Annotated in this window: 405 protein-coding genes and 2 riboswitches (2 of these 407 running past the window's edge); of the genes, 197 read left to right on the top strand and 208 right to left on the bottom strand. The window is 65.1% G+C overall.

Annotation, left to right across the window (positions count from 1 at the left end; all coding sequences use genetic code 11):
* Together C8C96_RS17545 and C8C96_RS17540 are read right to left on the bottom strand one after the other, a co-directional pair.
* Positions 1-1624: the 5' portion of an FAD-dependent monooxygenase gene (locus tag C8C96_RS17545; protein WP_121943132.1), read on the bottom strand. The gene continues 17 nt to the left of window position 1, outside the view; the window shows 1624 of its 1641 coding nt (coding positions 1-1624); it begins with the start codon at positions 1622-1624; the stop codon falls past the left edge of the window.
* A 102-nt stretch (positions 1625-1726) separates the two neighbouring features.
* Positions 1727-2743 (bottom strand): tripartite tricarboxylate transporter substrate binding protein, encoded by a 1017-nt coding sequence (locus tag C8C96_RS17540; RefSeq protein ID WP_121943131.1) that lies wholly within the window; start codon positions 2741-2743, stop codon positions 1727-1729.
* Positions 2744-2826: 83 nt separating this feature from the next.
* Between C8C96_RS17540 and C8C96_RS17535 the strand changes: the two genes are divergently transcribed.
* A complete protein-coding gene (locus C8C96_RS17535) occupies positions 2827-3756 on the top strand; it encodes a LysR family transcriptional regulator (protein WP_233584263.1) in 930 nt (309 codons plus the stop codon).
* 87 nt (positions 3757-3843) lie between these two features.
* On the top strand, positions 3844-5202 hold the full coding sequence (gene yjjJ, locus C8C96_RS17530) for a type II toxin-antitoxin system HipA family toxin YjjJ (protein ID WP_121943129.1): 1359 nt from the start codon (positions 3844-3846) through the stop codon (positions 5200-5202).
* Positions 5203-5282: 80 nt separating this feature from the next.
* On the opposite strand, the gene C8C96_RS17525 is transcribed toward yjjJ, so the two are convergent.
* Together C8C96_RS17525 and C8C96_RS17520 are read right to left on the bottom strand one after the other, a co-directional pair.
* The gene (locus C8C96_RS17525; RefSeq protein ID WP_121943128.1) at positions 5283-6341 is read right to left on the bottom strand and encodes a hypothetical protein; all 1059 of its coding nucleotides are present in this window, start codon (positions 6339-6341) and stop codon (positions 5283-5285) included.
* Between the two features lie 66 nt (positions 6342-6407).
* Positions 6408-7355, bottom strand: a complete 948-nt coding sequence (locus tag C8C96_RS17520; protein WP_121943127.1) for a LysR family transcriptional regulator — start codon at positions 7353-7355, stop codon at positions 6408-6410.
* Positions 7356-7452: 97 nt separating this feature from the next.
* Here C8C96_RS17520 and C8C96_RS17515 point away from each other — a divergent pair, with 97 nt between their 5' ends.
* Positions 7453-8697, top strand: a complete 1245-nt coding sequence (locus tag C8C96_RS17515) for an MFS transporter (protein WP_121943126.1) — start codon at positions 7453-7455, stop codon at positions 8695-8697.
* A gap of 512 nt (positions 8698-9209) precedes the next feature.
* Here C8C96_RS17515 and C8C96_RS17505 read toward each other — a convergent pair.
* Positions 9210-9806: a molybdopterin-dependent oxidoreductase gene (locus C8C96_RS17505; protein ID WP_121944073.1), complete on the bottom strand. Its 597-nt coding sequence runs from the start codon at positions 9804-9806 to the stop codon at positions 9210-9212.
* Positions 9807-10283: 477 nt separating this feature from the next.
* Here C8C96_RS17505 and wecB point away from each other — a divergent pair, with 477 nt between their 5' ends.
* The 6 genes from wecB (at position 10284) to C8C96_RS17475 (ending at position 18641) form a co-directional block, all read left to right on the top strand.
* Positions 10284-11429 carry a non-hydrolyzing UDP-N-acetylglucosamine 2-epimerase gene (gene wecB, locus C8C96_RS17500; protein ID WP_121943124.1) on the top strand — a complete coding sequence of 382 codons (1146 nt, stop codon included), beginning with the start codon at positions 10284-10286 and terminating at the stop codon, positions 11427-11429.
* Complete coding sequence (locus C8C96_RS17495; protein WP_121943123.1) at positions 11404-12732, top strand: glycosyltransferase; 1329 nt, start codon at positions 11404-11406, stop codon at positions 12730-12732. Before wecB ends, C8C96_RS17495 begins: the two co-directional genes overlap by 26 nt.
* 344 nt (positions 12733-13076) lie before the next feature.
* Entirely contained in the window at positions 13077-13883 is an 807-nt protein-coding gene (locus tag C8C96_RS17490) for a glycosyltransferase family 1 protein (protein ID WP_158605771.1), read from the top strand.
* Positions 13884-13958: 75 nt separating this feature from the next.
* Positions 13959-15380 (top strand): polysaccharide pyruvyl transferase family protein, encoded by a 1422-nt coding sequence (locus tag C8C96_RS17485; RefSeq protein ID WP_121943121.1) that lies wholly within the window; start codon positions 13959-13961, stop codon positions 15378-15380.
* 22 nt (positions 15381-15402) lie between these two features.
* Positions 15403-17721, top strand: coding sequence for a glycosyltransferase (locus tag C8C96_RS17480; protein WP_121943120.1), 2319 nt, complete (start codon positions 15403-15405; stop codon positions 17719-17721).
* Positions 17718-18641, top strand: coding sequence for a bifunctional 2-polyprenyl-6-hydroxyphenol methylase/3-demethylubiquinol 3-O-methyltransferase UbiG (locus tag C8C96_RS17475; protein WP_199737490.1), 924 nt, complete (start codon positions 17718-17720; stop codon positions 18639-18641). The genes C8C96_RS17480 and C8C96_RS17475 overlap by 4 nt, the downstream gene beginning before the upstream one ends.
* Positions 18642-18665: 24 nt before the next feature.
* Here the strand turns inward: C8C96_RS17475 and C8C96_RS17470 are convergent, their stop codons facing one another.
* From C8C96_RS17470 to C8C96_RS17460, 3 genes are all read right to left on the bottom strand, one after another.
* The gene (locus C8C96_RS17470; protein ID WP_121943118.1) at positions 18666-19925 is read right to left on the bottom strand and encodes an ABC transporter ATP-binding protein; all 1260 of its coding nucleotides are present in this window, start codon (positions 19923-19925) and stop codon (positions 18666-18668) included.
* Complete coding sequence (locus C8C96_RS17465) at positions 19915-20733, bottom strand: ABC transporter permease (protein ID WP_121943117.1); 819 nt, start codon at positions 20731-20733, stop codon at positions 19915-19917. Before C8C96_RS17465 ends, C8C96_RS17470 begins: the two co-directional genes overlap by 11 nt.
* 114 nt (positions 20734-20847) lie before the next feature.
* Positions 20848-21531 (bottom strand): 2OG-Fe(II) oxygenase, encoded by a 684-nt coding sequence (locus C8C96_RS17460; protein WP_121943116.1) that lies wholly within the window; start codon positions 21529-21531, stop codon positions 20848-20850.
* Positions 21532-22308: 777 nt separating this feature from the next.
* Between C8C96_RS17460 and C8C96_RS17455 the strand changes: the two genes are divergently transcribed.
* The 7 genes from C8C96_RS17455 to C8C96_RS17425 all read left to right on the top strand — a co-directional run bounded on the left by C8C96_RS17455 (position 22309) and on the right by C8C96_RS17425 (position 29709).
* Positions 22309-23127 (top strand): class II aldolase/adducin family protein, encoded by an 819-nt coding sequence (locus C8C96_RS17455; protein ID WP_121943115.1) that lies wholly within the window; start codon positions 22309-22311, stop codon positions 23125-23127.
* Positions 23124-24272, top strand: coding sequence for an acyl-CoA dehydrogenase family protein (locus C8C96_RS17450; protein WP_121943114.1), 1149 nt, complete (start codon positions 23124-23126; stop codon positions 24270-24272). Before C8C96_RS17455 ends, C8C96_RS17450 begins: the two co-directional genes overlap by 4 nt.
* 21 nt (positions 24273-24293) lie before the next feature.
* Positions 24294-25295, top strand: coding sequence for an NAD(P)-dependent oxidoreductase (locus C8C96_RS17445; RefSeq protein ID WP_121943113.1), 1002 nt, complete (start codon positions 24294-24296; stop codon positions 25293-25295).
* 146 nt (positions 25296-25441) lie between these two features.
* Positions 25442-26401: an ABC transporter substrate-binding protein gene (locus C8C96_RS17440; RefSeq protein ID WP_056067582.1), complete on the top strand. Its 960-nt coding sequence runs from the start codon at positions 25442-25444 to the stop codon at positions 26399-26401.
* 216 nt (positions 26402-26617) lie between these two features.
* The gene (locus C8C96_RS17435) at positions 26618-27826 is read left to right on the top strand and encodes an MFS transporter (protein ID WP_225581158.1); all 1209 of its coding nucleotides are present in this window, start codon (positions 26618-26620) and stop codon (positions 27824-27826) included.
* Between the two features lie 155 nt (positions 27827-27981).
* The gene (locus tag C8C96_RS17430) at positions 27982-29028 is read left to right on the top strand and encodes a methionine ABC transporter ATP-binding protein (protein ID WP_056744393.1); all 1047 of its coding nucleotides are present in this window, start codon (positions 27982-27984) and stop codon (positions 29026-29028) included.
* 15 nt (positions 29029-29043) lie between these two features.
* The gene (locus tag C8C96_RS17425; protein ID WP_056067588.1) at positions 29044-29709 is read left to right on the top strand and encodes a methionine ABC transporter permease; all 666 of its coding nucleotides are present in this window, start codon (positions 29044-29046) and stop codon (positions 29707-29709) included.
* A gap of 170 nt (positions 29710-29879) precedes the next feature.
* Here C8C96_RS17425 and C8C96_RS17420 read toward each other — a convergent pair whose 3' ends face one another.
* The 4 genes from C8C96_RS17420 to C8C96_RS17405 form a co-directional block, all read right to left on the bottom strand.
* Positions 29880-30659, bottom strand: a complete 780-nt coding sequence (locus C8C96_RS17420) for an N-acetyltransferase (RefSeq protein ID WP_199737489.1) — start codon at positions 30657-30659, stop codon at positions 29880-29882.
* Between the two features lie 99 nt (positions 30660-30758).
* Complete coding sequence (locus C8C96_RS17415) at positions 30759-31793, bottom strand: tripartite tricarboxylate transporter substrate binding protein (protein ID WP_121943112.1); 1035 nt, start codon at positions 31791-31793, stop codon at positions 30759-30761.
* 61 nt (positions 31794-31854) lie between these two features.
* Positions 31855-33159 carry a glycerate kinase gene (locus C8C96_RS17410; RefSeq protein WP_121943111.1) on the bottom strand — a complete coding sequence of 435 codons (1305 nt, stop codon included), beginning with the start codon at positions 33157-33159 and terminating at the stop codon, positions 31855-31857.
* A 41-nt stretch (positions 33160-33200) separates the two neighbouring features.
* Positions 33201-34289 carry a tartrate dehydrogenase gene (locus tag C8C96_RS17405; protein WP_121943110.1) on the bottom strand — a complete coding sequence of 363 codons (1089 nt, stop codon included), beginning with the start codon at positions 34287-34289 and terminating at the stop codon, positions 33201-33203.
* Positions 34290-34456: 167 nt separating this feature from the next.
* On the opposite strand from C8C96_RS17405, the gene C8C96_RS17400 reads away from it, so the two are divergent.
* Both C8C96_RS17400 and C8C96_RS17395 read left to right on the top strand, forming a co-directional pair.
* Complete coding sequence (locus C8C96_RS17400) at positions 34457-35431, top strand: LysR substrate-binding domain-containing protein (RefSeq protein WP_121943109.1); 975 nt, start codon at positions 34457-34459, stop codon at positions 35429-35431.
* Between the two features lie 111 nt (positions 35432-35542).
* Positions 35543-36130, top strand: coding sequence for a DUF1566 domain-containing protein (locus C8C96_RS17395; protein ID WP_121944071.1), 588 nt, complete (start codon positions 35543-35545; stop codon positions 36128-36130).
* A 55-nt stretch (positions 36131-36185) separates the two neighbouring features.
* On the opposite strand, the gene C8C96_RS17390 is transcribed toward C8C96_RS17395, so the two are convergent.
* On the bottom strand, positions 36186-36587 hold the full coding sequence (locus C8C96_RS17390) for a carboxymuconolactone decarboxylase family protein (protein WP_099730036.1): 402 nt from the start codon (positions 36585-36587) through the stop codon (positions 36186-36188).
* On the bottom strand, positions 36514-36993 hold the full coding sequence (locus C8C96_RS17385; RefSeq protein ID WP_121943108.1) for a MerR family transcriptional regulator: 480 nt from the start codon (positions 36991-36993) through the stop codon (positions 36514-36516). Before C8C96_RS17385 ends, C8C96_RS17390 begins: the two co-directional genes overlap by 74 nt.
* Before the next feature lie 291 nt (positions 36994-37284).
* Between C8C96_RS17385 and C8C96_RS17380 the strand changes: the two genes are divergently transcribed.
* Positions 37285-38424: a zinc-binding dehydrogenase gene (locus C8C96_RS17380; protein ID WP_121943107.1), complete on the top strand. Its 1140-nt coding sequence runs from the start codon at positions 37285-37287 to the stop codon at positions 38422-38424.
* A 259-nt stretch (positions 38425-38683) separates the two neighbouring features.
* On the opposite strand, the gene C8C96_RS17375 is transcribed toward C8C96_RS17380, so the two are convergent.
* The gene (locus tag C8C96_RS17375) at positions 38684-38977 is read right to left on the bottom strand and encodes a DUF4148 domain-containing protein (protein WP_121943106.1); all 294 of its coding nucleotides are present in this window, start codon (positions 38975-38977) and stop codon (positions 38684-38686) included.
* 280 nt (positions 38978-39257) lie between these two features.
* Here C8C96_RS17375 and C8C96_RS17370 point away from each other — a divergent pair, with 280 nt between their 5' ends.
* The 4 genes from C8C96_RS17370 to C8C96_RS17355 all read left to right on the top strand — a co-directional run bounded on the left by C8C96_RS17370 (position 39258) and on the right by C8C96_RS17355 (position 44635).
* Entirely contained in the window at positions 39258-39566 is a 309-nt protein-coding gene (locus tag C8C96_RS17370) for a hypothetical protein (RefSeq protein ID WP_055397526.1), read from the top strand.
* 323 nt (positions 39567-39889) lie between these two features.
* Complete coding sequence (locus tag C8C96_RS17365; RefSeq protein WP_121943105.1) at positions 39890-40978, top strand: DUF6817 domain-containing protein; 1089 nt, start codon at positions 39890-39892, stop codon at positions 40976-40978.
* A gap of 261 nt (positions 40979-41239) precedes the next feature.
* Complete coding sequence (locus C8C96_RS17360; protein WP_233584261.1) at positions 41240-42043, top strand: MetQ/NlpA family ABC transporter substrate-binding protein; 804 nt, start codon at positions 41240-41242, stop codon at positions 42041-42043.
* Between the two features lie 285 nt (positions 42044-42328).
* Entirely contained in the window at positions 42329-44635 is a 2307-nt protein-coding gene (locus tag C8C96_RS17355; protein ID WP_121943103.1) for a bifunctional diguanylate cyclase/phosphodiesterase, read from the top strand.
* Between the two features lie 188 nt (positions 44636-44823).
* On the opposite strand, the gene C8C96_RS17350 is transcribed toward C8C96_RS17355, so the two are convergent.
* Positions 44824-45468: an FMN-dependent NADH-azoreductase gene (locus C8C96_RS17350; RefSeq protein ID WP_099730040.1), complete on the bottom strand. Its 645-nt coding sequence runs from the start codon at positions 45466-45468 to the stop codon at positions 44824-44826.
* 132 nt (positions 45469-45600) lie between these two features.
* Between C8C96_RS17350 and C8C96_RS17345 the strand changes: the two genes are divergently transcribed.
* On the top strand, positions 45601-46548 hold the full coding sequence (locus C8C96_RS17345; protein WP_121944070.1) for a LysR family transcriptional regulator: 948 nt from the start codon (positions 45601-45603) through the stop codon (positions 46546-46548).
* 164 nt (positions 46549-46712) lie between these two features.
* A complete protein-coding gene (locus C8C96_RS17340) occupies positions 46713-47582 on the top strand; it encodes an HDOD domain-containing protein (RefSeq protein WP_121944069.1) in 870 nt (289 codons plus the stop codon).
* A 103-nt stretch (positions 47583-47685) separates the two neighbouring features.
* Here C8C96_RS17340 and C8C96_RS17335 read toward each other — a convergent pair whose 3' ends face one another.
* Genes C8C96_RS17335 through C8C96_RS17325 form a run of 3 tightly spaced genes read right to left on the bottom strand, consistent with a single transcriptional unit; the run spans position 47686 to position 50331 of the window.
* On the bottom strand, positions 47686-48777 hold the full coding sequence (locus C8C96_RS17335; RefSeq protein ID WP_121943102.1) for an ankyrin repeat domain-containing protein: 1092 nt from the start codon (positions 48775-48777) through the stop codon (positions 47686-47688).
* Positions 48774-49379 carry a sigma-70 family RNA polymerase sigma factor gene (locus C8C96_RS17330; RefSeq protein ID WP_167514345.1) on the bottom strand — a complete coding sequence of 202 codons (606 nt, stop codon included), beginning with the start codon at positions 49377-49379 and terminating at the stop codon, positions 48774-48776. The genes C8C96_RS17335 and C8C96_RS17330 overlap by 4 nt, the downstream gene beginning before the upstream one ends.
* Positions 49380-49416: 37 nt before the next feature.
* The gene (locus C8C96_RS17325) at positions 49417-50331 is read right to left on the bottom strand and encodes a hypothetical protein (protein WP_121943101.1); all 915 of its coding nucleotides are present in this window, start codon (positions 50329-50331) and stop codon (positions 49417-49419) included.
* 204 nt (positions 50332-50535) lie between these two features.
* On the opposite strand from C8C96_RS17325, the gene C8C96_RS17320 reads away from it, so the two are divergent.
* The 7 genes from C8C96_RS17320 (at position 50536) to C8C96_RS17290 (ending at position 56764) form a co-directional block, all read left to right on the top strand.
* A complete protein-coding gene (locus tag C8C96_RS17320; protein ID WP_121943100.1) occupies positions 50536-51267 on the top strand; it encodes an AAA family ATPase in 732 nt (243 codons plus the stop codon).
* Positions 51268-51405: 138 nt separating this feature from the next.
* Positions 51406-51990 (top strand): alpha/beta hydrolase, encoded by a 585-nt coding sequence (locus C8C96_RS17315; RefSeq protein WP_056067829.1) that lies wholly within the window; start codon positions 51406-51408, stop codon positions 51988-51990.
* A 232-nt stretch (positions 51991-52222) separates the two neighbouring features.
* Positions 52223-53227 carry a sulfate ABC transporter substrate-binding protein gene (locus tag C8C96_RS17310; RefSeq protein WP_056067832.1) on the top strand — a complete coding sequence of 335 codons (1005 nt, stop codon included), beginning with the start codon at positions 52223-52225 and terminating at the stop codon, positions 53225-53227.
* Positions 53228-53264: 37 nt separating this feature from the next.
* Positions 53265-54134, top strand: a complete 870-nt coding sequence (gene cysT / locus C8C96_RS17305) for a sulfate ABC transporter permease subunit CysT (RefSeq protein ID WP_121943099.1) — start codon at positions 53265-53267, stop codon at positions 54132-54134.
* Positions 54131-55033, top strand: a complete 903-nt coding sequence (gene cysW / locus C8C96_RS17300) for a sulfate ABC transporter permease subunit CysW (RefSeq protein ID WP_121943098.1) — start codon at positions 54131-54133, stop codon at positions 55031-55033. The genes cysT and cysW overlap by 4 nt, the downstream gene beginning before the upstream one ends.
* 13 nt (positions 55034-55046) lie before the next feature.
* The gene (locus C8C96_RS17295) at positions 55047-56171 is read left to right on the top strand and encodes a sulfate/molybdate ABC transporter ATP-binding protein (RefSeq protein ID WP_121943097.1); all 1125 of its coding nucleotides are present in this window, start codon (positions 55047-55049) and stop codon (positions 56169-56171) included.
* Between the two features lie 56 nt (positions 56172-56227).
* On the top strand, positions 56228-56764 hold the full coding sequence (locus C8C96_RS17290) for a disulfide bond formation protein B (protein ID WP_056746679.1): 537 nt from the start codon (positions 56228-56230) through the stop codon (positions 56762-56764).
* 133 nt (positions 56765-56897) lie between these two features.
* On the opposite strand, the gene C8C96_RS17285 is transcribed toward C8C96_RS17290, so the two are convergent.
* From C8C96_RS17285 to C8C96_RS17275, 3 genes are all read right to left on the bottom strand, one after another.
* The gene (locus tag C8C96_RS17285) at positions 56898-57116 is read right to left on the bottom strand and encodes a hypothetical protein (protein ID WP_121943096.1); all 219 of its coding nucleotides are present in this window, start codon (positions 57114-57116) and stop codon (positions 56898-56900) included.
* Between the two features lie 186 nt (positions 57117-57302).
* Positions 57303-57974 carry a glutathione S-transferase gene (locus C8C96_RS17280; protein WP_121943095.1) on the bottom strand — a complete coding sequence of 224 codons (672 nt, stop codon included), beginning with the start codon at positions 57972-57974 and terminating at the stop codon, positions 57303-57305.
* A complete protein-coding gene (locus C8C96_RS17275) occupies positions 57971-58972 on the bottom strand; it encodes a rhodanese-related sulfurtransferase (RefSeq protein WP_121943094.1) in 1002 nt (333 codons plus the stop codon). The genes C8C96_RS17280 and C8C96_RS17275 overlap by 4 nt, the downstream gene beginning before the upstream one ends.
* A gap of 91 nt (positions 58973-59063) precedes the next feature.
* Between C8C96_RS17275 and C8C96_RS17270 the strand changes: the two genes are divergently transcribed.
* Entirely contained in the window at positions 59064-60692 is a 1629-nt protein-coding gene (locus C8C96_RS17270; protein ID WP_121943093.1) for an HD family phosphohydrolase, read from the top strand.
* Positions 60693-60779: 87 nt separating this feature from the next.
* Here the strand turns inward: C8C96_RS17270 and C8C96_RS17265 are convergent, their stop codons facing one another.
* A complete protein-coding gene (locus C8C96_RS17265; RefSeq protein WP_121943092.1) occupies positions 60780-61670 on the bottom strand; it encodes a LysR family transcriptional regulator in 891 nt (296 codons plus the stop codon).
* Between the two features lie 113 nt (positions 61671-61783).
* On the opposite strand from C8C96_RS17265, the gene bla reads away from it, so the two are divergent.
* On the top strand, positions 61784-62698 hold the full coding sequence (bla, locus tag C8C96_RS17260) for a class A beta-lactamase (RefSeq protein WP_121943091.1): 915 nt from the start codon (positions 61784-61786) through the stop codon (positions 62696-62698).
* Here the strand turns inward: bla and argA are convergent.
* The 4 genes from argA to C8C96_RS17240 all read right to left on the bottom strand — a co-directional run bounded on the left by argA (position 62695) and on the right by C8C96_RS17240 (position 67018).
* Positions 62695-64041, bottom strand: a complete 1347-nt coding sequence (argA, locus tag C8C96_RS17255) for an amino-acid N-acetyltransferase (protein WP_015014347.1) — start codon at positions 64039-64041, stop codon at positions 62695-62697. The genes bla and argA overlap by 4 nt on opposite strands.
* Positions 64042-64127: 86 nt before the next feature.
* Positions 64128-64625, bottom strand: a complete 498-nt coding sequence (locus tag C8C96_RS17250; RefSeq protein WP_121943090.1) for a hypothetical protein — start codon at positions 64623-64625, stop codon at positions 64128-64130.
* A 34-nt stretch (positions 64626-64659) separates the two neighbouring features.
* Positions 64660-66771 carry an AAA family ATPase gene (locus C8C96_RS17245; RefSeq protein WP_121943089.1) on the bottom strand — a complete coding sequence of 704 codons (2112 nt, stop codon included), beginning with the start codon at positions 66769-66771 and terminating at the stop codon, positions 64660-64662.
* 1 nt (position 66772) lies between these two features.
* Positions 66773-67018, bottom strand: coding sequence for a hypothetical protein (locus C8C96_RS17240; protein ID WP_015014345.1), 246 nt, complete (start codon positions 67016-67018; stop codon positions 66773-66775).
* A 359-nt stretch (positions 67019-67377) separates the two neighbouring features.
* On the opposite strand from C8C96_RS17240, the gene hrpA reads away from it, so the two are divergent.
* Together hrpA and C8C96_RS17230 are read left to right on the top strand one after the other, a co-directional pair.
* Positions 67378-71502: an ATP-dependent RNA helicase HrpA gene (gene hrpA, locus C8C96_RS17235; RefSeq protein ID WP_370107360.1), complete on the top strand. Its 4125-nt coding sequence runs from the start codon at positions 67378-67380 to the stop codon at positions 71500-71502.
* 338 nt (positions 71503-71840) lie between these two features.
* A complete protein-coding gene (locus tag C8C96_RS17230) occupies positions 71841-72803 on the top strand; it encodes a tripartite tricarboxylate transporter substrate binding protein (protein ID WP_121943088.1) in 963 nt (320 codons plus the stop codon).
* Between the two features lie 14 nt (positions 72804-72817).
* Here C8C96_RS17230 and C8C96_RS17225 read toward each other — a convergent pair whose 3' ends face one another.
* Positions 72818-73825, bottom strand: a complete 1008-nt coding sequence (locus C8C96_RS17225) for a LysR family transcriptional regulator (RefSeq protein ID WP_158605770.1) — start codon at positions 73823-73825, stop codon at positions 72818-72820.
* A gap of 16 nt (positions 73826-73841) precedes the next feature.
* Between C8C96_RS17225 and C8C96_RS17220 the strand changes: the two genes are divergently transcribed.
* Together C8C96_RS17220 and C8C96_RS17215 are read left to right on the top strand one after the other, a co-directional pair.
* Entirely contained in the window at positions 73842-74300 is a 459-nt protein-coding gene (locus tag C8C96_RS17220) for a hypothetical protein (protein ID WP_158605769.1), read from the top strand.
* Between the two features lie 172 nt (positions 74301-74472).
* Positions 74473-76158, top strand: coding sequence for a long-chain fatty acid--CoA ligase (locus C8C96_RS17215; RefSeq protein ID WP_121943085.1), 1686 nt, complete (start codon positions 74473-74475; stop codon positions 76156-76158).
* Positions 76159-76243: 85 nt separating this feature from the next.
* Here C8C96_RS17215 and C8C96_RS17210 read toward each other — a convergent pair whose 3' ends face one another.
* Positions 76244-76618 (bottom strand): PilZ domain-containing protein, encoded by a 375-nt coding sequence (locus tag C8C96_RS17210; RefSeq protein ID WP_056067655.1) that lies wholly within the window; start codon positions 76616-76618, stop codon positions 76244-76246.
* Between the two features lie 94 nt (positions 76619-76712).
* Here C8C96_RS17210 and C8C96_RS25360 point away from each other — a divergent pair, with 94 nt between their 5' ends.
* The 4 genes from C8C96_RS25360 to C8C96_RS17190 all read left to right on the top strand — a co-directional run bounded on the left by C8C96_RS25360 (position 76713) and on the right by C8C96_RS17190 (position 81859).
* Entirely contained in the window at positions 76713-79703 is a 2991-nt protein-coding gene (locus C8C96_RS25360; protein WP_121943084.1) for an EAL domain-containing protein, read from the top strand.
* A 204-nt stretch (positions 79704-79907) separates the two neighbouring features.
* Positions 79908-80399: a hypothetical protein gene (locus C8C96_RS17200; RefSeq protein ID WP_056067657.1), complete on the top strand. Its 492-nt coding sequence runs from the start codon at positions 79908-79910 to the stop codon at positions 80397-80399.
* A gap of 122 nt (positions 80400-80521) precedes the next feature.
* A complete protein-coding gene (locus C8C96_RS17195) occupies positions 80522-81301 on the top strand; it encodes a 2OG-Fe dioxygenase family protein (RefSeq protein ID WP_121943083.1) in 780 nt (259 codons plus the stop codon).
* Positions 81302-81421: 120 nt separating this feature from the next.
* Positions 81422-81859, top strand: coding sequence for a universal stress protein (locus C8C96_RS17190; protein ID WP_121943082.1), 438 nt, complete (start codon positions 81422-81424; stop codon positions 81857-81859).
* 165 nt (positions 81860-82024) lie between these two features.
* Here C8C96_RS17190 and C8C96_RS17185 read toward each other — a convergent pair whose 3' ends face one another.
* The 4 genes from C8C96_RS17185 to C8C96_RS17170 form a co-directional block, all read right to left on the bottom strand.
* Positions 82025-83008: a tripartite tricarboxylate transporter substrate binding protein gene (locus C8C96_RS17185; protein ID WP_121943081.1), complete on the bottom strand. Its 984-nt coding sequence runs from the start codon at positions 83006-83008 to the stop codon at positions 82025-82027.
* Between the two features lie 188 nt (positions 83009-83196).
* Positions 83197-84381 (bottom strand): beta-ketothiolase BktB, encoded by a 1185-nt coding sequence (gene bktB / locus C8C96_RS17180; protein WP_121943080.1) that lies wholly within the window; start codon positions 84379-84381, stop codon positions 83197-83199.
* 91 nt (positions 84382-84472) lie between these two features.
* Positions 84473-85234, bottom strand: a complete 762-nt coding sequence (locus tag C8C96_RS17175; RefSeq protein WP_121943079.1) for an SDR family NAD(P)-dependent oxidoreductase — start codon at positions 85232-85234, stop codon at positions 84473-84475.
* Positions 85235-85273: 39 nt separating this feature from the next.
* A complete protein-coding gene (locus tag C8C96_RS17170; RefSeq protein ID WP_056746174.1) occupies positions 85274-85789 on the bottom strand; it encodes a MarR family winged helix-turn-helix transcriptional regulator in 516 nt (171 codons plus the stop codon).
* 75 nt (positions 85790-85864) lie between these two features.
* Between C8C96_RS17170 and C8C96_RS17165 the strand changes: the two genes are divergently transcribed.
* Positions 85865-86770, top strand: coding sequence for an EamA family transporter (locus tag C8C96_RS17165; RefSeq protein ID WP_121943078.1), 906 nt, complete (start codon positions 85865-85867; stop codon positions 86768-86770).
* 72 nt (positions 86771-86842) lie between these two features.
* On the opposite strand, the gene C8C96_RS17160 is transcribed toward C8C96_RS17165, so the two are convergent.
* Both C8C96_RS17160 and C8C96_RS17155 read right to left on the bottom strand, forming a co-directional pair.
* The gene (locus C8C96_RS17160; protein WP_121943077.1) at positions 86843-87505 is read right to left on the bottom strand and encodes an RluA family pseudouridine synthase; all 663 of its coding nucleotides are present in this window, start codon (positions 87503-87505) and stop codon (positions 86843-86845) included.
* Complete coding sequence (locus C8C96_RS17155) at positions 87492-89702, bottom strand: ATP-binding protein (protein WP_121943076.1); 2211 nt, start codon at positions 89700-89702, stop codon at positions 87492-87494. Before C8C96_RS17155 ends, C8C96_RS17160 begins: the two co-directional genes overlap by 14 nt.
* Positions 89703-89951: 249 nt before the next feature.
* Here C8C96_RS17155 and C8C96_RS17150 point away from each other — a divergent pair, with 249 nt between their 5' ends.
* Positions 89952-90608 carry an NAD(P)H-dependent oxidoreductase gene (locus C8C96_RS17150; RefSeq protein ID WP_056067837.1) on the top strand — a complete coding sequence of 219 codons (657 nt, stop codon included), beginning with the start codon at positions 89952-89954 and terminating at the stop codon, positions 90606-90608.
* A gap of 63 nt (positions 90609-90671) precedes the next feature.
* Here the strand turns inward: C8C96_RS17150 and C8C96_RS17145 are convergent, their stop codons facing one another.
* From C8C96_RS17145 to C8C96_RS17100, 10 genes are all read right to left on the bottom strand, one after another.
* Complete coding sequence (locus C8C96_RS17145) at positions 90672-92042, bottom strand: MFS transporter (RefSeq protein WP_255424912.1); 1371 nt, start codon at positions 92040-92042, stop codon at positions 90672-90674.
* Complete coding sequence (locus tag C8C96_RS17140; RefSeq protein ID WP_121943075.1) at positions 92032-93312, bottom strand: acyltransferase family protein; 1281 nt, start codon at positions 93310-93312, stop codon at positions 92032-92034. Before C8C96_RS17140 ends, C8C96_RS17145 begins: the two co-directional genes overlap by 11 nt.
* A gap of 78 nt (positions 93313-93390) precedes the next feature.
* Complete coding sequence (locus C8C96_RS17135) at positions 93391-94434, bottom strand: MerR family transcriptional regulator (protein WP_121943074.1); 1044 nt, start codon at positions 94432-94434, stop codon at positions 93391-93393.
* Between the two features lie 4 nt (positions 94435-94438).
* Entirely contained in the window at positions 94439-94846 is a 408-nt protein-coding gene (locus C8C96_RS17130) for an FKBP-type peptidyl-prolyl cis-trans isomerase (RefSeq protein ID WP_121943073.1), read from the bottom strand.
* Between the two features lie 169 nt (positions 94847-95015).
* Positions 95016-97904 carry an aminomethyl-transferring glycine dehydrogenase gene (gene gcvP, locus C8C96_RS17125; protein ID WP_121943072.1) on the bottom strand — a complete coding sequence of 963 codons (2889 nt, stop codon included), beginning with the start codon at positions 97902-97904 and terminating at the stop codon, positions 95016-95018.
* 114 nt (positions 97905-98018) lie between these two features.
* The gene (gcvH, locus tag C8C96_RS17120; protein ID WP_056067689.1) at positions 98019-98393 is read right to left on the bottom strand and encodes a glycine cleavage system protein GcvH; all 375 of its coding nucleotides are present in this window, start codon (positions 98391-98393) and stop codon (positions 98019-98021) included.
* A gap of 87 nt (positions 98394-98480) precedes the next feature.
* Positions 98481-99623: a glycine cleavage system aminomethyltransferase GcvT gene (gcvT, locus tag C8C96_RS17115; RefSeq protein WP_121943071.1), complete on the bottom strand. Its 1143-nt coding sequence runs from the start codon at positions 99621-99623 to the stop codon at positions 98481-98483.
* Between the two features lie 49 nt (positions 99624-99672).
* A riboswitch (glycine riboswitch) is annotated at positions 99673-99799 on the bottom strand.
* A gap of 13 nt (positions 99800-99812) precedes the next feature.
* Positions 99813-99918, bottom strand: a riboswitch (glycine riboswitch).
* A gap of 5 nt (positions 99919-99923) precedes the next feature.
* Entirely contained in the window at positions 99924-101201 is a 1278-nt protein-coding gene (locus C8C96_RS17110; protein WP_056067693.1) for a TRAP transporter large permease, read from the bottom strand.
* On the bottom strand, positions 101198-101692 hold the full coding sequence (locus C8C96_RS17105) for a TRAP transporter small permease (protein ID WP_099730077.1): 495 nt from the start codon (positions 101690-101692) through the stop codon (positions 101198-101200). The genes C8C96_RS17110 and C8C96_RS17105 overlap by 4 nt, the downstream gene beginning before the upstream one ends.
* A 125-nt stretch (positions 101693-101817) precedes the next feature.
* The gene (locus tag C8C96_RS17100) at positions 101818-102789 is read right to left on the bottom strand and encodes a TRAP transporter substrate-binding protein (protein WP_056067699.1); all 972 of its coding nucleotides are present in this window, start codon (positions 102787-102789) and stop codon (positions 101818-101820) included.
* Positions 102790-103236: 447 nt separating this feature from the next.
* Between C8C96_RS17100 and C8C96_RS17095 the strand changes: the two genes are divergently transcribed.
* The 10 genes from C8C96_RS17095 to C8C96_RS17050 all read left to right on the top strand — a co-directional run bounded on the left by C8C96_RS17095 (position 103237) and on the right by C8C96_RS17050 (position 115993).
* Positions 103237-103695, top strand: coding sequence for an Lrp/AsnC family transcriptional regulator (locus C8C96_RS17095; protein ID WP_056067700.1), 459 nt, complete (start codon positions 103237-103239; stop codon positions 103693-103695).
* A gap of 253 nt (positions 103696-103948) precedes the next feature.
* On the top strand, positions 103949-104860 hold the full coding sequence (locus C8C96_RS17090; RefSeq protein WP_110958861.1) for a LysR family transcriptional regulator: 912 nt from the start codon (positions 103949-103951) through the stop codon (positions 104858-104860).
* A gap of 305 nt (positions 104861-105165) precedes the next feature.
* The gene (locus C8C96_RS17085; protein WP_121944065.1) at positions 105166-105960 is read left to right on the top strand and encodes a putative hydro-lyase; all 795 of its coding nucleotides are present in this window, start codon (positions 105166-105168) and stop codon (positions 105958-105960) included.
* A 25-nt stretch (positions 105961-105985) separates the two neighbouring features.
* Entirely contained in the window at positions 105986-106951 is a 966-nt protein-coding gene (locus tag C8C96_RS17080; RefSeq protein ID WP_121943070.1) for a TRAP transporter substrate-binding protein, read from the top strand.
* Between the two features lie 111 nt (positions 106952-107062).
* Positions 107063-107572: a TRAP transporter small permease gene (locus C8C96_RS17075; protein WP_121943069.1), complete on the top strand. Its 510-nt coding sequence runs from the start codon at positions 107063-107065 to the stop codon at positions 107570-107572.
* A gap of 21 nt (positions 107573-107593) precedes the next feature.
* Positions 107594-108892, top strand: coding sequence for a TRAP transporter large permease (locus C8C96_RS17070; RefSeq protein WP_192421486.1), 1299 nt, complete (start codon positions 107594-107596; stop codon positions 108890-108892).
* A gap of 42 nt (positions 108893-108934) precedes the next feature.
* A complete protein-coding gene (locus C8C96_RS17065) occupies positions 108935-109900 on the top strand; it encodes a TRAP transporter substrate-binding protein (RefSeq protein WP_121943068.1) in 966 nt (321 codons plus the stop codon).
* Positions 109901-109931: 31 nt separating this feature from the next.
* Positions 109932-110480 carry a hypothetical protein gene (locus tag C8C96_RS17060; protein WP_121943067.1) on the top strand — a complete coding sequence of 183 codons (549 nt, stop codon included), beginning with the start codon at positions 109932-109934 and terminating at the stop codon, positions 110478-110480.
* A 47-nt stretch (positions 110481-110527) separates the two neighbouring features.
* A complete protein-coding gene (locus C8C96_RS17055; RefSeq protein WP_199737488.1) occupies positions 110528-114181 on the top strand; it encodes a hydantoinase B/oxoprolinase family protein in 3654 nt (1217 codons plus the stop codon).
* 138 nt (positions 114182-114319) lie between these two features.
* The gene (locus tag C8C96_RS17050) at positions 114320-115993 is read left to right on the top strand and encodes a methyl-accepting chemotaxis protein (RefSeq protein ID WP_121943066.1); all 1674 of its coding nucleotides are present in this window, start codon (positions 114320-114322) and stop codon (positions 115991-115993) included.
* 96 nt (positions 115994-116089) lie between these two features.
* Here C8C96_RS17050 and C8C96_RS17045 read toward each other — a convergent pair whose 3' ends face one another.
* Positions 116090-117790 carry an electron transfer flavoprotein-ubiquinone oxidoreductase gene (locus C8C96_RS17045; RefSeq protein ID WP_056746137.1) on the bottom strand — a complete coding sequence of 567 codons (1701 nt, stop codon included), beginning with the start codon at positions 117788-117790 and terminating at the stop codon, positions 116090-116092.
* A 139-nt stretch (positions 117791-117929) separates the two neighbouring features.
* Between C8C96_RS17045 and C8C96_RS17040 the strand changes: the two genes are divergently transcribed.
* The 3 genes from C8C96_RS17040 (at position 117930) to C8C96_RS17030 (ending at position 122733) form a co-directional block, all read left to right on the top strand.
* Positions 117930-118712 carry an SDR family oxidoreductase gene (locus C8C96_RS17040; RefSeq protein ID WP_121943065.1) on the top strand — a complete coding sequence of 261 codons (783 nt, stop codon included), beginning with the start codon at positions 117930-117932 and terminating at the stop codon, positions 118710-118712.
* Between the two features lie 20 nt (positions 118713-118732).
* Positions 118733-119158, top strand: a complete 426-nt coding sequence (locus tag C8C96_RS17035) for a thioesterase family protein (RefSeq protein WP_121943064.1) — start codon at positions 118733-118735, stop codon at positions 119156-119158.
* 413 nt (positions 119159-119571) lie between these two features.
* Complete coding sequence (locus tag C8C96_RS17030) at positions 119572-122733, top strand: EAL domain-containing protein (protein WP_121943063.1); 3162 nt, start codon at positions 119572-119574, stop codon at positions 122731-122733.
* Positions 122734-122810: 77 nt separating this feature from the next.
* On the opposite strand, the gene C8C96_RS17025 is transcribed toward C8C96_RS17030, so the two are convergent.
* Genes C8C96_RS17025 through C8C96_RS17015 form a run of 3 tightly spaced genes read right to left on the bottom strand, consistent with a single transcriptional unit; the run spans position 122811 to position 125006 of the window.
* Positions 122811-123524 (bottom strand): hypothetical protein, encoded by a 714-nt coding sequence (locus C8C96_RS17025; protein ID WP_121943062.1) that lies wholly within the window; start codon positions 123522-123524, stop codon positions 122811-122813.
* Between the two features lie 8 nt (positions 123525-123532).
* Complete coding sequence (locus C8C96_RS17020) at positions 123533-124114, bottom strand: peroxidase-related enzyme (RefSeq protein WP_121943061.1); 582 nt, start codon at positions 124112-124114, stop codon at positions 123533-123535.
* Between the two features lie 46 nt (positions 124115-124160).
* Positions 124161-125006 carry an IclR family transcriptional regulator gene (locus C8C96_RS17015; protein ID WP_121943060.1) on the bottom strand — a complete coding sequence of 282 codons (846 nt, stop codon included), beginning with the start codon at positions 125004-125006 and terminating at the stop codon, positions 124161-124163.
* 134 nt (positions 125007-125140) lie between these two features.
* Between C8C96_RS17015 and C8C96_RS17010 the strand changes: the two genes are divergently transcribed.
* The 11 genes from C8C96_RS17010 (at position 125141) to pcaC (ending at position 136691) form a co-directional block, all read left to right on the top strand.
* Positions 125141-126148, top strand: a complete 1008-nt coding sequence (locus tag C8C96_RS17010; protein ID WP_199737487.1) for a tripartite tricarboxylate transporter substrate binding protein — start codon at positions 125141-125143, stop codon at positions 126146-126148.
* Between the two features lie 40 nt (positions 126149-126188).
* Positions 126189-127109, top strand: coding sequence for an amidohydrolase (locus C8C96_RS17005; RefSeq protein ID WP_121943059.1), 921 nt, complete (start codon positions 126189-126191; stop codon positions 127107-127109).
* 12 nt (positions 127110-127121) lie between these two features.
* Positions 127122-128141, top strand: coding sequence for a tripartite tricarboxylate transporter substrate binding protein (locus C8C96_RS17000; protein ID WP_121943058.1), 1020 nt, complete (start codon positions 127122-127124; stop codon positions 128139-128141).
* A 56-nt stretch (positions 128142-128197) separates the two neighbouring features.
* The gene (locus tag C8C96_RS16995) at positions 128198-128884 is read left to right on the top strand and encodes a diguanylate cyclase (RefSeq protein ID WP_056746123.1); all 687 of its coding nucleotides are present in this window, start codon (positions 128198-128200) and stop codon (positions 128882-128884) included.
* Positions 128881-129831, top strand: a complete 951-nt coding sequence (locus C8C96_RS16990) for an NAD(P)-dependent oxidoreductase (RefSeq protein ID WP_199737486.1) — start codon at positions 128881-128883, stop codon at positions 129829-129831. Before C8C96_RS16995 ends, C8C96_RS16990 begins: the two co-directional genes overlap by 4 nt.
* Positions 129832-129894: 63 nt before the next feature.
* Positions 129895-130902: a tripartite tricarboxylate transporter substrate binding protein gene (locus C8C96_RS16985; protein ID WP_121943057.1), complete on the top strand. Its 1008-nt coding sequence runs from the start codon at positions 129895-129897 to the stop codon at positions 130900-130902.
* A gap of 40 nt (positions 130903-130942) precedes the next feature.
* On the top strand, positions 130943-131899 hold the full coding sequence (locus C8C96_RS16980; protein ID WP_121943056.1) for a tripartite tricarboxylate transporter substrate binding protein: 957 nt from the start codon (positions 130943-130945) through the stop codon (positions 131897-131899).
* 3 nt (positions 131900-131902) lie between these two features.
* Positions 131903-132811, top strand: a complete 909-nt coding sequence (locus C8C96_RS16975; protein ID WP_121943055.1) for an amidohydrolase — start codon at positions 131903-131905, stop codon at positions 132809-132811.
* 20 nt (positions 132812-132831) lie between these two features.
* Complete coding sequence (locus C8C96_RS16970; protein WP_121943054.1) at positions 132832-133749, top strand: SMP-30/gluconolactonase/LRE family protein; 918 nt, start codon at positions 132832-132834, stop codon at positions 133747-133749.
* Between the two features lie 175 nt (positions 133750-133924).
* Positions 133925-136126 carry a catalase/peroxidase HPI gene (gene katG, locus C8C96_RS16965; protein ID WP_121943053.1) on the top strand — a complete coding sequence of 734 codons (2202 nt, stop codon included), beginning with the start codon at positions 133925-133927 and terminating at the stop codon, positions 136124-136126.
* A gap of 178 nt (positions 136127-136304) precedes the next feature.
* Positions 136305-136691, top strand: coding sequence for a 4-carboxymuconolactone decarboxylase (gene pcaC / locus C8C96_RS16960; protein ID WP_082522567.1), 387 nt, complete (start codon positions 136305-136307; stop codon positions 136689-136691).
* 36 nt (positions 136692-136727) lie between these two features.
* Here the strand turns inward: pcaC and C8C96_RS16955 are convergent, their stop codons facing one another.
* On the bottom strand, positions 136728-137273 hold the full coding sequence (locus C8C96_RS16955; RefSeq protein ID WP_056067748.1) for a PAS and helix-turn-helix domain-containing protein: 546 nt from the start codon (positions 137271-137273) through the stop codon (positions 136728-136730).
* A 75-nt stretch (positions 137274-137348) separates the two neighbouring features.
* Here C8C96_RS16955 and C8C96_RS16950 point away from each other — a divergent pair, with 75 nt between their 5' ends.
* Both C8C96_RS16950 and C8C96_RS16945 read left to right on the top strand, forming a co-directional pair.
* Positions 137349-138056 (top strand): CoA transferase subunit A, encoded by a 708-nt coding sequence (locus tag C8C96_RS16950; protein WP_121943052.1) that lies wholly within the window; start codon positions 137349-137351, stop codon positions 138054-138056.
* 43 nt (positions 138057-138099) lie between these two features.
* A complete protein-coding gene (locus tag C8C96_RS16945) occupies positions 138100-138741 on the top strand; it encodes a CoA transferase subunit B (RefSeq protein WP_056746107.1) in 642 nt (213 codons plus the stop codon).
* Between the two features lie 126 nt (positions 138742-138867).
* Here C8C96_RS16945 and C8C96_RS16940 read toward each other — a convergent pair whose 3' ends face one another.
* Positions 138868-139164 (bottom strand): hypothetical protein, encoded by a 297-nt coding sequence (locus tag C8C96_RS16940; RefSeq protein ID WP_056062211.1) that lies wholly within the window; start codon positions 139162-139164, stop codon positions 138868-138870.
* An 89-nt stretch (positions 139165-139253) separates the two neighbouring features.
* Complete coding sequence (locus tag C8C96_RS16935; protein ID WP_056746105.1) at positions 139254-139541, bottom strand: hypothetical protein; 288 nt, start codon at positions 139539-139541, stop codon at positions 139254-139256.
* A gap of 532 nt (positions 139542-140073) precedes the next feature.
* On the opposite strand from C8C96_RS16935, the gene C8C96_RS16930 reads away from it, so the two are divergent.
* From C8C96_RS16930 to C8C96_RS16915, 5 genes are all read left to right on the top strand, one after another.
* Positions 140074-141384: an HD-GYP domain-containing protein gene (locus C8C96_RS16930; protein WP_121943051.1), complete on the top strand. Its 1311-nt coding sequence runs from the start codon at positions 140074-140076 to the stop codon at positions 141382-141384.
* Between the two features lie 93 nt (positions 141385-141477).
* Positions 141478-141600 (top strand): hypothetical protein, encoded by a 123-nt coding sequence (locus C8C96_RS25305; RefSeq protein ID WP_255424911.1) that lies wholly within the window; start codon positions 141478-141480, stop codon positions 141598-141600.
* Between the two features lie 129 nt (positions 141601-141729).
* Positions 141730-142668: a translesion DNA synthesis-associated protein ImuA gene (gene imuA / locus C8C96_RS16925; RefSeq protein ID WP_121943050.1), complete on the top strand. Its 939-nt coding sequence runs from the start codon at positions 141730-141732 to the stop codon at positions 142666-142668.
* Positions 142631-144232, top strand: a complete 1602-nt coding sequence (locus C8C96_RS16920) for a DNA polymerase Y family protein (RefSeq protein WP_121943049.1) — start codon at positions 142631-142633, stop codon at positions 144230-144232. The genes imuA and C8C96_RS16920 overlap by 38 nt, the downstream gene beginning before the upstream one ends.
* A 28-nt stretch (positions 144233-144260) precedes the next feature.
* A complete protein-coding gene (locus C8C96_RS16915; protein ID WP_121944061.1) occupies positions 144261-147515 on the top strand; it encodes an error-prone DNA polymerase in 3255 nt (1084 codons plus the stop codon).
* A 271-nt stretch (positions 147516-147786) separates the two neighbouring features.
* Here the strand turns inward: C8C96_RS16915 and C8C96_RS25355 are convergent, their stop codons facing one another.
* The gene (locus C8C96_RS25355) at positions 147787-149385 is read right to left on the bottom strand and encodes a methyl-accepting chemotaxis protein (RefSeq protein WP_147455689.1); all 1599 of its coding nucleotides are present in this window, start codon (positions 149383-149385) and stop codon (positions 147787-147789) included.
* A gap of 415 nt (positions 149386-149800) precedes the next feature.
* On the opposite strand from C8C96_RS25355, the gene C8C96_RS16905 reads away from it, so the two are divergent.
* A complete protein-coding gene (locus tag C8C96_RS16905; RefSeq protein WP_158605768.1) occupies positions 149801-150619 on the top strand; it encodes an alpha/beta hydrolase-fold protein in 819 nt (272 codons plus the stop codon).
* 96 nt (positions 150620-150715) lie between these two features.
* Here C8C96_RS16905 and C8C96_RS16900 read toward each other — a convergent pair whose 3' ends face one another.
* Complete coding sequence (locus C8C96_RS16900; RefSeq protein WP_121943047.1) at positions 150716-151633, bottom strand: LysR family transcriptional regulator; 918 nt, start codon at positions 151631-151633, stop codon at positions 150716-150718.
* Positions 151634-151718: 85 nt separating this feature from the next.
* Here C8C96_RS16900 and C8C96_RS16895 point away from each other — a divergent pair, with 85 nt between their 5' ends.
* Positions 151719-152555: a dienelactone hydrolase family protein gene (locus C8C96_RS16895; RefSeq protein ID WP_121943046.1), complete on the top strand. Its 837-nt coding sequence runs from the start codon at positions 151719-151721 to the stop codon at positions 152553-152555.
* A gap of 34 nt (positions 152556-152589) precedes the next feature.
* Here C8C96_RS16895 and C8C96_RS16890 read toward each other — a convergent pair whose 3' ends face one another.
* Positions 152590-153969, bottom strand: coding sequence for a lytic murein transglycosylase (locus tag C8C96_RS16890; RefSeq protein WP_233584336.1), 1380 nt, complete (start codon positions 153967-153969; stop codon positions 152590-152592).
* Positions 153970-154190: 221 nt separating this feature from the next.
* Here C8C96_RS16890 and sbcB point away from each other — a divergent pair, with 221 nt between their 5' ends.
* The 3 genes from sbcB to C8C96_RS16875 all read left to right on the top strand — a co-directional run bounded on the left by sbcB (position 154191) and on the right by C8C96_RS16875 (position 158401).
* Positions 154191-155639 (top strand): exodeoxyribonuclease I, encoded by a 1449-nt coding sequence (sbcB, locus tag C8C96_RS16885; protein ID WP_108499143.1) that lies wholly within the window; start codon positions 154191-154193, stop codon positions 155637-155639.
* A gap of 147 nt (positions 155640-155786) precedes the next feature.
* Entirely contained in the window at positions 155787-157034 is a 1248-nt protein-coding gene (locus tag C8C96_RS16880; RefSeq protein ID WP_121943045.1) for a cystathionine gamma-synthase family protein, read from the top strand.
* 38 nt (positions 157035-157072) lie between these two features.
* Positions 157073-158401, top strand: coding sequence for a protein kinase (locus C8C96_RS16875; RefSeq protein WP_121944059.1), 1329 nt, complete (start codon positions 157073-157075; stop codon positions 158399-158401).
* Positions 158402-158464: 63 nt separating this feature from the next.
* Here C8C96_RS16875 and C8C96_RS16870 read toward each other — a convergent pair whose 3' ends face one another.
* A complete protein-coding gene (locus C8C96_RS16870) occupies positions 158465-159694 on the bottom strand; it encodes a nucleoside recognition domain-containing protein (RefSeq protein ID WP_099730105.1) in 1230 nt (409 codons plus the stop codon).
* Positions 159695-159971: 277 nt separating this feature from the next.
* On the opposite strand from C8C96_RS16870, the gene C8C96_RS16865 reads away from it, so the two are divergent.
* The 10 genes from C8C96_RS16865 to C8C96_RS16815 all read left to right on the top strand — a co-directional run bounded on the left by C8C96_RS16865 (position 159972) and on the right by C8C96_RS16815 (position 171319).
* The gene (locus tag C8C96_RS16865; protein WP_056062254.1) at positions 159972-160685 is read left to right on the top strand and encodes a YebC/PmpR family DNA-binding transcriptional regulator; all 714 of its coding nucleotides are present in this window, start codon (positions 159972-159974) and stop codon (positions 160683-160685) included.
* An 84-nt stretch (positions 160686-160769) separates the two neighbouring features.
* On the top strand, positions 160770-161066 hold the full coding sequence (locus tag C8C96_RS16860; RefSeq protein WP_015014301.1) for a DnaJ domain-containing protein: 297 nt from the start codon (positions 160770-160772) through the stop codon (positions 161064-161066).
* Positions 161063-161638 carry a hypothetical protein gene (locus C8C96_RS16855; RefSeq protein ID WP_056746082.1) on the top strand — a complete coding sequence of 192 codons (576 nt, stop codon included), beginning with the start codon at positions 161063-161065 and terminating at the stop codon, positions 161636-161638. The genes C8C96_RS16860 and C8C96_RS16855 overlap by 4 nt, the downstream gene beginning before the upstream one ends.
* 5 nt (positions 161639-161643) lie before the next feature.
* Entirely contained in the window at positions 161644-162405 is a 762-nt protein-coding gene (locus C8C96_RS16850; RefSeq protein ID WP_056746672.1) for a hypothetical protein, read from the top strand.
* Between the two features lie 169 nt (positions 162406-162574).
* Entirely contained in the window at positions 162575-163867 is a 1293-nt protein-coding gene (locus tag C8C96_RS16840) for a hypothetical protein (RefSeq protein ID WP_121943043.1), read from the top strand.
* 355 nt (positions 163868-164222) lie between these two features.
* The gene (locus tag C8C96_RS16835; RefSeq protein ID WP_233584260.1) at positions 164223-165314 is read left to right on the top strand and encodes a GGDEF domain-containing protein; all 1092 of its coding nucleotides are present in this window, start codon (positions 164223-164225) and stop codon (positions 165312-165314) included.
* A gap of 164 nt (positions 165315-165478) precedes the next feature.
* Positions 165479-166117: a DUF1569 domain-containing protein gene (locus tag C8C96_RS16830; protein ID WP_233584259.1), complete on the top strand. Its 639-nt coding sequence runs from the start codon at positions 165479-165481 to the stop codon at positions 166115-166117.
* A gap of 228 nt (positions 166118-166345) precedes the next feature.
* Positions 166346-167416 carry an HlyD family secretion protein gene (locus C8C96_RS16825; RefSeq protein WP_121943042.1) on the top strand — a complete coding sequence of 357 codons (1071 nt, stop codon included), beginning with the start codon at positions 166346-166348 and terminating at the stop codon, positions 167414-167416.
* Complete coding sequence (gene rbbA / locus C8C96_RS16820; RefSeq protein WP_121943041.1) at positions 167380-170184, top strand: ribosome-associated ATPase/putative transporter RbbA; 2805 nt, start codon at positions 167380-167382, stop codon at positions 170182-170184. Before C8C96_RS16825 ends, rbbA begins: the two co-directional genes overlap by 37 nt.
* A 1-nt stretch (position 170185) precedes the next feature.
* Entirely contained in the window at positions 170186-171319 is a 1134-nt protein-coding gene (locus C8C96_RS16815; RefSeq protein WP_116749727.1) for an ABC transporter permease, read from the top strand.
* A 65-nt stretch (positions 171320-171384) separates the two neighbouring features.
* Here the strand turns inward: C8C96_RS16815 and C8C96_RS16810 are convergent, their stop codons facing one another.
* Positions 171385-172659 (bottom strand): amidohydrolase family protein, encoded by a 1275-nt coding sequence (locus C8C96_RS16810; RefSeq protein WP_121943040.1) that lies wholly within the window; start codon positions 172657-172659, stop codon positions 171385-171387.
* A 71-nt stretch (positions 172660-172730) separates the two neighbouring features.
* Between C8C96_RS16810 and C8C96_RS16805 the strand changes: the two genes are divergently transcribed.
* Positions 172731-173090: a VOC family protein gene (locus C8C96_RS16805; protein ID WP_056746067.1), complete on the top strand. Its 360-nt coding sequence runs from the start codon at positions 172731-172733 to the stop codon at positions 173088-173090.
* Between the two features lie 34 nt (positions 173091-173124).
* Here C8C96_RS16805 and C8C96_RS16800 read toward each other — a convergent pair whose 3' ends face one another.
* From C8C96_RS16800 to C8C96_RS16755, 10 genes are all read right to left on the bottom strand, one after another.
* Positions 173125-174048 carry an ABC transporter permease gene (locus tag C8C96_RS16800; RefSeq protein ID WP_121943039.1) on the bottom strand — a complete coding sequence of 308 codons (924 nt, stop codon included), beginning with the start codon at positions 174046-174048 and terminating at the stop codon, positions 173125-173127.
* A 114-nt stretch (positions 174049-174162) separates the two neighbouring features.
* Positions 174163-175224 carry an ABC transporter permease gene (locus tag C8C96_RS16795; protein ID WP_121943038.1) on the bottom strand — a complete coding sequence of 354 codons (1062 nt, stop codon included), beginning with the start codon at positions 175222-175224 and terminating at the stop codon, positions 174163-174165.
* A 25-nt stretch (positions 175225-175249) separates the two neighbouring features.
* Positions 175250-176806 (bottom strand): ABC transporter ATP-binding protein, encoded by a 1557-nt coding sequence (locus C8C96_RS16790; protein ID WP_121943037.1) that lies wholly within the window; start codon positions 176804-176806, stop codon positions 175250-175252.
* On the bottom strand, positions 176807-177778 hold the full coding sequence (locus tag C8C96_RS16785; RefSeq protein ID WP_121944057.1) for a 5'-methylthioadenosine/S-adenosylhomocysteine nucleosidase: 972 nt from the start codon (positions 177776-177778) through the stop codon (positions 176807-176809).
* 224 nt (positions 177779-178002) lie between these two features.
* Entirely contained in the window at positions 178003-179013 is a 1011-nt protein-coding gene (locus C8C96_RS16780) for a BMP family protein (RefSeq protein WP_121943036.1), read from the bottom strand.
* 300 nt (positions 179014-179313) lie between these two features.
* On the bottom strand, positions 179314-179943 hold the full coding sequence (upp, locus tag C8C96_RS16775; protein WP_056062295.1) for a uracil phosphoribosyltransferase: 630 nt from the start codon (positions 179941-179943) through the stop codon (positions 179314-179316).
* 83 nt (positions 179944-180026) lie between these two features.
* On the bottom strand, positions 180027-181001 hold the full coding sequence (locus C8C96_RS16770; protein WP_056062298.1) for a threo-3-hydroxy-L-aspartate ammonia-lyase: 975 nt from the start codon (positions 180999-181001) through the stop codon (positions 180027-180029).
* A 205-nt stretch (positions 181002-181206) separates the two neighbouring features.
* The gene (locus C8C96_RS16765) at positions 181207-182049 is read right to left on the bottom strand and encodes an enoyl-CoA hydratase-related protein (RefSeq protein ID WP_121943035.1); all 843 of its coding nucleotides are present in this window, start codon (positions 182047-182049) and stop codon (positions 181207-181209) included.
* A 170-nt stretch (positions 182050-182219) separates the two neighbouring features.
* Entirely contained in the window at positions 182220-183032 is an 813-nt protein-coding gene (locus C8C96_RS25045; RefSeq protein ID WP_199737485.1) for a hypothetical protein, read from the bottom strand.
* A 183-nt stretch (positions 183033-183215) separates the two neighbouring features.
* Complete coding sequence (locus C8C96_RS16755; protein WP_121943033.1) at positions 183216-184754, bottom strand: helicase HerA-like domain-containing protein; 1539 nt, start codon at positions 184752-184754, stop codon at positions 183216-183218.
* A gap of 79 nt (positions 184755-184833) precedes the next feature.
* Between C8C96_RS16755 and C8C96_RS16750 the strand changes: the two genes are divergently transcribed.
* The 7 genes from C8C96_RS16750 (at position 184834) to rng (ending at position 191760) form a co-directional block, all read left to right on the top strand.
* Positions 184834-185553 (top strand): YebC/PmpR family DNA-binding transcriptional regulator, encoded by a 720-nt coding sequence (locus C8C96_RS16750; RefSeq protein ID WP_015014275.1) that lies wholly within the window; start codon positions 184834-184836, stop codon positions 185551-185553.
* A 112-nt stretch (positions 185554-185665) separates the two neighbouring features.
* Positions 185666-186946: a phosphoribosylamine--glycine ligase gene (gene purD, locus C8C96_RS16745; RefSeq protein ID WP_121943032.1), complete on the top strand. Its 1281-nt coding sequence runs from the start codon at positions 185666-185668 to the stop codon at positions 186944-186946.
* The gene (gene hemF, locus C8C96_RS16740) at positions 186946-187935 is read left to right on the top strand and encodes an oxygen-dependent coproporphyrinogen oxidase (RefSeq protein ID WP_121943031.1); all 990 of its coding nucleotides are present in this window, start codon (positions 186946-186948) and stop codon (positions 187933-187935) included. Before purD ends, hemF begins: the two co-directional genes overlap by 1 nt.
* 184 nt (positions 187936-188119) lie before the next feature.
* Positions 188120-188983, top strand: a complete 864-nt coding sequence (gene rsfS, locus C8C96_RS16735) for a ribosome silencing factor (protein WP_056746041.1) — start codon at positions 188120-188122, stop codon at positions 188981-188983.
* Positions 188984-189056: 73 nt separating this feature from the next.
* Complete coding sequence (gene rlmH, locus C8C96_RS16730; RefSeq protein WP_007858784.1) at positions 189057-189524, top strand: 23S rRNA (pseudouridine(1915)-N(3))-methyltransferase RlmH; 468 nt, start codon at positions 189057-189059, stop codon at positions 189522-189524.
* A 100-nt stretch (positions 189525-189624) separates the two neighbouring features.
* Complete coding sequence (locus tag C8C96_RS16725; protein WP_121943030.1) at positions 189625-190239, top strand: nucleoside triphosphate pyrophosphatase; 615 nt, start codon at positions 189625-189627, stop codon at positions 190237-190239.
* Between the two features lie 30 nt (positions 190240-190269).
* Positions 190270-191760, top strand: coding sequence for a ribonuclease G (rng, locus tag C8C96_RS16720; protein WP_056062322.1), 1491 nt, complete (start codon positions 190270-190272; stop codon positions 191758-191760).
* Between the two features lie 25 nt (positions 191761-191785).
* On the opposite strand, the gene C8C96_RS16715 is transcribed toward rng, so the two are convergent.
* Positions 191786-192394, bottom strand: a complete 609-nt coding sequence (locus C8C96_RS16715; protein WP_056746038.1) for a glutathione S-transferase family protein — start codon at positions 192392-192394, stop codon at positions 191786-191788.
* A 94-nt stretch (positions 192395-192488) separates the two neighbouring features.
* On the opposite strand from C8C96_RS16715, the gene C8C96_RS16710 reads away from it, so the two are divergent.
* Positions 192489-193454, top strand: coding sequence for a YafY family protein (locus tag C8C96_RS16710; protein ID WP_121943029.1), 966 nt, complete (start codon positions 192489-192491; stop codon positions 193452-193454).
* A gap of 7 nt (positions 193455-193461) precedes the next feature.
* Here the strand turns inward: C8C96_RS16710 and C8C96_RS16705 are convergent, their stop codons facing one another.
* From C8C96_RS16705 to kdpF, 6 genes are all read right to left on the bottom strand, one after another.
* Positions 193462-194184: a response regulator gene (locus C8C96_RS16705; RefSeq protein ID WP_121943028.1), complete on the bottom strand. Its 723-nt coding sequence runs from the start codon at positions 194182-194184 to the stop codon at positions 193462-193464.
* Positions 194185-194205: 21 nt separating this feature from the next.
* On the bottom strand, positions 194206-196947 hold the full coding sequence (locus C8C96_RS16700; RefSeq protein WP_121943027.1) for a DUF4118 domain-containing protein: 2742 nt from the start codon (positions 196945-196947) through the stop codon (positions 194206-194208).
* Between the two features lie 67 nt (positions 196948-197014).
* A complete protein-coding gene (gene kdpC, locus C8C96_RS16695) occupies positions 197015-197632 on the bottom strand; it encodes a potassium-transporting ATPase subunit KdpC (protein WP_121943026.1) in 618 nt (205 codons plus the stop codon).
* 51 nt (positions 197633-197683) lie between these two features.
* Complete coding sequence (kdpB, locus tag C8C96_RS16690; RefSeq protein WP_121943025.1) at positions 197684-199750, bottom strand: potassium-transporting ATPase subunit KdpB; 2067 nt, start codon at positions 199748-199750, stop codon at positions 197684-197686.
* A 20-nt stretch (positions 199751-199770) separates the two neighbouring features.
* Complete coding sequence (gene kdpA, locus C8C96_RS16685; protein WP_121943024.1) at positions 199771-201564, bottom strand: potassium-transporting ATPase subunit KdpA; 1794 nt, start codon at positions 201562-201564, stop codon at positions 199771-199773.
* Positions 201561-201656, bottom strand: a complete 96-nt coding sequence (gene kdpF / locus C8C96_RS16680; protein ID WP_056062349.1) for a K(+)-transporting ATPase subunit F — start codon at positions 201654-201656, stop codon at positions 201561-201563. Before kdpF ends, kdpA begins: the two co-directional genes overlap by 4 nt.
* Before the next feature lie 492 nt (positions 201657-202148).
* On the opposite strand from kdpF, the gene C8C96_RS16675 reads away from it, so the two are divergent.
* Complete coding sequence (locus tag C8C96_RS16675; protein ID WP_121943023.1) at positions 202149-203051, top strand: DMT family transporter; 903 nt, start codon at positions 202149-202151, stop codon at positions 203049-203051.
* Positions 203052-203073: 22 nt separating this feature from the next.
* Here C8C96_RS16675 and C8C96_RS16670 read toward each other — a convergent pair whose 3' ends face one another.
* The 5 genes from C8C96_RS16670 to lptF form a co-directional block, all read right to left on the bottom strand.
* A complete protein-coding gene (locus C8C96_RS16670) occupies positions 203074-204240 on the bottom strand; it encodes a pyridoxal phosphate-dependent aminotransferase (protein ID WP_121943022.1) in 1167 nt (388 codons plus the stop codon).
* A gap of 67 nt (positions 204241-204307) precedes the next feature.
* Positions 204308-205249, bottom strand: a complete 942-nt coding sequence (locus C8C96_RS16665; protein ID WP_056062356.1) for a CysB family HTH-type transcriptional regulator — start codon at positions 205247-205249, stop codon at positions 204308-204310.
* Between the two features lie 72 nt (positions 205250-205321).
* Positions 205322-205693 (bottom strand): sirohydrochlorin chelatase, encoded by a 372-nt coding sequence (locus tag C8C96_RS16660; protein ID WP_121943021.1) that lies wholly within the window; start codon positions 205691-205693, stop codon positions 205322-205324.
* 22 nt (positions 205694-205715) lie between these two features.
* Positions 205716-206825: an LPS export ABC transporter permease LptG gene (lptG, locus tag C8C96_RS16655; RefSeq protein ID WP_121943020.1), complete on the bottom strand. Its 1110-nt coding sequence runs from the start codon at positions 206823-206825 to the stop codon at positions 205716-205718.
* Positions 206822-207928 carry an LPS export ABC transporter permease LptF gene (gene lptF / locus C8C96_RS16650; protein ID WP_056064961.1) on the bottom strand — a complete coding sequence of 369 codons (1107 nt, stop codon included), beginning with the start codon at positions 207926-207928 and terminating at the stop codon, positions 206822-206824. The genes lptG and lptF overlap by 4 nt, the downstream gene beginning before the upstream one ends.
* A gap of 23 nt (positions 207929-207951) precedes the next feature.
* Between lptF and C8C96_RS16645 the strand changes: the two genes are divergently transcribed.
* The 4 genes from C8C96_RS16645 (at position 207952) to C8C96_RS16630 (ending at position 211801) form a co-directional block, all read left to right on the top strand.
* Positions 207952-209508, top strand: coding sequence for a leucyl aminopeptidase (locus tag C8C96_RS16645; RefSeq protein ID WP_121943019.1), 1557 nt, complete (start codon positions 207952-207954; stop codon positions 209506-209508).
* Positions 209509-209514: 6 nt separating this feature from the next.
* Entirely contained in the window at positions 209515-209949 is a 435-nt protein-coding gene (locus tag C8C96_RS16640) for a DNA polymerase III subunit chi (protein WP_056062368.1), read from the top strand.
* Positions 209949-210542, top strand: a complete 594-nt coding sequence (locus C8C96_RS25445) for a hypothetical protein (protein WP_121943018.1) — start codon at positions 209949-209951, stop codon at positions 210540-210542. The genes C8C96_RS16640 and C8C96_RS25445 overlap by 1 nt, the downstream gene beginning before the upstream one ends.
* Positions 210543-210673: 131 nt before the next feature.
* The gene (locus tag C8C96_RS16630; protein WP_056062370.1) at positions 210674-211801 is read left to right on the top strand and encodes a branched-chain amino acid ABC transporter substrate-binding protein; all 1128 of its coding nucleotides are present in this window, start codon (positions 210674-210676) and stop codon (positions 211799-211801) included.
* A gap of 128 nt (positions 211802-211929) precedes the next feature.
* Here the strand turns inward: C8C96_RS16630 and C8C96_RS16625 are convergent, their stop codons facing one another.
* From C8C96_RS16625 to lexA, 3 genes are all read right to left on the bottom strand, one after another.
* Complete coding sequence (locus C8C96_RS16625; protein ID WP_056746014.1) at positions 211930-212937, bottom strand: D-2-hydroxyacid dehydrogenase family protein; 1008 nt, start codon at positions 212935-212937, stop codon at positions 211930-211932.
* A gap of 314 nt (positions 212938-213251) precedes the next feature.
* Positions 213252-213437 carry a hypothetical protein gene (locus tag C8C96_RS16620; RefSeq protein ID WP_121943017.1) on the bottom strand — a complete coding sequence of 62 codons (186 nt, stop codon included), beginning with the start codon at positions 213435-213437 and terminating at the stop codon, positions 213252-213254.
* 566 nt (positions 213438-214003) lie between these two features.
* Positions 214004-214678, bottom strand: a complete 675-nt coding sequence (gene lexA / locus C8C96_RS16615; protein ID WP_056062380.1) for a transcriptional repressor LexA — start codon at positions 214676-214678, stop codon at positions 214004-214006.
* An 83-nt stretch (positions 214679-214761) separates the two neighbouring features.
* Here lexA and C8C96_RS16610 point away from each other — a divergent pair, with 83 nt between their 5' ends.
* Genes C8C96_RS16610 through C8C96_RS16600 form a run of 3 tightly spaced genes read left to right on the top strand, consistent with a single transcriptional unit; the run spans position 214762 to position 216672 of the window.
* Positions 214762-215721: an asparaginase gene (locus C8C96_RS16610; RefSeq protein ID WP_121943016.1), complete on the top strand. Its 960-nt coding sequence runs from the start codon at positions 214762-214764 to the stop codon at positions 215719-215721.
* Positions 215722-215740: 19 nt separating this feature from the next.
* Positions 215741-216160: a hypothetical protein gene (locus tag C8C96_RS16605; protein ID WP_056062387.1), complete on the top strand. Its 420-nt coding sequence runs from the start codon at positions 215741-215743 to the stop codon at positions 216158-216160.
* 41 nt (positions 216161-216201) lie between these two features.
* A complete protein-coding gene (locus C8C96_RS16600; RefSeq protein ID WP_121943015.1) occupies positions 216202-216672 on the top strand; it encodes a DUF6152 family protein in 471 nt (156 codons plus the stop codon).
* Positions 216673-216824: 152 nt separating this feature from the next.
* Here C8C96_RS16600 and adk read toward each other — a convergent pair whose 3' ends face one another.
* The 6 genes from adk to C8C96_RS16570 form a co-directional block, all read right to left on the bottom strand.
* A complete protein-coding gene (gene adk / locus C8C96_RS16595) occupies positions 216825-217481 on the bottom strand; it encodes an adenylate kinase (protein WP_056062394.1) in 657 nt (218 codons plus the stop codon).
* A gap of 257 nt (positions 217482-217738) precedes the next feature.
* Positions 217739-218569 carry a 3-deoxy-manno-octulosonate cytidylyltransferase gene (gene kdsB, locus C8C96_RS16590; RefSeq protein WP_121943014.1) on the bottom strand — a complete coding sequence of 277 codons (831 nt, stop codon included), beginning with the start codon at positions 218567-218569 and terminating at the stop codon, positions 217739-217741.
* The gene (locus C8C96_RS16585) at positions 218566-218748 is read right to left on the bottom strand and encodes a Trm112 family protein (RefSeq protein WP_056062396.1); all 183 of its coding nucleotides are present in this window, start codon (positions 218746-218748) and stop codon (positions 218566-218568) included. Before C8C96_RS16585 ends, kdsB begins: the two co-directional genes overlap by 4 nt.
* Positions 218749-218775: 27 nt before the next feature.
* Positions 218776-219876 carry a tetraacyldisaccharide 4'-kinase gene (gene lpxK, locus C8C96_RS16580; RefSeq protein WP_121943013.1) on the bottom strand — a complete coding sequence of 367 codons (1101 nt, stop codon included), beginning with the start codon at positions 219874-219876 and terminating at the stop codon, positions 218776-218778.
* A 5-nt stretch (positions 219877-219881) separates the two neighbouring features.
* Positions 219882-220316 carry a biopolymer transporter ExbD gene (locus C8C96_RS16575; protein WP_056062402.1) on the bottom strand — a complete coding sequence of 145 codons (435 nt, stop codon included), beginning with the start codon at positions 220314-220316 and terminating at the stop codon, positions 219882-219884.
* A gap of 5 nt (positions 220317-220321) precedes the next feature.
* Entirely contained in the window at positions 220322-220969 is a 648-nt protein-coding gene (locus tag C8C96_RS16570; RefSeq protein ID WP_056062406.1) for a MotA/TolQ/ExbB proton channel family protein, read from the bottom strand.
* 352 nt (positions 220970-221321) lie between these two features.
* Here C8C96_RS16570 and xseA point away from each other — a divergent pair, with 352 nt between their 5' ends.
* Positions 221322-222647, top strand: a complete 1326-nt coding sequence (gene xseA, locus C8C96_RS16565; protein WP_121943012.1) for an exodeoxyribonuclease VII large subunit — start codon at positions 221322-221324, stop codon at positions 222645-222647.
* A 211-nt stretch (positions 222648-222858) separates the two neighbouring features.
* The gene (locus C8C96_RS16560) at positions 222859-223440 is read left to right on the top strand and encodes a superoxide dismutase (RefSeq protein ID WP_056062412.1); all 582 of its coding nucleotides are present in this window, start codon (positions 222859-222861) and stop codon (positions 223438-223440) included.
* Positions 223441-223607: 167 nt separating this feature from the next.
* On the opposite strand, the gene C8C96_RS16555 is transcribed toward C8C96_RS16560, so the two are convergent.
* Both C8C96_RS16555 and C8C96_RS16550 read right to left on the bottom strand, forming a co-directional pair.
* Complete coding sequence (locus C8C96_RS16555; protein WP_121943011.1) at positions 223608-224147, bottom strand: DUF192 domain-containing protein; 540 nt, start codon at positions 224145-224147, stop codon at positions 223608-223610.
* A gap of 192 nt (positions 224148-224339) precedes the next feature.
* Entirely contained in the window at positions 224340-224543 is a 204-nt protein-coding gene (locus C8C96_RS16550; RefSeq protein ID WP_056644838.1) for a hypothetical protein, read from the bottom strand.
* 225 nt (positions 224544-224768) lie between these two features.
* Here C8C96_RS16550 and icd point away from each other — a divergent pair, with 225 nt between their 5' ends.
* From icd to C8C96_RS16530, 4 genes are all read left to right on the top strand, one after another.
* Entirely contained in the window at positions 224769-226028 is a 1260-nt protein-coding gene (gene icd, locus C8C96_RS16545; RefSeq protein WP_015014237.1) for an NADP-dependent isocitrate dehydrogenase, read from the top strand.
* A gap of 359 nt (positions 226029-226387) precedes the next feature.
* A complete protein-coding gene (locus C8C96_RS16540; protein ID WP_121943010.1) occupies positions 226388-228238 on the top strand; it encodes a PAS domain S-box protein in 1851 nt (616 codons plus the stop codon).
* The gene (locus tag C8C96_RS16535) at positions 228235-228645 is read left to right on the top strand and encodes a response regulator (RefSeq protein ID WP_056062437.1); all 411 of its coding nucleotides are present in this window, start codon (positions 228235-228237) and stop codon (positions 228643-228645) included. Before C8C96_RS16540 ends, C8C96_RS16535 begins: the two co-directional genes overlap by 4 nt.
* Before the next feature lie 18 nt (positions 228646-228663).
* Positions 228664-232296 (top strand): EAL domain-containing protein, encoded by a 3633-nt coding sequence (locus tag C8C96_RS16530; protein ID WP_121943009.1) that lies wholly within the window; start codon positions 228664-228666, stop codon positions 232294-232296.
* A gap of 119 nt (positions 232297-232415) precedes the next feature.
* On the opposite strand, the gene mmsB is transcribed toward C8C96_RS16530, so the two are convergent.
* The 10 genes from mmsB to C8C96_RS16480 all read right to left on the bottom strand — a co-directional run bounded on the left by mmsB (position 232416) and on the right by C8C96_RS16480 (position 241642).
* Positions 232416-233363, bottom strand: a complete 948-nt coding sequence (gene mmsB / locus C8C96_RS16525; protein ID WP_255424925.1) for a 3-hydroxyisobutyrate dehydrogenase — start codon at positions 233361-233363, stop codon at positions 232416-232418.
* Between the two features lie 54 nt (positions 233364-233417).
* Positions 233418-233819 carry a DUF488 domain-containing protein gene (locus tag C8C96_RS16520; protein WP_121943007.1) on the bottom strand — a complete coding sequence of 134 codons (402 nt, stop codon included), beginning with the start codon at positions 233817-233819 and terminating at the stop codon, positions 233418-233420.
* Positions 233820-233852: 33 nt separating this feature from the next.
* On the bottom strand, positions 233853-234365 hold the full coding sequence (locus C8C96_RS16515) for a TfoX/Sxy family protein (protein ID WP_121943006.1): 513 nt from the start codon (positions 234363-234365) through the stop codon (positions 233853-233855).
* Between the two features lie 63 nt (positions 234366-234428).
* Entirely contained in the window at positions 234429-235595 is a 1167-nt protein-coding gene (locus C8C96_RS16510; protein WP_121943005.1) for an acyl-CoA dehydrogenase family protein, read from the bottom strand.
* A gap of 45 nt (positions 235596-235640) precedes the next feature.
* Positions 235641-236021, bottom strand: a complete 381-nt coding sequence (locus tag C8C96_RS16505; protein WP_199737484.1) for a lysozyme inhibitor LprI family protein — start codon at positions 236019-236021, stop codon at positions 235641-235643.
* 198 nt (positions 236022-236219) lie between these two features.
* The gene (locus C8C96_RS16500; RefSeq protein WP_121943003.1) at positions 236220-237743 is read right to left on the bottom strand and encodes a CoA-acylating methylmalonate-semialdehyde dehydrogenase; all 1524 of its coding nucleotides are present in this window, start codon (positions 237741-237743) and stop codon (positions 236220-236222) included.
* A 283-nt stretch (positions 237744-238026) separates the two neighbouring features.
* Positions 238027-238575, bottom strand: coding sequence for a phage tail protein (locus C8C96_RS16495; RefSeq protein ID WP_121943002.1), 549 nt, complete (start codon positions 238573-238575; stop codon positions 238027-238029).
* Positions 238576-238587: 12 nt separating this feature from the next.
* Positions 238588-239778 carry a hypothetical protein gene (locus tag C8C96_RS16490; RefSeq protein ID WP_121943001.1) on the bottom strand — a complete coding sequence of 397 codons (1191 nt, stop codon included), beginning with the start codon at positions 239776-239778 and terminating at the stop codon, positions 238588-238590.
* Complete coding sequence (locus C8C96_RS16485; protein WP_121943000.1) at positions 239775-240803, bottom strand: sulfotransferase family protein; 1029 nt, start codon at positions 240801-240803, stop codon at positions 239775-239777. Before C8C96_RS16485 ends, C8C96_RS16490 begins: the two co-directional genes overlap by 4 nt.
* Positions 240791-241642: an aspartyl/asparaginyl beta-hydroxylase domain-containing protein gene (locus C8C96_RS16480; RefSeq protein WP_121942999.1), complete on the bottom strand. Its 852-nt coding sequence runs from the start codon at positions 241640-241642 to the stop codon at positions 240791-240793. Before C8C96_RS16480 ends, C8C96_RS16485 begins: the two co-directional genes overlap by 13 nt.
* A 1294-nt stretch (positions 241643-242936) precedes the next feature.
* On the opposite strand from C8C96_RS16480, the gene C8C96_RS16470 reads away from it, so the two are divergent.
* Positions 242937-243839 carry a LysR family transcriptional regulator gene (locus C8C96_RS16470; protein ID WP_121942997.1) on the top strand — a complete coding sequence of 301 codons (903 nt, stop codon included), beginning with the start codon at positions 242937-242939 and terminating at the stop codon, positions 243837-243839.
* A gap of 168 nt (positions 243840-244007) precedes the next feature.
* Here C8C96_RS16470 and C8C96_RS16465 read toward each other — a convergent pair whose 3' ends face one another.
* The 4 genes from C8C96_RS16465 to C8C96_RS16450 form a co-directional block, all read right to left on the bottom strand.
* Positions 244008-245303 (bottom strand): SEL1-like repeat protein, encoded by a 1296-nt coding sequence (locus C8C96_RS16465; protein ID WP_121942996.1) that lies wholly within the window; start codon positions 245301-245303, stop codon positions 244008-244010.
* A gap of 35 nt (positions 245304-245338) precedes the next feature.
* Complete coding sequence (locus C8C96_RS16460) at positions 245339-247051, bottom strand: DUF4384 domain-containing protein (protein ID WP_121942995.1); 1713 nt, start codon at positions 247049-247051, stop codon at positions 245339-245341.
* Positions 247052-247166: 115 nt separating this feature from the next.
* Positions 247167-247595, bottom strand: a complete 429-nt coding sequence (locus tag C8C96_RS16455) for a hypothetical protein (protein ID WP_056062486.1) — start codon at positions 247593-247595, stop codon at positions 247167-247169.
* A gap of 151 nt (positions 247596-247746) precedes the next feature.
* Positions 247747-248220: a hypothetical protein gene (locus C8C96_RS16450; protein WP_056062488.1), complete on the bottom strand. Its 474-nt coding sequence runs from the start codon at positions 248218-248220 to the stop codon at positions 247747-247749.
* 474 nt (positions 248221-248694) lie between these two features.
* Between C8C96_RS16450 and C8C96_RS16440 the strand changes: the two genes are divergently transcribed.
* From C8C96_RS16440 to C8C96_RS16430, 3 genes are all read left to right on the top strand, one after another.
* Entirely contained in the window at positions 248695-249513 is an 819-nt protein-coding gene (locus tag C8C96_RS16440) for a response regulator transcription factor (protein ID WP_121942993.1), read from the top strand.
* A gap of 94 nt (positions 249514-249607) precedes the next feature.
* Positions 249608-250444, top strand: a complete 837-nt coding sequence (locus tag C8C96_RS16435) for a sensor histidine kinase (RefSeq protein ID WP_158605767.1) — start codon at positions 249608-249610, stop codon at positions 250442-250444.
* Between the two features lie 186 nt (positions 250445-250630).
* Entirely contained in the window at positions 250631-251212 is a 582-nt protein-coding gene (locus C8C96_RS16430) for an EF-hand domain-containing protein (protein WP_121942991.1), read from the top strand.
* A gap of 72 nt (positions 251213-251284) precedes the next feature.
* Here C8C96_RS16430 and C8C96_RS16425 read toward each other — a convergent pair whose 3' ends face one another.
* From C8C96_RS16425 to C8C96_RS16400, 6 genes are all read right to left on the bottom strand, one after another.
* Positions 251285-252964 (bottom strand): cell wall metabolism sensor histidine kinase WalK, encoded by a 1680-nt coding sequence (locus C8C96_RS16425; RefSeq protein ID WP_121942990.1) that lies wholly within the window; start codon positions 252962-252964, stop codon positions 251285-251287.
* A 260-nt stretch (positions 252965-253224) separates the two neighbouring features.
* A complete protein-coding gene (locus C8C96_RS16420; protein WP_007856361.1) occupies positions 253225-253383 on the bottom strand; it encodes a DUF3309 family protein in 159 nt (52 codons plus the stop codon).
* 230 nt (positions 253384-253613) lie between these two features.
* Positions 253614-255128 carry a DHA2 family efflux MFS transporter permease subunit gene (locus tag C8C96_RS16415; RefSeq protein WP_199737550.1) on the bottom strand — a complete coding sequence of 505 codons (1515 nt, stop codon included), beginning with the start codon at positions 255126-255128 and terminating at the stop codon, positions 253614-253616.
* 145 nt (positions 255129-255273) lie between these two features.
* Entirely contained in the window at positions 255274-256599 is a 1326-nt protein-coding gene (locus C8C96_RS16410; RefSeq protein WP_121942989.1) for an HlyD family efflux transporter periplasmic adaptor subunit, read from the bottom strand.
* A 73-nt stretch (positions 256600-256672) separates the two neighbouring features.
* Complete coding sequence (locus C8C96_RS16405; RefSeq protein WP_121944055.1) at positions 256673-258151, bottom strand: efflux transporter outer membrane subunit; 1479 nt, start codon at positions 258149-258151, stop codon at positions 256673-256675.
* Positions 258152-258185: 34 nt separating this feature from the next.
* Positions 258186-258719, bottom strand: coding sequence for a MarR family winged helix-turn-helix transcriptional regulator (locus tag C8C96_RS16400; RefSeq protein WP_056745937.1), 534 nt, complete (start codon positions 258717-258719; stop codon positions 258186-258188).
* Between the two features lie 329 nt (positions 258720-259048).
* Here C8C96_RS16400 and C8C96_RS16395 point away from each other — a divergent pair, with 329 nt between their 5' ends.
* Entirely contained in the window at positions 259049-260014 is a 966-nt protein-coding gene (locus C8C96_RS16395) for a ketopantoate reductase family protein (RefSeq protein WP_121942988.1), read from the top strand.
* A 12-nt stretch (positions 260015-260026) separates the two neighbouring features.
* Here C8C96_RS16395 and metE read toward each other — a convergent pair whose 3' ends face one another.
* Positions 260027-262417, bottom strand: coding sequence for a 5-methyltetrahydropteroyltriglutamate--homocysteine S-methyltransferase (gene metE, locus C8C96_RS16390; protein WP_121942987.1), 2391 nt, complete (start codon positions 262415-262417; stop codon positions 260027-260029).
* Between the two features lie 108 nt (positions 262418-262525).
* On the opposite strand from metE, the gene C8C96_RS16385 reads away from it, so the two are divergent.
* Positions 262526-263464: a LysR family transcriptional regulator gene (locus C8C96_RS16385; protein ID WP_121942986.1), complete on the top strand. Its 939-nt coding sequence runs from the start codon at positions 262526-262528 to the stop codon at positions 263462-263464.
* Here the strand turns inward: C8C96_RS16385 and C8C96_RS16380 are convergent.
* Positions 263442-263873, bottom strand: a complete 432-nt coding sequence (locus C8C96_RS16380) for a nuclear transport factor 2 family protein (RefSeq protein ID WP_121942985.1) — start codon at positions 263871-263873, stop codon at positions 263442-263444. The genes C8C96_RS16385 and C8C96_RS16380 overlap by 23 nt on opposite strands.
* 97 nt (positions 263874-263970) lie before the next feature.
* Between C8C96_RS16380 and C8C96_RS16375 the strand changes: the two genes are divergently transcribed.
* Entirely contained in the window at positions 263971-264837 is an 867-nt protein-coding gene (locus C8C96_RS16375) for a LysR family transcriptional regulator (RefSeq protein WP_121942984.1), read from the top strand.
* Between the two features lie 110 nt (positions 264838-264947).
* Positions 264948-266249 (top strand): M20/M25/M40 family metallo-hydrolase, encoded by a 1302-nt coding sequence (locus tag C8C96_RS16370; protein WP_121942983.1) that lies wholly within the window; start codon positions 264948-264950, stop codon positions 266247-266249.
* Between the two features lie 65 nt (positions 266250-266314).
* Here C8C96_RS16370 and C8C96_RS16365 read toward each other — a convergent pair whose 3' ends face one another.
* The 4 genes from C8C96_RS16365 to C8C96_RS16350 all read right to left on the bottom strand — a co-directional run bounded on the left by C8C96_RS16365 (position 266315) and on the right by C8C96_RS16350 (position 269911).
* Positions 266315-267280 (bottom strand): 2-hydroxyacid dehydrogenase, encoded by a 966-nt coding sequence (locus tag C8C96_RS16365; protein WP_121944054.1) that lies wholly within the window; start codon positions 267278-267280, stop codon positions 266315-266317.
* A gap of 76 nt (positions 267281-267356) precedes the next feature.
* Complete coding sequence (locus tag C8C96_RS16360) at positions 267357-267824, bottom strand: nuclear transport factor 2 family protein (RefSeq protein WP_108497417.1); 468 nt, start codon at positions 267822-267824, stop codon at positions 267357-267359.
* 154 nt (positions 267825-267978) lie between these two features.
* Entirely contained in the window at positions 267979-268890 is a 912-nt protein-coding gene (gene kdgD / locus C8C96_RS16355; protein WP_121944053.1) for a 5-dehydro-4-deoxyglucarate dehydratase, read from the bottom strand.
* A gap of 49 nt (positions 268891-268939) precedes the next feature.
* The gene (locus tag C8C96_RS16350) at positions 268940-269911 is read right to left on the bottom strand and encodes a tripartite tricarboxylate transporter substrate binding protein (protein WP_056062533.1); all 972 of its coding nucleotides are present in this window, start codon (positions 269909-269911) and stop codon (positions 268940-268942) included.
* 382 nt (positions 269912-270293) lie between these two features.
* Here C8C96_RS16350 and C8C96_RS16345 point away from each other — a divergent pair, with 382 nt between their 5' ends.
* Together C8C96_RS16345 and C8C96_RS16340 are read left to right on the top strand one after the other, a co-directional pair.
* On the top strand, positions 270294-271391 hold the full coding sequence (locus C8C96_RS16345) for a beta-propeller fold lactonase family protein (RefSeq protein ID WP_121942982.1): 1098 nt from the start codon (positions 270294-270296) through the stop codon (positions 271389-271391).
* A 102-nt stretch (positions 271392-271493) separates the two neighbouring features.
* Positions 271494-272486 carry a tripartite tricarboxylate transporter substrate binding protein gene (locus C8C96_RS16340; protein WP_056644750.1) on the top strand — a complete coding sequence of 331 codons (993 nt, stop codon included), beginning with the start codon at positions 271494-271496 and terminating at the stop codon, positions 272484-272486.
* Between the two features lie 69 nt (positions 272487-272555).
* On the opposite strand, the gene C8C96_RS16335 is transcribed toward C8C96_RS16340, so the two are convergent.
* Complete coding sequence (locus C8C96_RS16335) at positions 272556-272855, bottom strand: XRE family transcriptional regulator (RefSeq protein WP_233584256.1); 300 nt, start codon at positions 272853-272855, stop codon at positions 272556-272558.
* Positions 272856-273108: 253 nt separating this feature from the next.
* Between C8C96_RS16335 and C8C96_RS16330 the strand changes: the two genes are divergently transcribed.
* The gene (locus tag C8C96_RS16330; RefSeq protein WP_121942980.1) at positions 273109-275145 is read left to right on the top strand and encodes a tetratricopeptide repeat protein; all 2037 of its coding nucleotides are present in this window, start codon (positions 273109-273111) and stop codon (positions 275143-275145) included.
* Between the two features lie 33 nt (positions 275146-275178).
* On the opposite strand, the gene C8C96_RS16325 is transcribed toward C8C96_RS16330, so the two are convergent.
* The 10 genes from C8C96_RS16325 to C8C96_RS16280 all read right to left on the bottom strand — a co-directional run bounded on the left by C8C96_RS16325 (position 275179) and on the right by C8C96_RS16280 (position 286428).
* Entirely contained in the window at positions 275179-275505 is a 327-nt protein-coding gene (locus C8C96_RS16325; protein WP_121942979.1) for an EthD family reductase, read from the bottom strand.
* A gap of 113 nt (positions 275506-275618) precedes the next feature.
* Positions 275619-277466 carry an ABC transporter ATP-binding protein gene (locus tag C8C96_RS16320; protein ID WP_056745074.1) on the bottom strand — a complete coding sequence of 616 codons (1848 nt, stop codon included), beginning with the start codon at positions 277464-277466 and terminating at the stop codon, positions 275619-275621.
* A gap of 77 nt (positions 277467-277543) precedes the next feature.
* Complete coding sequence (locus tag C8C96_RS16315) at positions 277544-278011, bottom strand: CopD family protein (protein WP_121942978.1); 468 nt, start codon at positions 278009-278011, stop codon at positions 277544-277546.
* Between the two features lie 135 nt (positions 278012-278146).
* Entirely contained in the window at positions 278147-278470 is a 324-nt protein-coding gene (locus C8C96_RS16310; RefSeq protein WP_147455687.1) for a hypothetical protein, read from the bottom strand.
* A gap of 5 nt (positions 278471-278475) precedes the next feature.
* Complete coding sequence (locus C8C96_RS16305) at positions 278476-279843, bottom strand: bifunctional diguanylate cyclase/phosphodiesterase (protein ID WP_121942976.1); 1368 nt, start codon at positions 279841-279843, stop codon at positions 278476-278478.
* A 105-nt stretch (positions 279844-279948) separates the two neighbouring features.
* On the bottom strand, positions 279949-280815 hold the full coding sequence (locus tag C8C96_RS16300) for an oxaloacetate decarboxylase (RefSeq protein WP_121942975.1): 867 nt from the start codon (positions 280813-280815) through the stop codon (positions 279949-279951).
* A gap of 80 nt (positions 280816-280895) precedes the next feature.
* The gene (locus C8C96_RS16295) at positions 280896-282167 is read right to left on the bottom strand and encodes a PrpF domain-containing protein (protein WP_370107398.1); all 1272 of its coding nucleotides are present in this window, start codon (positions 282165-282167) and stop codon (positions 280896-280898) included.
* 41 nt (positions 282168-282208) lie between these two features.
* Complete coding sequence (acnD, locus tag C8C96_RS16290) at positions 282209-284845, bottom strand: Fe/S-dependent 2-methylisocitrate dehydratase AcnD (RefSeq protein WP_121942973.1); 2637 nt, start codon at positions 284843-284845, stop codon at positions 282209-282211.
* 33 nt (positions 284846-284878) lie between these two features.
* On the bottom strand, positions 284879-286036 hold the full coding sequence (prpC, locus tag C8C96_RS16285) for a 2-methylcitrate synthase (protein ID WP_121942972.1): 1158 nt from the start codon (positions 286034-286036) through the stop codon (positions 284879-284881).
* On the bottom strand, positions 286033-286428 hold the full coding sequence (locus tag C8C96_RS16280) for an acyl-CoA thioesterase (RefSeq protein WP_121420239.1): 396 nt from the start codon (positions 286426-286428) through the stop codon (positions 286033-286035). Before C8C96_RS16280 ends, prpC begins: the two co-directional genes overlap by 4 nt.
* Before the next feature lie 134 nt (positions 286429-286562).
* Between C8C96_RS16280 and C8C96_RS16275 the strand changes: the two genes are divergently transcribed.
* The gene (locus C8C96_RS16275) at positions 286563-288014 is read left to right on the top strand and encodes a short-chain fatty acyl-CoA regulator family protein (RefSeq protein ID WP_121942971.1); all 1452 of its coding nucleotides are present in this window, start codon (positions 286563-286565) and stop codon (positions 288012-288014) included.
* A 33-nt stretch (positions 288015-288047) separates the two neighbouring features.
* Here C8C96_RS16275 and C8C96_RS25300 read toward each other — a convergent pair whose 3' ends face one another.
* Entirely contained in the window at positions 288048-288170 is a 123-nt protein-coding gene (locus C8C96_RS25300) for a hypothetical protein (protein WP_255424908.1), read from the bottom strand.
* 115 nt (positions 288171-288285) lie between these two features.
* Here C8C96_RS25300 and C8C96_RS16270 point away from each other — a divergent pair, with 115 nt between their 5' ends.
* The 7 genes from C8C96_RS16270 to C8C96_RS25180 all read left to right on the top strand — a co-directional run bounded on the left by C8C96_RS16270 (position 288286) and on the right by C8C96_RS25180 (position 303676).
* On the top strand, positions 288286-291381 hold the full coding sequence (locus C8C96_RS16270) for an EAL domain-containing protein (protein ID WP_121942970.1): 3096 nt from the start codon (positions 288286-288288) through the stop codon (positions 291379-291381).
* A 140-nt stretch (positions 291382-291521) separates the two neighbouring features.
* Positions 291522-292586 (top strand): diguanylate cyclase, encoded by a 1065-nt coding sequence (locus tag C8C96_RS16265; RefSeq protein WP_108499451.1) that lies wholly within the window; start codon positions 291522-291524, stop codon positions 292584-292586.
* Between the two features lie 261 nt (positions 292587-292847).
* Positions 292848-296372, top strand: coding sequence for a chromosome segregation protein SMC (smc, locus tag C8C96_RS16260; protein ID WP_121942969.1), 3525 nt, complete (start codon positions 292848-292850; stop codon positions 296370-296372).
* Between the two features lie 16 nt (positions 296373-296388).
* The gene (locus C8C96_RS16255; RefSeq protein WP_121942968.1) at positions 296389-297504 is read left to right on the top strand and encodes a cell division protein FtsZ; all 1116 of its coding nucleotides are present in this window, start codon (positions 296389-296391) and stop codon (positions 297502-297504) included.
* Positions 297505-297518: 14 nt separating this feature from the next.
* Complete coding sequence (ligA, locus tag C8C96_RS16250; protein WP_121942967.1) at positions 297519-299606, top strand: NAD-dependent DNA ligase LigA; 2088 nt, start codon at positions 297519-297521, stop codon at positions 299604-299606.
* A 118-nt stretch (positions 299607-299724) separates the two neighbouring features.
* Entirely contained in the window at positions 299725-302034 is a 2310-nt protein-coding gene (locus C8C96_RS16245) for a penicillin-binding protein 1A (protein WP_121942966.1), read from the top strand.
* An 832-nt stretch (positions 302035-302866) separates the two neighbouring features.
* Entirely contained in the window at positions 302867-303676 is an 810-nt protein-coding gene (locus tag C8C96_RS25180; protein ID WP_056744965.1) for a hypothetical protein, read from the top strand.
* Between the two features lie 163 nt (positions 303677-303839).
* Here C8C96_RS25180 and C8C96_RS16230 read toward each other — a convergent pair whose 3' ends face one another.
* Complete coding sequence (locus C8C96_RS16230) at positions 303840-304391, bottom strand: NUDIX hydrolase (RefSeq protein WP_056744963.1); 552 nt, start codon at positions 304389-304391, stop codon at positions 303840-303842.
* Between the two features lie 117 nt (positions 304392-304508).
* Positions 304509-305204, bottom strand: coding sequence for a fumarylacetoacetate hydrolase family protein (locus tag C8C96_RS16225; protein WP_121942965.1), 696 nt, complete (start codon positions 305202-305204; stop codon positions 304509-304511).
* Between the two features lie 121 nt (positions 305205-305325).
* Here C8C96_RS16225 and C8C96_RS16220 point away from each other — a divergent pair, with 121 nt between their 5' ends.
* The 3 genes from C8C96_RS16220 (at position 305326) to C8C96_RS16210 (ending at position 307463) form a co-directional block, all read left to right on the top strand.
* A complete protein-coding gene (locus C8C96_RS16220) occupies positions 305326-305781 on the top strand; it encodes a MarR family winged helix-turn-helix transcriptional regulator (RefSeq protein ID WP_043566498.1) in 456 nt (151 codons plus the stop codon).
* A gap of 111 nt (positions 305782-305892) precedes the next feature.
* Positions 305893-306561, top strand: a complete 669-nt coding sequence (gene maiA / locus C8C96_RS16215; protein ID WP_121942964.1) for a maleylacetoacetate isomerase — start codon at positions 305893-305895, stop codon at positions 306559-306561.
* A complete protein-coding gene (locus tag C8C96_RS16210; protein ID WP_121942963.1) occupies positions 306558-307463 on the top strand; it encodes a polyphenol oxidase family protein in 906 nt (301 codons plus the stop codon). The genes maiA and C8C96_RS16210 overlap by 4 nt, the downstream gene beginning before the upstream one ends.
* Here the strand turns inward: C8C96_RS16210 and C8C96_RS16205 are convergent.
* Positions 307383-307724 (bottom strand): hypothetical protein, encoded by a 342-nt coding sequence (locus tag C8C96_RS16205; protein ID WP_121944052.1) that lies wholly within the window; start codon positions 307722-307724, stop codon positions 307383-307385. The two genes, C8C96_RS16210 and C8C96_RS16205, sit on opposite strands and share 81 nt — an antisense overlap.
* 123 nt (positions 307725-307847) lie before the next feature.
* Here C8C96_RS16205 and C8C96_RS16200 point away from each other — a divergent pair, with 123 nt between their 5' ends.
* The 4 genes from C8C96_RS16200 (at position 307848) to phbB (ending at position 312843) form a co-directional block, all read left to right on the top strand.
* Complete coding sequence (locus C8C96_RS16200; RefSeq protein ID WP_121942962.1) at positions 307848-309548, top strand: alpha/beta hydrolase; 1701 nt, start codon at positions 307848-307850, stop codon at positions 309546-309548.
* A 70-nt stretch (positions 309549-309618) separates the two neighbouring features.
* Positions 309619-310797 (top strand): acetyl-CoA C-acetyltransferase, encoded by a 1179-nt coding sequence (locus tag C8C96_RS16195; protein WP_056744953.1) that lies wholly within the window; start codon positions 309619-309621, stop codon positions 310795-310797.
* A gap of 273 nt (positions 310798-311070) precedes the next feature.
* Positions 311071-311853, top strand: a complete 783-nt coding sequence (locus C8C96_RS16190; protein WP_121942961.1) for an EAL domain-containing protein — start codon at positions 311071-311073, stop codon at positions 311851-311853.
* A 252-nt stretch (positions 311854-312105) separates the two neighbouring features.
* Positions 312106-312843 (top strand): acetoacetyl-CoA reductase, encoded by a 738-nt coding sequence (gene phbB, locus C8C96_RS16185; protein WP_056062618.1) that lies wholly within the window; start codon positions 312106-312108, stop codon positions 312841-312843.
* Positions 312844-313317: 474 nt separating this feature from the next.
* On the opposite strand, the gene C8C96_RS16180 is transcribed toward phbB, so the two are convergent.
* From C8C96_RS16180 to dapC, 6 genes are all read right to left on the bottom strand, one after another.
* Positions 313318-315357: an ABC-F family ATP-binding cassette domain-containing protein gene (locus C8C96_RS16180; RefSeq protein WP_121942960.1), complete on the bottom strand. Its 2040-nt coding sequence runs from the start codon at positions 315355-315357 to the stop codon at positions 313318-313320.
* 114 nt (positions 315358-315471) lie between these two features.
* Positions 315472-316413 carry a 50S ribosomal protein L3 N(5)-glutamine methyltransferase gene (gene prmB, locus C8C96_RS16175; protein WP_121942959.1) on the bottom strand — a complete coding sequence of 314 codons (942 nt, stop codon included), beginning with the start codon at positions 316411-316413 and terminating at the stop codon, positions 315472-315474.
* Complete coding sequence (gene dapE / locus C8C96_RS16170; RefSeq protein WP_121942958.1) at positions 316410-317603, bottom strand: succinyl-diaminopimelate desuccinylase; 1194 nt, start codon at positions 317601-317603, stop codon at positions 316410-316412. Before dapE ends, prmB begins: the two co-directional genes overlap by 4 nt.
* A gap of 163 nt (positions 317604-317766) precedes the next feature.
* Positions 317767-318930 (bottom strand): PilT/PilU family type 4a pilus ATPase, encoded by a 1164-nt coding sequence (locus C8C96_RS16165; RefSeq protein WP_056062628.1) that lies wholly within the window; start codon positions 318928-318930, stop codon positions 317767-317769.
* 71 nt (positions 318931-319001) lie between these two features.
* Positions 319002-319835, bottom strand: coding sequence for a 2,3,4,5-tetrahydropyridine-2,6-dicarboxylate N-succinyltransferase (gene dapD / locus C8C96_RS16160; protein ID WP_121942957.1), 834 nt, complete (start codon positions 319833-319835; stop codon positions 319002-319004).
* A gap of 16 nt (positions 319836-319851) precedes the next feature.
* Positions 319852-321057: a succinyldiaminopimelate transaminase gene (dapC, locus tag C8C96_RS16155; protein WP_121942956.1), complete on the bottom strand. Its 1206-nt coding sequence runs from the start codon at positions 321055-321057 to the stop codon at positions 319852-319854.
* A gap of 180 nt (positions 321058-321237) precedes the next feature.
* Here dapC and C8C96_RS16150 point away from each other — a divergent pair, with 180 nt between their 5' ends.
* Entirely contained in the window at positions 321238-322725 is a 1488-nt protein-coding gene (locus tag C8C96_RS16150; RefSeq protein ID WP_121942955.1) for a methyl-accepting chemotaxis protein, read from the top strand.
* A 43-nt stretch (positions 322726-322768) separates the two neighbouring features.
* On the opposite strand, the gene rsxB is transcribed toward C8C96_RS16150, so the two are convergent.
* From rsxB to C8C96_RS16135, 3 genes are all read right to left on the bottom strand, one after another.
* A complete protein-coding gene (gene rsxB / locus C8C96_RS16145; protein ID WP_121942954.1) occupies positions 322769-323476 on the bottom strand; it encodes an electron transport complex subunit RsxB in 708 nt (235 codons plus the stop codon).
* Positions 323473-325086 (bottom strand): polyhydroxyalkanoate depolymerase, encoded by a 1614-nt coding sequence (locus C8C96_RS16140; RefSeq protein ID WP_121942953.1) that lies wholly within the window; start codon positions 325084-325086, stop codon positions 323473-323475. Before C8C96_RS16140 ends, rsxB begins: the two co-directional genes overlap by 4 nt.
* A gap of 205 nt (positions 325087-325291) precedes the next feature.
* Entirely contained in the window at positions 325292-326380 is a 1089-nt protein-coding gene (locus C8C96_RS16135) for a GTP pyrophosphokinase family protein (protein ID WP_121942952.1), read from the bottom strand.
* Between the two features lie 214 nt (positions 326381-326594).
* Here C8C96_RS16135 and C8C96_RS25350 point away from each other — a divergent pair, with 214 nt between their 5' ends.
* Positions 326595-329429 (top strand): EAL domain-containing protein, encoded by a 2835-nt coding sequence (locus C8C96_RS25350; protein WP_121942951.1) that lies wholly within the window; start codon positions 326595-326597, stop codon positions 329427-329429.
* Here C8C96_RS25350 and dusA read toward each other — a convergent pair.
* Both dusA and C8C96_RS16120 read right to left on the bottom strand, forming a co-directional pair.
* A complete protein-coding gene (gene dusA / locus C8C96_RS16125; protein ID WP_233584255.1) occupies positions 329422-330426 on the bottom strand; it encodes a tRNA dihydrouridine(20/20a) synthase DusA in 1005 nt (334 codons plus the stop codon). The two genes, C8C96_RS25350 and dusA, sit on opposite strands and share 8 nt — an antisense overlap.
* Positions 330427-330709: 283 nt before the next feature.
* The gene (locus C8C96_RS16120; protein WP_121942949.1) at positions 330710-331879 is read right to left on the bottom strand and encodes an alkane 1-monooxygenase; all 1170 of its coding nucleotides are present in this window, start codon (positions 331877-331879) and stop codon (positions 330710-330712) included.
* A 322-nt stretch (positions 331880-332201) separates the two neighbouring features.
* Here C8C96_RS16120 and C8C96_RS16115 point away from each other — a divergent pair, with 322 nt between their 5' ends.
* A complete protein-coding gene (locus C8C96_RS16115) occupies positions 332202-332789 on the top strand; it encodes a lysophospholipid acyltransferase family protein (protein ID WP_121942948.1) in 588 nt (195 codons plus the stop codon).
* Between the two features lie 161 nt (positions 332790-332950).
* Here the strand turns inward: C8C96_RS16115 and C8C96_RS16110 are convergent, their stop codons facing one another.
* On the bottom strand, positions 332951-333400 hold the full coding sequence (locus C8C96_RS16110; RefSeq protein WP_121942947.1) for an Lrp/AsnC family transcriptional regulator: 450 nt from the start codon (positions 333398-333400) through the stop codon (positions 332951-332953).
* Between the two features lie 168 nt (positions 333401-333568).
* On the opposite strand from C8C96_RS16110, the gene C8C96_RS16105 reads away from it, so the two are divergent.
* Positions 333569-334690, top strand: a complete 1122-nt coding sequence (locus tag C8C96_RS16105) for a saccharopine dehydrogenase family protein (protein WP_121942946.1) — start codon at positions 333569-333571, stop codon at positions 334688-334690.
* A 15-nt stretch (positions 334691-334705) separates the two neighbouring features.
* On the opposite strand, the gene C8C96_RS16100 is transcribed toward C8C96_RS16105, so the two are convergent.
* On the bottom strand, positions 334706-336556 hold the full coding sequence (locus C8C96_RS16100) for a long-chain fatty acid--CoA ligase (RefSeq protein ID WP_121944051.1): 1851 nt from the start codon (positions 336554-336556) through the stop codon (positions 334706-334708).
* 409 nt (positions 336557-336965) lie between these two features.
* On the opposite strand from C8C96_RS16100, the gene C8C96_RS16095 reads away from it, so the two are divergent.
* A complete protein-coding gene (locus C8C96_RS16095) occupies positions 336966-338129 on the top strand; it encodes a diguanylate cyclase (RefSeq protein WP_121942945.1) in 1164 nt (387 codons plus the stop codon).
* A 51-nt stretch (positions 338130-338180) separates the two neighbouring features.
* Here C8C96_RS16095 and C8C96_RS16090 read toward each other — a convergent pair whose 3' ends face one another.
* Positions 338181-338816 (bottom strand): GntR family transcriptional regulator, encoded by a 636-nt coding sequence (locus tag C8C96_RS16090; protein WP_121942944.1) that lies wholly within the window; start codon positions 338814-338816, stop codon positions 338181-338183.
* 143 nt (positions 338817-338959) lie between these two features.
* On the opposite strand from C8C96_RS16090, the gene scpA reads away from it, so the two are divergent.
* From scpA to bioB, 9 genes are all read left to right on the top strand, one after another.
* Complete coding sequence (scpA, locus tag C8C96_RS16085; protein WP_121942943.1) at positions 338960-341128, top strand: methylmalonyl-CoA mutase; 2169 nt, start codon at positions 338960-338962, stop codon at positions 341126-341128.
* Positions 341125-342153 carry a methylmalonyl Co-A mutase-associated GTPase MeaB gene (meaB, locus tag C8C96_RS16080; protein WP_056062683.1) on the top strand — a complete coding sequence of 343 codons (1029 nt, stop codon included), beginning with the start codon at positions 341125-341127 and terminating at the stop codon, positions 342151-342153. The genes scpA and meaB overlap by 4 nt, the downstream gene beginning before the upstream one ends.
* Before the next feature lie 35 nt (positions 342154-342188).
* On the top strand, positions 342189-343721 hold the full coding sequence (locus C8C96_RS16075; RefSeq protein ID WP_056062687.1) for an acyl-CoA carboxylase subunit beta: 1533 nt from the start codon (positions 342189-342191) through the stop codon (positions 343719-343721).
* A gap of 15 nt (positions 343722-343736) precedes the next feature.
* Positions 343737-344147: an Imm45 family immunity protein gene (gene imm45 / locus C8C96_RS16070; protein WP_116749834.1), complete on the top strand. Its 411-nt coding sequence runs from the start codon at positions 343737-343739 to the stop codon at positions 344145-344147.
* Positions 344148-344156: 9 nt separating this feature from the next.
* Positions 344157-346205: an acetyl/propionyl/methylcrotonyl-CoA carboxylase subunit alpha gene (locus C8C96_RS16065; RefSeq protein ID WP_121942942.1), complete on the top strand. Its 2049-nt coding sequence runs from the start codon at positions 344157-344159 to the stop codon at positions 346203-346205.
* 110 nt (positions 346206-346315) lie between these two features.
* Positions 346316-346786 (top strand): VOC family protein, encoded by a 471-nt coding sequence (locus C8C96_RS16060; RefSeq protein ID WP_056744910.1) that lies wholly within the window; start codon positions 346316-346318, stop codon positions 346784-346786.
* Between the two features lie 33 nt (positions 346787-346819).
* A complete protein-coding gene (locus tag C8C96_RS16055) occupies positions 346820-347188 on the top strand; it encodes a hypothetical protein (RefSeq protein ID WP_121942941.1) in 369 nt (122 codons plus the stop codon).
* A 90-nt stretch (positions 347189-347278) separates the two neighbouring features.
* The gene (locus tag C8C96_RS16050) at positions 347279-347668 is read left to right on the top strand and encodes a phosphopantetheine adenylyltransferase (RefSeq protein WP_121942940.1); all 390 of its coding nucleotides are present in this window, start codon (positions 347279-347281) and stop codon (positions 347666-347668) included.
* A gap of 354 nt (positions 347669-348022) precedes the next feature.
* The gene (gene bioB / locus C8C96_RS16045; protein ID WP_108497495.1) at positions 348023-349066 is read left to right on the top strand and encodes a biotin synthase BioB; all 1044 of its coding nucleotides are present in this window, start codon (positions 348023-348025) and stop codon (positions 349064-349066) included.
* A gap of 101 nt (positions 349067-349167) precedes the next feature.
* Here bioB and C8C96_RS16040 read toward each other — a convergent pair whose 3' ends face one another.
* From C8C96_RS16040 to C8C96_RS16010, 7 genes are all read right to left on the bottom strand, one after another.
* Positions 349168-350358: a two-component system response regulator gene (locus C8C96_RS16040; protein ID WP_121942939.1), complete on the bottom strand. Its 1191-nt coding sequence runs from the start codon at positions 350356-350358 to the stop codon at positions 349168-349170.
* Positions 350351-353437 (bottom strand): response regulator, encoded by a 3087-nt coding sequence (locus C8C96_RS16035; protein ID WP_121942938.1) that lies wholly within the window; start codon positions 353435-353437, stop codon positions 350351-350353. Before C8C96_RS16035 ends, C8C96_RS16040 begins: the two co-directional genes overlap by 8 nt.
* A gap of 27 nt (positions 353438-353464) precedes the next feature.
* Positions 353465-354001, bottom strand: a complete 537-nt coding sequence (locus tag C8C96_RS16030; protein ID WP_121942937.1) for a molybdopterin-dependent oxidoreductase — start codon at positions 353999-354001, stop codon at positions 353465-353467.
* Positions 354002-354140: 139 nt separating this feature from the next.
* On the bottom strand, positions 354141-354527 hold the full coding sequence (locus C8C96_RS16025) for a carboxymuconolactone decarboxylase family protein (protein ID WP_121942936.1): 387 nt from the start codon (positions 354525-354527) through the stop codon (positions 354141-354143).
* 75 nt (positions 354528-354602) lie between these two features.
* Positions 354603-354794 (bottom strand): DUF2892 domain-containing protein, encoded by a 192-nt coding sequence (locus C8C96_RS16020; protein WP_121942935.1) that lies wholly within the window; start codon positions 354792-354794, stop codon positions 354603-354605.
* Between the two features lie 86 nt (positions 354795-354880).
* Positions 354881-355261: a rhodanese-like domain-containing protein gene (locus C8C96_RS16015; protein ID WP_056744896.1), complete on the bottom strand. Its 381-nt coding sequence runs from the start codon at positions 355259-355261 to the stop codon at positions 354881-354883.
* Between the two features lie 47 nt (positions 355262-355308).
* The gene (locus C8C96_RS16010) at positions 355309-356169 is read right to left on the bottom strand and encodes an MBL fold metallo-hydrolase (protein WP_056744894.1); all 861 of its coding nucleotides are present in this window, start codon (positions 356167-356169) and stop codon (positions 355309-355311) included.
* Between the two features lie 100 nt (positions 356170-356269).
* Between C8C96_RS16010 and C8C96_RS16005 the strand changes: the two genes are divergently transcribed.
* The 7 genes from C8C96_RS16005 to C8C96_RS15975 all read left to right on the top strand — a co-directional run bounded on the left by C8C96_RS16005 (position 356270) and on the right by C8C96_RS15975 (position 361921).
* Complete coding sequence (locus C8C96_RS16005; RefSeq protein ID WP_121944050.1) at positions 356270-356605, top strand: helix-turn-helix transcriptional regulator; 336 nt, start codon at positions 356270-356272, stop codon at positions 356603-356605.
* Entirely contained in the window at positions 356599-357030 is a 432-nt protein-coding gene (locus tag C8C96_RS16000; RefSeq protein ID WP_056744892.1) for a YeeE/YedE family protein, read from the top strand. Before C8C96_RS16005 ends, C8C96_RS16000 begins: the two co-directional genes overlap by 7 nt.
* 28 nt (positions 357031-357058) lie before the next feature.
* Positions 357059-357508 (top strand): YeeE/YedE family protein, encoded by a 450-nt coding sequence (locus C8C96_RS15995; protein ID WP_116749845.1) that lies wholly within the window; start codon positions 357059-357061, stop codon positions 357506-357508.
* A 1-nt stretch (position 357509) separates the two neighbouring features.
* On the top strand, positions 357510-357866 hold the full coding sequence (locus C8C96_RS15990) for a TIGR01244 family sulfur transferase (protein ID WP_116749846.1): 357 nt from the start codon (positions 357510-357512) through the stop codon (positions 357864-357866).
* A gap of 16 nt (positions 357867-357882) precedes the next feature.
* Complete coding sequence (locus C8C96_RS15985) at positions 357883-359622, top strand: SulP family inorganic anion transporter (RefSeq protein ID WP_121942934.1); 1740 nt, start codon at positions 357883-357885, stop codon at positions 359620-359622.
* A 230-nt stretch (positions 359623-359852) separates the two neighbouring features.
* Positions 359853-360743, top strand: a complete 891-nt coding sequence (locus C8C96_RS24675; protein WP_147455686.1) for a hypothetical protein — start codon at positions 359853-359855, stop codon at positions 360741-360743.
* A gap of 380 nt (positions 360744-361123) precedes the next feature.
* Positions 361124-361921: an SDR family NAD(P)-dependent oxidoreductase gene (locus C8C96_RS15975; protein ID WP_121942932.1), complete on the top strand. Its 798-nt coding sequence runs from the start codon at positions 361124-361126 to the stop codon at positions 361919-361921.
* A 75-nt stretch (positions 361922-361996) separates the two neighbouring features.
* Here the strand turns inward: C8C96_RS15975 and C8C96_RS15970 are convergent, their stop codons facing one another.
* The 4 genes from C8C96_RS15970 to C8C96_RS15955 are packed head-to-tail and all read right to left on the bottom strand — an operon-like array spanning position 361997 to position 365672.
* Positions 361997-363373, bottom strand: a complete 1377-nt coding sequence (locus tag C8C96_RS15970) for an MATE family efflux transporter (RefSeq protein WP_199737548.1) — start codon at positions 363371-363373, stop codon at positions 361997-361999.
* 31 nt (positions 363374-363404) lie between these two features.
* A complete protein-coding gene (locus tag C8C96_RS15965; RefSeq protein ID WP_121942931.1) occupies positions 363405-363908 on the bottom strand; it encodes a MaoC family dehydratase in 504 nt (167 codons plus the stop codon).
* A gap of 32 nt (positions 363909-363940) precedes the next feature.
* Complete coding sequence (locus C8C96_RS15960) at positions 363941-365203, bottom strand: MFS transporter (RefSeq protein WP_121942930.1); 1263 nt, start codon at positions 365201-365203, stop codon at positions 363941-363943.
* Positions 365193-365672: a MarR family winged helix-turn-helix transcriptional regulator gene (locus C8C96_RS15955; RefSeq protein WP_056062766.1), complete on the bottom strand. Its 480-nt coding sequence runs from the start codon at positions 365670-365672 to the stop codon at positions 365193-365195. Before C8C96_RS15955 ends, C8C96_RS15960 begins: the two co-directional genes overlap by 11 nt.
* A 73-nt stretch (positions 365673-365745) precedes the next feature.
* Here C8C96_RS15955 and C8C96_RS15950 point away from each other — a divergent pair, with 73 nt between their 5' ends.
* Entirely contained in the window at positions 365746-366297 is a 552-nt protein-coding gene (locus tag C8C96_RS15950) for a PaaI family thioesterase (protein ID WP_121942929.1), read from the top strand.
* Complete coding sequence (gene gloA, locus C8C96_RS15945; protein ID WP_121942928.1) at positions 366294-366707, top strand: lactoylglutathione lyase; 414 nt, start codon at positions 366294-366296, stop codon at positions 366705-366707. Before C8C96_RS15950 ends, gloA begins: the two co-directional genes overlap by 4 nt.
* Positions 366708-366817: 110 nt before the next feature.
* Here the strand turns inward: gloA and C8C96_RS15940 are convergent, their stop codons facing one another.
* Complete coding sequence (locus tag C8C96_RS15940; protein ID WP_108498628.1) at positions 366818-367342, bottom strand: OmpA family protein; 525 nt, start codon at positions 367340-367342, stop codon at positions 366818-366820.
* A 107-nt stretch (positions 367343-367449) separates the two neighbouring features.
* On the opposite strand from C8C96_RS15940, the gene C8C96_RS15935 reads away from it, so the two are divergent.
* Together C8C96_RS15935 and C8C96_RS15930 are read left to right on the top strand one after the other, a co-directional pair.
* The gene (locus tag C8C96_RS15935; protein WP_099730270.1) at positions 367450-368043 is read left to right on the top strand and encodes a gamma-glutamylcyclotransferase; all 594 of its coding nucleotides are present in this window, start codon (positions 367450-367452) and stop codon (positions 368041-368043) included.
* A 98-nt stretch (positions 368044-368141) separates the two neighbouring features.
* The gene (locus tag C8C96_RS15930; protein ID WP_121942927.1) at positions 368142-368666 is read left to right on the top strand and encodes a superoxide dismutase family protein; all 525 of its coding nucleotides are present in this window, start codon (positions 368142-368144) and stop codon (positions 368664-368666) included.
* A gap of 23 nt (positions 368667-368689) precedes the next feature.
* On the opposite strand, the gene C8C96_RS15925 is transcribed toward C8C96_RS15930, so the two are convergent.
* The gene (locus tag C8C96_RS15925; RefSeq protein ID WP_121942926.1) at positions 368690-369241 is read right to left on the bottom strand and encodes an NTP transferase domain-containing protein; all 552 of its coding nucleotides are present in this window, start codon (positions 369239-369241) and stop codon (positions 368690-368692) included.
* A 245-nt stretch (positions 369242-369486) separates the two neighbouring features.
* Here C8C96_RS15925 and C8C96_RS15920 point away from each other — a divergent pair, with 245 nt between their 5' ends.
* Complete coding sequence (locus C8C96_RS15920) at positions 369487-371238, top strand: IPTL-CTERM sorting domain-containing protein (protein ID WP_158605766.1); 1752 nt, start codon at positions 369487-369489, stop codon at positions 371236-371238.
* A 155-nt stretch (positions 371239-371393) separates the two neighbouring features.
* Here the strand turns inward: C8C96_RS15920 and C8C96_RS15915 are convergent, their stop codons facing one another.
* Positions 371394-372293, bottom strand: coding sequence for a LysR family transcriptional regulator (locus tag C8C96_RS15915; RefSeq protein ID WP_121942924.1), 900 nt, complete (start codon positions 372291-372293; stop codon positions 371394-371396).
* A 119-nt stretch (positions 372294-372412) separates the two neighbouring features.
* On the opposite strand from C8C96_RS15915, the gene C8C96_RS15910 reads away from it, so the two are divergent.
* The 3 genes from C8C96_RS15910 to C8C96_RS15900 all read left to right on the top strand — a co-directional run bounded on the left by C8C96_RS15910 (position 372413) and on the right by C8C96_RS15900 (position 374914).
* Positions 372413-373648: an alpha-hydroxy acid oxidase gene (locus C8C96_RS15910; protein ID WP_121942923.1), complete on the top strand. Its 1236-nt coding sequence runs from the start codon at positions 372413-372415 to the stop codon at positions 373646-373648.
* Positions 373649-374258: 610 nt separating this feature from the next.
* Entirely contained in the window at positions 374259-374672 is a 414-nt protein-coding gene (locus tag C8C96_RS15905; protein ID WP_121942922.1) for a hypothetical protein, read from the top strand.
* Between the two features lie 32 nt (positions 374673-374704).
* Positions 374705-374914 carry a hypothetical protein gene (locus tag C8C96_RS15900; RefSeq protein ID WP_099730274.1) on the top strand — a complete coding sequence of 70 codons (210 nt, stop codon included), beginning with the start codon at positions 374705-374707 and terminating at the stop codon, positions 374912-374914.
* Between the two features lie 268 nt (positions 374915-375182).
* On the opposite strand, the gene C8C96_RS15895 is transcribed toward C8C96_RS15900, so the two are convergent.
* From C8C96_RS15895 to C8C96_RS15880, 4 genes are all read right to left on the bottom strand, one after another.
* Positions 375183-375647 carry a GFA family protein gene (locus C8C96_RS15895; RefSeq protein WP_116749865.1) on the bottom strand — a complete coding sequence of 155 codons (465 nt, stop codon included), beginning with the start codon at positions 375645-375647 and terminating at the stop codon, positions 375183-375185.
* A 377-nt stretch (positions 375648-376024) separates the two neighbouring features.
* Positions 376025-378307 carry a xanthine dehydrogenase family protein molybdopterin-binding subunit gene (locus C8C96_RS15890; RefSeq protein ID WP_121944048.1) on the bottom strand — a complete coding sequence of 761 codons (2283 nt, stop codon included), beginning with the start codon at positions 378305-378307 and terminating at the stop codon, positions 376025-376027.
* Positions 378308-378322: 15 nt separating this feature from the next.
* Positions 378323-378784, bottom strand: coding sequence for a (2Fe-2S)-binding protein (locus tag C8C96_RS15885; protein ID WP_056744839.1), 462 nt, complete (start codon positions 378782-378784; stop codon positions 378323-378325).
* A gap of 146 nt (positions 378785-378930) precedes the next feature.
* Complete coding sequence (locus C8C96_RS15880; RefSeq protein WP_121942921.1) at positions 378931-379503, bottom strand: TetR/AcrR family transcriptional regulator; 573 nt, start codon at positions 379501-379503, stop codon at positions 378931-378933.
* Positions 379504-379606: 103 nt separating this feature from the next.
* On the opposite strand from C8C96_RS15880, the gene pdxH reads away from it, so the two are divergent.
* The gene (gene pdxH, locus C8C96_RS15875) at positions 379607-380248 is read left to right on the top strand and encodes a pyridoxamine 5'-phosphate oxidase (protein ID WP_121942920.1); all 642 of its coding nucleotides are present in this window, start codon (positions 379607-379609) and stop codon (positions 380246-380248) included.
* 26 nt (positions 380249-380274) lie between these two features.
* Here the strand turns inward: pdxH and C8C96_RS15870 are convergent, their stop codons facing one another.
* The 5 genes from C8C96_RS15870 to C8C96_RS15850 all read right to left on the bottom strand — a co-directional run bounded on the left by C8C96_RS15870 (position 380275) and on the right by C8C96_RS15850 (position 385369).
* Entirely contained in the window at positions 380275-381231 is a 957-nt protein-coding gene (locus tag C8C96_RS15870; protein ID WP_121942919.1) for an AEC family transporter, read from the bottom strand.
* Between the two features lie 149 nt (positions 381232-381380).
* Positions 381381-382088 (bottom strand): HAD family hydrolase, encoded by a 708-nt coding sequence (locus C8C96_RS15865; RefSeq protein ID WP_121942918.1) that lies wholly within the window; start codon positions 382086-382088, stop codon positions 381381-381383.
* Between the two features lie 59 nt (positions 382089-382147).
* A complete protein-coding gene (locus C8C96_RS15860) occupies positions 382148-383248 on the bottom strand; it encodes an ABC transporter ATP-binding protein (RefSeq protein ID WP_121942917.1) in 1101 nt (366 codons plus the stop codon).
* Between the two features lies 1 nt (position 383249).
* Positions 383250-384587 (bottom strand): ATP-binding protein, encoded by a 1338-nt coding sequence (locus tag C8C96_RS15855; protein WP_233584329.1) that lies wholly within the window; start codon positions 384585-384587, stop codon positions 383250-383252.
* A 56-nt stretch (positions 384588-384643) separates the two neighbouring features.
* Entirely contained in the window at positions 384644-385369 is a 726-nt protein-coding gene (locus C8C96_RS15850; RefSeq protein WP_056744825.1) for a response regulator transcription factor, read from the bottom strand.
* Between the two features lie 200 nt (positions 385370-385569).
* On the opposite strand from C8C96_RS15850, the gene C8C96_RS15845 reads away from it, so the two are divergent.
* The gene (locus C8C96_RS15845; RefSeq protein WP_233584254.1) at positions 385570-385905 is read left to right on the top strand and encodes a DUF2845 domain-containing protein; all 336 of its coding nucleotides are present in this window, start codon (positions 385570-385572) and stop codon (positions 385903-385905) included.
* A 48-nt stretch (positions 385906-385953) separates the two neighbouring features.
* Here C8C96_RS15845 and C8C96_RS15840 read toward each other — a convergent pair whose 3' ends face one another.
* A complete protein-coding gene (locus C8C96_RS15840; RefSeq protein ID WP_121942915.1) occupies positions 385954-386706 on the bottom strand; it encodes a TOBE domain-containing protein in 753 nt (250 codons plus the stop codon).
* A gap of 95 nt (positions 386707-386801) precedes the next feature.
* Between C8C96_RS15840 and modA the strand changes: the two genes are divergently transcribed.
* From modA to modC, 3 genes are read left to right on the top strand one after another with little or no spacing between them, the layout of a single operon-like run.
* Positions 386802-387569 (top strand): molybdate ABC transporter substrate-binding protein, encoded by a 768-nt coding sequence (gene modA, locus C8C96_RS15835; RefSeq protein WP_199737482.1) that lies wholly within the window; start codon positions 386802-386804, stop codon positions 387567-387569.
* A gap of 39 nt (positions 387570-387608) precedes the next feature.
* On the top strand, positions 387609-388292 hold the full coding sequence (gene modB / locus C8C96_RS15830) for a molybdate ABC transporter permease subunit (RefSeq protein ID WP_121942913.1): 684 nt from the start codon (positions 387609-387611) through the stop codon (positions 388290-388292).
* A complete protein-coding gene (modC, locus tag C8C96_RS15825) occupies positions 388289-389377 on the top strand; it encodes a molybdenum ABC transporter ATP-binding protein (RefSeq protein ID WP_121942912.1) in 1089 nt (362 codons plus the stop codon). The genes modB and modC overlap by 4 nt, the downstream gene beginning before the upstream one ends.
* 63 nt (positions 389378-389440) lie before the next feature.
* Here the strand turns inward: modC and C8C96_RS15820 are convergent, their stop codons facing one another.
* The 8 genes from C8C96_RS15820 to C8C96_RS15785 all read right to left on the bottom strand — a co-directional run bounded on the left by C8C96_RS15820 (position 389441) and on the right by C8C96_RS15785 (position 397640).
* Positions 389441-391063 (bottom strand): sensor domain-containing diguanylate cyclase, encoded by a 1623-nt coding sequence (locus C8C96_RS15820; RefSeq protein WP_121942911.1) that lies wholly within the window; start codon positions 391061-391063, stop codon positions 389441-389443.
* 309 nt (positions 391064-391372) lie between these two features.
* Positions 391373-393484 (bottom strand): TonB-dependent receptor domain-containing protein, encoded by a 2112-nt coding sequence (locus C8C96_RS15815; RefSeq protein ID WP_121944046.1) that lies wholly within the window; start codon positions 393482-393484, stop codon positions 391373-391375.
* A 314-nt stretch (positions 393485-393798) separates the two neighbouring features.
* Complete coding sequence (locus C8C96_RS15810) at positions 393799-394236, bottom strand: hypothetical protein (protein WP_121942910.1); 438 nt, start codon at positions 394234-394236, stop codon at positions 393799-393801.
* A gap of 80 nt (positions 394237-394316) precedes the next feature.
* Complete coding sequence (locus C8C96_RS15805) at positions 394317-394946, bottom strand: DUF3299 domain-containing protein (RefSeq protein ID WP_121942909.1); 630 nt, start codon at positions 394944-394946, stop codon at positions 394317-394319.
* 41 nt (positions 394947-394987) lie between these two features.
* Positions 394988-395239 carry a hypothetical protein gene (locus C8C96_RS15800; protein ID WP_056062836.1) on the bottom strand — a complete coding sequence of 84 codons (252 nt, stop codon included), beginning with the start codon at positions 395237-395239 and terminating at the stop codon, positions 394988-394990.
* 60 nt (positions 395240-395299) lie between these two features.
* The gene (locus C8C96_RS15795) at positions 395300-396538 is read right to left on the bottom strand and encodes an FtsX-like permease family protein (protein WP_121942908.1); all 1239 of its coding nucleotides are present in this window, start codon (positions 396536-396538) and stop codon (positions 395300-395302) included.
* Positions 396535-397218, bottom strand: a complete 684-nt coding sequence (locus C8C96_RS15790) for an ABC transporter ATP-binding protein (protein ID WP_121942907.1) — start codon at positions 397216-397218, stop codon at positions 396535-396537. Before C8C96_RS15790 ends, C8C96_RS15795 begins: the two co-directional genes overlap by 4 nt.
* Positions 397215-397640 (bottom strand): Fur family transcriptional regulator, encoded by a 426-nt coding sequence (locus C8C96_RS15785; RefSeq protein ID WP_121942906.1) that lies wholly within the window; start codon positions 397638-397640, stop codon positions 397215-397217. Before C8C96_RS15785 ends, C8C96_RS15790 begins: the two co-directional genes overlap by 4 nt.
* A gap of 160 nt (positions 397641-397800) precedes the next feature.
* Here C8C96_RS15785 and C8C96_RS15780 point away from each other — a divergent pair, with 160 nt between their 5' ends.
* On the top strand, positions 397801-398055 hold the full coding sequence (locus C8C96_RS15780; RefSeq protein ID WP_121942905.1) for a hypothetical protein: 255 nt from the start codon (positions 397801-397803) through the stop codon (positions 398053-398055).
* A 22-nt stretch (positions 398056-398077) separates the two neighbouring features.
* On the opposite strand, the gene msrA is transcribed toward C8C96_RS15780, so the two are convergent.
* The 15 genes from msrA to C8C96_RS15705 all read right to left on the bottom strand — a co-directional run bounded on the left by msrA (position 398078) and on the right by C8C96_RS15705 (position 413887).
* Positions 398078-398620, bottom strand: coding sequence for a peptide-methionine (S)-S-oxide reductase MsrA (gene msrA, locus C8C96_RS15775; RefSeq protein WP_121942904.1), 543 nt, complete (start codon positions 398618-398620; stop codon positions 398078-398080).
* Positions 398621-398722: 102 nt separating this feature from the next.
* Positions 398723-399586 (bottom strand): oxaloacetate decarboxylase, encoded by an 864-nt coding sequence (locus tag C8C96_RS15770; RefSeq protein WP_121942903.1) that lies wholly within the window; start codon positions 399584-399586, stop codon positions 398723-398725.
* A 4-nt stretch (positions 399587-399590) separates the two neighbouring features.
* The gene (locus C8C96_RS15765) at positions 399591-401003 is read right to left on the bottom strand and encodes an FAD-dependent oxidoreductase (protein WP_121942902.1); all 1413 of its coding nucleotides are present in this window, start codon (positions 401001-401003) and stop codon (positions 399591-399593) included.
* An 8-nt stretch (positions 401004-401011) separates the two neighbouring features.
* Positions 401012-401647 carry a cysteine hydrolase family protein gene (locus tag C8C96_RS15760; protein ID WP_121942901.1) on the bottom strand — a complete coding sequence of 212 codons (636 nt, stop codon included), beginning with the start codon at positions 401645-401647 and terminating at the stop codon, positions 401012-401014.
* Entirely contained in the window at positions 401644-403716 is a 2073-nt protein-coding gene (locus C8C96_RS15755; protein WP_121942900.1) for a hydantoinase/oxoprolinase family protein, read from the bottom strand. Before C8C96_RS15755 ends, C8C96_RS15760 begins: the two co-directional genes overlap by 4 nt.
* Positions 403713-405419, bottom strand: coding sequence for a hydantoinase B/oxoprolinase family protein (locus C8C96_RS15750; protein WP_121942899.1), 1707 nt, complete (start codon positions 405417-405419; stop codon positions 403713-403715). The genes C8C96_RS15755 and C8C96_RS15750 overlap by 4 nt, the downstream gene beginning before the upstream one ends.
* Complete coding sequence (locus tag C8C96_RS15745; protein ID WP_121942898.1) at positions 405412-405930, bottom strand: 3-isopropylmalate dehydratase; 519 nt, start codon at positions 405928-405930, stop codon at positions 405412-405414. Before C8C96_RS15745 ends, C8C96_RS15750 begins: the two co-directional genes overlap by 8 nt.
* Before the next feature lie 139 nt (positions 405931-406069).
* Positions 406070-407359, bottom strand: coding sequence for a 3-isopropylmalate dehydratase large subunit (locus C8C96_RS15740; protein WP_116749887.1), 1290 nt, complete (start codon positions 407357-407359; stop codon positions 406070-406072).
* Positions 407356-408318 carry a tripartite tricarboxylate transporter substrate binding protein gene (locus C8C96_RS15735; protein WP_199737481.1) on the bottom strand — a complete coding sequence of 321 codons (963 nt, stop codon included), beginning with the start codon at positions 408316-408318 and terminating at the stop codon, positions 407356-407358. The genes C8C96_RS15740 and C8C96_RS15735 overlap by 4 nt, the downstream gene beginning before the upstream one ends.
* A gap of 84 nt (positions 408319-408402) precedes the next feature.
* Entirely contained in the window at positions 408403-409140 is a 738-nt protein-coding gene (locus C8C96_RS15730) for an ABC transporter ATP-binding protein (RefSeq protein ID WP_056744789.1), read from the bottom strand.
* A complete protein-coding gene (locus tag C8C96_RS15725; RefSeq protein ID WP_121942897.1) occupies positions 409137-409898 on the bottom strand; it encodes an ABC transporter ATP-binding protein in 762 nt (253 codons plus the stop codon). The genes C8C96_RS15730 and C8C96_RS15725 overlap by 4 nt, the downstream gene beginning before the upstream one ends.
* Positions 409888-410859, bottom strand: coding sequence for a branched-chain amino acid ABC transporter permease (locus C8C96_RS15720; protein WP_056744784.1), 972 nt, complete (start codon positions 410857-410859; stop codon positions 409888-409890). Before C8C96_RS15720 ends, C8C96_RS15725 begins: the two co-directional genes overlap by 11 nt.
* Positions 410856-411728: a branched-chain amino acid ABC transporter permease gene (locus C8C96_RS15715; protein WP_056062878.1), complete on the bottom strand. Its 873-nt coding sequence runs from the start codon at positions 411726-411728 to the stop codon at positions 410856-410858. The genes C8C96_RS15720 and C8C96_RS15715 overlap by 4 nt, the downstream gene beginning before the upstream one ends.
* A 96-nt stretch (positions 411729-411824) precedes the next feature.
* Positions 411825-413027, bottom strand: a complete 1203-nt coding sequence (locus C8C96_RS15710; protein WP_121942896.1) for an ABC transporter substrate-binding protein — start codon at positions 413025-413027, stop codon at positions 411825-411827.
* Between the two features lie 47 nt (positions 413028-413074).
* The gene (locus tag C8C96_RS15705; protein WP_199737480.1) at positions 413075-413887 is read right to left on the bottom strand and encodes a GntR family transcriptional regulator; all 813 of its coding nucleotides are present in this window, start codon (positions 413885-413887) and stop codon (positions 413075-413077) included.
* Positions 413888-414129: 242 nt separating this feature from the next.
* Here C8C96_RS15705 and C8C96_RS15700 point away from each other — a divergent pair, with 242 nt between their 5' ends.
* The 6 genes from C8C96_RS15700 to C8C96_RS15675 all read left to right on the top strand — a co-directional run bounded on the left by C8C96_RS15700 (position 414130) and on the right by C8C96_RS15675 (position 421840).
* Positions 414130-414876 (top strand): TetR/AcrR family transcriptional regulator, encoded by a 747-nt coding sequence (locus tag C8C96_RS15700; RefSeq protein ID WP_116749892.1) that lies wholly within the window; start codon positions 414130-414132, stop codon positions 414874-414876.
* Between the two features lie 2 nt (positions 414877-414878).
* Positions 414879-416048 carry an efflux RND transporter periplasmic adaptor subunit gene (locus tag C8C96_RS15695; protein ID WP_121942895.1) on the top strand — a complete coding sequence of 390 codons (1170 nt, stop codon included), beginning with the start codon at positions 414879-414881 and terminating at the stop codon, positions 416046-416048.
* 14 nt (positions 416049-416062) lie between these two features.
* The gene (locus tag C8C96_RS15690; protein WP_121942894.1) at positions 416063-419245 is read left to right on the top strand and encodes an efflux RND transporter permease subunit; all 3183 of its coding nucleotides are present in this window, start codon (positions 416063-416065) and stop codon (positions 419243-419245) included.
* Between the two features lie 41 nt (positions 419246-419286).
* A complete protein-coding gene (locus C8C96_RS15685) occupies positions 419287-420000 on the top strand; it encodes a protein-L-isoaspartate O-methyltransferase (protein WP_121942893.1) in 714 nt (237 codons plus the stop codon).
* 34 nt (positions 420001-420034) lie between these two features.
* On the top strand, positions 420035-420388 hold the full coding sequence (locus C8C96_RS15680) for a rhodanese-like domain-containing protein (protein WP_121942892.1): 354 nt from the start codon (positions 420035-420037) through the stop codon (positions 420386-420388).
* 117 nt (positions 420389-420505) lie between these two features.
* Positions 420506-421840: a TolC family outer membrane protein gene (locus C8C96_RS15675; protein WP_121942891.1), complete on the top strand. Its 1335-nt coding sequence runs from the start codon at positions 420506-420508 to the stop codon at positions 421838-421840.
* A gap of 52 nt (positions 421841-421892) precedes the next feature.
* On the opposite strand, the gene C8C96_RS15670 is transcribed toward C8C96_RS15675, so the two are convergent.
* The 3 genes from C8C96_RS15670 to C8C96_RS15660 are packed head-to-tail and all read right to left on the bottom strand — an operon-like array spanning position 421893 to position 425451.
* A complete protein-coding gene (locus C8C96_RS15670) occupies positions 421893-423266 on the bottom strand; it encodes a 3-deoxy-D-manno-octulosonic acid transferase (protein WP_121942890.1) in 1374 nt (457 codons plus the stop codon).
* Positions 423263-424042: a carbon-nitrogen hydrolase family protein gene (locus C8C96_RS15665; protein WP_121942889.1), complete on the bottom strand. Its 780-nt coding sequence runs from the start codon at positions 424040-424042 to the stop codon at positions 423263-423265. The genes C8C96_RS15670 and C8C96_RS15665 overlap by 4 nt, the downstream gene beginning before the upstream one ends.
* 20 nt (positions 424043-424062) lie before the next feature.
* Positions 424063-425451, bottom strand: coding sequence for a phosphomannomutase/phosphoglucomutase (locus C8C96_RS15660; protein WP_121942888.1), 1389 nt, complete (start codon positions 425449-425451; stop codon positions 424063-424065).
* 162 nt (positions 425452-425613) lie between these two features.
* On the opposite strand from C8C96_RS15660, the gene C8C96_RS15655 reads away from it, so the two are divergent.
* The 5 genes from C8C96_RS15655 to C8C96_RS15635 all read left to right on the top strand — a co-directional run bounded on the left by C8C96_RS15655 (position 425614) and on the right by C8C96_RS15635 (position 433289).
* Positions 425614-427215, top strand: a complete 1602-nt coding sequence (locus C8C96_RS15655) for a DNA-3-methyladenine glycosylase 2 family protein (RefSeq protein WP_121942887.1) — start codon at positions 425614-425616, stop codon at positions 427213-427215.
* Positions 427216-427295: 80 nt separating this feature from the next.
* Positions 427296-427847, top strand: a complete 552-nt coding sequence (locus C8C96_RS15650) for a methylated-DNA--[protein]-cysteine S-methyltransferase (protein ID WP_121942886.1) — start codon at positions 427296-427298, stop codon at positions 427845-427847.
* Complete coding sequence (locus C8C96_RS15645; protein WP_121942885.1) at positions 427844-428770, top strand: DMT family transporter; 927 nt, start codon at positions 427844-427846, stop codon at positions 428768-428770. The genes C8C96_RS15650 and C8C96_RS15645 overlap by 4 nt, the downstream gene beginning before the upstream one ends.
* Positions 428771-428927: 157 nt before the next feature.
* Positions 428928-432749 carry an EAL domain-containing protein gene (locus C8C96_RS15640; RefSeq protein WP_121942884.1) on the top strand — a complete coding sequence of 1274 codons (3822 nt, stop codon included), beginning with the start codon at positions 428928-428930 and terminating at the stop codon, positions 432747-432749.
* A 93-nt stretch (positions 432750-432842) separates the two neighbouring features.
* Positions 432843-433289 (top strand): GNAT family N-acetyltransferase, encoded by a 447-nt coding sequence (locus C8C96_RS15635; protein WP_121942883.1) that lies wholly within the window; start codon positions 432843-432845, stop codon positions 433287-433289.
* 25 nt (positions 433290-433314) lie between these two features.
* Here C8C96_RS15635 and C8C96_RS15630 read toward each other — a convergent pair whose 3' ends face one another.
* Positions 433315-435216, bottom strand: coding sequence for a propionate--CoA ligase (locus C8C96_RS15630; protein ID WP_121942882.1), 1902 nt, complete (start codon positions 435214-435216; stop codon positions 433315-433317).
* 186 nt (positions 435217-435402) lie between these two features.
* Here C8C96_RS15630 and chrA point away from each other — a divergent pair, with 186 nt between their 5' ends.
* Complete coding sequence (chrA, locus tag C8C96_RS15625; RefSeq protein ID WP_121942881.1) at positions 435403-436755, top strand: chromate efflux transporter; 1353 nt, start codon at positions 435403-435405, stop codon at positions 436753-436755.
* An 85-nt stretch (positions 436756-436840) separates the two neighbouring features.
* Here chrA and C8C96_RS15620 read toward each other — a convergent pair whose 3' ends face one another.
* The 4 genes from C8C96_RS15620 to C8C96_RS15605 form a co-directional block, all read right to left on the bottom strand.
* Complete coding sequence (locus C8C96_RS15620) at positions 436841-437443, bottom strand: isochorismatase family protein (RefSeq protein ID WP_056062923.1); 603 nt, start codon at positions 437441-437443, stop codon at positions 436841-436843.
* An 88-nt stretch (positions 437444-437531) separates the two neighbouring features.
* Positions 437532-438446, bottom strand: a complete 915-nt coding sequence (locus C8C96_RS15615; RefSeq protein WP_121942880.1) for a ribose-phosphate diphosphokinase — start codon at positions 438444-438446, stop codon at positions 437532-437534.
* A 2-nt stretch (positions 438447-438448) separates the two neighbouring features.
* A complete protein-coding gene (locus C8C96_RS15610; protein WP_121944044.1) occupies positions 438449-439978 on the bottom strand; it encodes a thymidine phosphorylase family protein in 1530 nt (509 codons plus the stop codon).
* A 222-nt stretch (positions 439979-440200) separates the two neighbouring features.
* Complete coding sequence (locus tag C8C96_RS15605) at positions 440201-441373, bottom strand: PQQ-dependent sugar dehydrogenase (protein WP_233584253.1); 1173 nt, start codon at positions 441371-441373, stop codon at positions 440201-440203.
* Positions 441374-441568: 195 nt separating this feature from the next.
* Between C8C96_RS15605 and C8C96_RS15600 the strand changes: the two genes are divergently transcribed.
* Entirely contained in the window at positions 441569-442156 is a 588-nt protein-coding gene (locus tag C8C96_RS15600) for a C40 family peptidase (protein WP_056062930.1), read from the top strand.
* Between the two features lie 44 nt (positions 442157-442200).
* Here C8C96_RS15600 and C8C96_RS15595 read toward each other — a convergent pair whose 3' ends face one another.
* On the bottom strand, positions 442201-442641 hold the full coding sequence (locus C8C96_RS15595; protein ID WP_233584252.1) for a hypothetical protein: 441 nt from the start codon (positions 442639-442641) through the stop codon (positions 442201-442203).
* Between the two features lie 169 nt (positions 442642-442810).
* Here C8C96_RS15595 and C8C96_RS15590 point away from each other — a divergent pair, with 169 nt between their 5' ends.
* From C8C96_RS15590 to C8C96_RS15580, 3 genes are all read left to right on the top strand, one after another.
* On the top strand, positions 442811-443518 hold the full coding sequence (locus tag C8C96_RS15590; protein ID WP_121942878.1) for an adenylate/guanylate cyclase domain-containing protein: 708 nt from the start codon (positions 442811-442813) through the stop codon (positions 443516-443518).
* Between the two features lie 83 nt (positions 443519-443601).
* Positions 443602-443853 carry a GlsB/YeaQ/YmgE family stress response membrane protein gene (locus C8C96_RS15585; RefSeq protein ID WP_056062936.1) on the top strand — a complete coding sequence of 84 codons (252 nt, stop codon included), beginning with the start codon at positions 443602-443604 and terminating at the stop codon, positions 443851-443853.
* 95 nt (positions 443854-443948) lie between these two features.
* Complete coding sequence (locus tag C8C96_RS15580) at positions 443949-444464, top strand: hypothetical protein (protein WP_056065019.1); 516 nt, start codon at positions 443949-443951, stop codon at positions 444462-444464.
* Positions 444465-444545: 81 nt separating this feature from the next.
* Here C8C96_RS15580 and C8C96_RS15575 read toward each other — a convergent pair whose 3' ends face one another.
* The 3 genes from C8C96_RS15575 to C8C96_RS15565 form a co-directional block, all read right to left on the bottom strand.
* Positions 444546-446225, bottom strand: a complete 1680-nt coding sequence (locus C8C96_RS15575; protein WP_121942877.1) for a DUF6351 family protein — start codon at positions 446223-446225, stop codon at positions 444546-444548.
* A gap of 189 nt (positions 446226-446414) precedes the next feature.
* Positions 446415-447452, bottom strand: a complete 1038-nt coding sequence (locus tag C8C96_RS15570) for a tripartite tricarboxylate transporter substrate binding protein (protein ID WP_199737479.1) — start codon at positions 447450-447452, stop codon at positions 446415-446417.
* Positions 447453-447522: 70 nt separating this feature from the next.
* The gene (locus C8C96_RS15565) at positions 447523-447999 is read right to left on the bottom strand and encodes a DUF3237 domain-containing protein (protein WP_056062938.1); all 477 of its coding nucleotides are present in this window, start codon (positions 447997-447999) and stop codon (positions 447523-447525) included.
* Positions 448000-448161: 162 nt separating this feature from the next.
* Here C8C96_RS15565 and C8C96_RS15560 point away from each other — a divergent pair, with 162 nt between their 5' ends.
* The 5 genes from C8C96_RS15560 to alkB all read left to right on the top strand — a co-directional run bounded on the left by C8C96_RS15560 (position 448162) and on the right by alkB (position 454705).
* On the top strand, positions 448162-449034 hold the full coding sequence (locus tag C8C96_RS15560) for a helix-turn-helix transcriptional regulator (RefSeq protein ID WP_233584251.1): 873 nt from the start codon (positions 448162-448164) through the stop codon (positions 449032-449034).
* Positions 449035-449072: 38 nt separating this feature from the next.
* Positions 449073-451883, top strand: coding sequence for a DEAD/DEAH box helicase (locus C8C96_RS15555; RefSeq protein ID WP_121942876.1), 2811 nt, complete (start codon positions 449073-449075; stop codon positions 451881-451883).
* A gap of 227 nt (positions 451884-452110) precedes the next feature.
* Positions 452111-453244: a bifunctional DNA-binding transcriptional regulator/O6-methylguanine-DNA methyltransferase Ada gene (gene ada / locus C8C96_RS15550; RefSeq protein WP_121944041.1), complete on the top strand. Its 1134-nt coding sequence runs from the start codon at positions 452111-452113 to the stop codon at positions 453242-453244.
* The gene (locus C8C96_RS15545) at positions 453241-453996 is read left to right on the top strand and encodes a 2OG-Fe(II) oxygenase (RefSeq protein ID WP_121942875.1); all 756 of its coding nucleotides are present in this window, start codon (positions 453241-453243) and stop codon (positions 453994-453996) included. Before ada ends, C8C96_RS15545 begins: the two co-directional genes overlap by 4 nt.
* Before the next feature lie 55 nt (positions 453997-454051).
* Positions 454052-454705 (top strand): DNA oxidative demethylase AlkB, encoded by a 654-nt coding sequence (gene alkB / locus C8C96_RS15540; RefSeq protein ID WP_121944040.1) that lies wholly within the window; start codon positions 454052-454054, stop codon positions 454703-454705.
* Between the two features lie 25 nt (positions 454706-454730).
* Here alkB and C8C96_RS15535 read toward each other — a convergent pair whose 3' ends face one another.
* Positions 454731-455843 carry a DUF3592 domain-containing protein gene (locus tag C8C96_RS15535; protein ID WP_121942874.1) on the bottom strand — a complete coding sequence of 371 codons (1113 nt, stop codon included), beginning with the start codon at positions 455841-455843 and terminating at the stop codon, positions 454731-454733.
* A 308-nt stretch (positions 455844-456151) separates the two neighbouring features.
* Between C8C96_RS15535 and C8C96_RS15530 the strand changes: the two genes are divergently transcribed.
* Positions 456152-456673 carry an EVE domain-containing protein gene (locus C8C96_RS15530; protein WP_121942873.1) on the top strand — a complete coding sequence of 174 codons (522 nt, stop codon included), beginning with the start codon at positions 456152-456154 and terminating at the stop codon, positions 456671-456673.
* Positions 456674-456713: 40 nt separating this feature from the next.
* On the opposite strand, the gene C8C96_RS15525 is transcribed toward C8C96_RS15530, so the two are convergent.
* Positions 456714-459518, bottom strand: coding sequence for a diguanylate cyclase domain-containing protein (locus tag C8C96_RS15525; protein ID WP_121942872.1), 2805 nt, complete (start codon positions 459516-459518; stop codon positions 456714-456716).
* 207 nt (positions 459519-459725) lie between these two features.
* Here C8C96_RS15525 and C8C96_RS15520 point away from each other — a divergent pair, with 207 nt between their 5' ends.
* Positions 459726-460169, top strand: a complete 444-nt coding sequence (locus tag C8C96_RS15520) for a flavodoxin family protein (RefSeq protein ID WP_370107396.1) — start codon at positions 459726-459728, stop codon at positions 460167-460169.
* 103 nt (positions 460170-460272) lie between these two features.
* On the opposite strand, the gene C8C96_RS15515 is transcribed toward C8C96_RS15520, so the two are convergent.
* Together C8C96_RS15515 and xrtH are read right to left on the bottom strand one after the other, a co-directional pair.
* Entirely contained in the window at positions 460273-460887 is a 615-nt protein-coding gene (locus C8C96_RS15515; RefSeq protein ID WP_146870843.1) for an exosortase H-associated membrane protein, read from the bottom strand.
* Positions 460877-461373 carry the 3' portion of an exosortase H gene (xrtH, locus tag C8C96_RS15510; RefSeq protein ID WP_056744725.1) on the bottom strand. Its footprint extends 19 nt past the window's final position, so the window shows 497 of its 516 coding nt (coding positions 20-516); its start codon lies off the right edge, out of view; the stop codon is at positions 460877-460879. Before xrtH ends, C8C96_RS15515 begins: the two co-directional genes overlap by 11 nt.

Raw genomic sequence — 461373 nt, 5'->3', positions numbered from 1 at the left:
CCAGAACGTCGCGGGCTTGCGCTGCCGTCACCACGGGGCCGCCAGCAGGCGCCGTCCAGGCCACAAACTGGTCGGGCCGCACCAGCACCAGCGGTGCGCCATAGCGCGCAGGCTCGGTGCCTTCGCCCCCGTCACCACAGTCCACCAGCCGCAGGGGCAGGCCCAGGCCCGCCGCCGCCTCGCGAAAGGCCTGCACCGATGGCGCGTGGGCGCCGTCGCCGCCCACCACCAGCAGCGAAAAGCCCGGGCCCAGTTCCTCAAACACATTGCGTCCGGTGGGCAGCGTGGCGGGCGCCAGGTGGTGGCCAGGACGCGCCTCAAACCGGTGCGATCCCTTGGCGCTGCTGGCGCGGCCCTCGCTGCCCCACACGATGCCCGAGCCCTCATAGTGCGGCTCAAACGCATGCACCTCGCCCACGGCGCCTTGGGCGCGCGCTTGCCACGCGACCTCAAACGCGGCCTGGTCGCGCGCTGGGTCGTAGGCGTCCAAAAACTCCTTGTCTGTCTCGATGGACCGCGCAATGAAGTCATTGATCGTGGACGCAAACACCGGGCGCCGCTCGGCGTCGTACGAGTCCAGCAGGCGCACGCCGCCCCAGCCTTGCAGCGTGGCGGCCAGCTTCCAGCCCAGGTTGCGCGCGTCTTCCAGGCCCGAGTTCACCCCATAGCCGCCGTAGGGCGGGTGGCTGTGGGCGGCATCACCCGCGATGAACACCCGGCCCTTGCGATAGCTGTCGGCCAGCATGAAGCGCAGGTCCCAAAAGCCGATGTGCTCAAACTCCACCTCAAACTCCGCGCCCACCGCCTCGTGCAGGTAGGCGGCAAAGTCAAAGTTGTCTTTGGTGGTGCCTGGCGGCACCGGGGCGTGAAAGAACCAAGTGCTGCCCAGGTCCACCCGGCCCAGAAACTTCCAGTAGCCCTTCAGCTCGGGCTGCAGCACGTTGTAGTAAGACTTGCCGGGGTAGCGCTCCAGCAGCTGGTGCAGGCCTTGCGACTTGAACACCAGCAGCACCATCATGCGGTCGTGGTCGGTGCGGGTGTGAGTGATGCCCGCCTGCTCGCGCACCACCGACCGCGCCCCGTCCGACCCCACCACATAGGCGCCGCGCAGCACGCGCTGGGCCTTGCCGTCGCCGCGTTGCTGAATGGTGACGGACACGCCCGCATCGTCCTGCGCCACGGTGCTTGTCTCCCAGCCGTAGAGGGTCTGCACCGACGGCAGCTGGGCCACGCGCTGGCGCAGCACCGCCTCGGTGGCGTACTGCGGCAGCCGCTCGTTGGCAGTGAAGTAGTAGGGCTTGACCAGGTCGCGTTGCAGCCAGTCGTAGCTGTAGGGCCCCAGCAGCGTGCCATGTGCGGTCAGGCCGCCAATGCCGTATTCGACCGGTATGGTGCGCGCCGCACGCAGCTGCTTTTCAGCCCCCCAGAAATGAAAGTGCTCCATGGTGCGCTGCGTGAGGTTCTGGCCCTTGGGAATGGGCTGGGGCTGCACATAGCGCTCCACCACAATCACGCTCACGCCGCGCTGGCCCAGCTCAATGGCCAGGCCCATGCCGACGGGGCCGCCGCCCACGATGATCACTTCGGCGTCCTGCTGCGGCGCCACGGTTGCTTGCTGGTTCATGTTGTTGGTTTTGTTCGATTCGGTTCGGTACGGGTCGCGATGCGGGGTTGCGCAGTGCTGTGCTGCGCTGCGCGCTGCTGTGTGGTGCGGGGCGAGTCGTAGTTACTCGGCGGTGATGCCCTGGGCCTTGATGAGGTCGGCCCAGCGCTTGGCGTCAGCCATCACGAGCTTCTGGAAGGCGTCTGGCGAGCTGTGGGCGGGCGTCATGCCCTGGGTCTCGAACGACTTGGCCACGGCGGGCGATGCCAGCACATCGCGCAGCTCGGTGTTGAGCCGGTCCACCATCGCGCGGGGCGTGCCTGCGGGGGCAAACACGCCGTACCACATGTCCACGTTCAGGTCGCCCAGCTTCAGCGTGCCCAGCGACGGCACCTCGGGCAGCAGCGGGTGGGGCGTGTCCGAGCTGATGGCCAGCGCCTTCAGCTTGCCCGCCTTCACATGCTGCAAGGCCACGTGGATGGGCAAGAACATCGCGTCGATCTGCCCGCCCAGCAGGTCTGTCACGGCCGGAGCGGTGCCCCGGTAGCTGATGTGGGTGAGCGAAATTTTGGCCCGGTTCTTCAGCAGCTCCATGGCCAGGTGGTGCGGCGTGCCCGCACCGGGCGAGCCGTAGTTGAGCGAGCCGGGCTTGGCCCGGGCACGGTCCATCAGGTCCTTGAGCGATTCGATCTTGGACCCGGCCGACGCCACCAGCAGCAGCTGCCCCCAGCTCGTCTGGCTCACGGGCACCAGGTCCGTCAGCGGGTTAAAGCCCTGCTTGGGGTACAGCGCCATGTTCATCACCAGCGTGTTCACGCTGACCAGCAGCGTGGTGCCGTCGGGCGCAGCGCGCACCACCTCTTGCGTGCCGATGATGCCGGACGCACCCGCCTTGTTCTCCACAAAAAACGGGCGCTTGAGCCGGTCAGACAACGGCTGCGCAATCTGCCGCGCAATCAGGTCAATGCCCGTGCCGGGCGTGAACGGCACCACCAGCCGCACCGGCGCATCGGCTCCTGTCTGCGCCCAGGCCTTGGGCGTGGCGGCTGCAGCCGTGGCGGCCAGCGCGCCCAGCACCAGGCTGCGGCGTTGGGGGGAGGGCGGTTGCGCGTTGGCACGCAGGGTGGGCAGCTGGGGCATGGGGCTTGTCTCTTTAGTCGTTGAAAGGGCGTTGCGGGTCGATTACAACGACACTCTTGACATTGATCAAACGGAAAATTCTGATGAATTCTTCATCAAAGCTGATGAATGTCAGCACCCGCCAGCTCCACGCTTTTCTGGAGGTAACGCGCCTGCAGAGCTTTGCCAAGGCGGCCGAGCAGGTGCACCTGTCGCCCTCGGGCATGAGCATGCTGGTCAAGGAGCTGGAAGACCAGGTGGGCGCCCGCTTGTTTGACCGCACCACCCGGTCGATCACGCTGACCGACGCCGGGCGCCGCCTGCAGCCCGTGGCCGAGCGCGTGGTGGGCGAGTTGCGCGCCCTGGGCGCCGTGCTGGACGGCAACGAGGCCGCCGTGCGCTCGCGCCTGCTGGTGGCGGCCACGCCCATGATCTCGGCCAGCCTGCTGCCCGAGGTGATTCGCGGCTTTGCGCAAAGCCACCCCGGTGTGCAGGTGCAGCTCAGCGACGTCGAGGTGGGCACCGTGCGCCAGCGCGTGCTCGACGGCGAGGCCGACATCGGCTTTGGCTTCTTCGTCAAACCCGCCGTGGGGCTGTCGCGCCAGCCCTTGTGCAAGTTCCGCCTCATGCGCATCAGCCCGCCCGATGCGGCGCACACCAGCGGCCAGCTGTCAGACAGCCAGCCCTGGAGCCGCCTCAAAGACGTGCCCCTGGTCAGCCTGCCGTCGGGCAACCCCATCCAGGTGGTGATTGAAAAGCAGCTCTCCCGCCTGGGCCTGGCCCACCAGGAGCGCCCCCGCATGAACTTGATTGGCACCCTCATCGGCATGGTGCGCGCAGGCCGTGGCAGCGCCATCGTGCCCTCGTTTGCGCTGGAAGAATGCCTGCGCCAGGGCCTGGGCGTCGCCATGCTGCGCGAGCCCGTGGTGCACCTGGACCTGTACCTGGCCTACCGCCGGGGCACGCAGCAACAACCGGCGGCCATGGCGTTTGCCGATGCGTTGCGAGAGGCAGCGGTGCGGTTGCCGGCGTAGTCGGGCGATCCTGGGGCGTCCATTCAGGCTGTTTTATCTATTCTTTTATATATTCAATTTTCAATTCAAACGGCGTATCCTTAGGGCATGCCATCCGCCGCCCAGACCTACGCCAACGCCATCCGCCCCCTGCTGCGCCCCGGCCCCGCCAAGGCGCAGGCGCTGGCCCAGGCGCTGCAGGTCAGCCAGCCCACCGTCTCCCGGGCACTTGGCGCGCTGGGCGATGAGGTGGTGCCTTTTGGCGCCGCCAGATCTATTCAATACACGCTCCGCGACCCCCAGCGCGCCGATCTGCAGGCCACCGTGTACCGCGTCACCCCCCAGGGCGCGCTCGAAACCCTGGGCACCCTGGTGCCGGTATGCCCGCAGGGCTTTGTGATGGTCGAGGTGGGCGGGGCCCGGCTGCACAGCGACGGCCTGCCGTGGTGGATTTTTGACATGCGCCCGCAGGGCTACCTGGGGCGCGCGTACTGCCAGCGGCACGGTCAGCGCCTGGGCCTGCCCGAGCGGCTGGGCGACTGGAGTGACACCCACGCGCTGCGCGCCATCCTGGACCAGGGCGACGACATGCCCGGCAACCTGCTCATCGGCCCCACCGCGCGCGACCAGTTCGTCAACGCGCCCGACCCCGTGCCGATTACAGCGGCGCAAAAGCTGCACACCTACGCCCGGCTTGCCGACCTGGCCGCGCGGGGCGAAGTGGCGGGCTCGTCAGCTGCTGGCGAGCAGCCCAAGTTCACCGCCTACGCAGAGCAAGCCGATGGCACCGCCGCCCATGTGATGGTCAAGTTCACCGCAGAACTCGACACCCCCGTGAGCGCCCGCTGGCGCGACCTGCTGCTGGCCGAACACATCGCCCTGCAGGTGCTGCGCGACCACGGAGTGCCTGCCGCGCAGTCGGTGACCTGGATGCACGGCACCCAACGATTTCTGGAGGTGCAGCGGTTTGACCGGCTGGGCGCGCGTGGGCGCAGGGCGCTGCACTCCTTCGCCGCGCTGGATGCCGAGTTTGTCGGCAGCGGCGGCAACTGGCCGGTGATTGCCAAGGCGTTGCTGAAGACCGGGGTCATCACCCCCCAGGCCTTTGACACGGCCTGTCTGCTGTGGGCCTTTGGCACCCTGATCGGCAACACCGACATGCACAGCGGCAATCTGTCGTGCTTGTCTGAGGGGTGCAGGCCTTACGAGCTGGCCCCTGCGTATGACATGACGCCCATGGCGTTTGCACCTACGGCGGGGGGAGGTTTGCCGGAGCGGGCGCTTGAATTGACGGTGGGGGAGCAGGTCAGCGCGGCGGCTTGGAAAGAGGCGCTTGCGATGGCGCAGGTGTTTGTTCGTCGGTTGGAGGACGAGGAAGGATTCAGCGTGGGTTTTGACGCTTGCAACGTTGAGTTGCTGCGTCATGTGGCGGTGGCTGCTGAGCGTGTTGGGCGGCTTGCGATTTAGGGCAGGATGCCGGCGTAGTGCGTTGCAGAGTTGGCGGCGGTGGCGAGGTCGTCGCCGCTTGCAGCCTTCACCGAAAGCGGTCAGGCAGGTCCGTTTGTGTGTTGCGCTGCATTGCTCCTGATTCTTTCAAGGGACTCAGTGACATGTCGCGGGTATTCACCACTGAAGTATTCGAAAGTAAGTGGGTTAGCGGTGTAGAAGTGACAACAAAATTCGACCCAGCTTGCAGTTTTCAGCGGGCCATTGATTTTGAATACCTTGCTCGATCTGGCTTTTATATGCGCTGGGTTCTTCAACGTCATATTGAAGTCGGAATCGCGCCTATGTAGATATTCTTCGTTCGTGAAAAGCTGAATCGCGCCATCGAAGTGTCTAAAACAATTGGCAGCAATGTCGAACTCGGCATGCAGGTAGCGGGCTGGGAAGTAATGCTGCCCACCGATCTCGATACGGATGTCCTCTGTCTTGATTTCCAGGGCCTGGAACGACTTGATGCCGTCCGACTCACTCCACTTGATGTCAAGGCAGTAGGTGTTGGCAAAGAGGTAGGAGGCAGCTCGAGATTCAATGTCCAGGGGTGGGCGCAGCTTGGCGATTCCGGGCTTGATGTTTCGTATGTCCTGATCGAAGGGGGCACCGTACCAAGTGTCAGCTTCGAAATAGCCCAAGCCGTCAACGTCGATCCGGACTCGGTCTTCATCGAGGGCAATGTACTTTTCTACACCGGGTTCATCGAACCGCCAGAATAAGTCTATAAACCTCGGTGCCCAATTGTTGACCGGGTGCATTCCACGCCGGTAACAGGGATGGGCCATCAAAATAAAGTCAGGTCCCGCAAAGCACCCTTCGGAATAGGTGCTGGGAGGGAATCGGCTCGCGATCTCTTTGAACGAAAGTAATCCGTCGCGCTCGATCTTTATCGGCCCCAAGAGCGCCTTTGCAATGCCCTGTGCCTTTGCGACGATGCCGGTGGTCTGGATGTACTCGAATGAATCCGTGCTGAGATTCACGCCGTTGGATGCGGCGAGAGCCGTGAACTTCGCAATTAGATCTGCGGAGGCAGACAACCGTTCTCGGGAGAATCTTTCCATGTCCTCAAGGTAACGCATCAACCATTCTTTGTGTTCTTGGTCAGTCATCAAAATCCCCCTTGTAGGTGACAGGATTCCACCATATCAGCGCAGTCTTTCGCAGGCCGATTGCGCTCAACTCCCCACCGCCCGCATCCCCACCAACCCCGGCATCGCCCCCCGCATCGCCTCCAAGAACAACCGCAACCTAGCCGGATAAAACCGCGCATACGGGTACACCAGGTACACCGGCAGCGGCGCCGCGTGCCAAGTGGGCACCAGGTGCAGCAGCTTCCCCTGCCGCACATCGTTGTCCACGATCCACGCCGATGAAATGCATGCCCCCAGCCCGGCCAGGGCAGCGCTGCGCAGGGCGTACAGGCTGTCGGTGGCTAGGCGCGGGGTGATTCCGAATGTGTGGGCTTCGCCGCCGGGCTCTTGGGTCAACGTGACCTCGCGGCGGTAGAAGGTGCTCAGGGCCAGCCAGGGCAGGGGTTGCAGGTCTTGCGCGTGCCGGGGCGTGGGGCGCCCGGCCATGAGGGCGGGGGCGGCCAGCACGATGCGGGGCACTTCGGCCAGGCGCACTGCGACCACGCTGGGGTCGTCCACCGCGCCGACCTGGATGGCGCAGTCGATGCCTTCGGCGATGAAGTTGGGGCGGCGGTCGTGCAGCATCCATTCCACGTCCACCTCGGGGTAGCGGCGCAGGTAGGCCATCAGCGGGGCGATGAACTGGTCTTGCCCAAAGGCGTGCGGCGCCAGCACGCGCAGGGTGCCGCGCGGGGTGTCGGCGGTGCCGCGCAGGTCGTCCTCCATGGCGCGCCAGTCTTCCAGCAGGGCCTTGGCGTGGGCAAAGCAGCGGTCGCCGTCTTCGGTCAGCTTCATCACATGGGTGGATCGCTGCAGCAGCTTGATGCCCAGGCTGCGCTCCAGCGCTTGCAGGCGGCGGCTCACGGTGGGCTGGCTGGTGCCCAGTTGCTGGGCGGCGGCAGACAGGCTGCCGGCCTCGACGATGCGGACAAAGGTCTGCATCAGCTCGATGCGGTCGGCGCCGGGTTGCAGGGCTGGCAGGGTGTTGGTCATACGCCAAGCGTATAACGAATCTGCAATTCAGCCTACTACCCAGCGCGGCGGTGGGCTAGAACAATCGCACCATTCCTTTCTAACCAGTGGTGTTGTGATGTCTGCCATTCAAAATGTGCATGCAAGCGGTGCAGCGGGTCCGGCCCCGGTGGCGCCGCTTGCGGGGGGGGCGGTGAGTGCGCCGCTGCTGTTGCTGCTGGCCACCACGGCGGGGCTGAGCGTGGCGTCGCTGTACTACAGCCAGCCCATGCTGGGCGTGCTGGGGCCCGACATGCAGGCCGACAGCCGCGTGGTGGGGTTGGTGCCTACGCTCACGCAGCTGGGGTATGCGCTGGGCATCTTGCTGCTGGCGCCGCTGGGCGACCGGTTTGACCGGCGCCGCATCATCGTCATCAAGTCCATCGCGCTGATGCTGGCCCTGCTGCTGAGCGGCCTGGCGCCCGGCATGGGCGCGCTGCTGGCGGCCAGCCTGGCCGTGGGCCTGGCAGCCACGGTGGCGCAAGACGTGGTGCCCGCCGCCGCTACGCTGGCCCCGGCCGCACAGCGCGGGCGCATGGTGGGCACGGTGATGACGGGGCTGCTGCTGGGCATCTTGCTGTCGCGCGTGGTCAGCGGCTTTGTGGCGCAGCAGTGGGGATGGCGCACGGTGTATGTGGCGGCGGCGGTGGCCATTGCGCTGCTGACGGTGGCGGTGTGGCGCGGGCTGCCGCGCTTTGCGCCCACCACGCAGCTGGGCTATGGCGCGCTGATCGGCTCGATGGTGGCGCTGTGGCGCCAGCACGCAGCGCTGCGCCGCGCAGCCTGGGCGCAGGGGCTGCTGGCCGTGGGCTTCAGCGCGTTCTGGTCCACGCTGGCGGTGATGCTGCACAGCCAGTTCAACCTGGGCACTGCGGCGGCAGGTGCGTTTGGCCTGGCCGGGGCGGCGGGGGCACTGGCTGCGCCGCTGGCCGGGCGCCTGGCCGACAAGCGTGGGCCTGAGGTTGTGACGCGCTATGGCGCGGGGCTGGCCGCCGTGTCGTTTGCGGTGATGGCGCTGGCGCCGCTGCTGCCTGCTCAGGCCCAGCTGGGCTTGATTGTGGTCAGCGCCATCGGCTTTGACTTTGGCGTGCAGGCCACGCTGGTGGCGCACCAGACCATCGTCTACGGCATCGACCCTGCGGCGCGCAGCCGGCTCAATGCGCTGCTGTTCACCGGCATGTTCATCGGCATGTCGGCCGGGGCGGCGCTGGGCAGCCTGGCGCTGGCGCAGTGGGGCTGGTTGGGGGTCGTGGGCTTGGCCACGGTGGGCTCGCTGGCGGCGCTGGCGGCGCTGGCGGTGCGCATGGGGCGGCGCTGGGGCTGATTTGGGGCGAAATATGGCTGTAGCGCTAGTGGATCATGCGCTGGCAGCTATACAAATGAGAGCGAAATCCGCGCAAGGCAAGGGTTACGCTTTTTGCAGCAAGCGGTCCATCCAAACCAGGCAAGCCAGACCCAAGGGGCCAGACAGCGCCACATAGCCCCGCGAGGCGACCAGTTTGGCCCACCGCGAGTAGCGTGGCAGGTTAGTGATGACATACAGCCCGGGGATGAAGATGAACAGAGCCAGTATGGCGGCCACTGCCGGGGGAGGGGCCCCAAGCCAGATCATCACCAAAGGCGGCACCCACAAAGGGGCCAGCAGCGACGTCCAGCGAAATGAAGCGCTTTCCAGAACATAGGGAGGCAGACCCCAGCCCGCTTCCCTGGGGCTGAGGTCATCTTGCGACGCGGAAGGACTGCCCCCTGCCCACCGGCCGCATCTGAGGCACCTGGATGTACCTGGCGGGACGCTGGCGCGGCAGTTGAAGCAGGTGGGAAATGACACGCGTCCGCTCAGGCCTTCTTCACCTCAATGTGGTACAGCCCCCAGGGGCACAGGCCAAAGCGCTCCTTCACGGGCTTGTCCTTGAAGGCGGGCAGCACGTCGGCGTCGTACACGGCCCACTGCGGGCCCAGGCCGCCCAGGGCCATGGGCTGGCCGTCGATGTGGGTGGCGACGATCATGCGGTAGGCCTGGGCGTCGGCCATGCTGATGTTGACGTTGTAGCCGTCCACCGCGCGCAGGCCCAGTTGCACGGGGCTGCCAGCGGCCACACCGGCGGCGGCCAGCACGGTGGTGAGCAAGGGGCCCTTGAGCGTGTGGGGCTTGCTGTCGTATTCCAGCGTGGGCTTGATGGTGACGGCGGGCATGCGCGCCAGGGCGGCGGCGTCCAGCGCAAAGGCCTTGTCAAACTGGATGCCGTGTTTGCCCATCATCTGGTCGATGGTGGTGTCCAGCGCGCCGCGGTTGGACTGGGTGATGGCGCCGCTGATGGTGAGCAGCGTGGGGCCGTTGGGGCCTTTGGCTTGCGTGGCGGCGTGGCTGCTGCCCGTGGCGGTCCACAGGCCTGCCAGGCCCATGCCGGCGGCGACGAAGTTGCGCTTGTTCATGCTCATGGGAGGGTGCTCCTTGATGGAAATCAGGGGCGCATGGTAAGCGCAAGATGCAGGGGCGCCATGCAAAAAAATGCCGTGGTCCAGCCATCGCTTGCAGTGCGCCAGAGTCCGCCGGGTCCGGCTATCGCGCGCGAAGCCCATGGCGCAGCGTCAACATGGGGCAAACGCAGCGCTCGCTGCGTGGTCTCCGGAAAACATGCGTCGCGGTGTGCTCCTGTGATTCAGGTCAAGCTCTCGTGCACGCGTACCTGCTATGGACCCAATGGCCCGACGCTTCAATCGAAAAGGCGCGGGCGTACGATGGGGGCCACGGCGATGTGGCCTGAAGCGCTGGTCTGCACCTTGTGTTGCGCAAAGCGTCATTCACGGAAATCCCGAGACTGAACAAATTGTGACTGGCCCAGAATAGAACGAAGCCAACCAAGCAATCAACGGGCTTACCATTTTTTATCGCAACTATATTCCTTTGCAATGCAATCATCTAGCCGGATAAATATCATTTGTGTAGTGGGTACCCGGCCGGAAGCCATCAAAATGGCGCCACTGATTATTGCGCTGCGCAACACCCATTGGGCATCGGTACGGATTGTTTCGACAGGACAACACCCTGTCTTGGTCGAAAAAATGCTGTCGCATTTTTCGCTGACTCCGGATTTTATTTGCGACGTCATGGAGCCAAATCAGAGCCTGGCAAAACTGACCATCCGGTTGCTTGGTGAACTAGATCGTTGCTTTCAGGCTGAAAAGCCTGATATCGTGATTGGACAAGGTGATACAACGTCAGTCACAGTGGCCGCACTCGCTGCATTCTATCTTCGCATTCCCTTTGCTCACGTGGAGGCGGGCTTGCGAACGAGAGATTATAAAAATCCATTTCCCGAGGAAATGAATCGCGTACTGGTTGGAAATTTGGCGCAATGGCATTTTGCGCCAACTAATACGGCTAAAAAAAATCTCATCGAAGAAGGGAAATCTGCCGATACCATTTACGTGACGGGCAATACGATAGTGGATGCCTTGCTTTATACTGCGGATCGTTGCCCGCCCTTCGTGCTTCCGGAATTCGCGAATTGTAGAATGATATTATTTACCGCGCACAGACGAGAAAACATTGGGCAGCCATTTGCTGAAATATGCCGGGCGGCGCGATATCTGGCTGACGTGAGGGACGATGTATTTATTCTCTTCCCGGTTCATCCTAACCCTGCTATAAAGGATTCGGCATATTTGTATCTTTCGAATCATTCACGGATTCGTTTAATCCCACCGCTCGACTATATTGATTTCATTGCAGCCATGAAATCTTCGTTTTTTATACTCACTGATTCGGGGGGAGTCCAGGAGGAGGCCCCATCTTTGCGCAAGCCGGTGCTGGTGTTGCGCAACGAAACCGAAAGGCCCGAGGGCATAGAAGCCGGCGTTACCAAATTGGTGGGGCGTGATTTTGAATCCATCGTCAATTCATCGCTGCAACTGCTTGATGATGATGCTGCGTACAAATCGTTTTCACGGGGCGATTCCCCTTACGGCGATGGCAGGGCATCAGAAAAAATCGTGGATATATTGCACAAGGCACTGACAAAGCACAGTTATGCGCATTCTTCTGATTGCCTATGAGTTTCCTCCCATCATCGCAGCCCAATCACTACGATGGTTCTATCTTTCGAATGAGCTGGCAAAGCTCGGTGTGGAAGTGCATGTGCTTTGCTCCGACATGCCTTCACTGCCGCCTTTTCATGAGGATTTCGCGCCCGGGGTTATCGTCCACCGGGTCTGGCCTGGTCCATATGTCGGTTTTTCGCAAAAAGCCTATTTACATTTATCCAGATGGACACTAGGTGGTGGCGCGGTTGGGCCGCTGGGTGGCGATTCGGTTTTGTTAAAAATGCACCGGTGGGGGCGTCGGGTACTCGATCAGATTATATTTCCAGACTTACGTACCGAATGGGTACCCAGCGCGTCCTTGCGTTTGATTCAGTTGCTCCGAACAACCCGGTACAGCGCGGTAGTGGCGTCGCACGAGCCCGGCGTAGACCTTCTGTTGGGTCTCTTGGCCAAACGGATCACTCGAATTCCGCTTATCGTCGACCTCGCTGATCCTGTAGTTGCGCCCTATACGCCGCGCTGGCGCCAGCGCATCGACCTCGCCTTTGAAGCAAAAGTTATTGCCCGTGCCGACGCTATCGTGGTAACGACGATGGCTGTTGTCGATCTCCTGAAAAGGCGCCACGAATTACAAGACGCCGACAATAAATTCACCTGCATCGCACAGGGGTTTCCCAGTCGAAATAGCGGACGTGTAGAAAATAGCCATCATTCCAAGGCCCTGCATCTTGTTTATACCGGGAATTTTTATGCGGACTTCCGTTCTCCTGTCGAGTTTGCAAGGGCGCTGCGGTCGATTCGTGATCTGGATATTTCAGTCACATTTTATGGAAATCACGCTGCATACCAAGCACTTTTCGATGGCATTCCGGGGGTTAGATTTCACGGGATAGTCGATCATGGCACGTGCATTTCCGCGCAGCAGAATTCCGATGTGCTGCTTAGCGTGGGCAACAGCCAGCCGTTTCAAGTTCCAGGAAAAATTTATGAGTATCTCGGCATAGGTTCACCTATCTTGCATATTGCCAATACCCCAATGGACGAGGCCGGCGCACTGATCATGCGCGTCCGGGCAGGATGGGTTGTCCAGAACCAGGCAGATTCCATCGAACGCATCCTCCGCGAAATTCATGCGCGATGGACAAGCGGGGCATTGCAATCGATGTTTCTGCGTGATGAAAACACCATTGCAGAGTTTGCTTGGGATAAAAGAGCCATTCACTATAAGAGCGTAATCGATGAGTGCATAGGGGCGCATGAAAATGCCGGTCGTATAGAGCGCAGCATGAAAAACAAGGAAAAGGGAAGGTATTGATGCGTATAGCCGTTGACATCAGCATGCTTGAGGTACCTGGTTCAGGCATCGCGAGGTACATCAAATGCCTGCTGCCAATCATGATAGAGCAGAGCGAGGGTCGGCATCATTGGTTGCTTTATGGTAGGGCATGCCCGTCAGGGGATTATGCTCATCTGCCAAATGTGACTTGTCGGTCTGATTATTTACCTCGGGATGCCGGCCGCATCGCCAGTTTGTTTTGCTCCCAAGTCATTTGGGGGAGTATTGATAGACCTGATGTTTACTGGAGTCCTGCGCACAGGCTGCCATGGTTCTTGCCGCGAAAAACAGCCACCACCGTAACCGTTCATGATTTGTGCTGGTTGAAGCAACCAGAAACGATGCGTCGCGTCACGTATCACCTTGACCGCGTGCTGATGCCCCGAAGCCTTGCCTCCACCCAACAGATCATTGCGATTTCTGAATCGACGGCGGAAGACATCAGGCTTCATTTTGATGAGACAGTCTGGAAAAAAGTGTCCATCGCAACCGAAGGCGGAGCGCATATGCCATCCCCCTTGCCGGTCACCCATTTAAAGACCCTTGGCATTGAAATGCCCTATGTACTCTTTGTGGGTAGTTTCGAGCCACGAAAGAATTTGGCAAGATTGTTGCAAGCTTTCCAACAGGTGATCGAGCGTAGCGGCACGGAAATACTTTTGGTATTGGTGGGGGGCGCGAGCTGGGGGCAAAACTCTGTCAAAAGTGACATTGCAGCCTTGGGGATTGCGGGCAAGGTGCTTGTCCTGGATAACGTTGATGATCAGGTGCTGTCGACGTTGTACCGTCATGCGCAATGCTTGGCCGCGCCTTCTCTCTTGGAAGGTTTCTGTTTGCCGGCAGCCGAGGCAATGTCGCTTGGAACTCCGGTGCTAGCCTCCATGTCCTCAGCCTTTCCAGAAGTGGTAGGGCAAGGAGGTGTCCTTGTAGATCCTCTTAGTGTGGATTCCATTGCCGAAGGTCTTACCAGGCTCGTCACCAATGAGGAATTGAGACGGGAACTTGGTGCGTATGCACTCCAGCATTCCCGTGGTTTCTCATGGGAGCGGGCAGGACTGGCCACGTTGAAGATTCTGGAAAATGCGCATGCAAGTAAAGAAATGGATCTGGATCGCAGTGGAGCCCGCTAGATTTTTAGAATTTCTCTAGCGCGAATAATCAGATTGGACTGAAAGTGCGGGCGCCCAGTTTTTATAACCCTAAAAATGAATGCAACTGATTCCGATGCAATGAAGAACCAACGCTCTTGGCGCATTGGCATCTTTGGCACGTTTGATGTCCAGAATTATGGTGATCTGCTTTTCCCGATCATTGCAGAACTGGAGTTGTCCCGCAGGCTGGGACGCATTGAACTCATCCCGTTTTCCTATCACGCGAAATCCTCGGAGGATTGGCCATATGATGTTGAGTCACTGGCGGAATTGCCTCGCATGGCCAGTGATCTTGATGCAATCCTGATTGGCGGTGGGTTCATTGTCCGTTTTGACAAATTCATCGCTCCAGGATATGGGCCACCGGCAACGTGGATTCACCATCCCACGGGATATTGGCTGGGACCAGCATTGGTGGGTGCGCAGCATGGCGTGCCTGTCATATGGAATGCTCCGGGCATGCATTGCAACGAGATTCCAGATTGGAGCTACCCGCTGCTGTCCCTCGCGCTTAATTCCAGCTCTCATATTGCAGTGAGGGACGAACCGTCGAAGGCAGCACTCAGATCATTTGTTGAGCCGCAGCGTGTGCATGTGATGCCTGATACCGCCTTTTCTATCGGGCGCTGTTTGGAATCCCATGTCGCGACCGATGAGGCGGCTGCGATTCGCGACGCTCTGGGCCTGAAGGCCCCGTACCTCGTGATTCAGGCAACCCAGAATCTTGAGCGGCTTACTGATTATTTGAAGAAATTCCGTACAGAGCTGCCCAATCTCAGCTTGCTTCTGCTTCGTCTCGGACCGGTGCTTTGCGATCATGAATCGTTCATTGACAGGGAGCTGCCGGGGACGTTTTATCTCAGCGAATGGCCATCTCCGATGGTGCTGGCATCGCTGATAGGCGGATCCGAAGCAGTTGCGGGACACAGCTATCACCTTGCGATTACTGCACTGTCCTGTGGTGTTCCGGTATTCAGCTCCAGCGATCTCTCCCAAGGGAAGTTCACCGCGCTATCCAGATATGACACCGTGCATCCGTTGCCGCCTGCAGGCTGCGACGATCCCCAATGGTTGTCCCAACGAATGGGCCGTAAAGAACCGTCGCACGCGGTGGTCGAGGCAAATGACGTGCTGGAAAACTACTGGAATCATGTTGCAGCTGTGGTTCGGGCGGGAAAGACGGATTCCACGACCTCGATGAATGCTTTTTTGATGACGCTGCCTGGCATTCTTGAGCATGGGCAGCGGCAGGCGGGAGCAGGCGATCCGGAATCCGCCGACCATCTGCGGGATCTGGAGACTCGTTTGATGGGCTGCGAGTATTCGCTTGGTGAAGCAAAAGCGGAGTTGTCGGAGGTAACGCGACGATCGCTCGATCTTGAAAACCAACTGCTGGAGGTGCACAAATCTATGTCCTGGACAACGACAGCCCCCTTGCGCAGGGCGTGGCGCTGGTTGCAAGGCCTCTCCGCTTGAAGCAGATTCATACTATTTTCTTATGAAGCCAGAATCAGACGAATCGAAAAACCTACTGCCCACCCCTGCTAGCGTGAATGCCATCGGGGAGCGCGAAGGCCCGCCTGAATGCCCTTCCTGCGGCGAAATGGCAGTGATGCGGCAGGCCATTACTCAACTCGAGCAAGAGTTGATTACCAGCAGGGAAACGGTTTCGTCCCGAGACATCGCCATTGATTGGCTGAAAAAAGAAGCAGAAGCTGCAAAGATGACGCTGGAGTGGCGTCGGAAAAGTCTCAAATATCTGCTGATCGATTTAATGTATCTGCTGGCCGACCGCTCACCGATTGCCCGTACGCTTGGAAATCTGCTTTTACCAAGGCGCCTCAAAAGAAGACTCCATGCAGAATCACTGCGCAATCAATTCCAGGAAGTTCCGCCTCTCCGGCCGCTAGCTGCGCCCCTCGTTGACGAAAAACGCAACGATAAAATTGATATTGTCTGTTTTGCCAACATCGAATGGTCTGCCCGGTATCAAAGACCGCAGCAGATGATGTCTCAGTTTGCCGCTCATGGTCATCGTGTGTTTTATATCGTACGCTCGGGAATGCCTGAAAGGAGGGCTCCCTACGAGTTGAGGCAGGTTGCCGAGAGAATATTCGAGGTATGTCTGGCTTTCAGTGAGTATGAAGATTTCTATTCTGTAAAGATGTCAGCTACCAATCTTAAGGTTGGGAATGAATCATTTTCCCGGCTGGCGCTGGATGCAAAGATAAGAGCCGCTCTGATCGTGGTCCATCTTTCTTACTGGACCGGGTTGGCCCTCGACTTACAGAAGTCCCGGTCATGGCGCGTTCAATACGACTGCATGGACGAATGGGCTGACTTCCCTGATATCGGCGAGCAACTTATCAAAGAAGAAGAGGTACTGGTTCGCAGCGCAGATCTGGTTACGGTAACTGCATCTGTTTTAAAGAAAAAATGGATGGACCAAGGAATAGATTGTCTGCTCGTGCGAAATGCTGTGGACTATGATTTCTTTTTTGATCGATGTACTGAAAACAATCTGCTTTCCCATCTAAAAAAGCCCATCATTGGGTTCTACGGCGCCTTGGCTCCCTGGATTGATTTTTCTTTGTTATATTTCCTGGCAGAAAAACGCCCAAGCTGGAATTTTGTATTGGTCGGGGATCGCTTTGTAAAAGATCTGGCGGGCCTTGACCGGATGTCCAACGTGCACCTTACGGGCCGAAAGCCCTATGAGGACATGCCACGCTATCTTCACGGCTTTGATGTATGCCTGATCCCATTCAAGTTGAACAAAGTGACGCATGCGGTGGATCCAGTGAAATTCTACGAATTCATGAGCGCCGGGAAGCCGGTGGTGAGTGTGCCACTTGAAGAGATGGCAATATACCAAGATTATGTATATTTTGCCACTGAATTCGAGGATTTTCTCGCAAAAATAGAAATCGCGTTGACTGAAAAAGATTCCGTACTGGTTGAACGAAGAAGGGAGTTGGCCAGGGAAAATGATTGGCGGCATCGCTATATCGCAACTCAGGAGGCCATAAAGGGGTTGTACGGGAAATGCTCGATTGTAATAGTGAGCTTCAATAATTCTGAACTTACCAGGCAATGTATTGAGAGCATTGTTTCTAGGACTACATATCCCAACTATGAATTGATCATTGTTGATAATGCTTCTTCCGATGGTACCGGAGCCATGCTCCATGAAATTCAGAGCCGGCATGCGATGGTGAAGGTGCTTATCAACAAGAGCAATAGAGGCTTTGCGGCGGCAAACAACCAGGGAATTGCGTTGGCTGAGGGTGAATATATCGTGTTGCTCAATAATGATACGGTGGTCACAGGCGACTGGCTGGAGGCAATGCTCCGTCATTTGGAGGATGAGAAAATTGGCATGGTGGGCCCGGTGACCAATTCAATCGGTAACGAAGCAAAGATCAATACAAGCTATATTAATCTGGAGCAGATGCATGAATTCGCTTCAGGATATACCGTCGCGCATGCCGGCCGCCATTTCGACATCTCGATGCTGGCAATGTTTTGTGTGGCGATGCGGCGCCATGTTTTCAATGAAATCGGGGACCTGGACGAGATGTTCGGCCTCGGAATGTTCGAGGATGATGATTACAGCCGGAGAATGCACGCGGCCGGTTATCGAACAGTATGTGCTGAAGATGCCTTTATCCATCATTATGGCCAAGCATCGTTTGGGAAATTGATCGAGACGGGTGAATATCAGGCCATCTGGGACCGAAACCAAGCTTACTTCGAAAGCAAATGGGGTGCCTGGAAGCCGCACACGCACAGCCGCCAGCCAGGAAGGCCAAAATGAGATCCGATAGTGAGATCACCGCCGACCATTGGTCCAAGAATGTGGCGAGTTCCGATGCCTTTTCGCCCCAGGTCTACTGGCTTGCTGTGCCGGCTGTTCAGCAGCGCTTTCAGCGGCTGGCCTGTGGAGGGACCGATCATCGCTGGTGGGTGCAATACTGCCTTGGTGAATTCCTAAATCGTTCGATATCCCCGATCAGGATGTTGAGCATCGGTTGTGGCAGCGGTACTCTGGAGCGGGACCTTTTCCGACTCAATGCCTTTTCCGAGTGTGATGCAATTGATATTGCGCCCGGCGCTATTGATATTGCCCGGAAAGAGGCGAATTTAATTGGTGCTTCCAATATTAAGTATCACGTACAGGACGTCCAAAAAACGCCGTTGGAGAAAAATGCTTACGATGCCGTCTGGTTTAATGGGTCGTTGCATCACATCAAGGAACTCGAGTCAGTTTGTGAGTCGGTTCGCAACGCCTTAAAGCCGGGGGGCTGGGTGTTCTATAATGAATATGTAGGAGCCAATCATTTTGCTTTTCCAGAGCGCCAGCGGGAGGTTGTCGAAAGTGCTTTCCGCCTTTTGCCTCCGGAGTATCGCCGCTCATTTCAGCTGGAACACTTCGGCAAGGTACAGTTCAACGTGCAACTTCCCGAGCCGGCAGAAGTAATCAAGGTCGATCCGTCAGAGGCAATTCGGTCACAAGACATACGCAGGGTGCTATCTGATTATTTTGTCGAACATGCTTTCAATCCCTGTGGTGGCAATATATTGCAGTTCGCCTTGCATGGGATTGCGGGTAATTTCGTAGAAACAGACCCGCGTTCGATGGCTTTGCTCCAGATGCTGTTCGATATTGAAGACACTCTCTTGAACAGCCGATTTTTTGAAACCGACTTTGCAGTGGGAGTTGCACGGGTTCCGTAATGGAGTGGAGATTGATCCAAAATTTCATCCGCCATGAAAGCTGGTTGCCTGGTTTTTTGCTTCGATTCCCAGATCGACGATACCAAGAAAAGGGTCATTTCCGCGCGCTACCGTATCAAAACTCAGTATCCCCACTTGCTTGTCAATCAGGAGTGAGGTCTCCTCGGTGCGACCATTCATCAGCTTGATGGTGATGTAGTATCGACCTGCTGCCAGTATCGCTGGGACGTGAAAGGTGACTGTTCCACTTTCCCCGTCGATGTCAGAATTGGTGAGGGGAAGCACAAAATTTTTTCCACCAACGACGAGCAGCCGTGCTTCCTGGATGGTAATGCTGATATTGGGTAATGAGACTGACTTGCTGATTCTATAGCTGACGACGATCTCGATTGTCTCACCATAGACAAATGACGAATAGTGGCTTCCGGTGTTGGTGAATTTGGCGGAAATTACCTCTCCTTCCGTTGTCCCAAATGCAATGCGTGCACCGTTGACCTCCTGTTTCCTCGTCACTGGAATCTTTCCGCCGCTTGCCCAGCGGCGTTGCTCGTCCCGCATGTCCAGCAGGTACATTTCGGAAATCGTCTCAGGAGATCCAAATGCCTTTAACATTCCTTCATGGAGATAGATCGCGGTGTTGCAGAATCTTTTGACCATGCTCATGTCATGGGACACAAACAGAAGAGTTGTTCCTTTTCCTGCCAAGTTCTCTAGCCGACCCAAGCATTTGAACTGAAAGGAGGCGTCACCGACGGCAAGAGCCTCATCGATGACCAGTATGTCGGGCTCCACGCAGACGGACACCGAGAATGCCAGGCGCACAAGCATCCCGCTGGAATATGTCTTGGTCGGCTGGTCGATGAAGTCTCCGATATTGGCGAAGTCGGCTATTTCGTCAAACTTTGCATCTATTTCCGCTCTTTTCAATCCAAGCAGTGCTCCATTGAGATAGACATTCTCACGGCCTGTGAATTCTGGATTGAATCCTGACCCAAGCTCGAGCAGTGCCGCTATCTTCCCTCGGGCTTGAATCTGCCCCGACGTGGCGCGCAGCGTGCTGCAGATCAGTTGGAGCAAGGTTGATTTTCCGCTTCCATTTCGTCCGATAATACCGAGGGATTCTCCCTTGCGGACACGGAATGAGACGTCTTTCAGTGCCCAGAATTCGCGGAACCGCTGCTGCCCGACAAAAGGGAGCATCTGCAGCAGTCGGTCACGTGGCTTGTCATAAATTTGATAGCACTTGCTGATTTTGTCGACTTCAATGGCGAATTCAGAGGACATCGGAAAATCCCTCGCGGCTTTTCTGAAAAAACCAAAGACTTGCTATCGCGAAGACGCCGGAAAATAGGATTGATGTGCCCCATTTTATGATATTTGGCATGCCTCCCCAGAATAGTGCCGTACGTGCATCTTCAATCGCCTGTGCCAAGGGGTTCAAGCCCATTGCTTGGTGCCATTCAGGAGGGAGTGCACTGATTGGATAAAATACAGGGGTCAAGAACATGATCGGCAGTAAAAGTGCACCAATAATGTGATTGATATCACGAAAGTATACGCCGAGTGCGCTCAGGATCCAGGAAATGCCGAGTATGTAGAGGCAGATTGGAATTAAAACAAAAAGATAGATGAAAGAAGATGCGGGCGGAATTCCAATTGTCAATCCATAGAAAGCAAGCCATACGATTGAACTCACAAGCATATGAAATAGGCCTGCCCCCAGATTGATCCAGGGCATAATTTCAAGTGGGAATTGAATTTTTTTTACATAATTTGTATTGGATACAATCATTGTCGGTGCGCGGAGCGCGCATTCCGAAAAAAAATTGAAAATCGTCATACCGATAAAAATAAGCAGTGCAAATTCAGTAGGGGATTCATTGCTACCGGGCCAGCGAACAGTAAATACCTTGGTGAATACTGTGGTGTAGACAAGAAGGGTAAATGCAGGGGTGATGATTGACCAGATCAATCCCATGAGTGAATTTCGATAACGTGAAGTGATTTCACGTTGAATCAATGAGAATATAAGCTCTCTATGTTCCCAGGGAATAAATAGATGGGCGGATCGCAGAAATGACTGCCTGGTCATGTATTTACGGTAATTGAGGATTCAATGCAAGAGCCGCTTGACGGCAACATCGCCAAATGCTCAAGTTGAGAAATTGGCTGCGCCAAAGATGCCAGCGCGCGGCACGCGGCCTATTCAGCCTTGGTAGTCATGCAGTTCCATATCCACTCCTGGTGGCCACATTGAGCTGATGGATCCGGGTTGGTAGAACGTCACGGTCACGCTGCGTCGGGATTGAGTGGCTAGCTCCGATACCCGTGTCACTTCGTGCCAGGAAGTGTCCGACCTGACAAAGGTGGCCGAATTCCCAATGGTCGGGTTTACCAGAGCAGCAACGTCCTTTGCATCGGAAGAATTCAGGATGGCCAGACAGCCACCGTCCATGGGATGCCACTTGTCGTTGAAATAAAAAACGTGGGTGACAATTTTCTCGGGGAGATCGCGATGGGGGCCCAGAAGTGCGCCAGGGCCGTAGTGATAAACATGCGCCTCCATCGGCAGGCTAGTCAGGTCAATGCCAGTAATGGACGACATGGCAATCCGGTATTCTGCAGAAAGCAGGTCTTGTGCCAGTTGGTACCAATAAGGGCTCAGGGATTCGGCGTGCGATATGGTTTGCTCTCCCATCGGAATCAGGGATCGGGCGTCGTATCGATAGTCTTTTTCTCCCCCATAAGCCTCGACGGTGCGGAAGTGATCGTGGGGATAGGTCTTGGAAAGTGCGGCGCAGTCAGCCTTTGAATAGAGGTCCGAAATTTCAGCCCATCTGAATGGCTGCATTTTCATACTGCATTCGCGAATTTTCGAAAAATCGATCATGGGTCAATAAAAATTTGTGAAGGGGGCAATTGGTGAGTACGTAAGGCTGAGCTGACTCAGGACTTTTTTCGTGTGACTGGGAACAGTATGCACTCCACTTCGTAGTTAGCTAGAGGCCTCAGATCCGGAAAGCGAGATGACTGCGTGAGGGCTCCTCTGATTGACTAGTCGAGACCGAGTGTTGTCCATCCGCCCGGCTGTCTGGGATGCCGTTGTCACCGGAACGCGGCCATACAGCAGGGGTAAATGGTGAACATGCCCACACGCACGCTTGATCAATAGACTCTGGGCGAGCTTTTCTGATCTGTAGTGGTTTCGAGAGCTGGGGCTTCGCGCAGAGGGGGTTGCGTAGATGCCTTTGCTGCGACTGGAGAGCTCCCGTCCTAATGTGGTGTCCGTACGCAGATGCCCACACGATGACTTTCGCACCGAGGGGATTTGGGCTCCAGAAGGCCGAATGTGTTTGATCAGCCGGGGCTGAGGCAGTTTGTGACTGAGCTGGCTGCGGTAGCCTCCTGCCGTGCAGGCTCGTCACTTTCGGCGCGCCATGGCGTCAGAACCGGTCGGTGCATGTCGCCCTCCGCGAGTCAGCGCATTCGACAGCCGTTCATGGTGTCTGGCTCAAATCGGGGAGTGTGCTGCCTGCGCCCCCTTGCTTCATACAGAAACTGTATGTGGTCACGCGGATTTCTTCGTTGGCGCGGGGCGGGGGCGCCCCTATGGTGGGTGGGTTCGTTTCTCTTTCGTCCACCTCACCGATCTGGAAAGCCGCCGCCCATGTCTGCCGTCCTCAAGCCCCTGCCCGCCACCGACCTCGCCCGCAACCCCACGCCGCAGCGCAAGGACTGGTTTGATGCGCCCAGCCCGCGCCCCACGGTGCAGGCCGAGCGCCGCTACCGGCAGGAGAACCTGGCCGTGGCCTTTCGGCTGTTTGCACAGCAGGGGTTTGACTACGGGCTGGCAGGCCACATCACTGCGCGCGACCCAGAGTGGACGGACCACTTCTGGGTGAACCCGCTGGGCGTGCATTTTTCGCAGATCAAGGTGTCCGACCTGCTGCTGGTGAACGCGGCAGGCGAGATCGTCATCGGCCAGGGCCCGCTGAACCGCGCGGCGTTTGCCATCCACGCGGCGTTGCACGAGACGCGGCCCGACATCATTGCTGCGGCCCACACCCATTCCACATACGGCAAAGCGTGGTCTGCGCTGGGCCGCAAGCTCGACCCGCTGACGCAGGACTCGTGCATCTTCTATGAAGACCACGCGCTGTTCGACGATTTCACGGGGGTGGTGCTGGAGACGGACGAGGGCTTTCGCATTGGCAAGGCGCTGGGGGCGCAGGAGGCGGTGATCCTGCAGAACCACGGCATCCTGACGGCGGGGCCGTCGGTGGAGGCGGCAGCGTGGTGGTACATCGCGCTGGAGAACGCCTGCCAGGCCCAGCTGCTGGCCGAGGCGGCGGGCACGCCCCGACCCATTCGCCATGAGATCGCGCAGCACACGCATGCACAGATCGGCGGGCCCGGCGGCGCGCAGTTTGCCTTCAGGAGCCTGTTCGACATCCTTGTGCGGCAGCAGCCCGAGGTGCTGCAATGAACGCGCCGCTGACCTGGGGGCAGGTGGCGCGCACGCTGGCGGTGGAGTTTGCCGAGCGCGCCGTGGCGCACGACCGGGACGGGAGTTTTCCGCACCAGAACTTTGCCGACCTGCAGCAGGCCGGCCTGCTGGCGCTGGCCGCGCCGCGCACGCTGGGCGGGCAGGGCGCGTCGGCCGCGCAATTGGGCGAGGTGATTGGCGCGGTGGGCCAGGGCTGCCCGGCCACGGCGCTGGTGCTGACCATGCAGTACATCCAGCAGCGCGGCATGGGGCGGCCCGGCTCCCCCTGGTCGCAGGCGCTGGCCCGGCAGCTGGTGCACGAGTCGCACAACGAGGTGTCGCTCATCAACGCGCTGCGCGTGGAGCCCGAGCTGGGCTCGCCCGCACGCGGCGGCCTGCCTGCCACAGTGGCACGGCACACATCCGAGGGCTGGCGCATCAGCGGGCACAAGGTGTATTCGACCGGCGCGCCCATCCTGCGCTGGTACGTGGTGTGGGCCCGCACCGATGAAGAGGTGCCGCGCGTGGGCTCGTTCCTGGTGCGGGCCGGTTCGCCCGGCATCCGCATCGACGCCACCTGGGACCACCTGGGCCTGCGCGCCAGTGGCAGCCACGATGTGATCCTGCAGGACGTGCTGACCCCCCACGACCACGCGCTCGATGTGCGCCTGCCGCAGGACTGGGCCCGTGGCGAGCCCGCCATGCTGGCCGAGATGACGGTGATGCTGGGCGCGCTGTACACCGGCGTGGCCCGCGCGGCGCGCGACTGGGTGGTGCGCTTTCTGCGCGAGCGCACGCCCGCCAACCTGGGAGCACCCCTGTCCAGCCTGCCGCGCGCCCAGGAGGCCGTGGGCCGCATCGAGGCCCTGCTGCTCACCAACGACCGGCTGATCGCCAGCGTGGCGCATGACCTGGACACCGGCACCCTGGTGCCAGCAGTGGACAGCGGCCTGGTCAAAACCGTGGCCACGCAGAACGCCATCGACGTGGTGCAGGCGGCGCTGCAGCTGTCCAGCAACCACGGCCTGGCACGCAAAAACCCGCTGGAGCGCCACCTGCGCGATGTGCTGTGTGGCCGTGTGCACACCCCGCAGGAGGACAGCGCCCACATTGCCGCAGGCCGCCGCGCGCTGGGCCTGTGCTGAGACGATGAGATCGGATACGCCATGAATGCCGTGCTGGCCCCCCGCCCGCTGGTGGTGTTGAACCAGACCGGTGCCGAGGCCGATGCCCTGGTGGCCGCTGCGGGCTTGCCCGTGGCCCTGGCCGACGATGCCGCTGTGCCTGCCTGGGAGCGTGCCGCTGATGCCGATGTGCTGTTCACCGGCCCGCGCAATGGCTGGCGCAATGCGCCCGCGCAGCCCCCGGCGGGCTGGCCGGGGCGCCTGCAGTGGGTGCATGTGGCGTCGGCGGGCATCGACTTCTTTCCGCCGTGGTTGCTGCAGGTGCCGCTGGTGACATGTTCACGCGGTGTGGCGGCTGTGCCCATTGCCGAATATGTGATCACGGCGCTGCTGGCACACCAGCGCGACTGGGACACACTGCGCGTGCAAGGGGCAGACCCATGGCGTGAGACCTTTGCGCGGGTGGACCAGCACCTGCCTGGCACCCTGCAGGGCCGCACCCTGGGCATTGCGGGCTATGGCGCCATTGGCCGAGCAGTGGCCGTGCGCGCACAGGCGCTGGGCATGCAGGTGGTGGCGCTGCGGCGTGGGGGTGCGCCGGTGGATGGAGGGGGTGAAGGGGGTGAAGGCGTGCAGGCGGTGGGCTCCATCGAGCAGCTGCTGGCGGCGTCTGACCACCTGGTGCTGGCCCTGCCCATCACCGCGCAGACCTACCACCTCATCAACGCGGCCACGCTGGCCCATGCGCGGCCGGGGCTGCACCTGGTGAACATCGCGCGCGGCGCCCTGGTGGACCAGCAGGCACTGCTGCAGGCGCTGGATGCGGGCCGCCTGTCGGGTGCCACGCTGGATGTGACCGACCCCGAGCCTCTGCCCGACAGCCACCCTCTGTACCACCACCCGCGTGTGCGCATCACGCCGCATGTGTCGTGGGCCGCACAAGGGGCTGCGGAGGTGACGGCGCGCAAGTTTGTGGGCAACCTGCAGCGCTTTGTGGCCGGGCTGCCGCTGCACGACGTGGTGGACAGGGAGCGCGGCTACTGAGCGCCGCAGGCCAGCGGGCCACCCCCACCCACACCCCGCGCGCGCATGCGAAAACCGCATATGGATGCTTGCAAGCCTTCGTTGGCGCCGCGTGGGGTGGGTGATGCAATGAATGCCGAATCAACCTTGCCTTCATTGACCACACCATGCTGCGCCGCCAATTCCACCATCTGCTGACCGCCTCGGTCGCTGCCAGTTCGTTCCTGTCGCCCGTCCTCACCCATGCCCAAACCTCGTCGCGCGTGCTGCTGCGTGCGGGCGACCAGAAGGGTGGGCTGCAGGCGCTGCTGGACGCAGCGGGCGAGCTCAAGAACCTGCCCTACGACATCAAGTGGAGCGAGTTCCCGGCGGCTGCGCCGCTGGCCGAGGCGCTCAACGCCAACGCGGTGGACTTTGGCCCCATTGGCGATGCGCCGCTGCTTTTTACGCTGGCGGCGGGCAGCCGGGTCAAGGCGTTTGCGGCCAGCCGCTCAGATGCCTACGGCACGGCTGTGCTGGTGGCGCCCCACTCGCCGCTCAAGACGGCGGCTGACCTCAAGGGCAAGAGCATTGCCACCAACCGGGGCTCCATCGGCCATCTGGTCACCCTCAAGGCGCTGGAGTCGGCAGGCCTCAAGGCCGACGATGTGCAGCTGCGCTTCATCCCGCCGCCAGACGCCAAGTTGGCGCTGACGCAGGGCTCGGTCGATGCCTGGGCCACGTGGGAGCCCTACACCGCGCTGGCCGAGACCAGCGGCCATGCGCGCGTGCTGGTCAGCGGCCGGGGCCTGTGGTCGGGCCTGAGCTTCTTGGCGGCCACCGATGCGGCCCTGGCAGAAAAGCGTGCTGCGCTGGCGGACTTCAAGGAGCGCGTGGCGCGCGCGCAGGTGTGGTCGTACCAGAACGCCAAGCCGTTTGGCCAGTCGCTGGCGCGCATCGTGGGCATTCCGGCCGATGCGGCGCAGCTGCAGTTTGAGCGCCGCGCCACCCGCTGGCAGGACATCGACGCTCAGGTGCTGGCTGACCAGCAGAAGACGGCTGACTTCTACCTGGCGGCGGGTCTCATCAAGCAGCGGCTGGATGTGCGGGGCACGTTCGACACCAGTTTCAATGGGGGCAAGGGCTGAGGACGGCTGCTCCCGACCTTTCGCCGTTCGGCATTCACCGTTTGCAGCTCGTCCGTCCCGGTGGGCGTTGGGTGGGTTGAAGCGCTGGATGTCGTTCGCCAACCATCAACGGAACACGCTGGTGTGTCCAACGCGCCCCTCCCTGACCTTGAGCCACCGGGGTGCATGCCACCCCGCGCCAGCAACCTTGCGCTGGCCGCACCACAATCGGGTCATATGACCTCTTCTTCGACGATGCTGCGGGTGATCAGCCTGGCAGCCTTTTGCAGCATGGCTTCCATGCGTGTCTGCGACCCGATGCTGGTGTCCCTGGCACGCGAGTTTTCTGTCACCACGGGCGATGCGTCGGCCGTCATCGCGGCGTTTGCCGTGTCTTATGGCGTGCTGCAGTTGTTCTATGGCCCCCTGGGCGACCGGCTGGGCAAGGTGCGCGTGGTGATTGGCGCCACGTTTGCCTGTGCGCTCTTCAGCGGCGTGACGGCGCTGGCGCCCACGCTGCCGGTGCTGGTGGCGGCGCGGGCTGCCATGGGGGCGTCGGCGGCAGGCATCATCCCGCTGTCGATGGCATGGATTGGCGACAACGTGCCGTACGAGCAGCGGCAGGAGACCCTGGCGCAGCTGATGGTGGCCACGGTGTCGGGGATGATGGCCGGGCAGTGGTTTGGCGGCTTTGCGGTCGAGGCGCTGGGCTGGCGGGCTGCGTTTGTGGTGCTGTCGCTGCTGTTTTTGACCGCCGCCAGCCTGCTGTGGCGGCAGGCCCGCGCCATGGCGGCCAGCACGCCGGCACCTGCGGCTGGCGGTGCGGTACCGCCCGCTTTTTCGCTGTCGGCGTACCTGGCCAACACGGCCGCGCTGCTGCGCATGCCCCGGGTGCGCTGGGTGCTGACCGTGGTGGCGGTGGAGGGCGCCCTGGCCTTTGGCACGCTGGCTTTTGTGCCCGCACGCATGGTGGACGGGTTTGGGCTGTCGGCCTCGGCGGCCGGCGGGGTGATGGTGCTGTATGGCGTGGGCGGGCTCATCTACAGCCTGCTGGCGCGCCGCTGGCTGGCGCTGCTGGGTGAGCGGGGCCTGGCGCTGATGGGCGCCTCGCTGATTGCTGCCGGGCTGTTGCTGCTGGCCTGGGGGCCTGTGGCGGCCTGGGGCGTGCTGGGCTGCTTCTTTGCCGGGGTGGGGTTCTACATGCTGCACAACACGCTGCAGGTGCAGGCCACGCAGATGGCGCCCGAGGCCCGGGGCACAGCGGTCACGCTGTTTGCGTGCCTGCTGTTCCTGGGGCAATCGCTGGGTGTGCTGCTGGTGGCGGCCAGTGTGGATCGGGGCTGGATCGCGCCCGTGTTCTCGGTGGCCGCACTGGGGGTGCTGGTGCTGGGCGCGCTGGTGTCGCGCAAGGTGAATGGCCGGGTGGCGGTGCCCGCGGGAGCGTAGTCTGGAGTCGGCCGCACCGTGTAAATAACTTTGATGTCTTATTACTTTATTTTTTGATAGTTTGATTCTTTATGGCGCAATAGTACATTCCCTGATCTTTGTGTCTTTTGGGGCCGAACCCGCGCCGCCCGGCGTGTGGCGGCCCTTTGTGTTTCATGATCGAACTACGGGGTATCACCCAAACCTACCAGGGCTCACAAGGCCCGGTCGAGGCGCTCAAGGGCATCGACCTCACCATCCAGCCGGGCGAAGTGTTCGGCATCATCGGCAAGAGCGGCGCGGGCAAAAGCTCGCTGGTGCGGGTGATCAACCTGCTCAACCGGCCCACCACGGGCCAGGTCATCGTGGGCGGGCAGGACCTGACCCAGCTGAACGACGCGCAACTGCGCGAGGCGCGCCGCGAGATCGGCATGGTGTTCCAGCACTTCAACCTGCTGTCGTCACGCACCGTGTTTGACAACGCCGCGCTGCCGCTGGAGCTGGCGGGCATGGACAAGGCCGCCATCCGCGAGCGTGTGAACCCGCTGCTGGAGCTGGTGGGCCTGTCGGCCCTGGCCGACCGTTACCCGGCGCAGATCAGCGGCGGGCAAAAGCAGCGTGTGGGCATTGCGCGTGCGCTGGCCAGCCGCCCCAAGGTGCTGCTGAGCGACGAAGCCACCTCGGCGCTGGACCCGGAGACCACCCGCTCCATCCTCGACCTGCTGCGCCAGGTGAACCGCGAGCTGGGCCTGACGGTGGTGCTCATCACGCACCAGATGCAGGTCATCAAGCAGGTGGCCGACCGCGTGGCCGTGATCGAGGCTGGCCGCATCGTGGAGCAGGGCCGGGTACTGGACGTGTTCACCCGCCCGCAGCAGGCCATCACCAAGAGCCTGATCGACGAGATCCTGCCGCAAGAGCTGCCCGCCAGCGTGCTGGACCATGTGCGCAAGCTGGCAGGCCAGCTGAGCGCAGGACGAACCGGCCAGCTGCTGCGCCTGTCGTACGCCGGGGACAGCGCTTACCAGCCCATCCTGTCGCAGCTGATCCGCCAGTTTGGCGTGGACATGAGCATCCTGCACGGGCAAGTGGATGAGATCCAGGACGAGACCTTTGGCTCGCTGGCCGTGTACGCCAGTGGCGAGGCCGAGAGCGTGCGGGGCGCCGTGGCGCACCTGCGCGCGGGCGGGGTCGAGGTGGAAGAAGTGGCCGTGGCCGGTTAAGAGGGAGCACACATCATGTTCAACAACTTCACGCCAGCCATGCTGGATCTGTTTGCTTCGTCGCTGTGGGAGACGCTCATCATGGTCGGCATCTCCGGCCTGGTGGGCGGCTTGCTGGGGGTGCCGCTGGGCGTGTTCCTGCGCCTGACCGATGACGGCGGTGTGCTGGAGAACGGCCCCGTCAACAAGCTGGTGGGCTGGCTGGTCAACGCCGTGCGGTCCACGCCCTTCATCATCCTGCTGGTGGCCATCATCCCGTTCACGCGGCTCATCACCGGCTCGTCCATCGGCACAGCCGCAGCCGTGGTGCCACTGACCATTGCCGCTGCCCCGTTTGTGGCCCGCCTGGTCGAGGCCGCGCTGCGCGAGGTGGACCACGGCCTGGTCGAAGCCGCGCAGGCCATGGGCGCCACCACCAGCCAGATCGTGTGGAAGGTGCTGCTGCCCGAGGCGCTGCCCGGCATCGTGGCGGGCCTGACCATCACGTTCGTGAGCCTGACCGGCTACTCGGCCATGGCCGGTGCCATTGGCGGCGGCGGCCTGGGCGACCTGGGCATCCGCTATGGCTACCAGCGCTTTCTGCCCGAGATCATGCTGGCCGTGGTGCTGGTGCTGATCTTCTTTGTGCAGGCCGTGCAAAGCCTCGGCGACTGGGCAGTGCGCAAGCTGAGCCACCGTTGAGTGGTGGATGGTTTGCTATTGAATCAATAGCTGCTGGCGCATGATTCACTAGCGCTTGTGGCCTTTTTGGCTTCAAACCCACGCGTGGAGGCACTGCGCGGGCCTCTGCGGGGGGCTCTGCGCTGGTCCTGGCTCTCTCGCACCCTCTAGGAGAGGTGCAGAAGCCAATCTCAGCCCGGCACCCGGTAGTGGTAGCCGTAGGCCGTCGTGAACCCCATCGATTCATACAGCCGCAGCGCAGGCGTGTTCTGCGCCCGCACCTGCAGGTAGGCGCTGGTTGCACCGGCCTCCATGCCCCAGTGCAGCAGCGCCTGCACCAGCGCGCGCCCGCGTCCGCCGCCCCGGTGTTCAGGCGCCACAGCCAGGTCGTACAGGCCCACCGCGCCGCGCTCCAGCACCGCCAGGCCAAAGCCCACGGCGTGGCCCTGGGCGTCGTGTTGCAGCGCATAGCCCACCGGGTGGGCGATGGCGTCGAGGATGCTGCGGTGCAGGTTGCGGTGGTGCGGCGCCACGCCGTTGGCCGCCGCAAAACCTTCCAGCCACGCGGGCGATGGCGAAGTGCTGACCACGGTGCTGCCATCGGGCCGAGGCACCGCGCCCGGCGCCAGCAGCCGGTGCAGGACCAGCGAGGGGTCAAAGTGCTGGTAGCCCGCGTCCGCCAGCTCCTGGTCGGCCTCGGCCGGGGCCAGGGGGGAGATGCGGAACACGGCGGGCAAACCATGCCGCGCATACAGCGCCGCCGCCGCCTCGCGCACGCCGTCGAACGGCGCGCCGGGCACCAGCGCGTTGACCGAGTTGGCGCGCTTGGTGTAGCCGCCCGACAGCCGGAACACCCAGCCCCGGTGAAACACCGTCTGGTGCGCGGGCCAGGCGTTGAAGGCGCGCTCTTCCAGTGCGCGGACGAGGGCAGCGGGTGCGGTGTTGGCAATGGGGGCGGCGGTGTCGGTCATCGCAGGTTTATACCAACCCACCTTGACCATTCAACTCGCCAGCCACCTTTTGCTATCACCTTGTACGACGACTCTGTGCAACCGCTCTTTACCACCGGGTCAGTCGGTGGTGATCTTGTTGTCTGCCACCAGCTTGGCAAAACGTGCGGTGTCGGCCGCAATCTGCTCGGCCATCTGCGCAGGGGTGTTGCCGATGGGTTCGGCGCCAATGTCCTGCATGCGCTTTTGAAAATCGGGCGACTGGATGACCTTGACCATTTCGGTGTTCAGCCGCGCCACCACATCGGCGGGCGTGCGGGCGGGGGCCAGCACACCAAACCAGGTGCCGATGTCAAAGCCCGCAAAGCCGCTTTCTTGCAGCGTGGGCACGTCGGGCAGGGTGGACGAGCGCTTGGCCGTGGTCACCGCCAGGGCGCGCAGCTTGCCCGCCTTGATGTGCGGCAGCACGGGGGTGACGGTGTCGAACGACATCGACACCTGCCCGCCCAGCAGGTCGGTGGTGAGCGGGCCGCTGCCTTTGTAGGGCACATGCAGCAGGGGCTGGCCGATGGACGTGGCGAACTGCGTGCCGATCAGGTGCTGCGCCGTGCCCGCGCCGTTGGAGCCGTAGGAGAACTTGTTGGGCGTGGCCTTGATCAGCGCCACCAGCTCCTTCACGTCCTTGGCGGGCGTGGCCGCACTCACAGCCAGCACGTTGGGCACCAGCGCCACGGTGGTGATGGGTGCAAAACTCTTTTGAAAGTCGTAGTTGAGCTTTTTGTACACGCTCGTTGCAATGGTGTGGTGCACCGCGCCCATCAGCAGCGTGTAGCCGTCGGCAGGGGCCTTGGCTACGTAGTCGGCCCCGATGGTGGCGCCCGCGCCGCCCCGGTTTTCCACGATCACGGGCTGGCCTAGGGCTGTGCCCAGTTTTTCGCCCAGCGCACGGGCCAGCACATCGGTGGTGCCGCCCGCTGCAAAGGGCACAACGATGGTGACGGGCTTGGCCGGCCAGGCCTGCGCGTGCGCCGGTGCGCTGGGCAGGGCACAGGCAGCGCCAGCCAGGGCGGCCAGCGCCAGCAGGTGGTGCCGGCGGGTGGATGGCGTTGTGGGCGGCGTTGATGGTGGGTGGTGCGGGGTTGCAATGCGTGTCATGGTTGTCTCCGTTGGGTTGTGTTTCTTGTGGTTGCTGGGCTAGGGACGTCGGTGCATGGCGTCAGCCCGTGGCTGCGATCAGGATCGCGCGGAAGTCGTTGACGTTGGTGCCCGTGGGCCCGGTGACCACGGCGTCGCCCAGCGCGCCAAAAAAGGAGTGGGCGTCGTGTGCGTCCAGCGCGGCGGTGGGGTGTTGGCCCAGCGCGGCGGCGCGCTCCAGCGTGTCGGGCGTTGCGATGGCGCCTGCCACGGGCTCCAGGCCATCGATACCGTCGGTATCCCCGGCCAATGCGTACACGCCGGGCAAGCCCTTGAGCGACAGGGCCAGGGACAGCAGGCATTCCACATTGCGCCCGCCGCGCCCCGGGGTTGGCATGGCTTGCCCTGGTGCCAGTGCGCGCAAGGTGACAGTGCTTTCGCCGCCACTCAGCAGCACGCGGTGCCGTGGTGACGGGGTCTTGGCGGCGTAGCGGGCGACACCGGCCAGCACGGTGCCCATGTCGCGAGCTTCGCCCTCCAGTGCATCGCCGAGCAGCGTGGGCTCGATGCCCGCCTGGCGCGCCACCTGGGCGGCTGCCTGCAGGGCCAAGTCGGGTGTAGCAATGACGTGGGTGGTGATGGGGCCCAGCCGGGTGTCGCCGGGCTTGATGCTTTCGCTGGCGGCAGTGTCCAGTGCGGCCAGCACGGCGGGCGGCAGCGCAATGCGGTAGCGCTGCAAGATGGCCAGCGCCTGTGCACGGGTGGTCGGGTCGGCCACGGTGGGGCCCGAGGCCACGTCCAGCGGGTCGTCTCCCGGCACATCGGACATCACCAGGTTGACCACGCGGGCGGGGCTGCAGGCCAGGGCCAGCCGCCCGCCCTTGATGGCCGAGAGGTGGCGCCGCACACAGTTCATCTCGCCGATGCTGGCGCCGCTGCGCAGCAGGGCCTGGTTGAGCGCCTGCTTGTCGGCTAGCGTGATGCCCGGCAGCGGCAAGGGCAGCAGCGCCGAGCCGCCGCCCGACCACAGGCCAATCACCAGGTCTTCTGCTGTGAGGCCCGCCACTGCGGCCAGCATCTGCTGCGCAGCAGCCAGGCCCGCCGCATCGGGCAGGGGGTGGGCAGCCTCCAGCACGCAGACGTGCTGGCAGGCGGCAGCATGCCCGTAGCGTGTGACCACCACGCCAGACAGCGGCGTGGGCCAGTGGGCCTCCAGCACCTGCGCCATCTGCGCCGATGCCTTGCCCGCGCCGATCACCACCGTGCGGCCCCGGGGCGGGGCAGGCAGGTGCAGCGGCAGGCATATCGCGGGCTGCGCGGACGCGATGGCGGCGTCGAACATGCTGCGCAGCCAGTGGCGGGCCTGGGTGTCGATGTGCGTGCTCATCGGGTCGTGGTGCAGGGCGCAGTGCGTTGAGGCCACGCAGCTCAGGCGGCCTTTTGCAACGGCGTGCTGCCGATCAGCGCGCACACGGCGTCAGTCACCTGTGCCGTGGTGGCCGTGCCGCCCAGGTCGCGGGTGTGCAGGGCGGCGTTGGCGGTGACCTGTTCGATGGCCTGCATCACGGCGCGGGCGGCTTCGGCCTCGCCCAGGTGCTCCAGCAGCATCACCACCGACCAGAAGGTGCCGATGGGGTTGGCCAGGCCCTTGCCCATGATGTCGAACGCCGAGCCGTGGATGGGCTCGAACATGCTGGGGTAGCGGCGCTCGGGGTCGATGTTGCCGGTGGGCGCAATGCCCAGGCTGCCCGCCAGCGCGGCGGCCAGGTCGCTGAGGATGTCGGCGTGCAGGTTGGTGGCCACGATGGTGTCGAGCGTGGCTGGGCGGTTGACCATGCGGGCCGTGGCAGCGTCCACCAGCTCCTTGTCCCACTTGACGTCGGGGAACTCGGTGGCCACCTGCGCGGCAATCTCGTCCCACATCACCATGGCATGGCGCTGCGCGTTGCTCTTGGTGATGACGGTGAGCAGCTTGCGGGGGCGGGATTGGGCCAGGCGGAAGGCGTAGCGCAGGATGCGTTCCACCCCCACACGGGTCATGATGGACACATCGGTCGCCGCCTCGATGGGATGGCCCTGGTGCACGCGGCCGCCGACGCCCGAGTATTCGCCCTCGGAGTTTTCGCGCACGATGACCCAGTCCAGGTCCTTGGGCGTGCAGCGCTTCAGGGGCGCATCAATGCCCGGCAGGATGCGCGTGGGCCGCACGTTGGCGTACTGATCAAACCCCTGGCAGATCTTCAGGCGCAGGCCCCACAGCGTGATGTGGTCGGGGATGTCCGGGTCGCCCGCCGAGCCGAACAGGATGGCATCCTTGCCGCGCAGCGCATCGAGCCCGTCGGCCGGCATCATCACACCGTGGGCGCGGTACCAGTCGCCGCCCCAGCCAAAGTTTTCGAACTGGAACTGCAGGCCCGCATGGCGGGAGGCCAGGGCTTCGAGCACGCGCTGGCCGGCGGGAATCACTTCCTTGCCGATGCCGTCTCCGGGGATGGTGGCGATTTGGTAGGTTTTCATGAAGGTCTTTGGTCTTGGTATGTGAAAGCGTCGGGAAAGGCCTGTGGGGATGTCGTGCCGCGAAAAGCGGGTGGAACAAAAACAGTGAGAGCGACTGTAGGCATCCGCTCGTTGTAAAAACGGCGCTCAAGTGAATCTATCGTTAACCTGCAGTTGATAATGCGGCGATGAGCTCTACCATCCAGCCCGCAGAACTGGGCTTCTTCTCGGCACTGGCGGCCAGCCCCAGCCTGAGCGCCGCCGGGCGCGAAATGGGTGTCTCCACCGCCGCCGTGAGCAAACACCTGGCGCAGATGGAAAAGCGCCTGGGTGTGGTGCTCATCAACCGCACCACCCGGCGCATGAGCCTCACGCCCGAGGGCGAGCTGCTGCTGGAGCACGCGCGCCGCATCCTGCGCGAGATCGATGCGCTGGACGAACTCATCGTGCAGTCCAAGGCCAGCCCCAAGGGCCTGCTGCGCGTGAATGCCACGCTGGGTTTTGGCCGCATGCACATCGCCCCCGTGATCTCGGACTTTGTGCGCCAGTACCCCGAGGTGGATGTGCAGCTGCAGCTGTCGGTGCACCCGCCACCGATCACCGACGATGCCTATGACGTGTGCGTGCGTTTTGGCGAGCCGCCCGACGGCCGCGTGATTGCCCGCCGCATGGCTCCCAACCGGCGCGTGCTGTGCGCCGCACCCGCCTACCTGGAGCAGCATGGCAGGCCCCGCGTGCCGCGCGACCTGATGGAGCACCAGTGCATCGGCATCCGCCAGGGCGACGAGGCCTACGGCCTGTGGCGCCTGACCACCGGGCGTGGCAGCAAGGCGCACACCGAGTCGATCAAGATCACCGGCAACCTCACCACCAACGACGGCGAGATCGCCGTGTTGTGGGCGCTGCAGGGCCACGGCATCGTGATGCGCGCCGAGTGGGACGTGAACCGTCATCTGGCCCAGGGCCTGCTGGAGCCCGTGCTGCCGCAGTACCACACGCCTGCGGCCGACATCTACGCGGTGTACCCGCAGCGGCACCAGTTTTCGACGCGGGTGCAGGCGTTTGTGGGGTTCCTGGCCGAGGCATTGGTCGCGTCAGGCACGCTGGCAGGAGTGGGCGTGGGTGGCCGCACGGACAAGCGGCGGGCCGCGCGGGTTTCTTGACCTGGTGGGTGGCGCGCGGGCCGCTGCCGGGTTAGGGTGTTGCCAGGGCACCCCGTGGTGTCTCCCTGCCCCCCGGACCTGTACCTGGCTTTCATTGCCCCTGCTTTGCCCATGAAAACATTGTTGCCGCTCATCCCCCCGCTGTTGGTTGCCCTGTTGGCCGGGCCTGCGCAGGCCGCCGATTCGCAGGTGGCCGCCGATTGGTCCCTGTCCGCCGATGGCGCTTATGTGTTGGACCAGCGTGCCGGCCTGGCCTGGCCACGCTGTGTGGAGGGCATGCAATGGACCGGCAAAACCTGCACGGGCCAGCCCCTGCTGCTGGACCGTGCCGAGGCCACGGCCCTGGCCTCTGACCGCTGGAAGGCCGAGGGTGTGGGCTGGCGCCTGCCCCGTGCGACAGAGCTGCAGCGGCTGGTGGACAAGGCGCTGTCGCCCCCGGGCCTCAACCCCCTTCTGTTCCCGGCGGCGCCGGGCCAGTGGCACTGGACGTCCACCGCCAACGTGAGCGCGCCCAGCGTCAACCAGTACACCTACGGCAACATCGCCCAGAGCCGGGCGGGTGATGGCGCGCGGCAGGCGGCCATGATCAACGGCTGGGCGGTGAACCTGTCCACCGGCGAGGCGCGCGGCGATGCCGCTCGGGCCAGCAAGCTGCCGGTGCGGCTGGTGCGGCCGATGCCGGTGGGGGCCGCCAAATAGGCGGTCGCCCCGCTGCAGCCGCATCCGGCAGGACAGGGCGGGGCGGCAGGGCGCTTCAAGCGGCCTGTGGTTGTGCGTCGGCCGCTGCAAACACCTCGCGTGCCGCGGCCAGTCCGTTGAGCGCGGCCGGAAAGCCTGCGTACACCGCCATCTGCATCAGCACCTCCACGACCTCTTCGCGGGTGACGCCCACATTGAGCGCCGCCTGCAAATGCACCTTGAGCTGTGGCGTGGCGTTGCCCAGCGCGGTCAGTGCGGCGATGACTGCAATCTCGCGGCTGCGCAGATCGAGTCCGGGGCGCGAATAGATGTCGCCAAACGGAAACTCGATCAGGTAGCGTGCAAAGTCGGGGGCGATGTCGGCCAGGCTGGCGACGACACGCTCACCCGCGTGGCCGTCGATTTCGCGCAGCTTGGCGAGGCCCTGGAGATAGCGGGGTTGGGTTTGGGGGGACATGGGCGCTTCCTTGGTGGGTGGATGACGGGGTGGACCGAAGGGAAGCTTCCAGGCCCTGGTAGTGCGCGATCTTGGCTTGCAGCGCCTGTGCGGCTTGCTGCATCGTGGTGATCGTTGCCAGCACCTGCGCCAGGTGCTGTTCCAGCAACTGGCGCCGCTCGGGGGCGGTGGCGTTCCCTTCGCTGCGCAGCCGCGCAAAGGCCTGCATCTGCCCGATGGGCATCTGGGTCTCGCGCAGGCGCAGCAGGAATCCGATCCATTCCATGTCCGACGCCGCATAGCGGCGCTGGCCACCGGGTGCACGGGCTACCGGCGCAATCAAACCGGCGCGCTCGTAGTAGCGCAGGGTGTGTGCGGTCAAGCCGGTGCGTCTGGCGACTTCGGCAATGGTGAGGAGGGATGCCATGGGAACGATTCTGAAAGTTGGAGTGCACTCTAAGTCAAGCGCCGCGTGCATGACTGGGGGCTGGGCGTGTGAGAGCATGGGGTAGCCCCGTGGCTGGAGCCTCTTTTTGGCATCGTTCTTCCCGGTGCATGGTGGCCTGCCGCCGTGAACCGAGGGGACAGCGTGGTGGCGCAGCTTGGTCAAGAATGCGGGTTGGTGGTGCTGCGGCGCCGTGGAGTGCAGCACCGTTTCACCACACTGCGCAGTCCAGCGCATAGGCCCTTTGTCCCATCTTTTACCTGCGAGTCCTCCATGAACCCCTCCATCCCTACCACCGCGCTGCAGTTGCGCTCGCTTGTGCAAGCCGATGGCACCTTGCAGATCAGCCTGGAGCCGACACCCGTGCCCACACCAGGGCCCGACGAAGTGCTGATCCAGGTGCAGGCCACGCCCATCAACCCGTCGGACATCGGCCTGCTGCTGGGCCCCGCCGACTTGTCCACCGTGCAGGTCACGGGCACGGCCGAGCGGCCGGTGGCCACGGCCCGCATCCCCGAGCGCGCCATGCCGGGCATGGCGGCACGTCTGGGCCAGAGCATGCCGGTGGGCAACGAGGGCGCGGGCCTGGTGGTGGCGGCAGGCAGCTCGCCAGCAGCGCAGGCGCTGCTGGGCCGCACGGTGGCGGTGATTGGCGGCGCCATGTATTCGCAATACCGCGCCATGCCTGCGTCGCAGTGCCTGCCGCTGCCGCCAGGGACCACGGCGGCTGAGGGTGCATCGTGCTTCGTCAACCCGCTGACGGCGCTGAGCATGGTGGAGACCATGAAGCGCGAGGGCCACACCGCGCTGGTGCACACCGCGGCAGCCAGCAACCTGGGCCAGATGCTGCTCAAGATTTGCCAGAAAGACGGTGTCGGCCTGGTCAACATCGTGCGCAAGCCCGAGCAGGCGGCGCTGCTGCGCGAGCTGGGCACCCAGTATGTGTGCGACAGCAGCGCGCCCAATTTCATGGCCGAACTGACCGACGCGCTGGCCGCCACGGGCGCCACCATTGCGTTTGATGCCACGGGCGGCGGCACGCTGGCGGGGCAGATCCTGCAGTGCATGGAGGCGGCCATCAACCGCAGGGCCAAGGAATACAGCCGCTACGGCTCGGCCGTGCACAAGCAGGTGTATCTGTACGGCCACCTGGACACGCGCCCGACCGAAGTGCACCGCACCTTTGGCATGGCCTGGGGCATGGGGGGATGGCTGCTGTTCCCGTTTCTGCAGAAGATTGGCGAAGAGGCCACCCAGGCGCTGCGCCAGCGCGTGGCGGCCGAGCTGAAGACCACGTTTGCCAGCCACTACGCGCGCACCGTGTCGCTGGCAGGCGCGCTGAGTGCCGAGTCCATTGCGTTCTACGGCCCGCGCAATACTGGGGCCAAGGTATTGATCGACCCGTCGCTGTAAGCGACGTTGCAGGGGCTCTTGCGGCGCCTTGAGGGACGGTCCATTACGGCAGGCGCCAGGCAAGCTCGGCAAGTGCCATGTAGCCAGCCGGCGCCGCGTGCGCCAACAAAAAGGGCTCCCAAAGGGAGCCCGATCTGCCTGCCCGCCCCTGCGGTTCAGTTAACACTCCCCATGGCAGCGCCACCCGCAAATGCAAAGTGCCACCACCATGGGAAGTCCCGCAACTGCTTCAACCAATCTCAAGCAGTTGGTCTGCCAATTACATGGCGCTGAATTCGCCCGAAGAGATCTTGCCGGTGCGCAGGGCTTCGGCAGCCTGGGCACGCACGGCAGCGCGGTCGGCGGTGGAGGTGTAGGTCACCACACGCGAACCAGCAGGTTCCTGACTGCGGGTCTGGGCCACGGTAGCGGCTTCAGCGGCCACTTCAGCGCGGGTGCGGTTCGTGTCGAACTTCAGGGCAAATTGCGAGCTGTCGGCTTCGTCAGCCTGGGCGCCAAAAGAAGCGAAAGCGGCAACAGCAGCGACGGAGAGGAAACGGGCGGTCTTGTTCATGATGAAAATCCTTGAAGGTTAAAAAGCGTCTCAAAAAAGCCGGGTCAAAAACCATTCCTGAACCGGGTTCGGTGAGTCGCCTTGCGGGTTCGGCTCATCGATGGGATGAACTGTACGCCGATGGTGTTCACGGAAAAACTACCTGGTCGCGAACTAACTGTTCCAGTATTGAGAACAATCCTTCCATCATCCCGCGCTCCCGGGTGATCTTTCAGGGCTCGAATTCTGCTGGAAAAAACTGTATATTCATACAGTATCAAACCACAGGAGTAGCAGTGCCATGCAAGTCATCGAATCCACTTTCGTCGTCAACCTCCGCGACTATCCCGAGGAGCTTCCGCCCAAAGAGCGCATTGCCGCAGAAACTCGGTACGCCAGGGCCCTGGAAAAGCAGCTTGGCGGCCCTGAACAGGTAGCAGCTGCGCTGGACACCATGCAGAGCCTGGAGGAGTCGCCCCCCGAGGTGGTGTCCCCTGGCGATCTCACTTTGCTCAAGGCCTGGGGCAAGGCCAGCGTGGCAGCCCGGCAGGCCGGGTTCCGGGATTTGGGGGAAGGAGAGGGCGCGTACTTTGAAGTAAGGCTGGTCTGAGAGGCTGAGAGTCCTTCATCCATGCCCGCCTTGCACGCCAATACGCCCCAGCTCGTCGTTACAAATGCTCGCCATAGCCTGAGCTATGGCTGTGCTTTGCGCCTAGATCCGAGGCGTATTTGCGCGCCTTTCGGGCCCGGCTAAAAAACTCTCAGCCTCTGAGCCTGAAAGCCCGCAGCACGCAGTGGGGCTGACCGAGCCGCTGTGCAGGCGCGTGCTGGGTGTGAGGGCCGGGTCACCCCGGTGCTTGCGCACCCGCCGTGTGGGCAGATACTGTGTGTACATTGCATTACCTGCACGATCAACGCCGGAGACACAACACCATGACCCTGCCGCTTCACCCCCTGGACCCTGACCTGTTTGCCCGCGCATTGCCGCTGCTGGACGAAGAGTGGCTGACCCGCGACCCTGAACTGGCGCCCGTGCTGCCCACGGTGCTGGCGCGCAATGTGGGGCAGGACTGGCACAAGGCGGGCACGTTTCGCCACCACCTGGTGGGCGTGACGCGCACGCTCACGGTGTGGCAGCAGCCGCGCGATGTGCGCCTGCTGGGGCTGCTGCACAGCGTGTATGGCAATGCCTTTGTGGACCTGGTGAAGTTCGACCCCGCCAAGGAGCGCGCCCGGGTGCGCGAGATTGCGGGCGAGTCGGCCGAGCACCTGGTGTATTTGTTCTGTACCCAGTCGCGCACACAGTTTGTGCAAAAGGTGCTGGCCCATGCGCTGGAGGCGGACGGCAGTCTGGTGCTACAAAAAGACGGGCAGGACCACGTGCTTACACCCTACGAGGTGGCGGCTTTCATCATCGTGAGCATGGCCGACACCATCGAGCAGTGGTTCAGCTGGCAGGACGATATCTTCTCGCGCTTTCCGGACGTGCAGCATCGCAACCAGAAGGCGCACTGGGCCGCATCGCTCTGGCCCGGGCCCATGCGGCCGTCGGGGCGCATGGTGCACCAGATCAATGGCCTGGCCAAGGCGCTGCAGCACCCGGGGCTGAAGGATGTGCTGCCCATGCCGCCCGTGTTTGCGCACTGCTCGCAGCACCTGTCTGCGGCCAACGAGGCGGCAGCCACGTCGCTGTACTGGTCCGTCATCCAGCAAGACCAGCCGCTGGTGGATCTGGACGTGGCCACCGGCGTGCTGGAAAGCGCCGTGCGCCACAACCCCTGGGTGGGCGAGCCGCAGATGGTGCTGGCCCAGCTGTATCTGTCCGCTGGCCGCAAGGACGACGCCAAGGCCGCTGCCGAAAGCGCGCTGCACCTGTTCAGCGCCTGGGGCAATGCATGGGACAAGCGCGTGCAGTGGGACGCCTGGGTGGCCTGGACGCGCATCCTGCTGCAGGGCGCGACGGTGGAGGGCACGTGGCCCGAGCGGCTGGACAAGCTGAACAACGTGGCGCTGCGCGGTTGACTGGGAACATTCCCCTGAGTGGCTGCGCCACTTCCCCCTTCTCTCGAATCGCTGCGCGATTCGGGAAGGGGGACGCAGCCCTCGCTGCGGGGCGGCCCTTGCTCGGCTGCCCTCGCCGGTCGCGCGCCAGTCTCATGAGGTGGGGGGCTCGGGTCTTGTCTTCTTATTCGATTGAGTTGTAATGAAATGAAAACTTAGTTGTTCCGGTTTTAACGGGAAAACCCTAGGATGCGAGCCATCTCTTTACGAAAGGTTTTTCCTGTGAACAACAACAAGCGCCTCCTCCTGCAATCTGCCCTGGCTTTGGCTGCTGCCGCCGCTTTCTCTACCGGCGCGATCGCCCAGGACAAGCCCCTCAAGATCGGCGTGACGGGCGGCCCCCACGCGCAGATTTTTGAGCAGGTGAAGAAGGTCGCCGAGAAGGACGGCCTGAAGATCCAGATCATCGAGTTCAGCGACTACGTGCAGCCCAACGCCGCGCTGTCGGCGGGCGACCTGGACGCCAACAGCTACCAGCACAAGCCTTACCTGGACGCCCAGATTGCCGACCGGGGCTACAAGTTTGCGGCGGTGGGCTACACCGTCAACTTCCCCATCGGCCTGTATTCCAAGAAGGTCAAGAAGCTGGAAGACCTGAAGGAAGGCGCCAAGTTCGGCATCCCCAACGACCCCACCAACGGCGGCCGCGTGCTGCTGGTGCTGCAGGACAAGGGCCTGATCAAGCTGCGTGACGGCGCGGGCCTGAAGGCCACGCCGCTGGACGTGGTGAGCAACCCCAAGAAGCTCAAGTTCGTCGAACTTGACGCGGCCCAGCTGCCGCGCTCGCTGGACGACCTGGACGCCTCGGCCATCAACACCAACTTTGCGCTGTCGGCTGGCCTGAACCCTGGCAAGGACGCGATTGCACAAGAAAACGCCAAGAGCCCCTACGTCAACCTGATCGCCGTGCGCGAAGCCGACAAGGACAAGCCCTGGGTGGCCAAGCTGGTGAAGGCCTACCACTCGGAAGAAGTCAAGAAGTTCATCCAGACCGAATTCAAGGGCTCGGTGCTGCCAGGCTTCTGAAGCTGATCGCAAATGCGCCCTGCAATGAGGGGCGCTGTGGCTCTGCGGACTGGTTGCTGCTTCGCCCTCCCTCCCGCAAGGGGAGAGGGGCGGAAAAAGCGGCTGCGACAGCAGTCAAACATCCAAGTATTTTTGGCGTTTTGCGCTTTTTCGTAAGGCGCAAATAGCTATCTAAATGATAGCGGTCCGCCAATACCATTCCCCTGCGTTGCGCTGGGAAAACTGTGGTGTCGCGCTTGCATACACAATGAGAGGGTAACGTCCAGTAACACCATCCCCTCCACCATGCCCTTCGCGGAACGAATCCTCACAGCGGTCTGGTTGAGTGCGACCACGCTGTTGTTCGTTGCGTCACTGTGGGCACCGGCCCCGGGCGTGCGGCTGTTTCTGGACAACGCCTCCTGGACGCTGGCGTTTGGGCTGTCTGCCTTCTGGGCCTGGCGTGGCTGGCGGCTGGCGCCGCCCACCGACCGCGCGCTGCACACCGGCCTGCTGATCTTTGCGGTGCTGGTGGCCTTGGGGCAAATGGTGTGGAACGTGCAGGTGGCGCTGGACTGGAACCCGTTCCCCGCGCCCGCCGACCTGCTGTTTCTGGCGGGGGGGCCGCTGTGGGCTGCCACCGTCATCCGCGCCACTTTTGCGCGCCTGTCGCGCGACCGGGCCTACCCGGCGGCCCTGGACTTTGGCGGCACGGTGCTGGCGCTGCTGGCGTTCACGCTGGTGATCTACCTGCCCTCTGGCGAGGTGGACTCGCTGGCCGTGGGCACGGTGCTGGTGCTGTACCCGGCCGGGTTTCTCGCTGCGGCGGGCGTCACGGCGCTGGCTGTTCCGACGGTGGGGGTGCGCATCGACCGGTCCCATGCAATGGTGCTGCTGGGCCTGTTGGGCTTTGGCCTGAGCTGGATGCAGTGGAACCTCATGGTCATCAGCAACACGGTGCAGCCGGGCATCTGGTTCAACGCCAGCTTCAGTGTGTCGGCGCTGGTGCTGGGCTGGGGTGCACGCTGGCTGCGGTTTGAGATGTCGGCAGATGCGGCCTACCGCCGCCAGTGCGACCAGGTCATGAACTACGTGCCACTGCTGTCCATGACGCTGGCGGCCATCACCCTGGTGCTGCTGTTTGTGGCGCCCGATGGCAGGGCAGGCATGCAGGCGCTGATCCTGGTGTGCTGCCTGCTGGTGCTGCTGCTGGCGGCACTGCGCCAGACCATTGTGGTGAGCCTGCTCAACCGCCTGCGCACGGCCGAGGCCGCCGTGCTGCGCAACGAGGAGCAGCTGTACCGCGTGGCGCACTTTGATGCGCTCACCGGCCTGCCCAATCGACGCTACTTTGAAGACGCGCTGGAGCGTGCCGTGGCCGAGGCCGCGCGCGACACGCACAGCACCAACCGCCGCGTGGCGCTGATGCTGATCGACCTGGACCACTTCAAGAGCGTGAACGAAACCTATGGCCACCGCGTGGGCGACGCGCTGCTGAGCGAGGTGGCGCAACGCATCACCCAGCTGCTGGCGGGGCAGGGCCTGGTGTCGCGGCTGGCCAATGACCAGTTCACGGTGATGCTGCTGCGCCCCGCGTCGCGCACCGAGCTGGCGCAGCTGGCGGCCTCGCTGGTGGAAGGCCTGGCGCAGCCCTGGGAGCTGTCGGAGGTGGGCGCACAGTACATGGGGGCCAGCCTGGGCATCAGCCTGTACCCGGACGACTCGGCCAACAGCGTGGAGCTGGTGCGCCACGCGCATTCGGCCCTGCACGCCACCAAGAGTGCAGGCCGGGGCTCGTACCGCTTCTACATCGAGGAGTTCACGCAGATCACGCGCGGGCGGCTGGAGCTGCGCCGGCGCCTGCACAACGCATTGCAGGCGGGCGAGTTCGCGCTGGTCTACCAGCCCCAGCTCAACCAGCAGCGCCAGACCGTGGGTGCCGAGGCGCTGCTGCGCTGGTCGGTGGATGACAAGGCGGTGCCGCCCGACGAGTTCATCCCGCTGGCCGAGGAGAGCGGACTCATCGTGCCCATCGGGCTGTGGGTGTTCGAGACTGCCTGCCGCCAGATGGCACAGTGGCGTGCCGAGGGCTGGCAGGTGCCCGTGGTGTCGGTCAATGTCTCCACCATCCAGCTGCGTGAGCCGGGTTTTACCCAGACCCTGCTGGGCGTGACCCAGCGCGCCGGGGTGGCGCCCGCCGGCCTGGTGCTGGAGATCACCGAGTCGCAGCTGCTGGACGAGTCCCTGTACGCCATCGCGCTCGATCTGAAGAACGCGGGTTTTGCGCTGTCTATCGACGACTTTGGCACCGGCCACTCGTCGCTCATCAAGCTCAAGCGCCTGCCGGTGAGCGAGCTGAAGATCGACAAGGTGTTTGTGCGCGACATCGTGGTGGACGTGAACGACCGCGAGATCTGCGCCACCGTCAACGCGCTGGCCCGTACGCTGGGCCTGGAGGTGGTGGCCGAAGGCGTGGAGACCGAGGAGCAGCTGCAGTTGTTGATCCGCATGGGCTGCGAGCGTTTTCAGGGCTGGCTGTTTGCACCGGCCCTGGCGCCCGGGCCACTGGCCGAGCAATGGCTGCAGCGGCAGGCGCCGCCCGCTGCGCAGTGACTGCTGGCACGGTGTGGCGTGGGGGCGGCATGGTCCGTGTGTGGCATATCAAAAATGATAGCTGCTCAGGCATGTTCCACTAGCGCATCCGGCCGTTTTGCCCTGATAAAAGCCCAAACCCGGCACAGGGCCGGGTTTTGGGGGGGCTTGCAGGGCTTGTGCCCTGCGCGCCGTTGTTGCCGCTAGGCTTAGGCGGCCTGCGACACGCGACCCTGGTTGGCCGCCACGCTGGTGTGTGTGGAAATTTCCACGTTGGCCGAGGCCAGTGCGGCCGCCTTGGCGTCCGGGCCCATGGCCACGCCTTCGGCACGCACAAAACGCACGTCGGTGATGCCGAAGAAGCCGAACACCACCTTCAGGTAGCTCTCCTGGTGCTCCATGGCCTGACCGCCTTCGCTGGTCGAGTACACGCCGCCACGGGTGGAGGCCACGATCACGGTCTTGCCACCGGCCAGACCCACGGGGCCCTTCTCGGTGTACTTGAAGGTGCGGCCCGCTTGCGCAAGGCGGTCGATCCAGGCCTTGAGCTGGCTGGGGATGGAGAAGTTGTACAGCGGCGCGCCAATCACGATCACGTCGGAGGCCAGGAACTGGCTCACCAGGGCTTCGGACAGTGCGTTTTCAGCGCGCTCTGCCTCGGTGGCAGCGGCCTGGCCGGTGCGGAACCCCAGCGACTGGGCCGACAGGTGCGAAGGCGCTTGCTGGGCCAGGTCCAGGTATTGCACGGTGGTGCCAGGGTGAGCGGCTTGCCAGGCGGTCACGGTGCGGGCAGTCAGTTGGCGGGACACGGATTGATCACCGGTGATGGCAGAGTCGACGTGAAGCAGTTGCATGAGGGAACTCCTGGGGTTCTGTGGATCGGAGCCACAGCGTGTGGCCATGGGATCAATTGTGGGGATGGATCAATTTGTTGATAAGGTAGTGAACTTGCGATAGATTGTTCTATCCATAGGACGATGAAGCCCATGCAAGATCTCAACGACATGCTGTATTTCGCCGAAGTGGTGGAGCGCGGTGGCTTTGCCGCTGCGGGCCGCGCGCTCGGCATTCCCAAATCGCGCCTGTCGCGCCGGGTGTCCGACCTGGAAACGCAGCTGGGCGTGCGCCTGCTGCAGCGCACCACCCGCAAGCTCTCGCTGACCGAAGTGGGCGAAGCCTATTTGCGCCACTGTCAGGCCATGCGCGAATCGGCCCAGGCTGCTGCCGACACGGTGGCCCAGGTGCAGACCGTGCCGCGCGGCACCATCCGCGTGAGCTGCCCCGTCACGCTGGCGCAGACCGTGGTGGCCGAGCTGATCCCCCGGTTCCTGGCCAGTTGCCCCGAGGTGCGCATCGACATGCTGGTGAGCAACCGCGCGGTCAACCTGGTGGAAGAGGGCATCGACGTGGCGCTGCGCGTGCGTCCCTCGGTGGACGACAGCGGCAGCATGGTCGTCAAGCGGCTGGACCACACCACGCAGATCCTGGTGGCCAGCCCCGAGCTGCTGATCCGCCAGGGCGCGCCCCAAACGCTGGACGACCTGGCCAAGCTCGACAGCATCGCCATGTCGGCCCCCGATGGCCGATCGACCTGGAACCTCATCGGACCGGGCGGCGTGCACCAGGTGGTGCAGCACACGCCGCGCTATGTGGCCGACGACCTGCTCACGCTCAAATACGCGGCCGTGGCCGGCACGGGGGTGTGCTGGATGCCCGACTACATGTGCCAAGAAGAAATGCGCGAGCGCAAGCTGGTGCGGGTGCTGCCCGACTGGGCGCCGGCGCCCGCCATCGTGCATGCCGTGTTCCCCTCCCGCCGGGGACTGTCGCCCGCGGTGCGGCGCTTTCTGGACTACCTGGGCGAGGCCATGCCCGGCCGCAGCAGCCTGAGCACACGGCAGGCCCTGCAGGGGCTCGACGGCGCCAATATCTGAGAACCTGTTCAAAGCACAGGTTCTGAGGCGCTGGGCGCAAAGCCTGCGCTTGTGCACGGGTTCGGTGGGCAAAGCGCTTTTTGGCGCCACAATGCAACGAATTGCAACTGTGCGGGCTGCGCCCGTCCGTGTGGTCGGCACACGCGGCGGCCCGGGGACTTTTTGTGACCGCTCCACACCCCATCGACCAAGACATCCGGCAAGCCCGCGTGCACCCTGCCGTGCGCGCCATCGTGATCCCGCCGTGCCCCGAATCGTTGCTGCGCCTGCAGCAGATCGTGGCGGCGCCCGAGCTGGACTCGACCGCGCTGGAGCAACTGGCATCCTCCGACGTGGCCCTGGCCGCCGCCGTGATGCGGCTGGCCAACAGCCCGCTGTACGGCCTGGCCCAGCCGGTGCAGACCGTGGGCATGGCGCTGACGGTGCTGGGGCTGCAGCCGGCCGTGGAGCTGCTGTCCGCCTTCATCACGCGCAATGCGCTGCAGGTGCGCTCGCCGCTGCTGGAGCATTTCTGGGAAAGCTCGCAGCGCCGCGCCATTGCGTGCGAGCACATCGGCCACCAGCTCTACAGCCTGGACCCAGGGCTGGGCTACAGCTTCGGGTTGTTCTGCCATGTGGGCATGCCGGTGCTGGTGAAGGCGGTGCGGGGCTACGCGGGCACCGTGACCGAGGCCCTGGCGCGCAAGGACCGCACCTTTACCCAGACCGAGAACGCGAGCCACCGCACCGACCACGCGGTGATGGGCGCCATCGTGGCGCGCACCTGGCACCTGCCGGGCGACGTGGCACAGGCCATCTGGCTGCACCACGACTTTGCCTGCCTGAACGACGAGCTGTTTGATCCCACCGTGCGGCACCTGGTGGCGCTGGGGTTGCTGGCCGAGTTTCTGGTCAACCAGCACGACGGCCTGGCCCCCACGCGCGAGTGGACCCAACACGGCCAGGCCTGCATGGACCACCTGCATGTGACGCAGGACGAGCTGGACCACTGGATCGATGCGCTGCACCCCGCGTTTGAGGCGGTGCGGTTCTGATGATTCCGACGAGCAACTGACTCGCCGCTACCGCCGAGCGGGGCAGCTAGGCCCGCCCCCTGCGGACATGACGTGGGCCCTGTGAGACCTGCCGGTGCGCTTTTCAGCGGGCCGCTTCCAGCAGCTCTGCCAGGCGCGTGTGCCCCCGCTGTGCCGCGAGCTGTGCCGCATTCAGACCTTCGCGGTCCACCAGCGCCGGGTTGGCGCGCAGCGCCAGCAGCCGCTGCACGGTGGCGGTGTGGCCGTTCAAGGCGGCCAGCATCAGGGCGGTTTTTCCTTCGGGGTCGCGGGCATCCACCGGAGCGCCCTGTTGCACGAGGGCTTCGACCTGCTGAGGTTGGCCCGTGCGGGCGGCCTCCCAGATGGTGTTGGGCGAGGCCGCGCCCAGATTTTTTGACATGGCAGGGGCTGCAGCCGCCGTCTGGTGGTCGCGCGCTGCAGAGTCCGCCAGCGGGGCGCGGGTGGCTGGTGCAGCTGCTGCGGTGGGGGCTGCCGGAGCGGTTTCTTGAAGGGCTGGTGCAGTGGAGACTGATGCGCGTTCGCGTCTTTCGGTACTGGATTCGGCGCGTGGGGCTGCGGCCGTCGAGGGCAAGGGGGGTGATGCGGGGAAGCCGGACGGGGCCCCGGCGGCGCGGGGCGCTGGCAGGGCCTGCGCTTCGGTGGCTGAGGGCGATGTGGTGGCCTCCTTGGCCACAGGCTGTGCGGGTGCGGGTGTCTGCGCAGGCGCGGGGGGAGCTACCGTGGCGGGCTTGGGGGGCATGGCGTCGGCCGACGGGCCGGCGCTGTTCCGCGTACTTTTCTGCGCGCTTTCCGGTGCAGGCGGAGTGACCGATGGGGGCTCTGCCGGTGGCGGGAGCGTCGGTGTGGCCGCAGGGGCAGGGACCGTGGGAGCCTGCGCAGGCGACTCGGTCCGGCGGTGACTGAAAGCGGTGTCCCGCTCTTCGGGCGTGCCGCGCTCAAACTGCAGCATCAGCAAGCCAGTCAGCCCCACCACGGCCAAGGTGGCCAGGGCCGAAATCTTCCAGCGTGCCTGGTTGGCGGCAGGGGCTGCTACCGGGGTGGCTGATGCCGCAGCCGCTGCCACCATCTGTGCATGCGCACGCACGGCATCGCGCACATGCACGCCGGGGCGGGCGCCTTCCTGTTCGCTGGCCTCGTGGTAGCGCCGGACCAGTTCGTCATCCTGCCGGGTCATACAAACTCCTTGAGGTGCTGGCGCAGGCTGGCCCGCGCGTAGCGCAGGCGGCTTTTGGCGGTTTCAAAGTTCACGCCGGTGGCCTCGGCAATCTCCTGCACGCTCAGATCTCCTTCGGCTTGCAACAAAAAGGCCTCGCGCTGCTCTGGCGGCAACTGCTCTACGGCGGCGATGAGCGCGGCGGCCTGCTCGCGCGACTGCAGCTGGCGCACGGGCCCAAAGCCCGAGTCCGCCACCAGCGTGTCTGCCAGGCTGCGCGCATCGTCGTCGCTGGCATCCAGGCTGGCATGGTGTTTGGCGGTACGCAGGTGGTCCACCAGCCGGTGGTGTGCCAAGGTGAACAGCCAGGTGCGGAACCTGGCCTTGACCTCGTAGCGGGCAGCGTTGCGCGCCACTGCAAACCACACGTCCTGCAGCAGGTCGTCGGCCACGGCCTGCACCTTCACGCTGCGAAACACAAACCGCCACACGGCCAGCTCGTGCCGGGCGTAGAGCCGGTCGAACGCACCCAGGTCGCCGCTGGCGTAACGCAGCATCAGCGTCTCGTCGGCATCGTCGTGGGGCGGGGCGGATGGCACCCGCGGATTATGCGAGGCCCGCATGCACCAGCGGGAGCGTACCGGTAGATGCTCTCAAGGCCTACCTCGGGTCGGGAACGTACGACAGGTTGTCGGACTGTGGAAACGCGCGGGGCACAGGGGGCCGCGCGATGGGCTCGCGGATCACGCCCGCAGCTATCAGGTTTTCGCGGCTGTCATAGCGGATGCTGATGATTTCGTTGGGGCGGAGTTGCAGCCGGGTGAAAGTGGTGTGCGACACAACGGATGTCTCGCGCTGGCCGTGCGCCGTTCCCAGCTTGGCCGACGGCATAGGCGCCGCCTTGGCCGCACTGTCGGCAGACATTGAGCGGGCCGAGGACTCGGCCTCTGATGCTGGCGACGGTGCGGCGGCGGCTGGTGCGGGTGCCGACTGTGCCGAGGGCAGCGCAGGGGCAGGCTCTTCGCGCAAGCGCCCCAGGCTGTTGGCACTCCCGTTGCTGCCATCACGGCGCTGGCTGTATGGCTCGGGGACGACGGCGGGCGAGGGCACCGGTGGCTGTTCGCGGAACAGCGCTACGCCAATCACGCCCACGTGACCGGGGCGGCCTGTTCGGGCGGCATACGAGTTGGCAATGTGCGAGAACTCGAACGCAGCGACTTCGCTGTTGCTCTTGCGCCAGCCGGTGATCTGGTAACGCTCATAGGGCGAGAACACATACCCGCCCTGGTCCCACGCAGCGGTTTCGCCGCTGAGCACGTTGACCCCGTCCACCGAAGGCACGGCCAGTACCCGCTCGCCCAGCCGGTTGCGCACGGTGATGGCATACCGCGCGCCCGGGCGGCCGGCCACCCAGTACTCGCCTTGGGCGTAGTGCACCGGCAACGTGGTCCCAGTGTCGCGGTCCACGATGGTGACGTCGGCCAGGCGGCCAATGGCATGGGCAGGCAGGTGGCTCAGGCCCAGCAACGCGGCCAGTGCCGCGAGGGCGGGCAGGGTGAAAAGGCGGGGTTTCATGGCAGCTCCATCAAAAAAGTGGTGGTGCTGGGTGAAACGAACGGGATAGCTAAATGGGGTTAAGTGGATGCAAAAAATCTAAAAATGTTCTTTGGGGCTTATCTCTTTCGGGCCACTTGGCCATTTCGCGGGAAAACTGGGGGCCATCGAAGAGACCTTTTGCCCAGTGAGCTAAAAGTCCGCGCGGCCCGTTAGCATGAGCGCATGCTTGCCGCCAAACCCTATCTCCAAAGCGCTTGCATCCGCCCAGATGCAGATGTGGACTACGAAACCTATCCCTACAACGTACCTTCGATCCGAGAACTGGGTCTGCTGCAGTTTCACCCGGACGTAACCTTCTTTGTGGGAGAGAACGGTTCTGGGAAATCCACGTTGTTAGAGGGCATCGCGTTGGCCCTGGGCTATAGCCCGGAGGGTGGCACTCGCAATTTCAGACTGGCTACGGCGGATTCAGAATCATCGTTGCATGAGGTGCTGCGGTTGGCGCGGAGCTACCGCAAGCCGCAAGATGGCTATTTCTTGCGGGCTGAGAGCTTCTTCAATGTGGCCACCTACATGGATGAGGTTGGCTACCTGGATAACTACGGCGGAAAATCGCTACATGCTCGGTCTCATGGCGAGGCGTTTATGGCGCTGCTGACGCACAAGTTCCAGGGCAAAGGGTTGTACTTGCTGGACGAGCCCGAGGCAGCCTTATCACCCAACCGCCAACTCGCTGCGCTGTATGCAATCCACCAATTGGTGGAAGACAAATCTCAATTCGTCATTGCCACGCACTCCCCCATCCTGCTGTCCTATCCCAACGCCAAGATCATCCAATTCGATGGCGCTGGTCTGTCCGAAGTGGCCTTCGAGGACACGGAGCACTACGCGGTAACTCGTGACTTCCTCAACAACTATCCCCAGCGACTGAAGCGCTTGCTGGCCGACGATTAGATGGTATGGCTTGCAGCGGACGACACTAGCGCATGCGATTTTTTGTCTCCGGATTGTCTTTGATTAGATGATTTGGCGATTAAATAACAAGAATTAAGTCGTTTGGGTTTTAAAGGCTGGCTCGCAGAATCCCTGCCTGTGACCACCACCACCTCCATCATCATCGTCCCCGGCTGGCGCGATTCGGGCCCCGGCCACTGGCAAAGCCTGTGGGCCGAGCGCCTGCCCCACGCGCGCCGCGTGGTGCAGGACGACTGGATCACGCCCACGCGTTCAGCCTGGGTGAGTCAGCTGGAGAAGACGGTACTGGCCGCAACGCACCCTGTAGTGATCGTGGCACACAGCCTGGGCTGTATTGCCACCACCCACATGGGGCCGGAGGCTGCAGCCAAGGTGTGCGGCGCCTTGCTGGTGGCTCCCGCCGACCCCGAGCGCCGCGCCATCCTGAGCGACTTTGCCCCCGTGCCCTACGCGGCGTTGCCTTACCGCAGCATCGTGGTGGCCAGCAGCAATGACCCGTTTTGTCCCATTCGCCTGGCGGGCGCCTATGCCAGGGCCTGGGGCAGCGAGTTTGTGCGCATGCAGAACGCGGGGCATATCAATATCGACTCGGGCCATGGCGAATGGCCGCTGGGCTGGGCGTTGCTGCAGTCTTTGGAGGGCGACCACAGCACCATCCAGCCAGCGGCAGGGTACTCGCAGGTTTCTCCGGCCGCCGCCTGATTGCTATCTAATCGATAGCTTTCGGCGCATGTGTTAGTAGCACTTGGAGCCTGCAGGACCCGAAATGCCCGGCCCCGGGCTGCTGATGTGCGGTTTGGGGTCATGGCCCCGGCACGCCCTTCGAGATCTTTATATGCCAATTCTCGATTAATTAACAAGAATATATTCTTTTGAGTTTTAAGGGGTGATCCGCACAATGCGGAATCTCCTGCATTTTTTGGGCGACTTCACCATGACTTCTTTGAAACTCAAGACCCTCCTGGCCTCTCTGGCCCTGGCCGCGAGCGGCATGGCTGCCGCTCAAAATTCGCTGCTCAATGTGTCGTATGACGTGGCCCGCGAGTTCTACAAGGACTACAACGTGGCCTTCGCCGCACACTACAAGAAGACCACCGGCCAGGACGTGAAGATTGACCAGTCGCACGCCGGCTCCAGCGCCCAGGCGCGTGCCGTGAACGACGGTTTGGCTGCCGACGTGGTGACCATGAACACCACCACCGACGTGCAGTTTCTGGCCGACAACGGCGTGGTTGCCAAGGACTGGGCCAAGAAGTTCCCGCACGACGCATCGCCCACCACCTCGACCATGCTGTTCCTGGTGCGCAACGGCAACCCCAAGAACATCAAGGACTGGGACGACCTGATCAAGCCCGGCGTGCAGGTGATCGTGGTCAATCCCAAGACCGGCGGCAACGGCCGCTATGCCTACCTGGCCGCCTGGGGCGCCGTGCGTGAAAAGGGCGGCACCGAGGCGCAGGCCGCCGAGTTTGTCGGCAAGCTGTACAAGAACGTGCCTATCCTGGCCAAGGGCGGCCGCGATGCCACGGCCACCTTCTTGCAGCGCAACCAGGGCGATGTGCTGATCACTTTCGAATCCGAGGTGGTCTCCATCGACCGCGAGTTCGGCGCGGGCAAGGTTGATGCCATCTACCCCTCGGTGAGCGTGGTGGCCGAAAACCCCGTGGCCGTGGTGGAACGCACCGTGGCCAAGAAGGGCACAGCCCAGCTGGCCAAGGCCTACCTGGACTACCTGTACTCGGAAGAAGCGCAAGAGATTGCAGCCAAGCACGCCATCCGCCCCCGTTCGGAGACCGTGCTCAAGAAGTACGCCGATACCTTCAAGCCGCTCAAGCAGTTCACGGTGGCCAAGTACTTTGGCTCGCTGACCGAAGCGCAGAAGGTGCATTTCAATGATGGCGGCCAGTTTGACAAGCTGTACACGCCCGGCGCCAAGTAAGTAGGCGCAGCGCTTCTCCCGACTCACCACTGCATCTATGACCACTGCGACCGCTGTGGCCGCAGCCCCGGCCGGACGGCGCGCGCCCAAGCGCGTGCTGCCCGGTTTCGGGCTGTCACTGGGCTACACCCTTTTCTACTTGAGCATCATCGTGCTGATCCCGCTGTCGGCACTGATCTTCAAGACCTTCACCCTCACCTGGGAGCAGTTCTGGGCCGCCATCAGCGCGCCGCGTGTGCTGGCCTCGTACCGGCTGACCTTTGGCGCCTCGTTCCTCGCGGCGCTGGTCAATCTGGTGTTTGGCCTGCTGATCGCGTGGGTGCTGGTGCGTTACAAGTTCCCGGGCAAGAAGATCGTGGACGCGTTGGTGGACCTGCCGTTTGCGCTGCCTACGGCTGTGGCGGGCATCTCGCTCACGGCCTTGCTGGCGGGCAATGGCTGGGTGGGCAGCATTCTGGAGCCCATGGGCATCCAGTTGGCCTTCAAGCCCGCAGGCATTGTGATTGCGCTCATCTTCATCGGCCTGCCGTTTGTGGTGCGCACCGTGCAACCGGTGCTGGAAGACGCTGAGAAGGAACTGGAAGAGGCCGCCACCTGCCTGGGTGCCACACGCCTGCAGACCTTCACCAAGGTCATCCTGCCCTCCATCACGCCTGCGCTGCTCACCGGCTTTGCCATGGCGTTTGCGCGGGCGGTGGGTGAATACGGCTCGGTGATCTTTATCGCGGGCAACATGCCCATGGTGTCGGAGATCACGCCCCTCATCATCATCGGCAAGCTGGAGCAGTACGACTACGCAGGCGCCACCGCTGTGGCCGTGGTGATGCTGGTCATCTCCTTCATCCTGCTGCTCATCATCAACGCGCTGCAAGCCTGGCAGCGCCGCCACGCGGGGGCTCCAGCATGAGCGGCAACAACTCCCGAACCATTCGCCGCGCACAAGCAGGCACGACCGAGGCGCCGTGGGTACGCTGGACGCTGATCGGCGTTGCGTTGGCCTTCATGCTGCTGTTCCTGGTGCTGCCGCTGGCCGCCGTGTTTGCCGAGGCGATGCGCAAAGGCTTTGGTGCGTATCTGGAAGGCTTGCGCGAGCCCGATGCCTGGTCGGCCATCAAGCTCACGCTGATCACTGCGCTGATCGCTGTACCGCTGAACCTCGTGTTCGGCGTGGCAGCCGCGTGGTGCATTGCCAAGTACGAGTTCAAGGGCAAGGCCTTCTTGACCACGCTGGTGGACCTGCCGTTCTCTGTGTCGCCCGTGGTGGCGGGCCTGATCTATGTGCTGATGTTTGGCGCCCAGGGCTGGTTTGGCCCCTGGCTGCAGGCGCACGACATCAAGATCATCTTTGCTGTGCCGGGCATCGTGCTGGCCACCGTGTTTGTGACCTTTCCGTTCATCGCCCGCGAACTGATCCCGCTGATGCAGGCCCAGGGCAACGATGAGGAGCAGGCCGCCATCGTGCTGGGCGCTACCGGCTGGCAGACTTTTTGGTATGTGACGCTGCCCAACATCAAGTGGGGCCTGCTGTACGGCGTGATCTTGTGCAACGCGCGGGCCATGGGCGAATTTGGCGCGGTGTCGGTGGTGTCGGGCCACATCCGGGGCCAGACCAACACCATCCCGCTGCACGTTGAGATCCTCTACAACGAATACCAGTCGGTGGCCGCGTTTGCCGCAGCCTCACTGCTGGCCTTGCTGGCCTTGGTCACCCTGGTCATCAAGACCATTGCCGAACACCGCAACGAACAAGCCCTGAAGGCCGCCGCCGAATTGCCGCCCGAGCGCCCCGCGCCCGCTGGCGTGTGAAGGAACACAGAACATGAGCATTGAAATCCGTAACGTCAGCAAGCAGTTCGGCGACTTCCAGGCGCTGCGCGACGTGAGCCTGGACATCGCCTCGGGCGAACTCATCGCACTGCTCGGCCCTTCGGGCTGCGGCAAGACCACGCTGCTGCGCATCATTGCCGGTCTGGAGACGGCCGACGTGGGCACCATCCACTTCAGCGGCGAGGACACCACCGACGTGCATGTGCGTGAGCGCAATGTGGGCTTCGTGTTCCAGCACTACGCGCTGTTCCGCCACATGACCGTGTTCGAGAACGTGGCCTTCGGCCTGCGCGTCAAGCCGCGCAGCGAGCGCCCGAGCGAGGCACAGATCAAACAGAAGGTGATGGACCTGCTCAAGCTCGTGCAGCTGGACTGGCTGGCCGAGCGCTACCCCTCGCAACTGTCTGGCGGCCAGCGCCAGCGCATTGCGCTGGCCCGCGCCCTGGCGGTGGAGCCCAAGGTGCTGCTGCTGGACGAGCCCTTCGGCGCCCTGGATGCCAAGGTGCGCAAGGAACTGCGCCGCTGGCTGCGCCGCCTGCACGACGAACTGCATGTGACCAGCATCTTCGTGACCCACGACCAGGAAGAGGCTCTGGAAGTGGCCGACCGCGTGGTGGTGATCAACCAGGGCAAGATCGAGCAAAGCGGCTCGCCCCAGCAGGTGTGGGACCAGCCTGCCAGCCCGTTTGTCTACGGCTTTTTGGGCGACGTGAACCTGTTCCATGGCCGCGCCCATGAAGGCCTGGTGCACCTGGAAGGCATGCAGCTCGACTCGCCCGAACACCAGGCGGCGCAGAACGCCAAGGCCTTTGCCTATGTGCGCCCGCACGACCTGGACGTGGAGCGCTACTCCCCCGGCGCAGGCCTGGACGCCGAAGGCCGTCCCCGTGGCATCGTGGCCCAGCTGAGCCGCGCCATTGTGGTGGGCCCCATTGCGCGCCTGGAACTTATTCCGACCGACGATCACAAACCAGCGGACAATGCGTCCCCAGAATCCCTGATCGAAGCGCAGATCCCTGCGCAGCAGTTCAAGGACATGGGTTTCAAGGAGGGTGAGACGCTGGTGGTGACACCACGTCGCGCCCGCGTTTTTCTGGATCACGCCGCCGGTATCTGAGTTGCTTCTCCTTCGAGGCCTCTCTGGGTAACCTGCGGTTTCGAGGGACAAGAATGATGGTGTTGAACTGGATTGATCAGGCCCCGCGTCGCGTGCTGGCGCTGATCAGCGTGGCCTGTGTGGCGATGCTGGCGTTTGGCATGTACCTGCAGCATGTGGTGGGCCTGGAGCCTTGCCCTATGTGCATCGTGCAGCGGTATGCGCTCATTGGTGTTGCTGTATTCACGGCCCTGGCGAGTGCGCGAGGCAATCGGGGCTGGTGGATGACCTGGGCGGTGCTGGCCGTGATCACTGCCGGGTTTGGCGCCTTTGTGGCGGCTCGCCAGAGCTGGCTGCAGTGGTACCCGCCGGAGATCGCTACCTGCGGCCGCGACTTCTACGGCATGATCGAAAACTACCCCATCAGCCGCGCCATCCCCATGATCTTCCGGGGCTCGGGCGATTGCACTGCGATCGACTGGACCTTCCTGGGTGGCTCGATTGCCAACTGGTCGTTCATCTGCTTCGTGGGGTTTGGCTTGGTGCTGCTGGCTGTGTTGGTGCGGGCGCTGAAGGGTGGCAACAAGCGAGGCTCTGGTTATTCGATGGCTTGATGCCTGTGAGGCATGGGCTTGCATGAAAAAGGCGCTCCAGGGAGCGCCTTTTTCGTTATGGGAAGGGCTGCCAGCGCCGGTGTTCCTGCTCCGAGCGCAGTCCCACCTGGTCGCATGAAAGCGCACAGGTTGGCTATCCAAGCACCATGTCCCTTGCGTCCAGCGAAGGAGGACGCAAAAGGTCTTCGTTGATGCCCATGGTCTGACTGGCGCGTTCTACGGCCTGCCACAGTGGCGCAGGCATTTGCAATATCTCTTCCGGCGACGCGGAGCGTGCGATCCATGCACTGATTTGCAGGTGCTGCTCTTGGGTGAGCAGGTCCAGGTTCAACATTTCATCGATGATTTTCATGCAGGGGCTACAGGGTCGATGGGGTGGCTTGGAGATGGCTCTGCGCGGTAAAGCCCCGAGGAGGCTGTGCTGTGCATGAAGCGAAGAGGGGTTGCTCCGTGACAACCTCTAGCGTCACGGAGCATGGTGTTTTGTAGAAGAGATGGTACCCAAAGCACCGATCTCAAGCGGGCCAGTGCGACCGCTTCAGCCTGGCATAACGGTGCCATGCGGGAACGGTACGCCTTGTGTACCGTCAACCCATGCGGGCAGTTTGGGCATCACCTGGCCAAACAGCGGACTGGCCTGCCATTGCGCCAGCCAAGCCTGCAGGCGGGGCCACGGCTGTGCGGTCCACCAGTCGGCATCAATGCCTGCAAACTGCCGCACAAAAGGCGCAATCGCCATGTCGGCCAGGGCCGCGTGGGTGCCGAACAGGTAAGGCTGATGTGGTGAGAGACGCGCCTCCAGCGCACCCAACCAGGCCACGGCTTGGGCGTGTTCCGCGTCCATGTCAGCGTCCGGGTATCTGCTGGGGTACTTGCACCGGTCCAGCGCCTGCTTGAACGGGCCATCGCATTCGGCAATCAGCGCGAGCATGTCTTCCAGGCTGCCATGGCTGGGGGTGAGCCAGCCTTCAGGGTCGTGTTGTCGCAGCGCCCACAGCATGATGTCCAGGCTCTGCTCCAGCACCTGGCCGCTAGGGAGCACCAGTACGGGTACCGTGCCCTTGGGGGATGCTTGCAGCAGGCCCTGGGGCTTGTTCTTCAGCACCACCTCGCGCAGTTCGCACACATGGTCACTCACGGCCAGGGCCAGGCGGGCGCGCATGGCATAGGGGCAGCGGCGGAACGAGTACAGGACGGGCAGGGCGGTCATGTTGTGCCATCCATGCCATCGTCCTCCGCGTGATTGGCCACAGCGCGTGTGGGGCGGCCGGGTTGCTGCGCGCCGATGTGCTCTTGCCCACGCTGCCGGGCCAGCTGCATCTGCCGCTCGCGCTCGGCCAGGGCGCGTTCCTGCTCGGGCGTGCGGGTGCCGTGGCAATACGGACAGCTCACACCGGGCACGTAGTGCGGTGATTGCAACTCGGCTTCGCCCAGCGGCATGCGGCAGGATCGGCACAGCTGGTGGTGGCCCGGTGCGAGGCCATGGCCTACGGACACGCGTTCGTCGAACACAAAGCAGTCACCGTGCCAGCGGCTGGATGCTTCGGGCACGGTTTCCAGGTACTTGAGGATGCCGCCTTCCAGGTGGTACACCTCGTCAAAGCCTTGCGACTTGAGGAACGCGGTGGACTTTTCGCAGCGGATGCCGCCCGTGCAGAACATGGCGACTTTGGGCTTGCCCGCCAGCACGCCGCCGGGTTGTTTCTCTTTTTCGACCCAGGCCGGAAACTCTGCAAAGGTCTGCATGTGCGGGTTGATGGCGCGCTCAAACGTGCCAATGCCTACTTCGTAGTCATTGCGCGTGTCGACCACCACTACGCCCGGGTCGTCGATGAGGGCGTTCCAGTCTTCGGGCTTCACATAGGTGCCGGCGTTGCGTGCGGGGTTCAGGCCTGGCACGCCCAAGGTGACGATCTCGCGCTTGAGCCGCGCCCGCATGCGATAGAAGGGCATGCGCTCGGCCAGCGCCTCCTTGTGCTGCAGGGCGGCAAAGCGCGCATCGCTGCGCAGCCAGGCCAACACCGCATGCACGCCCTGTGGTTCGCCCGCAATGGTGCCGTTGATGCCCTCGGGCGCCAGCAACAGCATGCCGCGCACGCCGTTCGCGTCGCACAGGGTCTGCAGGGGCTCGCGCAGTGCGGCAAAGTCTGGCAGGTCCACAAACTGATAAAGCGCGGCAGTGAGATAGCGGGGTGTGACCGAGTCCACGAAAAAGGCGTTTTTGAAACAGGAAGGGGGATGATAGCTGTCACCTTTCGTTACGATGCGGGGTTACCAACGCTGCTTGCAAGGTGGTCGCATGAGCAAGGAATCCACTCTCAATCTGTTCCGTCGGCTGGAGCAGCTCAACGGCATTGGCGCTGCGCTCTCGCGCGAGCGGGACATCGACCGGCTGCTGGAGAACATCCTGGAGGCCGCCAAGACCATCACCGGGGCCGACGGCGGCACGCTCTACAGCGTGACGGAAGACCAGTCGGCCCTCAAGTTCGAGATATTGCGCACCGACTCGCTGGGCATCAACCTGGGGGGTACCACGGGCAAACCCATCGACCTGCCGCTGTTACCGTTGCGCACGGCCGACGGCGGGCCCAATGATTCGCTGGTGGCGGCCCACGCGGCTATCCACGACCGCACGGTGAACATTGCCGACGCCTACAGCGCGGCAGGGTTTGATTTTTCGGGCACACGCGCGTTTGACCAGCGCACGGGCTACCGGTCGCAGTCGTTCCTCACGGTGCCGATGAAGAACCACGACCTCGAACTCATCGGCGTGCTGCAGCTCATCAATGCGCGCGACCCGGACACGGGCGAGGTCATCACCTTCTCGCAGGCCGACCAGAGCCTCGCCGAGTCGCTGGCCTCGCAGGCGGCCATTGCGCTCACCAACCGGCTGCTCATCACCCAGCTTGAACGCCTGTTCGAGTCGTTCGTGAACCTGATCAACCTGGCCATCGACGAAAAGTCCCCCTACACCGGCGGCCACTGCCAGCGCGTGCCCGCCCTCACGATGATGCTGGCCGAGGCTGTGGATGCCACCCGCGAAGGGCCGTTGGCCGCGTTCAAGATGAGCGACCGCGACCGCTACGAGCTCAAGATGGCGGGCCTGCTGCACGACTGCGGCAAGATCACCACGCCTGTGCACGTGGTGGACAAGGCCACCAAGCTGCAGACCATCTACGACCGCATCGGCCTGGTGGACACGCGGTTTGAAGTGCTCAAGCGCGATGCCGAACTGGCCGCGCTGCGCCGCCAGCTGGCGTTGCGTCCGGTGGTGGATGCACGGGCTGAAGGCCAGGAGCTGCAGGCCCTGCAGCACGAGATCCATGCGCTGGAGGAAGACCGCGAGTTTCTGCGCCGCAGCAACACCGGCACCGAGGCCATGCGCCCCGAAGACCAGCAGCGTGTGCGCGATATTGCCGCCATGCGCCACTGGCGCAACCCGCAGGGTGTGCAGACGAGCTTTTTGACGGCCGAGGAAGTGGAGAACCTCACCATCCGCTCCGGCACGCTGAACCAGGCCGAGCGCGACACCATCAACTACCACATCGTCGCCACCATCAAGATGCTGGAGACGCTGCCCTGGCCGCGCCACCTCCAGAACGTGCCCGAATATGCAGGCGGCCACCACGAACGCATGGACGGCAAGGGCTATCCGCGTGGCCTCACGCGCCAGCAGATGTCGCTGCAGGCCCGCATGATGGGCATTGCCGACATCTTTGAGGCGCTGACGGCCGCAGACAGGCCCTACAAGAGTGGCATGACCCTGTCGCAGGCGCTGGCCATCATGTGCAGGATGCGGGACAACGGGCACATCGACCCCGACCTGTTCGAGGTGTTTGTGCGCGAAGGGGTGTACCTGCGCTATGGCCAGCAGTTTCTGGATGCGGGGCAGGTGGACGGGGTGGATGTGGCGGCGATGGGGTTTTGACACCGCTGCACCCCGCGCATCACGGCCTACGTTTGCTATGTAATTGATAGCTTCTGGCGCATGATCCACTAGCGCTACCGGCCAAAATCATCCCAATTCTTCAGCCCCGGCACCCACTGTGACGCTGGCCTGTGACATCAGCCAGTCCCGGAACGCTGCCATGGCCCCCGTGGTGGTGCGCGATTGCAAGCGGGTCAGCCAGTAGGCGCCCCGGTGCAGCTCTTGCGCAAAGGGCTGCGCCAGGCGGCCCTGCTGCAGTTCGCGTGCGAACATCTTCACTGGCAACAGTGCCATGCCCGCGCCCTGCGCCGCCGCCTCGGCCAGCGTCAGTGACGAGTCGAACACCGCGCCACGCACCACGGGGCATGGCGCACCCGCAGCCTCGAACCAGGCCGTCCATTCGTCGGTGCGGTAGCTGCGCAGCAAGGGCTGGCGCGCCAGGTCGGCCATCGTGCGCAGGCCGTGGGCCAAGGCGGGCGAGCACATCACGGACATGGGCGCATCCATGATGCGGTCGGCCTGCGTGCCGTGCCAGGCCCCGTCGCCAAAGCGGATGGCGTAGTCCAGCCCTTCGCCCGCCATGTCCACCCGGTTGTTGTGCGTGAGCAGGCGCAGGTCCACAAAGGGGCAGGTCTGCTGAAAGTCGCGCAGCCGGGGCAGTAGCCAGCCCACTGCAAACGTGCCCACGGCGCCCACGGTCAGCACCTCGCGCGGCCGGGTGTCGCCCAGCTTCTCCAGGGCGCGCTGCAAGTTGCCAAACGATTCCACCACCACCGGCAGCAGGGCCTGGCCTTCGTCCGTCAGCGCCAGGCCGCGTGGCAGGCGGCGGAACAGCGGCTTGCCCAGACGGTCCTCCAGCTTGCGGATGTGCTGGCTCACGGCGGTCTGGGTCACGTGCAGCTCCTGGGCGGCGCGCGTGAGGTTCAGGTGGCGGGCCGAGGCCTCGAAGGCCCGCAGGGCGTTGAGCGGCAGGTGCATATTGCCAAAAGGTCAAAGTTTTTCTTGGGGCTTTTGGCAATTATTGTCGATGGTGCTGGGGGCTGAACCTCCGTATCGTTCGGGCCTTGTTCCCCACTACGCTTTCAATCGATATGCAAAGAAGACAGTTTTCCTTGGGTTTGATGGCCGCCACGGCCATGCCTTTATGGGGTTGTGCAGCTGCCAGCAACTCAGACCGCCGCGAGCAGACCGCCAGCGCATGGAACGATGCCCTCGCCAGCATCGAACGCTCCGCCCAGGGCCGTCTGGGGGTGGCCATGCTCGATACCGGGTCGGGCCTGGCGCTGGGCTGGCGGCAGGACGAGCGTTTTGCCATGGCCAGCACCTTCAAGCTGGTGTTGGCCGGCTGGATGCTGGCTCTGGTAGATCAGGGCAACGAGCGACTGGATGCGCGCGTGCATTACCCGGCCACCGACGTGGTGGCGTACTCGCCCGTCAGCGGCCCGCGCGCGGGCGATGGTGGCGGCCTGACGGTGGGTGAGCTGTGCTCTGCCACCGTCAGCCTGAGCGACAACACCGCTGCCAATGTGCTGCTGGCCCGCCATGGCGGCCCGGCCGGGTTCACCGCGTTCGTGCGTTCGCTGGGTGACGAGGTCACGCGGCTGGACCGCACCGAGCCCACGCTGAATGAGGCTGCCGTGGGCGACCCACGCGACACCACCACGCCGCTTGCCATGCTGCAGACCATGCAGAAACTGGTGCTGGGCAACGCGCTCAGCCCCATGTCCCGGGCCTGGCTGCAGCGGTGGCTGGTGGAGACGAGCACGGGCGACAAACGCCTGCGCGCCGGTGTGCCGGGCTGGAGGGTGGGCGACAAGACGGGCACGGCGGGCGAGAGCGGCACGGCCAACGACATTGGCGTGTTGTGGCCGCAGGACGGCGGCGCGCCGGTGCTGGTGACCTGCTACCTCACGCGCTCCAAGGCGTCGCCGGAGCAGCGGGATGCGGCGATTGCGCAGGTGGCGCGCGCCGTGGCGGCCGCGCGCGAGACTTTCACCCGCTCTTAGAGCTTCTTGACCAGAACCTGGCTCTTGCGGTCCCAGTTGTACTTGCGCTTGCGGGCGTCGGGCAGCCAGTCCGGGTCCACCGGCGAGAAGCCGCGCTTGATGAACCAGTGCATGGTGCGTGTGGTCAGCACAAAGATGCTGTCCAGCCCCAGCAGGCGCGCGCGCTGCTCGATACGCTTGAGCAGCTTTTCGCCGTCGCCCGTTCCCTGGCTTTGCGGCGATACCGTCACCGCGGCCATCTCGGCGGTCTTGGCTTCGGGGTAGGGGTAGAGCGCCGCGCAGCCAAAGATCACGCCGTCGTGTTCGATGATGGTGTAGGTGGCGATGTCGCGCTCGATCTCGGTGCGGTCGCGCTTGACCAGCGTGCCATCCTTCTCGAAGGGCTCGATCAACTGCAGGATGCCGCCCACGTCATCAATCGTGGCCTCGCGCAGCTCTTCGAGCTTTTCGTCGATGACCATGGTGCCGATGCCGTCGTGCACATACACCTCCAGCAGCAGCGAGCCATCCACCGCAAACGGCAGGATGTGGCTGCGTTCCACGCCGGCCTTGCAGGCCTTCACGCAGTGCTGAAGGTAAAAGCCCGTGTCGGTGGGCTGCTGCGCCGGGGGCAACTGGGCCAGCAGCGCCTGCGCGGCGGCCAGCGGCAGCTCGGTGTCGATGGGGTTGTCGTCGCTCTCGGGCTCGGTGGGCGACATGCGGATGCCCTGCACCTCGGTCAAAAAGATGAGTTTGTCGGCCCGCAGCTCAATGGCCACGCTCGTGGCCACTTCTTCCATGCTCAGGTTGAAGGCCTCGCCCGTGGGCGAGAAGCCAAACGGCGACAGCAGCACCAGCGCGCCCATGTCCAGCGTGCGCTGGATGCCGGCCACGTCCACCTTGCGCACCAGGCCCGAGTGCTGAAAATCCACCCCATCCACAATGCCCACGGGCCGCGCCGTGAGAAAGTTGCCCGAGATCACCCGCACCGTGGCGCCCGCCATCGGCGTGTTGGGCAAGCCCTGACTGAACGCTGCCTCGATCTCGTAGCGCAGCTGTCCGGCGGCCTCCTGCGCGCAATCGAGTGCCACGGAGTCAGTGATGCGGATGCCATGGGAGTACTTGGCCGCATGCCCCTTGGCCGCCAGCTGCTCGTTCACCTGCGGGCGAAAGCCGTGCACCAGCACGATCTTCACGCCCATGGCCTGGATCAGCGCCAGGTCTTGCGCAATGCTGTGCAGCTTGCCGGCCGCAATCGCCTCACCCGTCAGCCCGATCACAAACGTCTGGTTGCGGAACTTGTGGATGTAGGGCGCCACCGAGCGGAACCAGGGGACGAAGGTGAAATTGAAGACGGCGGACATGGAGAAAGGTGTTTGGGGCAGTGGTGGTAATGCGCGAGGAGCGAATGATAAGTGTCCTTAGGGACCGGGTGCTGGGATTTGCACGCTCAGCCAGGGTGACCCTCGAACAGCGCCGCGATGCGGCTTCGCCAGCCTTCGGCATCTTCCCGCCGGTCAAACCCGCCCAGGTGCATGGGGCGCTCGCCACGCACTGTCAGGCGCAGCACATGGTAGGGGCCGTCTTCTGAGGTGCGTTCCACCACCTCTGGTGGTGCAAAGCGATCAAACGCAATGTGCACAGTGCGGCCCACCAGCGGCCAGCGCGAGGTGCGCCGCACCTGGCGCCTGGCTGGGTCGAAATGTAGGGTCAGCACCCGCCCCAGAGCAATCGCCAGAAACAGCGCACCCATGGCGCAGGCCGCCACCACACACGCGGCGGCCAACAGCAGGTGCAGCCACGGGGTCCGGGCCGTGGCGTGCATCACAAAGGGAACAGGAATCAGGAACATGCCCAGCGCAATGGCGCCCACAAAGAGGCGCATCGGCACCGAGATGTGCTCGGCGTAGTGCAGCCCGTCACCGGACTCGGAAAACCCGCTGGCCATGTCGATCCTTGGTCCTTCGCCTTCGTGCTGGGTGTTACGCCAGCTGGGGTGCAGCGGACGCCGCCCCGCGCGCGCGAAACGCGCTGAGTTTGGCACCAAAAGGCTCCAGCACCAGGCCTTCTTCGGGCAGGGTGCCTGCGGCATCTGAGGGGGGGGCCAGCGCAATGCGGCAGCCCTGGAGCAGCGCCACCATCTCCGCGGGGGCGATGGTGCCGTGTTCCAGCAAGGCGTCCACCGTGCGCCCCAGTGCCTCGTGGTGCGTGGTCAGCAGCGCCTGGGCGCGCTGGTATTGCTGCAGCATCAGCGCCTCGATGGCCTCGTTGCTCGGGCCGATGTCGGTGTTGACATGGTTGTCCATCTCCACGGTGACATCGGTGCGGGCCAGCCGCGCGCCAAAGCCATGGTGGCGGATGTATCGCGCCGCCTCGGCCGTCACCTGCTTGAAGTCCTGCTCGGCCCCGGTGGTGCAGGCCATTTCGCCAAACACCAGCTCCTCTGCCACGCGGCCTGCCAGGCCTACGCACATCATGTCGAGCGCGTTCTGGCGCGTGGTGGCCTTGAGGCTGGAGAAGCTGTTGTAGCCGCCCTCGAACGAGGCGATGTTGATCTTCACCTCTTGCGGAGCATGGCCGAACAACGCGCAGTACGCCAGCCCGTGGCCCGCCTCATGCACTGCCAGCAGGGCCCGAAAGTCTGCATTGGCACGTTGCTTGAGCCGGTTCAGCTCCAGCGTCACCGCAAACGCGGCCTGCACTGCGCCCTCCGGCCCCTGGCCCGACACCAGCAGGTGGCGCTTGTCGGGCGCCAGGTGAATGGCGAACTCCTGGTCCGTTGAGAGCTGCTCCTGCACCACCCACAACGCCGCGTTGACCAGGTTGGCGCTCAGGATCGCATGCACCGACGAGAACAGTGGCCGCGTGCCCTGCGCAGGAAACACCGCGTTGGCATACAGCTCGCTCAGCACATCCTGCCCGATGGCAAACCGCACGCCACACTGCGCTGCAATATCGTCCACATAGCGTGTGCACAGGTTATGGATGAGGCGCTCATACGTCGCCTTGCTGAACGACGGGTAGACCACATGTTCATTGCCCAGCCGTGCGATCTGCTCGGGCTTGAAGCGCTCGCCCAGCGCCTTCTTCACATCGATGAGCGAGAGCTTGCGCGTCAGGCGGTGAAAGATGTCGGCATCGGTGTCGCAGTCTTCCACGCGCTGTGCGGTCTCGTGGTACATCTCGTCGAGGTTGCCGCATACAAACACCAGCAGCTTGCTGTAGTCGGTCTCCCACGCATGGCTGGACTGCTGAAAGCTGGCAAACAGCGCCTGCACCTTGGCGGGCGGCCACTGCATGATGGCGGACAGCGGCTCCTGCAGCTTCAGCATGCGCTTGAGTTCTTGCGCATCCCAGGCGTCCAGCTGAAAGCGGTAGGGTTTCTTGCCTGCGCGGTCGTCGTCGCCATCTTCGGCGCGCTCAGCCTCGTAGTGCGCATCGGCCAGCTTGCGCTCGATGTTGGACAGCGCGCTCAACGCGGGTGGCAGGCGCCCGTCGGACAGCAGCGTCCACACGTCCTGGTAGCGCTCCACCTTCACGTCGGCGCCTTTGGTGTCCACCGTGCGAAACCGCTGGAACTCGTCCAGCACCAGGATGCCCGGCATGCCTTCATGGATGCCCGAGTCGCCCAGCATGCCCGAGATGGACGAGCTGCGGTAGCTCGCGCCGTGGCTGAAGCCGTCCATCTGCACTTCCACAAACCGGTCGTAAAAGCCCAGCAGCTGGGCCAGCCGCCGAGTGAGCTGCGTCTTGCCCGTGCCGGTCAGGCCCCACAGGCAGACGATGACCGGCCGGGTGATGAGCTGCGGCAGCACGTACCAGGCGCGGATGGCATTGATCACGCGGTCGATCACGTCGTCGATGCCGAAAAGCTCGGCTTTCAGTTGCAACGCCGCGCGGGCCAAAGCCTGCTGGCGCTGGGCCAGCTCTGCGCTGCTGGCAACTGGCGCGATGGGCGCGGCTGTCTGGGCACGCACAGGGTGCGCTGAGTGCATCGGGGATGGATGCGCTGCCAGCGTTGGCGCACCGGCCAGCGTCGGATGCGGCGTGGGATGCCGCTGGTGTGGCGGCAGTGGGTTGTTGAAGGGATTCATGTCAATCGTTCAAAAAGGGGTTCTGGATCGCCTTGCGCAGGGCGACGTTGTCCGCACGGCGCTGGGCCCCACGGGTTCGGATGTGCTTGCCTGCCGCGCTGGACAGGCTGCGTTGGGCCAGCGCTGCGGCCACAGGGTTTCGGGGCGGGCCCGAGGCTTCGAGCTTCAGCACCAGGGGCTGCTTCATGCGACGCAGCTTCTTGATTTCACCCTGGGCGAAGGCCCGAGACAGTTTTTTGGCACTCATGGTGTGCACGTACTCCACAAACAAAAAACCCCGGCGATGGAGCCAGGGCTTGCGGAGCGCGTGAAAGAGCGCGCGGGTGCATTTGCCATGGCTGAACTGTGTGTGCACAGTCCAGCCGGGGCGGTGGACTGTGGTCAGACGGGTGCGGCGTAAAGGGCAGACATGTCGGGGACCTCCAGGGGTTCGTTCGGGCCGTGCGCCGAGGGTGGCGCTGAACAGGGGCTTGCGAAGAATGGGCGCGATTTTGGCGGCGCTGGCGGGCTTTGGCAACGAAAAGCGCTGAAAACGCGGCGAAATGTCGTACCAAAAGCACAGATGCAGCGCAGGGGGCAGGGTGCTGCTATCGATAATGCGGGCCTATGTCTTCTTCTGATCCGCGTTTGCCTGCGTCGTCCCGCGTTCCTGCTCCAGCACCCGTATCTGCACCTGCACCTGCCGCGCCGCCAGCGCCGCTGCGCATCACGTTCCCCGAGTCGTTGCCGGTGTCGGGCAAGCGCGACGAGATCATGGAGGCCATCACCAAGCACCAGGTGATCATCGTGTGCGGTGAAACGGGGTCGGGCAAGACCACCCAGCTGCCCAAGATTGCTCTGGCGCTGGGCCGTGGCAAGTGCAATGCCAAGCCGGGACAGAAAGGGCAACTGATTGGCCACACCCAGCCACGCCGCATTGCGGCCAGCAGCGTGGCCAAGCGCATTGCCGAAGAGCTGAACACGCCGCTGGGCGACGTGGTGGGCTTCAAGGTGCGCTTCCAGGACCGTCTCTCGCGCGATGCGTCCGTTAAGCTCATGACTGACGGCATCTTGCTGGCCGAGACGCAGACCGACCCGCTGCTCAAGGCCTACGACACCATCATCATCGACGAGGCGCACGAGCGCAGCCTCAACATCGACTTTCTGCTGGGCTACATCCGCCAGATCCTGCCGCGCCGGCCGGACCTGAAGGTCATCGTCACGTCGGCCACGATTGATGCGGACCGGTTTGCCAAACACTTTGAAAGCGCCAAGGGTCCGGCCCCGGTCATCATGGTGTCGGGCCGCACGTTTCCGGTGGAGCAGCGCTACCGCCCGTTTGAAGAGAGCCGCGACTACGGTCTGAACGAGGCCATTGCCGATGGCGTGGACGAGCTGTGGCAGGGGAATGCGGCGGGTGACATCCTGGTCTTTTTGCCCGGTGAACGCGAGATCCGCGAGGCTGCCGACCACCTGCGCAAGCACCTCTCGCACCAGCCCGTGATGCGCAATGCCGAGGTGCTGCCGCTGTTTGCGCGCCTCAGTCAGGCCGAGCAGGACCGCATCTTTGACGGCCACACCGGCCGTCGCATCGTGCTGGCCACCAACGTGGCCGAGACCTCGCTCACGGTGCCGGGTATCCGCTACGTGATCGACGCAGGCACAGCGCGCGTCAAGCGCTATTCATTCCGCAGCAAGGTGGAGCAGCTGCTGGTGGAGCCCATCAGCCAGGCCGCCGCCAACCAGCGCGCGGGCCGCTGCGGGCGCGTGGCCAACGGCATCTGCATCCGCCTGTACGACGAAGCGGACTTCAACAGCCGCCCGCGCTTTACCGACCCCGAAATTTTGCGCAGCTCGCTCGCGGGCGTCATCCTGCGCATGAAGTCGCTGCACCTGGGCGATGTCACGCAGTTCCCGTTCATCGAGGCGCCTTCGGGCCGCGCGATTGCCGACGGCTACCAGCTGCTGGCCGAGCTGGGTGCGGTGGACGATGCGAACGAACTCACCCCCATGGGTGTGGAGCTGTCGCGCCTGCCGCTGGACCCGCGCGTGGGCCGCATGATCATCGAGGCGCGCGACCGCAAGGCGCTGGACGAGGTGCTCATCATCGCCAGCGCACTGAGCGTGCAGGACGTGCGCGACCGCCCCATGGAGGCACAACAGCAGGCCGACCAGGCGCACGCCAAGTTCGACGACGACAAGAGCGAGTTCAGCGGGTATCTGAAGCTGTGGAAGTGGATCAACGAAGCCCGGGGCGGGGCGCCCAGCCTGCCGTCGGCCCGCGCGCAAAAGGCCATGGCCGCGCAGAAGGCGCCTTCGCAGGCGTACCTGCCGGTGGCGCAGCGCAGCGGCGGGGGCAGCCCAGCGGCAGCGCCTCGTGCACCTGCAAGCGCCGCTGTGGCCCCGGCCGCCACCCACAAGCTCAGCAACCGCCAGTACGAGCAGCTGCTGCGCCAGAACTTCATCAGCATCCGCCGCCTGCGCGAGTGGCGCGACATCCACACCCAGCTGCTCACGGTGGTGACCGAGCACAAGTGGCAGATCAACACGCAACCCGCGAGCTACGAGCAGCTGCACCTGTCCATGCTGGCCGGGCTGCTGGGCAACGTAGGCTGCAAGAGCGACGAGGAAGACTGGTACCTGGGCGCGCGTGGCATCAAGTTCTACAAGCACCCCGGCGCGCACCTGAACAAAAAGCCCGGCCGCTGGATCATCGCGTCGGAACTGGTCGAGACCACGCGCCTGTTTGGCCGGGGCATCGCCGCCATCGAGCCGCAGTGGCTGGAGCAGATTGGCGGCCATTTGCTCAAAAAGCAGCTGCTGGACCCGCACTGGGAGAAGAAGTCCGCCGAGGTGGTGGCGCTGGAGCGCGCCACGCTCTACGGCATCGTGGTCTACAACAACCGCCGCGTGAACTTTGGCAAGGTGGACCCACACGCTGCGCGCGAGGTGTTCATCCGCGAAGCCCTGGTGGGCGGTAACTGGGAGACGCGCCTGCCCTTCCTGGCTGCCAACCAGAAGATGATCGCCAAGGTGGAAGAGCTGGAGCACAAGTCCCGCCGCCAGGACGTGCTGGTGGACGACGGACTCATCTACGCCTTCTACGACCAGCAACTGCCGCCCGAGGTGTGCAGCGGCCATAGTTTTGAGGCCTGGTACCGCGAAGAAAGCAAAAAGCAACCCGACCTGCTCAAGCTCACCCGCGAGGAGCTGATGCGCCACGAGGCTGCAGGCATCACCACCAACGCCTTTCCCAAGACGGTGCGCCTGGGCGGTGTGGACTGCGCTGCAAGCTATCTGCACGAGCCCGGCGATGCGCGTGACGGCATCACCGTGACCATCCCGCTCTTTGTGCTCAACCAGGTGAGCGACGAGCGTTGCGAGTGGCTGGTGCCCGGCATGCTCAAGGACAAGATCCAGGCCCTGCTCAAAAGCCTGCCCCAGCGCCCGCGCAGCCGCTTTGTGCCGCTGCCCGACAGCGCCACGCGCCTGGCCGAGCTGCTGGGCGCACCCGAGCGCTTTGGCACGGGCAGCCTGACCGATGTGCTGCTCAAGCAGGTGCGCGACGAAACCTCGCTCGACGTGAAGCGCGCCGACTTCAAGCTCGACATGCTCAGCCCCCACCTGTTCATGAACTTCCGCGTGGTGGACGAGCACGGCCGCCAGCTGGGCCATGGTCGCAACCTGGGCGCGCTCAAGGCGGAGTGGGGTGCCAAGGCGCGGGGGGCCTTCCAGGCGCTGGCGGGGCTCAAATTGGGCAGTACAGCCGCCGATACAGCGGATTCGAAGCAAAAAGCGCCGCAAGCGCTAGAGAATCATGCACAAGGTGCTATCAAATCAGGAGTAAAGGGTGCGCCCCCTGCCGCCGTCAAGCCTGCCAACGCGCCCCCATCGGCACCCGCTGGCCAGCGCTACACCACCTGGACATTCGGCGAGCTGCCCGAACTCATGGAGATCAAGAAGGCTGGCCAGACGCTGATCGGCTTTCCGGCCCTCATCGATGGCGGCGACGCTGTGACCATCGAGGTCTTCGACGAGCCCGAGGTGGCCGCTGCCAAGCACCGCGCCGGCCTGCGCCGCCTGTTTGCGCTGCAGATCAAGGACGCGCTCAAGTACCTGGAAAAGAACATTCCCGACCTGCAGAAAATGGCCGTGGCCTACATGCCCCTGGGCACGCAGGAAGAGCTGCGCACCCAGATCATCGACGTGGCGCTGGACCGCGCCTTCCTGCTCGACCCGCTGCCCACCGACGAGTTCGCCTTCAAGCGCCGTGTGGAGGAGGGCCGGGGCCGCCTCACACTGATCGCCAACGAGGTGGCCCGCCTGGCCGCCACCATCCTCACCGAATACGCCGCCGCTGCCCGCAAGATCAAGGACACCAAGAACGCCCCAGATGCGACGGCCGACGCGCAACAACAGTTGCAACGCCTGGTGCCCAAGAACTTCATCGCGGTGGCCCCCTGGGCGCAACTGGCCCACTACGCCCGCTACCTCAAGGCGATCACCCTGCGGCTGGACAAATACCGCGCCGACCCTGCCCGCGACGCCGCCAAACTGGCCGAACTGCGCCCGCAAGAGCAGCGCTACTGGCGCCTGGTCGCCGAGCGCAAGGGCGCGGTGGATGCGCGCATGCAAGAGCTGCGCTGGCTGCTGGAGGAACTGCGCGTGAGCTTCTTCGCGCAAGAGCTGCGCACGCCGCAGCCGGTGAGCGTCAAGCGGCTGGACAAGCTGTGGGCGCAAATTCAGAGCTGAAATGGAGAAAAGAAGCCTTCGTCTCGGCCCGGGGTGGGAGAACGTTGGCTCAGTGAACCGATCGCGACCGGCGCCTGCATAAGGTGTGTGCGTGCTGCTACGGGGCGGGCGGCTGCAAGGTAGTGCCAGTTGTCTGCGGTGGCCCCACCGCCGCACTTCGGCATCTTGGCGGCTGGTAGTTGCCGCCCTCGGCGTGCGGCATTGAGGCGCTTGTATCGCAGTTTTGTTCAAGACGCAGGCTGAACCAGAAGTTCAGGCCAGCCACAACGTCAATCGTCTTCCTTGCGTGGCTTCTGCCGTCCATACTGCGCTCCATTGACTCTGTTTGGGGGCATGCAATGAACCGACTGAAGACAGGCATTGTGGTGGGCGTGCTGACGATACTGACGGCTTCGGCCGGGGCACAGACCACCTATCCGAACAAGCCCATTCGGCTGATCGTTCCGATCATCGCTGGCGGTCCGAGCGATGCCGCGGCGCGTGCGCTGGCCAAGGGTTTGAGTGCGGGGCTCGGCCAGCAGGTACTGGTGGAGAACCGCCCTGGAGGCAACACCGGGATCGGCGCGGGTGCGGTGCTGGGTGCTGCTCCGGACGGCTACACCTTGCTCTTTGCCCTGGCCTCCAACGCGGGCCTGCCGCACTTGAGCAAGGCGGCACCCTACAAGTCCCTCATGGAGTTCTCGCCGATATCGACCCTCGGTGGCAACACGCAATGCCTGGTTGTGCCCGGCAGCTTGCCAGCCAAGACGCTGACCGAGTTTGCGGCCTACGCAAAAGCCAGCGCGCAACCGCTGATGCGTGGCTCTAACAATGTCTCGGAGGACATGGTGGCGGGCCAGATCACTGGCGCGCTGGGCTTCAAGCTGGAGCGTGTGCCTTACAAGGGCGCTCCGCAGATGATGCCGGACCTGCTGGAGGGGCGCGTGCAGGCGGCCGTTTTGCCGCTGGGGGCGAGCATGCCCCATGTCCGGTCAGGACGTCTGACGATGCTCGGCTGCAGCATGGCCGAACGCATCGCCTCGCTGCCGGCGGTACCTACATTGGCCGAGTCCGGGGTCTCGGCGGGCCCGCTGATCACGGCGCACTTCCTGCTGGGACCTCCCAAACTGTCTTCGGAAATCGTTGAACGCCTGTCCGCTGCTGTGCGCCAAGCCGTTCAGACGAGCGACTTCAGGCAGGAAATGGAGCAGCTGATGATCTTTGGATCTGCACGCGCACCGTCCGAGACCCGCGAACTGATGTTGCAAGCGGAGGCCCAATATGTTCAGTACGTCCGGGAGACTGGCGCCAGCATCGATTGATTGCGTGAAGGTGTTCAGCGCTGGGTCAGCCAGCTCGATGCGCGCCGACTGCTGCCATGGTGCCATGCGGGCCTGCTGTCAACGCTCGACTGTCCCAGGGCCGTTGTCTGTTGCGCCAGATCGGCGCAGCGGGCCGCAACAAAATCTGCAAAGACACGCAAGCGCAAGGTTCTGCGCAGTTCGGGGCGGGAATACAGGGCCAGCGGCGGTGGGTCAAGCACTTCCCAGTCCAGCAGCACCGGCACCAGCAACCCACGGGTTGGATCAACGTGCCCTGAGACATGTGCAATCCGCATCACCCCTGCGCCCCCCAAAGCCAGTTCAAGCAGGTGGTCACGATGGTTCGAATGCAGCCAGCCCCGCACAACCACCTGCTCGACAACGTGGCCCTGTTTGCCAGTCTGGCCATATCGCCAAAGGTCCAGCAGCTTGCCGTAGGGGTTGCGGTAGCAGAGGCAATTGTGGTCGGCAAGATCACTAGGGTGACGCGGCGTGCCGTAGCGCTTCCAGTATGCGGAAGTGGCTGCCGTGACCTGAGGCATTACCGGCAACTCTCTTCGAACCCAGTCGCGGGCCTCGAACCATCCATGCAGAGCAAGGAGATCGCATTCGCGCGCGGCGGTCTCTTCCAGATGGACGACGGTGCGCACATCGATCGTCAGGTCTGGATGGTTGGCGTGAAAGGCCGGCAGTGCCGGCACGACAAAGTGCTGCAGGAAGAAAGGCGTACCGCCGATCACCAGCGTGCCCTGCGGGCGCTGCCGGGCCTGACGCAGCCCGTCATCGGCAGCCTGCAATTGCGCCAGCAACGGCGCGCAGGCCTCGGCGTACTGCACGCCGTCGGCGGTCAGCGCGAGCCCGCGACTCCCACGCTGGAACAGCTTGGTGCCGAGCTGTGCTTCGAGCGCTCCCACCAGCTTGGCCACGGCTTGCAAACTCACATTCTGCTGGCGCGCAGCAGCCGACAGGCTGCCTGCCTGCGTGGCGGCGAGGAAATACTGAATGGCTTTGAGCTTGTCCATTTCGAGGGAGTGTGCAGTGACCATGCAGACATTGGCAACTGCCGAGCAGCGCGCCGCTGCGCACCAGCTGTTGGAGCTGATTGGCGGTAGCTGGGCCATGCAAGCGATCGGCGTGGCGGCCAGATTGGGTCTGGCGGACCATGTGGCCTCGGGCGTGACGCAGGTGGTCAATCTGGCCAAGGTCTGTGACTGCGATGCAGACGCATTGCATCGGTTGTTGCGCGGCCTCGCCGCGCTGGGCGTGCTGGGTCTTGACGGCCACGGGCAGTGCAGACTGACCACAACCGGCGATCTGCTGCGCCGCGATGCCGCACTGGGACTGAGTTCGCATGCGCAGTGGTGGTCGCAGCAAGCCTTGGGAGTCTGGTCGGACCTGATGGGCAGCGTGCGCACGGCGACGGATTTTCACAGCCTGCTGTTAGCCGCCGGCTTCTCGGTTCGGCACGTGCTTCTGGCGGGGGCTCGTTTTCAGTGATCGAGGCCCGTATCCTGCCCGCTGGAGAGGTGAAGACGATCACCGGATAGTGCTGCGGCGGGCATGATCATTGGGGCCTGGGGTCACTTTGGTGACGCGGGCGCGGGGCATCCCCATTGCCCGAGCAGGGCGGGGCATCTAGGCTGGAGGGCACAAGGAGTCTGTCTGCCCCATGCGCCCTCACTACAAATTCTGGCCCCGCCGCCTTCCCCACGCCATCACACTGCCTGCCACCTCGCTGTGGGACAACCTGGCCACCAATGCACGCCGCTACCCTGACAAGGCGGCGCTGGTGTTTTTCGGCACCACGGTCAGCTACCGGCAACTGATGGAAGGCGCGGAGCGCCTGGCTGCGCGGTTGGCCCAGCTGGGGGTGCAGCGTGGTGACCGTGTGGTGCTGTGCATGCAGAACTGCCCGCAGCTGGTGATGGCGCATTTCGCCATCCTGCGGGCCAATGCGGTGGTGGTGCCGGTCAATCCGATGAACCGGGCCGAAGAGCTCAAGCACTACATCACCGATCCCGATACCAAGATGGCGATCACCACCGGTGATCTGGCCCCGGAGATGGCCAAGGCCAGCAATGCGTTGGCCCCTGGCGAGCGGCTGGCGCATCTGGTGGTCACGCAGTTCTCGGATACGTTTGACGTGGCCGTGACCGGCATGGATGCGCCGCCCGAGGCGTGGATGGACTGGCTGGGCACGCGCCACCCCTTGCCGGCACTGGAGGGTGGGCAAGCCCACGCCTGGGCAGATGCCCTGGCTTGTACTGATGCGCCCCCCGCTTTGTTGGTAGGCCCGGCCGACCTGGCGCTGTTGCCCTACACCAGTGGCACCACGGGGCTGCCCAAAGGTTGCATGCACCTGCACAAAAGCATCATGCACAACACGGTGGCCGCCAGCCTATGGGGCAATGGGTCTGCCGACAATGTGACGCTGGCGGTGGTGCCCATGTTCCATATCACCGGCATGGTGAGCGTGATGCACACGTCGATCTACTGCGGCGCCACGCTTGTCATCATGCCTCGCTGGGACCGCGACCTGGCCGGGCGCCTGATATCGCGCTACCAGGTCACCACCTGGACCAACATTCCCACCATGGTCATCGACCTGCTGGGCAGTCCGAACTTTGCCAGCTATGACCTCTCCAGCCTGGCCTATATCGGTGGCGGGGGGGCGGCCATGCCGCAGGCCGTGGCGCAGCGCCTTCTGGAGCAATATGGCCTGCGGTATGCCGAGGGCTATGGCCTGACCGAAACGGCGGCGCCGTCGCACGCCAACCCGCCGGACCACCCCAAGCAGCAGTGCCTGGGCATTCCGTTCATGAGCACCGATGCGCGGGTGATCGACCCCGACACGCTGCAGGAGCTGCCCGTGGGCGAGCAGGGCGAGATCATCATCCATGGCCCCGAGGTGTTCGAGGGCTACTGGAAGCGGCCCGATGCCACGGCGTCAGCCTTCATCGAGTTCGAGGGCAAACGGTTCTTCCGCTCGGGCGACCTGGGGCGCATGGACGAGGACGGTTACTTCTTCCTGACCGACCGGCTCAAACGCATGATCAATGCCAGCGGCTTCAAGGTGTGGCCGGCCGAGGTCGAGGCGTTGATGTTCCGCCACCCTGCGATCCAGGAGGCCTGCATCATCGCGGCCAAGGACAGCTACCGGGGCGAGACAGTCAAGGCGGTGGTGGTGCTGCGCGCTACCCACAAGGACACGACCGAGCAGCAGATCATCGACTGGTGCCGCGACAACATGGCCGTCTACAAGGTGCCGCGCATCGTGCAGTTTGTGCCGGCGTTGCCCAAGAGCGGCAGCGGCAAGGTGATGTGGCGCGCGCTGCAGGAGCACGAAGCGCAGTGACGGGTCGGCACCCGCCGATTTGACAAACGCGCCAAGAAGAAAAGAGGTGCCGCGGCGGCGGCGGTGACGAGCCCTGCGGCGGCCGTCAGTGCGCCGCCCCAGCCATGGTCAGTTCGCCCAGGTCCCGCTCCAGCAGGGCGGGGTCGCCCAGTTGCAGCTCGATCAGACGGCGCAGGTGGGTGACGCTGTCCAGGTCAATGCCCTTGCACAGCAGCCCGGTGTGCAGGCCTTGCACGTGGGCCACCTCGGTGGACATGGCGATGTGGTTGCCGGTGTCGGCCAGGGGGATGGTCAGTTGGCACAACGTGCCTTGCCCCAGCGTGGCCTGCGCGGGCACCATGATCAACGCGCCCTTGAGCGACAAATCCAGCACATGCACGCTGAATGCGTCGGTGGCCGTGGTCAGCAGGGCCGGCGCATCAAAACCAACGCGGACGAAGTGGCGGCGTTCATGGGGCATCGCTGTCTCCTGGGCGGGGCGGGGGTGTGGCACATGCTACCCCAACCGGCACACGGTAGTTAATTTTTGGAGGTTTTTGCAAGCATTCGTTAACATGGTTTCTCCATCACCTGGGGGGTCCGGTGTGAAACCTGGCGTGAACTGGCTGGTGCGGCGCTGTGCCGCGTGGCTCAAAGGCATTGTGTGGGCGGCCGTATTGACGGCCAGCGCCAGCATTGCTGCGGCGCCCCGCGAGCTGCGTGTGGGCGTGTACTCGAACGAACCCAAGGTGTTTGTGGATGCCGACGGCAAGGCCGCAGGCATTTTTGTGGATCTGCTGCAATTGGTGGCTGCGCGCGAGCAGTGGACCATCAAATATGTGCCCTGCAGCTGGCAGGACTGCCTGGATGCGCTGCGCGAGGGCCGGCTCGACCTGATGCCCGACGTGGCACGCTCGCCCGAGCGCGAGATCCTGTATGACTTTCACCGCCTGCCAGTGCTGCACAGCTGGTCGCAGATCTACCGGACATCAGGCGCGCCCATCTACTCGTTGTTTGACCTGCAGGGCAAGCGGGTCGCGGTGCTCAAGGGCTCCGTGCAGCGGTCCACATTCCTGAACATGGTGGACAGCTTTGGCATCCAGGTGACTTTGGTGGATGCGCCCAGTCTGATAGATGCGTTTGCCATGGTGCAGCGTGGCGAGGCCGATGCGGTCATCTCCAACCATCTGTTCGGCAATTTCCATTCGGCCCGCTATGGCGTGGTGGACACGGGCATTGTGTTCCAGCCCGCTACGCTGTTCTTTGCGACCGGCCCCGGTCGCAATGCAGATGTGTTGGCGGCCATTGACCGATCCGTCGAGAACTGGCGCAGTGGCGCCGACCCGGCCTATGCCCAGGTGATGCGCCACTGGGGCGGGCAAGACCCTGGCGTGCAGATTTCCCCCTGGGTGTGGCGGGGGCTTGCGGGCTTGGTGGCGTTCAGCTTGCTGGCTGCGTTGATGGTTGCGATCTTGCGTCGCCAGGTCCAAGAACGTACGCGCCACTTGCGGGACAGCGAGCAAAAGCTCACCACCATTTTGGACAGTGTTGGCGCGTTCATCTACATCAAGGGCAAGGACTACCGTTACCAGTACGCCAACCACCACACGCTGCATTACTTTGGCAGGCCGGCGCACGAGGTATTGGGCCATGACGATGCGGCGTTTTTCGACTCAGCCACGGCGCAAAGGCTGCGAGCCAATGACCGCAGGGTGCTGGAGGACGGCGAGACGCTGGAGGCGGAGGAGGTGAACACGCCCGCCGCCACGGGCGAGACACGCGCGTTTTTGTCGATCAAGATTCCGCTGCGCCACGCGGATGGCAGCATTTATGCGCTGTGTGGCATCTCGACCGACATCACCGAGCGCAGCAAGGCCGAAGAATCGCTGCAGATTGCTGCCACGGTGTTTGAGTCGTTCGAGGGCATGATCGTGACAGGGCCCGACCAGAGGATCCTCAAAGCCAACCAGGCCTACGCGCGGCTGACCGGCTACACGGTGGACGAGCTGGTGGGCCAGACACCGCGCCTGCTGCACTCGGGCCGCCAGGACGCGTCTTTTTACGCGGCCATGAAGAACACCTTGCACTCCAGCGGCATGTGGCAGGGCGAGGTATGGAACCGGCGCAAGGACGGCACCGAATATCCGGCCTGGATCACCATCACCACCGTGCGTTCGCCACGCGGCGAGATCACCCATTACGTGGGCACGCAGACGGACATCTCCAGCCGCAAGGCTGCCGAAGAAGAAATTCGCCTGCTGGCCTTCTACGACCCGCTCACGGGCCTGCCCAACCGTCGGTTGATGAATGACCGCCTGCAACACAGCCTGGCCGCCAGCGCACGCTCAGGCGCGGGCGGTGCGTTGCTGTTTGTGGATCTGGACAACTTCAAGGACCTGAACGACACCCAGGGCCACGAGCTGGGCGACCAGCTGTTGCGCCAGGTCGCCGCACGCCTGGGGGGCTGCGTGCGCATGGGCGACACCGTCGCGCGTTTGGGTGGGGACGAATTTGTGGTGCTGCTGGAGGGGCTCAGCCCGCAGGCGCACGAAGCGGCCGCCCAGGCCGAAACAGTGGGGCGCACGGTGCTGCAGGCTCTCAGCCAGAGCTACCAGCTCGACGGCCATTCACACCACAGTTCTTGCAGCATAGGTATTGCGCTGTATGCCGATGCACGTGGCTCGGTGGACGAATTGCTCAAGCACGGCGACATGGCCATGTACCAGGCCAAGGGCGCAGGCCGCAACACCTTGCGGTTCTTTGACCCGCGCACCCAGGCCAACGTGACCGCGCGCACGCTGCTGGAGGCGGGCTTGCGCGACGGGCTGCGCGAGGGGCAATTCTTGCTGCATTACCAGGCGCAGATTCACCAGCAGCGCGGCATTGTGGGCGCCGAGGCGTTGGTGCGCTGGCAGCATCCGCAGCGCGGGCTGGTGTCGCCCGCCGAGTTCATTCCAGTGGCCGAAGCCTCGGGCCTCATCGTGCCGCTGGGCGTGTGGATTCTGCGCACGGCCTGCCTGCAATTGGTGGAGTGGGCCCGCGACCCGCAGACTGCCCACTGGACCTTGGCCGTGAACGTGAGCGCACGGCAGTTCCGCCACAGCCACTTTGTGGACGAAGTGCTGGGCGTGCTGGAAGAAACCGGCGCCAACCCGCACCGGCTGAAGCTGGAGTTAACCGAGACCCTGCTGCTGGACGATGTGGAGGACACCATCCAGCGCATGGACACCCTGCGTGCGTCGGGCCTGGGCTTCTCGCTGGACGACTTTGGCACGGGTTATTCGAGCCTGAGCTACCTCAAGCGCTTGCCACTGGACCAGCTCAAGATCGACCAAAGCTTTGTGCGCGACCTGCTCACCGACGCCAATGACGCCAGCATTGCCCGCACCATCGTGACCCTGGCCCAGAGCCTGGACCTGGGGGTGATTGCCGAGGGGGTCGAAACCCAGGAGCAACGCGACATGCTGGCTGGGCTGGGCTGCCACACCTGGCAGGGCTACCTGTTCGGGCGCCCCGGGCCGGCGGAAGCACTGCTGCAGGCGGCTGCCAGTGCAACGGCGTCGTGATGCCGGTGGACGTATATCGGGCTTGGGCGCCGGCAGCCAAGGCCTTGCGGTACCTCATCTCGCGCCAACAACTGTCGCCATTGGCTGACATTTTGTAGCGTCTGAAAGGTGTAAGGTACAGGAAGCCTTGTGACTCACACGGGGCCGCCCTCCCTGTGCACGCACTGTTTGTGTGCACGGCGTGGCAGTCAGCAGGAGCTTTCCATGAAAAACACCATGTTTCCCACGATCCGTCTTCTTGTTTCGGGTGCGGCTGCGGCCGCGCTCCTCGGCCTGGCGGGCGGCGCGCATGCGCAGGCCTACGTCAATGCCACCGTGGGGGGCGAACTGGCACCCGGCGTGTATGGCCGCATCAACATTGGCAATGCACCGCCACCGCCGCTGATTTACGCAGAGCCGGTCATCATCCAGCGCCCTGCTGTGGTGGTGCCGCGTGCGCCCATTTACCTGTATGTGCCGCCCGGCCACGCCAAGAACTGGGGCAAACACTGCGCTCGCTACAACGCCTGCAGCCAGCCGGTGTACTTTGTGCAGGAGCCGCCCCCACGCCGTGGCAACCCGTACCAGGGTCCGCGCGGGCGCGATGACCATCGCTGGGATGACGACCGTGGACGCGGCGGCAAACACGACCGTGACCATGACCGCGGGCATGGCAAGGGTGAAGGCCGTGGCAAGGGCCATGGCAACCGGGACTGAGCGGCTTGCGACCACGGGGGCTGGCCGGTTGCGTGGATCCGGATGCGGCCCCCACACTGCACCCACCCTGTTTGCGCCATCGCAGAACCCGTGGTGGCGGCTGCGGTTAAGCTCGGGCCTCTATGGCCCAAGTCTCCTTTTCTCCCCCTTTTACTACACCGGCTGACGTCGCCAGCCAGCTGCAAAGCAGCGGCTTTGCCGTGCTCAGCCCTGAGGCCGTTGCCGAGTGGGTTGGCTGTGACCTGTCGGCGCTGCTGGCCCTCAACAGCGACTGGGCAGCCTTGCCGCCCGATGAATTCCTGAAGGACGGTGGCCGCTACCGCCGCCGTCGCCACGCCTGCTTTGTGCTGCAGGAGGGCCGGATGGAGCAGGTGCCGCACCGTGCCCACTGGCAGCCCGTGGAGTACAACGCGCTGCACGGCGGCATGGAGCGCTGGTTTGCCCCCATGGAGCCCGCCACCGTGGCGCAGCCCGTGTGGCAGCAATTGCTGGCCGCGCTGGCGGGCGTGTCGGACGCCGTGTTTGCCAGGCCGCAGGCACCGGTGCCCTGGTTTGTAGAGGCGCACCAGTTCCGCATCGACACCACCGACGGCATTGGCCGCCCCACACCCGAAGGTGCCCACCGCGACGGGGTGGATCTGGTGGCGGTGTTTCTGGTGGGGCGCGAGGGCGTCAAGGGTGGCGAGACGCGGGTGTTTGAGGCCAACGGCCCTGCCGGGCAGCGCTTTACCCTGACGCAGCCCTGGTCGCTGCTGTTGCTGGACGACGCGCGCATGATCCACGAGTCCACGCCCATCCAGCCGCTCAAGGACGGAGGCTACCGCGACACCCTGGTGGTGACCTGCCGCCGTGGGAACTTCCAGGGCGCGGACGTGGTGGGGCTGGCGCCGTCGGGCGCCTGAGCGTCGCAGCCGGAGTGCATCCGATTTGATGCGAATCAAGATGCGCGGTATGGTAGGCGTTCACACTGGTCACTGTGGGGCCACAAGCCCGTCACACCATTCAACCCAAGGAGAAGCACCATGTTCAAGCACATTCTGGTTCCTGTCGATGGTTCCAAGACCTCGATGCTGGCCGTGTCCAAGGCCGCAGGCCTGGCCAAGACCTTTGGCAGCGCCGTCACGGCGGTGTACGTGATCGACCCCTATCCCTTCACCGGCGTTGGCGCCGACTTTGCTTACGGCCAGGCGCAATACATCAGCGCCGCCACGGCCGAGGCCAATGCCGCGCTGGATGCCACCAAGAAGGCCATGGCCGATGCGGGTGTGCAGGTCACCACCGTGGTGGGCGAGGGGCATGCGGTGCACGACGGCATCCTGCGCGCGCTGGAAGGCTCCGGCGCCGACCTCATCGTGATGGGCTCCCATGGCCGCCGCGGCCTGGAAAAGCTGGTGCTGGGCAGCGTCACACAGCGTGTGCTGGGTGTGGTGCACATCCCCGTGCTGGTTGTGCGGGACTGAACACGCTCCCCCATGAAGAACGGCTCCGAAAGGAGCCGTTTTTTATTTCAGTTCTCGATGATGTCGCGCATCACCCGCTGTCCGTTGTTCGTGGACCAGGCGCTCTCCAGGCCAGTCCACCGGGTGCGTCCCCCTCAGGGGGAAGGCGCAAAGCGCCTCAGGGGGTCACTCAATCTTTGCGCCCGAGGCTTCCACAATGCCCTTCCACTTGGCGTAGTCGGTCTTGAGCAGGGTGTTGAACTGAGCGGAAGACATGGCCTCCGGCTCGGCACCCTGGGCGTGGATGGCGGCCTTCATCTCGGGGGTGGCCAGCAGCTTGTTGATTTCTGCGTTGACGACGTTCACCACGGTGGCCGGTGTACCTGCGGGCGCAAACACGCCGTACCAGGTGCTCACATCAAAGTCCTTGAAGCCCGACTCGGACACGGTGGGTACTTCGGGCATGGACGAGCTGCGCTTGGCCGATGTCACGGCCAGCGGGCGCAGCTTGCCCGACTTGATCTGGGCCATGGCCGATGGCACCGAGGACATGAGCAGGTCCACGTTGCCCGACAGCGCATCCATCAGCGCAGGGTTGGAGCCCTTGTAAGGGATGTGGCTGAGCTTGATGCCCGCAGCCTTTTCGAACAGGTCGCCTGCCAGATGGATCGAGGTGCCGTTGCCGGGCGACCCATAGGTGATGGTGCCGGGCGCTGCCTTGGCAGCAGCCACCACGTCGGCCAGCGTCTTGAACTTGGAGTTCGCGCTGGTGGCAATGACCACGGGCGTATAGGCCACATGGGCCACGGCGGTCAGGTCCTTGGTGGGGTCCCAGGGCAGGTTTTTATACAGCCAGGGGCCGATCACCAGGTTGTCTTTCTGGCCCATGACCAGGTCATAGCCCGTGGGCGCAGCCTTGACGGCCTCGCCAATGCCGATGGTGCCGCCTGCGCCGGCGCGGTTGTCGGCCACCACGGTCCATTTGGCGCTTTCAGTGAGCTTGGTGGCCACCAGGCGCGACAGGATGTCGGTGCCGCCGCCGGGCGGGAAGGGCACGATAAGGCGGATGGGCTTTGCGGGGTATGCCGCAGCGGGCGCAGGCGCCTGGGCGTAGGCCGTGGAGCCCAGCGCGAAGGCGAGGGCGGTGAAGGAAAGCAGGGTGCGCATCATGGTGAGAGGTGTCTCCGTCGGTTCAGTGGTGTGCGGGTCGCCGCCAGGCCGCTGGGTGCGGCTGCGGTTGCCCGGCTGATCTGGGGCAGCGGGCGCCAATGATCGCTGATCGACTGTGGCGCTCGCATTGCCAATAGTAGGTGGCAGCATCGCGGGTGGCGATGGCAGTGTGCGCACCCGCGTGCAGGTCAGAGGCGCTCAAAAATCGCCGCAATGCCCTGGCCGCCGCCAATGCACATCGTCACCAGCGCATAGCGGCCCTGGATGCGTTGCAGCTCATGGATGGCCTTGACGGTGATGAGAGCACCGGTGGCGCCGATGGGGTGACCCAGCGAGATGCCCGAGCCGTTGGGGTTGACCTTGGCCGGGTCCAGGCCCAGGTCCTTGGTCACGGCGCAGGCCTGGGCGGCAAAAGCCTCGTTGGCCTCGATCACGTCCAGGTCGTTGACGGTGAGGCCCGCTTTCTTCAGCGCCAGCTGCGTGGCGGGCACGGGGCCAATGCCCATGTACTTGGGGTCTACGCCCGCGTGGGCGTAGGCCACCAGGCGGGCCAGGGGCTTGGCGCCACGGGCCTTGGCGGCACCGGCTTCCATCAGCACCACGGCGGCGGCGGCGTCGTTGATGCCGGAGGCGTTGCCAGCAGTGACTGTGCCGTTTTCTTTGATGAAAACGGGCTTGAGCTTGGCCAGGTCGTCCATCGTGGCGCCGGGGCGGAAGTGCTCGTCGGTGGCGTACAACACGTCGCCCTTCTTGCTCTTCAGGGTGACGGGCACGATCTGGTCCTTGAACACACCGGCCTGCGTGGCGCGCTCGGCGCGGTTGTGGCTCTCGACCGCCAGCTTGTCCTGATCTTCGCGGCTGATGCCCCACTTGGCGGCGATGTTTTCGGCCGTCACACCCATGTGGATGTTGTGGAAGGGGTCGTGCAGCGCGCCGATCATCATGTCCACCATCTTGGTGTCGCCCATGCGGGCGCCCCAGCGCATGTTCAGGCTGGCAAAGGGCACGCGGCTCATGTTCTCGGCACCGGCGCCAATGGCCACGTCGGTGTCCCCCAGCAGGATGGACTGGCTGGCATTGACGATGGCCTGCAGGCCCGAGCCGCACAGGCGGTTGACGTTGTAGGCGGGCGTGCCTTCGCCGCAGCCACCGTGGATGGCTGCCACGCGCGACAGGTACATGTCCTTGGGCTCGGTGTTGACCACATGGCCGAACACCACGTGGCCCACGTCCTTGCCTTCCACGTTGGCTCGGGCAAGCGATTCGCGCACGACGAGTGCGCCCAGTTCGGTGGGGGGCACGTCCTTGAGGCTGCCACCAAAGGTGCCAATGGCGGTGCGCACTGCGCTGACGACGACGACTTCACGGGTCATGGGGAGGTCCTTTCAGAGAAATTCAGGTCAAAACGGCTGCAAGCGCTAGTGAATCATGCGGTTGCAGCTATCAAAGTAGGAGTAAATGGGCTCACGCCTCGCGCACATCGGCCACCGGGTTGGTGCCGAAGTCTGCGCGCTCCAGCCAGGCGAGCACGCGGGTGGCGGCGTCGGAAGGCGATGTGAGCTGGCCACCCGTCTTGAGGTTGGCGAAATTCTGGCGGTCCGGGAAGGCAGCCGGGTCGGCGCCGCGCAGCTGGACCTGCATGTCGGTGTCGATCACACCGGGCGCCAATGAGCATACCTTGGCCCCATGGGGCTTGATGGCCTCGTCCAGCGCCACGCAGCGGGTGAAATGGTCCATGCCCGCCTTGGCGGCGCAGTACGCCGCCTGCGAGGCCATGGCCCGGCGGCCGAGGCCTGAGGAGATGTTGAGCACCTTGCGTGGCACGGTCCAGGTGTCCGTCGCGCCCAGGAAAGCAGCAGTGAGCTGCATGGGCGCCTCCAGCCCCACGCGCAGGGCGGTGGCCAGGTCTTCCGCGTCGCTGGCCGACAGCGGGGCGATGCGCGGGATCATGCCCGCGTTGTTGATGAGGGTGGCGCTGGCAAACGCCTGCGGGCCTTGGGCCTGCAGCCAGGCTTGCAGCTTGTGGGCCGCCTGCTCGCCCTGCGACAGGTCTTGCTGCCACTGTTCGATGGCGACGCCTGCGGCCCGGGCCTCGGCGGTCAGGTCATCGTTGGCGCTGCGGGCGATGCAGATCAGGGTATTGCCGCTGCGCAAGAGCTGCTGGGCCATGGCAAGGCCCATGCCGCGCGATGCGCCGGTAAGGATGTAGAGGTGGTTTTGAGGCATCCCGCCATGTTACTGCGCAGTACAAAGGGCCGGGTGTCTTCACTGGCCTCTGCGTGACTCCAAAGCGGACAGCAGCAGGGCCAGCCGCGCATCCAGCGCGGCCAGATCGGCCGCCTTGAGATCGGAAAGGATGCGGTGTTCGTTGGCCACATGGGCTTCCACGGCGCGGTCGATCAGCTCCAACCCTTGGGGCGTGAGCTGCACGAGCGAGCTGCGGGCATCGGCCGGGTTGGGCAGGCGCTCGATCCAGCCCTGGGCTTCGAGCTTGGCCATGCGGTGCGTCATGGTGCCCGACGTGACCATGAGCGTGGAGAACAGCGTGGTCGGCGCCAGGCAGTAGGGCGCGCCACTGCGGCGCAGCGTGGCCAGCATGTCGAACTCCCAGCGGCTCAGGCCGAATTCGGCAAAGGTTTCATCCAGCCGCCGCTCCAGCAGCGCGGCGCAGCGCTTGATGCGCCCGATGGGGCCCATGGGGCTCGCGTCCAGGTCGGGGCGCTCGCGCTTCCACTGGGCCAGGATGGCGTCGACGGCGTCGGGTTGGCGTGGGGTGGCCATGGGCTTGTGGTGGTTGATTTGTCTTGAACTCGAGATTGTATGGTAGAGTTTTTTTCTTGATTTGAAGATAAATATATGGCTGCTTCACGTGCTTCTGCAAGTTCCTCAACCTGGCTGGATGCGCTCACCACAGCGCTCGGACCGGTCATCTGGGGCTCGACCTACATCGTCACCACCGAGCTGCTGCCGCCCGACCGGCCCTTCACCGCCGCACTGCTGCGCACCTTGCCCGCGGGCTTGCTGCTGGTGCTGTGGTGCCGCCGCTGGCCGGCCTGGGGCGACTGGGTGGGGTGGCGGCGCCTGATGGTGCTGGCGGCGCTGAACATTGGTGTGTTCCAGGCGCTGCTGTTTGTGGCGGCCTACCGGTTGCCCGGTGGCGTGGCTGCGGTGGTGGGTGCCGTGGGCCCGCTGGTGGTGATGGGCCTGACCTGGGCACTGGACCACCGGCGCCCGCCCGCACTGGCGCTGGCGGCCGGGGCGCTGGGTGTGCTGGGCATGGCGGCGCTGCTGCTGTCACCCGGTGCGCGCTGGGACATGGTGGGCGTGGCTGCCGCGCTGGTGGGCACGCTGTGCATGGCGGCGGGCACGTTCTGGTCGCGGCGCTGGCGGTCTGACTTGCCGGTGCTGGCGTTTACCGGCTGGCAGCTGTTGGCAGGCGGCGTGATGCTGGCGCCGGTGGTCTGGGCGGTGGACCCGCCTTTGCCCGCACTCACCCCCACCCACATCGCGGGTTATCTGTACCTCAGCCTGGCAGGCGCGCTGGTGGCCTATGCGCTGTGGTTCCGTGGCATTGCGCGCCTGCCGTCGGTGGCGGTGTCGTCGCTGGGGCTGCTGAGCCCGGTCACGGCGGTACTGCTGGGCTGGGCGCTGCTGGGGCAGGCCATGACGGGGGTATCGCTGGTGGGCATGCTGGTGGTGCTGGCCAGCATCCTGGCCGTGCAGTGGGCCATGTCGCGCGCCGTGCCGCCGGGCGGGCGCTGATCAGCAACTACTTTTTGCTATTGAATGGATAGCGGTTGGTGCATGTTCCACTAGCGCTGTCGGGCCATTTGGCTAGAAATCGGCCGCCCACTCCAGCGCTACCTGCTCCCCGGTGGTGGGGTGCGCAAAGGCCAGGTGACTGGCATGCAGCAGCAGGCGCGGGGCCTGTGCCTGCGTGGCGGCATCGGCATACAGTCCGTCGCCCAGGATGGCGTGGCCGATGGCGGCCAGGTGCACGCGCAGCTGGTGGGTGCGGCCGGTGATCGGCTCCAGCTCGATGCGCGTGGTCTGAGCCGTAGCGTCTTGCGCCAGTGCGCGCCAGTGGGTCAGGCTGGGTTTGCCGACGGCGTGGTCGATGACGCGCAGCGGGCGGCGCTCCCAGTCGGCAGCAATGGGCAGGTCGATCTCGCTCCAGTCGCCGCCCGCTGTGCCCAGCAGCCCTTGCACCACCGCCTGGTAGCGCTTGTGCACCTGGCGCTCGGCAAACGCGTGGCCCAGACGCCGCTGTGCGTCGATGTGGCGCGCCATGAGCACCAGGCCCGAGGTCGCCTGGTCCAGCCGGTGCACGATGAGCGCGCCGGGCCAGCGCTGCTGCGCGCGGGCGCTCAGGCAGTCTTGCTTGTCGGGGCCCCGGCCGGGCACACACAGCAGCCCGGAGGGTTTGCACAGCACCAGCAGGTCGTCGTCTTCGTGCAGCGCCTGTACGCCATCTGCCACGGGTTCAGGCAGGGTCATGGCCCACGATCAGCCGCTGCACGGTGGCGCAAAGTTCTTCCACGTCATTGGGTTTGTGGATCAAGGCTTGCGCGCCTTCGGCCAGCGCCGCCTGTTCGATCTCGGCCGTGACGTAACCCGAGGCCAGGGCCACGGGCAGGTCGGGGCGGATGAGGCGGGCCTCACGCACCAGGTCCACGCCACAGAAGCCGGGCATGTTGTAGTCGGTGACCAGCAGGTCATAGGCCTGCGGTGCTGCCCGCAACGCAGCCGTGGCCTCGTGCGGGTCGGTATAGCCGCTCACCTCGTAGCCCCGGCGGCGCAGCAGGCGCTGCACCAGGAAGACCAGGGCCTGGTCGTCGTCCACGTACATCACGTGGTGCTTCTTGCCAGGCGCACCGCCGGGTGGTTCGGCAGGCTCCGGTGCAGACGTTGCGGCGGCCAGTGGCACGGCCTGCGCGGCGGGGCTGGGCTGCGCACCAGCAGTCGCATCGGTGGCGACCGGAAAGTACAGCGTGAATCGGCTGCCCTGGCCCGGCGCGCTTTGCACATCCACCCCGCCTTCGTGTGTGCGCATCACGCCATGCACCACCGCCAGGCCCAGGCCGGTGCCCTGGCCCACGGGCTTGGTGGTGAAGAAGGGCTCGAAGATGCGCTCCAGTGTGGCAGCGTCCATGCCGGGGCCGGTGTCGCGCACTGTCAGGGCCACGTAGTCGATGGGCGCGAGGCCCAGGCGCTCGGTCAGGCGCTGGTCGGGCTGCACGGTGGCGGCCTCCACATGGATGCTGCCGCGCTCGGTACCAATGGCATGGACGGCGTTGGTGCACAGGTTGAGCAGGGCCTGCTCGACCTGCGTGGCATCGGCCAGCACGGGCGGCAGGCCCGCCTGCAGTTGCATGTGCAGCTCGATGGCCGGAGGCAAGGTCACGCGCAGCAGGCGCTCGGTGTCGTGCACCACCTCGGCCAGCGACACGGCCGAGCGCTGCGGGGGCTCGTTGCGGCTGAAGGTGAGGATCTGGCGCACCAGGTCGCGCGCGCGGCGGCCGGCCTTGTCGATCTCCAGCAGGCTCTCCAGCACGGGCGAGCCGGGCGCGTGGGTGGTGCAGTCGGCCTTGGCCAGCTCCACATTGCCCAGAATGGCGCCCAGGATGTTGTTGAAGTCGTGCGCGATGCCCCCGGCCATGGTGCCCACGGCCTGCATCTTGTGCGACTCGCGCAGCTGGGCCTCCAGCTCGTTGCGGTGCGCCTCGGCCTTCTTGCGGCCGGTGAGGTCGCGGGCAAACACGGTGGTGGTTTCCCCGTCGGCATGGCGCTCGAACGACACGCTCACCTCCACGGCCAGCTCCTTGCCGCTGGCGGTGAGGGCCGTCATCTCGCCCAGCAGGGCCTGCGTGGTGAGCTGGGCAAATGCCAGCGCCTGTGCAGCGTCGGGCAAAAAACGGTCGAGCGTGCTGCCCAGCGCGTCGCTGGCGCTGCACTGGAACAGCGCGGCCGCCGTGGGGTTGAAGACGGTGATGCGCTGGTGCTGGTCCACGCAGATGATGGCGTCCAGTGCGGAGTTGATGACGGCCTCCAGCCGCTTTTCGCTGGCGCGGATCTGCTCATTGCGCTGCTGCAGGGTCTCGGCACTGTGCTGCAAGGCCTGGCGCTCGGCCAGCAGCGGGCCTTGGTCGATCACCGCGCACAAAAACTGCGACAGCGGTGGGCCGCTGGTCTGCGGTGCATCGATGTGGGCAATGTGCAGGTCGCCGGTGATGCGCGTGGCATTGCTGATGGTGAACACCACCTCCTTGACCTCGCTGTGCCCCAGGTCCTGCGCCTGGGCAAAGGCTTCGCGCACGCGCACAGCATCTTGCGGGCACACAAAGGGCATCAGCGCGGTCAGGGGCCGGTCGCGCTCGGTGGGCTGGAAAGAGCGGTGCGCCATGGAGTTGGCCTGCACCACCATGTCGTGGTCGTCCACCACCATGAGGGCCAGCGGCACGCTGGCAAACAGGGTTTCGAAGCGTTCGTACGCGCTCTCGGCCACGGCCTGGCTGTAGCGCAGCACCTTGTTCTGGTTTTCCAGCTCGGCCTGGTAGGCGCGCAGCTCGGCCACCAGGCCCTCCGCCGAAGCGCCGGGCGTGCGGGAGTGGGGGACAGGTGGGCGAGGCATGTGCTCTGCGGCTGCGGGCTGGCGGCCTGCAGGGTCCAGAAAAGACAGGTCGGGTTCACTCATGAAGGGGCGCGGTCAGCCGGGTGCGTGCCCGGGCGCTCGCCCAGGCTTTCTCAAGTGTACGCCTGCCCATCTGGCACCACGCAATGGCGGCTGCACCCTCAGAGCGCGGTTGCAAAGCGCTTGTGGGTCGATTGTTGATGAATTGCGAACAATCCGTTTCTTTGGCAGGGCTTACCGAACCACCGTGGGGTGCCTACAGTTCCACCATCGATACATCCCTTGATCCACAACTTCTTTCAGGACGCTGCCATGACCACAGACACCACTCTCGCCCAACCCCTGCTGAACAAGCTGCAATGGCGCTACGCCGCCAAGAAGATGAACCCCGCCAAGAAGGTGCCGCAAGAGAAGGTGGAGCGCATTCTTGAAGCCGCCCGCCTGGCGCCTACCTCCAGCGGCCTGCAGCCGTTCGAGATCATCGTGGTGACCGACCCCGCTGTGCGCGCCAAGATCCAGCCCATTGCCTGGAACCAGGCCCAGATCACCGACGGCTCGCACCTGCTGGTGTTTGCGGCATGGGACAACTACACGGCCGACCGCATCAACATGATGTTCGACCTGACCAATGACCAGCGTGGCTTCAAGAACGAAGGCTGGGAAAACTACCGCCAGATGCTGCTCAGCAGCTACCCCCAGCGCGATGCCGAAGTGAACTTCCAGCACGCAGCCCGCCAGGCCTACATCGGCATGAGCGCAGCCCTGATCGCTGCGGCCTTTGAAGAAGTGGACTCGACGCCCATGGAAGGCTTCGATCCCAACGCGCTGGATGAAATCCTGGGCCTGCGTGCGCGCGGCCTGCGCAGCGTCGCCATCTTGCCGCTGGGCTACCGCGCCGACGAAGGCGACTGGCTGGTGAACCTGAAGAAGGTGCGCCGCCCCCGCGAGCAGTTCGTGACCGAAGTCTGAGGATCTCCTCCTCAGGCACAAAAAAGGCTGGACAGTGGTCCAGCCTTTTTTGCGTGGGGAGCCTCAGCGTGTGGCGGGCGCTGCATCCGTCACGCGGCGCATGGGTGTGAGCACAAAGGCCAGTGCCGCCAGCACCACCAGCGTTCCGCCGCTGGCCGCGAACAGCTGGGTGAGCGTGATGCTCTTCATCACCCAGCCCGTCACAGCGGCAGAGATCGGCGCCAGGCCCATGAAGATGAACATGAACAGGCTCATCGCGCGGCCCAGCAGGGCTGGGGGGACCCGGTGCTGGATCCAGGTGAACACGCTCACCTGCATGAAGCCGCCGAGCAGTCCGATGACCAGCATCAGCACCGCGCCTTGCCACACGGCGGTGATCAGACCCAGCGGCATGAACAGCGCGCCAATGATGGCGTCGAACGCAAGAATGGTCATGCCCAGGCTGCCGAACCGCAGCCGGGGCACCATGCCCGACACCACCATGCCCAGCAGCGTGCCCGCGCCGTGGGCGCCCACGATGATGCCGAAGGCGGCGGCACCGAGCTGCGGGCTGCTGCTGGCCAGCACCGGAATGGCGATGTGGATGGGTCCCATGATGAACAGGGCAATGGCGCTCCAGTACAAAAAGCAGGTGCGCAGCTCGCTGTCACGCCAGAAGTGACCGAGGCCCTGCGCCACCGAAGCGAGCACCGCCTGTGGCGCGGCCGTGGGGGCAGAAAGGTCCGCAAGGCCCGCACGCGTCTGCACCTTGGACAGCGTCCAGGCCGACACGGTGAAGCTCAGCGCATCCAGCGCGAAGGCGATGCCGATGCCAGTGGCGTTGGCGTGTGCTGGCGCATCCGCAGCGGTGTGGGCTGCGCCACCGGCGCCAAACAGTGCAATCAACAGCCCCGCGAGCAAGGGCCCCAGGAACATGGTCAGCTGCCGCAGGCCGAGGCTGATGCCGTTGGCGGCCTGCAGCTGGGGGCGTGCCACCACCGACGGCATCATGGCCGTGCCCGCCGGAATGCTGAAGGCCGTGGCGAGCCCAATGCCCAGCGACAGCGCGTACACCATCCACAACGACAGCGTGCCCGCAAACACCAGCCCCGCCAGCGCGGCCAGCAGCACCAGGTTGACGTATTTGGTGATCATCAGCACCTGCTTGGGCGAATGGCGGTCTACCAGCGCGCCGCCGATCAGGATGAACAAGGCGCGCGGCACGCTGATGAGGGCCAGCACAGTGCCCAGCACCAGCGTGTCGCCGGTCATCTGCAGCACCAGCCAGGGCAGTGCGATCAACGTGAACTGGTCGCCCAGCATGGACAGGGCCGAGCCGCCAATCATCCAGCGGAAGTTGGGGTCCTGCAGCAGCGCGGCGCGCGGGTCTGCGGGTGGGATTGCAGGGCCTGCGCCGGGTGGGTGGGCAGGACGGGGTGAGGTGTCAGGTCGCATGAACGAGGTCTCCCAAAGAATGACGGGTGTGCGTGCGCCCCGTGAGCAAGCGGCCCACTGCGGTAAAACGCAAGCAAAGGTGGTAACTGGCCAGGCACAGGGCGGTTGTGGCCAGCACATTGATCAGCATCTTGGCCAGGGCTGGAACGGGCAGGCCGTACAGCAGCGCACCCAGGCCCATCGTGAGTGGCAGGTGCACCAGGTACACCCAGTACGAGCTGTCAGCCAGGTAGGCCAGCCAGGCGCGGGGCTGGCCGACATGGCGCAGAAACAGCCCGATCAGCGCAAAGCTCCAGAGCCACGACGCGCTGTTGTAGGCCAGTGCCATCCAGAACTGCAGGTGGCGCGTGGCCGATACGGGCGCGGCCAGCAGGTCGGTAAACGCCCCGGTGACCAGCACCAGCACAAAGGCCGATACCTCGGGCTGAGCCAGCACTTCCGAGAGCAGTGCAGTGACCAGAAAGCCCACCAGCCCCAAGCCGGCCAGCGCAGGCCAGTGCCGTTCGTAGTGCGCCATCAGTGCCTTGCGGTGCACGTGCAGGCACAGGCCAAAGCCGTAGAACAGCCCGTTGTGTATCCATTCCGCCATTGGTGGCAGGAAGGACCCGCTGGGCGTGACGATGCCGTGGTCGTAGCCCGCGCCAATCCACGCCAGGGGCAGCGTGAGCATCAGCAGGCCCGCAGGTGTGCCGCCGAGCCAGAGGGCACCGCGTTGCAGGGCCTGCTGCAGCCCTGCGGGCAATGCGCGTACCGCCCTCCATGCCACGGGCGTCAGCAGCGCCAGCCACAGCAGCATCCACAAGAACCACAGGTGCATGGTGGCTGGGCCCTGGGGCACGTTGGGGCCTCGGGGCAGCAGGCTGCGGTCTACACCCCAGGTGCCATAGGCCATGCGGTGCAGGAACATCAGCCCGAGCAGCGCACAGGCCACGAACAGCGGCGGCCATAACAGCGCAAAAGGCAGACCGAGACGGCGCAGGCGGTTGCGCACCATGCCAGCCAGCCCCTGGCGTTGGACCAGCGCCGCTACAAAGAACCCGGCGAGGATAAAAAACAAGGGCATGCGAAAGGCATGGATCACCGCCACCAGCAGGTCCGCCAGCGGGCTGGACCGGTCGTCGTGCCAAGGCAGGGGCGATGGCCGGCTCATGTAGAGCACCGAGACATGCAGCACGATGCCCAGCCACATCATGGTGGCGCGCAGGTTGTCCAGGGCGTGCAACCGCCGGGTGGGGGCGGAGGGGCTGGAAGAGGGTGTCGATCCATTCATGGGGACCGACTGTGGGGCCTCACGTTGCGTGAGGGTCAAGCACTTTCCAGTGGTTTTTTTGCAGACGGTGTGAGTGTCTCAGCGGCGCGCAGCGACTGTCGCAGCCATGGCGGGAGAGGGTGTGGCCAGCGCGAGCGCCGCCTGCAGGTAGGCGCGCACGGGCGCGCTCAGCGGCGAGCCCGCCTGCAGCAGCGGCTCGTTGGCCGACGCTGTGAGCAGCTTCTGGCGCAATTGCGCATCGCCGCGGGTCAGCTGGTCGAACAGCGTGTTCCAGCGCAGGGCCGCAGCCGCTGCGTCGGTGTGGTTCGTGGGGATTTGGCGGTCCAGCAACTGTTGTACGTCACGTTCCAGTGCCGCCCACGCGGTGTGCGGCACATGGCCCAGCGTGCGCAGGTCGTCGCGGGTCAGGTACTTCTCCAGCAGCGCCAGCCGCAGCTTGATGGCGGTTTCCACGTATTCGATCATGTCGCCGGGCGGTGCGTGGTTGCGCCCCTGCGCGCTGGGCTCGGTGCGAAACATGTGGCCCCAGCGGTCCAGCAGGTCCAGGTCCCCCCCCATCCAGTGCAGCATCAGCGCCATCCAGCGGTAGGCCAGTGCCTGCACCTCGGGCGCATCGGGAGGTAGCTGGCGGTCCATGGCGCTGCGCACCAGGTCTTTGACAACGAGCCAGTCGGCCTCGATCAGGCTCCAGTTGGTGAAGATCTGCTTGAGTTCGGTGGTGCTGAAGTATTTGCCGTAGGTGGTCATCAGCGCCAGCGCCTCGAGCCAGTTGCCCATGTCGGGCTCAGCACCCGCCATGAGGCCGTCGCGCAGCATGGTCAGGCGCCCGCGCAGTTCTGTGGCCTGCGTGATCTGCTGGTCCAGCGCCCGGATCTGCTGGCCGATGATGCGCTGGGGTGCCACCCCTTCGCCCGCCAGCAGCTCGGCAATGTCGCTGAGCGCCAGGCCCATCTGGCGCATGGTCTGGATGCCATGCAGCCGCTGCACGTCGGCCTGGCTGTACAGGCGGTACCCCGCGTCTGACCGGCCCGAGGGCTTGAGCAGCCCCACCTCGTCATAGTGGTGCAATGTGCGCACCGTGAGGCCGGTGCGCCGCGCGAGGTCACCGACCTTCAGCAGCATGGGGTCAGCGGCCCACGGAGATCAGCTCGATCTCGAAATTCAGCGTGGCGTTAGGGGGAATGACGCCACCTGCACCCCGGGCACCGTAGGCAATGCCGGGGGGACAAGTCAGCTTGGCCTTGCCGCCCGGCTTCATGCGCTGCACGCCTTCGGTCCAGCAAGGGATCACGCCATTGAGTGGGAACGAGGTGGGTTCGCCGCGCTTGTAGGAGCTGTCGAACTCCTTGCCGTCGAGGAACGTGCCCTTGTAATGCACCTTGACCGTGTCGGTGGCCTTGGGCGATTCGCCCGTGCCGTCTTTGAGCGATTCATAGACCAGGCCGCTGGCCGTGGTGACGGGTTTGGAGTTCTGGGCCATGGCGGCGGGAGCCATCACGGCGGTGGCGAGCAGAAGGCACAAGAGGTTTCGCAAAGGAGGCTCCTAAAAGGGTGAATCACAACGCAGCCCGCGATCTTATGCGTGTTCCTGCACCTGCCTGTACGGGCCCCCAACGAAAAAAGCCCTGGGCGAGCGGGCTCCAGGGCTTGCAAGAGCAATGGCTGTGGCGGCAGACGATGCAGCCGTGGCCTTGGCTGCAGGGTCAGGCGTAGTCGCTCACCGGGATGCAGCTGCAGCTCAGGTTGCGGTCACCCCACACGTTGTCCACGCGGCCCACTGGCGACCAGTATTTGTTGCTGCGCAGCGCAGCCACGGGGTAGGCAGCTGCCTCGCGGGTGTAGGGGCGGTTCCAATCGCCGCTCAGCAGGCTTTCTGCGGTGTGCGGGGCGTTCTTGAGCGGGTTGTTGTCCTGCGGCAGCTTGCCTGCTTCGATCTCGCGGATCTCTTCGCGGATGGCGATCATCGCGTCGACGAATCGGTCCAGCTCTGACAGGGTCTCGCTCTCGGTAGGTTCCACCATCAGCGTGTTGGGCACCGGGAAGCTCAGCGTGGGCGCGTGGAAGCCGTAGTCAATCAGGCGCTTGGCCACGTCTTCGGCCATCACGCCGCTGGTGTCCTTCAGGCTGCGCAGGTCCAGGATGCACTCGTGTGCCACATGGCCGTTCTCGCTCGCGTACAGCGTGGGGTAGTGATCCTTGAGGCGCGCGCTGATGTAGTTGGCGCTCAGGATGGCGGTCTCGGTAGCAGCCTGCAGGCCTTCGGCGCCCATCATGCGGATGTACATCCAGCTGATGGGCAGCACGGCTGCGTTGCCCAGCGGCGCGGCGCTGACCGCACCCACGCCACTAGGTACGCCCGCCGTGGCATGGCCCGGCAGGAAGGGCACCAGGTCCTGCACCACGCACACGGGGCCCACGCCGGGGCCGCCACCGCCGTGGGGAATGCAGAAGGTCTTGTGCAGGTTCAGGTGGCTCACATCACCGCCGAACTCGCCGGGGGCCGCCACGCCCACCAGGGCGTTCATGTTGGCACCGTCCACGTACACACGGCCGCCGTGGCTGTGCACCAGGGCGCACAGCTCTTTGACGCTGGTCTCGAACACGCCGTGCGTGCTGGGGTAGGTGATCATCACGGCGGCCAGGTTGGCGCTGTGCTGTTCGCACTTGGCTTTCAGGTCCACCAGGTCCACGTTGCCGTTGGCATCGCAGGCGGTCACCACCACTTGCATGCCCACCATCTGGGCACTGGCGGGGTTGGTGCCGTGTGCACTGCTGGGGATCAGGCAGATGTTGCGGTGGCCTTCGCCACGCGATTCGTGGTAGCCCTTGATGGCCAGCAGGCCGGCATATTCACCTTGCGAGCCTGCGTTGGGTTGCAGGCTGATGCCTGCATAGCCCGTGGCCTGGCACAGCCAGGCGCGCAGTTGCTCGTCCAGCTGCTTGTAGCCCTGTTGCTGGTCAGCGGGGGCGAAGGGGTGCACGTTGGCAAACTCGGGCCAGGTGATGGGGATCATCTCACTGGTGGCGTTGAGCTTCATGGTGCACGAGCCCAGCGGGATCATGCTGCGGTCCAGTGCCAGGTCCTTGTCGGACAGCTGGCGGATGTAGCGCAGCATGCCGGTTTCGGAATGGTGGGTGTTGAAGACGGGGTGTGTGAGGTAGCTGCTGGTGCGGCGCAGCTCGGTGGGGATCAGCGGCTCCACGCCCTTTTCAAACGCATCGAAGGTGGGCAGCGCCTGGCCGTCCTTGGCGAAGATCTTCCACAGCAGCTCGATGTCGGCTCGTGTGGTGGTCTCGTCCAGCGAGATACACAGGTACTCTTCAAAGTAAATCCGTAGGTTGGCGCCCAGGCTGATTGCCTTGGTTGCTATGGATTGTGTAGCGCCCTGGGTGTGCAGGCTTACGGTGTCGAACGTGGCCTGTGCACGCACAGGCGCACCCAGCTGCTGTAGCCCTTGCGTGAGGATGGCGGTATAGCTGGCCACACGCTGTGCGATGCGCTTGAGTCCTTCGGGGCCGTGGTACACCGAATACATGCTGGCGATCACGGCGGGCAGCACCTGGGCCGTACAGATGTTGGATGTGGCCTTTTCGCGGCGGATGTGCTGTTCGCGGGTTTGCAACGCCAGCCGGTAGGCAGGTTTGCCATGCACGTCCACGCTCACACCCACCAGGCGGCCGGGCAGGCTGCGCTTGTATTCGTCGCGGCAGGCCATGTAGGCGGCGTGGGGGCCACCGGCGCCCATGGGCATGCCAAAGCGCTGGGTGGTGCCCACCACGATGTCGGCACCTTGTTCACCGGGCGGGGTGATGAGCGTGAGGGCCAGCAGGTCGGCCGCCACGATGAAGGCAGCTTGCTTGGCATGCGCCTTTTCCACGTCGGCGCGCAGGTCGTCAATGCGGCCGCTGGTGGCGGGGTACTGGGCCAGCACGGCAAAGTAATCGCCGTCCAGCAGGGTGTTCCATTCCTCGGCCGAATTGGCCAGGCGCACCTCCAGGCCCAGGGGCTTGGCGCGGGTCTGGATGACTTCAATGGTTTGCGGGTGCGCGTCGCCTGCCACCACAAACACGTTGCTCTTGCTCTTGACCGAGCGCTTCGCCAGCGTCATGGCCTCGGCGGCGGCAGTGGCTTCGTCCAGCATGGATGCGTTGGCAATCGGCATGCCCGTCAGGTCGCACACCATGGTCTGGAAGTTGACCAGGGCCTCCATGCGGCCTTGGGAGATTTCGGCCTGATAGGGCGTGTAGGCGGTGTACCAGGCGGGGTTCTCCAGAATGTTGCGCAGGATGACGCCAGGCGTGTGCGTGCCGTAGTAGCCCTGGCCGATGAAGCTCTTGAGCAGCTGGTTCTTGCCCGCGATGGCCTTGAGTTCTGCCAATGCGGCCGCTTCGGTGAGCGGCGCAGGCAGGTCCATGCCCCGGCTGCGTGCAATGGAGCGCGGCACGATGGATTCGATGAGCGCACGGCGCGAGGCCTCGCCGATCACCGACAGCATGTGCGCTTCGTCGGCCGCGTCGATGCCGATGTGGCGGGGCAGGAATTCGGTGGCGTTTTCAAGCGCGCCAAGGGGGGTGGCGGATTGCATCAGCATGGGGCAGTCTCGTAGGTCGCAGCGGGTTGGGGGCGTTGCCGGGGAGAGGGCTCGCACCCAGCAGGGCGGCGTGCCGGGCATGGCCCGGCGCCATGCCCTCTCAGTCGGCAGGGATCAGGCGTTCTTGGCGAACTCGGTGTATGTGGCTTCGTCCAGCAAAGCGTCGAGCTGGCTCGCGTCGGCCAGCTTGACCTTGAAGAACCAGCCAGCGCCCAGTGGGTCGCTGTTGGCCAGCGACGGGTCGGCGCGCAGGGCTTCGTTCACTTCCACCACTTCGCCGGTGACGGGCATGTACACATCGGCGGCGGCCTTCACGGATTCGACGACGCCGGCCACTTCGCCCTGGGCAAAGCTCTTGCCCACTTCGGGCAGGTCCACAAACACCACGTCGCCCAGCGCGTCTTGCGCGTGGACGGTGATACCCACCACCGAGGCGTTGGCATCAGCGGCGTTGATCCACTCGTGGTCTTTGGAGAATTTGATCGTCATGGGAAGCTCCTCAAGCAAAGGAAAAAAGTAAAGGAATCTGCAATGTAAGCGGGTGCGAGCGCATTCCGGTCGATGCGCCTGGCGAAATCAGCCGCGGTAGTAGTTGGCGGGAACAAACGGCATGGCGCGCACTTCCATGGGCACCACCTTGCCGCGCACGATGGCGTTGACGCGGGTGCCGATGGCTGCAAAGGAGGGCGTGACGTACCCCATCGCCACGGGTTCGTTCACGGTGGGCCCCAGCAGGCCGCTGGTGACCTCGCCAATCTTTTGGCCGTCCGTGCTTTGCAGTTCGGTGTGTTCGCGCACCGGCACACGCTCCAGCGCCACCAGGCCCACGCGCTTGGCGGAAAGGCTGGCAGGGTTGTCGATTTGCGCCAGCACCTTGTCGGCGCCCGGGAAACCGCCCGCACGCGCGCCGCCGGTGCGGCGGACCTTCTGGATCGCCCAGTTCAGTGCGGCCTCGGATGGCGTGGTGCTGGTGTCGATGTCATTGCCATACAGGCACAAGCCAGCCTCCAGGCGCAGCGAGTTGCGAGCGCCCAGGCCGATGGGGTTGACCTCAGGCTGGGCCAGCAAGGCGCGGGCGAGTGTTTCGGCCTGCGCTGCGGGCACGGAGATTTCAAAACCGTCCTCGCCGGTGTAGCCGCTGCGGGTCACAAAGCAGTCGCAACCAGCAATGTTGAATGCTCCACCGGTCATGAACACCAGCTTCTCCACGCCGGGCGCGAGGCGGGTGAGGGCGACGGCGGCCTGTGGGCCCTGCAGCGCCAGCAGGGCGTGGTCGGGCATGGGCACCACCTTGCAGCGCTGGCCAATGCGGGTTTGGATATGGGCAATGTCGCCGACCTTGCAGGCGCCGTTGACGATGACAAACAGGGTGGGTTCGCCATCCACCACGCCCTGGTTGAAGAACATCAGGTCGTCGATGATGGTCCCCTCATCGGTGAGCAGCAGGCCGTAGCGCTGTTTGCCCACTGGTAGGTCGATCACGTCCATGGGCACCAGGGTTTCAAACGCCGCAGCAGCGTCGGCGCCGACAAGCTTGAGCTGGCCCATGTGCGACACGTCAAACAGGCCGGCTGCGGTGCGGGTGTGCACATGCTCGGCCATCAGGCCTGCGGGGTACTGCACGGGCATGGAGTAGCCGGCGAACGGCACCATGCGGGCGCCCAGCTCGATGTGCAGGGCGTTCAGGGGCGTGGTGAGCAGGGGGGCGGTGGCTGACATGGCGGAACTCCGGGGCAAATGAGGGCCGCAGCCACAAGGTGGCTACGGGATTTGCCCTGCTGTCCGCTTTACCTGAGAGATTCACCGCAGCGCCCTGGCTGGCCGTGCGGTTTGCTCCTTCGGTGGATGGCCTCAACACGCGGTGCGGTGGGCCATCTCTCTCCAGCAAGGGAACGCCCGCATCGCTGCGGGCGGTTGTCAGTCCTTTTGCCTGAGCGTTCGGCGGGTGCCTGCGCCTTCGGCGGTGCTGCGCGTCCTGAGGACAAGACGGAGCACTCTCTCCTGACCCGACGATTCTAACTACTTTGCGTAGACCAGATCCCGAAGTGCCAGCGAGATCGATGGCACATAGGTGATGATCATCAGGCACACCAGAATCACTCCGACAAAGGGAAGCAGGTGCTTGATGATCCGGTCCAGCGAGATTCTGGCCACCGTGCAGGCTGCGAACAGGTTCACTCCAAAAGGCGGCGTGATCATTCCAAGTGCCAGGTTCACCACCATGATGAGACCGAAGTGCACAGGATCAATACCGAAGTGCATGGCCACGGGCGCCAAGATGGGGGCCAGCACAATGATTGCCGCGCTGGTCTCGATAAACATGCCAATCACGAACAGCGCAGCGTTCACGCCCAGCAGGAAGAGGGCGGGGGACTGCAGCACCGCCTCTAGCCAGCGGCCAATCGCGTCTGGCACGCCAGCCCGCGTGATGAGGAACGCAAACAACCCTGCGTTGGCAATGATGAACATGATCACTGCCGATGAGATGGCCGACTTGCGCAGGATGGCGAACAGGTCCTTGAGCTTGATCTCGCGGTAGATGACGATGCCGACAACCAGTGCGTAGAACACGGCGACGGCAGATGCCTCGGTGGGGGTGAACACACCGCCATAAATGCCGCCGAGGATGATCACGGGCATCAGCAATGCCCAGCCCGCCTGCAGCGTAGCTTTGCCAAAGGGCATGCGCCCATCGCCGTCGTTTTTGCCCCAGCCCTTGTACTTGCAGTACAGCCAGACAAACAGCATCAGAGCACCGCTGATCAGCAGCCCGGGGCCGAAGCCCGCGATGAACAGCTCACCAATCGACACCTCGGCACTCACGCCGTACAGGATCATCGGGATGGAAGGCGGGATGATCACGCCCAGCTCGGCACTGGTGGCCTGTAGAGCAGCGGCGTAACTCGTGGGGTAGCCGTGCTTGATGAGCGCAGGAATCAGGATGGCGCCAATCGCAAACGTGGTGGCGACCGACGAGCCCGACACGGCCGCAAAGATCATGCAGGTCAGCACACAGGTCATGGGCAGGCCGCCCTGCACGCCGCCGACGATGCTCTTGGCAAACTCCACCAGACGGCGCGAGATGCCGCCAGTTTCCATCAGGTTGCCCGCGAGGATGAAGAAGGGGATGGCTGCCAAAGGAAACTTGTTGATAGCTCCGAACATCTCCTTGACGGAGATGAGCATGTTCGCATTGGAGGCCTGGATGCCCAGGATGGAAGCCAAACCGATGGACACAGCCACTGAGACGGTGAGTGCAAAGCACAGCACCATCGTTGAAATCATGACCAAACTCATTGAGCAGTCTCCAGTTCCATACGCAGAGGATCAATGAGGTTGCCGATGATGCCGACCACACAAAAAAGGCCACCCACAGGCATGGCGAGGTAAGCCCAGAACATGGACACGGATTCCAGCCCGGCCATGCTTTGCACGCCGCCCCGGCGTGCATAGTCCCAGCCGTACCAGATGATGATGCCGATGAGGACCAGGGCTGCCAGTGCGACCACCCAGTCCAGCATCCGTTTGATGCGCGGCGGACTCCAGCGGTACAGCACGTCCACACTCACCATCGCGCCCTGGCGAAACGCGGCCGGAATGGCCAGGAACACCATCCAGATCAGGCTGAAGCGGATGAGCACTTCGGTCCATTCAGCAGGCTGCTCCAGCACAAAGCGGGTCACGATCTGGAACATGCCCAGGGCCGAAGCCAGGGTCAGCATGGCGCAAGCGCCCAGCATGGCGATGAAGGTGGTCCATCGCTCAAAGGTAAGAAAAGCGTTTTTCATGGGGCGGTGCCAACCATGGGTAGGTGGGAGGTGATCAGAACCATCGATCGTTCAAGAATAAAAACGCCCGATAGCGCAATGGCTACGGGCGTTATCAGCTACAAAGGTAATAGCAATGAACAGGATTATTTGACGTCGCGGATCTTGTCGATGGCAGCCTTGCCGAACTGCTTTTCAAACTCGGCGTTGACGGGGGCCAGTGCCGCCACAAACTTGGCCTTGTCCACGTTGTCGATCACGGTCATGCCCTTGGCGCGGAGGTCGGCCACGCCCTTGGCGTCGTCTTCGTCCACGCGTGCACGGTTGGCCTTGGTACCTTCTTTCGCGGCATCGATGAAGGCCTGCTTGTCCGCCGCCGAGAGCTTGTCGAAAGCTGCCTTGTTCATCACGAAGATGCAGGGCGAGTACACGTGGCCGGTGAGCGTGAGGTGCTTTTGCACCTGATCGAACTTGGCCGAGATGATGACGGACAGCGGGTTCTCCTGACCGTCCACCGTGCCTTGTTGCAGCGCCGTGAACACTTCAGGGAAGGCCATGGGCGTGGTGATGATGCCGAAGCCCTTATAGGCGGCGATGTGCACGGGGTTCTCCATCGTACGCATCTTCAGGCCCTTCAGGTCGCCGGGCTCTTTCACGTCGCGCTTGCTGTTGGTCATGTGGCGGAAGCCGTTCTCGGCCCATGCCAGCGCCTTGAAACCCTTGGCGTCAAACTTGGACAGCAGGTCCTGGCCGATCGGGCCGTCCAGCACGGCCCGTGCGTGCGCCTTATCGCGGAACAGGAAGGGGACATCCAGGATTTTGGTCTCAGGCACAAAGTTGGGCACTGGGCCTGTAGAACTGAACGCCAGCTCTTGTGTCCCCAACTGCACCGCTTCAATCGACTCTCGCTCGCCACCCAGTGCACCGTTGTAGAAGGTCTGTACCTTGTAACGGCCCCCTGTGCGTTTTTCGACCTCTTTGGCAAACGTGTCGATGGCTACACCCTGGTGGGAGTTCTGGGCCGTCGAGATGCTGATGCGCATAGTGGTCTGCGCAGCAGCGGTGGCCACAAAGCCGAGCGCAAGGCTCAGTCCAACGACGAGTTTGGTCAATTGCATGGTGTCTCCTGTTGATGTTGGGGCAGGGGAACGGGGCACTTGGGCTCCTTGCAGAGCAACCCCTGGCCTCAGTCAAATTATGGCGGTGCAGCATGGCCGCAGGCATCCGGGTTTGTGCTGGTAAGCGTGCTTATCAACTGGTCAACCCCGCGTTTGCAGTTGCATTGGCGACACCTCTTTGGAATGGGGCGCCGAGGTTCGTACACAGGACGCATGCCGCCGACGGATGCAAGCGGCTATTCAATCTGGGGAGGCATCTGGAATGCCAAGGGCCCCGTGCTGGCGGTAACCAGCCGGGGCCTTGTCAATTTGTGCGCTCCGGTAAGAGCGCCTTGATGGAAGAAGTATGCGCCGGGTGTTGCAGATGAATTTGCTGAACTTGGTGCATTTCGCCGAATGTGCAGAATAATTTTCTGTATTCGCACGATTTGCTGAATAATCCGGCCGATGGATCGACTGGATAGGAAAATTCTCGCTGTCTTGCAGGCCAACGCTCGCGCCAGCCTGCAAGAGATAGGGCAGGCCGTGGGCTTGAGCCCGTCGCCCTGCTGGGGGCGCATCAAAAAGATGGAAGAGGCCGGTGTCATCCAGGGCTACACGGTGCGCATCAACCCCCAGTCGCTGGACCTGGCCGACACGGTGCTGGTGCAGGTCACGCTCGACAGCCACTCCGACAACACGCTCGAAAAGTTTGGCGAGACACTGGCAAGCATTCCCGAAGTGATCGAGGCGCACCTGGTCTCCGGTGACTACGACTACCTGCTGCGCATCGTCGTCAAGGACACGCGTGATTACGAGCGCTTGCTGCGCGAGAAGCTCTACAAGATCAAAGGCATACGGCACAGCCGCTCCAGCTTTGTGCTGCGGACCTTGAAGAAGGCAGACCTGCCCTTGTTCACCGGGTAGGCCGGTGGTGTGGCGTTGCAAGACGCCGCAGATTCCTTGCAGAAAACTGGCAATGCACTTTTAGCCAGCGCCCCCACTGCGAGCAGTTCTGCGTTGTGTCCTTGAAATGCGACGGCACAATGGCTTTTACAGCGCGGTGTCTGCCGGAAAAAGGCGGGTGGATTCCGACACCGTGCACCATCGCAGTGCGCCCGTCTGGGCAGTGCGCAGAGCCGTTGGAGCAAAAGCATACCCAGCCCTTCCGAAGAACACCATGAACCTGCGTTTTGTCGAAGCCTTCTACTGGGTGGCCTCTCTCAAAAGCGTGACACGCGCCGCCGAGAAGCTTTTCCTGACCCAGTCAGCCATGTCCAGCCGCATCTCCGCGCTCGAAGAAGAGCTGGGCGTGCTGTTGCTGGACCGGCGCGATAAGCACTTCAAACTCACGGTGGCCGGTGCCCGGTTCCTGGTGTATGCCAAGCGCATGCTGGAGCTGCAGCGCCAGCTCAAGTCCGAGATGGGATCGGGCGGCCCGTTGGAGGTGTCGATCCGCCTGGGGGCCATCGAATCGGTCTTGCACTCGTGGCTTATTCCGTGGGTGGAACAGCTGCGCAAGGACAACCCTTTGCTGGAGCTGGAGCTGACGGTGGAGACCACGCCCGTGCTGCTCGACCAGATACGCCGCGGCACGCTGGATGCCGTGTTCGCTGCCCTGCCGGCGGCGGCGGATGGCATACGCAGTCAGGCGGTGACGCCCATGGAGATGGTGTTTGTGGGCAACAGCAAAACGCACCGCAAGCGCCGCTATGCGCTGGAAGACTTTGCAGGCGCTGACATCCTGACGTTTCAGCGTGGCTCGCAGCCGCACGTGTCCCTTCTCGATACGCTGCGCCAGGCCCAGGTAGAGCCGCGTTGCGTGCACACCATCTCGTCGATTTCTGCGATGGTGCAACTGGTGCAGGGCGGCTTTGGTGTGGCCACTTTGCCGCGCCTGGCAGTGCAGCGCCTGCTGGCGTTCCCCGACCTGCGTGCACTGGCTTGCGACACCGCACTGCGGCCGCTGCCCATCCATGTGAGCTACCGCGAAGACCCCTCGTCACCCGCCATGGAGGCCGTGGTGCGGTCGGCGCTGGACTTCATTGAGCAGCAACAGCCCGCGCCAGCCCGCCGCCCTCGCAAGGGCTGAGCCTTTCGTCAAAAAGCTTCGGTGCACCCTGTCGGGTGTGCGCGGCGCATGCCATTTTTTCATGCAATCCAGGGATTCGTTGGTTTCAGGGTTTACCCGTAAATTTTCTCTCAGGGTTTTCCCTTGGCACCAAGTTGGTTCGACTCTCCCCAATGAAGTGCATGGAAAAAATCGATGAGCTGATAGAAATTTTTTGAATTTGCCAGGGGCTGCCGCCCCCCAACACAATCTGCCCAACGTCATGCAATTGACTTTTCTCAATGCAAGGAAAAACGGTGGACTTCGTTCAAGAAAATTCGCTCGCGGTGTTTGGTTCCGAAGGTGCCAGCAACCCGATCCATGTCCGTGACACCATCCGCAAGGGCCTGTGGACATCGCATACCAGTGGTCTCGCGGATGGCCATGTCCAGGGCAACGTGGTCATCCTCCCCGAGGTGCTTGCCAGTGACTTCCTCCGGTTCTGTCAACGCAACCCCAAGCCTTGCCCTGTGCTGGCGGTCAGCGAGCCCGGACAGTTCACCTTGCCTTCACTGGGCAAGGGCATCGACATTCGCAGCGATGTGCCGCTATATCGCATCTGGCGTCACGGTGAAATGTCGGAAGAGGTGGCGGACATCGCCAGCCTCTGGCGATCTGACTTGGTCACCTTCGTTCTCGGTTGCTCGTTCTCGTTCGAGTCCGCGTTGATCGAGGCAGGCATCCGCCTGCGCCATATTGACGAAGGAAAGAACGTGGCGATGTTCCGCACCAATGTGCAAACTGAGCCCGCTGGCCCCTTCGGGGGCGCCATGGTGGTGACCATGCGTCCCATGCCGGCAGCAGATGTGATTCGGGCCGTGCAGGTCACCTCACGGTTTCCCAATGTGCATGGCGCGCCTGTGCATATCGGAGACCCGGCACTCATCGGCATCGCCGATCTGGCCCATCCCGACTACGGGGATGCCGTGGCGCTGATGCCCGGTGAGATCCCTGTTTTCTGGGCCTGCGGCGTGACACCGCAATCGGCCATCCTCAATGCCCAGCCGGCCTTCTGCATCACCCACGCCCCGGGTTGCATGCTGGTCACCGATCTTCTTAACCACCAACTCGCCAGCTTCTAAGCGGCTTACCCCCAGGAGTCTCCCCATGAAAAAATTTGCACTCTGCATGACGGCCGCCCTCAGCGTGTGTGCGGCCCAGGCCCAGGTCAAGTGGGACCTGCCCACCGGCTACGGTGCCAACAGCTTCCAGACGCAAAACGTGCAGCAGTTCGCCGATGAAGTGGACAAGCTCACTGGCGGCAAGCTCAAGATCACCCTGCACCCCGGTGGTTCGCTGTACAAGGCCAACGAGATCAAGCGTGCGGTGCAGACCGGGCAGGTGCCTTCGGCAGAGTTCATCCTGTCGGGCGCCACCAACGAGAACCCGTTGTTTGGGGTGGACTCTATCCCTTTCCTGGCGACCACCTACGCAGAGTCCAAGCGTCTGTACCTGGCCGCCAAGCCCGCGCAAGAGAAGCTGCTCGCCGCCCAGGGCGTGAAGGTACTGTTCTCGGTGCCATGGCCTGGCCAGTCGCTGTATTCGCTCAAGCCGGTGAGCACGCCCGCAGACTTTGCGGGCACCAAGATGCGCGCTTACAACCCTGCCACCACGCGCATTGCCCAGCTGCTCAAGGCGCAGCCCGTGACGATCCAGCTGTCGGAGCTGGGCCAGGCCCTGGCGACCAACACGGTGCAGAACTTTCTGACATCGAGCGCCAGCGGCGTGGAGTCCAAGCTGTATGAGCAGGTCAAGTACTTCTACCCCGTCAGCGCATGGCTGCCGCGCAATGCCACGGTGGTAAACCAGAAGGCCTTTGACGCCCTCGACAAGTCCCTGCAGGACGCCGTGCTCAAAGCCGCAGCTGCCGCCGAAGAACGCGGCTGGGCCACCAGCGAGCGTGTGGACAAGGAATTCATCAAGGAGCTGTCGGCCAAGGGCATGACGGTGGCCGAGCCCAGCGACAGCATCAAGAGGGAGCTGGCCAGTATCGGCGAATCCATGACTGCCGACTGGGTGAAATCGGCCGGGGCCGAGGGGCAGGCCATCATCGACGCCTACCGCAAGAAGTAGTCGCGTCTGAACGTGTCTGAAGGCCCCCACGGGGCCGGGTAGCGCGCCGCGCGCTACCCCCGCAATCTCGTTACCGATCCCCCTCTTTTTCAAGCGTTACAGGAGTACGCCATGGACAAACTCGTCCGAAATTTCTACAGGCTGCTGATGCTGCTGTCCGGCCTGTCGATGCTGGCCGCGTTCGGCGCAGTCACGCTGGGCGTTTTTGCCCGCGAAGTCATCCACCTCAACATCGACGGACTCGACGCTTACGCGGGTTACGCCATTGCCGCCGCCTTGTTCTTTGCGCTGCCCAGCACGCTGCAAAACGGCGATCACATCCGCGTGACGCTCATCCTGGACAGGCTGCCCGCCCGCTGGCGCAGTGCCTTCGAGTGGTTCTGCCTGGTCAGCGCGCTGGTGCTGTCGGTGTACATCGCCTGCTATGCAGTGCGATCGGTATGGATCTCCTACGTCACACACGACATCTCACCGGCAGCCGACGCCTCGCCGCTGTGGATTCCTCAGATCAGCATGGCCATGGGCTGTATTGGTTTTGCGCTGGCGTTTGCCCATGCGCTGGTGCTGCGCTTCCAGGGTGTGGCGTTCATGGCTGTGTCCGAAGCAGCCCGTTCCGAATAACCCGATCCAGGAGAACTCATCATGGACGTCATCATTGCTCTGGGTCTGATCGTGGTGCTGTTCGCAGTGCTCGGATCGGGCCTGTGGATCGGCCTGTCACTGCTGGCAGTGGCCTTGGTCGGCATGGAGTTTTTTACCAACCGCCCGGTGGGCGACAGCATGATGCTGACCATCTGGGGGTCTACCTCCAGCTGGACGCTGACGGCTCTGCCGCTGTTTTTGTGGATGGGCGAGATCCTTTTCCGCAGCAAGCTGTCAAGCAGCATGTTCAAGGGCCTGGCGCCGTGGCTGGAGCGCCTACCAGGCCGACTTTTGCATGTGAATGTGGTGGGCTGCACCATCTTTGCCGCGATCTCGGGCTCGTCGGCCGCTACCTGCGCCACCATCGGCAAGATCACGCTGCCTGAACTCAAGCAGCGCGGCTATCCCGAAGATATCTCCGTGGGCACGCTGGCTGGTGCGGGCACCCTGGGTCTGTTGATTCCGCCGTCGATCATCATGATCGTCTATGGCGTGGCGGCCAACGTTTCGATCTCTAAGCTGTTCCTGGCAGGGGTGATTCCGGGGCTGATGCTGGCTGCGCTGTTCATGGGCTATATCATCGTGTGGGCCCTGTTCAACAAAGACAAGGTGCCTGCGCCTGACGCGCGCCTCAGCTTTGTGCAAAAGCTGTATGCCTCCCGCCACCTGATTCCCGTCGTGTCGCTCATCGTCGTGGTGCTGGGCGCCATCTACAGCGGCATTGCCACCGCCACCGAAGCTGCCGCGCTGGGTGTGGCCGGGTCGTTGATCCTGGCCAAGATCGAGGGCTCGCTGAACTGGGAGCGTTTCAAGGAAGGGCTAGTCGCCGCCTGCCGCGTGTACTGCATGATCGGCCTCATCCTGGCGGGTGCCGCGTTCCTCACGCTGGCCATGGGCTTCATTGGCCTGCCACGGCACTTGGCCGAGTTCATCGGCGCGCTGCACCTGTCGCCCTTTGCGCTGATGCTGCTGCTCATCGTGTTCTTCATTGTGCTGGGCTGCTTCCTGGACGGCATCTCCATGGTGGTGCTGACCATCGCGGTGTTGCTGCCCACGGTGGAGGCCGCAGGCTTTGACCTGGTGTGGTTCGGCATCTTCATCGTGCTGGTGGTCGAGATGGCGCAGATCACGCCGCCTGTGGGCTTCAACCTCTTCGTGTTGCAGGGCATGACGCGGCGCGAAGTGACCTGGATCGCACGCACGGCGCTGCCTCTGTTTGCTCTGATGATCGTTGCGGTCGTGATGACGTACTTCGTGCCGGATGTCGTGCTCTGGCTGCCACGCCAGATGCAGGGCTGACCCCCAGCACCCACGCCTGAAACGTCCGCGCAGGAGTTCCCCATGAAAACTTTGGTGTTGTTGGCTGCGTTCGCCGTGGCCCCGGTGCTGCACGCCCAGACCCAGTGGAAGCTGGCCACGGGCTACCGCGCGGAGTCGTTTCATACCCGCAATCTCGTGCAGTTTGCGCAGGATGTGGAGCGTGCTTCGGCCGGTGCGTTGCGCATCGAGGTTCACGCCAACAACGCCTTGTTCAAGCTGAACGAGATCCCCCAGGCCGTGCAGGAGGGCAAGGCCCAGGCGGGAGAGACCATCATGACCAACCTGGTGCGGGACATCCCCATCGCCGGGGCGGATGCCGTGCCCTTTGTGGTGCGCAGCTATGCCGACGCGCGGCGCATGTGGGACGTGCAGCGCCCTTTGATCGAGTCGCACATGGCCAGCAAGGGGTTCAAGGCGCTGTACGCGGTGCCCTGGCCGCCGCAGGGGCTGTTCTCCATCAACCCCGTGCGCTCGTCCGCCGACTTCAAGGGCACGCGCATGCGCACCTACAACCCCGGGACCGTGCGCATTGCCGAGCTGCTGGGCGCCACGCCCGTGGATGTGCCCATGGTGGAAGTCAACCAGGCCCTGTCGGCTGGCAAGCTCGATTCCATGATCACCTCGGCCCTCACCGGGGTCGAGAACCAGGTCTGGGGACAGATCAAGCAGTACTACGGCATCAATGCCTGGTTTCCCAAGAACATCGTCTTTGTGAACCAGCAGGCTTTTGACGCACTGCCTGCACCCGCACGCCAGGCGGTGACCAAGGCCGCCGCCGAGGCAGAAACGCGCGGCTGGGCCATGAGCGCTGCGGTGGCCGAAGAGTCGGTGGCCGAGCTGCAGCGCAAGGGCATCAAGGTGGATCGTGCGCCAGCGGATTTTGATGCCGAACTCAAGCGCCTGGGCGAACGGTTCTCGCGCGAGTGGGTGCGCTCGGTGGGCAGCGAGGCCAACCAGATCTTCATCCCGTACTACACGCAGCGCTGACCTTTCCTGCACGCCTTTCAGGAGAAGCACCATGCACACGCCCTCGGACACCATCGAGATGTACCTGCGCGCCAAGGATCTCAATCGCCCGCACCTCATCGCGCAAGCCTTTGCCGGTGGCGCGCTGCTGCAGATGGAGATGCGCCAGGGCGATGGGCAGGCCCTGGCCTGCACCCTGGGCCGCGAGGCCATTGCCGAGACCCTGGTGCGCAACTTTGGCCGCGCTTATGAAAACGCCTACACCTTTTGCCTGACCGATCCACCGGCACCGGCCTGCACAGACTTTCACTGCCTGTGGCTGTCAGCCATGACGGCCAAGGACAACCGCGCCGTGTGCGTGACTGGCGGCCAATACCACTGGCGATTTGCCCCTGGCAACCGCCTGGCGCAAGAGCTGCGCATCGTGATCGACACCATGCAGACGCTGCCACCCGCCGACATCTTGCCCGTGATGGCCTGGGCTGCCGCGCTGGCCGGTCCCTGGTGCCCCGTGGAGCGGGCTCTGGCCACCGCACCCCCCATTCCTGCCGTGTGGCAGGTCATGCAAAGGCTGGCCCCCGCCAGCCTTGCCATCGCCTAGCCACATCGCTACCTCTTTTTCAACTTTCTATTTCGGAGCCACTACACATGACCACCATGACACCCCAAACGCACACCCCACGCTGGCAGTTCTGGATCGACCGGGGCGGTACCTTCACCGATATCGTGGCCAAACGGCCCGATGGCTCCCTGACCACCCACAAGCTGTTGTCCGAGAACCCCGAGCAGTACAAGGATGCTGCCGTGGCGGGAATCCGCCACCTGCTGGGCCTGAAGCCCGGCGAGCCCGTGACCCCCGCGCTGGTGGAATGCGTGAAGATGGGCACCACGGTGGCCACCAACGCGCTGCTGGAGCGCAAGGGCGAGCCCACGCTGCTTGTCACCACACGCGGCTTTCGCGATGCACTGCGCATCGCGTACCAGAACCGCCCGCGTCTGTTTGACCGCCACATCCAGCTGCCCGAGCTGCTTTACACCGAAGTCATCGAGGCCCGCGAACGCATGGGCGCCCATGGTGGCGTGCTGCAGAACCTGGACGAAGCCACCTTGCGCGGTGACCTGCTGGCCGCTTATGGCCGCGGCCTGCGCAGCGTGGCCATTGTGTTCATGCATGGCTACCGCTACACCCAGCACGAGCAGGCGGCCAAGCGCATCGCACAGGAAGTGGGCTTCACGCAGATCAGCACCTCGCACGAAACCAGCCCCATGATGAAGTTCGTGAGCCGGGGCGACACCACGGTGGTGGATGCCTACCTCTCTCCCATCCTGCGCCGCTACGTGGAGCAGGTGGCCAGCGAGATGCCGGGCGTCAAGCTGTTCTTCATGCAGTCCTCCGGTGGTCTTACCGATGCAGGCACCTTCCAGGGCAAGGACGCGATCCTCTCCGGCCCGGCGGGCGGCATTGTGGGCATGGCGCGCACGGCGGGCCTGGCCGGGCATGAAAAGGTCATCGGCTTTGACATGGGCGGAACGTCCACCGATGTGAGCCACTACGCCGGTGCGTTCGAGCGCGAGTTTGAGACCCACGTGGCCGGTGTGCGCATGCGCGCCCCCATGATGAGCATCCACACGGTGGCGGCTGGCGGTGGCTCGGTGCTGGCCTACGACGGTGCTCGTTTTCGCGTCGGCCCTGAGAGCGCAGGCGCCAATCCAGGCCCGGTGAGCTACCGCCGCGGCGGCCCGCTGGCTGTGACCGATGCCAACGTGATGGTCGGCAAGGTGCAGCCCCGTTACTTCCCCAGTGTGTTCGGCCCCGCAGCCAACGAAACGCTGGACGCCGATGCGGTGCGCGCGCGATTTGAAGAAATTGCTTCGCAGACGCAGCGCAGGCCCGAAGAAGTGGCCGAAGGCTTCATCCAGATTGCCGTGCAGCAGATGGCGAACGCCATCAAGAAGATCAGCGTGGCGCGCGGTTACGACGTGACGCGCTACACCCTGCAGTGTTTTGGTGGCGCCGGTGGGCAGCATGCCTGCCTGGTGGCGGATGCCTTGGGCATGTCGCGCGTATTTGTACACCCGTTGGCTGGGGTGCTCAGCGCCTACGGCATGGGCCTGGCCGACCAGACCGTGATCCGCGAGCAGGCGGTGGAGATGCCGCTGGCGGCTGAATCCCTGCCACTGATCGCTGAGCGCCTGGATACGCTGGGTTCTGCCGCGCAGGCCGAGCTGGAGCGCCAACAGGTCAGTGCGAACCCGGTGCAGGTACGCCACAACGTGCATGTGCGCTACGAGGGCACCGACTCGGCTCTGGTGGTGCCTTTTGGCGACATGGCCAGCATCCAGACGGCCTTTGAGGCCGCCTACCGCCAGCGTTTTGCGTTCCTCATGGCGGGCAAGGGCCTGGTGGTGGAGGCTGTGTCGGTCGAAGCCATGATTGCCGGTGACGCCCCCGCCGAGCCGCGCCTGCCCGTGCACCCACACCGCAAGCACCCGCAGCGCGAGGTGGTCAAGATGTACTCGGGCGGCGCCTGGCACGATGCGGCCCTGGTGGTGCGCGAGGACCTGCACCCTGGCGACGTGATCCCCGGCCCGGCCATCATTGCCGAGAAGAACACCACCACCGTGGTGGAGCCCGGCTGGTCTGCGCGCCTGACCGACCTGGACCACCTGGTGCTGGACCGCGTCACCGCCCGCAAGGTGCAGTACGCCGCAGGCACCACGGTGGACCCGGTGCTGCTGGAGGTGTTCAACAACCTGTTCATGAACATCGCCGAGCAGATGGGGCTGCAGCTGCAGAACACGGCGTATTCGGTCAACATCAAGGAGCGTCTGGACTTCAGCTGCGCACTGTTCGATGCAGCCGGCAACCTGATTGCCAACGCGCCCCACATGCCCGTGCACCTTGGGTCCATGGGCGAGAGCATCAAGACCGTGATCCGCGAGAACGCGGGCAAGATGCACCCGGGCGACGTGTACATGCTCAACGACCCGTACCACGGCGGCACCCACCTGCCCGATGTGACAGTGATCACCCCGGTGTACGTGGCCGAGGGCAACGAGCCCACGTTTTATGTGGGAAGCCGGGGCCACCATGCGGACATTGGCGGCACCACGCCGGGGTCCATGCCACCGTTCTCCACGCGCATTGATGAAGAAGGTGTGCAGATCAACAACGTGAAGCTGGTGGACCGGGGCATCTTTCTGGAAGAGGAGGTGCGCACCCTGCTGGCCACGGGCGGCGGCACCACGCCATACCCCAGCCGCAACCCGCAGCAGAACCTGGCCGACCTGCGCGCACAGATCGCGGCGAACGAAAAAGGCGTGCAGGAGCTGTCGAAAATGGTGGACCAGTTTGGCCTGGATGTTGTGCAGGCCTACATGTGCCATGTGCAGGACAACGCCGAAGAGTCGGTGCGCCGTGTGATCACCCAGCTCAAGGACGGCAGCTTCACCCTGCCGCTGGACAACGGCGCGCAGATCAGCGTGTCGGTCAAGGTCAATGTGGCCGAGCGCAGCGCGGTCATCGACTTTGCAGGCACCAGCCCGCAGCAGATGAACAACTTCAACGCCCCGCGCGCAGTGTGCATGGCGGCCGTGCTGTATGTGTTCCGCACGCTGGTGGACGACGACATCCCGCTCAATGCCGGGTGCCTCAAGCCCCTGCAGGTGATCATTCCGCAAGGCTCCATGCTCAACCCCAACCCGCCGGCCTCGGTGGTGGCAGGCAATGTGGAGACCTCCACCTGCATCACCAATGCGCTGTTTGGCGCCCTGGGCGTGATGGCGGGCAGCCAGCCCACCATGAACAACTTCACCTTCGGCAATGCGCAGTACCAGTACTACGAAACCATTGCCGGTGGTAGCGGTGCGGGTGCGGTGCTGGACGCGTCGGGCCAGGCGGTGCGCGGCTTTGACGGCACCAGCGTGGTCCAGACCCATATGACCAACTCGCGCCTCACCGACCCCGAGGTGCTGGAGTTCCGCTTCCCGGTGGTGCTCGACAGCTACGAGATCCAGCGCGGCTCGGGCGGCGCAGGCCGCTGGGCGGGTGGCGATGGCGGCGTGCGGCGCGTGCGCTTCCTGGAGGCGATGACGGCCAGCATCTTGTCCAACGGGCGACTGAACCCCGCCTTTGGCATGGCGGGCGGCCAGCCCGGCAGGCCTGGTGCCAACCGCGTGCTGCGTGCCAACGGTCAGGTGGAGGAGCTGGGCCACATTGGCGCAGCGCTGATGGAGCCCGGCGATGTGTTCGAGATCGCCACCCCCGGCGGTGGTGGCTTTGGCGAATGTGTCACGTCCTGACGTGATGGCCCGCTGACCCCGGTGGGGCAGGCGTTGTGTGCTGTGAGCCTTTGGGGGCGCACGGTGCACGGCGCACGGCGCTGGTCACCACCGACTTCGCCCCCCGCACGGTGCGGGAAATGAAACAGGAGAACGCTCATGAACTATTTGCCCGCCACATCCGGGGCGCCTGGCGGCGCCGCCTTCTCCGCCGCACCGGCCGACGCGGAGTTCAGCCGTGCCGTGCCAGACGCTGCCGCTCAGAGCCCTGCACCTGCGCGGCACCGCCGGACTCTGAGCGTGGGACAAAAGCTGGCGGCCAGCTTTGGCATTCTGGGCTTTGCGGTGGCGCTGCTGGGGGCCACCACCTGGCTCACAGGGCAGGACACGAGCCGTCAGGCCACGCTGCTGACCACGGAGCAATTGCCCATTGAGCGCACCGTGCGCGACTGGAAAACCCAGTCGGTCTACATCGGCCAGATTGCATTGCGGGCCACGTTGTCGTCCGATGTGTTCCCCCTGGTGGCCGAAATGCGCAATCAGATCGCCGCCGAAGACGCCATGCGCAAGCGCATTGATGAAGCGCTGACCAAGGCGTCTTCCAGCGAGAGCGCGAGGCCGCTGTGGGCACAGGCCCAGGCCGAACGCCAGAAATATGCCGCGCTGCGGGACGCACTGGTGCAAAACGCCCTGGAAGCCAAGATCATCAGCCAGAAAGAGCTGCAGGAGCACGCCGCTGCGTTGACCCAATACCTGCGGTCCATCGACCAGTTGCTTGCAGCGTCCGAACAGTCCTCCCTGAAGGCGGGCGACAGCATGATTGCCGACGCGTCCCGTGCGCAATGGGTCAGCGCCGTGGCGGTGCTGGTGGTGGTGGCGCTGTCGGCGCTGTTTGGCTGGCTGCTGCGGCGCTCCATCGTGCTGCCGCTGCGCCAGGCGTCCGAGGCGGCTGCTGTGGTGGCGCGTGGCGACCTCACGGTGCGCATGCAAACCCAGCGCACCGACGAGATCGGCCAATTGCTCACTGCGCTGGACAAGATGGTTGAGTCGCTGCACTACGTGGTGACCGAGGTGCGTGACTCGGGCGAATCCATCCATGTGGCCAGTTCGGAGGTGGCAGCGGGCAACACTGACCTGAGCATGCGCACCGAGCATGCCGCCAGCAACCTGCAGCAGACGGCGGCCAGCATTGCCCAGCTGGCGCAGATGGTGGCCGCCAATGCCGACAGCACGCGCCAGGCCAATGCCCTGGCGCTGAACGCCACCGAAGTGGCCAGCAAAGGCGGCGAAGTGGTCAGCCAGGTGGTCAAGACCATGGAAGAGATCAACGCCAGCAGCAAGAAGATCGCCGACATCGTGGGCATCATCGACGGCATTGCTTTCCAGACCAACATCCTCGCACTCAACGCGGCCGTGGAGGCGGCCCGTGCGGGCGAGCAGGGGCGTGGCTTTGCCGTAGTGGCCAGCGAGGTGCGGGGCCTCGCAGGGCGCAGCGCCAATGCGGCGCGCGAGATCAAGGCGCTGATCTCCACCAGCGTGGACAAGGTGAGTGACGGCGCCCGGCTGGTGGTGACCGCAGGTTCCACGATGGGCGACATCGTACAAAGCGTGGAGCGTGTGACCACGCTGATGTCCGAGATCAACGAGGCCAGCAGCGAGCAGAGCACGCAGATCGGCCAGGTGAGCCAGGCGGTGGACCAGCTCGACCACATGACCCAACAGAACGCCGCGCTGGTGGAGCAGGGCGCCGCAGCGGCCCAGAGCCTCAAGGACCAAGCCAACCGGCTGGCGGGTGCGATGGGCCAGTTTCAGCTCACACGCGCAGCCGCATGAGGAGGGGTATTGCGCTGCAGATCGGACTGATTTTCATGAAAAAGGGCCTGCAGTGCAGGCCCTTCAAGCGCAAGGTGCTATGAATTTTGACGGTGCTTACATGCCCGCGTAGTTAGGGCCACCGCCGCCTTCCGGCGTGACCCACACGATGTTCTGCGTGGGGTCCTTGATGTCGCAGGTCTTGCAGTGCACGCAGTTTTGCGCGTTGATCTGCAGGCGCTGGGCATCGCCGCCCTTGGTGGTGTCGGGCACAAACTCGTACACACCCGCCGGGCAGTAGCGTGCCTCGGGGCCGGCGTACTTGGCCAGGTTGATGTTGACTGGCACGCTCGGGTCCTTGAGCGTGAGGTGGGCGGGCTGGTTCTCTTCGTGGTTGGTGTTGCTGATGAACACGCTGGAGAGGCGGTCGAACGTGAGCTTGCCATCGGGCTTGGGATAGACGATGGGCTTGCACTCGGCGGCGGGCTTCAGGTACGCGTGGTCGGGCTTGTCGCGGTGCAGCGTCCAGGGGATGTGGCCGCGCAGCACGAACTGCTCAAAGCCGTTCATCAGCGTGGCCGTGGTCAGGCCGTACTTGAACCAGTTCTTGAAGTTGCGGTCCTTGTTCAGCTCGGTGTGCAGCCAGCTCTTTTCGAAGGCTTCGGGGTAGGCGGTCAGCTCGTCGTGCTGGCGGCCTGCCACCACGGCGTCGTAGGCGGCTTCAGCGGCCAGCATGCCGGTCTTGATGGCGGCGTGGCTGCCCTTGATGCGACCGACGTTCAGGTAGCCAGCATTGCAGCCCACCAGGGCGCCGCCTGGGAACACGGTCTTGGGCAGTGCGTTGATGCCGCTGGCGTTGATGGCACGTGCACCGTAGGACAGGCGCTTGGCCGTGATCTCGCCCTTCTCATTTTCGAAGTAGTAGCGGACGTTGGGGTGCGTCTTCCAGCGCTGGAACTCCTCGAACGGGCTCAGGTAGGGGTTGGCATAACCCAGCCCCGTGACGAAGCCCAGTGCCACCTTGTTGCCCTCCAGGTGGTACAGGAAGGCGCCGCCGTAGGTGTCGTTCTCCATGGGCCAGCCGGCGGTGTGCATCACAAAGCCGGGCTGGTGCTTCTTGGGGTCGATCTCCCACAGTTCCTTCACGCCAATGCCGAAGCTCTGCGGGTCGCGGTCCTTGTCGAGGTGGAACTTGGCAATCAGCTGCTTGCCCAGGTGGCCGCGTGCGCCTTCGGCAAAAACGGTGTATTTCCCCAGCAGTTCCATGCCGAGCTGGAAGTTCTCGGTGGGCTCGCCATCCTTGCCAACGCCCATGTTGCCGGTGGCCACGCCCTTGACGGAGCCGTTGTCGTTGTAGAGCACTTCAGCCGCAGTGAAGCCGGGGAAGATCTCCACGCCCAGAGCTTCGGCCTGTTCGCCCAGCCATTTGGTCAGGTTGCCCAGGCTGATGATGTAGTTGCCGTGGTTCTGCGCAAAGGGCGGCAGGAACATGTTGGGCACGCGAAAGCCCGACTTTTCAGACAGGAAGATGTAGGCGTCGTCGGTGACGGGCTGGTTCAGGGGCGCGCCGCGCTTTTTCCAGTCGGGGATCAGCTCGGTGAGGGCCTTGGGGTCCATGATGGCGCCCGACAGGATGTGCGCACCGGGCTCGGACCCTTTTTCGAGCACAACCACCGAGACGTCCTGGCCTTTTTCGGCCGCCAGTTGCTTCAGGCGGATCGCAGTGGCAAGGCCGCCAGGGCCGCCGCCAACGACCACCACGTCGTATTCCATGGATTCGCGGGGGCCGTATTGGGCGAGGATTTCTTCGTTGGTCATGGGCTTCTCGTCGGGCGTTTGATAATGGATTATTTTCTACAGAGCGCCGACCGCGCCCTGTCTGTCTGGCGACTGATTGTATTCACGGAATATAGACAATCGAACGACCGTTCTATTTTGATCAGTAGGGAGACTCTAAATGGCATACAGCATCGACTTGTCCGGCCGCGTGGCCTTCATCACGGGCGCCTCCAGCGGCCTGGGCGCGCAGTTTGCCCGCACCCTGGCCCGAGCGGGCGCAGGCGTCGTGCTGGCCAGCCGCCGGGTGGAAAAACTCAAGGAGCTGCGCGCGCGCATCGAAGGCGAGGGCGGTGACGCTCATGTGATCGAGCTGGACGTGACCGACCACGACTCCATCAAGGCCGCCGTGGCCCATGCCGAGACCGAAATGGGCTCCATCGACATTCTGGTCAACAACTCGGGCGTGAGCACCACGCAGCGCATCCAGGACGTGACGCCCGAGGACTATGACTTCATCTTCGACACCAACGTGAAGGGCGCCTTCTTTGTGGCGCAAGAGGTGGGCAAGCGCATGCTGGCCCGCTCCCGCGGTGCAGCGCCGGGCAGCTTCACCGGCGGTCGCATCATCAATATCGCTTCGATGGCGGGCCTGAAGGTGCTGCCGCAGATCGGCGCCTATTGCATGAGCAAGGCCGCTGTGGTGCAGATGACCCGGGCGATGGCCCTGGAGTGGGGCCGGTTCGGCATCAACGTGAATGCGATCTGCCCCGGCTACATCGACACGGAAATCAACCACCACCACTGGCAGACCGAGCAGGGCAAGAAGCTCATGGACATGCTGCCGCGCAAGCGCGTGGGCCAGCCGCAGGACCTGGATGCGCTGCTGGTGATGCTGGCCAGCGACCAGAGCCATTTTGTGAATGGCGCGGTGATCGCAGCCGACGACGGCTTCGCGGTCTGATCCCTGGGGCACGAGCGGGTATGAAGATCGAAATCCCTGAGGTCAAGAAGCTGGTCTTTGAGATGCGGTTCCCGGTGCGCTGGGGCGACATGGATGCGATGGGCCATGTCAACAACACCATGTACTTCCGCTACCTGGAAACCGCGCGCATCGAGTGGATGGTGTCGGTGGGCTGCAACCCCGACCCGCGCGGACAGGGGCCTGTCATCGTCAATGCGTTCTGCAATTTCTACAAGCAGCTCGAATACCCGGCCGACGTGTTGCTCAAGCTCTACGTGAGCGACCCGGGCCGCACCACGTTCGAGACCTGGGGCACGATGGAGCGCGTGGACCAGCCGGGCGTGATATGCGCAGCGGGCGGAGCTACGACGATCTGGGTGGACTTTCCGCAGCAGAAGGCGGCGCCGCTGCCCGACTGGATGCGGACGCTGGTGACTGCCAGCTGACCGTCCGTCTCGTCACTTGAGCCCTGTGGCGGGGGCTGGCGGCTCATTTTTTGGGTTATTCGGCCGGTAGCGCACGTGATACATGCCTTGATTGCTATTTAAAAGATAGTATTTTGGGGATTTGCACCGGTGGTTTGACGGCACGGTGGAAGGCGAGCCTCTACCCGCACCCAGCACCCGTGCCACTTCTTCCCTCTGCTGGTGGCCCTGCGGTAGCCAGTGAATACGGTCCCACTGGCACCGAGGCGCGGAGCACTGTGCCCATACCGCCGACCCCATACCGCGCCTTCTCATTCAACCTCCTGTTCTTTTTGTTACCTGTTAGGATGACTTCGGCAACGATAGAAGAAAACGAATAGAGCTGGGGAGGGGATTTCCAATACCGCACCGACGTGCTGCTTAGTGCTTTCTGAATGAATTCGACCATCCCAGCAAGCGTGGCTGCCAGCAGCATCAACAAGGTGACCAATCTGGTCATCGCGTCGGTTCTCTTCATGTTTGGCCTGTACGCCTTTGACGAATGGGGGCAGGTCAGGGACCGTGAAGAGGAGCACATGCAGTCCAACCTGGTGCTGCTTACGCGGACGCTGGACACCTTCTTTCTTTCCAAGCGCGCGGGCATGCTCAGCCTGGCTGAGACCATTGCGATTTCACCCGGGGGAATCGACAACCTGGCCCAGGTGCAGCAGTTGTTGGTGGACTACCTCAAGTACCGCCCCGAAGTCAGCCAGACCTACGTGAGCGACATGAACGGCCAATTACTGGCCTCGTCGCACACGCCCAGCCTGCAGGGCCTCCCCAGTCTGGCTGCTCAACCCAGCTTTCAGGACTTTGCGCGCGATGCCCGGGACCTGCGCGATATCTACCTGGGGCGGCCGCAGCGCGATGCGCTGGACAAGGACTGGGTTTTCACCCTGCGCTATGTGCTGCGGGATCAAAATGGCCAGGCGCAGGCCGTGTTGACCGATGTATTCCCTGTGGATTTTCTGGAGTCGCTCTGGAAAGACGCGCCACTGGTGCAGCAGCTCACTGTGGGCGTGCTGCGTGACGATGGCTATCTGATGACCCGCTTTCCGGTGCCCGCCGCAGTCACCAAGGACGAGGTATACGGCACGCGCCGTGCCGGGGCGTTGATCCGGTATCTCACGCAACAACAGTTTCCGGTGCAAGGGCGGGTGGAAGGGCCCAATGCGCTGCTCAACGGCCAGCACTTCGTGAACCTTTTTCACCGGCTCGAAAAACTTCCAGTGACGGTGTTTGTGGGCCAGTCCGAGCGCCGGTTCTGGCAGGTATGGGCCCGCAGCATCGACACTCCACTGGCGCTGACGGCCCTGTTGCTGGCGTTCATCAAGTTTGTGTCGCTGCGCCTGGCGCGCCGCGAGAGCGAAAGTGCGCAGCAAAGGCTGGTGGTGGAACAAGTGCTGCGCGACAGTGAAACCGAGCAGCGGTCGCTCATCGACAACCTGATGACGGGCCTGGTGATCCACGATGCGACGGGTGCGGTGGTGCGGTGCAACGCCGAGGCCAGCAACCTCCTGGGGCTGAGCTTTGAGCAGATGACCGGCAAGCAGCTGATGGACCCGGCCTGGTCCTTCCTGAACGAGGAAGGCCAGACCATGCCCGTGTCTGACTACCCCGCCTCGCGCGTGGTTGCCACCCGCGAACCAGTCAACGGCATCGTGGTGGGCATTGTTCGCTCCAAAGACGCCGACATATGCTGGGTGCTGTGCCGTGCCGACCCCTGGTTCACGCCGGTGGGAGCGCTCGACAAGATCGTGGTGACCTTTGTCGACATCACCATGCGGCGCAAGCTGACGTCGCAGTTACAGGACCGCGAACTCAAGTTCCAGGCGCTGTTTGACAACAGCATGGACGCAGTGTTGCTGACCTCGCCCGATGGCACCGTGCTGGCCGTGAACCAGGCGGCTTGCCGACTGTTTGACTTGAGCGAGGCACAAATCATCGCCCGGGGGCGCATGGGGCTGGCCGACCCTGCCGACCCCCGGTTGCAGGAGCTGCTGGTACAGCGCCAGCAGAGGGGGCAGGCGGCCGGCCTGCTGACCATGGTCCGGGGTGATGGCAGCCACTTCACCGCCGAGATCAGCTCCAGCATTTATGGCGACAGTGAAGGCCGCCAATACAGCAGCATGATTGTTCGCGACATCACGGAGCGCCTGCGCAGCCAGGCCGAGCTGGAGGCTGCCAATGCACAGATGCGCCGCATCAACGAGCAGTTGGCCGAGGTAGCGCACTTTGACATGCTGACGCACCTGCCCAACCGCGTTCTGCTGGCCGACAGGCTTCAGCAGGCCATGGCGCACTGTGTGCGTCGCAACAAGTCGCTGGCGGTGGCGTTTCTGGATCTGGATGGCTTCAAGGACATCAACGACCGGTATGGCCATGCGGCGGGCGACGAGTTTCTGGTGGCGATTGCCAAGCGTCTGCGGTCTGCACTGCGCGATGGCGACACGCTCGCGCGCATTGGTGGGGACGAGTTTGTGGCCGTCATGACCGACCTGACGGCCGAGCAGGACTGCGAGCCCCTGCTGTTGCGGCTGTTGCAGGTGGCGGCCGAGCCGTTGCTTGTGAACGGGCAATCCCTGCAGGTGTCTGCCAGCATTGGCGTCACCATCTACCCGCAGGATGGTTCCAGTTCGGAGCAGCTCATCCGCCATGCCGACCAGGCCATGTACCTGGCCAAGCAGGCGGGCAAGAATCGGTTCCACCTGTTTGATGTGGCCAGCGATGCGGCCATCCGGATCAAGCGCGAAAGCCTGGAGCAGATTGCCACCGCCATCGCGCAGCGGGAGCTGGTGCTGTACTACCAGCCCCAGGTCAACATGCAGACAGGTGAGGTGGTGGGGATGGAGGCGCTGGTCCGCTGGTTGCATCCGCAGCGGGGCCTGCTGGCCCCGAGCCAGTTCCTGCCGGTGATTGAAGACCACGACATGGCGATTGCGATTGGCGAGCGGGTGCTGGACATGGCCCTGTCGCAAATGGCGCAGTGGCTGGCGGTGGGGCTGCGCATGCCGGTCAGCGTCAACGTGTTCTCCAAGCAGCTCCAGCAAGAGGACTTTGTGCACAAGCTGCGCCAGGCACTGGCCGCGCATCCCTCGGTGCCTTCGTCGGCGCTGGAGCTGGAGATTGTGGAGACCAGCGCGTTGCAGGACATGGCCCAGGTATCTGGCCTGATGCACGCATGCGCCGAACTGGGCGTGCGGTTTGCTCTGGACGATTTTGGGACCGGTTATTCGTCGCTGACCTACCTGAAAAAGCTGCCTGCAGAGCTGCTCAAGATCGACCAGAGCTTTGTGCGCGACATGCTCGAAGACCGGGATGACCTGGCCATCGTCCAGGGCGTGGTCGGCCTGTCCAAGGCCTTCAACCGCAAGGTGATTGCCGAGGGCGTAGAGACTGTGGCCCACGGTCGCAAGCTGCTGGCCATGGGCTGCGTGTTGGGCCAAGGGTATGGCATTGCGCGGCCTATGCCTGCGCAGCAGATGCCTGGCTGGCTGGACCAGTGGCGGGCGCAGCAGCCCTGGGTGCCTCAGGAAGACGTTGGCTTGCCTGCCTGACGCCTGATGACTGATGCGGAGATGGTGAGCACAGGGGAGGGGCGCTACCTGCGGCGACCGAGCGGCAAGGAATACAGTCAACCGGGCGGCAGGGCTACGCAGTGCGCCATGGGCATGCCCTGTGCCTCGGAGGCACCCAGCAAGAGCAGGCGCTGCAGCTCAGGCAAATACCGGATGGCTGTCTGCGGTGCGCTGTAGCCGTTGCTGTTGTTCAGGCGTTCTTGCATGCGCAGCACAAGACGGCTGGGCAGGTGTTCGATGCTGAGGGTGCGCACGCCTGTGTAAAAGGTGGTGTCTATGGTGCCTTCGGTGCCAAAGAAGCCGCCACCCACGCGCGCCGCGCGGCGCCGGCCCTCGAAGGTCGTGGTGATGCGCAGTTTGTCGTCACGGCTGGTACAGCTCCCCTCGAAGGCCGCAGCGCACTCCATGGGCAGCGGATTCTGTTGCACCAGCACTGCCTGCACGGATGGGGTGTGCAGCAGTGCGGGGGGCACGGGCTCCAGGCGTACGCAATCGGCGGTGGGTATGACCTGCCACGCCGTAGCGCCCGGCGAGTCAGGGATTTGCAGGCGCGAGCCTGCAACACCCGCACCGAGGTAGTAAGTGGGCGCCGCCCCCGTGCTGGACTCTTCGCGGAAGAGCGAGGCGGACCGCAACGGCGACAGCGCACCAGCAGGCACGGCCACAGTCAAAGGGTGAAGGGGCAGCGTGCCCTCCGGTGGCCCAAACCCTGCGGCCTGTACCGCAGGGGCGGCCAGCACCCAAAGCCAGATCGTTCGTGCGGAGCGCATGGTTTGGATCAGGCCGCAGGCTTGGCCTTGGGCACACGGCCCATCAGATAGAACTCAGGGTTGGGCTGCATGCCCGCAAAGCTGGCCATGCGGTTGGACAGGCCAAAGAATGCCGTGATGGCGGCGATGTCCCAGATGTCCTCGTCATCGAAACCATGGGGGTGCAGGGCCTCGAAATCCGTGTCGTCGATCTCGTGGGCGTTCTGGCACACCTTCATGGCGAAGTCGAGCATGGCCCGCTCCCGGGGGCTGATGTCCGCCTTGCGGTAGTTCACCGCCACCTGGTCGGCGATGAGCGGCTTCTTCTCGTAGATGCGCAGGATCGCGCCATGCGCCACCACGCAATACAGGCACTGATTGGCCGCGCTGGTGGTGGTGACGATCATCTCGCGCTCGCCCTTGGTCAGGCTGCCTTCTTCCTTGAGCATGAGCGCGTCGTGGTACGCAAAGAATGCACGCCATTCCGCTGGCCGGCGGGCAAACGCGAGGAACACGTTGGGGATGAATCCCGCCTTCTCCTGCACTTCAAGAATCCGCGCGCGGATGTCGTCGGGCAGGGTATTCAGGTCAGGGAAGGGGTAGCGGCTCACGGCAGTCTCCTCGGTTTTTGTGTGGGGTGGATAACGGATGCAAGTATCAGGGATGCCATTGCGTCGCCCGCACGGGGGCATGGGCCGGCGCGGCCGAACTGCCAGCCAGCGCGTAGGACAACTGTGTCGCTGCAGCGACCACGGTGTGCGCCAGCGCTTCGAGCTTTTCGGCGGGCAAACGCGAGGCCGGGCCTGAGATGCACACCGAGCCCATGAGCCGCCAGTGCATGCCAAACACCGGCGCCGACACGGTGGCCACGCCCTGTTCCCGTTCACCAATGGACCAGTGGTAGCCCTTCTTGCGGATCTCTTCATAGGCCTTGCCCGGCTCGCCCGAAAACGCCAGGATCACGCGGCCCGGTGAGCCCTTGTCCAGCGGCAGTCCTTCGCCCATGCGGGCGTGGTGGCGCAGCGCTTGCGGGCCTTCCACGCGCACGAGGCAGGTGCGCACATTGCCTTCACGCACGTAAAACGCAGCGCTTTCGCCGGTGGCAAGGGTCAGTTCACGCAGCGCGGGCTCCAGCACGTTCTGCACGTCAAAGCCTGCCTGGTAGCGCGCACCCAGCCAGCCTGCGGCCGGGCCCAGGCGCCAGTCGCCGTCTTCGCGCTGCACCATGAACCCAGACTGCGCCAGCGTGCGGGCCAGGCGCAGTACGGTGGTCTTGTGAAGGCTGCAGCGGCGGCTCAGCTCTGCCAGGGACAGGCTGGACTCGCCCAGCGCAAAGGCCTCCAGCACCTGCAGCGCACGCGTCACGGCGATCACGCCACCGGTGTCCTTGGTCGCCGCATCGGTCGGCCCGTCTGCGCTTTCATCGGCCCCGGCAGTGGTGGCATTTGGCTGGGTGGCCTTGCGCGGGGCAGGGCGCGCGGGCGACGAGTGTGGGTTGCTCATGGCGCAATTCGTTTCATTGTGTGCAACTGCATTGTATGGGTTGAAACGCGTGCGTACATTCGCACTCCACGGCGCCAGGCCCGAACAGGCCCTTGCAGATCGGCGTGACGAACCACCATAACGGAGACAAATCCATGATCGCTCTTTCATCGCTTTCACGTTCTTTGAGTGCGCGCCTGTGCGCCGCTTTCCTGGGCCTTGCGGCCGTGGCCGTGCCCCACGGCGCTGCGCAGGCGCAGACGGCTTACCCCGCCAAGGCCATCCGCCTGATTGTTCCGTTCCCCCCCGGCGGTGGCACCGACATGATCGCCCGCGCCGTGGCGCAGAAGATGGCCGACCAGAACAAGTGGAGCGTGATCGTGGACAACCGCCCCGGCGCCGGTGGCAACCTGGGGGTGGACGCTGTGGCCAAGGCCGACCCGGACGGCTACACGCTGGTGATGGGGCAGACCAGCAACCTCGCCATCAATCCTACGCTGTACAAGAAGCTGCCCTACGACCCGCTCAAGGACCTGGCGCCGGTGGCGCTGGTGTCGTCCTCGCCCATCGTGATGGCGGTGCCGGTCAACTCGCGCTTCAAGACCTTTGCCGATGTGGTGGCTGCCTCCAAGGGCAAGCCTGATGCACTGACGCTGGGCTACTCAGGCAACGGCACCGTGGCCCATCTGGCCGGCGAACTGGCCGAAAACGCTGCAGGTATCCAGCTGCGCCACATCCCTTACAAGGGTGCGGCCCAGGCCATGACGGACCTGATGGGCGGGCAGATTGATCTGTACATGTCGTCGGTGCCCACGCTGCTCGGCCATGTACGCAATGGCAAGCTCAAGGTCATTGCCATCACCTCGGCCCAGCGCTCCGCGCAGCTGCCGGATGTGCCCACGCTGGCGGAGTCCGGGTTCAAGGGCTTTGAGGCCGTGACCTGGTTCGGTGTGCTGGCCCCTGCGGGCACGCCTGCAGCCATCGTGGCGCAGCTGAACAAGGCCATCAACCAGGCCCTCAAGCAACCAGACGTGGCGGACAAGCTGCGCTCTGAAGGCGGCGACATCCTCGGGGGCACGTCCGAGCAGTTTGCGGCACTGCTGCGCACCGAAGTGCCGCGCTGGTCCAAGATCGTGAAGGACTCTGGCGCCAGCCTGGACTGATCGAGCCGCCACGTTCATCCCCCGCTGACTGCCCGTCGCCATGACCCGCGATCGCCTTGTCACGCCCGTACCGTTCTCGCTGGGAACGACGGCGCCCCGTACCGCACTGCCTGCGGCGGCGTGCGACTGCCACGTGCATGTGTACGACCAGCGCTTTCCTGCTGCGCCCGGCGCCCGGCTGTTGCCGCCCGACGCGTCGGCCAGCGACTACCGCGCGCTGCAGCAGCGCCTGGGCACCGAGCGCACGGTGCTGGTCACGCCATCCACCTACGGTTCGGACAACCGCTGCATGTTGCAGGGCCTGGCCGCGTTGGGTACGCAGGCCCGGGGCGTGGCCGTGATCGATGGCAGCGAGAGCGATGCCCAGCTGCAAGCCCTGCACGACGTGGGCGTGCGCGGCGTACGGCTGAACCTGTCGCTGGGCGTCACGGGCTCGGTGGACTCCATCCTGCCGCTGGCCCGGCGCATTGCCCCCTGGGGCTGGCATCTGCAGCTGCTGATGGCGTCCGATGTGCTGGCTTGCCTGGGCGATGTGCTGCGCAGTGTGCCCGTGCCCTTGGTGTTTGACCACCTGGGCCGCATCGCCCCCGAGCAAGCCGGGACGCACCCGGCCCACGCACTGCTGCTGCAGCTGCTGGGCGAGGGCAGGGCCTGGGTCAAGCTTTCGGGCGGCTACATCGTCAGCGCCACCCATGCGGTGGACGACCCGGCGCTCGATGCACTGGCCGCCAGCTACTTGCGTGCGGCGCCTGAGCGCGTGCTGTGGGGCAGCGACTGGCCCCACGCCACCGCCAGCGCTGGCCTGCACCCCGTGCCGGACGACGCATTGCAAATCGACACCCTGGCGCGCTGGTGCGATCAGGCCGGTGCGGATGCCCTGCGCCGCGTGCTGGTCACCAACCCTGCCGCGCTTTACGGCTTCCCGCCGGTCTCGACTTCTTCATCCCCCACCCCTGTCTGAGGGCCTTGCACCATGACCTCTTTGGTATCTCCCCTATCCACGCACGGCGCGCAGCGCCGCCACCTTCTGACCACCCTGGCCCTTGCGGGCGCTGGCGTGGGCACGGGGCTGCCCGCTTGGGCGCAAAACGATTGGCCTGCGGGCAAGCTCATTACCTGGGTGGTGCCTTACCCCGCCGGTGGCAGCACCGATGTGCTGGGCCGCAACATCGCCCTCAAGCTGGGCGCGGCCCTGTCCACCAACGTCATCGTGGACAACAAGGCCGGGGCCACGGGCACCATTGGCGCGGCCTACGTGGCCAAGGCGGCGCCAGACGGGCTCACGCTGCTGGGCACGTCCATCGGCCCGCAGGCGATTGCGCCGCACCTGATGGCCAAGCTGCCCTACGACCACATCACGGCGTTCGAGCCCGTGATCACCGTGGGCACCATCCCCCACATCCTGGTGGTGGGCGCCAACCAGCCCTTCAAGACGGTGGCCGACTTGCTGGCCGCCGCCAAGGCCCAGCCGGGCAAGCTGGCGTTTGCCTCGGGCGGCAACGGCACCATTTTGCAAATGCAGGGTGAGCTGCTGCAGCAGCAAACCGGCGCGCGCTTCATCCATGTGCCCTACAAGGGCGACACCCCCGCGCTGCAAGACACTTTGGCCGAGCAGGTGCAGTTCATGTTTGCCCCCGCAGCCGCCGCGCTGCCGCATGTGCAGTCGGGCAAGTTGCGCGCCCTGGCCGTCACCTCTGCCCAGCGCCTCAAGGCCCTGCCTGCCGTGCCCACCATGGGCGAGGCGGGGCTCAAGGACTTTGTGGTGGAGCAGTGGCAGGCCGTGTTTGCGCCCGCCAAGACGCCCGCCGCCATCGTGCAGCGCCTGAACCGCGAGATCGCTGCCGCGCTGAAAGACCCCGCCCTCATCGCCCTGGCCGACAAGCTGGGCGTGACGCTGGTGGGCGGCACGCCCCAGCAGCTGGGCGACCTGCAAAAGGCCGACTCGGCCAAGTGGGCCAAGGTCATCAAAGAAGGCGGCATCAAAGCCGACTGACCACCGCAGTTCTCTTATTTCCTTTCTTCATTCCATCGTTCAACCGGACCACTCCCATGAGCCAACTCCCTGAAATCATCCGCACCATTGACCGCGTGAGCGGCGACGTTGTTGCCCAGGCCGCTACCTACCAAGCCGCCATCCTGGCCGACGTGGCAGGCCGCCGCGGCACCATGCATGGCCGCGTGGCGCCTGTGCACCAGAACATGAAGGTGGCTGGCCCCGCCTTCACCGTGGAAGTGCGCCCCGGCGACAACCTCATGATCCACGCCGCCATCGCCCTGGCCCAGCCAGGCGATGTGCTGGTGATTGACGGCAAGGGCGACCAGACGGCGGCGCTGATGGGCACGCTGATGCTCAGCGCCTGCAAGAAGCGCGGCCTGGCGGGTGTGATCGTGGACGCCTCCATCCGCGACAAGCTGGAAATTCTGGAGCTGGACTTCCCCGTGTTCAGCGCGGGCTTCAACCCTGCAGGGCCGACCAAGTACGTGCCCGGCCGCATCAACCACCCCATCAGCGCCGGCGGCGCGGTGGTCAACCCGGGTGACCTGGTGGTGGGCGACGCCGACGGCGTGGTCGTCATCGAGCGCGAAAAAGCCCCCGCCATGCTGGCCCTGGCCGACAAGAAGGTGGCCGACGAAGCCGCCCGCATCGAAGCCATCGCCCGTGGCGACACCGCATCGAAATGGCTGCCCGCCGCCCTGCGCGCTGCGGGTGTTTTGAAGGAAGGGGAATCGCTGTGAGCAACGCTACCCACCCCGTCATCATCGTCACAGGCGCCGACCTGGCGCAACAAGCCCTCGACCTGCTCACAGGCTACGAGATCGTCTACGCAGGCAAGACGCCGACGGAAGAGGACATGGTGGCCCTGTGCCGCGCGCACAACCCCGTGGCCATCATCGTGCGCTACGGCAAGGTGGGCGCTGCGGTGATGGACGCGGCCCCCGCGCTCAAGGTCATTTCCAAGCACGGCAGCGGCACCGACACCATCGACAAGGTGGCTGCCAAAGCCCGTGGCATTGAGGTGGTGGCCGCCGTGGGCGCCAACGCCGCCGCCGTGGCCGAGCAGGCCCTGGCCCTGCTGCTGGCCTGCGCCAAATCGGTGGTGGCATTGGATGCGCGCATGCACGCTGGCCACTGGGACAAGGCCACGCACAAGAGCCTGGAGCTGGGTGGCCGCACGGTGGGCCTGGTGGGTCTGGGCGCCATCGGCCTGCGTTTTGCCAAGATGGCCGACGCCCTGGGCATGCGCGTGATCGGCTTCGATCCGTTTGCCAAGAACCTGCCCGCCTATGTGCAGGCAGTGGACCTGGAGACGATCTGGCGCGAATCGGATGCCATCTCGTTGCACTGCCCGCTGACCGACGAAAACCGCAACCTGCTGAACGCCACCACGCTGGCGCAATGCAAGCGCGGCGTGATTGTGGTGAACACGGCACGTGGTGGCCTGATCGACGAGGCCGATCTGCTGGCCGCCGTACGCTCAGGCCAGGTCATGGCGGCCGGGCTCGACAGCTTTGCGGTGGAGCCGATGACGGCGGGCCACCCCTTCCAGGGCGAGAAGCACTTCATCCTCAGCCCGCACATCGGCGGCGTGACGAGCGACGCCTACGTGAACATGGGCGTGGGCGCGGCGAAGAACCTGCTGGCCGTGCTGGCACGTGCACCGCATGCAGTAGCCGTCGCCTGAGCGCCGGCCTGCCCCAAGAACATGGCCGGGCAGGGTGCCCGGCTGCACAGGAGACAACAGACCATGGCACGCAATTTCAAGAAAAATAGGCCTCTTGCGCTAGTCAATCATGCGCTGGCAGCTATTGTTTTAGTAGCGTCTGGCGCCGCCTGCGCGCAAACGGGCGCAGCAGCCTATCCGACCAAGCCCGTGAAGCTGGTGGTGGGCTTTGCGGCGGGCGGCCCCACCGACGTGGTGGCGCGCGCCTTTGCCGACCACGCCAGCAAGGCGCTGGGCCAGCCCTTCATCATCGACAACAAGCCGGGCGCGGGCACCATCATTGCCGCCCAGGCCGTGGCCAGTGCCCCGGCCGATGGCTACACGCTGCTGTTCGGTGCCACCAACCACACCATGATTCCGGCGCTGTACCAGGGCCGCGTCAAGTTCGATGCGGTGAAGTCCTTCCGCCCCCTGTGCACGGTGGCCAGCAGCCCCACGGTGCTGGTGGTGGCCCCCAGCCTGCCGGTCAAGACGCTGGCCGATTACCAGGCCAAGGCCCGCGCCGAGCCCGGCCGCGTGACGGCGGGCACTGCCGGGGTGGGTAGCTCGGGCCACTTTGCCACCGAGATCTTTGCCCGCGCCCAGGGCCTGCAGCTCAACCACGTGCCCTACAAGGGCGCCGCGCCCGTGGTGACGGACCTGATGGGCGGGCAGCTCGACAGCTCCTTCGCCACCCTGGGCTCGGTGCTGCCGCAGATCAAGAGCGGCAAGCTGCGCGCGCTGGCCGTGGGCGCGCCCCAGCGCTCGGCCCTGGTGCCCGAGGTACCCACGTTTGCCGAAGCGGGCGGTGGCCACTACGCTGCCGACGTGTGGTACGGCGTGCTGGCCCCGGCGGGCTTGCCCGAGCCCATCGCCCAGGCGCTGGAGCGCACGGCCGCCGACTTTGCCAAGAGCGAATCGGCCGCTGACAAGCTGCGCGGCCTGGGGATGGATGCCGAATCGGTGTGTGGCAATACCTTTGCGACCCGTGTGGCCCGCGAAGCTGCGACGTATAGCCAGATTGCCAAAGCGCTCGATCTCAAAGCAGATTGAGCTGCCCTGTTGTAGAACCTAGAACTGATTGGAGACACGTATGTTTCGCTTCCTCAAACCCCTGATCGCCGCCTGCGCCCTGGCCGCTGGCGTGGCCCACGCCGCCTTCCCCGAGCGGCCCATCACCATCGTCGTGCCCTACGCCCCCGGTGGCGCGGCCGATGCCGTGGCCCGTGTGGTGGCCACCCGCCTGGGCGCCAAGCTCGGCAGCAGCGTGATCGTGGACAACAAGGCTGGTGCCAGCGGCACCATTGGCGCCAGCTTCGTGGCCAAGGCCCCGGCAGATGGCTACACCATGCTGTACGACGCCACGCCGTATTCCATCAACCCGCACCTGTTCCCCAAGATGCCGTATGCCGCCAACGCACTGCAGCCGCTGTCGCTGGTGCTGCTGGCGCCCAATGTGCTCATCGTGAAGGCCGATGCGCCCTACAAGAACGTGGGCGAGCTGATCGCCAAGGCCAAGGCGCAACCGGGCAAGATCAACTTTGCCTCTGGCGGCAGCGGCACGGTGCAGCGGCTGGCGGCGGAGCTGATGGCCCAGAAGCTGGGCCTCGATATGGTGCATGTGCCCTACAAGAGCGGCGGCCCCGCCATCACTGACGTGATGGCCGGCCAGGTGGATTTCATGTTCGGCACCGTGGCCGCCACTTACCCGCATGTGGCGGGCGGCAAGCTGCGTGCGCTGGCCGTTTCGGCGCCTGAGCGTTCCAAGCGCCTGCCCGATGTGCCCACGGTGGCCGAGGCGGCCATTCCCGGCTACGAGGCCTATGAGTGGAACGGCGTGTTCCTGCCTGCGGGCGTGCCTGCGGACGTGGCCACCAAACTGCAGCAAGCCCTGCAAGAGGTGCTGAAAGAAGACGAAGTGAAGCAGCGCCTCGCCGACCTGGGCGCCCAGCCCATCGGTTCGACGCCCGCAGACTTTGCCGCCTTCCTGAAGAAGGAAGATGCGAAGTGGGGCGAGGTCGTGAAGAAGGGCAATATCAAGCTGGACTGACTGATGCCTTTGCTAGCGCTGACCACGCCCGTGCCGCATTCCGTGGGCCTGAACCGCCCGCAGCGCCAGTTGCCGCCCGGCGCGTGCGACAGCCACATGCACATCTTTGACCCGCGCTTTGCGCCGTCAGCCCATTGGCCGCGTACTCCGCCAGTGGCGCCCGTGGCGGTGTACCGGCAACTGCGGGCGCGCCTGGGCACCACGCGCACGGTGGTGGTCACGCCATCGACCTACGGCACCGACAACGCCTGCACGCTGGATGCGCTGGACCAGCTGGGCGACGCTGCACGCGGTGTGGCCGTGGTGGGCGACGGCGTGGGTGCCGACGAGCTGGCCCACCTGGCTGCACGCCGTGTGCGCGGGCTGCGCGTCAATTTCGTCTCGCCCCAATCGTGGGGCACCACCACGCCCGCCATGCTGGCCACGCTGGCGCGCAAGGTGGCCGAGCACCCGGCCTGCGCGGGCTGGCATCTCCAGATCTTTGCGCAGCCGGAGCAACTCATCGCGCTCGCGCCCCAGCTGCACACCCTGCCCGTGCCCCTGGTCATCGACCATCTGGGCCGCATCAATCCCGCCGAAGGCCCGGCTGCGGAGGCCTATGGCGTGGTGCGTGGTTTGCTCGATGGTGGCAACACCTGGGTCAAGCTCTCGGGCGCTTACATGCGCTCGACCGTGCATGGCCCCAGCTACGCCGACACCCTGCCGCTGGGCCAGGCCCTGGTGCAAGCCGCGCCGGATCGCCTGGTGTGGGGCAGCGACTGGCCGCACACCACCGAGGCGCCCGGCACCGTGAACGATGCCGATTTGGTGGACCTGCTGCAGGCCTGGGCCGGCAGCGACGCGGCCATGGACCGCATCCTGGTCGACAACCCGGCGCGGCTGTATGGTTTCGATACCGCCGCCCTCGCCTGAATGAATTGGAAAGACCCGCCATGTTTTTGTTGCAAGCCCCTGAGGTCCGCGATCTCGACCTGTTCACCACCATGCCCGAGCCCTTTCGTCGCCGCGAGCGCAGCGACTGGGCTGACGCCAACCGGGGCGGCACCATCACCGATTCGTTTCTGGAAGGCCCGGTGTTCGACGACGCAGGCAACCTCTACGTCAGCGACATCCCCTGGGGCCGGGTCTTTCGCATTAACCCGCAGGGCGACTGGGCGCTGGTGGCCGAGTACGACGGCGAGCCCAACGGCCTGAAGTTCTTGAAGCCCGGCACGCTGCTCATCACCGATTACAAGAACGGCCTGATGCAGCTCGACGTGACCACGGGCGCCATCACCCCGTACCTGCAGCGCCGCAACAGCGAGCGCTTCAAGGGCGTGAACGACCTGATCTTTGACGCCGAAGGCAACCTCTACTTCACCGACCAGGGCCAAAGCGGCCTGCACGACCCGAGTGGTCGCCTGTACCGCCTGCGGCCCAATGGTCAGCTCGACTTGCTGCTGCACAACGTGCCCAGCCCCAACGGCGTGGCCCTGTCGCCCGACGGCCGCGTGCTGTATCTGGCCGTGACGCGTGGCAACTGTGTGTGGCGCGTGCCGCTGCTGCCCGATGGCAGCGTGGCCAAGGTCAGCCAGTTCTTCAGCTCGTATGGCCCCAGCGGCCCTGACGGCCTGGCCGTGGATGCCGAGGGTCACCTACTGGTGGCCAACCCGGGCCTGGGCTATGTGTGGGTGCTCAACCACCGGGCCGAGCCCGTGCAGGTGCTGCGCGGCGCACCGGGCAGCTCCACCACCAACCTGGCGTTTGGCGGGGCAGGGCGTACCACGGTGTATGTCACCGACTCTACCCATGGGCGCATCCTGAGGGCTGACATGGGTGCACCTGGGCTGCCGCTTGCGCGTTCGCGTTGACGCTGCCCCAGCCTCAACTTGTCTGGGTATCGCAACGAAATCAATGAAAGGATGATGATCTATTGATATTGGCTATTGATGAGATTCAATCGATTCAATTTACCTGTCATCGTTTGCTTCCTACCATCTGCCCTGTCGATACGTTTTGCCGACGCGATTTCACAGGAGATGACCCATGACGACCGAAGCCAAATGCCCCTTTGACCACACCAAGGCCGTGCCCACGGGCCCCCGCAATGCCGACTGGTGGCCCAACCAGCTCAATCTCCGCCCCCTGAACCAGAACTCCCCGCTCACCGACCCGATGGGAGACGGCTTCAATTACGCCGAAGAATTCAAGAGCCTCGACCTTGCTGCTGTGAAGGCCGACCTGCGCGCACTGATGACCGACTCGCAGGACTGGTGGCCCGCAGACTTTGGCCACTATGGACCGCTGTTTGTGCGCATGGCCTGGCACAGCGCGGGCACCTACCGCCTGGCAGACGGCCGTGGTGGCGCCGGGGCCGGGCAACAGCGTTTTGCGCCGCTCAACAGCTGGCCCGACAACGCCAACCTGGACAAGGCCCGCCGCCTGCTGTGGCCCGTCAAGCAGAAATATGGCCGCAAGATCTCTTGGGCCGATCTGATGATCCTGACGGGCAATGTGGCACTCGAATCCATGGGCTTCAAGACCTTTGGCTTTGCCGGCGGACGCCCTGACGTGTGGGAACCCGATGAAAACGTGTACTGGGGCGCTGAATCCACCTGGCTGGGCAGCGACAAACGCTACAGCGGTGAGCGCGACCTGGCCAACCCGCTGGCTGCTGTGCAGATGGGCCTGATTTATGTGAACCCCGAAGGCCCGAACGGCAACCCCGACCCCATCGCCGCCGCGCGCGACATCCGCGACACCTTTGCGCGCATGGCGATGGACGATGAAGAGACCGTGGCGCTGATTGCTGGCGGCCACACCTTTGGCAAGACCCACGGTGCTGGCGATGCCGCGCTGGTGGGCAAGGAGCCCGAAGGTGCAGGCATCGAGGACCAGGGCCTGGGCTGGAAGAGCGGCCATGGCTCTGGCAAAGGCGGTGACACCATCACCAGTGGCCTGGAAGTCACCTGGACCACCACGCCCACGCAGTGGAGCAACAACTTCTTCGAAAACCTGTTCGGCTACGAGTGGGAGCTGACCAAGAGCCCGGCAGGCGCCCACCAGTGGACGGCCAAGGGGGCTGCAGCGACGATCCCGCACGCACACGACCCGTCGAAAAAGCTGGTGCCCACCATGCTCACCACCGACCTGTCGCTGCGCTTTGACCCGGCCTACGAAAAGATCTCGCGCCGCTTTTTGGCGAACCCCGAGCAGTTTGCCGATGCATTTGCGCGTGCCTGGTTCAAGCTCACGCACCGTGACATGGGGCCGCGTGCCCGCTATCTGGGGCCGGAGGTGCCCGCCGAAGTGCTGGTCTGGCAAGACCCTGTGCCTGCCGTGGACCATGCCTTGGTGAACGCGCAGGACATCGCTGCGCTCAAGGCCAAGGTGTTGGCATCGGGCTTGTCGATTTCGGAACTGGTATCCACGGCCTGGGCCTCTGCCTCCACGTTCCGGGGCGGCGACAAGCGGGGCGGCGCCAACGGCGCGCGCATCCGTCTGGCTCCTCAGAAGGATTGGGAAGTGAACCAGCCTTTGCAACTGGCCAAGGTGCTGGGCCAGCTCGAAGCCATCCAGCGCGACTTCAATGCGGCGCAGACGGGCGGCAAGAAGATCTCGCTGGCGGACCTGATCGTGCTGGCCGGTGGCGCTGCCGTGGAGGCTGCCGCAAAGCAGGCAGGGCAGGACGTGACCGTTCCCTTCACGCCTGGCCGCACGGATGCCTCGCAAGAGCAGACCGATGTGCCGTCGTTCGAGGTGATGGAGCCCGTGGCCGATGGCTTTCGCAACTACGTGCGCCCTGGCCTGGAAGGCGCCGTGGCCGAGCTGCTGGTGGACCGCGCCAACCAGCTCACGTTGACGGCGCCCGAGATGACGGTGCTGGTGGGTGGCCTGCGCGTGCTGGGTGCCAACGTGGGGCAGGCAACCCATGGTGTCTTCACGCAGTGCGTTGGTACGTTGAGCAATGACTTCTTCGTGAACCTGCTCGACATGCGCACCCGATGGCAGAAGTCGTCGGGTGCAGCGGGTGTGCTGGAAGGTGTGGACCGCAGCACAGGTGCCAGAAAATGGACCGGCACGGTGGCCGACCTGGTGTTTGGCTCCAACTCGGTGTTGCGTGCGCTGGCCGAGGTCTATGCCAGCAGCGATGCACAGGCAGTGTTTGTGCAGGACTTCGTCAAGGCTTGGACCAAGGTGATGAACCTGGACCGGTTTGACCTGACCGCAGGCGGTGCCAGCGCCTGATCAGTGAGGCCTTGCTCCCATGTCGTCAGGGGATGGCATGGGGCGAGCCGTTCACGAAGCCATGAAGCCCGGCGTGTGCAGTGCATGTGCCGGGCGTTCTGTTGTTTGCGCGGTGGAAGCCCTGCGTGCGCTCGCTACCATCGGGCCTTGATGTTTCAACCCTTCAAGGAGAGCCCGCGTGACACCAACCCCGACCAAAGACTACGAAAAAGGCCTGGCCACCCGCCGCGAGGTCATGGGTGACGATTTTGTGGACCGTGCGCTGGGCAACGCCACCTCTTTCACGCAGCCCATTCAGGAATACATCACGCGCAACGCGTGGGGCGATGTCTGGCAGCGGCCCGGGCTGGACCGCAAGACCCGCAGTCTCATCACGGTTTCCATGTTGATCGCGCTGGGCAAGCAGCATGAACTCAAGGGCCATGTGCGTGGCGCGCTGAACAATGGCGCTACTGCGGAGGAGTTGCAGGAGGTTTTGCTGCACGCCAGTGTCTACTGCGGCCTGCCGACGGCGGTAGAGGCGTTTCGCACCGCCGCCGAAGTCATCGACGGCCCGGCCAAGTAGGCAATAGGGCGGTAGTGCTGTCCTTCGAGGGCAGGTTCAGCCGCCTGCCAGCAGCTTGTGTACCAGGTCGGCGGCGGTGGAGGCGTTGTACTTGCGCATGAGGCGCGCACGGTAAATTTCTACCGTGCGGTGGCTGATCTCCAGCGCCCGACCGATCTCCTTGGAGGTCAGGCCTTCCAGCAGGCGGGCGGCTACCTCGCGCTCACGACCCGTCAGCTCCGCCTTCACGGCGCGCTGCGAACTCAGATCTTCGAAGCTCCAGATGCCGGACTCATGCGGGGCATCGCGGTTGAGTGCGCGGCCGGACACGTGGCACCAGAACACTTCGCCATTGGCGCGCTTCATGATGCGGTTGTCCGCATAGTGGCCCTTGGCGTTCAGGATGGGCTCCATGTGCGCCCCAAGCCGCTCATATTCGTCGGCGCTGGGATAGAGTATCTGGAACGACTGGCCGATCAGCACTTCGCGCGAGGCGCCGAACATTTCGCAGACATGGCGGTTGCAGTCCACCATGGTGCGGTTGCGCGAGAGCACCAGCCCCACAGGGGCCATGTCGAAAGCCAGTCGGTAATCAACGTCCATAGTGCTAATCTTTACGGAAAACTACTTATTTAAGTACGTAGTATCGTAGCGCATCCCATTCATAAGGAGATCGTGGTGAACAAGTTATTCCCCTCCGCAGCCGAGGCCCTGAAGGGCGTGGTTGCAGATGGCCAACTCATGGCTGTTGGTGGCTTTGGACTGTGTGGCATTCCTGAAGCCTTGATCGACGCGCTGCGCGATTCGGGCGTGAAGAACCTGACTGTGATCTCCAACAATGCGGGCGTGGACGGCTTCGGCCTTGGCAAACTGCTCGAGACCCGCCAGATCAAGAAGATGATCTCGTCGTATGTGGGCGAGAACAAGGAGTTCGAGCGCCAGTACCTCGCTGGCGAGCTGGAGCTGGAGTTCACCCCCCAGGGTACGCTGGCCGAAAAGCTGCGTGCGGGCGGTGCGGGCATCCCGGCCTTTTTCACCAAGACCGGCGTGGGCACCATCGTGGCCGAGGGCAAGGAACTGCGCGAGTTCGATGGCGAAAACTATGTGATGGAGCGTTCGCTGGTGCCCGATGTGTCGCTGGTCAAGGCCTGGCGTGCCGACAAGTCGGGCAACCTGCAGTTCCGTCTCACGGCGCGCAACTTCAACCCCGCTGCGGCCACGGCCGGCAAGATCACCATCGTGGAGGTGGAAGAGGTGGTGGAAACCGGCGCCATTGCGCCTGACCAAATCCATCTGCCTGGCATCTATGTGCACCGCATCGTGCACAACGCCACGCCCGAGAAGCGCATTGAAAAGCGCACCATCACCGAAAAAGCGGGCGTCTGAGCCGCTGCCGCACAACCGTACAGAACAAGCTGGAGAAGTATCTATGTCGTGGAGTCAAGACCAAATGGCGGCCCGTGCCGCCCATGAACTCGAAGACGGCTTTTATGTGAACCTGGGCATTGGCATCCCCACGCTGGTGGCCAACTTTGTGCCTGCCGACAAAGAGGTGTGGCTGCAGTCCGAAAACGGCATGCTGGGTATCGGCCCGTTTCCCACCGAAGACGAAGTGGATGCCGACCTGATCAACGCCGGCAAGCAGACCGTGACCACCATCAAGGGCTCGTCCATCTTTGGCAGCGACCAGTCGTTTGCCATGATCCGTGGCGGCAAGATCAACCTGTCGATCCTGGGCGCGATGCAGGTCAGCGAAAAGGGCGACCTGGCCAACTGGATGATCCCCGGCAAGATGGTCAAGGGCATGGGTGGCGCGATGGACCTGGTGGCTGGCGTCAAGCGCGTGATCGTGCTCATGGAGCATGTGGCGCGCAAGAAGGATGGCACTGAAGACCTGAAGATCCTGCCCCAGTGCACGCTGCCCCTCACGGGCGTGGGTGTGGTGGATCGCATCATCACCGACCTGGCCGTCATGGACGTGACGCCCCAGGGCCTGAAGGTGGTGGAGCTGGCTCCCGGCGTGACCTTTGAGGCCCTGCAGGCCAAGACCGGCGTCAAGCTGATCCCATAAGCATTTGAGCCACCCCTGCAGTGGAGTGGCATCACAAAAAAGGCCGGGGCCCCTCACAGGGCCCCGGCCTTTTACATTGGCAATTTTCACAAAGCCCTCATGCAGTCCGCATGGGGCCTCTGGCAATTACATTGCGTTGCCGATTTCGCCCGAAGAGATCTGGCCCGTGCGCAGGGCTTCAGCAGCCTGGGCACGCACAGCAGCACGGTCAGCCGTGGACTTGTAAGTCACCACACGCGAACCAGCGGGTTCGATCGAGCGGGTCTGGGCCACGGTAGCAGCTTCTGCAGCCACTTCAGCACGGGTGCGGTTGGTTTCGAACTTGGTGGCGAACTGCGAAGCATCGGCTTCATCAGCGTGGGCACCAAAAGCGGCAAAAGCGGCGACAGCAGCAACGGACAGGAAACGGACAGACTTGTTCATGGTGAAACTCCGGAAAATTCTAAAAAGAGGACTTGGGTACTGAGAGATACGGCACAACCAGGGCGGCAGATTCAGCCGCCCCTGGTGAATCAGCCGCGCTCACCCGAAGAAATCTGGCCGGTACGCACTGCTTCAGCAGCCTGTGCACGCACTGCAGCACGGTCAGCCGTGGACTTGTAAGTCACCACACGCGAACCAGCGGGCTCGATCGAGCGGGTCTGGGCCACGGTGGCAGCTTCGGCAGCCACTTCAGCGCGGGTGCGGTTGGTTTCAAACTTGGTGGCGAACTGCGAAGCATCGGCTTCGTCAGCCTGGGCACCAAAAGAAGCGAAAGCGGCGACAGCGGCGATAGACAGGAAACGTGCGGTGTTGTTCATGATGAAAAATCCTTGAAGTTAAAGAAGCGGCTCAAAAAACCGGGACAAAGCGCCAAAAACAAAGAAAGCTGCTTGGGACCGGGTTCGGTGAGTCGCCTTGCGGGTTCGGCTCATCGATGGGATGAACTGTACGCCGGTGGGGTGCAGAGAAAAACCACCGGGTCGCGAACTAACTGTTCCAGTATTGCGAACAATCAATGCGGAACTTTTCAGGGTTTACCCAAGCCTGACTGTCCAGGATCACCAAAAAGCAGGCTATCGGCGACATTGTTTAATGGAAACCCTGACGCCTATTTGGGACAATGACATTGAGGTGGCAGGGGGCTTTGTCACCCCGGCGAGCCCGGGCGGGTCCAGGTCTTGGTCATGGGAATCCGGACGTGTGATCTCTGCCATGCGGCAAAAAACGAGCACGGGTAGCAGCGCCTGCTGCTTGATGTGCATCAAGATTGCATGTCTGTATCGCGTCACGCGAGTCAGTGCCCCGCAAGAGAACCCCCTATAGTGCGAAGTAACGATTTGTGTTGCTTGCATGACCGATATTCTTCTTTCAGCGGATGCCGAGGACGCTGACAGTCCCCATTACTTGCGTGCGCTGACCGACATGGCCGACCGGCGTACGGTGGTCACAGATGCTGCCATCTACACCGACAACGGCATCAAGCTGGTGGAGAAGGGCGCGCGCATCGACAGCCGCCTGTACGACCGCCTGGTGCAGCACAAGCTGCGCGAACCCATTGACCGCCATCTGTCCATCGAAAACCCGGTGGACGTGCCATCACTGCTGGCCCTGGGCCAGACGCTGATCGAGCAGGAAACCCTGCCCGCCATGCTGGCCGAGGCCCTGGGCTCAGGTGCCCGGTTGCTGGCGCCCCTGAGGTCCCTGCCGTTGCCTTCTGCCATGGCCTGCAAGCTCACCGTGATGCGTGACCAGCGGCCCACGCTGTTCCAGCACAGTCTGGTGATGACCACCGTGGCGGTATTTCTGGCGGTCAAAAGCGGGCTGAGCGAACGCGATTGCAGCACGGTGGCGGCAGCTGCGCTGCTGCATGACCTGGGGGTGCTGCACATGGACCCGGCCTGGGACGACCCGGACCACAAGGTGGTGGGGGTAGGGCGCAAGCACCTGGTGGCCCATCCCATCTCGGCCATGCTCATGATCCGCGACACGCAGGCCTATCCACGTGCTGCCGAAGTGGCCGTGCTGGAGCACCATGAGCGCATGGACGGCAGCGGCTATCCGCGCGCCTTGCTGGGGGCGGACATCACGCCCATGGGCCGCATCCTGCTACTGGCCGAAGTGGTGGCCGCTTTCTACGAGAAATACGACGACATGCCCGCGCAGCGGCTGTCGCTGGTGCTGCGGCTCAATCACCGCAAGTTTCCTTCGGCACTGGTGGCGTTCATCCTGCCGCTGCTGCAGGAGGAAGTGGCCCGCGAATCGGCCTTGATGCCCCTGGGTAACGATGCGCCCCGCCAGATCGAATTGCTGGCCGAAGCCTTTGCCTACTGGGACCAGCTCAAGGCGGCCTTGCCCCCAGACACGGCGGCCAAGTCTTCTGCGGGCACTGCCTTTGCGTTTACCGATTCCCGTCTCATGGCATTGCAAAAAGCCCTGATCGAAGCGGGCTCGCACCCCCGGCACCAGGGCGAGCTGCTGGCGCAATTGCAAGGCGACGCCATTGGCATGGCCGAGGTCGCCCTGGTGGGACGCGAGGCCCTGTGGCAACTGCAAAGCATCCTGAACGCCAGCCACCGCCGCTGGCCCCAGCTCTCGGACCGTGCCACGCCCGCCGATGCGGCGGTGGCGGACTGGTGCGACTGGGCGATGCGTACGCTGTAAGCAGACTTTCGGATCGACTCCGCCAGGGCGCGGGGTTTGCCTCTTCCACTGGGTACTCCGGCGCGCGGCGTTTGCTGGGCATCGCAACCCGAAGTGAAGGTCTCCCCCGCCACGCCACTCGTCGTTGCGTTCCTGGCCAAGGCCCTGGCCTTGGCGTCGTCGCGCGCCTGGATTGGCGTGGCGGGGGAGGCCTTCGCACTGGCAAAAATAGTGTGAACAAGCCCTTGCCTGCGTGGGCCTCCTCATACCGACGTCCTTGGTGGGTCTTCGCTTCCAGGTTCGCCCATCCGGCAAAATACTGGTTATATTTACAGTATTCGTGTTGCCTCAACTTCTCTCACCACCATGCCTGCGCCACGCCCCTCTTTGCGGGTCGCGTCCGATTTGCCCATCCCCGTGCCTGGGGTGTGGCATGCCGACGCGCTGGGGGCCAGCGCGCAGCGCGTATTGCCTTCGGGCCATGCCGCGCTGGATGCCCAGCTGCCGGGCGGCGGCTGGCCAGTGGGGGCCCTGAGCGAAGTGCTGCAGCCCCTGGCGGGCCTGCACGAATGGCAACTGGTGCTGCCCGCACTGGTGCAGGCCACGGCCCGGCAGAGCGGGGCCGTGGTGCTGGTAGCGCCGCCGTGCGAGCCTTTTGGCCCGGCCCTGCAGTCGCAGGGGTTGCGGGCAGAGCGGGTGTGTGTGGTGCATGCCGACTCGCCCATGGTCGCCTTGTGGGCGGCCGAGCAGGCGCTGCGCTGCCAGGGCGTGCTGGCCGTCATGGCCTGGCTGCCCCAGGCGCAGCCTGCCGCCTTGCGGCGGTTGCAATTGGCGGCGGCCCAGCAGCAGCAATTGTTGTGGGTGTTTCGTCCGGTCGATGCCCCAGGGCCCGCATCACAGGTGTCTCAGGCGTCGCCGGCCCAATTGCGGCTGCAGGTGCAGGGGCTGGCTTTGCCAGGGGATGCCGCAGCAGCCCCCGGCATGCAGGTGCAGATCCTCAAGCGCCGAGGGCCTCCGCTGGCGCAGGCGCTCCAACTGCCGGGCTGCCACCCTCAACTGGCGCAGGTGCTGGTGGCACAGGCCGAGCGGCGCCGCGCTGCGCAAGAGGCTGCCATTGCCCAGGTGGCGGGGCGCCAGGCCGCGGCCGCCCGTGTGGCCGGGGTCTTGGCGGGTTCGCTGGCGCGCCATGTGTCCCCAGTCCAGCCCCCAGTCCAGCCCGTATGCGAGCCAGGAGGCCGGCCCGGAGGCCGACCAGAAGGGAGCAGGCATGCACTGGATCGCCCTGCCATTGCCCTGGTGCGATGAGGCCGCCGCCTTGGCGGGTACAGGCACGGATAGAAATACCGGAGTGCTGAACGCCGCCGCCGGCTGGTGGGCCTTGCGTTTCACGCCGCGTGTGGTGCTGGCCGATGGCGAGGCGGTGTTGCTGGAGGTGTCCACCACCGAACGCCTGTGGGGCGGGCGCGATGCGCTGCAGGCACTGGTGCTGCAAGCCTGGGCTGATGCGTCGGCCCGATGCAAAGGGGAGGGCGTTGCCCCTCCGCCCGTCCGCAGCACTGAAGAGCCTGCCCATTCCTTTGGATCGACCACAGCCCCTGTGTCCCATGCACCGACTGTGTGGGGCACAGGCCCCACCGCCCTGGTCGCCCAGGCCAGGCTGCGCATGGCATTGGCAGGGCGCCCCTGCCCACCGCAGGGCAGTGCAGAGAACCTGCCTTTGCACACGCTGACGGCGCTGCGTCCCCATGTGGCCAGCCTGGAGCGCATGGGGTGCCGCACCTGGGGGGCACTGCTGGCCTTGCCGCGTGCGGGCGTGGCGCGGCGCCTGGGGGCGGGCGTGCTGCAAGTGCTGGACCAGGCCCTGGGCGATGCCCCCGAGGCCCATGCCTGGCTGCAACTGCCCGAGCAGTTTGTGTTGACCACCGAGCTGCCCGCCTTGGCCGCGTCGGCCGACGCACTGCTGTGGAGCGCCAGCCGCAGCCTGACGGCCCTGCAGGCCTGGCTGCAGGCGCGCCAGCAGGGCGTGCTGGCGCTGGAGCTGGCCTGGCGCCACGACCTGCGGCGCCTGGATGGCGTGGCGCTGCCCCCCACCCAGGCGCTGCAGGTGCGCACCGCCCAGGCCACCCACGACCTGGTGCACCTGCGGCGCCTGCTGGCCGAAAACCTGGCGCGCACCACGCTGGCAGCGCCGGTCAACCAGATCACGCTGCGGCTGCTCGACGCGGCCCCGTTGCCGCACCGCAGTGCCAGCCTGCTGCCCCCGGGGGAGGTGGGCGGGCGTGACCCCACAAGCCATGGCAGCACCGACCCGGTCGGTACCCCCGGCGAGGCCCTGCACCAACTGCTGGAGCGCCTGTCGGCCCGCCTGGGGGCCGACCACGTGGTGGCCCCGGTGCTGCTGGCCGACCATCGGCCCGAACGCATGCAGCAATGGCGACCGGCCGCTGAAGTGCTGGGCATGCCCTCGGCTGCGACGCGCAATGCAGCCACGCGGACACCCACCAGTCCTGTGTCCGCGCGTGCGGACGGTGCTTCGCAGGGCATCGTCCCGGATGCCCCCCTGCTGCCCACCTGGCTGCTGAACCCGCCCCGGCAGCTGGCCGTGCAGGGCAACCGCCCCTGCCACCACGGCCTGTTGCGCTTGCTGGCCGGGCCCCACCGGTTGGAGGCGGGCTGGTGGTCTGCCACCGACGATGCGGTGGACCCAGCACACCCCAGCGCAGGCCTGGCCTTGCGCGACTACTTTGTGGCCCACAACGATGTGGCGGGACTGGTGTGGGTGTTTCGCGAGCGCCTGGCGCCTGCGCTGGATGGCACGCCAGCGGTGGCTCGGCCACACCGCTGGTTCTTGCACGGAATCTTTGGGTGAACGGGCAGGGTGGTTGTCCATGGGTTTGATGCACCGACATCCTTCACAGGCCACTGCGGTGCCAGGCCCCGCAGCGAGCGCAGGCGAGCTGCCGGGATATGCCGAGCTGCATTGCCTGTCCAACTTCAGCTTTCAGCGCGGCGCATCGCACCCGCAAGAGCTGGTCACGCGCGCTGCCCAACTCGGCTATCAGGCGCTGGCGTTGACAGATGAATGCTCGGTGGCCGGCGTGGTGCGTGCCTGGGGGGCGGCCAAGGAATGTGGCCTGCACCTCATCGTGGGCAGCGAGTTTTTGTGGGGTGACCTGCGGCTGGTGGCACTGGCACGCGATGCCGAGGGCTGGGGCAACTTGTGCGAGTTCATCACCGCCGCCCGAGCCGCTGCGCCCAAGGGGCAATACCGCGTGGGTGTGGACAGCCCCTGGCACTTGCTGCAGGGGTGCGAGCTGCTGCTAGCACCATGCCGTCAGCGCTTTGATGCTTCTGATTTTGTAGCAATCAGCGCATGTATCACTAGCGCTACCAGCCAATTGGGCTCTCAAAAGGCTCCGCATGTGTGGCTGGCGGTCGAATTGCACCAGGCCGCCGACGACAGCCTGTGGCTGGCCACGCTGCAGCGCGTGGGCGCTGCACTGCAGCTGCCGCTGGTGGCGGCGGGCGACGTGCACATGCACGCCCGCTCGCGCAAGCCGCTGCAGGATGTGATCACCGCCGTGAAGCGCGGCTGCACCGTGGCCGAGTGCGGCTTTGCGCTGCAGCCCAACGCCGAGCGCCACCTGCGCCAGCGCGTGCGGCTGGCGGGCATCTACCCGCCCGAGTTGCTGGCGGCCACGCTCACCGTGGCCGGGCGCTGCACTTTCAGCCTGAGTGAGATCCAGTACCGCTACCCGCTGGAGACCGTGCCCGAGGGCATGACACCTGCCCAGGCACTGGCCTGGCTGGTAGAGCTGGGCGTGCGAAGCCATTACCCGCTGGGCGCGCCCGAGGGCGTGCAGGCGCAGATCCGCAAAGAGCTCGATCTGATCGCGCACTGCGGGTATGAGATGTATTTCCTGACCGTGCACGACATCGTGCGGTTTGCGCGCAGCGTGGGCATCCTTTGCCAGGGCCGGGGCTCGGCGGCGAACTCGGTGGTCTGCTACGTGCTGGGCATCACGGCGGTGGCCCCCGAGCAGTCCCACCTGCTGTTCGAGCGCTTCATCAGCAAAGAGCGCAGCGAGCCGCCTGACATTGATGTGGACTTCGAACACGACCGGCGCGAAGAGGTCATCCAGTACATCTACGACAAATACGGCCGCGACCGCGCCGCCATCGCCGCCGTGGTCACCTGCTACCGCACGCGCAGTGCCCTGCGCGACGTAGGCAAGGCCCTGGGCGTGGCGCCCGCCCTGGTCGATGCGTTTGCCAAAGACCACCACTGGTTTGACGAAACCTTTGCCACCGACCGCCTGCAGGAGCTGGCCCAGGCGGTGGGCGTGTCGCTGCACCGGCATACCGCCCGGCTGTGGTTGGAGCTGGCTGCCGACCTGAAGGATTTTCCGCGCCACCTGAGCCAGCATGTGGGCGGCTTTGTGCTGACCCATGGCAAGCTCACGCGGCTGGTGCCGGTGGAGCCCGCCAGCATGAAGGACCGCTCCGTCATCCAGTGGGACAAGGACGACCTGGATGACATGGGCCTGCTCAAGGTCGATGTGCTGGCCCTGGGCATGCTCAGCGCGCTGCGCCGCTGCCTCAACCTGCGTGCAGCCCTGCGCGGCGAGCACTGGGGTCTCAAGGAAATCCCGCGCGAAGACCCTGCCACCTACGACATGATCTGCGCCGCCGACACCGTGGGCGTTTTCCAGATCGAAAGCCGCGCCCAGATGAGCATGCTGCCCCGCCTGCAGCCGCGCGAGTTCTACGACCTGGTGGTCGAGGTCGCCATCGTGCGCCCCGGCCCCATCCAGGGGGGCATGGTGCACCCCTACCTACAGGCGCGCGAGCGCCGGCGCAAGGGCGAGCCTCTGCAACTGGAAAAGCCGGAGCTGGAGGACGCCCTGGCGCGCACGCTGGGCGTGCCCATCTTCCAGGAGCAGGTGATGCAGATCGCCATGATCGCGGCGGGCTTCACCCCCGGCATGGCCGACGACCTGCGCCGCTCCATGGCCGCCTGGAAGCGCAAGGGGGGCGTGCATCGCTTTGAAGAGCCTCTCAAACAAGGCATGAAAGACAGGGACTACCCCGCCGAATTTGCCGACCGCATCTTCCAGCAGATGCTGGGCTTTGGCGAATACGGCTTTCCTGAAAGCCACGCCCACAGCTTTGCGCTGCTGGCCTATGCCAGCAGCTGGCTCAAGTGCCACGAGCCCGCGTGCTTTTTGGCGGCGCTGCTCAACTCGTTGCCCATGGGCTTTTACAGCGCCTCGCAACTGGTGCAGGACGCCCGCCGCCACGGCGTGCGCGTGCTGCCCATCGACGTGACCGTGAGCGACATCGACTGCACGCTGGAGGGCAACCCCGAGCCGCTGCGCCCCGCACGCGGCCTGGGCGCACCGCCGCTGCCCCAGCCCGCCGTGCGCCTGGGCCTGCGGCTGGTAGGCAGCCTGCACACAGACGCCGCCAAACGCCTGCTGCACGCCCGCGCCACAGGCCCCGCCTTTGCCACCACCGAAGACCTGGCCCTGCGTGCCCAACTGAGCCAGCAAGACCTGCAAGCCCTGGCAGCCGCCGACGCCCTGGCCAGCCTGTCGGGCCACCGGCGCCAGCAGATGTGGGACGCCGCCGCCCAGCACAGCGCGCCGCCCCTGTGGCGCGACGTGCCCGTGCACGAGGCCCCGCTGCAACTGCCCGAGGCGCCCGAGGGCGAAGAAATCCTGTTCGACTACGCCGCCACTGGCCTCACGTTACGCCTCCACCCTCTGGCCCTGTTGCGCCCCCGCCTGACCCGCTGGCGCCTGCAAACCGCCCTGCAACTGCACAGCGTCGCCCACGGCCGCAAGGTGCGCGCCTGCGGCATCGTCACCGTGCGCCAGCGCCCTGGCACCGCCAAGGGCACCATGTTCGTCACGCTGGAGGACGAAACCGGCCCCGTCAACGTCATCGTCTGGCCCGCCCTGGTCGATGTGTGGCGCAATGCGCTGCTGCGGTCACAGCTGCTGGCGGTGGAAGGGGTGTGGCAATGCAGCGCCGGCCCACCCGGCAGCACGGCGGTGGTGCGCCACCTGGTGGCCCAGCGCTTCAAGGACCTGACACCCCTACTGGGCCGCATGGGGCAGGCGCTGCAGGGGAGCCGGGATTTTCATTGAAGGAGAGTTTCCGAGGCTCGTAGTGGGGATGGCAGTCAGGCTAAACAGCGGCCCATGGGGCTTGCGCGCCGCCAGTCCCTCCAACGCCTGGCACTCTAGATAGAGCGCTTGGCTGCTGTATGCAGCCGTTGAAGACGGGGCTCCAAAAGAAAGCCCGCACGAGGCGGGCCAAGAGTGAGGGTGTCGGCAAAGGGCAAAGCCGACGGCCGATGGTAGCGGTCTTGGCGTGCCAAGCCCACCCGACGATGGTCGTATTTCGCAGGTTGTAATCCTATTGAAGGCGAGGCGCAGCGAACGATAGCCCAGGCATGCGTGCCAAAGCTCCGCGGCCACCAGGCAATTTGAAGAACGCGACCGCACTGACAAGTTCTGCAGCCTGATTGTTCAAGCTGCTGGCCGCGGCTGCCATCTCTTCCACCAACGCGGCATTCTGTTGGGTGACCTGGTCCATTTGGGTCACAGCTTCGCCCACCTGCGCCACGCCCTGGCTTTGCTCTTGGCTGGCGGCGCTGATCTCACCCATGAGGTCCGTCACCCGCTTGATGGAGCTCACCACTGCCGTCATCGTCGTGCCTGCTTGGTCCACCAGGGTTGTGCCCTGACTCACTCTCGAAACGCTGTCATCGATCAGCGTTTTGATCTCTTTGGCCGCTTCTGCGCTGCGCTGTGCCAAGTTGCGCACCTCGGTGGCCACCACGGCAAAACCGCGGCCCTGTTCGCCGGCCCGTGCTGCTTCCACCGCTGCGTTCAGTGCCAGGATGTTGGTCTGGAACGCAATGCCATCGATGACGCTGATGATGTCCGCAATTCTCTTGCTGCTGTCGTTGATGCCCTTCATGGTCTCGACGACCTGACCGACCACCTCTCCCCCTTGTATTGCGACCGTAGAGGCGCTCATTGCCAGCTGGTTGGCCTGGCGTGCGTTGTCTGCGTTTTGCCGGACGGTGGAGTTCAGCTCTTCCATGGACGCCGCAGTCTCTTCCAGCGCGCTGGCCTGTTGCTCCGTGCGGGCGCTCAGATCGTGGTTGCCCTGGGCAATTTCTGAAGACGCTGTAGACACGTTCTCAGAGTTTTGCCGAACCATGCTCACGGTGTTCACCAGGCTTTGCTGCATGCGCTCCAGCGCTGCCATGAGCTGGCCCGTTTCGTCCGTGCTGGTGACCTGGATGGTGGTGCTCAGGTCACCACCAGCCACATGCTCTGCCAGTTGCACGGCTTGGGCCAATGGGCGGGTGATGGAGCGCACCAGCAAGAGGGCTGTCACCACGGCCAGCACTATCGCAAGGGTCGAGATCATCAGCAGCGTTGCGCGCGCATTGGCATAGGTTGCCTCCGACTCTGCCCGGGATGCCTCCGAGCCATCGCTATTGATCTTTACCAGCTGGTCCAGCGTCTCCATGGTCAGATCAAACAGCTTCTTGGAATCACCCTCCACGAGACTCCGTGCCTGATCGTTTTCGTTCTTGCGCGAGAGTGCAAGCACGCGGTCATCCACCTCACGGTACTGCTTCCATTGCTGCACGAGCTGGTCATAAGCCTTGCGTTCGTTGTCCCCGCTGATGAGCTTCTCGTAAGCCTTCAATGACTGATCCAGTCTCTGCCGGTCGGTCACTACCTTCTTGTCAATCGCCTCCATCGCCGCTGCGTCGGTATTCATGACATGACCCAATACGGTCATGCGTGCCACCAACAGCTGCGAGTCCATCTCATTGGCCGCTCGAACGCTCGGGAGCCAGTTGTCCGCAATTTCCACGGTGGCAGCCCGCATGGTGGAGAGCTGGAGGGCAGCCAGCCCCGCAAGCCCCATCAGCAGCAATATCAGGGTGGCAAATGCACCGTACAGGCGGGTCGAGATTTTCAGATTTTTCATGTCGGCATCTTTCTGGATGGTCTTGTCTCGACGGGATTCCTTGAATCCTCTCCAACCCGGGCAGTCATGGCAGGGGCGTTGGGCTTGACCTTCAACGGCCTGTTTTCACCTGCCGCTAAGGTTGTTGTTTGTCGATTTAATCAAATATATCATATTAATCATTTGTCAGCAAAGGCCAAGATCATTTTTCGGTGTCTGTCGGCATTCGGACCGACCCTTCAGGTGTGCTCCGCGAGCCGGAATCGAGCGTCTTCTGTTCCTGGGCCCTCGTTCTTGGCAGCATGAAGCGGCTGGATTAACTTGGTCTTAAGAAATTTGTCTGTCGCCCACGCAGCCGTGCGCCGCGCGGGGCCCCTAAGATGGCCAGGGTGTGTCGCATTCACCCGCCACCATGGCGCAGCAGGAGGAACCACACATGGGCATGGAGTTTCAGCACGCGCGCAGAAGTGCGCTCATTTGCGCGGCGTCCGCCGTCCTGACCGCCTGCGGAGGCGGAGGGGCCGACGACGGTGCAGGGCCCGCCGCATCAGGCCAGGTGATCAACTCCACCATCAAGTCGGTTGCCAATGGCAACACGTACGCCATTCAGGTTTTCTTGCCCGAGTCGTACGCCAACAGCACGACCGTTTTGCCTGTGATCTACGCGACCGAAGGGGACGCTCCGTACGGGGGCGCCAATCGCTCGCGCTTTGACACGTTCAAAGAGGTCATGCAGCGCCGGGGTACCCAGGCTGTTTTGGTTGGCATTGGGGGAACGGCCTGGAGGGGCACTGACTTCCTTATGCCCGGCGCAACGAAGTACCTCGACTTTCTGGTGAAAGAACTGGCGCACACCATTGAGAGCCAGTACCGGATTGATCGCAAACGAAGGGCGTTGTCGGGCTTGTCTCATGGTGGCTACTTCGTTCTGGCCGCGCTGATACTGGAGGCGCGTGCAGGTGTGCCCCCCAGTTTTTCACACTACCTGTCGACAGAGTGCAGCGTGGGGGAGCACACCAGCCCGGCGGGGGTCTTAGCGTTTGAAAAGCAGATTGATGGAAAGGCTGTGCCAGCGACCTTGTTCCTTGCGGGTGCGAGTGGCGGCAACCACCCACTGATCGGTATCCCTGTTTTCAATCAGATCGCCTCTCAAAACCTACCGGGCCTGGTATCGCTCAAGGCCGAGTACAACACTTCGCATGTCGGTGCGGATGTGCCTGCATTTGAAGATGCGTTGACGCGGTTCTTTTCCTAGGCGGGCGTTGTGCTGCGGCGCCTGCGCCAGCGTCCGGCGTCACGAACCAATGCACTTTTCTCGGTCATTGCCGCATGCAGACATCGGGTCATCCCTTCATGACTCCAGCTTCACCAGGCGATGCAGCTGTGCCCCTTTGGCTCCCGCAACCACCGCCTCCATCAACGCCCGTGCGGGCACTGACAGCGCTCGGTCCCTCTGCTGCATCACAAACACCTCGCGCTGCACGGTAGGGCGCAGGGGCGAAAAGCGCAAATCGGCAGCATCCCTGTGCGATGCGCCCAGTGCGGACATCACCGCAATGCCCACGCCAGCCCGCGCCATGGCCAATTGCAGGGCGAGGCTGGAGACTTCCACCCCATGGTCCATGTGTGCCACCAGGTCAGAGCCTTGCGCGCGCAGCACGCTGACGATGCTGGTGTCGCTGCCTTCCTTCAGCAGAGGCAGGTCGCCCAGTGTTTCGGTACGGACCCAGGCCTTGAGCTGGTGCAGCTGTGGGTTGAACAGAAGACCCAGCGGTGCGCTCAGCAGCTTGGTGCAGCGCAGGGCCTCGGTGCGGCCAACGGGGGAGCCAATGCCAAAGTCCACTTCGCCTTGTGCCACGCGGCGGGTGATGCCTTGACTGTTGTCGTTGACCACGCGCACCCGCACGCCAGGGTGTGTTTTGACGAAGGCATGCAGGATGTCGGGCAACACCGTGCAGCCAAAGGCCTCGCCCACCGCCAGGCTGACCGAGCCGCGCTGGCCCGTGGCTTCACCCTGGATCAGGGCGGCGGCCTCCGTCAGGTCGTGCAGCAACCGCTGGGCGACGGGCAGGAATCTCTCGCCCTCTGGCGTCAAGGCCAGTTGGCGGGTGGTGCGCAGGAAGAGCGCGACCCCCAGCTGGCTCTCAAACTCTTGCAGCGCGCGGGTGAGCGCGGGCTGGCTGATGTGCAGGGCCTCGCTGGCGCGCGAGATGTTGCCCACGGCGGCGGTGGTCACAAACATGCGCAGCTGGCGTTGGGTGAGATTCATAATGATTGGCTATGAATTGCATCAATTGATGCATTGGACAGGAATTGTGCCGCTTTCTACAGTGCAACCCCAAAGGAGTTGCACCATGAAAAAAATATCGACCCTGTCTCTGGCCATCCTGTTGTCTCTGGGCCTCAATGCTGCCCAAGCCCAAACACCGGTAGGGGAGGTCAAGGGCACAGCGACAGTCCACACCGAGGCGTCTGCCAAAGGCGTGATGGCTGGGGCGCTGCTGGTGTTACCCGCCCAGGCCACCGGAGGCGCCGCCTATGTGGGGGCGTTCAAGGATGCGCCCGCCACGATGCGCAACAAGGTGCCGGTGGTGGTGTTCCTGCATGGCTCGTCGGGCCTGGGGCTCAAGGCCATTGGCGAATGGCAGCAATGGCTGGGCAGCCTGGGCATTGCCAGCGTGGCGCCCGACTCGTTTGCGCTGCCCGACCGCGTGACCTACAAGTCGCCTGCCAGCAAGGAGGTGTACGAAAAAATCCACGCGCTGCGCCGGTCAGAGATCGCCCTGGCACTGCAGGCCCTGCAGTCCCAGCCCTGGGCGGACATGCAGCGCCTGGTGCTCGCAGGCACCAGCGAGGGCGCGACGGCCGTGGCACGCTATGGCGGCGCCGAGTTTGCGGGCCGCATCATCTTTTCGTGGAGTTGTGAGGACAACTACTTTGTGGAGCGGCCCGACACGGCCGTGGTGCCGGGACAGCAGGTGCTGAACATCATCAGCGCAACCGACCCCTTCTTTTCACCCACCAACACCTGGCTGGGCAACGCATCGGCCAGCGGGCATTGCGCCCGGGCCTTCAAAGACCATCCGCAGGCCAGCGTGGTGTTGATCCCCGGCGCGCCCCACACGCTGCTGAATCTGCGGGCGGCGCGGCAGCCGGTGCAGGGCTTTCTGGTGAACTTATTGAAGCCCTGAAAAACACGGGCGACCTGCAGGTGCCGTGCGGCCTTCAGGGCGCCTGCAGCTTCTGCAGCAGCTCCAGCGTCGGATACCCGTCGGCCACAGTGCCCAGGCTGCGCTGGTAGCCGCGCAGGCCTGCGCGGGTGGCGGGGCCCATCACGCCGTCGGGGGTGCCTGCGGCAAAGCCTTTGCGGTTCAGGGCTTCTTGCAGCGTTTGCAACTGTGCACGCGACAGCGGCTCGATGTGGCGGGGCCACGGGGTGGCCACCGGGCCGCCGCCGTCGATCTGGCGCGCGAGCAGGGCCACGCCCAGCGCGTAGTTGACCGAGTTGTTGTAGCGCAGGATGGTGCGAAAGTTGTTGCCCACCAGAAACGCCGGGCCCCGTGCACCCGCAGGGGTGACGATGGAGGCCCCGGCCATATCGGGCAGCGGCGCCCTGTCGATGGACCGCACCCCTTCGGACTCCCACTGGGCCGTGGTCTGGCGCACGGCGGGGTCGGCGCGGGCGTGGTCGAACGTGGGGGGCAACTGCACTTCGGCTCCCCATGGCTCGCCAGACTTCCAGCCCGACCGGGCAAGGAAATGTGCGGTGGAAGCCGTCACATCCGGTACGCTGCCCCAGATGTCGCGGTGCCCGTCGCCGTCGGCATCCACAGCGTAGGCCAGGAACACCGAGGGCAGGAACTGGGTGTGCCCCATGGCCCCGGCCCACGATCCGATCATGCGGTCGGCGGCGATGTCGCCCTGGTCGATGATGCGCAACGCTGCCAGCAGCTCGGTCTGCGCCCAGGCGCGGCGGCGGCCTTCATACGCCAGGGTGGCCAGTGCATCCACTGTGCGGAAGGTGCCAAAGTTGCTGCCGTAGTTGCTCTCCATGCCCCAGATGGCGGTGATGACGCTGGCCGGCACGCCGTAGCGGGCGGCTGCCGCCTGCAGGGCGGTGCTGTGCGCCGCCAATTGCGCTTGGCCCTGGGCGATGCGCTGGGGCGAGACGGCGCTGTCGAGGTACGCCCATGGGGTGCGGGTGAACTCGGGCTGGGCGCGGTCCAGCTCGACCACGCGGGGCAGCCACTGCGCCTTGCCCAGCACGTCGCGCACGGTGGCGGGACGAATGCCCGCCTCCAGCGCCTGGGCCGAAAAGGTGGTCAGCCATTGGGCAAAGCCGGCGGTGTGGTCGGCATCGGGATCGGGGCTGGCCTGCGGCTGTGTGGCGGCTGGGGTGGGCGAAGCTGTCTGTGCTGGGGCCGCCGCCACGGGTTTTGCTGCGGGCGTAGGGGTGGAGCTGGGGGCTGACGCGCAGCCCGCGAGGGCGAGGGCGGCTGCCAGGGCCACCCCGGCAACGCCTGCGGGGGCGTGGGCGCGCTGGGCAGCGAGGGGCAGGGCGGTGGCGCGCCCCACGGGGCGAGGGGAAGCAATGAAACTGGGCATGCGCCATTGTCCCGCGTGCCAGTCCGCGTACAGGGGGCGAATGTGCATCAGTCCGTATGGTGAATATGCTTACTATGTTTTTGATAGCTGCTTGCGCATGTTCCACTAGCGCTTGCGGCCAAAAACACTGAAAAATGCGGTTACAGTGACGGCTTGATCGCCTTGCGCCCCGCCCGCCGTGCGCGAGCCTCCGCCTGCAGCCCCCTGTTAGCCTACCGACCATGGCGCCCCACACCTTTCTCTGGCACGACTACGAAACCTTTGGCGCCAACACGCGCCGCGACCGGCCTGCGCAGTTCGCGGCCATCCGCACCGATGCCGAGCTGAACGAAATCGGCGAGCCGCTGATGCTGTATTGCCAGCCCGCCAACGACTATCTGCCCGACCCGGTGTCGTGCCTCATCACCGGCATCACGCCCCAGCAGTGCCTGGAGCAGGGCGTGCCCGAGCACCAGTTTGCCGCGCGCATCGAGTCCGAGTTTGCGCAGCCCGGCACGATTGGCGTGGGCTACAACACCATCCGGTTTGACGACGAGATCACGCGCTTCATGTTCTGGCGCAACCTCATCGACCCCTATGCGCGCGAGTGGCAAAACCAGTGCGGCCGCTGGGACCTGCTGGACGTGGTGCGCATGACCTATGCGCTGCGACCCGACGGCATCACCTGGCCCAAGAAGGAAGACGGCGTGACGCCCAGCTTCAAGCTGGAGCACCTGTCCAAGGCCAATGGTTTGCAGCATGATGCCGCGCACGATGCGCTGTCGGACGTGCGCGCCACCATTGCGCTGGCACGGCTGATCCGCCAGCACAACACCAAGCTGTTTGACTTTGCGCTGAGCCTGCACAAGAAGGACCGCGTGGCCGCCGAACTGCGGCTGCCCGCCACCACGGCCACGGCGCGCGCGTTCTTGCATGTGTCGGGCATGTTCCCCACCGAGCGCGGCTGCCTGGCTGTGATGTGGCCGCTGGCCAGCCACCCCACCAACAAGAACGAGCTGATCGCCTGGGACCTGGCCCACGACCCACGCGAGCTGGCCACGCTGAATGTGGAGGACATCCGCCTGCGCATGTTCAGCAAGGCCGACGCGCTGCCCGAGGGCGTCACGCGCCTGCCCATCAAGACCATCCACCTGAACAAGTCGCCCATGGTGGTGGGCAATGTGAACACGCTCACGCCCGCGCTGGCGCAGCGCTGGGGCATCGACCTGGCCCAGGCCGCACAGCACGCCGAGGTTGCGCGCGCGCTGCCCGACATGAGCGGCATCTGGCCGGCGGTGTTTGCCCGCCCGCAAGAGCCGGCACCGGATGTGGACCAGGACCTGTACGGCGGTTTTGTAGGCAACAACGACCGGCGCCTGCTGAACGACCTGCGCACCCTGAGCGGCGACCGACTGGCCAAGGCGCGTGCGAACTTTGATGACCCGCGCCTGGCCGAGCTGCTGTGGCGCTATCGGGCGCGCAACTTTCCGCAGACGCTGTCGCCCGAGGAGCAGGAACGCTGGGAGGCGCACCGCGCCGCCTGCCTGTTCGACGGGCAGGGCGGGGCGCGCACGGTAGAGCAGCTGTTCACCGAAATCGACGAACTCTCGGAGACCGCCGACGATGAGCGGACGCAGGACATCCTGGGCGCCTTGTACGATTACGCTGAACACATCGCACCGGAGCGGTAGCCCCCTGAGGCGCTGCGCGCCTTCCCCCGGAGGGGGACGCACCCGGTGGCCTGGCAAAGCCAGTTCCACGGGTGCACTGGCATCAGGGCGCGCCAGTAGTGATCGCCCCGTCTTGTAAGTAGCCACGCAGAAACAGCGCAGATTTTTATGACGACAACGCAGAACCACAGTTTCACCACCCAGATCGTGCACGCCGACCGCCTGGGCGGCGCCGAGCACGGGGCCATCCACAAGCCCATCCACACCTCGGTGCAGTACGGCTATGAGAAGGTCGAGGACCTGATCGCCGTCTTCCAGGGCACCGCCAAGGGCGGCTTCAACTACGCGCGCCAGGGCACGCCCACCACGGCGGCGCTGGAGGCCAAGATCACGCAGATGGAGCGCGGGCATGGCTCCATCGTGTTCTCCACCGGCATGGCGGGCATCTGCGCGGTGTTCCTCACCCTGCTCAAGGCGGGCGACCATCTGGTGGCCAGCCAGTTCGTGTTTGGCAACACCAACAGCGTGTTCGGCACGTTGGCCGACCTGGGCATTGAAGTGACCACGGTGGACGTGACCGACGCGGCCAACGTGGCTGCCGCGCTGCGCCCCAACACCCGCATGGTGTTTGTCGAAACCATTGCCAACCCCGGCACGCAGATCCCCGACCTGGAAGGCATTGGCGCGCTGTGCAAGGCGCATGGCGCGCTCTACGTGGTAGACAACACGGTGGCATCGCCCTACCTGTTCCGCGCAGCCACGGTGGGCGCGGGGCTGGTGGTCAACTCGCTCACCAAGAGCATTGGCGGGCAGGGCGATGCGCTGGGCGGCGCCATCACCGACACGGGCCTGTACGACTGGTCCGGCTACCCCAACATCTTTGCGGCTTACCGCAAGGGCGACGCGAAGGGCTGGGGCCTGCAGCAGCTGCGCAAAAAGGGCCTGCGCGACATGGGCGGCACGCTGTCGTCCCACGCCGCCCACCAGCTGGCCCTGGGCGCGGAGACTTTGTCGCTGCGCATGGACCGCACCAGTGCCACCGCCCTGGCGCTGGCGCAGCGGCTGGAGGCGCACCCGTCCGTCTCGCGCGTGCTGTACCCCATGCTGCCCTCGCACCCGCAGCACGCGTTTGCGCGCAAGCACCTCAAGGCTGGCTCGTGGCTGCTGTCGTTCGAGCTGCGCGACCCCGACCAGTGCCTGGCCGTGTGCAACCGCCTGCAGTTGCCCATCAAGGCCACGGGGCTGGCTGACACGCGCACGCTGATCATCCCGGTGGCGCACACCATCTTCTGGGAGGCCGGCCCCGCCGTGCGCGCCACCATGGGCATTGCCGACAGCATGATCCGCCTGTCGGTGGGTCTGGAAGAGGCGGAAGACCTGCTGGCCGACTTTGAGCAGGCGCTGGCCGGAGCCTGACCCCACCTGAATTGCCCACCCTGACCGGGAGCCCCGCCATGGCCACTGCCACCTCTGCACCGCCCGCCAACATCGGCAAGTACCGCATCGAGCGTGAACTGGGGCGGGGCGCCAGTGGCATCGTGTACCTGGGGCTCGACGGCTTCCGGGGCCGCAAGGTGGCCATCAAGCAGACCCACGCGCACCTGCTGAAGGTGCCCGAGCAGGCCGAGCGCTACCGCAAGCTGCTGCGCAACGAGGCAGCGCTGTCGGGCCGCCTGCGCCACCCCAACATCGTGCGCCTGCTGGATGCGGACGAAGAAGCGCTGCCGCCCTATCTGGTGCTCGAATACGTGGACGGCCAGCCGCTGTCCGACTTTGCAACGCCCGACACCTTGCTGCCCGTGCCCCAGGTGCTGGACATTGCCTTCAAGTGCTGCAACGCGCTCGAATACGCCTACCGCGAGGGCCTGGTGCACCGCGACATCAAGCCCGCCAACCTGATGCTGGCGCGCGGCGGCGATGTGAAACTGACCGACTTTGGCGCCGCCCTGTCGTTGCGCAGTGATGCTACGCAGTTGTCCGGCCTGGTGGGGTCGCCCTCGTACATGTCGCCCGAACAGGTGCGTGAGCAGGACCTCACCCACCACAGCGACATGTTTTCGCTGGCCGTGGTGGTGTACGAGCTGCTCACCGGCCGCCGCCCGTTTGATGGCGACACCGACTTCGCCACGCTCTACAAGATCAGCAACGAGACGCCCACCCGGCCCAGCCTGCTGCGGGCGTCGTTGCCTGCGCATGTGGACGAGGTGCTGCTGCGTGCGCTGGCCAAGCAGCCCGTCGACCGCTTTGCCACCTGGGCCGACTTTGCCCAGGCGCTGCTGGCGGCGCATCGGGGCCTGCCCCGCCAGAAGTCGCAGGACACCGAGGCCGAGCGCTTTGCACGCCTGCGGGCGCTGCCGTTTTTTGCCGACTTTCACGACGTGGCGCTGTGGGAGCTGATGCGCCTGGGCAGCTGGCGCCGGCTGGAGCAGGGCACCGTGCTGATGCGCGAGAACACGCCCGGCGACTCGTTCTGCATCCTCATCGAAGGCCAGGTGGCCGTCAGCCGCCAGGGCTGGAACCTCAGCACGCTGGGCCCCGGCGTGACCTTGGGCGAGATGACCTACCTGCGCCCCGACAACCGCATCCGCACCGCCACCGCCGTGGCCGAGACCGAGGTGCTGGTGCTCAAGGTGCGCAACCCCGCGCTGCGCGAGGCGTCGGAGGATTTGCAGTCGCGCTTTGACAAGGCCTTCATCAAGCTGCTGGTCGGACGGCTGATTGCCACCAACGAGCAGCTGGCTGAGTGGGAGCTGGTGGCGGCGCCAGGGCCCGCTGGCGGTTGATGCCCTGATTGCTACTTAATTGATAGCTGCTAGGGCATATTGCACTAGCGCTATCAGCCAAAACTATCCAAAAAACCGGTAGCACACCACAATGGCGGCCACTACCCCCGCCAGCTCGGCCAGCAAGGCGCAGCCCACGGCGTGCCGGGCGCGCTGAATGCCCACGGCCCCAAAGTACACGGCCAGCACGTAGAACGTGGTTTCGGTGCTGCCCTGGATGGTGGCGGCGGCCAGGGCGGCGAAGCTGTCTACGCCCTGGGTCTGCATGGTCTCAATCAGCATGGCGCGCGCCGCGCTGCCCGAGAACGGCTTGACCAGGGCGGTGGGCAGCGCGTCCACAAACCGGGCGTCGGCGCCCAGCGTGGTCACGCACCAGCGGATGCCATCCAGCACATAGCCCAGCGCGCCCGAGGCCCGGAACACGCCCACGGCGCAGAGCATGGCCACCAGATAGGGCAGCAGGCCCTTGGCCACGTCAAAGCCCTCGCGCGCCCCCTCGATAAAAGCCTCGTACACCGGCACCTTGCGCCACGCGCCCAGCGCCACAAACAGCACGACCAGCGCAAACAGCGTGAGGTTGCCCAGCAGCGACGACAGCGACGCCAGGGCCGCAGCGCTGAGCGTGGTGAGCAGCGCCATGAAGCCGCCCAGCACCAGCGCCACGGGCAGCAGGTAGGCCAGCACCACGGGGCTCCACAGCGGCAGGCGCTGCACCACGGCCACGCTCAGCAGCCCCACCAGGGTGGAGGCAGACGTGGCCAGCAGGATGGGCAGGAAGACCAGCGTCGGGTCGGGCGCACCCTGCTGCATGCGGTACATGAAGATGGTCACCGGCAGCAGCGTGAGCGACGAGGCGTTGAGCACCAGGAACAGGATCTGCGCGTTGGTGGCGGTGTCGGGCTCGGGGTTTAGCTCCTGCAGGGCCTTCATGGCCTTCAGGCCCATGGGCGTGGCCGCGTTGTCCAGCCCGAGGGCGTTGGCGGCAAAGTTCAGCGTCATCAGGCCCAGGGCAGGGTGGCCCCGGGGCACACCCGGCATCAGGCGCAGGAACAGCGGGGCCAGCCACCGGGCCAGGGCATCGACCAGGCCCGCCCTCTCGGCAATCCGCAAAAAGCCCAGCCACAGCGTGAGGGTGCCAAACAACAGCACCATCACCTCGACCGACAGTTTGGCCATGGCAAACAGCGCTTCGACCATGGCCGCAAAAATCTGGGCGTTGCCCCCCACCAGCCATTGGGCCAGGGCCGCGATGGCCGCCGTGAGGAAAAAGCCCAGCCAAAGGGTGTTGAGCATCAGTGCACCGGGCAGGGGTCAAAAGAAGGAGCTTTGCGCATGTCGCCGAGGTTAACTGCACCGCTGCGTGCGGCTGATAGAGAGCGTGGCGGAAGGGCAACGATAGTGTCCTTGGTGGTCAGTGGTACCCTATAGGGTTCGGTCTGAAGTTGCACTCCCATCCTCTGGGGGCTGTTCGGGAGGCGTATTTCCTCCCGGCGGCTCCTGCATGGCTGCAGCAACTCCCACACACGGCGCCCCAGCGCGCCGCATTCACATCAAGGAAAAGAGATCCATCATGGGCGCGCAGTGGAAAGCAAAAGGCAAGGCACAGGTGGCCGACGCCAAGGGCAAGCTGTTTGGCAAGCTGGTCAAGGAAATCACCGTGGCTGCGCGCGGCGGTGCCGACCCGGCCAGTAATGCCCGCCTGCGCCTTGTGGTGGAGCAAGCTCGCAAGGCCTCCATGCCCAAGGACACGCTGGAGCGTGCCATCAAGAAGGGCTCGGGCACCGGCGCGGACGCGGTGAACTACGAACGCGTGATCTACGAAGGTTTTGCCCCCCATCAGGTGGCTGTGATGGTTGAATGCCTGACCGACAACGTGAACCGCACGGCCCCCGAGATGCGCGTGCTGTTCCGCAAGGGCCAGCTGGGCACCTCGGGCTCGGTGGCCTGGGACTTCAACCATGTCGGCATGATCGAAGCCGAGCCCGCCACCCCCGACGCTGACCCCGAACTGGCCGCCATCGAGGCCGGTGCGCAGGACTTTGAAGCGGGCGACGAAGAGGGCACCACCACCTTCTGGACCGACCCCACCGACCTTGACCTTGTCAGCCGCGCGTTGCCCGCCCACGGCTTCACGGTGCTGTCCGCCAAGCTGGGGTACAAGCCCAAGAACCCGGTGAACCCCGCCAACCTCACGGCTGAGCAGCTGGAGGAGGTTGAGAACTTCCTGGCCGCCATCGATTCGAACGACGACGTGCAAAACGTGTTTGTGAGCCTGGGTGGTTGATGTGCGCGCGCAGGCGCCGACACAGGTGCTGAAGAGGGTGCCGTGGATGGCGCCCCTGGCTTTGACGGACGGACTGACTGTTTCATGACTGCTGACCACTACGCAGCCCTTGGGCTGGCGGCCAACGCATCGCTGGCAGACATCAAGAAGGCTTTTCGCCAGAAGGCCTCGTTCTACCACCCCGACCGCAACACGGCGCCCGACGCCGCACAGCGCTTTGCCGAGGTGCAAAAGGCCTATGAGGTGCTGTCGGACGACGACGCCCGCCAGGCCTATGACGACAACCGCCGCCGCAATCTGCTGGACGACCCGCTGCAGACCGCCCAGGAGATCTGGCAGGCCTACAGCGCACGCATTCTTTCTCATCCTTCCGCCCTGTGAAACTTTCTCCCTATTTTTATGACCTGCGCTCGGCCTACCAGGCCGAGCTGGACGACTTGGTGTCCGACTCCGAGGGCAACGACGTTCTGCGCAAGCGCCTGGCCGAAAAGCGCAACGAGATGGCGTTTTTGGTGCAGATGATGGAACTGGCCCCCGAAATGGTGGCCGTGGTCTTTCACCGGGGCTTTCGCTTTACCAAACCGGCTGCACTGGAGCACCTGCTGGGCTTGCCGGTGAACGAGCTGCCCGACTGGCACAGCCTGACCCATGCCGTAGCGTTGGAGCCCTGGGCAATGAGTCTGGCCCAGACCGTGTTGCGCGAGCCCCAGGGCGCACGCTTTCTGACGGTAGCCGCCGGCCTGGAATACCTGCAACAGCACGCGCGCCTGGCTCCGGCCGCAGCGTCGCATGGCGACAGCGATGCCGAGGACGATGGTGAAGATGCCGCCGAACACGACGATGACTACAGCGCCCTGAGTGCCGACGACGCGGTGGACCCGCAAAACAGCCGTACGCGCGAAGAGTCCAGCGCCAACTGGCTGGCCGATGTGGGCTTTGAGCGCAAGGAATGACGACCATGAGCAGCAGCAACCAACACCTGGCCCTGATCACCAAGACCACCAGCCTCATCGCGGCCGGTGACATCGTGGGCGCCGAGTCGGCGCTGGCCGAACTGGCCGACAGCGATGGCGACGGTGCGCTGATGGTGGTGCTGGACCAGCTGGCGCCCAAGGACATCCTGGCCGTGATGCGCGAGTACGACGACTCCAAGGCTTCGGTGGTCAACATGCTGGTCACGCCCGAGCAGTTTGCGCGCGCGATGGTGCTGGAAAAGCAGTACAAGGACCTCACCCACACCCACCTGCGCAACATGGTCAACGCGGTGGTGTTCCGTGACGATGCCGATCCGGTGGAGTTCCTCACCGCGATTGGCGACCTGGAGGGGGGCGCCGAGGCCCTGGCCAACTACTTTGCCGAAAAGTGGAGCCGCATCGAGGCTTTTGCCCGCACCGGCACCTTTGACGCCACCGAAGACTACGGCGTCACACTGAGCGACGACGAGCTGCTGGCCTCGGGCTATGTGCAGCCGCGCATCGACCTTGATGAAGTGGCCGACCGCGACTGGATGCAGATGGCCTGGCTGCTGCGCTATGAGTGCCGCGACCTGTTCATCGAGATGCTGCTGGTGCTGCGTGCCAAGGCCCGCGCGTTTGACCAGGGACTGGAAGAGGGCGAAGAGACGTCCGAAGAAGACGATGGGAAGTTCGAGACCAGCGAAACCGACCGCGGCAAGGCCACGCCTGCCGCACGGGCTTCCGACGAAGAGTCTGCCATTTAGTGAACAACCCCCTGAGGCGCTTCGCGCCTTCCCCCTTCTCTCGAATGGCTGTGCCATTCGGGAAGGGGGACACCGCCAGCGCGACGGGGCGGCCCTTGCGCGGCGGTCCTGGTATGGGCCGCGCCAGTTTCATAGCCCATGAGCAGCGCGAAGCGCGATAGATTCAGACATGACCGTGCCTCCCACGCCTTCCTCAATTTCTGCACCAGTCGCTACTGCCAATGCCCTGCAACTGCACGACGCGCGCCCTTTCTTTGAAAAGGCGCTGGTCTACGGCGTGCAGCACGGCCTGATTGACGCGGACCGGCTGGCGGCCATCAATGCCGATGCGCCCAAGGGCATGGTGCAGATCGCGCGTTACTTTGGCAGCGAGTTTCTGCGCCCGGAGATCGAGAAGGCGCGGGACCGCATGGTCAACCTGATCAGCCTTTACCTGCTGGAGACCACGGACGGTGATCTGGCCAAGGCGGCGGTGTCGCTGCGCGACAACTCCTTTTTGTCGCGCTCCAAAGGCGGCTCGGACATGCTCAAGCGCCTGATCGCCATGCCCGAGAGCAGCAACTTCGGCATGGGCGGCTATGCGGATGCCGAAACCCCACTGCTGGCTGCCTGGTCGCTGCGCAGCCATGCCGACTACCGCGCCGAGCTGGCCCGCCGCAGCCACATCGCCCAGGCCATCGCCGCCGCCGAGTGGCTGGCCGCGCAGTACGACCTGGACACCGAAGAGCTGGAAACCGCCGGGGCCGACGCCGAGGCCGTGATCCGCACAGGGCTGCTGATGCAGGCGCTGAACCCCAAGGCCATGGCGGCGAGTGAGTGGCCCAGCGCCCCGGTGTTTGAAAAGCTGGTGACTGCACTGCGCAAAAAGAAGGCACCACTGCCGACGGCGCTGCGCCTGCCCGCCGGCGTGCCGGCAGAGCTGCGTGACGTGCTGCAAGCCCAATGCGCCACCGTGCTGGCCGACCTGCCCAAACTGCTGCAATCCGCTGCGCCGCTGCGCACCCTGCTGCGCCCCATGGGCGCTTTCAGGGCACGCTACTTCCTGCTGGACGACCCTCTGGCCGAAGTGGACAGCTTTCACCGCAGCCTGGATGTGCTGGAGGACGACGATGAGCCTCCACAGCCTGCCACCAAGACATGGACCAAGGCGACCGGGGGCAACGACGATGAGCACTCGCTGCTCACGCTCTTCCTGTGCCTGGCCGCCGGTGCGCCCAAGAAGACGCTGCTCACCGAGAAAACCGCCGCCAGCCTGGTGCGCAAGATCCGCAAGTCTGGCCTGCAACCCGAGCTGGCGTCTGACTTCATCCGCAGCCACGCGGCTGCCGCCTTCCAGCAGGACTACCTGGCTCTCTGGTCTGGTTTTGTGCAAGACGCCCAGGCCACGCTGACCAGCGACCGCGACTACCAGATGCACGATGCGCTGGCGCTGCTGCGGCGGGAATGCCACGTGGTGGGTTAACAGGTGCTCCCAACCGCCACGCGAGGAGGTGAGGCAGGAGCGACCCCTGCAGCGGGCTCAAGGACTGCATTGCTGCCCGCAGACTGTCGCGTGGCGGTCAATGCTCTCGGTTACCATTGTTCACGTTGATGAGGGGCCCCATCTGCCTGGCTTGCCATAGCTGCCACGCATGCAAGATGAAGTTGCCTGGCCAGTCCCGATTGCTCCGTCCCTTCCCACAGTGCACAGTCCCACCCTCGTTATCGTAGCGGCCATTCTTGCAGCGCTGGTTACCACTGTGCTGTCTGCCGTGTGGTTCTTCAACAGGAACATCCCAGGGCTGCGCTTGTGGGCGCTAGCACTGTTTTGCACCACCGTGTTTTGCGCCAACCTGATGTTGCGCGACCATGTCCCGCAGTTGCCTTCGGTATTGCTGGCGCAGGGCTCTATTGCGTTGACGGCCTACCTGTGCCTGCTGGGCGCGCGTGAATACATGGGACGAGCGCCGCTGCGGCATGGCATGGCTGCGGTTGCCATGGTGCTGCTGCTGGTAACGGTGGCGTATTTCACCGTGGTGCAGCCCCATCTGGGGGTGCGTTTTGTGCTGTCGGGGCTGGTGCCCGGCACGTGCTTTCTGTTCGCGGCGCACACCATGGCCAAAGGTGGCTTTCGCAAGGTGCCGGCCCGGTATTTGTTTGCGGGCACGGTGGGTGTGCATGGCGTGTTTTTGCTGGTGCGACCCTTGTTGTTCAAGCTGGCCGCACCGGCCGATGCGTCGCAACCCGAAACGGGCATGGTGGCTGCGCTGTCGCAGTTTGTGGTGCTGGAGTCCACCATGGCGCTGGTGCTGGTGGCGTTTGGCGCGTTGATGCTGACCAATGAGTTCATCACCAACGAACTGCGCCACCTCGCCGAGGTGGACCCGCTGACCAATGTGTTCAACCGCCGCGCGTTTCTGACCTTGTTGGACAAGGCCATCAGCAACGCCCAGCGCACGCAGACGACGTTGCCCGTGCTGGTGATGGACCTGGACCATTTCAAGAAGGTCAACGACAGCTGGGGCCACCGTGCGGGCGACGATGTGCTGCGCCATTTTGTGATGCTGGCCCAGCGCTGCCTACGCAAGGAAGACGTGATGGGCCGCCTGGGGGGGGAGGAGTTCGCGATCTTCTTGCCCAATGCAGGGGCCGGTGGCGCCATTGCGGTGGCCGAGCGCTTGCGCGCCATGGTGGAAGCACACCCTGTGGTGACCGAGCAGCGCAGCATTGCGCTCACGGTGAGTGTTGGTGTCACCCTGTGCGCGGGCAGCGAGTCGGCGGGTACGGCCTTGCAGCGTGCGGACGAGGCCATGTACCTGGCCAAGGAGCGGGGGCGCAACCGGGTGGAGATGACGGTGGCCCCAGCAGCGCCCTTGGTCCCCGTTACCGCAACCCCCGCGCCGGCCGCACCAACCACCCTGGCGGCCTAGGAGCGGCGGTGCGCCGGGAAGGCGCCCAGGCCTTGCAGCTGTGCGCCATGGCGGGCTGTGTCGGCTGCCCGACCCTGGCGATGGCTGCAGGGGGCACAAGGCAGCCGCGGCCCGGCACAATCAAAGCTTTCACACCACCCCCGGTGATGCGGACAGACAACCCCATGGCAGTTCCACCCCCTCCTGGTGCACCCAAATCCGCTACCCCCGCGGCCACCCGCCTCTCGCCCTCTGCGCCGTCGGCAGCGCCCGACCGGAGGGTGTTTCTGGCCATCGGCACGGGGGTGGCGCTCGCAGCGGCTGGTGCTGCCGGGTATTTTCTGCACCAGCCGGACAACGACAGGCGGCTGGTGTTCGCCACGCTGCACGATGCGATGCGCGAGGCCGAGCGGCTGAACACAGCTTCCGTCCACGCGCTGGAACCCGCCACGGCCTGGACCTGGGCACAGACGCTGGTGCATTGCGCACAGAGCATCGAGTATTCGCTGCAGGGCTTTCCATCGCCCAAGTCGGCGCTGTTCCAGAACACCCTGGGGGCTGCGGCGTTCAAGGTGTTTACCCTGCGGGGACGCATGAGCCACAACCTGGCGGAGCCTATTCCGGGCGCACCGTCGCTCGATGCGCAGACCAAGGACGCCTCGGCCGCCATGGCCCGCCTGCGCCAGGCGGTGCAGGATTTTGCGGTCCACACCGGTGCGCTGCAGCCCCACTTTGCCTACGGTGCACTGAGCCGGTCGCAGTACGAGCAAGCGCATGCCATGCATCTGGCCAACCACCTGTCGGCGTTCGACGGGCGCGGGTAGGTCAGTCTCCGGCAACCGACGCAATGCCTCTCAGAACCTGCAGCGGCTAGCTTGTGTCGCGGGCGGAAGCCCCACGCAATTGCAGCCAAATTGATGCAAGTCAAGTGAGGCGACTGGCCACAAGCTGCCCATGAAGGCGCTGCGCTTACGATGCATTTTGAGGTGAGGCGCCTTTGCTGACGTGACTGAAAATGCGCTCCTGCCTCCGCATCAAAAGGGATCAGAGCCATGGGCAGCAAGTGGAAAATTTATGCGGCCGCCGCAGCGCTGTTGTTGCTGGGCACCGTACTGGTCGTGCGGTGGGCGCCCTGGCAGCCCAAGGGGCCTGGCCCTGGGTTTGTGAGCGGCAATGGCCGCATCGAGGCCACCGAAATTGCCGTGGCCACCAAGCTGGCGGGGCGTGTGCTCGATGTTTTGGTGGCCGAGGGCGATTTTGTGAAGGCGGGGCAGCCCCTGGCCCGCATGCAGATCGACAGCCTGCAAGCCCAGCGCGAAGAGGCCGTGGCCCGGCTGCAGCAGGCACAGCTGGCCATCAGCAGTGCCCAGGTGCAGGTGGCCCAGCGTGAGAGCGACTACCAGGCCGCCTTGGCCGTGGTGGCCCAGCGCGAGAGCGACCTCGACACTGCCCGCCGCCGCCTGCCGCGCTCTGAGCAGCTGGCGCGCGAAGGCTTTTTCTCCAGCCAGTTGCTCGACGATGACCGCGCCAAGGTACGCAGCCAGCAAGCCGCTGTGACGGCTGCCAAGGCCCAGGCCAAGGCCGCACAGGCGGGCATTGGCGCGTCGCGCACGCAGGTGACCAGTGCCGAGGCCAATGTGCGTGCGCTGGAGGCCACGCTGGCGCGCATTGATGTGGAGCTGGCTGACAGCGAACTCAAGGCACCGCGCGACGGGCGGGTGCAATTCCGCGTGGTGCAGCCCGGCGAGGTGGTGGGCGCAGGTGCGCGCGTGCTGCAGCTGGTGGACCTGAGCGATGTGTACATGACCTTCTTTTTGCCTGAGACCGTGGCGGGCCGGGTAGCACTGGGCAGCGAGGTGCGCATCGTGCTCGATGCCGCACCGGGCTTTTTGATCCCGGCCACCGTGTCGTTTGTGGCCAGCACCGCGCAGTTCACGCCCAAGACGGTGGAGACCGCCAGCGAGCGCCAGAAGCTCATGTTCCGCGTGCGCGCGCAGATTGACAAGGCGCTGCTGCTGCGCCACCAGGAGCAGGTCAAGACCGGTCTGCCTGGCGTGGCCTGGCTGCGGGTGGACCCCGCCGTGGAATGGCCCGCCAACCTCGCCATCAAGGCCGACCAGTGAATCTCCCTGGCGGCGTTGCACCCGTGGCGCGCCTGCGTGGCGTGGGCCAGCGCTACGGTCGCACGGTGGCGCTCGCAGACATCGATTTGGAAGTGGCCGGGGGGCGCATGGTGGGCCTGATCGGGCCGGATGGTGTGGGCAAGTCCAGCCTGCTGGCGCTGGTGGCGGGCGCTCGTGCAGTGCAGCAGGGCACGGTAGAAGTGTTGGGCGGCGACATGTCCCAAAGCCGCCACCGCAGCCGGGTGTGCCCCCGCATCGCCTACATGCCGCAGGGCCTGGGCAAGAACCTGTACCCGACGCTGTCGGTGGAAGAGAACCTGCAGTTCTTTGGCCGCCTGTTCGGGCACGACGCAGCCGAGCGGCGGCGCCGCATTGTTGAACTCACGCGCAGCACAGGGCTGCACCCGTTTCTGGCGCGGCCTGCGGGCAAGCTCTCGGGCGGCATGAAGCAAAAGCTGGCCTTGTGCTGCGCGCTCATCCACGACCCCGACCTGCTCATCCTGGACGAGCCCACCACCGGCGTGGACCCGCTGGCGCGCGCGCAGTTCTGGGATTTAGTCGGCCGCATCCGCACCGCGCGACCCGGCATGAGCGTGATCGTGGCCACCGCCTACATGGAAGAGGCGCAGCGTTTTGAATGGCTGGTGGCCATGGACGAAGGCCGCATTCTGGCGACCGGCACTCCCGCCGAGCTCATGGCCCGCACCGGGCACGGTGCGCTGGAGCAGGCCTTTGTGGCCCTGCTGCCCGAGGCCAAACGCCGGGGCCACCAGGCGGTGCAGATTCCGCCGCTGGACCGCTCGCAGGCAGATGACGCCACCAACGTGGCCATCGAGGCGCGCGACCTCACCATGCGCTTTGGCGACTTTGTGGCGGTGGACCATGTGAGCTTTCGCATCCAGCGCGGCGAGATCTTTGGCTTTCTGGGCAGCAACGGCTGCGGCAAGTCCACCACCATGAAGATGCTTACCGGCCTGCTGCCCGCCAGCGACGGGCAGGCCTGGCTGTTTGGCCAGCCGGTGGACCCCAAGGACATGGCCACGCGGCGGCGCGTGGGCTACATGTCGCAGGCGTTTTCGCTGTACAGCGAGCTGTCGGTGGAGCAGAACCTGGTGCTGCATGCCCGGCTGTTCCACGTGCCCGAGGCCGAGGTGCCCGCGCGCGTGACGGCCATGCTGGAGCGCTTTGACCTGCAGGCCGTGCGCGGCGTACTGCCCATGAAGCTGCCCCTGGGCATGCGCCAGCGCCTGTCGCTGGCCGTGGCCATGGTGCACCAGCCCGAGCTGCTGATTCTGGACGAGCCCACCTCGGGCGTGGACCCGATGGCGCGCGACAACTTCTGGCGCCTGATGGTGGAGCTGGCGCGGCGCGACAAGGTCACCATCTTCATCTCCACCCACTTCATGAACGAGGCCGAGCGCTGCGACCGCATCTCGCTGATGCACGCAGGGCGCGTGTTGGAGAGCGCTGCGCCGCAGGACATCGTGGCCAAACGCGGCGCCGCCACGCTGGAAGAAGCCTTCATCGGATACCTGGAAGATGCTGCGGGCACGGCTCAGGCTCCTGTGTCCGAGGCGGCTTCGGGCCCCACTGCGCTATTGCCGGTGTCCGCGCCCAACACTCCCACCTGGCCCACCCGCCTGCGCCAAAGCCTGGCCCGCATCCACAGCACCCAGTGGCGCGAAGCGCTGGAGCTGCGCCGCGACCCGGTGCGGGGCGCCATGGCGCTGTTGGGCTCGCTGATCCTGATGTTCGTGATGGGCTACGGCATCAGCATGGACGTGGAGAACCTGCGCTTTGCCGTGCTGGACCGCGATCAGACCGCGCTGAGCCGCGCCTACACGCTGAACCTGGCGGGCTCGCGCTACTTCACCGAGCAGCCGCCGATTGCCACCTACGCAGAGCTGGATGCACGCATGCGCTCCGCCGAGATATCGCTGGCGCTGGAGATCCCGCCCGGCTTTGCCCGCGACGTGGCACGCGGCCAGCCGGTGCAGATCGGCGCGTGGGTGGACGGCGCCATGCCGCAGCGCGCCGAAACCGTCATCGGCTACGCCCAGGGCCTGCACCAGCAGTGGCTGGTGGAGCAAAGCCGCATCCGCACAGGCACCGTGCCCCGGGGCCTGCTGGAGGTGGAGCCACGCTACCGCTACAACCCCGACGTGCGCAGCCTGCCGTCCATGGTGCCTGCCGTGATCCCGCTGCTGTTGCTCATGCTGCCCGCCATGCTCACGGCCCTGGCGGTGGTGCGCGAGAAAGAGCTGGGCTCCATCATCAACCTGTATGTCACGCCCACCACGCGCACCGAATTCATGCTGGGCAAACAGCTGCCCTATGTGCTGCTGGCGCTGTTTAATTTTGGCCTGATGTGCCTGGCGGCGGTGACGGTGTTTGGCGTGCCGATGACGGGAAGTTTTGCCACGTTGACATTGGCCGCCGTGGTGTTCAGCCTGTGCTCCACGGGCATGGGCCTCCTAGCATCCACCGTCACGCGCAGCCAGATTGCGGCGATGTTCTTTGCCATGGTGGGCACGATTATTCCGGCCGTGCAGTTCGCCGGGCTCATCAACCCCGTTTCGTCCATGACGGGCTTTGCGCGCCGGTTCGGAGAGGCCTACCCGGCCAGCCACATGTTCACCATCAGCCGGGGCGTGTTCAACAAGGCGCTGGGCCTGCAGGATCTGCAGGCCGAGTTCTGGCCCATGGTGGTGGCGGTGCCTGTCATCATTGGCACCGCCATCCTGTTGCTACGCAAGCAGGAGACCTGACATGGCGCTGAGAGGTCGTTGGTCGAACATTTTCAGGTTAGGCATCAAGGAGCTGTGGAGCCTGTGGCGCGACCCGGCCATGTTGTTCCTCATCGTCTACACGACCACGCTGGCGGTGTATTCGGCGGGCATGGCGCAGCCCGAAACGCTGCACCATGTGCCCATTGCCATCGTGGACGAGGACGATTCGGCGCTGTCCCAGCGCATCGCCACCGCGTTCTACGCGCCCCAGTTCACACGCCCCGCCATGATCAGCATGCGCGAGGTGGACCCGGGGCTGGACGCTGGCCGCTTCACGCTGGTGCTGCACATCCCCGCCCATTTCCAGCGCGATGTGCTGGCGGGCCGGGTGCCGCAGGTGCAGCTCAACATCGACGCCACGCGCATGGGGCAAGCGTTTGCAGCCAACGGGGCGGTGCAGCAGATCGTGCAGCTGGAGGTGGCCGAGTTTGTGCAGCGCGACCGCGCCGTGGCCGCCCAGCCCATCGAGCTGACGGTGCGCTCGCGCTTCAACCCGGCGCTCAATCCCGCGTGGTTCGGCTCGCTGATGGAGCTGATCAACATCGTGACCATGCTCTCCATCATCCTCACCGGCGCCGCGCTGATCCGCGAACGCGAGCATGGCACGGTGGAGCATTTGCTGGTGATGCCCGTCACCCCCGGCGAGATCATGCTGGCCAAGGTCTGGGCCATGGCGCTGGTGGTGCTGGTGGCTACCTGGGTGTCGCTCACGGCGGTGATTCGCTGGGCGATTGGTGTGCCGATCGAAGGCTCGGTACCCCTGTTCCTGCTGGGGGCCACGCTGCATCTGTTTGCCACCACGTCCATGGGCATCTTCATGGCCACGGTGGCGCGCAGCATGCCGCAGTTTGGCTTGCTGATGGTGCTGGTGATGATGCCGCTGCAGATGCTGTCGGGCGGCGTCACCCCGCGCGAGAGCATGCCGCTGTGGGTGCAGTACGGCATGGCCCTGGCGCCCACCACGCACTTCACCGAGCTGGCCCAGGCCATCCTCTACCGGGGCGCGGGCTGGGCGGTGGTGTGGCCGTCGCTGGTGTGGCTGCTGGGGATTGGGGCGGTGCTGTTCAGCCTGGCGCTGGCGCGGTTTCGCAAGACGATTGCGCGCATGGCCTGAACGTCAGGATGACTGTGTGCTATCGAATATATAGCTGCCAAGGCATGATCCATTAGCGCTTGAGGCTAGTTGGACGAAAAATCCACGCTGCCGGGCCGCCCAGGCAGGTGCAGCTGCGCCACGGGCGCCGGGCTGCTGGCCACCCGTTGGCCGCGCCGCCACACACCCAGGCGCGTGGCCCGCAGGCGGATGGCGTCCACCGGGTTGCGCGCATGCAGCAGAACCAGGTCGGCATGGCAGCCGGGGGCGATACCGTAGCCCTCCAGCCCCAGCAGCTTGGCGGGATTCACCGTCACCGCATCAAAACACTGCCGCATGGCGGCCTGGCTGGTCATCTGGCCCACATGAAGGCCCATGTGCGCGGCCTCCAGCATGTCGGCGCTGCCGCCGCTGTACCAGGGGTCGAGCACGCAGTCGTGGCCAAACGCCACCGTCAGGCCCGCAGCCATCAGCTCGGGCACGCGGGTCATGCCCCGGCGCTTGGGGTAGGTGTCGTGGCGGCCTTGCAGCGTGATGTTGATGAGCGGGTTGGCCACCACGCCCAGGTCTGCCTCGGCCATCAGCGCCATCAGCTTGCTCACGTAGTAGTTGTCCATGCTGTGCATGGAGGTGAGGTGCGAGCCCGTCACGCGGCCCTGCAGTCCCAGGCGCTGGGTTTCGTACGCCAAGGTTTCCACGTGGCGCGAGTGCGGGTCGTCGGATTCGTCGCAGTGCATGTCCACGCGTTTGCCCCGTTCGGCCGCCAGTTCGCAAAGGATCTTCACGCTCTCGGCCCCTTGGGCCATGGTGCGCTCGAAGTGCGGAATGCCGCCCACCACGTCCACACCCATGTCCAGCCCGCGTTTCAGGTTGGCCAGCCCTCCGGGCGCGCGCAGCACGCCGTCTTGTGGGAAGGCCACCAGTTGCAAATCCAGGTACGGCGCCACGCGCTGCTTGACATGGAGCAGCGCCTCTACCGGCAGCAGGCTGGGGTGGCTGGTGTCCACATGGCTGCGGATGGCCAGCAGCCCGCGCGCCACGGCCATGTCGCAGTACTGCAGCGCGCGCTGCACGATGGCGTCGTGGGTCAGCGTGGGCTTGAGTTCGCCCCACAGCGCAATGCCTTCGAGCAGCGTGCCGCTCTCGTTCACGCGCGGCTGGCCGTAGCTCAGGGTCGAATCCATGTGGAAATGCGCGTCCACAAACGGCGGGCTGACCAGCAGGCCACCGGCGTCCACCGTCTCATGCGCAGGGGCTTGCAGGCCTTCGGTCACTTCGGTGATGCGACCGCCTTGCACGGCGATGGACATGTTCTGGCGGCCGTCGGGCAGGCTGGCGTGGGTGATGAGCAGGTCGAGCATGGTGGGGGAGTGTAGATATTCGTCGGGACGCGCTGGCACACTGCGGGGTCTCAAGAAGAAAGGGTCATCCGATGAACGCACATGAAAAGTTGAACTACGTCGAATTTGCCGCGCGCGATGTGCCCGCCACCAAGTCGTTCTTTGAAAAGGCCTTTGCATGGACCTTTGTGGACTATGGCCCCGAATACACGGCCTTCTCGGGCCAGGGGTTGGACGGCGGCTTCTTCCGCGCCAGCCTTTGTTCCACTCCAGCCACTGGCGGCGCCTTGCTGGTGTTCTACAGCGCTGACCTTGAAGCCACCTTGGCCAAGGTGGAGGCGGCGGGTGGCCATGTGGTCAAGCCGGTGTTCGACTTTCCGGGAGGACGGCGCTTTCATTTCACAGAGCCCAGCGGCAACGAGTTTGCGGTGTGGTCCGACCAGAGGGTGTGAATGAATCGGGCGTGGTGGGCTCATTCGCATCTTCTCATCGCTCCCCCTTGCGGTAGGGCTTCATCAGCGCCTGCGGATACGCCGCCTTGCGTGCCACCAGCACCAGCGCCAGGATGGACAGCAGGTACGGCAGCATCAGATACACCTGGTACGGCAGCCACGCATCGCCCGCCTGCTGCAGCCGCAGCTGCAGCGCGTCAAAAAAGGCAAACAGCAGCGCACCCAGCAGCGCCTTGCCAGGCCGCCACGAGGCAAACACCACCAGCGCCACGCAGATCCAGCCGCGCCCGTTGATCATGTTGAAGAAGAAGGCGTTGAACGCCGACAGGGTGAGGAAGCTGCCCGCCACGCCCATCAGCGCCGACCCGGCCACGATGGCGCCGGTGCGCATGGCCGCCACCGAGATGCCCTGGCCCTCGGCCGCCTGCGGGTTCTCGCCCACCATGCGCACGGCCAGGCCCAGCGGGGTGCGCATCAGCACCCAGGCCAGCAGGGGCACCAGCAGCACGGCCAGCAGCGTGAGTGGGGTCTGTGCCGACAGGATAGGAATGCCCAGCCACTCCATCGGAGCAAAGGGCTCAATGGTGGGCGGCGTGTTCACTTTGGGAAAGCTCACGCGGTAGCCGTAGTAGCTCAGCGCCGTGGCCAGCAGCGTGATGCCCAAGCCCGACACATGCTGCGACAGCGCCAGCCCCACGGTGAGCCACGCGTGCAGCAGCCCAAACACCGCACCCGTGAGCGCCGCTACCAGCACCCCGGTCCACAGCCCATGGCCCGCATACACCGTAAGCCAGCCGGTGAAGGCCCCGGCCACCATGATTCCTTCAATGCCCAGGTTCAGCACGCCTGCACGCTCGCACAGCAGTACCCCCAGCGTGCCCAGGATGAGCGGGGTGGCAACCCGCAGGGTGGCAATCCAGAACGCGGGGTTGGCGAGGATGTCGAGCAGTTCGGTCATGCGGCTGCTCCGTGGAGTTTTGCTTTTATTTCGATAGCTGCTAGCGCTTTATTCACTAGCGCTACAGGCCAATTTGGCTTGAAATTGTGGTGTGTATGGGTTGTCATGGCTGCTTCACTTCCACCGCACGCGGTACTGCGTCAGCAGCCCGGCCACCAGCACCGCAATCAGCGAAGTCGCCACGATCACATCCGCAATGTAGGTAGGCACGCCCACCGCGCGGCTCATGCTGTCAGCCCCCACCAGCACGCCCGCCACAAAGGTGCCCGCCGCTATCACGCCCAGCGGGTGCAGTCCGGCCAGCATGGCGATCACGATGCCGCTGTAGCCGTAGCCGGGCGACATGTCGAGCGTCACATAACCAGTGCGACCAGCCACTTCGATGGCGCCGGCCAAGCCTGCGAGCCCGCCGGAGAGCAAGGCGACCAGCACCACCGTGCGGGTGATAGGCACGCCCGCAAAGGCAGCAGCGCGTGCATTGGCCCCCGCAGCACGAATGTCAAACCCCGGCACCGTGCGTGCCAGCAGCACCCACAGCATCACGGCCAGCGACACGGCCCACAGCAGGCCCGTGTGCAGCCGCGTCTGAGGCACCAGCTTGGAGAGTTCCAGGTCGCCCTGCAGTGCCACGCTCTGCGGCCAGCCCATGGAGAGCGGGTCTTTCATCGGCCCATCGAGCAGAGCTGACACCAGCAGCAGCATGATGAAGTTGAGCAGCAGTGTGGTGACGACCTCGTCCACGCCCAGCCGCGCCTTCATCAGCGCCGGGCCCAGCAGCAGCGCTGCGCCTGCCAGCGCGGCCGCCAGCATCATCAGTGGAAAGAGCACATAGGGCGACCACTCCAGCCCCGTGCCCCCGTGCATGCCGCCCACGGCCACGGCGGCCAGCGCCCCGGCGTAAAGCTGCCCCTCGGCCCCAATGTTGAACAGCCGCGCCCGGAAGGCCACGGCCGCTGCCAGTCCAGTCAGGATCAGTGGCGTGGCGCGGGTGAGGGTTTCGGTCAGTGCAAACACCGAGCCGAACGCGCCTTGCAGCAGCAGCGCATAGGTCTGGCCCACGGGCGCCCCGGCCCACAGCACCAGCAGGGCGCTGACGATCAGTGTGAACACCACGGCGCCCACCGGCGCCAGCACGTAGGCGGCTGGGGAGGTGTGGTTGCGTTTTTCGAGTCTCATGCTGGGTTGTTCTTGTTGTTGTCGCTCAATGTGCAGCGCCTGCCATGGCCAGGCCGATGGCTTCGCGTGTCCAATCTTCGGCGCGTCGCGCCTCGCTCAGTTGTCCGTCGTGCATGACGGCCACACGGTCACCCAGTGCCAGCACTTCGTCCAGATCGTCCGAGATCAGCAGCACGGCCGCTCCCGCATCGCGCGCGTTGATGAGCTGCTGCTGCACAAACATCACTGCACCAATATCCAGCCCCCAAGTAGGCTGGTGGGCCACGATGAGCTGGGGCGCGGGGGCCGAGTTACCCGCCGCGTCCTGTGGCGGCATCAGCGCCCGGCCCAGGATGAGCTTTTGCATGTTGCCGCCCGACAGCGACCGGGCGGGGGTGTCCGGCCCGCCGCCGCGCACGTCAAAGGTCTCGGCCACACGCTGTGCATGCTGGCGCGCCGCGCGGCGTTTGACCCAGAAGGCGCGGAACCACGGGTGCGCAAACCAGGGGCCGCGCAGGCGTTCGGCCACCGCGTTCTCCCACATGGGCAGGTCGCCCACCACGCCCACGGCGTGGCGGTCTTCGGGGATGCGGGCCACGCCCTGGCCGACCAGCCACGCGGGCCGTGGTTGCAGCGGTGCGCCACGCAGCGTGACCTGGCCGGTGGTGGCGTTGCGCACGCCGCACAAGACATCGGCCAGCGCCACCTGGCCGTTGCCGCTCACGCCCGCAATCGCCACGATCTCGCCTGCGCGCAAGCTGAGGGACACACCGTTCAGCCGGTCGCGCCCCGTGGGGCCGGTGCTGACGTTGGTCAGGGTGCAGATGGGCTCGCCCACATTCTTGGCGGGGCGGCGCTCTGCCGCCTCAATCGCATGGCCCACCATCCATTGCGCGAGCTGCCCCTGGGTGGTGCCCTGCGCAGGCGCCTCTGCCACCAGCTTGCCCTGGCGCAGCACGGCCACGCGGTGCGATACACGCAGCACCTCGCCCAGCTTGTGGCTGATGAAGATGATGGACAGGCCCTGCGCCACCATTTGCGCCAGCGTGTCGAACAGCGCCTCGCTCTCCTGCGGGGTGAGCACGGCGGTGGGTTCGTCCAGGATGAGGATGTGGGCACCCCGGTAGAGCGCCTTCAGGATTTCGACGCGTTGGCGCTCGCCCACCGAGAGGCTGCCCACCTTCGCATCGGGGCTCACTGGCAGGCCAAACTGCTGCGACACCGCCAGCAGCTTGGCGCGCGCCACGCTGCGGCGTGAGAAGGGCTGCCACAGCGGCTCGCTGCCCAGCAGCACGTTGTCCAGCACCGTGAGGTTGTCGGCCAGCGTGAAGTGCTGGTGCACCATGCCAATGCCCGCCGCCAGCGCCGCACGCGGCTGGCCGGGCGGCAGGGGCTGGCCAAAGACTTCGATGCTGCCTTCGTCGGCCACGTAGTGCCCGAACAGGATGGACATCAGTGTGGACTTCCCTGCGCCGTTTTCGCCCAGCAGGGCCAGCACTTCGCCGCGTGCCAAGGTCAGACTGATAGTGTCGTTGGCGACGAGCTTGCCAAAACGCTTGGTGATGCCCGACAGTTTCAGGACGGGGGCGTTGGTGGAGGCCATCTACTTCCACGCCGCCAGAAACGCCCGCAACACCTTGGCCGAGTTGGCCGCCGCCAGGCCCATGAAGGTGCCCATTTCGTTCTCACCCTCGCCACCTCCCGCCAGGTCGCTCAGCGAGCGGAAGGCAATGTAGGGCACGCCGTTGCTGTGCGCCACCATGGCGGTGGCGGCGGTTTCCATGTCGAGCACGTTGGCCTCGAAGGTCTTGAAGGCGTATTCGCGGAAGGCGTTGTTGTCCACAAAGGCCTGGCCCGACACGCCGTTGCCGCCCACTACCAGTTGCGGGCGCTGTTTCAGGCAGGTGGCGGCCAGGCAGTGTTCCAGGCCCACGTTCTGCAGGCTGCGGGCGGTGGCCAGCATCTTCGGGTCTGCTTCGAACCAGAACTTCTTGCTGAGCTGGGGGTTTGCAGCCGATCGCACCTCCACCGGGCGCGGGTGCATCATGCCGAAGGCGGGCATCGTCAGCTCGCTTTTCATCCACGCGGGGGCGCTGTACTGGCCGGGTTTGTCTTCACGCGCCATCAGCCATTCCATGTACTGGCCCCACTGTGCGGGCACCGTCACGTCGCCAATGTGCAGGCTAGGGTTCACTCCGCCCGCAATGCCGCTGAAGACCACATGGCTCACGTGGAAGCGGTCCAGCACCAGCTGGGTGTTCATGGCCGCGTTAGTCATGCTGATGCCCGACAGGAACACCACCACGGGCTTGCCTTCTAGCGTGCCGGTGGTGAACTCCACGCCGTTGATGCTGTGTTTGGCGGGCTGCTGCACCTGGGGCAGCAGCACGGTCAGCTCGGGCGCAAAGGCAGAGATGACGGCGATGCGGGGTGTGTCGTCCAGCCGGACCGCCGTCTTGCCTGTCGGGCCGGATGCACAACCGGCGAGTGCGCCAGCCAGTGCCAGTGCTCCCAGCAGGCGGGTGAAATGAGAGGCGACGGAGTGGCGCAATGGGATGGACGAGGAGGTGGTCATGGACATACCAGGCAGGGACAGAGACGTACGAATAACGACAACAAAAAAGGGCCACCGCGATGAGTGGTGGCCCAGGTATTTACCCGCTTTGTCTCGCATTGGTGATTTGGAGTGGCTGACAAAGCTCAGCGCAGCGGTTCTGGCTAGGCGCTGTGTCGCAGGCAGTACTGCAAGTACGACAAGACACAGCAACAACGCCAGAAGAGTTTTGTCATCCACTCCCCTTACTTGGCCGTGGATTTGGGCTGGCTGTCGTCTACCTTCACGGTGAACTTGCCCGCCAGGATGTCGGCCTCTTTCGCCTTGACTTTGGCGACGATGTCGGCGGGGATCTTCTTCTCGAACGTGCCCAGGGGCGCGAGTTCAGAGCCCTTGTGTTTCATCATCGAGTACGGGCCGTAGTCCTCGGGGGTGAACTTGCCTTCCTTGACCAGCTTGAGCGCGCGGTCGATGCTGGGCTCCATGTGCCAGATGGCCGATGCCACCACCGTGTCGGGGTACTGTGGCTGGGTGTCGATCACGTTGCCGATGGCGAGCTTGCCCTTTTCCTTGGCCGCGTCACTCACGCCGAAACGCTCGGCGTAGAGCACGTCGGCGCCTTTGTCGATCATGGCAAAGGTGGCTTCCTTGGCCTTCGGCGGGTCAAACCAGCTGTTGATGAAGGTGATGGTGAACTCGACCTTGGGATTGGTCTCTTTGGCGCCCGCCATGAAGGCGTGCATCAGGCGGTTGACCTCGGGGATGGGGAAGCCGCCCACCATGCCGATCTTGTTCGTCTTGGTCATGCCGCCCGCGACCATGCCGCTGAGGTACGCGGGTTCCTGGATGTAGTTGTCGAACACGCTGAAGTTGGGCGCCTGCGGCTTGCCCGACGAGCCCAGCAGAAAGGACGTCTTGGGGAAGTCCTTGGCCACCTTGCGGGCGGCGGCTTCCACCGCAAAGGCTTCGCCCAGGATGAGCTGGTTGCCGCCCGTGGCGTACTCGCGCATCACGCGCTCGTAGTCGGCGTTGCTCACGTTTTCGCTGGCCTTGTATTCGATCTCGCCACGTGCCTCTGCGGCCTTGAGGGCCTTGTGGATGCGGCTGACCCATTGCTGTTCAAAAGGCACCGTGTATATCGCCGCGACCTTGATCTTGGACTGCGCGAAGGCCAAAGAGGGCGCCATCGCCATGGCGGCCGAGAGGGCCATGGAGGTGCAGAGCAGGCGTCCGGTGAAGATGCGGCGAGTGGTCATGGTGGGGGTCCTTCAGACAAGCAAACAAGGAGGTTGGGTGTGCTGCTACCAAGCAAGGAGCGCGCCAGTCGGTGGCTGTGTAACTGCAAACCAGCGGCAAGTCTGCCAGAGGAAAGCCACCAGTTGGTAAAAAAATGGTGCATGTGTGCAGCGCATCAGGAAACCAGGCTGGGGCACCCCACCAGGGTAGGGCTCCCAATGGGCTGTTATGCAACGCAGAGAGGCCCGGTGATGAAAAAAAAGCCACCGCTGGGCGGCAGGCCCTGCGGTGGCTGGTGCACGGGCGCTGCCGTTGTGCGCTTATTTGGTGCCAAAAATGCGGTCACCCGCATCGCCCAGGCCCGGCAGGATGTAGCCGTGGTCGTTCAGCTCGCGGTCGATGGCGGCGGTGAAGATGGGCACGTCGGGGTGGGCCTTTTGCAGCGTGGCCACACCTTCGGGGGCGGCCAGCAGGCACACGAACTTGATGGAGCGGGGGTTGAGCTTCTTGAGGCGGTCCACACAGGCGGCGGCCGAGTTGCCGGTAGCGAGCATCGGGTCCACCACGATGATGTCGCGCTCGTCCATCTCGGACGGCATCTTGAAGTAGTACTCCACCGGCTGCAGCGTGGCCGGGTCGCGGTACAGGCCGATGTGGCCCACGCGGGCGCCGGGCACCACGTTGAGCATGCCGTCCAGAAAGCCGTTGCCCGCGCGCAGGATGGAGACCAGCACCAGCTTCTTGCCGTCGATCATCTTGCCGGTCATGGTCTCCAGCGGGGTTTCGATCTGCACGTCCTGCAGTGGCATGTCGCGCGTGACTTCGTAGGCCATCAGCGTGGAGAGTTCGCCCAGCAGGCGGCGGAAGCTGTTGGTGCTCGCGTCCTTCTTGCGCATCAGCGTGAGCTTGTGCTGGACGAGGGGGTGGGTGATGACGGTGACGTTGCTCATGGGGAACCTGAAAGGAGAAGGGCAGAGGCCTTTGCGCTGACGAACAGGCGCGCTCTGCCGCGCGGTGAGTGAAAAAGTGGGGGCTAGTCTGCCAGAAACCGTGCCAGCCGCGACAAATCGACGTTGCCACCGCTGATGAGAATGCCGACGCGCGCTCCGTGGATGTCGACGTTGCCATGCTGTGCCCCGGCGAAGGCCAGGGCGCCTGTGGGCTCGACCACGATCTTCATGCGTTCGGCAAAAAAGCGCAGGGACTCGACCAGCTGCTCGTCGGTGGCGGTGACCATGTCGTCGGCCAGGCGCTGGATGATGGGGAAGGTGAGCTGGCCCAGCGCCTGGGTTTGTGCGCCGTCGGCAATGGTGTGGGGCGTGGGGATCTGCACCACATGCCCGGCCTTGACCGACTGCTGGCCGTCGTTGCCCGCTGCGGGCTCCACCCCTACCACCCGGCATTGCGGCGCCAGGGCCTCGGCGGCCAGCAGGCTGCCCGCAAGCAGGCCGCCGCCGCCGACGCAGACGAACAGGTAGTCCAGGTCGGGCACTTCTTCAAAAAGCTCCTTGGCCGCCGTGCCCTGGCCCGCGATCACATGGGGGTGGTCGAACGGGGGGACCAGCGTCATGCCGCGCTCCAGCGCCAGGCGGCGGCTGATGGCCTCGCGGTCTTCGGTGTAGCGGTTGTAGGTGACGACCTGGGCGCCATAGTCGCGCGTGGCGGCCATCTTGGAGGCGGGGGCGTCCTCGGGCATGACGATGGCGGCAGGCATGTCCAGCAGCCGGGCCGACAGTGCAATGGCCTGCGCGTGGTTGCCGGCCGAGAAGGCGAGCACACCGCGTTCGCGCTGCTCGTCGGTGAACTGGGCCAGGGTGTTGAACGCGCCCCGGAACTTGAACGCGCCGGTGCGCTGCAGGTTCTCGCACTTGAAGAACAGCTGCGCGCCCAGCCGCTCGTCGGCGGTGCTGGAGCGCAGCACGGGCGTGCGGTGCGCCATGCCCTTGAGCCGGTGCGCGGCAGCGGCCACATCGTCGTAGGTGGGTGGGGTCAGGCTGGGCAGCGTCATGGTGGCGGCATCCTTGTGGACAGGGCTGGAAGACGGCCATAACTGGCGCAGCCCTTGAAGCCTGATGATAGCCCTTTGCCTCGCCATTTCAAGCAAAAGGGCTTGCAAGCGCTAGTGCTGCATGCCTGGGCAGCTATACATTTTGATGTGGCACATGCCCGTGCGCGCGCCACAATCCGGGCCGCATGGCGCGGCCCGGCGGCGCTCAGCCCAGCTCGCTGAACCGCTGCAATGGTGTGAGCGCCGGGAACTCGCCCGCTCGTTTTTGCTTCATGGCCGTGACGGATTCGCGCACATGCTGGTTGCTCCAGATGGCGCCTTGCAGCCAGCCCATCTGGCGCAGGCTGTCTTCCACGCTGTGGTCGCGCGCGTAGTTCACGGCCTGCTTGGTGCCCCAGATGGCCACTGGGGGTTTGGACGCGATCTCTTTGGCGCACTGCAGCGCGGCAGCCAGCATGGCCTCTTGCGTGTCGAACACCTCGTTGACCAGGCCATAGTCCAGGGCCTTGGCAGCGCTCAGGCGGCGGCCGGTGTAGGCCAGTTCTTTGACCACGCCCAGCGGGATGAGCTTGGGCAGGCGCTGCAGCGTGCCCACGTCGGCCACCATGCCGATGTTGATCTCCTGGATGCAGAAGAACGCATCCTGCGTGGCGTAGCGGATGCAGCCTGCGGTGACCATGTCCACCGCGCCGCCGATGCAGCCGCCGTGGATGGCCATGATCACCGGGATGCGCAGGTTGTCGATGCGCGTGAAGGTGGCCTGCATGTCGGTCAGCAGGTCGAAGATGGCGGCCCTGCCCTCGGGGCTCTGGTCGTCCATCGTGATGGCGCCGCCAAAGGTCTCCAGCGCCATCCCGGCGCTGAAATGTTTGCCGGTGCTGCTGAAGACCAGCGCCCGCGCCTCGCCCGCCTGGTGCAGCTGGGCCAGCACCGTGTCCAGCTCGCGCCAGAAGGTGGGATGCATGGTGTTCATGGCCTCGGGTTTGTTCAGAACCAGATGGGCCACGTGGTCAGTGATGCTGAGGGAAAAGCAGGTGAGGGTGTTCATGGGGTGCCACTGTAGACCGGTGGGTGCAGGCCCGGTCGTCGCCTGGGTGACTGAGCGTGATTTCAGGCCATTTTGGCTGCATGCGCTAGTGCATCATGCCTGGGTAGCTATCAAAAAGAGAGTGATTGGGGCTGGCGTTGTGCCGCCAGTGGGGGCGTTGGACCAGGCGCTCAGTCCCCACCGCCACCACAACCGCCACCGTCGCCCCCGCCATCCCCGCCGCCGTCACTACCTGCATCCGAACTCTCGGCGCCGCCAAAGTCGCCCGAGCTGCCGCTGTAGCTGCCGTCCGAAAAACTGGTGCCGCAGTAGCTGTCGCCGCCGCTGCCGCCCGCGTCGCTTTTGCGGGCAATGTCGGAGCAGTCGGGCACGTAGCTGAAGCCTCCGGCAATCGCGAACTTGGCGTCCAGTGCAAACAGCAGGGGCAGGCGGCTGGGCCCCTTGGGGTCGATGGATTCTTCCTTGCACACCCAGTACCAGCAGCGGCGCAGGCCGTCGTTGTGGCGCGCCTTGTGGCCCAGCGCCTCGGCGGGTGTGTGGTGCAAAAAGAAACCCAGTGCGTTCTGGCACCACAGTTTGTACGCCTGCGTGTGCAGGATGAATTCGTGCCACAGCGCATCGACCGCCTTGGAGGGCATGGCCACAAACTGCTGGTTGCTGCGCAGGCAGGCCATGAAGAACTGGCGCAGGCCGCGTTCCACCAGTTCACAGTCGCGGGTGCTCAGGTGGGGGTAGGTTTCGCGCAGCTTGCGCTGCAGAAAGCGGGGCAGGGGAGCCTCGCGGATGTAGCGCTGGCGCACTGCGTTGGTCCACTGGATCACCAGCGCCGTGAATATCACGGTGGCAATGAAGTACAGGACCCAGGGCCAGCGCAGGCGCCAGGCGCCTGCAAAGATCCCGAGGATGGCTGCCACCCACACCCCAATGGCCAGCAGCATGACCTTGCCGCCCCAGCGCAGCAGAACGTTTTCAATGCGTGTCATCGTCCCTCCTTCTTTTTGTTGTTGTGTATGGCGATTTCACGGCGGTCATGTGACTGATTTGTGACGAATCGCAGGGTGTCGTCAAAAGGTCACAGGCGCCGTGTTGTGCGCTTTCACAGGGAGGCGAGCCAGTGGCGGGAGGGGCGCCGCCGGTCTATGACGCCGGGCGCCGTCCCAACGGCGTCAGCGGCGCTTGCTGCCGCCGCCAAAGATGCCGCCGAGCACGCCCCGCAAAATCTCCTTGCCGATCGTGGTGCCCATGGTGCGCACGGCGGACTTGGCCATGGTCTGCGCCAGGCCGTCGCGTTTGCCGCCTCGCGGGCCGGTGCTGCCAAACAGCACATCGTTCAGACCACCCAGCAGGCCGCCGCCTTCTTCGGTGGGCGTACCGGTGGCCACCTTGCCGTTGCCCCCGCCCGCTGCGTTGCCCGCCTGCCCGCCGGCTTCGGCGGCGCGGCCCTTGAGTTTTTCGTAGGCCGACTCGCGGTCCACCGCCTTTTCATACACACCCGCGACCAGAGAACTGGCCATCAGGGCCTGGCGCTGCTGCGGGGTGATGGGGCCCAACTGGCTGCCGGGAGGCAATACAAACACGCGCTCGGTCACGCTCGGGCGGCCCTTGGCGTCCAGAAAGCTCACCAGCGCCTCGCCCACGGCCAGCTCGGTGATGGCGGTTTCAATGTCCAGCCCCGGTTTTTGCCGCATGGTGGTGGCCGTGGCCTTCACGGCCTTTTGGTCCCGCGGGGTGAAGGCGCGCAACGCGTGCTGCACGCGGTTGCCCAGCTGGGCCAGCACGCTGTCGGGGATGTCGAGCGGATTCTGGGTGACGAAATACACGCCCACGCCCTTGGACCGCACCAGTCGCACCACCAGCTCGATGCGCTCGATGAGTACTTTGGGCGCCTCGTTGAACAGCAGGTGGGCCTCGTCGAAGAAGAACACCAGTTTGGGCTGCTCGGGGTCGCCGATCTCAGGCAGCTGCTCGAACAGCTCGGACAGCATCCACAAGAGGAAGGTGGCATACAGGCGCGGCGAATTCATGAGCTTGTCGGCCGCCAGGATGTTCACCACGCCATGGCCGTCCACGGTCTGCATGAAGTCCTGGATGTTGAGCATGGGCTCGCCGAAGAACTGCGTGCCGCCCTGCTGCTCGATCTGCAGCAGGCCGCGCTGGATGGCGCCCACGCTGGCGGCGCTCACGTTGCCGTACTCGGTGGTGAAGTCCTTGGCGTTGTCGCCCACATATTGCAGCATGGCGCGCAGGTCCTTCAGGTCCAGCAGCAGCATGCCGTTGTCGTCGGCAATCTTGAAGACCAGGTTGAGCACGCCCAGCTGCGTCTCGTTCAGATTGAGCATGCGGCCCAGCAGCAGCGGGCCCATGTCCGACACCGTGGCGCGCACCGGGTGGCCCTGTTCGCCAAACACATCCCACAGCGTGGTGGGGCAGGCCAGCGGCGTGGGCAGGTCCAGGCCCCGTTCCTTGAGTACGGCGGCCAGCTTGTCGCCAATCTTGCCGGGCTGGCTGGCGCCCGTGAGGTCGCCCTTCACATCGGCCATGAATACTGGCACGCCGATGCGCGAGAAGTTTTCCGCCAGGGTCTGCAGGGTGACGGTCTTGCCCGTGCCGGTGGCTCCGGTGATGAGCCCGTGGCGGTTGGCCAGGCCGGGAAGCAGGTGGCATTCAATCGTGTCGTGCTTGGCAATCAGCAGGGGTTCGGCCATTTCGGGTTTCCTCGGGGGTACGGGTTCGGCAAAAAGTAAAATCCACCGACTAGATTAAATCAATACAAAAGGACTTCTCGTGGCAGGACACAGTAAATGGGCGAATATCCAGCACCGCAAAGGGCGCCAGGATGAAAAACGCGGCAAGATCTGGACCCGCATCATTCGTGAAATCACTGTGGCCGCCCGTGCCGGTGGCGGCGACCTGTCAGCCAACCCCCGCCTGCGCCTGGCGGTGGACAAGGCCAAGGCGGCCAACATGCCCGCCGACCGCATCAAGTACAACATCGACAAGGCCACGGGCAACGCCGAAGGCCTGACCTACGAAGAAATCCGCTACGAAGGCTATGGCATTGGTGGCGCAGCCATCATGATCGATACCATGACCGACAACCGCGTGCGCACCGTGGCCGAAGTGCGCCACGCGTTCAGCAAGCATGGAGGCAACATGGGCACCGAAGGCTCGGTGGTGTTCCAGTTCAAGCACTGCGGCCAGCTGATTTTTGCCCCCGGTACCAGCGAAGACAAGGTGATGGAAGTGGCGCTGGAGGCGGGCGCTGAAGACGTGGTGACCGACGAAGACGGCGCGGTGGAGGTGCTGACCGCCCCAGCCGACTTTGAAGCGGTAAAGAACGCGCTGGAGGCCGCAGGCCTGACGGCCGAAGTGGCGGGCGTGACCATGCGGCCTGAAAACACGATCGAGCTGACCGGCGAAGACGCCGCCAAGATGCAGAAGCTGCTGGATGTGCTGGAAGACCTGGACGACACCCAGGAGGTTTATCACAACGCGGCATTGTGACTCCGCCCTCTAGAGCACCGCTTTTTCTTGCCCTGACCTGTTTTCCGACTGATATTCCCCCGAACCCTGCCCGGCAGCGCTGCGCTGCGGGCCAGGTTCACCAAAGGTTCCTATGAAAGTACTTGTGATTGGTGGCGGCGGCCGTGAACACGCGATGGCGTGGAAACTGAGCCAGTCCCCCAAGGTGACCAAGGTGTTTGTGGCGCCCGGCAACGGTGGCACGGCCCTGAACCCCAAGCTCGAAAACGTGGCGATCTCCGACGTGCGCGAGCTGCGCGCGTGGGCCCAGGCCGAGAAGATCGCGCTGACGGTGGTGGGCCCAGAGGCGCCGCTGGCGGCCGGTGTGGTCGATGAGTTCCGTGCCAACGGCCTGCGCATCTTCGGCCCCACCAAGGCGGCAGCCCAGCTCGAAAGCTCCAAGGCCTTCTCTAAGGCCTTCATGCGCCGCCATGGCATCCCCACGGCCGACTACGATACCTTTACCGACCCGGTCGCCGCCCACGCGTTTGTGGACCGGCTGGGTGCACCCATCGTCATCAAGGCCGACGGCCTGGCAGCGGGTAAGGGCGTGGTCGTGGCCATGACGCTGCAGGAAGCCCACGACGCCGTGGATTTCATGCTGGTGGACAACAAATACGGTGTGACGCACAACGAAGGCGGCGCGCGGGTCGTGATCGAGGAGTTCCTCGAAGGCGAAGAAGCCAGTTTCATCGTGCTGTGCGACGGCAAGAACGTTCTGGCCTTGGCCACCAGCCAGGACCACAAGCGCCTCAAAGACGGCGACGAAGGCCCCAACACCGGTGGCATGGGCGCTTATTCGCCCGCCCCCGTGGTCACGGCCGATGTGCACGCCCGCGCGATGCGTGAAATCATCCTGCCCACCATCCGGGGCATGGAAAAGGACGGCATTCCTTACACCGGCTTCCTGTATGCCGGCCTGATGATCGACGCCAAGGGCCAGCCCAAGACGCTCGAATTCAACTGCCGCATGGGCGACCCCGAGACGCAACCCATCCTCATGCGCCTGAAAAGCGACTTCAGCGACGTGATGGCTGCTGCCGCTGACGGCAAACTCGACCAGATGGAACTGCAATGGGACCGCCGCACCGCACTGGGTGTGGTCATGGCCGCCCATGGCTACCCGGAGAACCCGCGCAAGGGTGACACCATCACTGGCCTGCCGGCTGAGGCGGACGATGCCGTGGTGTTCCATGCGGGCACGCAGCTGAAGGATGGTGTGGTCAGCGTGACCGGTGGCCGGGTGTTGTGTGTGACGGTGCTGGCCGACAGCGTCAAGCAGGCGCAGCAACGTGCGTATGACGTGGCACGCGGCATCCAGTTTGATGGCGCGCAGTACCGCCGCGACATCGGCTTCCGTGCCCTGAAGAGCTGATGGCAGACGCTCAGACCTTGAACCCAGCCGACACGGTGACCCGCGTGCGCGGCTACCTGGTGGGCCTTCAGGCCCGCATCACCGATGCGCTGGAAGCCGTGGAAGCCGCTGAAGGTGAGGGCGGCGCACGCTTTCTGGCCGATGCCTGGAGCAAGCCGCCCGGCGAGCCGCTGCAGGGTGACGGCATCACCAAGATCATGGAAGGCGGCCGCGTGTTCGAGCGCGCGGGTTGCGGCTTCAGCCACGTACGCGGCCCGCAGCTGCCACCTTCGGCCACGCAGCACCGGCCCGAGCTGGCGGGTGCGCCGTTCGAGGCGATGGGCGTGTCGCTGGTGTTCCACCCGCGAAACCCTTATGTGCCCACCGTGCACATGAACGTGCGCATGATCGCCGCCGGTCACCCCGGTCAGGCGCCGACCTGCTGGTTTGGCGGTGGCATGGACCTCACGCCGTACTACGGCTTTGAGGAAGATGCGGTGCACTTTCACCGCACCTGCCGTGATGCCTTGGCACCCTTTGGTGACGACAAGTACCCGCGCTTCAAACAGTGGTGCGACGAGTACTTTTATCTCAAGCACCGCAGCGAGCAGCGCGGCGTGGGCGGCGTGTTCTATGACGATTTCTCGGAGCTGGGCTTTGAACAAAGCCTGGCGATGACGCAGTCGGTGGGCGACGCTTTCCTCGGCGCCTACCTGCCCATCGTCGAGAAACGTCGGGGCATGCCTCACGGCGAGCGCGAACGCGACTTCCAGCTTTATCGCCGGGGCCGCTATGTCGAGTTCAACCTGGTGTGGGATCGGGGTACACACTTTGGCCTGCAGTCGGGCGGGCGAACCGAGTCCATTTTGCTGTCCATGCCGCCGCTTGTGTCGTGGTCTTACCAGCGCTCTGACGTAGCCGATTCGGCCGAAGCCGACCTCACGCAGCGCTTTTTGGTGCGGCGCGACTGGCTGGCTGAAGGCCTTGGCGCAGCGCAGTCAATGGCCTGAAAAACGCAAAAGCTATAATTTCAATAGCTGCCAGCGCTTTTCACATGAGCGCAAGAGGTCAAAAACACCTCATATTGCTGCAGCGCCCCAGCACAACACCCGCGCAACACTCAAGGCCCAGCCCGCTGGCTGCGCGATGCGTTGCACGCTATATTGATTCCATTCCCTCTCTATTCACCGCCTGATGACCACCTCCACCAAATCGGAAACCGCTGCCAAAAAAGACGTCACCAAACTCCAGCGCGCCATCGTTGATGGCCTGGAAGACGTCAAGGCGCAAGACATCCAGGTCTTCAACACCGAGCATCTCTCGCCGCTGTTTGAACGGGTGATCGTGGCATCGGGCACCTCCAACCGCCAGACCAAGGCCCTGGCCGCCAGCGTACGCGACGCGGTCAAGGAGGCAGGGTTCTCCAAGCCCCGCATCGAAGGCGAAGACAACGGCGAATGGATCATCGTAGACTGCGGCGCGGCTGTGGCGCACATCATGCAACCGGCCATCCGCCAGTACTACCGCCTGGAAGAGCTGTGGGGCGACACCCCCGTGCGCCTGAAGCTTGGCGCAGCCAAGCCGGTGTCCAGCGCGGCCACAGAGTTGGCCGAGAAGAAGTCGGCCCAGAAGGCGGCCAAGTCGGACGCCAAGGCGGCAGGCAAGGCGCCCGCCAAGAAGGCGGCGGCCCCCACCGTAGCCGCCCGTTCGGGCAAGGCCACCGTCAAGGCGGTCGCCAAGACCGCTGCGAAGACTGCTGCCAAAACAGCCCCCAAGCCCGCTGCAAAAACTGCGGCCAAGGCTGCACCTGCCAAATCGGCTGCCAAGACAAGCACCGCCAAGCCAGCCAGCAAGACCACTGGCGCAGTTGCCACCAAGAAGCCCGCAGCCACCAAGACCCCTGTCAAGACGGTGGTGGTCAAGCCCGGTGGCGCCAAGAAGCCTGCGGCCAAGAAGTCGCCAGCTGCCAAGTCCCCTGCGCGCGCAGCTGCCAAGCCAGCCTCCGCATCGGGCTCCAAGCCCGCGGCCAAGAAGGCACCTGCTCGCAGCAAGGGCTGATCCGTTTCAGCTGCCGCGCGCTCCATCGCTTGCGCGCGGCAGCGGTGACTCCCTCACGCATCCAGGTTGATCCATGAAGCTGCTGATAGTGGCGGTCGGTCAGCGGGTGCCCGACTGGGCGCAGACCGCGTACGACGATTACGCCAAACGTTTTCCACCTGAACTCAAGGTCGAGCTCAAGGCCGTCAAGACAGAGCCACGCGGCTCCAAGACGCTGGAGACGCTCTATGCCGCCGAGCGCGAGCGCATCGAAGCCGCTATTCCGCGTGGCACGCGCGTGGTGGCACTGGACGAGCGCGGTACCAACCTCACCACCAAGGCCCTGGCCGAACGGCTCAAGGGCTGGCAACTGGGCGGTGACGATGTGGCATTGGTCATCGGTGGCCCCGACGGGCTGGACCCCGCCTTTCGCCAGGCCGCGCACGAACGCATTCGCCTGTCCGACCTGACCCTTCCCCACGCCATGGTGCGGGTGTTGCTCATCGAGCAGCTGTACCGCGCCTGGTCGGTGAATGCCGGGCATCCTTACCACCGTGAATGAAGCAGACCCTTTGCGATGATGGTCTGTGCAACTCCTGTTTTCATAGCTGCTGGCGCTTGATGAATAAGCGCTAGAGCCGATTTTTATTCAAAATCCGTTCATGCCCGACTTCATCTACCTCGCCTCCCAGAGCCCGCGCCGCCGCCAGTTGCTTGAACAGTTGGGCGTGCGCTACGAACTGCTGCTGCCCAACGTGGATGGCGATGAGCCCGAAGACGCTGAAGCCATCGAGGTGGTGCTGCCTGGCGAAGCGCCCACAGCGTACGTGGAGCGCGTGACGGCCCTCAAGCTCGACGCGGCCGTGGCCCGGCGTGCACGGCGCCAGTTGCCGGATGCGCCCATCCTGTGTTCCGACACCACCGTGGCCCTGGGCCGCACCATCTATGGCAAGCCAGACGATGCCGCCCATGCGACGCGCATGCTCACCGAGCTGGCAGGGCACGAGCACCGCGTGCTGACCGCCGTGGCTCTTCAGGTAGGCACCAAACGGCTGACGGCACTGTCGGTATCGCGCGTCACTTTCGCGCCCATGGCACCTGTGCAAATCGAGGCGTATGTGGCTACGGGCGAGCCGCTGGGCAAGGCAGGCGCCTACGGCATCCAGGGCCGGGCGGCGGCGTATGTGGAGCACCTGGCGGGCAGCTATTCGGGCATCATGGGGCTGCCGATGTACGAGACCGCGCAGCTGCTGCGCGCAGCGGGCTTTGCGATCTAAGCGACGCCAACCAAAGACAACAACAACGCCATGCAACAAGACATCCTGATCAATTGGTCCCCCCAGGAAACCCGGGTGGCCGTGGTGGAGCACGGCGCCGTGCAGGAGCTGCACATCGAGCGCACGCTGGAGCGCGGTCTGGTCGGCAATGTCTATCTGGGCAAGGTCTCGCGCGTGCTGCCAGGCATGCAGTCGGCCTTTATCGACATCGGGCTGGAGCGTGCCGCCTTCTTGCACGTGGCTGATGTGTGGCAGCGCCAGCCCGATGGCGAGCCGCCCGCATTTGCCCGCAAGAACGAGCCGCAGGTACCGATCGAAAAGCAGGTGTTCGAGGGCCAGGCGCTCATGGTGCAGGTCATCAAGGACCCGATTGGCACCAAGGGCGCGCGGTTGTCCACGCAGATCAGCATTGCCGGTCGCCTGCTGGTGTTTTTGCCGCAGGACGACCATGTGGGCGTGTCGCAGAAGATCCCGCCCGCCGAGCGCGATGCGCTGCGCGCGCGGCTGCAGGCGCTGGTAGGCGACAAATCCACGGGCGGTGGCGGCGGCTTCATCCTGCGCACCAACGGCGAAGATTCCACCGATGCCGAGCTGGCCGAAGACATCGCCTACCTGCGCAAGACCTGGGCGCGCATCAAGGAGGCATCGCTCAAGCTGCCCGCCATGTCGCTGTTGCACCAGGACCTGGACCTGCTGCAGCGCGTGCTGCGCGATCTGGTGGGCGACCACACGCAGACCATCCGCCTGGATTCGATGGAGCAGTTCCAGCGCCTGCGCGCGTTCGGACAGGAGTTCATGCCCGCAGCCGCTGGCAAGCTGCAGCACTACAAGGGCGAGCGGCCCATTTTTGACCTGTACTCCATCGATGAGGAAGTTGCCAAGGCCCTGGGCCGCCGGGTCGATTTGAAATCGGGTGGTTACCTCATCGTGGACCAGACCGAGGCGCTCACAACCATCGACGTGAACACCGGCGGCTACGTGGGGGCGCGCAATTTTGACGACACCATCTTCAAGACCAACCTGGAGGCCGCGCAAGCCATTGCGCGCCAGCTGCGTCTGCGCAACCTGGGCGGCATCATCATCGTGGACTTCATCGACATGGTGCGGGACGACCACCAGCAGGCCGTGCTGTCGGAGTTCAAAAAGCAGCTGGCCCGCGACAGGGTCAAGACCATGTCATCTGGCACCTTCTCGCAACTGGGTCTGGTGGAGATGACGCGCAAGCGCACCCGCGAATCACTGGCACACATGCTGTGCGAGCCCTGCGAGGTGTGCCAGGGCAAGGGCAGCGTAAAAACCGCGCGCAGCGTGTGCTACGACATCCTGCGCGAGATCCTGCGCGAAGCCCGCCAATTCAACCCGCGTGAGTTCCGCGTGGTGGCGTCCGCGCGGGTGGTGGAGCTGTTCCTGGACGAAGAAAGCCAGCACCTGGCCGGCCTCTCGGACTTCATCAAAAAGCCCATCTCGCTGCAGGCCGAAAGCGCGATGGGGCAGGAGCAGTACGACATCGTGCTGCTGTAGCAGCACTCTTGATCGACTGAGGGCGTCAGGCCTCGATTTGCATCGCAGGGCGCGCCTGCACCCGCGCCAGCCACGCCTGCACATGCGGGTGTGCATTGACGGGGGCACCCAGGTACACGCTGTAGCCCAGCACCGAGCCCACCACCAGATCCACCAGCGAATAGTCCGCGCCCAGCATCCAGGGTTGGGCGGCCAGGCGGGCATCCAGCAGGGTTAGCAGGTCGTTCAGCCCCGCTGTGGCTGCCTGTGCATGGGCAGGGCTGCGCAGCGCCTCTTCGCCCTGCGTGGCCAACTGCAGGCGCACCAGCACCGTGCCATAGGTCACGTACGCCCAGGTGCACCACGACAGCGCCTGCAACGCCTCGGGCGTGCCGGCGGCAGGCCACAGGCCACGCTCGATGCCGTAGCGATGGCCCAGCCACAAGTGGATGGCCAGGGCCTCGAACATGGGCGCACCGTCCACCGTCAGCGTGGGGACCTTGCCGTTGGGGTTCAGGGCGAGATATTCGGGGCGGCGCTGCTCACCGGTGCGGATGTCGATCTTCACGCGCTCGTGGGGTACGCCCAGCTCGGTGAGCGCGCAGGCAATCGGGGTGGCGCTGGACATGGGGTGCCAGTAAAGGACGATGGACATGGAAAACTCCTTGGTCGTGGTGGAAGAAAAGGTGAAGTCACTGTAAGAACCATTGCGGACAATTTCAGTCCTCGATTCAACGTACAGTGGCGGCATGCTCAGTTCTTCCACACGCCTGTTGCGCCTGCTGTCCCTGCTGCAAACCCGCAGCCACTGGATGGGCCCCGAGCTGGCCGAGCGGCTGGAAGTGCATCCGCGCACGCTGCGGCGCGACATCGACCGCCTGCGCCAGCTGGGCTACCCGGTGCAGGCCAGCAGTGGCGTAGCGGGCGGCTATGCCTTTCGTGCGGGGCAGGCGTTGCCCCCGTTGCTGCTCGACGATGAAGAAGCCCTGGCCGTATCGATTGCGCTGCGCACCGCCACTGCGGGCGCCGTGGGCGGCATTGAAGAGCCCGCTCTGCGCGCCTTGGTGAAACTGGAGCAGGCCATGCCCCTGCGGCTGCGTGAGCAGGTGGACGCGTTGCGCTCCACCATCCTGCCGCTGGACCGCTCCGGGCCGGTGGTGGAGGCCACGTTGCTGGCCACGCTGGCATCGGCCTGCCGCGACCAGTTGCGGCTTGGCTTCTCGTACGAAGACGGCAAGGGGCGCGCTACCCAGCGCTCGGTGGAGCCACAGGGCGTGGTGCACACCGGCATGCGCTGGTACCTGGTGGCCTGGGACTGCGACCGTGGCGACTGGCGCACCTTTCGCATCGACCGCATGGTGGCAAAGCCCGAAGTCGGCGCGCATTTCTCGCCGCGCCCCGGGCCGGACGGCGGCGACCTCAAGGCGTATGTGTCCCGCTCCATCACCGCAGCGCCGCACCCCGACCAGGCGCGGGTGGTGCTGCATGCACCTTATGCAGAAATGGCGCGGCGCATTCCGCAGTCGGCCGGTGTGGTCACGACGCTGGCCAACGGGCAGCAGTGCCAGCTGGCATGCGCCGCCAGCGATGCACTGGTGTTCTGGCTCATGGCGCTGGATGTGGAGTTTGAGGTGCTGGCGCCCGCGTCGCTGCAGGAGCGGCTGCGCGTGGCGGGGGAGCGTGCGTTGCGTTGCACTGGTGCACGCAGTTCGTGAGTTGGCGTCAGGGTACGAACCGGTACCCGATACCCGCCTCAGTCCGCAAGTGCCGAGGCATGGAGGCGTTGTCCTCCACCTTCTTGCGCAGGTTGGCCATGTGCACGCGCACGTAGTGCGTGTCTTCAGCATGGCCTGGGCCCCATACGGCCTTGAGCAGCTGGGCGTGGGTGATGACGCGGTCGGGCTGGGAGGCCAGATAGGTGAGCAGCTTGTATTCGATGGGCGTGAGGTGCAGGGCCTCGCTGCCATCGCCATCGCCATTGCTTTGCGTGCGGCGCTCTACCGTGCGGCGGGCAAGGTCCACGGTGATGGGGCCGAACTGGATGACGGGTATCGCCTCTGGGCTGGAGGCCCGCTGGCTACGCCGCAGCTGCGCGCGCACGCGGGCCATCAGCTCGCCCGAGCCAAAGGGCTTGACGAGGTAGTCGTCGGCCCCGGCATCTAGCGCCGCGATCTTGCTGGCTTCGGCGCTGCGGGCCGAGAGCACGATGATGGGCATGGCCGACCAGGTGCGCAGGTCTCGGATCAAGTCCACGCCATCCCCGTCGGGCAGACCCAGGTCCAGCACCACCAGGTCGGGGCGGCGGGTACCGGCCTCGATCAGGCCGCGCTGCAGGGTGGCGGCCTCGTGCACGGTGTGGCCTTCGGTCTCCAGCGTCAGGCGCACAAAGCGGCGGATGTCGGCTTCGTCTTCGACGATGAGGATGTGGGTGGGTAAGTCGGTCATGGTGGTTGCGGGGCCGTGCCGTCAAACGTCGCTGTTGGTATCGGTATCGGTGCCCAGGTCGGTGGGCGGTGTGCCGCGTGGCAGCAGCAGCGTAAAGCGCGCCCCGGCAGCCTGGCTTTGAGCGTTCAAGATCGTATCGCCCCGGATGCTGCCACCATGCGCCTGCACGATGGCGCGGCAGATGGCCAGCCCCAGGCCCACACCGGGCGTCGCGCTCTCGCGGGCGCCGCGCTCGAACTTTTCAAACAGCAACTCTTCGCGGCCTTTGGGCAGGCCGGGGCCTTCATCGGTGAGGGTCAGTGCCACCGCGTCGCTTTGCGGCTGCGCGCTGATGTGGATGGTGGTGTCTGCGGGTGTGTATTTGGCGGCGTTTTCCAGCAGGTTGACCAGCACGCGCTCCATCAGCACGGCATCGATCTGCAGCAGCGGCAGGTCGTCGGGCAGAGTCACTTCGACCCGGTGCGTTGCTATGGCCGGGGCGCTGGCGGCGAGGGCGCTGCCCACCACTTCTTCCAGCGGCTGCCAGGCCTTGTTGAGCTGCACGGCCCCAGCCTCCAGGCGGGCCATGTCCAGCAGGTTGTTGACCAGCGCGCTCATGCGCTGGGCCGATTGCTGGATGGCGCCGGTCAGTTCTTGTTGATGGGCAGGCAGGGGCGGCTGCACCATGGCCAGTGATTCGGCAAGGCCGACCAGCGAGGCCAGCGGCGTGCGCAAATCGTGCGAGATGGCCGAGAGCAGCGAGTTGCGCAGCCGCTCGGACTCGATCTGCACCGTGCTCTTTTGTGCCACGTCGATGTAGTGGATGCGTTCCAGCGAGATGGCCAGCAGCGATGCACAGGTCTGCAGCAGGCGGCGCGGTTCCACCCCAGGCACCTCTCCTTGGGGCATGGCCACCACCAGCACGCCACGGATGCGCATGGGCGCCTTGAGCGGCAGCACCAGCGTGGGGCTGGAGTGCAAGGTGTCGGTGCCCCGGCCTGCGGGCTCGCCGCGCTCGAATGCCCATTGCGCCACGGCCATGTCCACGGGGGCGGTGCCTCCGGGCAGCACTTGCAGGCGGTTGTCATCGTCAGCCACCACCAGCGTGCTGCCTGCGCTGAACTCGCCCGTGATGAAGCGTGCGCCAATCTCGGCCACCTGTTCGGGCAGCAGGGCGGCAGACAGGTCACGCGCCATGTCGTATAGGCTGCGCACGCGGTGTTCGCGGTCGGTGGCGGCCTCGGCCTGCACCTTGAGCCCGGCGGTGAGCTGGCCCACCACCAGGGCCACCACCAGCATCACCGCAAAGGTGACGACGTACTGCGCGTCGCTCACCGCAAAGTTGAAGCGGGGCGGCACAAAGAAGAAGTCAAAAAACCCCACGCCCAGGAACGCCGCCATGATGGCCGGGCCGCGACCAAAGCGCAGCGCCACCCCCACCACCACCAGCAAAAACAGCATGACGATGTTGGTCAGCTCCAGCACGTTGGCCAGCGGGGTGGCCACGACGGCGGCCATGCAGCAGGCCAGCGCGGCGGCGATGTAGCCGGGCCAGAAGGGCGGGCGCGTGGCGGACGGGGTGGTGCTAGCGATGCGCTTGGCGTTGTCTGCCGGGGTTGTGCTGCCTGCTCGGCCCACCAGCGTGCCGACCTGCAGTAGGTCGAGGTCGCTCGCCAGTTGGCCGACCTGCTCCGCCAGCGTGGCCTGCCACGGCCAGCGCCGGGTGCTGCGCCCCATCACCACGCGCACCAGGTTGTGTTCGCGCGCATAGCGCACCAGGGCTTGTGCGGGCTGGGCTGCGGGCAGCACGGCGCAGGCGGCGGCGCCCAGTTGCTGCGCGATCTTCAGCGTACGCTCCACCTGCGGGTGCAGGGTGGCCGACTGGCCTTGCTGCTCGGGCGTTTCCACATGCACGGCGTGCCACGGCAGGTCGAGCTGGGCGGCCAGGCGGGCGCAGCTGCGCACCACCTTTTCGGCGTTGTCGCCCGTGCCCACGCAGGCCAACAGGGCTTCGCGGTTGGGCCACACGGCCTCTGGCGTGGTGGTGCTGGCGCGGCGGTAGGCGCGCATTTCGTCGTCCACGCGGTCGGCGGTGCGGCGCAGGGCCAGCTCACGCAGGGCCAGCAGGTTGCCTTTGCGAAAGAAGTTGGCAGCGGCACGCTCTGCCTGCTGGGGCAGGTAGACCTTGCCGGCTTTGAGGCGCGCCAGCAGCTCGTCGGGCGGCAGGTCGACCACCACCACTTCGTCGGCAGCGTCAAAAAACTGGTCGGGCACCGTCTCCCACACGCGGATGCCGGTGATGCCGCTGACGATGTCGTTCAGGCTCTCCAGGTGCTGCACGTTCATGGTGGACCAAACGTCGATGCCTGCGGCCAGCAGTTCTTCGGCGTCTTGCCAGCGCTTGGGGTGGCGCGATCCGGCCACATTGCTGTGGGCCAGCTCGTCCAGCAGCACCAGGCCCTCGGGGTGTGCGGCGCCCCAGGCCAGGGCGGCGTCCAGGTCAAACTCGGGCAGGGTGCGGTCTTTGTAGGGCAGGGCGCGCAGCGGCAGGCGCGGCAGGTGTGCGGTCAGCGCCTCGGTGTCGGTGCGGCCATGCGTTTCGACCACGCCGATGGTGACGGGCAGGCCCTGCGCCTGCGCCGCCCGGGCGGCGGACAGCATGGCAAAGGTCTTGCCCACCCCGGCGCAGGCGCCAAAAAACACCTTGAGCCGCCCGCGCTGCTGCTGGGCCTGCTCTTGCTGGATGCGCTGCAGCAGCGCGTCGGGGTCGGGGCGATCCTGCATGGGCACAGTGTATCCACCAATTTGATGTCGAATAGGCCTCAAGCGCTAGTATCAATTGCGCTGATAGCTATTTATTTGATAGCGAATCGAGTGCCAGATTCAAGGCCAGAACGTTCACACGCGGCTCGCCCAGCAGGCCCAGCCAGGGGGTGTCGGTGTGCTGCTGTACCAAGGCTTGCACTTGTCCCACGGGCAGGCCTCTGGCACGGGCCACGCGTTCGCTCTGGTAGGCCGCGGCTGCCGGGCTGATGTGTGGGTCCAGCCCGCTGGCCGACGCGGTGACCAGGTCCACCGGCACGGGGCGGGTGTTGCCCGGGTCGGCAGCGCGGAGCGCTTCAATGCGCGCCTTGACGGCATCGGTCAACGCCGGGTTGGTGGGGCCCAGGTTGGAGCCGCCCGATGCTGCTGCGTTGTACGGCATGGGCGCCGTGGCCGATGGGCGGCCCCAGAAGTGGCCGGGCTCGGTGAACGACTGGCCGATCAGCTCGGAGCCCACCGCCTTGCCACCCTGGGTGATGAGGCTGCCGTTGGCCTGGTGCGGGAAGGCCGTTTGTGCGACACCGGTCACGGCCAGCGGGTAGAGCAGGCCGGTGACGATGGACAGCACGACAAACAGCGTGAGGGCAGGGCGCAACAGGCCGCCTGGGCTGGCGGGCACGTCGTCGCGGGGAATACGGATAGGCATACGATTTTCCTTGTCAGTGATTAGGGCGCTGTGTTGGCGAATGGGCAGCGATCAGGTCAACCCGGCTGCGGCCAGCACCATGTCAATCAACTTGATGCCAATGAACGGCACCACCATGCCCCCCAGCCCATAAATGGCCAGGTTGCGGCGCAGCAGCGCGGCGGCACCCACGGCGCGGTAAGCCACGCCCTTCAAGGCCAGCGGGATCAAAAAGATGATGATCAGCGCGTTGAACACCACGGCGGACAAGATGGCCGACGAAGGGCTGGCGAGGTGCATGAAGTTGAGCGCCGACAGCTGCGGGTAGGTGGTGACAAACGCCGCCGGGATGATGGCGAAGTACTTGGCGATGTCGTTGGCAATGCTGAAGGTGGTGAGCGAGCCGCGCGTCATCAGCATCTGCTTGCCGGTCTCCACAATCTCTATGAGCTTGGTGGGGTTGCTGTCCAGGTCCACCATGTTGCCGGCCTCCTTGGCAGCCTGGGTGCCGGTGTTCATGGCCACGGCCACGTCGGCCTGGGCCAGGGCGGGTGCGTCGTTGGTGCCGTCGCCGGTCATGGCCACCAGCTGGCCATTGGCCTGGTAACTGCGGATGAGCTGCAGCTTCGCCTCAGGCGTGGCCTCGGCCAGGAAGTCGTCCACACCTGCCTCGGCGGCAATGGCTGCGGCCGTCAGACGGTTGTCGCCCGTCACCATCACGGTCTTGATGCCCATGCGGCGCAGCTCGGCAAAGCGCTCCTTGATGCCGCCCTTGACGACGTCTTTGAGCTCCACCACGCCCAGCACGTGGGCACCGTCGGCCACCACCAGCGGGGTGCTGCCACGGCGCGATACATCGTCCACCGCCGTCTGCACGGCGGTAGGAAAGCGCCCGCCCAGTGCCTCCACATGTTTGCGGATGGCATCGGCCGCACCCTTGCGCAGCAGGCGAGGGCCGGGCAGGTCCACCCCGCTCATGCGGGTTTGCGCCGTAAAGGGCACAAACACCGCCTGCAGGCTGGAAAGGTCACGTTCGCGCAGGTTGAACTTCTGCTTGGCCAGCACCACGATGCTGCGGCCTTCGGGGGTTTCGTCGGCCAGCGATGCGAGCTGGGCGGCATCGGCCAGGGCGGCATCCGTGACACCCGGGGCCGAGATGAACTGGCTGGCCTGGCGGTTGCCCAGGGTAATGGTGCCGGTCTTGTCCAACAGCAGCACGTCCACGTCGCCTGCAGCCTCCACCGCGCGGCCTGAGGTGGCGATCACATTGGCCTGCATCATGCGGCTCATGCCCGCCACGCCAATGGCGCTGAGCAGGCCAGCAATCGTGGTGGGGATCAGGCACACCAGCAGGGCCACCAGCACCACCAGGCTCACTGGCTCGCCCGCACCGCTGGCCTGCACGCTGAACAGCGAGAACGGCAGCAGCGTGACCACCACACCCAGGAACACGATGGTGAGCGCCACCAGCAAAATGGTCAGCGCGATCTCGTTGGGTGTCTTGTGGCGCTTGGCGTTCTCCACCATGGCGATCATGCGGTCCACGAAGGTCTCGCCGGGGTTCACGGCCACGCGCACCACGATCCAGTCGGACAGCACGCGGGTGCCGCCAGTCACGGCCGAGAAGTCTCCGCCCGATTCGCGGATCACCGGGGCGGATTCGCCGGTGATGGCGCTCTCGTCCACTGAGGCCACACCATCGATCACCTCGCCGTCGGCAGGGATGGTGTCACCCGCTTCCACCAGCACCACATCGCCCTTGCGCAGGTGGGCGGCCTCCAGCGGCAGCCAGGTCATCTCGGTGCGTGGGGTGTTGCGGTCAAACTGGCCGTCCAGCTTTTTCGCCCAGGTCTGCTTTTTGAGGCCGCGCAGCGAGGCCGCCTGGGCCTTGCTGCGGCCTTCGGCCATGGCCTCGGCGAAGTTGGCAAACAGCACGGTGAACCACAGCCACAGCGCCACGGCAGCCGTGAAGCCCTCGGGCTTGCTGGCGGCCAGTGCGGTGGTGAAGGCGCTGCCCACGTACACCACAAACATCACGGGGTTGCGCCATTGCACGCGCGGGTCCAGCTTCTTGAAAGCCTCTAGCAGCGCGGGGCGCACCAGGGCAGGGTCGAACAGGGTCAATGTTTTGCGGGTCATCACAATCTCCCAGCCATTTCTTAACGGGGTGTGAGCACGAGATGCTCTACCACCGGGCCCAGCGCGAGGGCGGGCACATAGTTCAGCAACCCCACCAGCAGCACCACGCCCGCCAGCAGCGCCACAAACAGCGGGCCGTGGGTGGGCAAAGTGCCATCGGTGGCGGTGGCGCGCTTCTTGGCGGCGAGGGACCCAGCCATGGCCAGCACGGGCACGATCACGCCAAAGCGGCCGAGCCACATCGCCACGCCCAGCAGCGTGTTGTAGAACGGCGTGTTGGCGGACAGCCCGGCGAATGCGCTGCCGTTGTTGTTGGCGGCGGACGACAGGGCGTACAGCACCTCGGAGAAGCCGTGGGCGCCAGGGTTGGGGATGCCTGCGCGGCCGGCCTCGGTCATCACCGCTATGGCGGTGCCCAGCAGCACCAGCAGCGGGGTGACCAGGATGGCGATGGACACGAGCTTCATCTCGTGCGACTCGATCTTCTTGCCCAGGTATTCGGGCGTGCGGCCGATCATGAGCCCGGCGATGAACACCGCCATGATGGCGAACACCAGCATGCCGTACAGGCCCGAGCCCACGCCGCCGAACACCACCTCGCCCATCTGCATCAGCGCCATCGGCACCATGCCGCCCAGGGGCGTGAAGCTGTCGTGCATGGCGATCACCGCGCCGCAACTGGCCGCTGTGGTGATGACGGCGAACAGGGCGGACGTGACGATGCCGAACCGCGTCTCCTTGCCCTCCATGTTGCCGCCCGCCTGAAGGCTGCTGGCCGCCTGGTCCACGCCCAGCGATGCCAGCAGCGGGTTGCCTTGCTGCTCGAAGGCGGTGGTTGCCACTACTGCTACCACGAAGAGCAGGCTCATCGTGGCCAGAATCGTCCAACCTTGGCGCTCATCGCCCACCATGCGGCCAAACACCAGACACAGCGCGGCGGGGATGAGGAAGATCGCCAGCATCTGCAACAGGTTGCTGGCGGCCGAGGGGTTCTCGAACGGGTGGGCCGAGTTGGCGTTGAAGAAGCCGCCTCCGTTGGTGCCCAGCATCTTGATGGCCAACTGCGAGGCCACGGGGCCCATGGCCAGCGTCTGCGTGGCTTGCGTGGCGGGTTCGGTCACCGGGGCGCCCTGGGCGTCCAGCACCGGCTGGCCCGCGCCATCGAGCTTGGGCGCGTCGTAGTGCACAGGCTCCAGTGTCTGTACCTCGGTGTAAGGCGACAAGTTCTGGATCACGCCCTGGCCTGCAAACACCACGGCCAGCACCAGCGACAGGGGCAGCAGCACCCAGAGCGTGGCGCGGGTCAGGTCGGCCCACACATTGCCAATGCTCTGTGCTGAATGCCGCGCAAACCCTCGCACCAGCGTAATGACGACGACCAGGCCCGTGGCGGCAGACAGAAAGTTCTGCACCGTCAGCGCCAGCATCTGCGTGAGGTAGCTCATGGTGCTCTCGCCGCCATAGCCTTGCCAGTTGGTATTGCTGACGAAACTGATGGCCGTGTTGAAAGCCGAATCGGGTGCCACCGCAGCCATGCCCTGAGGATTGAGCGGCAGCACCGCTTGCCAGCGCTGCAGCGCATACACCGCCAGCACGCCCAGGCCGTTGAACACCAGCAGGCCTAGCGCGTAGCGCAGCCAGCCGGTTTCCTCATCGGGCCGCACGCCTGCCAGCCTGAAGAGCGGGCCTTCCAGCCGCCGCCCGAGGGCAAAGCGTCCCGCCATCACGGTGTCGATGTAACGCGCCAGCGGCCAAGCCAGCGCCAGCAGCAGTGCCAAAAACACCGCCAATTGCAGCCAGGCACCGGTGCTCATGAAAAGTCCTCCGGCCGCAGCAGCACGGCGATCAGGTACACCAAAAGCGCAGCGGCGAGCACGGCCGCCAGAATCATCCAGCCGCTGGTCATGACCGCCCCCCTTGCGCTTGGCGTTGCAGCAGCGCGCAACCCTTGGCCAAGCCATAGACGGCCAGCCAGAGCAGGCCTCCCACCGCCATCAATATCCAGTCCATAGCGTCCTCCTTGAGACATGGACCGATGCTAGGAACGGCCGCATCAAGATGGGCGCAAGAGTGCGGTGTGGGGTATCAAGATCGCATCAAGATGCGCGGGCGCCAAGCCTGGCTGGCAGAAAGATGCATGGCAATTTGCTATTTAATTTATAGCTTTATGCGCATGATATTCAAGCGCTACAGACCATTTCTATTCAAAGTTTTGCCCTGTAGCGCGGGTTTGCCGGTTCTCGCACTGGTTGCGGGCGTCAGCACGCTCGGCAGGTGTGGCGCCCCTTGAGGTCTGTCCCTTCTTCCAACGGGTCATTAGAGAACGCTCACATTGGCCTGCAGCAAAAGCGCTCGCAAGCTGCGATCATCCCCACCCTGCATCACGCTTCTGTTCTCCATGACCCAGGCCACACCGCCCCGTCCCAGCGCTTCCAGTCCGCTCGATTCCCTCGTCCCCCTGCTGTTTGTGGCGCTCTGGAGCACCGGATTTATCGGCGCCAAGCTGGGGCTGCCGTATGTGGAGCCGCTGACCTTTCTGGCGCTGCGGTTTGCCATCGTCATCGTGCTCATGCTCGCGGTTGTCGCCGTGGCGCGTGCGCCGTGGCCGCCGTCGGGCAGGGCCTGGCTGCACATTGGGGTGTCGGGCCTGCTGGTGCACGGTGTGTACCTGGGCGGGGTGTTCATGGCCATCGGGCACGGGCTGCCATCGGGCATTACAGCGCTGGTGGTGGGGTTGCAGCCGCTGCTGACAGCCCTGGTGGCCGGGGCTTTGCTGGGCGAGAAGGTGCGGCCTGCCCAATGGGCGGGCCTGGCCCGGGGCTTCACCGGCGTGGCGCTGGTAGTTGCCGGCAAGGTGGCTACCGTGCCGGCTGGTGCTTTGCTGGGCATGCTGCTGCCGGCGGTGGTCGCGCTGCTGGGCATCACGGCGGGCACGTTGTACCAGAAGCGGTTTTGCCCCTCGTTCGACTTGCGCACGGGCTCGGTCATTCAGTACCTGCCCTGTGCGGTGGCCATGGCCGCCGTCGCCTACGCCACCGAATCCATGGCCATATCGTGGACCGGCGAGTTTGTGTTTGCGCTGGGCTGGCTGGTGCTGGTGCTCTCACTGGGGGCCGTGAGCCTGTTGAACCTGCTCATCCGCCGGGGCGGCGCGGTCAATGTGGCCAGCCTGTTCTACCTGACCCCGCCCACCACAGCGCTGATCGCCTGGGCGATGTTTGGCGAGACGCTCAGCGGCTGGGCGCTGGCGGGGATGGCGCTGGCGGCTGCGGGGGTGTGGCTGGCGCGGCAGACGAAGTAAGAGCCCTGGAGGGCCCTGCGGATCACAGCTTGCGCAGCCGCTCCAGCGCCGCCCGCAGCGTCTCATCCTTCTTGGCGAAGCAGAACCGCACCACACGCTGGTCAAACCCGTCGCCATAAAACGCCGACAACGGAATCGCCGCCACGCCCACCTCGCGGGTGAGCCACTGGCAGAAATCAGCCTCGTTCAAATCACTGATCGCCGAGATGTCCACGCACTGGAAGTAGCTGCCCGTGCTGGGCAGCAGCTTGAAGCGCGAGCCTGCCAAGCCCTCGCGGAACAGGTCGCGCTTGGCCTGGTAGAACGCGGGCAGCTGCAGGTAGGGCGTGGGGTCTTGCAGGTAGGCCGCCAGCCCATGCTGCACGGGGGTGTTCACGGTGAACACGTTGAACTGGTGCACCTTGCGGAACTCGGCCGTCAGCGCTGCAGGGGCCGCCACGGTGCCGACCTTCCAGCCGGTGACATGGAAGGTCTTGCCAAAGCTGGACACGATGAAGGCACGCGCGGCGAGGACGGGAAAGCGCGCGGCGCTCTGGTGCTCGACACCGTCGAACACCATGTGTTCGTACACCTCGTCGCTGATTAGCAGGATGTCGGTGGGGGCGAGCAGTGCTTCGAGCTGGCGCATTTCCTCGGCCGTCCAGATGGTGGCGCTGGGGTTGTGCGGGCTGTTGATGAGGATGGCGCGGGTGCGAGGCGTGATGGCCGCGCTGATCTTTGCAAAGTCAGGGCGGAAGGTGCCGGGAGTGAGCGGCACGCGCACAGCCTGGCCGCCGGCCAGCTCGATGTTGGGCACATAGCTGTCGTAGCAGGGGTCGAGCACGATCACCTCGTCGCCCGCGTGCACGATGGCCAGAATGGCGGTGATGATGGCCTGCGTGGCGCCAGCCGTGATGGTGATTTCGGTGTTGGGGTTGTAGGCGCGCCCGTGCAGCGCCTCGATCTTGCGGGCCACGGCTTCGCGCAGGGCGGGCACACCGGTCATGGGCGGGTACTGGTTGTGGCCGGCCTGCATGGCGGCGGTGACGGCGTTCACCAGCTCGGGCGCGCATTCAAAGTCAGGAAAGCCCTGGCCCAGGTTCACCGCCTTGTGTTCGGTGGCCAGCGCCGACATCACGGTGAAGATGGTGGTGCCGACGTTGGGCAGCTTGCTGGGGAAGGCGGGTGTGCGGGCGGTGGTGGAGGTCATGGCGCAGCAGCGTGGAAAACGAGGAAATTCTGGAAGGGTTCAGGGTGCTTCTGGGGCTGGACGGAGGTTACAGCTCGTAGTCGTTGACATGGCCCGTCATCGCGCGGGCAATCAGCTCGCGGCTCAGGCGGTCGCTGAGCAGCTCGGCAAACTTGTAGACAAAGTTGCGCAGGTAGGCGCCGCGCTTGAAGGCCACGCGGGCCACGCTCTGGCCGAACAGGTGGCCCACGGGGCGCACGGCCAGGTCGCCCACCGGGTCGTCGCGCATGGCCATCTCGGCCACGATGCCGATGCCCAGGCCCAGGCGCACATAGGTCTTGATCACGTCGGAGTCGATCGCTTCGAGCACGATGCGGGGCGTGAGCTTGCGCGCTGCGAAGGCGTGGTCGATCTTGCCGCGCCCGGTGAACGAGGGGTGGTAGGTGATCAGCGCTTCGTGAGCGAGGTCGTCCAGACCGATGCGTTCCTTTTGCGCCAGAGGGTGGTCGTTGGGCACCACCAGCACGTGCTGCCATTCGTAGCAGGGCAGGGTGACGAGTTCGGGGTAGTCGGCCAGGGATTCGGTGGCCATGCCGATCTCGGCCACCTCGTCGATGATCATGCGGGCCACTTCGTGCGGTGTGGCCTGGTGCAGGCTCACGTTGACCTTGGGGTAGGCCTCGCGCAGGCGGGCCACAGGCACCGGCAGCACGTAGCGCGCCTGGGTGTGGGTGGTGGCGATGCTGAGGGTGCCGCTGTCTTGCGCGCTGAACTGCTCACCAATGCGCTTCAGGTTGCCTACCTCGCGCATGATGACTTCGATGCTTTTGAGCACATGCTGGCCGGGCTCGGTGATGCGCTTGAGGCGTTTGCCGTGCCGGGCAAAGATGTCCACGCCCAGTTCTTCTTCCAGCTCGATGATGGCTTTGGAGACGCCTGGCTGCGAGGTATGCAGGGCCTTGGCGGCCTCGGTCAGGTTGAGGTTGCGGCGCGCAGCCTCTTGAACGAAGCGGAATTGGTGCAGATTCATATCGAATATCGCCTAAAGGATTGCATCATTATGCTGCAATCGTCTAAGCGAATGAACCGCATCCCAGAAATTTCAGATCGGCGGGCTTTCGCAGGCGATCTTTGCCATCAAGGCCGTCATGCGTGGATCCTCCCCGATGGCGGCCTGGACGTGGAATTGCACGGCGGGGTGGGCGGTACGCAGCTCCTGCACCAGCAGGGGCAAATCCTCCCGGGCATGCTTGCCTGTGCCCAGAAACATCGGAACCACCGTGACGGCGGTGGCCCCGTCGGCCACCAGTTGCCGGACGGCGTCCGGCAGGGCGGGTTCACACAATTCCAGATAGGCGCAGATGGCTCGGCGGTCTGAACTTTGGGACGCAATGCGCGTTGCGACTGCCTCCATGGGGGCGCGCCACAGGGGGTCTCGGGACCCGTGGGCAAACAGGACGATGGCTTGGGTCATGGGGCGGGGCGAGGTCAGGGTGTCAGCGTCTCAGCACCAGCCAGCCAAAGGCCGCTAGCGAGAGCAAGGAGTAGATCAGGCCGGGCGCCGCCGCTGTCAGCCATGGCGACCAGTTTTGCAGGTTGCCCGCATAGCCAAAGACGTTGTTGAGCAGGAAGAAGCTGATGCCCGCCATCACGCCGCCGAACACGTAGCCCGCGATGCCGCCCGAGCGGAAATGCAGGTACGCAAAAGGCAGCGCCAGCACCACCATCACCAGACAGCTCAAGGGGTAGAACACCTTGCGCCAGAACTCGATCTCGTACTTTTGGGCGGACTGGCCGTTGGCGTTCAGGTGCCGAATGAACTGAAAGAGGTCCAGTGTGGCCATGCGATCGGGCTTGAGCAAAGAGGCCGCCACCATGTCGGCACTGATCTTGGTCGGCCACTGCAAGGAGGGGCTCGCCAGGTGCTCCACGCGGGCCTCGTTCTTGTCGCTTTGCTGTTCAAAGTGACTGCGCTGCACCTTCTCCAGGGTCCACGCTCCATCCGAGCCGAACTGCCCTGACGCGGCCCGCGTCTGCGAAGCCAGGCGGCCCTTGTCGTCAAACTCGAAGATGCGCACGTCCAGCATGCCGCCATTGGGGGTGAGCGCGCGCACGTTGACGGCAAAGGAGTGGTCTTCCTGCCGCTCTTTGAGCCATGCGCCCGTGGCGCCTGCTGTCAGCCGCCCCAGGTAGCGCACCTTGATGAGCTGGGCGGTGCGGTCCGTCAGGGGGGCCAGGTAGTCACCGACAGCAAAGGTCAGTAGCACGAAGACGCCACCCAGCGTGAGCAGCGTGCGCAGCGCCCGCCAGGGGCCCATGCCGCTGGTGCGCATGATGGTGAACTCCGAGCTTTGGGCCAGGCGCGCCATCACGAAGATGGTGCCGATCAGCACGGTGATGGGCAGCAGTTCATACAGGTGGCTGGGAATGCTGAGCACCACAAACAGCAGCGCGTGCGATAGCTGGTAGCCATCCTCCCCCGCACGGCCCACCCAGCGGAGTTCATCCACCAGGTCAAAAAAGAAGAACAGGGCCAGAAAGCCCACGGTGACGAAGGTGACGGCGCCCAGCGCCTCACGGTGGATCAGGCGGCGGATGGTTTTCATGCGGACTGCCCTCCGGTGCGCAGGGACTGCCATAGCCGGCCCGTCGTCCATTGGTTGTGTCGGACAGCAAGCACCAGCAGTGAGGCCGCCAGCATGCCGCCGTGCAGCAGCACCATGAAACTGGTCAGGCCCAGCCGGTCCGCGCCCACCCAGCTCTGGCCCAAGGTCATGAGGTTGTAGTAAACGATGAAGGCAAACAGCGCAAACACCATGCTCGTGCTGCGCGCTGCGCGTGGGTTGACGCTGGCCACGGCCAGACCCAGCAGCACAAAGTTGAGCGCGGCCAGTGCCAGGCCGAGGCGCCAGCCCAGCTCGGCGCGGTAGGCCGGCAGCGGCCGCATCACGAGGTCGTAGGTCGTGCGTGTCTTCACCGCCAGTTCTTCCGCCGCACCTGGGGCTGCACTACCGATGCGGGTGCCGTACAGGCTGAACTCGCTGATCTTCACGCCGGGCTTGTCCCGCGAGGTCTCCAGGCGCTGACCGTCGCTCAGCAGGGCCATGCGTTCACCGCCCTGGGTCTCCAGCCGGGCGCTGCGGGCGGAAGTGACGGATTCGCGTTTGCCGTCATTGGCGGCAATGAAGACGTTGTTGGCGGCCTGCGTGTCGGGGGTGTCCTTGTCGATGAAGAACACCCGGCTGCCGTTGGACGACTCCTGGAACTCGCCCGGTGCAATGCGGTCGATGTCGCTGCGCTGCTCGTAGCGGGTCTTGAGTTCCTGGATCTGGGAGTTGGCCCAGGGCCACACCAGCAGCGACAGTACGGCAATCACCACCATCACCGGCCAGGCGAAGCGCAGCAGGGGGCGCACCAGACTGATGAGGCCGCGCCCGCTGGCGAACCAGATCACCATTTCGCTGTCGCGGTACATGCGCGACAGCGTGCCGACCACCGCAATGAACAGACTGAGGCTGAGAATAGTGGGCAATTGCCCCAAGACGGTGAAGCCCATGACGAGCATCACGTCGGACGGGCTGACACTGCCCTTAGAGGCCTGGCCCAGCGTGCGGATGAGCATCATGGTCATGACCACGGTCACCAGCACCACAAGGGTCGCGCCGAAGCTGCGCGCCAGCTCCTTGCGGATGGATGAATCGAATAACATTGGCTGGAAGGAAAACACCAATTATGAACTTTGATCTCAAGACCCTTGAACTTGCTGCGGCAGCCTCGGAGAAATGCGACCTGCTGATCGTCCTGCTTCCCGAGGGCTTCAAGCCAGGCAAGGACGCGCTGTCTGCCCTGGCGGCCTTGGCACTCAAGAACGGAGATCTGACCACCAAGGCGGGCAAACACCTGCAGCTGTACCAGGTGCCTGCTGTTGCAGCCCGCCGTGTGGTGCTGGTGGGGTTGGGCGATGGGTCGGCGCGCGCAACGCGCCAGGCGCTGCAGGCACTGGGTGGTGCCATCAAGGCGCCGCAGACCAAGCGCGTGGTGCTGTGTTTTGCCGGCGCAGCCTCGGCGGCGTCTGTCAGCGCTGCCGTGCAGGCGGTGGCAGACGTGAGCTATGTCTACACCACCACCAAGACCAAGGTGGAGGCACGCAGCCTGAGCCGCTGTGTGGTGGGGGTGCCGGATGCTGCCGGTGCGCATGACGGGTTTGACAGCGGGGTCGCCCTGGTCGCTGGTGTGGAGTTTGCCAGGGAGTGGGGCAACCGCCCAGCCAACCACGCCACCCCCAGCCTGCTGGCGGATGCGGCCAAAACCCTGGCCAAGCTGCCACGCATCCAGTGCAAGGTCCATGGCCCGGCAGAGGTGGCGCGTCTGGGTATGGGCGCTTTCATGGCTGTGGCAAAGGGCTCTGAAGAGCCCCTGCGTTTCATCGAGCTGCGCTACAACGGCGCTGCCAAGGACCAGGCACCCATCGTGCTGGTGGGCAAGGGCATCACCTTTGACACCGGCGGCATCTCGATCAAGCCCGCGCCCGAGATGGACGAGATGAAATTCGACATGTGCGGTGCTGCCAGCGTGCTGGGAACGTTCCGCGCGCTGGGCGAACTGCAGCCTGCCGTCAATGTGGTGGGCCTGATCCCCGCCTGCGAAAACATGCCGGACGGGCGCGCCGTCAAGCCGGGCGATGTGGTCACCAGCATGAGCGGTCAGACCATCGAGATTTTGAACACCGATGCGGAGGGGCGCCTGGTGTTGTGTGATGCGTTGACCTATGCAGCGCGATTCAAGCCTGCTGCTGTGGTGGATATTGCGACGCTGACCGGCGCCTGCGTGATCGCTTTGGGGGGCGTACGCAGTGGTTTGTTTGCCAATAACGACGGTCTGGCGGAGTCCTTGCAGGCAGCTGGTGAGGCCGCGCAAGACCTCTGCTGGCGCATGCCGCTGGACGATGACTATGCAGACGGCTTGAAGAGCAACTTTGCCGATATGGGCAACGTGGCGGGCCGTGCGGGTGGCTCCATCACCGCTGCCAAGTTCTTGCAAAAGTTCGTCGGCGACATGCCCTGGGCTCACCTGGACATTGCGGGCACCGCCTGGAAGGGAGGCGCGGCCAAGGGTTCCACAGGACGGCCGGTCGGCCTGTTGGTGCACTATGTGCTGGAGCAGTCCAGGTCGCAGGTCCGCCAGACCAAGGCACCCAAGTCCGCATCGCGCTCGATGACCAAGACGGCCGCTGCTGGAGCTGTGGGCAAGCCAGCCGCCAAGCGGTCCTCCAGCCCCAAGGCTGCGTGACGCGTCATGACCGAGGTAGCCTTTCACTTCAACGCACCCGACAAGCTGGCCTACGCATGCCGGTTTGCGCGCAAGGTGCAGCGCAGCGGGGCTCGTTTGGTCATTGCCGCGCCTGCGGATGCGCTTCAGGCGCTGGACCGCATGCTCTGGTTATTGGCCCCCCAGGACTTTGTGGCCCATTGCCATGCCGACTCGGACGAGGAGCTGGTTCAGGCCTCTCCGGTGTTGCTGGCGCAGGATGCACGCCTGGCACCGCATCACGAAGTGCTGTTGAACCTGAATGCGGAAGTCCCGGAAGGTTTTGGCCGGTTTGACCGCCTGGTCGAAGTGGTAAGCGCCCAGGACGAAGCCGACCGTGCCCAGGCACGTGCGCGCTGGCGCCACTACGCGTCCCGGGGCTACGCCATTACCCGCCATGATCTGGTGTTGAAAGCGGGCTGATGGCGCTCCCACCCAAAACCCCTCCGCGGTTTGTACCCACGCTCACCGAAGTGGTGCAGGTGCCTGGCGTGGCGCCCCTCGCGCCGGGGGCTTCAAATCCGGCGGTCCGCACCACCGTCCTGTCGCCGTCGCAGTCTGTGGCGTTGGCCAGGCCTGCATTGCCCACTGCGAGACCGGCTAGTGCGGCGCAGGTCGCTGTGCCCCCTGCCACAGAGCGTCCTGTGGCCTCCCCGGTGGCTGCGCCAGCCCCTGTGGCTGCTCCCCAGGCTTCACGTTCTCCGGTATCCCATGTCCAACCTCGCCCGGCGGTTCATGCTGCCACCTCTGCTGGCCCAAAGCCAGGGGCTGCGCCCGTTGCGGCCCGCGCCTTGCCAGATGGGATGGAGGAGTACATGGTGCACCGCGTCATGCAGCGCGTGGATGTAGTGCTGGACCAGCGCTTGCGCGAAGCAATCGCCACAGTGGTGCAGGAGCAGACGCGGTCAGTGCTTCCGCGCCTGCGCGAAGAGATCGAATCGGTGGTGCGGCATGCGGTGTATGAAGCCGTGGCTGACGAGTTGGCCAGTGGTGCGCCGCCTGCGCCAAAGGGATGACAGGGTATTCCCCTGTGGTTTCTCTTGCGTTTAATCGTGTTCCCTAATGATCTGGCCCGTAAATTGCGATATGTTCGCCTGCGTTGAGACACAAGAAGATTCTCAGCGTTTATCTTTACTGGAGATTTGATATGCAATTGAAGTTGAAACTGACCGTGGTTGCTGCTATCGCGGCTGTTGCTGGTGTGGCCTCTGCACAAGAGCAGGTGGTCAAGATCGGCCACGTGGCTCCGGTTTCCGGCGCCCAAGCCCACTACGGCAAGGACAACGAAAATGGCGCCCGCATGGCCATTGAAGAGCTGAACGCTCAAGGCGTCACCATCGGCGGCAAGAAGATCAAGTTCGAGCTGCAGGCTGAAGATGACGCTGCCGATCCAAAGCAGGGCACTGCCGCCGCACAAAAGCTGTGCGACTCCAAGGTCGCTGGCGTTGTCGGCCACCTCAACTCCGGTACCACGATCCCCGCCTCCAAGGTGTACAACGATTGCGGCATCCCCATGGTGACGGGCGCTGCGACCAACCCCAACCTGACCAAGCCTGGCTACAAGACCACGTTCCGTATCATCGCCAACGACAACGCCCTGGGTGCTGGTCTGGCCTTCTACGCTGTGGACACCCTGAAGCTCAAGACCGTTGCCATCATCGATGACCGTACTGCGTACGGCCAAGGTGTTGCCGACGTGTTCAAGAAGACCGCTACGGCCAAGGGCATGAAGGTGGTGGACGAGCAGTTCACGACCGACAAGGCCACGGACTTCATGGCCATCCTGACGGCCATCAAGGCCAAGAACCCTGATGCCGTGTTCTACGGTGGTATGGACCCTCAAGCCGGCCCCATGCTGCGCCAGATGGAACAGCTGGGCATGGCCAACGTCAAGTATTTCGGTGGTGACGGCGTCTGCACGTCCGAAATCGCCAAGCTGGCTGCCGGTGCCAAGACCCTGGCTAACGTGATCTGCGCGGAAGGCGGCTCCTCGCTGGCCAAGATGCCTGGCGGTACGGCCTGGAAGGCCAAGTACGACGCCAAGTACCCCAACCAGTTCCAGGTGTACAGCCCCTACACCTACGACGCCACGTTCCTGCTGGTGGACGCTATGAAGCGCGCCAACTCCGTGGACCCCAAGGTGTACGTGAACGAACTCGCCAAGTCCAACTTCAAGGGCGTGACCTCCACCATCGCCTTTGAACCCAACGGCGAAATGAAGAACCCAGCGATCACGCTGTACGTCTACAAGGACGGCAAGAAGACACCTCTGTAATTGGAGTGTTGCTTTCTGCTGCAGGGCATTTCGGTGCCTTGCAGCAATCGTAAAAAAGGCTTCCCTCGGGAAGCCTTTTTAATTGCGCGGTGTAGTCAGCGTTGCCAACGCCGCAGCGGTTTGATCTGTTAGCGCCTGACTTGTAGCGAGCCAGGATTCACGATGTTGGTAGGCGTGCCTTTGATGAAATTCACCACATTGTCGAAAGCTGCACCAAAGTAGAGCTCGTAGCTGTCCTGCTCCACGTACCCGATGTGTGGCGTGCAGATGCAGTTTTCCAGGCGGAGCAGGGCGTGGCCTTGCAGGATGGGTTCGCTCTCAAACACGTCCACAGCCGCCAGGCCCGGGCGACCCCGGTTGAGTGCTGCGATGAGCGCGTCGGGTTCAATCAATTCTGCACGTGACGTGTTGACCAGCAGCGAGGTGGGCTTCATGCACGAGAGGTCTTCAAGCGAGATGATGCCGCGCGTTTCGTCGTTCAGGCGCAGGTGCAACGAGATCACGTCGCACTGCGAAAAAAACTCTTCGCGCGTGGCGGCAGCCTGGTACCCATCCGTCAGCGCCTGCGCGCGTGAGGCTTCACGTCCCCAGACGCGCACGTTCATGCCAAACGCCCGTCCATAGCCGGCCACCAGCTGTCCGATGCGGCCGTAGCCCCAGATACCCAGTGTTTTACCCCGCAGTACGCTGCCGACTCCGAAGTTGGGGGGCATGGATGCGGTCTTGAGACCGGACTGCTGCCAAGCGCCATGCTTGAGGTTGGAGATGTATTGGGGCAGGCGGCGCATGGAGGCCATCACCAGGGCCCAGGTCAGCTCGGCGGGAGCCACAGGGGAGCCGACCCCTTCTGCCACGGCGATCCCCCGCTCAGTACATGCCGCTACATCAATATGGCTCCCAATCTTGCCAGTTTGGGCGATGAGCTTGAGGCGCGGGAGCTTTTCAACCAGTTGGCGTGTGATCTGGGTCCGTTCGCGGATCAGCACAATGATGTCGGCGTCTTTGAGTCGCACCGAAAGCTGCCCCAGCCCTTTGACCGTGTTGGTGTACACCTTGGCGGTGTATGCGTCGAGCCGAGAGGCGCAATGCAGCTTGCGCACTGCATCCTGGTAATCGTCGAGGATCACAATATTCATGCCGACATTGTGCCTTGGCGGGCGCAGGGGAATGCCACAGGGGCCGTGCTGGGCATACCAAAGCCTGCGGTTTTTTGGTGACTGAGTGCTGCATGGGCCCCGTGGACGTACTTCTTGCACTGCGCGTGCACGGAAGTCCGGACTCAGAGAGTGCCATGCACCACGACTGCTGCAGCCTGGTGCTGTTTTTTGGACCTGCCGGTGCCCCGGTGTTAGACGTTTGCGGATCGAGCACTGCCTGACATTGCCGCAGCCTTGGTGCGCGGGGCGTAGAAGAGGGCTTGGCGCTCGTGGCGCCTGCTGCGCTCTGCGAATCAGGCCCGGAGCGCCTCGGATGCTGCCAGGCGGTCCAGCTCTGCGCACACATCGGCCATGCGGCCGGCAATTACCAGGCGGCAGGTGCCTGCGTCAGAGGCCCGGCGCAGCACCCGGGTGGATTGTGGTGGGCAGTGGTCTGCACCCACCGACGCCAAGAAGGCCTGTCGCTTGCTGCTGGCCATGTGTGTTGGCAGGAAGGAGCGGTGGGTGGCAGAGGGTCTGGTCGGGCTTTCCGGCGTTCGTGCTGGAGGTTTGGCGGTAAAGGGCCAATTTCCGCGCAATGGACGTTGTGCCTGGAGCTCTGTGGAGTTGCTGGGGATCAGGGCTTGGGCTTCATCGCTGCGGGAGGCCGATGCTGGGGCGTTGCCTGGCTTGGCACGTCTCATGCCGACTGGCTGTGCCTGCAGGTCCAGTCGGTCTTTGGGTGCACTGGCTGGGTTGGCAAGCAGCTTTTTAAGACTGCGAAAAGGGTTCTGCACAGCAGACAGGGTGAACAAAGCAATTCCCATGTGAAAACTCCGAAAGTCGGGGGTTGAACATAGGCAGGATTGCAAAGTGGTCGAACACCAGTGCAGACAGACGCAGTGCGAGTTGATCCCTCGACAGTGCAGACAGCTGCTCCGCCGATCCATCAAGCATTGCCTGAGAGGCCTTGGCATTCAACGGGACCTGCACCGCAGGGCTGGTGAATCGGTTGTATCCGTTCACCAAACGCCCGCCACCCACGGTGCGGCCCCTGGGGCACACGCTACATCAGCATGGTGTTGCGGATAAGTCCCACTGCCAGTCCTTCGATTTCGAAAGGCTCGCCGGGCTGCACCACGATCACGGGATAGTCGGGGTTTTCGGGCAGCAACTCGATGGCAGTGGCCGTGCGGCGAAGTCGCTTGACGGTGACATCATCGCCCAGGCGGGCCACGATGATCTGACCATTGCGAGCCTCACGAGTGGACTGCACGGCGAGCAAGTCACCGTCCATGATGCCTGCGTCGCGCATGGACATGCCCCGCACCTTGAGCAAGTAGTCGGGCTTGTGTTGGAAGAGGCTGTTTTCCACGCTGTAGGTCTGGTCCACATGTTCCTGCGCGAGAATGGGCGACCCCGCAGCCACCCGACCTACCAGGGGCAAGACCAGCTGCGACAGACCCGGGATGGGCAGACTGAATTGGTTGCCACGGGCTGCGTTGATGGAGCGCACTGTGTCTCCGCGCAAGCGGATGCCGCGCGAGGTGCCGCTGACCAGTTCGATCACCCCTTTGCGGGCCAGGGCCTGCAGGTGCTCTTCTGCCGCGTTGGCTGACTTGAAACCCAGCTCGGCCGCGATTTCTGCGCGGGTGGGAGGCGCGCCGGTGCGTGCGATGGCGGTCTGGATGAGATCCAGAATCTGCTGCTGGCGGGCGGTGAGTTTGGGGTTGTCGAGCATGGTGGTTTCCGGTGCAGGCGGTTACAGTGGCGAACAACTGTTTTTTAATCCAGTAACTGTATTTTTCACCAGTTTTTCGGAGTATGCAAGTGAGTGGGCAAAAAATTGTGGTTTTGGGCACCGGTGGCACGATCGCGGGCACCTCTGCACAGGCGGGAGACAACATTGGCTACACCGCTGCCCAGGTGGGGGTGGAGCAACTTCTGACGGCCGTGCCAGGCCTGCAGGCACTGGCAGGGGGCGCCTTGGCTGCTGAGCAGGTGGCGCAGATCGACAGCAAGGACATGGATTGCGAGGTGTGGCGCACGCTGGCTCTGCGGTGCGCGCACCATTTGAGCGACCCGGAGGTGAGAGGTGTGGTCATCACCCATGGCACAGACACCCTGGAAGAGACCGCGTGGTTTTTGCACGAGGTGCTGGATGCGCGCAAGCCCGTGGTGCTGACCTGCGCCATGCGGCCCGCCACAGCCCTGACCCCCGATGGACCCCAGAACCTGCTGGATGCGGTGGCTTTGGTGTTGGCACCGGGTGCAACAGGTGTGCTGGCCGTTGCTGCGGGTGAAGTGCATGGCGCACGGTATGTGCAAAAGGTGCATCCCTACCGCGTCAATGCCTTCAGCTCGGGCGAGGCCGGTCCTTTGGGATGGGTGGAAGAGGGCGTGGTCCGCTGGGCATGCAATAGCCCGGTAGCGCATGTCAATCATGCCGATAGCGCTATGAATAATATAGTGAACGCTGTGGCTTGGCCGTGGGTGGAAATCGTCATGAACCATGCGGGGGCATCGGGCAGGGCGGTAGATGCGCTGGTGCGAGAGGGCGTGCAGGGCCTGGTGGTGGCCTGCACCGGCAATGGCACGATCCACTACGATCTGGAGGCCGCTTTGGTGCGTGCGCAGGACGCCGGGGTGCGAGTGGTGCGCTCCACCCGCTGCGCGGAGGGGCAGGTGCTGCCCAAGCCGGGGGATGCGCTGCCCGCCTCGCAGGGCCTGTCGCCGGTCAAGGCGAGGGTTGCTCTGATGCTGGATTTGCTGCGGGCGGATTGATCGAAAAGGACTGCCAGCCGTGTTCACCGCACTCAAGACACACGCCTGGGCTTATCCCGCGCTCGAAGTCGTCCACATTGTGGGCATTGCGCTGTTGCTGGGCAATCTGGTGTTGCTGGAGTTGCGGGTGTTTGGGCGCGGTGCGGCCTTGCCGATGAAAGACCTCGCGCGGCTGGGTCTGACTTTGGCCGTGTGCGGCTTTGGATTGGCGGCAGTATCGGGTCTGTTGATGTTTGCCACCCAGCCTGCGGAGCTGCTCAGCAACCGCGCCTTTACCTTGAAGATGCTGTTGTTAATGCTTGCGGGCTGTAACGCGGCGTGGTTTCATGCACGCGGTTCGCTTGCACGCCTGGACGGGTTGGCACGTCTGCAGATGCTGGTGTCCACCGTGATCTGGCTGTCGGTGGTGGCCTGTGGCCGCTGGATTGCGTACCTTTGATATGGCCCCTTGAACCGGGTTTTATTCCTACGGGAGTCTTTATGGGCTTGCAACGTCGCCATGTGCTGATCGCCGCCAGTGCCTTGCCTTTGGGGGTGCACGCCCACCATGGCTGGAGCAGTTTCGATGCAGACCGACCGCTGTATCTGGAGGGCACAGCGCGCAAAGTGCGCTGGCAAAACCCGCACGCAGAGCTGGAGCTGGAACTGCCCGCTGCGCTCCGGTTGCCAGCGGACCTTGCGCAACGTGCCATCCCCGCGCAGGCAGCGCCCGTGGATGGCCGCGCGCTGCTGGCCAAAACGGTGCTCCCCACCCGCAAGGACCGCGTCTGGGAGATTGAGCTGGCGCCTTTGACCCGCATGCAGGCGTGGCAGGTGCCAGAGATCAAGCCAGGCACCGCCGTATCAGTCGTGGGTTTTGGCCTGCGGGACGAAAAAGGCGAGGCGGTACTGCGTGCCGAGTACCTGTTTGTGGACGGCAAAGCCTACGGCCTGCGGTCCAGTCCTGCCTGAGTCAACGCACAAGCCCGCAGCAGGCGGCTGTCGCGGCTGCCGTGCTTCAAGGCGTCCCATGAAAAAAGCGACGCCCTGGTGCGGTGCGTCGCTTTGATGGGGCTTGACCGCCCAACGTGTGTCAGGCGGTTTTTTGCTCCTGGTTCAATGTATCAGCTGGCCAGCGCCTGCAGCGCGCGTGCGGTGATCTCGTCCACACTGCCGGTGCCGCTGATGGCGCGGTACTTGGGCGCTACAGCGGGTTCATCCTTGGCCCAGTTGCTGTAGTAATCCACCAGAGGGCGCGTCTGGTCGCTGTAGACCTGCAGGCGCTTCTTGACGGTTTCTTCCTTGTCGTCTTCGCGCTGGATCAGTTCTTCGCCGGTCACGTCGTCCTTGCCTTCCACCTTGGGGGGGTTGAACTTGACGTGGTAAGTTCGTCCGCTGGCGGGGTGCGAGCGGCGGCCGCTCATGCGCTCAATGATGGCGTCAAAGGGCACGTCGATTTCGAGCACATAGTCCAGCTTGACGCCTGCGGCCTTCATGGCGTCGGCCTGGGGAATGGTGCGGGGGAAGCCGTCAAACAGGAAGCCGTTGGCGCAGTCTGCTTGCGTGATGCGCTCCTTGACGAGACCGATGATGATGTCGTCGCTGACCAGGGCGCCCGAATCCATCACTGCCTTGGCCTGCAGGCCCAGGGGGGTGCCGGCCTTGACCGCTGCGCGCAGCATGTCGCCGGTGGAGATCTGGGGGATGCCGTACTTCTGGCAGATGAACGTGGCTTGCGTGCCCTTTCCGGCGCCAGGCGCGCCCAACAGAATCAGTCTCATGGATGTCCTCGAAGGTTAGAAATCGGGTGGCGCCGCTGGCGGGGACGTTCGAAGGGCGCCTGAAGCCGTTCTGTGCGCCCGGGATGCGGTGCTCTCGTTACAGTTGAGGATAGCATGTGACCACCTTGCGCTGACTTACATGGGTGACCGTTTCTAGGTCGGCGCCTCCACGTGTGCACCATGGGGCCCCGCTGTACGTCCCCAGTGCGTTGAGAGTGCGCCCGCAGTGCACCCCGCACGGCGGCGCCAGAGCGCTTTCAGCGAAACAGCGCGCGCACCCGCTCCAGGTCCTCCGGCGTATCCACGCCAGGGCCGGGCGCTGCGTCTGCCAGGTGCACGGCGATGTGGTGGCCATGCCAGAGTGCGCGCAGCTGCTCCAGGGCCTCCACCGCCTCGGTCGGTGCTGGCGCCAGCTGCGGAAATTTCCGCAAGAACCCTGCGCGATAGCTGTAGATGCCCACGTGCCGCAGCGGTGCAAAGCCTTGCAGTGCCTTGACGCCGGGCTGGGCGGCCTGTGCCGCGCCCTCCCACCAGGCCGTGCCCGCGTGGTCGCGGCCAAAAGGGATGGGTGCACGGCTGAAGTAATGGGCCAGACCCCGCGCGTCCAGCACCACCTTCACCACATTGGGGTTGGTGTAGTCGGCCTGGGACGCAATGGCATGGGCAGCGGTGCCCATGCTGGCTTCGGGGCGCTTTCCATCTCGGTCTTGCAGCAGGCTTGCCACGGCATTGATGAGGCCGGGGTCTATCAGCGGCTCGTCACCCTGCACATTGACCACGATGTCGTCGCCGTCCAGCCCCAGCTGTAGGCAGGCCTCGGCCAGCCGGTCGCTGCCGCTGGGGTGGTCGGCGCGGGTCATGACGGCATCCACGCCGTGCACTGCGCAGGCTTGCAGGATGCGGGCGTCGTCGGCCGCCACCACGACGCGGGTTGCGGCGCTCTGCGCAGCACGCTGGGCCACGCGCACCACCATGGGCAGGCCCGCAATGTCGGCCAGCGGCTTGTCTGGCAAGCGGCTTGAAGCCATGCGTGCCGGGATCAGCACGGTGAAGGGGGGGTGGGCTACGGCGGGCACTGGTGCGCTCACTGCTCCAGTTCCTCGTCGGTCAGGGTACGGGCTTCGTTTTCCAGCAACACCGGAATTCCGTCGCGCACCGGGTAGGCCAGCCGCGCGCTGCGCGACACGAGTTCCTGCGCCTCGCGGTCATAGGTCAGGGGGCCTTTGGTGACGGGGCAGACCAGCAGTTCAAGCAGTTTGGGGTCCATGGGGGAGGCGCTTTCCGGGAGGTTCGTTCAGGCAGGGGCAGATGATAGCGGCGGCCTTTGGGATCCTGGGCCGGTCGTAATTCGATGGAGCCAGGCATCGAGGGCGGTAAAAAATTGCGGGTCCATCTGCGCGACCAGGGGAACAGCCAGTGCGTCAGGATGGCGGGTCCAGAGCTTTACGGCGTCTTTTTCAGTGCAAACAAGCTGCATGCGCTGGTCGGATATGCGCTGCCAGCTATCAAAATCATAGTGATCTGGCAGGGCCTCGGTGCGCTCCAGCGCCAGGCCCTGGGTGCGCAGCATGGCAAAAAAATCGCTGGGCCTGGCCACGGCTGCCACCGCATGCAGCGGTTGCCCCTGCAATTGGGCCAGCGGCACCTGGTGGCCGTTCGACCGCAGGGCATAGGGCGCCAGGCTACGCTGCAGCTCAAATGCAGGCGCCTTGGTCCCGTGCGGCGGCGCACTGCCTGCGTGCAGCACGATGTCCACGGCGCGGGGCCAGGGCTCCCGCAGCGGGCCGGCAGGCAGCAGAAATCTGTTGCCGATGCCCTGGTCATTGAAGATGCAGATCTCCAAGTCCCGCTGCAGCGCCAGGTGCTGCAAGCCGTCATCGCAAATAAGAACGTCGGTGTCAGGGTGCGCGGCCAGCAGCGCGCGTGCGGCAGCGATGCGGCGCGGGGCCACAAACACAGGCACTGTGCCACCCGCCGCCACGCTGCGGGCAATCAGGGCGGGCTCGTCGCCCACCTCACTGGCCAGGCTGTCAGGCAGTACCGCACGGCAGTCGTGCGTGCTGCGGCCATAGCCGCGCGAAATCACGCCCACGCGCAGGCCGCGCGCCTGCAGGTGTTTGGCGAGTGCGATGACTACCGGGGTCTTGCCGGCGCCTCCGGCAATCACGTTGCCCACCACGATGACGGGGCGGCCCGGGTGTTCGGAGCGAAGCCAGCCCCTGCGATACAGCCAGCGGCGCAGCGCCACCAACGCGCCATACATCAGGGAAACGGGCCACAGTGCCCAAGCCGCTGGACCCCGGGACTGCCAGATGTTGTGAAGCCGTTGTTCGGCCGTGGGCAGAGAGACCTGCGGGGCCGAAGCCCGGGGCGGCTGCGGCCCGGAAGCGGCCATGCCCGTCAGCGGCTGGCCGCGCGTCCCGACGCGGACGACTGCGTGGCAAACGTGATCTGCGTGAGGCCCACGCGGCGCGCGGCTTCCATCACGGTGACCACGGACTGGTGTGGCGACATGGCGTCGGCGCTGATGATGACCACGCTGTCGCGGCCTGCGGTGGCAGCACTGCGCAGAGCCTGGGCGATGGCATCCACACTCTTGCCTTCCACGCCGGTCTTGTTGACGGCGTAGCGGCCGTCTGCGGCCACCGACACGATCACTTCCTTGGGATGGTCGCGCTGCTGCTCGGCATCGGCCACGGGCAGGGTGAGTTGCAGCTCCGTGAACTTGCTGTAGGTGGTGGTGAGCATCAGAAAGATGAGGATCACCAGCAGCACGTCGATGAACGGGATCAGGTTGATCTCGGGCTCATCCTTGGCGCGGGGACGAAAGTTCATGGCGCTTACTTGGCTTTGCGCAGGCGCAGGATATGGCGAACGAATTGCTCCGACGCCAGCTCCAGCGTGAGCAGATACGCGTCCACGCGGGCCCGGAAGTAGCGCCAGAAGATCAGCGAGGGGATCGCCACGATCAGGCCAAACGCGGTGTTATAGAGCGCGATGGAGATGCCATGCGCCAGCTGGGCCGGGTTGCCGCCACCCATGGCCTGGCCCACACCGCCGCCGCCAGCCTGCGAGCCAAAGATTTCGATCATGCCGATGACGGTGCCCAGCAGGCCCAGCAGCGGCGCGGCTGAAGCGATGGTGGCCAGGGCCGACAGGTACTTCTCCAGCCGGTGCGCTACCGCGCGGCCGGTGCCTTCCATGGCGGCGCGCAGGTCGGTTTCGCTGCACTGGGGGTTGCTGTTGAGGGTACGCAGGCCGCTGGCCAGCACTTCACCCAGGGCCGAGTTCTGGGCCAGCTGGTTCACCACGTCGGGGGTGGGCAAGGCCTTGGACGACACCGTGATGGCTTCGTCGAGGAGTTTGGGGGGGGCCACGCGGGCCGTTTTCAGGGCCAGAAAACGTTCAAAAATCAGTGCCAGTCCCAGGACGGAACACGCGATCAGGGGCCAGATGGGCCAGCCTGCGGCTTGTATGATGGACAGCAAATCTCTCTCCGCGCAGATGAAAGCAATCGGCAATTATGGCCCAGCTTGCGGCGGCCGCCGCGTCACAAACCGTTACGTTATCGCGCACGCCACCCATCACCGCGCTCACCCACAAAAACTGTGGATAACTTTGTGGGCAACCCACATCCACAGCCTTGCAAAGTGGCTTCGCGCCGTGCTTGCAACAGATTGATGAAAAATTGTGCAGTGAAAAATGTATATAAATCAACAGCTTGCACGTGCTCTCGTGTTTTGCAGCCGATTGGGGTGCCCAGTTTGAAGGCAACTCCCGCTGGCTCGAAACTGTGGAGTACTCGCCGGGGGGGCGCGGCGCCAACGCGCGCCGTTTCTCATGTTTGACCGCTCAAGCCCAGCAGCGGCGCCCCGTATCTGGGAAGTTGGCGCGCTGTGCCGCGCCATTGCTGATGCCCTGGAGGCGCGCTTCAATCCTGTCGCGGTGCGCGGCGAGATTACGGGCTTCTCGCGCGCGTCCAGCGGTCATTGTTATTTTTCGATCAAGGACGCCAACGGGCAGTTGCGCTGCGCCATGTTCCGACGCGCAGCCACGTTGCTTGACTTTTCGCCGCGCGATGGTGAATTGGTGGAAGTGCGCGGGCGTCTCGGTGTGTATGAGGCACGTGGCGACCTGCAGTTCATCGTGGAAAGCATGCAGCGCGCGGGGCAGGGCGCGTTGTTCGAGCAGTTCCTGCGGCTCAAGGTGCAGCTCGACGCCGAAGGCCTGTTCGACACGGCGCGCAAGCGCCCGCTGCCGCTGCAGCCCCGCGGCATTGGCCTGGTCACGTCAGCCGGCGCAGCCGCGCTGCACGATGTGGTCACGGCGTTGCGCCGGCGTGTGCCGCACATTCCGGTGGTGCTGGTGCCAGCGCAGGTCCAGGGTGTGGCCGCCCCGCCGTCGATCATTGCGGCGCTATCAAAACTGTATCTGCTCGCGCAAGCGGGGCAGGCGCCTGGGGCTGATTCGAACCGGCATCCGCCTATTGACGTGATTTTGCTGGTCCGTGGAGGCGGCTCCATCGAGGACCTGTGGGCCTTCAACGACGAGCAGCTGGCCCGCACCATCGTGCAAAGCCCAGTGCCCCTGGTCAGCGGCGTGGGGCATGAGACCGATTTCACCATCGCTGACTTTTGCGCCGATCTGCGTGCACCTACCCCCACTGCAGCGGCCGAGCTGGTGGCCCAGCCGCGCGAGGTCTGGCTGGGCGCGCTGGGGTTGCTGGCAGGCCGCCTCAGCGATGGAGTGCAGCGCCAGCTGGATACCCGCCACCAGCGGCTGGACCAGGCTGCGGCCCGCCTCGGCCGTCCCTCGGGCCTGGTGGCGCGTCAGCAGCTGCAACTGGCGCGCCTTGCGCAGCGCATGCGCCATGGTGTGCTCCTGAAAATGCAGCGCCTGGCGCAACGCCAGCAAACACTGGAAACCCAATTGCCCCAGGCTTTGCAACGCAGTGCTGCGCAGCACGCCGAGCGGCTGGACCGCGCTGCCTTGCGACTGGAACTGCTGGACCCACGCTTGGTACTGCAGCGCGGTTATGCGCTGCTGACCGACACCAGCGGCCAGGCGGTGACCAGCGTGCGCCAGGCCCAGCCGGGCGACGCGCTGCGGGCCACGCTGGCCGACGGCGCTGTGGATGTGACGGTGTCGCAGCCACGGTTGCTGTGAGCGGATCGCGGAGGGCGAGGGCGGCGGGGCGCTTTTTTGTAGGACAGCGGCGGTTTGTGGCGTTGCGGGTGGGGAACCGGGAGCCCACATGCTGCACAGGTCACCTGATGTTCCTACAATGCCCCCTTCGCGCTGTGTCCGACTGCATTGCTCAGGAAAGCCCGCGTTGCAGACGGCATTCCAGAATTTCAAACCACGAGGAAACACCACCATGGAACACACCCTTCCCCCGCTGCCCTACGCCATCGACGCACTGGCCCCGCACTACAGCCAGGAAACCCTGGAGTACCACCACGGCAAGCACCACAACGCCTACGTGGTGAACCTCAACAACCTGCAAAAGGGCACCGAGTTCGAGTCTCTGACGCTGGAAGAGATCATCAAGAAGGCCAGCGGTGGCATCTACAACAACGCTGCGCAAATCTGGAACCACACCTTCTTCTGGAACTGCATGGCTCCCCAGGGTGGCGGTGAGCCATCGGGCGCACTGGCCGCAGCCATCAACGCCAAGTGGGGCAGCTACGCCGCTTTCAAGGAAGCCTTTGTGAAGTCCGCCGTGGGCAACTTCGGTTCGGGCTGGACCTGGCTGGTGAAGAAGGCTGACGGCAGCGTGGACATCGTGAACACCGGCGCCGCCGGCACGCCCCTGACCACCGCCGACAAGGCCCTGCTGACGGTGGACGTGTGGGAACACGCGTATTACATCGACTACCGCAACATGCGTCCCAAGTTCGTCGAAACCTTCCTCGACAAGCTGGTGAACTGGAAGTTTGCTGAAGCCAACTTCGCCTGATCGACCCGCGCAGTCGCGGTGTGGCGCCCACATCGCGCAGGCAACAAAAAACGGCCCTCGGGCCGTTTTTTGTTGCACGACAGAAAATTTGAAGTGTTTTCGGCTGGATGCGTTAGTGAATTATGGTTCTGTTGCTGCTAAATATGTAGCATCAGCAGCCCTTGGCTTCACTGCCGGGCAAACGGGGTCCCACTGAGTTTGGCCCCGGCCTTGATGCCCTTCTTGGCAAACCAGCCCTGGTTCATCTCCAGCACGTAGCGCACGGGCTTGGCCGAACAGTGTGAATCCAGTGTCTGGGGCTTCATGTCCTCCAGGTTCACGATGGTGCCGTCATCGGCAACGAAGGCCGCCGTGAGCGGCAGCAAGGTGTTCTTCATCCAGAAGCACTGCTGGGAGGGCTGCTCAAACACAAACAGCATGCCTTCGTGCGCGGGCATTTCCTTGCGGTGCATCAGGCCGGTCTGGCGCTCCTGGGGGGTGAGAGCGACCTGGGCGTCGATGCGGTGCATGCCGGCCGTCAGTTCCACGCGCCGCAGGTTCATCTGCGGGCCTTCCTGCGCCTGGGCGACCCCAGCGGGCGCGGCCAGTGCACATGCCGCCAGCCAAACCCCCCAGGCCCCGACGGCGCGGCGGGCACGGCTGGGAACACCGGTCGCCCCGCGCAGGGCGGCGAGCGGGAAGGCTGGGAGGGCGCGTGAGGCGGTCATGGGCGGGACTTTCTGGCAAAAAAAGACAACACAGGGTGCGGCAGCTGCGCCAGGGACGGACTGCAGCGCTCGCAAAAAGTTCAGGCGGTGCGCAGAGTATGCGAAGCACCAAAGAAAACGCCCGCAGGAGCGGGCGGTTTTTGAATCGGCGAAGGCCTGAGGGCCCCGTGGTGGGTATGTCAGGCCTTGCGATCAGGCGGCCTTGTGGGCGGTTTTCTTCTTGGCGACCTTTTTGGTGGTCTTTTTCTTGGCGACCTTCTTGGTGGCCGGTGCTGCTGCCTGGGCCGTCATGGGAGCGGCTGCGGGAGCGGTGGTGGCAGGGGCGGCTGCGGGTGCCTGTGCAAAAGCACCAGCAGTGAACAGACCGGCCACGAGGACAGCGAGGAGTTTTTTCATATATGCCGTTTCCAGTGTGAACGAAGGTTGAAGGGCCGGACGAATTCCGTACGGCTCCACTCGCAACGATAGCAGCGCGCGGCCCGTTGACAGGGTCTTGGACGAAATTTTTTGTCATTAGAATGGTTTGAAACCACACTGGCGCGCCTGCGGCGGTGCTTCTTTTCCTCGCTTTGCCCCTCATCGACCGAATCAGACTCGGCGCACATCGGAGACTCCCCACCCATGACCACCTACCAGCACATCGTGGTGCCTGCCGAAGGCCAGAAAATCACCGTCAACGCCGACATGTCCCTGAATGTGCCGGACGAGCCCATCATCCCCTTCATCGAAGGTGACGGCACGGGCCTCGACATCACGCCCGTCATGATCAAGGTGGTGGATGCAGCCGTGGCCAAGGCCTACGGCGGCAAAAAGAAAATCCACTGGATGGAGGTGTACGCGGGCGAAAAGTCCACCAAGGTGTACGGTCCCGATGTGTGGCTACCCGATGAAACCCTGCAGGTGCTGCGCGAGTACGTAGTGTCCATCAAAGGCCCGCTGACCACGCCCGTGGGCGGCGGTATCCGCTCGTTGAACGTGGCGCTGCGCCAAGAGCTGGACCTGTACGTGTGCCTGCGCCCTGTGCAATATTTCAAGGGCGTGCCCTCGCCGCTGAAGGAGCCTGAAAAGACCAACATGGTCATCTTCCGCGAGAACTCGGAAGACATCTACGCCGGCATCGAGTTCGAGGCCGAGTCGGACAAGGCGAAAAAGCTCATCAAGTTCCTTCAGGACGAGATGGGGGTGAAGAAGATCCGCTTCCCCAACACGTCCGGTCTGGGCGTGAAGCCCGTGTCCATTGAGGGCACGGAGCGCCTGGTGCGCAAGGCCATCCAGTACGCCATCGACAACGACAAGCCCAGCGTGACCATCGTGCACAAGGGCAACATCATGAAGTACACCGAAGGGGGCTTTCGCGACTGGGCCTATGCCTTGGCACAGAAGGAATTCGGTGCCGAGCTCATCGACGGTGGGCCCTGGTGCCGCCTCAAGAACCCCAAGAACGGCAAGGAAATCACCATCAAGGACAGCATCGCCGATGCCTTCCTGCAACAGATCCTGCTGCGCCCTGCCGAGTATTCGGTCGTGGCCACGCTGAACCTGAATGGTGACTACATCTCCGACGCGCTGGCGGCACAGGTGGGCGGCATCGGCATTGCCCCTGGCGCCAACATGTCCGACTCGGTGGCCTGCTTTGAAGCCACCCACGGCACGGCGCCCAAGTACGCGGGCAAGGATTACGTCAACCCCGGCTCCGAGATCCTGTCGGCCGAGATGATGCTGCGCCACATGGGCTGGACGGCGGCTGCCGACCTGATCATCAGCTCGCTGGAGAAGTCGATCGCATCCAAGAAGGTGACCTACGACTTTGCCCGCCTGATGGAAGGCGCCACGCAGGTCAGCTGCTCGGGGTTTGGGCAGGTCATGATCGACAACATGTGATGAGCCTCCGCTGCACCGCGGCCTGAAATGGGCGGCCTTGGATGCAATGGCACCCCTGATCCTTGAGGGGTTCAGGGGTTTGTTTTTTTGCGCGGCCGGGTTGGCATTTCAGTGTTGGTGTTTTGCGGCATTCCCCCCTAATATGGGTTGGCGCTTTCGCCGCAATGCGCTGCCCTGGCCCTCACGACGCAGGGTGATGGGTGTGCCGTGTGGCGAAGGGGTGGTGACCAGGTACAGCACTGCGAGTGTGGTGTGCGCCTTTTCCACCCACACAACAACACCGACACCGGGGCCAACGCGGAGGCACACCAGGCACAGCCGACGCTGTGATGCCACCGCCCCCGGAGCGAGAGGGCTGCATGGCGACTGACTTTTCTGCCGGGTACTGGGAGCAAAACCCCGATGCATTGCTGGTGCTATCACCCCAGGGCGTGGTGCTGGAGTGGAACCCGGCGGCCGAGCTGATCTTTGGCTATTCGCAGGCCGAAGTGCAGGGGCGCTCCATCCTCGACCTGATCGTGCCCCAGGGCCGCGCGCATGAAGAGGATCTTTTCCGTGCCGAGGCCCTGCGACTGGGCACTTCGGTGCAGGAGGCTGTGCGCCGCCGCAAGGACGGCTCGCTGGTGCATGTCAATGTATCGACCAAGGCCGTGTGCGATGCGGCCGGGCAGGTGCTGTACTTCTTGTCGAGCAAGAAGGATGTCACCCAGCTCAAGGTGCAGCGCGATGCCAAGCTGCTGGAGGCACGGTTTCGCGACCTGCTCGAATCCACCCCCGACGCGATCGTGATGGTCAACGTGACCGGGCGCATCGTGCTCGTCAACTCGCAGGCCGAGCGCGTGTTTGGCTACCCCCGCTCCGAGTTGTTGGGCCAGGCGGTGGAGGTGTTGTTACCCCACCGCTACCGGGGTGCCCACCTGGGCCATCGCAGCGGGTTTTTTGGCCAGCCGCGCACGCGCACCATGGGCGCGGGGCTGGAGCTGCATGGCCTGCGCAAGGACGGTGGCGAGTTCCCGGTCGAGATCAGCCTGAGCCCCATCGACACCGAAGAGGGCACCATGGTGATGAGCGCCATCCGCGACATCACCGACCGCAAGCGCGCAGACCAGAAGTTCAAGGACCTGCTGGAGGCCGCACCCGACGCCATGGTCATCGTCAACCGCGAAGGGCGCATCGTGCTGGTCAACTCCCAGGCGGTCAAACTGTTTGGCTGGAGCCGCGATGAGCTGCTGGGCCAGCCCATTGAGTTGCTGGTGCCCCAGCGCTTCAGCGCCCGCCACCCCGACCACCGGCGCAATTTTTTTGCCGAACCGCGTACGCGCTCCATGGGCGCAGGGCTGGAACTGCACGGTTTGCGCAAGGACGGCAGCGAGTTTCCGGTAGAGATCAGCCTGAGCCCGCTGGAGACGGAGGAGGGCCTGTTTGTCTCCAGCGCCATCCGCGATGTGACGGAGCGCAAGCGCATCGAGCAGGTGCTGCGCGACAAGAACCTGGAGCTGGAGAACGCGGCGCTGGTCAAAGACCGTTTTCTGGCCAGCATGTCCCACGAGCTGCGCACACCGCTCAACGCCATCATTGGCTTCACCGGCACGCTGCTCATGAAGCTGCCCGGCCCGCTCAATGCTGAACAGGACAAGCAGTTGCGCATCGTGCAGACCGGCGCCAAGCACCTGCTGTCGCTCATCAATGATCTGCTGGACGTGGCCAAGCTCAGCGCCCACAAGGTCACGCTGAACCTGGAGCCGGTGGACTGCAAGACCCTGATCGACGAAGTGTCTGCGACACTGGAACTGGAGGCGCGGCGCAAGGGCTTGGCCTTTGCCGTGCATTCGCCGCCGGTGGATGTCTTGCTGCTCACCGACCGGCGCGCGCTCAGTCAGATTCTCATCAACCTCGTGGGTAACGCCATCAAGTTCACGCAACAGGGGCGGGTGGATGTGGTGCTGCAGGAGTTGCAGCTGCCCAACGGCCGCGCCGTGCAGCTGCGCGTGCAGGACACCGGGCCAGGCATACCGCTGCAGGAGCAGCCCCGGCTGTTCGAGGCGTTTTCGCGGGTGGAAAGTGCGGACCGCCGCCACCACGAAGGCACGGGCCTGGGCCTGCACCTGAGCCGCAAGCTGGCCGAAGCACTGGGAGGCACGCTGGGTTTTGACAGCACCGAAGGCCTGGGCAGCACCTTCACCCTGCAATTGCCGGAGCCCCTGGCATGACAACCACCATCCATCCCGCCACCATTCTGGTCATCGAGGACGATGACGCAAGCCGCCTGCTGGTCACCTACCTGCTGGAAGCCGCTGGCCACCGCGTGCTGGCAGCCGAAAACGGTGCCGTGGGGCTGGACCTGGCCCTGGCCGAGAGTCCGGACATTGTGTTGTGCGACCTGCAGATGCCGGTGATGAACGGCTACGAGGTGGCCCGCGGCCTGCGCGCCAGCCCACGCTGGCGGGTGGTGCCACTGGTGGCGGTGACTGCGTTCTCGATGCCCGGTGACCGCGAAAAGGCCCTCGAAGTCGGCTTTAATGAACACCTGTCCAAGCCCATCACGCCCGAGACGTTTGTGCAGCAGATCGAGGCGTTTTTGGCTGGTGCCCACCCGGCTCCGCCCCAATCAGGTTGAATATCCAGCACGTACAGCATGGCAAAGATCCTCGTCGTCGATGACCTCCCCGCCAACCGCGCCCTGGTGGTGACCCTCATCGGGCACAGCGGCCACCAGGCGCTGGAGGCGGCCGATGGCGCCGAGGCGCTGGCCGTGGTCCGTGCCGAACGCCCCGACCTGGTGATCTCCGACATCCTGATGCCGACCATGGACGGCTTTGAGTTTGTGCGGCAACTGCGCTCTGAACATGGCCTGGCGGCCACGCAGGTGATCTTTTGCAGTGCCCACTATCACGAGGAAGACGCCCTGCGCCTTGCCAAGGCCTGCGGCGTGACCCAGGTGCTGTTCAAGCCCTGCGAGCCGCAGGACATCCTGGCCGCTATCGAGCAGGCGCTCACGCAGATCCGCCACCAGCCCTCGGTGGCGCTGGAACACAGTTTTCAGACCCATCACCTGCAGTTGATGACCGACAAGCTCACCGGCAACATGGCCGAGCTGGAGGCCATGAACCGGCGCCTGTCCGCGCTGACCGATCTGAACCTGCAGCTGGCCTCCGAGCGCGATCCGCAGGTGCTGCTGGCCAATGTGTGCCGGGGTGCGCGCGAGCTGGTGGGCGCGCAGTACGCCGTGTTGTGCGTGGTGCGCAAGCACAGCGACGGTGCCATCACCTGCACCAGCGGCATGGACCCGGCCCTGCAGAACGGACCGCTCGATCTGCCTGTGGTGTCGCATGGGCTGTTGGGGCAGCTGCGGGCCGAACGCCGCCCGCAGCGCCTGGTCAATGCCGGCGGCGATCCTGTGGCGCTGGGTTTGCCCGCAGGCTATCCCCCGGTGCACACGGCAGTGATCGCACCCATCGTGTCGTTGTCGTTCTCCTATGGCTGGCTGTGTCTGGCCAACAAGCTGGGGGCCGATGCCTTCAGCGCCGATGACGAAAAAGTCCTCGCCATCCTGGGCGCGCAGGTGGGCCGCATTTATGAGAACGGCAGCCTGTACCAGGAGATTCAGCAGCACGCCGACCAATTGCAGGTGCAGGTGCAAGAGCGCCAGCGGGCCGTGGATGCCCTGCGTGCCAACAAGGCCAGCCTGCGCCGGGCCCAGGCGCTGGCCAAGATATCCCACGTCATCAGCGGGCCCGATGGCGCCTTCGAAAGCTGGCTCGATACCTTGCCCGACATGCTGGGCCTGGACGAGAGCGCCATGCCCCGCTCGGCTCGCGAATGGCTGGCACTGGTGCACCCCGATGACCGCGACATGTTCCGCCACCATGCGCTGCAGGCCGCCCACCTGGGTGCGCGCATGGATTTCACCTACCGGGTCCTGCGTGGAGACGGCCAGCCGCTGTACTTGCGCCAGGTGATGGAGCCGCTGGAGGACGAGGCGGGCCGTGGGGAGCAGGGCCGCTGGTTCAACACCATCCAGGACATCACCAAGGAAAAGCGCGCCGAAGAAGAACTGCACGAAAGTGACCGCCGCTTCAACGACATGCTCGACAAGGTCGAGATGATCTCGCTGATGCTCGACTGCGAAGGACGCATCACCTACTGCAACGACTACCTGCTGCGCCTGACCGGCTGGCAGCGCGACGAAGTGTTTGGCCGCAACTGGTTCGATCTGTTTGTGCCACCCGAGATGGGCGATGTGCGCAGTGTTTTTGCGGACGTGCTGGCCGATCGGCCGTCAGCGTGGCACTACGACAACGAGATACTGACCCGCTCTGGCGGGCGGCGCCTGGTGCACTGGAACAACACCGTGTTGCGCTCGGTGGGCGGGCAGGTGACCGGGGTGGCAGCCTTGGGAGAAGACATCACGGCCCGCCGGGATGCCGAGCGGCGCATCAAGCGCCTCAACCGCGTGTACGCCGTGCTCAGCGGCATCAACACCTTGATCGTGCGCGTGCGCCAGCGCGACGAGCTGTTCCGCGAGGCCTGCCGTGTTGCGGTGGAGCAGGGCCAGTTCAAGATCGCCTGGATCGGCCGCGTGGACCATGCCTTGCAAGAGGTGGTGCCGGTGGCGCTCGCCGGGGCCGGGGCAGACTTCCTGATGCATGTGCGGCGCCGACTATGGCTCAGCGAAACCCCCAGGGAGGGCGAAAGCCTGAGCGCCAGTGTGGTGCGCACCCAGCAGGCCGCGGTGTGTGAAGACATTCAGAGCGACCCACGCATTCTGGTGCCGCAGGAGCTGGCTGCGCGCGGCGTGGCATCCATGGCAGTGTTGCCCTTGCTGGTGGCGCACGAGGTGGTGGGCGTGATCGCCCTCTTTGCAGACGAAGCCGGGTTCTTTGACGATGACGAGATGCACCTGCTGACCGAGCTGGCGGGGGACATCGGTTTTGCCATGGACCACCTCGACAAGGAAGAGCGGCTGAACTATCTGGCGTATTACGACGACATCACCGGTCTGCCCAACCGCACCCTGTTCCTGGAGCGCAGCGGCCAGCACCTGCGGCCGCGCGAAGGGGCCAAGGCGCTGCTCGGCATGGGGCTCATGGACATCAGCCGGTTTCGGTTCGTCAACGACACCCTGGGGCGCCAGGAGGGGGACGAACTGCTCAAGCAGGTGGCGCAGCGCTTGCAACAAGCGGCGGGCGACGCGTACGACGTAGCACGCATTGGCGTCAACAGCTTTGGCATCGCCGTGACCGACGCGCGGGACGCGGGCGCAGTGGCGCTGGCCCTGGATGGCCTGATGCGGGCCTGTTTTGATGCGCCCTTTGTGCTGGGCGGCACCGAGCTGCGCATGGCCGCCAAGGCCGGTGTTGCGCTGTACCCCATGGATGGTGCCGATGCAGAGACCCTGCTGCGCAACGCCGAGGCAGCCCTCAACAAGGCCAAGGCCTCGGCCGACAGCCTGCTGTTCTACACCTCGGAGATGAACACCCGCGTGGCGGAGGCCCTGAGCCTGGAAGGCCGCCTGCGCGACGCGCTGGAGCAAGGCCAGTTCGTGCTGCACTACCAGCCCAAACAGCACCTGGCCACGGGTGCTATCGCCGGGGCCGAGGCCCTGATCCGCTGGAACGATCCCCGCCGTGGACTGGTGCCACCCGCGCAGTTCATCCCCATTCTGGAAGAAACCGGTCTGATCTACGACGTGGGCCGCTGGGCGCTGCGCCAGGCCCTGGCCGACAACCTGCGCTGGCGCCAGGCGGGGCTGGCGCCCCTGCGGGTCGCCGTCAATGTGTCGTTCTTGCAGCTGCGGCACCGGGGCTTCATTGCCGAGGTGCGCGACGCCGTGGCCCACGACGCAGGGGCGGCCGCAGGGCTGGAGCTGGAGATCACCGAAAGCATGGTCATGGACGATGTGCAGCACAGCACCGCCAGCCTGCATGCGCTGCGCGAGATGGGCATCACCATTGCCATCGACGACTTTGGCACGGGGTTCTCATCGCTGAGCTACCTGGCCAAACTGGCGGTGGACACGCTCAAGATCGACCGGTCCTTCATCCTCAACATGGCCTCGGGCCCGCAGGGCGTGGCGCTGGTCTCCACCATCATCAACCTGGGGCATTCGCTGGGCCTGAAGGTGGTCGCCGAAGGGGTGGAGACCGAGGACCAGTCCCGCCATCTGGCACTGCTGGGCTGCGACGAGATCCAGGGATACCTGTTGAGCAAGCCGGTGCCTGCCGAGGTGTTTGAGGCGCAGTTTCTCCAGACCCTGGTGGCGAAATAGCGGGCAAAAAAATGCCGACCTGCAGGTCGGCATTCGGGGGCTACGTAAGGCCCTCGGTGGACGAGTGGGCCGCAAAAAGCAGCAGCGCCCCCAGCCCTGGGTCCTCAGCGTATTCGCTTTCAGCCCTTTTGCACCATCTTGATGATGCTGGAGAAGTCCAGCGCGCCGTGGCCTGCCAGACTGTGTGCTGCATACAGATTGCGCGCCATGCCCCCCAGCGGCGTGGCGGCCTTCACCGCCATCGCGTTCTCCTGCGCCAGCCCCAGGTCCTTCAGCATCAGGTCCGTGCCAAAGCCGCCCGCGTAGCCTTTGCTGGCGGGCGCGGTTTCCATCACGCCGGGGTAGGGGTTGTACTTCTCCAGCGCCCAGTTGCCGCCCGAGCTGCGGCGCATGATTTCGCTCAGCACCTTGGGGTCCAGGCCGTTGGCGACGCCCAGGGCAATGGCTTCGCTGGTGCCAGCCATCAGGATGCCCAGCAGCATGTTGTTGCAGATCTTGGCCGTCTGGCCTGCGCCCACGCTGCCGGCGTGGAAGATGTTGGCGCCCATTTTTTCGAGCACGGGGCGGGCGCGTTCCAGGTCGGCCGCATCGCCGCCCACCATGAAGGTGAGGGTGCCTGCAATGGCGCCGCCGGTGCCACCCGACACGGGCGCGTCGATAAAAGCCACGCCCTTGGCCTTGGCGGCTTCGGCCACCTTGCGGGAGGTGGCGGCTGCGATGGTGGAGCAGTCGATGATCAGCGTGCCTGCAGGCAGCTGCGCCAGCAGGTCGCCCGCGCCGAGGAACAGGCCTTCCACGTGCTGGCTGGCGGGCAGCATGCTGATGACGACTTCAGCGCCTGCGACTGCTGCCTTGGCGTCAGCGGCGATGGGCACGCCGTCTGCGGCCAGCTTGTCGCGGGCGGGTTGGGAGAGGTCGAACGCGCGCACTTCGTGGCCTGCCTTGTGCAGGTTGTGTGCCATGGGGCCGCCCATGTTACCGAGGCCGATGAATGCGATTTTCATGCTGTGTTGCTCCTGGATGTCGTTGTGATGGTGAAAGGAAAAGGGTTGGTGCTTGGTATGAATTTGATAGCTACCAGCGCATATTTATCTAGCGCTTGAGCCCCAAAACATCTGAAATCAATTGGTAATGTCTGCTCCGCGGCCCGCCAGCTCAGCGCGGAGCACCGAGCGGTGGCAGCGGGCTTCGTCCTCGCAGTAGCAGCCCAGCGATAGGGCGCTGTGGTGCGACAGCGCGGCCAGCAAATCCAGCGTGCGGCTGGCCTCGGGCTGGGCCAGTTCCTTGCGGAATTGCTTGGCGAAAGTCTCCCACGCCTTGTCGCCTTCTTGGCCGCTGGGCACCTGCTGGCCCTGGGCCATGAGGTCGGCGCTGGGGGAGAGCAGGGGGTACCACACGTCGTAGTAGTCGCGGCTGGCGAACTCGGCCTTGGGCACGCCGCGCGGCGGGCGGCGCACGGTGCCGATGCGGGTGCCTTCCCCAGCGGCGCGCGGGGTGCCAAGGCGGACGATGCGAAGGGGCATGGTGGGGCTCCGGGTGGGGTGTGGAGGGGCGAGTCAGTCGTCGGCTTCGAAGATGCTGTGCTTCTTGGCTGCGGGCTTTTTGGCAGGCGGCTTGGCGATCTTGGCGGTAGCGCTTGTCGCGCTTTTCGCGCGCGTACCTGTTGCTGCGACTTTCTTGGCAGTAGTTGGCCGGGCTTTGGCGGCATCCCTTTTTTTCTTGGGCGGTGCCGCCTTGGCGTGCGGGTTGTAGGCCAGTGCTTCGTCGATCCAGAAGCTCCATTGCGCCCGGGTGGAAAAGCCGTTGGGCTCCACCCAGAAGTAGCCCTTCATCCCGCCGCCGGGTGACAGCTCGCGTGTGTTCTGCATCTCCTGCAACTCTCCGTGCCGCTCCGGCGGTAACCGCACCAGCAGCTCTTCGCCCTTGACGGCGATGCACATCTTGCCGTCCACGAAGAAGGCGTGCGTTCCAAACAGGGCACGCTCTTCCACGTCGCTGCGGTGGGCGAGCGCCGTGCGCACGGCGTCAATCAGGTGCAGGGTTTCGTCAGACAGCGGACGGGCGGGCATGGTGAGAGCTAAAAATGCCGGTAGCGCTAGTGCAATATGCCTGGGTGGCTATGAATGTTGTAGCTACCGGATGGCCTCGGTGGCATCTCCATCCAGCATGCGCCGCGCAATGATCACCCGCATGATTTCATTGGTGCCTTCCAGAATCTGGTGTACGCGCGCGTCGCGCAGCAGGCGCTCCAGCGGGTATTCGCGGATGTAGCCGTAGCCGCCGTGCAACTGCAGGGCGTCATTGATGACGGTAAAGCCTGCGTCGGTGGCAAAGCGCTTGGCCATGGCGCAGTAGGTGGATGCATCGCGCGCACCGGCGTCGAGCTTGCTGGCGGCCAGGCGCACCATCTGGCGGGCGGCGACCAGCTCGGTCGCCATGTCGGCCAGCTTGAACTGCAGGGCCTGGAAGCTGGCGATGGGTTTGCCAAACTGCTTGCGGTCTTGCATGTACTGCTGCGCGGCGTTCAGCGCGCCTTGCGCCGCGCCCACGGAGCAGGTGGCGATGTTGATGCGACCGCCGTCCAGGCCCTTCATCGCGATCTTGAAGCCTTCGCCCTCGCGGCCCAGCAGGTGGTCGGCGGGGATGCGCACGTTGTCAAAACTGATGGTGCGCGTGGGCTGGCTGTTCCAGCCCATCTTCTGTTCCTTCTTGCCGTAGCTGATGCCGGGCGCATCGGCGGGCACGGCAAAGGCGCTGATGCCGCTGGCGCCCGATTGCGCATCGCCGGTGCGGGCCATGAGCACCAGCACGTCGGTGCTGCCTGCGCCGCTGATGAAGGCCTTGGCGCCGTTGATGACGTATTCGTTGCCGACCAGCTCGGCGCGGGTCTTGAGCGAGGCGGCGTCGGAGCCCGCGCCGGGCTCGGTGAGGCAGTAGCTGGCGAGCTTTTCGCCCGTGGTGAGCAGCGGGCCCCAGTGGTCGCGCACGGTGGGCGTGGCCCAGGTGCCCAGCATCCAGGTGGCCATGTTGTGGATGGTGATGAAGGCGGTGGTGCTGGGATCCACGGCCGCCATTTCTTCAAAGACCAGCGTGGCGTCCAGCCGGGGCAGGGCGAGGCCACCGGCGGCTTCGGGTGCGTACAGGCCACAAAAGCCCAGCTCGCCCGCCTTGGCGATGGCTTCTTTGGGGAAGATGCCTTCCTCGTCCCAGTGCGCGGCGTGGGGTGCGAACTCAGCTTGTGCAAAGTCGCGGGCCGTCTGGGCAAAGGCGCGTTGTTCTTCGGTGAGTTCAAAGTCCATGGTGTTCTGTCTCGTCGTCGGTTCTTGTTGTTCTGGGGGCCTTGCTCAGGGCTTGGCGGACGGGTGGTCCAGCGTGAGCCAGCGCATCAGGCCTTTGCGGCGCGCCTGGGTTTCGGCCGTCAGGCACTCGTGGTACAGACGCGGCCACTGGGGTTGCGATTCGTTGCTGCGCTGCGCCTGCTTGCAGCGGGTGGTGCGCTCGCGCTGCCAGGCCGAGTGCTCCTGCCGCAGCTGGGGCCGCTCGTGGGCCGACAGGGCGCGCATCACGTCGCCGTAGAGGATGGCGATCTCGGTGTCTGCCGCCTGGAAGGCTTGCACGGCGCAGGCGTTGGTTTCTTCCACCGTGCCGCCGGGTTTGCAGGCGGCACCGGCCTGTGCGTGGGCATCGGCACCCATCAGCATCGCGCAAGCAGCACCGAAGACCATGGCCCATCTCTGCATCGTTGTCTGAATAGTTTGCATGCCCTGCTTTTACCACCGCGCACAGCGTTTGAAACCGGCGCGGACAAAAGCGAGGTAGCCGCGCAAGGGCCGCCAGTCACCGGGTCAGGCGCTGGCTGCGTCCCCCTTCCGCATCGCGCAGCGATGCAGAGAAAGGGGGAAGCGGCGAAGCCGCTCAGGGGGTTACTTCAAACTAATCGTGGTGTTCACACCATGCGAGATGGTGCTGTCGTCAAACCAGCGCGCCGTCACCGTCTTGGTCTGCGTGTAGAACAGCACGACCTGCTTGCCGTAGGGGCCCAGGTCGCCCAGCTTGGAAGCGCGCGAGCCCGAGAACGAGAACAGTGGCACTGGCACAGGGATTGGCACGTTGATGCCGACCTGGCCCACGTCGATCTCTTCCTGGAACTTGCGGGCTGCCGCACCCGACTGGGTGAAGATGGCAGTGCCGTTGCCGTTGGGGTTGTCGTTGATGAAGGCAATGGCTTCATCGATGTCGGCAGCGGCCGACAGGCACAACACAGGCCCAAAGATTTCCTGATCGTAGATGCTCATGCCGGGCTTGACGCCGCTGAACACCGTGGGCCCCACAAAGTTGCCCTTTTCGTAGCCTGCCACCACGGGGTTGCGGCCGTCCAGCTCCAGCGTGGCGCCGTCGGCAATGCCGCGCTCGATCAGGCTCTGCACGCGGTCCTTGGCGGCGCAGGACACCACGGGGCCCACGTCCGTGCCTTGTTCCACACCGGCGCTCACCTTCAGGGTCTTGGCCTTGGCGACCAGCTCGGGGATCCACTTTTGCGCCTCGCCCACCAGCACCACCACCGACAGCGCCATGCAACGCTGGCCTGCGGCACCGAAAGCAGCACCGGCCAGGGCGTTCAGGGTCTGTTCCTTGTTGGCATCGGGCATCACGATGGCGTGGTTCTTGGCGCCCATCATGCATTGCACGCGCTTGCCGTTGAGGCTGGCGCGGTTGTAGACATGGGTGCCCACCTTGGTGGAGCCCACGAAGCTGATCGCCTTGATGTCCTTGTGGTCGCAGATCGCGTTCACAGCGGCTTCGCCACCGTGGATCACGTTGAGCACGCCGGGTGGAATGCCGGCTTCAAGCGCCAGTTCGACCAGGCGCATGGTCACCATGGGGTCTTGCTCAGAGGGCTTGAGCACGAAGGTGTTGCCCGTGGCGATGGCCATGGGGAACATCCACAGCGGGATCATGGCCGGGAAGTTGAAGGGGGTGATGCCCGCGCACACGCCCAGCGGCTGCAGCAGGGTGTAGGTGTCCACGCCGCCAGCCACGTTGTTGGCCAGCTCGCCCAGTTGCAGGTTGCCGATGCTGGCAGCGTGTTCGACCACTTCGAGGCCACGGAACACATCACCTTCGGCGTCGGGCAGGGTCTTGCCTTGCTCTGCCGTGAGGATGGCAGCCAGCTCGGCCATGTTTTCGCGGATCAGCTGCTGGTACTTGAGGAAGATGCGGGCGCGGGTGCCGATGGGGGTCTTCTTCCAGGTCTTGAACGCTTCCTGGGCCGAGGCCACTGCGGCATTGATTTCATCGACCGTGGCAAACGGCACGCGGGCCAGCACTTCTTGCGTGGCGGGGTTCACCACGTCACGCCACTCGGTGGACTTGGATTCGACGAATTTGCCGCCGATCAACAGCTTGACGGTGGGGGCCAGTGCGGCCACGTTGGTGGGTGCGTTCATGGGGATGTCTCCGGGGTGGTGAAGGGCCTGCAATGGGGCCAACCCGTGCATGGTATGCGTGCAAATATGTAATTGCAATGCGTTGATTTGCAATTTGGATGTGCTTTTGCGCACATCATTTGCCCTGCACCTTCGCCCTTCAGTTCATGGGCTTCCGGATGTTGGGAAAGCCCTTGGGGCTTGCGCTTCACCCTGTCGACGGGAGGGCTCGCCTCCAAAAAAATAGGGGCAGGCCCTGCGGCCTGCCCCTATTTTTGTGATGCGTGCAGCGTACGTAACGCACTCAATTTCGGGAGGGAAAAATGCCTTCTAAAGCGATGATGAAGCTAACACCCAGGTAGGGTTGCATCACGGAAATGGGTACGTTGTTTCCAGTGCTTCCGGTGTTGTTGTTACCGTTCACCGGTAGGGTCGTATTGGCGCTGGCATTGGGCGCGTACTGTGCATTGCGCTGGTTGGACGCTGCTGGTATGGCAGCTGGGCCTGGTGCCATCAGCGTGCCAAGGTCGGTTGTTGCGGGGGTGGAGAGAGAGACGGGGTGTGTATGTGCAGGCAAATTTGTGGATAGCAACGTGACACTTTCGGTCCCAGAACGCTCGCCTAGGTCTCTGTTTGTAAGTGCCGGGCCCGAACCTTGACCCACGGGAACTCGCCCTCGCAAATCGGGCAAACCGAACGTGTTTTGGCCATCCCCCCCATAGGTAGTTCCTAGAATGGCAAACAAGGCGGTATTCTGGGAAATGCTCATTAGCTGCCCTTGGCAAAAGGCCCATCCGCGAGGGGCGAAATTGCCGGCGAATATTCTGATTTCACCAAGAAGTGGATTACTCATGGGGGTTCCTCATTAAGTCAAAAAGTAGCCGGTCGTCCAGCCGCTGTGTGCGGCTGAGGATGCGGAGAGGGCGGGATAGGCCTGGCGCTCACGCCAAGCCTGGGCATTGAGCTCGGTGGAGCGCTCCCACAGCGGGCCGACGCTGTCACTGGCGGTATCGGCCCACCTGCGTACACCGCGAGGGCCAGTTAGTGAGGCTGTGTGCAGCGTTGCCCAAAGGTCGTGTGCGCTGGTCCCCGGGCTGGCCGCCGCTAGGGCGGTGCCCATGCTGAAGCCCGCCTCGGCACCCAGCAGTGCGCCAGCGGTCCACGCAAGGCCTGCCTGTGCGAAGCCGGCCTTCCAACCAGGTTCTGCGATGTTGGCGGTGGGCCAGCTTGCCACGGTCCATGCACGAACGCCCGTGGCGCCATCGGAAAGCCAGGGAAACCCCGCCAATTCGGTGCGCAGCGAGGCCGTCTGGGCTTGCCACCATTGGGTAAAACGGTCCGCCTGAGAGCCAGAGAACAACGCAATCACCACGTCGGGTTGCTGCGAAACAATCGCCTGTTTCAGGTCACCAAACTCTGGTGAGCGTCCTGGTGCGCCTGCAATGTGGCGGCCCACGATCTGCCCGCCCAATGAGCGCCAGCGGTGCTGGAAGGCCTGGATGAAGTCGTACCCCGACTCGTGCCAGCCCATCGACAGGAAAGCGCGGGGGCCACGTTGCGCATGCACCTTGTCGGCCAGGGCAGATGCCATGGCGCACAGTTCGAGACTGTGGCGAACCTGCAGGGGGTGGTGCTCCGAAGGGGCTGCGATGTCGGCCCCGCTGTCGCTGATCCAGAGGGGCACATCGGCCTTTTCCGTCAGGGCCAATACCTTCTTTGCCAGCAAAGGGGGCATCCACCCCATCACGGCATCGATCTTGCCGTCCTGCAGCGCGGCCCCGATGGCCTTGGCAGGCGCTCCAGGCAAGGGGCCTGCCGACAGCCAGGTCAGCCCGACCTGCGAGGCGCCAGCCTGCGCTAGGCCCAGCTCCACGCCTTGCCGGTAGTCGCGTGCAAGCTGCGGCAGCTTTTCTGATGCGGGCGCGATGCCCAGAATGCGCCACTGGGGGCGAGTCGGGCCGACGGAAGCGAGAACAGGTGCCGAGAGCTGGACGCCGGTGGCCGCCACCGCTCCGCCCGTGGCGAGGAAATGGCGCCGATGCAGGGGCGCGATCATGGCAGTGCCTCCTCAACCAGCGGATGGGAGGCCGCCGGACGGCGGGACTGGCGCAAGTCCTGAATCCTCTGGTAGTGAGGGGCGATCCATTGCGCGGTCAGGGATTGGAGATGGTCGCTTGCCATGCTGTGTTTGGTTTCCGTGTCTGGAACATAGGCTTGGAGGGGGTGCTTGCCGTGCCGCGTGATGCGTTCGCGCATCCGCGCACGGTCATCTGCGGACATTTGCCAGCGCATATGCACGAGCACATTGGTTTCGATGGTGCCGGGCAGCTCGGTATGGTCGAGCAGCAGCGTGCGTGCGGGGTTGAACTCCCGGGCCATGGCCGCATAGATGTCGCCCAGCACCCGTGCGCAGTAAAGCTCAGGCTGCATGACGGTTAGCTCCTGCAGGCTGAGGCCATCCAGGCAGGCGCCCAGTGTGCCTGGCACCAACAAAAATGCGCGCTCTCTCATTTGCGAAACCAGCACAGACAGCGGTTCCCGGGCGAGGAACACCCAGCGCGCTTCGGGCCAAGCCTCGGCCACCAGCGGGGCTTTGTCCGTGTTCCAGGCATCGAGCTTGAGGCTCACGGAATCGAGCCGTGGGCTGGCGCTGTCGCAGCGCTGGGCCCAGGCGCTGACCCATGCGCGCAGTGCACGCAAGACCTGCGCCTTGTCGATGAGCCCGCTGGGCAAGGCCTGGCGCAGCAGAAAGTCCACCGGAGCGGGCTCCGACAGCTGCAGATGGTGCGGACTTTCGGCCAGCGCCTGCGTGATGAGCGTGGAGCCGCAGCGCGAGACGTGGAAGATGACGAGTGATGGATCCAGGCCCGGCGACTGCTCATGCCATGCCAGCAGGTCGCTGAGCGGCGTCTGGCGCCGGAACGCCAGATGGAAAGGGCGCTGCATCTGGCTCTGGATGCCGTGCTGGAAGAAGGGCTCGCGCAGCGGCTCGTCGAGCAAGCGGATCCAGTCCACCATCACCTGGCCTTTGGCGATGTAAAAGCGGATGGGGCGCCAGCCGCTGAAGTTCACAGAATCCATTGTTCCACCCACGCGCGGCGCCCTGCCTTCATGGCCGATTCCACATCCGATGCGTCAAATTGAAAGCCTGCGTCCTGTCCCATGCGCACCGATTCCTGCACGAACTCGGAAGGGTTGGTGATGCCGCTGAGTCTTGTGGAACGCTCTGCATCCGCCCTCACGAAGTCGCGAAACCGGATGAACTGGCTCCACGGGTCGCTGGGGTCGGACAAAGGCTCGCCGCCATCGCTGGCGCGGAAGGCCTCGAACAGACGCATGTCCACCGAGGCGTCCGCCACCAGGTGCACCCGGTTTTGGCTGCCACGGTTGCGAACACGGTGCGGCAGCGATACATCCACATACCAGCACTCGCCAGCTCGCAGCGGAATGCGCTCACCATCGACATGGAAGAACACCTGCTCGCCGGTTTGCAGCGGCACGTGCAGGCGGGCTTCGCCGCGCGCAGCACACACACCCGCATCGGTATGCTCCTTGATTTCGCAGCCGGGCAGCAATTGCATGAGCCGTACGGATTTCCAGGGCAATGCCATGGTCTCCAGCATCGCTCGCAGCGAAGGGCATTGTTCCAAAGCCGGCGTGTCGGCATAGCCCGATGCTGGCACATCAATGGGAACGACATCGATGGGAGCCTCGGGCGCGGAACGCAGTGCAAGTGCCTGCCAACCTCCGTCATGGCGGCCTTCATTGAAATGGGTACGCCAGAGGGAAGCTGGCAGGGCATTCACCTCGGCCAGGGCTGTGGCCGCGTCAAAACGCCAAGGCAACCTGGCGGTCCGCATGCCCTGCACCATCAGGCCATGGGGTTGCAGGTCGGCAAGCGACGAGTCCTGATACGTCATTGCGCGCAGATGGCGTAAGAACTGCAGGCTGTGGTCAACGAGGGTACGCGGTAGGAGTTGAGGAGTCGAACCGACCAGCCCTGGACTCCGGCCGCACAAGCACCGCCCTCGACGGGGCGGTTGGCCGCCACATACACAGCGTCAGCGTCAATTCCGGCAGCGCCGCTTGCGCCCTCGTACCCGCCGCCGACGACTTTTTCACCCACGTTGCAGCAGGAGGTCACTGCGCAGCTGTCTGCCGACCCACTGCCACTTGCCGTTCGAATATTGATGGCAATGGAGTTACTCCCCGCTGGACCCTGGGGGCCTGTCGCGCCTGTAGCTCCGGCAGGACCGGCGGCGCCCGTGGCTCCGGTAGCGCCAGTCAGGCCCGCTACGCCTTGTGCACCAGGGGTTCCTGCTGGTCCGGTAGCACCTGTTGCACCGGCGGATCCAGTGGCCCCAGACGGGCCGGTGGCACCCGTTGCACCCGTCAGGCCGGCTGGACCCGTCGCGCCGGTGGCACCCGTTGCTCCCGTGAGACCTGCTGGGCCTGTGGCACCAGTAGCACCCGTTGCGCCTGTTGTTACTCCGGGGGCGCACTGGCCTAGGCGCCCCGTAGGCCCGTCAAAACACAGCACGCTGGCATTGTTGTTGGCCGTGCCTGACAGACTGGGAACCCTCACTTCGCCGGAGTCTTGCACACGCAGGCGCTCGGTATTGGCGGGTCCCTTGACCACGAATCCGCCGCCGGGAGGCGGTGTGATGCTCACGTCCGCTGCGTGGACGGAAAAAGTTGCCAATGCCAGGCAGGCTTGACCGGCCCACAGCGATTTGTAACGAAAAGTGGTGCGTTTCATAAAGGTCAGGGACTAAGGATGCGGATGGACAACGCAAGCCGGCGCAGGGCCTGCGGCGCAAAAAAGGGAGGCAGTGTGCCAGTGCCTGTGGCCATGGCTAAGTGCGGCAGGTGACTTGCCCTGCGTGTGGCATGTGCATGCCAGCGGACAGCCTCTGGGGCTGCACAAATGTCTTCATTTTTCCTCCCTCGCACTTGACTATTGCTGGCAACCGCTGCGGGTGCCTTGGCCCAATGGGCTCTGGTTATTGCTCGCTGTTCCATTGTCGCGAGCTTCGGCGCGAGCGCAGTGTGCAATAGAAAATATGCGGTGTAAATTATTTTTGTGCGATTTATCTCCCGATGCCCTTGCGCCGTCGCGGGGTTGCGTCTTTGGTCGGCTTTTTTGACCGGTCGTGCGAGTGCACCAGCGCCTGATTTCCGGATTGTCTCGGTCCGGGGCGCCACAATCCGGCTATGGATTGGGATCATTTCCGTTATTTTCTGGAGTTGGCGCGCGCAGGCACGCTTGCGGGCGCCGCGCGCCGCCTAGGTGTGGAGCACACCACGGTGTCGCGTCGCTTGCAGGCGCTGGAGAACCAGATGGGCTCGGCCCTTTTTTCCCGTGAGCCAGGAGGGCATCGGCTGACAGAGGCCGGCCGGCAGCTGATGCCTCAGGTGGAGGCGATGGAGGCCGCTTTTCTTGTGGTTGAAAGTGCCGCTCCCGGTGTACACCAGGGTCTGCATGGATTGGTGCGTATCGGCACCACTGAAGGTTTTGGCAACCTGATCCTAGCGCCCCAACTGGCACAGTTCGCGTCGGAACACCCCGGTTTGGTGGTGGACCTGCTGGCGCTGCCGCGCCTGGTGCACCTGTCGCGCCGCGAGGCGGACATCGTCATCTCGCTGGAGCGCCCGGCGCGTGGCGCGGTGGTGGTCGTGAAGCTGACCGACTACGTGCTGCAACTGTATGGAGCGCGCAGCTACCTGCAGCGCCATGCCCCCATCCACACGCCGGACGACCTGCGGGGCCACACCTTCATCAGCTACGTGGACGACCTGCTGTTCAGCAAGGAACTGCAGATCCTGGACGAGCTGCACCGGCCAGCGCATTTTGCGCTGCGCAGCACGAGCATCCTGGCCCAGTACGAAGCCGCCCGGGTGGGGGCGGGGCTGGCAGTGCTGCCCGCCTTTGTGGCGGCGCAAGACCAGTCGCTGGTGCCCGTGCTGCCTGGGGTGGCGCGCTTTCAGCGCACCTTCTGGATGTCCATGCCGGGCGACAACAAGCACGTGGCCCGCATGCAAGCCACGTGGGCGTTTTTGCGGGAGGCGGTGGCGGCTCAGCAGGGGTTGTTGTTGCCTGCGGTGATTGCTACTTAATTGATAGCTGATAAGTCAATTTCGACTAGCACTACAAGCCCGTTAGATTCCATTTCCTGATTTTTGGGGGCGCTACCTGTGCGGCTGGAGTCCATGGCCCAGGACAGGTTTCGAGGGCGCTCGTGTCGGGGCGGGTATTGGGTGTTTGTCCCCAGCTTTTGGGCCAACCTATCGACGCAACACTTGCCCAGGCGTCCGCCACTGCAGCGGTACCAGGTCATACAGCGGGCTTGGCTCGCGCTGCCAGCCGCTGGTGGGTGCTGCGGTGGTCGTGCTGGTGGGCGAGCCGTTGGTGCCGATGTGAAGACCGGCGAGCTGCTGCATCCACGCGACGTCGATGGCGCCGCCTTGCAAGGGTCTGGAGAAGATCAGCTCCAGCATCTTGCGGCCCTGTGGGTCGCCGCTGCTGGCTGCTACCTGGTACAGGCGCACGGCCTCGGTGTAGTTGGCAGGTACGCCGTCGCCGCGGTGGTAGCGCTGGGCCTCCACGTACCAATCTGCAGCGCTGTAGCGGGCTGATCGGGTGTGGGCGTTGGGACCGCTCTGGATGCGGCGGGCCAGAAGGCGGGCGTTGGCGGCGGCGGCCTCGGATTTTGCAGACGCTGATTGAAACTGGACCATCGCCTGTTCGAGATCGCCGCTGGCGATGAACTCCAGCCCCAGTTCGTTGCCGGCCTGCGCGTTGCCGGCGCGCACGGCTTGCGTCAACAGTTTTTGAAGCGATGGGCTGGTCGTCACTGGGGGCGCTGAGCCGGGATATCGGTCTGGTGAGGACAAACGGGGCTCGGCTAATGGAGCCAATGCCTTGGCCGCATGCCATTCGAGGTATTTGGCAAGCCCCGGATCGGCACGGCCCACCAGCGCAATCCAGTGCATGGCGGTTGAAGGGTTGGGTGCTGCCACGCAGCCGCTGAGCTGGCACCACGCAAGGCCTGCAGGAGCCAGGGGGTGGCTGAGCATTTGCGCACGTTCAAACCAGTGCTGGGCCTGCGCCGGGTCAGCGGGCATGGCCAGGCCATGCAGCGCCAGCAATCCCAACACCCACGCCGCATCGGCAGGCGTCAGGTCGCCCGTTGATCGCGTTGTAGGGGCAGGGGGGGGGCGCGGCTTGCGCGTCGGCACCCCATCGCGTTGCGCGGCGCTGCGAAGTTTTTGCAACATCTTCTCCTGCATGGGGTCGTCAGACCCGGGCACTTGGGGGGACGCGGCGTTCAGGCTGGCGCGATCGATGTCGGTGATTTCCGCGGGCGTGGGCAGCGCCCGCACCGATGCCAGCGCAGGTGCTGCAGTCACCACCGCCATTACCAGGCACGCTGCACCCCAGGCCTGTGCCACGGCGCCATGGGTTGCGCGCCACATGCCCTGCGGTGCATGCAGCGCACCCATGGTGGAATGCGTGGTCGCCGTGGTCGCCGTGGTCGCCGTGGTCGCCGTGGTCGCCGTGGTCGCCGGGGTGATAGTCATCGCGTTCGCCTGCGCAGTGCTTTTCCGACGGTGTTTCACTTGCGCGGGGCGGGTTGTGCAGGCGCACTAGCGGCGGCGGGCAGGGCCCGGCGTGGAATGACTTGCCAGTACACGGCATTGCCGGTGTAGCCATCGGTACCCCAGGCGGTGGCGAAGGCTTCGTTCAAGCGCTCCAGCGCCCGGTAGTTCGGGATGGGCTTGAGCGGCGGTCCGCGCAGCGCCTCGGGCAAACGGGGCGTGCTGTCCTCGTCGGTGGCAAAGCAGGCCACACCTTCGGTGCCGGGGCTGGCTGCGTCCATGATGAAGCCGGGGTTGGGGCTCATCCAGTCGGGGATGCGTATGGCCTGGTTGGCAGACACCCAGCCGGTGGTGTTGGCCTGGTTGGGCAGCAGGCGGATGACTGTGCCGGTGGCATCGGCCAGAAAACACTGCAGGTAGGAGGCGCGCGACACGGTGGCCGACAGGAAGACCTGTTCCCCCACCTCGAATGCAGTGCGCTCCAGCAACACGTTCTCGATCTGCAGATCGATGCTGCGCGCAGGCGGTGGGTCTCCGTACTTGGCCGCCCCCGGATTGCTGCTCACCACATGGATTGCAGTATTGGGAGTGGCAGGACTGGCGGCGATGTGCGGCACAGGCTCTGCGTGCGTGCTAGCCCAGCCAATGCGGGCCAGGGTGCCGTCTGCGGACAGCCCGACAAAGTGGCGCAGCGCCCGTTCGTAGGTCGCAAAGTCCACCACGCCCGTCACCACCATACCGTTGTCCGCCTGAAAGCGCGCCAGGGCTTTGCGCAGCGCCGGGTCGTTGTCCGGCAGGGGTTGCGCGACGGGGGCAAGGTAGCCCCGGCTGACCAGCGAGCGTGCGATGAGCTGGGTGCGCACGGCGGGCGAGCCTTCGTCAAACCAGTCGCGCAGCTGCCGCTGAAAGTCCGGGTGGTTTTGCTCCAGCGTCAGGCATTGCCAGTAAGGCACCCGGGCCCATTTGCCAATGAGTTCTATGGTGGCCAGGTCCACCAGTGTGCGCACTGCACTGCCAGAGCCCTGGGTGTAGTCACGCCCCACGTTGAACTGAACGCCATAAGTGCCGATGCGCCCGGCCAGGTCCACGCCCTGTCCGCCGTTGCCAATGATGACTTCGTTGGCGGAGTCCAGTCCGGGAATCAGAGTGCGGGTGCGAAAGTCGCCCAGGTGCATCTCCAGGCCGATGATGGTGGCGTTGCGGCTCTGGCTGTAGCCCATGTCGATGCGGGGGCCGGAGAGCCCGGTGTCGAACCGGTTGTTGATCACGTTCTGGTCCACGAACGAGATGGCACCCGACAGGTACAGCGCGGGCCGCTGCAGCTGCATCTGGTTGTTGTTGAGCAGGATGGTGGTGAGGTTCTGCACCGTGTCCTGGCGCGCGATGTCCACCTCGTAGTCCACAAAGCGGAAGGCATTGCTCAGGCGCGACATCTGCGACAGGGCCGTGATCACCATGTCCTTGGTGGCCACGGTGACGCGGGTGGAGTAGTCGGGAATCTGCTTGCTCGTGATCAGTGTGGTGGGCAGCTGTGCATCGCGCAGCATGTGGTCCATGCACATCAGCGAGTCGGAGAAGCTGGAGATGGAGCGTGTGGGGCGCACCACGGGGCGGTCGGTGATGGAAGCCAGGCTCTGAAAGGCCTGGTCCTTGCGCGGATCCCTGGGCGTGGCACAGCCAGCCAGTCCCAGTCCGACGACAAGCCAAAACGCTCCATGGATCGCACGCATCACAGGGTGTGGGGAGCGTAGGCGCTGGGGGCGAGAGCATGCAGGCATGGCGGGGCTCGGCGGGGTGGGCGGCATGTTCTCTCTCCTGGCGGCCGGGCGCATGGCGCCTGGCCTGTTATTTGCAGATATTGACGAGATCGCCGCGCAGCACCACCACCTGCGGCGCCTGGTTGGGACCGTACTTGGCCGATCCCGTGGTGTTGGCAGACACGGTGTTGCTGCCCACCTCCTGGACGCAGGTCTTTTGCATGCCCTGTGCATTGGCAGTGGTGACCACGTCGTTGTTGGTCAGCACGCCAGTGGTGTCGTCTGAGAAAGCCTTGGCTTCGTAGCGGGCGATGCGGGCGCGTAGCCACGATGGCATGGTGTTGCTGCCGTCCAGTCCCGTCGAGGCTGCCACTGGCCCTGTGGGCTGCATCTGGACCGAGAGCTTCTTGGTCAGGATGACCGGGTCTTCCCCGGGGGCCTGCGCCCACGCGGGGCCTGGCAGCAGGCCGCAGACCGTGAGCAAAGCTGCGCATGGCGCCAGAAAACGTGTGTTCATGGAACACCTCCTATGGTGAGAATGAGGGGCCCAACCGCGCTGCTGTTTGCAGCCTTGCCGGTGTGCCCCTGGCACGAACTCATCCGGGCACTGATGTGCTGCCGGAATCAGACCCTCGCAGGTCTATTCACCAGCCGAGCTGGTGCCGATCTCAGTAGGGCCAGCCGGCGGGCTTGGTGGGCTGGCAGGTGAAGCAGGCGTTGTTGGAGGCGATGTTTTGCACCGCCTTGCTGTTGCTGCCGCTGGAGAGGTTATTGACCGACGAGTTGATCATCGAGGTGAATTGGCTGGAGTTGCCAATGATGGTGACCTCGCCCACGTTGGATGACAGGTTCTGGCTGGCGTAGGCTTCGCTGCCGCTGGCGGTGTTGGTCAGATTGCCGCCAAAGCCCGTTACCGTCTGGGTCGAATTGCCACTGATGGTGACGTTGCCGGTGTTGGAGGCCAGGTTCTGGAAGGCTTCGCTCTTCGAGCCCGTCGAGTTGTTGTTGACGGACACCGACGTCAGGGATACCGACTGCGTGGAATTGCCGGTGATGGTGATGTCCGGAGTGGAAGGGACCGGACCGGTGGCCATGGCGGCGGAGGCGATGACGCTGAGCGTGATGAAAGCAAGGGTTTTCATGACAGATCCTTCAAGGATGACTTCTACACTGGCTGCAACCGCAGCGAACCTGCGGTGCAGAGGGGGTTGGACGGCGCTTTCAGGCCTGGTTTTTTGAGAACCGGTGGCCGTTAGGCGCTGTCGGAGTTCAGTGTGCGAGCCGATGCGATTCGTGCGAATACGCCGGGCGGGCTACCTCATACAGCGGAGCGGTTCAACCCTTGGACCCGCGCAAAGCCTTTGCCAGCGCGGCTTGGCCGCCCGCACCACATGAGATCGGCCGAAGAAAGTCAGGTAGTAACCAATTGCTACTTGGGCAACATTGCCAAATATATTTGGACCTTGAAATTTATTTGGCGCACTGTGTGCGCTGCCGTACAGAGGGGCATGAGTGCGTTGGAGAACATGCATGTGAACGCAAGAGTTGCATGCAGATGCGTCAACCGAAAGACCCAGTCCATCGGGGCCCACCACCACGTCCGCAGGAGTTCACCCATGAGCAGCAGTTGGCAGGTCGATACACCATCGCAAACGTTGACGTCTTCAGCGTTGCTTTCAAAGCAGAGTGCGCGCGACCTTGCATCGCTTCCCTCGGGCCGGTTTGAAACCTATTCCAATCCGCCATCGGTCTGGCCCGCCTTCCTCACTGGGCAGGAGGCCAACCCGGTGCGGGTCTTGCTGGTGGACGACGATCCGCACATCCGCCTGGTGATTGCACAGGAGCTCATGGCCGATGCCCGCACGTTGCTGGTGGCGCAGGCGGGAAGTGTCCGCGAGGGGCGCAAGGCCATCAAGAATCACGATTTTGATGTGCTCCTGGTGGACCTGAACCTGGGCGACGGTGACGCCTTTGACCTGTTGAATTACGTGAAGCCTGTGCGCCCATCGGCCCAGACGGTCGTGATCTCGGTCATGGAAAACGACGAGCAGGTCCTGCGGGCCTTTGAACTGGGGGCCACGGGGTATGTGGGCAAGAACTCGTGGTTCGGCAACTATTCGCAAGCCGTTTTGCAGGTGGCCAATGGTGGCGCCTCCATCACCCCCAACCTGGCGCGGCGGTTGCTGCAGCGGTTTGACCGCACCCACTCGGCCGAAAACAAGCGACGGCAGCCCGACGAGGCAGATCGGCTGTCCACACGGGAAAAGGAAATCCTGCGCATGGTGGCCAGCGGCTACACCAGCGTCGAGGTGGGGGCGCGCCTGCTCATCAGCAGCATGACGGTCAACACCCACTTGCGCAACATCTACCGCAAGTTGCAGGTGCGCACCCGTGCCCAGGCGGTGCGCTTCGCCTCGCTGCGGGGGCTCTTTTGACGGAGTGATGCAGGTGGCTGCCGCGTGTGTGGGTTGTGCTGTCACCAGGTGTGATCTCGGTTGCCCACGCCACCTAGAAAGCCAGGATTGAGCGGTGTTTCGCACACGTCCCCCGTTGTTCGCCATCGCTTGCATGTGCATGTGGCTGCTGCAATGGGCGCTCCTTGCGATGGCGTTTTATGGCTATGACGAGGAGAGGCCGTCGGATCGGCAATGGTGGGAGCTGGCCGCCCTGGTGATCTCGGTGGGCCTGGGGGCCCTGCTGCTGGTGCAACTGCCGCGGGCCCTGCAGTGGCGCCCCCGGCTGCGGCTGCGCGCCAGTGCCGAGGTGACGGCAGAGCGTCGGCGCATTGCGCAGGACTTGCATGACAACCTGGGCGCACAGCTGGTCTTTGCCATGGCGCTGCTGGAGACTGAGCCGCCCGCAGTGCGTGAACTCCGTTCGCTGCTCGACAAGTGCATGCTGGACCTGCGACTCGTGGTGGACTCCATGGATGCGGCGGACGAGCCATTTGCTGACCGCCTGGCCCGGCTCCGGCACCGCATCCAGCCCGTGCTCGATCGGCGTGGCATTCGCATGGTGTGGGATGTGCAAATTCCGCCGTTGTCCAGTTTTCCGTATGCCGACAGTGCCATGCACCTGGTTGCCATTGTTCAGGAGGCATTGAGCAACGTGTTGCAGCATTCGGGCGCCACCGAGGTCGCGGTGGGTGTGCGTTACCGTGCGGGTGCCGAGTCCTGGTGTGCCGAGGTCAGCGACAACGGGCGCGGCATGCTGCTTCACGCTGGCGAAGGCAGCCCACTGGGAGGCCATGGGGTGGCAGGCATGAACCACCGTGCGCAGATGGCGGGCGGTGACTTGCTGGTGCTGCAGCGTCCGGGTGGGGGCACCTGCATTCGGGTGGTGATGCCGGGCAGAGGGAGTGCCTAGGATCGCGTGGGCTGCTGGGCGCGCAGCCTCCAGCCCGCGGTCCATTCGCAAAACTGGCGTGAAAACTGTTGGTTTATTCGCCCACCGTACGGGCTGCTACCCGCTACCCTTGGTGCATCTGGGCGATGCGGTGACTTGCGGACAGGTCAAAGGTACCGGGCTGTCGCCACACAGGAGTTCATGGCGATGTCCCCTCTCATTTCCGGCCTCGCATCGGTGGCGTCGATGATTTTCAATGCGGCCTCCAGTGGCCCGGGCAAGGCGTCCGCGCGGCGTGGGGGTGAGGCGGCGTCGCCCGAGCCCTCGGCCGTGCTCACCCTCAGCCCCGAGGCGCAGACGCTGGCGGGGATGGCCGGGCAGGGCGCTCTGGCCACCCAGGGCCAGCCTTCTGGCGCGGGGATGACTGTGGGGCGTTCGTCCGGTCAGGCCACTGCGGCATTGCCCGGTGGCCGTGCGGCAGGGGCCGTGTCCAAGGACGATTTCCAGGCGTTGCTGACCCGGTTTGGTGCCACCGAGGATCAGAAGCAGCAACTCACGGCGGGCTTTGACGCGGACAAGGATGGTGTCATCACCCACGATGAATTCCTCAAGGGGCTGGCCCGCACCAAAGGCCAGCAGGCGGGCAGCGATCCGTTCGCGCAAGCCGTGCTGCAGGTGATGGACCGTGCGGGTAACGCCGATGGCACCGTGGCCAAGGACGAGTTTGCAGCGCTGACTTCGGCGTTTGCTCTGGCAGAGCGGCGTGCGCCCTCGACACGGACTGCCTGAACAGCCTGAACCGTGAGGGGGCACCGGTACCTGTACCTGCGCTGTTGCACGTGTGCTGGGGCTGGAGCCGTATCAGGTGACCTTGGGCAGCGGCAGCGAAACCCAAAAGCTGCTGCCCTTGCCAGGTTCGCTCTCCACACCCAGGCTGCCCCCCATGCCCTCGACGAGGCGTTTGCACAGCGCCAACCCCAGTCCCGCACCCTCAAAGCTGCGCGTGGATGACCCGTCGACCTGTTCGAACAACGTGAAGATACGGTGCTGGTCACCGGCCGCAATGCCAATACCCTCGTCCGTTACGCGCAGCCGCCACACCGTCGCATCAGGGGTGTCCTGCTCGGTCTCCAAGGTCAGCTGGATGTGACCCGAGAGGCTGAATTTCACGGCGTTGTCCAGCAGGTGGACCAGCACCTGCTGAATACGGTCTGCGTCCCCCACGTGGCTGGCGTTGGTGCCCACGCCATCGAGGGCCAGGAAGATCTGCAAGCCTTTTTGGCGCGCCTGCGGCTCCAGCAGTTGCACCGCATCTGCGGCCAGCTCTGGGACCGATAGCGGCGCAAACTGGAACGCTACCTGGCGTGTTTCCAGCGCAGCCAGATCGATCAGGTCGTTGAGCATGCGCATGAGGCCTTTGGCCGCATCCATCACATTGTTCAGCACGGGCTTCAGGCGCTCATCCTGCGAGCGGTTGCGCACCAGTTCGGTCATCCCCAGGATCAGCGTCATGGGGGTACGCAACTCGTGCCCAATGTTGGCGAGAAAGATGCTCTTGGTGCGCAGGGCAGCCTCTGCGGCTTCCTTGGCGAGAGACAGCGCCGCCGTTCGTTCCTTGACCCGGGCCTCCAGATGCTCGCGCTCGGCCTGCAATGCCTGCTCCAGCTCCCGTCGGGCGGTCACGTCGCGGCCGATGCTGTGGTAGCCGGCGGGCTGGCCCGAGGCGTCGCGGTACAGGCGGCTGGACATCTCGAACCAGCGGACGCTGCCATTGGCACAGCGCATGGGCAGCGTCAGCAGTTGCCGCCGCTCGCGCACTGCCTGTCTCAGTGCCTCGGCACCCTCGGGCGTCAGGGCCTTGAAGATGGATCTTCCGATGACGTCGCGGGCGGGCACGCCGCGCGCCCGTTCGTCGGCGGGGCTCACGTACGCCACCGTCATGTCGGGGTTGATCCGCCAGATGACCTCTTCGGCGCCCTCGGTCAGCAAGGTGTACTGCTGGTCCCGCTCGGACAGGTGCCGGTACAGGCGGAGGGCTTCACCGACGAACAGGTAAAAACACAGGCTGCTCAGCGACAGCGCGAGCGTGAAGATGATGAGCGCGTGCAGCGAATACGGCGCGCTTTGCATACCGTTGCTACCCACTACCAGCGCCAGTGTCAGGACGGTATAGCAGACGCCCGCGGCCCGCCCCAGCAGCAGATATGCCGCGCCCACTCCGATCAGGAACCACACGGCGCGCAGCTCGTGCCCCAGGGGCTGCCACAGGGCATAGGTGAACAATGCCAGCCCGATGGAGGTCTGGATGAGTGCCACCGGAACATAGACCCGCGGCCAGCAGCGCAAGGCCCACCACAGCGCCATCATGACCGCGGTGCCAGTTCCCAGGGCAAGGTTCCACGACCCTGGGGAGGGAACCAGCCCGGTAGCGCCCACCGCCAGCAACAGCAACTCAAAAGCCACATTGGCTGACAGGATGCCCTGCAGCAGACGGATCTGAACCTGCCGCATGTTGCCAACGGGGTAGGGGGATGAGGGCATTGTCTGGGCGGTATGGCGATGTTTTGTATTTATCGTTTATATCAAATAAATGATTAAAATGTCAATGTTATCAATTTGATTGTATTTTTGCTGCAAATTGATCATTTGCGTGTTTCTGGCCGAGTCCGGGTGGCCGCCATGCCGCGCCACCCTCCTACAAAGCGCCAAAGACAAAGGGCCCTCGGAAGGGCCCTATGTGTGCATTTGAAAACTTCCTCTCGCAGGCGCTGTGTGGCCTGCACCGGAAGTTCAGCTACCGGTCATATCCGGCCCATCAGCAGCAGGATCACCAGGATCAGCACCACCAGGCCAATCCCGCCGCTGGGCCCGTAGCCCCATGAGCGGCTGTGGCCCCAGGTGGGCAGGGCGCCGACCAGGATGAGGATCAGAACGATCAGAAGAATCAGCGAGAGCGACATGGCAGTTCCTTGTTGGAGTGGTTTGCGGTGAGTGCATTGTTGGGTGCACCCCGCGAGCTGCCCGCAGGTGCCGCGCCCGCCGCTGGGTCAGGGATTTCCGACACCCGCTGTGGGATGCCCGGGTTGTGCCCGGACGAGACCCCGCAGATTCATACCAAAAATGATAGCTGCAGGCGCATGTTTGACTAGCGCTTGCAGCTGTTTTCTCTCCAAACCTGTGCCGAAGCCTCTCAGTGGGCCCCCGCCGCGTCTGCCGCGCCCGCACCGCCGCTGCGCGCAGGGCGCTTGGTCAGCCAGATCAGCCCGATCAGCAGCAGGAACAACCCGGCCGAGCCCAAAAAGATGTCGTTGGCCGCGCGGGTGAACGCCTGCTGGTCGATCAGCCGGTTGATCTGCGCCAGCGCCTGCATCTGCGTGAGGCCCGAGGCCACCAGGCCGTCCAGCGTCTGCGCGAACACCCCCTGGCCTTGCACCAGCCCTTCGGTCAGGTGCGCGTGGTGCATGGCGGCGCGGCTCTCCCACAGCGTGGTGGCAATCGACGTACCCATGGCACCGGCGGTGATGCGCACAAAGTTCGACAAGCCTGCTGCCGCCGGGATGCGGTCTGGCGACACACCCGCCAGCGTCAGCGTGGTCAGCGGGATGAAGAAGAACGCCATGGCCGCGCCCTGCAGCAGGGTGGGGATCAGGATGTGGATGAAGTCCGTCTGCACCGTGAACTGCGAACGCATCCACAGCACCGTGCTGAACACGATGAACGCACCCGTGGCCATGCGGCGCGGGTCCCACTGGCCGACCTTTTTGCCCACCAGCGGCGTGAGCAGGATGGCGAACACGCCCACCGGCGCCAGCGCCATGCCGGCTGAGGTGGCCGTGTAGCCCATCCACTGCTGCAGCCACAGCGGCAGCAGCACCACGTTGCCGAAGAACAGTGCGTAGGCCACCGACAGCGCCAGCGCACCAAAGGTGAAGTTGCGGCCCTTGAAGAGCTTCAGGTCCACCACCGGGTGCTTTTCGGTCAGCTCCCACACCAGGAAGACAGCAAACGCCACCACCGCGACCACGGCCATGGTGATGATCTCGCCCGAGGCAAACCAGTCCAGCTCCTTGCCCTTGTCGAGCATGAGCTGCAGCGCGCCCACCCACAACACCAGCAGGCTGAGGCCCACGGTGTCAATCGGCAGCTTGCGGATGGGGGTCTCGCGCTTGCGGTAGATGCCCCAGGTCAGCACCCCGGCCAGCAGGCCCACGGGCACGTTGATGTAGAAGATCCACGGCCACGAGATGTTGTCCGTGATCCACCCGCCCAATAGTGGCCCCACCACCGGCGCCACCAGCGTGGTCACGCCCCACAGCGCCAGCGCCGTGCCGGCCAAGGCACGCGGGTAGCTCGCCAGCAGCAGCGTTTGCGACAGCGGAATCATCGGCCCGGCCACCAGGCCCTGCAGCACGCGGAAGAAGACCAGCATCTCCAGCGACGACGCAAAGCCGCACAGCCAGGAGGTCAGCACGAACAGCAGCACGCTCATGGTGAACAGGCGCACCGCGCCAAAGCGCTGCGTGAGCCAGCCGGTGAGCGGCACTGAGATCGCATTCGCCACACCAAAGCTGGTGATGACCCAGGTGCCCTGGCCGGGGCTCACGCCCAGGTCGCCGGCAATGGCCGGGATGGAAACGTTGGCGATGGACGAGTCCAGCACGTTCATGAACGTGGCCAGCGACAGCGACAGTGTGCCCAGCAGCATGGCGGTGCCCTGCAGCGGCGGATAGGCAGCAGGCGGCCCGGGGGGGGCTGCTGGTGGCGACACCGCAGCAGGCGCCGCCGGAGCGGGGGCCTGGCCTGCGGTGTCTGCAGTGGGGTTGGCGGCACTCATGCTCGGTCAACCCCGCTTACTGCACCACCGGGGACTGCACAGCGGGCTGCGCCGGGGCCGATGCGTGCTTTTGCGCCTGCACTGCGGGCTGGCTGCTCACCTTGGGCGACGCCACGGCCAGAGCGGCCTTGCCATTGCGGCCCAGGTTGGCGGCGATGATGTGCGCCACTTCGTCGTCGGCGGCCTTGAACTGCTCGTCGAACACAGCGGTGGCGGCCACGGGCGTAGTGCGCTGCGTGTCGGCCAGCGTCTTGCCGCTCTGGTCGGCGGTGTCCACCTTGACCTCCATCGACAGGCCCACGCGCAGCGGGTGCTCGGCCACTTCCTTGGGGTCGAGCGCAATGCGCACGGGCACGCGCTGCACCACCTTGATCCAGTTGCCCGTGGCGTTCTGTGCGGGCAGCAGTGCAAAGGCAGCGCCAGTGCCGGCGCCCAGGCCCGTCACGGTGCCGTGGTAGGTGACCTTGGTGCCGTACACGTCGGCTTCCAGCTCGGCGCTCTGGCCGATGCGCAGGGTCTTGAGCTGACTTTCCTTGAAGTTCGCGTCCACCCACAGGTCGTTCAGCGGCACCAGTGTCATCAGCGGGGCGCCGGCCTGCACACGCTGGCCCACTTGCACGCCGCGCTTGGCCACGTGGCCGTCCAGCGGGGCGACCAGCTGGGCACGCTGCACGGCCAGGTAGGCCTCGCGCACGCGGGCCGAGGCGCGCTGCACATTGGGGTGCTGCTCGATGGACGTGCCCTCGGTCTGCGTCTGGCTGGCGGCCAGTTGTTCTTGCGCGGCCAGCACGGCCGACTGGGCGGCGGCCACGGTGCTCTTGGCCGCGGCGAGTTGCGCATTGGCGTGCTGGAATTCTTCTTTGCCCACCGCGCCACTGGCCATCAGCGGTGCGCGGCGGTTCACGTCGTCCTGCATGCGGGCGGCATCGGCCTGGGCGCGGGCCAGGTCGGCGCTGCGCAGGCTGACCTGGGCCTTGAGTGTGGAGTTGTTGGCATACAGGGTGCGCACTTCGCGCACCGTCTGGGCGAGCTGGGCCTCGGCCTGCTCCAGCGCCACGCGGGCGTCAGCGGGGTCGAGCTTGACCAGCAACTGGCCGGCCTTCACATAGTCGGTGTCGTCAGCGCCGATGGACACCACCGTGCCGCCGATCTGTGGCGTGATCTGCACCACGTTGCCTGCCACGTAGGCGTTGTCGGTGGTCTCGACATGGCGGCCATTGGCCCAGTGCCAGCCACCCCAGCCGATGGCCACCAGCGCGACGGCGGCGGCGATGAGGGTGAGGCCGCGGCGGCGGGCGGTGTTGGCTTCGTTGGCGGTGAGGGGTTCGCTGTTGGCGGTCATGGCTGTGGTCTTTCAGGAATGTGTTGTTATGTGTTTTTGAATGAGTGCGGTCCGGTCCGGTGCGGTGGGCCGGTCAGTGCGCGGCGGCGGTGTGCAGCACGGCCGTGTCGTCCGTCCAGCCGCCACCCAGGGCCTTCATCAGCACCAGACGGGTGTCGAGCTGGCGGGCGCGCAGGTCCACGGCCAGGCGGCGCTGGGCCAGCACCTGGCTTTCGGTGGAGAGCACCACCAGGTAGTTGCCCAGGCCCGCGCGGTAGCGCTCCTGCGCAAAACGGTAGGCTGTTTCGGCACTGGCCACGGCCTCGTCCTGCAGGGCCTGCTGGCGGGTGAGCGACTGGATGGAGGCCACGGCGTCGCCGGCTTCCTTTACCGCATCGAGCACGGCGCCGTTGTACTGGGCGATGGCCACGTCCAGCTCGGCCGCGCGGCCGCCCAGCTGGGCGCGCAGGCGGCCGCCGTCAAAGATCGGCAGGCGCAGCGCGGGCGTCACGCCCATCTGGCGCGAGCTACCGTTGAACAAACGGTCCAGCCCCAGCGAGTTCAGGCCAATGAACGCGCCGATGTTGATGTTGGGATAGAACTCGCTGCGCGCGCTGTTCACACCTTGCGTTGCCGCTTCCACGCGCCAGCGCGCGGCCACCACATCGGGGCGGCGGCCCAGCAGGTCGGCACCCAGCACCTCGGGCACGGCAGTGGGCTGCAGGGCGGCAAGGCGGGGCGTGAGCTGGGGCAGGGCGTCGGGCGCCTGGCCGGTCAGCACGGCCAGTTGGCGGCGGCCCAGGGTGATCTGCTCTTCGAGCGCTTCGATTTGTGTGCGGGCGTCGGGCACAGCGGCCTGGGCCTGGGTCAGCTCGACCTGGCTGTCCAGGCCGGCAGAGGTGCGCTCTTGCGTGAGCTTGCGCTGTTCTTCCCGTTGCTCCAGCGCGCGCGTCGCCACGTCGCGCTGGGCCACCAGCCGGGCCAGCGCCACATAGCTGCGCCCCACCTGGGCGGCCAGGGTGTTGGCGGCGGCGGCGGCATCGGCCTGGGCGGCGCGGGCCTGGCCCAGCGCGGCCTGCAGCTCGGCAGCGTGCTGGCCAAAGAAGTCGGGCGACCAGCTCAGCGTGGCCTGCACGGTGCCGCTGTTGTACGTGTTGCCAGCAACGGGAGCAGGCACCAGCCCGTTGGCGGTGTAGCGCTGGCGGGTAGCGTCCATGCCCAGGGTGGCCTGCGGGCCGTTGGCGGCCTCGCGCACCTGGCTCAGGGCCACGGCCTGTTCCAGGCGGGCGCGGCTCACGGCCAGGCTGGGGCTGCCTTGCAGGGCGGTGTCGATCAGGGTGTTGAGCTGTTCATCGCCCAGCGCCTTCCACCATTGGCTGGTGGCCACCACGTCGGTGGTGGCTGCGTTCAGGCCGGCGGCGGCCGGGGTGGTTTGCGCGAGCGGTGTGTGGGCCGGGCCGGGGTTGGCGCAGCCCACCAGCAGCAGCGCGGCGGCCAGGGCAACGGCCGATACCGCCAGATGGGCGGCGAGGGCAGTGCGGGTGGACAGGGAGGTGGGGGCAGTGGCAGTCACGGAAATCTCCAGGGGGCAGGGCAACAGGGCGGGGTCAACCGGCTGCGGGTTCGGTGGGTGAGGGGGGCTGCTGGCGCAGCGCTTCGCCGTTGGCGAGCATGCGGCGCAGCATGGACAGCAGCAGCTGCCACTCGTCATGGCTGAAGTCGCTGAGGTGGCCGTTGAGCACGTCGGCCAGCACGGGCGGCACCAGGGCTGCAATGCGCTGGCCTTCCGGTGTGAGCCTGAGCTGCACGACGCGGCGGTCCACGGTGGAGCGCTCCCGCACCACCAGGCCCTTGGCTTCCATGCGGTCGAGCGACCGGGTCATGGAGGCGGGGTCGGTCTCCAGGTCACGCGCCAGGCTGGCCACGGTGGCGGTCTCGCACAGCGACAACTTGAACAGTGGCAGCCACTGGGCGTAGGTGAGTTCGTGCAACGCCAGCTGGGCATCGGCCTGCGTGCGGATGGACGACATCACCTTGCGCATCAGGTAGCCGACGCTGTTTTCGGGCACCAGCTTGCTGGGGTCGTAGTGCTCGGCGTTATAGAACGCGGGGGCTTGGCTGGGTTCGGGAGGGGCTGACATGGGTGGGAAATTTAATTGACTAGACAATTATTGTCTTTGCATTGATTAAATTCCTGACACTGGAGAGGGGCCTTTGAGCGGGGTGGGATCCCACGAACGGGAGGTAACGGACGGGGGTTCGCGGTGCTGGAAATGGCGCGAGTGAAGGGAATGCGCCCCTGCAAGCAGCCTTGCAGAATGTCAATTTGCTACGTATTTGATAGCTGATAAGGCATGTTCGACTAGCGCATCAGCCCAAAAACCCTTGATTTTTGGTGCGCAGACTGCCGCCGATATAGTGGGGCGCCTTGTGACCGACCCTTCTGTGACTTGCCCACCGGGACACCGCCATGACCGCTGCTGCTGATTCATCTGCCTCCCTGCCCACTGCCTTGGACATTGCACCGCCCCTGCGTTTTGCCGTGATGGGCGCGGGTGCCGTGGGCTGCTACTTTGGTGCCTTGCTCGCCCTGGCGGGCCATGCCGTCACGCTCATCGGGCGGCCCGCCCACGTGCTGGCCGTGCGTGACAACGGTCTGCGGCTGCAGACGGCGGCGATGGATGTGCAGGTGCCCCTGGCGGCCAGCACCGAGGCCAGCGCGGTGCACGGCGCGGACGTGGTGCTGTTCTGCGTGAAGTCGTCCGACTCGGAAGACGCCGCGCAGCAGATTCGTCCCCACCTGGCGCCTGGCGCGCTGGTGCTGACCTTGCAGAACGGTGTGGACAACGACGAGCGCGTGCGCGCCGTGCTGGACGCCAGCACCCCTGTGGCAGCCGCGGTGGTCTATGTGGCTACTGCCATGGGCGGCCCCGGGCATGTGGTGCACCATGGCCGGGGCGAGCTGGTGATTGCACCTTCGCCGCGCAGCAACGAGGTGGCCCGCCAGCTCACGGCGGCGGGTATTCCCACCCAGGTTTCAGACAACGTGCGCGGGGCGCTCTGGGCCAAGCTGGTGCTCAACAGCGCCTACAACGCGCTGTCGGCACTGTCGCAGCAGCCCTACGGCCCGCTGGTGCAGGTGCCGGGCGTGACGCAGGTGATTGCCGACATCGTGGCCGAATGCCTGGCGGTGGCGGCGGCCGATGGGGTGACGATTCCGGGCGATGTGCAGGCGGCGGTGCGCGGCATTGCCAGCACCATGCCCGGGCAGTATTCGTCCACCGCGCAGGATCTGGCGCGTGGCAAACCCACCGAGATCGACCATCTGAATGGCTACGTGGTCAAGCGCGGCGCCGCCTTGGGCGTGCCGACGCCGCTGAACCACGCGCTGCAGGTGCTGGTCAAGTTGGCCGAGATGAAGCGCACTGCGGGCTGAACCGGGGATCCGTCAGGCCAGCGCCGCCTCTTCCAGCAACCGCTCGCGCACTTCCTGCGCGGCCTGCACCATGTGGCGCAGGGCGGCTTCGGTCTCGGGCCAACCCCGGGTCTTGAGGCCGCAGTCGGGGTTCACCCACAGGTGCTCCACGGGCACCACCTCGGCGGCTTTTTCCAGCAGCGCAGCCATCTCCTGCACGCCGGGCACGCGGGGCGAGTGGATGTCGTACACGCCAGGGCCGATCTCGTTGGGGTACTTGAAGTCCCCAAAGCCCTGCAGCAGCTCCATGTCCGAGCGGCTCGTCTCAATCGTGATCACATCCGCGTCCATGGCCGCGATGGCGGGCAGGATGTCGTTGAACTCGCTGTAGCACATGTGGGTGTGGATCTGCGTGTCGTTGCGCACGCCGCTGGCACTGATGCGGAAGGCGCGCGTGGCGCGGTCCAAATAGCTCTTCCACCCCGCGCGGCGCAGCGGTAGCCCTTCGCGGATGGCGGGCTCGTCGATCTGGATGATGGCGATGCCTGCGGCTTCCAGATCACACACCTCGTCGCGGATGGCCCAGGCGATCTGGTCGGCCGTGGTGGCGCGGGGCTGATCGTCGCGCACAAAGCTCCATTGCAGGATGGTGATGGGGCCGGTGAGCATGCCTTTCATGGGTTTGGCGGTGAGGCTCTGCGCGTACTGCGTCCAGACCACCGTCATGGGCGTGGGGCGGGCCACGTCGCCGTAGATGATGGGCGGCTTCACGCAGCGCGAGCCATAGCTTTGCACCCAGCCGTTGGCGGTGAAGGCAAAGCCGTCGAGCTGCTCGCCAAAGTATTCGACCATGTCGTTGCGCTCGGCCTCGCCGTGCACCAGCACGTCAATGCCCAGCGCTTCCTGCTTGCGCACGGCCAATTCGATTTCGGCCTGCATCTTCTGTTGGTAGTGCGCGGCGTCCAGTGCACCGCGCTTGAAGGCGGCGCGTGCGGCGCGGATCTCCGCCGTCTGCGGGAACGAGCCAATCGTGGTGGTGGGCAACAGCGGCAGCTTCAGCCGTGCGCGCTGGGCCTTTTGCCGGGCAGGGAAGGCGCTGGCGCGTTGGTCGGCGCCTGGCGCGGCCGCGGCAATGCGGGCCGCCACGGTGGTGCGGTGCACACGCGGGCTGGCGCGGCGGGCGGCCAGGGCGGTGCGGGCGGCGTGCAGTTCGTCGTCCACCGCCGCCTCGTCTTGTGACAAGGCGGTGGAGAGTACGCGCAGCTCGTCCAGTTTTTCTACCGCAAACGCCAGCCACGACTTCACCTCGGCGTCCAGCTGTGTTTCGGCCTCTAAGCTGAACGGCACATGAAGCAGAGAGCACGACGGCGCCAGCCACAGCTCGCCCTGGTGCTTGTCGGCCACCGGGCGCAGCTTGGCCAGGGCCGCGTCCAGATCGGTGCGCCAGATGTTGCGGCCGTCCACGATGCCTACCGACAGCACTTTGTGCGAGGGCAACCAGTCGGCCACGCCCACCAGTTCGTCGGGCGCGCGCACGGCATCCACATGCAAGCCGGCCACGGGCAGCTGGCAGGCCAGGCGCAGGTTCTCTGCCAGCGGCGAGAAGTAGGTGGCCAGCAGCAGCTTGGGCGCGCTGCGCGCCAGTTGCCAGTAGCTGGGCTCAAAGGCATGGCGCCAGGCGTCGGGCAGGTCCAGGCCCAGGATGGGCTCGTCGATCTGCACCCATTCCACGCCCTGGGCCTTCAGGCGTGCCAGCACGGCCTCGTACACCGGCAGCAGTTGCTCCAGCAGGCTGAACCGGTCAAAGCCCGCCGCCTTGGATTTGCCCAGCCACAAAAAGCTCAGCGGCCCCAGCAGCACGGCCTTGACCCGGTGGCCCAGCGCCTGGGCCTCGGCCACTTCGGCAAACAGGCGCTCGCTGGCCAGGTGGAACTGGGTGTGGGCGCTGAACTCGGGTACGAGGTAGTGGTAGTTGGTGTCGAACCACTTGGTCATCTCCAGTGCGGGCTGGCCTGCGGTGTGGTGCGTAGCCTGGCAACCGGCGCTGCAACCCTGGTGGTCGGCGGCCTTGGCCGATACGCCCCGCGCCATCGCAAAGTAGCGCGCCAGCTCGGGCGTGTGGGCGTCAAAGCCAAAGCGCGCAGGCTCGCAGCCTAGCAACTGGATGTGGTTGGCCACATGGTCGTACAGCGCAAAGTCGCCCACCGTCACACAACCCAGGCCCGCATCGGCCTGCGCCTGCCAGTGTTGCTGGCGCAGCTGGGCAGCGGTGGCCTGCAGCTCGGCCTCGGTGCTGTCGCCGCGCCAGAAGGATTCGAGCGCGAATTTCAGCGCACGCTGCGCCCCCATGCGCGGAAAGCCCAGGGTGTGCGTGAGCACGGGGCGGCGGGTGGCGGCGGTTACGGAAACTGCGGCGAGCGACATGGTGATTTCCTTCTTCTGAATGGAGCAATGCAATGAAGGCACCGATGGTCGCGCGGGCTCGTTTATTATTCAAACGAAAGTTTTAGTCGATCAACTTGAAAATTAATAATGAACCAGTCGATCCTGGAAGTGCGCCACCTGCGCACGCTGGTGGCCCTGCGTGACAGCGGTAGCCTGGTGCGGGCCGCGCAGTTGCTCAACCTCACGCAGTCGGCGTTGTCGCACCAGATCAAGCTGCTGGAAGACCGCTACGGCCAGCCGCTGTTTGAGCGCAAATCGGTGCCGCCGCAGTTCACCGCCGTGGGCGAACGCCTGCTGGCCCTGGCCGATGCCGTGCTGCCGCAGGTGGAAGGGGCCGAGCGCGACATTGCCCGCCTGGTGCTGGGGCAGGGCGGGCAGATGCGCATTGCGGTGGAATGCCACACCTGCTTTGACTGGCTGATGCCCGCCATGGATGCGTTTCGCACCCGCTGGCCCGAGGTGGAGCTGGACATCGTGAGCGGCTTTCATGCCGACCCCGTGGGCCTGCTGCACCAGGGCCGGGCCGATGTGGCCATCGTGTCCGAGGTGGATGCCGATGAGGCGGGCGTGGACTACCACGCGCTGTTTGGGTTTGAGATCCGTGCGCTGCTGGCCAACACGCACCCGCTGGTGGCCAAGCCGCACCTGGTGGCGCAGGACTTTGCCGACCAGACCATCATCACCTACCCCGTGCCCGATGAGATGCTGGACCTGATCCGCCAAGTGCTGGAGCCCGCTGGCGTGCGCCCCCCGCGCCGCACCACCGAGCTGACGGTGGCCATGCTGCAGCTGGTGGCCAGCGGGCGCGGCGTGGCGGCGCTGCCGCTGTGGGCGGTGCAGAGCTACCTGGACCGGGGGTATGTGACGGCGCGGCCCATTGCGGCAGGACCTGGCGAAAAAGGCCTGCGCGGCGAGTTGCACGCCGCGTGCCTGCCCAGCCTGTCGGCCAAGCCGTACCTGCAGGACTTTGTGCAGGTCACGCGCGAGACGAGTTTTGTGACGCTCAAGGGCGTGGAGCTGTTGTGACCGGATCAGGCGCGTACTTGTCGCCCACCTCCTCGCGCAGCGGGTGGGTGTCGTAGACGATGTTCATGTCCCGGATACGCGTGCTGCCCGCGTCGAACGTGAACACATCCACGCAGGTGAAGGTCACCTCGCGGCCATCGTTCAAGGTCCAGTCGTAGCGGAAGTAGGCCGCCACGCGCACCGATCCATCCTGGCTGGGCTGCGCGGAGGCAAACAGATCCAGCACGGTGATCACGCTGCCGCTGGAGGCCTGGGCGAGCTTTTTAAAAAAGTCGCTCGCACGCATGGTGCCCAGAAAGGGCGAGTGCACCACGCCATCGTCTTCAAAGCAGGCGATCAGCCCGTCGGTGTGGCTGGCGTGCAGGTGGGCGAGGTAGGTGCGGACGGTGTCGATGGGGGTAGGGCTCATACGCGGCGTTGCAACGGTCGTGGAGTGGAGTGCGTAGCTTCGCCAAGTCCGCGCCGCGCGACAAGAGAGAATGGTGGCTTATACATAAAAGATGTTTATGTATCTGCGCTACCTGCAATACCTCCATGCGATCGTCGAGCAAGGCTCGTTTGCCCTGGCGGCTAAAGCCTGCGGCGTGTCGCAGCCTGCAATCAGCCATGGCATGAAAGCACTGCAAGCCCACTTTGCGCAGCCCTTGCTGGTGCGAGAGGGGCGCCGCCATGTGCCCACCGACCTGGCCCGGGCCGTAGCCGCGCAGGCCCTGCCCTTGGCACAAGGGGTGGAGGCGCTGCCCCGCGCTTCGGTGACTGCGGCAGACCAGCATCGGCTGCGGGTGGGGCTCACGTCTTCAGCGGCGCTGGTCTGTGGGCCGCTGCTGTATGCCAGCTGGTGCCTGCCCAACGCCCGGCGCTCGCTGGAGATGGCGACGGCCGATGAAGGCAGTCTGCTGGAAGGCCTGCTACAGCGGCGCTTTGATGCGGTCATTGCCCCCAAGCCGCGCAAGTTTGCGCATCCCGATGTGACGGAGCGCCCCCTGTACGAGTTGCATCCCCAGGTCTATGCGCGCAAGGGCCACCCATGGGTCCGGGCCCAGTCGCTGGTGCAACTGCAGGGCGCTGCGTGGGCCTGTGTGGGGCCCAGCGTCAGCGGGCCGGTGGATGTGTTGACGGAAGCGCACCGTGTGCGCCGCATGCCCGCGCCCAAGATGTCCGTGCGCTGCCCCGACTTTGCCAGCCTGTTGCACCTGGTGGCGCAGTCCGATCTGCTGGCTGTTGTGCCGCACCCTGCGTTGCTGGGCGGTGCGTCCACGCTGGTGGCGCCCCTGCGGCTGGCGGAATCTCTGCCGCTGTATGGCATGTGGCTGTTCGAACCCCGGGGCCACAGGTCACGGCTGGGCCCCGAGGTGTTTGCGCCTGCGGGCTGAGTCTGGCGCGCAGGCGCTGACCGAAACATTGCAAGGGGGATCAGTGTTTGAAATTGGTGTTGCAAGACTCCATAATCGCTTTCCTCATCCCTTCACCGAGCCTTCGCACCATGCACCATCCGCAGCGCCGCCCACACTCAGCCCCTTCGTTTGTCCGCCCCCTGATGGCCTCGCTGGCGCTGGCGTTTGCCGCCGCCGTGGCCCACGCTGCGCCGGTGGCTGAGGTCCATGCGCTGGCCCAGAAGGAGCAGCAGCCGCTGCTCGACACCCTGCGTGACCTGGTGCATATCGAGTCGGGCAGCAAGGACATCGAAGGCCTGAACCAGATCGCCGAGCGCATTGCCAGCCAGCTCAAGCAACTGGGCGGCACGGTGGACGTGCTGCAGACCAGCGATATCTACCGCCTCGACGATACCCCCGAGAAGGTGGGCCCTGCTGTGCAGGCCGTGTTCAAGGGCACGGGCAGCAAGAAGATCATGCTCATCGCGCACATGGACACGGTGTACCTGAAAGGCATGCTCAAGGGCCAGCCTTTCCGCATCGATGGTGACAAGGCCTATGGCCTGGGCATCTCGGACGACAAGCAGGGCATCGCGCTCATCATCCACACCGTGGCCTTGCTGCAAAAGCTCAACTTCAAGGACTACGGCACGCTCACCGTGCTGATCAACGGTGACGAAGAAATCAGCTCGCCCGGCTGGCGCAGCACCATCACCCGTGTGGCGTCTGAGCAGGACGTGGTGTTGTCGTTCGAAGGCGGCGGCACCGACGGCACGCTGCGCCTGGCCACCAGCGGCATTGGGGCGGCCTACCTCACGGTGCAGGGCAAGGCATCGCACGCCGGGGCCAAGCCCGAGGATGGCGTGAACGCGCTGTATGAGCTGTCGCACCAGCTGCTGCAAATGAAGGACTTGTCCAAGTCCGACGAGGGCCTCAAGCTGAACTGGACGGTGTCCAAGGCAGGTACCAACCGCAACGTGATTCCGGCCGAAGCCACGGCCCAGGCCGATGCGCGCGCGCTGCGTGTGGCGGACTTCGACGGGCTGGAGAAAGGCCTGCAAGAGAAGGTCAAGAGCAAGCTGCTGCCCGCATCCAAGGTGGATGTGAAGTTTGAAGTGCGCCGCCCGCCGCTGGAGGCCAGCGACGCATCCCGCCGCGTGGCGGGTTACGGCAAGGTCATCTACCAGGAGCTGGGCATGTCGCTCAATGTGGTGGAGAAAGCCACGGGCGGCGGCACCGACGCAGCGTTTGCGGCGCTCAAGACCAAGGGCGCGGTGGTGGAGGGCATGGGCCTGTCGGGCTACGGCGCGCACTCCAACGATGCGGAGTACGTGCAGATCAACACCATCGTGCCGCGCCTGTACCTCGCCACGCGCATGATCATGGACATCTCGCGCGACCGCGTGAAATGACACGCTGAGCCGCTCCACACCCTCCCTGTGAGGGCAGCTGCGTTACACAGCGCGCCGTGGCGGGCTCAAGCGCCCGGCGTGCCTGGCACCGGCGTGCGCACGGTGCCCGTCGCAAAGAAGGATGCCAGGTTCTCCAGCACCAGGTCTGCCATGGCGCGGCGGGTTTCGTGGGTGGCGCTGGCGGTGTGCGGGGTCAGCACCACGCTGTCCAGCGCCATCAGCGCGGCGGGCACGCTGGGTTCGTTCTCAAACACGTCCAGCCCGGCGCCGGCAATGCGGCGCTCGGTCAGCGCATCGATCAGTGCCGCCTCGTCCACCACACTGCCACGCGCCACATTGATGAGAAATCCGTTGGGGCCCAAGGCCTCCAGCACATCGCGGTTGACGAGGTGGCGCGTTGCAGCGCCGCCTGCAACGGTGAGCACGAGGTAGTCGGCCCACTGCGCCAGCGCGGTCACCGACTCGAAGTAGGGCAGTGTGCATTCCTGCGCCGGGCGGCGGTTGTGGTACCCCACCTCCATGCGAAAGCCGCTCGCACGCTCGGCCACGGCCTGCCCGATGCGGCCCATGCCCACGATGCCCAGCCGCTTGCCGGACACGCGGGTGCCCAGTGCGTATCTGGCCTTCGGCCATTCACCACGGCGCACAAAACGGTCGCTGGCGGCCACGTGGCGTGACACATCCAGCATCAGCGCGAACGCCATGTCGGCCACACAGTCGTTGAGCACGCCGGGTGTGTAGCCCACCTGCACACCCCGGGCCTTGGCTGCATCGATGTCCAGCGCATCAAAACCCACGCCAAAACTGCTGATCACCCGAAGGTTGGGCAATGCCGCAATGACTTCGCCCTTGAGGCCGATGGCTGCGGTGGTCACCACCCCCGTGAACTCCGCACCGTGCGACGCCAGCAAAGCCGCCGGATCGGTCTGGTCGGCCAGGCAGGCGACGCTGTAACGGGCAGCCAGTTCGGCTTCCAGTGCGGGAAGGGGCAGGCGGCCGATTTGCAGGATGCGAGGGGGAGTCGTGGTCATGGTTTCGTGGGGCAACAGTGCCAAAAAATGCAAGGGGCGGCATAAGGCGGCACACAGCCGCCCCGATGTGTCTACATCATGCCGCGACGCGCACGGCCTGGCGCGCCAGCAGCTTCCACTGGCCCCCTTGCTGTTGTTGCCACACGCCCAGGATCTTGATCTGCACCTTGCCGGGCTTGCCCGAATCGTTGGTGTCGGCTGTGAGGGTGTGACGCACGATGGCGGTGTTGCCCACCACCTTGATGGTCTGGTCGGTGATGGCGATGGTCACGAAGTCGGACTTGCCAGCGATCAGGTCGCCGATGAAGCTGTCCTTGGTGTCCACGCGGCCGCCCGAATGGCCGTAGCTCAGGTCGTCGGCGACGAGGGCGGTCAGTGCAGCGGGCGTGGGGTCAATCATGGCCACGCGCAGCTTTTCTGCGGCGGCAGCCACTGCCTGTTCGGGCGATGCCGAGGAGGCTGTGGCTGCCGCACCCGTGGCGCAACCTGCGAGCGCGGCAATGGTCACGGCGGCGGCCGCGGCGAGAACGATTTGCTTGAACATTTTGTCTGTCTCCGTTGTTGTGTTGGGGTTTTGGGAATGGGCGTGCCACGACTGCCTCCGGACCTGTGCACGGCCGGGCCCGGGGTGTAGGGGGGGTCTGCAATGGGAGCAAAAAACGAGGGCCTGGTGAACCAGGCCCTGCGCCAGGCCGCGCTTACTGCGGCCCGAGCTTGTCAATCAGCGCCTTGAGCTCTTCCATCTCATGGGGCTTGAGGTCCGTCAGCGGTGCCCGCACCGGCCCGCCGTCATGGCCCACGATGCGCGCCCCCGCCTTGATGATCGATACGCCATAGCCCTCCACGCGGTTGCGGATGGCCAGGTACGGCATGAAGAACGACTTGAGCAGCCGGTGCTGCGTGGCCGTGTCATCGCTGGCCACCGCCTTGTAGAACTCCATCGCCGTCTTGGGGATGAAGTTGAACACCGCCGACGAATACACCGGCGTGCCCAGCGCCTTGTAGGCAGCGGCATACACCTCCGCCGTGGGCAGACCGCCCAGGTACGAGAAGCGGTCACCCATCTTCATGTAGATGGAAGACATGGTCTCGATGTTGCCCACACCGTCCTTGAACCCCACCAGGTTCGGACAACGCTCGGCCAGGATGGCCAGGGACTCGGCCGTGAGCTTGGTGCGGTCGCGGTTGTAAACGATCACACCGAACTTCACGCTCTTGCAGACCTGCTCCACATGGGCGATCAGGCCTTCCTGGCCAGCTTCGGTCAGGTAGTGGGGCAGCAGCAGGATGCCATGGGCGCCCAGGCGCTCGGCCTCCTGGGCATGGGCAATGGCCGTGCGGGTGGGGCCACCGGCCCCGGCAATGATCGGCACCTTGCCCCGGCAGGTATCCACGGCCGTCTTGATGACCTCGCTGTACTCGGAGCCCGAGAGCGAGAAGTACTCACCCGTGCCACCGGCGGCAAACAGGGCGCTGGCGCCGTAGGGGGCGAGCCACTCCAGGCGCTCGATGTAGGTCTTGGGGCGGAAGTTGCCCTGCTCGTCGAAGTCGGTGATGGGGAACGAGAGCAGGCCGGAGCCCATGATGGTTTTGAGTTCTTGCGGGGTCATGGTCATTGCAGCGGGAGAGGATGGTGAATGAAACGGGTGTCTGTGGCGCTCAGTCGAGCTTGATGTTGGCGGCCTTCACCACGCTGGCCCAGCGCGCGCGTTCCTTGGCGAAGAACTGGTCCTGTTCGGTGGAGGTCATGGTCACCACTTCGGCGCCCTGGCCGGCCAGGCGCGAGCGGATCTCGGGTGCGCGGATGGCGGTGATGAGCGCCTTGTTGAGCTTTTGCACGACCGCATCGGGTGTGCCCCGTGGCAGCAGCACGCCTTGCCAGGTGCCCGACTCGTAGCCGGCCACACCTTGCTCGGCAATCGTGGGCACGTCACCGATCAGCGGCATGCGGGTGGACTTGGAAACGCCCAGCACCTTGAGCTTGCCGTTTTGTACCTGGGGCAGGGTGGCCAGCATGCCGTTCATCAGCACCTGGGTCTGGCCCGCCACGGTGTCCTGAATCGCGGTGACGCCGCCCTTGTAGGGGATGTACTGCCAGCGTGCGCCGCTGGCGCGCTCCAGCGCCACGCCCGCCAGATGGGGCGCGCTGCCGGTGGCTGTCACGGCAAAGTTCAGCTCGTTCTTCTTGGAGTAGGCGATCAGCTCCTTGAGGTTGTTGACCGGCACCGAGGGGTGCACCACCAGCAGGTGGGGCGAGTAGGCCAGCATGGTCACACCGCGCAGGTCTTTGGAGGGGTCGAAAGACAGCTTGGTGTAGACCGAGGGGCTGATCGCCAGCGCGCCCACATCACACAGCAGCATGGTGTAGCCATCGGGCTCGGCTTTGGCCACAAAGTCGGCACCCAGGTTGCCATTGGCGCCGGGCTTGTTCTCGACGATCACGCTCTGCTTGAGCGATTCGGACAGCGCCTGGCTGATCGAGCGCGCAATGATGTCCGAGCTGCCGCCTGGTGGGTAGGGCACCACGATGCGCAGTGTCTTGGCAGGCCATTCAGCGGTCTGGGCCGTGGCAGAAGCTGCCGCCAGAGCGGCAGTGCAGGCCAGAAGAATTGCGCGACGTTGCAGGCTCATGGAATGTCTCCGTGTGTTTGTGTTGTTAGTCATCGTACAACTAGATCGAAAAATATGCAATCCATACCGGTGTCATTCAGTGCATGTTTATGGGGATTTCAGGGTTTGTACTGAGATTTCTGACCCAAAAAAATCCAGAGATTGTTGACTGGCGGGTGTTTCGAGGTTGTGCGTGACCTCGGGTAATCCCTTTCTCTGTCAGCGCTGAAGATAGGTCAGAATGCATTCCATGTTGTATGACGACATATCACAATCACACGATGCTGCAGCAATGAATCGCCCTGCGAATGGCGTCTCCGGGCGCAGCAGAACCACCACAACCTCACTGGCGGGCGCGCTGCAGAGTCGCAGTCCAGCCGAAGGCACTACCAGGGGACCGAGCATGACCATCCCATTTCGTATCCATCACCGCGTCGCGCCCGTGATGCTGGCCGTCGCAACCGCGCTGGGCGTACAGGCTGTGCAGGCAGCCACCTGGGTGTACGTGGCCAATGCAGACAGCCAGGATGTGTCGGTGCTGGAGCTGGACCGCGCCGCCGGGACGCTCAAGACCGTGGACACCACGGCACTGGGCGGCGCTGCCATGCCCATGGCCGTCAGCCCGGACAAGCGCGTGCTCTATGTGGCATTGCGCTCACAGCCGTTTCGGTTGGTCAGCCTGGCCATTGACCCGGTGAGTGGCAAGCTGCGCAAGTTGGGCGAGGCGCCGTTGGCCGACAGCATGGCCAATATCGACACCGACGCCACCGGGCGCTGGCTGTTCGCAGCCTCCTACCCCGGACACAAGATCACGGTCAATAGCATTGGCAAGGACGGTGTCGTGGGAGCGGTGCAGCAACTCATCCCCACCGCGCCCAACGCGCACGCCATCCACGCGGACGCAGCCAACCGCTATGTCTTTGCTACCAGCCTGGGTGGCGACCACCTCTCGGCCTGGAAGTTTGATGCAGAGACCGGCAAGCTCACCGCCCACGAGCCCGCGTTGACGCCCGTGGCGCCCGAAAAGTCCGGCCCCCGCCACTTTGTCTGGAGCGGCGACCAGCGCCACCTGTATCTGCTGGACGAACTGGATGCGACCGTGCATGTGATGGCCTACGACAAGGAGCGTGGCACGCTGCGCCCGCTGCAACGCACCACGGCATTGCCCGCAGGTTTTGCGGGCAAGCCCTGGGCCGCCGACATTCACCTATCGCCCGATGGCCGCACGCTGTATGCGTCGGAGCGCACGTCCAGCACGCTGAGCGCATTTCGCGTCGATGCCGCCACCGGGCAGCTGCAGCCCCTGGGGCATGTGCCCACCGAAAAGACGCCGCGCGGTTTTGCAGTGGACGCGTCTGGCCGCTTCCTGATCGCTGCGGGACAGGAGTCGCACCACGTCGCACTGCACCCCATTGACCCCGCGACAGGCCTTCCCGGTGCGCCCACCCGCGTTCCGGTGGGCAAGAACCCCAACTGGATCGAGATCGTCGATATGCCCTGAGCGATTAAGGGCGTGCGTTCACAGGCTGCACCGACAACACGGCCTTTGCAGGCGCCCTCGCTCGTTGCCCCCCTTTTTTCATTGCCCCTAGGAGACAAATACATGCAACGCAGAACCCTGGTCCAATCCGCAGCGCTGGCAGCTGCAGGCGCGCTGATGGCGCTGCCCGCCATGGCCCAGACCACCTGGCCCACCGGCAAAGCCATCAGCTACGTGGTGCCCTTTGCCGCCGGTGGCACCACCGACACCCTGGCCCGTCTGATCGGCCAGCAACTCGGCACAGCCCTGGGCACGACGGTGGTGGTGGAGAACAAGGGCGGTGCGGCAGGCAGCATCGGCTCAGAGGCCGCCGCGCGCTCGGCCCCGGATGGCTTCACGCTGCTGGGTGGCACGGTCAGCTCGCATGCCATCAACATCAGCCTGTACCCCAAGCTGGGCTACGACCCCATCAAGTCGTTCAGCCCCGTCACGCTGATCGGCACCAACCCGGTGGTGCTGGTGGTGTCGGCCAACAGCCCTTATAAAACCCTGAAGGACGTGCTGACGGCCGCCAAGGGCAAGCAGGGCGGCCTGTCGTCTGCGTCCGCCGGCACGGGCAGCTCGCAGCATCTGGCGGTGGAACTGCTGGCCTACAAGTCGGGCGTGAAGTTCACGCACATCCCCTACAAGGGCAGCGGCCCCGCCATCCAGGACGTGATCAGCGGCCAGGTGGACATGATGTTTGACACCACCGTGGTGGCCGCACCGCACATCCAGAGCGGCAAGCTGCGCGCCATTGCCGTCACGTCGCCCAAGCGCCTGGCCTCCATGCCCGACGTGCCCACGGTGGCAGAGTCCGGCGTGGCCGAACTCAAGGACTTTGAGGTGCAGTCCTGGCAGGCCATCTTTGTGCCGGCGGGCACGCCCACCCCGGTGGTGAGCCGCCTGCACGACGAGATCCGCAAGATCCTCGCCCAGCCCGACATGCAGACCCGCCTTAAAGGTTTTGGCATGGAGCCTGCCGACATGAGCGTGGCCCAGATCGCCACGTTCCAGAAGGCTGAAGTGGACAAATGGGCGCAGGTCATCAAAGCGGCCAATATCAAGGTGGACTGATCGCCCGGCCGATCCTGTTTTCTTCCTGTAGAGACTTGGCGGAACTGCCTTTGGGCCGTTCCGCCTTTTTTATTGCGGGTTGGGTGCTGGCGCGCTCGCGGGGGCGTCCGTCGATGGCGAGCGATGTGCGAGCACGAGATCGGGATGCTGTCCGGTGAGCAACAGAAACATCGCAAACACGGGTCCCTGCATGTTGCGCTCGTCGGTCATGCTCTCCAGCGCCTGCCAGGTGCGCGACTGCACGCCGCCCCGGCTGCCGGTCTGCAGTGGGTAGCCCATGAGTTCGGCAGCTTGCGCCTGGCTGAGCGCGGCTGCAACGCGCGCGGCCTTGAGTTGCTCGCCGGTGGGCACAGGCATCGCAAGGGCCATGGCGGAAACGGGTGGTGTGGGCATGATTTGCTATAAAAAGAAGAGCTAATTGGGCATGAAGTACCGGCGCTACAGCCCATTTTTACCCAAAAAGCGGGAGCGTTATCCGGGTGTGGTGCTGGCACATCACTGGACAAAACAGAGAGGTGCCGCGATGCAGGCTGGCGGAGGGCGCTTCTAGAATTTGCTCGCACTTGACGAGCGTCAACACAAACAACAAGCCGCATTCCGAGCGGCATCCGAGGAGGGAGCCGTGAGTTACACCATCCAGATCTGGGAGAAGCCCGCTGATTGGCCCTGGCCAGCCACCAAGGCCGAGGCGGACGCGCAGTACGAGCGCGTGGAGGCCGGCCCCCAGGTGCCGATGAACCCCCAATTCACTGCCTGGGCCCGGGCCGTCGAACAGCGCTTTGCCGGGTTCTGGGACATTTACCTCGGTGGTCCTGACATCACCGACCCGACCTTTGGCGTCGGCATCAACACCCGCTTTCCGGATTGGGGTCCGCCGTTTGACGATGGCTGGGAGCAAGCGGCCCGCCTGGGCCTGAATCTGTATGACCCACAAAGTGGCGTGCACTACCTGGCCAATGGCGACGCCCCTGAGGAGCCCGACTTGCAGGTGCGCCATGCGGTACGTGCGCGCCAGGCGGGCGATGACGCCAAAGCCTGGGCCGAGTACCGGCGCTGGGCCGCGCGGGGCAACCCCCATGCGCTGTATGCGCTGGGTCGGGCCCTGCGTTTTGGCACCATGGGCCAGCGCAGGCACTTTGACCTGGCGGCTGCACTGCAGCTCATGGGCGCGCACGATGCGGAGACCCGCAAGGACGCCCAAGCCTTCTACGAGCGCTTTCCAGACAAGGCGAAGGCCCGCGTTCAGGCTCTGATGGCACGGCTGAAGGCCGCCCCGGGCGAGACACTGCTGCAGGTCGTGGACGAAGAGCGCAAGGCAGTCGATGACGCTGTGGCCCGCAGCGAGCAACTGGCCTTGTACTCGCGCAAGCGCATTGAAGCGGCAGACGCCCTGGAGCCCGCAGCGGCCCAGGGCCACGAGGTGGCAGCCTTTCTGCAGGCGCTGGAGACCGTGATCGGCTGGGAGCAGCCCAACTACGAGAACGCGCGCTCCTGGTGCCAGCGCGCGGCAGACTGGGACCATGAACCCGCCAAACGCCTGTTGGCCGTGATGTTCGAGCGCGGCTGGGGCGGGCCGGCGGACGCGCAGCAGGCCGCCAAGTGGAACGCCGCCGCGCAAACGCAGCGGCAGCGGGCGCAGCAAAAGCAGCAGGCCCAGCAAGCGTCAGAGTCGCCCGGCGGCCTCAGCCTGGCGCCCATGGCCGCGGATTCGTCCGCACCAGGTGCTGCAGCCCCCCTGGTGTGGACTGGCAACCCTCTGCGCGACCTGCCGGGCTGGTACGCCCGCGAGGGCGATCCGCACGCCGCGTTTCACCTGGGCACCAGCGACGAGCATGGCCGCTATGGCGGCCCCGTGAACCTGGCCCAGGCCCGCGCCTGGTATGCCCAGGCGGCCGAGGCAGGCCACGCCGACGCCACCTACAACCTGGGCACCTTCATCGAAAGCGGCAAGGGCGGCCCCAAGGACGCGCTGGTGGCCAAGGCGCTGTTCATGCTGGCCAACACACGGGGCACCACCGTGCAGGTGGCCGACCTGCGCATCAAACCGCAGGAGCAAGGGCCCGTGCGGGCGCTGGTGATGGCGCTGCGCGAGCCGGGGCGGCTGCGCGCCGTGCTGCAAGAGCGTGGACTTGCCCCGAGTCTTCAGGCTCCTGGTGGGGCCGCCGCGCGGGTGGTGGGCGCAGCGGCAGCGGCGGGTCTGTCCGCAGGCGAGTGGGGGCGGGGCGATGGCGCCCCGCCCTCGCCAGGTACAGCCAGGCCGCCAGAGCCACAGACTCCGCGTTCGCAGGCGCCCAGCCCATTGCGCAGCCGCACAGGCCCGACGCATCGCAGCGATGAGGACGACGAGGGCGATGCCTATGAAGGTGCCCGCTACGGGCGCTCCACCTCGGCGTTTGCCTGGCACCTGGGCCATGCGGCGCTGGGCATCGGTGTGGCCAACGGGGCATTGCTCATGGCCTTTTTCAAGCCCGGGGCCAGCTTTCGCGTGGGCATGCTGGTTCTGGGCCTGATCGCCGCGTTGGGCGCGTGGCGCACGGCGCGCGACTTTGACTGGTCGCCCCTGGCGCGTGCCGTGGTGGCGGTGCTGGCCGCCTTCCCCTTGCTGGGCATGGGCGTGTGCCTGGGTCTGCTCTTCAAGGCCTTGCGTGAACGTGGGTAGGGGTGGGTCGCCCACCGCAAACCCACGAGGCCGTCAGGCGGTTAGAGGGTGCTCCAACGCCTGCGCAAAGTATGACTCGGGCTGGATGTTGGTGTAGTTGGGAATGTCGGCCGACAGTTCGGCCATCGTCGCTTTGGCGGCCGTCTGGGCCTGCTTCAGGTCGCTGAAGAACGCGTTGGTCAGCGCCACCACCTGGCCCGGACGCGGCTCGCCGGGGTAGAGAACACGGTCGCTCTCCAGCCGCACCAGGCCCAGCGGCTGCAATGCTGCGCGGGCGATGCGCATGTGCTCGGAGTGGTAGTAGTCGTGGTTGAAGGTGGCGCCTTCACGCCAGCGGTAAACGGCGGTGACTTTGATCATCGGTGCGATTCCATCCGGTGTTGAAACCCGCCACCGTAGGGGCAACACACCCGCCGCACAGCCGCGTGCGCGACAGCGTGTCGCCCAGGCGGCTCGTGTCCGTCCTCGCCGACTCAGTCTTCTTCCGATTCGCCCAGGAACCCGCCGCTCTGGTGGCCCCACAGCCGGGCATACACGCCGCCCTGGCCCAGCAGCTGGGCGTGTGTGCCTTCTTCCACAATGCGGCCCGCGTCCATCACGATGAGGCGGTCCATGGCGGCAATGGTGGACAGGCGGTGGGCAATGGCGATCACCGTCTTGCCCTGCATCAAGCCGTCCAGGCTTTGCTGGATGGCCGCTTCCACCTCGGAGTCGAGCGCGCTGGTGGCTTCGTCCAGCAGCAGGATGGGCGCGTCTTTCAGCATCACGCGTGCAATGGCCACACGCTGGCGCTGGCCACCCGAGAGCTTGACGCCGCGCTCGCCCACATGGGCGTCGTAGCCGGTGCGGCCCTGCAGGTCGGTGAGTGTGGCGATGAAGTCTGCGGCCTCTGCACGCGCGGCCGCCTGGTGCAGGTCGGCCTCGCTGGCATCGGGGCGGCCGTACAGGATGTTGTCGCGCATGGAGCGGTGCAGCAACGAGGTGTCCTGCGTGACCATGCCGATGTGGCGGCGCAGGCTGTCCTGGGTCACGTGGGCAATGTCCTGCCCATCGATGAGAATGCGGCCCGACTGCACATCGTGAAAGCGCAGCAGCAGGTTGACCAGCGTGGACTTGCCCGCGCCCGAGCGGCCAATCAGGCCGATCTTCTCGCCGGGGCGGATGGTGAGGTTGAGGCGGTCGATGACCGGACGGGCATCGGGGCCGCTGCCGTAGGCAAAGCTCATGTCCTCAAAGCGCACCTCGCCCTGGGTCACGACCAGGGGCTTGGCGTCGGGGGCATCGACCACGGCACGCGGTCGGGTCAGCGTGTTGATGCCGTCCTGGATGGTGCCCACGCTTTCAAACAGGGTGGTCATCTCCCACATCACCCAGTGCGCGTGGCCCGATACGCGCAGTGTCATCGCGGTGACGGCCGCCACGGCACCCGCACCCACCTCGCCGGCAGACCACAGCCACAGGGCCGTGCCGCACGCGCCGAGAATCATGGCCACCACCAGCAGCTGGTTGACGATCTCGAACAGGCTCACCAGGCGCATCTGCGCATAGCCGGTCAGCTTGAACGCGTCCATGGCGGCACGCGCGAATTCGGATTCGCGCCGCGTGTGCGAGAACAACTTGACGGTGGCAATGTTGGTGTATGCGTCGGTGATGCGCCCGGTCATCACCGAGCGCGCGTCGGCCTGCGCCTTGCCCACCTGACCCAGGCGCGGCACAAAGTACCAGCAGGCCAGGCCATAGGCCACCATCCACGCTGCAAACGGCAGCAGCAGCCGCGCGTCAAACCCGGCCAGCAGCACAAGGATGGTCACCAGGTAGATGCCCATGCCAATCACCACGTCGGTGGTCGTGAAGATCATGTCGCGCACGGCCAGCGCGGTCTGCATGATTTTGGTGGTGATGCGGCCCGCAAACTCGTCGGCGTAGAACGCCATGCTCTGGCCCAGCATCAGCCGGTGAAAGTTCCAGCGCAGCCGCAGCGGAAAGTTGATGGCCAGCACCTGGTGCTTGATGCTGGTCTGCAAGGCGACCAGCACCACCGATACCAGCAGCAGCGCAGTGATGCCGATCAGCGCCGCTTTGCGTTCGGCCCATAGCGTGCCCGGAGACGCGGACGTGGAGATCCAGTCCACCACCACGCCCAACACGGCAAACAGCAGGGCTTCGTAAATGGCAATGGCTGCGGACAAACCTGCCATGGCGGCCACGTAGCCACGCAGGCCACGGGTGCCGTCCCACACAAAGGCCAAAAAGGCCTTGGGAGGCAAGTGCGGCTCTGCAGCGGGGTAGGGGGGAAGCCGGCTTTCGAAGAAACGGAACAACGTCAAAACTCCTGGGGCCACGCGGTGCGTGCTGCCGCACGGGGCAGCAGCCTGCGGGCCCATCCAATCAATAGACCCTAGACCAGCAGCGTGACCACGACGATCACCACACCCAGCGCCAGGTTCACGCCCACCCAGCTGCGGATGCTGCCCAGGGCCTTGGCGCCGCTGGGCCAGTCCGACGCTGCCACGGCACGCTGCAGGCGCCGGAACAACGCAAAGCGGATATGGCCGAAGATGGCCATCATCACCAGGCCCAGCGTGGCCATGATGGTCCAGTCCAGTGGCATGGAGAACACACCGCCCGTCTGAACTGCCTGCTTGGCCGCGCGGCCGATCATCCACAGGCCGCTGCCCAGCACGAGCACCACGGCGGCAGTGACTGCCGCAAAGAAGCGCTGCAGCACGTCATGCATCAGCCGCACGCGCTGCGGGGGCTCCAGCGACTGCGCGGCAGGCCGCAGAAAAAAATGGGCGAACACCATGCCCCCCAGCCATACGATGATGGACAGGACATGGACAAGCTTCAAGGCGTTGTAGAGCATGGGTGCGTGGCGCTGGGCGCCGAGTGTGGTGAAGTGACCCAGGGATGGGCCAGCGCATCCGGCCGGGGGGTTGCGAATGCCAGGCCGCATTGTGCGGTGATATGCCTGCGGCGGTGGGCCTCGACCCAAGAACCCCTATGTGTCTGCGTGGCCATGTGGCTTGTGCGAGAGTGCCTTGGCCAGGCGCCACATTGGGGGCAGCAGCAGGGCCGTGACCATGGGCACCCACACGGCCAGATAGCACCAGCTGGCCGGCCCGCTGTGGCCCACGCTTTCGATGCCTGTCGTGTGCTCCACCCATGACCACACCGGATAGAGCATCAGCGTGACGGCAAGGGCCACCGGCAAGGCCGCCACCGCCAGACCCAACCGCACCGCGCACTGCAGTACAAGCGGCTTGGTCTCTTTGTATGCCCCCACCGAAGTCGCCTCAGAGCCAGGGACGGACGTGTGCAACACGGACCTCAGGAATGCAGGGGCGCCAGCGCCACACGCACCTGGTTGCCGCCGTTGCGCTTGGACAGGTACATGGCTTCGTCGGCGTGGCCCAGCAGGCGGTGCTCTTCGCCACCATGCTCGGGGTAGATGGCCACGCCAATGCTGGGCTGGATGTACAGACGCTGGCCTTCGAGGTCGAAATCCTGACCAAAGGCCGCGAGTATCTTGTCGGCCACCGCACAGGCGTGCTCGCGGGCCTGGCCGCCTTCAAGCAGCACCACAAATTCATCTCCGCCCAGCCGCGCCACCGTGTCGGACGCGCGCACGCATTCGAGCAGCCGCTGCGCTACCCGCTGCAGCAGCAGATCGCCCATGGCATGGCCCAGGGTGTCGTTCACTTCCTTGAACCGGTCGAGGTCAATGAACAGCAGAGACAGCAGCGTCTGGTCGCGCCGCGCGCGGGCCAGGGCGGTCTTGAGCCGGTCCAGAAACAGCTGGCGGTTGGGCAGGTGCGTGAGCTGGTCGTACTGCGCCATATGTTCAAGGCGCTCATACATCTGCTTGCGTTCAATGGCGGCCGCTACCTGGGTGGAGACGAACTGCAGCAGCTCCTTGTCCTTGTCGGTGTAGCGGCCTTGTTCGGTGTAGCTTTGCAGCACCAGTGCTCCCAGGGGGCCACGCTGCGTCTGCAAGGGCACACCCAGCCAGTACAGCGGCGCCTGCGTGGCATGCGCCGCAGCGCGCCAGTGCGTGGCCTTTGCTACCGATGAGTCCGGCGTGAGCAGCAAGGTGGCGCCGCCCCGGATCACCTCCGCATAGCGCGGGTCCTCGGCCAGCGCCATGGGTTCGGGCGCGGGCAGGTGCTCGTTGACGTGGTACGGAAAGCTCAGCTGGTCATCGTGCGGGTTGTACAGGGCTACCGCAAAATTGGTGGCGGGCAACAGGCCGCCCACGATCTGGTGAATGTGCTGGAACAGGGCCTGCAGGTTGTGTGTGGTGTGCGCGGCTTCGGAGATGGCGTAGATCACCGCCTGCATCGACTCGGTGGCCTTGCGCGCGGTGATATCGTGGGCCACGGCCAGCCGCACCTGCTTGTCGGGCAGCCAGCGGGCCGTCCAGCGGATGTGGGCGATGGAGCCATCCTTGCGCACGTAGCGGTTTTCAAACTGCAGTTGCAGCTCGCCCTGCGTCACGTTGTGGGCCTGTCGTTGCGTGGCGGGCAGGTCGTCGGGGTGCACCATGTCCAGCATGCGCTTGCCGACCACTTCGTCGGGGGTGTACCCAAAAATGCGCTCGAACGCTGAACTGACAAACACAATCGAGCTGTCTCCTCGCACGATGCAGACGGCGTCGAGCAACAGGTCCACCAGGTTCAACGAAGAAATGCTTTGCATGGTGCAGCGCGCACGGTGTGCTGGAAAGACCCATTGTGCCCGGCACCGGAGGCTTGTGCGGCCTTGGAGGCAAAAACGCGACGGGTTCTTGCCCCGGGGGTGACACTAAGGCCTGGCGTACTTCGCTTCCAGCGTATCCCAGTCGGCTTTGCGCACCAGCCGCTGGCGCTCTGCAAACGGCGCGACCAGCGCGGGGTCTTCGTCAATGCGCTGCGCGTCGCGCAGCACGGTCAAGGCCTTTTGCATGCCCGCCACCGCGCCCTGCAGCGCTGCGTTGGCGTACAGCACCAGGCCATAGCCCAGCGTGGCCAGTTCTTCAGCGCCGGTGATGGGCGTCTTGCCGCCGATCACCATGTTCATCAGCTGCGGCGCCGCCAGCCGCTGGGGAAGGGCGCGGATCTCGTCGAGGGTGGTGACGGCTTCCACAAACAGGATGTCGGCACCCGCTTCCTCAAAGCGCCGGGCGCGCTCCACGGCTGCCTCGAAGCCCTGTGTGGCGCAGGCATCCGTGCGGGCCAGAATGAGGGTGCCTGCGTCGCGGCGCGCATCCACGGCGGCTTTGATTTTGCCCAGCATCTCGTCGGTACTGATCACGTCCTTGCCGTTGAAATGCCCGCAGCGCTTGGGGCTGACCTGGTCTTCGAGCTGGATGCAGTCGGCCCCCGCGCGCTCCAGCACACGCACCGCATGGTAGGTGTTGAGGGCGTTGCCAAACCCCGTGTCGGCATCCACGATGAGCGGCAGCTCCACCGCGTCGCGGATGCGGGCGGTGTGATAGGCAATGTCGGTCAGGCCCATGAAGGCCTGGTCGGGCAGGCCGAACCACATGTTGGTCACGCCAGCGCCGGTGACGTAGAGGGCTTCAAAGCCCAGGTCGGCCACCACGCGGGCGGAGAGGGCGTTGAAAGCGCCGGGCACGATGACGCCCCGGCGGGCGTGGGCCAGGGCTTTGAGTTGTTGTCTGGTGTTCATGGTTGGGGGGGTGAGCTGGGTTGCTATATGTTTGATAGCTGTTAGCGCATGATTCACTAGCGCATCAAGCCATTTTTGCTTTAAAAAATGTCGCCCGGCACCCGCACCCAGCCTTCCATCAGGATGCGGGCGCTGCGGCTCATCAGGGCCTTGGTCACCTTCCACTGGCCGTTGATCTGCGTTGCTTCGGCCCCCACGCGCAGGGTGCCCGAGGGGTGGCCAAACCGCACGCTGCTGCGCACGCCACCGCCCGCTGCCAGGTTGACCAGCGTGCCTGGGATGGCTGCCGCCGTGCCAATGGCCACCGCCGCCGTGCCCATCATGGCGTGGTGCAGCTGGCCCATGGAGAGCGCGCGCACCAGCAGGTCGATGTCCTTGGCGTCAATGGCTTTGCCGCTGGAGGCCGTGTAGCTGGCGGGAGGCGCGACGAAGGCGATCTTGGGAGTGTGCTGGCGCGTGGCGGCCTCGCTCACATGCTGGATCAGGCCCATGCGCAGGGCGCCGTATGCACGGATCGTCTCGAAGCGCGCCAGTGCCGCCGCATCGCCGTTGATGGCCCGCTGCAGCTCGGTGCCGGTGTAACCCAGCTCTTGTGCATTGAGAAAGAGGGTGGGGATACCCGAGTTGATCAGCGTGGCGGCAAAGCTGCCGACCCCGGGCACCTCCAAGGTGTCCACCACGTTGCCCGTCGGGAATAACGCCCCCACGCTCCCCACTGCGTGTGGTTCGCTGCCCCCCGAGGGGGCCCTCAGCAGATTGGGGCGGCCCGGCGCTGTCGAGATGGCTTCCCCATCATCGCCATCGTCCGCCGGGGCCATGAACTCCAGCGCCACCTCGGCGGCGGCAAAAGTCACGCCGTCCAGTTCAAAGTCACCCGTTTCTTGCACCTGCCCCTGGGTGATAGGCACATGCGCGACGATGGTCTTGCCGATGTTGGCCTGCCAAATGCGAACCGGAAAGGTGCCGTTCTGTGGAATCCGCGCCGCATCGATCAGCCCCATGTGAATGGCACACGGCCCCACCGCAGCCGACAGGTTGCCGCAGTTGCCGCTCCAGTCCACAAAAGGCTGGTCGATGGATACCTGGCCAAACAGGTAGTCCACGTCGTGGCCCGGCCGCGTGCTGCGCGACAGGATCACCGCCTTGCTGGTGCTCGACGACGCATTGCCCATGCCGTCGATCTGCTTGCCGTACGGATCAGGGCTGCCCAGCACGCGCAGCAGCAACGCGTCCCGCGCCGGGCCGGGTTGCTGGGCGGGGGCGGGCAGGTCGTCAAGGCGAAAGAACACGCCTTTGCTGGTGCCGCCCCGCAGGTAGGTGGCGGGGATGCGGATCTGTGGTGCGGGGAAAATGCTCATGGAGAAATATCAAATTGGATAGCGCGTGGCGATTGCTAGACGGGCGCCAGAGCCTTTTTTGGTTCTGTATTCTTGGCCAAGAAGTCTTGCGCAAAGCGCTGCAGCACGCCGCCCGCCTGGTAGATCGAGACCTCTTCGGCGGTGTCGAGTCGGCATGTCATGGGCACCTTGGTTTCCTCGCCATTCTTGCGGTGGATGACCAGGGTGAGGTCGGCACGGGGTTGCATGTCTCCCTCCACGCCATACACCTCTGTCCCATCCAGCCCCAGCGTGATGCGGTTGACTCCCGCCTCAAACTCCAGCGGCAACACCCCCATGCCAATCAGGTTAGTGCGGTGGATGCGCTCAAACCCCTCCGCCACCACCACCTCCACCCCCGCCAGCCGCACCCCCTTGGCGGCCCAGTCGCGGCTGGACCCCTGGCCGTAGTCGGCGCCAGCAATGATGATGAGCGGCTGGCGGCGGTTCAGATAGGTTTCCATCGCCTCCCACATGCGCATCACCTGGCCCTCGGGCTCCACGCGGGCGAGCGAGCCTTTTTTCACTTTGCCATCCACCACGGCCATTTCGTTGACGAGCTGCGGGTTGGCAAACGTGGCACGCATGGCGGTGAGGTGGTCACCCCGGTGCGTGGCGTAGGAGTTGAAGTCTTCCTCGGGCACGCCCATGCGCGCCAGATATTCACCCGCAGCGCTGTCCCGCAGGATGGCGTTCGAAGGTGACAGGTGGTCGGTCGTGATGTTGTCGGGCAGGATGGCCAGCGGGCGCATGCCTTTCAACGTGCGCGGGTGGGCGGCGAGTGCACCGATGCCCTCGGTGTCCCAGTAGGGCGGGCGGCGGATGTAGGTGGACTGTGTTCGCCAGCCGTACTGCGGCGAAACCCGCTGGCCATCGCCTGGCCGGATTGCGAACATGGGTTCGTATACGGAGCGGTATTGCGCGGGCTTCACGGCAGTTTTCACCACGGCGTCGATTTCCTCGTCGCTGGGCCACAGGTCTTTGAGGCGAATCGCCTGGCCGTCCACCACCGCCAGCACGTCTTTTTCAATGTCAAAACGCACCGTGCCCGCCATCGCATAGGCCACCACGAGCGGGGGCGAGGCCAGAAAGGCCTGCTTGGCATAGGGGTGGATGCGCCCGTCGAAATTGCGGTTGCCCGAGAGCACGGCGGTGGCGTACAGGTCGCGGTCGATGATCTCCTGCTGAATGGCAGGGTCCAGCGCGCCACTCATCCCGTTGCACGTGGTGCAGGCAAAGGCCACGATGCCAAAGCCCAGCTTTTCCAGGTCGGCCAGCAAACCCGCTTCCTTCAAATACAGCTCCACCGCCTTAGAGCCGGGCGCCAGCGAGGTCTTGACCCAGGGCTTGCGCGTGAGGCCCAGCCGGTTGGCGTTGCGCGCCAGCAGCGCTGCGGCGATCACGTTGCGCGGGTTGGAGGTGTTGGTGCAGCTGGTGATGGCGGCAATGACCACGGCGCCATCGGGCATCGTGCCGTCCTGTGGTGCGGGCATGGCCCAGGGGCCCGCGATGCCTTGGGCCGCCAGGTCGGACGTGGCAACGCGCGCATGCGGATTGGAGGGGCCGGCCAGGTTGCGCACCACTCTCGACAGGTCGAACACCAGGTTGCGCGCATAGACAGCGTCCTGGAGGGTGTCGGACCACAATCCCGCTGCCTTGGCATAGGTCTCGACCAGCTTCACTTGTGCCGCCTCGCGGCCCGTCAGCGTCAGATACTCCAGCGTCTGTTCGTCGATGCTGAACAAGGCCGCCGTGGCGCCGTATTCGGGCGCCATGTTCGAGATGGTGGCGCGGTCGCCAATCGTGAGCTTGGCGGCGCCTTCGCCAAAGAACTCCAGATAGGCACCCACCACCTTGGCCTTGCGCAAAAACTCGGTGAGCGCCAGCACCACATCGGTGGCGGTGATGCCGTCCTGGCGATGGCCGGTCAGCTCCACGCCCACGATCTCGGGCAGCCGCATCATCGATGCGCGGCCCAACATCACGTTCTCGGCCTCCAGGCCGCCCACGCCGATGGCGATCACGCCCAGGGCATCCACATGGGGGGTGTGGCTGTCGGTGCCCACGCAGGTGTCGGGGTAGGCCACGCCCCGGTCGGCATGGACCACGGGCGACATCTTTTCCAGATTGATCTGGTGCATGATCCCGTTCCCCGCCGGGATCACATCCACGTTGGCAAAGGCTTTTTTCGTCCACTCGATGAAGTGAAAGCGGTCTTCGTTGCGGCGGTCTTCGATGGCGCGGTTCTTGGCAAACGCGTCGGGGTCGAAACCGCCACACTCCACGGTCAGCGAGTGGTCCACGATGAGCTGCACTGGCACCACGGGGTTCACCTGGGCCGGGTCGCCGCCTGCCGAAGCAATCGCATCGCGCAGGCCGGCCAGGTCCACCAGCGCCGTCTGGCCCAGGATGTCGTGGCACACCACGCGCGCCGGGTACCAGGGGAAGTCGCGGTCGCTGCGCCGCTCGACGAGCTGGCGCAGGCAGTCGTTGATGGTGGCCGGATCGGCACGGCGCACGATGTTTTCGGCATGGACTCGGGCGGTGTAGGGCAGTGTGGCCCAGGCGCCCGGTTGCAGGGCTTCGAGGGCCTCGCGGGCATCAAAGTAGTCGAGCTGCGTGCCGGGCAGCTTCTTGCGATACAGAGTGTTCATGAGCGTGGGGCAGGGGGCTTCGGCCGTTTGGTTTTACTTGCGGTCCTGGATCGGCACAAACGCCAGGTCTTCGGGCCCGGTGTAGTTCGCGCTGGGGCGGATGATCTTGTTGTCGATGCGTTGCTCGATGATGTGCGCCGCCCAGCCGCTGGTGCGCGCAATGACGAACAGCGGCGTGAACATGGCAGTGGGAACGCCCATCATGTGGTAGCTCACGGCGCTGAACCAGTCGAGGTTGGGGAACATCTTTTTGACCTCCCACATCACCGTCTCCAGCCGCTCCGCAATGTCGAACATCTTGGTGCTACCGGCATCTTCTGACAGGCTGCGTGCCACGCCCTTGATGACCACATTGCGCGGGTCGCTCACGGTGTAGACCGGGTGGCCGAAGCCAATGACCACCTCCTTGGCATCCACGCGGCGGCGGATGTCGGCCTCGGCTTCCTCCGGGCTGTCGTAGCGCTTCTGAATCTCGAAAGCCACCTCGTTCGCGCCGCCATGCTTGGGGCCCCGCAGTGCGCCGATGGCGCCGGTGATGGCCGAATACATGTCGCTGCCCGTGCCTGCCACCACGCGGGCGGTGAAGGTGCTGGCGTTGAACTCGTGCTCGGCATACAGGTTGAGCGAAGTGTGCATGGCACGCTCCCACGCCGCGCTGGGTTTGGAGCCGTGCAGCAGGTGCAAGAAGTGCGCGCCAATGGAGTCGTCATCGGTCTCCACATCGATGCGGCGGCCCGAGCTGGCCCAGTGGTGCCAGTACAGCAGCATGGAGCCCAGTGATGCCATCAACCGGTCGGCAATGTCGCGCGCGCCCGGCAGGTTGTGGTCGTCCTTTTCAGGCAGCGCACAGCCCAGGGCCGAGACGCCCGTGCGCATCACGTCCATGGGGTGGCTGGCGGCGGGCAGTTGCTCCAGCGCCTGCTTCACACTCATCGGCAGGCCGCGCAGGGCCTTGAGCTTGGACTTGTAGGCCCTGAGCTCGGCGCGTGTAGGCAGCTTGCCGTGCACCAGCAGGTGGGCGATCTCTTCGAACTCGCAGACCTCGGCAATGTCGAGGATGTCGTAGCCCCGGTAGTGCAGGTCGTTGCCCGTGCGGCCCACGGTGCACAGGGCGGTGTTGCCCGCCGTCACGCCCGAGAGCGCGACGGACTTCTTGGGCTTGAAGCCCGGGGTTTCAACGGTGGTAGTCATGCGGTCTCCTGGTTTACGTATGCGTTGGCGATGGCAGCGGGGCGGCCTTTGCCATCCACCGCCACCATTTCAAAAATTCCCTTCAGCACCTCTTCCGGTGGCGAGCCCAGCGTGGCGGCCAGACCGGTCACGCACACGGTGAGCGAGCTGCGCCCGATGCGGCTGACCCAGGCGCGCAGCGTGAGCACATGGCCCACGGGCACGGGGGCCAGAAAACGCACGTCGGTCACGCCCGCCATCACCACATCGCGCTGTGCGGCGCCGCGCGCTGCCAGAAACGCCGCCTTGGCCATGAGCTGCAGGGCGTTGCCGCCAAACAGCGTGCCGTAGTGGTTGGCCTCTGCGGGGAAGACGATTTCCGTCAGCTCGACGGTGCCGGTGGGGGTTGTCATGATTCGCAATTTACGCACAATGGCAACCCTCTGTAAGGGCTAAATTGGCGAATGGTTGCGAACCCAAAAACCTTGGTATGCAAATTTTGCGAATAATTGTTGGGTCGCTCTCTGCCGCCACCGCGAAAGATCGAATGAAAAAAACCTTCATGGGCGTGCGCCTGCGCCGCCTGCGCGAAGAGCGCGGCATGACCCAGGTGGCGCTGGCCCGGGCGCTGGACCTGTCAGCCAGCTACCTCAACCAGCTGGAGCAGAACCAGCGCCCGCTCACGGTGCCCGTTCTGCTCAAGATCAACGCCGTGTTCGGTGTGGATGTGCAGCGGTTTTCTGACGACGACGAGGCGCGTCTGATTACCGGCCTTCGAGAGGTGCTGGCTGACCTGCCTGCGGGTGTGGGCGGGGAGGGCGCGGGCGATGCCGTGTCTCTGGCAGAGATCCGCGAGCTGGCCGCAGGCATGCCCGCTGTGGCGCGCACGCTGCTGGCGTTGCACCAGAGGCACCGTCAGGCGCTGGAGCGCCTGGCCGCCCTGGGCAATGACCGGGACGGCGAGGGCACCGTGGCCCACCATCCGCCCATGGCTTATGAAGAAGTGCGCGACTTCTTTTTTGCACGCCAGAACCACATTGCCGAGCTGGACGATGCTGCCGAACGCTGTGCCGCTGAATGGGGCCTACTGCCCGGCCGGGCCGATGAGGCGCTGGCCCAACGCCTGCTCGTGGCCCACGGGGTGCGCGTGGTGGATGTGGCCGACCTGCCTGGCCAGGCGCAGCGCGTGTTCCAGGCCGAGGCCGGGCTGCTGCAGCTGGCGGCGGGGTTGGAGCGAGGGCAGCGGGCGTTTCAGATGGCGACGCAGCTGGCGTTTCTGGAGCAGGGCGCCGAGCTGCAGCGCTTGGCCAACAGCGCCGGGTTGTCCAGCGACCAGGCCCGGGCGCTGGCGCGCATCGGTCTGGCCAACTACTTTGCGGGGGCGCTGGTGCTGCCCTACACGGCCTTTTTGCAGGCGGCCGAAGCGGCGCACTACGACATCGACCGGCTGGGCCAGCAGTTTGGTGTGGGCTTCGAGACCGTGTGCCATCGCTTGTCCACGCTGCAGCGGCCCAGTGCGCGCGGCGTGCCGTTCTTCTTCATCCGGGTAGACCGCGCGGGCAACATCAGCAAGCGGCAGTCGGCCACACACTTTCACTTCAGCAAGATCGGCGGCACCTGTCCACTGTGGAATGTGTACGAGGCCTTCGCACAGCCAGGCCGCATCGTGCCGCAGGTGGCACGCATGCCCGACGGCCGCGCCTACCTGTGGGTGGCGCGTGTGGTATCGCGCAGCGGCGGCGGCTGGGGCGTGCCCGGCAAGGAGTTCTCCGTAGCCCTGGGTTGTGACATTCGCCACGCGCCGCAGCTGGTGTATTCACGCGGGCTGGATCTGGCCAACCCCGAGGCCGCCGTCCCCATCGGCATGGGCTGCAAGGTATGTGAGCGCGATGCCTGTCCGCAACGCGCGTTTCCGCCCATCGGGCGGGCGTTGGATGTGAATGAAAACCACAGCCGTTTCGCGCCGTACCCCGTGGCGCCAGGGGCGGTTGTCGGGTAAACCCGTGGGCGTTCTGGTGGCGAAATATGCTCATCATTTCATAGCTTGTGAGGTAAGTCGCTGTGGCGCTAGAGGCACTTTTTTCTTAAATTTTTCGCCGTAACCAAATGTTGGCTCCACAGTGGCTGGATTGCCGCTATCCTGCGCAATTTGCATGGTGTCTGGTCGGCTCCCCGGCCAGCAAAGCAAAGGCACGTCTCTGACTTCTTCCACTTCTTCCCCGCTGGCTGCCCTGGCACCCCCAAGCCGCTATCGGCATTGGGTGGCGGGCATGGGTGTGGCCGTTTTGGGGTTGGTGGTGAGCCTGTGGCTGGCGCAACACCAGGCCGCGTCGATGGCGCAGATCGAAGAAGCGCGCTTCACCCAGGAGACGCGGGCGTTTACCGAGGCGCTGAGCCAGCGCATTGCCGGTCACACCGAGGTGGTCAACGGCCTGCGGGGCCTGTTCACGGCCAACCCCCGCTTGTCGCGCCTGGACTTTGAACGGGCCGCCAGCGAGATGGAGGTGGGCCAGCGCTACCCTGGTGTTCGCAACCTGTCTTTCACGCGCTGGGTGCCTGGGCGTGAGCGCGAGGCCTACGAGGCCAGGGTGAGGGCGGACACATCCTTGTCACCCGACGGTTTGCCCCAGTTCAAGATCCACCCACCCGGCGAGCGTGCCGAGTACTTTGTGGCCGAGTATCTCTGGCCCATGTTCGGCAATGAAGGGGTGCTGGGCCTGGATATCAGTGCCCAGCCCGCCAACCTTGCCGCCATGCGTTACAGCCGCGACAGCGGACAGACCGTGGTGTCTGCCCCGTTCGATCTGCTGCAGGAGACAACACATCGCGCAGGCATCGTCATCCGCGTGCCGGTGTTCGACCCCACCGCCGGCACGGCCGAGCAACGTTTTGTGGGCGCGGTGGCGTCCACCTTGCGGGTCTATGACCTGGTCCAGGGGCTGGGCAGCCAGGGGTTTCTGAACGGCATCGCTGTCGCCATGGCGGACCTGGGGCCAGTGCGCCCGGATTCGGGCGATGCCATGGTGCGCCCCCTGCTGGAGCAGACGGCCCCGGGCCTGCCCGGTGTGCGGCCCCTTGTGCGTGAGCTGGGAGTGCATGACCGGCGCTGGCAGCTGACCTTCTACCCGACCCGGTCGTTCCTGACGGCGTCGGAAACGCGCTTGCCGTGGCTGGCCGGGCTGGCGGCCGCGGTGGTGTCGTTGTTGCTGGCTTCCGTCGTGGCCCTGCTGGTGCGCCAGCGCACCCTGGCGCTGGTGCGCGCCCAGCTGTCCGACGATGCCCGTCGCGAGAGTGAGGAGCGGTTCCGTGCGCTCTTCAACCAGGCCACCGTGGGTGTCGCCCAGGTGGACTCGGCCACGGGCCAGTTTGTGCGCGTCAACCAGCGCTACGCCGACATCCTGGGGTACAGCCCGGAGGAAATGGTGGGCATGACCTTTCAGAGCCTCACCCACCCCGATGACCTGGCAGCGGACATGGCGCAAGTGAGGCGGCTGCAGAGCGGCGATGTGCCCGAGTACCGGCTGGAAAAACGCTACATCCACAAGGACGGGCACGAGGTCTGGGGCGACCTGACCGTGTCGTCGATGTGGGCGTCAGGCTCCGCGCCCGGCCACCACATTGCCGTGGTGCAGGACATCACTGCGCGCAAGCGCATGGAAGAAGACCTCCGGGCTAATGAACAACGCCTGCGCAGCATTCTGGAGCGCCTGCCCATGGGCCTGTGCCTGGTGCAGGACGATGGGCTCATCAGCTTTCGCAACCAGCGGTATGTCCAGATCTGCGGCTACACGCAGGAGGAGGTGCCCGACACTGACACCTGGTGGCAGCGCGCCTACCCCGACGCTGCGGAGCGCGACGCGATCCGCCAGAGGCTGCTCGACACCAGGCACCTGGGCGTGATCCCGCTGGCCGAGTACACGATCCGCTGCGCGGACGGCAAGTACAAGCCGGTGGAGATCTCCGGCATTTTTGTCGAGGGGGGGCGCCTGATCACCATGCAGGACCTGAGCGAGCGCAAAGCCGCCGAGGAAGAGATCAACCAGCTGGCTTACTACGACCCGCTCACCCGCCTGCCCAACCGCCGTCTGCTGATGGACCGGCTGCAGCAGGCGCTGGCCACCAGCGCGCGCCACCAGCGCAGTGGTGCACTGCTGATGCTGGACCTCGACAACTTCAAGACGGTGAACGAAACCCGGGGCCACGACCGGGGCGATGCCTTGCTGTTGCAGGTGGCGCACCGTTTGCGCGGCTGCGTGCATGAAGACGACACCGTGGCCCGACAGGGCGGCGACGAATTTGTGGTGGTGCTGGAAGACCTGGGCGACAGCCCCGAGGAGGCCGCAGCACGCGCCGAGGACGTTGGGCAGCGCATCCTGGGTGTGCTGCGCGAGCCTTACCAGATCGACGGTGCTGCGCACCACAGCTCGCTGAGCATGGGCGTCACCATCTACAGTGGCACGCGTGAGACCGTGGACGAGCTGCTCAAGCGTGCCGACCTGGCGCTGTACCAGGCCAAGAACGCGGGGCGGGACACCTTGCGCTTTTATGACCCCCAGATGCAGGCCGCGGTCAGCGCCCGCGCCACGCTGGAGCTGGACATGCGGGTGGGCCTGGCCCAGGGCCAATTCGAGCTGTATTACCAACCCCAGATCGACCACGGCCGCATTACCGGGGCCGAGGCGCTGCTGCGCTGGCGGCACCCGCGCGATGGATTCATCTCGCCCGCGCATTTCATCCCGCTGGCCGAAGAAACCGGCCTGATCCTGCCGCTCGGCGAGTGGGTGCTGCAGGCAGCCTGTCGGCGGCTGGCCGCATGGGCCCAGCAGCCCGACCTTGCCTTGCTGAGCCTGGCTGTGAACGTGAGCCCACGGCAGTTCCACCAAAGCGGTTTTGTTGCCCAGGTGCTCGCGGCGCTGGCGGGTGCGGGGGCCGACGGCCACCAGCTCAAGCTGGAGATGACCGAAGGCCTGCTGCTGCAAGACGTGGAAGACACCATCGACAAAATGGGCCAGCTCAAGGGCTACGGCGTGGGCTTTTCGCTGGACGACTTTGGCACGGGCTATTCGTCGCTGAGCTACCTCAAGCGCCTGCCGCTGGACCAGCTCAAGATCGACCAGAGCTTTGTGCGCGACGTGCTGACCGACCCCAACGACGCGGCCATTGCGCGCACGGTGGTGGCGCTGGGCACCAGCCTGGGGCTGCGCGTGATTGCGGAGGGCGTGGAGACCGAGGCGCAGCGCGAGTTTCTGGAGCGCCACCATTGCCACGCCTGGCAGGGCTACCTGCTCAGCCCCCCCGTGGCAGTGGCTGAGTTTGAGGCGCTGGTGCGCCGAACCAATGGCGCCCTGGACGGGCGCCTTGGATGACGCGGGGCGTGCGGCGTGCGGCGGGCGCAGGGTGGCGTGCGTTGCGCGGAGTGCAGGTGGCAAACCGCAGCGTGAAACCCTTTGCAACCGCAGTCTGGCTGCGCCACCTATGATGCAGGCGCTCCACCGCTGCCGCCTTCATGTTCTTCAAAAAGCCTTCGCCGCCCGCACCCTCGCCATTGACGCAGGGCTTTGACGCGCAGCGCGAACGCTCGGTGATTGCCGAGATGCTGCTCAAGCGCTCGGCCAAGCTGATCTTGGGGCGCAGCGAGCTGGAGATCATTCGCGGGGTGTGCCAGGCCATTGTGGATGTCTCCAGCCACATCCGCCTGGCCTGGACCTGGTTCGGTCCGACCGACACGCACACCATCCGCCCGCAGGTGTTTGCAGGCCCGGCGGCGGCCTATGCCGAATCGCTGAACATCGAACGCAACCTGCTCACCCGCATTGGCCCTGCCTTTACCACGCTGGACGGCAAGTCTGCGGGCCCTTTCACGGTGTCGCAGTTTTCGCCGTTTGGGCCCTGGCGCGACGCAGCCCGCCACCACGACATCCACCACGTGCTGGCCTTGCCCATCGCCTCCACCTTCAACGGCTACAGCGGCATCTTTGTGCTGTACGCCGACCGTGATGGCTACTTTGACGAAGTCGGCGTCAGCCTGTTTGCAGGGCTGGCCGAGCTGTTCGGCTCCCTCATGACCGTGGCCGCCGAACGCCAGGAGTTGCAGCGCGCCGCCTACCACGATGCGCTCACCGGGCTGCTCAACCGCCATGCGGTGGACCTGATCGACCGGCGCGTGTACCGCGCCTCGCTGTTTGAGCCCGTCTCGTCCATCCTGTTGATGGACCTGGACCGGTTCAAGAGCATCAATGACCGTTTTGGCCACGACGCGGGCGACAAGGCCCTGCAGGCGGTGGCCCGGGTGCTGACCGACACCTTGCGGCGTGGCGACGAGATCATTCGCTGGGGTGGCGAGGAGTTTCTGGTCTGCCTGCCGCAGACCGCGCTGCCCGACGCACTGAAGGTGGCCGAGAAACTGCGCCGCGCGGTGGAGAGCATCACCGATCCCGAGCAGCTCACCGTGTCGATTGGCGCGTGCGAAATCTCTGCACTGCAGCACCTGCCCCAGGCGGTGGCCCGCGCAGACGAAGCCCTGTTCCAGGCCAAGTCGGGTGGGCGTAACCAGGTGTGTGTGCTGCATTGACGTTGCCCGCTTTTGGCTATCAAATTTGATAGCAAACAAGCCATATCACACTAGCGCATCAGGCCGGTTTTGCCGATTTTTCACCTGCGCAGTGCCCCCAGGCGCCACCCACAGCCCTGGAGGCCGGGGGGCGGGCAGGCGGCGCGGTATCATTCCGGCCTTGCCCACACCCGGCCCTGCCGGTGTGTTTTACGCCGGGACTGCGCACCGGCGCCCTGGTTGACCCCCGCGTCCCTCCTGCATTTATCCGCCTTCTGATCCGTGCGTCTTACCTCGATCAAGCTCTCTGGCTTCAAGTCGTTCGCTGAACCCACCAACTTCATGCTGCCAGGGCAACTGGTGGGCGTGGTGGGCCCCAACGGCTGCGGCAAGTCCAACATCATGGACGCGGTGCGCTGGGTGCTGGGCGAGAGCAAGGCCAGCGAGCTGCGCGGCGAGAGCATGCAGGACGTGATCTTCAGCGGCACCACCACCCGCAAGCAGGCCAGCCGCGCGAGTGTGGAGCTGGTCTTCGATAACTCTGACCATCGCGCAGGCGGCCAGTGGGGCCAGTACGGCGAGGTGGCCGTGCGCCGCGTGCTCACGCGCGACGGCACCAGCAGCTACTTTCTGAACAACCAGCCCGTGCGCCGCCGCGACGTGCAGGACGTGTTTCTGGGCACCGGCCTGGGGCCCCGCGCCTACGCCATCATCGGCCAGGGCACCATCAGCCGCATCATCGAAAGCCGCCCTGAGGAACTGCGCCTGTTCCTCGAAGAGGCTGCGGGCGTCTCCAAATACAAGGAGCGCCGCCGCGAGACCGAAAACCGCTTGTCGGACACGCGCGAGAACCTCACGCGGGTCGAAGACATCCTGCGCGAGCTGAACGCCAACCTCGAAAAGCTCGAAAAGCAGGCCGAGGTGGCCGCCAAATACAACACGCTGCACGCCGATGCGACGCTCAAGCAGCACCAGCTGTGGTTCCTGAAGCGGGCTGAGGCCGAGGAGCAGCAGAACAAGGTGCGCCTCGATGGCCTGCAGGCCGTGAACGACCTTGAATCGCGCATGGCCGACCTGCGCGCGGTCGAGTCGGACCTCGAAACCATCCGCCAGGCCCACTACGCCGCGGGCGACCAAGTCAACCAGGCCCAAGGCAAGCTCTACGAAGCCACAGCCGAGGTCGGCAAGCTCGAAGCGGAGATCCGCTACGTGGTCGAGGGCCGCCAGCGCGTGGAGCAGCGCCTGGTGCAGCTGGCAGAGCAGATCGCGCAGTGGCAGACCCGCAAGGAAGAGGCCGACATCGAGCTGGAAAACCTGGCCGGTGCGGGTGTGGACGCCGAAGAACGCGCCGAGCTGCTGGCCGCCCAGGTCGAAGAGCAGGCCATGCAGATGCCCGACCTGGAAGAGGCCCTGCGTCAGGCGCAAAGCCGCACGGCCGAGCAACGGACTGCTGTGGTACAGGTGCAGCAGCAGATTGGCGTGCTCGCTGCCGAGCAGCGCAGCTTTGACGAGCAAAGCCGTCAGCTCGATGCCCGCTTCGAGCGCCTGCGCACCGACCGCAATGCGCTGGCCGCGCCCGACGAGGCCCGCCTGACCAACCTGCGCGAGCAGCTCGAAGAAGCGCAAGAGATCGCCGAAACCACCGCAGCCCGCCTGCACGAGCTGCAGGAGTCAGTGCCCCAGCTGGACGACGACCGCCGCGCCCGCCAGCAGGCCGTGAACAGCGAGAGCGCACGCCAGGCTGAGCTGTCGGCCCGCATGGAGGCCCTCAAGGCGCTGCAGGAAAAGGTCAAGACCGACGGCAAGCTGCGCCCCTGGCTCGCCAAGCACGGCCTCGATGGCTTGCAGGGCCTGTGGAGCCGCATCCACATCGAACCCGGCTGGGAAAACGCGCTCGAAGCGGCCCTGCGCGAGCGCCTGGCCGCCTTGGAAGTAGGGCGCCTGGACATGGTGCGCGGCTTCCTGGGCTCGGGCGGCAACGACGCGCCGCCCGCGCGACTGGCCTTCTACAGCGCCCCCGCTGCGGGCCACCCCGAAACATCGTCGCCCCATGCTCGCCTGTCGGACCTGCTGCGCCTGAACGACGCGGGCCTGCGTGCCGTGTTGGTGGACTGGCTGCAGGGCTGCTACACCGCGCCCACGCTGGACGAAGCCCTGAGCCGCCGCAGCACGCTGCAGCCCGGTGAAGTGGTGTTTGTGCCCATGGGCCATGCCGTCAGCGCCCACAGCGTGAGCTTTTATGCGCAGGACTCCGAGCAGTCCGGCATGCTGGCCCGCGCGCAGGAGATCGAGCACCTCGAAAAGGAATTGCGCGCGCAGGCACTGATCGCCGAAGAATCACGCACCGCTTTGGTCCGTGCGGAAGCGGCCTATGCCGATGCCTCGCAGCGCCTCGTGGCCGCACGCCGCGAAGCGACCGAAACACAAAGCCGCGCCCACGAGCTGCAGGTCGAAACCCTGCGCCTGACCCAGCTGGCCGAGCAGACCCGCGCCCGCAGCGCACAGATCGACGGCGACCTGGCCGAGGTCGAAGCCCAGCTGGCCGACCTGCAGGAACGCCGCGTGGCCGCCGAGGCGCGTTTTGAAGAACTGGACATGCAGCTGGCCGACAGCCAGGAGCGCGAGGCCCAGCTGGGCGACAAGGTCATCGAGGCCGAACGCAAGCTCACCGCCTGCCGCGAACAGCAGCGCACGCTGGAGCGCCAGGCGCAGGAGGCCACGTTCTCGCAGCGCAGCCTGGAGGCGCGCCGGGGCGAACTCAACCGCTCTATCGAAACCGCCACACAACAGGCCAAGGCCCTGGCCGACGAAGAGCAGCGTGCGCGCGATGAACTCGCCCGTCTCTCTGACGCCGCCGCCCAAGGCGGCCTGCAGGCCGCGCTGGAAGTGAAGATGGAGCGCGAAAAGGTACTGGCCGCCCAGCGCAGCGAATACGACGATCTGACCACCAAGCTGCGCGCCAGCGACGAGCGCCGCATGCAGCTGGAGCGCGCGCTGGACCCGCTGCGCCAGCGCATCACCGAGTTCCAGCTCAAGGAACAGGCCGCGCGCCTGGGCCTGGAGCAGTACACCACCTTGCTGCAAGACGCCCAGGCCGATCTGGAAGCCGTGGCCCAGTCAATCACCGAGGGCAATGTGCGCATGGGCGGCCTGCAGAGCGAAATCGACCGCTTGCACCGCGAGATCGCGGCACTGGGCGCCGTCAACCTGGCCGCGCTGGATGAATTGAAGCTGGCCAGCGAGCGCAAGGTGTTCCTCGATGCGCAGACCGCCGACCTGACCGAGGCCATGAACACGCTGGAAGACGCGATCCGCAAGATCGATGGCGAAACGCGCCAGCTGCTCTCGGGCACGTTCGACACCGTGAACGCGCACTTTGGCCGCATGTTCCCCGAGCTGTTCGGGGGCGGCCAGGCCAAGCTCATCATCACCGGTGACGAAATTCTCGATTCCGGCGTGCAGGTGATGGCCCAGCCACCCGGCAAGAAGAACCAGACCATTCACCTGCTGTCGGGGGGCGAAAAGGCCCTCACGGCCATCGCGCTGGTGTTTGCCATCTTCCAGCTCAACCCAGCTCCGTTCTGCCTGCTGGACGAGGTGGACGCGCCGCTGGACGACGCCAACACCGAGCGCTATGCCAAGCTGGTGTCCAGCATGAGCAAGGGCACACAGTTTTTGTTCATCAGCCACAACAAGATCGCGATGGAAATGGCCGAGCAACTGATCGGCGTGACCATGCAGGAGCAGGGCGTGTCGCGCATCGTGGCCGTCGACATGGAGTCGGCCCTCTCGATGGTGGACGCTTGAACCCATTGATTCAAACATGAGCACATTGCAACTGAGTCTCGCCATCATCGGTGGCCTGGTGCTGGCCCTGATCGTGGCCTACAACACCTGGACCTCGCGCCGCAACGCGCCCAAGCGCGCTCTGCCCACGGAGCACGACCCAGCGGCAGAGCCCGCGCAGCGCCTGGAGCCGGGTTTTGATGCCGCTGCGGCGGGGGCAATGCCGCCCAGCGAGTTCCATGGCCTGGACCGGGGGCCGGAGCCGTCTGAACACACCGTGGATGCGGGCGACGCCCTGCAACTGCCCGTGCCACCGTTTTCGTCCGAGCGCCGCCCCGGGCTGGACCCGCTCATCGACGTGATCGCCTCGCTGCAGCCCGAGCATGTGGTGTCGGGCGATGCGGCGCTGGCCGCGCTGCCGCCCACCCGCCGCGCAGGCAGCAAGCCCTTTGCCATCGAAGGCCTGAACGAAGCCACCCAGCAGTGGGAGACCCCGGCCCCTGGCCAGCGCTACCAGTCTTTCCAGGCCGGCGTGCAACTGGCCAACCGCATGGGCGCACTCAACGAGATCGAGTTCTCCGAGTTCGTGGTCAAGGCGCAGGCCTTTGCCGACACCATCAACGCCGCCCCCGACTTCCCCGACATGCTGCAGGAAGTGGCCCGCGCCCGCGAACTGGACCAGTTCGCCAGCGACCACGATGCCCAGCTCATGTTTATGCTGCGCGCCCGCCAGGCCGCCTGGAGCCCTGGCTACGTGCAGCAGAACGCGGCCCGCCTGGGCTTCGTGCCCGGCGCCATGCCCGGCCGTCTGGTGCTGCCCGCCAGCACTCAGGGCCTGCCGCCCTTGCTCACCCTGGGGTACGACACCCAGGCCGCGCTGGCCGAAGACCCGGACCAGTCCGCGATTCGCGACATCACCCTGAGCCTGGATGTTGCCCAGGTGCACCGCACCGAGCAGCCCTTTGCCCGCCTGCGCGACGTGGCCGCCGCCCTGTGCCAGGCCATGGATGGCGTGCTGTGCGACCAGAACGGCACGCCGCTGCCCGCCATGGCCATGGACCCGATCGCTGCGGACCTGGAGCTGCTGTATGACCAGCTCGATGGACGCGATCTGTCGGCGGGGTCCGTGCTGGCGCGGCGGCTGTTCAGCTGAACGCTGGTGCGGCCATGACCGAGAATTTGGATCTTTTTTCGGCCCCAGTGCCCGTGGATCAAGCGCAGCCAGCTATCAAAATCAAAGCACTGCGCGACCAACTCAACCAGTGGGCGCACCAGTACTACGTGCTGGACGAGCCCACCGTGCCCGACGCCGAATACGACCGCGTGTTCCGCGAGCTGCAGGCGCTGGAAGCCGCGCACCCTGACCTGGTCACCCCCGACTCGCCCACGCAGCGCGTGATTGGCGCGGTGATGGAGGGCCTGGCCCCCGTGCGCCATACGGTGCCCATGCTCAGCATTCACACCGAAACCGACACCGAAGCGACGGGCGCCCAGGCGTTTGATGCCCGCGTGCGGCGCGAGCTGGGTCTGACGGATGCTGACCCTGCCATCGAATACGTGGCCGAGCCCAAGTTTGACGGCCTGGCCATGAGCCTGCGCTATGAAAACGGCCGCCTGGTGCAGGCCGCCACGCGCGGTGATGGCGAGGTGGGCGAGGACGTGACGCACAACATCCGCACCATCCGCCAGATTCCGCTGACCCTGCCCGACGGTGTGCCTTCTTTGCTCGAAGTGCGCGGCGAGGTCTACATGCGCCGCGCCGACTTCGACGCGCTGAACGAGCGCCAGCGGGAGCAGGGCGGCAAGACCTTTGTGAACCCACGCAATGCGGCTGCGGGTGCGGTGCGCCAGCTGGACTCCAACATCACCGCCCAGCGGCCCCTGAGCTTTTTTGCCTATGGCCTGGGCGCCATCACGCCGCCTGCCGAGGGTGGGCCCGTGTTCCGCACGCATTTCGAGATGCTGCAGACGCTGAAATCCTGGGGTTTCCCGGTGGCAGCGCAGGTAGAAATTGCGGTGGGTGCTACTGAATTGGTAGCATTTCACCAGCAGGTGGGTGCCAGCCGCGATGCGCTGCCGTACGACATTGACGGTGTCGTCTACAAGGTCAACTCGCTGCAGCTGCAGCGCGACCTGGGCTTCAAGACCCGCGAGCCGCGCTGGGCCGTGGCGCACAAATATCCCGCGCAGGAGATGGCCACCAAGATCGAAGGCATTGACGTCCAGGTGGGCCGCACCGGCAAGATCACGCCGGTCGCACGCCTGGCGCCTGTGTTTGTGGGCGGCGTCACCGTCACCAACGCCACGCTGCACAACCTGTTCGAGATCCGCAAGAAGGGCGTGCGCGTGGGCGACACCGTCATCGTGCGCCGTGCGGGCGATGTGATCCCCGAAGTGGTAGGCGTGATGCCGGGCAACCGCACGGGCTATGTGCCCAATTTTCAGATGCCCAAGGCCTGCCCCGTGTGTGGCAGTGCCGTGGTGCGCGAAAAGGGCGAGGCCAACCACCGCTGCACAGGCGGCCTGTTCTGCGCCGCGCAGCGCAAGGAGGCCATCCTGCACTTTGCGGCGCGCCGCGCCATGGACATCGAAGGCCTGGGCGACAAGCTGGTGGACCAGCTGGTGGATGCCAACGTGATCCGCACGCTGCCCGACCTGTACCGGCTGGGCCTGACCTCACTGATTGCGCTGGAGCGCATGGCCGAGAAATCGGCCCAGAACGTGCTGGCTGCGCTCGAAAAATCCAAGCAGACCACCTTGCCACGCTTTTTGTTCGGCCTGGGACTGCGCCATGTGGGCGAGGCCACGGCCAAGGACCTGGCACGCCACTTCGGCACGCTGGACGCCATCATGGACGCCAGCGTGGAGCAGTTGCTAGAGGTGAACGACGTGGGCCCCGTGGTGGCGCAGAGCCTGCACACTTTCTTCCAGCAACCGCACAACCGCGAGGTGGTGGAGCAACTGCGCGCCTGCGGCGTGACCTGGACCGAGGGGCCGGTGGCCGAGCGCGCTCCGCAGATCCTGGCGGGCAAGACGGTGGTGCTGACCGGTACCTTGCCAACGCTGAGCCGCGACGCCGCCAAAGACCTGCTGGAGGCCGCTGGTGCCAAGGTGGCAGGCTCCGTCAGCAAAAAGACCAGCTATGTGGTGGCGGGCGAAGAAGCCGGCAGCAAGCTGGCCAAGGCCCAGGAACTGGGTGTGCCCGTGCTCGACGAAGCCGGCATGCTGGAACTGTTGTCAGGCCAGGGTGTCTGACGGAGCACGGTGCACCATGCCCGACTCTCTTTTCGCGTTCTCATTCCCCTTTCTCCTTCCTGACCGGCCCCTGGTGGGGCGGTCCTGAAGCGACCCCCAATCTCCCGGCGATTCATTGATGCACAACTGGCTGCTTTCTTTCCGGGCCCGCATGGCGGGCCTGTTGGCCTGGGTTCCCCGGCCCGTGCGGCGCCTGCTGCTGTGGACGGTGGTGGCGGTGCCCGCTGCGCTGCTGGTGTTCACGCTGGCGCTGGTGCCTTTTACTCCCGGCATCAGCGACATCCGCAAGGCCAAGAGCGAGCTGCCGGCGCAGCTCATGTCGGCCGACGGCAAGCTGCTGGCCGAATACCGCTGGGCCAACCGCGAATGGGTGGAGCTGAACCAGATTTCGCCCAACGTGGTGGACGCGCTGATAGCGACCGAGGACCACCGTTTCTACAAGCACTTCGGGCTGGACTGGCGGCGCACGGCGTCGTCGGTGGTGCTGACGCTGCGTGGGGACCCGCAGGGCGGCTCCACCATCACCCAGCAGCTGGCGCGCAACCTGTTTCCGGAGGAAATCGGGCGCTCGCGCACGCTCACGCGCAAGCTCAAGGAGGCGATCACCGCGCTCAAGATCGAGGCGTCGTATTCCAAGGACGAAATCCTGGAGACCTACCTCAACACCGTGCCGTTTCTGTACAACGCCTACGGCATCGAGATGGCCGCGCGCACCTATTTCGACAAGTCGGCCGACAAGCTCAATGTGCTGGAAAGCGCCACGCTGATTGGCATGCTCAAGGGCACGGCCTACTACAACCCGGTGCTCAACCCCGAGCGCGCGCAAGCCCGCCGCAACACGGTGCTGTCGCAGATGGTCAAGCGGGGCAAGCTCGATGCCAAGCAGTTCGAGACCCTGCAAAAACGCCCGCTGCGCATCAACTTCGAACGCCAGACGGAGGTGATGGGCCCGGCGCCGCACTTTGCGATCCAGCTGCGCAAGCAGCTCATCGACTGGGCCGACAGCAAGGGCTACAGCCTGTATTCGGACGGTCTGGTGATTCGCACCACCATCGATTCGCGCCTGCAGGCCTATGCCAATCAGGCGGTGGCACGGCAGGGCCGGCAATTGCAAGGCGTGGCAGACACCGCCTGGTCGCAGCGCAACGGCTGGGGCCCCAAGAACGAGCTGGTGCAGACCCTGGTGCGCGAGAGCGCCGAATATCGCGCAGCCGTGGACAAAGGAGACACCCCTGACGAAGCCCTGAAGGCGCTGATGGATGACGCCTCCTTCATGGCCAAGCTGCGCGCCGAAAAGACGCGTGTGCAGGCGGGCTTTCTGGCGCAAGACCCGGTCACCGGCCATGTGCTGGCCTGGGTGGGCAGCCGCGACTTTGCGCAAGACCCGTTTGACCATGTGCAGGCTGCGCGCCGCCAGCCGGGCTCGACCTTCAAGCCGTTTGTGTATGGCGCTGCGTTTGCCAACGGCGCCACGCCCGAAGACACGTTGGTGGATACTGCCGTCGAAATCCCGCTGGGCGGTGGCCGCGTCTGGCGCCCCACCGATGGCGGCCCGCCCAGCGACCAGCCCATGACGCTGGCCGATGGCCTCGCGCTGTCCAAGAACACCATCACCGCGCAGGTGATGCAGCAGGTGGGCCCGGCCCGTGTGGCCGAAGTGGCACGCGCCCTGGGCGTGCGGCAGTCCAAGCTGGAGGAGGTTCCGTCCCTCGCGCTGGGCACCAGCCCGGTCACGCTCAAGGAGATGATCTCGGCCTACAGCAGCATCGTGAACCTGGGCCGCTATGTGGAGCCCGTGCTCATCACCAGCATCGAAGACCGCCACGGCAAGGTGCTGGAGACCTTTGCCAAGCCTGTGCCGGAAGAGGTCTTCCAGCCCCGGGCTGCCCAGACCCTGCGCAACACCATGCGCGGTGCCGTGGACCGGGGCACTGCCACGGCCATCCGCACGCGGTATGGCATCCAGGCCGACGTGGCGGGCAAGACCGGCACCACGCAAGACAACACCGATGGCTGGTTCATCCTGATGCACACCCGCGTGGTGGCAGGCGCATGGGCCGGCTTCAACGACGGGCGCATCACGCTGCGCAGCGACTACTGGGGGCAGGGCGCGCGCAGTGCGTTGCCCATGGTGGGCGAGTTCATGCAGCAGGCCATCCGCAACAAGGTGATTGATGGCCAGGAGCGGTTCTTCGATGAATTCGATACCAGCCCGCCGCCACCGGCAGACAGCTCGCTCGGTGCCATGCGCGAGTGGATACGCGGGCTGTTCGGCCGCGACACGGCGCAGCCAGCGCCAGCGGCCCCTGCGCCAGCCTGGCCCCTTGGCCCTGCGGTGCCCCGGCCGCCTGGAGGCCAAGGCCAGCCTCCCGTCACGACCGATCCGGGCTACCCGCCCGTGCCCGCCGAGGAACGTGTGGGCGGCTGAAGGCATCGGCCGGACAGGCGAGCGCGCGATTTCGCTCGGACCGGCCACTTTTTTGCTGGCGCCGGCCCAAGACCGCCGCTAGGATGCGCGGCGGTGAATTTGTTCCATGTGCCGTCCCTGGGGGGCTTTTCCGGGCTCCGCGTACCGGCCATGTCCACTCCATTCATCCGCTCATCGCGGCGCGCGTGCCACTGGCCCTGCTGCCTTTGGCCAGGGGCCCATGGCCGCAGCGCTCCGTCCACCGTGTTGCCATGATCCATAGAAAATGACCCCACCACGCTTTCGTTTCTCGCTGTTGGCATATGCCCTTGCTTCTGGTTTTGCGCTGACTCCCTGCGTGGGCCAAGCCGCAGACATCCAGGTGACCCCCCCGCCCGGTGGCGGTTTGGTGGTGATGGATTCGGCAACCCACACCGTGCGCTTTCGCGTGGACGATGCGGGCGGGGTCCGGATGCCTGGACTGGCTGGCGCGCCCGCGCAAGCAAATCTGCTGTGCTTTGCAAGTTCCAGTGGCGCGGTGGGAGGCTGTACGGCAGGTGTTGCCACGGGACCGACCGGACCGATGGGCTCGGCGGGGCCTGCGGGGGCGACGGGGGCCGCGGGCCTTGCAGGCTCTGCCGGTCCTGCGGGTGCGACCGGCCCCACGGGTCCGATGGGCCCCAGCGGGCTGCAGGGGCCTACGGGAGTCCAGGGCCCCGCCGGAGCACCAGGGCCCGCTGGCTCCGTCGCTGCCTATGGTGATGGCTCTGCCGGGGCCTATACCGTGTCCAGCGCCTCGACCATCGATCTGTCCACGACAGCAGGGTTCAACACCCTCAGCGGTCGACACCACATGCAGTTTTCCTCGATCGACATCGCAGGCGTCCTGGTGCTCCCCAGCGGGACCGTGCTGCGCGCCACCGGCGATGTGACCATTTCCGGCACCATCACCGTCCTTGCGGGAACGCAAGGCGCCAGCAATGTCACGCCACACCCCGGCATTGCGCTGTCGGCAGCCGGAACTCCCCAAGGCGGGATCGGTTTGCCAGCGCTTTCTGCCGCGCAGCTCACGAAGCCGCCCGCAGCGGCGGGCGGGGCGGGCAGCCGAGCGAGCCCGCACGACACGGGTAGCAACGGGGGGGGATCGCTTGTGATCCTTGCTGGGGGGGCAGTGACCGTCACGGGCACAGGGGCGATTCTTGCCAATGGCGGCAATGGGCAAAGCGCCATGTCTGCGGTGGTAGACACCGCCGGGTCTGGCGGCGGGGGTGGGGGTGTGATCGTCGTCTCGGCCCAGGGCGGTATCACGGTGGCTGGCGCATTGCGCGCCAATGGCGGTCAGGGCGGAAACGGTGTCAACGGCAACGGCGCGAATACAACGGGCGCGGGTGCCGGAGGCGGCGGTGGGGGGGGCATCATCCACCTGGTGGCTCCCACCACGCCCGTCGTCACCGGAACGTTGCAGGTCAATGGCGGTGCCATGGGCTTCGACGATTTCGCGGGGAGTTCGTCCTTTGCAGGAGGTGGGGGCGGTGCCAGCGGCGGCCACGGTGGCAGCGCGGGCGTGGTGAATGCGTCGGTGAACCAGTCAGCGCAGGCCGGCTTGAGCGGTCACACCATCCTCACCACTGTGCCGGTGCCCGGGAATCTGTTTCACTATTGACGGATGGTCGATGGCTGCATGGCCTCTGGCGAGCGCATCGACCTTGTCCCCATCTTCACGGTGGTCACTGCCAACGGGCCCCAATGGCCCGGTGCGCCCGAGACACGGCCATATGGCCGCGACGGTCCGGGCCTTCATCGACTTCCGGCGCTCGCTCCGAGTTTCATTCGATATCGATGCAGTGCAGCCCAAAGCGGCCAACCCTGCGGTCGGCAAAGTAGCACTCCAGTGTTTCTTTCACGGTGCGGAAGGCCAGCTCGTCCCAGGGCACCTCGTCTTCGGCAAACAGCCGCGCCTCGATGGTTTCGTAGCCCGGGTTGAACTGGTCGCTGAGTAGCGTGGCGCGGTAGAACAGGTGCACCTGGCCCACGCGGCGCACGTTCAGCAGGCTGAACAGGGGGCCAATCTCGATCTGCGCACCGGCTTCCTCATCGGTCTCGCGCGCCGCACCCTGTGCCGTGGTTTCGTCCAGCTCCATGAAGCCTGCGGGCAGCGTCCATTTGCCCCAGCGGGGTTCGATGTTGCGTTTGCACAGCAGAATGCGGCCATCGGGCAGCGCGGGCACCGTGCCCACCACATTGAGCGGGTTCTCGTAGTGCACCGTGTTGCAGGCGGGGCAGACCGCACGCTGTTTGGTGTCGCCGTCGTCCGGCAGGCGGTACACCACGGCGGTGCCACAGGCGCGGCAATGTTTGATGGGGCTGCGGTAGGTCATGCAGGGGTTTGAGGGTCAGAGTGGCTGGTAGCGCTAGTGAAACATGCGCTACCAGCTATAAAAATCGTAGCGTTTTCGGCGTTTGCCTGGCCGGGCAGCAGGGCTGCCCGGTGGTCTTCAGACTACGGTCAGGCGCAAGGGCGTGAGTCCTGCCACGCCGCCTTCGAGCGTATCGCCACGCACCACGGCGCCCACGCCTTCGGGGGTGCCGGTGTAGATCAGGTCGCCGGCCTGCAGCTCCCACGCGGCCGACAGGTGCTCGATGGTCTCGGCAATGTTCCAGATCAACTGGGTCACAGTGCTGCGTTGGCGGTCCGCTCCGTTGACCTGCAGCCAGATGGGCGCGTTGGCCACATCACCTGCCTGGGCTGCCGGCGTGATGGGACCGATGGGCGCGCTGGCGTCGAAGCCCTTGCCAATGCACCAGGGGCGGCCCTGTTTCTTCATGTCGTTTTGCAGATCGCGGCGGGTCATATCCAGGCCCACGGCGTAGCCATAAATGTGGCTGAAAGCGTCGGGGGCCTGGATGTTCTTGCCACCCTTGCCGATGGCCACCACCAGCTCGATCTCGTGGTGCAGGTTGGCGGTCAGGCTGGGGTAGGGCAGTTGCCCGGTTTCGCCCGCGTTGACGACCACAATGGCATCCGCAGGCTTGAGGAAGAAGAACGGAGGCTCGCGGCCGGTGAAACCCATCTCCTTGGCGTGTTCTTCGTAGTTGCGGCCCACGCAGTAGATGCGGTGCACCGGAAACCGTTCGCCGCTGCCCACCACGGGCACGCTGACCACGGGGGCTGGAGGAAACACGTAGCTCATGTCTGCCTTTCAATGGTTCTGGGAATGCTGTCAAAAAACCGGGCGCAGTACCGTGTGCGCCGCAGTGTGGCAGTGTGCCATGGGCGCAGCCCCTCTGCTGGGGGGCGCTACACTCGCGCCCATGGCAAAGAGCTTCGATTTCCACAATACGCCGGGCCACCTGGTGCGCCGCGCCCACCAGCGGACCGTGGCACTTTTCATGGAAGAGACGGCCGGATTTGACGTGACGCCGGTGCAGTTCGCCATCCTGCACGAGCTGCTGGCCCAGCCGGGCGAAGACCAGGTCACCCTGGCGGCCCGCGTGGCGTTCGATGCAGCCACTTCCGGCTCGGTGATCGGGCGCCTGGAAAAGCGCGGCTGGATCCGCCGCGAGCCCGACACCCGCGACCGCCGCCGCAAGCTGCTGTGGATCACCCCCGAAGGCGAAGTGGCCGCCCTGCAGATGCGCGACGCCGCCCAGCGGGTGCAGGAACGCCTGACCGCACCGCTCACCGCCCAGGAAAGCGCCGACCTGATGGTGCTGCTCTCCAAAGTCGTATACAACCACCAGGATCCGGCAGGCACTTCAGGCGCCTGACCGGCACGTCCCGCGCTCTCAGGCCCCAGAGGCTTGCCATCTGCGGCGTGCTGGCACCACGCTGCGCCGGTTCCGTATCTCCACAGACCCCATCACAGGCACCGTTCTTCCATGCAGCTGTACAACTACTTCCGCTCCTCTGCCTCGTTCCGCGTGCGCATCGCGCTGCAGATCAAGGGTCTGGACTATGACTACCTGCCCGTGCACCTCGTCAAGGGCGAACACAAGGACCCCGAGTACCTGCGCCGCATTGGCGATGCACTGGTGCCCACGCTGGTGACCGACGGGGGGACGGCGCTGTCTCAGTCCATGGCCATCATCGAATACCTGGACGAAACCCACCCGACTCCCGCTTTGCTTCCCTCCACGCCGCTGGCCCGGGCCCGGGTGCGGGCGCTGGCGCAGATGGTGGCGTGCGAGATCCATCCGCTCAACAACCTGCGCGTGCTCAAGTACCTGGTGCGCGACCTGAAGGTGGATGAGGATGCCAAGAACGCCTGGTATCACCACTGGGTGCGCGGCGGTCTGGAGGCATTTGAGCGGCAGCTGGGGCTGCTGGCGCAAGAACGCGCAGCGCAGGGCATGGCGCCCTCGGTGCTGTGCTGGGGCGATACGCCCACGCTGGCCGACTGCTGCCTGGTGCCCCAGATCTTCAACGCCCAGCGCTTCAAGGTCAGTCTGGACGGCCTGCCACTCACCATGGGGGTGTTTGACGCCTGCATGGCACTGCCTGCATTCCAGCAGGCGCAGCCCTCGGCTTGCCCGGACAACGAAGCGTGACGCCTGTGTCATCGTCGGTCTCAAGCTGGCACGCAGACTGGCTGGTGCCCGACTGGCCGGCACCGCCCGGTGTGCATGCGCTGTGCACCACGCGCACGGGCGGCGTGAGCCGCGCACCGTACGACCAGTTGAACCTGGGCACCCATGTGGGCGACGATTCGTTGGCAGTGGCTGCCAACCGGCAGACCTTGCAGTCCGCCTTGCAATCCACCACCCCGGACGCCCGCGCGGTGTTCTTGAACCAGGTGCACGGCGATGGCGTGGTGTTGCTGGATGCGAGCACGCCCGATGGCACAGAGGCCGACGCCTGCGTGGCCAGCGCACCCGGCGCCGTCTGCACCATCATGGTGGCCGACTGCCTGCCCGTGCTGCTGGCCCACCGCTCAGGCCAGGTGGTGGCTGCGGCCCACGCCGGCTGGCGCGGACTGGCCGGGCATGCAGGGCAGGGCGTGTTGGAAGCGGTTTTCAAGCATTTTTGCCATGAAGCGCTAGTGCATCATGCCTCGGTAGCTATCAAAAACGGAGCATTGGCGCCAGACTCTCCGGCCGCTTCAGAGCTTGCTGCCCACACGCTGGCCTGGTTGGGCCCCTGCATTGGCCCCACAGCTTTCGAGGTAGGGGCTGAGGTGCGTGCAGCGTTCTGCGACGCGCCGGGCGCATTGGGCGCTGCGGCTGCTCCATGTTTTGTGGCCCGTCCCGACTCACCGGGCAAGTACCTGTGCGATCTGGCAGGGCTGGCCCGGCTGGGGCTGCGTGCCATGGGCATCACGCACATTTACGGCAACGACAGCACCCCGCCGTGGTGCACTGTCACGCAGGCCTCAAGGTTCTTTTCGCACCGCCGAGACAGCGCCGCCCTCGGCGGCAGCGGGCGCTTTGCCGCCTGCATCTGGCGCGGCTGACGCTGCCGGCTCGGCTCCCGCATCGGCCACGCGGGCCGCAGCCTGCTCCGCGTCATACGCAGCCTGTTCGGCCGCCTCCCGTTCCTTGATCTTGCGCTTGCGCGAAGGCGTGCCCAGGATGTACACCAGGATGCCCATGGGCAGTAGGCCGTACAGCGCAAACGTGATGATGGCGCCCAGCACGGTGCCCTGCGGACTGGTGGCCTCGGCCACCGCCATCATGAGAGTGACGTAGGTCCAGGCGATGACGATGAGGTACATTGGTTTGTGTGCACTGAAAGCGTTGAATTCGTTGCCATGCACCATGGCGGTGGGCAACAATGAACCCGCGAAACAAAAATCAGGGCCCAGCCGCTGTGAGCGACCAACCATCGAGGAATGAGCATGACTTCTGAATCACCCTGGGCCGAGAGCGCCCAGCAGTTCCAGCAGATTTTCGGGCAAAGCTGGTCGCAGGCGCTGCAATCGTTCCAGAAACTGGACCTGGGGGCGCAGGTACCCGCCGCCGCACCCCTGAAGCTGTCGCAAACCAAGCTGCAGGCATTGCAGCAGCAATACCTCAAAGAAGCGCAGGACCTCTGGGCGCAGGGCCTGCAGGGCACCCCCGAGGTCAAGGACAAGCGTTTTGCCGGTGAGGGCTGGGCCAGCAACCCCGTGGCAGCGTTTTCCGCCGCCGCCTACCTGCTCAATGCCCGCACCCTGATGGGGCTGGCCGAAGCAGTCGAGGCCGACGAAAAGACCAAGGCCCGCATCCGATTTGGCGTGGAGCAGTGGATGGCAGCCATGGCGCCCAGCAACTTCCTCGCCTTCAATGCCGAAGCGCAGAAAAAAGCCATTGAGACCAAGGGCGAGAGCATTGCCAAGGGCATGCAGAACCTGCTGCACGACATCACCCAGGGCCACGTGTCGATGACCGACGAAAGCCTGTTCGAGGTAGGCCGCAATGTGGCCACCACCGAAGGCGCTGTGGTGTACGAAAACGAGCTGTTCCAGCTGCTCGAATACAAGCCCCTCACGGCCAAGGTGTACGAGCGCCCGTTCCTGCTGGTGCCGCCCTGCATCAACAAGTTCTATATCCTCGACCTGCAGCCCGAGAACTCGCTGATCCGCTATGCGGTTGAACAAGGCCACCGCACCTTCGTGGTGAGCTGGCGCAACCCTGATGACAGCCTGGCCCACAAGACCTGGGACGACTACGTGGAAGATGGCGCCATGGCCGCCATCGACGTAGTGCAGAACATCACCGGTGCCGAGCAGATCAACGCGCTGGGTTTTTGTGTGGGCGGCACCATCCTGTCCAATGCGCTGGCCGTGCTGGCGGCGCGCGGCGACGAGCCCGTGGCCAGTGCCACCTTCCTCACCACGCTGATTGACTTCACCGACACGGGCATTCTGGACGTGTTCATCGATGAAGCCTTCGTCAAGTTCCGCGAGATGCAGATGGGCCATGGCGGGCTGATGAAGGGGCAGGACCTGGCGTCCACCTTCAGCTTCTTGCGACCCAACGATCTGGTCTGGAACTACGTGGTGGGCAACTACCTCAAGGGCGAAACGCCGCCTCCTTTTGACCTGCTGTACTGGAACAGCGACAGCACCAATCTTCCCGGCCCGTTCTACGCCTGGTACCTGCGCAATTTCTACCTCGAAAACAACCTGGTCAAGCCGGGCAAGCTCACCGTGTGCGGCGAAAAGCTGGACCTGGGCAGCCTCGACCTGCCTGTCTACATCTACGGCTCGCGCGAAGACCACATCGTGCCCGCCACGGCCGCTTATGCGTCCACCCAGGTGCTGCCGGGCAAGAAGCGTTTTGTGATGGGCGCCTCAGGCCACATCGCGGGCGTGATCAACCCACCCGCCAAGGGCAAGCGCAGCCACTGGACCCGCGCCGACGGCAAGTTCCCAGGCACGCTGGACCGATGGCTGGAAGGCGCTACCGAGCACCCCGGCAGCTGGTGGACCGACTGGTCAGGCTGGCTCAAGAGCCATGCGGGCAAACAGATTGCCGCGCCCAAGGCCTATGGCAAAGGCACCAAGTTCAAGGCCATCGAGCCCGCACCCGGCCGCTATGTCAAACAGAAAGCCTGATACGCAAAAGTCCTGACTTTTGGCGCTGCGAGAATCACTGAACCACCACTCACCACTACAAGGACATTCCATGGAAGACATCGTCATCGTTTCTGCCGCTCGCACTGCTGTGGGCAAGTTTGGTGGCTCGCTGGCCAAGACGCCTGCGACCGAACTCGGCGCTATCGTGATCCGTGAAGCCATCGCGCGCGCAGGTCTCTCGTCCGACCAGATCGGCGAAGTCATCATGGGCCAGGTGCTGGCAGCTGGCGTGGGCCAGAACCCCGCGCGTCAGGCCTCCATGAAGGCGGGCGTGGCCAAGGAAACCCCTGCACTCACCATCAACGCGGTGTGTGGCTCCGGTTTGAAGGCGGTCATGCTGGCCGCCCAGGCTGTGGCCTGGGGTGACAGCGAGATCGTCGTGGCCGGAGGCCAGGAGAGCATGAGTCTGGCGCCGCACGTGCTGCCCAACTCGCGCGACGGCCAGCGCATGGGCGACTGGAAGCTGATCGACACCATGATCGTGGACGGCTTGTGGGACGTGTACAACCAGTACCACATGGGCATCACGGCTGAAAACGTGGCCAAGCAGTACGGCATCACCCGCGACATGCAGGACGCACTGGCCCTGGCCAGCCAGCAAAAGGCAGCTGCTGCACAAGATGCTGGCAAGTTCGCCGATGAGATCGTCGGCGTAAGCCTGGCACAGAAGAAGGGTGACCCCATCCTGTTCAACACCGATGAGTACCTCAACCGCAAGACCAACGCCGAAGCCCTGGCCGGCCTGCGCCCCGCCTTTGACAAGGCGGGCAGCGTGACCGCCGGCAACGCATCGGGCCTGAACGATGGCGCCGCTGCTGTGGTGGTGATGAGCGCCAAGAAGGCAGCGGCCCTTGGCCTCAAGCCCCTGGCGCGCATCGCCGCTTTTGGCACCAGCGGCCTGGACCCTGCCACCATGGGCATGGGCCCCGTGCCGGCCTCGCGCAAGGCCTTGCAGCGCGCAGGCTGGAACGCCGCCGATGTGGACCTGTTCGAGCTGAACGAAGCCTTCGCCGCACAGGCCTGCGCTGTGAACAAGGAACTGGCCATTGACCCCGCCAAGGTCAACGTGAACGGAGGCGCCATCGCCATCGGCCACCCCATCGGCGCGTCGGGCTGCCGCATTCTGGTCACGCTATTGCACGAAATGCAGCGCCGTGACGCGAAGAAGGGCCTGGCCGCGCTGTGTATCGGTGGTGGCATGGGCGTGTCGCTGGCTTTGGAGCGCTGAGCCTCAGCTTCATCTTGGGGCAACTGGCGTGGTGCCAACGACGCGTTGATCGAAGTCACTGCCAGTCTCAGTCAAAAGGCCGCATTTCCATGCGGCCTTTTTTTATTGATTTTGCTGAACGGACGGTACAGAGAGCGGATTGACAGCGTCTGCGAGTGCTGTGTCCGGATCGCAACCTTTCAACCCAGATAGCTTTGCGACAAGCGAAAGGCTTCGCTTTGCACTGGTGCTGGGAGAGCGCAAGTTTGTACTGATGCGTTACGATGTTTGTCCATGACAGTGACCGTTTTCGCCCAACCCTTCGAACCTGTGGGCTGCCAATCCTGTCGTGACAAGACGCAGCTTCCGTTCGATTTCACGATGGCGTTCCAGCCCATCATGGACCTGGAGTTGGATCGCCCGTTCGCCTACGAAGCGTTGGTGCGCGGTGCAGATGGCGAGTCGGCCGGGACGGTGCTGTCGTGGGTGGATGACACCAACCGCTACCGGTTTGACCAGGCGTGCCGCGTCAAGGCCATTGAACTAGCGTCGCGCCTGGGGCTCGCCAGCCTGCCAGACTGCCGACTGAGCATCAACTTCCTGCCCAATGCGGTGTATCGGCCCGAGACCTGCATCCGCGCCACCATGGAGGCGGCTGAAGAGTTCGATTTTCCGCACAACCGGATCATGTTCGAGGTGACGGAGGGCGAGCAGGTCAGCAATGGTGCACACCTGAAGTCGATCTTCAATGAATACCGGCGCCAGGGCCTCATTACGGCCATCGACGACTTTGGTGCGGGCTACGCGGGGCTGAACATGCTGGTGCAATTTCAGCCGCATGTGCTCAAGATCGACATGGAGCTGATTCGCAACATCGATCAGGACCCCGTGCGACAGGCGATCGTGTGCGGCATTGCGCTGGTCTGCCAACGGTTGTCCATCGACATTGTGGCGGAGGGCATCGAAACCTCGGCTGAGTCCGCCTACCTGAGTTCGGTGGGCGTTCGCTACCAGCAAGGTTATCTGTTCGCCAAGCCGGGATGGGAATCCTTGCCGCTGGCGCCACGGCACGTCTAGCGCAACACAGCGCCTGCATTTCAAGCCAGTCCTTGCGGGAGTGCCGCAGTCCACAGCAGCCAATCCGCTGCCTCCATTTGGTGCATCTGAAGGCGCTACGCCGGTGACGCGTCGCTAAGCGTGCCTCGCGTCAGCTGTGTGACGCATGTGGATATGTCAAAAAGGAAAGGGCTTCAGTGTTTTCCTTCACGGCAGTGCCCAATTTCTTCGGTAGAGTGGGTCCTGAGCCAATCACTAACAAGGAGAAATCACATGAGCCAGAAAGTTGCGTATGTCACCGGTGGCATGGGAGGCATCGGTACCGCCATTTGCCAGCGCCTGCACAAGGAAGGTTTCAAAGTCATCGCTGGTTGCGGCCCGACACGGGACCACGCCAAATGGCTGGCAGAGCAAAAGGCCCTGGGCTACACGTTTTATGCGTCAGTCGGTAACGTGGGTGATTGGGATTCCACCGTGGAAGCCTTTGGTAAGACCAAGGCAGAGCACGGCACCATTGACGTGCTGGTGAACAACGCTGGCATCACGCGCGACCGCATGTTCCTCAAGATGTCGCGCGAAGACTGGGACGCCGTGATCGAAACCAACCTCAACAGCATGTTCAATGTCACCAAACAGGTGGTGTCTGACATGGTGGAAAAGGGCTGGGGCCGCATCATCAACATCAGCTCTGTCAACGGCGAAAAAGGTCAGGCGGGGCAAACCAACTATTCCGCCGCCAAGGCGGGCATGCATGGCTTCTCGATGGCCCTGGCGCAGGAACTGGCCACCAAGGGCGTCACCGTCAATACGGTAAGCCCAGGCTACATCGGCACTGACATGGTCAAGGCAATCCGTCCGGATGTTCTGGAAAAGATTGTCGCCACGGTGCCTGTCAAGCGCCTGGGTGAGCCCAGCGAGATTGCATCGATCATCGCATGGCTGGCCTCGGAAGAGGGCGGATACGCCACCGGTGCAGACTTTTCGGTCAATGGCGGCCTGCACATGGGCTAAAGGCTGTTCCGTCCTTTTGGACCAACAAAAAACCCCGCATCTGCGGGGTTTTTTGTTGGGACTTGCAAGAATCGCGGAGGTTAACTCCGACCTTGCTATGGTCCACCTGAGAAATATGGAGCTAATGTGGCCACATTTCTCATGCCTTGGTATGGTTTATGCTTGATGTGCACTGTGCTACACAACAGAGGCAAGGCCGCAGTGCTTTCAGAAGCGGGCCGGTGCGCGCTTGCGGTCGCGTTCGTCTTCGGGCCAAGCGGACAAGATTGCGGTGGTATTCATGGTGGAAAACTCCTGTGATGTACCAACAACGCGGGCGGTCCACAGTCCGTTGACAACCTTTCGCAAAAAAATGCAACCGCAATAGCCTGTAGATTTACACTAAAAATGGCTACACATTTGATAGCATATAAACGAGATGGATCAATAGAAAGTCCGGAAAATTCTTGAAAGAATTTACAGGACTTTACATCTCTAGCCCACCGAGGCCGCTGAAATTTCTTCGAGTTCGGAAGAAATTTCCAGCCAACGCTCTTCCAGTTTTTCCGTTTCATCGTTTCCGGCTTTCAATCGCCGGCCGCACTCGGCGATCTCTGCGGGAGGCAAGGCTTCCGTCAGTTTTTGCTCCAATTGGGTGCGTTCTGCACTCAGGGCCGTCAAGCGTTTATCGATCTGTTCCAGCTCTTTTTTGAGTGGCCGGGTCTTTTCGGCCAGCTGCTGGCGCGTTTGAGCGTCAAGCTTGCGCTGCTCGCGCCCATCACGCGAAGGGGACAGAGCGGGAGCCGGTGCTGGCGCGGCAACGGAGGCCAGCGTGACCACGGGTGCCGGTGTTGCGGCGGGCGCTGCTGCAGGAGTTTGTGAGGCCTGCGCCTGCTCGGCAAGGCGTGCTTCTTCGCGCAGGCGCTTGGACTCTTCGAGCAGGTAACGTTGATAGTCGTCCAGGTCGCCGTCGAACGGGCCGACCACACCCCGGCCCACCATCCAGAAGTCCTCACAGACCGAGCGCAGCAGGGCGCGGTCGTGGCTGACCAGCATCACAGTGCCATCGAAGTCGTTGAGCGCCATCGCCAGGGCCTCGCGGGTGGCCAGGTCCAGGTGGTTGGTAGGCTCGTCCAGCAGCAGCAGGTTGGGGCGCTGCCATACGATCATGGCCAGCACCAGGCGCGCTTTTTCACCGCCGCTCATGGTGCCAACGGCCTGCTTGACCACGTCCCCGGTGAAGTTGAAGCTGCCTAGGTAGCTGCGCAGATCCTGCTCCCGGCTGGGTTGCTTGGCATCAGGCCCCAGCTCCTTGGCCAAGCGGATCATGTGCTCCAGCGGGTGTTCGCTGGGGCGCAGCACGTCGAGTTCCTGCTGGGCAAAGTAGCCAATGTTCAGGCCCTTGCCCTCGGTGATGCTGCCGCCCAGTGCTTTCATGGTGCGCGCAATGGTCTTGACCAGCGTGGACTTGCCCTGACCGTTAGCGCCCAGGATGCCGATGCGCTGCCCCGCCAGCACCGAACGGTTGACGCCCGTAAGAATGGTGGTGGGCGTGCCCTCGTCGTCCACATAGCCGAACGAGGCGTCGCTGATGGCCAGCATCGGGTTGGGCAAGTTGGCCGGTTCCTTGAACTCGAAAGTGAAGTCCGCCTCGGCGAGCACTGGCCCGATTTTCTCCATGCGTTCGAGTTGCTTGACCCGGCTTTGCGCCTGCTTGGCCTTGCTGGCCTTGGCCTTGAAGCGGTCGATGAATTTCTGCAGGTGGGCCATCTTCTCCTGCTGCTTGGCAAAGCTGGCCTGTTGCAGTTCGAGCTGCTGGGCGCGCAGCTCTTCAAACTTGCTGTAGTTGCCGCCGTAGCGGTTCAACTCGCCTTGCTGGATTTGCAGGGTGACGTTGGTGATGGCGTCCAGGAACTCGCGGTCGTGGCTGATCACGATCATGGTGCCCGCGTAGCGCTTGAGCCAGGCTTCGAGCCAGACCAGGGCGTCCAAATCCAAGTGATTGGTGGGCTCGTCCAGCAGCAGGAGGTCGCTGGGACACATCAGAGCGCGAGCCAGTTGCAGTCGCATGCGCCAGCCACCGGAGAAGCTGTTGACGGGCTGGTCGAGTTCGCTCACGCGAAAACCCAGGCCCAGGATCAGCGCCTGGGCACGCGCCACGGCGTCGTGCGCGCCGGCGTCATGCAGGTCCGAATAGGCATGGGCAATGGCCATCCCATCGTCGCTGGCCTCGGCTTCGGCCAACTGGCGCTGCACCTCGGCCAGACGCGTGTCGCCTTCGAGCACAAAATCGGTGGCCGACTGGTCGGTCTCGGGCATGTTCTGCGCGACCTCGGCCATCCGCCAGCTCGAGGGGATGTGAAAATCCCCGCCATCTTCATGGAGCTTGCCGCTGAGCAGCGCAAACAGGCTGGACTTGCCCGCGCCATTGCGGCCCACAAGCCCGACACTTTCGCCGGGGTTGATGGTGGTGGACACGCTGTCGAGCACGACTTTCGTGCCTCGGCGCAGGGTAACGTTCTTGAGGGTGATCATCCGGAATCAGAAAAAAGCGCACCCGCACGAGGCGGGTGGCATGCAAAACTCTGGGGGCCAGCGCAACTGCCAACGGCACAGCCGCTGCAGCTGCCAAAGGTGGCGTAAAGGGCTCTATTGTGCCGTGAGCCGGGTTTGGGCAGCCAGCGCCCGCCGGGTGACCAGCAAAACCTGGTCTTCTCCTGCACTGGTATCGAGCCAGAAAACCGGCAATTGCGGAAAGGCTGCCTCGAAATAGGCGCGCTCGTTGCCGATCTCCAGAATGATCACAGCGTCTTCGCTCATGCAAGCGGGCGCGGCGGCAAACAGCTGGCGCACAAAGTCCATGCCGTCCTTGCCACCGGCGAGGGCCAGTTCGGGCTCTGCGCGGTATTCGCTGGGCAGCACGGCCATGCTGTCGGCGTTGACGTAGGGCGGGTTGCACAGGATCAGGTCCCAGGGGCCGGGCAGGGCACTCAGTCCATCGGACAACTGCAAGGTGATACGGTCCTGCAGCCCATGTTTGTCCACATTGATGCGTGCCACGGCCAAGGCGTCGGGCGAAATATCGGCACCGGTCACTTCGACTTCGGGCCAGGCCATCGCCGCCAGCACAGCCAGGCTGCCATTGCCCGTGCAAAGGTCCAGCACACGATGGGTGCGGTCGCTCAGGAAATCGTCCACGCTGCCGTCCACCAGCAGCTCTGCAATGAAGCTGCGCGGCACGATGGAGCGCTCGTCCACATAGAACGGCACGCCCTGGAGCCAGGCCTCGCGCGTGAGGTAGGCGGCAGGCTTGCGACTGGCAATGCGTTCTTCAAAAAGTGTAGCAACCAACGCTTTTTCTGCGGGCGCTACCGGCTTGTTTTTGATGGACTCTGGTGCATCGGAGAGGTCGCTATCCAGCGGCAGGCCCAGGCGCCACAACACGAGCCATGCAGCTTCGTCGTGCGCATTGGTGGTGCCATGGCCGAACGAGACGCCGGCCGACTCCAGCTGCTGAGTGCCCCATTCGATCAGTGCGCCAACGGTGTCACCTGCAACTGCCAGTGGATTGTGGCTGGGTGCCTTGCTCATGCGGCCACCGCCTGGGCCGCCAGGGCCTGTGCATGCAGGTTCTCCAGCGTGCGGCGGTAGATGTTCTTGAGCGGCTCGATATCGGCCACCACCACATGCTCGTCGATCTTGTGGATCGTTGCGTTGGACGGGCCCAGTTCGATCACCTGGGGGCAGATCTGCGCAATGAAACGCCCGTCGCTGGTACCACCGGTGGTGGAGAGTTCGGTGGTGATGCCCGTCTCGGAGGCGATGGCCTGCTGCACGGCGCCTACCAGTTCACCGGGCGTGGTGAGGAAGGGCTGGCCGCCCAGCGTCCAGCGCAGGTCATATTCGAGGCCGTGGCGGTCAAGCACGGCGTGCACGCGCTGCTGCAGCCCCTCTGCCGTCGATTCGGTCGAGAAGCGGAAGTTGAAGTCGATCACCACCTCACCCGGGATCACGTTGGTGGCGCCGGTGCCGCCATGGATGTTGCTGATCTGCCAGCTGGTGGGCGGAAAGAAGGCATTGCCGTTGTCCCACGCGGTGGAAGCCAGTTCTGCCAGGGCGGGCAGGGCCTGGTGGATGGGGTTGCGGGCCAGTTGTGGGTAGGCGATGTGGCCTTGGACACCGCGGGCGCTGAGCTTGCCGCTCAAGGTGCCACGCCGTCCATTCTTGATCATGTCACCGGTTTTCTCGACCGAGGTCGGTTCGCCCACGATGCAGTAATCAAGCTTTTCGCCACGCGCCTGGAGCTGCTCGACCACGACCTTGGTGCCGTCAACGGAAGGACCTTCCTCGTCACTGGTCAGCAAAAAGGCCAGCTCGATCTGCGGTGCGGGCGTGGCGGCCAGGAACTCTTCCACCGCGACCACAAAGGCTGCGATGGAGGTCTTCATGTCGCTCGCACCCCGGCCATAGAGCTTGCCGTCCTTATGGGTGGGCACGAACGGGTCGCTGCTCCACTGGGCCAGCGGGCCAGTGGGGACGACATCGGTATGGCCTGCGAATACTACTGTTTTGATAGCGGATGAGGCATGATTCACTATCGCTACCGGTCGCTTTGCCCACAAATTGCTGACACGGAAGTCTGTGGGACCACTGTCCAGTCGTTCGCACACAAACCCGAGCGGAGCGAGCCGTGTGGCCAGCAGATCCAGGCAGCCGGCGTCCTCCGGCGTGATGGAGGGCAGGGAAATGAGCTGTTCAGCCAGGTGCAGGGTACGGGACATGGGATGGGGTCAGGGAATGGAGACAGGCAGCCGGGCTGCGATCATGGGTACAGGCATGGGCGCTGCGTGGCCCAGCCCAGAGCCGCCAAGCAAGGGATGCCAGGCACCGAGCGCGTCGTCTTCCCTGAGGGAGGGCTCCGCAGGCCGCTCAAGGCGCGTCACATCACGCTGCCGGCTTGACGTCCAGCACGATCTCGGTGAACGACGGTGCATCGTCGGGTGCATCGCGTGCTTCTTTCTGGGCCTTGGCGGCGTTGGCGGCCAAGGAAAAGTCGTTTTGCAGGCGCCACATCAGGTTGGTGGGCGAATCGGCGTAGGCCATGCCTTCCTTGCGGTCGATCTGCGCATCCATGATGAGGCGGGCCAGCGCTTCTTCAAAGGTCTGCGATCCTTCGGCCATGGATTTTTCCATGGCCTCGCGTACGCCCGAGAAGTCGCCTTTTTCGATGAGATCGGACACCAGCTTGGTGTTGAGCATGACTTCAACTGCCGGCACCCGGCCGCCGTCGGTCTTGCGCACCAGGCGCTGGGAAACCACGGCTTTGAGTGCCGATGCCAGGTCGCCCAGCATGGTGGGTCGTACTTCGACGGGGTAGAACGACAAGATGCGGTTGAGCGCGTGGTAGCTGTTGTTGCCGTGCAGCGTGGCCAGGCACAGGTGACCCGACTGCGCATAGGCAATGGCGGCCGACATGGTTTCGCGGTCGCGGATTTCGCCGATCAGGATCACGTCGGGCGCCTGGCGCAGCGCGTTTTTCAGGGCCGTTTGCAGGGACTGGGTGTCGCTGCCGATCTCGCGCTGGTTGACGATGGATTTCTTGTTCTTGAACTGGTATTCGACCGGGTCCTCGATGGTGAGGATGTGGCCTGTGAGCGCCTCGTTGCGGGTGTCGATCATCGAGGCCAGCGAAGTGCTCTTGCCTGAACCCGTGGCACCCACCATCAGGATCAGTCCGCGTTTTTCCAAGATGAGTTCGCGCATTACCGGGGGCAGGCCCAGGGAATCGAACTCGGGAATCTGCTGGGAGATGAAGCGGATCACCACCGCATAGCTGCCACGCTGGCGCATGGCGCTGACCCGGAAGCGGCCCACGCCGCTGAGCGGCACACCCATGTTGAGTTCGCCGGTTTCTTCCAGCTCTTCGATACGGTCCGGGGGGACCACTTCGGACAGCAGGTTGCGCGGCGCATCGGGCGGCAGGATCTGGTTGTTGATGGGCACGCACTCGCCGTTGATCTTGATCAGCGCGGGCGCGTTGGCCGACAGATAGACGTCGGAGGCCTTTTTCTCTGCCATCAGGCGAAGAATTCGTTCCATCGTGCTCATGGTGTTTCCCTCTTGTTCTCAGTCTCTGTCGGTGGGGCGAACGGCCCGGGCCGTCCGCAGGTCCCCGTCAATCAGTCGCGCAGCAGGTCGTTGATGCTGGTCTTGGAGCGCGTTTGCGCATCGACCTGCTTAACGATGATGGCAGCGTACATGCTGTAGGGCGTGCCGTTGGCGGCCGTCTTGGGCAGGTTGCCGCTGACCACCACCGAGCCCGAGGGCACGCGGCCGTAGCTGATTTCGCCGGTGGCACGGTTGAAGATCGGGGTGCTCTGGCCCAGGTACACACCCATGCCCAGTACGGAGTTTTCTTCGACCACGACGCCTTCGACCACCTCGGAGCGGGCGCCGATGAAGCAGTTGTCTTCAATGATGGTGGGGCCGGCCTGCAGAGGCTCCAGCACACCGCCAATGCCTACGCCACCCGACAGGTGCACGTTGGAGCCAATCTGTGCGCACGAACCCACGGTGGCCCAGGTGTCGACCATGGTGCCTTCGCCCACGTAGGCGCCGATGTTCACGTATGACGGCATCAGGATCGCGCCCTTGGCGATGAAGCTGCCACGGCGGGCCACAGCAGGCGGCACCACGCGCACGCCAGTGGCTTTCATTTCTTCTTCGGACAGGTGGGCAAACTTGGTCTGCACCTTGTCGTAAAAGCCCAGGTCGCCAGCCTTGACGACTTCGTTGTCCTTGAGGCGGAACGACAGCAGCACGGCCTTCTTGATCCACTGGTGCACCGTCCACTGGCCCACGCCTTCGCGGGTGGCCACGCGCAGCTTGCCATTGTTCAGCTCGGCAATCACATGCTCGACGGCGTCCTGGATCTCCTTGGGGGCGGTGGCGGGCGAGAGGCTGGCGCGGTTTTCCCAGGCGTTGTCGATGAGGGTTTGGAGTTGTTGGGTCATGTTGTTGTCGATCAGATCAGGCAGTACGGGATTGGATGAATTGCACGATGCGCAGCGCAGCTTCCACGCATTCTTCGGCTTCGGCCACCAGGGCCATGCGCACGCGCTGGGCGCCGGGGTTGCTCCCCTGGGCCTCGCGGGCCAGGTAGCTGCCGGGCAGCACCGTGACATTGTATTGAGCCAGCAGGGCGCGCGCGAACTCGGCATCGTCCATCCCCAGGGCTTCCGGTACTTTGGCCCACAGGTAAAAACCGGCATCCGGCAGGGCGACTTCCATCACGCCAGCCAGCAGCGGTGTGACCTGGGCAAACTTCTTGCGGTACAGCGCCCGGTTGTCCACCACGTGCTTTTCATCCCCCCAGGCAGCGATGCTGGCGGCCTGCACGATGGGGCTCATTGCGCTGCCGTGGTAGGTGCGGTAGAGCAAGAACGACTTGATCAGCGCTGCGTCGCCAGCCACGAAGCCGCTGCGCATGCCGGGCACATTGCTGCGTTTGGACAGACTGGTGAAGGAGATCAGGTTCTTGAAGTCGCCGCGCCCCAGCTGCGCCGCAGCCTGCAGGCCGCCCAGGGGCGGCTCGTCGCGGAAATAGATCTCGCTGTAGCACTCGTCCGAGGCGATCACAAAACCGTAGCGGTCGCTCAGCTCAAACAGCTTCTTCCACTCGCTGAGCGGCATCACGGCGCCCGTGGGGTTGCCAGGGGAGCAGACGAAGAGCAGCTGGGTGCGTTGCCACACAGCTTCGGGCACTGCGTCCCAGTTCACCGCAAAGTTGCGGCCGGGGTCGCTGGCCGCGTAGTACGGCTGGGCTCCCGCCAGCAAGGCGGCACCTTCGTAGATTTGATAGAACGGATTGGGGCAGACGACCAGCGGCTGGCCGTGCGAGGGATCGATGATGGTCTGCGCAAATGCAAACAGTGCCTCACGCGAGCCGTTGACGGGCAGCACCTGGGTGCCCGGGTCCAGGGTCAGCGCATAGCGCTGTTGTATCCACTGGGTGAAGGCCTCGCGCAGCTTGGGTTCGCCTGCGGTGGCGGGGTAACTGGCCAGTCCGCCCAGGTGGTTACTGAGTGCATCTTTGATGAACTGCGGTGTAGGATGGCGCGGCTCACCCATGCCCAGGCTGATGGGGCTGTAAGCCGCCGGGAGTGTGACTCCCGCAAAGAGTTGCCGCAGCCGCTCGAAGGGGTAAGGCTGGAGTTGGGAGAGCAGGGGATTCATGGAGCGACATTATGGGCGAAGGGCATACGCCCACGGCACGGTGCAGGGTGTCGCGCCGTCCATGGCGAGGGCAAGGCCAGGTGCGCAGTCAAGCACTGTTTACCCCACGCACGGTTGTCAATCCGACGTAAGAGCGGGCACATAGCATGGCCCACATTCAAAAATGATAACGGAGACAAGATGTCTGGATTCCTACCGCTGCGCCCCGGGCTCTGGTGGATGCGCAGGTGGCACCTGCCGGGCAAACTGGTGACGCTGGGCGTGGTGATGGCTGGCGCCCTGGCGATGGCCGCCGTGGATGCTCCGTGGTGGGCGGTGGCGTTGGCAGCCGCCGTGGTTCTGTATGCACTGTGCGCGTTGTATGCGGGTCTGGCATCCGACCTGCAAGGCTTGGCGCATGCGATGGAGCAGACCACACGCGGTGATTTGTGTGCCAGGGCGGGTGTTTATGGGCGGGACGAGGTCGGGTCCATGGCCCAGTCGCTGGACCGCATGGTGCTCACACTGTCGTCCATGGTGGCCGATATCCGCAGCAATGCCGCATTGGTGGCCCATGCGGGACAAAGCCTGGCGCAAGGTAACCGGTCTCTGGCCGATCGCACCGAACAGCAGGCGGCCAACCTGGAGCAGACGGCTGCCAGCGTGGAGCAGCTATCGTCGGCCGTGCAGAACAACGCACAGACCGCGCGCAGCGCCGATGCCCGCGCCGCAGAAGTACGCAAGGCCGCCGACACCGGCGCCGAGGCCATGGCCCGCGCCGTGCAGTCGGTGGAGGCCATCCAGCAAAGCGCGCGCCGCATGACCGAGATCATTGGTGTCATCGACAGCATTGCGTTTCAGACCAACATCCTGGCCCTGAACGCTGCGGTGGAGGCCGCCCGTGCGGGTGAGCAGGGCCGCGGCTTTGCCGTGGTGGCGGGCGAGGTGCGCACGCTGGCCAAGCGCTCGGGCGACGCGGCGCGGGAGATCCGCGAGCTGATCAGCGCCTCGGTCAGCCAGGTGGAGGCCAGCGCCGGGTTGATCCGGTCGGCGGGAGAGGGCATTGCCAACATGGCCAGCGGCATCCGCAGTGTGGCGGCGAGCATGACCGAGATCTCCGGCTCCAGCGCCGAGCAAAGCACGGGCCTGAGCGAAGTCAGCTCCGCCGTGCAGCAACTCGATCAGATCACGCAGCACAACGCCCAGATGGTGGGCCACGCGGTCTCGCAGGCCGAGGCGCTGGAGCACCGCGCGTCCACCCTGTCGCAAGCCGTGGCGGCGTTTCGCCTGCAGCAGGGCACAGCCGATGAGGCAGTGGCTCTGGTGAGCAAGGCGGTGGCGCTGCACAAGACCAGTTCGCGCGATCAATTCCTGCGCAGCATCACCGACAAGACCCAGCCCTACCATGACCGTGACATGTATGTGTTTGTGCTGGACGCCGGGGGGACCTATCTGGCCTTTGGTGGCAACCCGGCCAAGGTGGGCACGCGAGTGCAAGACATCCCCGGCATTGCAGGCGACCGACTGGTGAGCGACATCGTGACCCAGGCCGACCGCGCCCCGGGGTGGGTGGAGTACGACATCAACAACCCGGCCACCGGCGCGGTGCAAACCAAGATGTCCTACGTGAGCCGGGTGGGGGACTGGTACGTGGGCTGCGGCGTGTACAAATCGCTGGCCGCGCGATAACCGCAGACAGGCGGTTGCTGGTCCAGCGGACCAGGCGCCGTTCTCAGCGCGCTCCCTTTTCACGCAGTTGCCGTGCGCGCTCCATGGCGGCGGCAATGGCCGCCTTGCGTGCCTCCATGCCCTCGGCAGCCACCGCAGCGGCGGCTGGGCTGTGGGTGGCGGCCGATGTCGAATCGGCCTGCGCTCCGGAGCCTTCGTCCTCTACATCCTCCAGCGGCACCCGCTGACGGTGTTGCTGATACCGCTGTTTGGCTTGGAGCGCGAGCGCATCAGACCACGCAGCCCATCCGGTGGCCATGCCGCTGGCGCTGTCGAGCTGGATGCAATCTACCGGGCAGACCGGGATGCACAGCTCGCACCCTGTGCAGTAAGGCTCGATGACGGTGTGCATTTTCTTGTTGGAGCCCACAATGGCGTCGGTGGGGCAGGCCTTGATGCACAAGGTGCAGCCAATGCACCACGCCTCGTCGATGAAGGCCACGCTGCGCGGTGCCTCCACCCCATGGTCGGCGCTCAAGGGCGCCACGGCATGGCCCGTGATGGCGGCCAAGCGGGCCACGCCCTCAGCACCGCCCGGAGGGCACTGGGTGATGGCCGCCTCCCCCTGGGCGATGGCCTGCGCATAGCTGGCGCAGTCGGGATAGCCGCAGCGCGTGCACTGCGTCTGGGGCAGGGCGGCATCAATCCGCGCTGCCAGGTCGGTCAGGGCAGCGTGGGATGGGGTCGTGCTGGCAGAGGCGGGGTGGCTCAAGCCTTGCGCGCCTTGCTCTTGCTGCCGCTGCGGGTGGACGGCGCTGCAGTGGCGCTGGTCTGGGCCGTGGCCAGATCAGCGGTGGGCGCCTGCGCCGCACCTGTGGGCGCCGCAGCGGGCTGCACCCAGCGGGTGGCCACAGCGGTGGCCGCCACGGGCTTGGCCGCAGCGCGGACTGGGGCAGGCTTGGCTGCTGCCGTAGGCGCCTTGGTCGCCTTGATCACCTTGGTGGCGGCGGGTTTGGCTGCCGGTGCGGGCTTGCTGGCAACCTTGGCAGGGGCCGGTGCAGGGCTGGCGAGCCTGGGGGCCGGTATGGACGTTGCGGCCACAGTGGCGGGCTTGGCAGGCAACTCGTGTTCCAGGATGAATGCGCGCACCTTGGGGTACACGATGTCGCGCCAGCGGCGGCCACTGAAGATACCGTAGTGGCCTGCGCCCTTGGCTTCCAGGTGGCGCTGCTCCTTGCGCACGATGCCGCTGCACAGGTCGTGGGCCGCTTCGGTCTGGCCCGAGCCGGAGATGTCGTCCAGCTCGCCTTCCACCGTGAAGAGGGCTGTGGTCTTGATGTCTTGCGGACGCACGCGCTCCAGCTTGCCGGCGGGTGAGCGCACATCCCAGGTGCCGTTCACCAGCTTGTAATCCTGGAACACGGTCTGGATGGTTTCGAGGTAGTAGTCCGCATCCATGTCCAGCACGGCGTTGTACTCGTCGTAGAACTTGCGGTGCGCCTCGGCACTTGCGTCGTCGCCCTTGATCAGGTCCTTGAAGTAATCGTAGTGGCTGGTCGCATGGCGGTCCGGGTTCATGGCCACAAAACCGGTGTACTGCAAAAAGCCCGGGTACACGCGGCGGCCCGCGCCCGGGAATTTTTCCGGCACGCGGTAGATCACGTTGTTCTCAAACCACTCGTAGCTGCGGTTGGTCGCCAGATTGTTCACTGCCGTGGGCGACTTGCGAGCGTCGATGGGGCCACCCATCATGGTCATCGTCAGGGGCGTTTTCTCGCCGCGGCTGGCCATCAGCGACACGGCTGCCAGCACGGGCACCGTCGGTTGGCACACACTGATCACGTGGCAGTTGCCGTAGATGCCCTGCAGATGGCGGATGAAGTCCTGCACGTAGTTGACGTAGTCGTCGAGGTGGAACTCCCCCTCCGACAGCGGCACCAGGCGGGCGTTCTTCCAGTCGGTGATGTAGACCTTGTGGTCCTTGAGCATGGTGCGCACGGTGTCGCGCAGCAGCGTGGCGTAATGACCCGACAGCGGTGCCACGATCAGCACCACGGGCTGGCCCTTGAGCTTGGTCAGCGTGGCAGGGTCGTCCGAAAAGCGCTTGAAGCGGCGCAGCTCGCAAAACGGCTTGTCGACCTCAATGCGTTCATGGATAGCGACGCCGATACCGTCCACGTCGACCGTGTGGATGTCGAAGGCGGGCTTTTCGTAGTCCTTGCCCAGGCGGTAGAGCAGGTCGTAACCGGCAGCCATGCGCTGTGCCGCCGAGGTCTGGCTCAGCGGCGAGACGGGGTTGCTGAACAACTTGGAAGCCGCCTGCGCAAAATCTGTGAAGGGCTCCATCAAGGAGCGCTGGGTTTCGTAGAGGTGGTACAGCATGGGGCGAAACTCCGTTTTGTTGCAGTGCAATATAGCAGCACTTGGTAACAAGCGCATGGAGTAAAACCACCAATGTCCAGTCGCCTATGCGACAAATTGACGTGGCCCCAGGGGCGGCGCGCCGGTTCGGCGACGAAGGCTGCGAAGCTATCAAAAATGATAGCTACTCAGGCAATTAGCACTAGCGCTTGTGCCGATTTTTGCCTCAACCCTGCACTTTGGGCTCCGCGTTGTCGCTCAGCCAGGCCTCGAACGACTCGCGGGCCGAGTTGCGCAGTGCGGGGCGGAACCCCGTCTTGTTACTCAGATACAGGCAGTGCCGGATCACGGTGTACGGGTTGAAGCTGCCCTGCGGGTTTTGCTCTTCAAAGTGCTGCTTGTAGCGTTTGACCACTCCGATCGTCTCGCGCATGAGACTGTTGAAGCGCGCACGTGTCATGCCGGCTGACCAGGCCTGGATGTCGTCCACAAACCCATCGACCTTGGACGGCTCGAATTCGAAGTCCTTGAAAAAATGCGTGGCGATCTTCAAGAACGTGAACGCGTTCAGTTCGCTGCTGGTGGCGGCTGCGCGGGTGGGCGCCTGCAAATCGGCGGCGACATCGGTTGCGGGTTCGGCGGTTTCGTCGGGGGCCTGCAGCAGTTCGGCCGCTGTGGCATCGCGGATCTGGCGGAACTCGCGGTCGGCCAGCTCGAACAGGGCCGACAGCACGTTGATGCGCCGCTTGAGCTGGCCCGGGATGGATTTTTTGTACTTGATCTTGTGGTCCAGCACGCTCCACGAGTCCTGGATGATGGTGCGCACCTGCAGCTCGAAGGGCCACTCGGCATAGGCCGCGTGCTCCGGCAGGTCGCGTTCGGCCACGCTCAGCCGCAGGTCCAGGTGCAGCCCTTTGTAGCCAAAGGACGCCTCGGTGCTTTCCACCGCCGAGACCTTGTCGGTCACGTCGATCACCGCGAAATGGGCGCGCACGATCTGGGCAATCTTCTCCAGCTCGTCTTCATACAGGCACACCACCCGCACGCCAATCAGGTCGGTGATGTAAGTCTCTATGTCGTAGGGGGTGTTGCTCTCTTCCAGCGCCGGACGGTATTTGCGCACGAACTTGCGCACGCATTCGTCCACATCCTTCACGCGGCCCTCCACCTTGGTGATGTCCACGCCGCCCGCCTGGGTCACCACCGCCGCCACCCGCGCGGTCAGCGCTGCGCAGGCGTCTTCCAGCGCAACCGCCTGCGCGGTGTACCAGCTGCGAAATTGGGATTCCTCCAGGTCGAAATCGAGCGATGCCATGCCAGGCCTTTGTGGTGGGTATTGCCAGGGTTGATACGGGAAGTGGGTGCGGGCGCATAGCCCTTGGCCCAGCGGGTGCGAGCATAAACGGCATGCAGGGACCCGGCCTGTGCAGTTTGCGCGCAAATGCCCCTTTTCGGCGCAGGACAGATGCTCATAATGGGGCAGCACCGCCGGTGCACGATGCCGGTGCATCGAAGTCACACCATCCACCATGACACCTCACCCAGCCCCCGACAACGATGACCTCGCCGCGCCAGGGCAGGCGGCATGGGGGTCTGAAGGGGTTGCGGGCACCAGCAACCACCGCTGGTTGCCCGTGGTGCTGCCCCCACTGATCGCGCTGCTGACCCTGGGGCTGACCTTCCTGTACTGGCAGAGCGAAGAAAAGAACACAAGGACCAAGCGCGAGCAGAACTTTGAGGTGGCGGCCGACCAGATTGCCTACAACCTCAAGGACCGCATGGCGACCTACGAGGTGGTGTTGCGCGGCGTCAAGGGCTACTTTGAGGGCTCGGAGCGCATCGATCGCGAGGAGTTTCAGGCCTATGTGAGCGCGCTGCAGCTGCAGGCAACCCGTCCTGGGCTGCAGGGGGTGTCGCTGATTCTGCAGTTTCCTGGCAAGGCGCTCGCTGCCCATCTGGAGGACATGCGCCAGCGCGGTTTTGACCAATATGCAGTGCGACCGCCCGGCGAGCGCGAGTGGCTGGCACCCATCACCCACATCGAGCCGCTGGAGGGCCCCAACCTCAAGGCGCTGGGACTGGATGTGTTGACCATTCCCCCCGCCAAGGAGGCGCTGGACCGGGCCCGTGACACCGGAGCGCTGGCGTTGTCCGGGCGACTGACCCTGATGCAAAACGCTGCCCCTGGGCTGGTGATGTACATGCCCCTGTACCGCGCCGACGCTGACAACAGCAAGGTGGAAGGGCGTCGGCAGGGACTGGCGGGCTGGGTGTCCGCTCCGTTTCGCATGGAGGACGTGATCCATGGCATGTCCCGGGAGTTTGACGCGGACATCGGCCTGCAGATCACCGACAGCACCCCGGACGCGGGTGCGGCATCCCCCGGCACCGGACCAGGAGATGCCGGTGCCGGAGCGGGCGCGCTGCTGTTCAGCAACCTGAAGACACCGGCCCAAGGCGCTGGCGCCCCGGCGTTGCAAGCGCGGCGCGAGCTGGAGCTGGGCGGGCGCCGCTGGACCTTGCACATGGCCCCACTACCGGGCTTTGCGCAGCGCTTTCAGGACGATGGACACCACCCGGTGGCGCTTTTGGGCACGGTGCTGAGCCTGATCCTTGCGTGGTTCACCTGGCTGCTGGCCACGGGGCGCGAGCGTGCGGTGGCACTGGCGCGCGACATGACGGCCGAACTGCGCGCCACCCGGGATGACCTGGAGAGCACGCTCAGCGCCATTCCTGATCTGTTGTTCGAACTGGGGCTGGACGGCTGCATCCACCACTACCGGTCGGCACGATCGGGAGAGCTGGCTGTGCCGCCAGAGATGTTTCTGGGCCGCCTGCTGCGCGATGTGGTCCCCCCCGAAGCCGCCGCCGGCTGCCATGCGGCGCTGCAAGCGGCCCACCAGACCGGGTACTCGTCAGGCCACCAGTTCCGGCTGGAGCTGGGCGGGGTGACCCACTGGTTCGAGTTGTCGATTGCGCGCAAGGAGAGCGCCGCCCCGGGCGACGAACCCCGGTTCATCGCGCTGTCGCGCGACATCACCGAACGCAAGCAGGCCGAGGCGCGCTCACACCAGTTGGCCTACTTTGATGCGCTCACCGGCCTGCCCAACCGGCGCATGCTGCTGGACCGCATGGAACACGCGTTGGCCAACGCGCAGAAGGCCGCCCAGGTGGGCGCTGTGCTCTACATCGATCTCGACAATTTCAAGCAGATCAACGATGCGCGGGGCCACACGGTGGGCGACATGCTGCTCATGCAGGTGGCCCAGCGGCTCACACAGTTGCAACGCACGGGCGACACCGTGGCGCGCCTGGGTGGGGACGAGTTTGTGGTGCTGGTGCACAACGTGGCGTCGGACATGGAGTCCGCCGGGCGCGCTGCGCTGCTGGTAGCCGAAGAAATGCGCGCCGCACTGGAAGCGCCTTACACCATCGACACCCACCTCTACAGCACCACCGGCAGCATCGGCATCACGCTCTTCCCCAAGCGGGACGAGGGCGTGGAAGATCTTCTGCGGGAGGCCGACACGGCCATGTACCGCGCCAAGGACCTGGGTCGCAACCGCATCCGCTTTTACGAAGCCGCGATGCAGGCCGACGTGCAGGAGCGCCTGGCGCTGGAGCAGGACCTGAAAAAAGCGCAAACCCTGGGCCAGTTGGCCGCCTTTGTGCAAAACCAGGTGGACGCTGCGGGCAACGTCGTGGGCGGCGAGCTGCTGATGCGCTGGGACCACCCCGTGCGCGGCAATGTCCCGCCCACCCGCTTCATCCCCATCGCCGAGGCCTCGGGCCTCATCCTGCGCATGGGCGACTGGATGATCCAGCAGGCCTGTGAGACCCTGGCACGCTTGCAGGTGGCAGGGCACGCGCTGTCGCTGTCCGTCAACGTGAGCGAGCGGCAGTTCCGCCAGGACGACTTTGTGGAGCGCGTGCGCCACATCCTGGCCCACACCGGCGCCAACCCGGCCCATCTGATCCTGGAGGTGACCGAAAGCCTGCTCATCGAAGACCTGGACGACACCATCGCCCGCATGACCGAGATCGTGCAGCTGGGCGTGCGTTTCTCCATCGACGACTTTGGCACCGGCTATTCGAGTCTGGCCTACCTCAAGCGGCTCCCGCTCTACGAGCTCAAGATCGACAAGAGCTTTGTGGACGACACGCCCGACGACCCCAATGACACGGCCATCGTGCAGTCCATCATCTCGGTGGCCCGCCATCTCAACCTGCGCGTGGTGGCCGAGGGGGTGGAGACACGCGCCCAGGCCGACTTTCTGGTCGAAAGCCAGTGCGAGTGCCTGCAGGGCTACCTCTTCGGGCGGCCCGAGCCGCTGGCGGCCTGGGTGGGGCGGCTGACTAAGTAGTCACGGAGTCCAGTGTTGCGGGCTCAGCGCTGGGCTCGGACGCTCCACTGGCATAGGCCTGCATAGCCAGCGCATGCACTTCCCGCGCGGGGCGGTCCTTGAGCAGATGGTTGCTCCACACCTGGCGCCAGATGCGGGCGCCGGGCAGGCTGTGGCGCAGGCCCAGCATGTGGCGGGCGATGTGGGGCCAGGGGGTGCCGTGCTGTGCGGCCTCGCGCTCCATGTATTCCACCATCGCCAGCTCCACTTCCTCTCGGGTCAGGGGGCAGGGGGCGCCGCCGTAGTAGAGCTGGTCCCAGCGCGCCAGCCACCAGGGGTTGTGGTACGCCTCGCGGCCGATCATCACGCCGTCGAGATGTTGCAGCTGCTCCTGCACCACCGCGTCGGCGGTGATACCGCCGTTGATGGCGATGGTGAACTGCGGAAACTCGGCCTTGAGGCGGTGGACCACCTCGTAGCGCAGCGGCGGGATGTCGCGGTTTTCCTTGGGAGAGAGGCCCTGCAGCCACGCGTTGCGCGCATGCACGATGAACACGGTGCACCCGGCCTCGGCCACGGTGCCGACGAAGTCGCGCACAAAGCCGTAGTCCTCCACCTTGTCGATGCCGATGCGGTGCTTGACGGTGACGGGCACGCTGACCACGTCCTTCATGGCCTTGACGCCGTCGGCCACCAGCTGGGGGGCCTTCATCAGGCTGGCGCCAAAGGCACCGCGCTGTACGCGGTCGCTGGGGCAACCGCAGTTCAGGTTGATTTCGTCGTAGCCCCATTCCTCACCCAGTTTGGCGGCCTGGGCGAGCTTGTCGGGCTCGTTGCCACCGAGTTGCAGGGCCACGGGGTGCTCTTCGGCGTTGAAGCGCAGGTGGCGCTCGGTGCCGCCGTACAAGATGCCGCCCGCGTTCACCATCTCGGTGTACAGCAGGGTCTGCCGCGTCAGCAGCCGGTGAAAGTAACGGCAGTGGCGGTCAGTCCAGTCCATCATGGGGGCGACGGACATGCGCCAGGGGCTCAGGGTGGTTTCCACAGGCAAACAGCGAAGGCGGGGAGGGGAATGTTCTGCAGCAGAACGCCCCTCTGGTCGGGGGCGCTGCGGGGCTGCAGGTGCGAAACCCGCATTATCCCACTGGCTGCGTGAGGGGCGCCAGAGGAGGGTTTTGGGTCAGAACGGGCGCAGGTGCTAGTGCCGATTGTTCCGGGTGCTATCAATAGAGGAGTGTTGGAGGGGCGGTTGTCGGCCCGCAGGGTGCCTGTGCCCAGTCGCCAGCGCATTCACACTCGTTCTATCCCAGGTCCTGCAACCCGTATTTCCGCACGATCGCGGCCCGCTGGCGCGGGTCGATGTTGATGTGGGCGGCGTCGCGCCCCACCTGGGCCAGCAGGCGCGGGTCCATCACCCGGCGCCACAGGGGCGGCACATAGGCCAGCGTGAACATGCCGAAGTAGCCGATGGGCAGCTGCGGCACATCGTCAAAGTGCCGCAGAGATTGGTAGCGGCGCAGCGGGTGCGCGTGGTGGTCGGAGTGCCGCTGCAGATGGAACAGGGCCCAGTTGGAGAACACGTGGTTGCTGTTCCATGAATGCTGCGGGCGGCAGGGTTCGTAGCGGCCGCTGGCGTCCTTTTGCCGCAGCAGCCCATAGTGCTCGACATAGTTGGCCGAGGTGAGCTGAAAGTTGGCCCAGAAAGACGCCACCAGCAAAAACGGCAGGATGACCACGCCCAGCCACAGCGCCAGCCCTGCCCACAGCAGCGCCGTGATGAGCGCCGGCTGCAGGATCTCGTTGTGCCACGACAGCAACGGCAGGTGCTGGCGGGCCAGGCGGTCTTTTTCCAGCGCCCAGGCGCGGCGTGCGGCGCCGGGCATCTCGCGCAGCACAAAGCGGTAGATGGACTCGCCCATGCGCGACGAGGCCGGGTCGGCCGGTGTGGCCACATCGCGGTGGTGGCCCCGGTTGTGTTCGATGAAGAAGTGCCCATAGGCCGTGGGTGCCAGCACCAGCTTGGCCAGCCAGCGCTCCAGCGGCGTGTTCTTGTGGCCCAGCTCGTGCCCCAGATTGATGCAGAACCCGCCCACCGTGCCCGTGGTTAGCACCATCGCCAGCACGCCATGCCAGGGCAGGGGCTGCGTGGCCACCCACCAGGCGCTGAAGATGAAGGCCGCCCACAGCACCGGCACCAGCAGGAAGGTGATGCGGCGGTAGTAGCGGTCGTCTTCGAGCGCAGGCACGGCGGATTCGGGCGGGTTGCTCTGGTCCACGCCCAGCATCCCGTCGAGCAACGGGGCGACGAGGTAGAAAAACGCCACCGGCGCCCACAGCACCAGCGGTTCGCCGGTCCATGCCATCAGTGCCGGGCCTACGCCCACGGTGCAGGGCACCACCAGGGACAGCAGCCATGCGTACCGCTTGCGGTCGCGGTAGGGCGGGGTGGTGGGCAATAGGGTTGGCAGCATGGGGCGGCAGCGACAACGCGGACCTGCTGGCGGTGCATTCTGGACCGGTGGAGATCCAACGCCAGTTTTATTTGGCATGGCGCCTTTACTCTGACACTTGGAGCAAAAATGGCTGGTAGCGCTAGTGTTGATTGTCCTGATTGCTATGAAATTGGGAGTAATCTGCAGGGGCGCATGCAAGCGGCGGCGGCTCCATTTTGCCTTGCGTCAAGGCGGGACATTGGCACCATCAGCGATACTCGCGGCGCCCTCGATGCCTGTGGAGCCAAGCGCCCACTGTCTGTGTCAGCGCCCCGGGCTCCGTTCTGTCACCCGTTTTCCCATGCACCACACCATTTTTGACACGCCGGTTGTCAACACGCTCCTGCGCGCTTTTTCCCGCTTCACCCTGCGCATCACCGGCTGGAAGGTCGAGGGCGCCTTGCCAGCCCATGCCGCCAAAAGCGTGCTGATCGCCGCACCCCACACCAGCAACTGGGATTTGCCGTACACGCTGATGCTGGCGTTTTCGCTGCGCCTGCGGGTGTACTGGATGGGCAAGCACAGCCTGTTCAAGGCGCCGTTTGGCGGGGTGATGCGCTGGCTGGGCGGCATCCCGGTGAACCGGGAGCAGGCGAACAATTTGGTGGCCAGCTCGGCCCAGGCCATGCGGGAGGCCGAAGGCCCCATGCAGCTCATCGTGCCGCCCGAAGGCACGCGCGGCAAGACGCGGCACTGGAAGACAGGCTTTTATTACATCGCCCAGCAGGCCGGCGTGCCCATCGTGCTGGCCTTTGTGGACTACGGCCGCAAGGTCGGCGGCCTGGGCCCGGTGTTTGAGCCCACGGGCGATGTGGAGCGCGACATGGCGGCCATCAAGGCGTTTTATGCGCCCATCCGGGGCAAGAACCCGACGCAGTTCGAGGCTTGAACGAACTGTAGTCAAATTCGCCTCTAGCGCATGATGAATAAGCGCTAGGTGCTTCAATAAGCATAGCATTCAAGGGCCGTTGCGGGCGCGCTGGTCGTGACTGGCGCAACCCAAGCAAGGGATGCCGAGCAAGGGCCGCGGCGCAGCCGCTCAGGGGGACGTCACCCTGCCTGTCGCCGGTCGATCTTGCGGCTGAGCACGATGCTGGTCTGGGTCTGGTGCACCCCGTCGAGCTGGCCCACGCGGTCGAGCAGGGTGTCGAGCTGCTCGTGGCTGGCGCAGCGTAAGAACACCAGGTAGTCAAACGGCCCGCTCACGGCCGACACCTCTTCGACCTCTGCCATGGCCTCCAGCGCGCGCAGCACGGCGGGTGCTGCCTTGGGCAGCACGCTGATGCTGCACCAGGCCCGCACGGTGGTGGCGTCAAGCCGTGTACCCAGCCGCACCCCGTAGCCAGCCACCACACCCGAACGTTCCAGCCGCGCGATCCGCGCCACCACGGTGGTGCGGGCCAGGCCAAGCTTGCGCGCCAGCGTGGCCGTGCCTTCGCGCGCATTGGCCTGCAGCAGGCTGAGCAGTTGCCGGTCGGTGTCATCTAGGGCCTGGGTCATGCGCATTTCCTCAAAAAGTCATAACGCCCATCATATTCGCCGTTATGGCAAAACAAAGAACCGCTTTCGACGTTTTGAACGCTACACATTGACAGCGCTGTTGCCTAGCATCAAGGCATCCACAACACCTCTCCGTCATGTGCGGAGAGCACTACCGGGAGCATTGCCATGACCACCTTTGACATTTCCTCGCACTCCACCTCCCGCCGCCCCATCACCATCCTGGGGGCGGGCCACATCGGCTTTGCCATGGCGCTCTTGCTGCAGCGGTCGGGCGACTACGACATCCTGGTGGTGGACCGCGATCCGGTGCGGCTGGCCGAGGTGGCAACTCTGGGTATTTCCACCCGATTGGCCACAGACGACGCGAGCCTGCAGGCCGCCATTGACGGCCGTTTTGCCGTGCTGAACGCATTGCCGTTCCATCGCGCCGTGCCCGTGGCCACGTCGTGTGCACGCGCAGGTGTGCATTACTTTGACCTGACCGAGGACGTGGCCAGCACCCAGGCCATCCGCACCCTCGCCGGCAACGCCCGCAGCGTGCTCATGCCGCAATGCGGCCTCGCCCCGGGTTTCATCGGCATCGTGGGCAACGACCTGGCCCGGCGTTTTGACACCCTGCACACGCTGCGCATGCGCGTGGGGGCGCTGCCCCGCTACCCACAGGGTGCCCTGCGCTACAACCTGACCTGGAGCACCGAGGGCCTCATCAACGAGTACTGCAACCCCTGCGAAGCCATTGTGGACGGCGTGCGCACCACGGTGCCCGCGCTGGAGGGGCTGGAAACCTTTGCGCTGGACGGCGTGGAGTACGAGGCCTTCAACACCTCGGGTGGCCTGGGCACGCTGACAGAAACGTTGGCGGGCAAGGCGCGGCAGGTGGACTACCAGTCCATCCGCTACCCGGGCCACAACGCCATCCTCAAGCTGCTGCTCAACGACCTGCGCCTGCGCGACCGGCGCGATCTGCTCAAGGACATTCTGGAAACCGCCATCCCCACCACGGACCAGGACGTGATCGTGGTGTTTGCCACCGCATCAGGCCTCAAGGGCGGGCGGTTGGTGCAGGACTCGTACTCGGCCCGTATCGTGGGCACGCAAGTGGCTGGGCACACGCTGAGCGCCATCCAGCTCACCACGGCCGCAGGCATCTGCACGGCGCTGGACCTGGTGGCGCAAGGTAAGTTGCCGCAGCAGGGCTTTGTCGGGCAGGAGTCCGTGGCGCTTGCGGACTTTCTGTCCAACCGCTTTGGCTCCGCCTACGCCCGGGAGGGCGAGCTGGTGTTGTAAGGAGCAAGCCGAGGCTCAGCGCCCCGGCTTTTGGTACATGCCTTCGATGGCCTCGGCAAAGTGCGCCATCAGGTTGTTGCGCTTGAGCTTGAGCGTGGGCGTCATGAAGGTGTTTTCAATCGTCCAAGGCGTGAGCGTCAGGTGCACCGTGCGCGGCACGGCATAGCGGGCAAAGCTGGCGGTGTTCTTTTCGATGCGCGCCAGCACAGCACGGTGCACGCTGGGGTGGTTCAGGCTGTCGGCGGCCTGGGGGTTCAGGCCCAGGTCAGCGGCCAGGCGCTGCCACTCGCCCGGGTTCAGCACGGCCACGCAGGCGATGAAGGGGCGGTTTTCGCCCACCACAAAGGCCTGCTCCAGCAGCGGGTCGGCCAGCAGGGCCAGCTCCAGGTCGCCCGGCGGGATCTTTTCGCCGGTGGATGTGACGATGATTTCCTTGATGCGGCCCTTGATGTAGATGCGGCCGTTCACGATGTCGGCCTGGTCGCCGGTGCCCAGCCAGCCGTCGGTGCTCAGGATGCGTGCGGTGTCTTCGGGGCGCTTCCAGTAGCCCTTCATCACGATGGGGCCGCGCACCTGCAGCTCGTGGTTGTCGCCGATACGCACTTCCACGCCGGGCAGGGCCTTGCCCACGCAGGCGGGGTCGTTGTCGTCCAGTGCGTTGACCGACACCACCGGTGCGGTCTCAGTCATACCGTAGCCCTGGATCAGCGGCAGCCCCAGACCCAGAAAACACTTGGCAATGGTGGGCGACAGCGGCGCGCCGCCGCTCACCGCCACGCGCACGCGGCCGCCAAACTGGGCCAGCAAAGGCTTGGCCACCAGGGCCTGCAGCACGGGCCAGGGCAAGGCGGCCATCCAGCCTGCGGCCTGACTGCTGGCGTCCGGTGTGGGGGCAGCCAGCCCCTGGGCTGCACAAAACCGGGCCCAACCCTTGCTCTGCGCGGCTTCGTACAGCTGCATCTTCCAGGGCGTGGGCGAGAGTTTTTCGAGCAGCTTGGCCTGGATGCGCTCGTAGATGCGCGGCACCGACACCAGCACGGTGGGGCGTATGGTTTTCAGGTCTTCCGCCAGCTGGGCCACCGAGCGTGCGTAGGCCACGCAGCTGCCCGCCGCAATCGGCAGGTAGTAGCCGCCTGTGCGCTCGAAGGTGTGCGACAGCGGAAGGAACGACAGGAACACGTCGTCCACTGTGGGGGCGATGCGGTCGAGCACCGCCTTCACGTCGCCGACCACGTTGCGGTGCGTGAGCATCACGCCCTTGGGCTTGCCCGTGGTGCCCGAGGTGTAGACGATGGCCGCCAGGTCGTCTGCACCGGGTGGTGTGGGCGCTGGGGCTGCACCGGCCCCCGCCAGCCACTGCGCCAGCGAGCCCACGGCGGGGCCATCGACCGAAGCGGCGGTGGGCGCGAAGGTTGAAGTGTCGTCGTCGGTGATCACCACCGCCCGCAGGGCCGGGAACGGCGTGCCCACGGCGCGGATCTTTTCCCACTGCTCGGCCTGGCCCACGATGAGCATCGAGGCTTCGCAGTCGGCCAGGATGTAGGCGATGCTGCCGGGGTTGTCGATGGCGTGCAGAGGCACGGGCACACCGCCGGCGGCCAGCGTGGCCTGGTCTGCGCACATGGCATTGAGGCCGTTGGGCAGCAAGATGGCCACGCGGGCTGCCGGGGGCAGTTGCAGCGCAACCAGGGCTTGCGTCCAGGTGGCGATGCGCCCTGCGGCTTGCTCCCAGGTCAGGCTCATCCAGGATTGGGTGGTGGGGTCGAAGGCGCGGTACGCCTCGGCATTTGGGGTGCGGGCAGCGCGGTAGGCGAGGAGCTGGGGCAGCGTTTGCACGCTGGCGATATCGGAGGGGATGGGAGACATGGAACCTGCGGTGAAGGCTGTGCGCGCCAAAGGCGCAAAGCCTCAGTGAAAACCCGCAGAATCATACCGATCGAACCTGCTGGAAACGCACGCGCGGAGACCTCTTGTGTTGCAAATGGTGCGTTCCGATTTTCGGAATGCTCCGCGCCTGTGTTTTGGCGCAGCCCTCTGCCAGCCCGTGTATTGGCGCGCTGCGGGGCGGGTCGCTGTGCTTTCTCCGCAGTGCGTTGGGTGACGCCAAGGGGTTCGGGCGCACCCCGGAGCCGGGCTGCCGAAGAGCATTCGCACGATGCGCGGGCTGATTGCAAGCCGGGTCGGCCACAATGTCCCACCTTCCGCCGATATGAAAAGGGGAGGCCACCTCGTCGTTCACCATCCCGCCGCAAACCGCCATTTCGCCCCCGCCGCCATGGATCCCGTCACCATCTTCATTGTTGCCACGCTGATGATGCTGGCCAACGGGTGGGTGCTGGGCCTGATGCGCAAGAGCTTCCCTGTGGCCTTGCGCAACTGCACCGAAACCTGGCGTATCGCTACGCTGCTGCTGGCCGGCAGTGCCGTGATGTACGCGTCGCGCGACCAGATGCCTCTGGGGCTGGCGTCGCCGCTGGCCAACGGGCTGGTGCTGCTGGGGTGCACGGGTTACTGGCGTGCGCTAAGGCAGTTTTATGGCCTGCCGGATCTGCGCTGGATGTTGGCCCCGGCTGCGGTGGGCATCCTGGGAATACTTTGGTTCGCGGTGCTCCGGCCGGACACGCGCATGCGTGTGGTCATTCTTTCGACCTGCTGCGTGTTCTTGCTGCTGGCAAGCTTTGTGTTGCTGGTGTCGCAGAAATCACCCGATGGTGCGCACAGCCGCCGCGTGATGGCGAGCCTGTTTGCCTTTGTGGCGGGGTTCACAGTGTTTCGGGCGGCTTATTTTTTGGGGCGTGGCATAAGTCCGTCCTTTGACATCACGGGCGATGGGGCCTGGATCAACATGGCCAGCCCCATGATCACCGCATTGCTGCCCGTGGTGGGGACGACGGCCTTTTTGCTCATGTGCTCCGAACGCATTGGCCGCCAGTGGGAGCTGGCAGCCTCCACCGACTACCTCACGGGCCTTCCCAACCGCCGCACGCTGGTCACGGTGGGGGAGCGGCGATTTGCCGAGAGGCCGCAACAGGCAAGCGGTCTGGCCCTGGCTGTGATCGATATCGATCACTTCAAGGCCATCAACGACTGCCATGGACATGAAGTGGGGGATGTGGCGCTGCGGCATGTGGCCGTGCACCTGCGTACAGCATGCCGAGGCAGCGATCTGGCGGCACGCCATGGTGGCGAGGAGTTTGTGGTGCTGTGGGAGGGGCTGGACACTACAGCCGCCCTGATGGCCGGTGAGCGCCTGCGTGCACTGGTGGCCGGGGAGCCTCTGAATGCGGGCGGGGTGTTCATCCCCATGACCATTTCCATGGGGGTGGCCGCGGCAAACGCAGGGGACCACAGCTTTCATGACCTGCTGCGCCGGGCCGACGAGGCGCTCTATGCCGCCAAGGCCGGTGGGCGCAACCGCGTGGAGCAGGCCAAAAACTGAGCCGACACAGCTTAAGCCCGCGACAAGCGGGCTTGTGCTGGCGGCTTCCAATCAGGTCGCCGCTTCCAGCCCCTGCGCAAAATGCGCCTGCATGGCCTTCACCGTGCCCTTGGCATCGCGCGCCACCATCGCAGCCAGGATGGCGCGGTGTTCGCCCAGCGAATCCTCGATGCGCCCCTGCTTGAACAACGAGTTGTGGCGGTTGAGCTTCATCACCTTGCGCAGGTCGGCCACCATCTGGCTGCGCCAGCGGTTGTCGGCCATCTCCAGCAGGTGCATGTGAAAGCGTTCGTTGACGGCGAAGAATTTTTCGCGATCAGCCACGGCGGCTTCCAGCTCGGCGTGCAGGTCCTGCAGCGTCTTTAGCTGCGTGTCGGTGGCATGTTCGGCCACCACGCCTGCGGCGTCGCTCTCCAGCAGGCTGAGCAGGTGGTACACGTCGCGCAGGTCTTTTTCGCTCATCTCCGTCACATAGGCGCCACGGCGCACCTTCATCGTGACCAGGCCTTCAGCGGCCAGCACCTTCAGTGCCTCGCGCAGGGGCGTGCGGCTGATGCCGAATTCTTCGGCAATCTTGAGTTCGTCAATCCAGCTGCCCGGCTCCAGTTCGCGCCGGAAGATGCGCTGGCGCAATTGCTCGGCCACTTCTTCGTAGAGCGCGCGGGGAGTGAGGGTAAGGGCAGACATGGGGTGGATTGTAAGCTGTGTGGAATATTTTGAATCAATAATTATGAATGATGTAAACTCGCCGCCACACCACTGCACCTGTGCGGTCACCGCCTGTGCGCTGTGTTGGACGCCCCAACGCCATCTTCGGAGTAGCTTTTGCCATGAGTGACAACCCCACCAACAACGCCCCAGAGTTCGCCGCGTCTTCGCTGGAAGCCTGGGCCAAGGCCGCAGCCAAGTCGGCGCCGGGGGGCGATGTCAGCGCCCTCAACTGGGTCACGCCCGATGGCATCACCGTCAAGCCGCTGTACACCGCCGAAGACACGGCCAGCCTGCCGTACGCCAACACGCTGCCGGGTTTTGAACCCTACCTGCGCGGCCCCCAGGCCACCATGTATGCCGTGCGGCCCTGGACGATCCGCCAGTACGCAGGTTTTTCGACCGCCGAAGAATCCAACGCCTTCTACCGCAAGGCCCTGGCTGCGGGCGGGCAGGGCGTGAGTGTGGCGTTCGACCTGGCCACCCACCGGGGTTACGACAGCGACCACCCCCGCGTGACGGGCGATGTGGGCAAGGCCGGGGTGGCGATCGACTCGGTCGAGGACATGAAGATCCTGTTCGACCAGATCCCGCTGGACAAGGTCAGCGTATCGATGACCATGAACGGCGCGGTGTTGCCCGTGCTGGCGGGCTATGTGGTGGCGGCAGAAGAGCAGGGCGTCTCGCAAGACAAGCTCTCCGGAACCATTCAGAACGACATTCTGAAAGAGTTCATGGTGCGCAACACCTACATCTACCCGCCCAAGCCGTCGATGAAGATCATTGGCGACATCATCGAGTACACGGCCAAGAACATGCCGAAGTTCAACTCGATCTCGATCAGCGGCTACCACATGCAGGAAGCCGGGGCCAACCAGGCACTGGAGCTTGCCTTCACCCTGGCCGACGGCAAGGAATATGTGAAGACCGCCATCGCCAAGGGCATGGATGTGGACGAGTTCGCCGGGCGCCTGTCGTTCTTCTGGGCGATTGGCATGAACTTCTACCTCGAAGTCGCCAAGATGCGCGCCGCGCGCCTGCTGTGGTGCCGCATCATGAAGGCCACGGGCGCCAAGAACCCCAAGAGCCTCATGCTGCGCACGCACTGCCAGACCTCGGGCTGGAGCCTCACCGAGCAGGACCCCTACAACAACGTGGTGCGCACTACCATCGAGGCCATGGCGGCCGTGTTTGGCGGCACGCAGAGCCTGCACACCAACAGCTTTGACGAAGCCATTGCGCTGCCCACCGAGTTCAGCGCCCGCATTGCGCGCAACACGCAGCTCATCATCCAGGAAGAGACCCACATCACCAACGTGATCGACCCCTGGGCCGGCAGCTACATGATGGAAAAGCTGACCCAGGACATGGCCGACGCGGCCTGGAAGATCATCGAAGAGGTCGAGGCCATGGGGGGTATGACCCAGGCCGTGGACAGCGGCTGGGCCAAGCTCAAGATCGAAGCTGCTGCCGCCGAGAAGCAGGCGCGCATCGACAGTGGCAAGGACGTGATCGTGGGTGTCAACAAGTACAAGCTGGCGAAGGAAGACCCGGTCGACATCCTGCAGATCGACAACATGAAGGTGCGCGACGGCCAGATCGCTCGCCTGCAAAAGATCCGTGCAACGCGCGATGCCGCCAAGGTGCAGGCAGCGCTGGATGCGCTGACCGCCGCTGCGGAGAGTGGCGAGGGCAACCTGCTCGATTTGTCCATCCAGGCTGTGCGTCTGCGTGCCACCGTGGGCGAGATCAGCGATGCGTTGGAGAAGGTTTTTGGGCGCCACCGCGCCGATACACAAAAGGTGACCGGTGTGTACGCAGCTGCCTATGACTCGGCCGAAGGCTGGGACAGACTCAAGACCGAAATCAACGCCTTTGCCGAAGAACAAGGCCGCCGTCCCCGCGTGATGATCGCCAAACTGGGCCAGGACGGTCATGACCGGGGCGCCAAGGTGGTGGCCACCGCCTTTGCGGACCTGGGCTTTGACGTGGACATGGGCCCGCTGTTCCAGACCCCCGAGGAATGTGCCCGCCAGGCCATCGAAAACGACGTGCACGCCGTGGGCGTGAGCACGCTGGCTGCAGGCCACAAGACACTGGTGCCCGCCATCATTCAGTCGCTCAAGGACCAGGGTGCGGACGACATCATCGTGTTCGTGGGCGGGGTGATTCCGGCGCAGGACTACGATTTCTTGTATGAGTCGGGCGTCAAGGGCGTGTACGGCCCCGGCACACCCATTCCCGCCAGCGCCAAGGATGTGCTGGAGCAGATTCGCAAGGCGGTGGCGTGACACCTGCGGCGCTTCTTGACGGGGTGGTGCAGGGCACGGCGGCGGTGCAACGCCGCGCCATGTCCAAAGCCATCACGCTGCTCGAATCAACGCGGGTGGACCATCGCGCCCAGGCCGACGAGCTGCTGACCCAGCTGCTCCCGCACACCGGCAAGGCCTTCCGCCTGGGCATCAGCGGCGTGCCCGGCGTGGGCAAATCCACCTTCATCGAAGCCTTGGGCCTGTACCTGATCGGCCAGGGCCACCGCGTGGCCGTGCTCACCATCGACCCCTCCAGCACCGTCTCGGGTGGTTCCATCCTGGGCGACAAGACGCGCATGGAACATTTGTCGGTGCACGAAAAGGCCTACATCCGCCCCAGCCCCTCCAGCGGCACGCTGGGCGGCGTGGCCGAGAAGACCCGCGAGGCCATGCTGGTCTGCGAGGCGGCGGGTTACGACGTGGTCATCGTCGAGACCGTGGGCGTGGGCCAGAGCGAGATTGCCGTGGCGGGCATGACGGACATGTTTGTGCTGATGCAGCTGCCCAACGCGGGCGACGACCTGCAGGCGATCAAGAAGGGTGTGATGGAGATTGCCGATCTGGTGGTCATCAACAAGGCCGACATCGACAAGAACGCTGCCACGCGCGCCGAGGCGCAGATCACATCGAGCCTGCGTCTGCTCAGCCAACACGGCAACCCCGAGAACGCGCACCACGACGAAACGCTGTGGCACCCGAAGGTAGTGCAAATCAGCGCGCTGCTGGGGCAGGGCGTAGACAGCTTCTGGGCCGCTGTCACGCAATTCCGCCAGCTGCAATCCGCCAACGGCCGCCTGGCCACGCGGCGCGAGAAACAGGCGCTGTCCTGGATGTGGGAGCGCATCGACGCGGGCCTCAAGCTCGCGTTTCGCCAGCACCCGCAGGTGCGCGAGCTGTTGCCCCAGATGCAGGCCGACGTGGCCGCCGGACGCATCGCAGCATCCACTGCAGCACGAAATCTGCTGCTAGCGCAATCCAATCATGCGCTGGCAGCTATCAAATAAATAGTAGACACCAACCCATTCACCAAAGGACGACCATGCAAGACATCCTGGATCAACTGGAGAAAAAGCGTGCGCTGGCACGCCTGGGCGGCGGGCAAAAGCGCATCGATGCGCAGCACGCCAAGGGCAAGCTCACGGCGCGCGAGCGCATCGAGCTGCTGCTGGACGACGGCACGTTCGAGGAATGGGACATGTTTGTCGAGCACCGCTGCACCGACTTTGGCATGGAGGACAACAAGATCCCCGGCGACGGTGTGGTGACGGGCTACGGCATGATCAATGGCCGCCTGGTGTTCGTGTTCAGCCAGGATTTCACGGTGTTCGGCGGGGCACTCAGCGAAACCCACGCCGAAAAGATCTGCAAGGTGATGGACCAGGCCATGAAGGTGGGCGCACCGGTCATCGGCCTCAATGACTCGGGCGGCGCGCGCATCCAGGAAGGCGTGGCGTCCCTCGGTGGCTATGCCGACGTGTTCCAGAAGAACGTGCTGGCCAGTGGCGTGATTCCGCAGATCAGCATGATCATGGGCCCGAGCGCCGGTGGCGCCGTGTACTCGCCCGCCATGACGGACTTCATCTTCATGGTCAAGGATTCGAGCTACATGTTCGTGACCGGCCCTGAAGTGGTGAAGACCGTGACGCACGAAGAAGTCACCGCCGAGGAACTGGGCGGCGCCGTGACCCACACCACCAAGAGCGGTGTGGCCGACATGGCGTTTGAGAACGACGTGGAGGCGCTGATGATGCTGCGCCGCCTGTACAACTACCTGCCGCTCAACAACCGCGAAAAAGCCCCGGTGCGCCCCAGCAACGACCCGGCCGACCGCATGGACCTGAGCCTGGACACCCTGGTGCCCGAGAACCCCAACAAGCCCTACGACATGAAGGAACTGATCCTCAAGACCGTGGACGATGGGGACTTCTTCGAGCTACAGCCCGAGTACGCCAAGAACATCCTGATCGGCTTTGCCCGCATGGAAGGCCAGACCGTGGGCATCGTGGCCAACCAGCCGCTGGTGTTGGCGGGCTGCCTGGACATCAAGAGTTCCATCAAGGCCGCGCGTTTTGTGCGCTTTTGCGATGCGTTCAACATCCCCGTGGTCACGTTTGTGGACGTGCCCGGCTTCATGCCCGGCACCAGCCAGGAGTACGGCGGCATCATCAAGCACGGCGCCAAGCTGCTGTACGCGTATGCCGAGTGCACCGTGCCCAAGATCACCGTCATCACCCGCAAGGCCTACGGCGGTGCGTACGACGTGATGAGCTCCAAGCACCTGCGCGGCGACGTGAACCTGGCCTGGCCCAACGCAGAAATCGCCGTGATGGGCGCCAAGGGCGCGGTGGAAATCATCTTCCGCGAGGACAAGAACGACCCCGTGAAGCTGGCTGCGCGCGAGGCCGAATACAAGCAGCGTTTTGCCAACCCGTTTGTGGCCGGTGCACGCGGCTTTATCGACGACGTGATCCTGCCGCACGAGACACGCAAGCGCATCTGCCGCTCGCTGGTGATGCTGCGCGATAAGAAGCTGGAAAACCCATGGCGCAAGCACGGCAACATTCCGCTGTGATCTGAGAGCTTGAGCATGGACACCGCTGATCTTCAGCCTCAAATTCGTGCCGATTGGCAGCCGCTGTCGCAGTTGGTGGTGCCAGGGCTTTGGCGCGGAACTGTGCTTCGAATTACGGCTGCTCAGTGGCCATACGAGCCAGTCGTTGATTTGATGTGTCTGGAGTCACGGGTCTCCGATTGCGGTTTGAGTTTGATTGTCTGTACGGGGCAAAAAGCTGGGCTTACGCTGATCGAACTTCCTCTGGAAGCGAAGTTTCAGCCTGACGCAAGCTCTTTGTCTGTTGAATGGCTCAGGGCGAATTGGGGACGATGGATCTATCCAGAATGCTCGGTGGAGCAAGTTCTGGTGATTCCTCAATACCCAAGCAATATGTGTATCAACCACCGCGAAGCCGCCGCTTCGCGGGACCTCCAAGTTGAGTAGGGCAAAGCAATGTTTACAAAAATTCTCATCGCCAACCGTGGCGAAATCGCCTGCCGAGTGATTGCAACGGCCAAGAAAATGGGCATCGCCACCGTCGCCGTCTACTCCGACGCCGACAAGGAAGCCCGCCACGTCAAGCTGGCCGACGAGGCCGTGCACATTGGTGCCGCGCCCAGCCGCGAGTCGTACCTGCTGGCCGACAAGATCATTGCGGCCTGCAAGCAGACCGGTGCGCAGGCGGTGCACCCCGGCTACGGTTTCCTCTCTGAAAACGAAGCCTTTGCCAAGCGCTGCGAGGACGAGGGCATCGCCTTCATCGGCCCCAAGGCGCATTCGATCGCGGCCATGGGCGACAAGATCGCGTCCAAGAAGCTGGCCAACGAAGCCAAGGTCAACACGATTCCTGGCTACAACGACGCCATCTCGGGCCCCGAGCAGGCGGTGGAGATCGCCAAAGGCATTGGCTACCCCGTGATGATCAAGGCCTCGGCCGGGGGCGGCGGCAAGGGCCTGCGCGTGGCGTTCAACGACAAGGAAGCGTTTGAAGGCTTTGCCAGCTGCCAGAACGAAGCCCGCAACAGCTTTGGCGACGACCGCATCTTCATCGAGAAGTTTGTGCAGGAGCCGCGCCACATCGAGATCCAGGTGCTGGGCGATTCTCATGGCAACGTGATCTATCTGAACGAGCGCGAGTGCTCCATCCAGCGCCGCCACCAGAAGGTGATCGAAGAGGCGCCATCGCCCTTCATCAGCGACGCCACCCGCAAGGCCATGGGCGAGCAAGCGGTGCAACTGGCCAAGGCCGTGAAGTACCAGAGCGCGGGCACGGTGGAGTTCGTGGTCGGCAAGGACCAGGACTTCTACTTCCTGGAGATGAACACCCGCCTGCAGGTGGAGCACCCGGTGACGGAATGCATCACCGGCCTGGACCTGGTGGAGCTGATGATCCGCGTGGCCGCAGGCGAGAAGCTGCCTTTGAGCCAAGCCGATGTGAAGCGCGACGGCTGGGCCATTGAGTGCCGCATCAACGCCGAAGACCCGTTCCGCAACTTCCTGCCGTCTACCGGCCGCCTGGTGCGCTTTCAGCCGCCGGAGGAGTCGATGTTCCAGTCCGATACGACCAAAAAATTGGGCGTGCGGGTGGACACGGGCGTGTATGAGGGCGGCGAGATCCCCATGTACTACGACTCGATGATCGCCAAGCTCATCGTGCACGGCACGGACCGCAACGATGCGATTGCCAAGATGCGCGCGGCGCTGAACGGCTTTGTGATTCGCGGTATCAGCAGCAACATCCCGTTCCAGGCCGCGTTGCTGGCGCACCCCAAGTTCGTGACGGGCGACTTCAACACCGGCTTCATCGCCGAGAACTACGGCAAGGGCTTCCACGCCGAAGACGTGCCACACAGCGACCCGCTGTTCCTGGTGGCGCTGGCCGCGTTCATGAACCGCCGCTACCGTGCACGCGCCTCCGGCATCAGCGGCCAGCTGGCAGGCCACGAAGTGAAGGTGGGCGAGCAGTTTGTGGTGGTCACGCTGGGCGCCGAAGGGCAGAACCAGCACCACGAGGTGACGGTATCCGACTTTGAAGACAAATCGGGCTCCAGCGCAATCAGCGTGGGTGGCAATAGCTATCAGATCAGTAGCACCGCCACGCTGGGCCAGATCCGCGTGCAGGGCGCATGCAACGGCCAGGGCTTCACGGCCCAGGTGGAACGCGGCGTGGGCAAGAACCCGCTGGCGCTGCGCCTTGCGCACAACGGCACGCAGATCGATGCGCTGGTGCTGTCGCCGCTGGGTGCCAAGCTGCACAAGCTGATGCCCTTCAAGGCGCCGCCAGATCTGTCCAAGTTCCTGCTCTCGCCCATGCCCGGCCTTCTGGTCGATGTGGCGGTGCAGCCCGGCCAGAAGGTGCAGGCTGGTGAAAAGCTGGCGGTGATCGAGGCTATGAAGATGGAGAACATCCTCTTTGCCGCGCAAGATGGCGTGGTGGGCAAGATCACGGCGGGCAAGGGTGAGTCGCTGGCGGTGGACCAGGTGATCCTGGAATTCCAGTGATCTCAAGGGCCCCACAACCCATCCAGAGGGGCCTTGCGCCCCTTTTTTAGTCTTTTTGGCCTCTAGTGCTAGAAGAATATGCGCTGGTAGCTATCAAATCAGGAGTAATCATGAGCACAACCCCACGCCCCTTCAAGGTCCTGGGCATCCAGCAGGTGGCCATTGGCGGCACCGACAAGCAGCGGATGAAGACGCTGTGGGTGGACATGCTGGGCCTCGAACAGACCGGCACTTTCCAGAGCGAGCGCGAAAACGTCGATGAAGACATCCTGGCCATGGGCAAAGGCGCCTTCAAGGTGGAGGTGGACATCATGCAGCCGCTGGACATCGACAAGAAGCCCGCCGTGCACACCACGCCGCTCAACCACATCGGCCTGTGGATCGATGACTTGCCCAAGGCGGTGGAATGGCTCACGGCCAAAGGCGTGCGCTTTGCGCCCGGCGGCATCCGCAAGGGGGCGGCGGGCTACGACATCACGTTTTTGCACCCCAAGAGCAATGACGAGTTTCCAATTGCGGGCGAAGGCGTGTTGATCGAACTGGTGCAGGCACCGGCGGATGTGATTGCCGCACTGGGCTGAAACCCAACACCACCACAGCCCGCTGTTGTCCCCATGGTTTCGCTCCCGCGTACGTTGCTGGCTGGCGCCAAGGTGAGCGCCCTGCTGGTCCTCGCACTGGCAGGGCAGGGCGGTGGGGCAGCAGGTGGCACGGGTGCCTATCCGCTTGACTGGGGCCGGGCGGGAGAAACCCTGCAGTACCGGGCCTGCGGCTGCGCGGACCGCTGCTGGGTGGCGGAAGTGAAACACCAGCGGTCCCGCAAGACCCTGGCCTCCCTGCGATGTGACTGCGAGCGCCTGTTCGGTCGCGTCGGCATTCGCGGCGCTGAGGTGGAGCACAGTCCGAGCTGCTCTGCCATCGACGACGCGGACAACAAGCCCCGCGCCATCCGCGAGGCGCTGGAGCAGATGCTGGGGCGCTGAACAGCGCGGCGTCCATGACCTGGCGCGTCATGGTCACCGGGCCCGGCCGGGGCTACAACGGCGGCACCTTGTCTTTGGTGTCACCTGCCCATGCAAAAAATCGCTTCTCTGGCCTTGCTGCTCGCGGGTGCCATCCACCTGATTCCCTTGATCGGCGTGCTCGGCTCAGAGCACTTGGCCAGACTCTACGGCGTGGCCCCTTCCGATCCGAACACGCTCATCCTGCTGCGGCACCGTGCCGTGCTGTTCGGCATCGTGGGTGGGCTCTGCCTGATGGCGGCGTTCAAGCCCGGCTACCAGTGGTTGGGCTTGCTTGTTGGCGCGGTCAGCACCCTTTCTTTCCTGCTGCTTGCATGGCTCACCGGTGGCTTCAATGCGCATTTGCAGCACGTGGTGGTGGCGGATGGCTTGGCCCTGGTGTGCCTGATGGCGGGCGCTGGGGCCTTGACTTGGTCTGGCCGGGGTGCAACGAGCGGCTAACTTTTATGAACGTCGGAGCCTGCGAGGTGGCAAGGGCTGCAAGATAGAAGCCAAAGCCGCCGGTTGTCAGCGCGTTGCGCAGGCGGTTTTGGTGGTGGTTTCAACATGCTCTCTAAAGTGGTCAACAGCCGGCTTTTTTGCCGTTCTCGCACAGCGAGATGCCGGCCGTTGAGCACCGGAAAATAGTGGCACCTTTTGTGACCATGTTGAGAGCAGTTGTGCCGAAATCTCCTTCAAAATCATGGTGATAGCGATGCAGGGCGGTGCTCCGGAAGACTCTGGAGTGGCGCCTTGTGTGATCACCGACGCAATGCCTTGTGCTTGCAGCAGCAGGCTCTTGAAAGGACCCCACCCATGGCCAACGCAACCCTCTCCGCCCCGCAGCCCATCCAGGTCCATCGCCCCGTCTCTGCGCCGGTTGTGCAGGGAGAATGGTCGGTGGAGGCCATCCAGGCGCTGCTCGACAAGCCCCTGATGGACTTGCTGTTCGAGGCACAAACCGTGCACCGCCAGCATTGGCCTGCGGGCGACATCGAGCTGGCCACGCTGCTGTCGGTCAAGACCGGCGGCTGCCCAGAAAACTGCGGCTATTGCCCGCAGGCGGCCGAGTTCGACACCGGGGTAAAGGCCGACAAGCTCATGGAGGTGGATGAGGTGGTACGCGCCGCCCAGGCCGCCAAGGACGCGGGCGCCACGCGCTTTTGCATGGGTGCCGCCTGGCGTGCGCCCAAAGACCGCGACATTGAAAAAGTCAGCGCCCTGATTGGCGCGGTGAAGGGCCTGGGCCTGCAGACCTGCGCCACGCTGGGAATGCTTGAATCGCACCAGGCGCAGGCGCTGAAAGACGCCGGGCTGGACTACTACAACCACAACCTGGACACGGCCCCCGAGTACTACACCGATGTGGTCAGCACCCGCGCCTACCAGGACCGGCTGGACACGCTGCAGCATGTGCGCAGCGCAGGCATCAGCGTGTGCTGCGGCGGCATCGTGGGCATGGGCGAAGCGCCCGTGCACCGCGCAGGCCTGATTGCGCAGCTGGCCAATCTGCAGCCGTACCCTGAGTCGGTGCCCATCAACAGCCTGGTGCGCGTGCCTGGAACGCCTTTGGCCGACAGCGAGCCCATCGACCCGTTTGACTTTGTGCGCGTGATTGCCGTGGCCCGCATCACCATGCCCAAGGCGCGCGTGCGCCTGTCGGCGGGGCGCCAGCAACTGGGTGACGCCGTGCAGGCGCTGTGCTTCATGGCCGGGGCCAATTCCATCTTTTATGGCGACAAGCTGCTGGTGACGGGCAACCCCGATGTGGAGGCCGATGTGCAACTGCTGGCCAAGCTGGGGCTGAACGGCCACCGCACAACGACCACCACCCTCGACGGGCACAGCCACAGCGCTTGATACCCCCCGACGCGGCGGCGTGCTTCTGCAGGAGCCCGCTGCGGCGCCACCGAATGCCGTGCCTCAGTGCTGCGCTACGGTAAGGCGCGGGGCAGTGCCATTCAGAGCGGCTCTTCGCGCGAGGTCAGTTCGATGCGCTCCATGGGCAGATCGGCGGCCAGGCGGTCCACCTGGGCCAGCCGTGCAGGCTCGGCATCGGCAAACTGCTGGGCAATGCGCCGGAACTCCTCGGACAGGGTCAGGAAGGCGTCGACCATGTCGGGGTCGAAGTGGCTCCCCCGGCCGTCGCCAATGATCTCTACCGCCTGCTCGTGGGAGTACGCGGGCTTGTAGACGCGTTCGGAAATCAGTGCGTCGTACACGTCAGCCACGGCCATCAGCCGCGCTGACAGTGGAATGGTGTTGCCCACCAGGCCTTCGGGGTAGCCCGAGCCGTCCCATTTCTCCTGGTGGCTGTAGGCGATCTCCTTGGCATACCGGAAAAACGGGTTGTCCTGTGTGGTCCCTGTCTCTGCCGCGATGATGGCGTCGCGCCCCAGGGTGGTGTGCGTCTTCATGATCTCGAACTCTTCCGGCGTGAGCTTGCCGGGCTTGAGCAGGATGCGGTCGGGAATGCCCACCTTGCCGATGTCGTGCAACGGGGCGGACTTGAAGATGGTCTCGATGGCGGCGTCGGTCAGCTCGTCCTTGAAGCGCGGGTGGTTCTGCAGGTGGCGGGCCAGCGCTTCCATGTAGTGCTGCGTGCGCCGGATGTGGTTGCCCGTTTCGTTGTCGCGCGTTTCGGCCAGCGAGGCCATGGCGCGGATCGTGGCGTCCTGCAGCTCGGCCATCGCCCGGGTGCGGTTGGCGACCTCCTGCTCCAGAAAGTGGTTGTGCTGGGCCAGGAAGTCGCGCGCGCGCTTGAGCTGCAGGTGGTTGCGCACCCGGGCCATCACGATGGCCGGGTTGATGGGTTTGGTGATGTAGTCCACCGCACCCAGCTCCAGGCCAATGCTTTCGTCATCGGCCGCGCTCATGGCGGTGAGGAAGATGACAGGGATGTCTTCGGTGTCGGGGTTGAACTGCAGGCGGCGCAGCACCTCGTAGCCATCCATGTCCGGCATCATGATGTCCAGCAGGATCAGGTCGGGCTTGCTGTCGCCCGCCACGATCTGCAGGGCGCGCTCGCCACTGGGCGCAAGCTTGACCTTGTAGTCGGTGCGCAGGAGGTCGCTCATCAGCGAGAGGTTGTCGGGCGTGTCGTCTACGACCAGCACCGTGCATTTGCCGCTGGGTGCGAATGGGCTATTCATGGACCGGGTCCTCCTTGTTGTCATTGTGCGCCTCGGGGGCCTGGCGCAGTATGGCCAGTGCCTCCACAAAGTCGTAGCTGTCCAGCGACCGCTTCATCTGGCCATACGCCGGCCCCAGCAGGGCCTGCAGGGTGGGCGTGGATTGCCTGAAGATTTCGATGGCGTCGGAATCGTCGTCGGACAGCAGTGCGTCAAGCTGCGCCACCAGCGCACGCGCAGCGGAGGCGTCGATCTGCGGGCCAGGCGCAGCGTCCGTACCCGCAACCTCCTCTGCGGGCAGGGCCTGCAGCAGCGCAGTGACCAGCGCCTGGCAAGCCGCTTCCACGGGCTCCAGCAGTGGCTCTGTCAGCTCGGGCGAGGCCTTCTGGGCGATGGCTTCTTCCGCACGCTGTGCCAGGGCTGCCAGCGCGGTGGCGCCAATGGTGCCGGCCGTGCCTTTGAGCGTGTGCATGGCGCGCTGGGCCTCGTCGTGTAGCCCGGCAGCCAGGGCAGTACGGGTGGCTTGGACCGCCTGCGCTTGCCCCGCCACAAACTTGCGCAGCAGGCCTTCGTAGGCAGGCCGTTTGTCCAGCACACGCCGCAGGCCGGCGGTCACGTCGAGCCCTGGGATGCGGCGCAGTGCGTCATCGGCGGGAAGCGCGGCTGTGGAGTGGGGCGCTGTGTCGGATTTGGAAGGGGCGCTAGCTGGCTGCCCCTGAGGGTCTCCGCCTTCGCGGTCAGCCTCGTCCGCACCGGTGGCTCGGGGTGCAATCCATTGCAGCAGGGCAGCAAACAGTTCGTCCGGGTCGATGGGTTTGGCCAGGTGGCCGTTCATGCCCGCTTCCAGGCACAGGTCACGGTCGCGGCTCATGGCGTTGGCCGTCATGGCCAGCACGGGCAGCTGGGCCCAGGACGGGTTCTGGCGCAGGTGCCTGGTGGCTGCCAGGCCGTCCATCACGGGCATTTGCATGTCCATCAGTACCAGGTCGTAAGGGGCTTGGGCGAGCATGTCCAGCGCCACCTGTCCGTTCTGGGCCACGTCCACCACCAGGCCAGCGCCGCTCAGCAGCTCGGCGCCCACCTGCTGGTTCAGGTCGTTGTCATCCACCAGCAGCACCCGTGCGCCAGCAATGGCGGAAAGGTGCGCAGCGCGCCGGTGTATTTGTGTGCCACGCCCGTCGGACGACCGGACCTGCCCGCCCAGCGCCTGCATGGCGGCATCAAAAAGTTGCGAGGGGCTGACGGGTTTGGACAGCATCAGTTGCAGCCCGGCGCGTTCCAGTTCGCTTTGCACATCGTCGCGGCCTGCTGCGGTCACGATGACCGTGAGTGGCGGATGCTGCAGGCGGGCAAGTGCGCGGTGGGTGTCAAACCCGTCCATGCCGGGCATCTTCCAGTCCACGAATGCGATCTCGCAGGGGCGACCAGCCTGTTCGGCGGCGCGGGCCTGGGCCACCGCCTCCTCGCCGGAAGAGGCCGTGGTGACGGCAAAGCTCATGCGGGCCAGCATCTCGCCCAGGATATGCCGGGCCTGCTCGCTGTCGTCCACTACCAAGACATGCCGCCCGCGCAGATCGGGGGTGGGCAGCAGGGGGGCATGGCTGGGGTTGCCCAGCCCCAGACGGGCGGTAAACCAGAAGGTGCTTCCCACCCCAGGCTGGCTTTGTACCCCCACTTCGCCGCCCATCAAGCCAGCCAGCTTCTTGGAGATGGCCAGCCCCAGCCCGGTGCCACCGTATTTGCGCGTGGTGGAGGTGTCGGCCTGTTCGAACGAGCGAAACAGCCGCGACTGCTGCTCAGAGGTCAGGCCGATGCCGGTGTCCTGCACCTCAAAGCGCAGCAGGACTCCGGTGTCGTCGCGCGACGTTTCGGTGACGCGCACGATGATTTCGCCCTTGTCGGTGAACTTGACGGCGTTGTTGGCGTAGTTCACCAGGATCTGCCCCAGGCGCAACGGGTCGCCGCGCAGGTCGTCGGGCAGGGCCGGGTCCACATCGAACAGCAGCTCCAGACCCTTGTGCGCGCATTTGTCGCTGACCAGGTTGGCCACGTTGTCCAGCACGCCGCGCAGGTCAAAGTCCACCACCTCCACTTCGAGCTTGCCCGCTTCGATCTTGCTGAAGTCCAGGATGTCGTTGATCAGGCCGAGCAGATGCTGGCCGGAGCGCTGGATCTTTTCGACATAGTCGCGCTGGCGCGGTGTGAGGTCGGTGCCCAGGGCCAGGTGGCTCATGCCGATCACCGCGTTCATGGGGGTGCGGATCTCATGGCTCATGTTGGCCAGGAAGTCCGACTTCATCTGCGAGGCGTCCTCCGCACGGGCGCGGGCAATCTCCAGCTCGTCCTCATGTTCGCGCAGGGCTGCGTTGACTTTTTGCAGCTCCACGGTGCGCTCGGCCACGCGCGCTTCCAGCACCTCCTCGTTGCGCTTGAGGGCATCGACCAGCTCGTTCTGCGCCGCCATGGCCTGGGCCGTGGCCTTTTCGCGCTGAAGGAACTGCCGCGCCATGGCAAAGGCGAGCAAAAACGTGAGCAGGGCCTGGAATGCAGTGAGCCCGGTGGTCAGCAAGGTCTGGCGCTTGACCTCTGCGTTGCGCGAGTCACCCAGCAAGGCCGACACGCGCGAAGCGCTGAGCGACAGCTCTTGCACCGTCTCACGCAGGCCGTCCAGCTCGGTGCGCAGGCGCCGCATGTTGGTCTGGCTGGAGAGGGCATCCACACTGGCGCCAAAGTAGCTGTCGCCCGCTGCCACAAACCGTTGCAGGGCGGCCAGCGCATTGCTGTAGACGGGCTCGTCCTGCATCAGCGTGCGCGAGGTGCCGCTTTCCAAGGCGCTGAATCGGCTCAGGAACAGGTCATACCGCAGCTCCAGCCGGTCCATGGTGATGCTGGTGGGGTCCAGCTCGAACTGGTGCAGCGCATGGTCCAGCTTTTCATATTCCACATTGAGCTGCAAGAACGACCACAGCGCATTCACATCGCCGCGCCGCATGACGGCCTCCACACTGCGGTACTGGCTGTACTGCACCGCCGCAATAGCGACATAGGCCAACACCAGCCCGGCAATGATGAGCCGCAGGATGTGTTGGCTGCGCAGCATAGATAGGGCGGGAAGCGGGGAGGGCGGCTACCGGATGTGCAGTGCGTTGAGCTGCCAGGCCGCCCGGTTGTAGTACAGCTCGCTGCGCAGCTCGGCCTTGGTATCAAACGGGTACACGATGAACAGCGGACCTTTTTCGCGGATGGGCATGGGCCGGTTGTTCATCAGGCGCGCCACGATCACGTCATGCCGCGTGGCGTCGTCTGCTGGGATCTCGGTCTTGTAGTCATTCAGGGCCACGGCAGTGATCTTGGTGCCCTTGGCGCCCACCGCCGCCAGCACATCGCGCAGCAGGGGGCCAGTGAACGTGACAGCGCTGGGGTACCAGGGTGTTTGGGTGGAGAAGCTGTGCTGCGGCAGCTTCTCCAGCATCTTCATGTCGAACTGCGCCTGCTGACCCCGGTTGGTCTGGGTGATGGCGCCGTCGATGGTCAGGACGACGGGGCCTGTGGGTGGCTCCAGCGCTTGCACATTGGTCGTTGCCAGCAATGCCGCACCGACGACCCATGCCGCCCATGCTTTGGACAACGCCAATTTCAACCCATGGCGACGATGAGATTGCATGGACACCCCCTCCTGTTTTGGTAACAGTCTCGCGGATAGATGCCCAAAATGTAAACCGATTTATCGCCGCCAGTCTGACGGACGGCATGCCGGGGTGTCGAGCGTGCGACGGGGGCGGACAGGTGGCAGGGCCCCTGCTTCAGGCTGCGGCTGCGGCTGCGGCTGCGGCTGCGGCGTTGGCGGCGACGGCCGTGGTGTCCCAGGCCTTGAGGGCCTCGGCTGTATACATGAGTGCCGGACCTCCCCCCATGTAAACGCACACGGTCAACATTTCTTCCAGTTCTGCGCGGGTGGCGCCGAGCTTTTGCAGCGCCTTGACATGAAAACCGATGCACCCGGAGCAGCGCTGCGTGACGCCGATGGCCAGGGCAATCAGCTCCTTGTGCTTGCTGGTCAACGCACCTTCCGCCATGGATGCCTGGGCGAGCTGCGCAAAGCCCCGCATGGCGTCGGGCTGCGCCTTGCGAAAGGTGGCCAGGTTTTCGTTGATGCCCTGAATCAGGTCGATGTGGTCAAACGTACTCATTGAATGGTTCCTTGCTGGGGCCGGGGAGGGGCCGGGCTCTCTCTGAATCTCTGTGTGTGGCCACCTGCCGGCGGTTTATTTCTTCACGGGGCAGGTATTGATTCCGAGCAGCGCGTAAGCCGGGCAGAAGCGAAACAGTCCGGTGGCCAGTGGCACCACGCCCAGCCAACCCCACCAGCCCACCGTGCCAGTGGCAGCTAGCGCAATCAGGACTAGGCCTGCCAAGACGCGCAGCACACGGTCTGCGGTTCCTACGTTGATGTTCATGATGAGTTCCTTGCTCAAAGGTTGCGGCCCGGGAATAGGCCCTGCTTGCACAAGCGCGGTGAACGCGAAATGCGCTCACCGCCCGGTCAATCGAATGAGGGGGATGCGGGCGCCGCGACGGGCTTGCCCGCAGCCACCCACGCGTCAAAGCCACCGGCGATGGACTGCACCTGCAGGTAGCCCATGTCCTGCATGGCGCGCGCAGCCAGCGCGGCACGGCCACTGGTCTTGCAGTACAGCACCACCTTGAGGTCGCGTGCGCTGAGTTCGGGCGTGCTGCTGAGCCGGAACTCCAGCACTCCGCGAGAGGCGTGAATCGCGCCGGGTATATGTCCAGCCTGGTACTCGTCGGCCTCCCGCACATCGATCAGCACGTCGGCGGTGCGTATGGCTTCGTCGGCCTGGTTCAGCGGTACCTCTTGCACCAGGGCCTTGGCAGCGGTGACGAGGTCGTGGGCTGTTTTCATGTGTGCGTTCCTGCAGTGGGTGTGGCGGTACGGATGTGGCAGTTGTGTCACAGCGCGTTGACAGGAATCTTGAGATAGGTCACGCCATTGGCTTCCGCTGGCGGCATTTCCCCTGCGCGGATGTTGACCTGCACCGAGGGCAGGATGAGCACGGGCATCTCCAGCGTCGCGTCGCGCTGGGTGCGCAGCGCCACAAAGGCGTCTTCGGTCACCCCGTCATGCACATGGATGTTCTTGGCACGCTGGTCGGCGACGGTGGTTTGCCAGGCCACGGCACGCCCTGCGGGTGGGTAGTCGTGGCACATGAACAGGCGGGTTTCATCCGGCAAGCTGAGCAATTTGCGCACCGACTGGTACAGCGTGTGGGCATTGCCCCCGGGAAAGTCGCAGCGCGCTGTGCCCACGTCGGGCATGAAGAGGGTGTCTCCCACAAACACGGCGTCGCCCACCTGGTAGGCCATGCAGGCGGGCGTATGGCCGGGCACTGCCAGCGCCTGGGCCTCCAGCTGGCCGATGTGGAAGACCTCGTTGTCGTGCAGCAGCTGGTCGAACTGGCTGCCATCGGGGTGGAACCCGGGCTCCAGATGAAACACCTTCTTGAATACGTCCTGCACCTGGGTGATGGACGCACCAATGGCGATTTTTCCGCCCAACTTGTCGCGAAGGTAGTGCGCGGCCGACAGGTGGTCTGCGTGGGCATGGGTTTCCAGAATCCATTGCACCGTCAGCCCCTGACTTTGCACAAACTCCACGATCTTGTCGGCAGACCGCGTACGGGTGCGGCCCGACTTCGGGTCGTAGTCCAGCACCGAATCCACCACTGCGCAGTGGCCGCCAGACCGATCGAACACCACATAGCTCACCGTCCAGGTGGAGTCATCAAAGAAGGCTTCTATCTGGGGTTTCATCGAAGGGCTCCGTATTTAATTTCGATGTTGATAGTTTATTGACGTATAGATTGTTAGTCAATAGAATATGAACATCGAATTTGAAAAGGAGCGCGCGACCATGCACGCAGGAGCACAAATGGACCTGGAAACCTTGCGCAGGTCCGCCGACAGCGCTTGTCGCTTGATGAAGGTGTTGTCCAACCCCGACCGCCTGCTGCTGCTATGCCAGCTGACGCAGGGTGAAAAGCGTGTGGGTGAACTGGAAGAGTTGGTGGGCATCTCCCAGCCCACCTTGTCGCAGCAGCTGGGCGTATTGCGCGAGGAGGGCCTCGTCAACACGCGCCGTGACGGCAAAAACATCTATTACGAGATCGCCAGCCCCCAGGCCTTGGCGGTGATGAACGTGCTGTTTGAACAATTTTGTGGCCCCGCCCAGGAGAGCAAGCCATGCTGATCGACTGGACCCATTTCACTCCCTGGGCTGCGCTCGCTGGCGGCGTTTTGCTGGGCCTTGCCTCGGCGCTTTTTGTGCTCCTCAACGGACGCGTTCTGGGCATCAGCGGCATTGTGGGCGGGCTGTTGCGCCCCCGCGCTGGGGACATTGGCTGGCGCTTGGCTTTTGTGCTGGGCATGCTGGTAGCCCCCAGTCTCTATTGGCTGGTAGTCGGCCCCACGCAGCCGCGCATTGATGCGAGCTGGGGCATGGTGGTGATCGCTGGCCTGCTGGTGGGTGTCGGTACCCGCTACGGATCGGGCTGCACCAGCGGCCACGGGGTGTGCGGACTCTCGCGCATGTCGCCCCGGTCCCTGGTGGCCACCCTGGCCTTCATGGGGGCCGGGTTTGTCACCGTCTTTCTCATCCGGCACGCGCTGGGCTGACCCGGCCTACATCGGAGCATTGATCGCTATGAAAAATCGCATTACAGAGTTTGTGGTGGGTCTGATCTTCGGACTGGGCCTGATCGTCTCGGGCATGACCGATCCCGGCAAAGTGCTGGGCTTCCTGGACCTGGCTGGCTTGTGGGACCCGTCGCTGGCGTTTGTGATGGGCGGCGCGATTGCGGTGGGCGTCTTTGCGTTCGCTGCGGCCAAGAAACGCACCACCAGTTTCCTGGGAGGCGCCATGCATCTGCCCACGTCGCGCGACATCGATCGCCGCCTGGTGGTCGGGAGCCTCATCTTTGGTGCGGGCTGGGGCATTGCAGGCTTTTGCCCGGGGCCCGCCATCGTTTCGGCGGGCGCGGGCCAGCCCAAAGCCATCGTGTTTGTGATGGCGATGCTGGCGGGCATGTGGCTGTTTGAACTGGCCGAACGCATGTCCCACCGCGCCCCACCTACCCAGACTGGAGCCCGCTGACATGCCGCTGCAGATCATTGCCCTGACCCCCGACTTCGCAGTGTCGCCCCAGCTGGCCACCACGGACTTTGCCTTTTTGGCCCAGCAGGGCTTCAAGACCATCATCAACAACCGGCCCGACGGGGAGGGCGGTGGCGCACAACCCACCAGCCCTGAAATGGAGCGCGCCGCCACGGTGGCTGGGCTGCACTATGTGTATTTGCCTGTTGTGAGTGGTGCCATCACCCCGGAACAGGTGCAGGCCATGCATAAGGTCTTGATCTCGGCCCCCAAGCCCACGTTGGCGTTTTGCCGTTCGGGTGCCAGGTCTGCCCAGTTGTTTGGACTGACGCAGACCCTGGATGCCGAGGCGTCCTGATCAACCGGGAGCCATCATGAACCTCATACCCGGCTGGGTCCGCAACTACCAGAAGTCCTGGCTCTCCGGGGACATGGTTGCCGGTGTGATCGTGACGGTCATGCTGGTCCCGCAGAGCCTGGCCTACGCGCTGCTGGCGGGCTTGCCCCCCGAGGTCGGCTTGTACGCCAGCATCCTGCCCATCATTGCCTACGCCATGCTGGGCTCCAGCATGACGCTGGCTGTGGGGCCCGTGGCGGTGGCCTCCCTCATGACGGCGAGCGCCCTGCAGCCGCTGGCGGCGGCTGGCTCGCCCGACTACGTGGCGCTGGCCATGCTGCTGTCACTCCTGTCAGGAAGCATGTTGCTGCTATTTGGCGCATTGCGGCTGGGCTTCCTGGCCCATTTTCTGAGCCATCCGGTCATCAGCGGGTTTATCTCCGGCTCGGCAGTGCTCATTGCTGTGGGGCAGGTCAAGCACCTGCTGGGGGTAAGGGCCGGCGGTACCGACGTATTTGACACCGTGGTGCAGCTCGCGCACGCGGCGCCCGCAACCAACCTGGTCACGCTGGGCATTGGTGCGGGCAGCGTGTTGTTTCTAGTGCTGGCGCGCAAGTCCTTGTCCCCTTGGCTGGTCCGCCTGGGCGCCAGCCCTCGGTTGGCAGACATCGCATCCAAACTGGCGCCGATGCTGGCGGTGATGGTGTCCACCGCCTTGGTGGCCGCCATGCGCTGGGACCAGACGGCAGGGGTCAGCATTGTCGGCACGGTGCCCCAGGGCCTGCCACAGCTTGGGCTGCCGGCAGTTTCTATGGCGTCTGTGGGCTCGCTGTGGCTGCCTGCGCTGCTGATCTCGCTGGTGGGCTTTGTGGAAAGTGTGTCGGTAGCGCAATCGCTGGCGCTCAAGCGGCAGCAGCGCATTCAGCCCAACCGGGAGCTGCTGGGCTTGGGAGCGGCCAATGTCGCCAGTGCGCTGTCGGGCGGTTTCCCCGTCACGGGCGGTTTCGCGCGCTCGGTCGTCAATTTTGGCGCCGGAGCCAACACGCCCCTGGCAGGTGTCATTTCTGCCGTGCTGATGGGTGTGGTGATTGCCGCGCTGACCGGGCTGTTTCACTATCTGCCCCATGCCGTGCTGGCGGCCACCATCATCGTGGCGGTGGTGTCCTTGATTGACGTAGAGACACTGCGCGAAGCCTGGCACTACGACAAGGCGGATGCCATGGCCCTGCTGGCCACCGCAGGGGGCGTGATCGCTTTGGGCGTGGAAGTCGGCATCCTGATGGGGGTGGCGTTGTCGCTGGGCACTTTGGTGTGGCGCAGCAGCCATCCGCACATTGCGGTTGTGGGGCGCGTGCCAGGCACGGAGCATTTCCGCAACGTGACCCGTCATACGGTGAACACAGAGCCCGGCCTGATTGCCGTGCGGGTGGATGAAAGCCTGAATTTCGCCAACTCGGATGCCTTGCTGGACCGCGTGGAGGAATTGGTAGCCAACCAACCAGACACTCGATGTGTGCTTCTTGTGTGCTCAGCCATCAACCAGATCGACACGACTGCGTTGGGCGTACTTACAGACCTGGAGCGAAGTCTGGCTCAGCGAGGGGCGGCGCTGCTGCTAGCCGAGGTGAAAGGTCCTGTACTCGACCGTTTGCGGGGCACGGCACTCAGCCAGCGGCTGGAGGGACGAATCTTTCTGAGTACTCATGCTGCCTTTGAATACGCAAGGCGGACCGGCAGCATGGTTGGTCGGTATGGCGATCCGGCGGCGGCTATCTAGCCAATGCGTAGCCTGTTGCCCCACGGGTTTTCCCCGGGATTTTTTTGAGCCCCGGACGCAACTTTGCATCTATTCTGAAATACGTCGCAAACGTCTTTTCGTTTGAAGGCGGCGCATGCAATCACACCGCATTGCACTTGTTTAACAGTGCCCCAGGAGGAACGAGTATGAAGAGGCGAAGTTTTTTGTCCACATTGGGCACCAGCGCCGCCATCAGCGGAATATCGACCATGTCCCACGCCGCGGTTGCTGCTGATGCTGCTTCGTCGGCTGCAAACATCCCCGCTGCGGTCACGATCGACGGGAGTGCCAAGACATCCCGTATTCGTGTACGCCCCGCCGCACGCGGCGGGAAGTATCTTGGACATGACGCGGCAGATGCCAACAATCTCAGCGCACTGATCGCACTGCAAGATCCCCGCACCTCCAAAATCCTGGCCTACGGCTTCGCACAAGCCCCCACGCCTCAAAGTGCTGGGCCAGAACAACTGATGAGCCCTGTCAGCCGAAGCCAGCCTTTCCCCAGTGATGAGCACAGCGTAGAGGTACAGCTCCAGGTCCCCGTTCAATCTCCCTCCCAGTTGCGCTTGCTGGTGTTTGGGCCGTTGAAACATCCTGAACAAGCACGCTTGGTGCAGACAGACATCAACCTACTGCCGGGGGTGGACATTGGCATGGGGCCCGAAACTCCCGAGGGAATGGTTATCGAAATCCCCGGGCTCTGTATCAGCAACGTTAGCGCCCAATGGCAAACCTCGCAGCTCAACTGCACGGCCGAGATCACGATGATGTGCGGATGTCCCATCCACGACCAGCCAGGTTGGTTCTGGCCAGACACCGATTTTTCTATTCAGTTGGTTACCCACATGCAAAGCGGTGCGCAACATTCCTATCTCATGGCCTACGACAAGACAAAGGGGACTGTCAGCACATTCACGGGCAGCTGGGCTAGCCAGGCCCGCAAAGGCGACCGCATACGGCAAGTTTGGGTATATGCCATCCAACCAAAGCTGGGGAATCTGGGGAAATTTCGAGTTTTTCCTCCGCTGCCGACCAGCCCTGAGCTGCCTCCGGAGGTGCGGGAGATTGTCAAATCGCGAGGCAAAAAGCTTCGGTCTTGATCTATTGGCGCCGATTGACTCCGTACAGGGCGGGGCGGCGATAAACACTTGGGCGAGCTGAATCCAGCCGGGTCGCAGCTCCCAACCACAAATGGCTGGCATACATCACGGAGTTCCAGATTCCGGCTGGGAAGGTTTGCCTGTCGCCGGTCATTGCTTGTTTTTACGGTGTGGTGGTAAGTTGTACCGCTGCAACGATGCCGGACGCACCATCGAGATACTGGCCGACACCACTGGCCAGCGTATCGACATGGACGTGGAAACGTAAATTTCTTATTTTACATAATATACATCGTATTTAGTATTAACGATGTCATCCCAACGAAGCGCCAATGCGCCGTCGGCCCTGCATCCTGCTCAAGCCGCTACCATCACCGCCCATGAACCTTCCCACCCAAGCACCTTCTACATCGTCCATCCACTTCGGCCACCGGGGCCGCGTCTGCATCGTCACGGGTGGCGCCCAAGGCATTGGCGAGGCCTGTGTCCGCCGCTTTGCGGCCGAAGGCGCCAAGCCGGTGATCGTCGACGTGGACGATGCGCGTGGCCAGGCGCTGGCGCAGGAGCTGGGCGCGCTATATGTGCGCTGCGATGTGGGCGATAAATCGCAAGTGGATGCACTGGTGGCCCGGACCCTGGCGGCCCATGCGCGCATCGACGTTTTGGTGAACAACGCGGGCATCTTTCGCGCGGCAGACTTTCTGGATGTGACCGAGGCCGACTTTGACGCGGTGCTGCGGGTCAACCTCAAGGGTTCGTTCCTGGTCGGCCAAGCGGTGGCGCGGGCCATGGTGGTATCGGGAGGCGGTTCGATCGTGAACATGAGCTCGGTCAACGGTGTGCTGACCATTCCCAATATCTCCAGCTACAACGTGAGCAAAGGCGGCGTGAACCAGCTCACGCGGGTGATGGCGCTGGCATTGGCCGACAAGAACATCCGCGTGAACGCGGTGGCGCCGGGCACCATCGCCACCGAGCTGGCCGCCAAGGCCGTGCTGACCAGCGATGAGGCCAAGAACAAGATCATGAGCCGCACGCCCATGAAGCGGCTGGGCGAGCCGTCCGAGATTGCCGATGTGGTGGCCTGGCTGGCCAGCGATGCGGCCAGCTATGTGACCGGCGAGATCGTGACCGTGGACGGTGGGCGCATGACGCTCAACTACACCGTGCCGGTCTGACGCACTTCGGGCCACTCCTTTTTTGATAGCTGCCAGCGCATGATTCACTAGCGCTAGCAGCTGTTTTCATCACTTTCAGACCTGGGGCATGCGCTGCAGCAGCCGGGTGGTACTGCGCGGCCAGCCCACCGGACCGAACCAGGCGCCGCCAGCAATCGCCCAGGCGTTGACCAAGCCGTAAAGCACCAGCGCCGCCCCCTGCGCTGCAAACACGGCGGCAAGTCCACCGCCCCAGCGCAGCGCCAGCCAGCCGCCGGTGACGGCCACCGCCAGGCGCACGATGTTGCCGATCACCGGCCAGAGCAGGCGCCCTGCCCCTTGCGAGGCAAAGTACAGCACCAGGCCCAGGCCGAAGAAGCCGTACACGGGGCCGACGGTGCGCAGATACAGCGCACCTGCTTCCAGCATGGCGGGGTCGCTGTTGAACAGGGACAGCCACGCGTTGGGAAAGGCTGCCGCCCACAGGCCAATCGCCTCGGCCATCACAAACGCCATGGCCGCGCCAATCCAGGTGGCGCGCAAGGCGCGCTCGCGCTGGCCAGCGCCGATGCATGTGCCGACCATGGCCACCAGCGGCGCGCCCAGGCCAAACACCAGCGGAACCAGCAGGTATTCCAGCCGCGATGCGGTTCCGTAGCCCGCGATGGCCGCTGTGCCAAAACCACCCACCAATGCGGTCGTGACGCCAATCGCCAGATTGGTGGCGACGGTAGACACCGTGCCCACCAGACCCACCCGCAGGATGTCTTTGAACAGCACCCAACGAAACCGGATGTGCGCCAGCGACGGCCGCAGCAGGCTGCGCGGCGACCACAGGTATGCGGCCAGCACGGCGCTGCCGATCAGGTAATACGTCATCAGCGCAATGGCGCCACCGGCAATGCCCAGGCCCGGCATGGGGCCCCAGCCAAAGATGAACAGTGGCGACAGCGGCACCAGTACAAACGCGCCCAGCACCGTGACGTAGGCTGGCACGGCCATGTTGCCCGTACCCCGGATGACGGCCGACAGCGTGTTGAACAACCAGACCAGAAACGCGCCCGCAAACACCCAGTTGGAATAGACCAGTGCCGCATTCAGTGCGTCGCCCGTGCCGCCCATGCGGGTGTAGAGCCAGCGCCCTCCTCCCACCACGCCCACGGTAAAGACCAGCGAAAACACCGCCGCAATGGCCAGCGCATGCAGCACCAGCGCGTCGGCATCGTCCCGCCGCCTTGCGCCCAGGGCGCGTGCAATGGCCGAAGCAATGCCGCCGCCCATGGCGCCCGCCGAGGTCATCTGCATCAGCATGACGACCGGAAACACCAGCGCCATGCCGGCCAGTGCATCTGTGCCCAGCTGGCCGACAAAGTAGGTCTCGATCAGCCCGACGCCCGCCTGCGCCAGCATCACCAGCACGTTGGGCGCGGCCAGCCGCAGCAAGGTGGGCGCAATGGGCGCCTCCAGCAGCATGTGGGTGCGCGGGTTCAGGGCCTCGGTCACATCAGGCCCCTGCCCCACCGGCTGCAGGCCGGCGCGGCACCACGATGCGCACAGTAGACAGCTGCAGCACATCGCCGTGCTGGTTGCGGGTTTCGCTGCGCACCGTGACCATGCCCCGGTCGGGCTTGGACTTGGAGGGCTGGATCTGCACCACCTCGCTCACCACATGCAGCACATCGGTGGCGCGTGTGGGCCGGGGCCAGCTCAGTTCGCCCCCCGCACCGATGATGCCGCCCGCAATCGGCAGCCCACTGGTCACTTGCAGACGCATGGTCACGGCCGCCGTGTGCCAGCCGCTGGCGGCCAGACCGCCAAACAGCGTCGCGCGCGCAGCAGCGTCGTCCAGGTGAAAGGGCTGCGGGTCGAACTGGGCGGCAAAGGTGGTGATCTGCGCTTCGTCCATGGCGTGTTCGCCGCTTTGGAACTGGTCGCCGACAGACAGGTCGTCCAGGTAAATCGGGGACGTGGGGGCTGTCGAAACGTTGCTGGCGGGGGTCTGCGTCATGTCGATGGCTTTCGTGGAGAGAAGGTGGTTGGTCAGGCCGCCGTGGCGGCGGGGCGCGCCACGCGCGCTTCCCGGATCGGCAGGTTGACCAGCGCTGCGCCTACGGCCAGCACGATGTCGATGTACCAGACCCAGTCATAGCTGCCGGTGGCCTGGAACACGCTGCCGCCCAGGTAGGCACCCAGGAATCCGCCAACCTGGTGCGACAGCATCACGATGCCGAACAGCATCGCCATGTTGGCCGTGCCAAACATCTTGGCGACCAGTCCGGCCGTGGGTGGTACGGTGGACAGGAAGGTGATGCCCATGACGGCGGCGAAGACCAGCACCACGGCCGGCGTCTTGGGAGCAAACAGGAAAATCAGTACCGCCAGACCTCGCGTGGCGTATAGCAGCGACAGCAGCGACTTCATGCGCCAGCGCCCTACCGCCCAGCCCATGGCCAGGCTGCCCACAATGTTGAACAGCCCGATCACCGCCAGCGACCAGCCCCCTACTTCGGGCGCCAACCCGCACGCTGCAATCACGCCGGGCAAGTGCGTGGCCAGGAACGCCACGTGAAAGCCACACACCAGAAAGCCTGCCGCCAGATACCGGTAGCTCGGTGTGGCCAGGGCCTGGGCAATGGCCTCGCGCGCGGTCAATGCCTTCTGGCCGGATACCGCTGCAGCCTGTGCCGCCAGGGCGTTGGAGTTGCCCTTGAGCACCCACACCGCCGGCAGCGCCAGCAGCACCAGCACGCCCAGCCACTGCATCGCACTGGCCCAGCCCACGGCGGCGGTCAGGCTGATGGCGATGGGCGCCATCAAAAACTGCCCGAACGAGCCGCCCGCGTTGACGATGCCGCTGGCCAGCCCGCGCTTTTGAACAGGCACCAGCCGGGCAGTGGCCGCCATCAGCACAGACGGCCCAGCCATGCCTGCGCCGCCTGCGGCCAACACGCCAATCGCAAAAATCAACCCGGCCGTGGTGGTCATATACGGCGTGATGAAGGTGCCCAGCGCCACCAGCGCCACACCGATCAGGATCACACGACCCGTGCCGATGCGGTCGGCCACAGCCCCGGCAAACGGCTGGGTCAGCCCCCACCACAGTTGGCCAAACGCAAACGCCAGGCTGATGCTGCCGATGCCCAGGCCCGTGGATGTGTTGAGTGCGGACAGGAACAGGCCCATGGTCTGGCGCGTGCCCATGGTCAGTGCAAAGGCGCCTGCGGCCGCCAGCAGCACCAGCCACAGGGCCAGCGGTGCGGCGGGCTTGGTGGCCGTCGCCTGCGGGGTGTGGTTATTCGTCATGCGCAGTCTCCTGCACTGGCAGTGCAGCCAGCAAATCGAGCGAGTCGTCCACCAACGCGTGCAAGGCCATCACGCGTTCCACGCCCAGTGCCTCGTTCAGCGCCAGTTGTGCTGCCTTCCAGTGGCGTTGCGCTTCCGCGCGCTTGTCGCGGCCTGCGTCGGTGATGTGCACCAGGCGGCTGCGTGCGTCCGTACCCGCCTTCAGCGTCACCCAGCCCGCATCCACCAACGGGCGCAGATTGCGGGTCAGCGTGGACGCATCCATCTTCATCTCCGTGGCCAGATCACCGGGGCGAATCGGGCCCAGCTTGAGCACATGCGACAGCAGCGAGTACTGCGTGGTCTTGAGTCCACATTTCGCCATTTCGGCGTCGTAGTGGTTGGCCACGCGGCGCATCAGCTGGCGCAGCTTGAAGTTGGTGCAGCCCTGCGGCAGCACAGGGGCCAGGGTGGATGGGTTGGCTTGCATGGATTTGATTGTATCTGCAATAATTGCATATGCAACTCATGCATTTCAACCACGCCACCAACCAGGACAACCCATGACACAGCACAACCACCTTGAACACTGGCTGGCACAGGAGCGCGACATCCTGGCCACGCTGGATGCAGGCCCCGGCCCGGGCGTGGCCCGCCGCGAACAGATCGCCCACCTGAACGGCCTGCAGCAGATGCAGGCCATGCTGCGCGGTGAGCTGCCCTACGCGGCCATTGCCAAGACGCTGGACTTCCTGATCGTCGAAGTGGGAGAAGGTACGGCCATCTTCCAGGGCACACCCCGCGCAGAGCACCTGAACCCCATGGGCACGGTGCATGGCGGCTGGTTTGCCACCTTGCTCGACTCCGCCCTGGGCTGTGCCGTGCACACGCGCATGGAGCCCGGGCGCGGCTACACCACGGCCGAGCTGGGCATCAACCTGGTCAAGGCCATCACGCCCAAGGTACAGCGCGTGCGCGCCGAGGGCCGGGTGATCCACAGCGGGCGTCAGCTGGCCACGGCCGAGGCGCGCCTGGTGGGGCCGGACGGCACGCTGTATGCCCACGCCACCACCACCTGCCTGGTTTTCGATCTGCCTGCACAATCGAAGGGATGAAATTCCTCCACACGATGCTGCGCGTTGGCAACCTTCAACGCTCGATTGATTTCTACACCCAGGTGCTGGGCATGCAACTGCTGCGCCAGTCCGAGAACCCCGAGTACAAATACTCGCTGGCCTTTCTGGGCTTCGAGGGCGGCAACCCCGGCCAGGCCGAGATCGAGTTGACCTACAACTGGGACGTGGAAAGCTACGACATAGGCACGGCCTACGGCCACATCGCGCTGGGCGTGCCCGATGCGTATGCCGCGTGCGAAAAGATCAAGGCCTCGGGCGGCAACGTGACGCGCGAAGCAGGTCCGGTCAAGGGCGGCACCACGGTGATCGCGTTTGTGACCGACCCCGATGGCTACAAGATCGAGTTGATCCAGCGCGCCGAAGGCGCAGGCGGCCAGGGTCTGCGGTAACTTTTACTATCAAATAGATAGCTGCTGGCGCATATTCCACTAGCGCATGCGGCCATTTGGCCCAAAAAACCCGGCAGTACCGGGTTTTTTGTTGGAGAAGCAGGCGGCGCTTACAGGGCGCCCAGCGTCACTTCCACGCGGCGGGCTTCGGCGTTGCTGCCGGTCGCGGTGGTTTCTTCTGGCTTCTTCAGCTCCACCTTGTCTTCGGCCACGCCCAGGGCCTTGAGCGCTTCGGCCACGGCCACTGCGCGCTGCTTGGCCAGTTCTGCATTCAGTGCAGCGTCGCCCGTGGCATCGTGGAAGCCGGAAATGACGGCCTTCTTGCCTTCAGCCACACCCTTGACCACGTCGGCCAGGGCTTCGTTGGCACCTGCGGCCAGTTCGGCCTTGGCGGTGGCAAAGTAGAACTTCACCACGCCGTTTTCCACGCGCACGCTGGCAATATCTTCTTCCACGGCTACGGCGGGTGCTGCGGGCGTGTTGCTGGCCGCAACGGCGGCAGGCCGGACCGGTGCCTTGGCGCCCAGACGCTTGACCACCACGGTGCCCACCACCACGGAGATCACCAACGCAATCAGTGCAAACAGAAAACCGAGGGCAAAACGTTGTTGGCTATCGTCGTCAGAGCTGGACATGGAAGATCCCTGTAGTGATGAATAAAGTGGTTGGACGGCCAATGCAGGCGTTGCGAAAACAAGGCCCCGGCCGCTTGCAGCAAAGCTTTCGATTGTAGAGTGAAGGCATGACGAATCTGCCCGCCCCACTGCGAGACCCGGCGCCGATGCTGGAGCGTGCCCTTCAGGAATGGGGTGGCCATCAGGACCTGTGGATTTTTGGCTATGGGTCGCTCATCTGGCGGCCGGATTTTGACTACGCCGAGCGCCGCCCGGCCAAGGTCCACGGCTGGCACAGGGCGCTCAAGATGTGGAGCCGTATCAACCGTGGCACGCCCGAGTGCCCGGGACTGGTGTTCGGCATGCTGTCGGGCGGAAGCTGCCGGGGCATGGTGTTCCGCGTGGACAAGGTGCATGCGCGGCAGGTGATGATCAACCTGTGGCAACGCGAGATGGTCACCGCTGTCTACGACCCGCGCTGGCTGGTGTGCCACACGCCCCATGGCCCGGTGCGGGCGCTGGCCTTTACCCTGTCGCGCAAAAGTCCCAACCACACGGGCGAGCTGCCCGACCACGAATACTGCCGCATTTTCGAGCAGGCCTGTGGACGCTACGGCACCACTCGCGACTACGCCCAGGCCACCTATGACGAGTTGCGCAAGCACGGCATCCACGACAGGGCTTTGGCTCGGTTGATCGCGTTGGCCCAAAAAGAGGCATAGTGCACTCTTTTGCTGCATACATAGGGTGCTGGCTGGCCGTTGGCCCCTGGCAACTGGTTCAATACCGCGTTCTTTCAACGTATCAAGGAGTTTGAGTCATGAACACTCGTTTTGCTTTTGTGCTTTCATCCGTCGCTGCCCTCGCTCTGGTGGGCTGTGCTGCCTATTCGTCGGGCCCCAGCGCGACCGCAAAACTTGAGCCCACCCGCGGCAACACCGCCGCTGGAACGGTGACCTTTGTGCAATCGGGCGACGTGGTGAAGGTATCGGGCAGCATCAGCGGTCTGAAGCCAGGCGCGGAACATGGCTTCCATGTGCACGAAAAAGGCGACTGCAGCAGCGGTGATGGTATGAGCACTGGCGGCCATTTCAACCCTGGCGGCAAGCCGCATGGCAGCCACGGTGCCGGCGATCACCACACGGGTGATCTACCCAGCCTCAAGGCCGATGCCAACGGTGTTGCCACCTTCAACTTCGAGTCGAAAACCATTCGCGTGGGTTCCACCGACAACAACATCGTGGGCAAGGGCTTGATCGTTCACCGCGACCCCGACGACTACAAGACCCAACCCACCGGCAACGCAGGACCACGCCTGGCTTGCGCGGTGATTGCTTCCAAATAAAGCAAAAGCGGCCTTAGCCGCCGTTACCCGCGCGCCGCCAGCAACTGCGCGGCGCGCTCCAGGTCTTGCACGGTGTCTATGTCGGTCACTGTGCCTTCGTCATCCACCTCCACCTGCCGTACCCTGCCCTGCTGCGCCTGCGCGCGCACCACGCTGGCGGCGCCCTGCTCGCCAGTCAGCGCCAACAGGCTGGACAAGCATGCGGCCGAAAACCCAACTGGGTGACCGCGCTCGCCCTGGTACACAGGCATAACCACGGTGCAGTCGGCAAGGGCCTCAGCAATGGTGCGCAGGGTGTCAGGACGGATCAGTGGCAAGTCTCCGGGCAAAACCATCCAGCCTGGCGCATCAGCCGTAGCGCCTACCGCGGCGGCAATGGAATCCCCCATGCCTGGGTGGCCTGCATCCTCCACGTGCCATGGTAAACCACTGGCGCGAACAGCTGACAACGTGTGCTGCAGCACAGTTTTACCGGCCAAAGAGGCATGCAACTTGTGAATGCTTCCACCCGATTTTTGGAAGCGCTCGCCCCGGCCGGAAGCGAGAACGAGTACGGTAGGTATGTGCTGGAGCATGGCGGAAGTCAACGTCGCAATCGTACTATTTCATGATGCAACCATGTCCCCATTCCAACATTTTTCGCGCCTGCGGGATGAAACCCTGATGTTCTCCTTCAGTCGATAAAAAGGAGGAATTCCATTGGCCCAGCTCGACGCATTCGCGCATTAAACAGTGGTTGCCAAAATGTCAATTCACCCGTTTAGCGGATTGACAAAAGTTAGGCCCCTGGATGGAATGCTCCCCGGAATCAGTGACCTGTATGACTGAGCCGGAGAATGTGTTCATGGTACTTCCCTCAACTGTTCGATTTTTCGCCACTTTGCTGGTATTGCTTGCTTGCCTGTACACAGGGGCTCGCGCCCAGCCCGCGGGGCCGGATAACGCTTTGGCGTTTGATGGCGTGGATGACTATGTCAGCATGTCCGTGCCGGCGCCATTTCAAAACCCTGCCAGCAGCGATTTCACAATCTTGACCTGGGTCCGTCTAGGCGGCACTTCCAGCTTCCAGCGAATTCTCTTTGCGCAGCAAAATAGTTCCAACTACGTCTCGATCGCGCGCAATACCGGTGAAACGATCTATGCTTATGTTGTTGCCAACGGCTTGACCCGCTCCGTCGCAACCGTCAACCCCATAGGGGCTTCGGGCAGTTGGGTTCACGTGGCGGTGGTGTGGAAATCGACGGACCAGTCTCTTTCTGTCTTTGTGAACGGGGTGCAGGCTCCGGGAGTTAGTGGAGGATCGAGTTCCACGGGCATCGACGGCCAAATGGCGTTGGGATCGCGTTCAGGGGGAGCGCAATATTTCGCAGGCAGCCTGGACCGGATGGCCATATACAGTTCTGTGCTGTCCGAGACACAGATTCTGCGTGCTGGCACGCAGTGCATTTACCCACCTAGCGCCTCGCATTCCTATTCCTTTGACGCAGGTGCGGCCAATGGTAACAACGTCGGTGTCACCACTTTGACAGATGGCGTAGGCGCAGCACCAGGAACACTCAACAACTTTGCCTTGACCGGCACAGTATCTAATTGGGTTGATTCCAATGTCAGTTCACTGTGTCTTCCTCCCACATACATCGTGGGCGGTTCGGTATCAGGACTTGCCGGTACTGGCTTGAAACTGCAACTCAACGGAGCCAACGACTTATTGATCACTGGCAATGGCGCATTCCAGTTTCCTGCCATGGCAGATGGAGCGAGCTATTCCGTGACTGTGGCATCGCAGCCGACAACGCCAGCACAGTTTTGTTCTGTCATCAATGGATCTGGAACGTTGTCTGGTGGCGATGTTTCCTCGCTGCAAGTGACCTGCGCGACTGCAGCACCCTCGGCTCAACCCACCAACGCCGTGGCGACGCCTGGCAACGCGCAAGCTACAGTTTCTTGGTCGGCCCCCAGCGACGACGGAGGCGCGCCTATTACTGCGTATTTAGTCACCGGATTACCCGGCGGAACATGTTCGGTGAGCGGGGCACCGCCCGCCACAACGTGCAACGTCCCGAATTTGAACAACGGAACGGCATATACCTTTTCCGTTGTGGCGACCAACGCTGTGGGAAATAGCCCGCCATCTGTGCAGAGCAATTCGGTCACCCCTAGAGCAGACTTGGTTTTTGCAGGCGGCACTTCGGGGACGATTCCTTTGGCTCAAGCTACGGTAGGACAGGCTTACAACGTCCCAATTGGCATTTCTGGCGGCCTCCCGCCGTTTGCGTTCAGTGTCAGCGGTAGCCTGCCCGACGGATTAAGTCTCAATCCGACAACCGGCGTGATCTCAGGCACACCCACTACGGCAGGGACATCGATTTTCTCCGTTACCGTGACCGACAACAGCGAAACACAAACGTTGACCAGTCAGACTAAGGCCACCACCACCCAGAGTTTTAGCATAGCCGTTGCGGCCCCCGTGGCAACGTCTATCCCGACATTGGGCCAATGGGCGCTAATGCTCGTTGCTTGCTGCATTGCAACGTTGGGGATGGGGCAAATGCGAAAACGACCGAGCGGCTGAACAGTGAGCACGACCTCACGATGCCAACCCCCTGCAGGGTGGCTTGGCTTTGTCGGACAAGTGGTGTCAGGTTCTAGCGGGCCTGTGCAGCCGCTTTGAGCCGAGTACACCCCGAATGCCTACGGTTTTTCAAGTGACGGTTGCGACGGTGCAGTTCAGAACGCGCCACTCGCCACCGTGAAATCCGCATGCTGCGCTGCCAGCCCGTGCAGCATGCTCACCAGCGGCCGCAGGTCATCACGCCGACTGTGCAACGCATAGCCGAGCGACCCCAGCGGCACAGGGCTGGGCAACACCTGCAACACATCCCGGGCGTGCAGGGCTTGCGCCCAGCCCTCGGGCAGCAGGCCAATGCCGCTGCCCTGTGCCAGCAAGCCCACGATGGCGCCCCAGTGGTTGCACACCAATCTGCGCGCGGGGCGTGCATCGGCCTGCCGAAGCCAGTCGTCGATGAGATGGGTCACCCCAGAGCCTTGCGGCAGCGTTACCAGCGGTTGCGACTGCATGGCATCGGCATCCATCTGGCGCAGGCCGCGCGTCACGCCTGGGCCTGCGCACCAGGCAAAGCGCGCATGCGCCAGCGGCACCGAGGTCAGCGCGCTGCGGCTGGCGGGGCCGGCGATCACGGCCACATCCAGCTCGCCCTTGTCCAGCCGCTCCGCCAGGGCCGCACCCACATCCACATGCACAGACACTTCCAGCGCCGGGTGCGCCGCCGCCAGGGCTTCCACCAGGCGCGGCAGCCAGGTGATCGCCGTCAGCTCGCCCACCCCCAGGCGGCAGGGGCCCCGCAGGCCGGTGGTGCTACCCATGTCCTGCTGCAAACGGTCTGCCTGTTGCAGCAACGCGCCCGCCAGAGGCAGCAGTCGCGTGCCCGCCTCTGTCAACGCCGCGCGGTGCCCGGCGCGGTCAAAGAGCACCTGGCCCAGCGATGCCTCCAGTTCGGCGATCCGCTTGGACAGGGAGGACACCGACAGGTGCACCCGCTCCGCCGCCATGGCAAAACTGCTGCAGGTGGCGGCCCAGTAGAAGGCTTCGAGCTGCTTAAGGGTCATGTCGTGAATATGTTTTCAATTTGGCGAACAAATCATTAGCAATAAATTCGCTTTCTTGATTATTGCGGTTTCAGGACACTGCTTTCCAGCCCCCGTTTACCGTTGTCTGGAACCACGCCATGTCCACCCCCTCCACCACGCCCCGACAGCCTGCCACCAATGCCTGGAGCGCCTTCAATGGCACGCGTCGGAGTGGCCGCACGGCCCATCTGCTGTCGCTGGACGACTTTGAAGCCGCTGCCCGCCGCGTGCTACCCCGCCCTATCTTTGGCTACGTGGCCGGGGCGGCGGAAGACAACCTGGCCCTGGACGACAACCGTCAGGCGTTCCGAGAGATCGCCCTCGTCCACCGCGTGCTCCGCAACGTGGCCCAACGCGACCAGGGCGTAACCCTGTTTGGCCAGCGCTATGCCAGCCCCTTCGGGATCGCGCCCATGGGTATCGCGGCGCTATCGGCCTACCGGGGCGACATCGTGCTCGCCCGTGCGGCGGCAGCGGCGGGCATCCCGGCCGTACAAAGCGGCAGCTCCCTCATCCGGCTGGAAGAAGTGATGGCCGCCGCCCCCGGCACCTGGTTCCAGGCCTACTTGCCAGGCACCCCCGAACGCATCGACGCCTTGCTGTGGCGCGTGATTGCGGCAGGCGTACAGACCCTCGTAGTGACGGTGGACATCCCCGTGGCGGGCAACCGCGAGAACAACATCCGCGCGGGCTTCTCCACCCCGCTACGCCCCAGCCTTCGCCTGGCGTGGGACGGCATGGTGCGCCCGCGCTGGCTGGCAGGCACACTGCTGCGCACGCTGGCACACCACGGCATGCCGCATTTTGAAAACTCGTTTGCCGAGCGCGGCGCGCCCATCCTGTCCTCACGTGTACAGCGCGACTTTGCCGCGCGTGACCACTTTGACTGGAGCCACATCGCCCACATCCGCCGCCAGTGGCGCGGCCCGCTGGTGGTCAAGGGCATCCTCAGCCCGCAGGACGCCGCACTCGCCCGTCAGCACGGGGTGGACGGCATCATCGTCAGCAACCACGGCGGCCGCCAGCTCGACGGCGCCGTGGCCCCGCTGCGCGTGCTGCCCGCCGTGGCCGAGCAGGCTGGCAGCGGCATGACCGTAATGTTGGACGGCGGCATCCGCCGGGGCACCGACGTGATCAAGGCCCTGGCGCTGGGCGCGCAGGCAGTGTTTGTGGGGCGGCCCTTCAACTACGCAGCAGCAGTGGACGGCGAGGCAGGCGTTACAGCGGCCATCGATCTATTGCGCGCCGAGGTGGACCGCAATCTGGCAATGCTGGGCGCTACCACCTGTGCAGCGCTGGGGCCAGAGCATCTCATGGACCGCCGAGCACCGTAGAGGACTGCGGCGCACGCTTCCCTGCGGGTGCCTGATCAAGCTGGGGAGCAAAGTGCAATCAGCCCAGTTTGAAATGAAGTGATGGCAGCGCCGCCGACGCTCCCCTGTCGATCACTTCAATATTGATAGCTGTCAGCGCTTATCCGCAAAGCGCTAGTAGCACTTTTCATTCAATAGGGTTGGCCTGTAGCGTCACGGACAGCCTCAGGCTGATTTCGAACTTTCACTCGACCACCATTGGCGGGCAGTTTTTGACCCGAACCGTTCGGTTTGCCGCGCACTATGGAACTGCCATGGGTGGCCCTTCAGTTAAAGTCCTCGCCCCGCGGGTGATTTTTGGCCGCCTCGTGCACCCCAGTGACTGGGTTTGAAAACAAAATCTGCGACTTGGGATGGCACCAGGGATCCTCTGAACAAATCACCGCGCCGTGCGCATCTGCGGACTCGGGCGGTCTGCCGCGTTGCAAATGCTCGCAATAGCTACAGCTATTGCTGCGCTTTGCGCCTTGCAGCCCATCCCGATCCACAGCGCACACTTACCGCTCGATTCATGCAGAGGATCCCCAGCTGATTCGGCCAAGCAAACTGCAACTCGCGGAGATAAAAAAATATGCTGTTAATCGATATTGCCGTCGAGCACACTTTGGTGTCTAAAAAAGATGGCGTTCGTCAGACTTTCTTGCTGCATCCTTTCACTGATACACAGCGCGATTCACTGGGAAAATTCGAGCTCGTCCGCGACGTCAGCCAGCCCGGACTCAAAGATGTGAAACGCTCCACCTTCGTATCGTTTCACCAATTGGCGGAGCTGTATGCGAAAGGCCTGCTCGAAGAATTCGGGTTTTCCGTTCGCATGTGTCCGGGTAAAGGCACCTACCCTGCCAAGCTTCCAGCCAAAAAGATATTGCCCACCAGCGTCAAGCCGGGCTCTTCGTTCGATCTGGCGGTGCAAAAAGTGGATATTTCCAAACCGGCCACGCGCGAATTGAAAACGGCCTTGCTTCGCACCAACGTCCAAATTTAGGCGTGACGGCGCCGATCGATAAGGGAGCCGATGTGAATCCAACCATTGCGCATGCTGAACTGATTGCCACATTCAAGCGGGCCGAGGCAGATGCCGCTCACAAGTTCGGACTGATCCAAGCGGCTGCGAACAAGGGCCCCAAGGCAATACAAGCCGCCACAGAAACAGCGGCAAAGGCGGCAAAACGCAGGGACTCTTTTGCGAAAAAGCTGGGCGATCTGGGGGTGGACCTAAAGTATTGAACGCCGCCGAGCGCATGGCGCAACACCCACCATTGGCGACCGCGCACAACAGGCGATGATTGTCAAAACAATCTCCGCAATCTAAAAGCAGAATTGGCCACGGGTCCTGCCCCGATTTGCATGCTTTCCAAGCATGGCAATTGAAGCGTCTTCATTTTCTGGATTACAAAGGTGTTGAGAGAGATGGGAAACCGCTACAGCTGTCTTGCAGTCGTTCAGTGACGGTAAACGAATGAGTACTATCGGCCAGAACCGGACGTAGAACTTGCTACCCAGAGGCTCTCTCGCGGGATTCAGGGTTGGCTTCGTATCTAAGCCATCCTGCAATCGCAGAGCCTCCTCCAATTCGATCTTTCGGATGTGTTCTGCCTTCGTTGACTGGCACTTCCGCGAAGTCAAAAGGACTCATCCCTTCGATGCAGGCCACATTGACTCCGTATTGGTCTGGCGATGAGCGACGCTGGTGGAAGGTGTAAATACCGCACCTTGAGCAGAAATAGTGCTTGGCCTCTCCCGTATTAAACGTGTACAGCGTGAGTGCTTCATTGCCATGTGTGACCTGAATATCGTCTAGGTCGGCCGATACCGCTACTGCCCCTCGCATCCGACAGTAGGAGCAGTTGCATCTACGGGCTGTTCTCAGGCCATCTCTTAAACGCAATGAAAACCGCACAGTACCGCAATGACATGCGGCTTCATACAAAGGCCGTTCTGGGAGATTGCTATCGGTCATTCCTCATTCTCACTTACAAAGTGCGCGTCGGGAGATGACTGTATGGGCCCAAAGCTGAAGCTCAATCCTCGCCGAATGCGCGCGTACAAGTAGTTCTCAACCATACGTCATCGGGCGGACCATTGAAACCAACTAGTGCATCAACGCCGCATCGGAGGCAGATGGCCGTTTGATTCTGTTTGTCTCCAACGCCCCATTCAATGATGGTATTGGGTGCATTGCAGTCATTTCTCTGCCGCTTGAAGTAGGCCGAAAGCTGCGCGCCAAAACACAGCCAGAGCAATGCGATGGTGGACACCGACCTGAAGCAGAGGGATGGAGCATAAAAAAAGCGCCGGGCTCTCCCAAACCCGGCGCTCTCGTTCCAACAAGCTTTATCAAGCCAGCTTGAACGGCAGCTCGCGTGGCGTCTTGCCCATGATCTGCGCGATGGCATTGGCAAACGCCGGTGCCAGCGGTGGCAGGCCCGGTTCGCCCATGCCCTTCGGTGGATCGGCGCTAGGCACGATGTGCACGGTCACCTGCGGCATGTCGGTGATGCGGGGCACGGCGTAGTCGCCGAAGTTGCTCTGCTCCACCACACCGTCCTTGAGCGTGATGGCTGCGCCGGGCAGGCAGGTGCCCAGGCCCATCAGCGCGGCGCCTTGCACCTGGGCTTCGACGCTCTTGGGGTTGACCACCAGGTTGCAATGCACGCCTGCGGTGATGCTGTGCAGCTTGGGCGTTCCGTCTTTGACGGAGGCCTCGACCACATAGGCCACCACCGACTCGAACGACTCGTGCACCGCCACGCCCCAGGCACGGCCTGCGGCCAGCTTCTTCTTGCCGTAGCCCGACTGGGCGACGGCCAGCTGCAGCGCCGCCTTGTGGCGCGGGTGCTTGTCGCCCATCAGGGCCAGGCGGTAGGCCACAGGGTCCTGCTTGGTGGTGCGGGCCACTTCGTCGATCAGGGTCTCCATGGCGTAGGCCGTGTGGGTGGAACCCACGCTGCGCCACCACAGCACCGGCACGTTCACATCCGGGTGGTGCACCGACAGCTTCATGGGCACGTCGTACGGCTCTTTCATGCCCTCGATGGCCGTGGCGTCAATGCCGTTCTTGATCATGAAGGCCTCGAATGGCGAGCCCTTGGTGATGGACTGGCCGACGATGGTATGGTCCCATGCCAGGATCTTGCCCTTGGCGTCAAAGCCGATCTCGGCGCGGTGCACGTGCATGGGGCGGTAGTAGCCGCCCTTGATGTCATCCTCGCGGCTCCACAGCGTGCGCACGGGCGCGGTGATACCGGCAGTGCGGGCCGCCTTGGCCACGCCGCAGGCCTCCACCACGTAGTCGCTGGTGGGGATGGCGCGGCGGCCAAAGCCGCCACCGGCCATCTGCGTGTTGACCTTGACGTTTTGCGGCTGCAGGCCCAGCGTCTTGGCGGCGGCCATCGCATCCAGGCCGGGCATCTGGGTGCCCATCCACAGCTCCGCCTTGTCCCCGTCCAGCTTCACGGTGCAGTTCAGCGGCTCCATGGGCGCGTGCGCCAGGTACGGGAAGACGAACTCGGCACTGATCTTGTGGGGTGCGCCCGCCAGCGGCGCCATGTCGGCCTGCATGGCCACATTGCCTGGCTTGGCGGCCAGTTCGCGGTACTGCGCCAGCAGCGCGGCGGTGTCGGGCTTGGTGACCGCGCTGGTGTCCCACTCCACCTTGAGGGCGTCGCGCCCCTGCTTGGCGGGCCAGTAGCCGTCGGCCACGATGGCAACGCCCTCGCCGCCCCGGTCGGTGGGCACGCGAAGCACGGCCTTCACGCCCTTGATGGCTTTGGCAGCGCTGTCGTCCAGGGACTTTACCTTGGCGCCAAACACGGGCGGGCGGGCCACCACGGCCGTCATCATGCCGGGCAGGCGCACGTCAATGCCGTAGTCCTGCTGGCCGCTCGACTTGGCCTTGGCATCCAGCCGCCCGGTGGGTTTGCCGATCAGGCGGAATTGCTTGGGGTCCTTGAGCGCGACCTTTTCGGGCACGGGCTGCTTCATGGCGGCTTCGGCCAGCGCACCGTAGCCCAGCTTCTTGCCACCGGGGCCGACCACAAAGCCGCTGCTGGTGCGCAGGGCCGACGCGTCCACGCCCCACTGGGCGGCCGCCGCCGAAACCAGCATGGCCCGGGTGCGCGCGCCCAGCTCGCGGTACTGGGTGTACGAGTTCTTGATGGAGTTGGAGCCACCGGTGAGGTGCATTCCAAATGCGGGGTCGGCGTAGGCCGGGTTGGCGTCGCCGTGCACGCTGCGCACCTTGCTCCAGTCGGCATCCAGCTCCTCGGCCAGAATCATGGGCAGGCCGGTTTGCACGCCCTGGCCAAAGTCCAGGCGATTGATGGTGACGGTGACGGTGCCATCGGCATCGATGCGCACAAAGGCCGAGGGCTGTTCGTGCGGCTTGAGGCCAGCGGGGGCCGCAGCGGCTGCGCCCTGCGCAGCAGACACCAGGGGAAATGCGCCCAGCGCAAAGCCCGAGGCAGCCGACACCTTGAGGAAGGTGCGGCGAGCCACACCTTCCGACGCATCAAAAGCTCCTGAATTCATAGCGCCCTGCGCTTTATCCACTAGCGCTTGGAGGTGTTTCGGCATGAAATGTTGTGCCTGGCCCTGCAGGGCATGGGGTTCGAAGTGCATGGTGGTCTCCTTCAATCAGGCCAGGGTCTTGGCAGCGTCGTGGATGGCGGCGCGGATGCGCACGTAGGTGCCGCAGCGGCACACGTTGCCGGCCATGGCAGCGTCGATGTCGGCGTCGGAGGGCTTCTTCTTGCCCTTGAGCAGCGCGGTGGCGCTCATGATCTGGCCGCTCTGGCAGTAGCCGCACTGGGCCACGTCGTGCTTGACCCAGGCGGCGTGCACTGCCTTGCCCACCTTGTCGTCGGCGGCAATGGCTTCAATGGTGGTGATCTTCTGGCCTGCCGCCGCCGAGATGGGCGTGATGCAGGACCGCACCGGCGCGCCGTTCAGGTGCACGGTGCACGCACCGCACAGCGCCTGGCCGCAGCCAAACTTGGTGCCGGTCATGCCCAGCGTGTCGCGCAGGGCCCAGAGGATGGGGGTGGATTCGTCGGCATCCACGGCCGTGTCTTTGCCGTTGATATTGAGGGTGGGCATCGTGGGACTCCTTGGGATGAAGGTCAGCGCTCAAAAGCACAGCGCAATCGGTAGGGCGGCGCGGGCAGACATCACGCCGCTTTGTTGTTTTAAGAGAATAACTATTCGATTAAACCGCAAAATTCGAGTTTCTGCAGCGGCACGATTTACGCCTTGATGGCGTCCCAGCACAGGCCAAACGCCATTTGGTGCACGGCCTCGTCATCGGGCAGCACCTGGGTACGGATCAGGTTGCCGGTCTCCCGCACCGAGCCCACCAGGCTGGCCGTGAGCAGCGGAATGGGCACGGCCTTGAGGATCTCCTGCTGCTGGCCTTCTTCCATCAGCGCAAAAAAGCCCGCCATCAGCCGGGTCGAAAATTCGCGGTTGCCCTGGGTGAACCAGGGCGAGTTGTAGTACTGCTCCTGGAACACCACCTCGGCGTATTGGTCCAGCCGATGGCGCAGCAGGTTGCCCCAGGCGCGGCGCACCCTTGCGCGGTAGGGCATGCCAGGTTCTATCCCGTCCATGATGCGCGCGGCCGTCACGGTCTTGGCATCTTGGTACAGCTGGCTAATCAGTTCGTCCTTGGACGGGTAGTACACGTACAGCGTGCTCGTGGCCACACCCGCTGTCCGGGCAATGTCGGCCAGGGTCAGGCCGCTCAGGCCACGCTGGGCCACCAGGTCAAAGGTGGCCTGGGCAATGGCGCGCTGTTTCTCGTCGTCTTTGCGTTTCATCGGAACCAGGAATATAAACGAACACAGATTCGACCACTGTCAAAATTCACTGCACAGGCCCTGGCGCAATGCGACATCGTACGGGGGATGCACAATCGTGGCCATGACCACGAACTCCATCGCCGACCTCCGCACGAGCTACGAGCGCGCCGAACTCAACGAAGACGCCTCGCACGCTGCCCCCCTGCAGCAGTTTGACCAGTGGCTCAAGGAAGCCATCAGCGCCCAGGTGCCCGAGCCCAACGCCATGACCCTGGCCACCGTGGGCAGCGACCTGCGGCCCAGCACACGCATCGTACTCATCAAGGGTTATGACGAGCGCGGCATTGTCTGGTTTACCAACTACGACAGCCGCAAGGGCCGCCAGATTGCGGGCAACCCGTTTGCAGCGCTGCAGTTTCACTGGGTGGAGCTGGAGCGTGTGGTGCGCATCGAAGGCGTGGTGGAGAAGGTCAGCGACGAGGAAAGCGACGAATACTTCAGCAGCCGCCCCCTGGATTCGCGCATCGGCGCCTGGGCCAGCCCCCAAAGCCAGGTCATTTCAGGCCGCAGCGTGCTGGTGGCCAACGCGGCCAAATACGGGGCGCAATTCATGCTTAAGCCACCCCGCCCTCCACACTGGGGCGGCTACCGCCTCAAGCCCGACCAGTGGGAGTTCTGGCAGGGGCGCAAGAGCCGCCTGCATGACCGGCTGCGCTACCGGCTGGACGCGGGCGAATGGGTGCGGGAGCGGCTGGCGCCCTGACCTGAACTAGGGCCCTGGGCCTTAGCTCAGCCCGCCACCCAGCGCGTCACCGCCACAATCACCACTGGCATCGTCACCAGCCCCAGCGCGGTGGACACCGCCACGCTGGCGGTCACCTCTTCTTCTGCCACGCGGTAGCGCTGGGAGAACAAGAATACGTTGGCCCCCACGGGCAGCGATGCTGCCACGATCATCACGGCCAGCGGCATGCCCGACAGGCCCAGCGCCCAGCCCATGCTGGCCAGCACCAGCGGGTGCACCACACATTTCACCAGCGCAATGCGCAGCGCAGCCTTGAACTGGTGGCCCACCTTGGTGAACGCCAGCGTCACCCCCACCAGCAGCAGCGCAATCGGCCCCAGCGCCTGGCCCAGCAGCTGCAGGGGCTTGCCCACCACCTCGGGCACCACCAGTCCCGTCTGAGCAAACAGCAGGCCCGCAATGATGGGCAGCGGCACGGGGTGCACGATGCCGTTGCGGATGGCCTGCAGCACGGTGCGCCACATGGGCTGCTGCACGCCGCCTGGGCGCTCGGCATGTTCGCGTGCAGCCGCCAGCTCGAACACCACCGTGGCCGCAGTCAGCAGGATGAGCGAATGCACCGAGATCAGGGTGAACAGCGTGACCAGCCCCGCATCGCCAAACACCAGGCCCACCAGCGGCACGCCGATCATCAGCGTGTTGCTGAAGGTGTTGGCCAGCGCCCGGGCGGCGCCCAGCGTGTTGAAGCCCTGCACGGCCAGCGTGGCCGCGTAGACCACGCCAAACGCCACAAAGTAGATGCCCACGGGGCCGAAGTTGAGGTCTTCGATGTGCACCGTGCTCATGGTGCGAAACAGCAGCGCGGGCGTGAGCACCATGAACACGAGGTTGGCCAGGTCCTTGACGGATTCGGCACGAATCCAGCCACGCCGCCCCACATAAAAGCCAATGGCGATGAACAGGATGACGGGGATCAGCGAGGTGAAGACAGGAGAGTTCACGGAGAAAAGCGCGCCAGGTCGGCAAAGGTGGGCGCCGATTGTCTCCCATGATCCCTGCCGACTCGGCGTGCTGCGCCCACCGCACACCCAATTCTTGCTACATATTCAATAGCTATTAGCGCATATTCCACTAGCGCTTGACGCCGATTTCATTCAATTCCCCGGCCTGGGCCCGCTGGGGACGTATCTGCCGCGGCGCGCGGCGCATCTGGTGACAGCAGAGCCAGCAGCCCTTGCAGCCCCTCCACACGGTGGTCAGCCAGAGGCCAGGGTTCGACCCCCGGCCGCACCGTCTGGACGGTGGTGGCCCCCAGCGCGCGTCCGGCCGACAGTTCGGACAAGGGGTTGTCGCCCACCACCAGCATCTGGCAGGGCGCGCAGCCCTCGCGGGCCAGGATCTGCTCAAAGAGGGCCTGCTTGCCATGCGCGGCGCCGGTGGGTGGTGCGTCAATCGCGTCGATGAGCACCTGTTCGAACCAGGGGCGGATTCTCAGCGCATCGATCTTGCTGTCCTGCAGGCGCCGAAAGCCGCTGGTGACCAGATAGCGCCGCAGCGGGATGCGGGGCAGCAGTTCGATGTCGGCATAGCCTCGCAACGGCGTCTTCACCTCCATCTGGCTGAACTGCTGCCACCCCGCAGCGCGCATGGCGGGCGTGAAATGGTGGCGCTCAGCCACCAGGTCGAACGCGGTGAACCAGCAGGCCTGCAGCGCTTGCGCAAGGGCCTCAGGGGCCAGAGCGCCCTGATTGGCTTGCCGCACCGCCTCGAAAGCGGGCTCGAACAAGGGCCCCACCGCCCGGGCATCCATCAGGCAGTTGTCCAGATCAAAAACAGCAACGGTGTAGTCCAAGGGCATCGCTCATAAAAAAAGTATCACTGAACAGCGTGGCGCGTGACGGGCAAACGCCGCCCGCCTCATCCGGCCACGACGGACACCCCGTGGTCAGCCAGCGTCAAGCTGACCGGGGCCCCCACATCCAGCGGCAACTCCACCAGGGGCGACACCACAAAAATGGCGCCCAGGGCGCTGGCAAAGGTGTATTCCATGACGCTGCCCAGATAGGTGCAGCGGGTGACCCGCGCGGCCAGGCCCGCCGATGTGGCTGGTCCGATCACCCAGGCCTCAGGCCGCACGGCGATCTTGACCGGGCCTGTTGGCAGTGCGGCGGGTGACGGCACACGCAGCGGGCCCAGCTGCGCATACCCGGTGACTGCATTGCTGCCCGGGCTGGGCGCGTGGTTCTGGGCCGCGAACAGCATGGCCTCGCCCATGAAGCCCGCCACAAACTCGGAGGTCGGTTGCTCGTACAGCGCGCTGGGCGCGCCGCTTTGGGCGATGGCGCCCCGGTCCATCACCACGATCTGGTCACTGACGGCCAGGGCCTCGGACTGGTCGTGGGTGACATAGGCCACGGTGAGCTTCAGGCGCTGCTGCAGGGTCCGGATTTCCTCGCGCATGGAACGGCGCAGGCGGGCGTCCAGGTTGGACAGGGGTTCGTCAAACAGCAGCACGGCGGGCTCTAGCGCCAGCGCGCGGGCCAGGGCCACACGCTGCTGCTGCCCGCCCGACAACTCGTGCGGCCTGCGCTGGTCCAGACCGTGCAGGCCCACGGTGTCGAGCATGGCACGCGCCTTGTCGCGCACCTGTTGTTTGCCCAGGCCCGACAAATGCAGGCCGTAGACCACGTTGTCGATGACGTTCATGTGCGGAAACAGCGCGTAGTTTTGGAACACCAGGCTCACGTTGCGCTGCGCCGGACCGAGGGGGGTCACGTCCTGCCCGTCGATGAAGATGCGTCCCGATGTGGGAGATTCGAGCCCGGCAATCAGGCGCAGTGTGGTCGTCTTGCCGCAGCCCGACGGCCCAAGGATGGTGGTGAGCGTGCCGCGCGGCACGCTGAAGCTGATGTGGTCCACCACCAGCGGGGCGCCGGGCGACGAGCCGTACCGCTTGCTGACATCACGGAACTCGATGCCATGCGCTGCAGGTGTCTCGGAGGGGGCCGTCACGGGCATCTCATTCTTCCCAGGCCACGACGGCATCCACGCCGATGACCTGCCCCGCGTCCATGCGGTTGAACAGCGTGACCTGGGCGCCCATCGCCTCGGCAATCTGCCGGCAGATGGACAACCCCAGCCCCACCCCGCCCTTCCCCGCCGAAAACGGCTGGAACAGTCGCTGCCGCACGGCGTCGTCGATACCGGGGCCCTCGTCCCACACCAGAACCTCGCGCCGCCCAGTGCTGTCGCGCAGCAGCACACCCAGCCGCCCATGGGTGGGCGTGTGGTGGATGGCGTTGGCCAGCAGGTTGCGCATCAGTTCGCCCAGCAGCGCTGCGTCGCCGGGTGCCCACAGCGTGTCAGGGCCCTCCAGCGCAAAGTCGAGCCGCTTGGCCGCAATCAGCGGGGCCAGTTCCATCACGGCCTCGCGGGCAATCGCGTTCAGGTCCACGCTGGGCAGCTCGCCCATGCGCTTGAGCTGTTCCACCTTGCTCAGGCTGAGCAACTGGTTGGCCAGGCCCGAGGCGCGGTCCACGGTATGCAGCATCTGCTGCAGCGCATCGCCCACCAGCATGTCTCCGGCCATGGCGGCCTGCAGCTGGGTGCGCAGCACGGCCATGGGGGTGCGCAACTGGTGGGTGGCATCGGCCAGAAAGCGCCGCTGCTCCTCGATCCAGCGGCTCTGGCTGTGTTGCAGCTCGGCAAAATGCTGCACGGCGGGCGCGAGTTCCGACGGGCCTTCGTAGATGTGCTCTGCAGTGCCCGTAACGTCGCCGCTGGGCGGCCGCATCAGCGATACATCTGCATGCCGCAACCAGCCCGATGCCGCCCGCGCCAGCAGCACCGCCACGGTGGTCATCGCCAGTGCCAGCAGGACCACCCACCACAGGCCCGAGCCACCGCCCAGCAGGCGGCGCGCACCCGGCAGGCGCTCGCCCAGCGGGCGCGCCGCCTGGCGCACCACGGGCGCAGCCACGGTTTGCCCGTTCTTCGCCTCGGCGGGCTGGTACAGGGTCACGGCCACCCGCACCAGTTGGTCCCCGACCTGCGCCAGGTAGAAGTGCACGGCACCGGGGTCACGCACCACCTCGGTGGGAGGCACTCGCGGCAGGTCGGCGCTGCCAGCCAGGCGTTCGCCGTCCAGATTGCTCTCGCGGTACCAGACACCGGGCACGGGTTGGGCACGCAGGGAGGTGGCGGGCTCTGCTGACAGATCTGCAGGCCAATGCGCCAGCGCCTGGCGCAGGGCCTCATCTTGCGCGGTAGCGTCATGCTGCGCCTGATAGCCCCATTGCACCACGCAGATCACGGCCACCAGCCCCCACAGCGGCACCAGCCAGCCCACCAGCAGCACCCGCTGCAATGAGCCGCCCCGCGGCCGCCAGGGCCGCCGCTGCCACCACCGCAGCGTCACCGGGCCACCCCGCCCTTATCGGACTTGTCGGCTTTGTCCGTCTTGTGGGCGGCCATGCTGTCGGCATCGCACAGCAGGTAGCCCACGCCGCGCAAGGTCACGATCTCGGCGTTGGTGCCCACCAGCTTCTTGCGCAGCCGGTGCACCACCACTTCCACCGCGTCGGCTTGCACCTGCTCGTCCGTGTTGGCAAACACCTGGGTGCGCAGCTCTTCCTTGCTGACCACCCGGTCCACGCGCGACATCAGCAGCCGCAGCAGTTCGGACTCCCGCTGCGACAGCTCCAGCGGCAATGCGTCGTTGTAGAACACGCCACTGCCCGGCTCGCGGTACAGCGCCCCGCAGCGCAACTGCCCGTCGCGCCCCACGCGGCGTGTCAGGGCCCGCAACCGCGCCACCAGCTCATCCAGGTCAAAGGGCTTGGCCAGGTAGTCATCGGCCCCGGCCTCCAGTCCTGCCACTCGGTCCGTGACGGCGGCGCGGGCCGTCAACGCCAATACCGGTGTGGTGCTGCCGCCATCGCGCAGGCGCCGCAGCACCTCCAGCCCGTCCAGGCCCGGCAGCGACAGGTCGAGCGTGATCACGTCAAACGCGGTACGCCGCGCAGCCGCCAGGGCCTCCTTGCCATCGGCGCAGCACAACACCTCGAACCCACGGGCCACCAGACTGCGGCTCAGGGCCCCGGCCAGATCAAAATCGTCTTCGACCAACAGCAGTTTCATCCCCCGATCATGCCGCCTGTGGCGGGCTGGGGCCACTGTGCTTCTACGGACAGGCGATGAAAGCGAAGCGAAAGGCGGTGCACGCCCCTCCACGGCTGTGCCGCTGTACAGTAATGCGCAGTATTTTCGAAACCGCCTCCATGAGATACCTCCGGAACCAGACAGCGCTGCCAGGCCTTCATCAAAGGACCTTGCAGCTGGTGGCAACCGCACTGGCCCTGTGCACGGTGCTGCCGGCCCAGGCCTCGCAGTCCCTGCGCTGCAATGGTTCGCTGGTGGGCAAGGGAGACTCTCCGCTGACGCTGCTGCAAAAATGTGGTGACCCCGTCTACCGCCAGGGCGTGTGCGTTTCCATGCTGCAGCTGGGTTGGGTGGTGACGCCCTACCGCCCGGGCAGTCCCGCAGCAGTGCTGGCCAACCAGTGTGTGCCCATGGAAGAGTGGACGTACGACCGGGGGCCGGGCACCTTCCTGGGGGTGGTTCGCATCTACAACGGCACCATCGAATCCGTGCGCGACGGCGACCGCAGCAGGTAGCGGGGCCCGCTGGTCCGCCTGTCCAATGCGCTGGAAGGCCCTCAACCCTCAGGAAGTCGCGGCGATGACGATGCTGGATTCGTCAACAACCGCCGTGGCTTGCTGGCCCGCTCGAACCTTGGCTCCTTCAGCGGCAAAGCCCACCAGCTGGATGCCGCTGGGCAGCTGCAGCACCACCTCGGGGGCGGCGCCGCGAGCGACGCTCCGCACCACCCCGGCCATGGCATTGCCTGCGGGACTGGACGGGTCCGGTGCCACCTGAACCGCCGTTGCCTTGCACAGCGCCAGCACACCCAGCCCGGCCTTCAAACCCAGCAACTGCGCGCTGACCCGCGTGATGGACGCATGCAGCGCCTGCCCATCCGCCAGCAGCAGCTGCACGCGCACCTGCCCTCCCACGGCCCGCACCTTGCCCACGGTGCAAGGAAACTGGTTGCGCATGCTGGTGCGCAGCGCCAGTGCGGCGCGGCCGGTGGCTGCGTCGTCGTCGCGGTGCAGTCGGCTCAGCACCTGCTGGCGCGCAGCGGCCAGCGCATGGGCAGCCTGCAGCACCCGCTGTCCGGCTGGCGTGAGTGCCGCCCCACCGCCGCCGGTGCCGCCCACCACCTTCTCCACCAGCGGCACCCCGGCCAGGTTGGTCAGCGTCTCCAGCGCTTGCCAGGCGGCCTTGTAGCTCACGCCCGCGCCCCGCGCCGCCTCGGAAATGGAGCCCACCTCGCCAATGCGGCGCAGGATGTCAATGCGCTTGTCCGTGGCCTCGTGGCCCAGCACCTCGGCCAGTGGCAGTGAAGAATTGCTCATGCGGGCATGTTAACTGGGTGGTGCGGGCGTTTGCGGCACCGCTGTTCATCAGTGGAATAGCGTAACGCCGGCCATGCTACAGTCCCGCTATTCTAATGAAGAATAGCGAGTCTGTCGTGAAGCGTTTCCTGTTGTCCCTGGCCGCCTCGTTGGCGATGGCGGTTTCGGCCCAAGCGGGTGAGGTGTCGGTGGCCGTGGCCGCCAACTTCACAGCCCCGATGCAAAAGATTGCCCGCCTGTTTGAGCAGGACACCGTCCACAAAGCCACGCTGGCTTTTGGCTCCACCGGGCGGTTCTATGCGCAGATCAAGAACGGTGCGCCGTTTGACCTGCTGCTGTCAGCCGATGATGAAACCCCAGCCAGGCTCGCGAAGGAAGGCCTGGCGGTCGATGCCAGCCGTTTCACCTATGCCATTGGCAAGCTGGCCCTTTGGAGCAAGCAGCCCAGCCTGGTAGATGCACAGGGCCAGGTGCTCCAATCCGGCACCTTCGACAAGATCGCGGTGGCAGACCCCAAGCTCGCCCCTTACGGAGCCGCCGCAGTGGAGGTAATGACCCAACTGGGCGTGCTGAACACCCTGCGGCCCAAATTTGTGCAGGGCGAGAACATTACCCAGACCCACCAGTTCGTCGCCACCCAGAATGCCCAGCTTGGCTTTGTCGCTCTGTCGCAGGTGATGGCCGATGGCCGCCTGGTGGAGGGCTCGGTGTGGGCCGTCCCTGCAGCGCTCTACACACCGCTGCGCCAGGACGCCGTGCTGCTGACCAAGGGCCAGGGCAACGCCGCAGCGGCGGCATTGCTGCAATACCTTAAGGGCGACAAGGCGCGCGCGGTCATCCGCGGCTTTGGCTACGAGCACTGAGATACTCACACCCCATCCACGCCACCGCCCTTTTCCTTTATGCCTCTGGGCCCTGAAGCACTGCAAGCCATCTGGCTGACCCTGCAGCTTGCCACCCTCACCACCCTCGTGCTGCTGTTGATCGCCACGCCACTGGCCTGGTGGCTGTCGCAAACCCAGTCCTGGTGGAAAGGGCCCGTGGGCGCCTTTTTGACCCTGCCGCTGGTGCTGCCGCCCTCGGTGCTCGGCTTTTACCTGCTGGTGGCTATGGGGCCCGCCGGGCCGCTGGGGCAGTTCACGCAGGCCATGGGCTGGGGCCTGCTGTCGTTCACCTTCACGGGCTTGGTGATCGGGTCGGTGGTGTTCTCGATGCCGTTTGCGGTGCAGCCGCTGCAGCATGCCTTCGAATCGATGGGCCGCCGCCCGATGGAAGTGGCCGCCACTCTGCGGGCCAGCCCGGTGGATGCGTTTTTCACGGTGGCCTTGCAGCAGGCCCGCACCGGTCTGCTCACCGCAGCCATCCTGAGTTTTGCCCACACGGTGGGCGAGTTTGGCGTGGTGCTGATGATTGGCGGCAACATCCCGGGCAAGACGCGGGTGGTCTCCACCCAGATCTACGGCCATGTGGAAGCCATGGAATACGCCCAGGCGCACTGGCTGGCGGGCGGCATGGTGCTGTTCTCGTTCGTGGTGCTGCTGTGCCTGGCGCTGCTCAAGAACCGTGGCTCGCGGGTGCTGTCATGAGTGCGCCCGGCGACCTGCGCATCCGGCTCACTCTGCCGCGTGCCGACTTTGAACTGGCCGTGGACCTGCACCTGCCCGGCAGCGGCATCACGGTGCTGTTTGGCGCCTCGGGCTCGGGCAAGACCAGCGTGCTGCGCTGCGTGGCGGGGCTGGAGCGCGCGCACCCCGGCCTGGTGGTGGTGGCGGGCGAGGTGTGGCAGGACGATGCCACCCAGGTGTTTCTGCCCACCCATCAGCGGGCGCTGGGCTACGTGTTCCAGGAGGCCAGCCTGTTCGAACACCTGGACGTGCTGGGCAACCTGCGGTATGGCCTGAAGCGCGCCCGGTCTGCGCAGGCCGAGGCCACGCTGCAGACGGCCATCGAATTGCTGGGCATCGGCCGTCTGTTGCAGCGCCGGCCCGGCCAGCTCTCGGGCGGCGAGCGCCAGCGGGTGGCCATTGCCCGTGCCTTGGCAACTTCCCCCCGCCTGCTGCTGCTGGACGAGCCCATGGCCGCACTCGACCTGGCGCGGCGCCAGGAGATCATGCCTTGGCTGGAGCGCCTGCGCGACGAGCTGCACATCCCCATGCTGTATGTCACGCACTCTGCCGACGAACTGGCACGGCTGGCCGACCACCTGATGGTGCTGGAGGGCGGTCAGGTCAAGGCCGCCGGGCCAGTGGACCAGGTGCTGTCGTCGGTGCACCTGCCTGTGGTGCTGGGCGACGACGCGGGCGCGCTGCTGCGCGGCCAGGTGTTGGAGCGGGACGCGGCCTGGCACTTGGCGCGCGTGGGTTTTGCCGGTGGCGCCATGTGGCTGCGCGACAGCGGCCTGCCGGTGGGCCAGGCGGTGCGGCTGCGGGTGCTGGCCCGCGACGTGAGCCTGACGGTGCAGGAGCCCACGCAGACCAGCATCCAGAACCACCTGCCCTGCGTGATCGACTCGGTCGCGCCCGACGCCCACCCCTCGCAGGCGCTGGTGCGGCTGCGCTGTGGGGAGTCTTTTCTGCTCGCGCGGGTCACCCACCGGTCCCTGCATGCGCTGGGTGTGGTGCCCGGCAGCGCGGTGTGGGCCCAGGTCAAATCGGTGGCGATTGTTCCTTGAGGTGCCCACCTGCGGCCCTGCAGCCCGGATCCGCACGCCCTCGCAGGGCGTGGCCACGACGCCTTATGGGGCCACGCACACGCCCAATGACTGACTTTTGGCCTGGTACATGGCGGTGTCTGCCGCGCGCAGGTAGTCGTCGACCGTCGCCAGCCTGGATGCGCTGGCGGCCAAGCCAACACTCGCGCCACTGATCACGGTGTGTTCGCCGATCACATAGGGCGCGGCAAGGGCAGCGGCGATCTGCTCTGCCCGTTGGCTGGCTTCAGCGGGGTCAATGGACTCCAGCAGCACATTGAACTCGTCGCCACTCATGCGGGCGACCAGATCCACCGCCCGCACGCAGGATTCGAGCCGCCGCGCCACCTGTTGCAGTAGCTGGTCGCCCACATGGTGTCCGTAGCAGTCATTGACCGCCTTGAACCCGTTGAGGTCCAGCAGCAGCACGGCAAACATCGTGGCCCCACCGCGTATTGGCTCGCCATCACCGTTCACCCCGTCGTTCTGGTGCAGTGCGATGAGTTGCGCGAGGCGATCGCGGAACAACGGCCGACCGGGCAAGTTGGTCAGCGCGTCGTAGGAGCTGCCACGCTCGGCCAGATCACTCAACGATCCCGCCATGCGCACGGGAACACCGTCTTCAAACTCGGCGAGCCCGCGCCAATTGACCCACACCAGCCGCCCCGCCCCGTGGAACGCACGGAAGTCCACCGAAAAGTTCGCGCTGTTTCCGGACAGGTGCCTGCGGTAGGCCTCCTGCACGCGAGCGCGATCCTCGCGATCAATCAGTTGCTCGAGAAAGCGCCAGCCTCCGTCGTACACATGATCGCGGCTACCCAGCCCGACGATCTGGAGAAAGCGCCCGGACACATGCAGGGCGTCCGTTCGCAAGTCCCAATACCAGATGCCGTCATTGGATCCGCGGGTCGCCAGCGAATAGCGGTTTTCGGAGCGCAACAGATCGAGTTCGGTGTTCTTCTGCTGGGTGACATCGATCATCAGGCCGATCATGCGGTTCGGGCGACCGGGCTCGACCACCGCGCGGCACAGGTCACGCACCCACACGACCTTGCCCGACTTGGCAATCAGCCGGTAGCTCATTTCGTAGGCATGGCTGTGCGTGGCGTTGTAGGCAGCATCGTCGATCACCAAGGCCTCGTCCAGATCATCGGGATGCACATGCGCCCTCCAGAAGCCCGGGTCAGCCCGCCACTCCTCGACGGAGTAGCCGAACAAGCGTTCGACCTGTGGGCTCAGAAAGGTATTGCCCACCCCGATTTCAGCCTCCCACACCACGCCATCAATGGTTTCCAGCAAGCGCAGAAAGCGCTGGCGAACTTCCACCAGCACCTGCTCGGTGACCTCGGTGATCTCGATCAGGACACCCTGGCGGCTGATCACCCGCTCTGCCGCATCCGTCTCCGGGTGGAACTGCAGACGCACCCAGCGGTAGTCCGCGTCGGCAAAGCGCAAGCGGAACACCGGCATGCCAGAGCGCATGGTGCCGATGTCGTCGGGATGCACGAACTCCAGCAAAGACCTGCCAAGCGCCGCTGCCACCGAGTGGCCAGTGAGCTTGTGCCACGCCGGGTTCAGGTACGTGATCTCCCACAGCGCATCGGTCTGCACCACCGCCTCAGGAAGCAGTTGCAACAGGTTTGCGGACGGCGTGGGAGTGGTGGGCATGCAGGGCTATTGCAAATGGATCAGATTCATGCGGGGCCGCGCTGAACAAGTCCTTCGCGCGTCGCGCGACCCGGCGTTGGGCGGCCTGCTGCGGTGCCAATCCCATTTCCGAATCGGTTGCGCGCCATCACCGGGACTGAGGCAGCGTCGCCTTGACGGATCGAAAAATCAACCACGTCAAAGCGAGTATGGCATGCATCCAAGTCACCTTTGGACTCGGTGATTTGGGTGGTTTGGGGCCGGGAGGTGTGCAAGCCAGCAACGCCCTCCCCCGCCGCTGGCTCGCTCACATCACGACGGCATCACCCGTCAGAACGCCACCTTCACCCCCACCGTCAGATTGCGCCCCATCAGCGGCGCTGCGTTCTTGATGAACGAGGTGTGCGCGTACGCCAGGCGGTCCGTCAGGTTGTTGGCCTTCAGGTACACCTGCCAGGGGGTGCCGCTGCTGAACTGGCCGTTGTAGCTCACGCCGAGGTTCAGCATGCCGTAGCCGGGCGTGGCGGTTTCAAAGTCGGCCACCCGGTTCTGGCGGGCCACCTGCACCCATTCCACCTGGCCTTCCCAGGCCTGCCAGTTGGCGTCCAGCCGCACACCGGCGCGGGTGGCCGGGATGCGCGGCAGCAGGCCGCCACCGTCCAGCCTGGCGCGCACGGTGTCGCCAAACAGGGTGATGCCCAGATTGCGTGTGAGGCGCTGGCGCACCTGGCCTTCGATGCCGGTGAAGGTGGCGTCGGCCTGGCTGTACTGCAGCAGTTGCAGGCCGTCCAGCTCGTCCAGGGTGCGGCCATAGATGTAGTTCTGGATACGGTTGCGGAACACGCTCACGCCGAAGGTGGTGTCGCCGCTGGTCTTCTTCAGGCTCACATCGATGTTCTGCGAGATTTCGGAGCGCAGGTCGGCATTGCCGCGTTCGTACGTGCTGGTGGCCATGTGCAGGCCCTGGGCGTACAGCTCTTCGGCCGACGGGGCGCGGCTGGCGCGGGTGAACGAGGTGCCCACCTGGTAGCCCGGCGTGAACTTCCACACCGCGCCCAGCGACGCCGAGGTGCCGTTGTGGCTGCGCTCGATGCCACTGGTCTGGGCCTCGGCCGTCTGGCGGTCGTGGCGCAGGGCGGCTTCAAAGCGCCAGTCGTTCCAGCGGTACTCCTCCAGCACGAAAAGGCCCGCCTTGCGGGTCACAGTGGGCTGCACATAAGCCTCCTCGCCCTCGGCGCTGAACTTGCGCTGCGAGGTCTGCAGGCCGATCACGCCCTTGAAGCCGCCGATGGGCTCGTGCTGCAGCTCGACACGCGTGTCGTAGGCCTTGTTCTTGAAGGTGGTGCTGATGGCGCCGTCTTCGACCTCGTCGTGTTTGTAGTCGGTGACACCCGCACGCAGCCGCAGGGCCGAGAAGCCCGCAAACGGGTTGCGCAGCTCGCCCCGCACGTCAAAGCGCTCGCTGCGCAGGTCCACCACCGGCACATCGCCTGCGGCGGCGTCGTGGTCATGGCCGTCGGCTTCGTCGTCCGCGTGGGCGCCGCAGTGCAGGTGGTCGCCATGGGTGTGGCAGCCGTCAAAGCTGTGGTTGTGGCCGGGCAGACCGTACTTGGCGGTCTGGCGGGTGTAGGCCGCACCCAGGTAGCCCTGGTCGCCCACCCACGACAGGCCCACGCTGCCAGTTTCCGTGCGGTTGAAGCTGCCCAGCACCTTGCTGCCGCCCGACCAGCCCTTGCCCACGCGGTAGTCGCCCGCATCCCGCGCCACGCCTTCCACATGCACGGCCAGATTGCCCGCCCCTCCCGTCAGCGAAAAGGCCCCGGCGCCCTCGCCCGCCCCCGAGTTGGCGCGCAGCTCGGCGCTGCCTTCGTAACCCTTTTGCGGAATGGCGGTGGGCACCTTGCCGTCCAGCACGTTGACCACGCCGCCCACGGCGCCGTTGCCATAGACCAGGGCCGAGGGGCCACGCAGCACCTCGATCTGCGTGGCCAGCAGCGGCTCGGACACCACGGCGTGGTCGGGGCTGATGGTGGAGGCGTCGTGCAGCTCGGCGCCGTCGCTCAGCACCTTGACGCGCGGGCCGTCCATGCCGCGGATGATGGGCCGGCTGGCGCCCGCACCAAAGTGGCTGCTGGTGATGCCGGGCTCGCTGTTCAGCGTTTCGCCCAGTGTGGCCTCGCGGCGGCGCACCAGTTCATCCCCTTCCAGCACAGTGGCGGGGGTGGTCATGTCGCTGGCGCCCAGTTGCAGGCCGCTGGCCGACACGGTGACTGCGGGCAGACTGGGTACAGCGTCAGCCGCCGCAGCGGGCGCGGGTGCAGTCTGCGCCTGGGTGGCAACGCTGGTGCCAGACAGAGCCAGCAGGGTCGCCAGGGCCACAGGGTGGAGCGCCGGGCGTGCACGGCGGGAAGCAAAGCGGTGGGTAGAAAAGGTGTGGGTCATGGTGGTGGCCTGCAACAAGGCATGCGCGGCGCTGGCGGTGCCAACGCGCCTGCGCATGCCGACCCGCGCCCTGGGCGCGGGTTGATGAATAAAACCGCTGCAAGCGCTAGTGAAATATGCGCTAGCAGCTATGAAAACAGGAGTAATGATGGGCGGCGCGCCGTGGTACGGCCGCTGGCAGCTGCCAAATCGGCCTGCATACAGCGGCTTGCATACCGCGCCCTGCGCCAGCAGGCACAACACCGCCGCGTTGCCCTGCAAGGCACACAGCGGGTACGCCGGCTGAGAAGGTGGGGCTGGAGGTGCGCTGCGCGTCAGGCGGCCGGTGGGCCGCGCGCGTGGAACAGCGCAATGTGGGGTGTGCTCGCCCGCCCTGCCGCATGCACGGGCGGCGGCAGCGGCGCATCGGCCGCAGGCAGCGCCAGCGGGGCGGCATGCAATGCGTCGCCCAGCGCCAGCTGGTCGAGCAACAGGCAGTCCACCGGCGCGTGGTGGGCCAGCAGATAGGGCAGCCACAGACCGTGGCCGGGTGTGGCAGCGAGTCGCGCAGTGGGGGCCGGGTCCCACGCCGGCTGCCCGGGCAACGAAGAGGGCGCGGCCAGCAGCCCGGCATGCGCCTGGTCCAGCGCGCCGCCGTGCACCACCTGGTGCAGCCGACCCAGCGTGGGCACCACCACCAATGCCAGCAGCAGCCACGCCAACGCCACGCGCCGCACCGCTGCGCCGCGCAGCGCGGCGGACGGCAGGTGCAAAGGGCGAAGGAAAGCGCGGGTCACGTCAGGCCAAAAGGTTAAGGGAGTGCGGCAGGGGCTGCAGCGGCAAAAGCCGTGGATTATTTCACCGGCACCGCGTCCACCACGCGGTAGTACAGGCCATATTGATCATTGGGGAGCACGGTGAACTTGCCTTCCACCACCACGGGCTCCAGCGAATAGCGCACAGGTGTCTTGGCCTTGACCTCGACCATGCTCTCGGGCCCGCCCGGCGTGCAGAACGAGCAGGTCAGCGGCACGGAGGTGAGGATGAAGTGCGTCTGCGTCGGCTTGGCGTCCAGCGGCACCATGAAGCCCTGAATGCGCTGCGTGGTCTTGTCCATGCCCTTCTGGGCGTCGTTGAACACGGGCAGGATGCCGTCCTTGGTGGTCTTTTTGCTCAGGTCGGTCAGCACTGACCAGGGCACCACGTCGTTGCGCTGGGGCAGCGGGGCAATCGGGCTGTTGGGGCTGTGGTAGCCCGCACCCGACCCCGATGGCACGACGGTGCCAGCGCCCGCAGGCAGGGGCGACGACAGCACTGGCGCTGCGGCCGCGCCTTCCTTGGCGCGCTCAAAAGCGCCCGGCGCGGGCTTGGTGGCGCTGCCTTGCTGCGCGTGCGCACCGCTTGCCAGAACCAGCGTGGCGGCCAGACAAGCCACGCGAGCCATCAGGCCGGGGATGGGCAAGGGTTTCAAGGTGCAGGACATGGCGGGGACTCCGGGCGAACGAGCATCAAAAAAACAGGCGCTCAGTGTGCATGTTTCATGCCGCAGTATTTTCCAATGGCCAGGTTCTTGCACGCCGCCTGCAGGTCTTTCTGGCACTGGTCGTGGCCCTTGCCGGACTCCAGGCACTTGGCGGCGGCCTCGTGGGCGGCAGCCATGGCACGGTGGCGGGCGACGTCTTCCTGGGTGTCCTTGTCGTTGTGGGCTTGCGCGTGGGCCAGGGCACCGGCGAGCAGCATGGGGGCCAGGGCGAGAGCAGCGAAAAGTTTTTTCATGGAAAGACTTTCAGGTTGAGTAGCTAGAGGGTTTATGGAGGTCGGAACTCGGGGGCCGCATCAGGGCTGGCTCAACAAGTCGGCCACATCGGTGCGGTAGGCCTGCATGGCGGGCAGCAGCGCCGCCAAGGCCGCAACGCCTGCGGCCAGCAGCGGCACCCCGGCTTCGGCGGGCAACCAGATCCAGCCCGTCACCGGCAGCAAGCCCTGCGCCTGTAACGCCCAGCCCAAGGCCTGCGCCAGGCCGTGGCCCAGCAGCAGCCCCAGGATGGACGCGAGCGCGGCCAGCCACAGCGCCTCCCATAGCACCAGCCCGGCCACCCGGCCCGGCGGCGCGCCCAGCATGCGCAGCATGGCCAGGTCGGCGCGGCGCTCGCGCACGGCATTCCACAGCGCGATGAACACGCTGAGCGCGGCCACGGCCAGCAGCACGCCGCCAAAGGCGCGCAGCACATCGGCACCCACGCCCAGCAGGCGCAGCAGGCGCGTGACCTCGATGGCAGGCGCCGCCGCCTGCATCGAGGTGCCGCCGTTGATCAGGCGTGGCAGCGTGATGGCCGCCATGGGCGTGCGGTAGCGCACCAGGGCCACGGTCACCTCACGCTCTTCCTTCATGATTTCCAGGTCCTCGGCATCGTTGGCCGTGGCGGTCTCGTGCACCATCCAGACGGATTCGGTGCTGGTCAGGATCAATCGGTCCAGCACACAGCCGCAGGGCGCCAGCACGCCGCTCACACGGTAGGGGTGGTTGCCATGGGTGTGCCCTCCTCCACCCAGGCCGTGGCTGCCAATGAAGGTGGCCCCCACCAGCGGCGCGCCTTGATGGCTGGCTTTGACAATGCCCCGCGCCACGCTGGCGCCCAGCACCGCGTCCATGGGCTGCTGCCATAGCGCGCCTTCGGCCAACTGGGCCTCATAGTGCGCCACGTAGTCGGGCGTGGTGCCCACGATGCGAAAGCCCTGGTAGCTGTCGCCCAGGCTCAGCGGGAAGACCTGCGCCACCAGCGGGTTTTTCTGCAGCGCCTGCACCTCTTGCAGCGGGATGTTGCCCGTGGGCACGTCGATGTGGAACACACCCGCCAGGATCAGCTGCAGCGGGCTGCCCTTGGCGCCCACCACCAGGTCGATGCCACTCAGGTCGCGCTCAAACGCCTTGTCGAGCTGTGTGGCCACCAGCAGCACCAAAGTGATGGCGGCCAGGCCCAGCGTGAGCACCAGCAGGTTGAGCACGGCGGCCAGCGGGCGGGACCACAGGTATCGCCAGGACAGGCGGGCGAGTTTGAATACTCCTGAATTCATAGCTGCTCAGGCATATTCAACCGGCGCTCCGTGCCGATTTCATTCAAATTGAGGGTCTGGACACCTGCCAGGGCGGACACCACACGCTGGTCATGCGTGGCAATCACCAGGCTGGCATCGCAGGCAGCGGCGCTGTGCTGCAGCAGGGCCAATGCATCGGCCGCCGCCTCGTCGTCCAGACTGGCCGTGGGCTCGTCAGCCAGCAGCACCTGCGGCGCCAGCAGCACGGCCCGCGCCAGAGCCACGCGCTGCGCCTGCCCACCGGAGAGCTGGTGCGGTTTGCGGGCGGCCAGTTCGGCCACGCCCACTTGGGTGAGTGCGCGGTGAATGGCCGCATCGTCACGCGGCAGCCCGGCTGCAAAGTACGCCAGCGCCAGGTTGTCCGCCACGGTGAGTGCGCTGCTGAGGTACAGCTTTTGCGGCAAGAAGCCAATGGTGCGCGCGCGCCAGGCATCGATCTCGGCCCCCCGCTGCGTGCCCAGCTGGGTGCCCGCCACAAACAGGTCGCCGCCACTGGCACCGCGCAACCCGGCCAGCAGCGACAGCCAGGTGGACTTGCCCGTGCCCGAGCGCCCGCGCAGCAGCAGCGTGCCGCCTTGGCGCAGGTCCACATCCGGAAAGCGCAGCGGCGCGGCGCCACCCGTGGCATAGGTGTAGGAAAGCCCCCGGGTGCGGATCATGCGGCAGCGCCCTCTGCCGGGTGCGCGCAGTCGGCACAGCGCCCGTGCACTGCAATGTCCACCGCCAGGCTCTCGTGTCCTGCGGTTGCCAGCGCCTGCAGCACCTGCTTGAGGGCGGTCTGCACCTTGGCCGAACCCTGCGACAGGCGGAACTGGCGGTGGCAGTCGTCGCATTCAAACCGCGGTGCAGCGCCCTCCTCCCCCTGCGGCGCCAGCGCATACCGCGTCACGCGGGCGGCATCCACCTGCTTGTGCAGCAGGCCGGCGGCGGCAAAACGATCGAGCATGCGGTAGACCGTGACCTTGTTGACCGCAACGCCCGCTGCAGCTAAGGCCGCTTCAACCTCGGGCTCTGACAGGGCTGCGTCCGGCCGGGCTTCGTACACTGCCGCCAACGCTCGCGTGGCGCGAGTGGCGCGCATGCCCGGAGGGAGTGCCCAAGGTCGGCTGTGAGGGGTTGAAGAGGGTGCAATAGGCATAAGAGCTGCGTTGGCTTGTAGCGCTTTTAACGCAATCAGGTTGCATTATGCCCATTCAATTCGCGTCCCTCTACGATCAGGACTCCATACAAAGGGTTCTGCAATGGGCTACGAATACACGTTGAAAGTGCCAAACGAATTCCGAGACACCGTCGCCAAGCACGCAGACGCAGGGATATCCCAGATTTTTGAACGCTTGCCTGCGGATGCTCCAAACCATGTCAGCGTGACAGCGGTGCCTGAAGGCTTGCTCATTTGCGACCATTTGTCGCACGAGAGCATGGCAGCAGTGGCGCTGAAAAGGACGATTCAATGGTTGCTTCGGTATGCCACGGAGATTACTGTTGAAGAGGCGTGACAGCGTTTGATGTCGCGACGTCTCAAGCCTTCAGGTACTTCGCAAACGTCTTCCTGAACTTCTCCACCTTCGGCCCCACCACAAACGCGCAGTAACCCGCGTTGGGGTGGTTGGCAAAGTAGTCCTGGTGGTAGGCCTCGGCCGTACTGTAGTTCTGCAGCGGCTTCACCTCGGTGGTGATGGGCGCGCCAAACAGTTTGTCTTGCGACATCTGGCGGATCATGGTGTTGGCGATTTCGCCGTGCTCGGGGTTATCGTAGTAGATGCCGCTGCGGTACTGCGTGCCCACGTCATTGCCCTGGCGGTTGAGCGTGGTCGGGTCGTGGGTGTGGAAGAAGATTTCCAGGATCTCTTCCAGGCTGATCTCGTCGGCATCGAACGTCAGCCGCACCACCTCGGCATGGCCGGTGTCGCCCTGGCAGATCTGCTCGTACGTGGGGTTGATGGTATGGCCGTTGGTGTAGCCGCTTTCCACATCGGTGACGCCGCGCACGCGGTCGAACACGGCTTCGGTGCACCAAAAGCAGCCGCCGCCCAGGGTGATGGTTTGTGGGTTGTGGGCCATGTGGGTCTCCATGCAGTTTCGGGGGAAAAACGTTCACGGCATGGTACGCGCCCTCACCCGCCGCAGTGCGGGCGGGGGCATTGGCCTTTACCCCTTGGGGGGCTACTCGTACTGGCGACCCTGTGCCATCAGCTCGTGCGTGCCGATCAGTGCATTCAGGCCGTCAAAGTCCATCATCTGGTCCTTGAACGGCGCCGTGGTCTGGTGCGCATGCAGGCTGGCGTAGTAGCCCTGCAGCGTGTGCGCCACGGCGCGGGCGGTGCCGCCGGGAAAGATCACGATGCGAAAGCCGCGCTGCTGCAGCTCGGCCGCGCTCTGGATCGGTGTCTTGCCGCCTTCGACCATGTTGGCCAGCAGCGGTGTGCGGTGGGCAAAGCGCTGGCAGGCCGCGTCCATCTGCTCGGGGGTGCGCAGGGCTTCGATGAACAGCGCGTCCACACCACATTCCAGGTACGCCTCGGCGCGGTCAAATGCGGCGGCGATGCCCTCGACGGCCAGCGCGTCAGTGCGGGCCAGGATCAGGGTGTGGGCGCTGCGGCGTGCGTCCAGCGCGGCCTTGAGCTTGCCGCACATCTCGCCCACCGGCACCACCGACTTGCCGTCCAGGTGGCCGCAGCGCTTGGGAAAACCTTGGTCCTCGATCTGCACCATGGCGGCGCCCGCACGCTCAAAGCCGCGCACGGTGCGCTGGGTGTTGAGTGCGTTGCCAAAGCCGGTGTCGGCATCGACGATGACCGGCGTGCGTACGCGCTCGGTGATGCGTGCCAGGGTGTCTTCCACCTCGGTGTAGGTGGTCAGGCCCACGTCGGAGCGGCCCAGGCGGGTGTAGGCAATCGATGCGCCTGAGAGGTACAGCGCCTCGAAGCCCGCCTGCTCGGCCACCAGGGCGCTCAGGGCGTCGTAGACGCCGGGGGCCAGGATGGTGCGGGGTTCATGGAGGCGTTCTTTGAACGATGAAGGGGTCATGTCTTCACACTTTCTGACGGTTCAGCCCGGCCGCCGTGTTCGCAGCGATGTAGCCACCGGCCACGGCGCTGAGCAGGCCGTTGCCGGAGAGATAACCCCACACCGCATCGCCCGACACGCCACGGGCCGCGCCGCCTGCAGCCAACAGATTGGGAAAAGGCTGGCCGTCCTGCCTCAGCACACGGCACTGGGCGTCGATGTCCAGCCCGCCCTGGGTATGGAACAGCGCGCCGGTCACCTTGACCGCGCAGAACGGCGCCTGCAATGGGCGGGCAAACACACGTCGGTTGTGGTCGTTCTGGCCGCTAGCGCCAGTGGTACTTTCCAGGGTTGCTATCAATTTTGATTCTTCGCAGCCGATCAATGCCGCCAGCGCCTGCACGCTGTCACAGTGCTTTACTGCACCCGCTGCCTCGGCATCGACAAAGTCCGGAAAGCTGCGCGCCAATGCGAGGATGGGCGCATCGAACACATTCCACGCCACGCTGCCCGGTTGCGCCAGCACATGCACCGACGCCTCGGAGTAGCCCTGTGTCTCGTCGTGAAAGCGCTCGCCCAGCGCATTGACCTGGATGCCGCCTTCCATCATCAGCGCCCACGAGATCAGCGCGCCCTGCGGAATGGCCCAGGAGCCGTGGCCCTGGTAGCCGCCCAGGTCCGCCAGCCGTGCGCCCAGCGCCTGGCCCCAGGCGATGGCGCTGCCGTCGTTGCCGGTGTGGCCGGCGAACAGCGCATCGCGCATCTCGGGCAGCAGCTCGCGCACCATGGACGGGTTGCCGCCAAAGCCGTTGCAGGCCAGGATGAGTGCGTCGCAGGCCAGGTGCTCCAGGGTGCCATCAGGCCGCTCGTAGCCCACGCCGATCACGCGCTGCTGGGCATTGACCCACAGCTCGCGCACGGCGGCTTCGGTGATCAGCGGGATGTCGACCGCCGTCACCGCGTTGGCCAGGCGGCCCATCAGGCCCACGCCGGTTTTCTCGGGCGTGGCGTGCATGCGGCGCACGCTGTGGCCGGGGTACAAAAATCCATCGAGCACCTGCCACTGCAGGCCATGGCGCGCTTGCAGTGCATCGAGCGCCGGGCCGATGGCCTGGGCATAGGCCTGCACCAAATGGGGCGCTGCCCTGCCCTTGGCCTTGGCGCTGATGTCGGCAGCAAACCGCTCCGGGCTGTCATCAATGCCCGCCGCGCGCTGCGCCTGCGTGCCGGGCGCGGGGATAAAGCCGGATGAGAGGGCCGACGAGCCCAGCGGGGTGGCATCGCGCTCCAGCACCGCGCAGTCCACACCGGCGTCGTGCAGCATTAGCGCCGCCGTGAGGCCACAGGCGCCGCCGCCCACGATGATTACTGGCACATGTGCGTCCTGCGCCACGGTGCCGGGCATGTGCTCGGCATGGCAGATGCGGGGTGTGCTCATGGGCGCATTCATGCGGAAGGGGCGGCCACAGCGGCAACAAAGTCGGCGCAGGTAAGCACCTGCGCCACGTTGGCCATGTCGGCCAGCGAGGTGTCGTGCACCTCCTGCTTGAAGGCCGCGCAGCCGTCGGACAACACCAGCGTCTGGTAGTCGCGCATGTGCGCATCGCGCACCGTGCTGGCCACGCCCCCGTTGGTGACGATGCCACACACCGCCACGGTGGTGATGCCTGCGCGGCGCAGCACCCAGTCGAGCTGGGTGTTGAAGAAAGCCGAATACGCCACCTTGCACACCGACACGTCCACCCACGGTGCGATCTCGGCCACATGGGCCTGGCCTGTGCTGCCGGGCGCAAAGTCGCCGCGCCGCAGAAACGGGCGCAGAGCCTTGAGGTGGGGCGAGACCATGGGCTCGCCCTGCGCGTCAGGCCACAGGGTGAACTGGCTGCCCACCACCATGCCGCCCGCCGCCTTGAGTGCCTTGGCCACCGCTGCCACCCGGGGTGGCAAGGCCTGGGCGGCAGCGCTCACCGCGCCACCGCGCGCGTAGGCGCCGTCCGGGGCCAAAAAGTCGTTTTGCAGGTCGATGATGACCAGCGCCGTGTGGCGCGGGTTGATGCTCAGGTTAGGTGCGCCGTGGCTCATGCTGCGCCCTCTCCGTCGGCCCGCACCAGCAGATTGCCCAGCGGGTCCACCGTGGCGCTGAAGCCAGGCTCCAGCCACACCGTGGTGTCGGGCTGCTCCAGGATGGCCGGGCCGTCGACGCGGGTGCCAACGGGCAGGTCCAGCCGTGCGTGGCGCACGGCGTCCCACCAGCGGCCAGCGTGGAACACACGCTGCACGCCCAGCGACGGGTTCACGGTAGTGGTCTGCGGTGCCAGCACCGTCAGGTCGAACTTGGGGCGCACGCCCACGCGGGCGTAGCGCAGGTTCATCACCCGCACGGCAATGCCGTCAAGCACACGGCCAAAAGCGGCGCGGTAGGCGGTTTCGAACGCGGCGCGGATGCCCTCGTGGCTCAGCGCGTCGGCTGCTACGGGCACCTGCACGGTGTGGGTCTGCCCGGCGTAGAGCATGTCGAGCGCAATGATTTCCTGCACTTCGACAAACTTCACGCCCGCTGAATCCAGGCGCTGCTGGCAGGTGGCTGCGAGTGTGGCCACGCGCTGGCGCAGGTCGGCCACGTCCAGGTCGACCAGGGGTTTGTTCAGCGTCTGCACCGCGTCGTGGCGCATGTCAGCCATCACACAGCCCAGGGCGGAGGTGACGCCGGGGTAGCGCGGCACGATGCCCGTTCCCACGCCTACCTCGCGCATCATGGCGCACACATGCAGTGCGCCGCCGCCGCCAAAGGGCATGTAGGCAAACTGGCGCGGGTCGTGCCCGCGCTCGATGGACACCACGCGCACAGCGCCCGCCATCTTGGCGTTGGCCACCGTGAGGATGGCTTCGGCGGCTGCCATCACATCCAGGCCCAGGGGTTGGGCCACATGGGTCTCGATGGCGTCGCGCGACTTTTGCGCGTCCATGGCGGCCAGCAGGCCGCCACCCAGGGGCCGGTCGGCGGCGATACGGCCCAGCAGCACGTTGGCATCGGTGACCGTGGGCCGGGTGTTGCCCCGGCCATAGCAGGCCGGGCCGGGGATGCTGCCGGCCGACTCGGGGCCCACCTGCAGCATGCCGCTGGCGTCCACCGAGGCAATCGAGCCACCACCCGCGCCAATGGTCTCGATCTGGATCATGGGCGAGCGCACGACCATGCCAAATTCAATGGCCGTCTGTGCGGCCAAGGCCGCCTCGCCCTTGGCCACCAGCGACACGTCGAACGAGGTGCCGCCCATGTCGCCGGTGATCACATCGGGGAAGCCTGCCGCACGCGCAATGGCCGCGCAGGCAATCACGCCCGCCGCCGGGCCCGAGAGCGCGGTGCGCACCGGCACATCGCAGGCCGTCTGGCGCGACATCACGCCGCCGTTGCTTTGCACGATGAGCAGCTCGCCGTCAAAGCCCTGCGTGCGCAGGTCGCCCTCCAGCCGCTCCAGGTAGCTGCCCACCACGGGCTGCAGGGCGGCGTTGAGCGTGGCGGTGGAGCAGCGCTCGAACTCGCGGATTTCTGGCAGCACCTCGCTGGCGGCCGTCACATGTGGGTTGGGCCACACGCTGCGCACGGCGGCGACGGCGGCCTGCTCGTTGGCGGGGTTGGCGTAGGTATTGATGAAGAACACGCAGACCGCCTCGCAGCCCGCCTCCAGCAGCGCGCGCGCTTGGGCTTTGACCTGCTCCACATCCACCGGTGTGTGCACTGTGCCGTCGGCCAATACGCGCTCGTCCGCCTCCAGGCGCAGGTTGCGCGGCACGATGGGCTCGAAGCTGCCGCGCAGGCCCCAGGTCTGCGGCCGGTCGCGGCGGCGCATCTCCAGCACATCGCGAAAGCCGCGGGTGGTGATGATGCCGGTGCGTGCCACCTTGCGCTCCAGCAGCGCATTGGTACCCACGGTGGTGCCGTGCACGATGGTGGCGATCTGCGCGGCCGAATCGGCCACACGCGCCACGCCGTTCATGAAACCTCGCGCCTCCTCGCCCCGGGTGCTGGGCACCTTGACGATGCGGGCGCTGCCATCGCGCTCGTCCAGTACAAACAGGTCGGTGAACGTGCCGCCCACGTCCACACCCACCACATACGAAGCCTGATCCGAAACCTTGCCGCTGCTCATGCCTTGCCTTTCGCTGTGGCGGGGGCAGTGACGTAGCCCATCGCCAAATCCTTATCACGCGCTGCTGCGGCCCGTGCGGCCGGTACACCGTAGCCACCGCCACCGGGGGTTTCCAGCCGCACGCGCTCGCCGTGCTTCAGGCGGATGCCGATCATCTTGGAGCGCATGGATGGCTGCTTCCATTCACTATTGTTTTCATAGCTGAAGACGTTCATGGAACCAGCGCCACCGCCCGAAATGCCTTGGGGTGCAGCCTTGCCGCGCTCGCCAAAGATGAAGACCTCGGCGTCGTGCTCCAGCAGCTCGATTTCATAGATCGCACCCAGGCCGCCCCGGTGCTCGCCATCACCGCCCGAATCAGGGCGCAGCGCCCATTGCGTGAAGCGCACGGGGTACGCAGCCTCCAGAATTTCGAGCGGCGGGATGGTGGCGGTGGAGATGGGCGCATTGCCGTGGCTCAGGCCGTCGCCATCGCTGTGCCCGCCGTGGCCGCCGCCAAAGAAGCTGAACATGACCCATCGCTGGCCCTTGCGCGCGGCGTCGGTGCGCAGCCCGGCGATGGACAGTGCGTTGATCGTGCCGTAGGCCTGGGCCATGGCGCGCTTGGGGTCGGCCTGCGCTGTGGCGCTGAAGATCACGTCGATCATGCGCAGGATGGTTTCGGTGTAGCCACCCACGGGGCGTGGGCGGGCGGCGCTGATGACCAGGCCGTCGGGCAGCACAAAGTCCACCGCGTCGAGTACGCCGGCGTTGGCGGGTACATCGGGGAACAGGTGCTTGAGCGCCACGTAGCAGGCCGCAATCGCTGTTGCGCGCGAAATGTTGACGGGCCCGGCGCATTGCGGCGAGGTGCGCGAGAAGTCGAGCGTGAGACGCTCGCCCTGCACCGTCATGTCTAGGGCTATGGTCAACGCCTCATCCTTCACGCCGTCGTTGTCCAGGATGTCGCTGAAGCTGTAGCGCCCGTCGGGCAGCGCCGCGATGTGCGACTGCATGAGCTTGACGGCGCGCGTGCGCAGCTCGCCCATGGCCTGCTGCACCAGGGCGTCGCCATACTGGTCCAGCAGGTCGTGCAGGCGGCGCTCGCCCAGGTCCAGGGCGGCCAGCTGGCCGTTCAGGTCGCCCCACAGGCTGTCGGGCAGGCGGGTGTTGGCCTTGAGGATGGCGAGCACATCGTCGTCGAATACGCCGCCGCGCACGATGCGCACGGGCGGGATCTGCACGGCCTCCTGCCAGCATTCGGTGGCGGCCGGGTTGTAGTTGCCGGGCACGTTGCCGCCCACATCGTGCCAGTGTGCCGCCGATGCCAGAAAGCAGTACAGCTTGCCACCGCGAAAGAAGGGCCGCACCAGCTTGAAGTCGTTGGCGTGGGTGCCACCCTCGTAGGGGTCGTTGAACAGCCAGGTGTCGCCCGCCGTGATGCCACCGCGCTCGCCCGCTGCCCGCATGGCAGCGCGCACGGCGAAAGCCATCGCCCCCACAAACACGGGCAGGCCCGATTTGCCCTGCACCAGCGTATCGCCACTGATGGCGTCATAGAGGCCGTGGCAGGCGTCGTGTGCCTCGGCAATGATGGGGTTGAACGCGCTGCGGTATAGCGTGGCGTCCATCTCGTCGGCGATCTGCTCCAGGCGGCCGCGCAAGACGGCCAGGGTGACGGGGTCCATCGAGGGCGGTGCGGTGGTGGTGTTGTGTTCAGCCATTGAGGGCCTCCTTGCCAAAGCGGGTGCGCAACTGGTTCAGCAGACCGCCAGCGCGCACCATGTCCATGAGAAACGGGGGAATCGGGTCGCAGGCCAGCGCACGGCCCTGGGGGGTGATGACGGCGGGCGCCTGCCAGTCGAGCGTGACGGCATCGCCGTCACCCAGCGCACCCAGTGCATCGGCCTCGGCGCAGGTCAGCAGCAGCAGGCCCAGGTTGAAGGCGTTGCGAAAGTAGAGACCGCTGAACGACGGCGCGATGACCGCCACAATGCCCAGCCGCACCAGCACGGCGGCCGCCTGCTCGCGCGAGGAGCCAATGCCGAAGTTGGGCCCAGCCACGATCACGTCGCCCTTGCGCACGCCGCCCACGAAATCGGGTCGCACCGATTCGAGGCAGTGGCGCGCCAGCACGTCCAGGCCGTGCTTCATGGCATGGCCGGGGGCGAGCACATCGGTGTCGATGTCAGCGCCAAGGCTCCATACCCTGTGAATATTCGTCATGTCGTTCATCCAACGCGCGGTGTATGAAACCGGCAAAGCCCAGACCAGTGCCACCGTGGAACTGGCTTTGCCAGGCCACCGGTGGCGTCCCCCTCCCGCGCAGCGAGCGAGGGGGAAGGCGCGAAGCGACTCAGGGGGTGAATCATGCTCATGCGAGTACCTCGCGGGGGTCGGTGATGCAACCGCGCACGGCCGATGCCGCCACGGTGTACGGCGACGCCAGATACACCTGCGCGGTGGCCGAGCCCATGCGGCCCTTGAAGTTGCGGGCGGTGCTGGAGATGACGGTGGTGTTATCGCCCACCGTGTCGCCATAGCCTGCGCAGGCACCGCAAGTGGTAGGGAACAGTTCGGCCCCTGCGTCCTGCAGCACCTGCAGCACGCCCTCGTCGCGCGCGGCGGCCTGGTCCTGCTGGCTGGCAGGGGCCACCATCAGGCGCACTCCACTGGCCACGCGTTTGCCGCGCAGCACCGAGGCGGCAGCGCGCAGGTCGTCCAGCTTGGCGCCCGTGCAGGCGCCGATGTAGGCCACGTCGATGCCCTGCCCTGCGTGCTGCGCCACAGGTGCGGAGTTGGCCGGGCTGTGGGGCGCAGCGACCTGCGGCGTGAGCGTGGTGGCGTCGAAGGTGTGGCGCGTGAGGGCTGCGCCTTCATCCGTGCGCCACGCATCCAGCCCCTGAAGGTCTGCGTCGGGCACGCCCGCCGCTCGCAACCACTCGCGTGTGGTGGCGTCGGGGGCAATCAGCCCGGCCTGGGCGCCCAGCTCGGCGCTCATGTTCGAGAGCGTCATGCGCTCCTGCATGCCCAGAGCCTGCACGGCGGGGCCGGCAAACTCCACGGCCTGGTACTGGCCGCCGTTCATGCCAAAGCGGCCAATCATGTGCAGCATCATGTCCTTGGCGGTCACACCGGGGGCCAGCTGCCCGCTCCAATGCATCTGCAGGGTGTGGGGCACGCGCAGCCAGATTTCGCCGGTCACCACCACGCCCAGCATTTCGGTGCTGCCGATGCCAAACATGTAGGCACCGAATGCACCGCCTGTGGGCGAATGCGAGTCGCCGCCCACGCAGAACATGCCGGGCCGGATGTGGCCGTGCTGGGGCACCACCACATGGCAGATGCCCTGGCCGTCATACACATGGGGCAAAGCCTGCTCGCGCGCCCAGTCGCGGGCGATGCGCACGATGCGGCGGGATTCTTCGTCACGCTCTGGCAGGTAGTGGTCCATGACAAGGACCACGCGCGATTTGTCCCAGATCTGCGCGCCCAGTTCGTCGAGCATGGGCTTGAGGCGCCGGGGGCCGGACGAGTCGTGGAACATGGCGAGATCCACCCGGCAGTTCACGATTTCACCGGGTGTGACGCTGGCGCGGCCGCTGGCGCGGGCCACCAGCTTCTGGGCCAGGGTGCTGGCCACAACATCAGGGGTGGCGGTCATTCGGGTTTGGCTCCGGCAAACTTCACCACCTTGGCCCAGCGCGGGATTTCGGCCTGCACAAAACGCGCAAACTCGTCCGGGCTGTTGCCCACTGGCACGGCGCCCTCCAGCTCCAGCCGCTTTTTCACGTCGGGGGTGGCAATGGCCTGGCGTGCGGCATCGCTCAGGCGCTTGGCCAGATCGGGGTTCATCTGCCCCGGGCCAAACAGGCCAAACCAGGCGCTGGATTCGTAGCCCGGCAGCACCTCGGCAATCGCAGGCACATCCGGAAAGGCGGGCAGGCGCTTGGCACTGGTCACGCCCAACGCCTTGAGCTTGCCCGCGCGAATCTGCGCCTGTGCATTGCCGACAGCGGCGAACATCAGGTCGACCTGCCCGGCCAGCACATCCTGCAACGCGGGCGCAGTGCCCCGGTACGGAATGTTGACGATGTAGGCGCCCGACTGCATCTTGAAGGCATCGCCCGCCAGATGCAGCGATGAACCCACCGCGCCAATCGCAAAGTTGAGCTTGCCAGGCTTGGCCTTGGCCAGTGCGATCAGCTCACGCACATCTTTGGCAGGCAGCGAGGGGTGGGCCACCAGCACCGAGGGCGAGGTGGCCACACAGGTCAGCGGGGTGAAGTCCTTGACAGGGTCGAACGGCAGCGAGGGATAGAGGCTGGCGTTGATGGCATGGCTGGTGAAGCTCATGAGCAGCGTGTTGCCATCGGGTGCGGCTTTGGCCACCGCGTCGGCAGCAATGTTGCCGCCCGCACCGGGCCGGTTCTCGACAATCACGGTGCGGCCCAGCAGGCGGCCCATTTCGATGGACAGGGTGCGCGCCAGGGTGTCGGTGGAGCCGCCGGCCGGGGCGCCGACCAGGATGCGGATGGGTGTGGACTGGGCAAAGGCCCGCCCATCCATCAGCACGGCCGACACAGGGGCGAGCGCTTGGAGGATTCTGCGGCGTTGGATCATGGTGTGGTGTCTCCTTCTTCGGTCACAGAGCAGGCATCACCGTGCCTTGGTCAAACGGGATGGCATGGGCGAGGAGCATGGGATTCAAAGGCCCAGATAGGCGCGGCGCAGGTCGTCGCTGCGCAGCAGTTCGTCGGGCGCGCCGGAAAAGCGGATGCTGCCGTTTTCCATCACGTAGGCACGGTCCGCAATCTCCAGCGACTGGCCCACGTTCTGCTCGACCAGCAACACCGCCAGCCCGGTGGCACGCAGCTGGCGAATCAGGCCGAACATCTCCTCGACCAGCAGGGGCGACAGGCCCAGCGAGGGCTCGTCCAGGATCAGCAGGCGCGGCTCGGCCATCAGGCCCCGGCCAATGGCCAGCATCTGCTGCTCGCCGCCGCTCATGGTGCCCGCGAGCTGGGTGGTGCGCTCCTTCAGGCGTGGAAAGGTGGCAAACACCTTGTCAATGTTGTCGGCCCGGCGCTCCCGTGCGCGGGTGAAGCTGCCCAGCGCGAGGTTTTCGAGCACGCTGAGGTTGGGAAAAATCTTGCGCCCTTCGGGCACCTGGATCAGCCCGGCCTTGACGACCTCGGTGTAGTGCGCGCCGCTCAGGTCCGCACCGCCAAAAGCGACAGTACCGTCCCAGGCCTTGTAAATGCCACACACGACGTTGTTGAAGGTGGATTTGCCCGCGCCGTTGCTGCCCAGCAGGGCCACGGTCTCGCCGGGCTGGACTTGCAGGTCCACGCCCCGCAGGACCTCGACGCGGCCGTAGCCGCCGCGCAAGCCCGCCACGCTGAGCAAGGGGCTGGATGCGGACGATGGGACGGCGCTGCTCATGCGGCCTCCTTCGCGGCAGCGGCACGCAGGCGCGCCGCCGTGCCGTGGCCCAGGTAGGCCTCGATCACGCGCTCGTCGGACGTCACCACGCCCGGGCTGCCCTCGGCAATCAACTGGCCCTGCGCCAGCACCCACACATGCTCGGCCAGGTTCATCACGGCTTGCATCACGTGCTCGATCATCAACACGGTCACGCCACCATCGGCGATGCCGCGCACCACGGGAATCATCTCGGCAATCTCCTGGGGGTTGAGGCCCGCGAGCACTTCATCGAGCAGCAGCAGGCGCGGTTGTGTCGCCAGCGCGCGCGCCAGCTCCAGCCGCTTGCGGCCCGCCACCGTGAGGTCGGCTGCGGGCTTGTCCAGCTGGGGCGAAAGGCCCACGCGGGCGGCCACGTCGCTCGCCAATGCCAGCGCCGCGCGGCGGTTGGGCTCCTTCAGGTGCGCGCCCACGGCAATGTTTTCACGCACGGTTTGTGCCGCAAACGGCTGCACGATCTGGAAGGTACGCGTCATCCCCAGCCGGGCATTGAGGTGGGGCGCCTGGCCGGTGATGTCCTGGCCTGCGAAGCGCACCGTGCCTGCGTCGGGCCGCACAAAGCCCGACATCAGGGCAAACAGCGTGGTCTTGCCTGCGCCATTGGGGCCAATCAGCGCCGTTAACGAACCTTCTGGCACCGCCAGGCTCACGTTTTGCACGGCTTTCAGGCCGCCGAAGGATTTGCTCAGGCCACTGAGCTGCAACAGGTCATTGGCCATGGCGGCCTCCCGAACGTTTCCACACCGCCACCACCGACTGCCCAATGCCTGCGATACCACGTGGCAGGAACATCACGATGAGCACCAGCACCACGCCGTAGATCACCATGTTGATGCCCGGCAGCTGCCCGAACAGGTTGCGCGTGATGTCGGCCAGGATGTGCAGCACCAGGGCGCCCAGCACGGGCCCCCAAACGGTGCCGATGCCGCCCACGATGGCGGCCACCAGGGCCTCTACCGATGTGACGGAGCCGTAGGCAATGCCCGGGTCGATGTACTGGAACACCTGCACATAAAACGCACCGGCTGCGCCCATGAAACCGCCCGACAGTGCGATGGCGCCCATCTTCACGTTGAAAGGATTCACGCCAATGGCGCGCGCCGCGTCTTCGTTGTCGCGCACGGCCTGCAGCCAGGCACCAAAGCGCGAGTTCTTCAGCCACCAGCTCACCAGCAGCGCCAGCGTGACCAGCGCCAGGATCAGAAACACATAGCCTTTGCGCGAGCCGAACTGCATGTTGCCCAGCGACTCCTTGAGCGGCAGCATCAGGCCCACACCCGCCCCGGTGAACGGCACCGACAGCGCCAGGATGCGGAACACCTCGGCAAAGGCCAGCGTGACCAGCGCAAAGTACGAACCCTTGAGCCCGTAGCGGAACGACAGCCCGCCCACGAACAACCCCACCAGCGCACTGCCCGCCACGGCCATGGGCAAGGCCACCCAGGGGTTGATGCCGCCTTGCATCTGCGCAATAGCCTGTATGTAGGCGCCCGTGCCAAAGAACAGTGCATGGCCAAACGAGAACTGCCCGCCAAAGCCGCCCAGAATGTTCCAGGCCTGGGCCAGCAAGGCAGCGTAGAGCGCCATCATCACGAAGTTGAGCAGCACGCCGGAGTCCGACACGCCCGTCACGGCCGCCACGATGGCCGCGAACACTCCAATGGTCCAGAGTTGCTTCATGCCTTGGCTCCAAACAAGCCCTGCGGGCGGAACAGCAACACCGCGATGAAGATGGCAAAGATGCCGATCTGCCCCAGCGATTCGCCCAGATACAGGCCGCCCAGCGACTCCACCACCCCAATCAGCAGCCCTCCCACCAGCGCGCCACTAAAGCTGCCCATGCCGCCCAGCACCACGATGGTGAAAGCCACCAGCACAAAGCCGCTGCCCACCTGCGGATTCACGTAGTAAGCCGGTAGCAGAAAACACGCGGCCGCCCCCAGGCAAGCCAGGCCGATGCCAAAGCTCATCGCGTACACGTGGTCCACGTTGATGCCCATGAGCTTGGCGCCATGCTTTTCCTTGGCCACGGCACGGATGGCGCGGCCCAGGTCCGTCTTGCCGACGATCCAGAGCAACACACCCGACACCACCAGCGCCCCGGCAAAGGCCACCAGCTTCGGGAGCGCAATCATGGCGGGGCCTACAGCGACGGTGGTCAGCGTGTAGGCCGTTTCGATGGTGCGCGTGTCGGACTTGAAGAACAGCAGAGCGAGGTTCTCCATCACGATGGAGATGCCCAGCGTGACCAGCAGGATGTTCTCGTCCTTGCCGTGGCTGGCGCGGTTGATCACCAGGCGCTGCAGGCCATAGCCCAGGGCGAACATGCCAGGCACCAGGATGGGCAGCGCCAGGTAGGGGTCGAGCCCGAAGTGCTGCTTGAGCAGGTACACGGCGTACAGCGCCAACATCAGCGACGCGCCATGCGCGAAGTTGATGATGTGCAGCACGCCGTAGATCAGCGTGAGCCCGAGCGCAATCAGGGCATAGACCGCGCCCGTCGTCAGGCCGTTCAGGAGGGAGGGAAAGAGGATGCTGAGCTCGAACATGGGTGTGGAGTCCGGCGTTCAGGCAAAGGCGCGGCCTGGCGCTCCGCGTGGGAGCGCCCCGCAGCCCCTGCATTCAGGGCCGAAAAGTGGTGGGTGTCAGGCCTTCAGCGGGAAGAGCGGGTCCGCTTCGCGGTAGTCACGCGGGATGATGACCTTGATGTCCTTGTTCAGCACCTGGGTCATGAGCGGCTGGGCACCCTGGTTCTGTCCATTGACGAATTTGGTCGGGCCGTACGGCATGATGTGATCGGCAAAGGTGCTCTTTTCCAGTGCGTCGATGAGGGCGGCACGGTCCATTGACTTGGCGCGCTCCAGCGCATCGGCCAGCAGCCACATCGAGGTGTAGGTCATGAACAGCTCGTAGCTGAAGAACAGGCCCTTGGCCTCGACCCGCTTCTTCAGGTCCTGCGCGCGCTTGTCCTTGGGATTGAACCAGTGGTTGCAGTCGATGATGCCGTTGGCAGCGTCCGGAAACTCCTTGACGAACTTGTAGCTCGACGCGGCGCCGCCCAGCACCGAGTAGATGGCCTTGGGCGTGACCTTTTGTTGCTGCATGGTGCGCACCAGCAGTGCGTACTCGTTGTAATAGTTGGCGGGGATGACGATGTCGGGGTTGATCGCCTTCATGCGCAGCACGATGTTGTTGAAGTCGCGCGTGGGGTTGGCGTGCTTGACGACTTCCTTGACCTCATAGCCGTAGCCGGGCAGCTCACGCGCCAGCAGCTGTGCAGTGCCGGTGCCAAACAGCGATTCTTCATGGATGATCATCACTGTTTTGGCGGGCTTGCCTGCCGCCGTGTTCAGCACATGCAGGTTGGCCACAGCGGTCTCGGCACACTTCTTGTAGCCGGGGCCAAAGCGGAAGGTGTTCTTGAGGCCGCGCTCCACAATCTGGTCGGCCACGCCCACATCCACGATGTGCGGCAGGTTGTACTTGGCGGCGGCCTGCGTAGTGGCCAGGCAGATGGCCGAGGCAAACGCCCCCACCACGGCGGACACGCCCGCTTCATTCATCTTCTCGACCTCGGCGGCACCGGCCTGAGGCTGTGACTGCGCATCGCCCAGCAGGGCTTCGAGCTTGGCGCCGCCCAGAGCCTTGATGCCACCAGCCTTGTTGATGTCTTCAATGGCCATCAGCGCGCCTTCGCGGCATTGCTGGCCCGAATAGGCCAGTGCGCCGGTCACCGGGTGCAGCACCCCCACCTTGACGGACTTGGCCTGCGCCCCGCCCACCAGTGGGAAGGCCAGCGCCGACGCGGCGGCAGCCGACTGGGACATGAAATGGCGGCGAGTACTCATGGGCATTCTCCTGGCAGGTGGGTCGGGTTGAGGTTGGAGGAACGGATTCAGTGGAACTGGGCCGACAGCTCTTTGCTGACCCAGACCTTGGCGTCGATGCTGCCCACACGGGACAGCTGCATTTCGTATTCGTAGCGGTCCGGCCGGTAGAGGCCGTGCAGCCACTGCACAGGGCGCTCCTGGTCGTCATAGATGAGACGGCGCACAGCCAGCAGTGCCGAGCCCACCGAGACATCCAGGTGCCGGGCCACGACAGCGTCAGCCAGCTTGGCCGAGATGGTCTGGTGCGCGCGGCCCACCTTGACGCCCGACTCTTCGAGCAGCACCAGGATGGGCTTGCGCGCCAGCTCGCGCCGTCCGAACTGGCGGGCAATGTCGGCGGGCACATAGGTGGTGATGTGCGACAGCGGCCCCTCTTTGGTGCTCCGCACCCGGACCGCCTTTTGCACGGCGTCGCCCACTGCAATATTCAGTGCACCGGCCACGGCACGCGATGCTGTGACCGTATCCACATCCAGCACCTTGACGGAGGTGCGCAGGCCCATGCTGACCAGGTTCTCCAGCAGACCCGTGAGATGCGCGCGGCTGCTTTCGCCCTCGCCGCCCGCGCCGTTGGCGGTGGCTGGGGCGGGAGCCAAAGGGCGGGTGCCCCGGCCGGGCTCGCGGGAGATCATGCCCTCGCCTTCCAGCAGCTCCAGCGCGCGGCGCACCGTGACACGCGCCACCGCGAACTGCCGCATCAGCGCCAGTTCGCCCGGCAGACCATCGGCAAACCGCCCCTCTTGCAACTGCTCGCGCAGCACCAGATAGATCTGGTGGTACTTGGGGAGCGGCAGATTGTTGGACGGCATGGAGGTCATATTAGGAATAGTTCTAATGTCCTGTCAATAAGACATTTAGGAGCGAAATTTGACTTGCTGCAGACATTTGCGGCACCGGTGCACTGCACCGAGTGCACGCAACCACCGTGCCAGCAAGGAGAGATGTGCACCGCAGCAATGCGAAACGGCGCGCCTTTTTGGCAGCTTGTGACAAAGCCGCATTGACGCGCCCACAGGCACTGGCTACATTACTAACCAGTCAGTCATTAAAAATAGTCGGTTTGACCACTCCCCCCCCACCCTCCTCTGCCACGACCAGCACCAAACGCGAGCGCCGCAAGGAAGCCCGCCCGGGAGAGCTGCTGGAGGCTGCCCTCGACCTGTTTGTCGAGAAAGGGTTTGCCGCCACACGGGTGGATGAGGTGGCGGCGCGCGCAGGGGTATCCAAGGGCACGCTGTTTCTGTACTTCCCCAGCAAGGAAGAGCTCTTCAAGGCGGTGGTGCGCGAAAACATCGCCGGCCGCTTTGCCGAGTGGAACAGCGAGCTGGAGACCTTTGTGGGAACCACCAGCGAGGTCCTGCGCTATTGCTACCAGGTCTGGTGGGAACGCATCGGGTGCACCAAGGCCTCAGGCATTACCAAGCTCATGCTCAGCGAGGCACAGAACTTCCCCGAGATTGCGCAGTTCTACCAGCACGAAGTCATTCTGCCCGGCCAGGCGCTGATTCGCCGCATCCTGGAGCGTGGCATTGCGCGGGGCGAATTCCGCCCCGTGAACCTCGACTACGCCGTGTACCTGGTGCTGGCCCCCATGATCTTCCTCATGATGTGGAAGCACTCAGTGGGCGCCTGCGTACCTGATGCCCAGGAGCTGACACCTGAGCAATACATCGAGACGCAGATCGACAACATCCTGCACGGCCTGTGTGTGCGCCCGGAGGCGCCTGCAGCTTCCGGCGCAGCAGGCACATTGCCGTCTGACAAGCCGTCCCCTCCCCCTTCTTTCACGCGCTCGCGCACACCCTGACCATGAAACGCTGGATTCCCTGGATGGCTGCGGCCGTCGTTGTCGTGCTGCTCGGTGGCGGTGTCTGGCGTGCCATGGCGGCGCGGCAGGCGCAGCAGAAGGCTTTGGCCGAGGCGTCCACACAACGGGCCGAGGCACCGCTGCAGCTGGCGGCCGACGAAGTGATCACCGTGCAATCGTCCCAACTCTCGCTGGGGGTACCGGTATCAGGATCGTTGCGTGCCGTGGACTCGGCCATGGTCAAGGCACGCGTGGCCGGCGAGCTGCAGGGCCTGACTTTGCGCGAGGGCGACAGCGTCAAGGCGGGACAGGAAGTGGCACGCATCGACCCGACCGAAGCCCGTGCACGCCTGCGCCAGGCCCAGCAGCAGGCCGATGCAGCCAAATCGCAGGTGGACATCAACCAGCGGCAGTACAACAACAACCGTGCACTGGTAGACCAGGGCTTTATCTCTGCCACGGCGCTTGTCACCTCGCAGGCCAGCCTGGAAGCGGCCCAATCCAGCTACCAGGCCGCCGTATCGGCCGCCGATGTCGCCCGCAAGGCGCTGGAAGACACTGTCCTCAAAAGCCCCATCAGCGGCCTGGTGGCGCAGCGGCTGGCCCAGCCGGGAGAGCGGGTGCCCATCGACGCCCGCATCATCGAAGTGGTGGACCTCTCCCGCCTGGAACTCGAAGCCCTGCTCACCCCGGCTGACTCCGTCGGCGTGCGTGTGGGTCAGAAGGCCCAGCTCACGGTCGAAGGCGCCTCGGCGCCGGTACAAGCCACCGTCGTGCGCATCAACCCCAGCGCCCAGGCGGGCAGCCGCACCGTGCCAGTCTATTTGCGGGTGGACCAGGCCCCCCACAACGCCAGCCTGCGCCAGGGCCTGTTTGTGCAAGGCCTTCTGGCCACGGGCAGTGCGCAGGTACTGACCGTTCCATTGGATGCCGTGCGCACCGACAAACCGGCACCCTACCTCCAGACGATCAAGGAGGGCCGCGTGGCCTATGCGCCGGTACAGACGGGAGCGCGCGCCGTGGTCAATGGGCAGACCCTGGTCGCGGTGGACGGCGTACCCGTGGGCACGACGGTCATTGCGGGCCGCATGGGTTCGCTGCGCGAGGGCACGCCCGTGGCGGCGGCAACTGCTGCGCCGCAAGCCGCTCCCGCCTCGCGCACTGCGCCCTGACCAGCTGACGCGCCATGTGGTTCACCAAAGTCAGTCTTAAAAACCCCGTGTTCGCCACGATGGTGATGCTCGCCATCGTCGTGCTGGGCCTGTTCTCGTACCAGCGCCTCAAGGTCGATCAGTTTCCGAACATCGACTTCCCGGTGGTGGTGGTCACCGTGGACTACCCCGGTGCGTCGCCTGAAATCGTCGAGAGCGAGGTCACCAAAAAGATCGAGGAAGGTGTCAACTCGATTGCGGGCATCAACGCCCTCACCTCGCGCAGCTATGAGGGCACGGCGGTTGTCATCATCGAGTTCCAGCTCCACATCGACGGCCGCAAGGCCGCCGAGGATGTGCGCGAAAAGGTCGCCACCGTGCGTCCCTTGCTGCGCACCGAGGTCAAGGAGCCACGCGTGCTGCGCTTTGACCCCGCCAGCCGCGCCGTATGGTCGCTGGCCGTGTTGCCCGACGAAAAATCGGGTCGCAGCGCGGTGGAACTGACCACCTGGGCCGAGCAGATCCTGAAGAAGCGCCTGGAAAACGTGCGCGGCGTGGGCGCGGTGAACCTGGTGGGAGCGACCAAGCGCGAAATCAACATCTACCTCAACCCGCAGGCCCTGGAAGCCTTTGGCGTGACACCCGACCAGGTGGCCAATGCCGTGCGCAACGAGAACCAGGATCTGCCCGTGGGCGCGATCCGCTCGCTGGCGCAGGAGCGCGTGGTGCAGATCGACGCGCGCATGCAGCGGCCCGAGGACTTCGGCAGGATCATCGTGGCCCGCAAGAACGGCGCGCCGGTCCGGCTGGACCAGGTCGCCCGCGTGAACGATGGTGCGCAGGAAGTGGAAAGCCTGGCCCTGTACAACGGCCAGCGCACGCTGCTGCTGTCGGTGCAAAAGTCGCAGGGCGAAAACACCATCGAGGTGGTGGACGGCCTGAACGCGGCGGTGGCCGAACTCAAGAGCCAGCTGCCCCCCGGCGTGCGGCTGGAAACCATCGGCGACAGCTCCCGCCCCATCCGCGTGGCGGTGAACAACGTGCGCCAGACCCTCATCGAGGGTGCCATCCTCACGGTGCTGATCGTGTTCCTGTTCCTGAACTCCTGGCGCTCCACCGTGATCACCGGGCTGACCCTGCCCATCGCGCTGATCGGCACGTTCTTGTTCATGAACATGTTCGGCTTCACTATCAACATGATCACGCTGATGGCGCTCTCGCTGTGCGTGGGCCTGTTGATCGACGACGCCATCGTGGTGCGCGAGAACATTGTGCGCCACGTGCAGATGGGCAAGGGTGCGTATGACGCCGCCATGGACGGCACGCAGGAAATCGGCCTGGCGGTGCTGGCCACCACGCTGTCCATCGTGGCGGTGTTCATGCCCATCGGTTTCATGGGCGGGATCATCGGCAAGTTCTTCCACGAGTTCGGCATCACCATCGTCGCGGCGGTGTTGATCTCAATGTTCGTGAGCTTCACGCTTGACCCCATGCTGTCCAGCGTGTGGCACGACCCCAGCATCCACGCGCACGGCCAACGCACGGAGCCGGTCACGTTCTACGACAAGACAATCGGCCGCGTGACAGGCTGGTTCGACCGCGCCACCGATTCGCTGGCCGAGGGCTACCAGCGCATCCTGCGGTGGTCGCTGGTGCACAAGCTGGCCACCATGGGCATTGCGCTGGCTATTTTTGTGCTGAGCATCTTCATGGTCCCGCTCTTGGGCACCGAATTTGTTCCCAAGGCCGACTTTTCCGAGACCTCGATCAATTTCTACACCCCGGTGGGCTCGTCGCTCGAAGCCACCGAGGCCAAGGCACGGCAGGTCGAGGGCATCCTGCGCGAGATGCCCGAGGTGCGCTACACGCTGGCCACCATCAACACGGGCAGCGCCCAGGGCAAGATCTACGCCAACATCTACGTGCGCCTGGTGGACCGCAAGGACCGCACCCGCAGCGTGGACCAGATGTCCGACGTGCTGCGCGAACGCCTGAAGACCGTGCCCGGCATCACCATCACCCATGTGGGCCTGCTGGACGCCGTGGGCGGCAACAAACAGGTGGAGTTTTCGCTGCAAGGACCCGACCTGCAGGAGTTGGAGCGGCTGACCAAGGTGGTCACCGAAAAAATCCGCGACATCCCGGGGCTGGTGGACCTGGACACCAGCGCCAAGCCCAACAAGCCGGTGATCGCACTGGAGGTCAAGCGCGACGTGGCGTCGGACCTGGGGCTGTCGGTGGCGCCCATGGCCGCCTCGCTGCGCACCCTGGTGGCCGGCACCACGGTAGGCAACTGGCGCGCCCCGGACGACCAGACCTACGACGTGAACGTGCGCCTGGCCCCCGAAGCCCGTACCCAGCCCGCCGACCTGGAGCGCCTGCCCTTTGCGCTGGCTGGCGCGGATGGTGCCACCCGCATCGTGCGCCTGAATCAGGTGGCCAGCGTGACCGAATCCACCGGCGCCAACCAGATCAACCGCCGCGACTTAACCCGCGAAGTGGCCGTGAACGCCAACGTGGCGCAGCGCTCGGCGGGCGAAGTGTCGAACGACATCAAGAAGGCACTGGAGGAAGTGACCTTCCCGCCCGGCTACCGCTACCAATTCAGCGGGTCCACCAAGAACATGGCCGAATCGTTCGGCTATGCCATCTCGGCGCTGGCCATGGCGATCATCTTCATCTACATGATCCTCGCGAGCCAGTTCAAGAGCTTTTTGCAGCCGCTGGCGCTCATGACCTCGCTGCCGCTCACGCTCATTGGCGTGGTGCTGGCGCTCTTGATGTTCCGCTCCACGCTGTCGATGTTCTCCATCATCGGCGTGGTGATGTTGATGGGCCTGGTGACCAAGAACGCCATCCTGCTGGTGGACTTCGCCATCCGCGCCCGCGAGGAGCATGTGAACGACGCCGGCCAGACCGTGCCCGGCCTGCCGCGCGCCGACGCGCTGCTGCTGGCCGCCCGGGTGCGGCTGCGCCCCATCCTCATGACCACGCTGGCCATGATTTTCGGCATGGTGCCATTGGCGTTCGCGTTGTCCGAAGGGTCCGAGCAGCGCGCGCCCATGGGCCAGGCCGTGATCGGCGGGGTCATTACCTCTTCGCTCTTGACCCTGGTGGTGGTGCCGGTGGTGTATTGCTACATGGACGACTTGGCCCAGTGGGCGCTTCGCAAGATGGGACGCGCCCCGGCAGCGCCTAAAATCGAAGGTTTGTCCTGATCGCCCCGATCGGCCTTGCATCTGCCCCACGGAGAAATCCCATGAACCTGCCCCTGAACACGTCCGCCAACATCAGCGATCCCATCGCCCAGGCCCGCTACAACATGATCGAGCAGCAGATCCGCCCCTGGAATGTGCTCGACGCCGACGTGCTGGACCTGCTGGCCGTGGTGCGCCGCGAAGACTTTGTCCCCCCTGCCTACCGCAGCCTGGCCTTCATGGACATTGAAGTGCCCTTGCTGGGCAACGACGCTGAAGAAGCCGTGCGCAAAGGCCACAGCATGCTGCAACCCCGCGTGGAAGCGCGCATCATGCAAGACCTGCGGATTTTGCCCACCGACCGCGTGCTCGAAATCGGCGCCGGCTCGGGCTACATGGCCGCTCTGCTGGCCGCCCGCGCCGAACGTGTGGTGTCCCTCGAAATCCACCCCGAGCTGGCCGAAATGGCCCGCGAGAACCTGCGCGACGCGGGCGTGCAGAACGCCGACGTGCGCCAGGCCGATGGCGCCCGCGATGCCATCCCTGACGGCCCGTTTGACGTGATTGTGCTCAGCGGCTCCGTGGCCGAGGTGCCCAGCCACCTGCTATCCCTGCTGCGTGATGGGGGCCGCCTGGGCGCCATCGTGGGTGGCGAGCCCGTGATGCGTTTCACCCTGACCCGCCGCACCGGCGGCCGCTTTGAGACCACATCGCCCTGGGACACCATCGCGCCGCGCCTGGTGAACTTCCCCGAGCCCTCTGGCTTCACGTTCTGACCCCCCTGCCCTTCGGTTGCCTTCGGAGTTTTGCATGATCGATCACGTCCGCCCCGCCCAGCTGTCTGCCTGGTTTGCCGCTGCACCTGAAGGCAGCCAGCCCCTGGTGCTGGACGTGCGTGAGCCTTGGGAGCTGCAGACCGCCAGCGTGCGCGCCGACGGATTTGAGCTGGTGGCCATCCCCATGGGCGAGTTGCCCGCGCGGCTGGCCGAGCTGGAGCCCGCTCGCCTGGCGCAACGCCCTATTGCCTGCCTGTGCCACCACGGCGCCCGCAGCCTGCGCGTGGCCTCGTTCTTGCAGCACCACGGGTTCGAGCATCTGGCCAATATCACCGGCGGTATTGACGCCTGGTCGCACGAAAGCGATCCGGCGGTGCCGCGCTACTGACGCCCTTTGTGGTTGATGGACCGTTGTTGATGGACCGCACTTGCCGCACCCATGCCCCAGTGCTGCCCGCCGCTGCCCACCCCGATTCGATTCGCAGACTCTTCCGAAGGACCCCCAATGACACCGTTTAGGCCCCTGTCCCTGTCCATCCTGTCCCTGGCGCTGGGTGCAGCGCTGTGTGCACCAGCCCAGGCCCAAAGCCTGCTGCAACTGGTCGAATCGGCCCGCACCTATGACACGGCCTGGCAGTCGGCGCGTGCGCAGCTGGACGCCGCAGCCCGCAAGGCCGACCAGGCCCGCGCCGGCCTGCTGCCTTCCGCCGCACTCACCGGGGGCCTCACCCGCTCCAACGTAGAGCTGAGCAAACCCAAGATCGAGAACACCGGCACGGCACAGACCGTGGGGGTCAATGCCTCCCAGCCGCTGTACCGGCCTGCCAATCGCATCACGCTGGAACAAGGCCAACGCGGCGTGGATGTGGCTCAGGCCCAGCTGGATGCCGCCACCCAAGACCTGCTGGTGCGGGTGAGCCAGGCCTACTTCGACGTGCTGGCTGCACAAGACACGCTGACCTTTGTGCAGGCCCAGAAGGCCGCCGTGTCCGAGCAACTGGCCGCCGCCAAGCGCAATTTCGAGGTCGGTACCACCACGGTGACCGATTCGCGTGAAGCCCAGGCCCGTTACGACCTGGTGATTGCCCAGGAGATCGCCGCCGAGAACGATCTGCGCGTCAAGCGCCTGGCGCTGGACCAGCTGGTCGGCATCGCCGGCACCAAGCCGCAGCCCCTGGCACTGCCGGTGCAACTGCCTGGCGTAGTGCCGGACAACCTTGCCACCTGGGTGGACACCGCCCGCGACCAGCAGCCCGGCGTGCGCCAGGCCGCCATTGCGCTGGACATTGCGCGGCTGGAGACCAAAAAAGCCGAAACCGGCCACCTGCCCACGGTGGACCTGCAGGCGGGCTACAACGTCACGCGCAACCTGCACGGCACCATCACCTCGCCCGGCGTCACGGCCCGCAGCAATGCCGCCAGCGTGGGCGTGGCGCTGAACTTGCCCCTGTTTGCAGGCTTTGCCGTGCAAAACCGCGTGAAGGAAACCCTGGCCCTCGAAACCAAGGCCGAGGCCGACCTCGAAACCGCCCGCCGCAACGTGGCCCAGGCCACGCGCGCAGCGTTCTACGGCGTGCAGTCCGGCCAGGGCCAGGTGCAGGCCCTGGAAGCGGCCGAAGCCTCCAGCCAGAGCGCGCTGGACGCCAACAAGCTGGGCTACCAGGTGGGTGTGCGCATCAACATCGACGTGCTCAACGCCCAAAGCCAGCTCTACCAGACCAAGCGTGACCTAGCCCAGGCCCGCTACAACGTGCTGCTGGGCGGGCTCAAGCTGCGCCAGGCGGCAGGCGCGCTGTCGCAGCAGGACATCGAAGCGGTCAACGCACTGCTGGCCAAGTAATTGGTCCTTGCACCCCGCGCCGGGGTGCATCCCGTGCATGAATTGCTGAGGCCTAGTGCAGGCCGCCCTCGGGCTGCACCAGCGCCACAATCGCACGCGCCGTGGCCTGCGCAGCCCCTCGGTGCGTGGCGGCGAACCGGGTGGCCCGCTCGCTGGCCTGTTCATGGGCGCGGGCGTCCCCCGCCAGCGCTGCAGCCTGTGCCATTCCTTGTGCCAGGTCGGGCACCCGCTGTGCTGCCCCCGCCGCGCACGCCAGTTCGGCCGCCTCGGCAAAGTTGAAGGTGTGCGGGCCCAGCACCACGGGGCAACCGCAGGCAGCGGCCTCGATCAGGTTCTGGCCGCCCAGTGGGGCGAAGCTCCCGCCCAGCAAGGCCACATCGGCCAGGCCGTAATACAACGCCATTTCGCCGATCGAGTCCCCCAGCCAGACGTCAGCGGCCGCAGGTGCCGCCGCCCAGGTGCTGCGGCGCGACACCGACAGGCCGGCACGCTGCAGCAGCTGGTGGACCTCGTCAAACCGCTGCGGGTGGCGCGGCACGATGAGCCATTGCACGGGGGGAAAATCGTCGCCAGATGCTTCACTATTGATAGCTGCCAAGGCATGATCCACTTGCGCTTGGGGCGATTTTTGCCGTATTTTCTGGATCTGCTCCAGCCACATGGCCTCCTCGCCCTCGCGGCTGCTGGCCAGCAAGACCACCGGGCGGCCGGTGCGGGTGCGCCACTCGCGGCCCCGCTCCAGCAGCTGTGCGTCGGGCACCACGTCAAACTTGAGGTTGCCCAGCACACCACGCACCGGTGCGCCCATGGCCGCGAGCCGCGTGGCGTCTTCCTGCGTCTGGGCCCAGACTGCCGTCAGGCCGCCATACGCAGGCCGCGCCAGGGCTGACAGGCGCTGCGCCTTGCGCAGCGATATCTCGTTGAAGCGCGCATTGGCCAGCACCAGCGGAATGCGCCGCTGCCGGCAGCCTGCCACCAGGTTGGGCCACACCTCGGTTTCCATCAGGATGCCGATGGCCGGGCGGAACTTGCGCAAAAACCGACCCACGGCGCCCGGCGTGTCCCAGGGCTGCCACACCTGCACATCGCCCGGCAGCAGCAGCTTTTCGCCCTCGGCCCGCCCTGTGGCGGTGCCGTGGGTGAGCAACAGGCGCATGCCTGGCAGCTGTTCACGCAACTGGGCCAGCAAGATGGCGGCGGCCCGGGTTTCGCCCAGCGACACGGCATGCACCCACACAAACCGCCCCAGCGGGTCGGTGCTGCTGTGGGGCATCAGGCTGTCGATGGGGGCCGGGTAGCGGCCAAAGCGCTCTCCCACCGCGTAGGCGTAGCCCGGCTCGGCCACTGCACGGCGGCGCAGCTTGCGGCGCAGCAGCGGCTGCGCGCTCCAGGTCAGCAGCGAATACAGGGCCCGCGCGGCGTTCATGCGGGCACAGACAGGCTCAGCACACCACCCGCCCAGCCGCTGTCGCTGCGCTGTGCCCAGACGATGGAGGGCGCGTCACCCGGCGCAGCCACCACACAGCGGCCACCGGGCGCCCAGAAGGCGCTGCGCCCCGCACTCACGTAGCCACCGGAGGTGCCGCTGTAGTTGGCCGCGACTACGGCCATGTCGTGGTCACGCGCGTAGCCTTCCAGCATGGCCGATTCGGCCGCATAGGCCTTTTCGGAGATCAGCACGCCCGCCGCATACAGGGCCGCGCCCGCCCCACGGGCCGCCTGGGCATGCTCGGGATGGGTGATGTCGGCGCACACAGCCAGTGCCGTGGGCTCGCCGGCCACCAGTTGCACCTGCGCGTCGTCCGTGCCCGCGCTGGCAAATTGCTCTTCGCTGTCGTGCAGATGGCGCTTGCGGTACAACGCCACGCTGCCGTCAGGCCCCAGCAGCCAGGCACCAATGGCGGGCAATGCGCCCTGCTCCGCAGGCCCAGCCGGAGCACCCACCACCAGGGCCATGCCATGGCTTTGGGCGGCCTGGCGCAAGGCCAGCAGCACGGGGTGGTCGGCCGTCAGTACATGGTCTGCCATGAGCGCGGGCTCGTAGCCCATGAGCGACAGCTCCGGGAACTGCAGCAGTTGCACGCCCTGGTGGGCAGCGGCCCGCACGCAGGCCAGGTGCGTTTGCAGGTTGCGCTCCAAGTCGCCCGGCGCCGACGGCGTCTGGGCGGCAGCGACACACAGGGGGGTGGAGAGCGACAGCATCGGGCGTGCGGCAGACAATGTCAGTGGCTGGCTGCGCCCACATGGGCGTCGGGCTTGACCCGGTGCAGCAGCGCCAGCATGGCGGCCTCGATGCGGGCCAGGGCTTCGGGCGTGTGGCCCTCAAAGCGCAGCACCAGCACGGGGGTGGTGTTGCTGGCGCGGATCAGGCCAAAGCCATCGGGCCAGTCCACACGCAAGCCGTCGATGCTGCTGATGGCGGCGGGCGCGGCAAAGGTTTCTGCGGACAGGGCCTGCAGCTCGGCCGTCAGGCGGTGCGGCTCGCCCTCGGCACAGGCCACGTTCAGCTCGGGGGTCGAAAAGCTGGTGGGCAGCGCGTTCAGCACGGCGCTCGGGTCGCTGCTGCGGCTCAGGATCTCCAGCAGGCGGCAGCCGGCATAGGTGCCGTCGTCAAAGCCGTACCAGCGCTCCTTGAAGAAGATGTGGCCGCTCATCTCGCCACCCAGGGGAGAGTTCGTCTCCTTCATGCGCGCCTTGATCAGCGAGTGGCCGGTCTTGAACATCACCGGCACGCCACCGGCCGCTGCAATGGCGGGGGCCAGGCGCTGGGTGCACTTCACGTCAAAGATGATCTCGCCGCCGGGCACGCGCGAAAGCACGTCTTGCGCAAACAGCATCATCTGGCGGTCGGGGAAGATGTTGGTGCCGTCCTTGGTCACAATGCCCAGGCGGTCGCCGTCGCCGTCAAAGGCCAGTCCCAGTTCGGCATCGCTGGCCTTCAGGGCGTCGATCAGGTCACGCAGGTTTTCAGGTTTGCTCGGGTCGGGGTGGTGGTTGGGGAAGTTGCCGTCCACCTCCGAGAACAGCTCGATCACCTCGCAGCCCAGCGCACGGAAAATGGCGGGGGCCGACGCGCCGGCAATGCCGTTGCCGCAGTCCACCACGATCTTGAGCGGCCGGGCCAGCTTCACGTCACCCACAATGCGTTCGCGGTACGCGGGCAGCACATCCACATGGCGGACCGAGCCGCCGGCCAGCAGCTGCCAGCTTTCCTGCTCCATGGTGCGGCGCAGGCCTTGGATCTCATCACCATAGATGGCGCGGCCGTTCAGCACCATCTTGAAGCCGTTGTAGTCCTTGGGGTTGTGGCTGCCGGTGACCTGGATACCACTGGTGCACAGCGTGCTGGCCGCAAAGTAGAGCAGCGGCGTGGTGACCAGGCCCACGTCGATCACCTCGATGCCCGCCTCCACCAGCCCCCGGATCAGCGCCGCCGACATGGCGGGGCCGGACAGGCGCCCATCCCGCCCCACCGCCACGGTGGTCTGCCCTTCCGCACGTGCTGCGGTGCCAAAGGCCCGGCCCAGGCCCAGGGCCACGTCTTCGTTCAGGGTGGACGGCACGATGCCGCGGATGTCATAGGCTTTGAAGATGGCGGGGGTCGGTTGCACGCAGGGGGGCCTTTCGTGATGGGGTTGAAAAGTCCGCTGCATTGTAGGCGGCGGCCCTGGGGGTGATTGTCAGTCGATGCCTCAGGCGCGCGCCCTGCCCTTGCCAAAGGCACAGGTCCGAAAACGGCCAGTGGTGCGAAGCCAGGCTCCTATGATCTGCCCATGACCCCGACCGCTCCCCCCTCGTACACCGCCACGGATGTGGCATCCGACGAAGGCCGCTACCTGGCGCTGCAGGCGCGCGACGCGCGGTTTGACGGGCATTTTTTCACCGGAGTGACCTCCACCGGCATCTACTGCCGCCCCGTCTGCGCCGTGCGCACACCCCGGCGCGAGAACTGCCGTTTTTTTGCGCTGGCGGCGCAGGCCGAAAGCGCCGGGTTTCGCCCCTGCCTGCGCTGCCGGCCCGAGCTGGCCCCCCAGGCGATGGTGTGGTCGGTGCAGGACGCCAGCGGCATTCTGGTGCAGCAAGCCGTGCGCCTGCTGGACGCGCCCGACCTCTGGCCCACACCGGCCGCACCCGGCGAGGGCAGCGCCACCGTGGCCCGCCTGGCCGAGCGGCTGGGCGTGAGCGACCGGCATCTGCGCCGTATTTTTGAGGCGGCCCTGGGCGTATCGCCACTGCAATATCTGCAGACACGGCGGTTGCTCACGGCCAAGCAGCTGCTTACCGACACCGCCATGCCCGTGACGCAGGTCGCACTCGCCAGCGGGTTCGCCAGCGTGCGCCGCTTCAATGCCGCCTTTGTGGGGCATTACGGGCTCAACCCCACCCAGCTGCGGCGCAACGGCGGTGGCAGCGCCGCATCGGGCGCGGGGCGCACCAGCGCCGTGCGCCTGGCGTGGCGCCCGCCACTGGACGTGGCGGCGTTGCTGGCCTTTTTTGAAAAGCGGCAGTTCCATGGCGTGGAGTGCGTTGTGCATGGTGCGGACAGCCCCGGCCTGCGCCGCACCGTGCGGCTGGCCAGGACCTGCACCGGCCTGCCGCAGGAGACCACCGGCTGGCTGAGTGCCCGTTTTGACCTGGCGCGCCACCAGGTGCTGCTGCAGACCAGCGACAGCCTGTACCCCGTGCTGCCGCTCGTCATCCGCCGCGTGCGTGCCATGCTCGACCTGGACGCCGACCCCGCGGCCATCAACGGCGTGCTGCACCCGCACTTTCCGGACGGCGATGGCCTGCGTGTGCCCGGAGCGTTTGACGGCTTTGAGCTGGCCGTGCGCGCCGTGCTGGGCCAGCAGATCACCGTGGCGGCCGCGCGCACGCTGGGCCAGCGGCTGGTGGAGCGGCTGGGTGAACCCATCGCCACGCCCTGGCCCGGGCTGCACCGGCTGTTTCCCACCGCAGCCACCCTGGCCTGCGCCGATGGCGACACGCTGGGCCAGCTGGGCATCGTGCGCCAGCGTCAAGCGGCCATCGTGGCGCTGGCCCGCGCGGTGGACAGCGGCACCCTGCCCCTGCACGCGGGAGCCGACGTGCCGAGCACCACCGCCGCCCTGTGCGCCCTGCCCGGCATTGGTGACTGGACGGCGCAGTACATCGCCATGCGGGTGCTGCGCTGGCCCGACGCCTTTCCGGCGGGGGACGTGGCGCTGCACAAGGCGCTGGGGGTGCAGCAGCACAAGAACCCGGCACGCGCCGCGCAAGAGGCCTCGCAGGCCTGGCGCCCCTGGCGCAGCTACGCGGTGCTGCGCGCCTGGGCTGCTGGTGGCAGCAGTGCCGGAGCGGCTCATCCTACAGATGCTCGGATACTATCAAAACAGTAGCACACCAGGCAATAAACACTAGCGCATGGTGCCAATTTCGCCCCAAAACGGCCTCTACCACTCTTTCAAGACCTCTCAGCATGCAGTTCCACTCTTTCACCGTGCAGGCACGGGCCGACACCCCGCTGGGGCCCGTGCGGCTGGCCGCTTCCCCCAACGGCTTGTCGGGCGTCTGGTTTGAAGGCCAGCGCCACGAGCCCAGCGCCCACTTGTACGGTTCCGAGGCTTGGGCGTTGGCCCCTGGCGACCACCCTGTGCTGCAAGAAGTCGCCCACCAGCTGCAGCAATACCTGGGCGGGCAGCGCCAGCATTTCGACCTGCCGCTGGACCTGTCGGGGGGCACGGCATTCCAGCAATCGGTGTGGCGCGCGCTGCTGCAGATTGGCCGGGGCCAGACCATCAGCTACGGCATGCTGGGCCGCCAGCTGGGCAACCCCAGCGCCGTGCGGGCCGTGGGTGCCGCCGTGGGTCGCAACCCACTGAGCGTGGTGGTGCCCTGCCACCGTGTGCTGGGTGCCGATGGCAGCCTGACGGGCTATGCAGGCGGCCTCGATCGCAAGAGGGCTTTGCTGACGCTGGAGAATGCACCCCTTTTGGCCGCCGCAGCCCATCCCATGAAAGCCACCGCATGAACAGCCCCGCCACCCGGCCCGTCTCCACCTGGATCGGCGAATTCATCCTGCTGGCCGCACTCTGGGGCGCGTCGTTCCTGTTCATGCGCCTGGGCGCGTCCGACTTTGGTCCCCTGCCCACCGCCGGCCTGCGGGTGGCGTTGGCCACGGTGTTCCTGTGGCCCATCATGCTGCGCCAGGGCCACTGGCCTGCGCTGCGCCAGCACTGGCGGCCCATCCTGTTTGCGGGGGTCATCAATTCGGCGATTCCGTTCTCGCTGTTTTCCTGGGCGGTGCTGCACATCGCCACGGGTCTGACCTCGATCCTCAACGCCACGGTGCCGCTGTTTGGTGCGCTGATCGCCTGGGTGTGGCTGGGTGACCGCATCAACCGCCTGCGCTGGGTGGGGCTGGCCCTGGGTTTTGTGGGCGTGGCCCTGCTGGCCTGGCGCGCACCTGCCGGCACCGGGTTCAAGACCGACCACGCCCACTGGGCGATTGCGGCCTGCCTGCTGGCGTCGGCGTTCTATGGCGTGTCGGCCAGTTTTGCGCGGCGCCACCTCACGGGGCTGCCGCCGCTGGCCACGGCCGCCGGCAGCCAGCTGGGTGCCGCGCTGGGCCTGGCCTTGCCCACACTGTGGCTGTGGCCGGCGCAGATGCCCGGTGTACGCGCCTGGGCGGCCATCCTGGCCATTGCCGTGCTGTGCACCGGCATTGCCTACATCCTGTACTTTCGCCTGATCGAGCACGCGGGCCCCAGCCGCGCGCTGGCCGTGACCTTCATCACCCCGGTGTTCGCCGTGCTGTATGGCACGCTGTTCCTGGGCGAGACCATCACGCCGTGGATGGTGGGCTGCGCGCTGGTGATCGTGTGCGGCACCTTGTTGTCAACCGGACTTATCAGGACGCCGCGGCCCGCCCGGCCCACCTCAGAACAGGCCTAAACTTGGCGAATGGTTTTTTTATCGGGTGCATGCCTTCTGAGCAAGGCCACATGCGGCACAGGTCGCGACATGCACCCGCTCCCTCTTTTGGCTTGTTCGCCACTTTTCAGACCCGCAGCCGCCCGCTTCAGCGACCAGACCACCCAAGGAAAACACCATGGGTAACAACACGCTGCTGGCGGGCACTGCCCTCATGCTGCTGCTGCTGGTGCCGGTCTGGCTGTCGCCGCAGGAGTCTCTGCACCCGTCCCGGCGCACCCTGATCCTGCTCGGTGTGGCTGGCGGGCTGGTCTCCACCGCAGCTTTCGAGGCGCTGCGATGGAATGCGCCGGAGCTCCATATCGTGGCCTACCCCACCGCCACGGCGTTCGTGGCGTTGTTTTTTGGCGTGCCGGCGGCGGCCATCACCGCCCTGCTGGCCTTGCAGGCCGCGCTCTGGACAGACACCTCGGCCGTCTGGCCCGCCACCACCGTTCTGGGCGGCGCGCTGGCTACCGGCTGGACGTGGCGCAGCCTGGGCCAGCGCTGGGCCTGGCCCGACTGGGCGCCACTGGCCGGACTGACCCTCACACTGCCGCTTGTGGTTTCGCTGGTCACAACGGCCACCAGCACGGCCCCTGAAGGCGCCAGCAACATGCACTGGCACCACGGCGCGGGCGTGCTGATGCTTGGGATTGGCTGGCTGGTGATTGCCAGCCGGGCCCGCGCCGAGCTGGCGCGCAACGAGATCCAGCAGACACTGGGCCAGCAGGAGCACCAGCTGCGCCTGGCGCTGGACGCCCTGGGCGGCGGCCGCTGGGAATGGGATGTGGTCGAACGCCGGTTTTTCTGTGATGGCCGGTTTTACGAGGCCTACGGCATTACCAGTGCCGACTTGCAGTCGCCCGACCTCTGGCAGCGCTGGTACGCACGGCGCCACCCGCTGGACGCTGAACGCAATGCCGCCAAGCTGACCCGTGCCATGGACGGGCTGGAGGAAAGCTACGAGGCCGAGTTCCGCGTGATGGACACCCAGGGGCGGTGGCGCTGGCTGATGTCCCGTGGCACCGTCGCCCGGCGCGATGCGCAGGGCCGCCCTGCCAGCCTGATCGGCATGGACGTGGACATCACCGCCCACCGCGAGGCCGAGGAGGCCCTGCTGTCCGCCGAGGCCAAATACACCACCTTCTACCAGACGCTGCCCGACCCGGCAGGCATCACCCGCATAGCCGACGGGCGCTACATCGATGTGAACCCGGCGTTCTGCGAGCTGCTGGGCTTCACGCGCGAGGAGGTCCTGGGCCGCACCTCGTCGGAACTGCACATCTGGGCCAACGAGCACGAGCGCAAGCGGCTGCTGGACACCTACCAGCGAGAAGGCAAGGTGGACCGGCTGCCCCTGGTTGCGAAAAGTAAGGGAGTGCAGGTGCCGGGCCTGATGTCGGCACGCTCTGTGCTTGTGAATGGCGAAAACTGCTTTGTTTTCGTTTTCCACGACATGACCGAAGCCCAACGCACCAGCGACGAACTTCGGGCGCTCTACAACCAGCTGCAGCAAGCCGGCCGACTGGCCCGGCTGGGCGCATGGGAGGACGAGCGGGGCCGTGGACTGGTGTATTGGTCGGACATGTGTTTTGACATCCACGGCCTGTCACCCAACCAGCCGCCCCCCAGCGACTACATCGACCGCCATGTGGCCCCGCAGTACCGCGAGCCGCTGCGCGAAAAGTTCCGCCAGAGCATCCGTTCACGCGCTGAGTGGAGCATGGAGATGGAGGTCTATCACGCCGACGGCCATCTTTTTTGGGTGCGCGCCCGGGGCGAGCCGGTGATCGAGAACGGCCGCGTGGTCAGGGTGCGCGGCGTGATGCAGGACATCGACGAAGCCAAGCGTGCCGAGCAGCGCCTGCGCCAGTCCGAGGAGCGCTTCTCGCGCATCTTCCATCTCATGCCCTACCCCATGGGCCTGTCGCACCGCAGCGATGGCCGCTATGTGGACCTCAACCCTGCCTGGGTCGAGATGCTGGGCATTCCCCGCGAAGAGGCCATCGGCCGCACCGCCGTCGAGCTGGGCATCTTCACCGCTGAAGACCGCCAGCGCCTGATGGAGCAGGTCAGCCAGAACGGCCACCTCAGCGATTACGAAGTGACCTTGAACGTGCGCAATGGCCCCCGGCGCACCGTGCTGCAGTCCATGCGCGCCACCGAGTTCGATGGCGAGCCCTGCTGGCTGTTCTCGGTGCACGACATCACTGACCGCAAGCGCAACGAGGTGCAGGTGCGTGAACGCGAGGCCCTGCTGTCGCTCACCATCTCCGCCGCATCGCTCGGCCTGTGGGACTGGGACCTGCAGACCGGCCTGGTCACGGGCGACCGCCGCTGGCGTGCCATGCGCGGGCTGCCGGTCACCGGCGACACCTCTGCGGCTGTGCAATGGACCATGGCCATTGCGCCGGACGACATCGACCGCATCACCACCGAGCTGTCGCGCCACACCGCCCACCTGGGCACCCCGTTTGACGCCACCTGGCGGCTGAACCAGCCCAACGAGCCGGTGCGCTGGGTGCGCAACCTGGGCAAGATCGTGGGCTTTGACGAGCAAGGCCGCCCGGCACGTATGCTCGGTGTGGCCATCGACGTGACCCCCCAGCGCGAGCAGGAGGTGATGCTGCAGCGCCTGGCGCTGTATGACGCCCTCACCGGCCTGCCCAACCGGGTGTTGCTGGCGCGCAAGCTGCAGGAATGCATGGCCCAGGCCCGTGACACCGGCAAGCAGCTGGGTGTGGCCTACCTCGACCTGGACGGCTTCAAGCCCGTCAACGACCGCCTGGGCCACGGGGCGGGCGACCGCCTGCTGGTGGTGGTGGCCGGGCGGCTCACGCGCGCACTGCAGCCGCTGGACACGGTGGCCCGGCTGGGTGGCGACGAGTTCGTGATCCTCATGCCTGGCCTCGGCTCGGTGAACGACTGCGAACGCATGCTGGAACGCGTGATGGAAAGCGTCTCGGCCCCCTACACGCTGGACACCGAGCGCGTGGTCGTCACGGCCAGCATCGGCTACACCATCTTTCCGCAGGACGACGCCGACGCCGACACCCTGCTGCGCCATGCCGACCAGGCCATGTATGCGGCCAAGCAGGCGGGGCGCAACCGCTTCCACCAGTTTGACGCCGCCCAGGAGCGCGCCCTGCAGCTGCTGCGCGCGCAGGGGCACTACCTGCGCGAGGCACTGGCGCAAGCCCAGTTCATCCTGTACCTGCAGCCCAAGGTGGACATGCGCAGTGGCACGGTGGTGGGCGCCGAAGTGCTCTCACGCTGGCAGCACCCCGAGCGGGGCCTGGTGTCCCCCGGCGAGTTCTTGCCGCTGCTGGAGGGCACCGATCTGGAGATCGGCTTTGGCGAATGGGTGGCCGAGGCCGCGCTCACGGTGCTGGAGCAGCTGCAGGACCGGGGCATGCCCATGCCGCTGAGCATCAACATTGCTGCACAGCACCTGCAACAACCAGACTTTGCCGACTGGGTGGCCGGCTGTCTGGCGCGCCACCCCCGGGTGCCCGCGCACCTGGTCGAGATCGAGATCACCGAAAGCGCCGCCCTGTACGACCTAAGCGCAGTCGCCGACACCCTGAACGCCCTGCGCGCCATGGGCGTGACGGTGGCGCTGGACGACTTTGGCACCGGCTATTCGTCGCTGACCTACCTGCGCCGCCTGCCCATGGACACGCTCAAGATCGATCAGAGCTTTGTGCACGGCATGATGGGCGACCCGGGGGATCTGGCCATCGTGCAGGGTGTGATCGGCCTGGCACGCTCGTTCGGCTACCGGGTGATCGCCGAAGGGGTGGAAACCGTCGAACAGGGGCAGATGCTGCTGCAGCTGGGCTGCCTGCAGGCGCAGGGCTACTGCATTGCCCGGCCCATGCCGCTGGAGGATTTCATCGGCTGGACGCCCACCTGGCAGCCGCCTGCGGAGTGGCAGAGAAACCGGCCGGTTTTGTAGCATTAAAACCTTGCCAGGCGCTAGTATCGTATGCGTCAGCAGCTATGAGTTTGGTAGCAACCAAGCATATTCTTCGCCCCCTGGAGGCTGGCCTTGAACATCCGTGAACTCAGCGCCGAAGACCTGGCCCCCCTGCTCAGTCTGTACACCCACCTGCACGCGCAAGACGACCCGCTGCCCCCACTACCCGAGGTGCAGACCGTGTGGGCCGAGGCGCTCGCCAACCCACGCATTCGGTACTTTGGTGGGTGGGATGAGGGTGTGCTGGTCTCGTCCTGCACGCTGACCGTCATCCCCAACCTCACGCGTGCATGCCGTCCCTACGGCGTCATCGAGAACGTCGTGACGCACTCGTCCCATCGCGGCCAGGGCTGGGGGCATGCGCTGCTGCAGCACGCCCTGGCCCATGCCTGGCGGGAGCACTGCTACAAGGTCATGCTGATGACGGGCCGCAAGGACGAAAACACCCTGCGCTTTTACGAGCAGGCGGGGTTTGACCGGCAGGGTAAACAGGCATTTGTTGCCAGGCCACTGCAGTGACCCGCCGGCCCGGGCGGGCCTGAACTCAGCCCACCAGGTCCTTCACCTGCTGCAGCGCCGCCGGGTCTTCCATCGTTGTCAGGTCCCCGGGGTCGCGCCGCTCGGCCACGGCCTGCAGGGCGCGGCGCAGCAGCTTGCCGCTGCGGGTCTTGGGCAGCACGGTCACAAAGTACACGCGCGACGGCCGCGCCACGGCGCCGAGCTGGTGGTCCACCTGCTTCATGACCTCGCCTTCGAGCTTCAGGCGTGCAGCGTCATCGGTAAGCCCTGACGCATCGCGCGCCACGGCAAACGCCATCGCCACCTGGCCTTTCAGGCTGTCGGCAACGCCCACCACGGCTACTTCGGCAATGTTGGGGTGGGAGGCAATGCTCTCCTCGATCTCGCGCGTGCCCAGGCGGTGGCCGGCCACGTTGATCACATCGTCCGTGCGGCCCAGGATGAAGTGGTAGCCGTCGGCATCGCGGATGCCCCAGTCAAACGTGCTGTAGATGAGGCGGCCGGGGATGCTCTTCCAGTAGGTGTTCACAAAACGCGCGTCGTCGCGCCACACCGTCTGCATGCAGCCGGGGGGCAGCGGGCCCTCGATGGCGACCACACCCTTCTGGTTGGCACCGGTCAGTTCTTCGCCCGTGGCCTCGTCGATCAGCTTCACGCCATAGCCATACATGGCTTTGCCGGGGCTGCCGAAGCGTGTGGTCTGCTGCTGCACGCCGTTGGCAAGGGTCAGGATGGGCCAGCCGGTTTCGGTCTGCCAGTAGTTGTCGATGATGGGCACGGCCAGCGCGTCGCTGATCCACTGGGCCGTGGGCTCGTCCAGCGGCTCGCCCGCCAGCCACAGGGCCTTGAGGCTTTTCACGTTGTATTTGGCGAGGTAGGCCGGGTCCTGCTTCTTCAGCACCCGCACCGCCGTGGGGGCCGAGAACATGTGCGTGACCTGGTACTTCTCGACGATGCTCCACCACACGCCCGCATCGGGCCGCGTGGGCAGGCCTTCGTACATGATGGTGGTCATGCCCGCGATCAGCGGGCCGTAAACAATGTAGCTGTGGCCCACTACCCAGCCGATGTCGCTGGTCGCAAAGTACACATCGCCCGCCTTGGCGTCAAAGATGTGCTTCATGCTGGCCGCCAGCGCCACCGTGTAGCCGCCGGTGTCGCGCTGCACCCCCTTGGGCTTGCCCGTGGTGCCGCTGGTGTACAGCGTGTAGCTGGGGTGGGTGGATTCCACCCATTCGCAGGGCACCACGGTGTTCAGGTGCTGCTCGCGCAGCGGCGCCCATTCGTGGTCGCGACCTGCCTGCAGGTGCATGGGGGCCAGGCCCCGGTTCACCATCAGCACGGCGCCGGGCTTGTGTTTGGACAACGCAATGGCCTCGTCCAGCAGCGGCTTGTACGGCACCACCTTGCCGCCGCGCGACCCGGCATCGGCGCTGACCACGGCCACCGGCTCGGCATCTTCGATGCGCGAGGCCAGCGAGCCCGAGGCAAAGCCGCCAAACACCACCGAATGCAGAGCGCCAATGCGCACGCAGGCCAGCATGGCAAACGCGGCCTCGGCAATCATGGGCATGTAGATGAGCACGCGGTCGCCCTTCTTCACGCCCAGGCCTTGCAGCACCGCCGCCATGCGCTGCACCTCGGCATGCAATTCGGCAAAGCTGTAGCTGCGTTCGGTGTCGGTTTCTGTCGATATCGCCACCAGCGCCGCCTGGCTGGCGCGCGTGGCCAGATGGCGGTCTACCGCGTTGTGGCACAGGTTGGTGGTGCCGCCCACAAACCATTTCGCAAACGGCGGGTTGCTGTAGTCGCACACCTGCTGGGGCGGCGTCTTCCAGTCGATCAACTTCGCCTGCTCGCTCCAGAAGGTGTCTCGGTGGTCGATGGACTGGCGGTAGAAGTCGGCGTAGGTGCTGTGTGCGGTCATCGTGGGTGTCTCCTCGGCATCTCTCTCGCCCTGCCAGGACAGCAGGTTTTGAATTCATAATTATTCATGACGGGCTTGCGGCAAACTGACGCAGCCAACCCTCTGCCTCGTCATCCATGGCTCCAGATGCAGTAGGCATATTGATATGTCGGCAAACGTCATACCGGCCTGTCACACTCCCGGACCATGCACCCAGCACCGTCCCCTGCCCCCACGTCCGTCCCGTTCCGCGACGCCTTTCTGTTCTGGCTGAAGCTCGGGTTCATCAGCTTCGGCGGGCCTGCAGGCCAGATCGCCATCATGCACGCCGAGCTGGTGGAACGGCGCCGCTGGATCAGCGAGAACCGCTTCTTGCACGCCCTCAACTACTGCATGCTGCTGCCTGGCCCCGAGGCGCAGCAGCTGGCCACCTACATCGGCTGGCTCATGCACCGCACCTGGGGCGGCATCGTGGCGGGGGCGCTGTTTGTGCTGCCCTCGCTGTTCATCCTGATCGGGCTGTCGTGGGTGTATCTGCGTTTTGGCGATGTGCCGGTGGTGGCGGGCATCTTCTACGGCATCAAGCCCGCAGTGACGGCACTGGTGCTGCATGCCGCGCACCGCATCGGCACCCGCGCGCTCAAGAACGGCTGGATGTGGGGCATCGCTGCCGCATCGTTTGTGGCGATCTTCGCGTTCGACACGCCCTTCCCCGCCATCGTGCTGGCGGCCGGGCTCATCGGCTACTTTGGCGCGCAGCGCTGGCCCGCCGTGTTTGCACTGGGGGGCGGCCATGCCAATGCCCACAAGGGCTATGGCCCCGCGCTGATCGATGACGACACGCCAACGCCTGCCCATGCGCGCTTTTCTCGCGTCCACCTGGTCAAGGTGCTGGCGGCGGGGCTGGCGCTGTGGCTCGCCGCCATGGGCCTGCTGGTGGCCACCCAGGGCTGGCAAGGCACGCTCACGCAGATGGGATGGTTCTTCACCAAGGCTGCCATGCTCACCTTTGGGGGCGCCTATGCCGTGCTGCCCTATGTGTACCAGGGCGCGGTGGAGCACTACCAGTGGCTCAGCGGCCCGCAGATGATTGACGGCCTGGCCCTGGGCGAGACCACCCCTGGCCCGTTGATCATGGTGGTGGCGTTTGTGGGTTTTGTGGGCGGCTGGCTGCAACAGGTGTGGGGGGCAGACGCGCTGTTTGCCGGCGCCGCAGCGGCAGCCGCCGTGGTGACGTTTGTGACCTTTTTGCCCTCGTTCATTTTCATCCTGGCAGGCGGCCCGCTGGTGGAGGCCACGCACGGCAAGCTGGGCTTTACGGCGCCGCTGTCGGCCATCACCGCCGCCGTGGTGGGCGTGATCCTGAACCTGGCGCTGTTTTTTGCCTACCACCTGCTGTGGCCACAAGGATTTGGCGGCCACTTCGATGCCGTGTCGGCGGTGATCGCCGTGGGTGCGCTGGTGGCACTGTTCCGCTTCAAGCTGGGCGTCATGCCGCTGCTGGGCGGCTGTGCCCTGGTGGGCCTGGCAGTGAAGCTGGCAACGCCCTACTTCGCCTGACCGGAACCCGCACCAATTACTATTATTTTGATAGCTACCAGCGCATGAAAATCATGCGCTAGCAGCCAATTTGGCTTGAAAAGCGCTATTTGATCAGCCCGAGCACGTCCTTGAACGCCGGGTGCTCGCAGCTACCCAGCCATTCAAACGCCACCATCTCGGTGGTCACCAGCTCGGCGCCTGCGCCGGCCAGGCGGTCGAAGGCGGCGTCGCGGTTGCGTTCTGTGCGCGAGCCGCAGGCGTCGGTCACCACCCACACTTCAAACTCGTCGTCGATCAGGTCCAGCGCGGTCTGCAGCAGGCAGACATGGGCTTCGCACCCGGCAATGACGATGGTGCCGCGCTCTGCCGCCAGCGGTGCGGGCTTTTGCAGGTGCTTGGGCAGGCTGCGCGCGTTGCCGCCCTGGGGCTTGGCGGGAGGGCGCAGCCATTCGCCCAGGCCTTCTTCAGCGGCGCTGAAGTGCATCTTGGCCAGGGTCTTCTGGCACAGGGCACGCAGCGCGGCGTCGTTGGCGCCCAGGCGCGAGGGGTTTTGCTCGGTGCCCCACACGGGCACATCCAGCATGCGGGCGATCTCGGCCAGGCGGCGGGCGTTCGCCAGCACGGCGGGGCCTTCGTGGATGGCAGGCATCAGGCGCTCCTGGTAATCGACCAGGACGAGTTGGGATTCGGTGGCGTCAAGCAGCATGGTGGGACCGTTTCTGTGTTCGTTGAATCGCTGTGCGGGCGCAGCGAGGAAGGCAATGGCGCATTGTCGCAGCCCGAGCCCGGGGTTTTCAGGTGCGAAGGACGGACTGCAGCGCCGTTGCCAGCGGCCCGGCCATGGCCACGGCGTTGCTCGGGTGCGGGATGCAGTCCGTGCTCCAGACCTCGCCCACCCCGGCTTCATGTAGCACCTGCAGCGCATCGCCCGCAAACAGCGCATGCGTCACCGCCACATCCACCGAGGCGGCACCCGCCTGCAGCAGCAGCCGCGCGGCCAGCGCCAGCGTGCGGCCGGTGCTGGCCATGTCGTCCAGCAGCACCACCGCCCTCCCCTGGGCGTTGAGCGCGGGCAGTTCGATGGCCACATGGCGGTCACCATGGCGCACCTTGGTGCACACGGCATGGTCAAAGCCGTGGCGCGCGGCGGCCTGGTCAATCCACTGGGCGGATTCGCCGTCGGGCCCCACCAGCAAAGCATTGGGGCGGCGCTGGGCAATCAGGTCGGCCAGCGGCTCGGCACCGCTGAGCACCACGGCCTGCGGCACGGGGATGGCCTGCTCCAGCCGTTCGATGCGGTGCAGGTGCGGGTCCACGGTGACCACCGCGTCGAACAGCCCGGCCAGGAACCCGCCCACCACCTGCTGGCTCACGGCCTCGCCAGGGTGGAAGGCGATGTCCTGCCGCATATAGGCCAGGTACGGCGCCACCAGCGTGAGGTGCTGCACACCCAGGCTGCGGGCCGTGCGTGCGGCCAGCAGCAGCTCCACCAGCTTTTCATTGGGCTGGTGCAGGCTGCGCAGCAGCAGGGCGTGGCGTGGGAGGCGGCCAGTGGTCTCGTTCACCGGCAGGCGCAGCTTGAGTTCGCCATCGGGAAAACGGTGGCGTTCGATGGCCTGGGCAGGCAAACCGGCGGCCTGCGCCAGGCGCAGCGCAGGCGCGGCTTCGTCGTCGAAATACAGCAAACAGGCGGCTTCAGGTGCGGACATGCTCAGAACTCCACAAACACGCGTGGCACCTCGTCGGCCGTGCCCAGGCGGTAGCCGCTGTCCCGCTCGCACGCATGGCGCGCAAACTCCAGGTCCGCCGGGTAGCTGGCGTGCACGCGGTACAGCAAGTCCCCCGCCGCCACGGTGTCGCCCAGCTTGTGCATCAGGTCCACCCCGGCGCCGGGCACCTTGGGCGCCCCGGCCAGCCGGGCCACGCGGGCGATCTGGTAGTTGTCGATGCCCGCCACCACGCCGCTGGCGGGGGCCACCACGTCCAGCGTCAGCACACCCAGTGCCGGGTGGTTGTGGTCAAACCCCGTGCTGCCCTGGGCGGCAACGATGGCGTTCATGCGCGCCAGCGCCCGGCCGGAGTCAAGAATGTCACGCGCAATCGCGTAGCCGTCGCCGCCGCGCACATCAGGGTCGCACTCGATCAGGCGTCCGGCCAGGCGCAGCGCCTTCTGCCGCAGGTCGTCAGGCGCGCGCGGGTCGTTCTGCAGCACGCGCATCACATCGCGCGCCTCCAGCACCGGGCCCACGCCGTTGCCCACGGGCTGGCGGCCATCGGTGATGACCACGTCCAGCGACAGACCCATGCGCCGCGCCACATATTCAAACAGGCGGCGCAGGCGCTGCGCGTCGGGCATCGAGCGCACCTTGGCCGTGGGGCCGATGGGAATGTCGAGCACCAGGTGCGTGGCACCGGCCGCCACTTTTTTGGACAGGATGGACGCCACCATCTGCCCGGCAGAGTCGATGGACAGCGGCCGCTCCACCGAGATCAGCACATCGTCGGCGGGCGACAGGTTGGCCGTGCCGCCCCAGGCCAGGCAACCCCGGTAGTCGCGCACGATGTCGGCCAGTTGCTCCAGCGGCAGCTCTACCTTGGCCAGCACCTCCATGGTGTCGGCCGTGCCGGCAGGGGATGTGATGGCGCGCGAAGACGTCTTGGGGCACAACATGCCGTGCGCCGCGACGATGGGCACGACCAGCATGGTGGTGCGGTTGCCCGGAATGCCGCCGATGCAGTGCTTGTCCACCACCAGCGGTTCGTGCCAGTCCAGCCGCCGGCCGCTGGCCACCATGGCATCGGTCAGGAAGAAGACCTCCTCCCGGTCCAGCTCGTTGCGGTGGCAAGCCACCACGAAGGCGGTGAGTTCGATCTTGGAATACCGGTGGTCGGCAATGTCGCGCACGATGGCGCCGAAGTCCTCCCGCGTGAGGCGCTCGCTGGCGATCTTGCGGAACAGCGCGCCCATGGACTCGGGCGGCTCGGCCTGGGCCACCGACACAGTGTGGCCGTTGTCCACGCCGAGCTGGGCAAACGCGTCTTCCGACAGGCCCAGCTCGTGGCAGCCCACGATGGCAGGGTCGTCCACCACGTTCACCGTGGCCAGGATGCGGCGGCCGTTGGCGCGCACCTCGATCTTGGACAGCGCCTGGAAGCCCTCGGCCCGGTATACGGCGCAGTCGCGGTGCAGGTAGGCGACGTTTTCTCGCCAGGTGTCGATTGCCACACGGCGCAGGGCCAGCTGGGACCGGGCGGGCGTGCTCGCCAGATCGTCGGGCGCGGTGCCCGGATTGACCGAGGCCGCAGGAGGAGCGGAGGGCGTGGCAGGGGAAGAGGTGGTGGGCTCAGCATGCATCGCGCCAGCCTATACCGAAAATACGCGCCCAGCCTGCGGGATCACCCCGGGTCCGCCGGATCGGTCACCCATCTCCGGGCTTGCTTGACCTGCATCAAGCAAAACCGGTCATGGGGCCGCAGCGGGCTGCAAGCGCAGCAACCGCCCCTGCGGGCTGTCGGTCAGCAGGTACAACAAGCCGTCTGGCCCCTGGCGTACGTCGCGGATGCGCTCGCCGTTGCCTTGCAACAGCCGCTCCTCCTTTTGCACCCTGCCGCCAGACACTTCCAGCCGGTGCAGGGTGCCAAACTTGAGCGACCCGACGAACAAACTGCCCTGCCACGCCGTGCCGTAGCGCGTGCTGGTCAGAAACGCCATGCCCGAAGGGGCGATGGACGGTGTCCAGTGGTGCAGTGGCTGTTCCATGCCGGAGCGGGCCGTGCCCTCGCCCATCTTTCCGCCGCCGTAGTTTTCGCCGTAGGTGATGACAGGCCAGCCGTAGTTGCGCCCGGGCTGGGGCAGATTGATTTCGTCGCCGCCCTGCGGGCCATGTTCGTGCATCCACAGTTTGCCGTCGGGGCCCATCGTGGCGCCCTGGGGGTTGCGGTGGCCGTAGCTCCAGATCTCGGGCAAGGCGCCGGGCTGCTTCACGTACGGGTTGTCGGGCGGCGCTGCTCCGTCGGGCGTAATGCGGATGACCTTGCCGTGGTGGTTGTCGAGCTTTTGGGCATCGTCCTTGCGGTGGTAGCGCTCGCCCAGCGCCACAAACAGGTTGCCGTCGCTGGCCTGGGCAATGCGGCAGCCAAAGTGCAGCGCGCTCTCCACCTTGGGCCGCTGGCTGAAGATGACGCGCACCTCCTGAAGGCTGCTGGCGTCGGCCGACAAGGTGGCGCGCGCCACCGCCGTGCTGTTGCCTGCCGCGCCGCCCGCTGCGGGCTCGGCAAAACAGAAGTAGATGCGGCGGTTGCGGGCAAAGTCGTTGTCGGTCACCACGTCCAGCAGGCCGCCCTGCCCGCCTGCCGCCACTTGCGTCACTCCCGCCAGCGCAGGCCCCACCTGTCCCGTCGCGCTGACCACGCGCAGGCGCCCCGGCCGCTCGGTCACCAAGAACTGCCCGCCCGGCAAAAAGGCCACCGCCCAGGGGTGGACCAGGCCGGTGGCCACCGGCACCAGCGACACCGACGGCGGGGGCACGGGTACGCCTTGCGCCTGGCTGCCTGCGTACGCACTGGCCGCTATCAAACATATAGCTACCCGTGCTTTTTTCACTATCACTACCTGCCGATTTAGAGTCCAACCCATGCTCTCAAGCTCCTTTTGGCCCGTAGCCTTGCCACCGACCGCACCCGGGGCGGAGGCAAGCCAGTCTGGCGCGCATCTTGCAAGCGGCTTTTGCCTGTGAAAACACTGCGCCCATCGATTTATCTGAATCAAATCAACAGCTTGCAAAAATGCTTATTTTTGATAAATAACCATACCGTGTTACCCTTCGCCCCCATGTCCAGATGGTTTTGCATCCTCATCCTTGCCTGCGCCACCGCTGCGCATGCGGCGCCCCAGGGCACCAATTCTGACGATATGGACCGCTTGCTCGCGGACAAAGGGCTGTTTACCCGACTCGAAGACGTGAGCCACAAGGTGGCTGACAAGGCCCAGACCGTGGCAGGCCGCGCGGGTGACCTGGTGGTCAACGCCATGGGTTTTTTGGGCGTGCCCTACAAGCGTGGCGGCAACAGTGCCGAGACCGGCTTTGACTGCAGCGGCTTTGTGCGCGCTATCTATGAGCAGACGGTGGGGCTTTTGCTGCCCCGCCGTGCTGATCAGCAGGCAGCCGCCACCCAGGTCATCGACAAGAAAGAGCTGCAACCCGGCGACCTGGTGTTCTTCAACACCATGCGCCGCAACTTCAGCCATGTGGGCATTTATGTGGGGGACGGCAAGTTCATCCACTCGCCCCGCAGCGGCTCGGAGATCCGGGTGGAAGACATGGGCGTCGCCTACTGGGCACGCCGCTTCAACGGCGCGCGCCGTGTGACGCCAGGCGAAGGTGTCGAGAGCGCCCAGGCACCCCAGGCGCAGAAATAAATCGTAAAACGCTCCCGGCTTCCTTCATTGGCGGGCCGTGGTGATCAGGGCTTGACCACGTACACCGTCTCGGTGCTGCGGATCGGGCCACCCGTCACATTGACCGGCCCGGCAGACGGATCGCCCCGCAGCAGCGCCTTGGCTGCTGCCATGTCCGCCTGATACCGCGCCCGGGCCTCGGACTCACACCGCTTGCGCTCCGCCGTCGGCATGGACCGGCACTCTTCCATGCTCACCTTGAGCCCACCCCCCGCTTCACGAATGGCCGACTGGTAGCGCTGCTGCGGCGTGGTGTCAGGCACGGCACCACGCGCCAGGGATGCCTCGTCGCTTTGCGCCTGGGCGGCAGTGGGAAACGACAGCACACCGCCCAAGGCCATGGCGGCCACCAATACGGCGGCCGGGCGAGCCACTAACCGGCTCCATGACGAGCGCTGGGCCCCAGCCGGTGCAACGGAGTACGAAATGAATGGGGTGGATGACATAGTGAACATGGTGGGTACACCTTTCTGTCTTGAGAGAAGTCTGCGGCAGTTGTGGGTACGACAAGCACCCCACCACCCTTTGCGAGCCTCACTGTAGCCCCGGGCGCAACCTGCGCGGCGCCAGCACCGGCCGCGCTACCATGTCGGACACCACCCACAGGGCGTTGCCATGCACCACACCCCCGCGCTGCCCCCCGATGCTGCGACTGCGCACGACAAGGGCTATCTCCGGCGCCTGCTGTCAGAGCGCAACCAGACACCAACCAGCGGCACCGGGGCGATTGACGCCGCCATTGAACAGGCGTTTGTGCGCAGTGTCGCCATCCTGGTGCTGGACATGTGCGGCTTCTCCCGCATCACCCAGCGCCACGGCATCATTCACTTCCTGGCGATGATCCACCAGATGGAGCAGGCAGCGCGCCCTGCGATCGAAGGCAATGGCGGTGAGGTCATCAAGCAGGAGGCCGATAACCTGTTTGCGGTGTTCGCCACGCCCGAGCAGGCCCTGGAGGCCGCTCTGGACACCCTGCGCGCCCTGGGCGCCATGAACACCGTGCTGCCGCCCGAGCGGACGCTGAACGTGAGCGCAGGCATTGGCTTTGGGCCCACCCTGGTGATTGCACGCGAGGACCTGTTTGGCCCCGAGATGAACTGCGCCTGCAAACTGGGCGAAGACATTGCCACGGCCAACGAGATCCTGCTCACTGAGGCGGCTTGGGCCAGCCTGCCGAACGGGCGCTACGTGTGCTCGCGCACCGACCACCAGATATCGGGCATGGACCTGCATGCGCACCGCTTTGAGCGCTGCCTTTTTGAACGCCCCCTGCATCCGTGGGACTCCACACGGCACAGCACCACCTTGCCCGGGGGACGCTGACAGGGGGCATTGTCCGACAGCACTTTGACTGCCCCATCTGTAAAGTGACTCTATCGTCTGAACCAACTATCAAGGGGAAAAACATGCTGTCACTTCTGGGGATGTTGCTGATTGGTTTGGTGGTGGGCTTGATTGCCCGTGCCGTTAAACCCGGGGACGACAAGCTGGGCTGGATCATGACGGCGCTGCTCGGTGTAGCGGGCTCGTTTCTGGCCAGCTACGTGGGCATGGCCATGGGCTGGTATGCGCAGGGCGACAGCGCTGGCTGGATTGCATCCGTGCTGGGCGCTGTCGCTCTGCTGGTGGTGTACGGCTTGGTCAAGGGCAAGTCCTGAGAGGTCCTGGATCTTGCCCCGCTCGCTGAGCTGCTCGCCATCTGCGCTTTGAATCACGCACTTTCGTCCTATCACCCTCCATCACGTTGTCACCCATGCCCACCTCATTGCAAATGGCCGCTGGAGACCCTGAACTGGCTGCGGTTGTACGCCGCGCCCGCAAGCTGCTGCACCGCCGCGCCATGGTGGCGGCAGCGGCCAGCGTGGTCCCGGTGCCGGGGCTGGACTGGGCGGTCGATGCTGCCCTGCTTTCCCGCCTGATCCCACAGATCAATACCGAGTTCGGCCTGTCGGCCGAGCAGATCGACCAGCTGGACCCGAAAAAGCGGGAGCAAGTGCAAAAGGCGGTGGGCCTGGTGGGTTCCGTGCTGATCGGCAAGCTCATCACCCGCGAACTGGTCATCCGTGCCACCCAGACGGTGGGCTTGCGCCTGAGCACCAAGCAGGCGGCCAAGTACGTGCCCCTGGCGGGACAGGCCATCGCGGCCACCCTTGGCTACGCCACCCTGCGCTACCTGGGCGAGCAACATCTGCGCGACTGCATCCGCGTGGTGCAACAAGCCCAACTGCGGTTGCCGCCGCCCGTGGAGTCCTCAACGGTCAAGCGCTGACCCCAGGACCCGGGTGTACAGACCCAAAAAAAGGGCCCGAGGGCCCTTTCCGCATTGTTGCAGCGTCGCTCAGGCCGCGCGTCAGCTGGCCGAGCAGACAAAGCTGCTGGCGTCTTCCACGCTGCCCGAGCCCTTGTACTTGGCAAACTGCGGGTAGGGGCACAGCGGACGCGTGCGGTTGGGAAAGTCTGCGTTGGTGGGCAGCGCCTTGGCCGCGATGCTTTGTGGGGCAATGCCCTTCTCTACCCAATCCACCATGGTCTGGATCGAGTCGAAGTTGTCGGTGGCCGGGCCGCCCGAGCAGTGGTTCATGCCCGGCACCAGGAAGGTTCGCGCAAAGTTCTGCGTGGCCGCCATGCCGCCGTTGTTCGCGGCCAGACGTTCGTAGTAGTCCACCGTGTCAAACGCCGAGAAGATCGGGTCAGACATGCCGTGGATGAACAGCAGCTTGCCGCCGCGCTGCTTGTAGGCCGCCAGTTTATCGTCGGCATAGGTGTCGTAGACGGCAGAGTACGCGGCCATGCGTGCGGGGTCGGTATCAAAGTTGAAGGCCAGCGGGTTGAACGAGAGATCCGGCGGTGTGAAGAACTCGTTGACCAGGGCATCCACCATCAGCGTGATGTAGCGTGCGTCGGGGGTGGCCGTGGTCGAGTTACCCAGCGTCCAGGACCGCCAGCCGGGAGCCGCCAGTCCGGCATCCCAAGGCTGGCCTGTATACAGCGTCTTGCCGACGGAGTTGCGGGGCCCGGCGAACACGCTCTTGAGCGCACCCACCTGGGCGGACGACAGGCAGCTGTCGGTCTTGCCGCCCGTGCATTGCAGCACGGCGGGGTCAAACGCCTTGCAGGCATTGACGTTCTGGGCCAGGCCGTCCACCACGCCGTCGGCGGCGTCGCAGGTGGCATTGACTGCAGTGGCCACCAGTTTGAGGTCGCTGTTGCTGAAGGCCTTGGAGAGGATGCGGTTGCCACTGGCATCCTGCGGCGCAATGGCGTTGAACTGGATGGTGTTCCACATGGCGGCCACCGTGGCACCGCTGGACACGCGCATGGCAGGCGCTCCGGCGGTGATGCCGTCAAAGTAGTCCGGGAACCGCTGCGAGAACATCATGCCCTGGCGCCCGCCGCCGGAGCAGCCAGAGAAGTAGGAGTAGTCCGGCTTGCGGCCGTAGCGCGTGCTGATGAGCGACTTGGAGGCCACAGCCGTCTTGTCGTAAGAGTTGTAGGCATGGTCGGTGCGCGCCTGCGGGTCGGCGCCAAAGCTGGCGCTGGTGCCGGTATGGCCCGCATCGGTGGACACCACCGCAAAGCCCTGCCCCAGCGGCGATGGCGTGCCGCCCGAAATGCTGGAGCTGAGCGAGGTGTCTCGCAGGATGCCGTCGTTGCCGCCCCCGCCGATGAACAGAAAGCGTCCGTTCCAGCGGTCGGGCAGGCTCAACTGAAAACCGATTGCATAGTTCTTGCCATCCACACCCACACGCGGGTTGATGGCACCCGTGACCACACAGTGCCCGGGCAAAAAGTCGCCCGTGGCAGCGCCACCGGGGCGGCGCGTGCCCGGTGGCACATAGCTGGTGGACAACTTGGTGTTGCTGAGCTGCGCGTTGGTGCTCAGAGCAGCGCAAGCGGCGGCCGGGTTGGCGCTCTCGGTCACCAGCACAGCGTTGCCGCCGCCGCACGCACTGAGCAATAACGGCAGCAGCACGGCGGCGGGCAGCGCAACGCGTTGCGCGACGGGGGTATCCAGCGAAAGGGATGGCATGGTGGTCTCCTCGGTTGATCGGTCTTGTGGGGTTGAACCTTTGGCGCAGCAACACCCGGCGACGGCCGTCAAGGCGTCGCTGAGGAAGGTGCGCGGATTTTTTGGAAATCGGACGGCGTTGCCCCTGTCGCCTGGCGCAGCCCTGCGAGCGGAATGCGTAGCGCCCGGCAACAACTGGGCAGTGCCGACTCAGTCGGCCTTGAAGCCCGTGGCGGCCACGGCCTTGCCCCAGGTCACCGTGTCGGCCGCGATGATGCGGGCGAACTCCTCGCGGTTGGTGCCCGTCACGCGGAAACCAGCCTCTTCCATCTTGGCCTTGCCCTCGGGCGACTGCACGGCCTTGATGATGTCGGCGCTCAGCTTGGCAACGATCTCGGGGGGCGTCTTGGCCGGGGCCACGATGCCAAACCACGAGTTGAACTCCAGGCTGGGGTAGCCCTGCTCCTTGATGGTGGGCACGTCGGGCAGTGCGTTGGACCGGGTACCGCCGGTGGTGCCCAGCGCCACCAGCTTGCCGGCCTTCACGTTGGGCGCGGCCAGGCCTACGCTGGCAAACACGCCCTGCACGTCACCGCTGAACAGGCCGCCCAGCGCATCGGTGGTGTTTTTGTAGTGCACCGGTTCGGGCTTGAGCTTGACCGCCTCGCCAAACATGAAGGCGCCGAAGTGACCCGGCGTGCCCGCGCCAAAGGTGGCCAGGAACAGGCCCTTTTGTTGCTGGGTCCAGGCCACAAAGTCCTTCACATTGCGCGACGGCACCTTTTGCGGGTTGACCAGCAACGCAAAGTCAGCGGTGACCACCTGGCTCACGGGGGCAAAATCCTTTTGCGGGTCGTATGGCAGCTTGTTGTAGCTGCTGGGCGCAATGCTGAGCTGGCCGGTTTCGCCCAGCATCAGCGTGTAGCCATCGGGGGCAGCGCGTGCGGCCTCGGTCGCAGCGATCAGGCCACCGGCGCCGGGCTTGTTGTCCACGATCACGCCCAGGTTGCCCCAGCCTTCAGACAGCTTTTGCGCCAGCAGCCGCGCCACGATGTCCGGCCCCGTGCCCGCCGGAAAGCCCACGATGATGCGCACCGGCTTGTTGGGGTAACTTGCCGTCTGCGCCAGGGCGCCAGTGGCGGGGGCCAGGCCCGCCACCACCGTGGCTGCCAGGCAGACGCTGCGCAGGGCATGCCGACGGGAGAAGCTGCGGGACAGGGTGCGGGTGAGCGTGGAAAAAGAGGTCATGACAAGGTCTCCAGGGTGTTGTTGTGTGCTGTCGGTCATCAAAAAAGCGAAATGCGGGACTGCTGTGCGGCTACATCAGCTCCCAGAACCGCATGGCTACTGCATCGGGAAACCGCGCACCGGTGCCCGTGAACATGCGCTCCCCAATCCATCGCAACGCGGGAGACGCTGTCTCGAACTGGGGGCTGCAGCGAAAGTAGATCTGCGCCGGGTCCACCACCTCGCCACGCACCAGGCGGGCCATCAGCTCGGGCGGGCCAGACCGCACGGCGCGGTTTTGCACATAGATCAAGTCGCCGCCATCCGCCTCCAGCGTGTAGCGCGCGTCCAGCTCGGCCAGGGTGTCGCTCACGATGAGCTGAAAATCCGCCCCGCCTGGCATCACCCTAGCCTGCCAGCCGTCGCCCTGGGCCTTCCCGCCCAGGATGGGGATGAGCCGGCGCAGGCCGTGTACGGTGCGGCCCACCTCCTGGGGCACGCCCACCTCCACGCGCAGGTCGGCAAAAAATCGCAAACGGGGTTCCACAAAGGGCACGGGTTCGGTCATGGGCTCCATCTTTCGGGTGTCTGGCAGGCAAGCGGCTAGGGGCGGCGTGCACCCAGCCTGCTTGCGGGGTTGCACCTAGCGTAAATCCCGTGGCGCTTGACCCCTGTCATCCCTGAAGATGACAGCAATGACAAAGCCCACCCGGCATACCCCGCGCAACCCATGAGGCACTGGCTCCCTGCAAGCACATCCGGCGGCGGCATCACGCCCCCGCCCAACCTCACGGGCTCGGCCCTGGGCGCCATGGTTCACCAGCTGGGCGACGACGGGTTCGCCTGCGGCATGCTGCAGGAGCTGGCACCCGTGCTGCCCGCAGCGTCGTGGTCGGTGTACCGCACCGGGCGCCATTGCAAACCCACCTTGTTCATGTCGGCCAGTTACGGCATTCCCGACACCACGCAGGACTGCTGGTGGGCCTACCTGTCAGGCCCCTACCGCACCGACCGCACCTGGGGCCGCTCGCTGGACGAAGCCGCACCGGCCGAAGCGCCCACCCAGTTGTGCCACCTGACGGCGCCCGAGGTGGACGCAGAACACCGCGCCCGCGTATACGAGGCCCATGGCGTGGCCGAGCGGGTGTCGGTGGTCGAACACGAGAGCGATGGCTCGGTCTTTGCCGTCAACTTCTACCGCCACCAGCACCAAAAGCCGTTCCAGGACCGGCAGATCAGCGACTTTGAGGGCATGGCCCCGGTGCTGCTGGCGCTGACCCGCAAGCACATCGCCCTGGCCCAGCGCCCCGGGGTGTTGCAACCCGCACTGCAGCCCCCGTCACAGGCCACGGCCCCCGCGCTGTCCCACAGCCTGCCCGCGTTGCGCGAACGCCTGCTGCGCGCCCACGCGGGGCTGACCGAGCGCGAGCTGGACGTGTGCGCCCGCCTGCTGCAAGGCATGACGCAGGAGGGCATTGCCTGCGACCTGGGCCTGAGCCTTCCCACCGTCAAAACCTACCGCAACCGCGCATTCAGCCGCCTGGGCATCCACTTTCGCAACGAGCTGTTTGCACTGGCGCTGGGCACCCAACGCAGCGTTTAGACGAAAGGGCACGCCACGCATGGGCACAATGCCAGCCCATGCCCAGCCTGCCGCAGTCACCCGTTCCACCCACGCCCCCCGCAGGTCGGGCCCATGTGGTCGCGCAATGGGCCCAGGCCCTGCGCAACCGTGCTGACAGTGCCGCCCTGCAGCAGCTGCCCCCGCTGACCGACGCCGAGGCCGCGCAGGTCATGGCCCAGCTGCGGGGCGATGGCAGCCACCCCCCGGGCCACGCCCCGGTGCCCAACACACCCGATGGCGTCGTCCCCGGCCACTTTCGCCCGCGCATCACCCTCATGACGCTGGGTCGGGGCGATGGTCTGCTGGGCATGGCGCCCCAGGGCAAACTGGGCCCGCGTGGTGACAGCGTCACGCTGGTGCAGATTGACTGGACCTACCGCACCGACAGCGGCGCCACCTGGCAGGCGCCCGCGCCCACCTCCATCCTCAACGCGCGCCCGGCCCCCGTGCAAGACCTGTTCGACACCGGTGGCCCGGTGGTGCGCATGCAGCGCAACCTGGCGGCTGAAGCCGACGCCATGGACCGCGTGTGGGACCTGGGCCTGACCCCCGTGGACCCCAAAAGCCTGCAGTGGCGCCACCGCGCAGCCGCCACCACGCTGGGCCCTGCGTGGACGCTGGCGCAGGAGGCGCACTTTGGCGACTTCTGGGCCGACGTGGTTCCCCAGTTGCGAACCGAGGGCTGGAGCGTGGTGGTACACCCCGGCTTTGCGCACGAAAGCGTGCCCGTGTCGCGCTGGAAGCTGGTCGTCGCCCCCGACACTGGCGAGCTGCTGGCCAAGGAAGTCGATGGCCCGCTGGGCACACGCCAGCGCCCCGTGCAAAAACTCATGCTGCCCGAGCGAGAGGGCGCCTGGCTGCTCAGCCTGGGCATAGAGATCGACGGTGAAACGCTGGACCTCGCCCCCATGCTGGCCGACCTGCTGCGCCGCGACGCCCGCTGGCTCAACGCGCGGCAGATGGCCGCCATCGATGACATCGCCATCATTTCGCTGCGTGCGCCCGGCGGCAAGCGCATAGATGCACCCGCCGGGCCACTCAAGGCCATCGTGGGCGCCATGGTGGACTTGCTGACCGACCCCACCCGCAAACAGCTGAAGGACGGCGACCCGCTGCGCCTGGGCGCCTGGGAGGCGCGCCGCATCGAGGCCCTGCGCGCCGGGCTCGTGCAGGTGCACCGCGTGGGCACGGTGAATGGCTGGAACAACGACTGGCAGCTGCAGGGCGACGTGGGCCTGGCGCAGCTCGCCAAGCGCCTGCGCTCTATCGGTGCGCCCCAGCCGGTGGCCGCACCGCAGGGCCTGCAGGTGCAGCTGCGCCCCTACCAGCTTGAAGGCCTGGCCTGGCTACAGTACCTGCGCGCCCAGGGCCTGGGCGGCATCCTGGCCGACGACATGGGCCTGGGCAAAACCGCACAGGCGCTGGCCCATGTGCTGACCGAAAAGGAGGCCGGGCGGCTGAAGCGACCAGCGCTGGTGGTGCTACCCACCTCGCTGCTCTTCAACTGGCAGGCCGAGGCCGCGCGCATGGCGCCCAGCCTGCGCGTGCTGGCCCTGCATGGCGCCGACCGTGGCAAACGTTACCTGCACATCGCTGACCACGACCTGGTGCTGACCACCTATCCGCTGCTCTGGCGCGATGTGGAGGCGCTGGCCGCCGAGCCCTTTCACTTGCTGATCCTGGACGAGGCCCAGATGGTGAAAAACGCCGGCAGCCGCAGCGCCCGCGCCCTGCGCAAGCTGCAGGCGCCGCACTTGCTGTGCCTGACCGGCACGCCGCTGGAGAACCACCTGGGCGAGCTGTGGGCGCAGTTCGACTTTTTGATGCCTGGCTTTCTGGGCGATGTGCGCAGCTTCAACGCCCGCTGGCGCAAGCCCATCGAGGAAAACGGCGAAACCTTGCGCGCCCAGCTGCTGTCGCAGCGCGTGCGCCCCTTCATCCTGCGCCGCCGCAAGCAGGACGTGGCCACCGAACTGCCGCCGCGCACCGAGACCATCCTGCGCGTGCAATTGCAAGGCAAACAGCGCGAGCTGTACGAGGCTGTACGCACCACCGCCGACAAACAGGTGCGCCGCGCACTGGAGCGGCAGGGTTTTGAAGGCTCGCAGATCGCCATCCTGGACGCGTTGCTCAAGCTGCGCCAAGTCTGCTGCGACCCACGACTCGTCAAAGGAACCACGAAGACTGCCCACTCCATGGAGCGCGCCAAGCTCGAACTGCTGGCCGACCTGTTGCCCGCCCTGGTCGATGAAGGCCGCCGCGTGCTCGTGTTCTCGCAGTTCACCGAAATGCTGGGCCTGGCAGCCGAGATGCTCGACACCCTGGCCCTGCCCTACCTCACCCTCACCGGCCAGACGCCACCCCGCCAGCGTGGCGCGGTGGTGCGGCAGTTCCAGGCGCAGGACGCAACCAGCGCCCCCATCCTGCTGGTCAGCCTCAAGGCCGGGGGCCTGGGCCTGAACCTCACGGCCGCCGACACCGTGATCCACCTGGACCCCTGGTGGAACCCCGCCGTGGAAGAACAGGCCACCGCGCGCGCCCACCGCATCGGGCAGGACCAGCCAGTGTTTGTCTACAAGCTGGTGGTGGAAGGCAGCATCGAGGAGCGCATGCTGGAGCTGCAGGCCCGCAAGGGCGCGCTGGCCCAGGGCGTGCTGGGGCACGATGCCGAAGGCGCAGTCAAGTTCAGCGAGGCCGACCTGCACGCGCTGCTGGCCCCCTTGACCGAACCGGCCAACAACCCGCTGGGCGTACCCGGCGAAGACGCGCTGCGCTGGGGCGGCACAGGTAAACGGCGGCCCCGGCCGCTGCAGCCACCGGAAACCTGATTTTTGGGCGTTTTTGCCTTGTAGCGCTGGTAATTCATGCGCTGACAGCTATCAATAGATGAGCACTCTCATCCGTGCGGTGAGTCTTGCGCAAAAGCGCAGAATTCAAAAGCAAGCTTCGGAGTGCGCCCCACAGCCTCCGTCCCTAGAGTGCATGGCATTGCAACCCACATAGTGAGCCGTGCACCATGATGAACGTGTCCACCCTTCTGCCCCACAGCGCCCCCATGCCCACCCGCCACCGCCCCAACACCAAAGCCGCGCAGGCAGCCGCCACCCAGGCCGACCCGCGCTGGGCGGCGGTGGTGGCGCGCAGCGCCGGGGCCGATGGGACGTTCTGGTACTCGGTGCAGACCACGGGCGTGTACTGCCGCCCCAGCTGCGCGTCACGCACGCCCCGGCCGGAGAACGTGCTGTTCCATGCCAGTTGCGACGATGCGGAGCGCGCCGGGTTCCGCCCCTGCCAGCGCTGCAAGCCGCGGCAGGCCACCGCGCTGTCGCACCACGCGGCATTGGTGACCGAAGCCTGCCGCATCATCGAAAGCGCCGCCCCCGGTGATGCCCCCACGCTCGATGCACTGGCAGCGCGCGTGGGCCTGAGCGCCTCGCACCTGCACCGCATCTTCAAGCAGGCCACGGGCCTCACCCCCAAGGCCTATGCGGTGGCCCAGCGCGCGCAGCGGCTTCGCAGTGCGCTCGACAGCCCGACCACGGACTCGGTGACGGACGCCATCTATGGCGCGGGCTACCAGTCCAGCAGCCGGTTTTACGAACAGTCTGCCCAGGTGCTGGGCATGCGGCCCAGCCAGTACCGCGCACGGGGCGCATCGCAGGACATCCGCTTTGCCATCGGCCAGTGCTCGCTGGGCGCGATTCTGGTGGCGCAGAGCGACCGGGGCATCTGCGCGATCTTGCTGGGCGACGACCCCGACGCGCTGCTGTGCGAGCTGCAGGACCGGTTTGCGCAGGCCCGCCTGATTGGCGGCGACACCGCGTTTGAAGCCCTGGTGGCACAGGTGGTGGCGTTTGTCGAGGCCCCGGGCCTGGGGCTGAACCTGCCGCTGGATGTGCGCGGCACCGCTTTCCAGCAGCGGGTGTGGCGGGTGCTGCAGGCCATCCCTGCCGGGCAGACGGCCAGCTATGCCGAGGTGGCCCAGCGCATCGGCAGCCCCAAGGCCGTACGGGCCGTGGCCCAGGCCTGCGCAGCCAATGGGCTGGCAGTGGCCATTCCCTGCCACCGGGTGGTGAAGAGCGATGGAGCGCTGTCGGGCTACCGCTGGGGCGTGGAGCGCAAACGCGCCCTGCTGGCGCGCGAGTGCGATGCTGAAGCGGCCCCGCTGTCGGCGGAAAAGGTGGCATGAGCGTGGCGGCTCTTTCCGGCCCGGGCACGCTGGCGGATAGCGTGTGGCACCAGCGCGCGGCCACCATCGACTGGCAAACCGCCAGCGAGGCCCTGCGCCAGCAAGGCAATGCCGTGCTGCCCCAGTTGCTGAATACTGCCGAGTGCGCCGCCCTGGCGCAGTTGTACGGCCACGCGCAAGAGGGCACCTTTCGCAGTCGCGTGGTGATGCAGCGCCACGGCTTTGGCCAGGGCGAGTACCGGTACTTCAGCTACCCGCTGCCCGACCTGGTGGCGGGCCTGCGCGGGGCGCTGTACCCGCACCTAGCCCCCATCGCCAACCAATGGAACACCGCGATGGGCATCGACGTACGCTACCCCGCGCAGCATGCCGACTTCATCGCCCGTTGCCACGCCGCAGGCCAGGTGCGCCCCACCCCGCTGCTACTGCAGTACGCCGCTGGCGACTACAACTGCCTGCACCAGGACCTGTACGGCGAGCATGTGTTTCCACTGCAGGTGGCCATCCTGCTGTCGGAGCCGGGGCGAGACTTCACCGGCGGCGAGTTCGTGCTGACCGAGCAGCGCCCGCGCATGCAGTCGCGGGCCGAGGTGGTGCCGCTCTCGCGCGGCGACGCCGTGGTGTTTGCCGTGCACCACCGCCCCGTGCAGGGCACGCGCGGGCCCTACCGCGTGCAGATGCGCCATGGCGTGAGCCGCTTGCGCAGCGGGCAGCGGCACACGCTGGGCATCATCTTTCATGATGCTGAATGAGGTTGTCACCGCCAAAGCCGTTGCAGGCAGCCCCTCGCCAAAGATGACAGATGCCATGACCGCCAGCCTGTTCGACGACCCACCCCAGCCCGCCCGGCCACCCGAGGTGCTGGAGCCCGGCGCCCAGGTGCTGCGCGGCTTTGCGCTGGCGCAGGCGGCAGACTTGCTGGCTGCAGTGCAGCAGATCACCGCCCAGGCGCCCTTCAGGCACCTCATCACGCCGGGCGGCCTGCGCATGTCGGTGGCGATGACCAACTGCGGCGCGCTGGGCTGGGTGAGTGACCGCAGCGGCTACCGCTATGACCCCATCGACCCGCAGACCGGCCAGGCCTGGCCCGCCATGCCGCTGCTGTTTCGCCAACTCGCACGCGAAGCCGCTGAAACGGCTGGCTTCGCTGGTTTTGCGCCCGACGCCTGCCTCATCAACCGCTATGCCCCCGGCGCGCGCCTGTCACTGCACCAGGACCGCGACGAAGGCAACTACGCCCACCCCATCGTGTCGGTGTCGCTGGGTGTTTCGGCGATGTTTCTGTGGGGTGGTGCGCAGCGGGCGGACAAGACCCGCCGTATTGCGCTGCTGCATGGCGATGTGCTGGTCTGGGGCGGGCCTGCGCGCTTGCGGTTTCATGGGGTGCTGCCCTTGCCCGAAGCACACCACCCGCTGACGGGTGCACACCGCATCAACCTCACCTTCAGAAAGGCCGGTTGAAGTCGCCGGACCCACCCTGTTGAACTCAGCGCGTGGCGTAGCCGGTCCAGCCGCCAATGGATGCCAGCAGCTTGTCGGCCTGGGCGCGCCCCTTCAAGTCCTGGGCGATGGTGATCTGCCGCCCGCCCCGCAGCTCGGCCACGATGCGGAAATACACCTGGCGGTTGCCGTTGCTTTCGACTGTGTAGCTCTCCACCACCCGCAGCCGGGCAATGTCGTGCGGAGGCACCTGGTGCCAGCGTAGCATCAGGCCCAGCAGGCGCCGCTCGGTGCGCAGGCCGGTGTGGTCCAGCTGCACGCGCAGGCTGTTGGCGATGGTGTAGAAGCTGGCCAGCAGCACCACACCGCCCACACCGCCAAACAGCAGGCGGAACAGCCACGGCGCCACATCGCCCGATGATTCCTGCTCCCAGGGCACCAGCGCCCCGACGGTCAAAAACACAGCCCCCACCAAGGCCAGCGCCAGTTTGAGTCCCCACCATCGGCCGGCAGGAAAGTACATGGCCACCCCGCCGGGCGTGCGCTCCACCCGCCCGGGCATGCCTGCCGCCAGCGACTGGGCGCCGCTGCCCGCACGGTCCTGCGCGGCCCGGGCTGGGCGCAGCACATGCACCAGCAGGCCCACACCCACACCGCCAAACACCACCACAAACACCATCTTCAGGGCCAGCAGGCCGGGCCGCAGGCTGCGGTCAATGACGGCGTCCGCCGGATCGGACGGACTGACCCAGACCTGAACGGGCGCGCCGTCGCGCAGTGCCTGCTCCAGCCGCGCACCCAGCGCTTCCTGAAAATCGCCCACGTTGTCGCCACCACCGCTGATCGCCACGCGCTCGCCCTGGTACTCACGGCCCGCCACCTGATAGCGGTAGGTAGCCTTGACGGTGTAGGAGCTGGATTTGCTGCTGCGGCTGGTTTCCAGCCGCGCAGCCACCACCGTGGCAGGAACGGGTTGCCACCACTGCATGCGTGCCCAGTCGTACAGCGTGGGCAGCACACTGAGCAGCAGCATGCCCACACCCACCGCTGCAAACGGCAGGGCAAACAGGCCCAGCAGCCAGCCCCCAGCGCGCTTGCCACCACGGGCAGCCGGGTCGCGTGCACCCTGCGCATGGGTTGAGGGAGAGCGTTTGGTCATGGACAAAGTTCAGGGCAAATAAGACAACAAACCGACGCGGTGATGGCCCTGGTGAGTGCCGCCACATGCGGCCTGGACCGGTGCGACCAGCCTTGCACGGTTAGATTCTGCGGCGCGTCCCCGGGCTGCGCAATCTGCCATGCGGACAGCAGGCCATTTCAACGCATTGGCAGCCGATTTATGGTGTTTTTGGCCACAAGCGCTAGTGGAAAATGCCTGGATAGCTATCATATAGATAGCAATTCGCTGTCCGCGAATTGGGCTGCGGCGCCCGCCACCACCTGCGGCATCTTTGACAGAATGCGTCCATGGTCACCGCTCCCACCCCTTCACACCCCCCGCACGCCGCCGCGGACCGCCCGGCCCAGTTCTGGCTCATGAAGTCCGAGCCGGACGAGTGCTCCATCGACGACGCTCTGGCCGCGCCCAAAGCCACCGTCCCCTGGACCGGCGTGCGCAACTACCAGGCCCGCAACTTCATGCGCGATGCGATGCAGGTGGGTGACGGCGTGCTGTTCTACCACTCCAGCTGCCCCGAGCCCGGCATCGCCGGCCTGGCCCGCGTGGCCAGCGGCACCCGCCCCGACCCCACGCAGTTCGACCCCACATCGCCCTACCACGATCCCAAGTCCCCGGCAGACAACCCCCGCTGGCTGCTGCTGGACGTGCAGGCGCTGCGCAAGACGCGGCTGATCAGCCTGGCCGAGCTGCGCGCCCACCCGGCGCTGGCGGAGATGCGGGTGTTGCAAAAAGGCAGCCGCCTGTCCATCACACCGGTAGAGGCGTCTGAGTGGGGCTACATCACCGAAGTGCTGATGCAGGGCGACTGATGGCCGTTGGTGCAGCTGGTGAGCGGCGGCCCAAGAACGGTCACAAGCTGCGCTCGGCCGACACATGCCCCTTGTCGGCGTACATGGCCTGGTCCGCCGCACGCAGCAGCTCGAACGTGGTGGTGCCATCGCGGGGGTAAAGGGCGGTGCCGACGGCGGCCGACACGCTCACCACGCGGCCCCCGCCCAGATCGATGGGCTGTTCAATGGCCGCCATCACCCGGCGCAGCGCCTGGTCCACCTCGGCCGGGTCCTTAACGGCGGTGAGCACCAGCACAAATTCGTCACCTCCGATGCGGGCCGCCGTGTCGTTGCCCCGCACCTGCTTCAGCAGGCGGCGGGCGGTGACCTTGAGCACCTCGTCGCCCATGTCGTGCCCGTAGCGGTCGTTGATGGGCTTGAAGCCGTTGAGATCGAGATAACACACTGCCGCCTGGGTCTGGGTGCGGTCGCTCAGGGCAAAAGCCTGGGCCATGCGGTCGGCCAGCAGCAGCCGGTTGGGAAGGTGCGTGAGCCCATCGTGGAAGGCGATGTGCTCCACCTGCTCCTGGTACTGCTTCATGGCGGTGATGTCCTGCATGAGCCACAGCGACTCGCCCTGCCCCTCCAGCAATACCCCATTGACGTCGATCCACACGATCTCTCCCGTCACCTTGCGCATGCGGCGCTGCTGCCGGTAGTGCTGGCCGGAAGCCAGCACCGCGTAGGCGTCGCGGCCAAATGCCAGAAAGTCCTCCTGGTCCACGTACATCTCTTCCGTCGTGCGCCCCTGCAGCGTGCCGGGCGCATAGCCAAAGATGCGTTCCAGCGCCGGGTTGCGCCAGACGATGACACGGTCCTTGACCTTGGCGATGCCGATCAGGTCGTTGTCCAGCATCGCCTGCTGCTCCAGGTTCAGCGTGTGCAGTTGCTGGCGCGCGGCGTGCAGCTCGCTCACGTCGTACATGATGGAGCGGCTCATCACATAGTCGCCCTGCGCATCGAGGATGGCGGTGGACGACACGCTCACCCGCCGCTGGACGCCGCCACGGCCACACAGGTTGAACTCCAGCGGTCCGATCTTGCCGGTCTGCAAGAACACCGGAAAACACGCGGTGAACAGTGCCTTGCCTTCGTCATCAAAAAAGTCCACGGGGCCCAGCTTGCCGATGACCTCCTCGCGCGGCAGGCCCAGCCACTGCAGGGTGAGCAGGTTCAGGTGCACATATTTGCCCTGGCGGTCCAGCGCGTAGTACCCGCAGGGCGCGTGGTCATACAGGTCCTGGAATTGCTCTGAGGCCTTTGCCAGCTCGGCCTCCAGCTGGCGGCGCTCGGTCACGTCGCGCCCTACCGACTGCCATTCCACCAACTGGCCGTCGTCGTCGAACAAGGCGCGGTTGCTGAACTGGCACCAGCGGATGGTTCCGTCGCCAGCCACCACCCGGTTTTCCACCACCGCCAGGGGCTGCACCGGGCTCACGCCATGCAGTGCCTTCGTGACCAGAGGCAGGTCGTCGGGGTGCACCATCGGTGCCCACACCCGGCCCACCACCTCGTTGCGGTGCAGGTCGAACATCCTGCAGAACGCCTCGTTCACAAAGGTCATGCGGTTGCTGGCGTCAAAGCGGCAAATGATCTCGGTCTGGTCCTCCAGGATGGAGAGGTACCGCTGCTCGCTCTGGTGCAGGGCCACGGTGCGTTCGGCCACGCGCTGCTCCAGCTCGGCATTGGCGCTTTGCAGCGCCGCGCGCCCCTCCAGCAGGCCTTGCGCCATGTTCTGCAGCGCAGAGCGCAGGTGCTGAAACTCCACCGTCTTCATCTCGAAATCGAGCGCATCCACCTGCCCGGTCACTTGCACTTGGCGCGCCGCGTCGGCCAGGCGCTCCACCGGCTGGCTGAACCGCCGCGCCACTCCGTAGGCCAGCCCGGCCAGCAGGGCCGCCATCAGCCCCAGCAGCAGTGCCAGCAGGGTGTGCATGCGGCTGATGGGCTGCAAGGCCATCTCCAGCGGCTGCCGTGTGACCAGCAACCAGCCCAGGTCGGTCGCCGTCTGGGCACGCACCGGCACCACGGCCGTGAGGTAGGGCTGCCGCGATGTGTCGCCCCAGGACATCACGCGGAACGCGCCCGGATCGGGCAGGATGGGCAGGGCCGAGCGGGGCTGCTCCACCGCGCCCTCCGTGTTGATGACCCCGTCCTTGTTGACAAGGATGACTTCCAGACCGCTTGACAGTGGCGCAGCAGGGCTTGACCGGCGGATGATGTCCTGCACCCAGGCCCAGTTCACATGCGCTGCAATCACGCCCTTGAACACGGAGTCCTGCCCGCGGACAGGCGACGCGTAGTCCATGAAGCGCAAGGGCACCTGGCTGCCCGGCGCACGCAGCAGCTTGTCCAGCAGCACTGCGTCGTGCGCATCGCCCACATAGGGGCCCCGCCCCCCCGCGCCGAACCACGGCCGCTGCGATACGTTCTGGCCCTGCAGCAGATTTCCGGTAGCCACCTGCACCACGCCCTGCGTGTCGGTCACGCCGATCCACGAATAGAACGGGTAGGACTGGCGGATTTGTTCCAAGTGAGCCTGCAACTGGGGAGCGTAGCCGGCACCCTGCGTCAGCATGGGCAAATGGCTCAGCAGCGCAATTTCGCGCTCACGCTCCTGCATCCCCTGCGCCAGTGCCAGCGCAATCGGGCGGCTCGAGTTCATGAGCGACTGCCCGCTGAGGTCCGTGAGCTGCCGGGTCAGGAGTTCGTCGGCCACCAACCCCACCACCAGCCCCGTAGCCACCGCCGTGCCACCGAACAGCAAGGTCAGACGCGCACGCGTCGTATGCAGCCAAGAGGACACAGAGGAAATCAAACGCATGGATTTGGATGGTGCGTAGGCCGAAAGGCCCCATTCTGGCAGCGAACCGGGGTGCCACCCCAGGGTATGCACACACCTGTGAAGGGAAAATCCGCCCGCCCAGGGCGCAACGCCTGCAGCCCCCCCGCGTCCGTCTATGCTGGCGCCGTGCGCACCACCAAAACCTTGCTGATCGTCTACCACTCCCACACCGGCGGCACCCGGCAGATGGTGGACGCGGCCTGCGCGGGAGCGGTGGCAGCCGACAGTGGCGTGGAGGTGCGGCTGCTGGCCGCGCCCCAGGCCCAGGCCGCCGATGTGCTGGCGGCGGACGGCTATCTGTTTGCCACCCCAGAAAACCTTGCAGCTGTCAGCGGCCTGCTGAAGGATTTTTTTGACCGCACCTACTACGCGGCGCTCGACCAGATCAATGGCCGCCCCTACGCCACCCTGGTCTGCGCCGGCAGCGACGGAACCAATGCCGCACGCCAGATCGCACGCATCGCCACGGGCTGGCGCCTCAGGCAGGTGGCGGACCCGCTGATCGTCTGCACCCACGCACAAACGCCCGAAGCCATCCTGGCCCCCAAGCAGATTGAACCGGGCGACCTGGAGCGCTGCCGGGCGCTGGGTGAGGCTATGGCGGCAGGGCTGGGGATGGGGGTGTTTTAAGAACCTGTTCCAAGAGCCGGTTCAAAGAGCCGACCTTGATGGCGCCGGTGCGTGCGGACAGGCTTTCATGGCCAACCCCCAGCCCGCTACCGGCAAGCCAACGCTACACCGTGCCGCGATGAACAGCAGCTGCCGCCCGTGCTTGTGCGTGCAGCTTGGCCAGGAAGGCCCTGTCAAGCCATAGCCACAGCATGACTGGCGCCAATGCGGTGAATATGAACAGGTTGAAATGGTAGAAAAATGCCACTGCATCGGCGATCCACTCTGGCGCGCGGGTCTGTGCCAGAACCTCGGGGCCGGCTCTGTTAAAGACATCGTTGCACCATTGCAAACCGACGTTGATTGCCTGGATGGGCAGCATGGCTAAAGAACCGATGAGCAGCTTGGTCCCCCAGCCTTTTGGCATCGACGCTATCACCAATGCCCAAAAAATCACGATGCCGTAACCCCAGAGACGGTAATCCACCATCGGAGCGAGTTTGCCTGAACGGTACTGGCCGTTTTGCACGGAAACCACCTTGAGCGCGGTGTTCAGCACGCCCACCGACTCCTTGGTGTCATAACTTTGCGCCCACTGGAATGTCATGGTGGCGGTCTCGCCAGCCATGAAAAACACGGGCTTGGCGAGCTGCGGTGCAAAGTAGTACCACACCGGCATGAGGCATAGAAGGCTGACGATAGCCACCAGCAAGAATCGCCCGACCGAACTAAGCCGCATGGTTGACCACCGGTGCAGACGAAGGTTGTTGCTTGGCAATCCAGCGAATCCAGAGCATCCAGACCACGAGCACATCCAGCATGATGAGCGCCTGCCAGAGGTACAGGTGGGCGAACTCAAAAACCGTCATGTTCCACTTGCCCAGGTAGTACAGGCTGATGATGCGCAACAGGTTGACAACCTGCACGGCGGCAATGCCTATCCCAATGCCGACCAGCTTGTGTTTCCACTGGGACGGGAAGGCAATCATGCCTGCGATCAGGATGATCGCGGCTTCCACGCCGTTGCAGCCAGCCTCTATGGATACCGCAAATCCAGTGGCTTTGCTCATGAGGATCCGGCCATGGTGCACCACATCGGCATCGAGTGGACTCATCAGCGCTGCACTGGCGCTTGCGAGGAGGCCGGTCCAGGGTTGAATGGCGACCCGTTGCACGTCATCGAGCATGTCAATGCGGAAAAGAACGGCCAGGACCGCAATGAAAA

Source organism: Acidovorax sp. 100, assembly GCF_003688355.1.
Lineage (GTDB): Bacteria > Pseudomonadota > Gammaproteobacteria > Burkholderiales > Burkholderiaceae_C > Acidovorax > Acidovorax delafieldii.
The sequence above is the reverse complement of the archived record's forward strand: the minus strand, read 5'-3'. Positions and strand labels throughout refer to the sequence as shown.

Bases quoted from the DNA above. Each gene is read 5' to 3' on its own strand.
- C8C96_RS17540 (WP_121943131.1), bottom strand. From the start codon at position 2,743: ATGCCCCAGCTGCCCACCCTGCGTGCCAACGCGCAACCGCCCTCCCCC.
- C8C96_RS17535 (WP_233584263.1), top strand. From the start codon at position 2,827: ATGAATTCTTCATCAAAGCTGATGAATGTCAGCACCCGCCAGCTCCAC.
- yjjJ (WP_121943129.1), top strand. From the start codon at position 3,844: ATGCCATCCGCCGCCCAGACCTACGCCAACGCCATCCGCCCCCTGCTG.
- C8C96_RS17525 (WP_121943128.1), bottom strand. From the start codon at position 6,341: ATGACTGACCAAGAACACAAAGAATGGTTGATGCGTTACCTTGAGGAC.
- C8C96_RS17520 (WP_121943127.1), bottom strand. From the start codon at position 7,355: ATGACCAACACCCTGCCAGCCCTGCAACCCGGCGCCGACCGCATCGAG.
- C8C96_RS17515 (WP_121943126.1), top strand. From the start codon at position 7,453: ATGTCTGCCATTCAAAATGTGCATGCAAGCGGTGCAGCGGGTCCGGCC.
- C8C96_RS17505 (WP_121944073.1), bottom strand. From the start codon at position 9,806: ATGAACAAGCGCAACTTCGTCGCCGCCGGCATGGGCCTGGCAGGCCTG.
- wecB (WP_121943124.1), top strand. From the start codon at position 10,284: ATGCAATCATCTAGCCGGATAAATATCATTTGTGTAGTGGGTACCCGG.
- C8C96_RS17495 (WP_121943123.1), top strand. From the start codon at position 11,404: ATGCGCATTCTTCTGATTGCCTATGAGTTTCCTCCCATCATCGCAGCC.
- C8C96_RS17485 (WP_121943121.1), top strand. From the start codon at position 13,959: ATGAATGCAACTGATTCCGATGCAATGAAGAACCAACGCTCTTGGCGC.
- C8C96_RS17480 (WP_121943120.1), top strand. From the start codon at position 15,403: ATGAAGCCAGAATCAGACGAATCGAAAAACCTACTGCCCACCCCTGCT.
- C8C96_RS17475 (WP_199737490.1), top strand. From the start codon at position 17,718: ATGAGATCCGATAGTGAGATCACCGCCGACCATTGGTCCAAGAATGTG.
- C8C96_RS17470 (WP_121943118.1), bottom strand. From the start codon at position 19,925: ATGTCCTCTGAATTCGCCATTGAAGTCGACAAAATCAGCAAGTGCTAT.
- C8C96_RS17465 (WP_121943117.1), bottom strand. From the start codon at position 20,733: ATGACCAGGCAGTCATTTCTGCGATCCGCCCATCTATTTATTCCCTGG.
- C8C96_RS17460 (WP_121943116.1), bottom strand. From the start codon at position 21,531: ATGATCGATTTTTCGAAAATTCGCGAATGCAGTATGAAAATGCAGCCA.
- C8C96_RS17455 (WP_121943115.1), top strand. From the start codon at position 22,309: ATGTCTGCCGTCCTCAAGCCCCTGCCCGCCACCGACCTCGCCCGCAAC.
- C8C96_RS17450 (WP_121943114.1), top strand. From the start codon at position 23,124: ATGAACGCGCCGCTGACCTGGGGGCAGGTGGCGCGCACGCTGGCGGTG.
- C8C96_RS17445 (WP_121943113.1), top strand. From the start codon at position 24,294: ATGAATGCCGTGCTGGCCCCCCGCCCGCTGGTGGTGTTGAACCAGACC.
- C8C96_RS17440 (WP_056067582.1), top strand. From the start codon at position 25,442: ATGCTGCGCCGCCAATTCCACCATCTGCTGACCGCCTCGGTCGCTGCC.
- C8C96_RS17435 (WP_225581158.1), top strand. From the start codon at position 26,618: ATGACCTCTTCTTCGACGATGCTGCGGGTGATCAGCCTGGCAGCCTTT.
- C8C96_RS17430 (WP_056744393.1), top strand. From the start codon at position 27,982: ATGATCGAACTACGGGGTATCACCCAAACCTACCAGGGCTCACAAGGC.
- C8C96_RS17425 (WP_056067588.1), top strand. From the start codon at position 29,044: ATGTTCAACAACTTCACGCCAGCCATGCTGGATCTGTTTGCTTCGTCG.
- C8C96_RS17420 (WP_199737489.1), bottom strand. From the start codon at position 30,659: ATGACCGACACCGCCGCCCCCATTGCCAACACCGCACCCGCTGCCCTC.
- C8C96_RS17415 (WP_121943112.1), bottom strand. From the start codon at position 31,793: ATGACACGCATTGCAACCCCGCACCACCCACCATCAACGCCGCCCACA.
- C8C96_RS17410 (WP_121943111.1), bottom strand. From the start codon at position 33,159: ATGAGCACGCACATCGACACCCAGGCCCGCCACTGGCTGCGCAGCATG.
- C8C96_RS17405 (WP_121943110.1), bottom strand. From the start codon at position 34,289: ATGAAAACCTACCAAATCGCCACCATCCCCGGAGACGGCATCGGCAAG.
- C8C96_RS17400 (WP_121943109.1), top strand. From the start codon at position 34,457: ATGAGCTCTACCATCCAGCCCGCAGAACTGGGCTTCTTCTCGGCACTG.
- C8C96_RS17395 (WP_121944071.1), top strand. From the start codon at position 35,543: ATGAAAACATTGTTGCCGCTCATCCCCCCGCTGTTGGTTGCCCTGTTG.
- C8C96_RS17390 (WP_099730036.1), bottom strand. From the start codon at position 36,587: ATGTCCCCCCAAACCCAACCCCGCTATCTCCAGGGCCTCGCCAAGCTG.
- C8C96_RS17385 (WP_121943108.1), bottom strand. From the start codon at position 36,993: ATGGCATCCCTCCTCACCATTGCCGAAGTCGCCAGACGCACCGGCTTG.
- C8C96_RS17380 (WP_121943107.1), top strand. From the start codon at position 37,285: ATGAACCCCTCCATCCCTACCACCGCGCTGCAGTTGCGCTCGCTTGTG.
- C8C96_RS17375 (WP_121943106.1), bottom strand. From the start codon at position 38,977: ATGAACAAGACCGCCCGTTTCCTCTCCGTCGCTGCTGTTGCCGCTTTC.
- C8C96_RS17370 (WP_055397526.1), top strand. From the start codon at position 39,258: ATGCAAGTCATCGAATCCACTTTCGTCGTCAACCTCCGCGACTATCCC.
- C8C96_RS17365 (WP_121943105.1), top strand. From the start codon at position 39,890: ATGACCCTGCCGCTTCACCCCCTGGACCCTGACCTGTTTGCCCGCGCA.
- C8C96_RS17355 (WP_121943103.1), top strand. From the start codon at position 42,329: ATGCCCTTCGCGGAACGAATCCTCACAGCGGTCTGGTTGAGTGCGACC.
- C8C96_RS17350 (WP_099730040.1), bottom strand. From the start codon at position 45,468: ATGCAACTGCTTCACGTCGACTCTGCCATCACCGGTGATCAATCCGTG.
- C8C96_RS17345 (WP_121944070.1), top strand. From the start codon at position 45,601: ATGCAAGATCTCAACGACATGCTGTATTTCGCCGAAGTGGTGGAGCGC.
- C8C96_RS17335 (WP_121943102.1), bottom strand. From the start codon at position 48,777: ATGACCCGGCAGGATGACGAACTGGTCCGGCGCTACCACGAGGCCAGC.
- C8C96_RS17330 (WP_167514345.1), bottom strand. From the start codon at position 49,379: ATGCGGGCCTCGCATAATCCGCGGGTGCCATCCGCCCCGCCCCACGAC.
- C8C96_RS17325 (WP_121943101.1), bottom strand. From the start codon at position 50,331: ATGAAACCCCGCCTTTTCACCCTGCCCGCCCTCGCGGCACTGGCCGCG.
- C8C96_RS17320 (WP_121943100.1), top strand. From the start codon at position 50,536: ATGCTTGCCGCCAAACCCTATCTCCAAAGCGCTTGCATCCGCCCAGAT.
- C8C96_RS17310 (WP_056067832.1), top strand. From the start codon at position 52,223: ATGACTTCTTTGAAACTCAAGACCCTCCTGGCCTCTCTGGCCCTGGCC.
- cysT (WP_121943099.1), top strand. From the start codon at position 53,265: ATGACCACTGCGACCGCTGTGGCCGCAGCCCCGGCCGGACGGCGCGCG.
- cysW (WP_121943098.1), top strand. From the start codon at position 54,131: ATGAGCGGCAACAACTCCCGAACCATTCGCCGCGCACAAGCAGGCACG.
- C8C96_RS17295 (WP_121943097.1), top strand. From the start codon at position 55,047: ATGAGCATTGAAATCCGTAACGTCAGCAAGCAGTTCGGCGACTTCCAG.
- C8C96_RS17290 (WP_056746679.1), top strand. From the start codon at position 56,228: ATGGTGTTGAACTGGATTGATCAGGCCCCGCGTCGCGTGCTGGCGCTG.
- C8C96_RS17285 (WP_121943096.1), bottom strand. From the start codon at position 57,116: ATGAAAATCATCGATGAAATGTTGAACCTGGACCTGCTCACCCAAGAG.
- C8C96_RS17280 (WP_121943095.1), bottom strand. From the start codon at position 57,974: ATGACCGCCCTGCCCGTCCTGTACTCGTTCCGCCGCTGCCCCTATGCC.
- C8C96_RS17270 (WP_121943093.1), top strand. From the start codon at position 59,064: ATGAGCAAGGAATCCACTCTCAATCTGTTCCGTCGGCTGGAGCAGCTC.
- C8C96_RS17265 (WP_121943092.1), bottom strand. From the start codon at position 61,670: ATGCACCTGCCGCTCAACGCCCTGCGGGCCTTCGAGGCCTCGGCCCGC.
- bla (WP_121943091.1), top strand. From the start codon at position 61,784: ATGCAAAGAAGACAGTTTTCCTTGGGTTTGATGGCCGCCACGGCCATG.
- argA (WP_015014347.1), bottom strand. From the start codon at position 64,041: ATGTCCGCCGTCTTCAATTTCACCTTCGTCCCCTGGTTCCGCTCGGTG.
- C8C96_RS17250 (WP_121943090.1), bottom strand. From the start codon at position 64,625: ATGGCCAGCGGGTTTTCCGAGTCCGGTGACGGGCTGCACTACGCCGAG.
- C8C96_RS17245 (WP_121943089.1), bottom strand. From the start codon at position 66,771: ATGAATCCCTTCAACAACCCACTGCCGCCACACCAGCGGCATCCCACG.
- C8C96_RS17240 (WP_015014345.1), bottom strand. From the start codon at position 67,018: ATGAGTGCCAAAAAACTGTCTCGGGCCTTCGCCCAGGGTGAAATCAAG.
- hrpA (WP_370107360.1), top strand. From the start codon at position 67,378: ATGTCTTCTTCTGATCCGCGTTTGCCTGCGTCGTCCCGCGTTCCTGCT.
- C8C96_RS17230 (WP_121943088.1), top strand. From the start codon at position 71,841: ATGAACCGACTGAAGACAGGCATTGTGGTGGGCGTGCTGACGATACTG.
- C8C96_RS17225 (WP_158605770.1), bottom strand. From the start codon at position 73,825: ATGGACAAGCTCAAAGCCATTCAGTATTTCCTCGCCGCCACGCAGGCA.
- C8C96_RS17215 (WP_121943085.1), top strand. From the start codon at position 74,473: ATGCGCCCTCACTACAAATTCTGGCCCCGCCGCCTTCCCCACGCCATC.
- C8C96_RS17210 (WP_056067655.1), bottom strand. From the start codon at position 76,618: ATGCCCCATGAACGCCGCCACTTCGTCCGCGTTGGTTTTGATGCGCCG.
- C8C96_RS25360 (WP_121943084.1), top strand. From the start codon at position 76,713: ATGGTTTCTCCATCACCTGGGGGGTCCGGTGTGAAACCTGGCGTGAAC.
- C8C96_RS17200 (WP_056067657.1), top strand. From the start codon at position 79,908: ATGAAAAACACCATGTTTCCCACGATCCGTCTTCTTGTTTCGGGTGCG.
- C8C96_RS17195 (WP_121943083.1), top strand. From the start codon at position 80,522: ATGGCCCAAGTCTCCTTTTCTCCCCCTTTTACTACACCGGCTGACGTC.
- C8C96_RS17190 (WP_121943082.1), top strand. From the start codon at position 81,422: ATGTTCAAGCACATTCTGGTTCCTGTCGATGGTTCCAAGACCTCGATG.
- C8C96_RS17185 (WP_121943081.1), bottom strand. From the start codon at position 83,008: ATGATGCGCACCCTGCTTTCCTTCACCGCCCTCGCCTTCGCGCTGGGC.
- bktB (WP_121943080.1), bottom strand. From the start codon at position 84,381: ATGACCCGTGAAGTCGTCGTCGTCAGCGCAGTGCGCACCGCCATTGGC.
- C8C96_RS17175 (WP_121943079.1), bottom strand. From the start codon at position 85,234: ATGCCTCAAAACCACCTCTACATCCTTACCGGCGCATCGCGCGGCATG.
- C8C96_RS17170 (WP_056746174.1), bottom strand. From the start codon at position 85,789: ATGGCCACCCCACGCCAACCCGACGCCGTCGACGCCATCCTGGCCCAG.
- C8C96_RS17165 (WP_121943078.1), top strand. From the start codon at position 85,865: ATGGCTGCTTCACGTGCTTCTGCAAGTTCCTCAACCTGGCTGGATGCG.
- C8C96_RS17160 (WP_121943077.1), bottom strand. From the start codon at position 87,505: ATGACCCTGCCTGAACCCGTGGCAGATGGCGTACAGGCGCTGCACGAA.
- C8C96_RS17155 (WP_121943076.1), bottom strand. From the start codon at position 89,702: ATGAGTGAACCCGACCTGTCTTTTCTGGACCCTGCAGGCCGCCAGCCC.
- C8C96_RS17150 (WP_056067837.1), top strand. From the start codon at position 89,952: ATGACCACAGACACCACTCTCGCCCAACCCCTGCTGAACAAGCTGCAA.
- C8C96_RS17145 (WP_255424912.1), bottom strand. From the start codon at position 92,042: ATGCGACCTGACACCTCACCCCGTCCTGCCCACCCACCCGGCGCAGGC.
- C8C96_RS17140 (WP_121943075.1), bottom strand. From the start codon at position 93,312: ATGAATGGATCGACACCCTCTTCCAGCCCCTCCGCCCCCACCCGGCGG.
- C8C96_RS17135 (WP_121943074.1), bottom strand. From the start codon at position 94,434: ATGCTGCTGAAGGTCGGTGACCTCGCGCGGCGCACCGGCCTCACGGTG.
- gcvP (WP_121943072.1), bottom strand. From the start codon at position 97,904: ATGCTGATGCAATCCGCCACCCCCCTTGGCGCGCTTGAAAACGCCACC.
- gcvH (WP_056067689.1), bottom strand. From the start codon at position 98,393: ATGACGATCAAATTCTCCAAAGACCACGAGTGGATCAACGCCGCTGAT.
- gcvT (WP_121943071.1), bottom strand. From the start codon at position 99,623: ATGTCAGCCACCGCCCCCCTGCTCACCACGCCCCTGAACGCCCTGCAC.
- C8C96_RS17110 (WP_056067693.1), bottom strand. From the start codon at position 101,201: ATGAGTTTGGTCATGATTTCAACGATGGTGCTGTGCTTTGCACTCACC.
- C8C96_RS17105 (WP_099730077.1), bottom strand. From the start codon at position 101,692: ATGAAAAACGCTTTTCTTACCTTTGAGCGATGGACCACCTTCATCGCC.
- C8C96_RS17100 (WP_056067699.1), bottom strand. From the start codon at position 102,789: ATGCAATTGACCAAACTCGTCGTTGGACTGAGCCTTGCGCTCGGCTTT.
- C8C96_RS17095 (WP_056067700.1), top strand. From the start codon at position 103,237: ATGGATCGACTGGATAGGAAAATTCTCGCTGTCTTGCAGGCCAACGCT.
- C8C96_RS17090 (WP_110958861.1), top strand. From the start codon at position 103,949: ATGAACCTGCGTTTTGTCGAAGCCTTCTACTGGGTGGCCTCTCTCAAA.
- C8C96_RS17080 (WP_121943070.1), top strand. From the start codon at position 105,986: ATGAAAAAATTTGCACTCTGCATGACGGCCGCCCTCAGCGTGTGTGCG.
- C8C96_RS17075 (WP_121943069.1), top strand. From the start codon at position 107,063: ATGGACAAACTCGTCCGAAATTTCTACAGGCTGCTGATGCTGCTGTCC.
- C8C96_RS17070 (WP_192421486.1), top strand. From the start codon at position 107,594: ATGGACGTCATCATTGCTCTGGGTCTGATCGTGGTGCTGTTCGCAGTG.
- C8C96_RS17065 (WP_121943068.1), top strand. From the start codon at position 108,935: ATGAAAACTTTGGTGTTGTTGGCTGCGTTCGCCGTGGCCCCGGTGCTG.
- C8C96_RS17060 (WP_121943067.1), top strand. From the start codon at position 109,932: ATGCACACGCCCTCGGACACCATCGAGATGTACCTGCGCGCCAAGGAT.
- C8C96_RS17055 (WP_199737488.1), top strand. From the start codon at position 110,528: ATGACCACCATGACACCCCAAACGCACACCCCACGCTGGCAGTTCTGG.
- C8C96_RS17050 (WP_121943066.1), top strand. From the start codon at position 114,320: ATGAACTATTTGCCCGCCACATCCGGGGCGCCTGGCGGCGCCGCCTTC.
- C8C96_RS17045 (WP_056746137.1), bottom strand. From the start codon at position 117,790: ATGACCAACGAAGAAATCCTCGCCCAATACGGCCCCCGCGAATCCATG.
- C8C96_RS17040 (WP_121943065.1), top strand. From the start codon at position 117,930: ATGGCATACAGCATCGACTTGTCCGGCCGCGTGGCCTTCATCACGGGC.
- C8C96_RS17035 (WP_121943064.1), top strand. From the start codon at position 118,733: ATGAAGATCGAAATCCCTGAGGTCAAGAAGCTGGTCTTTGAGATGCGG.
- C8C96_RS17030 (WP_121943063.1), top strand. From the start codon at position 119,572: ATGAATTCGACCATCCCAGCAAGCGTGGCTGCCAGCAGCATCAACAAG.
- C8C96_RS17025 (WP_121943062.1), bottom strand. From the start codon at position 123,524: ATGCGCTCCGCACGAACGATCTGGCTTTGGGTGCTGGCCGCCCCTGCG.
- C8C96_RS17015 (WP_121943060.1), bottom strand. From the start codon at position 125,006: ATGAGCAACCCACACTCGTCGCCCGCGCGCCCTGCCCCGCGCAAGGCC.
- C8C96_RS17010 (WP_199737487.1), top strand. From the start codon at position 125,141: ATGATCGCTCTTTCATCGCTTTCACGTTCTTTGAGTGCGCGCCTGTGC.
- C8C96_RS17005 (WP_121943059.1), top strand. From the start codon at position 126,189: ATGACCCGCGATCGCCTTGTCACGCCCGTACCGTTCTCGCTGGGAACG.
- C8C96_RS17000 (WP_121943058.1), top strand. From the start codon at position 127,122: ATGACCTCTTTGGTATCTCCCCTATCCACGCACGGCGCGCAGCGCCGC.
- C8C96_RS16995 (WP_056746123.1), top strand. From the start codon at position 128,198: ATGAGCCAACTCCCTGAAATCATCCGCACCATTGACCGCGTGAGCGGC.
- C8C96_RS16985 (WP_121943057.1), top strand. From the start codon at position 129,895: ATGGCACGCAATTTCAAGAAAAATAGGCCTCTTGCGCTAGTCAATCAT.
- C8C96_RS16980 (WP_121943056.1), top strand. From the start codon at position 130,943: ATGTTTCGCTTCCTCAAACCCCTGATCGCCGCCTGCGCCCTGGCCGCT.
- C8C96_RS16975 (WP_121943055.1), top strand. From the start codon at position 131,903: ATGCCTTTGCTAGCGCTGACCACGCCCGTGCCGCATTCCGTGGGCCTG.
- C8C96_RS16970 (WP_121943054.1), top strand. From the start codon at position 132,832: ATGTTTTTGTTGCAAGCCCCTGAGGTCCGCGATCTCGACCTGTTCACC.
- katG (WP_121943053.1), top strand. From the start codon at position 133,925: ATGACGACCGAAGCCAAATGCCCCTTTGACCACACCAAGGCCGTGCCC.
- C8C96_RS16955 (WP_056067748.1), bottom strand. From the start codon at position 137,273: ATGGACGTTGATTACCGACTGGCTTTCGACATGGCCCCTGTGGGGCTG.
- C8C96_RS16945 (WP_056746107.1), top strand. From the start codon at position 138,100: ATGTCGTGGAGTCAAGACCAAATGGCGGCCCGTGCCGCCCATGAACTC.
- C8C96_RS16940 (WP_056062211.1), bottom strand. From the start codon at position 139,164: ATGAACAAGTCTGTCCGTTTCCTGTCCGTTGCTGCTGTCGCCGCTTTT.
- C8C96_RS16935 (WP_056746105.1), bottom strand. From the start codon at position 139,541: ATGAACAACACCGCACGTTTCCTGTCTATCGCCGCTGTCGCCGCTTTC.
- C8C96_RS16930 (WP_121943051.1), top strand. From the start codon at position 140,074: ATGACCGATATTCTTCTTTCAGCGGATGCCGAGGACGCTGACAGTCCC.
- imuA (WP_121943050.1), top strand. From the start codon at position 141,730: ATGCCTGCGCCACGCCCCTCTTTGCGGGTCGCGTCCGATTTGCCCATC.
- C8C96_RS16920 (WP_121943049.1), top strand. From the start codon at position 142,631: ATGCACTGGATCGCCCTGCCATTGCCCTGGTGCGATGAGGCCGCCGCC.
- C8C96_RS16915 (WP_121944061.1), top strand. From the start codon at position 144,261: ATGCACCGACATCCTTCACAGGCCACTGCGGTGCCAGGCCCCGCAGCG.
- C8C96_RS25355 (WP_147455689.1), bottom strand. From the start codon at position 149,385: ATGAAAAATCTGAAAATCTCGACCCGCCTGTACGGTGCATTTGCCACC.
- C8C96_RS16905 (WP_158605768.1), top strand. From the start codon at position 149,801: ATGGGCATGGAGTTTCAGCACGCGCGCAGAAGTGCGCTCATTTGCGCG.
- C8C96_RS16900 (WP_121943047.1), bottom strand. From the start codon at position 151,633: ATGAATCTCACCCAACGCCAGCTGCGCATGTTTGTGACCACCGCCGCC.
- C8C96_RS16895 (WP_121943046.1), top strand. From the start codon at position 151,719: ATGAAAAAAATATCGACCCTGTCTCTGGCCATCCTGTTGTCTCTGGGC.
- C8C96_RS16890 (WP_233584336.1), bottom strand. From the start codon at position 153,969: ATGCCCAGTTTCATTGCTTCCCCTCGCCCCGTGGGGCGCGCCACCGCC.
- sbcB (WP_108499143.1), top strand. From the start codon at position 154,191: ATGGCGCCCCACACCTTTCTCTGGCACGACTACGAAACCTTTGGCGCC.
- C8C96_RS16880 (WP_121943045.1), top strand. From the start codon at position 155,787: ATGACGACAACGCAGAACCACAGTTTCACCACCCAGATCGTGCACGCC.
- C8C96_RS16875 (WP_121944059.1), top strand. From the start codon at position 157,073: ATGGCCACTGCCACCTCTGCACCGCCCGCCAACATCGGCAAGTACCGC.
- C8C96_RS16870 (WP_099730105.1), bottom strand. From the start codon at position 159,694: ATGCTCAACACCCTTTGGCTGGGCTTTTTCCTCACGGCGGCCATCGCG.
- C8C96_RS16865 (WP_056062254.1), top strand. From the start codon at position 159,972: ATGGGCGCGCAGTGGAAAGCAAAAGGCAAGGCACAGGTGGCCGACGCC.
- C8C96_RS16860 (WP_015014301.1), top strand. From the start codon at position 160,770: ATGACTGCTGACCACTACGCAGCCCTTGGGCTGGCGGCCAACGCATCG.
- C8C96_RS16850 (WP_056746672.1), top strand. From the start codon at position 161,644: ATGAGCAGCAGCAACCAACACCTGGCCCTGATCACCAAGACCACCAGC.
- C8C96_RS16840 (WP_121943043.1), top strand. From the start codon at position 162,575: ATGACCGTGCCTCCCACGCCTTCCTCAATTTCTGCACCAGTCGCTACT.
- C8C96_RS16830 (WP_233584259.1), top strand. From the start codon at position 165,479: ATGGCAGTTCCACCCCCTCCTGGTGCACCCAAATCCGCTACCCCCGCG.
- C8C96_RS16825 (WP_121943042.1), top strand. From the start codon at position 166,346: ATGGGCAGCAAGTGGAAAATTTATGCGGCCGCCGCAGCGCTGTTGTTG.
- rbbA (WP_121943041.1), top strand. From the start codon at position 167,380: ATGGCCCGCCAACCTCGCCATCAAGGCCGACCAGTGAATCTCCCTGGC.
- C8C96_RS16815 (WP_116749727.1), top strand. From the start codon at position 170,186: ATGGCGCTGAGAGGTCGTTGGTCGAACATTTTCAGGTTAGGCATCAAG.
- C8C96_RS16810 (WP_121943040.1), bottom strand. From the start codon at position 172,659: ATGCTCGACCTGCTCATCACCCACGCCAGCCTGCCCGACGGCCGCCAG.
- C8C96_RS16805 (WP_056746067.1), top strand. From the start codon at position 172,731: ATGAACGCACATGAAAAGTTGAACTACGTCGAATTTGCCGCGCGCGAT.
- C8C96_RS16800 (WP_121943039.1), bottom strand. From the start codon at position 174,048: ATGACCGAACTGCTCGACATCCTCGCCAACCCCGCGTTCTGGATTGCC.
- C8C96_RS16795 (WP_121943038.1), bottom strand. From the start codon at position 175,224: ATGAGACTCGAAAAACGCAACCACACCTCCCCAGCCGCCTACGTGCTG.
- C8C96_RS16790 (WP_121943037.1), bottom strand. From the start codon at position 176,806: ATGGCCTCCACCAACGCCCCCGTCCTGAAACTGTCGGGCATCACCAAG.
- C8C96_RS16785 (WP_121944057.1), bottom strand. From the start codon at position 177,778: ATGACCACCTCCTCGTCCATCCCATTGCGCCACTCCGTCGCCTCTCAT.
- C8C96_RS16780 (WP_121943036.1), bottom strand. From the start codon at position 179,013: ATGACCACTCGCCGCATCTTCACCGGACGCCTGCTCTGCACCTCCATG.
- upp (WP_056062295.1), bottom strand. From the start codon at position 179,943: ATGAGCAACGTCACCGTCATCACCCACCCCCTCGTCCAGCACAAGCTC.
- C8C96_RS16770 (WP_056062298.1), bottom strand. From the start codon at position 181,001: ATGACGCTGCCCAGCCTGACCCCACCCACCTACGACGATGTGGCCGCT.
- C8C96_RS16765 (WP_121943035.1), bottom strand. From the start codon at position 182,049: ATGAACACCCTCACCTGCTTTTCCCTCAGCATCACTGACCACGTGGCC.
- C8C96_RS25045 (WP_199737485.1), bottom strand. From the start codon at position 183,032: ATGACACGCATTGAAAACGTTCTGCTGCGCTGGGGCGGCAAGGTCATG.
- C8C96_RS16755 (WP_121943033.1), bottom strand. From the start codon at position 184,754: ATGGCCGAACCCCTGCTGATTGCCAAGCACGACACGATTGAATGCCAC.
- purD (WP_121943032.1), top strand. From the start codon at position 185,666: ATGAAAGTACTTGTGATTGGTGGCGGCGGCCGTGAACACGCGATGGCG.
- hemF (WP_121943031.1), top strand. From the start codon at position 186,946: ATGGCAGACGCTCAGACCTTGAACCCAGCCGACACGGTGACCCGCGTG.
- rsfS (WP_056746041.1), top strand. From the start codon at position 188,120: ATGACCACCTCCACCAAATCGGAAACCGCTGCCAAAAAAGACGTCACC.
- rlmH (WP_007858784.1), top strand. From the start codon at position 189,057: ATGAAGCTGCTGATAGTGGCGGTCGGTCAGCGGGTGCCCGACTGGGCG.
- C8C96_RS16725 (WP_121943030.1), top strand. From the start codon at position 189,625: ATGCCCGACTTCATCTACCTCGCCTCCCAGAGCCCGCGCCGCCGCCAG.
- rng (WP_056062322.1), top strand. From the start codon at position 190,270: ATGCAACAAGACATCCTGATCAATTGGTCCCCCCAGGAAACCCGGGTG.
- C8C96_RS16715 (WP_056746038.1), bottom strand. From the start codon at position 192,394: ATGTCCATCGTCCTTTACTGGCACCCCATGTCCAGCGCCACCCCGATT.
- C8C96_RS16710 (WP_121943029.1), top strand. From the start codon at position 192,489: ATGCTCAGTTCTTCCACACGCCTGTTGCGCCTGCTGTCCCTGCTGCAA.
- C8C96_RS16705 (WP_121943028.1), bottom strand. From the start codon at position 194,184: ATGACCGACTTACCCACCCACATCCTCATCGTCGAAGACGAAGCCGAC.
- C8C96_RS16700 (WP_121943027.1), bottom strand. From the start codon at position 196,947: ATGCAGGATCGCCCCGACCCCGACGCGCTGCTGCAGCGCATCCAGCAA.
- kdpC (WP_121943026.1), bottom strand. From the start codon at position 197,632: ATGCCTATCCGTATTCCCCGCGACGACGTGCCCGCCAGCCCAGGCGGC.
- kdpB (WP_121943025.1), bottom strand. From the start codon at position 199,750: ATGACCCGCAAAACATTGACCCTGTTCGACCCTGCCCTGGTGCGCCCC.
- kdpA (WP_121943024.1), bottom strand. From the start codon at position 201,564: ATGAGCACCGGTGCCTGGCTGCAATTGGCGGTGTTTTTGGCACTGCTG.
- kdpF (WP_056062349.1), bottom strand. From the start codon at position 201,656: ATGACCAGCGGCTGGATGATTCTGGCGGCCGTGCTCGCCGCTGCGCTT.
- C8C96_RS16675 (WP_121943023.1), top strand. From the start codon at position 202,149: ATGACCCAGGCCACACCGCCCCGTCCCAGCGCTTCCAGTCCGCTCGAT.
- C8C96_RS16670 (WP_121943022.1), bottom strand. From the start codon at position 204,240: ATGACCTCCACCACCGCCCGCACACCCGCCTTCCCCAGCAAGCTGCCC.
- C8C96_RS16665 (WP_056062356.1), bottom strand. From the start codon at position 205,249: ATGAATCTGCACCAATTCCGCTTCGTTCAAGAGGCTGCGCGCCGCAAC.
- C8C96_RS16660 (WP_121943021.1), bottom strand. From the start codon at position 205,693: ATGACCCAAGCCATCGTCCTGTTTGCCCACGGGTCCCGAGACCCCCTG.
- lptG (WP_121943020.1), bottom strand. From the start codon at position 206,825: ATGAAAACCATCCGCCGCCTGATCCACCGTGAGGCGCTGGGCGCCGTC.
- lptF (WP_056064961.1), bottom strand. From the start codon at position 207,928: ATGTTATTCGATTCATCCATCCGCAAGGAGCTGGCGCGCAGCTTCGGC.
- C8C96_RS16645 (WP_121943019.1), top strand. From the start codon at position 207,952: ATGAACTTTGATCTCAAGACCCTTGAACTTGCTGCGGCAGCCTCGGAG.
- C8C96_RS16640 (WP_056062368.1), top strand. From the start codon at position 209,515: ATGACCGAGGTAGCCTTTCACTTCAACGCACCCGACAAGCTGGCCTAC.
- C8C96_RS25445 (WP_121943018.1), top strand. From the start codon at position 209,949: ATGGCGCTCCCACCCAAAACCCCTCCGCGGTTTGTACCCACGCTCACC.
- C8C96_RS16630 (WP_056062370.1), top strand. From the start codon at position 210,674: ATGCAATTGAAGTTGAAACTGACCGTGGTTGCTGCTATCGCGGCTGTT.
- C8C96_RS16625 (WP_056746014.1), bottom strand. From the start codon at position 212,937: ATGAATATTGTGATCCTCGACGATTACCAGGATGCAGTGCGCAAGCTG.
- C8C96_RS16620 (WP_121943017.1), bottom strand. From the start codon at position 213,437: ATGGCCAGCAGCAAGCGACAGGCCTTCTTGGCGTCGGTGGGTGCAGAC.
- lexA (WP_056062380.1), bottom strand. From the start codon at position 214,678: ATGCTCGACAACCCCAAACTCACCGCCCGCCAGCAGCAGATTCTGGAT.
- C8C96_RS16610 (WP_121943016.1), top strand. From the start codon at position 214,762: ATGCAAGTGAGTGGGCAAAAAATTGTGGTTTTGGGCACCGGTGGCACG.
- C8C96_RS16600 (WP_121943015.1), top strand. From the start codon at position 216,202: ATGGGCTTGCAACGTCGCCATGTGCTGATCGCCGCCAGTGCCTTGCCT.
- adk (WP_056062394.1), bottom strand. From the start codon at position 217,481: ATGAGACTGATTCTGTTGGGCGCGCCTGGCGCCGGAAAGGGCACGCAA.
- C8C96_RS16585 (WP_056062396.1), bottom strand. From the start codon at position 218,748: ATGGACCCCAAACTGCTTGAACTGCTGGTCTGCCCCGTCACCAAAGGC.
- lpxK (WP_121943013.1), bottom strand. From the start codon at position 219,876: ATGGCCGCTTCCGGGCCGCAGCCGCCCCGGGCTTCGGCCCCGCAGGTC.
- C8C96_RS16575 (WP_056062402.1), bottom strand. From the start codon at position 220,316: ATGAACTTTCGTCCCCGCGCCAAGGATGAGCCCGAGATCAACCTGATC.
- xseA (WP_121943012.1), top strand. From the start codon at position 221,322: ATGTTTGACCGCTCAAGCCCAGCAGCGGCGCCCCGTATCTGGGAAGTT.
- C8C96_RS16560 (WP_056062412.1), top strand. From the start codon at position 222,859: ATGGAACACACCCTTCCCCCGCTGCCCTACGCCATCGACGCACTGGCC.
- C8C96_RS16555 (WP_121943011.1), bottom strand. From the start codon at position 224,147: ATGACCGCCTCACGCGCCCTCCCAGCCTTCCCGCTCGCCGCCCTGCGC.
- C8C96_RS16550 (WP_056644838.1), bottom strand. From the start codon at position 224,543: ATGAAAAAACTCCTCGCTGTCCTCGTGGCCGGTCTGTTCACTGCTGGT.
- icd (WP_015014237.1), top strand. From the start codon at position 224,769: ATGACCACCTACCAGCACATCGTGGTGCCTGCCGAAGGCCAGAAAATC.
- C8C96_RS16540 (WP_121943010.1), top strand. From the start codon at position 226,388: ATGGCGACTGACTTTTCTGCCGGGTACTGGGAGCAAAACCCCGATGCA.
- C8C96_RS16535 (WP_056062437.1), top strand. From the start codon at position 228,235: ATGACAACCACCATCCATCCCGCCACCATTCTGGTCATCGAGGACGAT.
- C8C96_RS16530 (WP_121943009.1), top strand. From the start codon at position 228,664: ATGGCAAAGATCCTCGTCGTCGATGACCTCCCCGCCAACCGCGCCCTG.
- C8C96_RS16520 (WP_121943007.1), bottom strand. From the start codon at position 233,819: ATGCCCCTTCGCATCGTCCGCCTTGGCACCCCGCGCGCCGCTGGGGAA.
- C8C96_RS16515 (WP_121943006.1), bottom strand. From the start codon at position 234,365: ATGCCCGCCCGTCCGCTGTCTGACGAAACCCTGCACCTGATTGACGCC.
- C8C96_RS16510 (WP_121943005.1), bottom strand. From the start codon at position 235,595: ATGGACTTTGAACTCACCGAAGAACAACGCGCCTTTGCCCAGACGGCC.
- C8C96_RS16505 (WP_199737484.1), bottom strand. From the start codon at position 236,021: ATGGTCTTCGGTGCTGCTTGCGCGATGCTGATGGGTGCCGATGCCCAC.
- C8C96_RS16500 (WP_121943003.1), bottom strand. From the start codon at position 237,743: ATGAACGCACCCACCAACGTGGCCGCACTGGCCCCCACCGTCAAGCTG.
- C8C96_RS16495 (WP_121943002.1), bottom strand. From the start codon at position 238,575: ATGAGTAATCCACTTCTTGGTGAAATCAGAATATTCGCCGGCAATTTC.
- C8C96_RS16490 (WP_121943001.1), bottom strand. From the start codon at position 239,778: ATGATCGCGCCCCTGCATCGGCGCCATTTCCTCGCCACGGGCGGAGCG.
- C8C96_RS16485 (WP_121943000.1), bottom strand. From the start codon at position 240,803: ATGGATTCTGTGAACTTCAGCGGCTGGCGCCCCATCCGCTTTTACATC.
- C8C96_RS16480 (WP_121942999.1), bottom strand. From the start codon at position 241,642: ATGACGTATCAGGACTCGTCGCTTGCCGACCTGCAACCCCATGGCCTG.
- C8C96_RS16470 (WP_121942997.1), top strand. From the start codon at position 242,937: ATGGATTGGGATCATTTCCGTTATTTTCTGGAGTTGGCGCGCGCAGGC.
- C8C96_RS16465 (WP_121942996.1), bottom strand. From the start codon at position 245,303: ATGACTATCACCCCGGCGACCACGGCGACCACGGCGACCACGGCGACC.
- C8C96_RS16460 (WP_121942995.1), bottom strand. From the start codon at position 247,051: ATGCGTGCGATCCATGGAGCGTTTTGGCTTGTCGTCGGACTGGGACTG.
- C8C96_RS16455 (WP_056062486.1), bottom strand. From the start codon at position 247,595: ATGAACACACGTTTTCTGGCGCCATGCGCAGCTTTGCTCACGGTCTGC.
- C8C96_RS16450 (WP_056062488.1), bottom strand. From the start codon at position 248,220: ATGAAAACCCTTGCTTTCATCACGCTCAGCGTCATCGCCTCCGCCGCC.
- C8C96_RS16440 (WP_121942993.1), top strand. From the start codon at position 248,695: ATGAGCAGCAGTTGGCAGGTCGATACACCATCGCAAACGTTGACGTCT.
- C8C96_RS16430 (WP_121942991.1), top strand. From the start codon at position 250,631: ATGTCCCCTCTCATTTCCGGCCTCGCATCGGTGGCGTCGATGATTTTC.
- C8C96_RS16425 (WP_121942990.1), bottom strand. From the start codon at position 252,964: ATGCCCTCATCCCCCTACCCCGTTGGCAACATGCGGCAGGTTCAGATC.
- C8C96_RS16420 (WP_007856361.1), bottom strand. From the start codon at position 253,383: ATGTCGCTCTCGCTGATTCTTCTGATCGTTCTGATCCTCATCCTGGTC.
- C8C96_RS16415 (WP_199737550.1), bottom strand. From the start codon at position 255,128: ATGCTGCTGGGCACACTGTCGCTGTCGCTGGCCACGTTCATGAACGTG.
- C8C96_RS16410 (WP_121942989.1), bottom strand. From the start codon at position 256,599: ATGACCGCCAACAGCGAACCCCTCACCGCCAACGAAGCCAACACCGCC.
- C8C96_RS16400 (WP_056745937.1), bottom strand. From the start codon at position 258,719: ATGTCAGCCCCTCCCGAACCCAGCCAAGCCCCCGCGTTCTATAACGCC.
- C8C96_RS16395 (WP_121942988.1), top strand. From the start codon at position 259,049: ATGACCGCTGCTGCTGATTCATCTGCCTCCCTGCCCACTGCCTTGGAC.
- metE (WP_121942987.1), bottom strand. From the start codon at position 262,417: ATGTCGCTCGCCGCAGTTTCCGTAACCGCCGCCACCCGCCGCCCCGTG.
- C8C96_RS16385 (WP_121942986.1), top strand. From the start codon at position 262,526: ATGAACCAGTCGATCCTGGAAGTGCGCCACCTGCGCACGCTGGTGGCC.
- C8C96_RS16380 (WP_121942985.1), bottom strand. From the start codon at position 263,873: ATGAGCCCTACCCCCATCGACACCGTCCGCACCTACCTCGCCCACCTG.
- C8C96_RS16375 (WP_121942984.1), top strand. From the start codon at position 263,971: ATGTATCTGCGCTACCTGCAATACCTCCATGCGATCGTCGAGCAAGGC.
- C8C96_RS16370 (WP_121942983.1), top strand. From the start codon at position 264,948: ATGCACCATCCGCAGCGCCGCCCACACTCAGCCCCTTCGTTTGTCCGC.
- C8C96_RS16365 (WP_121944054.1), bottom strand. From the start codon at position 267,280: ATGACCACGACTCCCCCTCGCATCCTGCAAATCGGCCGCCTGCCCCTT.
- C8C96_RS16360 (WP_108497417.1), bottom strand. From the start codon at position 267,824: ATGTTCAAGCAAATCGTTCTCGCCGCGGCCGCCGCCGTGACCATTGCC.
- kdgD (WP_121944053.1), bottom strand. From the start codon at position 268,890: ATGACCCCGCAAGAACTCAAAACCATCATGGGCTCCGGCCTGCTCTCG.
- C8C96_RS16350 (WP_056062533.1), bottom strand. From the start codon at position 269,911: ATGAGCCTGCAACGTCGCGCAATTCTTCTGGCCTGCACTGCCGCTCTG.
- C8C96_RS16345 (WP_121942982.1), top strand. From the start codon at position 270,294: ATGACCATCCCATTTCGTATCCATCACCGCGTCGCGCCCGTGATGCTG.
- C8C96_RS16340 (WP_056644750.1), top strand. From the start codon at position 271,494: ATGCAACGCAGAACCCTGGTCCAATCCGCAGCGCTGGCAGCTGCAGGC.
- C8C96_RS16335 (WP_233584256.1), bottom strand. From the start codon at position 272,855: ATGGCCCTTGCGATGCCTGTGCCCACCGGCGAGCAACTCAAGGCCGCG.
- C8C96_RS16325 (WP_121942979.1), bottom strand. From the start codon at position 275,505: ATGATCAAAGTCACCGCCGTTTACCGCTGGCGTGAAGGCGCCACCTTC.
- C8C96_RS16315 (WP_121942978.1), bottom strand. From the start codon at position 278,011: ATGCTCTACAACGCCTTGAAGCTTGTCCATGTCCTGTCCATCATCGTA.
- C8C96_RS16305 (WP_121942976.1), bottom strand. From the start codon at position 279,843: ATGCAAAGCATTTCTTCGTTGAACCTGGTGGACCTGTTGCTCGACGCC.
- C8C96_RS16300 (WP_121942975.1), bottom strand. From the start codon at position 280,815: ATGAACACCAGACAACAACTCAAAGCCCTGGCCCACGCCCGCCGGGGC.
- acnD (WP_121942973.1), bottom strand. From the start codon at position 284,845: ATGAACACTCTGTATCGCAAGAAGCTGCCCGGCACGCAGCTCGACTAC.
- prpC (WP_121942972.1), bottom strand. From the start codon at position 286,036: ATGACTACCACCGTTGAAACCCCGGGCTTCAAGCCCAAGAAGTCCGTC.
- C8C96_RS16280 (WP_121420239.1), bottom strand. From the start codon at position 286,428: ATGACAACCCCCACCGGCACCGTCGAGCTGACGGAAATCGTCTTCCCC.
- C8C96_RS16275 (WP_121942971.1), top strand. From the start codon at position 286,563: ATGAAAAAAACCTTCATGGGCGTGCGCCTGCGCCGCCTGCGCGAAGAG.
- C8C96_RS25300 (WP_255424908.1), bottom strand. From the start codon at position 288,170: ATGCAAATTGCGCAGGATAGCGGCAATCCAGCCACTGTGGAGCCAACA.
- C8C96_RS16270 (WP_121942970.1), top strand. From the start codon at position 288,286: ATGGGTGTGGCCGTTTTGGGGTTGGTGGTGAGCCTGTGGCTGGCGCAA.
- C8C96_RS16265 (WP_108499451.1), top strand. From the start codon at position 291,522: ATGTTCTTCAAAAAGCCTTCGCCGCCCGCACCCTCGCCATTGACGCAG.
- C8C96_RS16255 (WP_121942968.1), top strand. From the start codon at position 296,389: ATGAGCACATTGCAACTGAGTCTCGCCATCATCGGTGGCCTGGTGCTG.
- ligA (WP_121942967.1), top strand. From the start codon at position 297,519: ATGACCGAGAATTTGGATCTTTTTTCGGCCCCAGTGCCCGTGGATCAA.
- C8C96_RS16245 (WP_121942966.1), top strand. From the start codon at position 299,725: ATGCACAACTGGCTGCTTTCTTTCCGGGCCCGCATGGCGGGCCTGTTG.
- C8C96_RS25180 (WP_056744965.1), top strand. From the start codon at position 302,867: ATGCAGTTTTCCTCGATCGACATCGCAGGCGTCCTGGTGCTCCCCAGC.
- C8C96_RS16230 (WP_056744963.1), bottom strand. From the start codon at position 304,391: ATGACCTACCGCAGCCCCATCAAACATTGCCGCGCCTGTGGCACCGCC.
- C8C96_RS16225 (WP_121942965.1), bottom strand. From the start codon at position 305,204: ATGAGCTACGTGTTTCCTCCAGCCCCCGTGGTCAGCGTGCCCGTGGTG.
- C8C96_RS16220 (WP_043566498.1), top strand. From the start codon at position 305,326: ATGGCAAAGAGCTTCGATTTCCACAATACGCCGGGCCACCTGGTGCGC.
- maiA (WP_121942964.1), top strand. From the start codon at position 305,893: ATGCAGCTGTACAACTACTTCCGCTCCTCTGCCTCGTTCCGCGTGCGC.
- C8C96_RS16205 (WP_121944052.1), bottom strand. From the start codon at position 307,724: ATGTACCTCATCGTCATCGCCTGGACCTACGTCACTCTCATGATGGCG.
- C8C96_RS16200 (WP_121942962.1), top strand. From the start codon at position 307,848: ATGACTTCTGAATCACCCTGGGCCGAGAGCGCCCAGCAGTTCCAGCAG.
- C8C96_RS16195 (WP_056744953.1), top strand. From the start codon at position 309,619: ATGGAAGACATCGTCATCGTTTCTGCCGCTCGCACTGCTGTGGGCAAG.
- C8C96_RS16190 (WP_121942961.1), top strand. From the start codon at position 311,071: ATGACAGTGACCGTTTTCGCCCAACCCTTCGAACCTGTGGGCTGCCAA.
- phbB (WP_056062618.1), top strand. From the start codon at position 312,106: ATGAGCCAGAAAGTTGCGTATGTCACCGGTGGCATGGGAGGCATCGGT.
- C8C96_RS16180 (WP_121942960.1), bottom strand. From the start codon at position 315,357: ATGATCACCCTCAAGAACGTTACCCTGCGCCGAGGCACGAAAGTCGTG.
- prmB (WP_121942959.1), bottom strand. From the start codon at position 316,413: ATGAGCAAGGCACCCAGCCACAATCCACTGGCAGTTGCAGGTGACACC.
- dapE (WP_121942958.1), bottom strand. From the start codon at position 317,603: ATGTCCCGTACCCTGCACCTGGCTGAACAGCTCATTTCCCTGCCCTCC.
- C8C96_RS16165 (WP_056062628.1), bottom strand. From the start codon at position 318,930: ATGAGCACGATGGAACGAATTCTTCGCCTGATGGCAGAGAAAAAGGCC.
- dapD (WP_121942957.1), bottom strand. From the start codon at position 319,835: ATGACCCAACAACTCCAAACCCTCATCGACAACGCCTGGGAAAACCGC.
- dapC (WP_121942956.1), bottom strand. From the start codon at position 321,057: ATGAATCCCCTGCTCTCCCAACTCCAGCCTTACCCCTTCGAGCGGCTG.
- C8C96_RS16150 (WP_121942955.1), top strand. From the start codon at position 321,238: ATGTCTGGATTCCTACCGCTGCGCCCCGGGCTCTGGTGGATGCGCAGG.
- C8C96_RS16140 (WP_121942953.1), bottom strand. From the start codon at position 325,086: ATGCTGTACCACCTCTACGAAACCCAGCGCTCCTTGATGGAGCCCTTC.
- C8C96_RS16135 (WP_121942952.1), bottom strand. From the start codon at position 326,380: ATGGCATCGCTCGATTTCGACCTGGAGGAATCCCAATTTCGCAGCTGG.
- C8C96_RS25350 (WP_121942951.1), top strand. From the start codon at position 326,595: ATGACACCTCACCCAGCCCCCGACAACGATGACCTCGCCGCGCCAGGG.
- dusA (WP_233584255.1), bottom strand. From the start codon at position 330,426: ATGTCCGTCGCCCCCATGATGGACTGGACTGACCGCCACTGCCGTTAC.
- C8C96_RS16120 (WP_121942949.1), bottom strand. From the start codon at position 331,879: ATGCTGCCAACCCTATTGCCCACCACCCCGCCCTACCGCGACCGCAAG.
- C8C96_RS16115 (WP_121942948.1), top strand. From the start codon at position 332,202: ATGCACCACACCATTTTTGACACGCCGGTTGTCAACACGCTCCTGCGC.
- C8C96_RS16110 (WP_121942947.1), bottom strand. From the start codon at position 333,400: ATGACCCAGGCCCTAGATGACACCGACCGGCAACTGCTCAGCCTGCTG.
- C8C96_RS16105 (WP_121942946.1), top strand. From the start codon at position 333,569: ATGACCACCTTTGACATTTCCTCGCACTCCACCTCCCGCCGCCCCATC.
- C8C96_RS16100 (WP_121944051.1), bottom strand. From the start codon at position 336,556: ATGTCTCCCATCCCCTCCGATATCGCCAGCGTGCAAACGCTGCCCCAG.
- C8C96_RS16095 (WP_121942945.1), top strand. From the start codon at position 336,966: ATGGATCCCGTCACCATCTTCATTGTTGCCACGCTGATGATGCTGGCC.
- C8C96_RS16090 (WP_121942944.1), bottom strand. From the start codon at position 338,816: ATGTCTGCCCTTACCCTCACTCCCCGCGCGCTCTACGAAGAAGTGGCC.
- scpA (WP_121942943.1), top strand. From the start codon at position 338,960: ATGAGTGACAACCCCACCAACAACGCCCCAGAGTTCGCCGCGTCTTCG.
- C8C96_RS16075 (WP_056062687.1), top strand. From the start codon at position 342,189: ATGCAAGACATCCTGGATCAACTGGAGAAAAAGCGTGCGCTGGCACGC.
- imm45 (WP_116749834.1), top strand. From the start codon at position 343,737: ATGGACACCGCTGATCTTCAGCCTCAAATTCGTGCCGATTGGCAGCCG.
- C8C96_RS16065 (WP_121942942.1), top strand. From the start codon at position 344,157: ATGTTTACAAAAATTCTCATCGCCAACCGTGGCGAAATCGCCTGCCGA.
- C8C96_RS16060 (WP_056744910.1), top strand. From the start codon at position 346,316: ATGAGCACAACCCCACGCCCCTTCAAGGTCCTGGGCATCCAGCAGGTG.
- C8C96_RS16055 (WP_121942941.1), top strand. From the start codon at position 346,820: ATGGTTTCGCTCCCGCGTACGTTGCTGGCTGGCGCCAAGGTGAGCGCC.
- C8C96_RS16050 (WP_121942940.1), top strand. From the start codon at position 347,279: ATGCAAAAAATCGCTTCTCTGGCCTTGCTGCTCGCGGGTGCCATCCAC.
- bioB (WP_108497495.1), top strand. From the start codon at position 348,023: ATGGCCAACGCAACCCTCTCCGCCCCGCAGCCCATCCAGGTCCATCGC.
- C8C96_RS16040 (WP_121942939.1), bottom strand. From the start codon at position 350,358: ATGAATAGCCCATTCGCACCCAGCGGCAAATGCACGGTGCTGGTCGTA.
- C8C96_RS16035 (WP_121942938.1), bottom strand. From the start codon at position 353,437: ATGCTGCGCAGCCAACACATCCTGCGGCTCATCATTGCCGGGCTGGTG.
- C8C96_RS16030 (WP_121942937.1), bottom strand. From the start codon at position 354,001: ATGCAATCTCATCGTCGCCATGGGTTGAAATTGGCGTTGTCCAAAGCA.
- C8C96_RS16025 (WP_121942936.1), bottom strand. From the start codon at position 354,527: ATGAGTACGTTTGACCACATCGACCTGATTCAGGGCATCAACGAAAAC.
- C8C96_RS16020 (WP_121942935.1), bottom strand. From the start codon at position 354,794: ATGAACATCAACGTAGGAACCGCAGACCGTGTGCTGCGCGTCTTGGCA.
- C8C96_RS16015 (WP_056744896.1), bottom strand. From the start codon at position 355,261: ATGAAAACAGCCCACGACCTCGTCACCGCTGCCAAGGCCCTGGTGCAA.
- C8C96_RS16010 (WP_056744894.1), bottom strand. From the start codon at position 356,169: ATGAAACCCCAGATAGAAGCCTTCTTTGATGACTCCACCTGGACGGTG.
- C8C96_RS16005 (WP_121944050.1), top strand. From the start codon at position 356,270: ATGCACGCAGGAGCACAAATGGACCTGGAAACCTTGCGCAGGTCCGCC.
- C8C96_RS16000 (WP_056744892.1), top strand. From the start codon at position 356,599: ATGCTGATCGACTGGACCCATTTCACTCCCTGGGCTGCGCTCGCTGGC.
- C8C96_RS15995 (WP_116749845.1), top strand. From the start codon at position 357,059: ATGAAAAATCGCATTACAGAGTTTGTGGTGGGTCTGATCTTCGGACTG.
- C8C96_RS15990 (WP_116749846.1), top strand. From the start codon at position 357,510: ATGCCGCTGCAGATCATTGCCCTGACCCCCGACTTCGCAGTGTCGCCC.
- C8C96_RS15985 (WP_121942934.1), top strand. From the start codon at position 357,883: ATGAACCTCATACCCGGCTGGGTCCGCAACTACCAGAAGTCCTGGCTC.
- C8C96_RS24675 (WP_147455686.1), top strand. From the start codon at position 359,853: ATGTCCCACGCCGCGGTTGCTGCTGATGCTGCTTCGTCGGCTGCAAAC.
- C8C96_RS15975 (WP_121942932.1), top strand. From the start codon at position 361,124: ATGAACCTTCCCACCCAAGCACCTTCTACATCGTCCATCCACTTCGGC.
- C8C96_RS15970 (WP_199737548.1), bottom strand. From the start codon at position 363,373: ATGCTGCTGGAGGCGCCCATTGCGCCCACCTTGCTGCGGCTGGCCGCG.
- C8C96_RS15965 (WP_121942931.1), bottom strand. From the start codon at position 363,908: ATGACGCAGACCCCCGCCAGCAACGTTTCGACAGCCCCCACGTCCCCG.
- C8C96_RS15960 (WP_121942930.1), bottom strand. From the start codon at position 365,203: ATGACGAATAACCACACCCCGCAGGCGACGGCCACCAAGCCCGCCGCA.
- C8C96_RS15955 (WP_056062766.1), bottom strand. From the start codon at position 365,672: ATGCAAGCCAACCCATCCACCCTGGCCCCTGTGCTGCCGCAGGGCTGC.
- C8C96_RS15950 (WP_121942929.1), top strand. From the start codon at position 365,746: ATGACACAGCACAACCACCTTGAACACTGGCTGGCACAGGAGCGCGAC.
- gloA (WP_121942928.1), top strand. From the start codon at position 366,294: ATGAAATTCCTCCACACGATGCTGCGCGTTGGCAACCTTCAACGCTCG.
- C8C96_RS15940 (WP_108498628.1), bottom strand. From the start codon at position 367,342: ATGTCCAGCTCTGACGACGATAGCCAACAACGTTTTGCCCTCGGTTTT.
- C8C96_RS15935 (WP_099730270.1), top strand. From the start codon at position 367,450: ATGACGAATCTGCCCGCCCCACTGCGAGACCCGGCGCCGATGCTGGAG.
- C8C96_RS15930 (WP_121942927.1), top strand. From the start codon at position 368,142: ATGAACACTCGTTTTGCTTTTGTGCTTTCATCCGTCGCTGCCCTCGCT.
- C8C96_RS15925 (WP_121942926.1), bottom strand. From the start codon at position 369,241: ATGCTCCAGCACATACCTACCGTACTCGTTCTCGCTTCCGGCCGGGGC.
- C8C96_RS15920 (WP_158605766.1), top strand. From the start codon at position 369,487: ATGACTGAGCCGGAGAATGTGTTCATGGTACTTCCCTCAACTGTTCGA.
- C8C96_RS15915 (WP_121942924.1), bottom strand. From the start codon at position 372,293: ATGACCCTTAAGCAGCTCGAAGCCTTCTACTGGGCCGCCACCTGCAGC.
- C8C96_RS15910 (WP_121942923.1), top strand. From the start codon at position 372,413: ATGTCCACCCCCTCCACCACGCCCCGACAGCCTGCCACCAATGCCTGG.
- C8C96_RS15905 (WP_121942922.1), top strand. From the start codon at position 374,259: ATGCTGTTAATCGATATTGCCGTCGAGCACACTTTGGTGTCTAAAAAA.
- C8C96_RS15895 (WP_116749865.1), bottom strand. From the start codon at position 375,647: ATGACCGATAGCAATCTCCCAGAACGGCCTTTGTATGAAGCCGCATGT.
- C8C96_RS15890 (WP_121944048.1), bottom strand. From the start codon at position 378,307: ATGCACTTCGAACCCCATGCCCTGCAGGGCCAGGCACAACATTTCATG.
- C8C96_RS15885 (WP_056744839.1), bottom strand. From the start codon at position 378,784: ATGCCCACCCTCAATATCAACGGCAAAGACACGGCCGTGGATGCCGAC.
- C8C96_RS15880 (WP_121942921.1), bottom strand. From the start codon at position 379,503: ATGAAACGCAAAGACGACGAGAAACAGCGCGCCATTGCCCAGGCCACC.
- pdxH (WP_121942920.1), top strand. From the start codon at position 379,607: ATGACCACGAACTCCATCGCCGACCTCCGCACGAGCTACGAGCGCGCC.
- C8C96_RS15865 (WP_121942918.1), bottom strand. From the start codon at position 382,088: ATGCCCTTGGACTACACCGTTGCTGTTTTTGATCTGGACAACTGCCTG.
- C8C96_RS15860 (WP_121942917.1), bottom strand. From the start codon at position 383,248: ATGCCCGTGACGGCCCCCTCCGAGACACCTGCAGCGCATGGCATCGAG.
- C8C96_RS15850 (WP_056744825.1), bottom strand. From the start codon at position 385,369: ATGAAACTGCTGTTGGTCGAAGACGATTTTGATCTGGCCGGGGCCCTG.
- C8C96_RS15840 (WP_121942915.1), bottom strand. From the start codon at position 386,706: ATGAGCAATTCTTCACTGCCACTGGCCGAGGTGCTGGGCCACGAGGCC.
- modA (WP_199737482.1), top strand. From the start codon at position 386,802: ATGAAGAATAGCGAGTCTGTCGTGAAGCGTTTCCTGTTGTCCCTGGCC.
- modB (WP_121942913.1), top strand. From the start codon at position 387,609: ATGCCTCTGGGCCCTGAAGCACTGCAAGCCATCTGGCTGACCCTGCAG.
- modC (WP_121942912.1), top strand. From the start codon at position 388,289: ATGAGTGCGCCCGGCGACCTGCGCATCCGGCTCACTCTGCCGCGTGCC.
- C8C96_RS15820 (WP_121942911.1), bottom strand. From the start codon at position 391,063: ATGCCCACCACTCCCACGCCGTCCGCAAACCTGTTGCAACTGCTTCCT.
- C8C96_RS15815 (WP_121944046.1), bottom strand. From the start codon at position 393,484: ATGACCCACACCTTTTCTACCCACCGCTTTGCTTCCCGCCGTGCACGC.
- C8C96_RS15805 (WP_121942909.1), bottom strand. From the start codon at position 394,946: ATGTCCTGCACCTTGAAACCCTTGCCCATCCCCGGCCTGATGGCTCGC.
- C8C96_RS15800 (WP_056062836.1), bottom strand. From the start codon at position 395,239: ATGAAAAAACTTTTCGCTGCTCTCGCCCTGGCCCCCATGCTGCTCGCC.
- C8C96_RS15795 (WP_121942908.1), bottom strand. From the start codon at position 396,538: ATGAATTCAGGAGTATTCAAACTCGCCCGCCTGTCCTGGCGATACCTG.
- C8C96_RS15790 (WP_121942907.1), bottom strand. From the start codon at position 397,218: ATGATCCGCACCCGGGGGCTTTCCTACACCTATGCCACGGGTGGCGCC.
- C8C96_RS15785 (WP_121942906.1), bottom strand. From the start codon at position 397,640: ATGCGCGCCACTCGCGCCACGCGAGCGTTGGCGGCAGTGTACGAAGCC.
- C8C96_RS15780 (WP_121942905.1), top strand. From the start codon at position 397,801: ATGGGCTACGAATACACGTTGAAAGTGCCAAACGAATTCCGAGACACC.
- msrA (WP_121942904.1), bottom strand. From the start codon at position 398,620: ATGGCCCACAACCCACAAACCATCACCCTGGGCGGCGGCTGCTTTTGG.
- C8C96_RS15770 (WP_121942903.1), bottom strand. From the start codon at position 399,586: ATGACCCCTTCATCGTTCAAAGAACGCCTCCATGAACCCCGCACCATC.
- C8C96_RS15765 (WP_121942902.1), bottom strand. From the start codon at position 401,003: ATGAGCACACCCCGCATCTGCCATGCCGAGCACATGCCCGGCACCGTG.
- C8C96_RS15760 (WP_121942901.1), bottom strand. From the start codon at position 401,647: ATGAGCCACGGCGCACCTAACCTGAGCATCAACCCGCGCCACACGGCG.
- C8C96_RS15755 (WP_121942900.1), bottom strand. From the start codon at position 403,716: ATGAGCAGCGGCAAGGTTTCGGATCAGGCTTCGTATGTGGTGGGTGTG.
- C8C96_RS15750 (WP_121942899.1), bottom strand. From the start codon at position 405,419: ATGGCTGAACACAACACCACCACCGCACCGCCCTCGATGGACCCCGTC.
- C8C96_RS15745 (WP_121942898.1), bottom strand. From the start codon at position 405,930: ATGAACGACATGACGAATATTCACAGGGTATGGAGCCTTGGCGCTGAC.
- C8C96_RS15740 (WP_116749887.1), bottom strand. From the start codon at position 407,359: ATGACCGCCACCCCTGATGTTGTGGCCAGCACCCTGGCCCAGAAGCTG.
- C8C96_RS15735 (WP_199737481.1), bottom strand. From the start codon at position 408,318: ATGATCCAACGCCGCAGAATCCTCCAAGCGCTCGCCCCTGTGTCGGCC.
- C8C96_RS15730 (WP_056744789.1), bottom strand. From the start codon at position 409,140: ATGAGCAGCGCCGTCCCATCGTCCGCATCCAGCCCCTTGCTCAGCGTG.
- C8C96_RS15725 (WP_121942897.1), bottom strand. From the start codon at position 409,898: ATGGCCAATGACCTGTTGCAGCTCAGTGGCCTGAGCAAATCCTTCGGC.
- C8C96_RS15720 (WP_056744784.1), bottom strand. From the start codon at position 410,859: ATGAAGCAACTCTGGACCATTGGAGTGTTCGCGGCCATCGTGGCGGCC.
- C8C96_RS15715 (WP_056062878.1), bottom strand. From the start codon at position 411,728: ATGTTCGAGCTCAGCATCCTCTTTCCCTCCCTCCTGAACGGCCTGACG.
- C8C96_RS15710 (WP_121942896.1), bottom strand. From the start codon at position 413,027: ATGAGTACTCGCCGCCATTTCATGTCCCAGTCGGCTGCCGCCGCGTCG.
- C8C96_RS15705 (WP_199737480.1), bottom strand. From the start codon at position 413,887: ATGACCTCCATGCCGTCCAACAATCTGCCGCTCCCCAAGTACCACCAG.
- C8C96_RS15695 (WP_121942895.1), top strand. From the start codon at position 414,879: ATGAAACGCTGGATTCCCTGGATGGCTGCGGCCGTCGTTGTCGTGCTG.
- C8C96_RS15690 (WP_121942894.1), top strand. From the start codon at position 416,063: ATGTGGTTCACCAAAGTCAGTCTTAAAAACCCCGTGTTCGCCACGATG.
- C8C96_RS15685 (WP_121942893.1), top strand. From the start codon at position 419,287: ATGAACCTGCCCCTGAACACGTCCGCCAACATCAGCGATCCCATCGCC.
- C8C96_RS15680 (WP_121942892.1), top strand. From the start codon at position 420,035: ATGATCGATCACGTCCGCCCCGCCCAGCTGTCTGCCTGGTTTGCCGCT.
- C8C96_RS15675 (WP_121942891.1), top strand. From the start codon at position 420,506: ATGACACCGTTTAGGCCCCTGTCCCTGTCCATCCTGTCCCTGGCGCTG.
- C8C96_RS15670 (WP_121942890.1), bottom strand. From the start codon at position 423,266: ATGAACGCCGCGCGGGCCCTGTATTCGCTGCTGACCTGGAGCGCGCAG.
- C8C96_RS15665 (WP_121942889.1), bottom strand. From the start codon at position 424,042: ATGCTGTCGCTCTCCACCCCCCTGTGTGTCGCTGCCGCCCAGACGCCG.
- C8C96_RS15655 (WP_121942887.1), top strand. From the start codon at position 425,614: ATGACCCCGACCGCTCCCCCCTCGTACACCGCCACGGATGTGGCATCC.
- C8C96_RS15650 (WP_121942886.1), top strand. From the start codon at position 427,296: ATGCAGTTCCACTCTTTCACCGTGCAGGCACGGGCCGACACCCCGCTG.
- C8C96_RS15645 (WP_121942885.1), top strand. From the start codon at position 427,844: ATGAACAGCCCCGCCACCCGGCCCGTCTCCACCTGGATCGGCGAATTC.
- C8C96_RS15640 (WP_121942884.1), top strand. From the start codon at position 428,928: ATGGGTAACAACACGCTGCTGGCGGGCACTGCCCTCATGCTGCTGCTG.
- C8C96_RS15630 (WP_121942882.1), bottom strand. From the start codon at position 435,216: ATGACCGCACACAGCACCTACGCCGACTTCTACCGCCAGTCCATCGAC.
- chrA (WP_121942881.1), top strand. From the start codon at position 435,403: ATGCACCCAGCACCGTCCCCTGCCCCCACGTCCGTCCCGTTCCGCGAC.
- C8C96_RS15620 (WP_056062923.1), bottom strand. From the start codon at position 437,443: ATGCTGCTTGACGCCACCGAATCCCAACTCGTCCTGGTCGATTACCAG.
- C8C96_RS15615 (WP_121942880.1), bottom strand. From the start codon at position 438,446: ATGTCCGCACCTGAAGCCGCCTGTTTGCTGTATTTCGACGACGAAGCC.
- C8C96_RS15605 (WP_233584253.1), bottom strand. From the start codon at position 441,373: ATGGGTTGGACTCTAAATCGGCAGGTAGTGATAGTGAAAAAAGCACGG.
- C8C96_RS15600 (WP_056062930.1), top strand. From the start codon at position 441,569: ATGTCCAGATGGTTTTGCATCCTCATCCTTGCCTGCGCCACCGCTGCG.
- C8C96_RS15595 (WP_233584252.1), bottom strand. From the start codon at position 442,641: ATGTCATCCACCCCATTCATTTCGTACTCCGTTGCACCGGCTGGGGCC.
- C8C96_RS15590 (WP_121942878.1), top strand. From the start codon at position 442,811: ATGCACCACACCCCCGCGCTGCCCCCCGATGCTGCGACTGCGCACGAC.
- C8C96_RS15585 (WP_056062936.1), top strand. From the start codon at position 443,602: ATGCTGTCACTTCTGGGGATGTTGCTGATTGGTTTGGTGGTGGGCTTG.
- C8C96_RS15580 (WP_056065019.1), top strand. From the start codon at position 443,949: ATGCCCACCTCATTGCAAATGGCCGCTGGAGACCCTGAACTGGCTGCG.
- C8C96_RS15575 (WP_121942877.1), bottom strand. From the start codon at position 446,225: ATGCCATCCCTTTCGCTGGATACCCCCGTCGCGCAACGCGTTGCGCTG.
- C8C96_RS15570 (WP_199737479.1), bottom strand. From the start codon at position 447,452: ATGACCTCTTTTTCCACGCTCACCCGCACCCTGTCCCGCAGCTTCTCC.
- C8C96_RS15565 (WP_056062938.1), bottom strand. From the start codon at position 447,999: ATGACCGAACCCGTGCCCTTTGTGGAACCCCGTTTGCGATTTTTTGCC.
- C8C96_RS15560 (WP_233584251.1), top strand. From the start codon at position 448,162: ATGAGGCACTGGCTCCCTGCAAGCACATCCGGCGGCGGCATCACGCCC.
- C8C96_RS15555 (WP_121942876.1), top strand. From the start codon at position 449,073: ATGCCCAGCCTGCCGCAGTCACCCGTTCCACCCACGCCCCCCGCAGGT.
- ada (WP_121944041.1), top strand. From the start codon at position 452,111: ATGCCCACCCGCCACCGCCCCAACACCAAAGCCGCGCAGGCAGCCGCC.
- C8C96_RS15545 (WP_121942875.1), top strand. From the start codon at position 453,241: ATGAGCGTGGCGGCTCTTTCCGGCCCGGGCACGCTGGCGGATAGCGTG.
- alkB (WP_121944040.1), top strand. From the start codon at position 454,052: ATGACCGCCAGCCTGTTCGACGACCCACCCCAGCCCGCCCGGCCACCC.
- C8C96_RS15535 (WP_121942874.1), bottom strand. From the start codon at position 455,843: ATGACCAAACGCTCTCCCTCAACCCATGCGCAGGGTGCACGCGACCCG.
- C8C96_RS15530 (WP_121942873.1), top strand. From the start codon at position 456,152: ATGGTCACCGCTCCCACCCCTTCACACCCCCCGCACGCCGCCGCGGAC.
- C8C96_RS15525 (WP_121942872.1), bottom strand. From the start codon at position 459,518: ATGCGTTTGATTTCCTCTGTGTCCTCTTGGCTGCATACGACGCGTGCG.
- C8C96_RS15520 (WP_370107396.1), top strand. From the start codon at position 459,726: ATGGTGGACGCGGCCTGCGCGGGAGCGGTGGCAGCCGACAGTGGCGTG.
- C8C96_RS15515 (WP_146870843.1), bottom strand. From the start codon at position 460,887: ATGCGGCTTAGTTCGGTCGGGCGATTCTTGCTGGTGGCTATCGTCAGC.